General features: G+C 63.9%; 449 protein-coding genes, 7 tRNA genes, 1 other RNA gene and 4 pseudogenes (1 of these 461 only partly in view). 224 read left to right on the top strand and 237 right to left on the bottom strand.

Annotated features, from left to right (window positions below; translation table 11 throughout):
* From FLM21_RS13690 to FLM21_RS13710, 5 genes are all read right to left on the bottom strand, one after another.
* Nucleotides 1-873, bottom strand: the 5' portion of a protein-coding gene (locus tag FLM21_RS13690) for a chitinase (protein WP_148716100.1). The gene continues 732 nt to the left of window position 1, outside the view; only the first 873 of its 1605 coding nucleotides appear in the window; the start codon lies at nt 871-873; the stop codon falls past the left edge of the window.
* A 253-nt stretch (nt 874-1126) separates the two neighbouring features.
* Nucleotides 1127-2494 (bottom strand): chromate efflux transporter, encoded by a 1368-nt coding sequence (gene chrA / locus FLM21_RS13695; protein WP_148716101.1) that lies wholly within the window; start codon nt 2492-2494, stop codon nt 1127-1129.
* Between the two features lie 123 nt (nt 2495-2617).
* Nucleotides 2618-2938, bottom strand: coding sequence for a 4Fe-4S binding protein (locus FLM21_RS13700; protein ID WP_148716102.1), 321 nt, complete (start codon nt 2936-2938; stop codon nt 2618-2620).
* A complete protein-coding gene (locus tag FLM21_RS13705; protein ID WP_148716103.1) occupies nt 2935-4554 on the bottom strand; it encodes an FAD-dependent oxidoreductase in 1620 nt (539 codons plus the stop codon). The genes FLM21_RS13700 and FLM21_RS13705 overlap by 4 nt, the downstream gene beginning before the upstream one ends.
* A 31-nt stretch (nt 4555-4585) precedes the next feature.
* Nucleotides 4586-5386: a class I SAM-dependent methyltransferase gene (locus tag FLM21_RS13710; protein ID WP_148716104.1), complete on the bottom strand. Its 801-nt coding sequence runs from the start codon at nt 5384-5386 to the stop codon at nt 4586-4588.
* Between the two features lie 464 nt (nt 5387-5850).
* Here FLM21_RS13710 and ssuE point away from each other — a divergent pair, with 464 nt between their 5' ends.
* From ssuE to FLM21_RS13750, 8 genes are all read left to right on the top strand, one after another.
* Nucleotides 5851-6447, top strand: coding sequence for an NADPH-dependent FMN reductase (gene ssuE, locus FLM21_RS13715; RefSeq protein WP_148716105.1), 597 nt, complete (start codon nt 5851-5853; stop codon nt 6445-6447).
* Between the two features lie 17 nt (nt 6448-6464).
* Nucleotides 6465-6680, top strand: coding sequence for a TOBE domain-containing protein (locus FLM21_RS13720; protein WP_148716106.1), 216 nt, complete (start codon nt 6465-6467; stop codon nt 6678-6680).
* 66 nt (nt 6681-6746) lie between these two features.
* Nucleotides 6747-7832 carry a sigma-54 interaction domain-containing protein gene (locus FLM21_RS13725; RefSeq protein ID WP_148716107.1) on the top strand — a complete coding sequence of 362 codons (1086 nt, stop codon included), beginning with the start codon at nt 6747-6749 and terminating at the stop codon, nt 7830-7832.
* A 91-nt stretch (nt 7833-7923) separates the two neighbouring features.
* The gene (locus tag FLM21_RS13730; protein WP_148716108.1) at nt 7924-8973 is read left to right on the top strand and encodes an NADP(H)-dependent aldo-keto reductase; all 1050 of its coding nucleotides are present in this window, start codon (nt 7924-7926) and stop codon (nt 8971-8973) included.
* Between the two features lie 159 nt (nt 8974-9132).
* Complete coding sequence (locus FLM21_RS13735; protein WP_148716109.1) at nt 9133-9450, top strand: DUF2325 domain-containing protein; 318 nt, start codon at nt 9133-9135, stop codon at nt 9448-9450.
* A 68-nt stretch (nt 9451-9518) separates the two neighbouring features.
* Nucleotides 9519-10673: a methionine aminotransferase gene (locus FLM21_RS13740; protein WP_148716110.1), complete on the top strand. Its 1155-nt coding sequence runs from the start codon at nt 9519-9521 to the stop codon at nt 10671-10673.
* Nucleotides 10674-10712: 39 nt separating this feature from the next.
* Nucleotides 10713-11459 (top strand): sulfite exporter TauE/SafE family protein, encoded by a 747-nt coding sequence (locus FLM21_RS13745; protein WP_148716111.1) that lies wholly within the window; start codon nt 10713-10715, stop codon nt 11457-11459.
* A 59-nt stretch (nt 11460-11518) separates the two neighbouring features.
* Complete coding sequence (locus FLM21_RS13750) at nt 11519-12157, top strand: FMN-binding negative transcriptional regulator (RefSeq protein WP_148716112.1); 639 nt, start codon at nt 11519-11521, stop codon at nt 12155-12157.
* Nucleotides 12158-12193: 36 nt separating this feature from the next.
* Here FLM21_RS13750 and FLM21_RS13755 read toward each other — a convergent pair whose 3' ends face one another.
* Nucleotides 12194-12904, bottom strand: a complete 711-nt coding sequence (locus FLM21_RS13755; RefSeq protein ID WP_222846701.1) for a hypothetical protein — start codon at nt 12902-12904, stop codon at nt 12194-12196.
* Nucleotides 12905-13251: 347 nt separating this feature from the next.
* Between FLM21_RS13755 and FLM21_RS13760 the strand changes: the two genes are divergently transcribed.
* Nucleotides 13252-13782, top strand: a complete 531-nt coding sequence (locus FLM21_RS13760; RefSeq protein ID WP_148716114.1) for a hypothetical protein — start codon at nt 13252-13254, stop codon at nt 13780-13782.
* Nucleotides 13783-13810: 28 nt separating this feature from the next.
* Here FLM21_RS13760 and FLM21_RS13765 read toward each other — a convergent pair whose 3' ends face one another.
* Nucleotides 13811-14821, bottom strand: a complete 1011-nt coding sequence (locus tag FLM21_RS13765) for an AraC family transcriptional regulator (RefSeq protein ID WP_148716115.1) — start codon at nt 14819-14821, stop codon at nt 13811-13813.
* A 79-nt stretch (nt 14822-14900) separates the two neighbouring features.
* On the opposite strand from FLM21_RS13765, the gene FLM21_RS13770 reads away from it, so the two are divergent.
* Nucleotides 14901-16121, top strand: coding sequence for an MFS transporter (locus tag FLM21_RS13770; RefSeq protein ID WP_148716116.1), 1221 nt, complete (start codon nt 14901-14903; stop codon nt 16119-16121).
* 41 nt (nt 16122-16162) lie between these two features.
* Nucleotides 16163-17185: an NADPH-dependent curcumin/dihydrocurcumin reductase gene (curA, locus tag FLM21_RS13775; protein ID WP_148716117.1), complete on the top strand. Its 1023-nt coding sequence runs from the start codon at nt 16163-16165 to the stop codon at nt 17183-17185.
* Nucleotides 17186-17232: 47 nt separating this feature from the next.
* Here the strand turns inward: curA and FLM21_RS13780 are convergent, their stop codons facing one another.
* Nucleotides 17233-17469 carry a thioredoxin family protein gene (locus tag FLM21_RS13780; RefSeq protein ID WP_148716118.1) on the bottom strand — a complete coding sequence of 79 codons (237 nt, stop codon included), beginning with the start codon at nt 17467-17469 and terminating at the stop codon, nt 17233-17235.
* A 161-nt stretch (nt 17470-17630) separates the two neighbouring features.
* On the opposite strand from FLM21_RS13780, the gene FLM21_RS13785 reads away from it, so the two are divergent.
* The 5 genes from FLM21_RS13785 (at nt 17631) to FLM21_RS13805 (ending at nt 20992) form a co-directional block, all read left to right on the top strand.
* Entirely contained in the window at nt 17631-17981 is a 351-nt protein-coding gene (locus tag FLM21_RS13785; RefSeq protein ID WP_148716119.1) for a winged helix-turn-helix transcriptional regulator, read from the top strand.
* 233 nt (nt 17982-18214) lie between these two features.
* Nucleotides 18215-18889, top strand: coding sequence for a hypothetical protein (locus FLM21_RS13790; RefSeq protein WP_148716120.1), 675 nt, complete (start codon nt 18215-18217; stop codon nt 18887-18889).
* A 96-nt stretch (nt 18890-18985) separates the two neighbouring features.
* A complete protein-coding gene (locus FLM21_RS13795; protein ID WP_148716121.1) occupies nt 18986-19639 on the top strand; it encodes a glutathione S-transferase family protein in 654 nt (217 codons plus the stop codon).
* Between the two features lie 61 nt (nt 19640-19700).
* Nucleotides 19701-20387 carry a hypothetical protein gene (locus FLM21_RS13800; RefSeq protein WP_148716122.1) on the top strand — a complete coding sequence of 229 codons (687 nt, stop codon included), beginning with the start codon at nt 19701-19703 and terminating at the stop codon, nt 20385-20387.
* Nucleotides 20388-20458: 71 nt separating this feature from the next.
* Nucleotides 20459-20992, top strand: coding sequence for a GNAT family N-acetyltransferase (locus FLM21_RS13805; RefSeq protein ID WP_148716123.1), 534 nt, complete (start codon nt 20459-20461; stop codon nt 20990-20992).
* A 52-nt stretch (nt 20993-21044) separates the two neighbouring features.
* Here the strand turns inward: FLM21_RS13805 and FLM21_RS13810 are convergent, their stop codons facing one another.
* Genes FLM21_RS13810 through FLM21_RS13835 form a run of 6 tightly spaced genes read right to left on the bottom strand, consistent with a single transcriptional unit; the run spans nt 21045 to nt 26169 of the window.
* Nucleotides 21045-21833 (bottom strand): dienelactone hydrolase family protein, encoded by a 789-nt coding sequence (locus FLM21_RS13810; protein ID WP_148716124.1) that lies wholly within the window; start codon nt 21831-21833, stop codon nt 21045-21047.
* A complete protein-coding gene (mdtD, locus tag FLM21_RS13815; RefSeq protein WP_148716125.1) occupies nt 21830-23242 on the bottom strand; it encodes a multidrug transporter subunit MdtD in 1413 nt (470 codons plus the stop codon). Before mdtD (FLM21_RS13815) ends, FLM21_RS13810 begins: the two co-directional genes overlap by 4 nt.
* Complete coding sequence (locus FLM21_RS13820; RefSeq protein WP_148716126.1) at nt 23242-23808, bottom strand: NADPH-dependent FMN reductase; 567 nt, start codon at nt 23806-23808, stop codon at nt 23242-23244. Before FLM21_RS13820 ends, mdtD (FLM21_RS13815) begins: the two co-directional genes overlap by 1 nt.
* A gap of 8 nt (nt 23809-23816) precedes the next feature.
* The gene (locus tag FLM21_RS13825) at nt 23817-24254 is read right to left on the bottom strand and encodes an OsmC family protein (protein ID WP_148716127.1); all 438 of its coding nucleotides are present in this window, start codon (nt 24252-24254) and stop codon (nt 23817-23819) included.
* A 7-nt stretch (nt 24255-24261) separates the two neighbouring features.
* A complete protein-coding gene (locus FLM21_RS13830) occupies nt 24262-25188 on the bottom strand; it encodes a TauD/TfdA dioxygenase family protein (protein ID WP_148716128.1) in 927 nt (308 codons plus the stop codon).
* 12 nt (nt 25189-25200) lie between these two features.
* The gene (locus FLM21_RS13835) at nt 25201-26169 is read right to left on the bottom strand and encodes a D-2-hydroxyacid dehydrogenase (RefSeq protein WP_148716129.1); all 969 of its coding nucleotides are present in this window, start codon (nt 26167-26169) and stop codon (nt 25201-25203) included.
* Between the two features lie 397 nt (nt 26170-26566).
* Here FLM21_RS13835 and FLM21_RS13840 point away from each other — a divergent pair, with 397 nt between their 5' ends.
* The 15 genes from FLM21_RS13840 to FLM21_RS13910 all read left to right on the top strand — a co-directional run bounded on the left by FLM21_RS13840 (nt 26567) and on the right by FLM21_RS13910 (nt 43089).
* Nucleotides 26567-28003, top strand: coding sequence for a porin family protein (locus tag FLM21_RS13840; RefSeq protein WP_148716130.1), 1437 nt, complete (start codon nt 26567-26569; stop codon nt 28001-28003).
* 93 nt (nt 28004-28096) lie between these two features.
* Entirely contained in the window at nt 28097-29179 is a 1083-nt protein-coding gene (locus FLM21_RS13845; protein WP_148716131.1) for an ABC transporter substrate-binding protein, read from the top strand.
* 74 nt (nt 29180-29253) lie between these two features.
* The gene (locus tag FLM21_RS13850) at nt 29254-30336 is read left to right on the top strand and encodes an ABC transporter substrate-binding protein (protein WP_148716132.1); all 1083 of its coding nucleotides are present in this window, start codon (nt 29254-29256) and stop codon (nt 30334-30336) included.
* Nucleotides 30337-30618: 282 nt separating this feature from the next.
* Nucleotides 30619-31839: an MFS transporter gene (locus FLM21_RS13855; protein WP_148716133.1), complete on the top strand. Its 1221-nt coding sequence runs from the start codon at nt 30619-30621 to the stop codon at nt 31837-31839.
* Nucleotides 31832-32674, top strand: a complete 843-nt coding sequence (locus FLM21_RS13860) for an ABC transporter permease (RefSeq protein WP_148716134.1) — start codon at nt 31832-31834, stop codon at nt 32672-32674. The genes FLM21_RS13855 and FLM21_RS13860 overlap by 8 nt, the downstream gene beginning before the upstream one ends.
* Before the next feature lie 10 nt (nt 32675-32684).
* A complete protein-coding gene (locus FLM21_RS13865; RefSeq protein WP_148716135.1) occupies nt 32685-33458 on the top strand; it encodes an ABC transporter permease in 774 nt (257 codons plus the stop codon).
* 12 nt (nt 33459-33470) lie between these two features.
* Nucleotides 33471-34553: an ABC transporter substrate-binding protein gene (locus FLM21_RS13870; RefSeq protein ID WP_148716136.1), complete on the top strand. Its 1083-nt coding sequence runs from the start codon at nt 33471-33473 to the stop codon at nt 34551-34553.
* 11 nt (nt 34554-34564) lie between these two features.
* The gene (locus FLM21_RS13875) at nt 34565-35647 is read left to right on the top strand and encodes an ABC transporter substrate-binding protein (protein ID WP_148716137.1); all 1083 of its coding nucleotides are present in this window, start codon (nt 34565-34567) and stop codon (nt 35645-35647) included.
* 18 nt (nt 35648-35665) lie between these two features.
* Nucleotides 35666-36526 carry an ABC transporter permease gene (locus FLM21_RS13880; RefSeq protein ID WP_148716138.1) on the top strand — a complete coding sequence of 287 codons (861 nt, stop codon included), beginning with the start codon at nt 35666-35668 and terminating at the stop codon, nt 36524-36526.
* Nucleotides 36527-36557: 31 nt separating this feature from the next.
* Complete coding sequence (locus FLM21_RS13885) at nt 36558-37352, top strand: ABC transporter permease (protein ID WP_148716139.1); 795 nt, start codon at nt 36558-36560, stop codon at nt 37350-37352.
* Between the two features lie 106 nt (nt 37353-37458).
* A complete protein-coding gene (locus FLM21_RS13890) occupies nt 37459-38283 on the top strand; it encodes an ABC transporter ATP-binding protein (RefSeq protein ID WP_148716140.1) in 825 nt (274 codons plus the stop codon).
* 197 nt (nt 38284-38480) lie between these two features.
* Nucleotides 38481-39764, top strand: coding sequence for an MFS transporter (locus FLM21_RS13895; protein WP_148716141.1), 1284 nt, complete (start codon nt 38481-38483; stop codon nt 39762-39764).
* Complete coding sequence (locus tag FLM21_RS13900) at nt 39761-40354, top strand: hypothetical protein (protein WP_148716142.1); 594 nt, start codon at nt 39761-39763, stop codon at nt 40352-40354. Before FLM21_RS13895 ends, FLM21_RS13900 begins: the two co-directional genes overlap by 4 nt.
* Nucleotides 40355-40380: 26 nt before the next feature.
* Entirely contained in the window at nt 40381-42336 is a 1956-nt protein-coding gene (locus tag FLM21_RS13905; RefSeq protein WP_222846702.1) for an ABC transporter ATP-binding protein, read from the top strand.
* A 93-nt stretch (nt 42337-42429) separates the two neighbouring features.
* Complete coding sequence (locus FLM21_RS13910; RefSeq protein ID WP_148716143.1) at nt 42430-43089, top strand: carboxylesterase family protein; 660 nt, start codon at nt 42430-42432, stop codon at nt 43087-43089.
* 63 nt (nt 43090-43152) lie between these two features.
* On the opposite strand, the gene arsB is transcribed toward FLM21_RS13910, so the two are convergent.
* From arsB to FLM21_RS13930, 4 genes are read right to left on the bottom strand one after another with little or no spacing between them, the layout of a single operon-like run.
* Nucleotides 43153-44214 carry an ACR3 family arsenite efflux transporter gene (arsB, locus tag FLM21_RS13915; protein WP_148716144.1) on the bottom strand — a complete coding sequence of 354 codons (1062 nt, stop codon included), beginning with the start codon at nt 44212-44214 and terminating at the stop codon, nt 43153-43155.
* 59 nt (nt 44215-44273) lie between these two features.
* Nucleotides 44274-44771, bottom strand: coding sequence for an arsenate reductase ArsC (locus FLM21_RS13920; protein ID WP_148716145.1), 498 nt, complete (start codon nt 44769-44771; stop codon nt 44274-44276).
* 14 nt (nt 44772-44785) lie between these two features.
* Nucleotides 44786-45268, bottom strand: coding sequence for an ArsI/CadI family heavy metal resistance metalloenzyme (locus tag FLM21_RS13925; RefSeq protein ID WP_148716146.1), 483 nt, complete (start codon nt 45266-45268; stop codon nt 44786-44788).
* A gap of 15 nt (nt 45269-45283) precedes the next feature.
* Entirely contained in the window at nt 45284-45619 is a 336-nt protein-coding gene (locus tag FLM21_RS13930) for an ArsR/SmtB family transcription factor (RefSeq protein WP_148716147.1), read from the bottom strand.
* Nucleotides 45620-46086: 467 nt separating this feature from the next.
* Here FLM21_RS13930 and FLM21_RS13935 point away from each other — a divergent pair, with 467 nt between their 5' ends.
* The 4 genes from FLM21_RS13935 to FLM21_RS13945 are packed head-to-tail and all read left to right on the top strand — an operon-like array spanning nt 46087 to nt 49234.
* Nucleotides 46087-47460, top strand: coding sequence for an LLM class flavin-dependent oxidoreductase (locus FLM21_RS13935; RefSeq protein WP_148716148.1), 1374 nt, complete (start codon nt 46087-46089; stop codon nt 47458-47460).
* A gap of 41 nt (nt 47461-47501) precedes the next feature.
* Nucleotides 47502-48092, top strand: coding sequence for a malonic semialdehyde reductase (locus tag FLM21_RS13940; RefSeq protein WP_148716149.1), 591 nt, complete (start codon nt 47502-47504; stop codon nt 48090-48092).
* Between the two features lie 24 nt (nt 48093-48116).
* Entirely contained in the window at nt 48117-48242 is a 126-nt protein-coding gene (locus tag FLM21_RS21550; RefSeq protein ID WP_281284950.1) for a hypothetical protein, read from the top strand.
* Nucleotides 48239-49234: an aldo/keto reductase gene (locus tag FLM21_RS13945; protein WP_148716150.1), complete on the top strand. Its 996-nt coding sequence runs from the start codon at nt 48239-48241 to the stop codon at nt 49232-49234. The genes FLM21_RS21550 and FLM21_RS13945 overlap by 4 nt, the downstream gene beginning before the upstream one ends.
* 764 nt (nt 49235-49998) lie before the next feature.
* Here the strand turns inward: FLM21_RS13945 and FLM21_RS13950 are convergent.
* The 7 genes and pseudogenes from FLM21_RS13950 to FLM21_RS21720 all read right to left on the bottom strand — a co-directional run.
* Nucleotides 49999-50436 carry a hypothetical protein gene (locus tag FLM21_RS13950; RefSeq protein ID WP_148716151.1) on the bottom strand — a complete coding sequence of 146 codons (438 nt, stop codon included), beginning with the start codon at nt 50434-50436 and terminating at the stop codon, nt 49999-50001.
* Nucleotides 50420-52639 (bottom strand): RHS repeat-associated core domain-containing protein, encoded by a 2220-nt coding sequence (locus tag FLM21_RS13955; protein ID WP_187359902.1) that lies wholly within the window; start codon nt 52637-52639, stop codon nt 50420-50422. The genes FLM21_RS13950 and FLM21_RS13955 overlap by 17 nt, the downstream gene beginning before the upstream one ends.
* Before the next feature lie 85 nt (nt 52640-52724).
* Complete coding sequence (locus FLM21_RS13960) at nt 52725-54326, bottom strand: RHS repeat domain-containing protein (protein ID WP_187359903.1); 1602 nt, start codon at nt 54324-54326, stop codon at nt 52725-52727.
* A 21-nt stretch (nt 54327-54347) separates the two neighbouring features.
* Nucleotides 54348-54977 (bottom strand): annotated as a pseudogene (locus FLM21_RS21715) (DUF6531 domain-containing protein); the annotation flags it as partial.
* The gene (locus FLM21_RS13965; protein ID WP_148716154.1) at nt 54974-57424 is read right to left on the bottom strand and encodes a DUF6531 domain-containing protein; all 2451 of its coding nucleotides are present in this window, start codon (nt 57422-57424) and stop codon (nt 54974-54976) included. The gene FLM21_RS13965 and the pseudogene FLM21_RS21715, both read right to left, overlap by 4 nt.
* A gap of 99 nt (nt 57425-57523) precedes the next feature.
* Entirely contained in the window at nt 57524-58636 is a 1113-nt protein-coding gene (locus tag FLM21_RS21375) for an RHS repeat domain-containing protein (RefSeq protein WP_187359905.1), read from the bottom strand.
* Between the two features lie 501 nt (nt 58637-59137).
* Nucleotides 59138-59791: pseudogene (locus FLM21_RS21720) on the bottom strand (DUF6531 domain-containing protein); the annotation flags it as partial.
* A 1010-nt stretch (nt 59792-60801) separates the two neighbouring features.
* Here FLM21_RS21720 and FLM21_RS13975 point away from each other — a divergent pair.
* From FLM21_RS13975 to FLM21_RS14000, 6 genes are all read left to right on the top strand, one after another.
* A complete protein-coding gene (locus FLM21_RS13975; protein ID WP_148716156.1) occupies nt 60802-62154 on the top strand; it encodes an LLM class flavin-dependent oxidoreductase in 1353 nt (450 codons plus the stop codon).
* A gap of 40 nt (nt 62155-62194) precedes the next feature.
* Complete coding sequence (locus FLM21_RS13980; RefSeq protein ID WP_148716157.1) at nt 62195-63277, top strand: ABC transporter substrate-binding protein; 1083 nt, start codon at nt 62195-62197, stop codon at nt 63275-63277.
* Nucleotide 63278: 1 nt separating this feature from the next.
* Entirely contained in the window at nt 63279-64109 is an 831-nt protein-coding gene (pyrF, locus tag FLM21_RS13985) for an orotidine-5'-phosphate decarboxylase (protein ID WP_148716158.1), read from the top strand.
* A gap of 50 nt (nt 64110-64159) precedes the next feature.
* Nucleotides 64160-66031 (top strand): ABC transporter ATP-binding protein, encoded by a 1872-nt coding sequence (locus FLM21_RS13990; protein ID WP_281284952.1) that lies wholly within the window; start codon nt 64160-64162, stop codon nt 66029-66031.
* 100 nt (nt 66032-66131) lie between these two features.
* Nucleotides 66132-66293: a hypothetical protein gene (locus FLM21_RS13995; protein ID WP_187359906.1), complete on the top strand. Its 162-nt coding sequence runs from the start codon at nt 66132-66134 to the stop codon at nt 66291-66293.
* A gap of 48 nt (nt 66294-66341) precedes the next feature.
* Complete coding sequence (locus FLM21_RS14000) at nt 66342-67691, top strand: PQQ-dependent sugar dehydrogenase (RefSeq protein ID WP_148716160.1); 1350 nt, start codon at nt 66342-66344, stop codon at nt 67689-67691.
* A gap of 15 nt (nt 67692-67706) precedes the next feature.
* Here FLM21_RS14000 and FLM21_RS14005 read toward each other — a convergent pair whose 3' ends face one another.
* The 3 genes from FLM21_RS14005 to FLM21_RS14015 are packed head-to-tail and all read right to left on the bottom strand — an operon-like array spanning nt 67707 to nt 70721.
* Nucleotides 67707-68252, bottom strand: a complete 546-nt coding sequence (locus FLM21_RS14005; RefSeq protein WP_148716161.1) for a glutathione peroxidase — start codon at nt 68250-68252, stop codon at nt 67707-67709.
* 20 nt (nt 68253-68272) lie between these two features.
* Nucleotides 68273-69349 (bottom strand): ABC transporter substrate-binding protein, encoded by a 1077-nt coding sequence (locus tag FLM21_RS14010; RefSeq protein WP_187359907.1) that lies wholly within the window; start codon nt 69347-69349, stop codon nt 68273-68275.
* A 10-nt stretch (nt 69350-69359) separates the two neighbouring features.
* The gene (locus FLM21_RS14015) at nt 69360-70721 is read right to left on the bottom strand and encodes an LLM class flavin-dependent oxidoreductase (RefSeq protein WP_148716163.1); all 1362 of its coding nucleotides are present in this window, start codon (nt 70719-70721) and stop codon (nt 69360-69362) included.
* Between the two features lie 194 nt (nt 70722-70915).
* On the opposite strand from FLM21_RS14015, the gene FLM21_RS21555 reads away from it, so the two are divergent.
* The 8 genes from FLM21_RS21555 to FLM21_RS14050 all read left to right on the top strand — a co-directional run bounded on the left by FLM21_RS21555 (nt 70916) and on the right by FLM21_RS14050 (nt 78915).
* Nucleotides 70916-71041 (top strand): hypothetical protein, encoded by a 126-nt coding sequence (locus FLM21_RS21555; RefSeq protein ID WP_281284953.1) that lies wholly within the window; start codon nt 70916-70918, stop codon nt 71039-71041.
* 52 nt (nt 71042-71093) lie between these two features.
* Entirely contained in the window at nt 71094-72614 is a 1521-nt protein-coding gene (locus tag FLM21_RS14020; RefSeq protein ID WP_148716164.1) for an amidohydrolase family protein, read from the top strand.
* Nucleotides 72615-72681: 67 nt separating this feature from the next.
* On the top strand, nt 72682-73692 hold the full coding sequence (locus FLM21_RS14025) for a TauD/TfdA dioxygenase family protein (RefSeq protein WP_148716165.1): 1011 nt from the start codon (nt 72682-72684) through the stop codon (nt 73690-73692).
* 66 nt (nt 73693-73758) lie between these two features.
* On the top strand, nt 73759-74406 hold the full coding sequence (locus FLM21_RS14030) for a glutathione binding-like protein (RefSeq protein ID WP_148716166.1): 648 nt from the start codon (nt 73759-73761) through the stop codon (nt 74404-74406).
* A 15-nt stretch (nt 74407-74421) separates the two neighbouring features.
* Nucleotides 74422-75177, top strand: coding sequence for a trans-aconitate 2-methyltransferase (locus FLM21_RS14035; protein ID WP_148716167.1), 756 nt, complete (start codon nt 74422-74424; stop codon nt 75175-75177).
* Between the two features lie 69 nt (nt 75178-75246).
* Nucleotides 75247-75966 (top strand): HD domain-containing protein, encoded by a 720-nt coding sequence (locus tag FLM21_RS14040; RefSeq protein WP_222846704.1) that lies wholly within the window; start codon nt 75247-75249, stop codon nt 75964-75966.
* A 202-nt stretch (nt 75967-76168) separates the two neighbouring features.
* Nucleotides 76169-77125, top strand: coding sequence for a TauD/TfdA dioxygenase family protein (locus FLM21_RS14045; protein ID WP_148716168.1), 957 nt, complete (start codon nt 76169-76171; stop codon nt 77123-77125).
* Between the two features lie 149 nt (nt 77126-77274).
* The gene (locus tag FLM21_RS14050) at nt 77275-78915 is read left to right on the top strand and encodes an arylsulfatase (protein ID WP_148716169.1); all 1641 of its coding nucleotides are present in this window, start codon (nt 77275-77277) and stop codon (nt 78913-78915) included.
* Nucleotides 78916-79063: 148 nt separating this feature from the next.
* On the opposite strand, the gene FLM21_RS14055 is transcribed toward FLM21_RS14050, so the two are convergent.
* Nucleotides 79064-79492, bottom strand: a complete 429-nt coding sequence (locus FLM21_RS14055; protein ID WP_148716170.1) for a hypothetical protein — start codon at nt 79490-79492, stop codon at nt 79064-79066.
* A gap of 257 nt (nt 79493-79749) precedes the next feature.
* Here FLM21_RS14055 and FLM21_RS14060 point away from each other — a divergent pair, with 257 nt between their 5' ends.
* Genes FLM21_RS14060 through FLM21_RS14070 form a run of 3 tightly spaced genes read left to right on the top strand, consistent with a single transcriptional unit; the run spans nt 79750 to nt 82064 of the window.
* Nucleotides 79750-80583 (top strand): NADPH-dependent oxidoreductase, encoded by an 834-nt coding sequence (locus FLM21_RS14060; RefSeq protein ID WP_148716171.1) that lies wholly within the window; start codon nt 79750-79752, stop codon nt 80581-80583.
* Between the two features lie 7 nt (nt 80584-80590).
* Nucleotides 80591-81391, top strand: a complete 801-nt coding sequence (locus tag FLM21_RS14065) for a class I SAM-dependent methyltransferase (RefSeq protein ID WP_148716172.1) — start codon at nt 80591-80593, stop codon at nt 81389-81391.
* Nucleotides 81392-81440: 49 nt separating this feature from the next.
* The gene (locus tag FLM21_RS14070) at nt 81441-82064 is read left to right on the top strand and encodes a glutathione S-transferase N-terminal domain-containing protein (protein ID WP_148716173.1); all 624 of its coding nucleotides are present in this window, start codon (nt 81441-81443) and stop codon (nt 82062-82064) included.
* A 44-nt stretch (nt 82065-82108) separates the two neighbouring features.
* Here the strand turns inward: FLM21_RS14070 and FLM21_RS14075 are convergent, their stop codons facing one another.
* Both FLM21_RS14075 and pmbA read right to left on the bottom strand, forming a co-directional pair.
* A complete protein-coding gene (locus tag FLM21_RS14075) occupies nt 82109-82579 on the bottom strand; it encodes a dihydrofolate reductase (protein WP_148716174.1) in 471 nt (156 codons plus the stop codon).
* Nucleotide 82580: 1 nt separating this feature from the next.
* Nucleotides 82581-83957 (bottom strand): metalloprotease PmbA, encoded by a 1377-nt coding sequence (pmbA, locus tag FLM21_RS14080; protein ID WP_187359908.1) that lies wholly within the window; start codon nt 83955-83957, stop codon nt 82581-82583.
* A gap of 28 nt (nt 83958-83985) precedes the next feature.
* On the opposite strand from pmbA, the gene yjgA reads away from it, so the two are divergent.
* From yjgA to FLM21_RS14100, 4 genes are read left to right on the top strand one after another with little or no spacing between them, the layout of a single operon-like run.
* Nucleotides 83986-84540: a ribosome biogenesis factor YjgA gene (gene yjgA / locus FLM21_RS14085; RefSeq protein ID WP_148716176.1), complete on the top strand. Its 555-nt coding sequence runs from the start codon at nt 83986-83988 to the stop codon at nt 84538-84540.
* Nucleotides 84540-85199: an HAD family hydrolase gene (locus FLM21_RS14090; RefSeq protein WP_148716177.1), complete on the top strand. Its 660-nt coding sequence runs from the start codon at nt 84540-84542 to the stop codon at nt 85197-85199. Before yjgA ends, FLM21_RS14090 begins: the two co-directional genes overlap by 1 nt.
* Entirely contained in the window at nt 85196-85786 is a 591-nt protein-coding gene (gene mog / locus FLM21_RS14095) for a molybdopterin adenylyltransferase (protein ID WP_148716178.1), read from the top strand. The genes FLM21_RS14090 and mog overlap by 4 nt, the downstream gene beginning before the upstream one ends.
* Entirely contained in the window at nt 85783-86460 is a 678-nt protein-coding gene (locus FLM21_RS14100) for an alpha/beta hydrolase (RefSeq protein WP_148716179.1), read from the top strand. The genes mog and FLM21_RS14100 overlap by 4 nt, the downstream gene beginning before the upstream one ends.
* Nucleotides 86461-86514: 54 nt before the next feature.
* Here the strand turns inward: FLM21_RS14100 and FLM21_RS14105 are convergent, their stop codons facing one another.
* From FLM21_RS14105 to rpoE, 14 genes are all read right to left on the bottom strand, one after another.
* Nucleotides 86515-88221, bottom strand: coding sequence for a cyclic-di-GMP receptor FimW-related protein (locus FLM21_RS14105; RefSeq protein WP_148716180.1), 1707 nt, complete (start codon nt 88219-88221; stop codon nt 86515-86517).
* An 11-nt stretch (nt 88222-88232) separates the two neighbouring features.
* The gene (locus tag FLM21_RS14110; RefSeq protein ID WP_148716181.1) at nt 88233-88610 is read right to left on the bottom strand and encodes a SpoIIAA family protein; all 378 of its coding nucleotides are present in this window, start codon (nt 88608-88610) and stop codon (nt 88233-88235) included.
* 88 nt (nt 88611-88698) lie between these two features.
* Nucleotides 88699-89439 (bottom strand): DNA repair protein RecO, encoded by a 741-nt coding sequence (gene recO / locus FLM21_RS14115; protein WP_148716182.1) that lies wholly within the window; start codon nt 89437-89439, stop codon nt 88699-88701.
* A gap of 7 nt (nt 89440-89446) precedes the next feature.
* Complete coding sequence (gene era, locus FLM21_RS14120; protein ID WP_148716183.1) at nt 89447-90367, bottom strand: GTPase Era; 921 nt, start codon at nt 90365-90367, stop codon at nt 89447-89449.
* A gap of 21 nt (nt 90368-90388) precedes the next feature.
* Nucleotides 90389-91066 carry a ribonuclease III gene (gene rnc / locus FLM21_RS14125; protein WP_148717560.1) on the bottom strand — a complete coding sequence of 226 codons (678 nt, stop codon included), beginning with the start codon at nt 91064-91066 and terminating at the stop codon, nt 90389-90391.
* A 26-nt stretch (nt 91067-91092) separates the two neighbouring features.
* Nucleotides 91093-91458: a DUF4845 domain-containing protein gene (locus tag FLM21_RS14130; RefSeq protein ID WP_148716184.1), complete on the bottom strand. Its 366-nt coding sequence runs from the start codon at nt 91456-91458 to the stop codon at nt 91093-91095.
* Between the two features lie 19 nt (nt 91459-91477).
* On the bottom strand, nt 91478-92434 hold the full coding sequence (gene lepB, locus FLM21_RS14135; protein WP_148716185.1) for a signal peptidase I: 957 nt from the start codon (nt 92432-92434) through the stop codon (nt 91478-91480).
* Nucleotides 92435-92453: 19 nt separating this feature from the next.
* Nucleotides 92454-94247 (bottom strand): translation elongation factor 4, encoded by a 1794-nt coding sequence (lepA, locus tag FLM21_RS14140; RefSeq protein ID WP_148716186.1) that lies wholly within the window; start codon nt 94245-94247, stop codon nt 92454-92456.
* A gap of 71 nt (nt 94248-94318) precedes the next feature.
* A complete protein-coding gene (locus FLM21_RS14145; protein WP_148717561.1) occupies nt 94319-94561 on the bottom strand; it encodes a glutaredoxin family protein in 243 nt (80 codons plus the stop codon).
* On the bottom strand, nt 94561-95970 hold the full coding sequence (locus FLM21_RS14150; protein WP_148716187.1) for a DegQ family serine endoprotease: 1410 nt from the start codon (nt 95968-95970) through the stop codon (nt 94561-94563). The genes FLM21_RS14145 and FLM21_RS14150 overlap by 1 nt, the downstream gene beginning before the upstream one ends.
* A gap of 37 nt (nt 95971-96007) precedes the next feature.
* Nucleotides 96008-96460 carry a SoxR reducing system RseC family protein gene (locus FLM21_RS14155; RefSeq protein WP_148716188.1) on the bottom strand — a complete coding sequence of 151 codons (453 nt, stop codon included), beginning with the start codon at nt 96458-96460 and terminating at the stop codon, nt 96008-96010.
* Entirely contained in the window at nt 96457-97458 is a 1002-nt protein-coding gene (locus FLM21_RS14160; protein WP_148716189.1) for a MucB/RseB C-terminal domain-containing protein, read from the bottom strand. The genes FLM21_RS14155 and FLM21_RS14160 overlap by 4 nt, the downstream gene beginning before the upstream one ends.
* The gene (locus FLM21_RS14165) at nt 97458-97952 is read right to left on the bottom strand and encodes a sigma-E factor negative regulatory protein (RefSeq protein ID WP_148716190.1); all 495 of its coding nucleotides are present in this window, start codon (nt 97950-97952) and stop codon (nt 97458-97460) included. The genes FLM21_RS14160 and FLM21_RS14165 overlap by 1 nt, the downstream gene beginning before the upstream one ends.
* A 27-nt stretch (nt 97953-97979) precedes the next feature.
* Nucleotides 97980-98591, bottom strand: a complete 612-nt coding sequence (gene rpoE / locus FLM21_RS14170; RefSeq protein ID WP_148716191.1) for an RNA polymerase sigma factor RpoE — start codon at nt 98589-98591, stop codon at nt 97980-97982.
* 172 nt (nt 98592-98763) lie between these two features.
* Here rpoE and nadB point away from each other — a divergent pair, with 172 nt between their 5' ends.
* Both nadB and FLM21_RS14180 read left to right on the top strand, forming a co-directional pair.
* The gene (nadB, locus tag FLM21_RS14175) at nt 98764-100344 is read left to right on the top strand and encodes an L-aspartate oxidase (RefSeq protein ID WP_148716192.1); all 1581 of its coding nucleotides are present in this window, start codon (nt 98764-98766) and stop codon (nt 100342-100344) included.
* A 2-nt stretch (nt 100345-100346) separates the two neighbouring features.
* Nucleotides 100347-101510 (top strand): AAA family ATPase, encoded by a 1164-nt coding sequence (locus FLM21_RS14180; RefSeq protein WP_148716193.1) that lies wholly within the window; start codon nt 100347-100349, stop codon nt 101508-101510.
* Nucleotides 101511-101520: 10 nt separating this feature from the next.
* Here the strand turns inward: FLM21_RS14180 and FLM21_RS14185 are convergent, their stop codons facing one another.
* Both FLM21_RS14185 and FLM21_RS14190 read right to left on the bottom strand, forming a co-directional pair.
* Nucleotides 101521-102138, bottom strand: a complete 618-nt coding sequence (locus FLM21_RS14185; RefSeq protein WP_148716194.1) for a hypothetical protein — start codon at nt 102136-102138, stop codon at nt 101521-101523.
* 87 nt (nt 102139-102225) lie between these two features.
* Entirely contained in the window at nt 102226-102522 is a 297-nt protein-coding gene (locus FLM21_RS14190) for a c-type cytochrome (RefSeq protein WP_148716195.1), read from the bottom strand.
* A gap of 94 nt (nt 102523-102616) precedes the next feature.
* Here FLM21_RS14190 and cysG point away from each other — a divergent pair, with 94 nt between their 5' ends.
* From cysG to clpB, 3 genes are all read left to right on the top strand, one after another.
* A complete protein-coding gene (gene cysG / locus FLM21_RS14195) occupies nt 102617-104032 on the top strand; it encodes a siroheme synthase CysG (RefSeq protein ID WP_148716196.1) in 1416 nt (471 codons plus the stop codon).
* Between the two features lie 60 nt (nt 104033-104092).
* Nucleotides 104093-105388 (top strand): GGDEF domain-containing protein, encoded by a 1296-nt coding sequence (locus FLM21_RS14200; RefSeq protein ID WP_148716197.1) that lies wholly within the window; start codon nt 104093-104095, stop codon nt 105386-105388.
* Between the two features lie 80 nt (nt 105389-105468).
* On the top strand, nt 105469-108051 hold the full coding sequence (gene clpB / locus FLM21_RS14205) for an ATP-dependent chaperone ClpB (protein WP_148716198.1): 2583 nt from the start codon (nt 105469-105471) through the stop codon (nt 108049-108051).
* A gap of 37 nt (nt 108052-108088) precedes the next feature.
* On the opposite strand, the gene FLM21_RS14210 is transcribed toward clpB, so the two are convergent.
* The 8 genes from FLM21_RS14210 to FLM21_RS14240 form a co-directional block, all read right to left on the bottom strand.
* Nucleotides 108089-109672, bottom strand: coding sequence for a methyl-accepting chemotaxis protein (locus tag FLM21_RS14210; RefSeq protein ID WP_148716199.1), 1584 nt, complete (start codon nt 109670-109672; stop codon nt 108089-108091).
* Between the two features lie 149 nt (nt 109673-109821).
* The gene (locus FLM21_RS14215; RefSeq protein WP_148716200.1) at nt 109822-111468 is read right to left on the bottom strand and encodes an ABC transporter ATP-binding protein; all 1647 of its coding nucleotides are present in this window, start codon (nt 111466-111468) and stop codon (nt 109822-109824) included.
* 46 nt (nt 111469-111514) lie between these two features.
* On the bottom strand, nt 111515-111811 hold the full coding sequence (locus FLM21_RS14220; protein WP_148716201.1) for a hypothetical protein: 297 nt from the start codon (nt 111809-111811) through the stop codon (nt 111515-111517).
* Between the two features lie 14 nt (nt 111812-111825).
* Complete coding sequence (locus FLM21_RS14225) at nt 111826-113799, bottom strand: S8 family serine peptidase (protein ID WP_187359909.1); 1974 nt, start codon at nt 113797-113799, stop codon at nt 111826-111828.
* Nucleotides 113800-113972: 173 nt separating this feature from the next.
* Nucleotides 113973-115874 carry a S8 family serine peptidase gene (locus FLM21_RS21560; RefSeq protein ID WP_222846705.1) on the bottom strand — a complete coding sequence of 634 codons (1902 nt, stop codon included), beginning with the start codon at nt 115872-115874 and terminating at the stop codon, nt 113973-113975.
* 182 nt (nt 115875-116056) lie between these two features.
* Nucleotides 116057-116224, bottom strand: coding sequence for a hypothetical protein (locus FLM21_RS20860; RefSeq protein ID WP_187359910.1), 168 nt, complete (start codon nt 116222-116224; stop codon nt 116057-116059).
* Between the two features lie 14 nt (nt 116225-116238).
* The gene (locus FLM21_RS14235; RefSeq protein ID WP_148716204.1) at nt 116239-116733 is read right to left on the bottom strand and encodes a DUF934 domain-containing protein; all 495 of its coding nucleotides are present in this window, start codon (nt 116731-116733) and stop codon (nt 116239-116241) included.
* Nucleotides 116726-118408: a nitrite/sulfite reductase gene (locus FLM21_RS14240; protein ID WP_148716205.1), complete on the bottom strand. Its 1683-nt coding sequence runs from the start codon at nt 118406-118408 to the stop codon at nt 116726-116728. The genes FLM21_RS14235 and FLM21_RS14240 overlap by 8 nt, the downstream gene beginning before the upstream one ends.
* 231 nt (nt 118409-118639) lie before the next feature.
* Here FLM21_RS14240 and pepN point away from each other — a divergent pair, with 231 nt between their 5' ends.
* Together pepN and FLM21_RS14250 are read left to right on the top strand one after the other, a co-directional pair.
* Entirely contained in the window at nt 118640-121279 is a 2640-nt protein-coding gene (gene pepN / locus FLM21_RS14245; RefSeq protein ID WP_148716206.1) for an aminopeptidase N, read from the top strand.
* Complete coding sequence (locus FLM21_RS14250; protein ID WP_148716207.1) at nt 121276-121749, top strand: GNAT family N-acetyltransferase; 474 nt, start codon at nt 121276-121278, stop codon at nt 121747-121749. Before pepN ends, FLM21_RS14250 begins: the two co-directional genes overlap by 4 nt.
* A 9-nt stretch (nt 121750-121758) precedes the next feature.
* Here the strand turns inward: FLM21_RS14250 and fliJ are convergent, their stop codons facing one another.
* The 11 genes from fliJ to FLM21_RS14305 all read right to left on the bottom strand — a co-directional run bounded on the left by fliJ (nt 121759) and on the right by FLM21_RS14305 (nt 133160).
* On the bottom strand, nt 121759-122190 hold the full coding sequence (gene fliJ, locus FLM21_RS14255; protein WP_148716208.1) for a flagellar export protein FliJ: 432 nt from the start codon (nt 122188-122190) through the stop codon (nt 121759-121761).
* Between the two features lie 21 nt (nt 122191-122211).
* Nucleotides 122212-123612 (bottom strand): flagellar protein export ATPase FliI, encoded by a 1401-nt coding sequence (gene fliI / locus FLM21_RS14260; RefSeq protein ID WP_148716209.1) that lies wholly within the window; start codon nt 123610-123612, stop codon nt 122212-122214.
* A complete protein-coding gene (locus FLM21_RS14265) occupies nt 123605-124459 on the bottom strand; it encodes a FliH/SctL family protein (protein ID WP_148716210.1) in 855 nt (284 codons plus the stop codon). The genes fliI and FLM21_RS14265 overlap by 8 nt, the downstream gene beginning before the upstream one ends.
* 106 nt (nt 124460-124565) lie before the next feature.
* On the bottom strand, nt 124566-125561 hold the full coding sequence (gene fliG, locus FLM21_RS14270) for a flagellar motor switch protein FliG (RefSeq protein ID WP_148717562.1): 996 nt from the start codon (nt 125559-125561) through the stop codon (nt 124566-124568).
* 24 nt (nt 125562-125585) lie between these two features.
* Nucleotides 125586-127295 (bottom strand): flagellar basal-body MS-ring/collar protein FliF, encoded by a 1710-nt coding sequence (gene fliF / locus FLM21_RS14275; protein ID WP_148716211.1) that lies wholly within the window; start codon nt 127293-127295, stop codon nt 125586-125588.
* A gap of 34 nt (nt 127296-127329) precedes the next feature.
* Nucleotides 127330-127650, bottom strand: coding sequence for a flagellar hook-basal body complex protein FliE (gene fliE, locus FLM21_RS14280; RefSeq protein ID WP_148716212.1), 321 nt, complete (start codon nt 127648-127650; stop codon nt 127330-127332).
* Nucleotides 127651-127743: 93 nt separating this feature from the next.
* On the bottom strand, nt 127744-129087 hold the full coding sequence (locus FLM21_RS14285) for a sigma-54-dependent transcriptional regulator (RefSeq protein ID WP_148716213.1): 1344 nt from the start codon (nt 129085-129087) through the stop codon (nt 127744-127746).
* A gap of 30 nt (nt 129088-129117) precedes the next feature.
* A complete protein-coding gene (locus FLM21_RS14290; RefSeq protein ID WP_246120727.1) occupies nt 129118-129837 on the bottom strand; it encodes a chemotaxis protein CheB in 720 nt (239 codons plus the stop codon).
* Between the two features lie 64 nt (nt 129838-129901).
* The gene (locus tag FLM21_RS14295; RefSeq protein ID WP_148716214.1) at nt 129902-131602 is read right to left on the bottom strand and encodes an ATP-binding SpoIIE family protein phosphatase; all 1701 of its coding nucleotides are present in this window, start codon (nt 131600-131602) and stop codon (nt 129902-129904) included.
* Nucleotides 131603-131617: 15 nt separating this feature from the next.
* Complete coding sequence (locus FLM21_RS14300) at nt 131618-131923, bottom strand: STAS domain-containing protein (protein ID WP_148716215.1); 306 nt, start codon at nt 131921-131923, stop codon at nt 131618-131620.
* 82 nt (nt 131924-132005) lie between these two features.
* Complete coding sequence (locus FLM21_RS14305) at nt 132006-133160, bottom strand: sensor histidine kinase (protein ID WP_148716216.1); 1155 nt, start codon at nt 133158-133160, stop codon at nt 132006-132008.
* A 236-nt stretch (nt 133161-133396) separates the two neighbouring features.
* Here FLM21_RS14305 and FLM21_RS14310 point away from each other — a divergent pair, with 236 nt between their 5' ends.
* From FLM21_RS14310 to FLM21_RS14335, 6 genes are all read left to right on the top strand, one after another.
* Nucleotides 133397-134350 (top strand): chemotaxis protein, encoded by a 954-nt coding sequence (locus tag FLM21_RS14310; protein ID WP_148716217.1) that lies wholly within the window; start codon nt 133397-133399, stop codon nt 134348-134350.
* 37 nt (nt 134351-134387) lie between these two features.
* Nucleotides 134388-135329, top strand: coding sequence for a chemotaxis protein (locus FLM21_RS14315; RefSeq protein WP_148716218.1), 942 nt, complete (start codon nt 134388-134390; stop codon nt 135327-135329).
* Nucleotides 135330-135386: 57 nt separating this feature from the next.
* Nucleotides 135387-135776, top strand: coding sequence for a chemotaxis response regulator CheY (gene cheY / locus FLM21_RS14320; RefSeq protein ID WP_148716219.1), 390 nt, complete (start codon nt 135387-135389; stop codon nt 135774-135776).
* A 26-nt stretch (nt 135777-135802) separates the two neighbouring features.
* Nucleotides 135803-136549 (top strand): protein phosphatase CheZ, encoded by a 747-nt coding sequence (cheZ, locus tag FLM21_RS14325; protein WP_148716220.1) that lies wholly within the window; start codon nt 135803-135805, stop codon nt 136547-136549.
* Between the two features lie 29 nt (nt 136550-136578).
* Nucleotides 136579-138468, top strand: a complete 1890-nt coding sequence (locus FLM21_RS14330; RefSeq protein ID WP_148716221.1) for a chemotaxis protein CheA — start codon at nt 136579-136581, stop codon at nt 138466-138468.
* Nucleotides 138469-138547: 79 nt separating this feature from the next.
* Nucleotides 138548-139768, top strand: coding sequence for an EAL and HDOD domain-containing protein (locus tag FLM21_RS14335; protein ID WP_148716222.1), 1221 nt, complete (start codon nt 138548-138550; stop codon nt 139766-139768).
* Between the two features lie 92 nt (nt 139769-139860).
* On the opposite strand, the gene FLM21_RS14340 is transcribed toward FLM21_RS14335, so the two are convergent.
* The 7 genes from FLM21_RS14340 to FLM21_RS14370 form a co-directional block, all read right to left on the bottom strand.
* Nucleotides 139861-140490 carry an SEN1982 family lipoprotein gene (locus tag FLM21_RS14340; RefSeq protein ID WP_148716223.1) on the bottom strand — a complete coding sequence of 210 codons (630 nt, stop codon included), beginning with the start codon at nt 140488-140490 and terminating at the stop codon, nt 139861-139863.
* Nucleotides 140491-140609: 119 nt separating this feature from the next.
* On the bottom strand, nt 140610-141008 hold the full coding sequence (gene msrB / locus FLM21_RS14345; protein ID WP_148716224.1) for a peptide-methionine (R)-S-oxide reductase MsrB: 399 nt from the start codon (nt 141006-141008) through the stop codon (nt 140610-140612).
* Nucleotides 141005-142111, bottom strand: coding sequence for an HPP family protein (locus FLM21_RS14350; RefSeq protein ID WP_148716225.1), 1107 nt, complete (start codon nt 142109-142111; stop codon nt 141005-141007). Before FLM21_RS14350 ends, msrB begins: the two co-directional genes overlap by 4 nt.
* Nucleotides 142112-142160: 49 nt before the next feature.
* Nucleotides 142161-143678 carry a tetratricopeptide repeat protein gene (locus FLM21_RS14355; protein WP_187359911.1) on the bottom strand — a complete coding sequence of 506 codons (1518 nt, stop codon included), beginning with the start codon at nt 143676-143678 and terminating at the stop codon, nt 142161-142163.
* The gene (locus FLM21_RS14360; protein ID WP_148716227.1) at nt 143675-144493 is read right to left on the bottom strand and encodes an alpha/beta hydrolase; all 819 of its coding nucleotides are present in this window, start codon (nt 144491-144493) and stop codon (nt 143675-143677) included. The genes FLM21_RS14355 and FLM21_RS14360 overlap by 4 nt, the downstream gene beginning before the upstream one ends.
* Nucleotides 144493-145575 (bottom strand): phospholipase A, encoded by a 1083-nt coding sequence (locus FLM21_RS14365; protein WP_187359912.1) that lies wholly within the window; start codon nt 145573-145575, stop codon nt 144493-144495. The genes FLM21_RS14360 and FLM21_RS14365 overlap by 1 nt, the downstream gene beginning before the upstream one ends.
* 66 nt (nt 145576-145641) lie before the next feature.
* On the bottom strand, nt 145642-146526 hold the full coding sequence (locus tag FLM21_RS14370) for a helix-turn-helix transcriptional regulator (protein ID WP_187359913.1): 885 nt from the start codon (nt 146524-146526) through the stop codon (nt 145642-145644).
* Nucleotides 146527-146638: 112 nt separating this feature from the next.
* Here FLM21_RS14370 and FLM21_RS14375 point away from each other — a divergent pair, with 112 nt between their 5' ends.
* The 6 genes from FLM21_RS14375 (at nt 146639) to FLM21_RS14400 (ending at nt 163608) form a co-directional block, all read left to right on the top strand.
* Nucleotides 146639-147850, top strand: coding sequence for a glycoside hydrolase family 18 protein (locus tag FLM21_RS14375; RefSeq protein ID WP_187359914.1), 1212 nt, complete (start codon nt 146639-146641; stop codon nt 147848-147850).
* A 135-nt stretch (nt 147851-147985) separates the two neighbouring features.
* Entirely contained in the window at nt 147986-149338 is a 1353-nt protein-coding gene (locus FLM21_RS21590) for a carbohydrate-binding protein (RefSeq protein ID WP_148716231.1), read from the top strand.
* 206 nt (nt 149339-149544) lie between these two features.
* Complete coding sequence (locus tag FLM21_RS14385; protein WP_246120728.1) at nt 149545-158343, top strand: glycoside hydrolase family 94 protein; 8799 nt, start codon at nt 149545-149547, stop codon at nt 158341-158343.
* A 106-nt stretch (nt 158344-158449) separates the two neighbouring features.
* Nucleotides 158450-160729, top strand: a complete 2280-nt coding sequence (locus tag FLM21_RS14390; protein ID WP_246120729.1) for an ATP-binding protein — start codon at nt 158450-158452, stop codon at nt 160727-160729.
* Nucleotides 160722-161219, top strand: a complete 498-nt coding sequence (locus FLM21_RS14395; protein WP_148716233.1) for a response regulator — start codon at nt 160722-160724, stop codon at nt 161217-161219. Before FLM21_RS14390 ends, FLM21_RS14395 begins: the two co-directional genes overlap by 8 nt.
* Complete coding sequence (locus tag FLM21_RS14400; RefSeq protein ID WP_148716234.1) at nt 161212-163608, top strand: PAS domain-containing hybrid sensor histidine kinase/response regulator; 2397 nt, start codon at nt 161212-161214, stop codon at nt 163606-163608. Before FLM21_RS14395 ends, FLM21_RS14400 begins: the two co-directional genes overlap by 8 nt.
* Nucleotides 163609-163612: 4 nt before the next feature.
* On the opposite strand, the gene FLM21_RS14405 is transcribed toward FLM21_RS14400, so the two are convergent.
* From FLM21_RS14405 to fur, 4 genes are all read right to left on the bottom strand, one after another.
* The gene (locus FLM21_RS14405) at nt 163613-164155 is read right to left on the bottom strand and encodes a biliverdin-producing heme oxygenase (protein WP_148716235.1); all 543 of its coding nucleotides are present in this window, start codon (nt 164153-164155) and stop codon (nt 163613-163615) included.
* A gap of 89 nt (nt 164156-164244) precedes the next feature.
* Entirely contained in the window at nt 164245-164961 is a 717-nt protein-coding gene (locus FLM21_RS14410; RefSeq protein WP_148716236.1) for an arginyltransferase, read from the bottom strand.
* The gene (gene aat, locus FLM21_RS14415; protein ID WP_148716237.1) at nt 164958-165665 is read right to left on the bottom strand and encodes a leucyl/phenylalanyl-tRNA--protein transferase; all 708 of its coding nucleotides are present in this window, start codon (nt 165663-165665) and stop codon (nt 164958-164960) included. The genes FLM21_RS14410 and aat overlap by 4 nt, the downstream gene beginning before the upstream one ends.
* A gap of 18 nt (nt 165666-165683) precedes the next feature.
* Complete coding sequence (gene fur, locus FLM21_RS14420; RefSeq protein ID WP_148716238.1) at nt 165684-166115, bottom strand: ferric iron uptake transcriptional regulator; 432 nt, start codon at nt 166113-166115, stop codon at nt 165684-165686.
* 132 nt (nt 166116-166247) lie between these two features.
* Between fur and FLM21_RS14425 the strand changes: the two genes are divergently transcribed.
* On the top strand, nt 166248-166715 hold the full coding sequence (locus FLM21_RS14425; RefSeq protein ID WP_148716239.1) for an outer membrane protein assembly factor BamE: 468 nt from the start codon (nt 166248-166250) through the stop codon (nt 166713-166715).
* A 2-nt stretch (nt 166716-166717) separates the two neighbouring features.
* Complete coding sequence (gene dapB / locus FLM21_RS14430; RefSeq protein ID WP_148716240.1) at nt 166718-167518, top strand: 4-hydroxy-tetrahydrodipicolinate reductase; 801 nt, start codon at nt 166718-166720, stop codon at nt 167516-167518.
* 419 nt (nt 167519-167937) lie between these two features.
* Here dapB and FLM21_RS14435 read toward each other — a convergent pair whose 3' ends face one another.
* On the bottom strand, nt 167938-169104 hold the full coding sequence (locus tag FLM21_RS14435; protein ID WP_148716241.1) for a BaiN/RdsA family NAD(P)/FAD-dependent oxidoreductase: 1167 nt from the start codon (nt 169102-169104) through the stop codon (nt 167938-167940).
* 104 nt (nt 169105-169208) lie between these two features.
* Between FLM21_RS14435 and FLM21_RS20865 the strand changes: the two genes are divergently transcribed.
* The 5 genes from FLM21_RS20865 (at nt 169209) to FLM21_RS14455 (ending at nt 172462) form a co-directional block, all read left to right on the top strand.
* A complete protein-coding gene (locus FLM21_RS20865; protein ID WP_187359915.1) occupies nt 169209-169853 on the top strand; it encodes a hypothetical protein in 645 nt (214 codons plus the stop codon).
* A 49-nt stretch (nt 169854-169902) separates the two neighbouring features.
* Nucleotides 169903-170319: a GNAT family N-acetyltransferase gene (locus tag FLM21_RS20870; protein ID WP_187359916.1), complete on the top strand. Its 417-nt coding sequence runs from the start codon at nt 169903-169905 to the stop codon at nt 170317-170319.
* Between the two features lie 53 nt (nt 170320-170372).
* A complete protein-coding gene (locus FLM21_RS14445) occupies nt 170373-171002 on the top strand; it encodes a DUF924 family protein (protein ID WP_148716243.1) in 630 nt (209 codons plus the stop codon).
* A 124-nt stretch (nt 171003-171126) separates the two neighbouring features.
* The gene (locus tag FLM21_RS14450; protein WP_148716244.1) at nt 171127-171921 is read left to right on the top strand and encodes a Cof-type HAD-IIB family hydrolase; all 795 of its coding nucleotides are present in this window, start codon (nt 171127-171129) and stop codon (nt 171919-171921) included.
* A 70-nt stretch (nt 171922-171991) separates the two neighbouring features.
* A complete protein-coding gene (locus FLM21_RS14455; protein ID WP_148716245.1) occupies nt 171992-172462 on the top strand; it encodes a tetratricopeptide repeat protein in 471 nt (156 codons plus the stop codon).
* Nucleotides 172463-172518: 56 nt separating this feature from the next.
* On the opposite strand, the gene FLM21_RS14460 is transcribed toward FLM21_RS14455, so the two are convergent.
* A complete protein-coding gene (locus FLM21_RS14460) occupies nt 172519-173160 on the bottom strand; it encodes a carbonic anhydrase (protein ID WP_148716246.1) in 642 nt (213 codons plus the stop codon).
* A 133-nt stretch (nt 173161-173293) separates the two neighbouring features.
* On the opposite strand from FLM21_RS14460, the gene FLM21_RS14465 reads away from it, so the two are divergent.
* The 4 genes from FLM21_RS14465 (at nt 173294) to FLM21_RS14480 (ending at nt 175565) form a co-directional block, all read left to right on the top strand.
* Nucleotides 173294-173755 carry a MarR family winged helix-turn-helix transcriptional regulator gene (locus tag FLM21_RS14465; RefSeq protein WP_246120730.1) on the top strand — a complete coding sequence of 154 codons (462 nt, stop codon included), beginning with the start codon at nt 173294-173296 and terminating at the stop codon, nt 173753-173755.
* A gap of 98 nt (nt 173756-173853) precedes the next feature.
* A complete protein-coding gene (locus FLM21_RS14470; protein WP_148716248.1) occupies nt 173854-174390 on the top strand; it encodes a cytochrome b in 537 nt (178 codons plus the stop codon).
* Nucleotides 174391-174422: 32 nt separating this feature from the next.
* A complete protein-coding gene (locus FLM21_RS14475) occupies nt 174423-174983 on the top strand; it encodes a YceI family protein (protein ID WP_148716249.1) in 561 nt (186 codons plus the stop codon).
* An 18-nt stretch (nt 174984-175001) separates the two neighbouring features.
* A complete protein-coding gene (locus tag FLM21_RS14480; RefSeq protein WP_148716250.1) occupies nt 175002-175565 on the top strand; it encodes a YceI family protein in 564 nt (187 codons plus the stop codon).
* Between the two features lie 51 nt (nt 175566-175616).
* Here FLM21_RS14480 and FLM21_RS14485 read toward each other — a convergent pair whose 3' ends face one another.
* The 4 genes from FLM21_RS14485 to FLM21_RS14500 form a co-directional block, all read right to left on the bottom strand.
* Complete coding sequence (locus FLM21_RS14485) at nt 175617-176117, bottom strand: gluconokinase (protein ID WP_187359917.1); 501 nt, start codon at nt 176115-176117, stop codon at nt 175617-175619.
* A 62-nt stretch (nt 176118-176179) separates the two neighbouring features.
* Nucleotides 176180-176692 carry a GNAT family N-acetyltransferase gene (locus FLM21_RS14490; RefSeq protein WP_148716251.1) on the bottom strand — a complete coding sequence of 171 codons (513 nt, stop codon included), beginning with the start codon at nt 176690-176692 and terminating at the stop codon, nt 176180-176182.
* Nucleotides 176693-176701: 9 nt separating this feature from the next.
* Nucleotides 176702-177169: a pirin family protein gene (locus FLM21_RS14495; protein WP_148716252.1), complete on the bottom strand. Its 468-nt coding sequence runs from the start codon at nt 177167-177169 to the stop codon at nt 176702-176704.
* A 63-nt stretch (nt 177170-177232) separates the two neighbouring features.
* A complete protein-coding gene (locus FLM21_RS14500; RefSeq protein ID WP_148716253.1) occupies nt 177233-177844 on the bottom strand; it encodes an FMN-dependent NADH-azoreductase in 612 nt (203 codons plus the stop codon).
* A gap of 130 nt (nt 177845-177974) precedes the next feature.
* On the opposite strand from FLM21_RS14500, the gene FLM21_RS14505 reads away from it, so the two are divergent.
* Entirely contained in the window at nt 177975-178901 is a 927-nt protein-coding gene (locus FLM21_RS14505) for a LysR substrate-binding domain-containing protein (RefSeq protein ID WP_148716254.1), read from the top strand.
* A 169-nt stretch (nt 178902-179070) separates the two neighbouring features.
* Here the strand turns inward: FLM21_RS14505 and FLM21_RS14510 are convergent, their stop codons facing one another.
* Both FLM21_RS14510 and FLM21_RS14515 read right to left on the bottom strand, forming a co-directional pair.
* The gene (locus FLM21_RS14510; RefSeq protein ID WP_148716255.1) at nt 179071-180312 is read right to left on the bottom strand and encodes a CynX/NimT family MFS transporter; all 1242 of its coding nucleotides are present in this window, start codon (nt 180310-180312) and stop codon (nt 179071-179073) included.
* Nucleotides 180309-180983: a FadR/GntR family transcriptional regulator gene (locus tag FLM21_RS14515; protein ID WP_148716256.1), complete on the bottom strand. Its 675-nt coding sequence runs from the start codon at nt 180981-180983 to the stop codon at nt 180309-180311. The genes FLM21_RS14510 and FLM21_RS14515 overlap by 4 nt, the downstream gene beginning before the upstream one ends.
* 476 nt (nt 180984-181459) lie before the next feature.
* Between FLM21_RS14515 and FLM21_RS14520 the strand changes: the two genes are divergently transcribed.
* From FLM21_RS14520 to FLM21_RS14530, 3 genes are all read left to right on the top strand, one after another.
* Nucleotides 181460-181666 carry a hypothetical protein gene (locus FLM21_RS14520; RefSeq protein ID WP_148716257.1) on the top strand — a complete coding sequence of 69 codons (207 nt, stop codon included), beginning with the start codon at nt 181460-181462 and terminating at the stop codon, nt 181664-181666.
* A 63-nt stretch (nt 181667-181729) separates the two neighbouring features.
* Nucleotides 181730-183541: a DUF6895 family protein gene (locus FLM21_RS14525; protein WP_148716258.1), complete on the top strand. Its 1812-nt coding sequence runs from the start codon at nt 181730-181732 to the stop codon at nt 183539-183541.
* Nucleotides 183542-183743: 202 nt separating this feature from the next.
* The gene (locus FLM21_RS14530) at nt 183744-185513 is read left to right on the top strand and encodes an alkaline phosphatase family protein (protein ID WP_148716259.1); all 1770 of its coding nucleotides are present in this window, start codon (nt 183744-183746) and stop codon (nt 185511-185513) included.
* Between the two features lie 369 nt (nt 185514-185882).
* Here the strand turns inward: FLM21_RS14530 and FLM21_RS14535 are convergent, their stop codons facing one another.
* The 3 genes from FLM21_RS14535 to FLM21_RS14545 form a co-directional block, all read right to left on the bottom strand.
* Complete coding sequence (locus tag FLM21_RS14535; RefSeq protein WP_148716260.1) at nt 185883-186461, bottom strand: hypothetical protein; 579 nt, start codon at nt 186459-186461, stop codon at nt 185883-185885.
* An 8-nt stretch (nt 186462-186469) separates the two neighbouring features.
* Nucleotides 186470-187120, bottom strand: a complete 651-nt coding sequence (locus tag FLM21_RS14540) for a hypothetical protein (RefSeq protein ID WP_222846706.1) — start codon at nt 187118-187120, stop codon at nt 186470-186472.
* A 206-nt stretch (nt 187121-187326) separates the two neighbouring features.
* Nucleotides 187327-190002, bottom strand: a complete 2676-nt coding sequence (locus FLM21_RS14545; RefSeq protein WP_148716261.1) for a bifunctional acetate--CoA ligase family protein/GNAT family N-acetyltransferase — start codon at nt 190000-190002, stop codon at nt 187327-187329.
* Between the two features lie 240 nt (nt 190003-190242).
* Here FLM21_RS14545 and FLM21_RS14550 point away from each other — a divergent pair, with 240 nt between their 5' ends.
* The 4 genes from FLM21_RS14550 (at nt 190243) to ppa (ending at nt 196934) form a co-directional block, all read left to right on the top strand.
* The gene (locus FLM21_RS14550; protein ID WP_148716262.1) at nt 190243-191100 is read left to right on the top strand and encodes a DMT family transporter; all 858 of its coding nucleotides are present in this window, start codon (nt 190243-190245) and stop codon (nt 191098-191100) included.
* Nucleotides 191101-191313: 213 nt separating this feature from the next.
* A complete protein-coding gene (locus FLM21_RS14555) occupies nt 191314-193758 on the top strand; it encodes a heparinase II/III domain-containing protein (protein WP_187359918.1) in 2445 nt (814 codons plus the stop codon).
* A gap of 141 nt (nt 193759-193899) precedes the next feature.
* A complete protein-coding gene (locus tag FLM21_RS14560) occupies nt 193900-196314 on the top strand; it encodes a heparinase II/III domain-containing protein (RefSeq protein WP_148716264.1) in 2415 nt (804 codons plus the stop codon).
* Nucleotides 196315-196403: 89 nt separating this feature from the next.
* The gene (gene ppa / locus FLM21_RS14565) at nt 196404-196934 is read left to right on the top strand and encodes an inorganic diphosphatase (protein ID WP_148716265.1); all 531 of its coding nucleotides are present in this window, start codon (nt 196404-196406) and stop codon (nt 196932-196934) included.
* 101 nt (nt 196935-197035) lie between these two features.
* Here the strand turns inward: ppa and FLM21_RS14570 are convergent.
* A tRNA-Leu gene (locus FLM21_RS14570) sits at nt 197036-197120 on the bottom strand.
* Nucleotides 197121-197290: 170 nt separating this feature from the next.
* Between FLM21_RS14570 and gspL the strand changes: the two genes are divergently transcribed.
* From gspL to FLM21_RS14590, 4 genes are read left to right on the top strand one after another with little or no spacing between them, the layout of a single operon-like run.
* Complete coding sequence (gspL, locus tag FLM21_RS14575) at nt 197291-198370, top strand: type II secretion system protein GspL (RefSeq protein WP_187359919.1); 1080 nt, start codon at nt 197291-197293, stop codon at nt 198368-198370.
* Nucleotides 198367-198837, top strand: coding sequence for a type II secretion system protein M (locus tag FLM21_RS14580; RefSeq protein WP_148716267.1), 471 nt, complete (start codon nt 198367-198369; stop codon nt 198835-198837). Before gspL ends, FLM21_RS14580 begins: the two co-directional genes overlap by 4 nt.
* Complete coding sequence (locus tag FLM21_RS14585; RefSeq protein ID WP_148716268.1) at nt 198834-199562, top strand: type II secretion system protein N; 729 nt, start codon at nt 198834-198836, stop codon at nt 199560-199562. Before FLM21_RS14580 ends, FLM21_RS14585 begins: the two co-directional genes overlap by 4 nt.
* 27 nt (nt 199563-199589) lie before the next feature.
* Complete coding sequence (locus tag FLM21_RS14590; protein WP_148716269.1) at nt 199590-199928, top strand: P-II family nitrogen regulator; 339 nt, start codon at nt 199590-199592, stop codon at nt 199926-199928.
* Between the two features lie 52 nt (nt 199929-199980).
* Here the strand turns inward: FLM21_RS14590 and yegS are convergent, their stop codons facing one another.
* From yegS to FLM21_RS14620, 6 genes are all read right to left on the bottom strand, one after another.
* Nucleotides 199981-200871 (bottom strand): lipid kinase YegS, encoded by an 891-nt coding sequence (gene yegS / locus FLM21_RS14595; protein ID WP_148716270.1) that lies wholly within the window; start codon nt 200869-200871, stop codon nt 199981-199983.
* A 69-nt stretch (nt 200872-200940) separates the two neighbouring features.
* Complete coding sequence (locus FLM21_RS14600) at nt 200941-203109, bottom strand: primosomal protein N' (RefSeq protein ID WP_148716271.1); 2169 nt, start codon at nt 203107-203109, stop codon at nt 200941-200943.
* 370 nt (nt 203110-203479) lie between these two features.
* Entirely contained in the window at nt 203480-204550 is a 1071-nt protein-coding gene (gene hemE / locus FLM21_RS14605; RefSeq protein ID WP_148716272.1) for a uroporphyrinogen decarboxylase, read from the bottom strand.
* 36 nt (nt 204551-204586) lie between these two features.
* Nucleotides 204587-206293, bottom strand: coding sequence for an ABC transporter ATP-binding protein/permease (locus FLM21_RS14610; RefSeq protein ID WP_148716273.1), 1707 nt, complete (start codon nt 206291-206293; stop codon nt 204587-204589).
* Nucleotides 206294-206358: 65 nt separating this feature from the next.
* Complete coding sequence (locus FLM21_RS14615; protein WP_148716274.1) at nt 206359-206769, bottom strand: hypothetical protein; 411 nt, start codon at nt 206767-206769, stop codon at nt 206359-206361.
* The gene (locus FLM21_RS14620) at nt 206766-208469 is read right to left on the bottom strand and encodes a glutamine--tRNA ligase/YqeY domain fusion protein (protein ID WP_148716275.1); all 1704 of its coding nucleotides are present in this window, start codon (nt 208467-208469) and stop codon (nt 206766-206768) included. The genes FLM21_RS14615 and FLM21_RS14620 overlap by 4 nt, the downstream gene beginning before the upstream one ends.
* 146 nt (nt 208470-208615) lie before the next feature.
* Between FLM21_RS14620 and FLM21_RS14625 the strand changes: the two genes are divergently transcribed.
* On the top strand, nt 208616-209197 hold the full coding sequence (locus FLM21_RS14625; protein ID WP_187359920.1) for a Yip1 family protein: 582 nt from the start codon (nt 208616-208618) through the stop codon (nt 209195-209197).
* 56 nt (nt 209198-209253) lie between these two features.
* On the opposite strand, the gene FLM21_RS14630 is transcribed toward FLM21_RS14625, so the two are convergent.
* From FLM21_RS14630 to FLM21_RS14640, 3 genes are all read right to left on the bottom strand, one after another.
* Nucleotides 209254-210495 (bottom strand): uracil-xanthine permease family protein, encoded by a 1242-nt coding sequence (locus tag FLM21_RS14630; protein ID WP_148716277.1) that lies wholly within the window; start codon nt 210493-210495, stop codon nt 209254-209256.
* 164 nt (nt 210496-210659) lie between these two features.
* Nucleotides 210660-211286 (bottom strand): uracil phosphoribosyltransferase, encoded by a 627-nt coding sequence (upp, locus tag FLM21_RS14635; RefSeq protein ID WP_148716278.1) that lies wholly within the window; start codon nt 211284-211286, stop codon nt 210660-210662.
* Nucleotides 211287-211374: 88 nt separating this feature from the next.
* On the bottom strand, nt 211375-211785 hold the full coding sequence (locus FLM21_RS14640) for a DUF4124 domain-containing protein (protein WP_148716279.1): 411 nt from the start codon (nt 211783-211785) through the stop codon (nt 211375-211377).
* A gap of 163 nt (nt 211786-211948) precedes the next feature.
* Between FLM21_RS14640 and FLM21_RS14645 the strand changes: the two genes are divergently transcribed.
* From FLM21_RS14645 to FLM21_RS14655, 3 genes are all read left to right on the top strand, one after another.
* The gene (locus FLM21_RS14645) at nt 211949-213457 is read left to right on the top strand and encodes a M48 family metalloprotease (protein WP_148716280.1); all 1509 of its coding nucleotides are present in this window, start codon (nt 211949-211951) and stop codon (nt 213455-213457) included.
* A 198-nt stretch (nt 213458-213655) separates the two neighbouring features.
* Nucleotides 213656-215269: a DEAD/DEAH box helicase gene (locus FLM21_RS14650; RefSeq protein WP_148716281.1), complete on the top strand. Its 1614-nt coding sequence runs from the start codon at nt 213656-213658 to the stop codon at nt 215267-215269.
* A 66-nt stretch (nt 215270-215335) separates the two neighbouring features.
* On the top strand, nt 215336-215812 hold the full coding sequence (locus tag FLM21_RS14655) for an SRPBCC family protein (protein WP_148716282.1): 477 nt from the start codon (nt 215336-215338) through the stop codon (nt 215810-215812).
* Between the two features lie 8 nt (nt 215813-215820).
* Here the strand turns inward: FLM21_RS14655 and tilS are convergent, their stop codons facing one another.
* The 3 genes from tilS to fliW all read right to left on the bottom strand — a co-directional run bounded on the left by tilS (nt 215821) and on the right by fliW (nt 218623).
* The gene (tilS, locus tag FLM21_RS14660) at nt 215821-217149 is read right to left on the bottom strand and encodes a tRNA lysidine(34) synthetase TilS (RefSeq protein WP_148716283.1); all 1329 of its coding nucleotides are present in this window, start codon (nt 217147-217149) and stop codon (nt 215821-215823) included.
* Nucleotides 217118-218086: an acetyl-CoA carboxylase carboxyltransferase subunit alpha gene (locus FLM21_RS14665; protein ID WP_148716284.1), complete on the bottom strand. Its 969-nt coding sequence runs from the start codon at nt 218084-218086 to the stop codon at nt 217118-217120. Before FLM21_RS14665 ends, tilS begins: the two co-directional genes overlap by 32 nt.
* A gap of 117 nt (nt 218087-218203) precedes the next feature.
* Entirely contained in the window at nt 218204-218623 is a 420-nt protein-coding gene (fliW, locus tag FLM21_RS14670) for a flagellar assembly protein FliW (protein ID WP_148716285.1), read from the bottom strand.
* A gap of 215 nt (nt 218624-218838) precedes the next feature.
* Here fliW and flgM point away from each other — a divergent pair, with 215 nt between their 5' ends.
* Together flgM and FLM21_RS14680 are read left to right on the top strand one after the other, a co-directional pair.
* On the top strand, nt 218839-219126 hold the full coding sequence (flgM, locus tag FLM21_RS14675) for a flagellar biosynthesis anti-sigma factor FlgM (protein WP_148716286.1): 288 nt from the start codon (nt 218839-218841) through the stop codon (nt 219124-219126).
* Nucleotides 219119-219604 carry a flagella synthesis protein FlgN gene (locus FLM21_RS14680; protein ID WP_148716287.1) on the top strand — a complete coding sequence of 162 codons (486 nt, stop codon included), beginning with the start codon at nt 219119-219121 and terminating at the stop codon, nt 219602-219604. The genes flgM and FLM21_RS14680 overlap by 8 nt, the downstream gene beginning before the upstream one ends.
* Before the next feature lie 20 nt (nt 219605-219624).
* On the opposite strand, the gene FLM21_RS14685 is transcribed toward FLM21_RS14680, so the two are convergent.
* The gene (locus FLM21_RS14685) at nt 219625-220140 is read right to left on the bottom strand and encodes a C40 family peptidase (protein ID WP_148716288.1); all 516 of its coding nucleotides are present in this window, start codon (nt 220138-220140) and stop codon (nt 219625-219627) included.
* A gap of 137 nt (nt 220141-220277) precedes the next feature.
* On the opposite strand from FLM21_RS14685, the gene FLM21_RS14690 reads away from it, so the two are divergent.
* Nucleotides 220278-220589: a DUF2845 domain-containing protein gene (locus FLM21_RS14690; protein ID WP_148716289.1), complete on the top strand. Its 312-nt coding sequence runs from the start codon at nt 220278-220280 to the stop codon at nt 220587-220589.
* Nucleotides 220590-220625: 36 nt separating this feature from the next.
* Here the strand turns inward: FLM21_RS14690 and FLM21_RS14695 are convergent, their stop codons facing one another.
* Together FLM21_RS14695 and FLM21_RS14700 are read right to left on the bottom strand one after the other, a co-directional pair.
* Nucleotides 220626-222938, bottom strand: a complete 2313-nt coding sequence (locus tag FLM21_RS14695; RefSeq protein WP_148716290.1) for a Tex family protein — start codon at nt 222936-222938, stop codon at nt 220626-220628.
* A gap of 2 nt (nt 222939-222940) precedes the next feature.
* Nucleotides 222941-223897: an Asd/ArgC dimerization domain-containing protein gene (locus FLM21_RS14700; protein ID WP_148716291.1), complete on the bottom strand. Its 957-nt coding sequence runs from the start codon at nt 223895-223897 to the stop codon at nt 222941-222943.
* 121 nt (nt 223898-224018) lie between these two features.
* Here FLM21_RS14700 and mdtD (FLM21_RS14705) point away from each other — a divergent pair, with 121 nt between their 5' ends.
* The 3 genes from mdtD (FLM21_RS14705) to gltS are packed head-to-tail and all read left to right on the top strand — an operon-like array spanning nt 224019 to nt 227240.
* A complete protein-coding gene (gene mdtD / locus FLM21_RS14705; RefSeq protein ID WP_148716292.1) occupies nt 224019-225434 on the top strand; it encodes a multidrug transporter subunit MdtD in 1416 nt (471 codons plus the stop codon).
* A 47-nt stretch (nt 225435-225481) separates the two neighbouring features.
* Nucleotides 225482-226036, top strand: coding sequence for a DJ-1 family glyoxalase III (locus FLM21_RS21395; protein WP_148716293.1), 555 nt, complete (start codon nt 225482-225484; stop codon nt 226034-226036).
* A gap of 10 nt (nt 226037-226046) precedes the next feature.
* Nucleotides 226047-227240: a sodium/glutamate symporter gene (gltS, locus tag FLM21_RS14715; protein WP_246120901.1), complete on the top strand. Its 1194-nt coding sequence runs from the start codon at nt 226047-226049 to the stop codon at nt 227238-227240.
* Here the strand turns inward: gltS and FLM21_RS14720 are convergent.
* From FLM21_RS14720 to FLM21_RS14740, 5 genes are all read right to left on the bottom strand, one after another.
* Nucleotides 227237-228058 (bottom strand): CheR family methyltransferase, encoded by an 822-nt coding sequence (locus tag FLM21_RS14720; RefSeq protein ID WP_148716295.1) that lies wholly within the window; start codon nt 228056-228058, stop codon nt 227237-227239. The genes gltS and FLM21_RS14720 overlap by 4 nt on opposite strands.
* Before the next feature lie 35 nt (nt 228059-228093).
* Complete coding sequence (locus FLM21_RS14725) at nt 228094-228468, bottom strand: DnaJ family domain-containing protein (RefSeq protein WP_148716296.1); 375 nt, start codon at nt 228466-228468, stop codon at nt 228094-228096.
* Between the two features lie 4 nt (nt 228469-228472).
* Nucleotides 228473-229996 (bottom strand): 4-hydroxy-3-polyprenylbenzoate decarboxylase, encoded by a 1524-nt coding sequence (gene ubiD, locus FLM21_RS14730; protein WP_148716297.1) that lies wholly within the window; start codon nt 229994-229996, stop codon nt 228473-228475.
* A gap of 87 nt (nt 229997-230083) precedes the next feature.
* Nucleotides 230084-230986 carry a D-hexose-6-phosphate mutarotase gene (locus FLM21_RS14735; RefSeq protein ID WP_148716298.1) on the bottom strand — a complete coding sequence of 301 codons (903 nt, stop codon included), beginning with the start codon at nt 230984-230986 and terminating at the stop codon, nt 230084-230086.
* A 97-nt stretch (nt 230987-231083) separates the two neighbouring features.
* Nucleotides 231084-231908: a dienelactone hydrolase family protein gene (locus tag FLM21_RS14740; protein ID WP_148716299.1), complete on the bottom strand. Its 825-nt coding sequence runs from the start codon at nt 231906-231908 to the stop codon at nt 231084-231086.
* 123 nt (nt 231909-232031) lie between these two features.
* Between FLM21_RS14740 and FLM21_RS14745 the strand changes: the two genes are divergently transcribed.
* A complete protein-coding gene (locus FLM21_RS14745) occupies nt 232032-232826 on the top strand; it encodes an enoyl-CoA hydratase-related protein (protein ID WP_148716300.1) in 795 nt (264 codons plus the stop codon).
* Between the two features lies 1 nt (nt 232827).
* Here the strand turns inward: FLM21_RS14745 and FLM21_RS14750 are convergent, their stop codons facing one another.
* The 10 genes from FLM21_RS14750 to FLM21_RS14795 form a co-directional block, all read right to left on the bottom strand.
* Nucleotides 232828-233007: a hypothetical protein gene (locus tag FLM21_RS14750; protein ID WP_148716301.1), complete on the bottom strand. Its 180-nt coding sequence runs from the start codon at nt 233005-233007 to the stop codon at nt 232828-232830.
* Between the two features lie 145 nt (nt 233008-233152).
* Complete coding sequence (locus FLM21_RS14755) at nt 233153-234988, bottom strand: SurA N-terminal domain-containing protein (protein ID WP_148716302.1); 1836 nt, start codon at nt 234986-234988, stop codon at nt 233153-233155.
* A 139-nt stretch (nt 234989-235127) separates the two neighbouring features.
* A tRNA-Asp gene (locus FLM21_RS14760) sits at nt 235128-235204 on the bottom strand.
* Between the two features lie 79 nt (nt 235205-235283).
* Nucleotides 235284-235360 (bottom strand) — tRNA-Val (locus FLM21_RS14765).
* Nucleotides 235361-235401: 41 nt separating this feature from the next.
* Nucleotides 235402-235674: an HU family DNA-binding protein gene (locus FLM21_RS14770; protein WP_148716303.1), complete on the bottom strand. Its 273-nt coding sequence runs from the start codon at nt 235672-235674 to the stop codon at nt 235402-235404.
* An 83-nt stretch (nt 235675-235757) separates the two neighbouring features.
* Nucleotides 235758-238184: an endopeptidase La gene (gene lon, locus FLM21_RS14775; RefSeq protein ID WP_148716304.1), complete on the bottom strand. Its 2427-nt coding sequence runs from the start codon at nt 238182-238184 to the stop codon at nt 235758-235760.
* 168 nt (nt 238185-238352) lie between these two features.
* On the bottom strand, nt 238353-239627 hold the full coding sequence (clpX, locus tag FLM21_RS14780) for an ATP-dependent Clp protease ATP-binding subunit ClpX (protein ID WP_148716305.1): 1275 nt from the start codon (nt 239625-239627) through the stop codon (nt 238353-238355).
* Between the two features lie 83 nt (nt 239628-239710).
* Entirely contained in the window at nt 239711-240337 is a 627-nt protein-coding gene (clpP, locus tag FLM21_RS14785) for an ATP-dependent Clp endopeptidase proteolytic subunit ClpP (RefSeq protein WP_148716306.1), read from the bottom strand.
* 22 nt (nt 240338-240359) lie between these two features.
* Nucleotides 240360-241667: a trigger factor gene (gene tig / locus FLM21_RS14790; RefSeq protein ID WP_148716307.1), complete on the bottom strand. Its 1308-nt coding sequence runs from the start codon at nt 241665-241667 to the stop codon at nt 240360-240362.
* A gap of 292 nt (nt 241668-241959) precedes the next feature.
* Nucleotides 241960-242304, bottom strand: coding sequence for a hypothetical protein (locus tag FLM21_RS14795; protein ID WP_148716308.1), 345 nt, complete (start codon nt 242302-242304; stop codon nt 241960-241962).
* A 136-nt stretch (nt 242305-242440) separates the two neighbouring features.
* On the opposite strand from FLM21_RS14795, the gene FLM21_RS14800 reads away from it, so the two are divergent.
* Together FLM21_RS14800 and FLM21_RS14805 are read left to right on the top strand one after the other, a co-directional pair.
* A complete protein-coding gene (locus FLM21_RS14800) occupies nt 242441-243109 on the top strand; it encodes an SOS response-associated peptidase (RefSeq protein ID WP_148716309.1) in 669 nt (222 codons plus the stop codon).
* 109 nt (nt 243110-243218) lie between these two features.
* Entirely contained in the window at nt 243219-243542 is a 324-nt protein-coding gene (locus tag FLM21_RS14805; protein WP_148716310.1) for an STAS domain-containing protein, read from the top strand.
* Here FLM21_RS14805 and FLM21_RS14810 read toward each other — a convergent pair whose 3' ends face one another.
* Nucleotides 243543-243965, bottom strand: a complete 423-nt coding sequence (locus tag FLM21_RS14810; RefSeq protein ID WP_148716311.1) for a hypothetical protein — start codon at nt 243963-243965, stop codon at nt 243543-243545.
* Between the two features lie 138 nt (nt 243966-244103).
* Here FLM21_RS14810 and FLM21_RS14815 point away from each other — a divergent pair, with 138 nt between their 5' ends.
* From FLM21_RS14815 to FLM21_RS14825, 3 genes are all read left to right on the top strand, one after another.
* Nucleotides 244104-244625 carry a hypothetical protein gene (locus FLM21_RS14815; RefSeq protein ID WP_148716312.1) on the top strand — a complete coding sequence of 174 codons (522 nt, stop codon included), beginning with the start codon at nt 244104-244106 and terminating at the stop codon, nt 244623-244625.
* Between the two features lie 76 nt (nt 244626-244701).
* On the top strand, nt 244702-245655 hold the full coding sequence (locus tag FLM21_RS14820) for a TraB/GumN family protein (RefSeq protein ID WP_187359921.1): 954 nt from the start codon (nt 244702-244704) through the stop codon (nt 245653-245655).
* Nucleotides 245656-245671: 16 nt separating this feature from the next.
* The gene (locus FLM21_RS14825) at nt 245672-246709 is read left to right on the top strand and encodes an aldo/keto reductase (RefSeq protein ID WP_148716314.1); all 1038 of its coding nucleotides are present in this window, start codon (nt 245672-245674) and stop codon (nt 246707-246709) included.
* 6 nt (nt 246710-246715) lie between these two features.
* On the opposite strand, the gene FLM21_RS14830 is transcribed toward FLM21_RS14825, so the two are convergent.
* A complete protein-coding gene (locus FLM21_RS14830) occupies nt 246716-247063 on the bottom strand; it encodes a DMT family protein (RefSeq protein ID WP_148716315.1) in 348 nt (115 codons plus the stop codon).
* Between the two features lie 85 nt (nt 247064-247148).
* Here FLM21_RS14830 and FLM21_RS14835 point away from each other — a divergent pair, with 85 nt between their 5' ends.
* Together FLM21_RS14835 and FLM21_RS14840 are read left to right on the top strand one after the other, a co-directional pair.
* Nucleotides 247149-248189: a L,D-transpeptidase Cds6 family protein gene (locus FLM21_RS14835; RefSeq protein WP_222846707.1), complete on the top strand. Its 1041-nt coding sequence runs from the start codon at nt 247149-247151 to the stop codon at nt 248187-248189.
* A 1-nt stretch (nt 248190) separates the two neighbouring features.
* Complete coding sequence (locus tag FLM21_RS14840; protein WP_148716316.1) at nt 248191-249471, top strand: L,D-transpeptidase family protein; 1281 nt, start codon at nt 248191-248193, stop codon at nt 249469-249471.
* Between the two features lie 78 nt (nt 249472-249549).
* Here FLM21_RS14840 and FLM21_RS14845 read toward each other — a convergent pair whose 3' ends face one another.
* On the bottom strand, nt 249550-250290 hold the full coding sequence (locus FLM21_RS14845) for a beta-ketoacyl-ACP reductase (RefSeq protein ID WP_148716317.1): 741 nt from the start codon (nt 250288-250290) through the stop codon (nt 249550-249552).
* A 159-nt stretch (nt 250291-250449) separates the two neighbouring features.
* Nucleotides 250450-250737, bottom strand: a pseudogene (locus FLM21_RS14850) (DUF3579 domain-containing protein); the annotation flags it as partial.
* Between the two features lie 201 nt (nt 250738-250938).
* Here FLM21_RS14850 and argF point away from each other — a divergent pair.
* From argF to FLM21_RS14895, 9 genes are all read left to right on the top strand, one after another.
* Nucleotides 250939-251853: an ornithine carbamoyltransferase gene (gene argF, locus FLM21_RS14855; RefSeq protein WP_148716319.1), complete on the top strand. Its 915-nt coding sequence runs from the start codon at nt 250939-250941 to the stop codon at nt 251851-251853.
* A 19-nt stretch (nt 251854-251872) separates the two neighbouring features.
* Nucleotides 251873-252508, top strand: coding sequence for a leucine efflux protein LeuE (gene leuE / locus FLM21_RS14860; protein ID WP_246120733.1), 636 nt, complete (start codon nt 251873-251875; stop codon nt 252506-252508).
* Between the two features lie 72 nt (nt 252509-252580).
* Nucleotides 252581-253798 (top strand): argininosuccinate synthase, encoded by a 1218-nt coding sequence (locus FLM21_RS14865; protein ID WP_148716321.1) that lies wholly within the window; start codon nt 252581-252583, stop codon nt 253796-253798.
* Between the two features lie 147 nt (nt 253799-253945).
* Complete coding sequence (locus FLM21_RS14870) at nt 253946-254167, top strand: DUF2788 domain-containing protein (protein ID WP_246120735.1); 222 nt, start codon at nt 253946-253948, stop codon at nt 254165-254167.
* A gap of 22 nt (nt 254168-254189) precedes the next feature.
* Nucleotides 254190-254501, top strand: a complete 312-nt coding sequence (ppnP, locus tag FLM21_RS14875) for a pyrimidine/purine nucleoside phosphorylase (protein WP_148716322.1) — start codon at nt 254190-254192, stop codon at nt 254499-254501.
* A 52-nt stretch (nt 254502-254553) separates the two neighbouring features.
* Nucleotides 254554-255069, top strand: a complete 516-nt coding sequence (locus tag FLM21_RS14880; protein ID WP_246120738.1) for a DinB family protein — start codon at nt 254554-254556, stop codon at nt 255067-255069.
* A gap of 10 nt (nt 255070-255079) precedes the next feature.
* Nucleotides 255080-255565, top strand: a complete 486-nt coding sequence (locus FLM21_RS14885) for a YajQ family cyclic di-GMP-binding protein (protein ID WP_148716323.1) — start codon at nt 255080-255082, stop codon at nt 255563-255565.
* 23 nt (nt 255566-255588) lie between these two features.
* Nucleotides 255589-257409 carry a sensor domain-containing diguanylate cyclase gene (locus FLM21_RS14890; protein ID WP_148716324.1) on the top strand — a complete coding sequence of 607 codons (1821 nt, stop codon included), beginning with the start codon at nt 255589-255591 and terminating at the stop codon, nt 257407-257409.
* A 67-nt stretch (nt 257410-257476) separates the two neighbouring features.
* Nucleotides 257477-257641, top strand: coding sequence for a DUF3149 domain-containing protein (locus FLM21_RS14895; protein WP_148716325.1), 165 nt, complete (start codon nt 257477-257479; stop codon nt 257639-257641).
* A gap of 45 nt (nt 257642-257686) precedes the next feature.
* Here FLM21_RS14895 and FLM21_RS14900 read toward each other — a convergent pair whose 3' ends face one another.
* The 17 genes from FLM21_RS14900 to FLM21_RS14980 form a co-directional block, all read right to left on the bottom strand.
* Nucleotides 257687-259312: an ArnT family glycosyltransferase gene (locus tag FLM21_RS14900; RefSeq protein ID WP_148716326.1), complete on the bottom strand. Its 1626-nt coding sequence runs from the start codon at nt 259310-259312 to the stop codon at nt 257687-257689.
* A gap of 113 nt (nt 259313-259425) precedes the next feature.
* The gene (locus FLM21_RS14905) at nt 259426-259689 is read right to left on the bottom strand and encodes a type B 50S ribosomal protein L31 (RefSeq protein ID WP_148716327.1); all 264 of its coding nucleotides are present in this window, start codon (nt 259687-259689) and stop codon (nt 259426-259428) included.
* 107 nt (nt 259690-259796) lie between these two features.
* A complete protein-coding gene (gene rho, locus FLM21_RS14910; RefSeq protein ID WP_148716328.1) occupies nt 259797-261047 on the bottom strand; it encodes a transcription termination factor Rho in 1251 nt (416 codons plus the stop codon).
* 184 nt (nt 261048-261231) lie between these two features.
* Nucleotides 261232-261558 carry a thioredoxin TrxA gene (gene trxA, locus FLM21_RS14915; protein ID WP_148716329.1) on the bottom strand — a complete coding sequence of 109 codons (327 nt, stop codon included), beginning with the start codon at nt 261556-261558 and terminating at the stop codon, nt 261232-261234.
* A 181-nt stretch (nt 261559-261739) separates the two neighbouring features.
* On the bottom strand, nt 261740-263089 hold the full coding sequence (gene radA / locus FLM21_RS14920; protein WP_148716330.1) for a DNA repair protein RadA: 1350 nt from the start codon (nt 263087-263089) through the stop codon (nt 261740-261742).
* Between the two features lie 96 nt (nt 263090-263185).
* Nucleotides 263186-264571, bottom strand: a complete 1386-nt coding sequence (gene flgL / locus FLM21_RS14925; protein ID WP_148716331.1) for a flagellar hook-associated protein FlgL — start codon at nt 264569-264571, stop codon at nt 263186-263188.
* Between the two features lie 19 nt (nt 264572-264590).
* The gene (flgK, locus tag FLM21_RS14930) at nt 264591-266780 is read right to left on the bottom strand and encodes a flagellar hook-associated protein FlgK (RefSeq protein ID WP_148716332.1); all 2190 of its coding nucleotides are present in this window, start codon (nt 266778-266780) and stop codon (nt 264591-264593) included.
* A 27-nt stretch (nt 266781-266807) separates the two neighbouring features.
* Complete coding sequence (flgJ, locus tag FLM21_RS14935) at nt 266808-267725, bottom strand: flagellar assembly peptidoglycan hydrolase FlgJ (protein WP_148716333.1); 918 nt, start codon at nt 267723-267725, stop codon at nt 266808-266810.
* A 121-nt stretch (nt 267726-267846) separates the two neighbouring features.
* Nucleotides 267847-268938: a flagellar basal body P-ring protein FlgI gene (locus FLM21_RS14940; protein WP_148716334.1), complete on the bottom strand. Its 1092-nt coding sequence runs from the start codon at nt 268936-268938 to the stop codon at nt 267847-267849.
* A gap of 10 nt (nt 268939-268948) precedes the next feature.
* Complete coding sequence (locus FLM21_RS14945) at nt 268949-269626, bottom strand: flagellar basal body L-ring protein FlgH (RefSeq protein ID WP_246120740.1); 678 nt, start codon at nt 269624-269626, stop codon at nt 268949-268951.
* A gap of 17 nt (nt 269627-269643) precedes the next feature.
* Nucleotides 269644-270429: a flagellar basal-body rod protein FlgG gene (gene flgG, locus FLM21_RS14950; protein ID WP_148716335.1), complete on the bottom strand. Its 786-nt coding sequence runs from the start codon at nt 270427-270429 to the stop codon at nt 269644-269646.
* A 30-nt stretch (nt 270430-270459) separates the two neighbouring features.
* Nucleotides 270460-271206: a flagellar basal-body rod protein FlgF gene (gene flgF, locus FLM21_RS14955; RefSeq protein ID WP_148716336.1), complete on the bottom strand. Its 747-nt coding sequence runs from the start codon at nt 271204-271206 to the stop codon at nt 270460-270462.
* 17 nt (nt 271207-271223) lie between these two features.
* On the bottom strand, nt 271224-272564 hold the full coding sequence (flgE, locus tag FLM21_RS14960) for a flagellar hook protein FlgE (protein WP_148716337.1): 1341 nt from the start codon (nt 272562-272564) through the stop codon (nt 271224-271226).
* 40 nt (nt 272565-272604) lie between these two features.
* A complete protein-coding gene (locus FLM21_RS14965) occupies nt 272605-273282 on the bottom strand; it encodes a flagellar hook assembly protein FlgD (protein ID WP_148716338.1) in 678 nt (225 codons plus the stop codon).
* A 15-nt stretch (nt 273283-273297) separates the two neighbouring features.
* Entirely contained in the window at nt 273298-273708 is a 411-nt protein-coding gene (flgC, locus tag FLM21_RS14970) for a flagellar basal body rod protein FlgC (RefSeq protein WP_148716339.1), read from the bottom strand.
* Nucleotides 273709-273721: 13 nt separating this feature from the next.
* Entirely contained in the window at nt 273722-274144 is a 423-nt protein-coding gene (flgB, locus tag FLM21_RS14975) for a flagellar basal body rod protein FlgB (protein WP_246120741.1), read from the bottom strand.
* A gap of 169 nt (nt 274145-274313) precedes the next feature.
* On the bottom strand, nt 274314-274688 hold the full coding sequence (locus FLM21_RS14980; RefSeq protein ID WP_308418773.1) for a DUF2325 domain-containing protein: 375 nt from the start codon (nt 274686-274688) through the stop codon (nt 274314-274316).
* A 338-nt stretch (nt 274689-275026) separates the two neighbouring features.
* On the opposite strand from FLM21_RS14980, the gene FLM21_RS14985 reads away from it, so the two are divergent.
* The 5 genes from FLM21_RS14985 (at nt 275027) to FLM21_RS15005 (ending at nt 279903) form a co-directional block, all read left to right on the top strand.
* Nucleotides 275027-276139 carry a Re/Si-specific NAD(P)(+) transhydrogenase subunit alpha gene (locus FLM21_RS14985; RefSeq protein WP_148716340.1) on the top strand — a complete coding sequence of 371 codons (1113 nt, stop codon included), beginning with the start codon at nt 275027-275029 and terminating at the stop codon, nt 276137-276139.
* 14 nt (nt 276140-276153) lie between these two features.
* On the top strand, nt 276154-276522 hold the full coding sequence (locus FLM21_RS14990) for a proton-translocating transhydrogenase family protein (RefSeq protein ID WP_148716341.1): 369 nt from the start codon (nt 276154-276156) through the stop codon (nt 276520-276522).
* A gap of 1 nt (nt 276523) precedes the next feature.
* Nucleotides 276524-277891, top strand: coding sequence for an NAD(P)(+) transhydrogenase (Re/Si-specific) subunit beta (locus FLM21_RS14995; protein ID WP_148716342.1), 1368 nt, complete (start codon nt 276524-276526; stop codon nt 277889-277891).
* A gap of 153 nt (nt 277892-278044) precedes the next feature.
* Nucleotides 278045-279658 (top strand): mechanosensitive ion channel family protein, encoded by a 1614-nt coding sequence (locus FLM21_RS15000; RefSeq protein ID WP_148716343.1) that lies wholly within the window; start codon nt 278045-278047, stop codon nt 279656-279658.
* Nucleotides 279655-279903, top strand: a complete 249-nt coding sequence (locus FLM21_RS15005) for a hypothetical protein (protein ID WP_148716344.1) — start codon at nt 279655-279657, stop codon at nt 279901-279903. The genes FLM21_RS15000 and FLM21_RS15005 overlap by 4 nt, the downstream gene beginning before the upstream one ends.
* A gap of 3 nt (nt 279904-279906) precedes the next feature.
* Here the strand turns inward: FLM21_RS15005 and FLM21_RS15010 are convergent, their stop codons facing one another.
* Nucleotides 279907-280869, bottom strand: coding sequence for an NAD(P)H-quinone oxidoreductase (locus tag FLM21_RS15010; protein ID WP_148716345.1), 963 nt, complete (start codon nt 280867-280869; stop codon nt 279907-279909).
* A 9-nt stretch (nt 280870-280878) separates the two neighbouring features.
* The gene (gene zapE, locus FLM21_RS15015) at nt 280879-282015 is read right to left on the bottom strand and encodes a cell division protein ZapE (RefSeq protein ID WP_187359922.1); all 1137 of its coding nucleotides are present in this window, start codon (nt 282013-282015) and stop codon (nt 280879-280881) included.
* A 92-nt stretch (nt 282016-282107) separates the two neighbouring features.
* Here zapE and FLM21_RS15020 point away from each other — a divergent pair, with 92 nt between their 5' ends.
* The gene (locus FLM21_RS15020; RefSeq protein ID WP_148716346.1) at nt 282108-282503 is read left to right on the top strand and encodes a hypothetical protein; all 396 of its coding nucleotides are present in this window, start codon (nt 282108-282110) and stop codon (nt 282501-282503) included.
* Nucleotides 282504-282556: 53 nt separating this feature from the next.
* Here FLM21_RS15020 and FLM21_RS15025 read toward each other — a convergent pair whose 3' ends face one another.
* Nucleotides 282557-283159 carry a peroxiredoxin gene (locus FLM21_RS15025; RefSeq protein ID WP_148716347.1) on the bottom strand — a complete coding sequence of 201 codons (603 nt, stop codon included), beginning with the start codon at nt 283157-283159 and terminating at the stop codon, nt 282557-282559.
* Nucleotides 283160-283379: 220 nt separating this feature from the next.
* Here FLM21_RS15025 and FLM21_RS15030 point away from each other — a divergent pair, with 220 nt between their 5' ends.
* A complete protein-coding gene (locus FLM21_RS15030; RefSeq protein ID WP_148716348.1) occupies nt 283380-284270 on the top strand; it encodes a hypothetical protein in 891 nt (296 codons plus the stop codon).
* Nucleotides 284271-284335: 65 nt separating this feature from the next.
* Here the strand turns inward: FLM21_RS15030 and FLM21_RS15035 are convergent, their stop codons facing one another.
* Nucleotides 284336-286726 (bottom strand): EAL domain-containing protein, encoded by a 2391-nt coding sequence (locus FLM21_RS15035; protein WP_148716349.1) that lies wholly within the window; start codon nt 286724-286726, stop codon nt 284336-284338.
* A gap of 206 nt (nt 286727-286932) precedes the next feature.
* On the opposite strand from FLM21_RS15035, the gene FLM21_RS15040 reads away from it, so the two are divergent.
* Complete coding sequence (locus FLM21_RS15040) at nt 286933-287337, top strand: hypothetical protein (RefSeq protein WP_148716350.1); 405 nt, start codon at nt 286933-286935, stop codon at nt 287335-287337.
* Here FLM21_RS15040 and FLM21_RS15045 read toward each other — a convergent pair.
* The 5 genes from FLM21_RS15045 to FLM21_RS15065 are packed head-to-tail and all read right to left on the bottom strand — an operon-like array spanning nt 287312 to nt 290135.
* Nucleotides 287312-288127: a CPBP family intramembrane glutamic endopeptidase gene (locus FLM21_RS15045; protein ID WP_148716351.1), complete on the bottom strand. Its 816-nt coding sequence runs from the start codon at nt 288125-288127 to the stop codon at nt 287312-287314. The two genes, FLM21_RS15040 and FLM21_RS15045, sit on opposite strands and share 26 nt — an antisense overlap.
* A gap of 57 nt (nt 288128-288184) precedes the next feature.
* Complete coding sequence (locus FLM21_RS15050; RefSeq protein ID WP_148716352.1) at nt 288185-288958, bottom strand: peptidylprolyl isomerase; 774 nt, start codon at nt 288956-288958, stop codon at nt 288185-288187.
* Between the two features lie 51 nt (nt 288959-289009).
* Nucleotides 289010-289273, bottom strand: a complete 264-nt coding sequence (locus FLM21_RS15055; RefSeq protein WP_148716353.1) for a BolA family protein — start codon at nt 289271-289273, stop codon at nt 289010-289012.
* Nucleotides 289273-289572, bottom strand: coding sequence for a YciI family protein (locus tag FLM21_RS15060; protein WP_148716354.1), 300 nt, complete (start codon nt 289570-289572; stop codon nt 289273-289275). The genes FLM21_RS15055 and FLM21_RS15060 overlap by 1 nt, the downstream gene beginning before the upstream one ends.
* Nucleotides 289572-290135: a septation protein A gene (locus tag FLM21_RS15065; RefSeq protein WP_148716355.1), complete on the bottom strand. Its 564-nt coding sequence runs from the start codon at nt 290133-290135 to the stop codon at nt 289572-289574. The genes FLM21_RS15060 and FLM21_RS15065 overlap by 1 nt, the downstream gene beginning before the upstream one ends.
* 30 nt (nt 290136-290165) lie before the next feature.
* Here FLM21_RS15065 and FLM21_RS15070 point away from each other — a divergent pair, with 30 nt between their 5' ends.
* Nucleotides 290166-290363, top strand: coding sequence for a hypothetical protein (locus tag FLM21_RS15070; RefSeq protein ID WP_148716356.1), 198 nt, complete (start codon nt 290166-290168; stop codon nt 290361-290363).
* Between the two features lie 56 nt (nt 290364-290419).
* Here the strand turns inward: FLM21_RS15070 and ffs are convergent.
* Together ffs and FLM21_RS15080 are read right to left on the bottom strand one after the other, a co-directional pair.
* Nucleotides 290420-290517: signal recognition particle sRNA small type (gene ffs / locus FLM21_RS15075), an RNA gene on the bottom strand.
* Between the two features lie 39 nt (nt 290518-290556).
* Nucleotides 290557-291540 (bottom strand): asparaginase, encoded by a 984-nt coding sequence (locus tag FLM21_RS15080; RefSeq protein ID WP_148716357.1) that lies wholly within the window; start codon nt 291538-291540, stop codon nt 290557-290559.
* 71 nt (nt 291541-291611) lie between these two features.
* Here FLM21_RS15080 and smpB point away from each other — a divergent pair, with 71 nt between their 5' ends.
* A complete protein-coding gene (gene smpB / locus FLM21_RS15085) occupies nt 291612-292067 on the top strand; it encodes an SsrA-binding protein SmpB (RefSeq protein ID WP_148716358.1) in 456 nt (151 codons plus the stop codon).
* 3 nt (nt 292068-292070) lie between these two features.
* On the opposite strand, the gene plsY is transcribed toward smpB, so the two are convergent.
* Complete coding sequence (plsY, locus tag FLM21_RS15090; protein ID WP_148716359.1) at nt 292071-292691, bottom strand: glycerol-3-phosphate 1-O-acyltransferase PlsY; 621 nt, start codon at nt 292689-292691, stop codon at nt 292071-292073.
* Between the two features lie 87 nt (nt 292692-292778).
* On the opposite strand from plsY, the gene FLM21_RS15095 reads away from it, so the two are divergent.
* The 4 genes from FLM21_RS15095 to FLM21_RS15110 all read left to right on the top strand — a co-directional run bounded on the left by FLM21_RS15095 (nt 292779) and on the right by FLM21_RS15110 (nt 295051).
* A complete protein-coding gene (locus FLM21_RS15095; RefSeq protein ID WP_148716360.1) occupies nt 292779-293135 on the top strand; it encodes a dihydroneopterin aldolase in 357 nt (118 codons plus the stop codon).
* 87 nt (nt 293136-293222) lie between these two features.
* Nucleotides 293223-293885, top strand: a complete 663-nt coding sequence (locus FLM21_RS15100) for a Tim44 domain-containing protein (RefSeq protein WP_148716361.1) — start codon at nt 293223-293225, stop codon at nt 293883-293885.
* A 49-nt stretch (nt 293886-293934) separates the two neighbouring features.
* On the top strand, nt 293935-294366 hold the full coding sequence (locus FLM21_RS15105; protein ID WP_222846708.1) for a hypothetical protein: 432 nt from the start codon (nt 293935-293937) through the stop codon (nt 294364-294366).
* A gap of 19 nt (nt 294367-294385) precedes the next feature.
* On the top strand, nt 294386-295051 hold the full coding sequence (locus tag FLM21_RS15110) for a Crp/Fnr family transcriptional regulator (RefSeq protein WP_187359923.1): 666 nt from the start codon (nt 294386-294388) through the stop codon (nt 295049-295051).
* Nucleotides 295052-295107: 56 nt separating this feature from the next.
* Here FLM21_RS15110 and FLM21_RS15115 read toward each other — a convergent pair whose 3' ends face one another.
* Nucleotides 295108-295764 (bottom strand): fumarylacetoacetate hydrolase family protein, encoded by a 657-nt coding sequence (locus tag FLM21_RS15115; RefSeq protein WP_148716363.1) that lies wholly within the window; start codon nt 295762-295764, stop codon nt 295108-295110.
* A 14-nt stretch (nt 295765-295778) separates the two neighbouring features.
* On the bottom strand, nt 295779-296705 hold the full coding sequence (locus FLM21_RS15120; protein ID WP_148716364.1) for a CobD/CbiB family protein: 927 nt from the start codon (nt 296703-296705) through the stop codon (nt 295779-295781).
* Nucleotides 296706-296875: 170 nt separating this feature from the next.
* Here FLM21_RS15120 and FLM21_RS15125 point away from each other — a divergent pair, with 170 nt between their 5' ends.
* The 13 genes from FLM21_RS15125 to FLM21_RS15180 all read left to right on the top strand — a co-directional run bounded on the left by FLM21_RS15125 (nt 296876) and on the right by FLM21_RS15180 (nt 307524).
* Nucleotides 296876-297469, top strand: a complete 594-nt coding sequence (locus FLM21_RS15125; protein WP_148716365.1) for a superoxide dismutase — start codon at nt 296876-296878, stop codon at nt 297467-297469.
* Between the two features lie 482 nt (nt 297470-297951).
* Nucleotides 297952-298371: a type II secretion system major pseudopilin GspG gene (gspG, locus tag FLM21_RS15130; RefSeq protein ID WP_148716366.1), complete on the top strand. Its 420-nt coding sequence runs from the start codon at nt 297952-297954 to the stop codon at nt 298369-298371.
* 25 nt (nt 298372-298396) lie between these two features.
* Nucleotides 298397-299569 (top strand): type II secretion system F family protein, encoded by a 1173-nt coding sequence (locus tag FLM21_RS15135; RefSeq protein WP_148716367.1) that lies wholly within the window; start codon nt 298397-298399, stop codon nt 299567-299569.
* Between the two features lie 28 nt (nt 299570-299597).
* Nucleotides 299598-301259: a GspE/PulE family protein gene (locus FLM21_RS15140; protein WP_148716368.1), complete on the top strand. Its 1662-nt coding sequence runs from the start codon at nt 299598-299600 to the stop codon at nt 301257-301259.
* Nucleotides 301240-302049, top strand: coding sequence for a hypothetical protein (locus tag FLM21_RS15145; protein ID WP_148716369.1), 810 nt, complete (start codon nt 301240-301242; stop codon nt 302047-302049). Before FLM21_RS15140 ends, FLM21_RS15145 begins: the two co-directional genes overlap by 20 nt.
* Complete coding sequence (locus FLM21_RS15150; protein WP_148716370.1) at nt 302046-302573, top strand: hypothetical protein; 528 nt, start codon at nt 302046-302048, stop codon at nt 302571-302573. The genes FLM21_RS15145 and FLM21_RS15150 overlap by 4 nt, the downstream gene beginning before the upstream one ends.
* Nucleotides 302570-303094 carry a hypothetical protein gene (locus FLM21_RS15155; protein ID WP_148716371.1) on the top strand — a complete coding sequence of 175 codons (525 nt, stop codon included), beginning with the start codon at nt 302570-302572 and terminating at the stop codon, nt 303092-303094. The genes FLM21_RS15150 and FLM21_RS15155 overlap by 4 nt, the downstream gene beginning before the upstream one ends.
* Nucleotides 303094-303624, top strand: coding sequence for a hypothetical protein (locus FLM21_RS20875; RefSeq protein WP_187359924.1), 531 nt, complete (start codon nt 303094-303096; stop codon nt 303622-303624). The genes FLM21_RS15155 and FLM21_RS20875 overlap by 1 nt, the downstream gene beginning before the upstream one ends.
* Nucleotides 303621-305549, top strand: coding sequence for a secretin GspD/PilQ domain-containing protein (locus FLM21_RS15160; RefSeq protein ID WP_187359925.1), 1929 nt, complete (start codon nt 303621-303623; stop codon nt 305547-305549). Before FLM21_RS20875 ends, FLM21_RS15160 begins: the two co-directional genes overlap by 4 nt.
* 11 nt (nt 305550-305560) lie before the next feature.
* The gene (locus FLM21_RS15165) at nt 305561-306034 is read left to right on the top strand and encodes a type II secretion system protein (RefSeq protein ID WP_148716373.1); all 474 of its coding nucleotides are present in this window, start codon (nt 305561-305563) and stop codon (nt 306032-306034) included.
* Between the two features lie 3 nt (nt 306035-306037).
* A complete protein-coding gene (locus FLM21_RS15170) occupies nt 306038-306412 on the top strand; it encodes a type II secretion system protein (RefSeq protein WP_148716374.1) in 375 nt (124 codons plus the stop codon).
* The gene (locus tag FLM21_RS15175; protein WP_148716375.1) at nt 306387-306884 is read left to right on the top strand and encodes a type II secretion system protein; all 498 of its coding nucleotides are present in this window, start codon (nt 306387-306389) and stop codon (nt 306882-306884) included. The genes FLM21_RS15170 and FLM21_RS15175 overlap by 26 nt, the downstream gene beginning before the upstream one ends.
* Before the next feature lie 139 nt (nt 306885-307023).
* Nucleotides 307024-307524 (top strand): PEP-CTERM sorting domain-containing protein, encoded by a 501-nt coding sequence (locus tag FLM21_RS15180; RefSeq protein WP_187359926.1) that lies wholly within the window; start codon nt 307024-307026, stop codon nt 307522-307524.
* 56 nt (nt 307525-307580) lie between these two features.
* Here the strand turns inward: FLM21_RS15180 and FLM21_RS15185 are convergent, their stop codons facing one another.
* Together FLM21_RS15185 and nadA are read right to left on the bottom strand one after the other, a co-directional pair.
* Nucleotides 307581-308681: a bifunctional nicotinamide-nucleotide adenylyltransferase/Nudix hydroxylase gene (locus FLM21_RS15185; RefSeq protein ID WP_281284954.1), complete on the bottom strand. Its 1101-nt coding sequence runs from the start codon at nt 308679-308681 to the stop codon at nt 307581-307583.
* Between the two features lie 9 nt (nt 308682-308690).
* Nucleotides 308691-309608: a quinolinate synthase NadA gene (nadA, locus tag FLM21_RS15190; RefSeq protein ID WP_148716377.1), complete on the bottom strand. Its 918-nt coding sequence runs from the start codon at nt 309606-309608 to the stop codon at nt 308691-308693.
* 246 nt (nt 309609-309854) lie between these two features.
* Here nadA and FLM21_RS15195 point away from each other — a divergent pair.
* From FLM21_RS15195 to FLM21_RS15225, 7 genes are all read left to right on the top strand, one after another.
* Nucleotides 309855-309930: transfer RNA gene (locus tag FLM21_RS15195), tRNA-Gly, on the top strand.
* A gap of 28 nt (nt 309931-309958) precedes the next feature.
* Nucleotides 309959-310034: transfer RNA gene (locus tag FLM21_RS15200), tRNA-Gly, on the top strand.
* Between the two features lie 53 nt (nt 310035-310087).
* Nucleotides 310088-310161: transfer RNA gene (locus FLM21_RS15205), tRNA-Cys, on the top strand.
* Between the two features lie 333 nt (nt 310162-310494).
* Nucleotides 310495-312138: a vWA domain-containing protein gene (locus FLM21_RS15210; protein ID WP_148716378.1), complete on the top strand. Its 1644-nt coding sequence runs from the start codon at nt 310495-310497 to the stop codon at nt 312136-312138.
* 43 nt (nt 312139-312181) lie between these two features.
* Nucleotides 312182-312745 (top strand): sigma-70 family RNA polymerase sigma factor, encoded by a 564-nt coding sequence (locus tag FLM21_RS15215; protein ID WP_148716379.1) that lies wholly within the window; start codon nt 312182-312184, stop codon nt 312743-312745.
* On the top strand, nt 312742-313536 hold the full coding sequence (locus FLM21_RS15220; protein ID WP_148716380.1) for a hypothetical protein: 795 nt from the start codon (nt 312742-312744) through the stop codon (nt 313534-313536). Before FLM21_RS15215 ends, FLM21_RS15220 begins: the two co-directional genes overlap by 4 nt.
* A 168-nt stretch (nt 313537-313704) precedes the next feature.
* On the top strand, nt 313705-314331 hold the full coding sequence (locus FLM21_RS15225; RefSeq protein WP_148716381.1) for a glutathione S-transferase N-terminal domain-containing protein: 627 nt from the start codon (nt 313705-313707) through the stop codon (nt 314329-314331).
* A 5-nt stretch (nt 314332-314336) separates the two neighbouring features.
* Here FLM21_RS15225 and FLM21_RS15230 read toward each other — a convergent pair whose 3' ends face one another.
* From FLM21_RS15230 to FLM21_RS15335, 23 genes are all read right to left on the bottom strand, one after another.
* Nucleotides 314337-314831 (bottom strand): GAF domain-containing protein, encoded by a 495-nt coding sequence (locus FLM21_RS15230; protein WP_148716382.1) that lies wholly within the window; start codon nt 314829-314831, stop codon nt 314337-314339.
* 61 nt (nt 314832-314892) lie between these two features.
* On the bottom strand, nt 314893-316890 hold the full coding sequence (locus FLM21_RS15235) for a UvrD-helicase domain-containing protein (protein WP_148716383.1): 1998 nt from the start codon (nt 316888-316890) through the stop codon (nt 314893-314895).
* 84 nt (nt 316891-316974) lie between these two features.
* Nucleotides 316975-318264: a DUF445 domain-containing protein gene (locus FLM21_RS15240; RefSeq protein ID WP_148716384.1), complete on the bottom strand. Its 1290-nt coding sequence runs from the start codon at nt 318262-318264 to the stop codon at nt 316975-316977.
* Nucleotides 318265-318305: 41 nt separating this feature from the next.
* Nucleotides 318306-322121, bottom strand: a complete 3816-nt coding sequence (locus FLM21_RS15245) for an eCIS core domain-containing protein (protein WP_148716385.1) — start codon at nt 322119-322121, stop codon at nt 318306-318308.
* A 12-nt stretch (nt 322122-322133) separates the two neighbouring features.
* Nucleotides 322134-326051, bottom strand: coding sequence for a hypothetical protein (locus FLM21_RS15250; protein WP_148716386.1), 3918 nt, complete (start codon nt 326049-326051; stop codon nt 322134-322136).
* A 10-nt stretch (nt 326052-326061) separates the two neighbouring features.
* A complete protein-coding gene (locus FLM21_RS15255; protein WP_148716387.1) occupies nt 326062-327318 on the bottom strand; it encodes a hypothetical protein in 1257 nt (418 codons plus the stop codon).
* Nucleotides 327319-327329: 11 nt separating this feature from the next.
* Entirely contained in the window at nt 327330-328751 is a 1422-nt protein-coding gene (locus FLM21_RS15260) for a hypothetical protein (protein ID WP_148716388.1), read from the bottom strand.
* Nucleotides 328752-328781: 30 nt separating this feature from the next.
* The gene (locus FLM21_RS15265) at nt 328782-330683 is read right to left on the bottom strand and encodes an ATP-binding protein (RefSeq protein ID WP_148716389.1); all 1902 of its coding nucleotides are present in this window, start codon (nt 330681-330683) and stop codon (nt 328782-328784) included.
* On the bottom strand, nt 330676-332181 hold the full coding sequence (locus FLM21_RS15270; protein WP_148716390.1) for a hypothetical protein: 1506 nt from the start codon (nt 332179-332181) through the stop codon (nt 330676-330678). The genes FLM21_RS15265 and FLM21_RS15270 overlap by 8 nt, the downstream gene beginning before the upstream one ends.
* Complete coding sequence (locus FLM21_RS15275) at nt 332178-334382, bottom strand: phage tail protein (RefSeq protein WP_148716391.1); 2205 nt, start codon at nt 334380-334382, stop codon at nt 332178-332180. Before FLM21_RS15275 ends, FLM21_RS15270 begins: the two co-directional genes overlap by 4 nt.
* A 1-nt stretch (nt 334383) precedes the next feature.
* Nucleotides 334384-336534 carry a putative baseplate assembly protein gene (locus tag FLM21_RS15280; protein WP_148716392.1) on the bottom strand — a complete coding sequence of 717 codons (2151 nt, stop codon included), beginning with the start codon at nt 336532-336534 and terminating at the stop codon, nt 334384-334386.
* Between the two features lie 10 nt (nt 336535-336544).
* On the bottom strand, nt 336545-336934 hold the full coding sequence (locus FLM21_RS15285; RefSeq protein WP_148716393.1) for a GPW/gp25 family protein: 390 nt from the start codon (nt 336932-336934) through the stop codon (nt 336545-336547).
* Complete coding sequence (locus FLM21_RS15290) at nt 336931-338811, bottom strand: hypothetical protein (RefSeq protein ID WP_148716394.1); 1881 nt, start codon at nt 338809-338811, stop codon at nt 336931-336933. Before FLM21_RS15290 ends, FLM21_RS15285 begins: the two co-directional genes overlap by 4 nt.
* Nucleotides 338805-339473, bottom strand: a complete 669-nt coding sequence (locus FLM21_RS15295) for a phage baseplate assembly protein V (RefSeq protein ID WP_148716395.1) — start codon at nt 339471-339473, stop codon at nt 338805-338807. The genes FLM21_RS15290 and FLM21_RS15295 overlap by 7 nt, the downstream gene beginning before the upstream one ends.
* Complete coding sequence (locus FLM21_RS15300) at nt 339470-340549, bottom strand: phage late control D family protein (protein WP_148716396.1); 1080 nt, start codon at nt 340547-340549, stop codon at nt 339470-339472. Before FLM21_RS15300 ends, FLM21_RS15295 begins: the two co-directional genes overlap by 4 nt.
* A gap of 14 nt (nt 340550-340563) precedes the next feature.
* Nucleotides 340564-340728, bottom strand: a complete 165-nt coding sequence (locus tag FLM21_RS20880) for a hypothetical protein (protein ID WP_187359927.1) — start codon at nt 340726-340728, stop codon at nt 340564-340566.
* Nucleotides 340729-340743: 15 nt separating this feature from the next.
* Nucleotides 340744-342060, bottom strand: a complete 1317-nt coding sequence (locus FLM21_RS15305; RefSeq protein ID WP_148716397.1) for a CIS tube protein — start codon at nt 342058-342060, stop codon at nt 340744-340746.
* An 8-nt stretch (nt 342061-342068) separates the two neighbouring features.
* Nucleotides 342069-342626, bottom strand: coding sequence for a phage tail protein (locus tag FLM21_RS15310; RefSeq protein ID WP_187359928.1), 558 nt, complete (start codon nt 342624-342626; stop codon nt 342069-342071).
* A 1-nt stretch (nt 342627) separates the two neighbouring features.
* The gene (locus tag FLM21_RS15315) at nt 342628-344655 is read right to left on the bottom strand and encodes a phage tail sheath subtilisin-like domain-containing protein (RefSeq protein ID WP_148716398.1); all 2028 of its coding nucleotides are present in this window, start codon (nt 344653-344655) and stop codon (nt 342628-342630) included.
* Nucleotides 344656-344733: 78 nt separating this feature from the next.
* Nucleotides 344734-345183 carry a phage tail protein gene (locus FLM21_RS15320; protein ID WP_148716399.1) on the bottom strand — a complete coding sequence of 150 codons (450 nt, stop codon included), beginning with the start codon at nt 345181-345183 and terminating at the stop codon, nt 344734-344736.
* 13 nt (nt 345184-345196) lie between these two features.
* Nucleotides 345197-347062 carry a phage tail sheath family protein gene (locus tag FLM21_RS15325; RefSeq protein WP_148716400.1) on the bottom strand — a complete coding sequence of 622 codons (1866 nt, stop codon included), beginning with the start codon at nt 347060-347062 and terminating at the stop codon, nt 345197-345199.
* Between the two features lie 70 nt (nt 347063-347132).
* Nucleotides 347133-347972 (bottom strand): hypothetical protein, encoded by an 840-nt coding sequence (locus FLM21_RS15330; protein WP_148716401.1) that lies wholly within the window; start codon nt 347970-347972, stop codon nt 347133-347135.
* Nucleotides 347969-348562, bottom strand: coding sequence for a Pvc16 family protein (locus tag FLM21_RS15335; RefSeq protein WP_148716402.1), 594 nt, complete (start codon nt 348560-348562; stop codon nt 347969-347971). The genes FLM21_RS15330 and FLM21_RS15335 overlap by 4 nt, the downstream gene beginning before the upstream one ends.
* Nucleotides 348563-348918: 356 nt before the next feature.
* On the opposite strand from FLM21_RS15335, the gene FLM21_RS15340 reads away from it, so the two are divergent.
* From FLM21_RS15340 to nfi, 5 genes are all read left to right on the top strand, one after another.
* On the top strand, nt 348919-349428 hold the full coding sequence (locus tag FLM21_RS15340) for an SPOR domain-containing protein (protein WP_148716403.1): 510 nt from the start codon (nt 348919-348921) through the stop codon (nt 349426-349428).
* A 12-nt stretch (nt 349429-349440) separates the two neighbouring features.
* Complete coding sequence (locus FLM21_RS15345; protein WP_148716404.1) at nt 349441-349902, top strand: hypothetical protein; 462 nt, start codon at nt 349441-349443, stop codon at nt 349900-349902.
* A gap of 34 nt (nt 349903-349936) precedes the next feature.
* Nucleotides 349937-350518, top strand: a complete 582-nt coding sequence (locus tag FLM21_RS15350) for a hypothetical protein (RefSeq protein WP_148716405.1) — start codon at nt 349937-349939, stop codon at nt 350516-350518.
* A gap of 62 nt (nt 350519-350580) precedes the next feature.
* Nucleotides 350581-350922, top strand: a complete 342-nt coding sequence (locus FLM21_RS15355) for an FKBP-type peptidyl-prolyl cis-trans isomerase (RefSeq protein ID WP_148716406.1) — start codon at nt 350581-350583, stop codon at nt 350920-350922.
* 67 nt (nt 350923-350989) lie between these two features.
* Nucleotides 350990-351685 (top strand): deoxyribonuclease V, encoded by a 696-nt coding sequence (gene nfi / locus FLM21_RS15360; RefSeq protein ID WP_148716407.1) that lies wholly within the window; start codon nt 350990-350992, stop codon nt 351683-351685.
* 84 nt (nt 351686-351769) lie between these two features.
* Here the strand turns inward: nfi and FLM21_RS15365 are convergent, their stop codons facing one another.
* The gene (locus FLM21_RS15365) at nt 351770-352780 is read right to left on the bottom strand and encodes a hypothetical protein (protein ID WP_148716408.1); all 1011 of its coding nucleotides are present in this window, start codon (nt 352778-352780) and stop codon (nt 351770-351772) included.
* A 60-nt stretch (nt 352781-352840) separates the two neighbouring features.
* Here FLM21_RS15365 and FLM21_RS15370 point away from each other — a divergent pair, with 60 nt between their 5' ends.
* Nucleotides 352841-353254 (top strand): hypothetical protein, encoded by a 414-nt coding sequence (locus FLM21_RS15370; protein ID WP_148716409.1) that lies wholly within the window; start codon nt 352841-352843, stop codon nt 353252-353254.
* Between the two features lie 42 nt (nt 353255-353296).
* Here FLM21_RS15370 and FLM21_RS15375 read toward each other — a convergent pair whose 3' ends face one another.
* The 24 genes from FLM21_RS15375 to FLM21_RS15490 form a co-directional block, all read right to left on the bottom strand.
* On the bottom strand, nt 353297-354046 hold the full coding sequence (locus tag FLM21_RS15375) for a hypothetical protein (protein WP_148716410.1): 750 nt from the start codon (nt 354044-354046) through the stop codon (nt 353297-353299).
* Between the two features lie 184 nt (nt 354047-354230).
* Nucleotides 354231-355262 (bottom strand): hypothetical protein, encoded by a 1032-nt coding sequence (locus FLM21_RS15380; RefSeq protein WP_148716411.1) that lies wholly within the window; start codon nt 355260-355262, stop codon nt 354231-354233.
* A gap of 28 nt (nt 355263-355290) precedes the next feature.
* On the bottom strand, nt 355291-357198 hold the full coding sequence (locus FLM21_RS15385) for a GNAT family N-acetyltransferase (protein ID WP_148716412.1): 1908 nt from the start codon (nt 357196-357198) through the stop codon (nt 355291-355293).
* A gap of 8 nt (nt 357199-357206) precedes the next feature.
* Complete coding sequence (locus tag FLM21_RS15390; RefSeq protein ID WP_148716413.1) at nt 357207-357746, bottom strand: hypothetical protein; 540 nt, start codon at nt 357744-357746, stop codon at nt 357207-357209.
* A gap of 181 nt (nt 357747-357927) precedes the next feature.
* Complete coding sequence (locus tag FLM21_RS15395) at nt 357928-358446, bottom strand: hypothetical protein (RefSeq protein ID WP_148716414.1); 519 nt, start codon at nt 358444-358446, stop codon at nt 357928-357930.
* Between the two features lie 45 nt (nt 358447-358491).
* Nucleotides 358492-359634 (bottom strand): type VI secretion system protein TssA, encoded by a 1143-nt coding sequence (gene tssA / locus FLM21_RS15400; RefSeq protein WP_148716415.1) that lies wholly within the window; start codon nt 359632-359634, stop codon nt 358492-358494.
* Between the two features lie 33 nt (nt 359635-359667).
* Entirely contained in the window at nt 359668-359988 is a 321-nt protein-coding gene (locus tag FLM21_RS15405) for a PABP-interacting PAM2 motif-containing protein (RefSeq protein ID WP_148716416.1), read from the bottom strand.
* 30 nt (nt 359989-360018) lie between these two features.
* The gene (locus FLM21_RS15410) at nt 360019-363912 is read right to left on the bottom strand and encodes a type VI secretion system protein (RefSeq protein WP_148716417.1); all 3894 of its coding nucleotides are present in this window, start codon (nt 363910-363912) and stop codon (nt 360019-360021) included.
* Nucleotides 363909-364694: a DotU family type IV/VI secretion system protein gene (locus FLM21_RS15415; RefSeq protein ID WP_148716418.1), complete on the bottom strand. Its 786-nt coding sequence runs from the start codon at nt 364692-364694 to the stop codon at nt 363909-363911. The genes FLM21_RS15410 and FLM21_RS15415 overlap by 4 nt, the downstream gene beginning before the upstream one ends.
* Nucleotides 364687-366093: a type VI secretion system baseplate subunit TssK gene (tssK, locus tag FLM21_RS15420; protein ID WP_148716419.1), complete on the bottom strand. Its 1407-nt coding sequence runs from the start codon at nt 366091-366093 to the stop codon at nt 364687-364689. The genes FLM21_RS15415 and tssK overlap by 8 nt, the downstream gene beginning before the upstream one ends.
* 12 nt (nt 366094-366105) lie before the next feature.
* Nucleotides 366106-366570, bottom strand: coding sequence for a hypothetical protein (locus FLM21_RS15425; RefSeq protein WP_148716420.1), 465 nt, complete (start codon nt 366568-366570; stop codon nt 366106-366108).
* A 4-nt stretch (nt 366571-366574) separates the two neighbouring features.
* The gene (locus FLM21_RS15430; protein ID WP_148716421.1) at nt 366575-366973 is read right to left on the bottom strand and encodes a DUF4150 domain-containing protein; all 399 of its coding nucleotides are present in this window, start codon (nt 366971-366973) and stop codon (nt 366575-366577) included.
* A gap of 13 nt (nt 366974-366986) precedes the next feature.
* The gene (locus tag FLM21_RS15435) at nt 366987-367532 is read right to left on the bottom strand and encodes a DUF3540 domain-containing protein (protein WP_148716422.1); all 546 of its coding nucleotides are present in this window, start codon (nt 367530-367532) and stop codon (nt 366987-366989) included.
* A complete protein-coding gene (locus FLM21_RS15440; RefSeq protein ID WP_148716423.1) occupies nt 367529-368596 on the bottom strand; it encodes a pentapeptide repeat-containing protein in 1068 nt (355 codons plus the stop codon). Before FLM21_RS15440 ends, FLM21_RS15435 begins: the two co-directional genes overlap by 4 nt.
* On the bottom strand, nt 368593-371253 hold the full coding sequence (locus FLM21_RS15445) for a DUF2169 family type VI secretion system accessory protein (protein ID WP_148716424.1): 2661 nt from the start codon (nt 371251-371253) through the stop codon (nt 368593-368595). The genes FLM21_RS15440 and FLM21_RS15445 overlap by 4 nt, the downstream gene beginning before the upstream one ends.
* Nucleotides 371254-371260: 7 nt before the next feature.
* Complete coding sequence (locus FLM21_RS15450; RefSeq protein ID WP_148716425.1) at nt 371261-373981, bottom strand: contractile injection system protein, VgrG/Pvc8 family; 2721 nt, start codon at nt 373979-373981, stop codon at nt 371261-371263.
* Nucleotides 373978-375075, bottom strand: coding sequence for a type VI secretion system baseplate subunit TssG (tssG, locus tag FLM21_RS15455; protein ID WP_148716426.1), 1098 nt, complete (start codon nt 375073-375075; stop codon nt 373978-373980). Before tssG ends, FLM21_RS15450 begins: the two co-directional genes overlap by 4 nt.
* A complete protein-coding gene (tssF, locus tag FLM21_RS15460) occupies nt 375039-376868 on the bottom strand; it encodes a type VI secretion system baseplate subunit TssF (protein ID WP_148716427.1) in 1830 nt (609 codons plus the stop codon). Before tssF ends, tssG begins: the two co-directional genes overlap by 37 nt.
* A 6-nt stretch (nt 376869-376874) precedes the next feature.
* The gene (tssE, locus tag FLM21_RS15465; protein ID WP_187359929.1) at nt 376875-377258 is read right to left on the bottom strand and encodes a type VI secretion system baseplate subunit TssE; all 384 of its coding nucleotides are present in this window, start codon (nt 377256-377258) and stop codon (nt 376875-376877) included.
* A 50-nt stretch (nt 377259-377308) separates the two neighbouring features.
* Nucleotides 377309-377875, bottom strand: coding sequence for an Hcp family type VI secretion system effector (locus FLM21_RS15470; protein ID WP_148716429.1), 567 nt, complete (start codon nt 377873-377875; stop codon nt 377309-377311).
* A 9-nt stretch (nt 377876-377884) separates the two neighbouring features.
* Nucleotides 377885-379903, bottom strand: coding sequence for a type VI secretion system contractile sheath large subunit (tssC, locus tag FLM21_RS15475; protein WP_148716430.1), 2019 nt, complete (start codon nt 379901-379903; stop codon nt 377885-377887).
* Between the two features lie 391 nt (nt 379904-380294).
* On the bottom strand, nt 380295-380531 hold the full coding sequence (locus tag FLM21_RS15480) for a hypothetical protein (protein WP_222846709.1): 237 nt from the start codon (nt 380529-380531) through the stop codon (nt 380295-380297).
* A gap of 147 nt (nt 380532-380678) precedes the next feature.
* Nucleotides 380679-381656: a sigma 54-interacting transcriptional regulator gene (locus FLM21_RS15485; RefSeq protein WP_148716431.1), complete on the bottom strand. Its 978-nt coding sequence runs from the start codon at nt 381654-381656 to the stop codon at nt 380679-380681.
* A 244-nt stretch (nt 381657-381900) separates the two neighbouring features.
* Nucleotides 381901-383181, bottom strand: coding sequence for a sigma-54 interaction domain-containing protein (locus FLM21_RS15490; protein WP_148716432.1), 1281 nt, complete (start codon nt 383179-383181; stop codon nt 381901-381903).
* Nucleotides 383182-383436: 255 nt separating this feature from the next.
* Between FLM21_RS15490 and FLM21_RS15495 the strand changes: the two genes are divergently transcribed.
* The 4 genes from FLM21_RS15495 to waaF all read left to right on the top strand — a co-directional run bounded on the left by FLM21_RS15495 (nt 383437) and on the right by waaF (nt 386066).
* Complete coding sequence (locus tag FLM21_RS15495; RefSeq protein ID WP_148716433.1) at nt 383437-384357, top strand: branched-chain amino acid transaminase; 921 nt, start codon at nt 383437-383439, stop codon at nt 384355-384357.
* Between the two features lie 70 nt (nt 384358-384427).
* Nucleotides 384428-384628, top strand: a complete 201-nt coding sequence (locus tag FLM21_RS15500) for a zinc-finger domain-containing protein (RefSeq protein WP_148716434.1) — start codon at nt 384428-384430, stop codon at nt 384626-384628.
* 62 nt (nt 384629-384690) lie between these two features.
* The gene (locus tag FLM21_RS15505; protein ID WP_222846710.1) at nt 384691-385053 is read left to right on the top strand and encodes a cupin domain-containing protein; all 363 of its coding nucleotides are present in this window, start codon (nt 384691-384693) and stop codon (nt 385051-385053) included.
* Nucleotides 385050-386066 (top strand): lipopolysaccharide heptosyltransferase II, encoded by a 1017-nt coding sequence (gene waaF / locus FLM21_RS15510; RefSeq protein ID WP_148716435.1) that lies wholly within the window; start codon nt 385050-385052, stop codon nt 386064-386066. Before FLM21_RS15505 ends, waaF begins: the two co-directional genes overlap by 4 nt.
* 41 nt (nt 386067-386107) lie before the next feature.
* Here waaF and FLM21_RS15515 read toward each other — a convergent pair whose 3' ends face one another.
* On the bottom strand, nt 386108-386530 hold the full coding sequence (locus FLM21_RS15515; protein ID WP_148716436.1) for a hypothetical protein: 423 nt from the start codon (nt 386528-386530) through the stop codon (nt 386108-386110).
* Between the two features lie 136 nt (nt 386531-386666).
* Here FLM21_RS15515 and aroA point away from each other — a divergent pair, with 136 nt between their 5' ends.
* Both aroA and FLM21_RS15525 read left to right on the top strand, forming a co-directional pair.
* Entirely contained in the window at nt 386667-387977 is a 1311-nt protein-coding gene (gene aroA / locus FLM21_RS15520) for a 3-phosphoshikimate 1-carboxyvinyltransferase (RefSeq protein ID WP_148716437.1), read from the top strand.
* Between the two features lie 320 nt (nt 387978-388297).
* Nucleotides 388298-390100, top strand: coding sequence for a glycoside hydrolase family 19 protein (locus FLM21_RS15525; RefSeq protein ID WP_148716438.1), 1803 nt, complete (start codon nt 388298-388300; stop codon nt 390098-390100).
* Nucleotides 390101-390187: 87 nt separating this feature from the next.
* Here the strand turns inward: FLM21_RS15525 and FLM21_RS15530 are convergent, their stop codons facing one another.
* The 4 genes from FLM21_RS15530 to mltF all read right to left on the bottom strand — a co-directional run bounded on the left by FLM21_RS15530 (nt 390188) and on the right by mltF (nt 395175).
* A complete protein-coding gene (locus FLM21_RS15530) occupies nt 390188-390496 on the bottom strand; it encodes a hypothetical protein (RefSeq protein ID WP_148716439.1) in 309 nt (102 codons plus the stop codon).
* Between the two features lie 136 nt (nt 390497-390632).
* A complete protein-coding gene (gene nagZ, locus FLM21_RS15535) occupies nt 390633-392183 on the bottom strand; it encodes a beta-N-acetylhexosaminidase (RefSeq protein ID WP_148716440.1) in 1551 nt (516 codons plus the stop codon).
* Between the two features lie 62 nt (nt 392184-392245).
* On the bottom strand, nt 392246-393643 hold the full coding sequence (gene gltX, locus FLM21_RS15540) for a glutamate--tRNA ligase (RefSeq protein WP_148716441.1): 1398 nt from the start codon (nt 393641-393643) through the stop codon (nt 392246-392248).
* A 71-nt stretch (nt 393644-393714) separates the two neighbouring features.
* Nucleotides 393715-395175, bottom strand: coding sequence for a membrane-bound lytic murein transglycosylase MltF (mltF, locus tag FLM21_RS15545; RefSeq protein WP_148716442.1), 1461 nt, complete (start codon nt 395173-395175; stop codon nt 393715-393717).
* Between the two features lie 150 nt (nt 395176-395325).
* On the opposite strand from mltF, the gene FLM21_RS15550 reads away from it, so the two are divergent.
* Nucleotides 395326-395415: transfer RNA gene (locus FLM21_RS15550), tRNA-Ser, on the top strand.
* Between the two features lie 14 nt (nt 395416-395429).
* Here the strand turns inward: FLM21_RS15550 and FLM21_RS15555 are convergent.
* From FLM21_RS15555 to FLM21_RS15660, 23 genes and pseudogenes are all read right to left on the bottom strand, one after another.
* Nucleotides 395430-396488 carry a tyrosine-type recombinase/integrase gene (locus FLM21_RS15555; protein WP_148716443.1) on the bottom strand — a complete coding sequence of 353 codons (1059 nt, stop codon included), beginning with the start codon at nt 396486-396488 and terminating at the stop codon, nt 395430-395432.
* Between the two features lie 193 nt (nt 396489-396681).
* Nucleotides 396682-397062, bottom strand: a complete 381-nt coding sequence (locus FLM21_RS15565) for a hypothetical protein (protein ID WP_148716444.1) — start codon at nt 397060-397062, stop codon at nt 396682-396684.
* A gap of 195 nt (nt 397063-397257) precedes the next feature.
* Nucleotides 397258-397452 (bottom strand): helix-turn-helix domain-containing protein, encoded by a 195-nt coding sequence (locus tag FLM21_RS15570; protein WP_148716445.1) that lies wholly within the window; start codon nt 397450-397452, stop codon nt 397258-397260.
* The gene (locus FLM21_RS15575) at nt 397449-397847 is read right to left on the bottom strand and encodes an XkdD/Y8K6 family phage-associated protein (protein ID WP_148716446.1); all 399 of its coding nucleotides are present in this window, start codon (nt 397845-397847) and stop codon (nt 397449-397451) included. Before FLM21_RS15575 ends, FLM21_RS15570 begins: the two co-directional genes overlap by 4 nt.
* Complete coding sequence (locus FLM21_RS15580; RefSeq protein WP_148716447.1) at nt 397844-398092, bottom strand: hypothetical protein; 249 nt, start codon at nt 398090-398092, stop codon at nt 397844-397846. The genes FLM21_RS15575 and FLM21_RS15580 overlap by 4 nt, the downstream gene beginning before the upstream one ends.
* A gap of 67 nt (nt 398093-398159) precedes the next feature.
* A complete protein-coding gene (locus FLM21_RS15585) occupies nt 398160-398534 on the bottom strand; it encodes a hypothetical protein (RefSeq protein WP_148716448.1) in 375 nt (124 codons plus the stop codon).
* On the bottom strand, nt 398531-399307 hold the full coding sequence (locus tag FLM21_RS15590; RefSeq protein WP_148716449.1) for a hypothetical protein: 777 nt from the start codon (nt 399305-399307) through the stop codon (nt 398531-398533). Before FLM21_RS15590 ends, FLM21_RS15585 begins: the two co-directional genes overlap by 4 nt.
* 124 nt (nt 399308-399431) lie before the next feature.
* Nucleotides 399432-400187: a DUF551 domain-containing protein gene (locus tag FLM21_RS15595; protein ID WP_148716450.1), complete on the bottom strand. Its 756-nt coding sequence runs from the start codon at nt 400185-400187 to the stop codon at nt 399432-399434.
* Nucleotides 400184-400411, bottom strand: a complete 228-nt coding sequence (locus FLM21_RS15600) for a hypothetical protein (RefSeq protein WP_148716451.1) — start codon at nt 400409-400411, stop codon at nt 400184-400186. The genes FLM21_RS15595 and FLM21_RS15600 overlap by 4 nt, the downstream gene beginning before the upstream one ends.
* Entirely contained in the window at nt 400408-400821 is a 414-nt protein-coding gene (locus FLM21_RS15605) for a hypothetical protein (RefSeq protein ID WP_148716452.1), read from the bottom strand. The genes FLM21_RS15600 and FLM21_RS15605 overlap by 4 nt, the downstream gene beginning before the upstream one ends.
* A gap of 2 nt (nt 400822-400823) precedes the next feature.
* A complete protein-coding gene (locus FLM21_RS15610; RefSeq protein ID WP_148716453.1) occupies nt 400824-401096 on the bottom strand; it encodes an ASCH domain-containing protein in 273 nt (90 codons plus the stop codon).
* Nucleotides 401097-401308: 212 nt separating this feature from the next.
* On the bottom strand, nt 401309-402412 hold the full coding sequence (locus FLM21_RS15615) for an AAA family ATPase (RefSeq protein WP_222846711.1): 1104 nt from the start codon (nt 402410-402412) through the stop codon (nt 401309-401311).
* A 28-nt stretch (nt 402413-402440) separates the two neighbouring features.
* Nucleotides 402441-402740 carry a hypothetical protein gene (locus FLM21_RS15620; protein ID WP_148716455.1) on the bottom strand — a complete coding sequence of 100 codons (300 nt, stop codon included), beginning with the start codon at nt 402738-402740 and terminating at the stop codon, nt 402441-402443.
* Complete coding sequence (locus tag FLM21_RS15625; protein ID WP_148716456.1) at nt 402737-403441, bottom strand: hypothetical protein; 705 nt, start codon at nt 403439-403441, stop codon at nt 402737-402739. Before FLM21_RS15625 ends, FLM21_RS15620 begins: the two co-directional genes overlap by 4 nt.
* A gap of 8 nt (nt 403442-403449) precedes the next feature.
* Entirely contained in the window at nt 403450-403599 is a 150-nt protein-coding gene (locus tag FLM21_RS20885) for a hypothetical protein (RefSeq protein WP_187359930.1), read from the bottom strand.
* Between the two features lie 19 nt (nt 403600-403618).
* Nucleotides 403619-404020, bottom strand: a pseudogene (locus tag FLM21_RS21765) (XkdD/Y8K6 family phage-associated protein); the annotation flags it as partial.
* Complete coding sequence (locus tag FLM21_RS15630; protein ID WP_148716457.1) at nt 404017-404394, bottom strand: hypothetical protein; 378 nt, start codon at nt 404392-404394, stop codon at nt 404017-404019. The gene FLM21_RS15630 and the pseudogene FLM21_RS21765, both read right to left, overlap by 4 nt.
* Nucleotides 404391-404750: a hypothetical protein gene (locus tag FLM21_RS15635; protein WP_148716458.1), complete on the bottom strand. Its 360-nt coding sequence runs from the start codon at nt 404748-404750 to the stop codon at nt 404391-404393. The genes FLM21_RS15630 and FLM21_RS15635 overlap by 4 nt, the downstream gene beginning before the upstream one ends.
* Before the next feature lie 2 nt (nt 404751-404752).
* A complete protein-coding gene (locus FLM21_RS15640; RefSeq protein ID WP_148716459.1) occupies nt 404753-404944 on the bottom strand; it encodes a hypothetical protein in 192 nt (63 codons plus the stop codon).
* Nucleotides 404941-405156 (bottom strand): hypothetical protein, encoded by a 216-nt coding sequence (locus tag FLM21_RS15645; protein ID WP_148716460.1) that lies wholly within the window; start codon nt 405154-405156, stop codon nt 404941-404943. The genes FLM21_RS15640 and FLM21_RS15645 overlap by 4 nt, the downstream gene beginning before the upstream one ends.
* Nucleotides 405153-405383 carry a hypothetical protein gene (locus FLM21_RS15650; RefSeq protein ID WP_148716461.1) on the bottom strand — a complete coding sequence of 77 codons (231 nt, stop codon included), beginning with the start codon at nt 405381-405383 and terminating at the stop codon, nt 405153-405155. The genes FLM21_RS15645 and FLM21_RS15650 overlap by 4 nt, the downstream gene beginning before the upstream one ends.
* Nucleotides 405384-405754: 371 nt before the next feature.
* Nucleotides 405755-406711 (bottom strand): DUF7666 domain-containing protein, encoded by a 957-nt coding sequence (locus FLM21_RS15655; RefSeq protein ID WP_148716462.1) that lies wholly within the window; start codon nt 406709-406711, stop codon nt 405755-405757.
* 512 nt (nt 406712-407223) lie between these two features.
* A complete protein-coding gene (locus tag FLM21_RS15660; protein ID WP_148716463.1) occupies nt 407224-408072 on the bottom strand; it encodes a S24 family peptidase in 849 nt (282 codons plus the stop codon).
* Here FLM21_RS15660 and FLM21_RS15665 point away from each other — a divergent pair.
* The 50 genes from FLM21_RS15665 to FLM21_RS15900 all read left to right on the top strand — a co-directional run bounded on the left by FLM21_RS15665 (nt 408071) and on the right by FLM21_RS15900 (nt 443354).
* The gene (locus FLM21_RS15665; RefSeq protein WP_222846712.1) at nt 408071-408346 is read left to right on the top strand and encodes a transcriptional regulator; all 276 of its coding nucleotides are present in this window, start codon (nt 408071-408073) and stop codon (nt 408344-408346) included. The genes FLM21_RS15660 and FLM21_RS15665 overlap by 2 nt on opposite strands.
* 116 nt (nt 408347-408462) lie before the next feature.
* Entirely contained in the window at nt 408463-409074 is a 612-nt protein-coding gene (locus FLM21_RS15670; RefSeq protein WP_505636845.1) for a toxin YdaT family protein, read from the top strand.
* Nucleotides 409071-409289 (top strand): hypothetical protein, encoded by a 219-nt coding sequence (locus FLM21_RS15675; RefSeq protein ID WP_148716465.1) that lies wholly within the window; start codon nt 409071-409073, stop codon nt 409287-409289. Before FLM21_RS15670 ends, FLM21_RS15675 begins: the two co-directional genes overlap by 4 nt.
* 75 nt (nt 409290-409364) lie before the next feature.
* Nucleotides 409365-409610 carry a hypothetical protein gene (locus FLM21_RS15680; protein WP_148716466.1) on the top strand — a complete coding sequence of 82 codons (246 nt, stop codon included), beginning with the start codon at nt 409365-409367 and terminating at the stop codon, nt 409608-409610.
* Nucleotides 409611-409633: 23 nt separating this feature from the next.
* Complete coding sequence (locus FLM21_RS20890; protein WP_187359931.1) at nt 409634-409789, top strand: hypothetical protein; 156 nt, start codon at nt 409634-409636, stop codon at nt 409787-409789.
* A 17-nt stretch (nt 409790-409806) separates the two neighbouring features.
* Complete coding sequence (locus FLM21_RS15685; protein ID WP_187359932.1) at nt 409807-410085, top strand: hypothetical protein; 279 nt, start codon at nt 409807-409809, stop codon at nt 410083-410085.
* On the top strand, nt 410082-410513 hold the full coding sequence (locus FLM21_RS15690) for a GIY-YIG nuclease family protein (protein ID WP_148716468.1): 432 nt from the start codon (nt 410082-410084) through the stop codon (nt 410511-410513). The genes FLM21_RS15685 and FLM21_RS15690 overlap by 4 nt, the downstream gene beginning before the upstream one ends.
* A gap of 9 nt (nt 410514-410522) precedes the next feature.
* Entirely contained in the window at nt 410523-411377 is an 855-nt protein-coding gene (locus FLM21_RS15695; RefSeq protein WP_148716469.1) for a YdaU family protein, read from the top strand.
* Nucleotides 411374-412147, top strand: coding sequence for an ATP-binding protein (locus FLM21_RS15700; protein WP_148716470.1), 774 nt, complete (start codon nt 411374-411376; stop codon nt 412145-412147). The genes FLM21_RS15695 and FLM21_RS15700 overlap by 4 nt, the downstream gene beginning before the upstream one ends.
* Entirely contained in the window at nt 412144-412335 is a 192-nt protein-coding gene (locus FLM21_RS15705; RefSeq protein WP_148716471.1) for a hypothetical protein, read from the top strand. Before FLM21_RS15700 ends, FLM21_RS15705 begins: the two co-directional genes overlap by 4 nt.
* Nucleotides 412332-412751 carry a recombination protein NinB gene (locus tag FLM21_RS15710; protein WP_148716472.1) on the top strand — a complete coding sequence of 140 codons (420 nt, stop codon included), beginning with the start codon at nt 412332-412334 and terminating at the stop codon, nt 412749-412751. The genes FLM21_RS15705 and FLM21_RS15710 overlap by 4 nt, the downstream gene beginning before the upstream one ends.
* Complete coding sequence (locus FLM21_RS15715; protein WP_246120742.1) at nt 412748-413119, top strand: hypothetical protein; 372 nt, start codon at nt 412748-412750, stop codon at nt 413117-413119. Before FLM21_RS15710 ends, FLM21_RS15715 begins: the two co-directional genes overlap by 4 nt.
* Before the next feature lie 47 nt (nt 413120-413166).
* Nucleotides 413167-413358: a hypothetical protein gene (locus FLM21_RS15720; protein ID WP_148716473.1), complete on the top strand. Its 192-nt coding sequence runs from the start codon at nt 413167-413169 to the stop codon at nt 413356-413358.
* Nucleotides 413355-413861: an HAD domain-containing protein gene (locus FLM21_RS15725; RefSeq protein ID WP_148716474.1), complete on the top strand. Its 507-nt coding sequence runs from the start codon at nt 413355-413357 to the stop codon at nt 413859-413861. The genes FLM21_RS15720 and FLM21_RS15725 overlap by 4 nt, the downstream gene beginning before the upstream one ends.
* Before the next feature lie 145 nt (nt 413862-414006).
* Complete coding sequence (locus FLM21_RS15730) at nt 414007-414408, top strand: putative PDDEXK endonuclease (protein ID WP_148716475.1); 402 nt, start codon at nt 414007-414009, stop codon at nt 414406-414408.
* 2 nt (nt 414409-414410) lie between these two features.
* A complete protein-coding gene (locus FLM21_RS15735; RefSeq protein ID WP_148716476.1) occupies nt 414411-414827 on the top strand; it encodes a hypothetical protein in 417 nt (138 codons plus the stop codon).
* Nucleotides 414828-415755: 928 nt separating this feature from the next.
* The gene (locus FLM21_RS15740; RefSeq protein WP_148716477.1) at nt 415756-416376 is read left to right on the top strand and encodes a putative metallopeptidase; all 621 of its coding nucleotides are present in this window, start codon (nt 415756-415758) and stop codon (nt 416374-416376) included.
* Between the two features lie 33 nt (nt 416377-416409).
* The gene (locus tag FLM21_RS15745; protein ID WP_148716478.1) at nt 416410-416886 is read left to right on the top strand and encodes a DUF2280 domain-containing protein; all 477 of its coding nucleotides are present in this window, start codon (nt 416410-416412) and stop codon (nt 416884-416886) included.
* The gene (locus FLM21_RS15750) at nt 416858-418153 is read left to right on the top strand and encodes a terminase large subunit domain-containing protein (RefSeq protein ID WP_148716479.1); all 1296 of its coding nucleotides are present in this window, start codon (nt 416858-416860) and stop codon (nt 418151-418153) included. Before FLM21_RS15745 ends, FLM21_RS15750 begins: the two co-directional genes overlap by 29 nt.
* A gap of 3 nt (nt 418154-418156) precedes the next feature.
* On the top strand, nt 418157-419566 hold the full coding sequence (locus tag FLM21_RS15755; protein WP_148716480.1) for a DUF4055 domain-containing protein: 1410 nt from the start codon (nt 418157-418159) through the stop codon (nt 419564-419566).
* A 39-nt stretch (nt 419567-419605) separates the two neighbouring features.
* On the top strand, nt 419606-420727 hold the full coding sequence (locus FLM21_RS15760) for a putative phage head morphogenesis protein (RefSeq protein WP_148716481.1): 1122 nt from the start codon (nt 419606-419608) through the stop codon (nt 420725-420727).
* Nucleotides 420728-420736: 9 nt separating this feature from the next.
* Complete coding sequence (locus tag FLM21_RS15765) at nt 420737-420988, top strand: hypothetical protein (protein ID WP_148716482.1); 252 nt, start codon at nt 420737-420739, stop codon at nt 420986-420988.
* Between the two features lie 152 nt (nt 420989-421140).
* Complete coding sequence (locus FLM21_RS15770; RefSeq protein ID WP_148716483.1) at nt 421141-421917, top strand: DUF6651 domain-containing protein; 777 nt, start codon at nt 421141-421143, stop codon at nt 421915-421917.
* A gap of 98 nt (nt 421918-422015) precedes the next feature.
* Entirely contained in the window at nt 422016-423179 is a 1164-nt protein-coding gene (locus tag FLM21_RS15775; protein ID WP_148716484.1) for a major capsid protein, read from the top strand.
* 45 nt (nt 423180-423224) lie between these two features.
* Nucleotides 423225-423404: a hypothetical protein gene (locus FLM21_RS15780; protein WP_148716485.1), complete on the top strand. Its 180-nt coding sequence runs from the start codon at nt 423225-423227 to the stop codon at nt 423402-423404.
* Between the two features lie 3 nt (nt 423405-423407).
* Nucleotides 423408-423893: a DnaT-like ssDNA-binding protein gene (locus FLM21_RS15785; RefSeq protein ID WP_148716486.1), complete on the top strand. Its 486-nt coding sequence runs from the start codon at nt 423408-423410 to the stop codon at nt 423891-423893.
* Nucleotides 423890-424321, top strand: a complete 432-nt coding sequence (locus tag FLM21_RS15790; RefSeq protein ID WP_148716487.1) for a hypothetical protein — start codon at nt 423890-423892, stop codon at nt 424319-424321. Before FLM21_RS15785 ends, FLM21_RS15790 begins: the two co-directional genes overlap by 4 nt.
* The gene (locus FLM21_RS15795) at nt 424318-424695 is read left to right on the top strand and encodes a hypothetical protein (RefSeq protein ID WP_148716488.1); all 378 of its coding nucleotides are present in this window, start codon (nt 424318-424320) and stop codon (nt 424693-424695) included. The genes FLM21_RS15790 and FLM21_RS15795 overlap by 4 nt, the downstream gene beginning before the upstream one ends.
* Nucleotides 424695-425102 carry an HK97 gp10 family phage protein gene (locus FLM21_RS15800; RefSeq protein ID WP_148716489.1) on the top strand — a complete coding sequence of 136 codons (408 nt, stop codon included), beginning with the start codon at nt 424695-424697 and terminating at the stop codon, nt 425100-425102. The genes FLM21_RS15795 and FLM21_RS15800 overlap by 1 nt, the downstream gene beginning before the upstream one ends.
* An 8-nt stretch (nt 425103-425110) precedes the next feature.
* On the top strand, nt 425111-425503 hold the full coding sequence (locus FLM21_RS15805) for a phage tail terminator-like protein (protein ID WP_187359933.1): 393 nt from the start codon (nt 425111-425113) through the stop codon (nt 425501-425503).
* A 14-nt stretch (nt 425504-425517) separates the two neighbouring features.
* On the top strand, nt 425518-426696 hold the full coding sequence (locus FLM21_RS15810) for a phage tail tube protein (RefSeq protein WP_148716491.1): 1179 nt from the start codon (nt 425518-425520) through the stop codon (nt 426694-426696).
* 9 nt (nt 426697-426705) lie between these two features.
* Complete coding sequence (locus FLM21_RS15815; protein WP_148716492.1) at nt 426706-427107, top strand: phage-derived protein YdaY family protein; 402 nt, start codon at nt 426706-426708, stop codon at nt 427105-427107.
* A gap of 77 nt (nt 427108-427184) precedes the next feature.
* The gene (locus FLM21_RS21745; protein ID WP_444542096.1) at nt 427185-427427 is read left to right on the top strand and encodes a phage tail assembly chaperone; all 243 of its coding nucleotides are present in this window, start codon (nt 427185-427187) and stop codon (nt 427425-427427) included.
* Nucleotides 427428-427910: 483 nt separating this feature from the next.
* On the top strand, nt 427911-428345 hold the full coding sequence (locus FLM21_RS15820) for a hypothetical protein (RefSeq protein ID WP_148716493.1): 435 nt from the start codon (nt 427911-427913) through the stop codon (nt 428343-428345).
* A 326-nt stretch (nt 428346-428671) separates the two neighbouring features.
* Nucleotides 428672-429418 (top strand): BRO-N domain-containing protein, encoded by a 747-nt coding sequence (locus FLM21_RS15825; protein ID WP_148716494.1) that lies wholly within the window; start codon nt 428672-428674, stop codon nt 429416-429418.
* An 84-nt stretch (nt 429419-429502) separates the two neighbouring features.
* Nucleotides 429503-430207, top strand: a complete 705-nt coding sequence (locus FLM21_RS15830) for a hypothetical protein (protein ID WP_148716495.1) — start codon at nt 429503-429505, stop codon at nt 430205-430207.
* A gap of 181 nt (nt 430208-430388) precedes the next feature.
* Nucleotides 430389-430535 (top strand): superinfection immunity protein, encoded by a 147-nt coding sequence (locus tag FLM21_RS21725; RefSeq protein ID WP_373281832.1) that lies wholly within the window; start codon nt 430389-430391, stop codon nt 430533-430535.
* Nucleotides 430536-430605: 70 nt separating this feature from the next.
* Entirely contained in the window at nt 430606-432999 is a 2394-nt protein-coding gene (locus FLM21_RS15840) for a tape measure protein (RefSeq protein ID WP_148716497.1), read from the top strand.
* Between the two features lie 38 nt (nt 433000-433037).
* Nucleotides 433038-433889, top strand: coding sequence for a DUF2460 domain-containing protein (locus tag FLM21_RS15845; RefSeq protein ID WP_148716498.1), 852 nt, complete (start codon nt 433038-433040; stop codon nt 433887-433889).
* Nucleotides 433889-434728, top strand: coding sequence for a phage/gene transfer agent baseplate hub protein (locus FLM21_RS15850; protein WP_148716499.1), 840 nt, complete (start codon nt 433889-433891; stop codon nt 434726-434728). The genes FLM21_RS15845 and FLM21_RS15850 overlap by 1 nt, the downstream gene beginning before the upstream one ends.
* Complete coding sequence (locus tag FLM21_RS15855) at nt 434725-435159, top strand: C40 family peptidase (protein ID WP_148716500.1); 435 nt, start codon at nt 434725-434727, stop codon at nt 435157-435159. Before FLM21_RS15850 ends, FLM21_RS15855 begins: the two co-directional genes overlap by 4 nt.
* 3 nt (nt 435160-435162) lie before the next feature.
* A complete protein-coding gene (locus FLM21_RS15860; RefSeq protein WP_148716501.1) occupies nt 435163-436926 on the top strand; it encodes a hypothetical protein in 1764 nt (587 codons plus the stop codon).
* On the top strand, nt 436923-438302 hold the full coding sequence (locus tag FLM21_RS15865; protein WP_148716502.1) for a phage tail protein: 1380 nt from the start codon (nt 436923-436925) through the stop codon (nt 438300-438302). Before FLM21_RS15860 ends, FLM21_RS15865 begins: the two co-directional genes overlap by 4 nt.
* Nucleotides 438303-438305: 3 nt before the next feature.
* Nucleotides 438306-439427 (top strand): hypothetical protein, encoded by a 1122-nt coding sequence (locus FLM21_RS15870; protein ID WP_148716503.1) that lies wholly within the window; start codon nt 438306-438308, stop codon nt 439425-439427.
* A 5-nt stretch (nt 439428-439432) separates the two neighbouring features.
* A complete protein-coding gene (locus FLM21_RS15875; RefSeq protein ID WP_246120904.1) occupies nt 439433-439951 on the top strand; it encodes an XkdW family protein in 519 nt (172 codons plus the stop codon).
* 90 nt (nt 439952-440041) lie between these two features.
* A complete protein-coding gene (locus FLM21_RS15880; protein WP_148716505.1) occupies nt 440042-440566 on the top strand; it encodes a coiled-coil domain-containing protein in 525 nt (174 codons plus the stop codon).
* On the top strand, nt 440563-441039 hold the full coding sequence (locus tag FLM21_RS15885; RefSeq protein ID WP_148716506.1) for a glycoside hydrolase family 108 protein: 477 nt from the start codon (nt 440563-440565) through the stop codon (nt 441037-441039). Before FLM21_RS15880 ends, FLM21_RS15885 begins: the two co-directional genes overlap by 4 nt.
* 3 nt (nt 441040-441042) lie before the next feature.
* Nucleotides 441043-441450, top strand: coding sequence for a holin family protein (locus FLM21_RS15890; RefSeq protein WP_148716507.1), 408 nt, complete (start codon nt 441043-441045; stop codon nt 441448-441450).
* Between the two features lie 31 nt (nt 441451-441481).
* Nucleotides 441482-441805: a hypothetical protein gene (locus FLM21_RS15895; protein ID WP_148716508.1), complete on the top strand. Its 324-nt coding sequence runs from the start codon at nt 441482-441484 to the stop codon at nt 441803-441805.
* A gap of 1 nt (nt 441806) precedes the next feature.
* Entirely contained in the window at nt 441807-443354 is a 1548-nt protein-coding gene (locus FLM21_RS15900; protein ID WP_148716509.1) for an SGNH/GDSL hydrolase family protein, read from the top strand.
* A gap of 223 nt (nt 443355-443577) precedes the next feature.
* Here FLM21_RS15900 and FLM21_RS15905 read toward each other — a convergent pair whose 3' ends face one another.
* The 4 genes from FLM21_RS15905 to FLM21_RS15920 all read right to left on the bottom strand — a co-directional run bounded on the left by FLM21_RS15905 (nt 443578) and on the right by FLM21_RS15920 (nt 446053).
* Nucleotides 443578-444111, bottom strand: a complete 534-nt coding sequence (locus FLM21_RS15905) for a hypothetical protein (RefSeq protein ID WP_148716510.1) — start codon at nt 444109-444111, stop codon at nt 443578-443580.
* A gap of 379 nt (nt 444112-444490) precedes the next feature.
* A complete protein-coding gene (locus FLM21_RS15910; protein WP_148716511.1) occupies nt 444491-444871 on the bottom strand; it encodes a hypothetical protein in 381 nt (126 codons plus the stop codon).
* A complete protein-coding gene (locus FLM21_RS15915) occupies nt 444871-445182 on the bottom strand; it encodes a hypothetical protein (RefSeq protein WP_148716512.1) in 312 nt (103 codons plus the stop codon). Before FLM21_RS15915 ends, FLM21_RS15910 begins: the two co-directional genes overlap by 1 nt.
* Before the next feature lie 181 nt (nt 445183-445363).
* The gene (locus tag FLM21_RS15920; protein WP_148716513.1) at nt 445364-446053 is read right to left on the bottom strand and encodes an SOS response-associated peptidase; all 690 of its coding nucleotides are present in this window, start codon (nt 446051-446053) and stop codon (nt 445364-445366) included.
* Nucleotides 446054-446168: 115 nt separating this feature from the next.
* On the opposite strand from FLM21_RS15920, the gene FLM21_RS15925 reads away from it, so the two are divergent.
* Together FLM21_RS15925 and FLM21_RS15930 are read left to right on the top strand one after the other, a co-directional pair.
* On the top strand, nt 446169-446837 hold the full coding sequence (locus tag FLM21_RS15925) for an SOS response-associated peptidase family protein (protein ID WP_222846714.1): 669 nt from the start codon (nt 446169-446171) through the stop codon (nt 446835-446837).
* The gene (locus FLM21_RS15930; protein WP_148716515.1) at nt 446834-447295 is read left to right on the top strand and encodes a hypothetical protein; all 462 of its coding nucleotides are present in this window, start codon (nt 446834-446836) and stop codon (nt 447293-447295) included. Before FLM21_RS15925 ends, FLM21_RS15930 begins: the two co-directional genes overlap by 4 nt.
* A gap of 316 nt (nt 447296-447611) precedes the next feature.
* Here FLM21_RS15930 and FLM21_RS15935 read toward each other — a convergent pair whose 3' ends face one another.
* Nucleotides 447612-448055 carry a hypothetical protein gene (locus tag FLM21_RS15935; RefSeq protein ID WP_187359934.1) on the bottom strand — a complete coding sequence of 148 codons (444 nt, stop codon included), beginning with the start codon at nt 448053-448055 and terminating at the stop codon, nt 447612-447614.
* Between the last annotated feature and the right edge of the window lie 277 nt (nt 448056-448332).

Raw genomic sequence — 448332 nt, forward strand, 5'->3', positions numbered from 1 at the left:
CACCTTCTTGCCCTTGGCCCGCTTGGCGGCGATGTCGGCGATGAACTGCGATTCGCTGCCGGCCGCCGGATCGAGGTGGAAGGCCACCGTGCCACCCCCGGCGTTCTCGCCAAAGGACAGCACGATCACGTCCCAGTCATCCGATACCTGGCTGATCGGGAAGGTGGGGCCGGACGGGTTCTGGAAGTTGTGCCAGTAGCCCACCAACAGGTGCTTGGGCAGGTTGCCGCTCGGTGGCGGGGTGACCGGCGTCGGCGATACCGGGGTCGGCGTGGGCGTCGGGCCGGTCGGGGTCGGGCTGATTGGGGTCGGTGTCGGCGGCTTGGGCGTCGGGCTCGGGGTGGGCGAACCGCCGCCGCAGTTGCCGATGTTCTTCCACACGCCCCAGTCACCGGATTGCGCCGGATTGTCGCCCTGCGTCCACCACTTGGCTTCGTAGTTCACGCCGTTGTAGGTCACGCGCTGGCCACCGGTGTAGACGGTGCTGCTGCCCCAGACGGCGTAGCAGGTGGTCGGGCCCGGCGTCGGGGTAGCCACGACCGGGGTCGGCGTGGCCGATACCGGCGTAGGTGTGGCTCCTGGCGGGGTCGGGGTGGCCGGCGACGGCGTTGGCGTGCCACCGCTGGTCACACCCAGATCCTTCCACAGCGTGGGAGTTGCAGCCGGGTTCCAGTTCGCGCCGGCATAGGCGGTATGGGTAACCAACGCTTGGTAATCGTGGCCGTTGTAGCTGACCACGCTGCCAGCAGTGTAGGTATTGCCTTCCTGCCAGGCCACGGCGGCCAGCGCCGCAGGTGCCCATACGGCGGCAAGCAGGCTCAGGATGGCCAGCGCAGCGTTGCCGCGGCGCAGGACCGATCGGGTGAATGCCATTTCATCTCCTCCTACTGCTCAATCGAGTGAATGTTGCGCGGCCTCTGTCGCACGGGCCGCGTCCTTGCGCCTGCCGCAAAACATCTCGGCGGCAAGGCGTGGGCCACTATTGCACCGCCTGAAAGCAGGCGAAAGTACCGTTCGTGCCCCGGCGCACGAACGGAAGCAAACCCGATAACAAATACTTTTTTTTCAACGACTTGCACAGAAACAAACGAGCCAACCAGCCTATGAGTGGCAGCTGCGGCCAGTGTCAGGCGAGTTGCATCCACCGCAGCAGCAGGCCAACCAGCGCGCAGGCGGCGATCACGTGGATCACATTGCGCTTGTAGCGGAACAGGGCCACCGCAGCCGCCAGCGCGATCAGCGCCGCAGCCCAGTCGAACCTGCCGGCAAAGCCCTGCGGCCACAGCACGTGGTAGCCGAAGAACAACGCCAGGTTGACGATCACCCCGACCACTGCCGCAGTGATGGCCGTCAGCGGCGCCGTGAGCTTCACCTCGTCGTGCGTCGATTCGATCAGCGGCCCACCCGCCAGGATGAAGACGAAGGATGGCAGGAAGGTGAACCAGGTAACGAGCACGGCCGCCAGCGCTCCGCCGACAAACGCAAGGTCAGGACCGAAATGGGCGCCGACATAGCCACCGACGAAGCCGACGAAGGCCACCACCATGATCAGCGGCCCCGGCGTGGTCTCGCCCAGCGCCAGGCCATCGATCATCTGCGTCGGGGTCAGCCAGCCATAATGCGTGACGGCCCCTTGATACACATAAGGCAGCACGGCATAGGCGCCACCAAAGGTCAGCAGCGCCGCCTTGGTGAAGAACCAGCCCATCTGCGTGTAGCTGTGCTGCCAGCCGAATGTGGCACTGAGCAGTGCCATCGGCAGTGCCCAGAGCAGCGCGCCCACCGCCAGCACGCGTGCCAGCGCTGCCCAGCGAAAACGCGCATGCGCCGGGGCAGGCGTGTCGTCGTCGATCAAGGCCGGGCCACAGGCCTGGCCTGCCTTGCCGTGAGCGCCACCAGCCTGGAAATGCACCGGTGCGATCCGCCCGCCCACGTACCCGATGGCGGCCGCACCCAGCACGATCAGCGGGAACGGCACATTGAGCACGAAGATCGCGATGAAGGATGCCGCCGCAACGGCCCAGAGCGCCTTGTTCTTCAGCGTGCGGCCGCCGATACGATGCGCAGCCTGCAGCACGATGGCGGTCACGGCCGGCTTGATACCGTAGAACAGCCCCGCCACCAGCGGCACATTGCCGAAGGCGATATACACCCACGACAGCGCGATCAGGATGAACAGCGAGGGCAGCACAAACAAGGCACCTGCCACGATGCCGCCCCAGCCGCGATGCATCAGCCAGCCGATATAGGTGGCCAGCTGCTGCGCCTCTGGCCCGGGCAGCACCATGCAGTAGTTGAGCGCGTGCAGGAAACGGCGCTCCGAGATCCAGCGCCGACGCTCCACCAGCTCCTGGTGCATGATGGCGATCTGCCCCGCCGGCCCGCCAAAGCTGATGAAACCGAGCTTCAGCCAGAACAGGAAGGCCTGCCAGAAGCCAACTGCGGCAGGCCGGGTATCGAGGGGTGGGTGCGATTCGGGAGCGTTCATTGTCATGGAGGGCCAGGTTGCGGGCGTACTGGCCAGCGAGGGTGTTGCCGCGCACGATAGCGTCAAACGCGGACCTCCGCATGACAGAACCATGAAACGTGCCCAGCTTCTCCGTTTCGACAGTGTCGCTCAGCCGCCCCGCAGCAGCCGGAAGCTCTGGTCCGGCGCAGCGCGGGCGCCGGGGCTCCAGCCGATGGCACGGCGGTAACTGCCCAGCAATGCATCGCGCTCCAGTTCGTGTTCGCTCACGTTGATCACACGCTCGGCAAACGGCGCCACATAGAGCGCGTCGACCGGGCAATAGGCCTCGCACATGAAGCAGGTCTGGCAATCGTGCTGGCGCGCGATCACTGGGTTGTCGCCGGGCACGACGTCGAACACATTGGTCGGGCAGATTTGCACGCACAGATCGCAATTGATGCAGCGCTCGGCGCTGACGAGCTCGATCATGCCGCTACCTCCGCTGCTTGCGGCGCCACGTGCCATGGTTCGCGATGGCTGCGCGTCCATACATGGTCGAGGCCGCCACTGTGGATGTAGTGCTGCTGCGCCGGATCCTGCGCCGTGTGGTCCAGCCGCTTGTGCATGCCGCGCGTCTCGGGGCGGGCCAGTGCACTGCGGTACATCCAGCGCGCAGTGGCCAGCATGGCGGCCGCTTCGCGCTCCTGCTGTCGCGCAATGGGATCGATGGAAGGCGCACTCTGGCGCAGGCTGCGCCAGTAGCCATCCAGCTGCGTCAGCGAGCGCTCCAGCCCCGCGCCGCTGCGGAACAGGTTCTTGGAATACGGCTGCACCTCGTGCTGCACGGCGCGCACCAGCTCCCGTGCATCCAGCACGCGGCCGCCGGACTGAGTGGCGCCGCCCGCAGCGATGGCGGAGCGCGCATACGCCCCGGCGCCCTCGCCCAATGCGAACCGGGCCGCTGCTTCTCCCGCCCAATAGCCGGACGAGGTGGCCCAGGCCGCGTTGTGGCTGCCACCGCCAGTGAAGCCGCCGCAGATCAGCTCGCGCGTGGCCGCGTCGCCGGCGGCATAGAGCCCACGCACCGTGGTAGCGCAACCGGCATCGATGAGGCGCAGCCCGCCGGTGCCGCGTACCGTGCCTTCCAGCCGCAGCGTGACCGGGAACTGCTGGGTGAAGGGATCAATGCCGACCCGGTCGAACGACAGGAAGAAATTAGGCTGGGCGCTGCGCGCATAGCGGCGGTCGTCTTCGTTCGCCAGATCAAGCAACGCGTAGACCTGGGTACCCGCCTCCAGATGGTGGGCGATGATGCTGCGCCCCTGCTTGGAGCCGGCGCCTTCGATCACGCTGCCATCCCCATAGCGGAAGGTAGCCCAGCGATAGAACGCGGACTTGGTCACCGACGAGAACGCGAGCGAGAGCCCATAGGCATTGGAGAACTCCATGCCCGACAGCTCTGCGCCGCCCTCTGCCGCCATCAAGTAACCATCACCGGTGAGCACATTGCAGCCGAGTGCATTGGAGAGAAAAGCGCAGCCGCCGGTGGCCAACACAACCGCGCCGGCACGCACCTGCCAGGCCGCGTCGCCCTGCCGGCTCGCGCCTTCGGCACCGACCACCGCGCCTTCGTCGTCGAGCAGCAGCTGCAGCGCCGGGCTTTGGTCGAGGATCTTCACGCTTGCCTGCTTCACTACCTTGCGCATCAGCTTCATGTATTCCGGCCCCTGCAGCGAGGTACGCCGCTGGCGGCCCGCATCGTCGACCGGAAACGGATAACCCCATTGCGCCACCTGCTCGAGGTTGGCATAGGTCTGGTCGAGCACGCGCTCACCCCATTCGCGATCAGCAAGATGGCCCCCCAGGGTCTCGCGGCTGGCGAGCGCGGCCTCGCGCGCCTCGGCTTCCGGCGGCACGTACCAGACGCCGGTGCCCGACGGTGCCGTTGCGCCCGAAGTGCCGACATAGCCCTTGTCCGCCAGCACCACGCGGGCACCGGATGCGGCGGCGCGCCAAGCAGCCCAACAACCGGCCGGACCACCGCCGATCACCAGCACATCGGTCTGCAAGGTGCGCACATCAGGGCGCGCGGCGCTTGTCGTCATGGGGTTCTCCTTGGTTTGGATGGAAGGCCAGTCAGGCCCGCAGGGCAATCGCAAACAAACGGGCGCCTTCCTGGGCAATCACGCCCCCCTGCCGCTGCCGATCCAGCGCCACGCGGATCTGGTCGCGAGCACGGGCGCGCAGCGGTTCGGGCAGATGGCCGAGAAAGTTGCCGAACGAGCTGGCCTGGGCAAAGGCGATGGCCGCCTCGGCGTCGTCATGGATCTGGTCGTTGGGCTGGATGTCGATGCGCGCCGCGGCGTAGCCGGCCTGGGCCAGCAAGGCGCTCAATTCGGCCGCGCAGATGCGCTGGGCCGCCCCCCGCAGCGGGTAGGCGGCATATTCGGGCCGTGTCAGCACTTCCTCACGCACGCGTTGCAGCACGCCGGGATGCTCGCGCGAGCCAGTGGCGATGCCGATGCGGCCGCCGGGGCGCAACACGCGATGGATCTGCGCCAGCGCCGCTGGCTTGTCGTCCAGCCAGTGGAACACCGCATTGAGGTAGACCACATCGAACGACGCCGGCTCGAACGCCTGTAGCGCATAGGCATTGCCTACCGCGAAGGTGAGGTTGGGCCGGCTGCGGCGCTGGGCGAGCTCGATGCGGGTGGCGAGCGGGTCGATGGCAATCACCGCGCCACCGGGCCCGACGGTATCCGCGGCACGCGCGGCCAGAAGGCCGGTGCCGCAACCGATATCGAGCAGGTGCTCGCCGGGCCGCAGCCGCAGGGCCGCCAGCAACTCCAGCCCGGCCTTGAACTGGCGCTCCTGGCTGATGGCTTCGTAATGCCGCGCAAGTTCGGGGGTATCGAGCGCAAGACTGGGGCCGGACATGTTGCCTCCGCAATGGCGGGTGGAATGCCGATGGTCGAGCACAAGCCGTGCCATGGGGTCCAAACCCGCGCCGCGCTTGGATGCGCAGCCAAGCCAGGAAAAAGCCTGGTGACACGCTTGCTGCCGGCGCAGCAGTGCCACGTGCACGCTGCTGCGTTTGGCGCAGCTGCCGGACCACGGCATCAACTGCACCGAATCCAGCAGTCCTGATCAAAATCAACCACTTGCAATACGCTCAGCATGCCTTGCGAGCGCCACAGCCCGGCGCTACAGCGCCTGCATGCGCTGGTCCGCTTCTTGCTAAATCATTCCCCCACCCAAGTGGTGGAAGCCGCACTGTCAGATTCGCATCACCAGGCCTCAATAGCGGGCCGTGGTTATAAGCGGTGAATCATAAAGTATTAAAAGTAATATCAAACCAGATTTATATTTCCTCCCATGCTTTGACGAGGACCCTTCCCCTCATGACCCGTGTTGTTTTGCTGGCCGGCAGCCCCGGCCAGCGTTCCCGTTCCACCACCCTGCTGCAGCGCGCCGGTGCCCTGCTGGCCAGCTACGGCGTCGAGCTGCAGTGGTTTGCACTGGGCGACTTTCCCAGCGACGACCTGATCTATGCCCGCTGGGACAGCCCGGCCATCAAGCGCTTCACCGAAACGGTGGCCGAAGCTGACGGTTTCGTCGTCGCGACCCCGGTCTACAAGGCCGCCTACGCCGGCTCGCTCAAGGCGGTGCTCGATCTCCTGCCCGAGCGCGCACTGGAGCAGAAGGCCGCGTTGGCCCTGGCTACGGGCGGCAGCCCCAGCCACCTGCTGGCCGTCGATTACGCGCTGCAGCCGGTGCTGTCCGCACTGAAGGCGCGCCATATCGTCGGTGGCGTGTATGCCACCGATCGCGACTTCACCGCGCAGGACGATGGCAGCTACCAGCTCGCAGAAGACATCGATACCCGGCTGCATCAGGCGATCGGTCGCCTGGTCGCCCACCTGCCCAACCCAGGCAGCGTACAACTGCATCCCGAAGAATTGCCGCGCCGCGTGGCCGCGGCACGCATCAGCATCTAACCACCAGGAGCACGACCATGAGCATCAAGTCCATCAATGTACGCAACCAGTTCCGCGGCACAATCAAGGAAATCATCGAAGGCCCGGTATTGTCGGAAGTCGATGTCTCGACCCCGGCCGGCATCGTCACCTCGGTGATCACCACCCGCTCGGTGAAGGAGCTGAATCTCAAGCCCGGCAGCGAGGTCATCGCCTTCGTCAAATCGACCGAGGTGTCGATTGCCACGTTGTAAACCGTCAGGCCATTGACCGGACGGCCACGCCGTCCGGGTTTTCCCATTCCGGACGGAGCTTCCCCCATGCCCGAGACGAGTTCCCCCCCCTTGCTGACCTTTCCCGATTCGGAGAAGAACAGCCCGCTTTCCATCCGCGCCAAGGCGCTGGTGTTCGCCGATCCGCAGTCGCGCCGCGTGCTGGCCGACGTGGAGCGCGTGGCACCCTCCGAAGCGCCAGTGCTGATCCATGGCGAAACCGGCACCGGCAAGGAGCTAGTGGCGCGCCATGTGCATCACATCAGCGGTCGGCGCGGTCCCTTCGTGGCAGTGAACTGCGGCGCGATCAGCGAGAACCTGGCCGAGGCCGAACTGTTCGGCCACGAAGCCGGCGCCTACACCGGCGCCGTCGGCAGCCGTACCGGCTGGTTCGAGGCGGCCAACGGCGGCACGCTGTTCCTCGACGAGATCGGCGATCTGCCACTGGCGCTGCAGGTGAAGCTGCTGCGCGTTCTGCAGGAGCGCGAGGTGGTGCGTGTCGGCGCACGCAAGCCTACGCCCATCGATGTGCGCCTTGTTGCCGCGACCAACGTCGACCTGGCGCAGGCGGTGCAGGCCGGCCATTTCCGCCAGGATCTCTATTACCGGCTGAACGTGGTCGCCATCACCATTCCGCCGCTGCGGCAGCGCCAGGGCGACATCCTGCCGCTCGCCGAGTACTTCCTCGGCATCTATGCGCAGAAACTCGGCCTCGCCATTCCCGACATCAGCGATTCCAGCGCCGAGGCGCTGAAACGCTACGGCTGGCCGGGCAATATCCGCGAGCTGGAGAACGTGATCCATTTCGCGCTGCTGGTGTCCTCGGGCAAGGAGATCCGCCCCGAACACCTGCGCTTCACCGGCGAGACGGTGGCCTTCCACCGCGACGGCAGCGATGCCGGCAAATCGCCGCTTGCCATCATCGAACAACAATTGCGCCAGCTGTTCGCGCAGCCGGGCGAGCAGCTCTTCAACGATCTTGAGGAGCTGATCGTGCGCTCGGCTTACCAGCACACCCGCTACAACCAAGTGCGCAGTGCCGAACTCCTGGGGGTGACGCGCAATGTGATGCGCACCCTGCTCAAGCGCTACGAGCTGCTGCCGGACCAGGAGCTGGCCCAGGCAGCCAAGTGACACGTCGGCCCCGGCGCACCCTCCACGCCCTTCGCACCGAAAGGCCGTGGTCGAGCGCCGGGCCGGCTTTATCCATACCACGAGGACGAACATGGAATACCGCAAGCTAGGCCGGACCGATCTGGAAGTGAGCCTGATCGGCCTTGGCACCATGACCTGGGGCGAGCAGAACAGCGAAGCCGAAGCGCACGCGCAGCTCGACTACGCCGTCTCGCGCGGCATCAACCTGATCGACACCGCCGAGATGTACCCGGTGCCGCCGACAGCCGAAACACAGGGCCGCACCGAGCAATACATCGGCACCTGGCTCGCCAAGCGCGGCCGCCGCGACGACGTGGTGATCGCCACCAAGGCGGCCGGCCCGCAGCGCCAGCCGCACCAGCCGCGCTATCTGCGGGGTGGCGAAGCCAAGCATGACCGCAAGAACCTGACCCAGGCGCTGCACGACAGCCTTACCCGCCTGCAGACCGATTACGTCGACCTCTATCAATTGCACTGGCCGGACCGCAGCACCAACACCTTCGGCCGCCTGGGCTACCCGTGGATCGAGCACGAGGAGACGGTGGCGATCGAGGAAACGCTGTCGGTGCTGGCCGACTTCGTCAAGGCCGGCAAGGTGCGCCACATCGGCGTCTCCAACGAAACGCCGTGGGGTCTGTCGCAGTTCGTGAAGGCCGCAGAAACGCAGGGCCTGCCGCGCATCGTGTCGATCCAGAACCCGTACAGCCTGCTGAACCGCACCTACGAGATCGGGCTATCCGAATTCAGCCACCGAGAAGAGATCGGGCTACTGGCCTATTCGCCGCTGGCCTTCGGTGTGCTCACCGGCAAATACCTGGACGGCGCCCGTCCGGCCGGCTCGCGCCTGGCGCTGTTCGACCGCTTCGTGCGCTATTCCAAGCCGCAGGCGGAGGCCGCCGTGCGCGCCTATGTCGATCTCGCAAGAAAGCACGGCCTGTCGCCGGCACAACTGGCACTGGCCTTCGTCAACAGCCGTCCGTTCACCGCCAGCAACCTGATCGGCGCAACCAACCTCGACCAGCTCAAGGAAAACATCGACAGCGTCGGCGTGAAGCTGGGCGAAGAGATCCTGACCGAGCTCGACGCGATCCACCTCAACCACCCGAACCCGGCACCCTGAGCCGATTCATGGCAAAGCAAAGCCCTGCTGCCGCAGGGCTTTTTGCTGCAAACTTAAAATTCCAAAAAGAAATAACAAAACAAATTTATATTATTTTTAACGATATTATTTGCTTGTTATCGTGAGCTTGTCCCGGCCTCAAGCCGGCAGGAGCACACGATGCAAGCCTATATCGTCGGCGCCGATACCCTCGGCAACATACCGCAGGTCCTGGCCGAATACGGCATCCGGATCGGCCACCACGTGACCGGACGCAACCCGTCGCACCAACGCACGCCCCATGGCATCAAGGGCATGGATATCGTCATCCTGTTCACCGATTTCCTCGGCCACAACGTGATGCGCAACTACCGTGATGCGGCCGAGAAACAGAATGTGCGCTTCATCGCCTGCCGCCGCTCGGTGTGCGCGCTGACGCAGACGCTGGAGCGCATCGGTGCGCCACGCTGCGCCGACTGCCCGCAACGGCTGCACTGACTGTCGATGCCACGGCCCGATCGGCGGGCCGTATGCTTGCCACTTTTCATCCTTCCTCAAACAGCCTCATGCCCCTGCGCTCCAAGCTGCCCGATGTCGGCACCACCATCTTTACCGTAATGAGCCAGCTTGCGCAGGCGCATGGCGCGATCAACCTGTCGCAGGGTTTCCCGGATTTCGCTGTCGATCCCGCCCTGCTCGCCGGTGCGAACGAGGCCATGGCAGCCGGCCACAACCAGTACGCCGCGATGCCCGGTCTGCCGGCGCTGCGCCAGGCCATCGCCGCCAAGCTGCTGGCATGCCAGGGCCTGGTCGTCGATCCCAACCGCGAGATCACCATCACCGCCGGGGCAACACAGGCACTCTACACCGCCATCGCCACCGTGCTGCATGCCAGCGACGAAGCCATCGTGTTCGATCCCTGTTACGACAGCTATGTGCCCGCCATCACCGCCCAGGGCGCGCGCGCCGTGCGGGTGCCGTTGCGCCAGCCCGATTTCGCCGTCGATTGGGAGGCGGTTGCCGCCGCCATCACGCCACGCACCCGGCTCATCATCGTCAACAACCCGAACAATCCCGCGACCAGCGTGCTCACCGTTGACGACCTAAACGCACTCTCCCGGCTCGCCGAGCGGCACGATCTCATGATCCTGGCCGACGAGGTGTACGAACACCTGGTGTTCGATGACCGGCCACATCATTCCGTCCTGGCACACCCGGCGCTGCGCGCCCGCAGCTTTGCCGTGTATTCATTCGGCAAGACCTTCCACGCCACCGGCTGGAAAGTAGGCTACTGCGTGGCGCCGCCAGCGCTGACCGAGGAGCTGCGCAAGCTGCACCAGTTCCTGGTGTTCTCGGTGAACACGCCCATGCAGCACGCACTCGCCGCCCATCTTGCCAATGCCCAACACTGGCAGGCGTTGCCGGGTTTCTATCAGGCCAAGCGCGACCGGCTGGCCAGCCACCTCATCGCCGCCGGTTTCGCCTTGCTGCCCTGCCATGGCAGCTACTTCCAGCTGGCCGACTACAGCGCCATCCGGCCGGATCTGAACGATCTCGCTTTTGCCCACTGGCTGACGGTAACCCACGGCGTCGCCACCATTCCACTCTCGCCCTTCTACGCCGAGCCGCCACAACGCCGCCTGGTGCGCTTCTGCTTCGCCAAAACGGACGAGACGCTGGCGCAGGCCGGCGCCCGCCTCGCGGCCTTGGCTCAGCGGTGAAATGTCTGCCTTCCTCCACCTCATTTCCGACAGCCGACCATGCCCAATGAACTGTTGCTGATCCTGGTCGGTGCCGCCGCGGCGGGCTTCGTGCAGGGCCTGTCGGGCTTTGCCTTTGGCATGGTGTCGATGTCACTGTGGGTGTGGTGGCTGGAGCCGCGGCTGATCGCGGTGCTGGTGGTGTTCGGCTCGCTCACCGGCCAGGGCATCGCCGCCTTGGCCGAGCGTAGTCGCGCGCCCTGGTCCGCGCTCGCACCGTATCTGCTCGGCGGCGTGATCGGCATCCCGCTGGGCGTGCTGCTGCTGCCAGCGCTGGACCCGAACCTGTTCAAGCTGTTGCTCGGGCTGATCCTCACCGTGTGGTGCCCGGTGATGCTGCTGGCCGGGCGCATGCCGCGGCTGCAGCGTGGCGGCCGGGTGGCCGATGGGCTGGCCGGCGCCGCTGGTGGCTTCATGGGCGGGCTGGGCGGCCTCACCGCGGTGATCCCCACGCTATGGTGCACGCTGCGCGGCCTCGACAAGGATGAGCAGCGCAGCATCATCCAGCGTTTCAACCTGGTGACGCTTGGCATCACCATGGCGGCCTACCTCGCCAGCGGCGTGATCGATAACCACACCGCCTCGCTGCTGCCTGCCGTCGCGCTGGCCTTGCTGCTGCCGCATCTGTTGGGCGCGCGGCTGTACCGCCACCTGAGCCAGCAGCGCTTCCGCCAGATCGTGTTGGCGCTGCTCAGCCTTTCCGGCCTTGCCATGCTGCTGGCGGCCATCGCGGCGCGGGTAGCCTAGCCGCCAACTGGCGTGGCTGGCATGCTCATGCCATCCCCCTGCACCTGGATTCACCCTCGATGTACACCCCCTCGCACTTCGCCGCCCCCAGCACCGAGGATATGCATGCGCTGATCACCGCGCAGCCGCTCGGCACCCTGGTGGTCTGTACCGCCAATGGCCTCGACGCCAATCCCATCCCGCTGGAGCTCGACCGGGCGGCCGGACCGTGGGGCACGCTGCACGGCCATGTGGCGCGGGCGAACCCGCTGTGGCACAGCTTCGATCCGCAGGTGGAGGCACTGGTGATCTTCCAGGGGCCGGATGCCTACATCAGTCCCTCCTGGTATCCGAGCAAGGCTGAGAGCGGCAAGGTGGTGCCAACCTGGAACTACGTGACTGTGCACGCCTACGGCACACTGCGCGTGATCGACGATGCGGCGTGGCTGCGGGCACAGCTGGAAGCGCTGACGGCGCGGCACGAAGCAGGGTTTGCCACGCCGTGGCAGGTGGCCGATGCACCGGCGGGCTTCATCGACAAGCTATTGCCCGCCATCGTCGGCATCGAGATCTCGATCTCGCGGCTGCAGGGCAAGTGGAAGGCCAGCCAGAATCAGCCGCGCGACAACCAGCTTGGCGTGATCGAAGGCCTGCGTGGCCAGGATGAGCCGCAGGCGACGGCCATGGCGGCGCTGGTAGCGCAGCACCGCAAGCCCTAGCGCCGGAACGCCCCCAAGCAGCGCTACTGGTCAGGGCTAAGCCGGATCCCGCGCGCGCTCCCAACGGCCGTGGACTTGCCGCTGCAGCGCCTTGAACGTGTCCGTGTCGAATGCCGGCGCCACGAAAGACAGCCAGAAATCGAGCTCGGTCCGGCATTGATTCTGGGGCAGTGCCAGGGTACGGCGCATCTGCTCGGTATCACGCTCGAATTCCGCGAGAATGGCCTTGGCAAAATCCGCGCTCCCTTCGCCCGTGGCCAGATACTCACCAAGATGGGATTCAAGCCAACCCTGGAATTGCTCTTCGCCAAATTGGCCATGGCAGCTCACCAGACGAGCAGCGGCCAAGGCGCAGGTATCGGTATGCCAGCCATAGGTTTCAATGGCCAGATCAAGGTCTCCCGCCTGATCCACCTCATGATCGAGGTCGCAACTGGTGAGGAAATCGATATAAGCGGGTATCCACTTGCGATCCAGCATCAACAACGCATTCATCGCGTGCGTACCGGCCGGCGTTTCGCAATCCGCCCAGATCCGCTCACCCCGGGCGCCATCGGCACACGCCGCCACATAAGCCAGCAACTGCGGCACCAGCGCATTGTTGCGGGCGGCCTCATTGAAGAAGGCGTGCTCCGACCATTGCTGCTGGATGGCGCCATCATCGGCGTGCAGCGCAACCTCAAAACTGAATTCAATCAAGCGCGCGTCGGCATCATCCGGGGTGCGCGCCCTCAGTTCATCGATCAATCGGACCAGCACCTGCTGGCCGAGCGCTTCGCGCAGCGGTTCACGATCAGGCCCCTGCTCGATAGGTAGCTCAACGACGCCCGACGACACCACCGCTTCGGCAACCGCGTGGATATGCAGCACAACATGCATGGTTCTATTCCTGTCGATTCAACAATCCCGAGTCGCGATGCTGCCTGATGAGCAGTGCCGTTGTCATATCTACTGGCTGCATTGTCACGGCCTACACCATCTGCGCAATTTTTTGGCAGAACCTCGCGGGAACTCAGTGGCAGAGACAGCCGGCGGCGTGGAACCATTCCGTTGCGGCACTGCCATGGCTATGTCCTGTACGCCTCGCGGCATCCATGCTGACCCTGATCAAGATCCTGCTGAGCATTCCCGTTGCCATCGGCCTGGTCTATCCGTGGCTGAACCCCGCGGCGGGTGGCGGCATGCTGGCCGAATTACAACTGCTCGGCCCCATTGGCGGCGGCGTGGCGGTCGCGGCTTTCCTGTGGCTGGTGTACCGCTACGCCCGCGATCTGCGGCGCGCCTTGCTGCGGATCTCCCCTGCTGCCCGCACAGCCTCGCCCAACAGCGTATGGCTGATGTTCCTGCTGCCGTACAACTTCATCGAGGATTTCTTCATCGTTGCGAACGTGGCGAAATCCCTGCGCGCAGAAGCGCGCCATAATCCGGCGCTGGCGGGCTTCAAATCGTTCGGCATGGTGTCGGGCATTGGCTGGTGTGCTGCACAAATCGTGTCGCTGCTGCCCAATGCGCTAGGCACCGTGGCCGGCCTGCTCGCCATCGTGCTGTGGCTTTGCCACTGGCATCTGATCCGGAGCACCAACCGGGCGCTCGCTGCTGGCGCTGCATTGCACGCTGGGCACTGAGCTTCGGCAACGTGCTGGACAAATGCGGCTAGCGTGCCCGAACCAATCGTGCAGAACTGGGTGGGTGGCCGAGGATGCGCTTGAAGGCGCGGCTGAACGACGCTTCCGAGTCATAGCCCAGCCGGTTTGCCGCCACCGCAATGCGCATGCCTTCGCGCGCGATCCACTGCCGGGCCTGGAACATCTTCACCTTGGCCACGTATTTGGCGGGGCTCTCGCCCATGGTACGTGTGAAGGCCTCGGCAAAACTGGAACGCGATGCCCCCATCAGCTGGGCCAGCGCCGGCACCGTCCAGTCCCGCTCCGGCTCGGCGTGGATGGCCGCAATCACCTTGCCGATACGCGGGCAGCGCACTGCGGCGATCCAGCCGGTGGCATCGCTGCAGCCGCATTCCACCCAGGCGCGGATGATGCTGGCAGCGAGTACATCCGCCAAACGGGCCAGCACGCCGCAAGCACCGATGCGATCGAGCGCCACTTCGCGCTCCATCGCCTCCAGCAAGGCCGGCACTGTGGGATCGCGCTGAGCCAATTCACCTGCGCGCATTACATCCGGCATCATCGCCATCAAGGGGTGCAACGGATCGAGATTGAAGCGCAATACCCCGCAGAACATCACATCGGCCGGGGTGGCGGGTTCGATGGCTCCGGCATGGGCTGCATCCGCCTCGTTGCTGCGCATCAAATAAATGTTGTCCGCCACCGGTACTCGCTGCAGTGTATCGATGGCGACCGCGGGTACGTCGGGCGAGCTGGCCATCACATGGGCACTGCCGCGCGGCAGCAGCACTGCATCGCCGGGGTTGAGCCGGACCCAGTCCATGCCCGGCGCGCACAGCCAGCCTCCACCGCGCGCCACGAAGTGAAAACGCGCCTCGCGTTGTGCCGGAAACGCCACCGCCCAGGGGGCGCGCAATACGCAACGGCCGTATTCGACCCCATCCAGGCGCAGCCCGAGCAGGACTTTGGTGAGGGTATCGACCCCGCTGGATAGCTCGGAAGACACCTTGGGCAAACCCTCGGACAAATGATCAAGCATTTCGGATTTTCCGGCATGGAAACACCAACATCTTAGCCCTAATCTGCAGGCTGTCACCACCACTACGGCAGCTCGCAAAATGACTTACGCCACTTGCAACGAACAGGCTCCTGACCCCATCACGCACGCGGCTGCGCCGCCTTCTGTCGCGAGCGCGCACTGGCCCGCCGTGGTTTCGCTGGCGCTGGGCGTGTTCGGCCTTGTAACCGCCGAATTCCTGCCTGCCAGTCTGCTCACCGCCATGGCAAGCGATCTGAACATCAGCGATGGCGCGGCCGGCCAAGCCGTGACCGCCACCGCGCTGGTCGGCGCCGTCGCCGCGCCATCGATCCCGCTGCTCACGCGCAATTTCGACCGCAAGCGGGTGATGGTGGCGCTCACCGTGCTGTTGCTGTTCTCCAACGTGTTGGCCGTATTTGCCGCCAGCTTGCCCGTGCTGTTGGCCGCCCGCGTGATGCTGGGCGTGGCGCTGGGCGGCTTCTGGTCGATGGCGGCCGCGCTGGCGATGCGGCTGGTGCCGGAACACCAGTTTGCCCGCGCCATGTCGCTGATCCTCACCGGGGTGTCGGTGGCCACCGTGTGCGCGGCGCCGGTGGGCGCCTGGATGGGCGAGCTGTGGGGCTGGCGCAGCGCCTTTGTCGCCGCCGGCGCAGTCAGCGTGATTACCTTGCTAGCGCAGCTCTTCACGATGCCGGCGCTGCCACCACGCGACAACCCCAACCTGCGCGTGCTGGGCGAGCTGCTCACCCGCCCCGGCGTGCGCGTCGCGCTGTTGGCGGTGCTGCTGGTGATCTCCGGGCACTTCGCCGGTTTCACCTATATCCGCCCGCTGATGGAGAACGTCACCCACCTGTCGGTCGGCACCATTTCGGCCATTTTGCTGGGCTACGGTATCGGAGGCTTCTTCGGCAATTTCGCCGGCGGCTGGATCGCCGAGCGTAGCGAGCGCCAGGCCATTGTGGTCGGCGGCGGCCTGATCGCCGTGCTGGCTGCCAGCCTGCTGTTGGCGGGCAGCTCGATGGTCGTCACCGCCGTGGCCGTGGTGCTGTGGGGCTTTGCCTTCGGCGCCTTCCCGGTGGGTTTCCAGACCTGGATCGTGCGCGCTGCGCCAGACCAGGCCGAGGGCGCCGGCGGCCTGCTGGTGGCGGCGTTCCAGATTGCCATCGCCAGCGGTGCCATCGGTGGCGGCCTGCTGGTGGATCACATCGGCGCGCTGGGCGGCCCGGCCTTCGCCGTCGCCACACTGACCCTGGGCACGCTGCTGACGCTGCGCTACGGCCCGCGCCCGGCCCGCACCTGAATCTCGTTGTCACCACAACAATTCTTCGACTGGAGCACTGCATGAGCACGACCAACCGCCGCATCCTGCTGGCCGCCCACCCGCACGGCCTGCCCAAGCCGACCGATTTCCGCCTCGATACCGAGCCTGTGCCGACCCCAGCCGACGGCCAGGTGCTGCTGCGCACGCTGTACCTTTCGCTGGACCCGTACATGCGCAACCTGATGGAGGAAATCGGCCCCGGCTACGCGCTACCGGTGCCGCTGGGCACGCCCATGGTCGGCGGTACGATCAGCCGGGTGGTCGCATCGCGCCATCCGCGCCTCAAGGAAGGGCAGCTGGTGCTGGCGCAGGCCGGCTGGCAGGACTACGCGCTGTCCGATGGTGGGGGCCTGTTTCTGCTGGGCGAACTGGAACAGCCCTCGCTGGCGCTGGGTGGCCTCGGCATGCCGGGCTTCACTGCCTATGTGGGCCTGTTGGATATCGGTCAACCCAAGCCGGGTGAGACGGTGGTGGTGGCCGCGGCCACCGGCGCGGTCGGCGCCGTGGTCGGACAGTTGGCGAAATTGAAGGGCGCGCGCGCGGTCGGCATCGCCGGCGGTGCGGACAAGTGCCGCTATGCGGTGGAGGTGTTGGGCTTCGATGCCTGCCTGGATAGGCACGACCCGAATTGGGCCGAGGGCCTGGCTGCCGCCTGCCCGGATGGCATCGACGTGTATTTTGAAAGCGTGGGTGGCGAGGTTCTCGATGCCGTGCTGCCGCTGTTGAACCTGGGCGCGCGCATTCCGCTGTGCGGCTTCATTTCGCACTACAACGAGCGCACCGCCAGCGGGCCGGATCGCCTGCCGCGACTGCTCGCCACGCTGCTACCCAAGCGCATCCGCATGCAGGGCTTCATCATCTTCGATCACTACGCCGAGCGCTTCGAAGCTTTCCAGCGTGACATGGGCACCTGGGTGAAGACGGGAGAAGTGAAACTGCGCGAGGACGTGGTCGACGGACTGGAAGCTGCGCCTGCCGCCTTCATCGGCCTGCTGCAGGGCCGCAACTTCGGCAAGCTGGTGGTGCGGGTGGCCGAAGATTGACACTTGGCAACGCGCCGGGAGCGGTCCGGCTCCCGGCGCAGTTGGCCTTACTTCAACGCCGCCAGATCGGCGCCAAAGTTGATATGGAAGGCCTGCCCGCCCAGCACCAAGGCCGGCACCGAGCGCACGCCGGCCGCTTCGGCCTCGGCCACGCGGGCTTTGTCCTCGCCAAGGTGCACCACCTCCAGAGTGTATTGCTGCGGATCAAGCGCATGGGCCAAACCCTGTTCAGCAGTAATGCAGACCGGGCAGCCGGCGTGGTAGAAAATAGCCTGGGTTTTCATGATGGAATCTCCTGTGTGTAGGGGGCGGTTCGCCTCGGTTTCGGGGCGGTGCAGGCCCGCAATGCCAATGGCGGCACAGGGATAATCTAGGGCTGGCCCCAGCACTCGAACAGCAGGCACTTTTCAGTGCCCGGGGCACTTTCCGGGGTAAATCACGGAACATGAACGACAAAAAAAATTCGCGCACCGGCGCATCAATCTATGGCCAGCTGGAAGACGTGGTCGGCTGCAAATGGTCAGTTTCCGTGCTGCTGGCGGTGGCAGACGGCATCACCCGCCCTGGCGCGCTGGAACGCGCGATTGAGGGCATCTCCACCAAGGTATTGTCCGAACGGCTGCGCAAGCTCGGGCAATATGGCCTCATCAGCAAGACCAGCTACGCCGAACTGCCACCACGCACCGAATACGCACTCACCGATTACGGCCGACAACTGATCGATATTCTCAGCCAGATTCGCCAGCTGGATAGCCGTATCGGCACCGGGAAAGCGCAATCGCACGACGCGGGTTAGACCTTTCCTCTGACGCGCTGTGTTATCGGCGGTACGCTGCCGGCTACTACGCCACCTGCTCCGGCAACCATTGCGCAATCTCCACACATCGCATCGACATGACCTTCCTGCGAGCACGCAAGCAAAAGCGCTCTAATAATTTCAGCCAACAGAACGGCCTAATTTGCGCTTGGGTTTTCGCCGTAGCTATGCGGTTCTAGCCATCAATTTTCATCCTACGTTTAGCAGCCTCAATGAACGATCAACTCCATACCCAAATCCTCCATCGCGCCGGTGGCTTCCTGCTGGCCGTAGGCCTCATCGACCTTGCGGTAATGGTCTATTGCATTGTCAATCGAGTCTCTTACGCTTCTAGCTTCAATCTCTTCGCGGTACTCGCGGGCTTCTTTCTCATGCGCGGTAGTCTGAGAGCGGCATCGATCGTTCGGTGGTTCGCCATTTTCATGCTGGCTGCGCTGCTCGCTCTGATTGCCGCTTGGCCGTTCATGCAGCCAGTTGGCCTCTTGCTCGCGATGGTGCGCCTAAACCCCGTCGCTTCCGCTGTCACTGTGGCGCTCGCTGCGTTCGTGCTTGCCCTGCTGTTTTGGTTAATCCATGAACTCGGGCGCAAGCCCGTGCTGGCAGCCCACACATTGGCTGGCCGCAAACTGCAAAACGCGTGTATTCCCGCATCCGCAGGGCTTGGGTTGGTTGTGGTTGTGGCCATCTTCATGTCAGTACTGCTCGGCAGTGAGGCTGCACACCGCGCAAGAGCCTTGGCGGAACAGCAATCAGGGCCAGGCTTTCAGTACCACGTTTCCTCGCTCAGTATCGCCAAGAACAGTCGAGGCACCTTCGTCTCTGGCGTTGTCGCCGCGTGGAATGAAAAGGAAATCAGGTATGTTCCCGTCCAGTGGGAAGAACACTAGAGGCTCTCTCTCATTGAGTGGATATGCTCCTGCAGGCCCCGCTTCTCTATGCATGCAGCTTATGTCAGATGGTTTTTCACCCAAGGAAACCTCACGATGACCATCATCATCACTGCTTTCGAGCGTTCGCCAGACGGTGGCAAAGGCTTGGCCCGCGATACGCGGGTGCGCTGGGCACTGGAGGAAGTGGGGCTAGCCTACGCAGTTCGTCCTGTGTCTTTCCAAGCGATGAAGGAGGCAGCGCATCTGGCGCTGCATCCTTTTTGCCAGATTCCAACGTACGAGGAAGGCGATTTCGCGCTGTTCGAGACCGGCGCGATCGTGTTTCACATTGCCGAGCGCCATGCGGGATTGTGGCCCTTTGAATCGGAAGCGCGCGCGCGGGCAATCATGTGGATGTTCGCCGCGCTCAGCACCGTGGAGCCGCCGATCCTTGAACTCGCCAATGCCACATTGCTGGAGAGGGACAAACCCTGGAGCCAGGAGCGCCTGCCGCTGGTGCAGGATCGCGTACGCGATCGGCTGCGACAGCTTGCTGCCCGGCTCGGCGAGGCCAGCTGGCTGGATGGCGCATTCAGCGCCGGAGACCTGCTGATGGTGTCGGTGCTGCTGAGGCTGAGATCATCCGGCCTGCTGGACGAGTTCGCCAACCTCGCCGCCTATGTTGCCCGTGGTGAAGCAAGGCCTGCCTACCAGCGTGCTTTCACCGCGCAATTGGCGATCAATGCGCCCAAGCCATCCGCCGGCTGAAGGCATTCATTCCAATCTGCTTGCAACGTTGCCCCTACACCGCTACGCCTTCACGAAGCCTATGCATGCTCTCAAAGCCTTCCATTGCGCCAGCGTGATGCTACTGGTGTCCTTGCCAGCCGCTGCAACTCCAAATCCATGGGTGGAATTGCAAGTAGTCTCCACCAAAACGTCCTCACCCCTCCGGGTCAAGCTGCTGGAAAACCAGGCGCAGGCGCTGAACACCGAAGAGACCGTAGGCAACAGCAACACGCAGCCAAATCCGCGCCCCAGGAAAATAGTGATAGAAGCCGCAAGCAGCGGCAAACCTTCGAAGCAACGGGTTTGGGAACTGGCCATTCCCAGCAAGACTATCGAAGGCGATCCTTGCTCGGTGGTAGGGGTATCCGATTTATCGGTAGACGGGCAGATCGTTACCGTGGAGCTGGACTACCAGTTTGCCTGTGGCGCGGGCTCCAGTATCGTCGTTACGCACAAGCTACGCGCCGCCGGGGACGCATTGACCATCGATTCAATAACACTCATCGACATATCGCGGGATGGTGAGCGATCCACGCAGGTCGATTTCCGTAAGGGTGAAATCGTGTACGCGTTTGATGCGCCTGAATTGGTGGCACCCAAGGCACCTGTACGCCGCCACTTCAAACCGCATGCCGCCCCATTTGACACCCGTATGCTGCTGCGTTGCCCGTCCCCGCTACAGGGCCACGAAATGCCAGCTTGCAGGAGTGGCCCGCTCAAGCGTTAACGGCCGCACTGCGTCGGCCTCACCTCCACGCTGCCCGCCCTATCCTTTGATGAATCGAGCGTGTCCACATCATGCACATCCTCACCGCCACCTCCGCCCACGCCGAACAGATCGCCACGCTGCATGCAGTCAGTTGGGCGAGCACCTATGGCAGCGTGTTGTCTGCGGACTATCTGCGCGAGGTTGCACCGGCAGAGCGACAAACGCTGTGGCAGCAGCGTTTTGCCAACCCGAAGGCCAATCAGCGGGTGCTGGTGGCAGAAAATGACGGCCACGTGGCGGGGTTCGCCTGCTGTTACGTGGCTGAACATCCGGCCTGGGGCCACTATCTGGATAACTTGCACGTAGCGGCTACGCACCAGGGCCAAGGGCTGGGGCAGGGCCTGCTGTGCAGCGCGGCGCGGCTTTGCGAGCAGGCCAGCCCTGGCCTGGGGATGTATCTGCTGGTCAACCAAGCCAATAGCCGGGCGCAGCGCTTTTACCTGAGCCTCGGCGCACAGAACGAACAGGCTTCGGTGTGGCACGCGCCCGATGGCTCCGTGGTGCCCACCTTCGTATTCCGCTGGCCGTCGGCCGCAGCATTGGCGGCGCTGGCCCTGCCCTGATCGCCGTGTGGGTGCGGGTGTGCAGCGCCAAAGCTAGCGCCACCTCCCCCGTTCAAACGCCGTGCTGCTTGAACCACGCCTGCAGCCGCTGCCAGCCATCGGCGGCCGCTTCGGCGCGGTAGCTCGGTCGGTAGTCGGCATAAAAGGCGTGGGGGGTATCGGGGTAGACGTGGACCGTAGAGACGCTGCCCACCTTGGCCAGTGCCTGCTGCAGCTGCGCCACCGTATCGAGCGGAATACCGGTATCGGCGCCGCCATAAAGGCCCAGCACCGGCGCCAGCAGTTTGCCGGCTACATCAAGGGGGAAGCGCGGCTGGTTAGCCGTCGATTCGCCAACCAGCCGGCCATACCACGCTACGGCAGCCTTAAGCCGGGGCTGGTGCGCCGCATACAGCCAGGTGATGCGGCCACCCCAGCAAAAGCCGGTGACCGCCACGCGGTCGATATCACCGCCGTGCTGCGTAGCCCAGGCCAGCGCGGCATCGAGGTCGGCCAGCACCTGCTCGTCCGGCACGCTGGCCACCACGGGGCGGATCTCTTCGATATTGGCCAGCTGCTTCACATCGCCCTGGCGCTCGAACAGCTCGGGCGCGATGGCGAGGTAACCCAGCTTGGCAAACCGCCGCGCCACGTCGCGGATATGTTCGTGTACACCAAAGATTTCGTGGATCACCAGCACCACCGGATACGGTCCCAGGCCTTGCGGGGCGGCGCGGTAGGCGTTGTAGGGGCCGGCCGGTGCGTCGATGCGGATGTCGCCCTCGACGAGACCGGTGGCGTCGGTGTGGATCTGGGTGGGGCTGGCCGGTTGTACGGCCTGGGCGAGCGGGGTCTGGCTCATGATTGCATTCCTTGTGGCAGAAGCGCGCCCTGTGGCGGCGCGCGGTATGGGGTAAGCAGGCTGAAAATGGCGGCGCAGCACGCGGTAGCGGCGCCGAGCACGAAATAGGTGGTATGAAAGGCCGGCAGCAAATCGCCCTGGCTGCCGACGAAGGCGCCCAGCAGCAGGCCGGCCACTGCCACCCCCAGGCTGCGCGAGAGCTGCATCACCACCGAGAGGGCACTGTTGCCGGCGCTGGCGTGCTCGTCTGGCAGCTCTTGCAGCGTGATGGTGTTCATCAGCGTGAACTGCAGCGAATTGGCCGCGCCGAACACGGTGAGCAGCACCAGCAGCGCGGGCAGCGGCGTGGCGGCATCGATGAAACCAAAGCTGGCGATCAATGCACCGACCAGCACCGTGTTGCCGGCCAGCAGCCGGCGAAAACCAAAGCGCTCGACCAGCGGGTGCACCAGCGGCTTCACGGTGAGCGCCGCGGCGGCCAGTGGAATCATGGTGAGCCCTGCTTGCGAGGCCGGGTAGCCCAGGCCCACTTGCAGCAGCAGCGGCGTGAGAAAAGGCATGGCGCCGCCCCCGAAGCGTGCCAACAGGCCCCCGGTCACGCCGATGGTGAACCAGCGCGAGCGAAACAGGCGTGGGCTGAATAGCGGAGCCTCACTGCGCCGCGCGTGCAGCGCGTAGGCGATCAGGCTGGTGACGCCGCAGCCGAATAGCAGGCCGCACAGCAGGCGGTTGAAATGCAGCTCGCCCAGCCCTTCCAACGCCAGCGATACCAGCACCATGGCATTGGCAAACAGGATGAAGCCCACCCAGTCGAAGCGCTCCGCCGGGCCACGCAAATCCGGCATCAGCCGATGCGCCACCACGATGCCGATCACGCCGATGGGCAGGTTGATCAGGAAGATCCAATGCCAGGTGGCTACCTCCACCAGCCAGCCGCCCAGTGCCGGGCCGATCAACGGGCCGACGAGGCCGGGCATGGTGACGAAGCTCATCGCCTGTACCAGCTGCGCGCGTGGATAGGTGCGCAGCACCGCCAGCCGGCCCACCGGCATCATCAGTGCACCACCCAACCCTTGCAGCACGCGCGCGGCCACCAGCACCGGCAGGCTTTGCGCCTGCGCGCAGGCGAGCGAGCCCAGCGTGAACAACGCGATGGCCCAGGCAAATACCCGGCGCGTGCCCCAGCGATCGGCGATCCAGCCCGAGGCCGGGATCAATATGGCCACGGTCAGCATGTAGGCGATCAGCACAGAATGCATGCGCAGCGGGCTTTCGCCCAGGCTCTGCGCCATGGCCGGCAAGGCGGTGTTGAGGATGGTCATGTCCAGCGCCTGCATGAAGAAGGCGATGGCGACCACCCACAGCAGCACGCGTGCGGACGGGCTGGGTGCGGCCGGCGTGGCGGGCATCAGGCCGCCAGCTTGCGCGTCAGCGTGATCAGCGCAGCCACCTGCACATGCAGGGCGGTGCGCTGCTTGTCGTCGATCAACTCGCCCTCGGGCGAGAACGCCTGCTGCGCCACCGGCACTGCCACGTGTTGCGGCAGCACGATGGCGTTGAGCGACGTGAGGATTTCGCGGGTATGGCGCAAGGCGCGCTGCCCGGCGAGGCTGCCGGGCGAAGTGGAGAGCAGCAGCGCCGTCTTATTGGCGTAGGGCTCGATCGCCTTGACGCTGTCGTCCTTGCGTGACACCCAATCGAGCACGTTCTTGAGCAGCGGCGTGATCGAGCCGTTGTACTCGGGGTTGGCGATGACGAAGCCGCTGTGCGCGGCAAACAGCTTGCGCAAGGCGCGGGCATTTTCCGGCAGGCCCTGTGCCTCCAGATCGCCGTCGTAAATCGGCAGCGGGTAGTCGGCCAGGTTGAGCCAGGTGTAGGCCGCGCCTTGGCGTTGCAGTTCGTCGGCGGCGGCACGGGCCAGCTTGATGTGAAAGGAATCACGACGGATGGAGCCGGAAAAAACGAGCAAGGTCATGGTCGGTTCTATGCGGGTGCGGCTTCTGCCGCGATGGAAGGAACAAGGCCCAGCGTGATCTGCGGGCCCTGGGTCAAGGTGCGGTGCAGCTTGCAGGCGCGGGCGGCGGCCAGCAGCCGTTGCCGCTGACCGTCGTCGAGCTCGCCTTCGAGCACGATATCGAGGCGGATTTCGGCGACGCGCGATGGCGCGGCCACTTCGATGCCGGTGGCTTCGATGCGCACGTCGGCGAGCGCAATGCCATGGTTGTGCGCGTAGCCGCGCACGGTGCCAGCGGTACATGCCGCCAGCGCGCCCAGCAGCAATTCACCGGCGCGAAAGGCGTCGTTGGCATCGCTGCCATCGGCTGCGCGGCCCATGTGGGTAACGGCGTCACGCGCCTCTATGCGCAGGTAGCCGTTGTCCGCCGCGCGCACGGTCACGCCGATCTGGTGGGTATCTGCCATCGCCGCCTCAGAACGGCCGGCTGCCAGCAAGGCTGACGCGCTTGAGCACGCGGCGCTCGGTTTCGGCAAACGCGGCGCGCGAATGCAGCGTGGCCTGGTTGTCCCAGTACACGATGTCGCCAACCTGCCACTTGTGCTCGTAGCGGAAGCGCTCCTGCGTCACGTGCTCGCGCAGCCTGGCGATCAATGCGGCGCCCTCTTCCGCGGCCACGCCGACGACCTCGACCTCGGAGCGGGCAGACAGGAACAGCAGCGGCTTGCCCGAGCTGGGATGCGTGCGCACCAAGGGGTGCGGGAAGCCGGGGCCCAGCGGCTCGATGTCGGGGGTGCGGTATTGCGGCCGGACCTGACCCTTCTGCCGCAGGAAGGGGTTGTAGGTGATCAGCTGCAGACCGTCGATCTTCGCCTTGGTATCGGCATCGAGCGCCTCGTAGGCGGCATTGAGGTTGTACCAGCTGGTATCCCCGCCCACGCTCGGCACTTCCAGCGCATACAGCAGCGAGCCGGCGGACGGCAGCGGCGTCCATTGGTGGTCGATATGCGGGTGCAGCTCGCCGTTGCCGGTGTAGCCGCCTTCCACATTGGCGACAGGCACCACATCCGGCGGAACACCGTCGTTGGCGGCGGAGGCCAGCACCGGCACATCTTCCGGTGGGCGGAACACCGAGCCGAAATAGGTGGTGAAGGCGAGGAAGGCCTCGTCCGACAGCTGCTGCTGCTTGAACACCAGGATGTGGTGATCGTCCAGCGCCTTTTTCAGCGCACGCACCAGCGCGGGCGATAGCGGCCGGTTGGCATCGAGCCCGGTGATCTCGGCACCGAGCGCGGCATCGAGCGGACGGATCGTCACCTCGGACAGGGTTTGCGGCAGCTGGGTCTGGCGGTGTGCTCGTTGCAAGGCCAGCGAGAGTTGGGTGGTCAGCGGATGACTCATGGCAATTCCTCGTTAGTAGCCGGTGCGCTTGTCAACGACGTTGACCAGCGGCCGGCCGGATTGAAAGCGGGAGAGGTTTTCCAGCGCGATGGCGAGCGCGCGTTCCTGGTAGTGCGGGCTGGCACCGGCGGTATGCGCCGTCAGCAGCACATTGGGCAGCCGCCGTAGCGGGTGATCGGCGGGCAGCGGCTCGGGCTCGGTCACATCGAGCCCGGCTCCGGCCAATTTGCCACTGGCAAGCGCGCCGGCGAGCGCAGCGTGATCGACCGATGCGCCCCGCCCCACGTTGTAGAAATGCGCGCCGTGCTTGATTTGCGCGAAGCGCGTGGCATCGAAGAAACCCTGGGTCTGCGGCGTCAGCGGGAGGATGGACACCACGTGATCGGCCGCGGCCAGCGCATCCGGCAACGCGTCGAGCACCACCAGTCGATCCAGGCCCTCAGGCAGCGGTCCACCGATGCGGCGGCGTGCACCGATCACCTTCAACCCCAATGCGGCGGCGCGCGGCGCTAGCGCCTCGGCGATCCGGCCAAAACCGACGATCAGCAGGGTCTGCCCCGCCAGCTCGAACTGCCGTAGCGGCGGGTGGTGCAGCACCTCATTCTGGCCGCGGATCAGCGTGGGCAGGCCGCGGGCGAATGCCAGCAACAGTGATAGTGTGTGCTCGGCAATCTGGATGCCGTGGATGCCACTGGCGTTGGTGAGCACGATGTCGCTATCGATGAAGGACGGCGTCAGCCAGCGATCGACGCCGGCGCCGAAGGCCTGCAGCCAGCGCAAGCGCGGTGCCAATGCCAGCAGGCGATCGCCATCAGGGGTTTCCAGGCCGGGCCAGAGCACGTCGGCATCGGCGAGGATCGAATAGTCGTCGCGCAGCTCGGCAATCTCGATACCGGGCGCCTGCGCCGCGATCCACGCCTGGGCGTGTTCGGGCAGGGGCCGGCCGACCACCAGCTTGCGCAACGGAGAGGCCAGGGTCATGGCACACCTTCGTCAGCTGCAATGGCAGCCGATTCAGCAGAAAGCGTGCCATCGCCTGGAAGCCACGCGCCACCGCGCCCCTGGTGCTGGAGGTCGATGCCGGTCGTGACGACTTTGCAGCATGCCGCGCAATGCACTGCTGCAAAGCCAGCAGCGCCGGCGCGCCCGCAGCGCGCCGGGTAACCCACGGCCCTCGCCCCACCCGCTGTTGATTTCCCAGCAACACCATGCCCGGCTTGCTGGCAAACCCGCAGCACCCACCCACTTATTCCGTAAATTTCTAACAAAACCGTGTTGGCACGGGTTCTGCTTATAACGGACCCAGTGTGATTGTGATCACGCCATCCAGACGCCCCGGCGCCATGCACGGGGACGTCCAATAACCAGGGAGACCCATATGACCCTCAGCAAGCACTGGCTCGGCGCCGGGCTGGTGGCGCTGGCCAGCACTGCCCAAGCCGCCCCAACCACCGAAGAGCTGCAGGCGCAGATCGAAGCGCTGCAGCGCGCGGTCGATGCGCTGCAGCAGCAACTGAGCGCCACCCGCAGCGCGGAGACCACCGTCAAACCACCCAAGGGCGGCGACATCCTCGCCACGCAGACCAGCGCCGAACCGGCCGGCAGCGTGGCCACCAAGGAAGACATCGACGGCCTGCGCTCCGACCTTGAGAACTACAAGTACGAGCAGCAACGCAACCGCGAGACCAAGACCGCGCTGTCCACCCGGGCGCTGACCATCGGCGGCACCGTGCAGGCCCGGATCAGTTACCAGGATGTGCCGACCACCGCCGGCAGCACCGCCGTCACCGACGATCGCTATTCGAACTTCGATGTACCGAGCGCCACGCTGAATTTCAGCGGCAGCCTGTACCGCGACTATGCCGAGGGTCGCAACCTCGACTACCGCCTCGCCTTCGCCTACGCCAAGAACAGCCCCGCCAACAATGGCAGCCAGTTCAACGTCACCGACGCCTACCTGCGCTACAGCCCGTTCCCGACGGTGACCGGCCTCGAAGAGCCCAAGCTCACCTTCACGCTGGGCCAGCAGCAGATCCCGTTCGGCCTCGAAGCCCAGGTGGGCGAAGAACTGCGCCCGGTGGTGAACTCGGCCCAGTTCCTGAACAACCTCGGCGTCGGCAACCGCCAGATCGGCCTGATCCTGCGCGGCGACTACGACCCCTATGTCGACTACGGCTTCAACTACCGCGCGCCGCTGCTGGAATACGCGCTGGGCGTGGTCAACGGCAACGGCCCCAACAAGTCGGACGACAACAACGACAAGGACTGGCTCGCCCGCGCCGCCGTCACCCTGCCGGTCGACTACAACAGCTGGCTGCGCGAGCTCAAGCTCGGTGCCTCCTACTACAAGGGCACCAAGAACATCACGCAGACCCAGGGTGCCACCACCACCGTGGCCCGCCAGGGCAAGAGCGACCGGTTCGGCTTCGACATCTACTACAACCACGATCCGTATGGCTTCACCTACGAGCTGGCCCAGGGTTCAGACGCCCAGCTCAATGGCCCGGAGGTGAAGAGTCGCGGCCAGTACCTGACGCTGTTCTACACCTTCGGCGAACAGTGGGTGAAGAGCTTCCGCGGCCAGGCCAAGTACGACGACTGGTGGCCCAAGTCCTACCAGCTGTTCTCCCGCTGGGATGACTGGGACCCGAACCTCGACAAGGCCGACGACGGCACCACGATCTGGACCGGCGGCCTCAACGTGTTCTTCGCCGAGACCACCAAGTTCCAGTTCAACGTGGCGCACACCCGCTACGAAGACGCGGCCAAGGAGAGCGAGAACCTCTACCTCGCCCAGTTCCAGTTCGGCTTCTAACCCCAGACCGGGCGGCATCGCCGATGCCGCCCACAGCGAAGCGCTTCCCCCAGGGCCTTCACGCGATTTCAACCACCACTTAGTGAGAACGACATGCAACGCATCAAGCTTTTTGCCGCCCTCCTCGGGGTGACCGCATCGCTGTTCGCCCTGCCGGGCAGCGCCTTGGCCGAGGACAAGCCCGCGGTCATCCGCTTTGCCATTCCCGGTGCCGGCACCGGCGGGCGGCCCATCACCGGCGGCAGCTTCCTCTCCACCGCCCACCTGAAAGGCGCACTGGAGCAGGAGTTCAGGAACGACGGCATCAAGGTGCAATGGACGCTCTACCCCGGCGCCGGCCCCGGCGTGAATGAAGCATTCGCCAGCAGCCTCGTCGATTTTTCCGGCCATGGCGATCTGCCGCTGATCGTGGGCCGCTCCACTGGCCTCAAGCACAAGATCGTCCTCAGCTACGGCCGCTTCGGCAACGTGTACTTCGTGGTGCCGGCCGATTCGTCCGCCAAGACCTTGGCCGATCTCAAGGGCAAGCGCATCGCGGTGTTCAAGGGCACGGCAGGCCAGTTGCAGCTGAACCGGGTGTTCGAGAAATACGGCTTCACCGAGAAGGATTTCAAGGTGGTGAGCATGAACACCGACACCACCAAGTCCGCGCTCGCCACCAAGGACATCGACGGCGCCATCGTCACCCCGTTCGATCTGCAGGCACGCGGGGTGGCCCGTGTGCTGTTCGAGATCAAGGACGACCCCAAGCTGTCGGCACCGAGCACGTTCTGGGTGTCCGAAGACTTCGAGAAGAAGTATCCGCAGATCACCCAGCGCGTGGTGACCACGCTCTTGAAGGTGGCACGCTGGAACGCCGATGAGAAGAACCGTACCGAGGTCTTCAAGCTGTGGGCGCAATCCGGCACTGCCTACGACGACTACCTCAGGAGCTGGGACGGCTACACGCTCAAGGAGCGCACCACGCCGCTGCTCGATGACTACTACGTCGCCAGCATCCAGAAATCGATCGATGAGGCCAAGCGGTACAAGTTGATCCGGCGTGACGTCAGCCTCGATGGCTGGATCGAGCCCAAGTACCTGAACCAGGCGCTAAAGGAGCTGAAGCTCGAAGGCTACTGGGATCGCTACGACGTGGCCGGCAACAAGCTGCCGAACAAGCTCGCCCAGCAGTAAACATCCGGCCCGCGGCGCTCTCCCCCGGCCGCCGCGGGCCTTTCCATCCCCATCCCACCAGGACGCAATACCCGATGAAACTCTCGCAATTCATTAAAAAAACCACATTGCTGCTGGGTGCCCTCAGCGGCGCCCTCGCACTAACGCTTTCCAGCCCGGCCCAGGCCGAAGACAAGCCCACCGTGGTGCGCATCGCCTTCTCCGGCGCCGGCACCGGCGGGCGCCCGGTCGGCACCGGCACCACGCTCGCCATCGCCCATCAGCTCGGCAGCATCGAGCAGGCGCTGAAGGCCGACAACATCAAGGTGGTATGGAACTTCTTCCCCGGTGCCGGCCCCGCCACCAACGAGGCGCTCGCCAGCAACCTCGTCGATTTCGCCTATCACGGCGATTTGCCGCTGATCGTCGGCCGCTCTACCGGTCTCAAGCACAAGATCGTTGCGGGCCTGGGCCGCTTCGGCAACACCTACTTCGTGGTGCCGGCCGACTCGTCGGCCAAGAGCCTGGCCGATCTCAAGGGCAAGCGCATCGGTGTGTTCAAGGGCACGGCCGGCCAGCTCACGCTGAACCGTGTGCTGGAGAAATACGGCTTCACCGAGAAGGACTTCAAGGTGGTCAGCATGAACACCGATACCGCCAAGGCCGCACTTGCCACCAAGGATATCGACGGCTACATCACCACGCCGTTCGACCTGGAGGCGCGCGGCATTGCCAAGGTGCTGTTCGAGATCAAGCGTGATCCCAAGATCACCAGCGTCGGCACCTTCTGGGTGACCGATGATTTCGAGAAGAAGTATCCCGCCACCACGCAGAAGGTCGTCACTGCGCTGATCCGCGCCACCCAGTTCGCGTCCGAAGAGAAGAACCGCGACCAGGTGTTCAAGTACTGGGCCGCGGGCGGCTCCACCCCGTATGGCGACTTCCTCAAGACCTGGGATGGCTACACGCTGAAGGAGCGCAACAACCCGCTGCTGGATGAGTACTACGTCGCCTCGCTGAAGAAGGCCATCGATGAGGCCAAGCGCTTCAAGCTGATCCGCCGCGACGTGTCCGTCGAGGGCTGGCTGGAACCGAAATACCTGAACCAGGCGCTGAAGGAGCTCAAGCTCGAACGCTACTGGGACGAGTACGACGCCAACGGCAACATCAAGAAGTAAGAACCTGTTCACGGTCTTTTCACGCCAGCGCCAGCCCGTAAAACGGTCAGGCGCAAGGCGTGGGACGCAGGCAATAACCCAAGTTATTGGTAAGGAGCACAACGCAGTGAATGACCATTTTACGGGCCGGCCCCAGGGGTTCGCGGCATTGCCGACAGCGCGCGGCGTTACGGGCCGCTTGTGGTACCAGTACCACGGCGCGTCTCGTGCCTTGCCCGCTACCGGCACTGCCGCGAACGCTGGCGCGAAAAGATCGTGAACAGGTTCAAAGGTAGAACCCGCGTGCGCAACTTCATCGACCGCCACCGCTTCCTGCTCGCCTTCGTGCTGCTGTCGTCGCTGGCGGGGCTGTCGGTGGGCGTGGCCAAGGTAGCCACCTCGCTGTATGCGCTGCACCTGGCGGCCAGCGACATCGAACTGTCGCTGATCGCCGGGGCGCAGAGCGCCGGCATCCTGTTGATGAGCATGCCCATCGGCGTGCTGGTCGACCAGTTGGGCCCGCTCAAGCTGTTCACCTTCGGCTCGGTGTCGGCAGGTCTGCTCTACCTGCTGACGCCGCTGCTGCCGGTGCCGCTGCTGCTGGCGCTCACCGCAGTGCTGATCAGCTTTTGCATGCCGTGCCGCTTCGTATCGCTGAACGCGGTGTTCATGCAGCAGCTCGACCAGGTGGGCGTGGCCAAGGCCGGCTGGTTCCGTGGCACGCACATGATCGGTTTCTTCCTGCTGGGCCCGGCGCTCGCCGTCGCGCTGATCGCCGCAGTGGACTACTTCGGCACCTACGCCCTCGTCGGCCTGTCGTTCTTCGCCACTGCGGCGCTCGCGCCCCTGGTGATGCGGCACTACACGCCTGCCGCCGGGCGCACGCTGAGCGTGGCCGCTGTGCGCGAGCAGTTCGCGCTGCTCAAGGAGGACCGTGAGCTCGCCCGCATCAGCCTGATCGAGTTCGTGAGCCAGGCCGCCAACCAGTACTACGGCTTCTTCATCGTGGTGATCGCGCTGCGCCAGTTCGATTTCTCGGCCAGCGCCGCCGCCAGCCTCGTCACCGTGCAGGGGGCACTGTTCGTGTTCGCGCTGTTCGCGCTCGGCACGCTGCTGCAGCGGGTCGGCGAGCATCGTTTCTACCAGGCGAGCTTCCTCACCATCGTTGCCGCGCTGCTGTTGCTGGGCCTCTCGCACGGCGCCGCCTGGCTGTGGCTGGGGGGCGCCGCACTGGGCCTGGGGCTGGGGATGATGCAGACGGTGAACATCTCGCGCTTTGCCCGTGCCAGCGCGCGGCTGGGGCGTGGCCGCGTGGCCGGGGTGAACGCCTTCGTCGGCCCGGCCGGCGGCCTCGTTGGCAGCGTGGCGGGCGGCTGGCTCGGCCAGTCCTTCGGCCTGCAATCGACTTTCGTGCTGCTGGCGCCAGTGTTCCTGCTACTGAGCTGTCGCATGTGGCTGCTGGCCCGCCAGGCCCCGGCACTGGCGCTCTCGCTGCCCGATTTCCAAGGAGTCCAAGATGAGTAGCCTCACCACGGCGGTCGACAGCATCGCGCTGCCGTCGCCCGCTTCCAACCTGCTGCCCTGGCTGGCCCGGCTGGGCCGCTATGCGGGGATCGCCGTCGCTGGCGCCATCCTGCCGTTGTCGCTGTTCGCGCTGTGGCAATACGCGGTGGACCAGCAATGGCTGGCCGAGCAGATCCTGCCACCGCCCGCGCTTGTCTGGCAGTCGCTCGTCGAGCTGTGGGACAGCGGCGAGCTGCTTGAGCACCTGACCATCAGCCTCTCGCGCGTGGCGTGGAGCTTCGCCATCGGTGGTGGCAGCGGCCTCGTGCTCGGCATCGCGCTCGGCCTGTCGCGCCAGGTGCGCGCCTATGTGCATCCCACCTTCTCGGTGGTGTCGCAATTCCCGGTGGTGGGCTGGATTCCGCTCTTGATCATCTTCCTTGGCATCGACGAGGCGCTGAAGATCGCCGCGATCTCGCTCGCCGTGGTGGTGCCGGTGGCGGTGAACACCTACAAGGGCATCGCCAACATTCCGCGCGCCTGGCTGGAAGTGGGTCGCGTCTACGGCTTCTCGCTGCCGCAGACCCTCGCCCGCGTGGTGGCACCCGCCGCGGCGCCCAGCGTGTTCAACGGCCTGCGCCAGGGCGTGATGCAGGCATGGTTGACGCTGGTGTTCGTCGAGCTGCTCGCCTCCAGCGAAGGCATCGGCTACCTGATGGTGTGGGGTCGCCAGCTGTTGCAGCTCGATCTGGTCGTCGTCGCCATGATCGCCATCGGCGCAGTGGGCCTCGTGCTCGATCTGTCGCTGCGTTTCATCGAATCCCGCGTGCTCGGCTGGCGCCGCAGCGCATTCTGAGGAACACGCCATGAGCCTCAACCCTGCTTCCCGCGACTGGCGTGGCCTGGTGCTGCCGGTCGTGTTCATCGCCGTATGGGCACTGGTCACCCACGTCGGTTGGGTCAACACCCGGCTGATCGTGCCTCCGGAAAAGGTGCTGGTCGTCGCCTGGGACTACATCGTGCACGGCCCCTTCATCAGGGCGCTGCTGGCCAGCCTGTGGCGCGATGGCGCCGGCTTCGTGACCGGCAGCCTTGCCGGCATCGCGCTCGGCAGCCTGCTCGGCGTATCGGGCTGGGCCGAGCGGCTGATCGGGCCGACCTTTCACACGATCAAGCAGATCTCGCTGTTTGCGTGGATTCCGCTGTTGTCGATCTGGCTCGGCTACAACGACACCTCGCGCATCGTGTTCGTCGCCGTCTCGGTGTTCTACCCGGTGACGCTCGCCACCTTCGAGGGCGTGAAGAGCGTGACGCGCGCCCAGGTGGAAGTGGCGCAGGTCTATGCCTTCAGCCGCAGCCAGCTGTTCACCCGGCTGATCCTGCCGGCCGCCTCGCCGCAGATCATCACCGGCCTCAACCTTGGCCTTGTCTACGCCTGGCTCGCCACCATCGGCGCCGAGTTCCTGCTGCCCGCCTACGGCGAAGTGGGCCTCGGCGACACGGTGATCCGCGGCCGCGCCGCCTTCAATGTCGAGCTTGTCATCTTCGGCATGGTGCTGATCGGCCTGGTCGGCGCCCTGCTCAATCAGCTTGCCACCCGCCTCGAAGCCCATGCGCTGCGCTGGCGCGGCGACCGGTGAGGAAAATCGATCATGAACCATCTATTCCAACGTTTGACCACCACGGCGCTGTTCGCCGTCGCCACCCTGACCGCGCACGCCAGCGCATTGCCGCCCGTGGTGCGCATTGGCGTCGCTTCGCCATCGGTGGGCAACCCGCCGGTCTACACCACGGGCTCGATCGGCCTCGCCCGGCACAAGGGCTGGATCGATGCCGAGTTCAAGGGCACCAGCACCCGCATCGAGTGGTTCTTCTTCAAGGGCGCTGGCCCCGCCGTGACCGAGGCACTCACCAACAACCAGCTCGACGTGGTGTTCCAGGGCGACTTGCCGTCCATCATGGCCAAGGCCGCCGGGCTCAATACCCGGCTGGTGCTGCCGGTGGCGATCCGCTCCAACGTCTACCTGCTGGTGCCACCCGATTCCAAGATCCGCGGCGTAGCCGACCTGAAGGGCAAGCGGGTATCGCTGTTCCGTGGCACCAATGCCCATCTGCCGATCAACCGCATCCTGGCCGCGCATGGTCTCAAGGAGCGTGACATCCGGCTGATCAACTTCGACAACGCTTCCGCCCAGGCGGCACTGACCACCCGGGATATCGATGCCGCCTTCGTCGGCGTGGAATCGCTGAAGCTGGTCGACAAGGGTGTTGCACGCGTTGCCTACAGTACCCAGAACCAGCCGCCGGTCTACACCCGGCAGAGCGGCCTCTTGGCCACCGACGAGTTCGCGCGGCGCTATCCGGATGCGGTGCAGCGCGTGGTGCGCGGCGTGGTGCGCTCGGCGCACTGGGCCTCGCAGGAGGAACACCGTACCGAGGTGTTCAAGACCTGGGCGCTGATGGGCTACCCGGTCTCGGTGTTCGAGACCGACTACGCCAAGCAGCCGTTGAAGGAGCGCCTGTCACCCCTGTTCGATCCCTTCCTCGTCGGCCGCTACAAGGATGCCGTTGCCGGCGCCAGGGAATTCAAGCTGGCACGGGGCGATGTCGACGTCGATCGCTGGATCGATCGCCGTTTCGTCGATGCCGCCCTCAAGGACCTGAAGCTCACCGGCTACTGGCAGCCGCTGAATGCCCAGGGCAAGCCACTGACCACGCAGACCGCCGCGCGCTGAAGGAGCCCACCATGTTGCAACACTTGCGCATTGCCCTTGCCGCCGCCGCGGCCACCGTGGCGGGGCTGGCGCTCGCCGCCCAGCCCACGGTGATCCGCATCGGCGTGGCCTCGCCCACTGTCGGCACCGAGTTCACCTCCGGCAGCGCCGGCATCGCCTACACCCGCAACTGGATCAACGACGAATTCAAGCAGGATGGCATCAAGGTCGAGTGGCACTTCTTCAAGGGTGCCGGCCCGGCGGTGAACGAGGCGCTGACCAACAAGCAGCTCGATTTCGCGCTGCAGGGCGATTTCCCCTCGGTGGTGGCCCGCTCGGTCGGGCTCAAGACCCGCATCATCGCCATGGCCGGCGTGCGCACCAACATCTACCTCGCCGCGCCGACGGGCTCGCCGGTGCAGAAGGTGGCCGATCTCAAGGGCCGCAAGGTGGGGCTCTTCGTCGGCACCAACCTGCAGCTGCCGGCCGACCGGGTACTGGCCGACCATGATCTGACCGAGCGCGATCTCAAGATCGTGAACCTCGACCTGCCCGGTATCGACGCCGCGCTGATCGGCAACAACCTCGACGCTGGCTTCTCGGATCAGCGCGTGCTGAAGCTGCGCGACCAGGGCAAGGTGCGCATCGTCTACACCACGCGCGGCCACGCCCCGCGCTATACCCGGCAGAACGCGCTGCTCGTCACCGACGAATTCGCCAGCCGTTATCCGGACGCGACCACCCGCGTGGTCCGCGGCCTGGTAAAGGCTTCGCGCTGGGTGGCGGATGACAAAAACGCCAATGAAGCCTACGCGCTGTGGGCACGGATGGGCGTGCCCGAATCGGTGATCCGCGAGGATTACTCGGGCGAATCGCTGCAGAGCCAGTTCAGCCCGCTGCTCGACGATTTCGCGGTGGCGCGTTACCGCGAGGTGGCCGAGGGCCTGTTGAAGCTCAAGCTGATCCGCAAGCCGGTGGATGTCCAGACCTGGTTCGACCGCCGCTTCCTCGATGCAGCGCTCAAACAGACCCAGCTCGCCGGCTACTGGCAACCCATCGATGCCGACGGCAAGCGCCTTGCCGGCACGGCCACCCCGAAACGTACACGCTCGTAAACCGCGCCGGAGACCCCCATGTCCACCACCGCATCCACCCTGCTTCTGGGCGACGGCGTAGCCAGTCCGGCCCATACGGCCAAACCGGCCAAGCCGCCGTTCAACTGGCACGCACTGCGACAGAAGGCCAGCCGCTGGCTGCTGGCCTGGCCGGTACCGCTCGCCGTGCTGCTGGCCTGGCAGCTCGCCGCGCAGTACGAGCTGATCCCGTCACAGATCCTGCCCTCGCCGCTGACCGTGGCCGCCACCTTCGCCGACCTCTTCAATACCGGCGAATTGCAGACCCACACGCTGATCAGCCTGCAGCGCGTGCTGTGGGGCTTTCTCACCGGCGCCGGCCTTGGCATCGCGCTCGGCGTGGCCATGGGGCTGTCGCCGCTGGCCAAGGATTACCTCTACCCCACGTTCAAGACCTTCGCCCAGGTGCCGTCGCTCGGCTGGCTGCCGCTCTTGATGATGCTGGTCGGCATCGACGAGGCGCTGAAGATCATCCTGATCGCCAAATCAGCCTTCGTACCGATCACGCTCAACACCTACAAGGGCCTGCAGGGCGTGCCGAACAGCTACATCGAGGTGGCCAAGGTCTACGGCTTCAACCGCTGGCAACTGCTGCGCCGCGTGGTGCTGCCGGCCGCCTTCCCGCCGATCTGGAACGGCGTGCGCTACGGCCTCACCCATTCGTGGCTGGCCCTCGTGGGCGTGGAACTGCTGGCCTCGAGCGAGGGCGTGGGCTTTCTCATCGTCTATGGCCGTCAGCTCTACCAGCTCGACGTGGTGCTGGCCGCCGTGATCGTGGTCGGCGGGGTCGGCTTCGCGCTCGACAAGATCCTCGCCCTGATCGAACACCGCCTGCTGCGCTGGCGCCGCGAAGCATTCTGAGCGTCGGCACAATGTATCCAAGGAGTTTGCAATGACCCAATTCGTCAACCCGCTGACCCTGATACCCAAGCCGCTGCGCGGCTGGGTGATTCCGGTGTTGCTGTTCACCTGGTGGTGGGCCGCCTACCGCTTCAGCTGGACCGATTCCGAGCTGTTCGTGCCGATCTCCAAGGTGATCGACACCGGCTGGCGCATGAGCGCGAGCGGCGAGCTGTGGCAATCACTGGGCGCAAGCCTCTACCGCATGATCACGGGCTTTGTGCTCGGCAGCGCGGCGGGGCTGATCGTGGGCACGCTGCTCGGCGTATCGCGGCTGTTTGAGAGCCTGGTCGGGCCGAGCTTCCACACCATCAAGCAGGTGTCGCTGCTAGCGTGGATCCCGCTGATTTCGGTGTGGTTCGGCCTGGGGGACCCCGCCAAGATCGCCTTTCTGTCGCTCGCCGCCTTCTTCCCGGTGGTGCTCAATACCTTCGAGGGCATCCGCAGCGTATCGCGCGATCACATCGAGGTGGCGCGGATCTTCGCCTACAGCCCGCTACAGGTGTTCCTGAAGGTGGTGCTGCCTTCGGCCACGCCGTCGATCTTCACCGGCATCTACCTCGCGCTGATCTACGCCTGGCTCGCCACGCTGGGCGCCGAATACCTGCTCACCTCGGGCCTGGGCATCGGCAACCTGCTGGTCGATGGCCGCGAGCACTTCTGGATGGACCAGGTGCTGCTCGGCGTGATCGTCGTCGGCCTCGTCGGCTTCGTCCTCAACTGGTCGGCCAGCAAGGTGGAGGCCCGGCTGTTGCGCTGGCGCGGCCGCTCGGTGGCGCAGTTCTGATGCCGGCCCGCTTCAACCATCCCCTGCCCCGCGCTGCGGGGCGCTGTATCCGGCGCCGCTGACGCGGCACTGCAAGATTCGACTACAAGACAACAGGAGCAACACCATGGCCCACGCAGGCACGCTGGAAATCAAATCGCTGTCCAAGCAGTACGACGTCAAGGGCGAGCCCCTGTCGGTGCTGGAGGACATCTCCCTCACCATCAAGCCGGGCGAATTCGTCTCCATCGTCGGCTCGTCCGGTTGCGGCAAATCCACGCTCTTACGCCTGGTGATCGGCCTGGAGGACGAGTACCAGGGCGAGATCCTGCTCGACGGCAAGCGCATCGTCGGCACCAGCCTTGATCGCGGCATCGTGTTCCAGGAGCACCGGCTGTTCCCGTGGCTGACGGTCGAGCAGAACGTGGGCCTCGGCCTCCTGAACAACAAGGAGTTCAGCGAGAGCCAGAAGCAGAAGACCATCCAGGAGCATATCGAGCTGGTCGGCCTCAAGGGCTTCGAGAAGGCCTACCCCTACCAGCTCTCCGGCGGCATGAGCCAGCGCGTCGCCATCGCCCGCGCGCTGGTGAACCGCCCCGAGGTGCTGCTGCTCGACGAGCCGTTCGGCGCGCTCGATGCGCTGACCCGCTCGCACCTGCAGCAGGAGCTGGAGCGCATCTGGGCCGCCGAGGGCATCACCGCCATCCTGGTGACGCACGACGTGGAAGAAGCGGTGTACCTCGGCGATCGCGTAGTGGTGATGCAACCGCGCCCGGGCCGCATCAAGCGCGTGGTCGACGTGCCGCTGCCCCGCTCGCGCGATCGCGGCAGCTACGCCTTCACCGCGATCAAGGATGACGTGCTCTCGGAGTTCGGCGGCCACGACAACCCGCGCCAGGACGTGGCGCTGGTGGTCGACGACGCACCGCGCAACTGGCAGTTCGCCTGGTAGGCGTGGCCGCGGCCCCAATCCGCTGGCTGCACCCGTACGGCACACGTCTTGCATCGCGACCGCAGGAGGTTCGACGAATCGCCTTTCGGGATGCGGCGTGCGCCGTGCCAGCGCCGTCCCTTTTCCTCTACCGGTGCCGCCCTGCGGCGGCACCCGCCTGGAGCCATGATGCCCGGTACTGTTGACGCGGATTGCGCATGAGCGCGCCCGCCCCCAATGCACTGGCGGTGTTGCGCCACCGCGACTTTGCCTGCTACCTCGCCGCGCGGCTGATCGTCACGCTCGCCATGCAGATGGTGAACGTGGCCATCGGCTGGCAGGTGTACGACCTCACCGGCAACATGCTGGACCTGGGCCTCGTCGGCCTCGCCCAGTTCGCGCCCTTCCTGGTGCTGATCCTGCCCGCGGGCCAGATCGCCGACCGCTACGATCGCACCCGCGTGCTGCAGGTGAGCTTCGTACTGCAAGCAGCCACCGCGCTCGCGCTGTGGCTTTTCAGCGCACACGGCCTGACGGTGGTATGGCCGGTATTCGCGGTGCTGGTGCTGGCCGGTTGCGCCCGTGCGCTGGCCATGCCGGCTGGCCAGGCCATCGTGATGAACCTGGTACCGGCAGCGGACTTCAGCCGCGCCACCGCGATCAGCTCATCGAGCTTTCATGCGGCGGTGATCGCCGGCCCGGTGCTGGGCGGTCTGCTCTACTTGGCCGGCGCCGCGGTGGTCTACGCCACCGCCACCGCCTTGCTGATCGCCTCGGTGCTGCTGATGCTGCGGGTGCGCGCCAGCCAGAACACGCAGCGCACGCCGCTGTCGCTGTCCGGCGTGCTGGAAGGCTTTCGCTTCGTGCGCTCGCGGCCGGTGGTGCTCGGCGCGATCTCGCTCGATCTGTTTGCCGTGCTGTTCGGCGGCGTGACCGCGCTGCTGCCGGTGTTCGCGCGCGACGTGCTGGCGGTAGGCCCCACCGGGCTCGGGCTGCTGCGTACCGCGCCGGCGGTCGGTGCCGCCGTCACCTCGCTGCTGCTGGCGGCCTGGCCGATCACCCGTCATGCCGGGCGCTGGATGTTCGGCGGCGTGGCGCTCTACGGCATCGCCACCATCACCTTCGGCCTGTCGACGAGCCTGGCGTTGTCGGTGTGCGCGCTGGCGCTGACCGGTGCCGGCGACATGGTCAGCGTGTTCGTGCGCCACCTCCTGGTGCAGCTGGAAACACCCGATGCAATCCGCGGCCGCGTCAGCGCGGTCAACGCGGTATTCATCGGCGCCTCCAACGAGCTGGGTGAATTCGAATCGGGCTTGGCGGCCGCCTGGCTGGGTGCCGTGCGCGCCACCGTCATCGGCGGCGCGGCCACACTGCTGGTTACCGGGCTGTGGACCCGCCTGTTCCCGCCGCTGGCGCGCATGGACCGCTTCCCCGAACCGGTGCGCACGCTCGATCCCGCCCCGGCCACCCCATCCGACCTTGCCGCGGAGCCTGCCCGATGAAGCCGCTGATCGCCCTTCTCACTGCACTGCTCACCGCCTGCAGCGCCGCCCCGCCTGTTGCCCCGGCCGGTGATTACCGCGGTGACGGCTTTGTCGTTGCAGCGCCTTCGAGTTCCGGCTGGCGCGTCGGCAGCGCCACCGCTGATGCAGTGGTATTCCACAAGCGCTTTGCCGGCAGCAGCGGCAACGATGCGGTGCTGGTGTCGGCCGGGGTGCTGGCCGACCTGTCCGCACCGGCCCCGGCGGCAAGCGCCCTTGCGGACAGCACGCGCCGGCTGCTGCAGACGCGGCTATCGGACCTGCGCTTCGAGCTGATCGACCTCAAGGTCAGCGAAGGCACGCTGGCCGACGCCCCTTGCGCACGCTACGACGCGGTGCAGGTCGAGCGCTACGACCCCGACAGCACCGAGCCGCGCCGCGAGTACGCGCACACCGGCTGGTTCTGCCTGCTGCCGGGTGGTCAGCACTGGCGCCAGGCCTACGCCACATCGGTCTATCCCCGCATCCAGGGCCCGCCGGTCTCGTCGGCACCGCGCGACGAGATCGCCGCCTTCTTTGCCGGCATCCGCTGGAATCCACCCTCCCGATAATCAGGCGCCCACGCCGCAGGAACACCATGTCGTCACCCTCCCCCCACGCCACGCCGGCGGTGCAGCAGCGCGCCCCCGGCACACCGGCGCTGCCGCATACGCCATTTCGCTTCATCTGGTTTTTCGTCAAGCAGTTCCGCTGGTGGTACGCCTCCATGCTCACCGCCGAAACACTGAACGCCAGTTGCGGCATCCTCATTCCCTATGCGCTGTCGCGCATCATCAAGGCGGTGACCACCGCGCAGGAGCAATCGCTGGCGCTGATCGATGCGCTGCATGTGCCGCTCGCCATCTTCTTCGCCTTCTCGATCGGCGAAGTGCTGTTCGGCCGGCTGGCCGGCGGCATCCAGATCCGGCTGGGGCCGCGCCAGCGCCAGAACGTGACCCGCCACGTCTACCACTACCTGCAGCATCACTCACACCGCTACCTGACCAACAACTTTGCCGGTGCGCTGGCGCATCGCATCAGCGAAACTTCGATGGGCGTGACGCAGACGCTGTGGTCACTGATCACCGAGTTCTGGCCGATCTTCATCGTGTTCAGCGTCTCCATCGTGTTGCTGTACGGCGCGCACCCGTCGCTCGCTGCCTTCGTGCTGATCTGGGCGGTGCTGTTCATCGGCATCTCCTACGCGCTGGCCCGCCGTGCGCAGCCGTATGCCTTCCGCGCCTCGAACGCGCGTAGCGACACCACCGGCCAGATCGTCGATTCGGTGACCAACCTCGCCAGCGCCCGGCTGTTCGCCAGGCTCGGTTACGAGCGCACGCTGCTCGACGAAACGCTGAAACGCGAGCTGAAGGCGGTACGCACCTCCAACGGCTATTCGGAGCGAGTGCGCTGGTTCCAGTTCTCCGCCGCCGCCGTGCTCAAGATCGGCACGCTCTACTACGCGTTGCAGCTGTGGGGGCGCGGTGAGATCGGCGTGGCCGAATTCGTGATGGCGGTGAGCCTGGCACTCCTGATCATCAACGAAGCGCGCAACCTGTCGCGCCGTTTCCTGGAATTCTTCGAATTCATCGGCAACGTGGCGAACGGCGTGCACACCATCGTGCGCGACCACGAACTGGTGGACCAGCCGGGCGCCAGCGCCCCCCCCATCCGCCAGGGCGGCATCGCGTTCGAGCAGGTGCATTTCGGCTACGGCCGGGAAAAGCCGGTATTCCAGGGCCTCGATCTCACCATCCCGGCCGGGCAGCGCGTTGGCCTGGTCGGCTTCTCCGGTTCAGGCAAATCCACTTTTGTCAGCACGTTACTGCGGCTCTATGACCTCAACAGCGGCCGCATCCTGATCGATGGCATCGATATCCGCACGCTGACGCAGGACGCGCTGCATGCGCAGATCGGGCTGATCCCGCAGGACCCGACGCTGTTCCACCGCTCGCTGCGCGAAAACATCCGCTATGGCCGGCTGGAGGCGAGCGATGCCGACGTGGAGGATGCGGCAAGGAAGGCGCATGCCCACGATTTCATCGGCCAGCTCGGCGAAGGTTACGACGCCATGGTGGGCGAGCGCGGCGTGAAGCTCTCCGGCGGCCAGCGCCAGCGTATCGCCATCGCTCGCGTCATCCTCAAGGATGCCCCCATCCTGATCCTCGACGAGGCCACGTCCAGCCTCGATTCGATCACCGAGCGTGCGATCCAGGAAACGCTGGACGAGGTGATGAAGGGTAAGACCGTGCTGGTGGTCGCCCACCGGTTGTCCACCATTGCCCACCTCGACCGCATCCTGGTGTTCGACAACGGCCGCATCATCGAGGACGGCAGCCACGCCGAGCTGCTGGCCAGGCGCGGCGCCTACTGGCGACTGTGGAGCAAGCAGTCGGACGGCTTCCTGCCCGAGAGCCTTGATGGCGAACCCAAGGCCCGGCTTGAGGCGGTGCCCGCCGGTTCGGCCACGCCGGTTGCGAACACCCCGGAGCCGGAGGCCGACGAGGAAACCGAGCGCAAGCCCAGGATCGATCCCGATGTGTCGTTCGCCTGAACCAGCCCATCCATTCCAAACCCATGAGCGGCGTGCCACCGGCGACCCCGATCGCTGGCCGCGCCCACGCAGTACCCAACCAAGGAGTACACCATGAGCATCGAGCAACACGTTTACGCCACCGCCCGTGCCGGCCTGCCCTATCTGTTCGCGCCCGCTCAGGGCCACAGCGGCGCCGCGCCGCTGGTGGTGTTCCTGCACGGCGCCCGCGACCGCGGCAACGATCTGACCAAGCTGCTGGCTTGGGGCTTTCCCAAGTACGTGAACGAACACGCACCGCGCCCCTACTACTGGCTGGCACTGCAGATTCCCGAGGACAGCACCTGGCCGGAATGGCAGGACGAGCTGTTCGCGCTGATCGACAAGACCCGCGCCGTGCATGACGACATCGACCGGGTGCTGCTATCGGGCTTCAGCCTGGGCTCAGCCGGCGTGTGGCAGATCGCCAGCAGCCACCCCGAGCGCTTCGCTGGACTGGTGGTGGTATCCGGCCGGGTGCCGGATGCCGTCGGTCGCGAGGGCCTGGCCCGACTGCAGCACACGCCCGTGTGGGTATTCCACGGCGATGCCGACGACAAGGCGCCGGTCGCTGGTGCCGCCGAGGCAGTGAGCACGCTGCAATCGCTCGGCGCCCCGGCACGGCTGACGCTGATTCCCGGTGGCGACCATTTCATTGCCGACGAGGTCTACGGTAGCGATGAGTTGCAGCACTGGCTGGCGGTGACCCGCGCACCGAGCACGGCCACTGCTTGATCCACACCGTGCCACGGGCCAGCCCGTGGCACGCCACAGGTTCGCGTGTGCCGCACGCATCGGCTACGCCGCCCGTTCGTACCAACCCTTGCTGGCATTGACGACCTTTACCACCAGCAACATCACCGGCACTTCGATCAGCACCCCCACCACCGTGGCCAAGGCGGCCCCGGACTCGAAACCGAACAGCGCGATGGCGGCGGCAACGGCAAGCTCGAAGAAGTTCGACGCGCCAATCAATGCGGAGGGGCAGGCAACGCTGTGCTTTTCGCCCACCCGCCGGTTCAGCCAATACGCCAAGGCTGAGTTGAAGAACACCTGGATCAGGATCGGTACCGCCAACAGCAGGATCACCAGTGGCTGCTTGAGGATGGCTTCACCCTGAAAGGCGAACAGCAACACCAAAGTGAGCAGCAGCGCGGCGATGGACCAGGGCCCAATCGCAGAAAGCGCCGTGTCGAATGCGGCTTGCCCACGCGCCAGCAACATTTTGCGGAGCAGCTGCGCCAGAATTACCGGGACCACGATGTACAGCACCACTGAGGTCAGCAGCGTATCCCACGGCACCATGATGCTGGAAACACCCAGCAGGAACGCCACCAACGGTGCGAATGCAAACACCATGATCAGGTCGTTGAGCGCCACCTGCGACAACGTAAAGTACGGATCACCACCAGTGAGCCGGCTCCAGACAAAAACCATCGCCGTGCAGGGGGCTGCGGCCAGCAGGATCAGGCCGGCGATATAGCTGTCAATTTGCGCCGCAGGCAGCCATGGCGCGAACAGCTCACGGATGAACAGCCAGGCCAGGAAAGCCATCGAGAATGGCTTGACCAACCAGTTCACCGCCAAAGTCACCACGATGCCACGCGAATGTGCCTTTACCTGATGCAGCGCGCCGAAGTCGATGCGCAGCAGCATGGGGATGATCATCACCCAGATCAGCAGGCCGACCGGCAGGTTGACCTTGGCCACCTCCATGGCACCCAATGCGTGAAACGCCTGGGGAAACAGCTGCCCCAGCAGTACTCCGACCACGATACAGATCGCCACCCAGGCGCTGAGGTAGCGCTCGAACACACTCATCCCTGCCGACGCGGCAGCAGGCTTACATCCGGTGGACATGTCCACGACTCCATTTCCACGTTGGCGCGGCTGTGCATCGGGCTTCAGGAGGATTGCGATCATTCCACCGCCGTCTCGCCGATCTCGCGGACCAGCTGCTTGAGGGCCTCGCCGTGCAGCCGCTCCGCAGGCGCCTGCACCAGCAGTTCGGTGCGCTTGCGGATCTGCTGGAAGATTTTCTCGAATGACGCACGCAATGCGTCATCCGTATCGCCGTGCGGATCCTCGTACCCCCAGTGCGCGGTAGTCGGGTGACCCGGCCACATCGGGCACACCTCGTTCTTCGCATTGCCGCACACGGTCACCACGATGTCTATGTGCGGGGCATCTGCCCCTTCGAACACGTCCCACGACTTGGAATACAGCGAGCCGGTGTCGTAGCCGATGCCATCCAGCAGCGCGATCGCATGGGGGTTGACGCGGCCACTGGGGTGGCTGCCGGCGCTATAGGCCTTGAAGCGGCCTTCGCCCAGCACGTTGAGCCAGCCTTCGCTCATCACACTGCGGGCGGAATTGGCGGTACACAGGAACAATACGTTGAGAACAGGCGTGCTCATGGGGTCTCTCGGGGTTAGCAGCAGCCGCTACCGAGGGCGCAGCTGTTTTTCGGGGTGATGTTGAGGGTTTGCAGCGCAGACTTTGGCGGCGCACAGCAGGCGCTTTCGCTTTCTTTAACGGCGCGATTGAAGGTGGGGATGGCGCCCAGGGTGCGATAGCTTTCCCAGGCAATCCCCGACGGATCGGTCACCCAGTGCTTGTCCGATTCGGCATAGCAACAGGCCGTGCCCGGCTCGCTGAGTACGCTGAGGTCGGCGGCTTCCAGCTGTGCCTGCAGCGCGGCGAGCTCGTCGTCGCTATCCACCTGGAAACCCAGGTGATCGACCCCGGCGGGGGTACCGCGTTGCGAGATGGCGAAGTTGATGCGTGGATCATCGAGCATCCACTTGGCGTAGTCCGGCTTCTGCACCGTGGGCTGCGCGTTGAACATCGCGGAATAGAACCGGATGCTGTCGTCGAGCTGGTCAACAGAGACGTGAACGTGGAATCGCTTCATGGCCAAGCTCCTGCGTCAGTTGCATTTGCCAGCACAGCTGGCGAGTTCCTCCCCCACGCCGCAGGCGGAACCTGCGCAGCAGTTTTCGGTGAGGAAACCCAGCAGCTCGTTCATCGCGGCATAGTTGGCCGAATAGAAGATGAAGCGGCTTTCCTGCCGGGCCGACACCAGCTGGGCGTGGGCCAGTTCCTTCAGATGGAAGGACAGCGTGGCGGGCGCAACGCCGAGCGCTTCGCCGATGCGGCCAACAGCCATACCCTCCGGCCCGGCCGTGATCAGCAGGCGAAAGATCGAGAGGCGAGTGTCCTGCGCCAACGCGGCGAGACGGGTGACAGCGGCTTTATTTTCCATATTTCCATTTTTATGGAAATAAAGAATCCGAGTCAAGCCTATGTCCTCAAGCAGCCTTTCTGGCAACGCACTGGCACAGTCATCGATCCGTTTCAGACCAGCTTGCAGAAACCATCGTGAGGCATGGCCCGGCTACAGCACACGCCGCTCACGGTGTTCCAGACGAAACCGACCCAAAGGCACCGGCGGCCGCCGCTGCCGACACAGTCAAGCAACCACGCCGCCAGTATCCACGACGGCCTGCGGCTTTTTGCGCAGTGCCGTCAGCAGCTTGCAGCCTGCGCAACAGTGGCATTCGGGCACAGTGAAACCACAGGCTTTTGCGCACGCCAAAAATCGCAACAATGCAATTCAAATTCAATAACTTGCGTCTGTACAGCTACAAGCAAAACGAACTGGTACACCCCTTGCTAAACCGGCCCTGCCCGCAGCCTTTGCGGCTGCCCAAGACCCACCAGGAGCCTTTCATGAGCAAGCAACGCCAGATCAAGCTCGGCGCCTTTTTGTCGCCGACTGGCCACCACGCCGCCGCCTGGCGCCACCCGGATACCCATCCGGCCGGCGCCACCGAGTTCGAACACTTCAAGAAGCTGGCGCAGATCGCCGAGGCCGCCAAGTTCGACGCCATTTTCACCGCCGACAGCGACGGCCTGTGGCGCGGCACCGGTGATCGCAACCTGCGTGCCAAGAGCGGCCACAGCGCCGGCAGCAGCTTCGAGCCGATCACGTTGTATTCGGCGCTGTCCGCCGTCACCAAGAACATCGGCTTCGTCGCCACCGCCTCCACCACCTACAACGAGCCATGGCACATCGCGCGCAAGTTCGCCTCGCTCGATCTGCTCTCGGGCGGGCGCGCCGCATGGAACGTGGTCACCTCCGGCAATGCCAACGCTGCCTACAACTTTGGCCTCGGCGGCCATCCGGAGCACGCCGATCGCTATCGCCGTGCCGAGGAATTCGTCGAGGTGGTGAAGGGTCTGTGGGACAGCTGGGAAGATGACGCCCACATCTACGATAAAGCCAGCGGCGTCTACACCGATCCGGACAAGCTGCACGAGCTCAACCACGTGGGCGAGTACTTCAAGGTGAAGGGACCGCTGTCGGTGCCGCGCTCGCCGCAAGGGCACCCGGTGATCGTGCAGGCCGGCGCCTCCGAGCCCGGTCGCGAGCTGGCCGCCAAGACTGCCGAAGCCATCTTCGCCGCCTGGCAGACACTGGAGGATGCGCAAGCGTTCTACCGCGACGTGAAGAGCCGCGCCGCCAACAAGTACGGCCGCAATCCGGACCACATCAAGATCCTGCCGGGCGTGTACCCGGTGATCGGTCGCACCGAGCAGGAAGCGCTCGACAAGAAGGAACAGCTGCGCCAGCTGATCGATCCGGAAATCGGGCTGTCGCTGCTGGCGAGCCTCGGCGGCTCGGACGCGCTGCGCGACTACGACCTGGATGGCCCCGTGCCGCAGGATCTGCCGGAAACCAACAACAACAAGAGCCGCCAACGCCTGCTGCTGGATCTGGCCGCGCGCGAGAAGCTCACCATCCGCCAGCTCTACGAATGGGTGGCCGGCGCCCGCGGCCACCGCGTGATCCACGGCACGCCGGAAAGCATTGCCGACCAGCTGGAGGAATGGTTCGTCAGCGAGGCAGCCGACGGCTTCAACCTGCTGGCCCCCACCTACCCCGGCGGCCTCGTCGACTTCATCGACCTGGTGGTGCCCATCCTGCGGCATCGCGGCCTGTTCCGCACCGAGTACGAAGCCTCGACACTGCGCGGCAACCTCGGCCTGGCGATCCCGGAAAACCGCTACTCGCTCGAACGCAATGAGCTGAAGTCCGCTTGATCGGCCATGCCCCGCCCGCACTGCGGGCGGGGTTGCACACCATGACCACACCGCTTCCCGCCGCCGCCCTCGCCCAGCTGTTCTACGACGCGCGCACCGTACAGCGTTTTGCCGATACGCCGGTCAGCCGCGAAACACTCACCCAGCTCTACGACCTGGTGCGCCATGGCCCGACCGGCTTCAATGCGCAGCCGGCGCGCTTTGTGTTCGTGCAGCGCATTGAGGCCAAGGCGCTGCTGGCGCCGGCGCTATCCGCACGCAATCGCGAACGCGTACTGGCCGCACCGGCCACCGTGCTGATCGCCTGGGACAGCTGTTTTCACGAGGCCCTGCCCCGATTGTTTCCTGGCTTTGATGCACGCGGTTTCTTCGACAGCCATCCTGCGCTGATCGAACTGTCGGCCACCAGCAACACGGCGCTGCAGACCGGCTACCTGATCCTGGCCGCACGGGCGCTGGGGCTGGCGGTGGCGCCAATGTCCGGGCTCGATACCGCAGCGGTCGATGCCGCCTTCTTCCCGGACGGCCGCTGGCGCACATTGTGGATCGCCAGCCTGGGCTACGGCCTTGCCGACGACCTGCCACCCCGCCTGCCGCGACTGGCGCTGGATGAAGCGGTCACCTTCCGCTGAATCCATTGCTGCGTGGAACACAACATGGGCATGCGCACCTTGCTGCAAACCGCGCAGCCGACGGCGCCCGAACCCAGCAGCAGCGCGGCCTGCTGCCTGGAACGGCGTTTGCTGAACGGCGGCATCCTCACGCACAAGGCCTTGCAATGAGCATCCCCACCACCCGTTTTGGCCGTACCGGCCTCGTCGTTTCCCGCCTTGCCCTCGGCACCATGACCTTCGGCCTGCAGACCGACGAAGCCGTCGCACAGCGCATTCTGGATAAAGCGGTGGACGCCGGCATCAACCTGATCGACACCGCCGATGTCTATCCACTGGGCGGGGATCTTTCCACCACCGGCCGCACCGAGGAAATCCTCGGCCGCTGGCTCAAGGGCCGGCGCAACCGCGTGGTGCTGGCGACCAAGGCCGTCGGCAAGGTGGGCCCGCACAGCTGGAATCAGGGCGCCTCGCGCAAGCATCTGGTCGAGGCCGTTGAGGCATCGCTCACGCGCCTCTCCACCGACCATATCGACCTCTACCAGCTGCACTCGGACGACGCCAACACCCCGCTCGATGAAACGCTGGCTGCGCTCGACGACCTGGTGCGCAGCGGCAAGGTGCGCTACATCGGCGTGTCCAACTTCCTCGCCTATCGGCTGGCCCGCGCGCTAGGCAAGCAGGAAGCAAACCGGCTTACCCGTTTCATCTCGGTGCAACCGCGCTACAGCCTGCTGTTCCGCGAGATCGAGCGTGAACTGCTGCCGCTGGCGCAGGAAGAAGGCCTCGCCGTGATCCCCTACAACCCGCTGGCCGGCGGCCTGCTCACCGGCAAGCACGCCCTTGGCGCGCCAACCGAGGGCACGCGCTTCACGCTGGGCAAGGCGGCCGAGCGCTATCAGGACCGCTACTGGCACGAGCGCGAGTTCGCCACCGTGGCCGCGCTGAAAGCGGCGGCCGACGAGGCCGGCGTGCCGCTGACCACCGCCGCGCTCGCCTGGGTGCTGGCCAATCCTACCATCACCGCGCCGCTGCTTGGCGCCAGCAGCCCGGAACAGCTCGATGCCACGCTGGCGGCGGCCGAATTCAAGCTCGATCCGGCGTTGAAGGCGCGCTTTGACGAGATCACCGCCGACTACCGGCGTGGCGACGCCACGCGCTGAACGCGGCAAGCCCGACTGGCGCATCACTCCCAGCGCCTGCAAGCTCCCGTGCAGCTCGGCTCCGACCTTGACTCGGGCAGCGGGCAGACGATAGCCCAAGGTGTGATTGGCAAAGCCCAGTCTGCGCGCGTCGATCAGCTCGCGCCCTGTTTGGCCGCTCAGGCCCCGCCGCTCTGCCGCCAACGGCTACTCGGTAGCAGCCGATGACGTGGTTCAGTCGTTCTTGTTCGTAGGTATCCATCTACACGGCGCGGACAACCGCTCAGCGGGCGAACGCCCAACAGGCTTAACCGGCTCGCCACCAGCTGCCATGGCAGCTAAAGAAAAATCAGCCCACCGCGGATTGCCGCAACCGCAGTAATGCCCCAGGGGTCTTGGCGGGCGTCACCACCGGACTGGCCTTCTAGTCCTCGTAAAAGTCAGTTGCCACGTCACGATAGTGCGCCGCTACGATGCGGACGAGACCTAGCCCAACCCTGGAAAGTAATCCGCAATCTGGCGCAGATGCGCTTGTCGTTGAAGAGTCCTCGCGCGATCAATCTGATGACCTACGCCTGCAATTCAAGATGTCAATCAAGTGCTTGCCGAAGAGCAAGGCACTGTCAAAGAAGCGCTGAAGAGTCTGATCATTCAACCAAGCCAAGTGCTGGGATTCGGCTGCTGCACTAGAAGACAACAGCCAGCAACGGGCTGAGCTCCTCACCAAATAAAAGGGTCGTGTCCGCGACCCTTGTTACTTTCAGATATATTACTGAATCTAAACATTACGGAACTAGGGTGTGGCCAACCACCTCCCCATCTATCAAAACATACAACACCTCACCTGGCTCTAATCTATCAGATATTTTCAATGCAATAGATTTTGTGCATTCACACCCATCCTTTGCCTCAGAGCCAATAACAAGAGTTGACTTCCGCTCCTTAGAAGTCGTCAGATATGCCTTATCTAAATCTCCACCACACGACGCATGGGAGGCAAATCCCACAATATACTCGCGGGAGGCTACTTTTTTTATATCCACACCATCTTGGGCGGGCTTCTGATCGCATTCAGTCACACTCAACAGTTGAACGCCCGTCGTCAACGTAAAAGATGATTTCTGGGATTCAACCACATTCTGCTCGGAGCATCCTCCAAGGAGGGTGCTCGCCGCCAAGACCATGCCCGATATTTTCATTGAAGCCTCACGGATTGAACTCACGCCATGTACCTGGCTTACTAATATCAGGCACATTATTCCAATTTGACTTTGGATCAGACGACATGGGTGGGTAAGGGTTGTCAAAATTAGTATTCCATGGAGTTGTCCACGTGCGTTCATCCGGAGCAGTCACAGGAGTTTTGCGCAAATTCGCCAATTGTTCGGCAATTGAATTTTCGCCTTGCCCCGTTCTGCAAGCATCTAACTTTACTGGCTGCTTCGGCTTACATTTTCCTTTAAGAAATTTGTGAAGTGCCTTGGCATTCATGCGATTAACCGAACGTGGACTCCCGTGCGAAATAACCAAGCAAACCTCAGGATCATCAGGAGTATCTTCCGCAGCCTGATAATTAGGATCGCCCGGAGGAAGGAGAATAATCTTCTCTAATCCCGATGGGTCCACGTACTTTAATGGGTTACCGCCCACATACCCATACGTATTAATCCCTCCCTGGAGCCCAATCGGATCGCTCTGGATATACCGCCCAATGCGCGGATCATAGTCCCGGAAGTAGTTGTAGTGCCGGCCGATCTCCTTGTCGAAGTACTGCCCCGGGAAGCGCAGGTTGTACGTCACCTTGATGGTGTCGGCATCCGGGTCTTCGTTCACGTTCCAGTTGCCGAACGCTTCACCGAAAGTCCATTCCCACACCAGCTTGTTGTTGGCACTCGGGTCAGTCAGCTGGCGCGGGGTGTTCAGGTGATCCGCCCACACGTAGTACAGCTTGGGGCTGGCGCCGGCGCCCTGGATAACGGCGACCGGGATGTTGTCCAGCCACACAGTTTCGGTACGGCGTTGGCCGGTGGCGTCGTATTCACCGACGGTCTGGCCGGCTTCGTCATAGGTGAACAGCGTGGTGTCGTTGACCCCATCGCTCTTCTTCACCCGCTGGCCGAGGGCGTTGTAGCTGTATTGCCACCAGATGGTGCCGACCTTGGTCTTGGTGAGGCGGCCGGCGTTGTTGTAGACGTTGGCCCCGCTGTTCACCATGTTGCCGGCGGCATCGTAGCTGTAGTTGGCGGTGGTGGCGCCACTCTGCGACAGCACCCGGTTGCTGTTGGGGTCGTGGTTGAGCTGGGTGACGGCGGTGCCCAGCCGGCGTTCGGTGCGATTGCCGTTCAGGTCGTACTGGTAGCCATAGCTGGTGCTGGTGCCGATGTTGTTCAGCGTCAGCCGGTCCATGCTGTCGTAGCCATACTCGCGTACGCCGGCCGGGGTCGTGCCGGGGTCTTGCTTGGTCAGATTGCCAACGGCGTCATAGCTGTAGGTGTAGGTCTGGGTGGCGGTGGTGATGCCGGCAATCTGACCCTGGTTGTCACCGGGGTGTTTCCGCTGTTTGCCATTGGCCCAGGTCCAGCCCAGCAGGCGGCCATTGGCGCCGTATTGCGCGTTGTTCAGCAGCACCTGGCCGTTGACCTTGACCTCGCTGATCCGGCCATTGCTCCAGCTGTAGTTGACGAGGGTGCCGGAGGGATAGGTGATCTGGCTCAGCTGGCCAGCACTGTTGTAGCCGAGCTGGCTGTTGAGGGCGATGCCGCCGATGCTGCGGTTGACCAGTGCCAGCCGGCCTTGGGCGTTGTAGCCGTAGCTGGTGCTGCCGCTGGCATCGCTGAAGCTGGCGAGCAAGCCGTTGCCATTGGCGGCGGTGTCGTAGGTGAAGCTGTGGGTTTCGTCGACGAAGGCGATCTGCTTCACCCGCCCCAGGTCATCCCGGGTGTAGGTGGCGGTCTTGTTGCGGGCGTCGGTCTTGCTCTTGAGATGACCATCGGCTTCGTGAACATACGTCGTGGTACCGCTATCCGGGCTGACCTGGCGGATCAGGTCGTCGAAGCCGTTGTAGGTGTAGCTGGTGGTGAAGCCTTCGGCATCCTGGACCGAGACCAGGTTGTCGCGGCCGTCATAGCTGAAGGTGATCACCCCGGTATCCGGGTTGGTGATGGTCTTGAGCCGGTTGAGCGCGTCGTAGCTGTAGCTGGTGATGCGGCCCAGCGCATCCTTGCGGGTCTTGCGGTTGCCGTTGGCGTCGTAGGTGAAGGTGGTCTGGTAGCCCTTGGCGTCATACACCCGTTCCAGACGGCCGAGGGCGTCGTAGTCGTAGTAGGTGCTGACGGTGGACTGGTGGGCCGGCAGGGCGGCGTAGACCGCGCTGCTGCCCAGGGCCAGGCCGGCCAGCAACAGGCGGCGGAAGGTGGAAAGCGTCATCGGGAATCCTGATGAAGAGGCGTGTGATGAATGGGGTGCTTGAACAGGCATGGGGGTAGCGTGAGTCGACAGTTGCATAAAGCCCTCACTGCGCCTTCGGCGCGGTGGTGAGGCTCTGCGCCTGGGTCGCCGCCTGCTGCGCCGCGGCCAACACGCCGGCCGGGTCATAGCGGTCTTCGCGCTTGGTATTGCCGGCGTTATCCAGGGTGTAGTCGATCCGGCTGCCATTGCTGTGATCGATGCCGATCAAGCGATGGGCCGGGTCGTAGCGGTACTGCAGCCAGCTCTGATCCGGGAAGGTCACCTTCTCCAGCAAGCCCGTCGGCTTGTAGGCGAACTGAGTCAGTTCACCGCCGGTGGTACGGGTCTTGAGCCGTTGCCGCAGGTCGTAGGTGAAGGTAGTGGTCACGCCATTGGGCGCGATCTGCGTCAGCACATTGCCGTGCGGGTCGTAGCTGGTGAAGCGGGTCACCAGGCCGACCGGATCGGTCACCGTCGCCAGATTGCCCTGGGCGTCATAGGTGTAGCTGGTCACCTTGCCGCGGGCATCGGTGGCGGTCTGCACCAGGCCGTTGGGGAAGTAGCTCCACGCTTCGATCCGGCTGACGCCGTCGGCGGTGACCTGCTTCTGGGTGAGCAGGCCCTTGCTGGGGTCGTAGGTGAAGATGGTGACCCGGCCGGGTTCGGTGACGGTGGCCGGCAAGCGGAAGGTGGGGTGCCAGGTGGTGGTGATGGTGCGGGCCTGCGGCGTGCCCACGGCCTCGGTGCGACTGGTTTCGAGGTTGCGGCTCAGGTCGTAGACGTAGCTGGTGGTCACCCCGTTGAAGTCGGTGCGGGTCTTGATGTTGCCATTAGTGTCGTAACCCAGCGCTGAGCTGGCCGGATCGCAACCGGCGCCACCGGGTTGGTCCTTGCCCGATAACAGCCAAGACCCACCATAGCGGCTGAAGCGGTATGTGCGCACCGATGATAGCGCGTCAGTTTCGGTAGTTATGCGTTCGCCGTCGCTCTCGCTGAAAGCCAGTGTGACCTTTTGTGCTCCACCCGCATGTTCAGACGAGATGGCTTGGCCTGCGCTGTTGTAGCGCCAAGTCGCGTAGCGAATACCGGCTTCGTCAGTAATCCCGCTTAATAAATAAGGGTTGGTCCCATCTTCATAGTGATACTGCCGACTGTATTGATCGGGATAAACTACTGCCTCTAAACGATTTTGGGCATCATAGGCATAGCGAATGGCAGCGCCGGCATTCGGAATGACTTGCGCCAAGCGGAACGGATAGGCGTAGACAAAAACCAAACTATGCCCTTGATCGTCACTTACTTTGTGTAGCAAATGATAGGCATCGTTTTCATACATCAGTTCGATGGCCTGCTTAGGCGTCACGACTTTAATTAACTTGCCATCAGTGTCGTAATATTCTGTATTGACATTATCACTCACGGCGAAGCCATCGTTAGATATTATCATCCGATAAGCCAAACCGAACTGCTGATCGCGCGGAGTGCCATCTTTATCGAAGGCAATGCTTTGACCATCTGCGCGTTCCAGCAGGTAGTAATCCACGCGTGGCGGAAAAAGCAGTGGCTGAGCCGCTCCATCAGGATCAGTATCTGCAAGCTGTGTATTTTCATTGCCCGGCGGCGCGTAAAAACCCAAGGTTTCGGGAGGACTTGGGCTCAACCTCATGACGGGAACCACACGAGAATGATACTGGTGGCGCCAACCTAACCCCAAGCCTAGGTCTTCACCAGCGCTACTATTGAAATAGCGCAGAAGTGCAAGCCCCCCGCCGACATAATCAAGCTCAACCTGAAATTTATTGCCCGTAGCGGTAGCAATAGGATTTCCGGAGCACTGAGATGGCGCACCATTTTGCGGCTGGGCTCGATCCTCACCGTGTATATATGACTGCCGACAAGAGTTGGTTGATCTGCTGATATAACTACCGTAGGGGCATTGGGGCGCACAACTTTGGCTCAATCGACCAAATACGTAGGAAGTTAGACAGGTTCTACGCCAGTTGGAGAGGTGAAATACATGCCCATCCTGCAAACTATACGCCCAGCACTTGCCTGACAAATTAGTTGGATTTTCGGCATAGGCATTTACTGCTGTACCGATCGCCGGTGAAAAACGCCTATTCCATCCATTGCTTGCACCACGGCATGCACCACCTGCGTCGTGCCACTGTCCTCCATCCCCCCAATCTGCTTCATATCGGACATAGTTGAGATCCCACGGCTCAGCCGCAGCGGTAGCTAGGCCCCATATCGCCATTGCAGCGCAGGCCAGAATTCGGCTAATACGCACAGTTTTTCCTTTATTTGCCACTATCATTTGCTCACCGATTTGTTTTGATCGCTAGGCGCGCTCTGCGCTTGGGTGGCTGCTTGCTGCGCGGCCGCCAACACCCCGGCCGGATCGTAGCGATCTTCCTGCTTGATGTTGCCGGCGTTATCCAGGGTGTAGTCGATCCGGCTGCCATTGCTGTGATCGATGCCGATCAAGCGATGGGCCGGGTCGTAGCGGTACTGCAGCCAGCTCTGATCCGGGAAGGCCACCTTCTCCAGCAAGCCCGTCGGCTTGTAGGCGAACTGGGTCAGTTCACCGCCGGTGGTACGGGTCTTGAGCCGTTGCCGCAGGTCGTAGGTAAAGGTGGTGGTCACGCCATTGGGGGCGATCTGGGTGAGCACATTGCCGTGCGGGTCGTAGCTGGTGAACTGGGTGACCAGACCGACGGGATCGGTCACCGTGGCCAGGTTGCCCTGGGCGTCGTAGGTATAATTGGTCACCTTGCCGCGGGCATCGGTGGCGGTCTGCAGCAGGCCGTTGGGGAAGTAGCTCCACGATTCGCTGCGGCTGACGCCGTCGGCGGTAACCTGCTTCTGGGTGAGCAGACCCTTGGTGTTGTCGTAGGTGAAGGTGGTGACCCGGCCCGGTTCGGTGATGGTGACGGGCAGGCGGAAGGTGGGGTGCCAAGTGGTGGTGACGGTGCGGACTTGCGGCGTGCCCAATGCGACTGTGACGCCAGTTGGCAGATTACGGGTCAGGTCGTAGCTGTACTGCGAGGCAATACCGTCCCAATCCTTGACGTCGACCAGATTGCCGTTGGCATCGAAGGTCTGGCTGCGGCTCTTGCTGTCGAACTGCCGGTTCACCACTGTGGGGCGATTGACGCCGAGCACACTACTCAGCGTATAGCTCGATACGGCGCCCAAGGGGTTGGTCACCACGGCAGTAGTCAGTCGCTGTGTGGCCGCATCGCGGGTATAGGCCACGGTATAGCGATCTAGCCCGCCAGCATGCTCGCTCGAAGACGCAAGGCCATCCGTGGTGTACTCCCACTTGGCGAACGTGGTATTCACTTCGTCGACCAGCTCGGACAGCAACGTAGTCAGGGTGGTGCCGCCGACCGTGCGCGACACATAGCGATACTGCCGTTTGCTGGCATCCGGATAGGTCACGGCACTCAGTGCGCCGGCGTTGTATTCGTAGCCGATGGTGCCGCCACCCGGCAGCGACAGCGTCGCTAACTGGCCAGACGGATTGTAAGCAAAGGTCAGGGTGCGATTGGTGTCATCCGCGACGGTCTGCAACCGACCATTGCCGTCGTAGGTATAGGTCAGCGCCCGCCCGCCCAGGAAGGTCCGCTTAATGAGGCGGCCGTTATTGTCGTAGGTCTCGACCACATCATTCGCAGTGGTGTATTGCCAGCCATTGGCCAGTTTTTCCAGTTTGTCCTGGATATCGGCATCGGCGATCCACTCGGTACTGCTGCCCGCCTTGGGTGCAAAGTGGATCAGCACCCCGCCAGGGCGGCGCACATAGAGTTTCTGCGCAGAGACGGAAACCAGACGGAAGTCATGATTGTGCTGCCAGCGCTCGCCCAGCGCGCCGGCATTGGCGCCGACCAACGATGACTGGCTGTCGTAGCTGCGGCTGAAATCGAGCAGGCTATTGCCCGCTGCGCTGTAATCCGATTCGCGCTGCACCTTGCGGCCGGCATTGAAGAAGATGGGGTTGCCACATTGGGCGCTGATTTCGGGAGGAGCACCTGCAGCGGCAAAGAGGTTTCCGCCAGAGCCACCAGATGCGGTATTGCAAGACTTAGATTGCGAGGGCACTTGCAAACCCGAGCCTCGAGCAAGAAATCTGACAATCGCCACATTACCATTCGTGTTACTGGAATACCTAGTTTCCCAAGTTCTAGAGTTGTCAGGAGACGAAACCTCTTTATGTGCAGTCCTAAACCACCCAGCAAGATCTACATCAAAATACTGCAGGCACACGTCAAGCCGAGAGAGTTTAAATACTTTTCCCTTCGGAAAACCTGCAGGCCTTGATGCTCCAACATCAAGACACTCAACGGTGTCGTATACATGCGGCGCTCCATCCAGTTGAATTGAGGAACAATTTCCATTGATGTTTTCGTTGAGAGGATAGGTACCAGAAGCAGAACAAAACCGACCTGATAGCTGTACGGAAACGCGCCCTTCTGCCCGACCATTAAAGAGAACCTCTCTGAAATAGGTATCAGAGCCCGCACTTGCCTCTAACCATCCGCTTGCAAAAGAATAGGCGGAACTTGTTCGCTGCGCAGCTTCACACAGGTCAAAAGCCGATTGTTGAGACACGTTATATTTACGTATTTCGACAGCATTGGTAGGAGAGCATGACGCCCGCTCGTATTTTGTCTCTGCGGCCACCATCTCAGTAGAAACAAAAAGCAAGAGTGGAAATATCCAAGCCCAATTTCCCAACCGAAAAATTCCATACTCAAACATATGTCTCACACTCTTGATTTACACATAGCAGGAAAACAATTACGCTACAAAAACTCTTAATCTCGCCCAGAGTGGCCCACGTTCAATTCGAAAGGCTCACTAGTAAGTAAGGCCCGTAGAAGAACTGGGCAGGCTCTGCGCCTGGGTGGCCGCCTGCTGCGCTGCTGCCAATACCCCGGCCGGGTCGTAACGGTCTTCGCGCTTGGTATTGCCGGCGTTGTCCAGGGTGTAGTCGATCCGGCTGCCGTTGCTGTGATCGATGCCGATCAAGCGGTGCGCCGGGTCGTAGCGATAGAACAACCAGCTCTGATCCGGGAAGGTCACCTTCTCCAAGAGGCCGGTCGGCTTGTAGTCAAACCGGGTCTGTTCACCCCCAGTGGTGCGGGTCTTGAGCCGTTGCCGCAGGTCGTAGGTAAAGGTGGTGGTGACGCCATTGGGGGCGATCTGGGTCAGCACATTGCCGTGTGGGTCATAGCTGGTGAACTGAGTCACCAGACCGACCGGATCGGTCACCGTCGCCAGGTTGCCCTGGGCGTCGTAGGTGTAGTGGGTCACCTTGCCGCGGGCATCGGTGGCGGTCTGCAGCAGGCCGTTGGGGAAGTAAGTCCACGACTCAATACGGCTGACGCCGTCGGCGGTGACCTGCTTCTGCGTGAGCAGGCCCTTGGTGTTGTCGTAGGTGAAGGTGGTGACCCGGCCCGGTTCGGTGATGGTGGCCGGCACGCGGAAGGTGGGGTGCCAGGTGGTGGTGATGGTGCGGGCCTGCTGCGTGCCCACAGCCTCGGTGCGGCTGGTTTCGAGGTTGCGGCTCAGGTCGTAGACGTAGCTGGTGGTCACGCCATTGAAGTCGGTGCGGGTCTTGATGTTGCCGTTGGCGTCGTAACCCAGCGCTGAACTCGCCGGATCGCAACCAGCGCCCCCGGGTTGATCCTTGCCGGTCAGCAACCAGCGTTTGCCGCTTTGGGTAAAGCGATAGCGGCGCACCGAGCCCAGCGGGTCGGTCTCTTCGGTGGTCCGGGTGGTGCCGCTTTGGCTGAACGCCAACGTGACCTTGTCGACCCCACCGGCGTGCTCAGAGGAGATGGCTTCGCCATTGGCGTTGTAACGCCAAGTGGCATAGCGGACGCCGGCTTCGTCGGTGATGCCAGTCAGCAGGAACGGGTTGGGGTCTTCGTAGTGATGGATACGCTTACTGCCATCCGGGTACAACACGGAGACGAGTCGACCTAGAGCGTCGTAATTGTATTGTAGGTAAGTTGAGTTGCTTCCCTGAATAACCTCCAGCCGATCATTGATCCCATAGGAGAAATTCAGCTGAGCGCCTCTGTCGCTCACTACTGAACCCAATAGGCCATCCGCACGGTACTGCAAAGTAATTAATCCAAGGCGAGGGTTGAAAATGAATTTCAACCTACCAAGTGCATCGTACTCTTCAGTGACAATGCCGTCGAAAACAGTAAAACCATCGTTTTTGACTGCCAATGTATAATTCGAATTTGTCGCACCTTGTGCTGGCTCGCCATCCAAGCCAAATGCAAAGCTCTTTCCGTCTGGGCGCTCAACAAGGTAGTAATTTGCGGTAAGCGTTGGTTTTTCTATGGCAATCAATGGCGAAGTATCTGCCGTTTGAGCTGAGGAGCTGATTGGCGCAGCAGGGAGCATCAAGGTATTTGTGGGGCGCGGAAGGAGCGTTACTTTAGCAACCACACGTGCTTGAAATTGATGGCGCCAGCCTTTCCCCATGCCCACATCTTGCCCATCATCGCTATTGTAGTAACGTACAAGCTCTAGAATACCATCCTGATAGTCACTTTCTGAGTGAAACTTGTTGCCATTGGCTGTAGCAATGGGGTTTCCTGAACGAGGGCACGTGTTGCCATTTTGAGGCTTCTCATCCAGATCGTCCTCGGCAAACACCTGCCGGCACGTATTGAGTGACGCACTTCCATATGCACCAAATGGGCAGATTGTGGTGCGCTGGCATTGTTGTGCCACCTCACTCCAAGAGCTTGCAAACCACTGCGTATATTCAGTAATGTGGGGCTTAAACTGATACCCAGCTGGGCAACGATGCGGCCATACGCCATTTGGGTCGTTCTGCTTCAAATAGCAATATACCTTGCCTTCCACCTTGAACCGCACAAAGTCATCGTCTTGATATGCAACATTATCAGGACCTCCCATGCAGAGCCCTGCATAAGGGCCTGTGGCGGGTGGGGTCCATACTACTGTCAGCCCACGATGGATTGGATCAACAAACATCGGCCGATCATCCGCCATACTGTGCTGAGCGCTCCCGAAAAATATCAGTGCACTCAATCCAATTTGATAGAGCCCAGCAAACCAGCTTGACGAGTATTTTTTCATATTCTGTTTTGAACGTGTATTTAAATAGAGTTTGCAGGTCAATTTGCTGTGGCAGTCAAGCGCAGAAAACGCCTGATAGCAGGCCGCGGCCTGGACAGGCCAGCTCAGAAGGAGACGTTATTATGCGAGCGCGGATTCTGCCCTAAACCAATTTCAGGATTGTGTAAGCAAGACGAGCGGTATGTTTTTTCCAACTAACGGCGGAGGTCGCAAAACTCACGCAGCGTGGTTCCGCATCTTGACGCTCGACGTAGCATCACAAGTTCGGTTTTTCGCAACCTAAACTGCAGTGATGCAACGCATTGGTTTAGAAAATCTTCGCGCTCACGTTGCCAACGACGGCGAACAATCAGGTTTCCGAACACCCAAAGGTCTGTGATGGAAGCGACGAGTAAAGGCGGAGCGTGGAATAAGGGCAAGCTGGTCGGTCAGCGTTTGCTACCTCAGCATTTAGACGATGCCTTGGAAATTCCAGAGCAGACCGAAATCTAGGGTGCACTTAGTGGTCGCACGGCGAGTGGTGCGACCGCTTTCTGCGCCCTACGACATAGCCGTGAGCCAGGAGCTGAATTTCCATCTTGACCAGATAACGGACGTACGTGGCACTGTGTGCCAGAGCCTGCTTTGGCCGCCTAGCTGCCTCGATTCCCGCTGATCAAAGTGAACAGCAAGGCGGCGGCGTGCAAATCGGCGGAACAAACCAGCACTAGAACAGGGAGCCTCCATTCAGCCCGCGTCTTCGGCTGCGATAGCGTCAAGCCAGAATCCTTGAACCGATCTGCCACGTGCTGTACCCGCAATTGCAGCAGCATCCCGTTCGACAACAGCGCATCCAGCGCCATTAGGCTGCCCCACACCGACACCTCCTGCTGAAATATCAGCACTCCGCTGCTGAATTCGAACCAAATCCCCACCCAAGCTGTTGAAGTTCGCCGCGTTGCCGCGTGGCATGGCTCTTGCTCGATGTACAGCCTTCGCGGCTGTGCCGCACTTTGCCCACGAGCACACTCATGAGCCAACGCAAGCTGCGCCTCGGCGCCTTTCTGCCCGGTGCCGGCCACCATGTGGCCGCCTGGCGCCATCCGGCCGCGCAGGCCGATGGTGGCATCAACCTGCAGCACTACATCCGCATCGCCCAGACCGCCGAGCGCGGCCTGTTTGATGCGGTGTTCCTGGCCGATGGCCTCGCCGCCGGCATCGGCAACGGCGACCCCGATGGCAAGAATGCCTGGGGCGGCAGCTTCGAGCCGGTCACGCTGTTCTCGGCGCTGTCGGTGGTCACCCAGCACATCGGCTTCATCGCCACCGCCAGCACCACCTACGAAGACCCATACATCCTGGCGCGCAAGTTCGCTTCGCTCGATCACATCTCGGGCGGGCGCGCCGGCTGGAATGTGGTCACCACCGGCTCCTCGGCGGCTGCCGGCAACTTCGGTCTCGACAAACACCCGGATCATGCCGATCGCTACGAGCGCGCGCACGAATTCGTCGATGTGGTGAAGGGCCTGTGGGATAGCTGGGACGACAACGCCTTCGTGCGCGACAAGGCACGTGGCCAGTTCTACGAGCCGGCGGCGCGCCACGAGCTCAACCACACTGGCAAGCACTTCGCGGTGCGCGGGCCGCTCAATGTGCCACGCCCGCCGCAGGGCTATCCGGTGATCGTGCAGGCCGGCTCGTCCGAAGCCGGCAAGGAACTGGCGGCCGAGACCGCCGAGGTGATCTTCACCGCGCAGCAAGCGCTGGAGGAAGCCCAGGCCTTCTACGCCGACGTGAAGGGCCGGTTGGCGAAGTACGGTCGCACGTCGGACCAGCTGCACATCATGCCGGGCGTGTTCCCGGTGGTTGCCGCCACCGAAGAAGAAGCGCAGGAGAAATACCAGGCGCTGCAGGACCTGATCCTGCCCGAGGTGGGCCTCGCGCTGCTGTCCGGCCTTGTCGGTGGCATCGATCTTTCCGGCTATTCGCTCGACGGCCCGGTGCCGGAGCTGCCGGGCACCGAAAACATGAAGAGCCGCCAGGCGCTGATGCTGGATATCGCGCGCCGCCACCACTTCACGCTGCGCCAGCTCTACCTGTGGGTGGCCGGCGCCCGTGGCCACTGGACTTTGGTCGGCACACCGGCACAGATTGCCGACCAGCTGCAGAGCTGGTTCGAGAATGGCGCCGCCGACGGCTTCAACGTGATGCCGCCCATCCTGCCCTCCGGGCTCGACGATTTCGTCGGGCTGGTGGTGCCCGAACTGCAGCGCCGCGGCCTGTTCCGCACGGCATACGAAGGCCGCACGCTGCGCGACAACCTGGGCCTTGCCCGGCCCGCCAGCCGCTACACCGTCACACCAGCCGAAGCCGTTCCTGCCTGATCCCAAACCGGGGCGGTCGGGCCGCCCCACGGAGTACCTCATGCTGTTTCGCACCCTCGCCACCGGCCTTGCCGCGCTGCTGATGTCCGCACCGCTGCTGGCCGATACCCTCCCCAAGGTGATCCGCATCGGCGTTTCCACCGCTGGCGTCGGCAACCCGCCGCGCGTCTCCACCGGCTGGACCTCGGTTGCGCAGGTGAACCGCTACGTGGAAAACGAGTTCGCTAAGGATGGCGTGAAGGTCAAATGGATCTTCTTCAAGGGCCAAGGCCCGGCAGTGAACGAGGCGATCTCCAACAACCAGCTCGACTTCACCACGCTGGGCGATCTGCCCGCCATCATCGGCCGCGCGGTCGGCCTCGATACCCGAGTGGTATTGGCCGGCTCCACCCGCACCGAGGTCTACGTAGCCGCCACGCCGCAATCGGGCATCACCGATATCAAGGGTTTACGCGGCAAGCGCATCGCCTTCCACAAGGGCACCGCCACCCAGCTGGCGGTGAACCGCATCCTCACCGAGCACGGCCTCACCGAGCGCGATGTGAAGGTGGTGAACATGGAGCCCGCCACCTACAAGGCGGCCTTCCTCGCTGGCGATGTGGACGCCATCTTCAGCACGCTGGATCTGGTGAAGCTCGCCGACGCCGGCAAGGCACGCATCATTTACACCACCAAGCAGAACCCGGCGGCCACCTCACAAGGCTTCGTGCTGGTGAACCAGAAGTTCGCCCAGGCCTATCCGCAGGCAACGCAACGGGTGGTGAATGCGCTGGTGCGCGCCGCCTACTGGGCCGGTGAGCCGGCGCATCGCGATACCGTATTTCAGTTGTGGGGCTCGGCCGGCAGCATCAGCGAAGCCACCTATCGCCGCGAATACGCCAGCATCCCGCTGTCGCACCGGCTGAGCCCGCGTATCGACGATTTCGTGATCGCCCGCGCGAGCCAGGGCGTGGCCGATGCCTACAAATACAAGTTGATCCGCAAGCCGTTCGACGTACGCGCCTGGTTCGATACCCGTTATCTCGATGCCGCACTCAAGGAACTGCAATACACCGAGGTCTGGCCACGCTTCGATGCCGGTGGCCGCCAGGTGGCGGCGGGCAAGCTGCAACCGGCGAGCTGAGATGTCGTTCATCAACCGGCTCGAAGCCGCCTGGCACCACCAGGACAGCCTGCTGTGCGTGGGGCTCGACCCCGATCCCGAGCGCTTTCCCGAGGGTATGGCGCCGGATTTGACCGGCATCCTCGATTTCAACCGCGCCATCATCGATGCCACACATGATCTGGTCTGCGCCTACAAACCACAGATCGCCTACTACGCGGCCCTCGGCGCCGAGCCACAGCTCGAAGCCACCATTGCTTATATCCAGGACAACTACCCGCATATCCCGGTGGTGCTCGATGCCAAGCGCGGCGATATCGGCAGCACGGCGCGCCAGTACGCGGTGGAGGCCTTCGAGCGCTACGGTGCCGATGCGGTCACGGTGAATCCCTACCTGGGCTTCGATGCGATCAAGCCATTCCTGGAATACCAGGATCGCGGCGTGATCCTGCTGGCGCGCACCTCCAACCCCGGCGCGGCCGAGCTGCAGGATCTCGATGTCGGCGGCCTGCCGCTGTATGCGCGCATCGCGCAGCTGGCCGCGCAGCAGTGGAACGGCCATGGCAACATCGGGCTGGTGGTCGGCGCCACGTGGCCGCAGCAGCTGGAAAAGGTGCGCGTTGAAGCACCCGAACTGCCGCTCTTGTTGCCAGGCATCGGCGCGCAGGGCGGATCGATTGCTGCCGCCGTGGCCGCTGGCCGCCGCGCCGATGGCAAGGGGCTGCTGGTCAGCGCCTCGCGCTCCGTGCTCTATGCGTCGTCCGGCACCGATTTTGCCGAAGCGGCTCGGCGCGAGGCGACACAGCTGGTGACGCAGATCAATGCCGCCCGGCAACCGACGCTGGCGATCTGATCACTCCGCCCTCTCCAACCGCTTATCCGGGCCACACGCCCTGCTCCGCCATGCCCCTGCGCCTGTTCCAACGCTTCGAGAACCTGATCGACCCTTTTCGCCCGGTGCCGGACCGCATGCCGCCCGGCGAGGTGCTGCGCTTCTATTTGCACCACATCGCCCAGGCGCGTTGGGTATTCATCGCGCTGCTGCTGGTCGGCCTCGTCGTCGCCCTGGTGGAAGTGGCGCTGTTCGGCTTCGTCGGCCGTATTGTCGATATGGCACAGCACACGGCGCCGCAGCGCTTCTTCGCCGAGCACGGCCGCGAGCTCGCCGGCATGGCCGCGGTGACGCTGCTGCTGCGCCCGGTGCTGACGCTGGCGCACGATCTGCTGGTACACCAGGCGATCAACCCGGGCCTCACCTCGCTGGTGCGCTGGCAGAACCATCGCTACGTGCTGCGGCAGAGCCTCGCCTTCTTCACTGGTGACTTCGCCGGTCGCATTGCCAACCGCATCATGCAGACCGGCCATGCGCTGCGCGATTCTGCCGTGCAGAGCGTCGATGCGCTGTGGTTCGTCATCGTCTACGCCGGCAGCGCGCTGGCGATGTTCGCCCACGCGGACTGGCGGCTGGCCCTGCCGCTGGCGCTGTGGATCGCCGGCTATGTCGGCATCCTGGTCTACTTCATCCCGCGGGTGAAACTGCGCGCCATCGTCGCCTCCGAAGCCCGCTCCCGGCTGATGGGCCGCATCGTCGATGGCTACACCAATATCGGCACGCTCAAGCTGTTTGCTCACGGTGCGCTGGAAGAGCGCTACGCCGCCGATGCGGTACGCGAGCAGACCGACAAGGCACAGGCAGCCGGGCGCTTGGTCACACTGATGAACCTCTCGATCACCAGCCTCAACGGCGTGTTGATCACCGGTACCTGCGGCCTGGCGCTGTGGTTGTGGCGCGATGCGCTGATCACGCTGGGTGCGGTCACCGTGGCGGTAGGGCTGGTGATCCGCATCAACAACATGTCCGGCTGGATCATGTGGGTGATCAACGGCATCTTCGAGAACATCGGCACGGTGGAGGATGGGCTCGACAGCATTGCCCGGCCGCGTGCGGTGCCGGACGCGCCGCAGGCCGGCACGCTGCAGGTATCCGCCGGCGGCATCCGCTTCGAGCGCATCGCCTTCCACTACGGCAAGGGCGGCGGCGTGATCGACGGGCTGGATCTTGCGGTGCAGCCAGGCGAGCGCATTGGCCTGGTCGGCCCGTCCGGCGCCGGCAAATCCACGCTGGTGCATCTGTTGCTGCGGCTTTACAACCTGGAGGGCGGCCGCATCCTGATCGATGGCCAGGACATCGCCCAAGTGAGCCAGGACAGCCTGCGCCGGCAGATCGGCATGGTGACGCAGGATACCGCCCTGCTGCACCGCTCGATCCGCGATAACCTGCTGTACGGCAAACCGGATGCCAGCGAAGTCGAGCTGCACCGCGCCATCGCCGGCGCCCGGGCCGACGGCTTCATCCCGCAGCTCACCGATAGCCAGGGCCACAGCGGGCTGGACGCGCTGGTGGGCGAGCGCGGCGTCAAACTCTCCGGCGGCCAGCGTCAGCGCATCGCGATTGCCCGCGTGCTGCTGAAGAACGCTCCCATCCTCATTCTCGACGAGGCCACCTCGGCGCTGGATTCGGAAGCGGAGAAAGCCATCCAGGACAGCCTGGAAACGCTGATGCAGGGCAAGACGGTGATCGCCATCGCACATCGGCTCTCGACCATTGCCCGCATGGACCGGCTGGTGGTGGTGGACGGCGGCCGCATCGTCGAAAGCGGCAGCCACGCCGAGCTGATCGCGCGCGGTGGCCTGTACGCCCGGCTGTGGCGGCACCAGACCGGTGGTTTTGTCGGCGTCGATGCCAACGATGCAGCACTGGCGCCGATAACCTGAACACCGGCGATCACGTCCCTACACCGATTTCAGCCGCTGTCCTACAGCCCTTACCGCGGCGATGGCCAACAATGGCCACATCGCCAAGGAGGCTTACACCATGCTGCCACTGGATTTGCCCGACTTCACCCTGATATCCCCCCGCCGGCCGGGCCTGCCGCACCGTGTCGTCATCGTGCCGATGGTGCCAACTGATGACGACGATGATGACGTGATGCTGCCCGAGCTGATCACGCCGCAACCTGAAACGACGCTGCACTAAGCTGCTGCACCAGCCCCCATCCCTCATCTCGCCCGCCGGGAGATCGCCATGCTCCACTGTGCACGCCCGCTATCCCGGTTGCTGGCGCTCGCCGGCCTTGTCGCCCTCACTGCCTGCGGTGGCGGCGGCGGAGATGACCATGCCGCCCCGACGCCGACCCCAACGCCCGTGCTGCCGCCAGCGGCCTCGGTCGCGGTGCCGGTAGAAGTGCCAAGCGGCCTCGATACCGCCCCCTTCAACAGCGCGCGCAGCGTGATCGTTCCCCCGGGTTTTGGCCTGCGCGTGATTGCCCGCGTGCCGAGCGCCCGCTTCATGGCCGAGGCACCCAATGGTGATCTGCTGGTCTCGCGCCCCGGCAACGGCACCATCGTGCGTGTGGTTCCCGGCAACGGCGGCACTACCACTAATGTGTTCGCCACCGGCCTGAGCGAAGGGCACGATCTGGTGTTCCATACGGTGGGCGCCACCGATTACCTCTACATCGGCGAAACCGATCGCATCAGCCGGGCCGAGTACATGGAAGGCGACGTCACGCTGCGACCGCGAACCACTGTGGTGGGCGGCCTGCCCGACAGCAGCCTGCCTGAGCTCGCCGGCAGTTACGGCCACGCGCTGAAGAACATCGCCTTCAGCGGCGGCACGATGTTCATTTCCATTGCCTCCGCCACCAACGCCGATCCCTCCGACATTCTCGCCAATCCGAAGCGCGGCGCGATCTATACCACCCCCGACATCGGCGGCACGCTGACGCTTTATGCGCAGGGCCTGCGCAATGCCGAGGGGCTGGCCATCCACCCCGTCACGGGCGAGTTGTGGGCCGCGGTGAACCACCGCGACAACATCCGCTATCCGCTCAAAGACGGTCGCTTCCCCTACAAGGCCCTCGATCCGGCCTATTACAACGACAATCCGCCCGAGCCGTTCACCCGCGTGCGCGATGGCGGCAACTACGGCTGGCCGTATTGCAACCCCAGTTTCGAGGCCGGGCCCGATCTGCCGGCTTACCTGCCCGACGTGGACAATAACGAGGACGAGACTGTGCTCAGCTGCAGCACGATAGACCGCATCAGCAAGGCCTTGCCGGCCCACTCCGCGCCGCTGGGCCTGAGCTTCTGGACCGGCAGCGCCGTGCCTGCCTTGTGGCGCAACGGCGCGGTGATCGGCCTGCACGGCTGCTGGAACTGCACTCAGCCGCGCGGCTACAAGGTGGTCTACCTGCCGCTGCGACCAGACAACGGTTTTGCTGATCCGCAGGACCTCGTCACGGGCTTCCTCAGCGATCCGGCTGACAACACCAGCCGCTGGGGCCGCCCGGTGGACGTGATCCCCAACCGCAACGGCAACCTCTATATCTCGGACGACTACGCCGGCGCGATCTACGAGCTGTACCGCAAGTAACGCCTGCCGCCGTGGTTACGCTGTCAGTGCCGCATCCACATCGGCGCGCAGCCGCGCGTCGTCCGGCGCCACACCGGGCGCGTAGCGGCCAATCACGCGGCCGTCGCGGCCGATCAGGAATTTCTCGAAGTTCCACAGCACACCGGCCGGGTCGGCCACCACTTGGCCGCGGCCCTGCAGCCGCTCGATGAAGGCGGCGCGGTCGACCCCATCCGGGCGCGCGGCGGTGAGCGCGTCGTAGAGCGGATGGCGGTCGTCGCCCGCCACCGAGATCTTGGCGAACAACGGGAAGGTCACGTCGTAGCTGCTGCTGCAGAACGCGGCGATCTCCTCGTTGCTACCGGGCTCCTGGCCCTTGAAGTTGTTGGCGGGAAAACCCAGCACGCTAAAGCCTTGGCCCTGCTTCTCGCGATGCAGCGCTTCCAGTGCGCTGTATTGCGACGTGAGGCCGCACTGGGAGGCGACGTTGACGACCAAGAGCACCTGGCCGGCGTAATCGGCCAGCGTGGCATCGTCGCCGGTGATGGTCTTGAGGGGTATGGCTTGCAGGGTTGCACTCATGGCGAGGTTCCGATTCGGGGTCAGGTGAGGCGCCGGCCCTGGGCGTCGAAGCGGGACCAGTAGTGCTCCAGCTTCAGTTCCTTGAGCGCGGCATCGAGGTAATGCGTATCCAGCCACTGGGCCGGATCGATGGTGCGGCGGATCAGTTTGAAGCGATAGGCATCGGCGATCGCTTCGCGCTGGCGCGCCAGGATGAAGGGATCGGCCAGCGGCGTCAGCCTATCGCGCATGGCCACACCAGCATATTCCTCCTGGTACATGGCCTTGCTGGTACTGCCAAACTGCGACCAGAGCGAGAACAGCGCATCGCGGTTGGCGTCGTCGCTGGACCAGCGCGCAGCCCGCACCAGCGATGTCACCACACGGCGTGTCACGTCCGGATACTGTTCGGCAAAAGGCTGGCGCACCAGCACATGGCCCGGCGCGGTCGCCACGGGGGTATGTCGGGTATCGAAGATCAGCCGTAGCACCCCTTTGTTGCGCAGGTTCAACAGGTTGAGCCCGCCAAAGATCGCGTCAAGATCGCCAGACTGGAACGCGGCCAGCGCGGCGCCCGGCTCCAGGTTGATCACGCGTACGTCGCGCTCGGTGAGGCCATGCAGATCGAGGATGCGGATGGCCGAGAGGTGCCCGGCCGTGCCCTTGTTGAACGCGACGCGCTTGCCGCGCAATTCCTTCACCGACTTGATCGTCGAATCGGCCGGCACGCCGACATAGCTGTTGCCGCGCGCGCCGGAAATGTAGACCACGCGGGTATCGAGCCCGGCGGCACGGCCGATGATGGACGGCAGCGCGCCCTGGCTGACGAAATCGATCTGGCCGTTCGACATCGCCTCGTTGGTGGCCGGGCCCTGGCCCTTGAAGAACATCCACTTCACGGCAATGCCGTCGGCCGCGAATTCCTGCTCCAGATAGCGGTGCGCCTGTACCACGTCGAGCGTGCCGGTGCCGCTACGCGGCGGGTTGCCGACCCCGGCGGACGACACACCAAAGCGGATCACGCGTGGCTTGGCGGGCGCAGCCAGCAAGGCGCCGGGCAGCGCGGAAGCCGCCAGCGCAGCCAGGCCGCCCGTCAGCAGGGTGCGTCTATCCATCATCACCCTGCCCTCACGCCGCCAGGCTCTGGCGACGCGCCAGTGCATGGCGGTTTTCCGGACGGGCAAGGCCCAGGTTCTCGCGCAGCGTGCGGCCTTCATACTCGGTGCGGAACAAGCCGCGGCGCTGCAACTCCGGCACCACCAGTTCGACGAAATCATCGAGCCCGGTCGGCAGGATGGGCGGCATGATGTTGAAGCCATCAGCGGCGTGGTGGACGAACCAGTCCTCGAGCTGATCGGTGATCGAGGTAGGGCTGCCGACGATGGTGCGGTGGCCACGCGCGGTGGCTACCGCATAGACCAGTTGGCGCAGCGTGGGCTGCTCGCGGGCGATCAGGTCGGTCACCAGCAGCAGCCGGCTCTTGCCGCCATTGGTGTCGGTCGGCGGCAGCGGTGCCGGATCGTCCAGGCTGTAACCGGACAGATCGACGCCCTTGTAGCGCGTCTTGAGGATGCCCCAGGCAGTGTCGGGGTGGATCAGCGACTGCAGGAATTCGTATTTTTCCTGCGCCTCCTCGTCGGTGCGCCCCACCACCGGGAACACGCCGGGCATGATCAGCAGCTCGTCCGGCCTGCGGCCGTATTTCGGCAGCCGGCCCTTCACGTCGGCATAGAAGGCCTGCGCTTCCTCGCGGGTCTGCCAGGCGGTGAAGATCACCTCGGCAGTCTTGGCGGCGAGCTCGCGCCCGTCCTCCGAGGCGCCGGCCTGCACGATCACCGGGTGGCCCTGCGGCGGGCGGCCGACATTGAGCGGGCCACGTACCTTGAGGTGCTTGCCGCTGTGGTTCAGCGTGTGCAGCTTGTCCGGATCGAAATAGATGCCCGATTCGCGATCGCGAATGAAGGCATCGTCCTCCCAACTGTCCCACAGGCCCTTCACCACATCGACGAACTCCTCGGCGCGCTCGTAGCGCTCGGCATGGTCCGGGTGGGCGTCATAGCCGAAGTTGCCGGCGGCATTCTCATTGCCGGTGGTGACTACGTTCCAGGCGGCGCGGCCGTCGCTCAGCCAGTCGAGCGAAGCAAACTTGCGCGCCAGTGTGTACGGCTGCTCGTAGGTGGTGCTGGCGGTGGCGACAAAGCCGATGTGTTCGGTCACGGCAGCCAGTGAGGCGAACAATGTCACCGGCTCGAACTTGGCGAGCTTGCCATTGCGCTTCAAGGCATCCGGGTTGCCAGTGGCTTCCAGGCTGGGACTGTCGGCGAGGAAAATGGCATCGAACAGGCCGCGCTCTGCCGTGCGGGTGATGGCCTGGTAGTGCTTGAGGTTGAGCCCGGCATCGATTTGGGCATCCGGGTGGCGCCAGGCGGCAATGTGATGGCCGGTAGCCTGGACGAATGCGCCAAGGCGCAGCTTGCGGAGGGTGGTCATGCCAACGTTTCCTGCGTGAGTGGGGATACGCCAGCTCACGTAGCAATCGATATACCAGTTGGCTAGCGGCACCGTTGCCGCTAGCAACGGCGCCACTTGTGGGCCACCCGCGCCACCACGCGCCGGCCTGGCGGCTGTTGTGATCGCAGCAATCGGCAACGGGAGCTGCTGCGATGCCGCCAATCACTGTCGGCATGTCGGCACTGCTGTGTGGATTGCTGCATCTTGCTGACGTCCACGTTTCAAATCCAGCAAATCGCTCGATAAGCCGCAGCAAAATCAACGACTTGCTGCGTGGCACGGTTTATGCAACTTGGTGACCGCCACGGCATGAGGGCTCATGCCGGACTCGCCTTTGCCAGGAGATCGTGCATGACCGCCAGACTACCCGCCACCTCGGTATCCCGTTCCGCCGTCGTCAAATCCCGGCTGGATTTCCCTGTGATCGATACCGATGTGCACACCAACGACTACACGCCAGCGCTGGAAGACTACGTGGCGCACTACGGCGGCACCGAGCTCGTCGACGAATTCCGCCGCGCCAACAGCGAGCGCTCGCGCTCGGAGAGCAACGGCCAGGATTGGTACACGCAGACGCCCGAGCAGCGCCACTTTCACCGCACCCGCCGCAACCCGTGGTGGGCGCGCGTCACCGACAACACGCTGGACGTGGCCACCTACCACCTGCCGCAGCTGTTGTACGAGCGACAGGATGAGCAAGGCGCCGACTATTCCATCCTGTTCCCCAACAACGTGCTCTCGCCGCTGGCCGCGCGCAGCGCCGAGGCGCGTCAGGTGCTGCAGCGCGCGATCAACCACTACCACGCCGACCTCTACCGCAAATACAGCGACCGGCTGACCCCGGTAGCCGGCATCCCGCTGCACACCCCGGAGGAAGGCATCGCCGAGCTGGAATTCGCGGTGAAGGAGCTGGGGCTGAAGGTGATCAATATCGCCGGCGGCGTGCGCCGGCCGATCAAGGCGATCCAGCAGCAATTCTCGCCCGAGGAATTCAAGAAGATCGAGAAGTACGCCTCGTGGGTCGATTTCTACGGCATCGACAGCGAGTACGACTACGACCCGTTCTGGGCCAAGGCGGTGGAGCTCGGCGTTCCCATTACCACCCACTACGGCAGCCAGGGCTGGGTAGGCCGCAACTCCACCAGCAACTACATGTTCAATCACATCGGCCATTTCGCCGATGCCTCTGAGGCCTTTGCCAAGGCGCTGTTCTTCGGCGGCGTGACGCACCGCTTCCCGCAGCTGCGCTTCGGCCTCTTGGAAGGTGGCGCGGACTGGGGCGCGCGCGTGTTCATCCACCTGGTCGATCGCTGGGAAAAACGCGGCCCGGAAGGCCTCAGGCACTACGACCCGGCGGCGCTCGACGGCCATGGCCTGGCGGACCTGTTCCGCCGCTATGGCGGCGACTTGGTGAAGGGCCGCTCGCTGGAGCCGCAGCAGCTGATCGCCGATACGCTGGGCAAGCGCTACACCCGCGAGGCCAGCCAGCCGGCGCCCGAGCAGCAGAACGACTTCGCGCTCGCCGGCATCGAGAGCGTCGAGGACATCAAGGCGCGCTGGGTGGACAACTTCTACTTCGGCAGCGAGGCGGACGACCGCACCGTGGCGCATGCCTTCAACAGCCGCGCCAATCCGCTGGGCGTGAAGATCAACGCGATCTATTCGTCCGACGTCGGCCACTGGGATGTGCCCGACCTGACCGAGGCGCTGGCCGAAAGCCGCGACCTGGTCGACGAGGGCGTGATCAGCGAGGCCGACTTCAAGGCGCTGGTGTTCGAGAACCCTTACCGGCTCTACACCGAGGCCAATCCGGACTTCTTCAAGGGCACGGCCGTCGAGGCCAAGCTCGCCCGCAACGCATTCCGCAACTGAACCCCCAGCCCATCCGCCCAACCGCGCCGCGCCGAGACCCGGCCGGCGCCCAGCAAGGAGCCAGACCATGTCTACCGTTACCCACGCCTCCGGCGTTACCGTCACCCAGTTGGCCGGCCATATCGGCGCCGAGATCGGCGGTGTCGATCTGTCGCAAGCGCTGTCCAATGACGCCGTGCGCGACATCCGCAGTGCCCTCCTCAAGTGGAAGGTGGTGTTCTTCCGCAACCAGCAGGTCGACCATGCCGCGCAGGTGGCCTTCACCGCCCGCTTCGGCGAAGTGACCTACGCCCACCCGCACGAGGACGAGCCCATCGACGGCTACCCGGAGCTGCTGCCGATCGACCGCAGCCGCTACGAGCGGCGCAATGGCATCCAGCGCTCCAGTTACGAGAGCCGTTGGCACACCGACGTGACGGCGGTGGTCAACCCGCCCGCCGGCTCCATCCTGCGCGCGGTGAATGTGCCCTCGTTCGGTGGCGACACCCAGTGGACCAACCTCGTCGCCGCCTATGAAGGGCTGTCCGCCCCGCTGCGCGCGCTGGCCGATGGCCTCACGGCCGAGCACCGCTTTGGCGCCCGCTCGCGCATTCCGGCTGGCAGCAAGCTCGCCCAGCGCTTTGCCGAGAACCCGCTGGTCTCCATCCACCCGGTGGTGCGGGTGCATCCGGAAACCGGCGAGAAGGCGCTGTTCGTCAACCCGGGGTTCACCTCGCACATCGTCGGGCTGTCGCAGCACGAGAGCGACAAGCTACTGGAGATCTTCTTCGAGCAGGTAACCAAGCCCGCGTACACCGTACGCTTTCACTGGCACAACGGTGACATCGCGTTCTGGGACAACCGCGCCACCGCCCATCTCGCGCCGCAGGATCTGGATCACCTCGAAGGCGTGGAGCGCGTGCTGTACCGCACCACCCTCACCGGTGATGTGCCGGTCGGCCCGGACGGCTTTACCTCGCAGATCGTCGAAGGGGCGGCCTTCGGCACAGCGGAGCCGGAAGCGCTGAAAACCGCCCGGGAAGCGGCTGCACGCGCAGCGCAAAAAGCCATTGCCACCGCTTCGGCACCAGCGGTCTGAGCCTAGTCGGCCCCGCCGCCAGGCGGGGCCACTTCCCTCCATCAGGATCACACGCCGGACACTGCCATGATCGACCTGCACTACTGGGCCACGCCGAATGGCCACAAGATCACGATCTTCCTCGAGGAAACCGGGCTCTCCTACCAGCTGTTCCCGGTCGATATCGGCAACGGCGAGCAATTCGATCCGGCCTTCCTGCGCATCGCACCAAACAACCGTATTCCCGCCATCGTCGACCATGCACCCACCGGCGGCGGCGAGCCGATCTCCCTGTTCGAATCGGGCGCCATCCTGCTCTATCTGGCGGAAAAAACCGGCGCGCTGCTGCCCACCAGGCTGCAAGGCCGCGCCGAAGTGCTGCAATGGCTGTTCTGGCAGATGGCCGGGCTCGGTCCCATGGCTGGCCAGGTCGGCCACTTCACCCGGGCGGCACCGCACCCGATTCCCTATGCCATCGAGCGCTATGTGAAGGAAACAGCGCGGCTCTACGCGGTGCTGGACAAGCGCCTCGCCGACCGCGAGTACATCGCCGGCGACTATTCGATCGCCGATATCGCGAGCTACCCTTGGATCGTCGGCCACATTCGCCAGCAGCAGCGGCTGGCCGATTTCCCGCACCTGCAACGCTGGTTCGAGACGATCGAAGCCCGCCCGGCGGTGCAGCGCGCCTACGCCATCGGCCGCGAAGCCGTCGCCCGCCACGTGGCCGCCTAAGGAGCCCCGAGCCGCATGTGGAATCCCGAGCTCTACCTGCAGTTTGCCGACGAGCGCGCCCGCCCGTTCCAGGACCTGCTCGCCCGCGTGGCCGCCAGCGCGCCGCGCCGCGTGATCGATCTTGGCTGCGGGCCGGGCAATCTCACCGCCACGCTGGGCCGGCGCTGGCCGCAGGCGCGGATCGAAGGCTTCGATGCCGATCCGGCCATGGTCGCCGCCGCCCGCCAGCGCGGCCTGGATATACGCCAGTTCGATGCCCGCGACTGGACGCCGCCCACCGATGCCGACGTGGTGATCAGCAACGCGGTGCTGCAATGGATATCGGGGCACGATGCATTGCTGGCGCAATGGCTGGCCGCCCTCGCGCCCGGCGCCTGGCTCGCCTTCCAGGTGCCCGCCAACTTCGCCGCACCCTCGCACCAGGTGGTCGACGCATTGGTACGCAGCGCACGCTGGCGCGAATCACTGCTGCCGCACTGGCGGCACAACCCGGTGCTGGAGCCGCTGGACTATGCCAGCATCGCCCTCGATGCCGGCACCGAGGCCGACGTCTGGGAAACCACCTACCTGCACGTGCTGACCGGCGCCGACGCGGTATTCCACTGGCTCTCCGGCACCGCGCTGCGCCCGCTGCGTGCCGCACTCGACGATGCGGCCTGGGCTGACTTCACCAGCGAGCTCAAGCCGGCGCTGGCCCACGCCTATCCACAGCAGGATGGCGTGACGCCGCTGCCGTATCGGCGGTTGTTTGCGGTGGCACGCAAGCGCTGAACTGCTCGTGAGTAGCCGCGCCTCAAGGCGCCGGCTATGCTGAGCATCCTGTCCTTGTCAGGATGCCCGATGCGCGCCTTGCCATCACGCCAGCGCTGCACGACGGAATTCGCCCCCGGTGAGCAGGCGCTGACCAGTGCCGCCGCGTTGTTCGAGGCCTCATGGCGCGATTGCTGGCCCGCCCTGGGTACAGCCAACGATGGCTTGGCGGTGCGCGATGCCCTGCTGGCGGCCTACGCCGAGCCGCAGCGGCGCTACCATACCCGGCAGCATCTGGCCGAGTGCCTTGCGCTGCTGATGCGGTACCGCGATCTCGCGGCGGAGCCGGCTGAAGTGGAAATTGCGCTGTGGTTCCACGATGCGGTGTATGACGTGAAGGCCAGCGACAACGAGGCCCGCAGCGCGGACTGGGCAGCACTTGAACTGACCGCGGCCAGCGTGCAGCCGTCACGCATCGCGCGCGTGCGGGAACTGATCCTGACCACGCGGCACGACGCGGTGCCGCAGGGCGAGGACGCCCGATTGCTGGTCGACATCGATCTCGCCATCCTCGGCAGCTCGCCAGCCCGCTTTGCTGAGTACCAGGCGCAGATTCGCGCCGAGTACGCCTGGGTGCCGGGCCCCGTGTTCCGCAGCAAGCGCCGCGCCATCCTGCTGGCGCTGCTGGCGCGCACACCGCTTTATGCCACGCCAGCGCTGCATGACGAGTTCGAGATCCAAGCCCGCAGCAATCTGGCTGCCGCGACCCGACAGCGCAATTGGTGGCAACGACTGTTCCACCAGGATTGAACTCACCCAAGCTTGCTGCTGGCTTTCGCACACCCTGTATTACCCCCGTGTGCCGAACACAGCACGCTGAGACGTCGCGGTACGCTTTATTCCATAAAACACTGAAAAATACAGTTGGCACGCACTTTGCTCATATGAACGCATCCCTGCAGCAGGGACGCGCCGGCGCTGATCGCGCCGATAACCATACAAGGAGCAAGCGATGTCAGAGATTCTCAGCAATCCGCCCGCGGGTGTTTCGGTCCACCCGGTTGCCGGCCGTATCGGCGCCGAGATCCGTGGCATAAAGCTCGCGCCGGACCTGCCCCAGGCCACGCGTGATTTCATTCGCGCCGCCTGGCTCAAGTACAAGGTGCTGTTCTTCCGGGGCCAGGCCCATCTGGACGACGCAAGCCAGGAGCAGCTCGTCACCCTGTTCGGCGACCAAGCCGTGCAGCACCCGACGGCCCACACCAAGGAAGGCACGAGCTTCGTGCTGGAGCTCGATTCCAAGTACGGCGGTCGCGCCAACAGTTGGCATACGGACGTGACCTTCGTCGATGCCTATCCGCAGGCCTCGATCCTGCGCGGCGTGACCATCCCCGAGGCCGGTGGCGACACCGTGTGGGCCAACACCCACACCGCGTATACCGATCTTGCACCCGAGCTGCGCGAGCTGGCGGACAAGCTGTGGGCCGTGCACAGCAACGAATACGACTACGCGGCACGCAAGCCGCAGGCCGACCCGGAAGCGCTCAAGCGCTACCACGAGGTGTTCACCTCCACCGTCTACGAAACCGAGCACCCCGTGGTGCACGTGCACCCGGAAACCGGCGAGCGCCACCTGCTGCTGGGGCATTTCGTCAAACGCATCGTCGGCCTGCCCACCAATGACGGCCAGCATCTGTTCAACCTGCTGCAGGGCCATGTCACCCGCCTGGAGAACACCGTGCGCTGGCGCTGGCAGCCGGGCGACGTGGCGGTGTGGGACAACCGGGCCACGCAGCACTACGCGGTGGATGACTACGGCGACGCCCACCGCGTGGTGCGCCGCGTGACGGTGGACGGCACCGTGCCAGTCGCCCTCGACGGCCGCCGCAGCGTCACCCGCAGCAAGGTGGTGCGCAATGCGGCCGCCGCCAACGAAAACAAGGCCCCGGCAGACAGCGCCGCGGCCTGATGCATCCGGCTGGGCCGCCCACGTGGCGGCCTGGCGGATACCACGAAGCGCATCGCTTCATTTCTCCTCGTTCCTTTGTCTTTGTTGAGACTCCGGTGGTCCACGCCCGTGGGGGCGGGCTTGGTCCGCCGGCTTTTTTTGGACGCCTCATGATCCTGCGTACCCTTTGCCTGGCCAGCCTGCTGCTGGCCGTGCCGCCGGCCTTGGCCACCAAGGCGGCGACGCGGCCGAACATCCTGCTGATCGTCGCCGACGATCTCGGCTATTCCGATCTGGGTGCCTTCGGCGGCGAGATCCACACGCCCAATCTCGATCTGCTCGCCGCCGAAGGCCGGTTGCTGACGCAGTTCCACACCGCGGCCACCTGCTCGCCCACGCGCGCCGCGCTGATCTCCGGCGCCGATCATCACCCGGTTGGCCTCGCCACCATGGCCGGCATGCAGCAGGACAACCAGCGCGGCCAGCCCGGCTACGAGGGCTATCTGAACGAACGGGCGCTCTCCATTGCCCAGCTGCTGAAGGACGGCGGTTACCACACCTATATCGCCGGCAAGTGGCACCTGGGTGAAACCGATGCGCAAAGCCCGACCGCACGCGGCTTCGAGCGCGCGTTCACGTTGCTCGGCGGTGCCGGCAGCCACTTCGCGCCGGTGCCCGGCAAGGAACACGATTACGACCAGGTGAAATATCGAGAGAATGGCCGCCTCACCACCATCCCGCCCCACTTCTATTCGACCGATTTCTACACCGACAAGCTGTTGTCCTACTTCAAGGCCGATGTCGCCGACGGCAAGCCCTTCTTCGCCTTCGCCGCCTACACCACGCCGCACTGGCCGCTACAGGCACCAGCCGAATACCTGGAGCGTTATCGCGGCCGCTATGACGCCGGTTACGCGGCGGTCCGCGCGGCCCGCGTTGCCCGGCAACGGGCACTGGGCCTGATCCCCGCGGGCGTCGAGCCAGCACCACGGCTGCCCGCCACGCCGGACAATCCGGACTGGGAAGCGCTGACGCCGGAAACGCGCGCCAGCGAGGCGCGCAAGATGGAGGTCTACGCTGCCATGGTCGAGAACCTCGATGCCAACGTCGGCCGGCTGATCCGAGCGCTGAAGCAGGACGGCCGCTACGACAACACGCTGATCGTGTTCTTCGCCGACAACGGCGCCGAGGGCGCGCGCGGCCACAAGGATGGCCCGAACATCGACAACAGCCTTGCCAACTACGGCAAGCCGCTGTCCAACCTCTACTACGGCAAGCGCTGGGCCGAAGTCAGCGCCACGCCACACCGGCTGTGGAAAGGCCACGCCACCCAGGGTGGCGTGAACACCCCCGCCATCGTACGGCTGCCGGGCCAGCAGACAGGCAAGCCACTGTTTGGCCAGTTGGCCACCGTGCGCGATATCGCGCCGACGCTACTGCAGCTCGCCAGACTGCCCAATCCTGGCAGGCGCTATGCCGGCAAGGCGGTGGAACCGCTCTCCGGCGTGTCGCTGCTGTCAGCGCTGCAGCGGGATGACATCAAGGTCCGCCCGGAAGGGGCCATCGTCGCCGACGAGCTATTCGGTCGGCGCTATGTGCTGCAGGACCAATGGAAGCTGGTGTGGGAGGAGGCACCGTGGGGAGCAGGCCGCTGGGCGCTGTACGATCTGGCAACCGATCCAGCCGAACAGCACGACCTCGCGTTTGAACACCCTGCGCGGGTGGAAAGACTCACGGCGGCGTGGAACGACTATGCCCGACGCAACGGTGTGATCCTGCCAGCACGCCCCGGCATGGCAGGCCGCGAGTAGGGGCGACAGCGCAAGCCCGCGGGAAGATTAGTCCTGGTCGCACCTCGTGCCCCGCTGCAAGCGGGAGAGTCCGGTTGATTGCATTTCCGCATGTTCCGGCCCTTCTCAGCACCGTTGCGCGGCTCGCTCGCCATGTCAGGCGAGGCGGTCAGGAGCGATGCCAGCCTTGCTCGGCCACAGTGTCGAGATCGTGCAGAGCCGGTTCAGCGGCTTGCGGACACGGCGTGTCCTGCCACACCGTACTGCCGGCCTCGGTGCAGGCGTAGACCACGGACTCGTCGGCGCTGGCCGCAGCGGTCGTCGTATCCTCGGCACCGGTTTCCTCGTCTGGCACGGCCTGCTGTTGCGGCAGGGGCAACTCCCGGATACGCACGCTGGCCAGGTGCACCGGCTCCGGCACTACCGGGCCACCGGTCGATAGCGGGCGCGGGCGCAGCGTTTCCGGCGCACCGGCCTGTGCCAGCGCGGCGGCTGGGGCCTCCGGCTGCTGCCAGGCCGAAGCGGCAGCAAAACTGAAGGCCAGTGCGGCAACCAGGCCCCAGGCCGTTGCCGTGTACAGCAGATGGGTGGAACGCATGGCGGGACTCCTTCACAGGTACACGCTGCGCATTGTTCCTCTGCCCTGCACTGCGCCCTATCGGCCAGCACCACCGCATACCGTAGGACGAATGCCGACCGCATCGCCCGCCACCGCCGACACTGCAGGCGCATCAGCATTTTGCTGAAACAGGTGCTGATTTCTGCACAGACCCTACCCTCCGGCCCAGCAACGACGCCATCGGGCGCTGGTACGCACCTTGCTAACCCGGTCCCGTCCTCACCTGGAGCCATGCCATGGGCCACCCTGCCGAACTTTCCCCGCTCGATCTCGTGAACGGCCGCTACGGCCGCGACGAGCTCGCCTTGCTGCCTGATTTCAATGCCACGCTGGAAACGCTGTTGGCGCACCGCTCGGTGCGCGCCTTCACCAGCCAGCCGCTGCCGCCCGGCACGCTGGAGTTGCTGGTGGCCGCCGCGCAATCGGCGCCCAGCTCGTCCAACCTGCAGGTGTGGAGCGTGATCGCCATCGAAGACTCTGCACGCAAAGCGCGGCTGGCAGCACTGGCCAACAACCAGGCCCATATTGTCGAAGCGCCGTTGCTGCTGCTGTTCACCGCCGATCTGGCACGGCTCAAGCGCGTGGCCGGCCAGCGCGACGAGCAGATCGCCGGGCTCGACTACCTCGATACGCTGGTGATGGGCTTCATCGATGCCGCCCTCGCAGCGCAAAACGCCCTCGTCGCCGCCGAATCGCTGGGCCTCGGTACCGTCTACATCGGCGCGCTGCGCAACAAACCCGAGGCGGTGGCCGAAGAACTGGGCCTGCCAAAGCAGGTATTCCCGGCCTTCGGCCTCGTCGTCGGCCATCCCGACCCGGCGCGGCCTGCCTCGGTGAAACCACGACTGTCGCAACGCACGGTGCTGCACCGCGAGCAGTACTCCAACACCCAGCAGGACGAAGCCGTCGCCGACTACGACACGGTGATCCAGGCCTTCCAGGCCACGCAGCAGTTGCCGCAGCAGCCGTGGAGCCAGCAGGCTGTCGGCCGGCTGCGCGGCCCGGAAACGCTAGGCGGACGTGATCGCCTGGCCGAGGCACTGCGCAATCGCGGCTTCGTGTTCCAGTGAGGTCGCCATGCCCAGCCTGACCCTCGATACCCCCGAGCTCGCCCAGCAATACGATCAGGTGAGCGATCTGCAATACGAGCACGGCCAGTTCCTGCTGGCCGGGCTGCAGCTGAAACCGGGCAATGCCTTGCTCGATATCGGCTGCGGCACCGGCCGGCTGGCCGAGCTCGCCGCCCGCCATCATGTGGGCCAGAGCGGCCGCGTCGTCGGCGTCGACCCGCTGCCGCTGCGCATCGAGCTGGCTGCAGCACGCACCTTGCCGCAGCTGTCGTTCGCAGTGGCACGCGGCGAGGATCTATCGGCATTCGCGGACGGCAGTTTCGATGCCGTGCTGCTCAACAGCGTCTACCACTGGCTGCCCGACAAGGCCGCGGTGTTGAATGAGGCTTTTCGCGTGCTGCGCCCCGGTGGGCGCATCGCCATCAGCAGCGCCAGCCGCGAGCGCCCGCACGATATCCAGCGCATCCTCGCCAAGGTGCTGGCCGACGCGGGGCTCGGTCGCGGCCAGGTCGGCGGCAGCACCCCCTACCGCGTAACCCACGCGGAACTGGCCACGCAGCTGGAAACCGCAGGTTTCCTCGTCGACGAGATCCGGCTGCGCCGCTTTGCCGACCATTTCCCCAATGTCGAGGCCGTGCTCGCCTTCAGCAACGCCAGCTCCTTCGGCAATTTCCTCGGCGACTACCTGCCGGACGTGCGCGCCCGACTGCAGGCCGCGCTGCGCGGCACGCTGGAGGCCCTCGCCACGCCGAGCGGCGTGCTGCTGCATCGCAACCTGCATTTTGCGCTGGCCAGAAAGCCAGCCTGATCAAAACAAACCGTGGCACGCCGCCACGGCCCACCCCTCTGGAGCCCTCATGCCACATCAACTCTATATCGCCAACGGCGCCTGCTCGCTCGGCGCCCATGTCGTCGTGCGCGAACTCGGCCTGCCGGTCGAGATCGTCAAGGTCAAGACCCGCGTCGCCGATTCGCCCATCCACGCGGTCAATCCGCTCGGCCGCGTGCCGGCGCTGAAGCTGGAGGACGGCACCGTCATCACCGAGAACAGCGCCATCCTGCCATTCCTCGCCGACCTCGCCCCTGGCACACCGTTGTTCGCCCCGGCGGGCTCGGCCGAACGCGGGCTGATCCAGTCCTGGATTGGCTATTTCAGTGCCGAAGTGCATGCCGGCGGCTTTCGCGCGGTGAACCGGCCGGAGCGCTACAGCAACGATGAGGCTGCCTTCGACGGCATCCGCACCCAATCGCGCGCCACGCTGAAGCAGACCGTGGCCCATATCGATCGCCACTTGGCCGGCAAGGAATGGCTGGTGGGCAACCGCTTCACCATCGCCGATGCTTACCTCGGCGTATTCGTGCGCTGGATCGCCCGCTTCGGCACCGACTTCGCCGACCTCGAGCACCTGAACACCTTCCGCGAGCGCTACAACGCCCGTGCCAGCGTGCAGGCAGCGCTGGTGTTCGAGCAGCAGGAATAGGGGAAACAACCCATGGCGGCTGACCGGCTGGTCAGCCGCCGGGATCAGCGCCGGGAATAGGTGACGAAAGCGTAGGCGATGCCGTTGGCGGCAACGTGCGCATCGCGCGCAGTCTCGTGCCAGACGCTACGGTCCACCTCGGGGAAGGTGGCATCCCCCGCTGGCGCCAGATCCACCTCGGTCAGGTAGAGCGTATCGGCCAGTGGCAGCGCCAACCGGTAGAGCTCGCCCCCGCCAATGACGAAGGCCTGCTCGCCGGCAGCGGCAACGGCCGACTCCAAGCTGGAATAGGCTTCAGCGCCCGGTGCATGCCAGCCGGCATTGCGGCTGACCACCAGGTGGCGGCGGCCCGGCAGCAGGCCCGGCAACGATTCGAAAGTCTTGCGCCCCATGATCATCGGCGAACCCATGGTCAGCGCCTTGAAGTGCTTGAGGTCTTCCGGCAGATGCCAGGGCAGCATGTTATCGACACCGATGACGCCATTGCGGGCCACGGCCGAGATCAGCGCCAGCATGCTACTCCCCCGCCACCGTCATGCGTTCGATCAGGATGGAGCCGACCTGGCGGCTGCTGGACAGCAGCACATCGTCACCGATGCCGACGATCTGGCGGAACATGTCGCGCAGATTGCCAGCCACGGTGATCTCCTCCACCGGATGCTGGATCACGCCGTTCTCCACCCAAAAGCCGGCGGCACCGCGCGAGTAGTCGCCGGTCACCAGGTTGATGCCATGCCCCAATAGCTCCGTCACCAAGAGGCCGGTGCCGAGCTGCTGCAGCAATGCATCGAATGTGGCTGTCGGGGTGACGAACAGATTGTGCGGCCCGCCGGCATTGCCGGTGGTCGCCATGCCCAGTTTGCGTGCCGAATAGCTGGACAGAAAATAACCATGCTGCACGCCAGCGGTCACCAGCTCGCGGCGCTGGGTGGCCACGCCTTCGGCGTCGAAAGCGCCGCTGGCGAGGCCCTTCTTCACGAACGGGTCCTCGATGACGTTCACGCACGGCGCGAACACGGCCTGGCCCAGGCTGTCCTGCAGGAACGACGACTTGCGATACAGGCTGGAGCCGCTGATGGCGGAGACCCAGTGCGATAGCAAGGACGCCGCCACCGGTGCTTCGAACAGCACCGGATATTCGCCGGTCTTGACGCGCCGCGCGCCCAAGCGGCGTACCGCGCGTTCGCCAGCGCGGCGACCAACCGACTCCACCGACTCCAGCTCGGCCGGATCGCGCCGGGTGCTGTACCAGTAGTCACGCTGCATGCCGGCCTCGTCCTCGGCGATCACCGCCGCGGAGACGGAATAGCGGCTACCGGTACTGGCACCGGAAAAGCCCAGCGAGTTCGCGTAGACCCAGCGCGACGCGTGGGTATTGACGCTGCCACCTTCGGAATTGGTGATGCGGGTATCCACAGCGCGGGCGGCGTCCTCGCAACGCTGCGCCAGCACGATGGCTTCGTCCACCGGCAGCTCCCAGCCGTGGTGGAGATCGAGATCGGGGAAGGTGGTGGCGAGCAGCGCCGGATCAGGCAGGCCCGCGTAATCGTCGGCCGCCGTATAGCGGGCGATGGCGAGCGCGGCGCGCACGGTATCGACCAGCGCCTGCGTCGAGAAATCGGAAGTACTGGCGTGCCCCTTGGCCTGGCCGAGGTAGACGGTCACGCCCATTCCCTTGTCGCGGTTGTATTCGATGGTCTCGACTTCGCCGAGCCGTACGTTGACGTTCTGGCCCACCGATTCCGAGACTTCGACATCGGCCGCGCTCGCGCCCTCCGCACGGGCGGTGTCGAGCACCTGGGCGGCCATTTGCTGCAATTGCTGTTCGCTGTACGAGAAGGCGGACACGTTCAATCCTTGTATGGGAACCGGGCTTGGACCGTTTGGTATCATACTGGTTTTACCGACGCAGCCGCATACCATGAGCCAGCCCGAGCACGACGACGACATCGAGTACGTCAGCAAATCACAGATGAAGCGCGACATGACCGCGCTGCAGGATCTGGGCGAGGCGCTGATCCCCCTGGAGCCCAAGGTGCTGCAAACGCTGGACCTGCCCGAACGGCTCTACAACGCGCTGATCGAGGCCAAGCGCCTTAAGGCCAACGGCGCCATCGCCCGCCAGAAACAATACATCGGCAAGCTGATGCGTGACGTCGATCCCGCGCCCATCCAGGCGCTGCTCGACGCCCGCGCTGGTGTCTCCGATCGCCACAATGCGTGGCTGCATCAGCTGGAACGCGCCCGAGAAAGGTTGATCGGCGATGCCAAGACCGTGGAAGCGTTTGTCGAGCAGCATCCCGGTCTCGACATCCAGCGCCTGCGCCAGCTGATCCGCGCAGCACAGAAGGAGCGTGCCGACGCCGCTGCCGGCAAACAGGTACCGCCCAAGGCGTTCCGTGAGCTGTTCCAGCTGCTCAAGGAGATCATCCCCGAGCCGCCACTCGTACCGGATACAGAGGAAACCGACGACTGATGCCGCTGCCCGCCACGTTTGACGCACTGCTGTTCGACATGGACGGCACGCTGATCGATTCCACGCCCTGCGTCGAGCGCATCTGGCGCCAGTGGGGCGCGGAAGTCGAGATCGACGTCGAGGACCTGATGGCGCATATGCACGGCGTGCGCGGTGTGGACACGATCGCCCGCTTCGCCCCGCACCGCGATCTGCAGACTGAATTCGAGAAGCTGCTGCAGCGCGAGCTCACCGACCTTGATGGCACGGTCACCATCACTGGCATTCGCGAGCGCCTCGCTGAGCTTGGCCATGTACGCCACGCCATCGTGACCTCGGCCCCCAAAGTAATCGCCGAGACTAGGCTAGACTATTGCCGGCTCGCACTGCCACCAGTGCAGGTCTACGGCGAAGATGTAGCGCACGGCAAGCCCCATCCCGATCCCTACCAGCGCGGCGCCGCGCTGCTGGGCGTGGCCCCGGGCAACTGCCTGGCGTTCGAGGATGCGCCCAATGGCATCCGCTCGGCGAAGGCCGCCGGCATGACGGTGATCGCGCTCGCCACCTCGCACTCCCGCGACGAGCTGGCGGAAGCAGACGCGGTGATCGAAGACTGGCATGCGCTACGTTTCGTACCAGGTCCGGACGGGCGCGTACTTGTTGCATGGGAAGCCGCATGAGCGTGCTGCGCATCGGCCTTGTCGCCACCTCTGATCGCGCCAGCAGCGGCGTCTATGAAGACCAGGGTATCCCGGCATTGCAGGCGTGGCTGTCCCGCGCGCTGACCACGCCGTTCGAGGCTGTGGCCCGGCTGATTCCAGACGAGCGCGCGCAGATTGAAGCCACGCTGATCGACCTGATCGACAACCAGGGCTGCCAGCTGGTGCTGACCACCGGCGGCACCGGCCCGGCGCTGCGCGATGTCACCCCCGATGCGACGCTGGCCGTGGCCGATCGCGAGATGCCGGGCTTTGGTGAGCAGATGCGCCAGATCAGCCTGCATTTCGTACCCACTGCCATCCTCAGCCGCCAAGTGGGCGCTATTCGCGGCCGCGCGCTGATTCTCAACCTGCCCGGCCAGCCGCGCGCCATCGCCGAAACGCTGGAAGGCGTAAAGGACGCCAATGGCGGCAGCGTGGTGGCCGGCATCTTCGCTGCCGTACCCTACTGCATCCAGCTGTTGGACGGCCCCTACATCGAAACCGATCCCGCCGTGGTCAAGGCCTTCCGCCCCAAGTCGGCGATCCGCCCCCAGGAAAACCCATGAGCCAGACCGAACTGTTGCCTTGTGTCGAAATCGCCACCAGCACCGACCCCGTCGCCAGCGTGATCTGGCTGCACGGCCTTGGCGCCGACGGCAATGATTTCGCGCCGGTGGTGCCGGAACTCGGCCTGCCTGACGAACTGGCCGTGCGCTTCGTGTTTCCGCACGCGCCCTACATGCCGATCAGTTGCAACAACGGCTATGTGATGCGCGCGTGGTACGACATCCTGTACTTCGACGACATTGACCGCCATGCCGATGAAAACGGCGTGCGCCAATCGGTCGACCTGGTCCGCGCCCTGATTGCGAGGGAAAACGAGCGTGGTATCCCTACCAGCCGCATCGTCCTGGCCGGTTTCTCCCAAGGCGGCGCCATTGCCTACACTGCGGGCTTGACCCATCCAGATGCGTTCGCCGGCATCGTTGCCCTGTCAACCTACCTGCCAGCGCCGCAGCTGTTGGGCAATGCCGAGAAGCTGCCGAACGCAGCCACATCGATCTTCGCCGCCCACGGCAACGCGGATCCAGTCGTGCCGTTCGCTCTCGGACAACAGGCAGCCGAGCAGGTAGCACGCTTTGGTAACCCGGTGGAGTGGCACAGCTATCCGATGCAGCACTCGGTGTGCCTGCCGGAAATCCAGCATATTGGCGCCTTCCTGAGGCGTGTGCTGGCTTGAGCCCTAACAACAACAGCGCCTGATGGCGCTGTTGTTGTTAGGGCATTCACCCATTTATCGCATCACTTGCAGCGTCGCCCAGATCCAGTCCACGCCTTTTTCCATTACTGCATTCACGCCAACGGTAAAACTGCGATCGCGAGCCTGGACCTTGTACAAGCGGTCGCTGGCGTAGTCAGCCGCCGCCAGGATCAGTGTATTGACATTGGAGCCATCGCTGTTGCGATAAGGCAGGTAGAGTGCAAGCTTGCTGGTGTGCAGCTCGGCGCCGTCGAATTCGGAATACTCGGTGACCGTCATCGGTTCGGGCTTGCCACCCTGCACTTCGATATTCACGGCAACCGGGGTGTTGGATAGCGACTGAATACCGGCATACACCTCGTCGGAGCCACGGCGCTCCAGCCGGCGCACCATGCACACGTGCCAGTTTTCAGCGCTGGCGAGTTTCACGCCCAGCACCACGCCAGGGCGGATCCACTGGTTTTCCGAATAACGCAGGATCGCGCCAAAGCCGCCGTCCGACTCGTTCTCGATCAGCCACGTCTGCGCTTCGGGCAGCTTGGGGGCGAAGGCCTGACCGATCGGCGCCTGCGCCAGCTTGGATCGGGTCCGCGCCGACACGAAGCCGTATAGCCGCATGTCCATCAACTCGTCATAGTCGACCTGGGTACGGGTCTCGACCGGCTGACGGGTGTATTTTTCATTGTCGGCCCGCACGCGCTGGCAGATGGCATCGAGGCCATGCACGATCTCGGCGGTTTTCTGCACGCGGTGACGCGCGCTGCGTTGTACCTGCGCATTGCGGATCGACATGGTCCAGAACACGTCGAGGTGCTTGAGGAGCTCCAGCGCCGTCGGCGCGCGGCACTCGTTGCCGAGGCCCAGCTCGGCAGGCGCGGCACCAGCCTCCAGCTTTTTCAGTATGTCCTGCACCTCGTGCAGCAGATCGAACAGGCTCCAGTAACGGAATGGCTCACCCTGCGACTCGGGCTGGATCTTTTGCGGACCCTGCGCCTGCTGCAGATTCACGCAGTAATGATCGCGTTCTTCCTGATGCCGGCGATTGAGCTGCACCAGCTTGGACCAGTGATCGAGCCATTGGTCCACCCATTCGAGTTGGCGTACTGACAGATTGTTGGCCGAGACCGTCGCCAACATCAGCAGCTGGATGTATTCGTCGGCACAAGACGTGATCAGCCGATCGCGACCCTGGTAGAGCGGGAATGGATTGCTGTCGAAGCCCTCGACCTCGGACAGGCGATAGAAACGGTGTGCCAGGGTCCACAATTTGCCGGGCACCTTCTCGAAGCGGAAGTAGTGCCATTTGGCCTGGATCGCGATGTAGTGCAGGCTGCGTGCCAGCACCAGCGGCATGTGCTCCGAGAAGCCAGCAGTGCGATAGATTTCATCGCCTTCGTGCTCGATGAAGCGCTGGTAGCTGTCGATCAGCCGCTGCGAATAGCCAACGATGTCCTTCCACAACCCCTGCTCCATGTCCTTGGCCATGCGTGGGTTGGTGACGTACTGGTAGCACATCGCATCGAACGCGGTCTGCGCGGCGTTGTCGACGATGACGAGAGCCTGCAGGGTATCGAAATCGGGTTTGCGCGGCTGTTCGAGGTATTTGCCGATGGCTTCGTTGACCCGGTCGAGCTGGGTTTTCGGGTCCAGATCCTCGATACGCTTACACCAGACCTGAGCAGTCTTGGCGTTGAGCAGCGGCGATTTCTCGCGCGCAAGCAGGCTGAAAAGGTCGCGCATTGTTCTCTTTCTTATATCGAAGCCGGTGCCTTGGTGTCCGTGCCTTCCTGTGACAGCCAGTCCCGTGCCGCATCCACACTCGAAAATAACTCGATCTCGGCATCGGAAAGCAGCTGGTTCAGCCAGGCGGACCACGCCACCCACTGATCGTCGGATATCACCGCCACCCGTCCGAAATCCTGCTTGTGTTCGCGGGTGAATCGCACTTCCTCGACCGCCATGTCGAGGGTGTAGCTTATCATCTCCGTCAGATCGAATAACAGATTGGCATGTCCGCGGAAGCGTATTTCATACACTACGTTCTCCTCGAATTCGCGGAAGTCGGCCACGGTGAACTCGCCGATCACGGCGACGTGGACGTAGTTCTGCTCATGACTGATGCTGATCATGACCACCTCCATGCAAACAGGGCTTGCTTGTCAGCATAGCTCGTCAGGGCGAGGCCGGGACAGCGGCAATGCTACCCTTCGTCAGGCTTCAGAGGCGTTGTAGGTCGATCAGCAGTTGGCGAGTATGCAGGGGCTGGCTACCCACGAGACTACCCACGAGCTGGCGCATCAGTGCCTTGGACTGAATCAACGCTGCATCGCTCGGTGCATCAGCGAGCTCGAGCAGTGCCTGCCCATCGATCTGGTCGCCCGGCATCAGCCCGTGACCAGAAACGAAGCCATAGCGCTGGCCGGCTTCGATGGGCTCGCCGGTCGCGGTTCGCCGCCAGTCGGGCGCGTAGCCGAGCTCGCCGAGCAAGGCGAGCTCGAAGCGACGCAGCATGGGTTCGATCGCCTGGCCCGCTTCGCGAGGCAATGACGACAGCGCACGGATTGCGTCGAAATAGGCGGTAAACAGCACGGGGTGCGCTGTATCGCGTGGCAACAGCTTGAGCAACAACTCGTTCAGGTAGAAGCCGCAAAGCAAGGATTGGCCGGCCAGCTGGGGGATGCCGCCCTGCCATTCGGCGGCATGCAGTGTGCGCACCTCGCCACCACCAAACCAGGACAGCAGCAGCGGCTGGAAACCCAGCAACACTGCGCGTGCCTGCGACCCGGGCCGCTGCGCACCGCGGGCAACGATGGAGAGCCGGCCATGATCACGTGAGAAGACGTCGAGCAGTCGGCTAGTTTCCCGCCAGGCATGCTGGTGCAGCACGAAAGCCGGCTGGATGTCGACCCGCGGCGTGTCGGCACTGGCCTTGCGGCGCGGCTTTCTGGCAGCGGCCATGCGTGGCTTATTCGAAGCCCTGCTGGCGCAGCACCCGGGTATCGTCTGCCCAGCCGCTCTTCACCTTGACCCAGACTTCGAGGTAGACCTTGGCATCGAACAGCTTTTCCATGTCGAGTCGCGCCTCGGTGCTGATGCGCTTGAGCTTCTCACCGTTCTTGCCGATCAGGATGGCCTTCTGGCTGTCGCGGTCGACCAGCACTGCGGCAAAGATACGGCGCAGCTCGCTGCCATCCTTGGTTTCCTCTTCATCGAACTTCTCGATTTCCACCGTCATCGCGTAAGGCAATTCTTCGCCCAGCAGGCGGAAGATCTTTTCGCGCACGATCTCGGCGGCAAGGAAACGCTCGTTGCGGTCGGTGACCTGGTCTTCGGCGTACAACGGCACCGACTCGGGCAGCAGAGGCTGCACGGCGGAGAGCAGCACGTCGAGTTTCTGCGCCTTCTGTGCCGATACGGGCACGATGGCAGTGAAGTCACGCTGTGCCGACACGCGTTCGATGTAAGGCAGCAAAGCAGCCTTGTCGGCCAGTGTATCGACCTTGTTGATGACGAGCAGCACGGGACGATCCGGCGGCAACAGCTTGAGCACCGCTTCATCCTCGGCACCGAAACGCCCTGCCTCGACCACGAACAGGATCACGTCGACATCGGCCAGCGTCGTCGTGACGTTGCGATTCATCGCCAGGTTCAACGCGTTGCGATGGCGGGTCTGGAAGCCGGGGGTATCGACGAAGACAAACTGGGCCTCGTCGTTGGTCAACACTCCGGTGATCCGATGCCGCGTAGTCTGGGCCTTGCGCGACGTGATGCTCAGCTTGAGGCCGATCAGGTGGTTGAGCAGCGTCGACTTGCCGACATTGGGCCGGCCCACGATGGCAATGAAGCCACAGCGATAGCCATCGCGCCCGACGATTTCTTCAGACATGGAACTTCCTTTGCTCCGGGATCAAAAGCGCTTGGCCTTGCCCGGGTAACGATCTTTCAGTGTGCCGAGCGCCTCGGCAGCCGCCGCTTGCTCGGCCACGCGCCGGCTCGGACCGGTGGCGCGGGTCTCGACCCCAAGTGCCTCGATCTGGCACCCCACTTCGAACATCTGGTTGGGCGAATCACCCTCCTGCCGCAGCACCGCATATTGCGGCAAAGCCACGCGGCGCGCCTGCAGCCACTCCTGCAACGCGGTCTTCGCGTCCTTGAGCGCACGCTCGGGATCGATCCCGGCAATACGCGGCAGGAACAGCCGCTCGACCACTGCTTGCGCCGCCTCGAAACCGCCATCGAACCAGACCGCGCCGAAGATCGCCTCCAATGCATCAGCCAGGATGGAAGGGCGACGATGCCCACCGCTCTTGAGTTCGCCTTCGCCGAGGTAAAGATAGTCGCCCAACGCCAGGCCGGTTGCGATCTCGGCCAGCGAGTCCTGACAGACGAGACTCGCGCGCAGGCGGGACAGCTCCCCTTCGCTCAACTGGGGAAATGCGAGATACAGCACCTTGGCGACGACGGCATTGAGCACGCTGTCGCCGACAAACTCGAGGCGCTCGTTATGAGTAGCGGAATGGCTGCGATGCGTCAGCGCTTGGCGCGCCAGCTTGGTATCGGCAAAAGCATAACCGAGCGCCTGCATCAGGCGCTCGGCTGGGAGGATGACACTCACTCGACGCTGGAACCCGAGGAGCCTTCGGCCTCGAAATCGAGCAGCAGGCTGATATTGGCAAACAGCGGAATCACTTTCTCGTACCCCACGCTGACCGTGGTCTTGCCACCGGCCTGCTGGATGATGAGATCGGCTGGCTTGACCGAGGTGATATAACCGATGGTGGCTTGACGTGTGAACGCCTCGCGGATCGCCGCCTGGTTGCCACCTGGATTTTCCTGGGCAACAGCCTTCAGCGCCTTCTTGACGCCGAAATATTCGACATAGGCTGGAACCACCTTGAACCCGGTGATCGCGACCAGTGCCACCACTATGGCGATGATGATGAAGCCGACGAACGACAAGCCCTTCTGACCACGCATTTTGATCTCCCCTCGCCGCTCAGCGGATCACGGTGCCGATGCGGCCCAGCTGTTTGTAGTTGAACCAGACGAAGAAGGCACGACCAACCACGTACTTGTCCGGCACGAAGCCCCAGTAGCGGCTGTCCGCGCTATGGTCGCGGTTGTCGCCCATCATGAAGTAGTGGCCTTCCGGCACCTTGCAGACAAAGCCGCTGTCATCATACTGGCAGTTTTCGCGGTACTGGTAGTTGCCCACCTGCTCGGCACGGATCCATGGCTGGTCGGGCACCACGAAGGTATCGTAGCGTTTGTCCTCCACCTCCTCGCGTACGCGCAGCACGTCCACCCGGGTGAACTCCTCGGCGTATTCGTCGGGGCCAACTACATCGGCAGTTACCAGCTTGCCGTTCACCGTCAGTTTCTTGTCGCGGTATTCGATGGTGTCGCCTGGCAGGCCGACCACGCGCTTGATGTAGTTGATTGCCGGGTTTTCCGGATAGTTGAACACCATCACGTCGCCGTGTTGCGGCTGACCGACCGGGATCATCACGGTGTTGAGGATCGGGGTGCGCACGCCGTAGGCGTATTTGTTCACCAGGATGAAATCGCCGACGACGAGGCCAGGCCGCATCGACGACGACGGGATCTGGTAGGGCTCCACCAGGAAGGAGCGCAGCAGGAACACCACCAGGATCACCGGAAAGAAACCACGGCCATACTCGACCCAGTCGCTCGGCCGCGCGCCTTGGCGCTTCCTGGCGAGCACGAACTTGTCGGCAGCCCAGATCACGCCGGTGACCAGCACAAAGATCAGCATCGCCGCTGCGATCGAGAAGAAGTTCACCAGCAGGATGAACACGCCGACGATCACGGCAAGGTAGCCGTACTGCACCAGCTGCGGCGGCTCGTCGCCCTTGCGTTCATGCTTGGCGCCGATCACCGAGAGGATGACGCCGGCGACGGCAAGCACGGCACCGATCAGTAACCAGTTCATGCGGGTTTCCCTGTTGTGGTTATTTGTCGCTGACTTGCAGGATGGCGAGGAAGGCCTCCTGCGGGATTTCGACGTTGCCGACCTGCTTCATCCGCTTCTTGCCGGCTTTCTGCTTTTCCAACAGCTTCTTCTTGCGGGTGATATCGCCGCCATAGCACTTGGCCAGCACGTCCTTGCGCATGGCCTTGACGTTCTCACGGGCAATGATGGTGCTGCCGATCGCGGCCTGCACCGCCACTTCGTACATCTGGCGCGGAATCAGTTCACGCATCTTGGACACCAGCTCACGACCGCGATAGACGCTGGTCGAGCGGTGGATGATCAAGGACAGCGCGTCGACCTTCTCGCCATTGACCAGCACGTCGACCTTGACGAGGTCGGCGGCCTGGAATTCCTTGAACTCGTAATCGAGCGAGGCATAGCCGCGCGACACCGATTTGAGTTTGTCAAAGAAATCCATCACCACTTCGGCCATCGGCATGTCGTAGGTCAGCATCACCTGCCGGCCCATGTACTGCATATTGCGTTGGGCGCCGCGCTTCTGGTTGCACAGCGTCATCACCGCGCCGACATAATCCTGCGGCACCAGGATGGTCGCGGTGATGATGGGCTCGCGGATTTCCTCGTACTTGCCGGGCTCCGGCAGTTTGGAGGGGTTCTCGATATGCGTGACTTCGCCGCCCTTCATCACCAACTCGTAGACCACGGTCGGCGCCGTGGTGATGAGGTCCATGTCGAACTCGCGCTCGAGCCGTTCCTGCACGATCTCGAGATGCAACAAGCCCAGGAAGCCGCAACGGAAGCCGAAGCCCAACGCTTGCGACACTTCGGGCTCGAACTGCAGCGCGGCATCGTTGAGCTTGAGCTTGGTCAGCGAATCGCGCAGTGCCTCGTAGTCGTGGCTTTCCACCGGATAGAGGCCAGCAAACACCTGCGACTTCACTTCCTTGAAGCCGGGCAACGGCTCACTGGCCGGCGTCTTGGCGAGCGTAATCGTGTCGCCAACCTTGGCGCTCGCCAGCTCCTTGATGCCGGCGATGATGAAGCCCACTTCGCCGGCGCGCAGCACGTCGCGCTGCAGCGATTTGGGCGTGAACACCCCCACCTGCTCGCAGAGGTGCTGTGCCTTGGTCGCCATGAACTGGATCTTGTCCTTGGGACGGATCTCGCCGTCGACCACGCGCACCAGCATCACCACGCCGACATAGTTGTCGAACCAGGAGTCGACGATCAGTGCCTTCAGCGGGCCATCGGGATTGCCACTGGGCGGCGGAATCTTGCTGACGACTTCCTCGAGGATGTCCTCGATGCCGATGCCGCTCTTGGCCGAGGCCCGCACGGCGTCGGTGGCCTCGATGCCGATGATTTCCTCGATTTCCTGCGCCACGCGCTCGGGCTCGGCAGCCGGCAGGTCGATCTTGTTGAGCACCGGTCGTACTTCGACGCCCAGTTCGATGGCGGTGTAGCAATTGGCCACCGTCTGCGCCTCGACGCCTTGCGAAGCATCGACCACCAGCAACGCACCTTCGCAGGCGGACAGCGAGCGGCTGACTTCGTAGCTGAAGTCGACGTGGCCCGGGGTGTCGATCAGGTTGAGGTTGTAGATCTGGCCATCGCGCGCCTTGTACTGCAGCGCGGCGGTCTGCGCCTTGATGGTGATGCCGCGTTCCTTCTCGATATCCATCGAGTCGAGCACCTGCGCGCTCATTTCACGCAGCTCCAGCCCGCCGCAGTACTGGATGAAACGGTCGGCCAGCGTGCTCTTGCCGTGGTCGATGTGGGCGATGATGGAGAAATTGCGGATGTGCTTCATGGAACGGGACAGTGGCTCAGTAAAAAGGGCACGCAACGCGTGCCCTTGCTGCTTTCGATTAGTGCGCGATTCTAGCGGAATTTCGCCAGCCGTTCACCCAGCGCAGCAAAGTCCAGGTGGTAATGGCAGATTTCCACGTCGTCCGGATCGGCCAGCACCGGCACCAGCTCGTCGTAGCGCGCCTCCAGCACCGGATCATCGTCCACATCGATCCAGCGCGTGGCAAAGCCCTGCTCGCTGCCCAGCAGCGCCAGCTGGTCACGCATGGTCAGGCAAAGGCCGCAGTATTCGCGGCCGTACAGCGTCAGCGTGATCACTTGTCCGGCGCCTTCAGCGAAATGAACAGCGAACTGCCCTGGCGCAGTACCCGCAGGGCCAGCGACTGGCCGGGCTTCAAAGCGTCGAGCGACTTCTTCAGCTGCGGCGAATTCGTCAGTTCTTCGCCACCGATGCCGACGATCACGTCGCCCTGCATCAGTCCAGCGCGTCCGGCAGCACCGCTGGCGCCGACCACGCCGAGACCGAATTTCACGCCCAGTTCCTTGAGCTGACGCGGGTTCAGTTCGCGCACCGACAAGCCGAAGCGGTTGCTGTCTTCCTTCTGGCCACCGCGATACTCGCGGCCGGCGCTGGCACGGTCCGCCTGATCCATCTCGCCCACGGTCACGCTGAGCTCACGTGCGGCCTTGTCGCGCCAAACGGTCACCTTGGCGGCGGCGCCCGGTCTGGCATCGGTCACCAGCCGCGGCAGATCGCCACTGGTGGTCACGGCCTGACCATTGAACTTCTGGATGATGTCGCCCGGCTTGATGCCTGCCTTGTCGGCCGGGCCATCCTTCTCGGTCGAGGACACCAGCGCGCCACCCGCCTTGGGCAGGCCGAAACTCTTCGCGAGCTCCTCGTTCACTTCCTGGATCACCACGCCGATCTTGCCACGCGATACCTTGCCATGCGCCTTGAGCTGGTCCGATACCTTGAGCGCCACGTCGATCGGGATCGAGAAAGATAGACCCATGAAGCCGCCGGAACGGCTGTAGATCTGCGAATTGATACCGACCACCTCTCCCTTCATGTTGAACAGCGGGCCACCCGAATTGCCGGGGTTGATCGCCACGTCGGTCTGGATGAAGGGTACGTAGGCTTCGTCGGGCAGGCTGCGGCCCTTGGCCGAAACAATGCCCGCCGTCACAGTGTTGTCGAGGCCGAATGGTGAGCCGATCGCCACCACCCACTCGCCCACCTTCAGCTGCTCGGTGTTGCCCAGATCAACCTTGGGCAGATTGGTCGCCTCGATCTTCAGCAGCGCCACGTCGGTGCGGGCGTCCGAGCCAACCACCGTGGCCTTGAACTCGCGCTTGTCGTTGAGCTTGACCTTGATCTCGTCGGCATCGGCGATCACGTGGGCATTGGTCAGCACGTAGCCGCTGCCATCGATGATGAAGCCCGAACCGAGCGACTGGGTCTGGCGCTCGCGCGGGCCTTGCGGGCCCATCGGCGGGATGGGGAAACCGAAGCGGCGGAACAGGTTGAGGGTATCGTCATCGAGCCCCCCCATTTCCGCCGCCTCTTCACGCACGGTGCCAGTGGTCGAGATATTGACCACAGCGCGGCCTTCCTTCTCGACGAGCTGGGTGAAATCGGGGAGCGCCACGGCAGGCGCGGCTTGGGCAACGGTGGTGGCCAACGCCAGGACACCGGTCAACAAACTCACTTTGATCGACATAGGCTTCATGGTTGTGGTTGGACGGAAAAGGAAGGGATCAAGGTGCCGCGTCATCATCCGTCGACGCTGCAGGCAAAACTCGGGGAAACGACGCGGGGGGGCGGCGCCACGTAAGGCTGGCCAACAGCATGGACAGCACTGCGCCACCCACTGCAGCCCACGGCTGCCAAGCTGCAGGCGCCAGATACTCGCCTATTGCAGCACCGGCGATCAGCGCCAGTGTCGGCAGTCCGTAGGCCTGCCAGCCGGCGCGCCAGAGTGTGCCTTCGGGAATGGCGACTTCGACAGCCTGGCCAATCTGGCACAGTGCCGCGCCCTCGACCCGGAACAGTCGATCCGGCCGGGCAAACGCGCGCGATAGCGCCATGGCGCGGCAGCCGGTCTGTGGATCGCAGTTACCGCAGGGGTTGTGCGGCTTGATCGCAACCAGCGCCGCATCGCCCTCGCGGGTGCGCACCTGCGCTTCGGTCACGATCCAGCCTGCCATCATTCGTCCTCGTCGGCAGGCAGGTCACGCGGCACGTAGGCGTTGCTTAGCATCTGCACCGTCTCGCCGGGCACTTCGCCGACCACGGTGAGGATGGACTGGCCGATCGGCCGGCTGAACACGCTGACGCCACCCTGCTGCTGCAGCACGGGTTGCTGCAGCGGCTTGGTCATCGGCTCGATGAACACGGAAACCGTGACGAGGCCGTCGCTATAAAGATGATGCGTCACCGGGCGGCTCTTGCCCCACAAGCTGCGCTTGGCCTTCACCAATCGGAAACCGGCGGGAATCGCCTTCACGTCCCAATCAGGGTCACGCAGCTTCAGCGCGTCGCCATCGCCGTTCTCGATCGGCATGGCGCGCAGCGGATGATTGGGCTTGAGCATGCGCCGATCGATAGGACCGCCAATCTGCACCTGAGAGAAGGCAAACAGTTCCACCAGTTGCTTGCGCTCGTTCACCATCATCGACTTGAGCATCAGCCCGCTTTCCGGATGGATCCAGTAGCGGTGCGGATAACGGAAACGGTCACGCGGCTCGAATTCGTAGATGTCAGCCGGCACCCCAGCCACGCGGGCGCTGCCGATACGGCGGATCTGGTAGCCGGCGAGCACCTGCGATGGTTGCTCCGGCCATTGTCGCGGGAACATCTTGGACATCAGCCGGCGATCGAGTGCGGGCGGATATGCATCATCCGGCAGGAACAGCCCGACCTTGTCACCCTCGCGCAGCATTTCCAGCGGCGGACCATCCAGCGTCTCGCGGCGTTCGACATCCTTGCTGCCATCAGCCAGATGCACGACACGCACCGTCTCGAAACGGTCGCCGAACTGGTGGACATAGACACCGTGATAACTGGTGGTGCGCGGTGCGTTCGCCACCTTCTGCACCAGTTGCCCAGCCTCATTGGCATTGAGCGGAGCGGATGGATCGGCGGCGAGCAGCGAGACACTGGTCAGCAGCGCGGCGCCGGCCAGCGAGCAGGCTTGAGCAATTCTCATCAGTGGCTTTGCGGGGCGGTATCGTAGGAAGCTTGCATGAACTCGCGGCCCTCGAAGGTACCGACCGAGTCGTGGCGGTGGGCGGCGACATAATCCTGCATCCGCACCACATCAAAGTCGCCCTCGGCGCTCGCCATGGTGGCGGCAGCCGGCGCGGCCTGCGAATTGGCCCGATAGGCGCCGTAATACGCCTGCCAGCCGACTACGCTGACAAAGGCGACCGAGGCGGCAGCCGACAGCGGGACCAGCGCGCGCTTGAGCAGCGAGCGGCGTTTTTTCGGCACCAGCACGATGGGTTCCGCGGCGAGGCGCTCCGAGAAGCGCTTCATGAAATCGGGGGACAGCAGCGGGTGGGACTGCATCGCATCGCCGACCAGATGCCACTCCTGCCAGTCGCCCCGCAGATCGGGGTCGGCGGCAAGCCGCGACAGCACGGCCGCGCTGTCATGCGCGTCCAGCTCGTTGTCGATCAAGGCAGACAACTGCTCTTTCATGGTGGGTAACCCTCTTATCGTTCCGGTCTACCAGCGCCGGTCTTTGCCGACCGAGTCGAGCAAAGGCTTCAATTTTGCCGAAATCGCCTCGCGTGCGCGAAAGATTCGTGAACGCACCGTGCCGATCGGACAATTCATGACGCCTGCGATCTCTTCGTACGACAGTCCCTCCATTTCGCGCAATGTGATCGCAGTACGCAATTCGTCGGGCAAGGTTTCGACGACCTCGTTGACGGTTCTGACAATCTCGCGGTTGGCAAGTTCAGATTCAGGCGTAGTGTGGTCCGGCACCTGGGACGAGGGATCGAGCACGTCGCCCTCTTCGTCCTCGAAGTCAGCCAAAAGTTGCGGACGCCGGCCCAGCGAGGCGAGGTAATTTTTGGCAGTGTTGATCGCGATGCGATACAGCCAGGTATAGAAGGCTGATTCGCCGCGAAACGACGGCAATGCCCGATAGGCCTTGATGAAGGCCTCCTGGGTAACATCCTCGATTTCCGCTGGATCGCGGATCAGGCGGGACAACAGCCGCGCAATACGGCGCTGGTACTTGGCCACCAGCAGCTCGAAGGCACGCTTGTCCCCTGCCTGGGCGCGGGAGACCAACTCCTGGTCAATCTCCCGGTCGGTGCGTTTCTCCAAAGCGTCGCTCCGTTACTCGGCCCGTGCGACACGGGCTCTCTTATCGTCGTTCTTGCGAAAATGGGGTGGTACACCGCGAATTGCAAGTGCGTCGCCGGCCGCGACCCCGCAGCCGACGGACGCTCTGTTATATTCGCTTGCCTTCGCCTTCACCAGTGAATATGAACACGCCATGCAGCAATTCGATGTCCTGATCATCGGCAGCGGTCTCGGTGGCATGACCATCGCCCTGCATCTTGCGGACCGGCTCCGCGTGGGTCTTGTCACCAAGCGCCAGCTGCGCGACGGCGGCAGCGGCTGGGCCCAAGGCGGCATCGCCGCGGTGCTCGACGGCCAGGACAGCATCGAGCTGCATATCAAGGACACCTTCGTCGCCGGCGCCGGCCTATGCGACCCCGCGGCCACCCGCTACATCGTCGAACACTCGAAAGATGCCATCGACTGGCTGATCGCCATGGGAGTTCCGTTCACCCGTGATGACAGCGGCGAAACCAGCTATCAGGGCTATCACCTCACCCGTGAAGGCGGTCACAGCCACCGCCGCATCATCCACGCGGCCGACGCCACCGGCGCCGCGGTGATCGATACGCTGGCACTCAAGGTGGCCGCACACCCCAACATCACGGTGCTGGAAAACCACATCGCACTCGACCTGATCACCGATCGCAAGCTCGGCCGCGACGGTGAGCGGGCCTGGGGCGCCTATGTCTACGACATCGACGCCGACCGGGTGGAGACGGTGCTCGCCGGTCACACGGTGCTCGCCACTGGCGGCGCCGGCAAGGTCTATCTCTATACCAGCAATCCGGATGTCGCCACTGGCGACGGCATCGCCATGGGCTGGCGTGCCGGCTGCCGGGTCTCGAACATGGAGTTCATCCAGTTCCACCCGACCTGCCTCTACCATCCGGATGCCAAGTCCTTCCTGATCACCGAGGCGGTACGTGGCGAGGGCGGCATCCTGCGCCTGCCCGACGGTACCCGCTTCATGCCGCAGCACGACGAGCGCGCCGAGCTGGCGCCGCGCGACGTGGTCGCCCGCGCCATCGACTTCGAGATGAAGAAAGGCGGTTATGACTGCGTCTATCTCGACATCAGCTATAAGCCCGCCGCCTTCGTGCGCGAGCACTTCCCCACCATCCACCAGCGCTGCCTGGAGCTCGGCATCGACATCACCAAGGAGCCGATCCCGGTGGTGCCAGCCGCGCACTACACCTGCGGCGGCCTGGTGGTGGACCTCAAAGGCCGCACCGATGTAGCCGGACTCTACGGCGTTGGCGAAGTGGCCTGCACTGGGCTGCACGGCGCCAACCGGCTGGCCAGCAATTCGCTGCTCGAATGCATGGTGCTGGGCAAGGCCACAGCCGAGGACATCCTCGCGGCTACGCCAGTCGCTCTGCCCGCGGTGCCCGAATGGGATGAAAGCCAGGTCACCGACCCGGACGAGGAAGTAGTGATCTCGCACAACTGGGACGAACTGCGCCGCTTCATGTGGGACTACGTCGGCATCGTGCGGACCAACAAACGGCTGGAGCGTGCCCTGCACCGCATCACGCTGCTGCAGGGCGAGATCGACGAGTACTACAGCAACTTCCGCGTCGCCAACGACTTGATCGAACTGCGCAACCTCGTCACCACCGCCGAGCTGATCGTGCGCTGCGCGCTGGCCCGCAAGGAAAGCCGCGGCCTGCACTACAGCCGCGACTACCCGGGCATCCTGCAGCAGGCAGTACCGACCGTGCTTGCCCCCTGAGCATGCTCAGCACGCTCGCCATCGCCCACTACCGCTCGCTGCGCAGCCTGATCCTGCCGCTGGATCGGCTCAACGTGATCACCGGCGCCAATGGCAGCGGCAAATCCAGTGTCTATCGTGCGCTGCGGCTGCTGGCGCAGACCGCGCAGGGTGGCGTGGTGCGGGCACTGGCGCAGGAAGGCGGGCTAGAGTCCACGCTGTGGGCGGGGCCCGAGACGATCAGCCGCGCAATGAAGTGTGGCGAATCGCCTGTACAGGGCACCGTGCGGCAAGAACCGGTCAGCCTGCGGCTGGGGTTTGCCGGCGAGGACTACGGCTACGCCATCGACCTGGGCCTGCCGCCACCGATCCCGCCCACCATGTTTTCCAGCGATCCGCAGATCAAGCGCGAAGCGATCTGGGCAGGCGCGTTCTACCGACCGGCGAGTGCGCTGGTCGAGCGGAACAACCATGTGGTGAAGCTACGCGACGGCCGCGACTGGCGGGTGCTGCACCGCGAGGTGCCGCTGTTCGACAGCATGCTCACTTACTGCGCTGATCCGCAGTCCGCGCCGGAAGTGCTGCGCCTGCGCGAAACAGTACGCAACTGGCGCTTCTATGATCACTGGCGCACCGATGCGGATGCACCGGCGCGGCGCCCGCAACTCGGCACGCACACGCCGGTGTTGTCGGACGATGGCGCGGATCTCGCCGCCGCGCTGCAGACCATTCTGGAGATCGGCGACGATGCGGCGCTGGCCGCGGCAATCGACGACGCCTTTCCCGGCGCAACGGTCATCATCGAAAATATCGACGGCCGCTTCGTGCTGGCGATGCGCCAGCCCGGCCTGCTGCGGCCGCTGCGCGCCGCCGAGCTATCGGACGGCACGTTGCGCTACCTGTTGCTGGTCGCGGCCCTGCTCTCGCCACGCCCGCCCCAGTTGCTGGTGCTCAACGAACCGGAAACCAGCCTGCATCCCGACCTGTTGCCGGCACTGGGCCGACTGATTGCCGCCTGCGCGACACAGACGCAGGTGATCGTGGTCTCGCATGCGGCAAGGCTGATTGCCGCGCTCACTCGCGAGGACGGCTGCAATGCGCTGATTCTGGACAAGACCCTGGGGGAGACGGTGATCAGCGGGCAAGCCGATCTGGATCGCCCCCCCTGGTACTGGCCCAACCGTTGAATCCGGTTGCTTAGCGCGGGCCGCTGTCCGCAATGCGCAATGGATCGGCCGGGGTGTCGGTGGCCGCCTCGACGGCCGGCACCGCAGGTGCCGGATTCACTGGCCCGACCTCGTCGACCGCCACGCCAGCAGGATTGACCACGGGATCGCTGCCATTGATGGCCACGCCATACACCATGAAGGGCTGGACAGTGGTCGATGCCTGATCCAGGCGATCCTGCAGCAAGGCGGCCTGCAACGGGTCAGGCGCTGGCAGCACGACGGGTTGCGGTGCTGCTTCGACCAACGCCTCGTTCAAGGCCGCACGTGCCGCAAGCGCCTGTGCCTCGGCTGGCGTCACGGCAGCAGTCTGCTCCGCCAAGGTCTCCGGGTCGGCGCCTGCCACGCCGCGACTGCGGGCAAATGCGAGCGATGACAACTGCAGCGCATCGTCCTGCTCTGGCAGTTCGGGCGGGGCAGGTACAGCAGCAGGTGGTGGCGCGATTTCGTCGACCGCATCAGCCGCTTCAGCCTGCTGCAACTCGGCCTGCGCTTCGACACGCGCCAACCGCGACAGCTCCAGCGCGTCCATCACCTCCAGCACGCTGCCCGGTTGCCGGTTCACTGCGGAAATCGGATCGACCGCCATGGCGTTCTCCTGTAGAAGCCTTTTACCTTAGGTCGGCCCGCTGCAGCTGGAGTGCCCGATGCAGCAGCGCTGCACCGACAAACGGCGTTATTGCTTGAGCACCCACTGCGCCAGCAACTGGGCCTCCTCCGCCGTTACGCGCTGCGGTGGCATCGCGATTCCACCCCAGTTGCCCTTGCTGCCAGTCCGGATGTGGCCCGCCAGGCGAGCAGCGGCGCCCTTATCCCCCTTGTAGCGCTTGGCAACGTCCGCGTACGCCGGGCCGACGATCTTGGCGTTCACGGCATGGCAGGCCATGCAGGCCTTCTGCGCCGCCAGCTTGGCCGGATCAGCCGCACTCGCCCAGCCAGCCACCAGCAGCCATCCTACGATCAGATACCGCATTGCTCCCCTCCCCGGGCATCCCGCCCTTACAATGGCGGACTGTGCCCCGCCAGCCCCCGAGCTGCCTTGATCGCGGTCAGACCGCCTAGCTGCCATGGACTACTTTCCCATTTTCCTGAACCTGGCCGACCAGCCCTGCCTCGTGGCCGGCGGCGGCGACGTCGCCTTGCGCAAGGTCACGCTGCTCGCCAAGGCTGGCGCGCGCGTCACCGTGGTCGCCCCCGCGCTTTGCCCGGCGCTTGCCGAGCTGGCGCTGTCCGCCAAGATCCACCACGTTGCGCGCGCCTGGCAAGCGAACGATCTTGCCGGCATGCGCCTTGCCATCGCGGCCACCGACGACGCGGTTGTCAACGCCGCGATCTACGCCGCCGGGGAAGCAGCCGGCGTGTCGGTCAATGCAGTCGATGCGCCGGCGCACTGCCGCTTCATCGTGCCAGCCATCGTCGATCGCTCCCCGTTGGTACTGGCGATTTCCAGCGGCGGCAATGCGCCGGTCCTGGCGCGCCAAGTGCGCGCCCGGATCGAGGCCTGGTTGCCGCATGGCTACGGCGCGCTGGCGCGTCTGGCTGGGGCCTTGCGTGAGCGGGTGAAAACACGCTTTGCTGATGAGCGTGCACGACGGCGCTTCTGGGAACAGGCACTGGACGGCCCTGCCGCCGAAAAGGCCTTGGCCGGCGACGAGGCTGGCGCCGCCGCGGTGCTGGAGGCCACGCTGGCGGCAAGCGACGACGCGGCGTTGACCCGTGGCGCGGTCTACCTGGTCGGCGCCGGGCCCGGCAACCCGGATCTGCTGACCTTCCGCGCGCTGCGGCTGATGCAGAAGGCCGACGTGGTGCTGTACGACAACCTGGTCTCGCCTGCCATCATGGAGCTGGTGCGACGCGATGCCGAGCGGATCTACGTCGGCAAGAAGGCAAGCAACCACGCGTTGCCACAGGAGGAGATCAACCAGCTGCTGGTGCGCCTGGCCCAGGAGGGCAAATCGGTGCTGCGGCTCAAGGGCGGCGATCCGTTCATCTTCGGCCGTGGCGGTGAGGAGATCGAGGAGCTGGCCGTGCACGGTGTCGACTTCGAGGTGGTGCCCGGCATCACCTCGGCCGCCGGGGCCTCGTGCTATGCCGGCATTCCGCTCACCCATCGCGATTACGCGCAATCGGTCACCTTCGTCACCGGCCACCGCCGCGGCGATGTCATCGAGCTCGATTGGGCGCGCTTGACCAACGATGCGGAAACCGTGGTCGTCTACATGGGCGTGGCACAGGCGCCGCGGCTGTGCGCCGAGCTGATCGCCCATGGCCGCGCCGCCGACACGCCCGCTGCGGTGATCGAGAAGGCCACGCTACCGACGCAGCGCACGCTGATCGGCACGCTCGCCACACTGCCCGCACTGATCGAACAGGCCGCCATCAAGCCACCCGCGCTGATCATCATCGGCCGTGTGGTCACGCTGCACGACAAGCTGAACTGGCGCGGTGATGAAACCTCGCGACACCCGACTACATCGCACTAACACGCGGTAGGTAGTTGTCCTTATACTCGGCAGTCCCGTCGGTTCGGAACCGGAGTCCTGATGCGCATTGCGAGCTTTTCCCGTATGGGTGCCGCCGCCATGGTCGCACTGTCTGCCGTGCTGCTGCTGTGGCAGCACTTCGGCATGAATCGGGTGCTGCGCATCGACGGGCACGGCGAATTCCAGGTCGCGGTGTCGGACGATCGCAGCAACGGCGGGCAATCGGTCGCTACGCTCAAGCGCGATGATGGCGCCTTCGTGCTCGACTGCCAGTTGTCGGACAGCTACGAATGGCCGTTCTGCGAGCTCGGCATCACGCTGGCCGCGCAGCCCGAGGCGGGGCTCGACCTCTCGCACTTCGACAGCGTGGTGCTGCGCGCCGACTACCGCGCGCCCGGCTCGCGCAAGTTGCGGCTGTTCCTGCGCAATTTCGATCCGGCCTACGCCGACACTGCCAAGCCGGACAGCTGGAAGATCAATGAGATCAACTTCCGCCCCGAGCCTGGCGGCCAGTTGCTCGACATTCCGCTGCGCAATTTCAACGTGGCCAGCTGGTGGCTGGCCAATCAGGACATCCCGCCCGAGCATGCCGCGGTCGACCTGCGCCATGTGCCGCTGATCCAGCTGTCCACCTCCGGCCTCAAGGAGCCGGGGCAGCACACCTTGCGCATCGATTACCTCGAATTCCACGGCAAGTGGTTGAGCCGCGAACAGCTGGCGCTGGTGCTGCTGGCGCTGTGGGTCGGCGCGAGCTTCATCACGCTGCTGTTCGACCTGCGTGCCATGCGGGCGCGGCTCAGCCGCAGCCGCCGCCGCGAAGAAGAGCTGCGTACGCTGTCGCGCGCGCTCAAGCTGGAAAACCGCGTGATCGGCGAAATGGCCAAGCGCGACCCAATGACCGGGGTGCGCAATCGCGCCGGTATCCGCGACGAGCTGTTCCGCGAGGCCGAGCTCGCCCGCCAGTCCGGCCATCCGCTGGCGGTGATCTTCGCCGACATCGATCATTTCAAGTCGATCAACGACACCCACGGCCATGATGTCGGCGACGTGATCCTGAAGCAGTTTGCCCGCGAGACCGGCAGCCAGATCCGCAATGGCGACTACCTGGTGCGCTGGGGTGGCGAGGAATTCGTCATCATCTGCCCGGACACCTCGTTGTCGTCCGCCACGCTGCTGGCCGAGAAGATCCGCAGCCAGCTGGCGTCGCGCGCCTGGCACAACGGCCTCAAGGTGACCTGCAGCTTCGGCGTGACGGTGATGCGCGACGAGCCGATCGCCGACTGCCTGAAACGCGCCGACGAAGCGCTCTACGCCGCCAAGCGCAACGGCCGCAACCGGGTCGAAACAGCCGCCTGAGCCTGCTGCCGGCCGGCTTGAAAAGCGCGGCGCCACACCCAGATTAGTGAGCAACCACAGTCACATCAGGGTGAATCGCCATGCGTTTCGACAAGCTCACCACCAAGTTCCAGCAAGCCTTTGCCGATGCCCAGAGCCTCGCGCTCGGCAACGACAACGCCTACATCGAACCCCAACATCTGCTCTCCGCGCTGCTCGGCGATCCGGACTCCGGCGCCATCGCGCTGTTCGCCCGCGCCGGCGTCAACGTCGTGCCGCTGCAGAATGCGCTCAGCGACGCCATCGCGCGACTGCCGAAGATCGAAGGCACCGGCGGCGAGATCACGGTCTCCAAGGAGCTCGCCAACCTGCTCAACCTCGTCGACAAGGCGGCGATCAAGCGCGGGGATGCGTTCATTTCCAGCGATCTGTTCCTGCTGGCACTGATAGACGACAAGGGCGAAACCGGTCGTCTCCTGAAGCAGCACGGCGGCAAGAAGGATGCGATCGAAGCCGCCATCGACGCGGTGCGTGGCGGCGAATCGGTGCAGAGCGCCGAAGCCGATTCGCAGCGCGGCGCGCTTGGCAAGTACACCGTCGATCTCACCGAGCGCGCGCGTGTCGGCAAGCTCGACCCGGTGATCGGCCGCGACGACGAGATCCGCCGTGCCATCCAGGTACTGCAGCGCCGAACCAAGAACAACCCGGTGCTGATCGGCGAACCGGGCGTTGGCAAGACCGCCATCGTGGAAGGGCTGGCGCAGCGCATCATCAATGGCGAGGTGCCGGAAAGCCTCAAGCACAAACGCGTGCTGACGCTGGATCTTGCCGCACTGCTCGCTGGTGCCAAGTACCGCGGCGAATTCGAGGAGCGGCTGAAGACCGTGCTGAACGAGCTCGCCAAGGACGAGGGCAACACCATCGTCTTCATCGACGAGATCCACACCCTGGTCGGTGCCGGCAAGGCCGAAGGCGCGCTGGACGCCGGCAATATGCTGAAACCCGCGCTGGCGCGAGGCGAGCTGCATTGCATCGGCGCGACCACGCTCGACGAGTACCGCAAGTACATCGAGAAGGATGCCGCGCTGGAACGCCGCTTCCAGAAGGTGCTGGTCGACGAGCCCAGCGTCGAGGCAACGATCGCCATCCTGCGCGGGCTGCAGGAGAAGTACGAGATCCACCACGGCGTCGACATCACCGACCCGGCCATCGTGGCGGCCGCCGAGTTGAGCCACCGCTACATCACCGACCGCTTCCTGCCGGACAAGGCGATCGACCTGATCGACGAAGCCGCCAGCCGCATCAAGATGGAAATCGATTCCAAGCCGGAGGCAATGGACAAGCTTGACCGGCGGCTGATCCAGCTGAAGATCGAGCGCGAAGCGGTGAAAAAGGAAAAGGACGAGGCCAGCCAGCGCCGCCTGGGTTTGATCGAGGACGAGATCGGGAGGCTGACGCAGGAATACTCGGACCTCGAGGAAATCTGGAAGGCCGAGAAAGCCGTCGTGCTCGGCTCGCAGGCCGTGCGCGAGGAAATCGAGCAGGTAAAGATGGCGATGGATGCCGCCCGCCGTCGCGGCGAGTGGGACAAGGCCTCTGAGCTGCAATACGGCCAGTTGCCGCAGCTGGAAGCCAAGCTCAAGGCGGCAGAGGCACGCGAAGCGGACAGTAGCGAGAAACCCAAGTTGCTGCGCACCCAGGTGGGTGCCGAGGAAATCGCCGAAGTGGTGAGCCGCGCCACCGGTATCCCGGTGTCCAAGATGATGCAGGGCGAGCGCGACAAGCTCCTCAAGATGGAAGAAGCCTTGCACCGCCGCGTGATCGGGCAGGAGGAGGCGGTACGACTGGTGTCGGATGCCATCCGCCGCTCACGTTCGGGCCTCGCGGATCCGAACAAGCCTTACGGCTCCTTCCTGTTCCTCGGGCCGACCGGCGTTGGCAAGACCGAGCTGACCAAGGCGCTGGCCGAGTTCCTGTTCGATACCGAGGAACACATCGTGCGCCTCGATATGAGCGAGTTCATGGAGAAGCACTCGGTCGCACGCCTGATCGGCGCGCCTCCAGGCTATGTGGGCTACGAGGAAGGCGGCTACCTGACCGAGGCGGTGCGGCGCAAACCGTACAGCGTGATCCTGCTCGACGAGGTGGAGAAGGCGCACCCGGACGTGTTCAACGTCCTGTTGCAGGTGCTCGACGATGGCCGGCTCACCGATGGTCAGGGCCGCACCGTCGATTTCCGCAACACCGTGATCGTGATGACATCCAACCTCGGCAGCCAGCAGATCCAGCTGATGGCAGGCGAGGACTACCAGCTTGCCAAGGTGGCGGTGCTGGCCGAGGTGAAGGCGCATTTCCGCCCGGAATTCGTCAACCGCATCGACGAGATCGTGGTATTCCATGCGCTCGACGCCGCCGCCATCCGCAATATCGCACGCATCCAGCTTGCACGGCTCGAAGGCCGGCTGGCGCAGCTGGAGATCGGCTTCGAAGCGAGCGATGCCGCGCTCGATTTGGTCGCCGAGGCGGGTTTTGATCCGGTCTATGGCGCACGGCCGCTCAAGCGCGCGATCCAGACCGAGATCGAGAACCCGCTGGCCCGCGCCATCTTGGCCGGCGATTTCGGCGCCAAGGATGTGGTGGTGGTCGACGTTGCCGAGCGCAAGCTGGTATTCCACAAGCGCTAGCTGGTAAGCAAGGCCCCTGGCGGGGCCTTGCTCGCGATTACAGCGAGCGCTCGAAGTGCCGGACCAGCTGGTGCAGCGACTGCGACACGACCGAGAGCTCGGCGGCCGCCTTGCCGACATCGTCGATCGACGCATGGTTGCGCTCGGCCAGCGCGCTCATGCGCTCCATATTGCTGGACACTTCGTGCGCCGCCTGCGTCTGCTGGTCGAGCATTGCGTCGATGTCGCGGGCGATGGCCTCGACGCCCCGGCTGGCCGCTTCGATCTGCGCCAATGAATCGGCCGAGGACTCGATCAGCGCGGTGCCATGCTGAACAGCCTGCTGCGCCGAGCGCATCACACCGGTGGCGCTGTGAGTGCGGGCCTCGATGGTGCGGATGGTGTCGGTAATGGTGACGGTGGACACACTGGTGCGCTCGGCCAGCTTGCGCACCTCGTCGGCAACTACGGCAAAACCGCGGCCAACCTCGCCGGCGCGGGCGGCTTCGATGGCGGCATTGAGCGCCAGCAGATTGGTCTGATCGGCGATCTCGCGAATGGTCTGGGTGACGGTGTTGATCGCCTGCACTGAGCCGGACAGCTCATCGAGCGCCCGGCAGGCCTCGTCGACCACGGCAACCACCTGGTGCGTCGCCTGCCGCGCCTCGCGCATCTGTCCACCACCGCGGTCGGTCAGCGCCACCGTTTGCGTGGCATGGGCTGCGCTGGCGCGGGTGGCATCGTGGATCTCGCCAACCGAAACGGTCAACTGCTCCAGTGCAGCGGCCACGCCAGCCACCCCGTCCGCTTGCTGTTGCGCCTGATCCGCCAGCGCCCTGCCATCGCCCGCCGCGGCAGTCGCCTGCTGCTCCACCCGCGCCGCCGCAGACACCACGTCGGCCATCACCGCGCGCAGGTTGATGCGCATTGCCTCCAATTGCAGCAATAGTCGGGCAAATTCCGCCGGCACATGCGTCAGTACGCTGGTACGGAAATTCCCTTCGGCAAGGCCGGCAAACGCCGAGGACAGGATCTGCAGCGGTTGGCGCCAGCCCGCCACGAGCCAGATGCCGCCCCCGAACGCGGCCAGCAACGCCACGGCAGCAAGCGGCCAACGCGCCGCGGGCCAGAACAGCGCGGCCAGCAAGGGCAGTACGCAAGCTGCCAGCACCACAGCGAGTCGCCAGTGCAAGGCCAGCGCCTGGGGCCAGCGCGTCGGCGTGAAGGCATGTGAGCCGGCATTGATTGCCGCATACAAGCCTTGTGCAGCAGCGATCTGCTCGCGCGTGGGCGTATTGCGCACCGACATGTACCCGATGTGCCTGCCCTCTTCCAGCAAGGGTGTGACGAAGGCCTCGACCCAGTAGCGATCGCCGTTCTTGCAGCGATTCTTCACGATGCCGCGCCAGGGCTGGCCCGATTGCACGGTGCGCCACAGGTCGGCGAACGCCGCCGCTGGCATGTCCGGATGGCGGACAAGGTTGTGCGGGCTGCCGATCAATTCATCGCGGGTGTAGCCGCTGATCTCGACGAAGGCGGGGTTGGCGTAGGTGATGCGGCCTTTCAGATCGGTCTTGCTTACCAGCGGGCGGCGGGGGTCGACCTTGACTTCGTGCTGGGTCACCGGCTCGTTGCGGCGCATGGATACTCCTCGAACATGAGCGCCGTCAGTAGCGACGGCGGAGTATATTAGAGAAATATTATTTTTATATCCAGCGACGATATCGGGCCATCCGGGAAGACCACACTAGATGCGTGGCTTCTTTGCGGCGTGGGAGGACAGAACGGGAATCAGGCCGCAGCCGGCAGGTAGGACGATGCGGCCAGCAATTGGCGAGTGTACGGATGAGCCGGGGACGAGAACACGGTTTCCACCGAACCACGCTCGACCACCTCGCCACGCTGCAGCACCATCACCTGGTGTGCCAGCGCACGGATCACCGTCAGATCATGGGTGATCAGCAGGTAGGAGAGCCCATGGCTGCGCTGCAGTTCCGCCAGGAGCTTGAGCACCTGCAGACCGATATGGGCATCAAGCGCCGACGTGGGCTCGTCGAGGATCAGTACCTCGGGCTGCAGCACCAGCGCTCGGGCAATCGCAATGCGCTGGCGCTGGCCGCCAGAAAACGCGTGCGGATAGCGATCGAGCACCTCGGTGCCGAGCCCCACTTCCGCGAGGACCGCGATCGCGCGGGCACGGCGTTCACCCGGCCCCAGCTCTGGCCGGTGCACCACCAAGCCTTCCTCGACGATCTCCGCCACCGTCATACGGGGAGACAGCGCCGAGAACGGATCCTGCAACACCAGCTGCATCCGACTGCGCGCCGCGCGCAGCGCAGCGCCGCCAAGCTGGTCGAAGCGCAGCGCATCCTCGCCGCTGCCAAGCACGATCTCGCACTGCGCCTCACGTACCAGACGCAGGATCGAAAGCGCCAGCGTGGTCTTGCCCGACCCGGATTCGCCAACGATGCCCAGCGTCTCGCCGCGTGCCAGCGCGAAATCGGCCGGCGCCAGCGCTGTCACGGTGCTGGCCTTGCCGAAGAAACCGGCACGCCGCCGGTAGCGGCAGGACACATTGGACACCCGCAACCGATATGCCGGCTGCGTGGGCAGCGGTGGCGCCAATCGCGCCTCGCGCACGGCCAGCAGTGCCCGGGTGGCCGGATGGGAGGGGGCGGACAGCACGCCGGTCGTCGTGCCGGTCTCGACGATGCGCCCCTCGCACATCACGGCGACGCGATCGGCAAAGCTGCGCACCAGCGCGAGATCATGCGAGATCAACAACAGCGCCAGCCCCTCGCTGGCCGCCAGCTCCTTGAGGAACTGCAGGATCTGCACCCGCAGGTGGGCATCGAGCGCGGTGGTCGGCTCGTCGGCGATCAGCAGGCGTGGGCCGCACGCCAGTGCCATTGCAATCAGTACGCGCTGGCGCTGACCGCCGGACAGCTGGTGTGGATATGAATCGATGAAGCGCTCGGCGTCGGCAAGGTGCACCTTGTGCAGCAGTGCCATCACTGCGGCGCGCAGGGTGCGCCCGGTCAGGCCGCGGTGCAGCGCCAGCGTCTCGCCGATCTGGCGGCCGACGGTATGCAAGGGATTCAGTGCCGACAGCGGCTCCTGGAACACCATGCCGATGCCTTCGCCACGCACGGCACGCAGCCGCGCTTCGCTCGCCTGCAACAGCTCCTCGCCGGCGAAGCGGATGCTGCCTTGATAGCGCGCGCCGGGATCGAGCTGCAGGATGGCACGTGCGGTCACGCTCTTGCCGGAGCCGGACGCGCCGACCAGCGCCAGCGTCTCCCCCGGGCACAGCGTAAAGACGACATCGCTGACCGCCGCTTGCGTTTGCCCCGGATAGTGGACGGCCAGCCCGGCCACATCGAGCAGGGCTTCGCGTTCGGGCAAGGTGTCGGCCTGGGAGGTCTGGGTGGCGGTCATGCCCAACTATAACCCAAGGCATCGGCAGCGCGGCGCGGCGGCACGATCACTGTGTGGTGGCGAGATCGTCCCACTCGGCGTACTCGACTTCAGGCGCCTGCAGCAGGTCTGCCAGCAGGGCAATCCGCCCCTGGCCGCTGACCGGATACAACCAGGCGCCCAGCGACAACGGCCGCCCCTGACCCAGCACCACGCCATGGCGGCTGGCCTGCTCGGCCAGCACCGCCTCGCGGCGGCTGTCGTCCTTGAACTTCACGATCAGACGGGCCTCGTCCTGCACCGGGCTGGCGCAGGCAGTGACGACGACAGTGGCCAAGGCCAGTCCACCCCAGAGTGCACGCATCGTCGTCCCTCCCCTCAACAGTTGCCCAATACCTTCCATACGCCCCACTGACCGGACTGGGCGGGGTTTTCGCCACGGGTCCACCACTTGGCTTCGTAGTTCACGCCATTGTAGGTGACGCGATCACCGCCGATATAGATCGCATCGGCGCTCCAAGCGGCGTTGCAACTGCTTGGCACCGGGGTGACGACCGGGGTTGGCGTGGCAGTCGGTACCGCCGTTGGCAGCGGGGTGCTGGTCGGGCGCGGTGTCGGGGTCAGCGTCGGTACGGCGGTGGGCTGCGGCGTCGGCGTCGGCGTCGCAGTGGGGCGCGGCGTGAGCGTGGGTGTCGGCTGGGGCGTTGCAGTCGGCACGCTGCTGCCGCAGGCGCCCAGGTCGAGCCAGGGCTTACCCTCGCCAATACTGCTGGCCGGCACGTTGCTCTGCGTCCACCACTTGGCCTCGTAGTTGCGGCCGTTGTAGGTCACGCGCTGGCCGCCGGTATAGACGGCGCTGCTGCTCCAGGCTGCGTAGCAGCTGCTCGAGACCGGCGTCGGGGCCACCGGTGTCGGGGCCTTGGTCGGCGTGGGCGTCGGCACCTTGGTCGGAGTCGGTACGCTGGTGGGAGCCGGTGTCGGGGTCGGACCGGCCAGTGCCTTCGCCTGCGCCACCGCCGCCCGTGCATCCATCAGCCCGGCACCGCAGCCCTCGGGGCAGGCCACCGGCATCGGCTTGGCGGTACTGCGCAGGATCTGGTCGATCTGGTCCGGCGTCAGCTTGGCGTTCACCGACAACATCAGCGCAGCCACGCCCGATACATGCGGCGCCGCCATGCTGGTACCGCTCTTGCTGCCGTAGCCATCAGCCACCGGCGAAGTGGTACCGGTGTTGATGGTGGACAGCACCGACGACCCCGGCGCGGCGATTTCCACCATGCTGCCGAAGTTGGAATAGCTGGCGCGCGCGCCACTGCTGGTGGTAGCGGCAACGGTGATCACACCAGCACAACTGGCCGGGCGCTTGGTGCTAACATCGACATTGTCGTTGCCGGCCGAAACCACGACCACGGCGCCTTGGCTGCGCGCATAGTTGATCGCATTCTGGTAGGTGGTGCCGCAGCTGCCGGTGCCGCCCAGGCTCAGGTTCAGCACCTTGGCCGGGTTGGCATTGCGGGCCAGGCCCGGCACGTCGCCACCGGCGGCCCAGATCATGCCGTCAGCGATGTCCGAGGTATAGCCACCGCACACACCGAGCACCCGCACCGGCACCACGCGGGCACCGTAGGCCACGCCGACCACGCCCTCGCCATTGTTGCCGACGGCGGCAATGGTGCCGGCCACGTGGCTGCCATGCCAGCCGCTGTTGCGCTGTGCGCCATCGCAGGTGCCGTAGTCGCCCGGATCGGCAGCATCGAGGTCACGCCCGTCGCCATCGTTGGACCGGGTCGCATCGGCAATCAGGTCAGCACCGGGCAGGATATTGGCCACCAGATCACGATGCGGGCGGTAGCCAGTGTCGATCACCGCCACCACCACGCCCTTGCCGGTGGTGATGTCCCAGGCGCCCTGCACATTGCTGCCGGCGCTGTTGTCCTTGAAGCCCCACAGCGATCCCAGTTGCGGATCATTGGTGGTGGCATCGGCATAGTTGAGCGTGTCAGCCTCGACATACTCGATATTGGGATCGTCGGCGGCCAGCTCGCGCGCCAGTTCACGCAGCCGCTCCACTTTCACCCGGCGGTCGAGCTTCACCACGCGCGCGCCACTGTGCATGTCGCGCAGCTTGCGCATCGACACCCCAAGACGCGCCGCGCCGATCGATTCGGTGCTTGCGGACAGATCCGCCACACTCTGGCTGCGCAGCAACGGCTGGTTGCGATATTTAATGATGAGTCGATCGGTGGTGTCTTCAAGGCGGTGCTGTGTCGTTGCGACTTCGTCCGCCTGAGCCTGCCACGCGCTCGCCGATAACACGGCCAGTACGACCGCCTTGCGTGTAAACCTGACCATACTGCTCCCCGCCTCTGTTTTTGCTGTTATCCGGCGACCAAGCAAGGGGCGCCGGTATGCAGCGGGCATCGTATCAGCAGCCACTGATTTGGCGACCACCACCCGGCACCGCTGGGTGGCAACTGCAGCAAAAACCCGGTTGCGACGGATCGCATCGCAACCGGGTTACGCGTTTACTGGCAGGTACCGAGCAATCGCCACGCGCCCCAGCTACCCGATTGGGCCGGATTGTCGCCTTGTGTCCACCACTTGGCCTCGTAGTTGATGCCGTTGTACGTCACCCGGTTGCCGCCGACGTAGACAGCTGCAGCGGACCACGCCGCGTAGCAGCTCGACGGGATCGGCGTCGGCGACGGTTGTGGCACCGGACTCGGGCCGGGCGAAGGCAGCGGCGTCGGTTGCGGGCTGGGTTGCGGGCTGGGTTGCAGCGTGGGCGGCACCGGCGTGGTGCTGCCGTTGCATACGCCGATGTCGCGCCACAGCGTGGGGCTGGCAGCCGGATTCCAGTTGGTGCCGGTGTAGGCGGTGTGCGCCACCAGCGCCTGGTAGTTGCGGCCGTTGAAGGTGACCAGCTCGTTGGCGGCGTAGCTGCGCCCTTCCCGCCAAGCCTGGTTGCAGCTGGTCGGCGACGGCGTCGGCTGCGGAGTGGGCACGGGGCTGGGGCCGGGCGATGGCAGCGGGGTCGGCCCCGGCGTGGGCGTCGGGCCGGGCGTGGCCAGATCCCGCGCCCGCGCCACAGCGGCCTGCGCATCCATCAGGCCGGCACCGCAACCCTGGCTGCACGCGCCGGGCAGCGGCTTGGCAGTAGCACGCAGGATCTGGTCGACCTGATCGGGCGTCAGCCCCGGATTCACCGACAGCATCAACGCCGCCACACCGGCCACATGCGGCGTGGCCATGCTGGTGCCGCTCATGTTGCGGTAGCCATCGCCAGCCGGCGTGCTGGTGCCGGTATCGATGGTCGAATAGATGTCCGAGCCCGGTGCGGTGATCTCGACCAGGCTGCCGTAGTTGCTGAAGCTGGACCGGTTGCCGTTGCGATCACTCGCCGCCACCGTGATCACGCCGCTGCAGTTGGCCGGTGTGGCAAGACTGGCATCGCGGTTCTCATTGCCCGCGGCCACCACCACCACGGCGCCGCGACCACGCGCGTAGTTGATCGCATTCTGATAGGTGTTGCCGCAAGTGCCGCTGCCGCCGAGACTCAGGTTGAGCACCTTGGCGGGGTTGGGATTGGCCGCGAGTCCGGTGACGTTGCCACCCACGGCCCAGATCATGCCGTCGGTGATGTCCGAGGTGTAGCCGCCGCAGCGCCCCAGCACCCGCACCGGCACCACGCGCGCGTTGTAGGCCACGCCCGCCACGCCGTCGCTGTTGTTGGCGACCGCGGCAATGGTGCCGGCCACGTGGGTGCCGTGCCAGCTGCTGTTGCTGGTCCGCCCATCGCAAGTGCCATAGTCGCCCGGATCGCGTGCATCGGCATCGCGACCATCGCCATCGACGCTGTAGGTGGTCTGGGTGATCAGGTCTGCACCAGGCAGCAGGTTGGCCTGCAGGTCGCGATGCGGCCGGTAACCGGTGTCGATCACCGCCACCGTAACGCCCTGGCCGGTCGCGATATCCCAGGCACCGAACACATTGCTGCCGGTGGTGGTACCGGCAAAGCCCCACAGCTGGGCGTTACCCGGATCATTGGTGCTGCCCAGCGGATAGTTGATCAGGTCGGGCTCGGCGTATTCGATGTTCGGATCTTCCGCAGCCAATTGGGCCGCCAGCTTGCGCAAGCGCTCCACGCGCAGGGGCTTGTCGAGTTTGACCACGCGCGCTCCGTTGTGGGTGCGCCGCACCGCGCTCAGCGCCACGCCGTACTGCGCGGCGGCAGTGGATTCGGCCTGCGCGCTGATTTCGGCACCTGCAGCACGGGCAGTGGGCGCCACCGCATCGCGGTATTTGATGATCAGCCGGTCGCTATCCGGGGCGGTCTGCCGTGGCATGGTGGCCTCGTCGGCCCAGGCCAATTGCATCGTCAACGTCAGCAAGCCGATGCGCAATGGGGGAAGCAGGAGTTTGTTCATAGGTTCCATCCTCAGTTGGCAAAAACTGGTCTTTATATAGAACTTGAAATGAGACCAGTTCCGCGCAGTCTAGGAGCGCACCAGAAAAGCGCAAACACCACCCATCGGCGATATTTATCCTTAACAATTAAATACTTATTTCGATTAACCCAGCCAGGAACCCAGCTCCATTGGGAATATCCCTAGCCGGCCGACCAGTCGTTCAGATGAACCACGACCATCAAATCCAGCAGCCGCAAGGCTTTCATTACGGAAATATCCAAGAAAGTTCCTGCACAGCCATTCGGCGCCGACCAATGCAAAGCGGCAAGCAAGACAAGAAAAAAGCCCTCGGCATGAGGGCTTTTCATCTGGGCGCGATCGATCAGGCGCGGCGGCGGAACAGCGGGTCCGGGTGCGCCACGCTGGCCTGGTAGGCCTCGGTGAAATCATCGAGGCCCAGCAGCGCATCGGCGATGTCCTTGTCGGCGCGCACGGCAAAGGCGTTGAAGCCACAGCGCCACAGGTAATTGAGCGTGTCCTTGAATACATCGCCCACCGCGCGCAGTTCGCCGATATAGCCGTGGCGCTCACGCAAGAGCCGGCCGATGGAGAAGCCACGGCCATCGGTAAAGGCCGGAAAATCGACGGCAATCACCGCAAAGTGGTTGGCGTCGACCGGCAGCGATTCCGGTTCGTCGTCCGGTGCGAAGCACACGCCGACCTCGCGACCAGCCAATGCATCGCGGTGCGCCAGCCAGTATTGATATGGCACGATCACGCGGCCCTGCTCCGGCACGGCAATGCTGCCGTCCTCGGCCGGCAGCACGCGGGTCCAGCTGTCGTCGACGATCTGCCGATCGATGATGACCTTAGGCATCGACGGTCTCCTTCTTATTGGTCTTGTCGCCGTAGACACGGGTCTTGAACGGATCAATGCCGAGGCGATCGACCACCTCAATGAAGCGCTCGTCCCCTTCGCGCTGCTCGACGAACACGTCGATGATCTTGGCGATCACGTCCGGCATCTCCTGCTGGGCGAACGATGGGCCAATCACCTTGCCGATGGAGGCGCCATTGCCCTGCCGGCCACCGAGGCTGACCTGATACCACTCGGAGCCATTCTTGTCGACGCCGAGGATGCCGATGTTGCCGACATGGTGATGACCACAGGCATTCATGCAGCCGGACATGTTGAGATCGATCTCGCCGAGGTCGAACAGGTAGTCGAGGTCGTCGAAGCGTTCCTGGATGGCCTGGGCAATCGGGATCGACTTGGCGTTGGCCAGCGAACAGAAGTCGCCGCCTGGGCAGCAGATCACGTCGGTCAGCAGGCCCACGTTCGGCGTGGCAAAACCCAGTGCCTTGGCCTCTTCCCACAGCGCGTAGACGTCGGCTTGCTTGACGTCGGCCAGGATCAGGTTCTGTTCATGCGAGGCACGCACCTCGCCGAAGCTGTAACGGTCAGCGAGGTCGGCCACGGCGTCGAGCTGTGCGCCGGTGGCATCGCCCGGCGGCACCCCGGTCTTCTTCAGCGACAGCGTCACCGCGGCATAGCCCGGTTGCTTGTGCGCGAACACATTGCGCTCCACCCAGCGGGCGAACGCCTTGTTCTCGGCTTGCTGGCGCAGGAAAGCCACATCATCGCCCGGCAGCGTCTCGTAGGTCGGCGCAGTGAAGAAGCGGCTGACACGGGCGATCTCGGCCTCGGTCAGCGTGGTCGGGCCATCCTTCAGGTGTGCCCATTCGGCCTCGACCTTGGCACCGAACGCCTCGGGCGTCATTGCCTTCACCAGGATCTTGATCCGGGCCTTGTATTTGTTGTCACGACGGCCGTAGCGGTTGTAGACCCGCAGCGTGGCGTCGAGGTAGGACAGCAGATGCTTGGGCTCCAGCCACGGCTTGATCAGGCTGCCGACGATGGGCGTACGACCGAGGCCACCACCGACGTAGACCTCGAAGCCGATTTCGCCGGCATCGTTCAGCTTGATGTTGATGCCGATGTCGTGAACCAGGATGGCGGCGCGATCTTCCAGCGCGCCGTTCACCGCGATCTTGAACTTGCGCGGCAGGTGAGCGAACTCGGGATGGAAGGTCGACCACTGGCGGATGATCTCGCACCACGGGCGCGGATCGACAATCTCATCGTGGGCGATGCCGGCGAACTGGTCGGTGGTGGTGTTGCGCACGCAGTTGCCGGAGGTCTGCACCGCGTGCATCTGCACCGAAGCCAACTCGCCGAGGATGGCCGGGACATCCTTCAGCTCGGGCCAGTTGTACTGGATGTTCTGCCGGGTGGTGAAGTGGCCGTAGTCGCGGTCGTAGGTACGGGCGATGTGCGCCAGCTTGCGCACCTGGTAGCTCGCCAGCATGCCGTAGGGCACGGCGACACGCAGCATCGGCGCGTGGCGCTGGATATAGAGGCCATTCTGCAGCCGCAGCGGGCGGAACTCGTCTTCAGTGAGCTCGCCGGCGAGGTAGCGGCGGGTCTGGTCGGCAAACTGGGCGACGCGAGCGTCGACGATACCCTGGTCGATCGGATCGTACTGGTACATGGGCCTATGACTACAAAACCGATAAAGATGGGCCGATGATATCAGTGTTATCGATAGATAAAAAAACCGATTTTCTATATGGATGAAGCGCGCGGTGCTAAGCATGGCGCGCGTTGCGAGCCATTCTCATCCAGGCCCGACGGGCCGCCATATGGGAAGATGGCGATTGCGGTTGTCACGGTCAGCCGATAAGCTTTCACGTCTTTTACAGTACCAGGTTAAGCCGTATCCATGACCACCGCACGCCAAGCTGTCCAGCGTCTCGCCTACACCCCGCCTGCCTTCCTGATCGACCGTGTCGACCTGACTTTCGAGCTCGACGAGAGCAACACCAAGGTGCTCAACCGTCTGGTGGTCAAGCGCAATCCAGCCGCTGGTGACGCATCGGCACCGCTGGTCCTGGACGGCGAAGCGCTGCTGCTGGAATCGGTGAAGCTGGATGGCCGCCAGCTGGGGCCGCACGAATACGAACTGAGCGACACCACGCTCACGCTGACCGGCGTCGAGAACGACGCCATCGTCGAGATCGTCACCCGGGTGAACCCGGCCGCCAATACCAGCCTGATGGGGCTATACGTTTCCAACGGCAACTTCTTCACCCAGTGCGAGGCCGAGGGCTTTCGCAAGATCACCTATTACCTCGACCGGCCGGATGTGATGGCCAAGTTCACCACCACCATCATCGCCGACAAGGCGAAGTGGCCGGTACTGCTGTCCAACGGCAATCGCGTCGGTGAAGGCCAGCTCGACAAGAACCGGCATTGGGTGAAATGGGTCGACCCGTTCAAGAAGCCGTCCTACCTGTTCGCCCTGGTCGCCGGCAAGCTGGTGTCGCTGGCCGATCGCTACACCACCGGCTCTGGCCGCGCGGTGAACGTCGAGATCTACGTCGAGCCCGGCAACGTCGACAAGTGTCACCACGCGATGGCCTCGGCCAAGAAGGCGATGCGCTGGGACGAGGAACGCTTCGGCCTGGAATACGATCTCGATACCTATATGATCGTGGCGGTGTCCGACTTCAACATGGGCGCCATGGAGAACAAGGGCCTCAACGTCTTCAACACCAAGTACGTGCTGGCCAAACCCGAGACCGCCACTGATGCCGACTTCGACGGCATCGAATCGGTGGTGGCGCACGAGTATTTCCATAACTGGACCGGCAACCGCGTCACCTGCCGCGACTGGTTCCAGCTCTCGCTGAAGGAAGGCCTCACCGTCTACCGCGACCAGGAATTCTCCAGCGATGTCGGCAGCCGCGCGGTACAGCGCATCCAGAACGTGCGCAGCCTGCGCGAATACCAGTTCGCCGAGGACGCCGGCCCGCAAGCGCATCCGGTACGCCCCGACAGCTATCTGGAAATCAACAACTTCTACACCTGGACCGTGTACGAGAAGGGCTCGGAAGTGGTGCGCATGTACGCCACGCTGCTGGGCCGCGAGGGCTTTCGCCGTGGCATGGACCTCTACTTCAAGCGCCATGATGGCCAGGCCGTGACCTGCGACGACTTCCGCGCCGCCATGGCCGATGCCAACGGCGTCAACCTGAGCCAGTTCGCGCTGTGGTACAGCCAGGCTGGCACACCGGTGCTTGACGTCGAGGGCGTGTTCGATGCGGCGGCGCAGACCTACACGCTGACAGTGCGCCAGTCCTGCCCCGCCACGCCGGGCCAGGCCGACAAGCAGCCGTTCCACATCCCGCTGGCCGTCGCGCTGCTCGGCCGCAACGGCCAGCCCGTGCCGCTGCAACTCGCTGGTGAAACGGAGACCCAGGATCACAACCGCGTGCTGCAACTGCGCAGCGCCGAGGAGCGCTTCGTCTTCACCGGCATCAGCGAGCGCCCGGTCCCGTCGCTGCTGCGTGATTTCTCGGCGCCGGTGCGGCTGAACTACCCGTATACCGACGAGGAGCTGACCTTCCTGATCGCCCACGACAACGATGCCTTCGCCCGCTGGGAGGCCGCCAACGGCTATGCCACCCGGTTGCTGCTCGATGGCTACGCGGCCGCACAGCAAGGCGAGGAGGTACAGGTGCCGGCCGGCTACATCGATGCACTAGGCAAGCTGCTCGCCAACGAACGGCTCGATCCGGCGCTGGTGGCACTGATGCTGGAGCTGCCGAGCGAGCAATACCTGTTCGAGGCGCTGAACGATGTCGACCCCGTGCTGCTGTCGCGGGTGCGCACCACCGTGCTGGAAACACTCGCCCGCGAGCTGCGCGGCCCGTTGCTCGCCACCTACCAACGGCTGAACGATGGCGCGCCGTACCGGCTCGATGCTGATGCGGTCGCGCAGCGCAGCCTGAAGAATGTCTGCCTCGCCATCCTGGCCGAGCGCGAAGGCCCGATGGTCGCCGAGCTGCTGACCAACCAATATCGCCGCGCCGACAACATGACCGACCGCCTCGCTGCGCTGAAGGCACTGACGCACCGCGAGCATCCCGAAGCCTTCCTCGATGACTTCGCGCAGATGTGGCAGGACGACGCGCTGGTGATGGACAAGTGGTTCACGCTGCAGGCGGTGAGCCGGCGCGAGGGCGCACGCTCGCGCGTCGAGGCACTGATGAGCCACCCCGCGTTCTCGCTGAAGAACCCGAACAAGGTGCGCGCACTGATCGGTGCCTTCTGTCATCAGAACCTGCTGCACTTTCACGCCAATGATGGCTATGGCTACGCCTTCGCTGCTGATCGCATCATCGAGCTCGACCGCATCAACCCGCAGATCGCAGCAAGGCTGGCGGCCTGCTTCAACCGCTGGACCAAGCTGGAACCAGGCCGGCGCGCCTTGATGAAGGGCGAGCTGGAGCGGATCGCCGCCACGGCTGGCCTGTCGTCCGACACCTTCGAGATCGCCAGCAAGGCATTGCAGCAATGAGCGCGAAGAGGCCGGAGCTGCTGATCGCGCCGGCCTGCGCCGACGATGCCCCGGCCATCTTGGCGCTGCAGCGACTGGCCTACCGTAGCGAGGCCGAGCTCTACAACGACTGGAACCTGCCACCACTGACGCAGACGCTGGCCGCGCTGCAGGCGGAATTCGAATCGGCCATCGTGCTGAAAGCGGAACTGGGCGGCGAACTGGTCGGCGCGGTACGCGCCACGCAGATCGACGGGGAAGGCCGGATCGGCCGGTTGATCGTGCATCCTGCCCGGCAACGCCAGGGCATAGGCTCGGCGCTGCTGCTTGCGATTGAAACCGCGTGTGGGGCCAAGCGCTTCACGCTGTTCACCGGCAGCCGCAGCGAAGGCAATCTGCGGCTATACCGGCGCCATGGCTATACCGTCAGCCACACCACGGCGCTATCGCCGGCCGTGGAACTGGTCCACCTGGAAAAACACCGCAGATAAAACCAGCGCTCAGCGCTCGCGCGGCCGGCTGTTGAATTCGTCGATCAGCTTCTGCTCGCGCCGCGACTCGCGCTTCTGCTCTTCCTGCTCATGCCGCACCTTGAGTGCCTCGAAGGCCTTCACCTTCTTCTCGCATTCAAGCCAGGCCGCCTTCTGCCGAGCATAGACCTCCTCGAGCCGGGTGATCTCGCCCTGCTGCGCGGTTGCGGCACCGTCGAGCTTGCCGAGGAACTGCTGGAAATCGCGGTATTGCGTCACGGTGATGCCGCCCTGCCCGCTCGCCATCAGGCGCGCCCGGTACTCGCCGCGGAAGATCTCCACCTGCTCCAGCTTCTGCCGGGCGCTGACGATGGCGGCCTGCGCCGTCTGCATCGCCCGCGCCGCTTCCTCGCGCTCATCGATCGCGAGTTCGAGCAGGAAGGCGAAGCGGAACTTGGCCAAGGCAGATCACCTCCGTACCGGTCAGCTGTTGAACAGCTGGGCGAGCTTCATTCTAGCGCCGTCATAGGACTCACGCTCATGCACGGCCTGCTGCAGGAAACGCTCGAACGATGGGTGGCGCCGGATCGCGTCGTCCAGCATCGGATCGGACCCCGGCACGTAGGCCCCCACCGCGATCAGATCGCGCGAACGCTGATAGCGCGACCACAGGTACTTGAACCGGCGCACCAGCTCCATTTCCTCGTGCGGCACGATGTCATGCATCACCCGCGAGATCGACGCCTCGATATCGATGGCCGGGTAGTGGGCCGCCTCGGCCAGTTGGCGCGACAATACGAAGTGGCCGTCGAGAATGGCGCGGGCATTGTCGGCGATTGGATCCTGCTGATCGTCGCCTTCCGACAGCACCGTGTAGAACGCCGTGATCGAGCCGCCGCCCTCACGGCCATTGCCGGCGCGCTCCACCAGCTGCGGCAATCGGGCAAACACCGAGGCTGGATAACCCTTGGTCGCCGGTGGTTCGCCAATGGCAAGGGCGATCTCGCGCTGTGCCATCGCATAGCGCGTCAGCGAATCCATGATCAAGAGGACATGCTTGCCCTCATTGCGGAAGTACTCGGCGATGCTGGTGGCGTAGGCTGCGCCATAAAGGCGCAGCAGTGGCGGCGTATCGGCCGGAGCCGCCACCACCACGGAGCGTGCCAAGCCTTCCTCGCCAAGAATGTTCTCGATGAAATCCTTCACCTCGCGCCCACGCTCGCCGATCAGCCCCACCACCACCACGTCGGCAGTGGTATAGCGTGCCATCATGCCCAGCAGTACCGACTTGCCGACGCCGGAGCCGGCAAAAAGCCCCAGACGCTGGCCACGGCCGACCGTGAGCATGGCGTTGATGGCGCGCACGCCCACATCCATCACATGCCGCACCGGTTCGCGGTCCATCGGGTTGTAGGGCCGGGCGAACAGTGGCATATAGCCTTCCTGCGCCACCTTGCCGCGCCCGTCGAGCGGGCGCCCCAGGCCATCGAGAATGCGGCCGAGCAGGCCCCAGCCCACCGGCACTTGGCGGCCATGGTCTTCCAGCCGCCGCTGCGGCGGCCGGGCCTTACCGTATTCGGGCACCCAGGCGGCCACGTCCTCATGCGGCGTCACTTCCGCTCCCGGCTCCACGCCGTAGAGCTCGGCGATCGGCATCAGGAATAGCTTGTCCTCGTTGAACCCGACCACCACCGCCTCGACCGGATGGCCGGAGGGCGTCATCACGTCGCACGAGGCACCGATCGGCAGCTTGAGGCCCACCGCCTCCAACACCAGGCCCGACACCCGGGTCAGCCGGCCGCGCGGCAGCCACGGCCGCACCCAATTGACCGCGTCTTGGGCGTCGCTCAGGTATTGCCCGATGTCGGGAAAAGACTTACTCATCGCCCGGCTCTGCAGCAGGCTCAGCCTCGTCGGCAGTAGCGAGCGGCGCCACACCCTCACCGTCGGCCGCCTGCCATGCCAGATCAGGCCGCCGATGCCGATCGAGCACCCGCGTGAGGCTCGACCAGCGCTGCGCCAGCGTCAGCTCGATCCGGGTATTGGCGGTATCGATGCGGCAGCCCCCGGCCTCCATCTGCGGATCCGGCACCAGCCGCCATACCTCCTGCGGCAATTCGACTGTCAACAGCCCTTCCAGCGCAGCGAGGTCATCCGGATTGAGCACCAGCCGCGCTGGCGCCTTCACCGGCGGCAAGCCCGCCAACGCCTCACGCACCAGCGGCAGCAGCAGGCTGCGATCTGTCGTCACCGTTTCGCGCACCAGTTGGCGCGCGATCACCAGTGCCAGATCCAGCGTCTGCTCGGCAAGCTCGGTCTCGAACCGGGCGGCCATGCCTTCCAGCGTTTCCAGCACCGCCTTGAGCCGGTGGGTTTCGTCCTCGGCAGCCAGGCGGCCTGCTTCCAGCCCAGCCTCGAACCCCTCGCGCTGCGCCTGCTGGTGGATCGCATCGATCTCCTCGGCTGTCGGCAAGGGGATGGTCGGGGCAGCTTCGGCTTCCGGTTCAGCGGTCTGTTGCACTTCGGCGGCTACCTCGGCCTGAGCCGCTGCAGCCGCCGCCTGGCGCTCCATTTCCACAACCTGCGCCGCCTGCTCGGCAGCGGCGGCCTCCCGGGCAGCCTCCTCGGCACGTTCGCGCTCGGCAGCCTCTTCGTTGAGGGCACCCAGTTCCCAGCGCTCCCAGGCGGTGAGTTCTTCTCGGGGGATCACGCGGCGGGGCGGCGCGGGCATGGCGGACTCTCAAGCGATGGATGTATGGCAAGCAACAGGGCCGCGATGCGGCCCTGTGAGTAAAGGATAAAACGGGCGAGGCGGCTTGGCGAGCCTGGCAGACGGCTTATTCGACGAGCCCTTCGTCGCCCTTGCCCGAGAGCACGATCTGCCCTTCGTCGGCGAGGCGGCGCACGATTTTGAGAATTTCCTTCTGCTCGGACTCGACCTCGGACAACTTGACCGGGCCCTTGGCCTCAAGATCGTCGCGCAGCATCTCGGCCGCGCGTTGCGACATGTTCTTGAAGATCTTGTCGCGCAAGGCCTGGCTCGTGCCCTTGAGCGCGATCACCAGCGAATCGGACTGGATCTCGCGCAGCAGCAGCTGGATGCCGCGATCGTCGATATCGAGCACGTTGTCGAAGGTGAACATCTTGTCCTGGATGCGCTGCGCCAGTTCTGGATCGTATTCGCGGACGCTGGAAATCGCGCTGGCCTCGACCACGCCCCCCATGAAGTTGAGGATTTCCGCCGCCATCTGCACACCGCCCATCGCACTCTTCTTGAGCTTGTCCGAGCCGGACAGCAGCTGGGTGAGCACGTCGTTGAGCTCTTTGAGCGCCGCTGGCTGCACGCCTTCCAGCGTGGCGATGCGCAGCAGCACATCGTTGCGCAGCCGCTCGGTGAACTCGGCCATGATTTCGGACGACTGGTCGGGTTCGAGGTGCACCAGGATGGTCGCGATGATCTGCGGGTGCTCGTTCTTGATCAACTCGGCCACCGCGGCCGAATCCATCCACTTCAGCGATTCAATGCCATTGTTGTCGTTGCCCTGCAGAATACGGTCGAGCAGGTTGGCGGCCTTGTCCGAGCCCAGCGCCTTGGTCAGCACCGAGCGGATGTATTCGTCGGCAGCGCCGAGGTTGGCGCGGTTTTGCGTCGAGGCGATGAAGTCACCGAGCACGGTGTCGACTTCCTCGCGCTTGACCGCGTTCATGTTGGCCATGGCGAAGCCGAGCTTCTGCACTTCCTTGGGGCCGAGGTACTTGAACACATCGACCGCGGCCTCCTCGCCGAGCGTCATCAGCAGGATGGCACTCCTGCGCACGCCCTCTTCGTTCATGTTGGCAGCCATGGCACTCCTCGCTCAGCCCACCTTGTTGGGATTGGTCGATTCCTCTTCCTGACTCATCCACTCGCGCAGGATGGTGGCAACCATGCGCGGATCGGTCTTGGCGATTTCCTTGCTCTGCTGCAACAGATCGGCAAAGGCTGCCGAACGCGCGGCGTCCTCTTCCTCGCCAGCCTCGCGCGCCGCGACTGCGGCCTCGTCCTCGGGCTCGCCATCGCCCAGGTCGACAACGTATGTACCGGGTTCCTCGCGCGGGCGGGCCATGTCCTTCATCAGCGGGCGTACCACGAAGAACAGCAGATAGAGCACTACCAAGCCGATCAGCGCGAGCTTGATCAACTCGGCATAGTTGGCCTTCACGTAGTCGAGCGCCTTGTCCTGCAGCGGCCTGTCCTCAAGCGGCATCGAATCGGCAAACGCCGCATTGACGAGATTGACCGAGTCGCCACGCTTGTCGTTGTAGCCAATGGCCTCACGCACGAGGTTGGTCAGCTGCGCCACTTCCTGCGGGCTATAGGGCAGGTAGGTCGATTTCCCCGCCTTGTCGACACCCGGTTTGTAGTTGACCACGACGGCCGCGGAGAGGCGCTTGACCGAACCGACCGGCTGCTTCACGTGCTGCACGGTCTTGTCGACTTCGTAGTTGGTGGTCGACTCGCGACGACTATTGCGGCTGCCCGAGGCAGCGCCTGAAGCAGCACCCGCCACCGGCGCTGTGATCGGCGCGGCAGCGGCACCCGGCGGCTGGTTCGACAGGGCGCCCGGCACGCCGGCCGGCGATTGCTCGGTATTGCTGCCATCCACACTCATCGACTGCTGGCTGCGGATGGCCGCTTCGGAGGCATTGTTCGGCTTGAAGGTCTCGGAGGTCTGTTCGACTTCGGCAAAATCGAGCTGCGCCGTCACTTCGGCGCGGACGTTACCCTTGCCGACGATGGGCTCCAGGATGGCCTGTACCCGCTCGACATAGTTCTTCTCGACGTGCTGCACATACATCAACTGGCGTGCATCGAGGCTGGAATTGTTGAACTCGGGCGAGCGCGACAATAGGTTGCCATCCTGGTCGACCACGGTGACGTTCTTCACCGGCAACGATGGCACACTGGACGACACCAGGTGGACGATGCCGGCAACCTGCGCATCGTCAAGCACTCGGCCCGGGCGCAAGGTGAGCATCACCGACGCCGTCGGCTTCTGCTGATCACGCAGGAAGACGGTCTGTTTGGGCGTGGCCAGATGCACGCGCGCCTTCTCGACCGCGGCTACGGTTTCGATCGAGCGCGCTAGCTCGCCTTCGACCGCGCGCTGGTAGTTCACCTGCTCGGCAAACTGGGAAATGCCAAATTTCTGGTTGTCCATCAGCTCGAAGCCGACATTGCCGGACTTCGGCAGGCCTTGTGCAGCGAGTTGCAGCCGCGTGTCGTACACGCGCTCAGCCGGCACGGAAATGGTGCCAGGGCCATCAAGCTTGTAGGGGACGTTGGCCTGCTGCAGCGCCTGGACGATGGCGCCGCCCTCTGCATCGGGGACATTGGTGAAGAGGATGCGGTATTGCGGCTCGCGCGACCACAGCGAGAAACCGATGATCAGCGCAACGATGGCGGCGATGCCGACCATGATGGCGATGCGGCGAGGCCCCGACAACGCGGCGAAACGCTCACGCAGTGCATTGGGCCTTGCTGCAGTAATGAGATTGCCGTCGGCCGCTACGCCCGCCTCTGCCATAGATTACCGTGATTACCCCGAGCAGAACCGCAGGTCAGACCTGCATGTTCATGATTTCCTGATAGGCACTGACGAGCTTGTTGCGCACCTGGACCATGGTCTGGAACGAAAGCGACGCCTTCTGCAGCGACACCATCACTTCCTGCAGATCGGCCTGTGGATCACCGGCCTGGAATGCGGCCTGCTGCGCCTGCGATTCCTGCTGCATCTGGTTAACCTGGTCGAGCGAGCTCTTGAGCAGATCGGCAAAGTCCGGGGTATCGGCTGCGGGCGCAGCAGCAGGCGCCTGTCCCGCTGCCAGCGAGGACATGGCCTTGAGTTCACCCAGCAGTTGGTCGATTCCTTGCACGCTCATCGGCTCGCCTTCCTATCAGCGAATTCTAGGGTTGGTAACCTACCACTAGCAAGCAATTCCTGCGCCAGCCCGTGTGGCGTTGCGCCGCCACCCTTAGATGGGCAGCTCGCCGTCTTCCTCGCGGTATTGCTGCAGCTTATACCGCAAGGTGCGCTCGCTCATGCCAAGCCGCTCTGCGGCGAGCTTGCGCACGCCACCGCATGCCTTCAGGGTTTCCAGGATATGGTGCTTCTCCAGTCCTTTGATATCGGTCGGTGCGGTCGGTTCATCAGTATTGGCCGATGACCGGATTGCCGGGGTGGCGGCAGGCTTTGCCGGCTGACCCGGCAAATAGAGGTGGGCGGCCTCGATCTTGTCCCCAGGCGCCAGGATGAGCGCGCGCTGCACCACGTTGTCGAGCTCACGGATATTGCCTTCCCATGGATGTGCCTCCAGCTGCCGCTGTGCGGCGACGTCAAGCGCCGGCGCGCGGCGCCCCATGCGTGCGGCATGCCGCGCCAGCATGGCTCGGGCCAGCGGTAGCACATCGCTGGGGCGTTCACGCAAGGCAGGGAGAGCCAGCGGGAACACGTTGAGCCGGTAGTAGAGATCCTCGCGGAACTGCCCGGCAGTCACCGCCTGCGCCACATCGCGGTTGCTAGTGGCGATCACGCGTACGTCGACCTTGAATGCCTTGCTACCGCCGACCCGTTCGACCTCACGCTCCTGCAACACGCGCAGCAGCTTGGCCTGTAGCGGCAGCGGCATTTCCGTGACTTCGTCGAGTAGCAGCGTGCCCCCATTCGCCTGCTCGAACTTGCCGACATGCTGTGCTGCCGCGCCGGTGAAGGCACCACGTTCGTGACCGAAGAAGGTCGACTCGAGCAGTTGTTCCGGTACGGCCGCACAGTTCACGGCAACGAAGGGTTTGTCGGCGCGGCTGCTGGCACGATGGATAAAGCGCGCCAGCACTTCCTTGCCGGTACCCGACTCCCCGGAAATCAACACGGAAGCATCGGACGCGGCCACTCGGCGGGCAATGTCGAGCAAGCCACGCATCGCCGGGTCCTCGGCAATCACCGTGTCGTCCTCGCTGCCGGGCAGCATGTATTTGGCAACCTCCTGCAGCAGCTGGTCTGGCTCGAATGGCTTGGGCAGATAATGGCAAGCGCCGGCATGCAGTGCGGCCACCGCGCGCTCGACCATGCCGTAGGCCGTCATCAGCATCACCGGCAACCACGGATAGCGCTGCTTGACCTCGATAAGCAGCGCTTCGCCATCCATGGGTTGCATCTGCACATCGGACAGCACCAAGGCGACGCGCTCGCGCTCCAGCACCATCAGCGCGGCAGCGCCGTCGGTCGCCGTCAGCACAGCATGGCCGCCGAGCTCCAGCGTGTCGGTCAGCGCCTCGCGCAGGTCATCATCGTCTTCGACGATCAGGATGGGCAGGGACAATCCGGTTCTCCGTGTTCGATTCGGCCTGAGTCAATCGCGGCGGGCGCACAGCGCCAGCAGGCGCGGCGCAATATCCTTCAGCGGCAAAATTTCGTCCACCCCGCCCATGGCCACCGCCTCCTTGGGCATGCCGTAGACGACGCTGCTCTTTTCGTCCTGGGCGATGGTGTAGGCCCCGGCTTCGTGCATCTCGCGCATGCCGACCGCGCCATCACGGCCCATCCCGGTAAGGATGACACCGAGTACGTTGCGGCCACCCACGTTGGCTGCCGAGCGGAACAGCACGTCGACGGCAGGGCGATGCCGATTGACTGCCGGCGCCTGCGACAAGGCGCAGGTATAGCCCGACGGCCCCAGGGCCAGCATCAGGTGCGAATGCCCAGGCGCGATGTAGGCATGCCCGGTTTGCAGACGCTCACCCTGCTCCGCTTCCTTCACCCGCAACTGGCAGACTGCGTCGAGCCGCTCGGCAAAGGACTTGGTGAAGAGCTCGGGCATGTGCTGCGTAATCAGCAACGGAGGGCTGGACGGTGGCAGGGGCAGCAGCAGCGACTTCAACGCCTCCGTCCCTCCGGTAGACGCACCGACCACGATCACCCGTTCGTTGCGCGCCGGCTGGCGCGGCTGCAGCGGCAACACCACGTCGGCGCTATGACTGGGCGGTACGGTCAGCGCGGGCATCTGGGCCCGTGCTGCACGCAAGGTGTTGCGGAGATGTTCGAGCTCGTCGTCGGCCATGATAAAAGGCAAAGGGGGCAGCCGGCGGCCGCCTTACATGCATTCTGGGCGACAGATTCGCGCCAGGGCAAGCACGCTATTCCCGCACGCGGTAATAGGCGTGCACTTCGTTGCCTGGGCCACGGTAGAACACAGTGGCGCACAGCGAGCGCACCAAAGCGATGCCGCGTCCCGACAGCCCCCCTGCCTTGGCAAGGTCGGTATCGAGCCAGCTGCTGGCGTCAAAACCGGTGCCGCTGTCCTTGACCACGATGTGCAGGTAGTACTCACCCTCGACGCGCAGGCCGGCGAGATCGATCTCGACGAAGCCGTGGCGCAGCTCGGACAACCGGCGGGCTCGTTCGACCAGGTATTGCTCGATGCCATCGGGTTCGCGCTTGATCGCGGAATCGAGCCCCAGCACCCCATGATCAAGCGCATTGACGAAGAGCTCGGTCAGGATGAGGAACACGTCCGACTGGCTTTCGTGCTGGCCGAGCACCTTGTTGATGAAGCTCATCATGAACGGCACGGTATTGATGTGCCGCAGCTCGCTGGCGCCCAGCTGCATGCTGTAGCGCCATTCCGGCTCCAACTGGCTCGGCAATCGCAACGGCTCGACGGCTGGCCCGCGCGCCATCTCGCGCGCAGTCGGCTGCGGCAATCCGCAATGCGCCATGATCAGCGAAATATCGTCGTGATGCGGTTCGCCATCCAGATGCTCGGCAAGCACTTGTTGCACTTCGCCCATGCGTGCGCCGGGCGCCGTGCGGGCAATCAGGTCGAACAACCGTTGCACGCCAAATGCCTCGCCAAGCGGATTGCGCGCCTCGGTCAAGCCATCCGAATACGCAACCACGGTGCATGATCCTTCCAGGTAGTAGCGCTCGGGAATCACGTCCATTGCCGCAGTCGGCACAATGCCCAGCGGCAGATGGGACGACTTCCACGAGTGCTGCGTACCACCGTCGGCACCGATCAGCTGCACGGCCGGCATTCCGCCATTCCACACGTCGACACAGCCATTGGCTTCATCGATGGCGATCAGCACCACGCAGACAAAACGGCCAACCGGCAACACCTGCCGCACCTTGTTGTTCATCTCGGTCAGGATGTCCGAGATGGCATACCCCTTCTCCGTCATGCTGTAGAACGGCTGGGTGAGCGGCAACACATTCAACGCTGCGGTCAGACCGTGGCCAATGCCGTCGGCCAGCAGCACATAGAGCGCCTGCCCTGGCGTGCGTGCAGCAGCGATCAAGTCACCGGACAGGCTTTCGGCCGGGGTGAGCCAGTATTCGAGCTGGGGATCGTAGAGGCGCTCGGCATTGACCATCTGTTCCATCAGATGGCGCACCACGCGCTTCTCTTCCTCGGCGCGGTCGTAGTAGTCGGCCAGCTTGGCCGACTGCTCGCGCACCTTGCGATTGAGCTCCAGCGTGCGATCAAAGGCCTTGAGCTTGGCCTCGAGCACGCGGAAATTGACGGGTTTGTTGATGTAGTCGTCGCCACCACGCTCGATGGCCTCGGCGAGCCGGTTCTCCTCGCCGATCCCGGTAACGAACACCACCGGCACCCAGCTCTCACCCGCTTCCTGCTTGATGGCGATGGCTGCCTCGGGGCCTGACAGCACCGGCATCATCATGTCCATCAAGACGAGATCGGGGCGTTCGCGTCGCCAGGTATCGACGGCTTCGGCACCATCCCGCGCCACGATGGCGACATGCCCCAAGGCCTCGACGAACCGGGAAATCAGCAGCAGGACTGCTTCGGTATCGTCGACGACCAGAATTTTCATGCGCGGCGGAGCGGCTTAGCGGATGGTGAAGATCTTGCCGAAGCAGGCGATTTCTAGCACTTGCTTGACGGTGTCGCGACAGTTGACCAAGGCCAGCGACTTGTTGGCGACGCCGATCTTTTCCTTCAGCAACAACAGCATGCCAAGCGCAGAACTATCCAGGTAGTTGACGTTCTGGAAATCGACCAGCACTTCCTTCACCGACGGATCGGCGATCAGGGTTTCGCACACCTGGCGGAATTCACGATGGGCACTGAAGTCGAACTGGCCGGACAGCACCACACGGCCAACATCCCCTTCGATTTCAACGGTGGGCGTCATAAGGCAGCAACCTCTCTTCTATCCTGCATGTATACAAAAACCGACACTTGGCCTGACGTCACCGTTCAGCGACGCAATGCCCTCACACCTTAGCCGCCACGTCTGCCAGTGGCAACCGCAGCGTGAACTCACTTCCCTGGCCAAGCGTTGACACCACGCTGACCTGACCACCGAACTGCATCATCAGGTTGCGCACAATGGCCAAGCCCAAACCGGTCCCATCCTTGCGCGTGGTGAAGAACGGCTCGAACAAGCGCTCCAGCACTTCTGGCGCCATACCACTGCCGGTATCGGACACCACCACGCTAGCCTCCTCTTCCGCAACGCACAACGACACCGTAATTGTGCCACCGGCCGATGTTGCATGCATTGCGTTGTCAAGCAGGTTAAGGATAACCCCCTGCAGTTCCTTTCGGTTGGCCTCAACCGAGATTGCACCTGCGGGAAGCAAGGGTACCAGCTTCAAACCAGCGCCATCCAGCAACGGCTGCATGGTCTGTAGCGCATCACGCACACACGCCGCAAGGTCGAATACCTCGTGTTCCAGCGTCTGGCCACGCACAAAGCGCAGCATGTTCTGGATCAAAGACTCCAGATGACGCAACCGGGCCAACGTCTTGTCGGCAAAGCGCAACCGATCCGGCTCCGGCAACGCCGGCTTGGCCAAGTGCGCGCTATAGAGCAACGCAGTCGCCAACGGAGTACGCAGCTGGTGCGCAAGACCCGCAGCCATCTCGCCCATTGCCGCCAGCCGCTTATGTCGGTCCAGATCCTGCTGCAAATTCCATGCCTCGGTCAGATCCTGCACCAGTACGATACGGTGCGTCTCTTCCGGCATCTCGCTGTAAAGCATGGCCAAGCGCAGTTGGCCTTCCTGAGTATGGTGCAACCAGGAATCGGACGACTCGTCGCGTTGCAGTTGTTCAGCGGCAAATTGCTGGAACAGCATGCCCTCGGCCAGCGGTGCCAGCAAACGACGCGCAGCGGGATTGAGCGCGATGACACGCCCTTCGCCGTCGATTTCCACCACGCCGGCAGGCAAATGCGCCAGTAACAACGACAATCGGCGTGACAACGCCGCCTTTTGTTCCAATTCCCTTCTTAAATTGCCATTGGCAATTTCCAGTTGCCGGGTGAGCGATTCAACTTGCCGCTGCAACTCCGAGTAAGCTTCAGTAAGTTGCTCGGAAGCAACTGCAAAAAGCGAGAATGCCGTTTCCAGTTCTTTGGGGTCCATCCCCGTCCCAGGATCAGCCAAAGGAACGCTCCTTGTCGCATTGGGGCTTTTGCATTATAAAGACCGTAAATCCGCATCCAGCCTTGGTTTGTGTCGATTTTAGGGTTAAAACCGATTGACGCGCCAAACACCCGCCGCCATTCTGACAATCGAACAATGACCGCAATTCGCAATTCGGCGTTTTCCCCTCGTATTCTTACTGACCAGTTCGTGGTCAAGTGCTTTGGAGCCGCATCGTGTCCGACCTGTTGAAAACCATCGATGCCAGAACCAAGCTCGCCGGCACCAACAAGCTGGAAATCCTGCTGTTCACGCTGGGCGTGGACCAGCGCTCCGGCCGCCGGGAAAACTTTGGCATCAACGTGTTCAAGGTGCGTGAGGTGATGCGCACCCCCGAGATCACGCAGGCACCGGAAATGCCGTCGTCCGTGGAAGGCATGGTCAGCCTGCGTGGCACACTGGTGCCGGTGATCGATCTGGCGCGCTATGCCGGCATCGCTACCGAGTCGCGGCCCGAGATCATGATCGTGACCGAATACAACGGCCACACCCAGGGCTTTCTGGTCGAGGCGGTTGATACCATCCTGCGGCTCGACTGGTCATCGATGCGCGTGCCGCCCGACATGCTGCTGACGCAGATGGGTGGCCTCGTCACCGCCGTCACCGAACTGGACAACAACAAGCTGGTGATGATGCTGGACGTGGAAAAGGTGTTGGCCGAAACCACCCAGACCGATCAGACCATCGACACCAGCATGGTGGTGCAAGACCGCGAGCTCGCCGACAAGATGGTGTTCTTCGCCGATGATTCCATCGTCGCCCGCCGCCAGATCACCATGACGCTCGAAGCGATGAACGTGCGTTATCAGCACGCCATCAACGGCAAGCGTGCCTGGGATGACCTGCAGCGTCTGGCGCATATGGCCGATATGCAGGGCAAGACTGTCAAGGAAATGGTGCAGCTCGTGCTCACCGATGTCGAGATGCCGGAAATGGATGGCTACATGCTGACCAAGCTGATCAAGAGCGATCCGCGCTTTGCCGGCATCCCGGTACTGATGCACTCGTCGCTGTCCGGTGTTTCCAATCAGAAACTCGGTCAATCGGTCGGCGTGGATGGCTACGTGTCCAAGTTCGAACCACACAAGTTGTCGGAAATGATCGCAGGCTTCCTGCTGAAGGACGCCTGAGCGGCGCCGCCCACCCTGTCTTCCCCGGAGCGACTCCATGAGCCTGATCGCCGCCCAAGCCAACCTGCTCGAAAGTGTCGACGCCCGCACCAAGCTGGCCGGCTCGAACAAGATGGAAATCCTGCTGTTCACGCTTGGCACGCGTGAAATCTTCGGCATCAATGTGTTCAAGGTGCGCGAGGTCTCGCAAACCCCCAAGATCACCAAGACGCCGAACATGCCGCTTGGCGTCGAAGGCGTGATCTCGCTGCGCGGCAACATCATCCCGGTGATCTCGCTGTCCAAGTTCGTCGCCACGCAGGAACGGCCGTCGAATGCCAACAGCACAATGATTGTCACCGAATTCTCGAAGCATACCCAAGCCTTCCTGGTGCACGAGGTCGATCGCATCATCCGCGTCGACTGGGACAAGGTGCGCGCGCCTGAATCAATGCTTGCCGGCAACCAGGCGCTGATCACGGCGCTGACCGAACTGCCCGATGGCAAGCTGGTTTCCATCCTGGACGTCGAACAGATCCTCTCCAGCGTGATCGGCGAGCCGGTGATCCCAGACCTGCAAACCGCGCAGATCAACCCGGACGCCTTCATGTTTTTCGTCGACGACTCGATGGTCGCCCGCAAGGAGATCGTCGGCGTGCTCGACAAGATCGGCATCAAGTACCACCAGGCCAACAACGGTAAGGAAGCGTGGGACAAGCTGCAAAACCTTGCCAACCGTGCCACGCACGATGGCGAGCCGTTGCGTGAAAAGCTGAAGATGATCCTCGTGGATGCCGAGATGCCGGAAATGGATGGCTATGTCCTGACCAAGTACATCAAGTCCGACCACCGTTTCTCGGGCATTCCCGTCGTCATGCACTCGTCACTGTCGTCCAATGCCAACCGTGCCATGGGTGCATCAGTAGGTGTTGATGCTTATGTGGCAAAATTCGATCCTGTGGTGCTGGCCGACACGATCACGCCATTCATTTCCGGTTAAACACGAACCAAACGATCTGAAACGCATGCCGCTGCGGCATGCGCATGGAGCTTGAAGATGGCAGACAACAATATGCGTTTCCTCGTGGTGGATGATTTTTCCACCATGCGACGCATCGTGCGTAACCTCCTGAAGGAACTCGGCTTTTCCAACGTCGAAGAGGCAGAGGACGGCCAGGTGGCGCTGCACAAGCTGAAAAACACCACCTACGAGTTCGTCGTGACCGACTGGAACATGCCGAATATGACCGGTATCGAGCTGTTGCGCGCCATCCGGGCAGACGCACAGCTCAAGCACCTGCCGGTGCTGATGGTCACTGCCGAAGCCAAGAAGGAAAACATCATCGAAGCCGCCACCGCGGGTGCCTCCGGCTACATCGTCAAGCCGTTCACCGCGGCCACGCTCGATGAAAAGCTGAAGAAAATCTTCGCGAACATGAACAAGTAAGAACAGGCTCAGACAGGAGGCAGGACGTGAGCGATCAAGCCCTCAACAGCGGCGATTCCGCCGAACTCGAAGCACTGTTCGACAGTATTGTGCATTCGCAGCAGGAAGAAGCACCGGCAAGCGCAGCGGATGTCGCTGCGGCCAGCGGCAAGCCGATGAATCTGGAAGATCTGTCCGAGCCGGCACGCTCGATGTTCTCGCAGATCGGTCACCTAACTCGCAAGCTGCATGACACCTTGCGCGAGCTGGGCCTCGACAAATCGCTGGAAAAAGCGGCCTCGCAGATCCCCGACGCGCGCGATCGGTTGAGCTATATCGCCACCATGACCGAAAAGGCGGCGGAGCGGACGCTCAACGCGCTCGACACCGCCCGCCCGCTGCAGGATGCCATCGCAGAACGTTCGCAAGCGCTGGCGGCCGATTGGGACAAGCTCTATGCCAACCAGTTGTCGGTGGACGAATTCAAGGCATTGGTCGAGAAGACCCGCACGCACCTCAAGGCCACCGGCGGTGAAACCGATCGGATCAACGCGCAAATGCTGGAAATCATGATGGCGCAGGATTTCCAGGACTTGACCGGCCAAGTGATCAAGAAAGTGCTCACTATGGTCAAGGACATGGAAGGGCAGCTGCTCGAATTCCTGGTGGCGTTCTCGCCAGCCAAGCAGGAGGAAGGCATGCTGGCAGGGCCGGTCGTGAACAGCGAAGGACGCACGGACGTCGTGACCAATCAGGAACAGGTCGACGACCTGCTCGAAAGCCTCGGCTTCTGAGCGCAACGGAATAGAGATCGGAGGTTCACATGAGTGACTTTGCCGGCATGGAAGACTTGCTGCAGGATTTCCTGACCGAGTCGTCCGAGCTGTTGTCCGAGGTCGACAACAAGCTCGTGGAGCTGGAAAAACGGCCGGACGACAAGCACCTGCTGAACGACATTTTCCGCGGCTTTCACACGATCAAGGGCGGCGCAGGCTTTCTCAACGTCGACGTCATGGTCAGCCTGTGCCACCGCACGGAAAACCTGTTCGACAAGCTGCGCAACGGCGAGCTCAAGCTCAATCCCGAGATCATGGATAGCATCCTGGCCGCCACCGGGGTCGTTCGCGACATGTTCAACGCGCTGTCGCAAGGCCGCACGCCGCCCGGAGCCTCGCCAGAACTGCTGGCCGAGCTCGACGCCGTACTGAGCGGTGAAGCCACCGCCCCCGCACCAGTTGCGCCCGCCCCCGTTGCTGCAGCGCCCGCCACGCCGGTGCCGTCCGCCGAAGGCGGCCCCGACTGGGGTGGCCTCTATAACGCACTGCTTGGGGTGGAAGTAGTCGCGCCGCCCGCCGCTGCACCTGCAGCAGCCCCAAAGCCTGCGGCGCCAGCACCCACTGCGCCGATTGCCGCGATCGCCGAGCCGATGCAGGCGCTCAAGCCCGCCGCGCCGAGCAAGGCCGCGCCGGCCCCCACCCAACAGCTCTCCGCCGCCACCCAGGAAACCTCGATCCGTATCGACACGGTGCGGCTCGATCAGGTGCTCAACCTGTCCGGCGAAATCGGCCTCACCAAGAACCGCCTGACCACCCTGCGCAGCGACATCATGGCCGGCCGCATGGATGGCAGCACGCTCAAGGCGCTGGACGAGGCGATCAGCCAACTCGACCTGCTGGTCAGCGACCTGCAGAACGCGGTGATGAAAACGCGGATGCAACCGATTGGCAGGCTGTTCCAGAAGTACCCGCGCCTTGCGCGCGACCTGGCTCGCCAGCTCGGCAAGGATGTCGAACTCGTCATCATTGGCGAGGAGACCGAGCTCGACAAGACCATGATCGAGGATTTGAATGATCCGCTGGTTCACTTGGTACGCAATGCGGTCGACCATGGCGTCGAGACCATCGAGGAGCGCATCGCTGCCGGCAAGCCGTCCAAGGCCGTGGTCGAGTTGTCGGCCACGCAGGTCGGCGACCATATCCTGATCGAAATCACCGACGACGGACGCGGCATGCGGCCGGACGTGATCCGCAAGAAGGCCGTGGAGAAAGGCCTGATCGATGTCGAATACGCCAACAGCCTTGACGACAAGCAGAGCCTGCAGCTCATCTTCATGCCCGGCTTCTCCACCAAGGACCAGATTTCCAGCGTGTCGGGCCGTGGCGTCGGCATGGACGTGGTCAAGACCAACATCCAGAAACTGAACGGCCGTATCGACATCCAATCAGTCGCCGGTGAAGGTTCGCGCTTCTCGATCTCGCTGCCGCTCACGCTCGCCATCCTGCCGGTGCTGGTGGTCAGGGTCTGCGACCAGCCCTTTGCCGTACCGCTTGCGATGGTGCGGGAGATCATCCCCATCCGCATCGAGCAGGTCCAGGAAGTGTCCGGCCGCGCCACTATCGTGGTCCGCGACGAGATACTGCCGGTGAAATCGCTCGCCGCCCTCATCGGCTGGCAGGAAACCCAGGTGCCCCAGTTCGGCGTGCTGATGCAGTCGGCCGAGCACTCGTTCATCCTCGCCGTCGACAGCTTTGTCGGCCGCGACGACGTGGTGATCAAGCCATTGCAGAACATCCGCCCACGCGGCGTGGCCGGCGCAACGCTGACCGGCGACGGCTCGGTGGTGCTGGTGCTCGACATGGAAGACCTGCTTTCGTCGTCCAATGCCGATAGTTCGGCGGTGAAAACTTCGCGGCTGGTGGATCAGCCGGCTTGAATGGCGGACTGGATGGGCTGGCGGTAGAATCAGCCAGCCCTGATATTGATCCCCATGCCCTCGCCCAGGATTCGAGACGATGACGCAAGAACACGCATTTATTGGCCGCCAACCCATCCTGAACCGACAACAGCAGATCATCGGCTACGAACTGCTGTTCCGGCTGAACAAGGATGCCGTCAGCGCCGAGTTCTCCAGCGATATGCAGGCCGGCACCAATGTGCTGGTCAATACCATCTCCAACATGGGCACCGACTGGCTGGTGGGCAGCAAGCTCGCCTTCATCAACGTTGCCGAATCGATGCTGGAGAGCAACTTCCTTGAGCTGATGCATCCACAACGCGTGGTACTCGAAGTGGTCGAGACCACGCACGCCACACCGGAATTGCTGGCTCGCCTCAAAGAGCTGCGCAATCAGGGCTTCGGCGTAGCGCTCGACGATTTCGTGCTGACGCCGCAGACCGCGCCGTTCATGGAATACGCCAACTACATCAAGCTCGACATCCAGCAGCTCGGCCTGCCACAAGTGCCGGCGCTGTCGAAGGAGCTGCGCAAGTTCCCGGTGCTGCAGGTCGCCGAGAAGGTCGAGACCAAGGAAGAATTCAAGCAGTGCCTCGATATCGGCCTCGACTGCTTCCAGGGCTATTACTTCGCCCACCCGGAAACGCTGTCGGCCAAGGTGATCAACCCCAGCTACGCCAACATCCTCAACCTGTTGAACATGCTGCGGAACAATGCCGAGATCCGCGATATCGAGAATGCGTTGAAGCGCGATGTTGCGCTGTCTTTCAAGCTGCTGCGCTACATCAACTCGGTCGGTTTCGGCCTGTCGTGCGAGATCCAGTCATTCCGCCACGCCGTCACCATCCTGGGTTACCAGAAACTCTACCGCTGGCTCACGCTACTGCTGGTCACTGCCGGTGCCGAAACCGGTGCTCCACCCGCCCTGCTGAAAACCGCCGTCACTCGCGGCCGTTTGGTCGAACTGCTGGGCAGCCACCTGCTCGATGGCCAGGATCGCGACAATCTATTCATCGTCGGCATGTTCTCGTTGCTCGACGTGCTGCTCGACATGCCGCTCGATCGCATCCTCGAAACGCTGATCCTGCCCGAATCGATCACCGATGCGCTGATCAACCGTTCCGGCATGTACGGCCCGTTCCTGGAGCTCGCAGAAGCATGCGAGGACCCGGAAATGAGCGAGGTGCCGCGCCTGACCGAACAGCTGCAGATCACACCGGACATGCTGAACCGCGCGCACGTGCAGGCGCTGTCTTGGGTCGAGGAGCTCGGCGTCTGATTGAGCCAATTCTGGCCGGTCGTTTCCACGACTGGCTGGCTGGCAACAAAAAACCCCGCCTTGGCGGGGTTTTTTGTTGGGTCAGGCGAGGATCAGTTCGAGAACTCGCTCGATTCGACCACGTTCCAGCCCTTGCCGCGGTTTTCCAGATCCGAGGTCAGCTTGGCCGTGCCAACACCCTTCACCAGCTCGGCAAACTTGGGGAACTGGGCTTCGACGTCGGCATTGGTCTGCCACGGCGCCGGATTGGCGATCTTGTAGGTGTAGCCTACGTTGTGGCGGCTGTAGTTCGAGGTTTCCTCGACCACCTTGTCTTCGGCGATCTTTTCCACTTCCAACGTACCGCTGCAGAAGCCAGGGCCAGCGGGTTCGGTCAGGCCGGTGTAGAAGTTGGTGCCGTCTTCGGTCACCGTGAACTGCACCTTGCCGGCTTCGCCTTCGACCGGACCAGCCTGGATCAGGCCGGCCTTCACCAGGGCTGCCAGTTGGGCGCCATTCGGTTGGGTCAGCGCTTCGTACTTCTCTTCCACCGGCTCACCGAAGCGCACCGGCACGGCGATGCAGGTCTTTTCGGCGGTGCTGAGGTAGGCATTGATGGAGTTCACCAGCTCTTGCTGGTCAACAGCGGCGGACTTCTGTTCTTCACCCGACTTGCCACAAGCTGCCAGGCCCAATGCGGCCAGCGCAACAACCACGGCCATTCTCGTCGTCTTCTTCTGCATGGTGGTCCCCTTGGTTTGCTTCACATCTGCAGGGCCAGAGAATAACACCCACATCCGGCTTGTGGTATCGATCACATCAAAAACTGTCGACAACGTCGATGCAAACACCCATACGGCATTCAACGTGCTGGATCGAAGCCGATAGCGACCGAATTGATGCAGTAGCGCTCACCGGTCGGTTCCGGGCCATCGGGAAACACATGGCCCAGATGGGCATCGCAACGGGCGCAGCGCACCTCCACCCGCGCCATGCCATGGCTGTAGTCGGCCAGACGCACGATGGCGCCCTCTTCGGCCTCCTCCCAGAAGCTAGGCCAGCCGCAGCCCGCATCGAACTTGGTATCGGCGTGGAACAACAAGGCACCGCAGCAGATGCAGTGATAGTCGCCCGCTTCGTTGCGGCGATAGTGCTCGCCACTGAACGGACGCTCGGTGCCCGCCTCGCGGGTGACGCGGTATTGCTCCGGTGTCAGCTGAGCCCGCCATTCGGCCTCGGTCTTGACGATCTTGTCACTCATCGCATAGCTCCTTTGATCGGCGGCGGGTACAACGCCAGCAACTGGGCGGGCCGCACCACGCCAAGCAGCCGGTGGTCGGCATCGACCACATAGGCGGCTGCCTGAGACTGCAACATGGGGACAAGCGCCGTCCACGGCAAGTCCGCGCCGACCGTCGCCGCAGGTCGCATCCATACCACTACATGCTCGCCAGCGCGGCGCAGCAGCAGGTCAGCCACCGCGGCGAGCTGCCCGCTGGCAGGCCCGGCGTCGAACAGCTGTTGCCAACCCAGTGTGCCGAGCAGACGCCCATCAGCATCGAGTACCGCCACTTCGCCGTGCGCTTCCAGTGCAGGCCAGACGGCACGCAGTGTGTCATCCGGCGCTACGGTGGCCGGCATTGATCGCGCCAGATCAATGCAGCGTGGCGCCCCAGGCTGGCGCGCCAGCGCGTGTCGCTCGGCCTCTGCAGCAAGTTCGGCCAGCGCCTCGGGGGTGATGTCGACCACCTCGCCGGCCCGGCCCAGCGCCGCCTCCCAATCCGCTTCGTTCACCCTGGCTGTCGGCTTGCGCTCGCTCTCGCGCGGCGTGGGGTAACGCCGGCCGCGCACCGCATTGTTGGCGATCAGCGCCACTGCCAGCAGCAGCAAGGCGTTGAGCCCCACCGGCAACAGCGCGAAGCCGAATCCCAGCTGGCGCACGCTCTCGCCACCGATCACCGCGGTCAGTGCGGCGGCACCACCGGGTGGGTGCAGGCTGCGGGTGTAGTGCATGGCGACGATGGCCGCGCCAACGGCCAGACCCGCCACCGGCCAGCTTGCAGGCAGGTAGCGCGCGCAGGCAACCCCCACCAAGGCCGAGATCACCTGCCCGCCAACCAGGGGCCAAGGCTGGCCCAGTGGGCTGTGCGGCAGGCCGAACACGATGACCGACGAGGCGCCCATCGAGGCGACCAGCCAAGGCACCGCCTCGGCACCGACCAGCAGATGGGTCAGCCCGCCAGTGACGGCGATGCCCAGTACCGCCAGCAACCCGGCACGCCAGCGTTCCAGATGTCCGACCTGTGCCGCGGCGGGCCAGAAACGCGCCAGGCGGCGCGGCCATCGACTGGAAGCTGAAAACATGGGCAAGGCAGCTCGAGGAAAAGCCGCATTCTAACGGATGCGCACCAAATCAGAGCGTCAGCAATGCCATCCGCACAGCCTCGACCACCGCCGGCCAATCGCCCGGCCGCGGCTGGCGAAACAGCCGCAGCGTTGGATACCAGGGGCTGTCGTCGCGCGCCAATAGCCAGCGCCAGTCGGCGTCGAAGCGGCTCATCAGCCACACCGGCTTGCCCAATGCACCAGCGAGGTGCGCCACCGAGGTGCACGAGGTCAGCACCAGATCGAGCCCGGCCACGTAGGCTGCGGTTGCATCGAAATCCGCCCAGTCGGCACTTTCGTCCACCAGATCGAAACCTGCAGCCCGCGCTGCCTCGCCCTGCCCTTGCTGCAGGTTGTGCCAACGCAGCGGCAACGGCGCCAGCTGGCGCAGCAGGCCGAGCGGCACAGTGCGGCGCGCGTTGTCCAACTGGCTCGGGCTACCGGTCCAGCACAAGCCGACATGGCGTTCGCCGGCAGCGAATTGTCGTGCAGGCTGGCTGCTCTGCAAGTACGGCGCGGCATAGTTGGCAAGACGAGACTCGTCGATTCCCAGCACGCCGGCCAGCGACATGATGGGGATCCAGTGGCTGTAACCGCTGGCAATGGGAATGGCATCGAGCACCGTGACCGCATCGCCCAGGCTTGTCGCCAGCAGCCGCAACAGCGGCGTCGGACAGACCAGCGTGACGGCGGCGAAACGTGCGCGCAGCCCCGGCACAAAGCGGGCGAACTGCAACACGTCGCCAAAGCCCTGCTCGGCCACGATCAGCAGGCGGGCGCTCGCAGCCACCGCCTCGCCACGCCAGCGCGGCAATGCGATGTCCGGCTCGGCGATACCGCAGGCCGCCCAGCGTGCTTCGTAGCCATCCCAGCCATCCGCCCAGCGCCCTTGCAGCAGATCGAGCGTGCCGAGCGCATAACGGCTCAGCGCGCTGTCGGACAGGACCAGTGCGGTGGAATAGCCGGCACGGGCCGCGTCCCAGTCGCCCAGCGCACGATGGCAGCCGGCCAGGTTATGGCAGGCGTCGGCATGACGCGGTGACAGCGCCAACACCCGCTGGAACCCTCCCCGGGCCGCCGTCACGTCGCCACGATCACGCCACAGGCAGGCCAGGTTGTAGTGCGCCTCGACCAAGGCCGGCGCCAGCCGGATCGCGGTGAGGAAATGCTGTTCGGCGGTATCGGTTTCGCCCTCGTCGCGCAGCAGGTTGCCGAGGTTGTAGTGCGCCAGCGCGTGGCCCGGCTCTGCGTGCAGCAAGGCCTGCAACGCTTCCCGCGCGCCAGCGTTGTCGCCCTGGGTACGCAGCACCGCCGCCCAGTTGAGGCGCAATGCCGACGAGGCCGGATCAAGCGCTAGCGCCCGCTGCAGCGCCTGCCCGGCCGCGCTGGCATCACCGAGGCGCACGCAGGCCTGGCCCAGCGCCGCCCAGCCCGCCACCACGCGCGGCTCGGCCTGCAGTGCAGTTTCCAGCAGGTGCCGCGCCTTGGCGTAGTCGCCACTGCGACAAGCGGCGATGCCGGCTTCCAGCGTGACCGCTGCGTTCACGAGCGCCCTCCGCTCCAGCCGGTGATCAGCCAGTGGGCCACGCGCGCCGCCACCGTTTCCCAGTTGGCGTCCAGCATCAACGCGTGGCCGATGTCGTCCACCCACTCCGGCTCCACATGCCAGGCACGTGCCGTGGCCCAGACGTCCACCGGCGGGATGATGCGGTCGTGTCTCACCCCGAGCACCAGGCAAGGGATCTCGGGTGGATTGCGCAGCAGCATCATGGGATGCGGCAGCATCAGTTCCGCCAGCACGCGGGACGACTCCGGTTGCGCCTGCGCGGCAAAGGCGGCCAATTGGGGGCGGCCGAGCGCCGGGCTGAACAGCAGCTCGCGCAACAGCGCAAGATCGAGCATTTCCTGCCCCAGGTGCCACTGGAAGCGGTTGAGCCCCAGCAGCAGGTGCGGTGCCGACCAGCCCATGTAGGCAAACGAGGCCGCGAGGCCATAGGGCGCAACGCTGGCGAGCAGCGCGAGCCCCGCCACCGGTGCCTCGCGGGCCAGCCGCTGTGCGATATGCCCGCCCAGCGAATGCGCGATCAGGATCGGCGGTTCGGGCAGGCGGGCACAGGCCTGCGCCAGGTCTTCCTGGAGATCGGCGAGGCCAAACCAGTCCAGCCGCTCCCTGCCCTCGCTGCCGGCATGGCCGGAAAAGCTCAGCGCGTGGCAGTCGTAGCCCAGGCCGGCGAAATACGGCATGAAGGTTTCCGCCCAGCACCAGGCCCCCACATAGGCGCCGTGCACGAACAACAAGGGCGGTGCAGTGCGGGCGACACCGGCGGGCGGGCGATGCAGCAGTTCGATCTGGCGGCCCATCAGCGCACCAGCCCCACGCCGACGCGCACCGCCTCGGTCTTCTGGTCGTAGGTGCGCAGCGTTTCGCTGTAGCCCTTCCAGTACTGCAGGTAGGCGAACAGGTCGAGCCCGGTGAGGAAGCGCAGCGGATAGGCCACATCGATCTGGGCACCGGCCTTGCCGCTGGTGCCGACGCGGGCCAGCGCGCCCACCGTCAGGCCCTGGCCGTCGCCCGCGCGAAAGCGCCAATCGACGTAGCCGCGATAGTCGGCGATGTCCGGGTTGTTTTCCATATCGGTCACGTAGCTGGCGAATACCGGCGAGAACACCAGGTGGCGGGCGTTGACGTTGCCCCAGGTGAAGGTGGGCGTGATGTAGAGCTGGTTGAGATCGCGCGAATCGTCGCCGTCCTTGCCGTTGGATTCGTGGCGAAAGCCGAAGGCCAGATCGAAGCGATCCACCATCGGCAGCTCAACCAGGTTGGCGCGCTCGAAGAACAGCTCCGGCTTGTAGCTGGTGTCGTAAAACGGCGTGGAATCGAGGCTGAGATCCCACAGCGAAGTCTGGGTATAGGCGAAGCGCAGCCCGGCAAGCCAGGGGTGGCGCTGCGCAATAGCGCTGTCCGGATCGAATATCTGGTAGCGGAAGCTGAACTGGAAGCGCGCGTCGTCGCCATTGCCGTTGAACAGGAAGTACATCGGCTCGTGCGGCGCGAAGCGCGCGGCAGCGAAGTTCTGCAGCGCCGTGTTCTGGATCTGCGATTCGACCGGCTTGGCCTGCACAACCGGCGGCTGTGCCGCTGCAACGGGCGCCAGCACGGCCGCCTCCGCCGTCGTCACGGCAGCGGGTGCCGGATCGATCGCATAGCGCAGCAACCTAGCACTGGTCGGCGCCAGCTCGAACGGCTGCGCTTCGCCCTGCAGCGTGCACGGCCGCGAGCCCGGGCAGGTCAATCGGGCGGCGGGCGTGACCGATTCGGCCTGGTCATTGCGATTGACGTAGAGCACGTCGATGGTGGCTGCGCCGGGAAGCGCTGGCAGGAAGACGGTTTCCTCGGCAAGCGCGCCGGTAACGGCGAGCGTGAGGCCAAGAGCGGCAGGCAAGAGGGAAGGAAGGAAGCGCATTCCCCGATTATCGTCAGAATCGTCCGGCAAGGCGACCGGTGCCCGTCAGCCCGGAGCTGCCAGTTCTCGCGGCGCGCGCTTCAGCTCCTGCAGTACCTGGCCGGGATTGATGTCGAAGTGCTGGCGAAACCGCCGGGAGAAGCTGGCGATCTCCAGATAGCCGACGCTGGCCGCCACCTCGCCGACATTGCCGGCCCCTGCCAGCAACAGCTCGCGCGCTCGCGCCATGCGCCGGTCGATGATGAGCTGCTGCGGCGCGGCGCCCAGATGGCGTACGCACAGCCGTTGCAGATGGGCCGGGCTCACACCGTACTGGGCCGCCAGCGCCTCCACCCGCCAGTCCGCCGCCGGCTCGCGCCGCACCTGCTCGAACAGGGCCTCCAGCCGCGCCTTCACCGCGTCGCCTGCCTCGGTGCTTGCCAGCATCCGCTTCAACAGGTCGACCACCAGCAGCAGCGTCGGGCCGGCGTGGTTGTCGTGCGGGATGCTCGCCTCCTCGCACAGCAGAGCCACCGCATGCAGCAGGCTCTCGCCGTGCAGCACCGGGCGCACGCTGGCCTGGCTGCCGGCCAGCATGGCCCAGCGCGGCGCATCGTTGAACAGGAACCAGGCCATCCGCCAGCGCTCGCCGGCCAGCCGGAAACCACGCTGGCCCAGTGCCGGCAGCACCGCCATCTGGCCGGGGCCGACAGCCAGTCGTTTGTCGCCGTCGATCACCTCGCCCTCGCCGTCCACACTGATCAGCACGATGTGGAACGGCGCACCGATACGCTCCACGTGCAAGGCTTCGCGGGCTTCCGAATGGCCGATCATCAGCAGGTCGTGGTCTGCCAGCGCGCGCAGATGCGGGTGGTAGAAGATGCGGGCACCCACCGACTTTTGCCGGGTTTGCGCACTGATATCGAACATTTCCTGATAAATCGTCGACATGGCGACTCCATGCGGGATTCGGACAAAGATGACCATCAGATTGCGACATTCCAGCGGAATGCTCAATCGCTTACTGTCTGCGTCGAGCAAGTCCCATAACGAGGAGTCACCGATGTCGCGTCGTCTTTCTTTGTTGTTGCTGCCCTTCGTTGCCGCCTGCGCCAGCACCGCCCAGCAGGCGCCCGCCCCTGCGCCAGCCGCCGCGGCATCGGCCAGCGGGTATCAACTGGTGTCCTACCTGCCCAACTGGCAGTCGGATGAGGCGCGCGCCCGCGCCGCCGACGTGCTGCACCGGCTCGATGTCGGCGTGTATTCGTTCATCGAGGTGAAGCCTGATGGCACGGGCTACGTCGCCGATGCCAGCAAACCAGTGGCGCAGACCTGGAAGCAGGCCTTCGCCAAGGCACGCAAGGTGAACCCCAAGCTTGCATGCCAGTGGGCGATCGGCGGCTGGACCGGCTCGCGCAACATCGCCAAGGTGGCTCAGACCGATGCCGGCCGCGCCAAGCTCGCCAGCACTTCGGTCGCCATCATGCGCGAGTACGACTGCCAGGGCCTGGATCTGGACTGGGAACACCCGGTCACCGGTGGCGACTACGCCGCCGATGCCTCCGAGGCCGACCGCGACAACTGGGTGAAGCTGCTGCAGGCACTGCGCGATGCGCTCGATGCCCAGGGCGCCAAGGACGGACAGCGTTACTTCCTGACCGCCGCCATCCCCAACCTCAACGGCGGCTGGGTGCTGTCGGGCTACCAACTCAAGGGCGCGGTGCCGCTGCTCGATCGTGTCTACCTGATGAGCTACGACATCTACGGCGCCTGGAGCAAAGTGGCCGGGCTGCACGCCACGCTCTACCCGATCAAGTCCGACCCGGACGGCAGCGTGCTCAATGGCGCCGGCGGCGTGCAGTATTTCCTGAACCAGGGCTTCAAGCCGTCGCAACTGGTGCTGGGCGTGCCGTTCTATGCCCGTGCCCAGGCCGAAGTGCCGCCGGGGCCAAATGGTGACGGCCTCGGCCAGTCGTCCAAGGGGCCGGGCCTCAAGGATCAACCCGATCCGGGCACCATCACCTACGCCGACATGAAGGCGCAGATCCTCGGCAAGCCGGGCTGGAAATCGTTCCGCAGCAAGGAGCACGGCGATGCGCCCTACCTCTACAGTGCCGAGCGCCAGGAATTCCTCAGCTACGACGATCCGCAATCGCTCAAGGTCAAGGCGGACTTCGTCAAGGCCAAGCAACTGGGCGGCGTGATGATCTGGGAACTGACGCAGGACGACGCCGAACACTCACTGCTGAACGCGTTGACCAGCACGCTGCGCTAAGCACGGCGATCCACTCGCCCCGGCCCAGGCCGGGGCGTTGCCGTTGCGGGCCGCCACGCCCGCAGCGGCAGGCAAGACCTGTGGCCCCGATGGGCGGGTAGCCCGCACACCAAAAACACAGAGATGGAGGATGCAATGAAACACACCCGGAAAATCGCCGCACTCGCGGCACTGCCGCTGGCGCTGATGCTGCTCGGCGCCGAAGCCAAGACATTGCGCTGGGCCAACTACGACTGGAACGTGCGTGCCGGCGGCGGCGGTCCTGGCCCCAACAACTGGGACGAGAACAATGCCTGGGTCGATGCCAACGGCTACCTGCACTTGAAGATCGCCAACCGCAACGGCAGCTGGTCCTCCGCCGAGGTGCAGCTGCTAAACCCGGCGCGGGTGGGTTTCGGCACCTACCAGTTCCAGATGCTGGGCCGGCCGGACCAGCTCGACCGCAACACGGTATTCGGCTTCTTCACCTACCCCAGCGCCGATGTCGGCCCCAACGCCACGCACGAGATCGACATCGAGTTCGCCCGCTGGGGCAACGACACCTACCCCTGGCTCAATTACACCGTCTATCCGAACGAAGTCGGCATCGAGCAGAGCTGGGCCGGCTCCAACGAGGCGCTGACCACCGATCGCACCACGCACCGCTTCACCTGGCAGTCGTCCGGCATCACCTACCAGGCGCTGAACGGTCATGTTGGCGTGACCGACAACGGCGGCGAATTCCTGCGCTGGCAGTTCCCCAAGGCCGAGGACCCGAACAACTGGCTGCGCCGCAACAAGTGCCCGAACAACGATGCCAGCCGTTGCGTGTCACAGAAGCAGCAGCAGTTCCTGATCAATTTCTGGCAGTTCGAGGGCAAGGCGCCGGCCAACGGCCAGGAAGCCGAAGTGGTGCTCACCGGCTTCAGCTACCAGCCCTATGGCAGCGTGCCGACACCGACTCCGCAGCCGACGCCACAACCCACGCCGTTGCCGACACCCAAGCCCACCGTGGTGCCCACCCCGCAGCCGACGCCGAGCGCCACGCCGACCCCGGTGGCCGGCTGCGCCGTGGCCGCGTGGAGCACCGGCAGCGTCTATACCGGCGGCCAACGCGTCAGTTACAACGGCCGCCTGTACGAAGCGCGCTGGTGGACCCAGGGCGACAATCCGGCGCAATCGGGGGAATGGGGCGTGTGGAAGGATCTGGGCGCCTGCGGCAGCGCGCCGACGCCGACCAAGGCGCCCACGCCAGTGCCGACCCAGGCGCCAACGCCAACCAGGGCGCCGACGCCGCTGCCGACCACCGTACCGACGGCTCATCCCACCCCGCTGCCCACGCCGACCCCGGTCGCCGGCTGCAGCGCGTGGCAGGAAGGGCGCAGCTACTTGGCCGGTGACTGCGTCAGCTACAACGGCAAGCAGTACAGCTGCGTGATCGCGCATACCGCACCGGTCGGCGGCGGCTGGACGCCGGAGGTGGTGCCAGCGCTGTGGAAGGCGCGTTGACGCGACCCTCCATCGAAAAAGCCCGGTCCTCGTCGGGCTTTTTCTACGCCCGTGCTACGCCCGCGCCCGCACCGCGTGGCGGGTTCGTTCGCCGTTCGTCCATGTAATTACGCACATCGAAAGTCACCAATCGGTCAATAAGATTTATCTGTAAGCATTCATCCAAGATAAATTCGCGCGCCTGCAGGTCAGGCAAAGGACCGTGCGTGACTCTCGGCATCAACTATCTGCCCGAAACGCGGCAGATGTGGCTCCCCTACTCCAGCGCCGGCCAATCGCGCCAGGCCAGCGACCTGCCGCTTCGTGCCGAGCTCTTCAGTGCGGACCAGATGGCGCAGCACGGCCGCACGCTGGCGGCATCGCACACGCTCTCCACCACCCGAGTGGCGGACCAGCTGCTGTCGCGGCTGGCCGACAACGAATCGCGGCTGATCGAAATCTGCCGACTGCTGACCCAGGGTGACACCGACAAGCGCAGCATCAGCCCAGCCGGCACCTGGCTGCTCGACAACTTCTACCTGATCGAAACCCAGATGGGCATGGCCAAGCGCCACCTGCCCAAGGGCTATAGCCTGGAGCTGCCGCGCTTGGCGGGCGAGCCCGATGCCGGCATGCCGCGGGTGTACGACATCGCGCTCGAAGCGGTCTCGCACGGCGACGGCCGGGTGGATGCCGAGAGCCTCGGCCGCTTCATCGCCGCCTACCAGAGCATCAGTCCGCTCAAGCTCGGCGAATTGTGGGCGGTGCCCATCATGCTGCGCCTGGCGCTGATCGAGAACCTGCGCCGGGTGGCCATGCAGATCGGGCAGAGCTGGCTCGATCGCACCATTGCCCACAACTGGGCCGAGCGCATGATCCGCACCGCGGAGGACAACCCGAAGAACCTGATCCTGGAAGTGGCCGACATGGCCCGCTCGGACCTGCCGATGACCAGCAGCTTCGTTTCCGAGCTCAGCCGCAAACTGCAGGGCCGCGGCCCGGGGCTGGCGCTGCCGCTCACCTGGGTCGAGCAATGGCTGGCCGAGGCCGGGCTGACGGTTGAGCAGCTGGTCCAGCAGGAAAACCAGCAGCAGGCGGCCGACCAGGTCTCGATCAGCAACAGCATCGGCAGCCTGCGTGCGCTCGGCGCCATCGAGTGGCGCGAGTTCGTCGAGACGCAGAGCGTGGTCGAGCAGGTGCTGCACGACGATCCGGCCGGCACCTACATGCAGATGGATTTCGCCACCCGCGACCGCTATCGCCATGTGATCGAATCGCTTGGCAAGTACAGCCGGCTGTCCGAAGGCGAGATCGCGCGCCAGGCCGTGGCGCTGGCCGATACGGCCAAGCTGGAAACTGGCGATCTGGCGGACCGGCGCTGCCACGTCGGCTACTACCTCGTCGATGCCGGCATGCCCACGCTGGAACGCGCAGCCACCGCCCGGCTGCCGCTGTGGCAACGCCTGCGCCAGACGGCGGCGCGCTGGCCGCTGTCGTTGTATCTGGGCGGCACCGCGCTGCTCACCGCGCTGTTGAGCTGGGCCGTGCTGGCACTGGCCCACGCCAACCAGATTGGCGCCGTGCTGCCGGGCTGGGCGCAGGTGCTGCTCGCCCTGCCGGTGGTGGTGGTCGCGAGCCAGTTGGCGGTTTCGCTGGTGAACTGGCTTGCCACGCTGCTGGCGGCACCACAATTGTTGCCCCGGCTCGATTTCGAGCACGGCATCCCACCCGAAGCACGCACGCTGGTGGTGGTGCCGACGATGTTGTCGAGCGCCGCCGCCGTGGAATCGCTGCTGGAAGCGCTGGAAGTACGTTTTCTCGCCAATCGGGATGAACAGCTGTTCTTCGGCCTGCTGACCGATTTCTGCGATGCGCCCGAGGAAACCCAGCCCACTGATGATGCGCTGTTGGCACAGGCGCAGGCCGGCGTGGCTGCGCTCAACCGCAAATACGGCTGCGATGGCGGCCTCAGCCAACCCGATCGCTTCTTCCTGTTTCACCGGCCGCGGCGCTGGAACCCGCAGGAGCGGGTGTGGATGGGCTTCGAGCGCAAGCGGGGCAAGCTCGCCGAGCTCAATGCGCTGTTGCGCAACGGCCGGCGCGACCCCGAAGGCACCGGTTTCTCACTGGTCGAGGGCCAGACCGCGCCGCTGGCTGGCGTGAAATACGTGATCACGCTCGATACCGATACGCTGCTGCCGCGCGATGCCGCGCGCCAGATGGTCGGCGCGATGAGCCATCCGCTGAATCGCCCGGTGTACGACGCGGCGCGCCAGCGCGTGGTCGGCGGCTACGGCATCCTGCAGCCACGCGTGGCCACCACGCTGTCCAACGCACAGCGTTCGCACTATGCGGCGCTGTATGGCGGCGACGCCGGCATCGATCCGTATACCCGCGCCGTGTCGGATGTCTACCAGGACGTGTTCAGCGAGGGCTCATTCATCGGCAAGGGCATCTACGACGTGGATGCGTTCGAGCAGGCGCTGAGCGAGCGCTTTCCGCCCAACCACGTGCTCAGCCACGACCTGCTGGAAGGCTGCTACGCGCGCTCCGGCCTGCTCAGCGACGTGCAGGTATACGAGGACCACCCCACCCGCTACGACAACGACGTGGTGCGGCGCTATCGCTGGATCCGCGGCGACTGGCAGCTCACCGGCTGGCTGCTGTCGCGCGTGCCGGGCCAGCGCACCGCCGACGGCACCCGCAGCAACCGCAATCCGCTGTCGGTGCTGTCGCAATGGAAGCTGTTCGACAACCTGCGCCGCAGTCTGGTCCCCATCGCGCTGTTGCCGCTGTGGATCGCCGGCTGGCTGCTGCTGGCCGCGCCCTGGCAATGGACGTTGCTGCTGGTCGGCCTGCTGCTGCTGCCCGTGGTCTGCGGCGCGCTGTTCGAGTTGGTACGCAAGCCGCCACAGCTGCTGTGGCGCCAGCATGCCTCGATGCGTGCCCATGCGCTGGGGCGCAGCCTGACCCAGCTGCTGTTCCAGCTCGCCGCCCTGCCCTACGAAGCGTGGTACACGCTCGATGCGATCGCCCGGACCGCGTGGCGCATGCTGGTGATCCGTCGCCACCTGCTCGAATGGAACCCGTCGAGCGAGGTGGAGCGGGCAGCCAGCCGCCGCGGCCCGCCGCGCGTGGCTACCTTTGTGGCGCGGATGTGGGTCTCCCCACTGGTCGCCATCGCTTGCGCTGCAGCGCTGTGGCCGCTCGGCTGGCCCAGCTTGCTGGCGGCCGCACCGGTGCTGGCGCTGTGGCTGGTCTCGCCGGTGCTCGCCTGGTGGTTCAGCCTGCCGATCGAGCACAAGGAAGCCACGTTGTCACAGGCGCAGGCGCAGTTCCTGCGTGGTATGGCACGGCGTACCTGGGCCTTCTTCGATCATCTGGTCGGGCCAACCGATCACTGGCTGCCGCCGGACAACTACCAGCAATACCGCGTGGTGATGGTGGCGCACCGCACCTCGCCCACCAATATCGGGCTCGGCCTGCTCGCCAACCTCACCGCCTATGACTTCGGCTACATCTCCGCGGGGCAACTGGCATTCCGCACCGCCAACACCCTGCACACGCTGCAGCAGATGGAGCAGTACCGCGGCCACTGGTACAACTGGTACGACACCCGCACGCTGGAGCCGCTGTACCCGCGCTATGTCTCCACCGTGGACAGCGGCAACCTCGCCGGCCACCTGATGACGTTGCAGACCGGCCTCTTGGAAGTGGCGGACCGGCATATCCTGTCCGACCAGTTGTTCAGTGGCCTTGCCGACACCCTGGCCGTGCTCGCGGAATCGAGCAACGGCCTGGCCGCCAACGCACTACGGCGGTTCCGCAACATGCTGGCCGCGATCACGGCGGCGCCACCGGCCAATCTCGCCAACGTATGCCTGCGGCTGGTGGAACTCGCGGGTGCTGCAAGCGAGCTAGTCGCACAGATCCCCGACACCTCGCAGGAGAAGGACTCCCCTACCCGCGACGCGCACGACTGGGCTGCGGCGCTGGCACGCCAGTGCCATGACGCGCTGGATGACCTGATGCAGCTGGCTCCATGGCTGTCGCTGCCACCGGCACCGGCGGGCGTCGAGGCGTTCAACGCCGTCAATGGCATTCCCACGCTGCGGGAACTGGCCGAACTCGATGCACGGGCGCTGCCACGCATCCGAGCCCAGCTCGATGCGGCGCGGCACGAGATCCAGCGCGACTGGCTTGCGATCCTGCAGCAACAGGTCATCGACGGCAGCAACACGGCGCGCCAGCGCATCGCCGAGCTGGAGGCCCTCGCCGCGACCAGTGCAAGCATGGCAGAGGCGATGGAGCACGATTTCCTCTACGACGCGCGCCGCCACCTGTTCGTGATCGGTTACAACGTGAGCGAGCACCGGGCGGATGCCGGCTACTACGATTTGCTCGCCTCCGAAGCGCGGCTGGGCTGCTTCGTCACCATCGCCCAAGGCCGGGTACCGCAGGAGAGCTGGTTCGCACTGGGCCGTCTGCTGGTGAATACCAGCGGCGAGCCGGCGCTGCTCTCGTGGAGCGGCTCGATGTTCGAGTACCTGATGCCGATGCTGGTGATGCCCAGCTACGCGCACACGCTGCTCGACCAGACCTGCCGCGCCGCCGTGGCGCGCCAGGTCGAATACGGCAAGCTGCGCGGCGTGCCCTGGGGTATCTCGGAATCGGGCTACAACACCGTCGACCAGCACCTCAACTACCAGTACCACGCCTTCGGGGTACCGGGCCTCGGGCTCAAGCGCGGCTTGGCCGAGGATCTGGTGATCGCGCCGTATGCTTCGGTGATGGCGCTGATGGTGTCGCCGGATGCCGCCTGCCACAACCTGCAGAAGATGGCCGCCAGCGGCTTCGTCGGCCATTTCGGCTTCTTCGAGGCGATCGACTACACGCCGGTGCGTCAGCGCCGCGGCCAGAACAGCGCCATCGTCCATGCCTTCATGGCACACCACCAGGGCATGAGCCTGCTCTCGCTTGCCTATGCACTGCTCGGCCAGCCGATGCAGCGGCGCTTCGAGGCCAACCGCCAGTTCCAGGCCAATATCCTGCTGCTGCAGGAGCGCATTCCCAAGACCATGCCGCTGTTCCTGGAAACGGCACAGCGCATCGACGACAGCAACACGCCGGCCACCAACGAGACACCGATCCGCACCTTCGACCGGGCGGACACCCAGTCGCCAGCGGTGCAGTTGCTGTCCAACGGCCGCTATCACGTGATGATGAGCAATGCCGGCGGCGGCTACAGCCGCTGGCAGCAACTGTCGGTCACGCGCTGGCGCGAAGACACCACGCGCGACAACTGGGGCACCTTCGTCTACCTGCGCGACGTAAAGAGCGGCACCTTCTGGTCCAACACCCACCAGCCGACGCTGACCCGGCCGCTGAACTACGACGTGGTGTTCTCGGAAGGCCGGGCCGAATTCCGCCGCCGCGATGCGGTGGGCGACGACGAGGCGCAGGTGGAAACGCATACCGACGTGGTCATCTCGCCCGAGGAGGACATCGAGCTGCGGCGCGTGCGCATCACCAATCTTTCGAACGAGCGGCGCGAGATCGACCTCACCAGCTATGCCGAGGTGGTGATCGCACCGGCCGCGGCAGACGCGGCCCACCCCGCCTTCAGCAACCTGTTCGTGCAGACCGAGATCGTGCGGCCGCGCCACGCCATCCTCGCCACCCGCCGCCCGCGCTCGCTCGGCGAGCAGGCGCCGTGGATGCTGCACCTGATGTCGGTGCATGGCGAAACCAGCGGCGTCGCCTCGTTCGAGACCGACCGGCTGCGCTTCATCGGTCGTGCCCGCAGCACCATCGCGCCGCAGGCCGTGCTGCAGGATGCGCTGGCCGACAGCGAGGGCTCGGTGCTCGACCCCATCGTCGCCATCCGTCGCCGCGTGGTGCTGCAGCCGGACGAAGCCGTCACCGTTGACATCGTCACCGGCATGGCCGCCACCCGCGAGCAGGCGCACGAGCTGATCGAGAAATATCAGGATCGCCGGCTGGCCGACCGGGTGTTCGACCTTGCCTGGACCCACGCCCAGGTGGCGCTGATGCAGATCAACGCCAACGAAGCGGACGTGCAGCTCTATGCGCGGCTGGCGAGCGCGGTGCTGTACCAGCATGGCGCATTGCGCGCCGACCCCGCCATCCTGCTGGCCAACCGCCGCGGCCAATCCAGCCTGTGGGGCTACGCGATCTCGGGCGATCTGCCCATCGTGCTGCTGCAGGTGGGCGACAGCGCGTCGCTTGACCTGGTGCGCCAATTGGTCAAGGCCCATGCCTACTGGCGGCTGAAGGGCCTGGCGGTGGACCTGGTGATCTGGAACGACGGCTACACCGGCTACCGGCAAAGCCTGCAGGAGCAGATCGTCGGGCTGATCGCCTCGGGCACCGAGGCCGCGTCGCTCGACAAGCCCGGCGGCATCTTCGTGCGCCCGGCCGAGCAGATCTCGGCCGAGGATCGGGTGCTGCTGCAGGCCGTGGCCCGCGCCATCATTTCGGACAAGCGCGGCTCGCTGGCCGAGCAGCTCGAGCAGATCACGCAGAACCTGCCGAAGATCCCGCGGCTGGTGCCTGCCGCCACGCCACGGCTGCCGGCCCTCACGCAGACACCACCGCGCCGTACCGATCTGATCCACGACAATGGCCTGGGCGGTTTCACCCGCGATGGCCGCGAATACGTGATCCAGCTCGGCCCCGACGATGTCACCCCGGCGCCATGGGTGAACGTATTGGCCAATCCCGCCTTCGGCACCATCGTCTCCGAGAGCGGCAGCGCCTACACCTGGGGCGACAACGCCCATGAATACCGGCTGACGCCGTGGCATAACGACTCGGTCAGTGACACCCCGGGCGAGGCGATCTACCTGCGCGACGAGGACACCGGCCTCGTCTGGACGCCGACGCCACTGCCAATGCGGCTGCCGGTGCACTACCTGGTCCGCCATGGCTTCGGCTACAGCGTGTTCGAAACCCGCGTCGACGGCATCGTCAGCGAGCTGTGGGTGTATGTGGCGACCGATGCCGCGGTGAAGTTCTCGGTGCTGAAACTGCGCAACGAATCAGGCCGCACGCGGCGGCTGTCGGCAACCGGCTATGTCGAGTGGGTGCTCGGCGAGCTGCGCGCCAAGTCGGCCATGCATATCAGCACCGAGCTCACCCGCAGCGGTGCGCTGTTCGCCCGCAACCCGTACAACACCGAGTTCGCGGAGCAGGTGGCGTTCTTCGATGTCGACGGGACCAGCCGCAGCGTGACCGGCGATCGCGCCGAATTCCTCGGCCGCAACGGTGCGCCGCAGCAGCCGGCAGCGCTGGGCCGCCAGCATCTGTCCGGCCGCGTCGGTGCCGGGCTCGACCCCTGCGCCGCGCTGCAGGTGGACATCGAGCTGCCGAGCAACGGCAGCCGCGAGGTGGTATTCCGCCTCGGGCTCGGGCGCAACAGCGAGGAAGCCGAGCAGCTGGTGCAGCGCTGGCGCGGCGCAACGACGGCGCATACAGCACTGGAGGCCGTCTGGACGCACTGGAACGATACCCTCGGCGTGATCCAGGTCGAGACCCCGGATGCGGCGGTCAACGTGCTGGCCAACGGCTGGCTGGTCTACCAGACGCTGGCCTGCCGCGTGTGGGCGCGCAGCGGCTTCTACCAATCCGGCGGCGCCTTCGGCTTCCGCGACCAGCTACAGGACGTGATGGCGCTGGTCCACGCGCAGCCGGCGCTGGTACGCGAACACCTGTTGCTGTGCGCCAGCCGCCAGTTCCGCGAGGGCGATGTGCAGCACTGGTGGCACCCGCCGGCCGGCCGCGGCGTGCGCACCCATTGCTCGGATGACTACCTGTGGCTGCCACTGGTGACGGCGCGCTATGTCGAGGTGACGGGTGACACCGGCGTGCTCGACGAGGAGATCGGCCTGCTCGAGGGTCGGCCGGTGCCGCACGATGCGGAGTCCTACTACGACCTGCCCGGCCAGGCCAACGAGACCGCCACGCTTTACGAGCATTGCCTGCGCGCGATCCGCCATGGCCTGCGCCTGGGCGAGCACGGCCTGCCGCTGATGGGCTCGGGCGACTGGAACGACGGCATGGACCTGGTCGGTCGCGACGGCAAGGGCGAGAGCATCTGGCTTGCCTTCTTCCTCTACGAGGTGCTGCGCCGCTTCGCCGCAGTGGCCGGCCGGCGTGGCGACGAGGCCGTGGCGGGTTTCTGCAGCGAACAGGGTGCCCAATTGCGCAGCAATATCGAGATCCACGGCTGGGATGGCGAGTGGTACCGCCGTGCCTACTTCGACGACGGCACGCCGCTCGGGTCGTCCAGCAACACCGAATGCCAGATCGATTCGATCTCGCAGAGCTGGTCGGTGCTGTCGGGCGCCGGTGAGCCATCGCGCTCGCGCCAGGCCATGCAGGCGGTGGACGAACGCCTGGTACGGCGCGAGCATGGCCTGATCAACCTGTTCACCCCGCCGTTCGACCGCACCCGGCTCAACCCGGGCTATATCCGCGGCTATGTGCCCGGCGTGCGCGAGAATGGCGGCCAGTACACGCATGGCGCGATCTGGACGGTGATGGCCTTTGCTGCGCTCGGCGACGCCGAACGCGCGTGGGAATTGCTGGCGCTGATCAACCCGGTGAACCATGCCAATACGCCCGAGGCCATGGCGCGCTACCGGGTCGAGCCCTACGTGGTTGCCGCCGATGTCTACGCCCTGCCGCACGACACCGGGCGCGGCGGCTGGAGCTGGTATACCGGCTCTGCCGGCTGGATGTACCGGCTGGTGGTGGAATCGCTGCTGGGGCTGGCACGTGATCGCGACACACTGTCGCTCACCCCGCGCCTGCCGGCAAGCTGGAACGGCTTCACCTTGCGTTACCGCTATCACCAGACGCAATACCTGCTGGCGGTAACGCGTGATGCAGCGGCCAGCGACACCGAGCTGGTGATCGACGGCGAGCGGCAGAGCGGCGTGGCAATCCCTTTGGTCAACGACGGCGGTGAGCACCGGGTGGACATCCGGCTGCCGGCAGGCTGACAACGGGCGGAAGAGAGTCCGGTGCAGAATGCGCCGTTGTCCTACAAGCGTGTCGGCAGAACTCAGACATAATCCCGGGGCAAGCAGCATGCCCCGGGAGGCGATCTTGGCGACCGACGCCACGCAGACGACGAGCGAATTCAATGCAGATTGCGCACGCGAACCCATCCGGGTGCCGGGCAGCGTGCAGCCACACGGCTTCCTGCTGGCGCTGAGCACGCCGGATGGGGTGATCCGCCAGCTCAGCCGCAGCGTCGAGCACTGGCTGGGCCATCGCGCCGAAACGCTGCTCGGCAACGCATTCACCGGCTTGCTGGCACAGCCACAACAGCCGCTGCCACTGGCGCTCGACGAGCCACATGCCGAGCCGCACCACCTGGGCACCGTGGCGCTGTGCGCCGCCGATGGCACGATCCGCCGCTTCGAGTGGGTGGTGCACCGGCAGGATGACATCACCGTGCTGGAATTCGAACCGGCCGCCGAAGGCGCCGAGCAGGCCTTCAGCAGCATGTACCCGCTGGTGCGTACCTTCGTGGCCCAGCTGCACGAGGCGGACGACATCGCCACGCTGTGCGCGCTGGCCGTCGGCGAAGTCAAGCGCATGACCGGCTACGGACGGGTACTGGCTTATACCTTCGATCACGATGGCCACGGTCGGGTGATCGCCGAGGAAACCGACCCTGGCTACGCGCGCTACCTCGGGCTGCACTTTCCCGCATCCGACATTCCGGCGCAGGCACGCGAGCTCTACGTGCTCAACCGCATCCGGGTGATCCCGGACGCCGACTACCAGCCCTCGCCGTTGCTGCCGCCACTGCGCCCCGATACCGGTGCGCCGCTGGACCTTGGCTTTGCCATGCTGCGCAGTGTGTCGCCGATACACGTGCAGTACATGAAAAACATGGGCACGCAGGCCTCGATGTCGATCTCCATCGTGATCGAGGGCCGGTTGTGGGGGCTGATTTCCTGCCATGACCACGCGGCCAGACCGGTGCGCTTTCACACGCGGACCGCCTGCGAGCTGCTGGGCAACCTGCTGTCGCTGCAGATCGAGGCCAAGGAAGCCCATCACCTTGCCACGCACATGCTGTCGCTGCGGCGCCAGGTGGTGCACATGCTGTCCGCGATGGCCGATCGCGACAGCGTCACCGGCGGCCTGTTGCAGATGCCGCAAGGCATGCTCGACTTCGCCCGCGCCAGCGGCGCTGCCATCGTCACCGCCGGCCGGGTCGATCTCGTCGGCGAGGCACCGCCGGTGGCACAGGTTCGCAAGCTGGTCGAATGGCTGAGCGCCGGACCGCCGCGCGACCTCTACGCCAGCGACAGCCTCGCACGCGACTGCCCGGAACTGCCCGAGCTGCAGTTGCATGCCGGTGGCCTGTTGGCCGTATCGATCTCCGAGCTGCACCCGCACTACCTGATCTGGTTCCGCCCCGAGACCATTCGTACCGTCAATTGGGCGGGCGAGCCCGCCAAGGTGGCGAGCGATGCGAGCGGGCAGCCACGGCTCGGCCCACGCGCCAGCTTCGCCAGCTGGCAGGAAACGGTGCGCGGCCAGGCCACGCCGTGGGACGACGCCGAGCTCGATGGCGCGCTGGAACTGCGTAGCGCCGTGCTCGGTATCGTGCTGCGCAAGGCCGAGGAGCTGGCCGAACTCGCGGACGAGCTGAAGAAGAGCAACCGCGAGCTCGAATCGTTCTCCTACAGCGTGTCGCACGATCTGCGCGCGCCCTTGCGCCATATCGCCAGCTACGCCGAGCTGCTGATCGACACCGAGCAGGAGATGCTGACCGAGCGCGGCCAGCACTTCCTCGACAACATCGCCGAATCGGCGCGCTTTGCCGGCCAGTTGGTGGACAACCTGCTGACCTTCTCGCAGATGGGCCGCTCGGAAATCCGCCCCGGCCGGGTGAACGTGGACGAGCTGATCACCAGCATCCAGCGCGAGATGCTGCCCGACTACATGGACCGCGAAATCGAATGGACGGTGGAGCCGATGCCGCGGCTGTGGGCGGACGGCACCTTCCTGCACCTGGCGCTGCGCAACCTGATCGCCAATGCCATCAAGTACACGCGGCCGCGCGCCAGGGCCAGCATCGAGATCGGCGCCTACAACGACAATGACCGCGATGTGCTCTACGTGCGCGACAATGGCGTCGGCTTCGACATGCGGTATGCCAACAAATTGTTCGGCGTGTTCCAGCGCCTGCACCGCATGGAGGATTTCGAAGGCACCGGGATCGGCCTTGCCAACGTGCGGCGCATCGTCGAGCGCCACAATGGCCAGACCTGGGCCGAGGGTGAGCCCGACGTCGGCGCCACCTTCTATATCGCGCTGCCCAAGGCCGGATCGGCGCACACCAAGCAAAGGTCGACGCATGCTTAAGCCCATCCTGTTGGTCGAGGACAACCCCAAGGATCTGGAACTGACGCTGATAGCGCTCGAACGCAGCCAGCTGGCCAACGAGGTGGTAGTGGTGCGCGATGGCGCCGAAGCGCTCGATTGCCTGTTCCGCCGTGGTGATTTCGCCCACTGGCTGGGCGACAACCCGGCGGTGATCCTGCTCGACCTCAAGCTGCCCAAGGTCGACGGGCTGGAAGTGCTGAAGACGGTGCGTGAATCGCCGGAGCTGCGCAGCATTCCCATCGTGATGCTGACCTCGTCGAGCGAGGAGCCGGACCTCAGCCGGGCCTACCAGCTGGGCGTGAATGCCTATGTGGTCAAGCCGGTGGAATTTCGCGATTTCGTCGCCGCCATCGCCGAGCTCGGCATCTTCTGGGCGGTGCTCAACGAGCCGCCGCCGGGCAGCGCGCGGATGCGGGTGATCGGCCAGCGCACGCGCCGGCCACGCGGTACGGGCAGTGCCGATGAATAGTCTCGTCGGCGTACCGCCCACCCGGCTGATGCGGGTGGTCCATGTCGAAGACAACGCCATGGATGTCGAACTCACCCGGCTGGCACTGGAGCGTGCCGGTTTCCATGCCGACTGGCAGGTGGTGGAAACCGAGGCCGATCTGATCGCGGCGCTGACGGGCGCCGTCGACATCGTGTTGTCGGATTACCTGCTGCCGACCTTCTCCGGTGCTGCCGCGCTCGACCTCGCCGCCCGGTTGGCGCCCGGCGTGCCGTTCATCTTCCTCTCCGGCGTAATGGGCGAGGAAACCGCGGTCGACATGATGCGCCGCGGCGCCACCGATTACATCGTCAAGCAGCGGCTGTCGCTGTTGCCTGCCTCGATCGCGCGCGCGCTCACGCTGGTGGACGAGCGCCGCCGCCGCGAACGGGCGGAACAGGCGCTGGTGACCAGCCGCATCAACACCCAGCTCGCCGCCGAATCGGCACAGCTGGGCATGTGGGATTTCCGCCCGATCAGCGGCGAATTGATCTGGGATGTACGCTGCCGCGAGATGTTCGGCCTGGCGCCGGATGCAGCGGTTACGCTGTCCACCTTCGAGATGGGCGTGCACCCGGACGACCGCGGCCGGATGATGGAACTGATCGCCCACATCATCCATTCCCCGGCCGCACCCGAGTGCAATACCGATTTCCGCGTGGTGCACCCGGATGGCACGCTGCGCTGGATCAACACTTGCGGCCGCGCCTTCTTTCACGATGGCCTGTGCACCCATTTCGTCGGCGTGGTGATGGACGTGACCGAGCGCCATCAGAATGCCGAGGCGATGACACGGCTCAATGCCGCGCTGGAGGAGCTGGTTGCCCTGCGCACCAGTGAGCGCGATCGCGTCTGGACGCTGTCGGACGATCTCTTGGCGGTGTTCCATCCCGATCTCACCCCAGTCTCGCTCAACCCGGCATGGAGCAACGCGCTGGGGCTGTCGGAATCGCTGCTGCTCGATGGCCCACTGTACCGCTATATCGCCGCCGAAGATGCCGAGGCCGCACGCAGCGCGCTGGCCCGGCTGCTGCCGGGCCTGACCGTGCGCTTCGAGACCCGGCTGCAAGGCGCGCGCCACCAGCACTGGCTATCCTGGACCGTCGCCGGGGCCGACGCGCTGCTGTTCTGCGTGGTGCGTGACGTGACGGCGGAAAAGGCACGGCTGGCGGAACTCGCCAGCGCCAACCAGCAACTGCGCGACCAGATCGCACAACGGCAACGGATGGAAGCGACGCTGCAGAAGATGCAGCGGCTGGAGGCAGTCGGCCGGCTCACCGCCGGCGTCGCCCACGATTTCAACAACCTGCTCACGGTGGTGCTGAGCAATGCCGGTTTCGTCGAACGCGACCTGCGCAATGTCGAGGTCGGCGACAAGACCCGCCAGCGGCTGCAGAACATCGCCAGCGCAGCCAAGAGTGGCGCCCGCCTCACCCACCAGTTGCTGAGCTTCTCGCGTCAGCAACAGCTCGCCACGCAGGCGGTCAATCTGAACGCGCTGATCGGCGCGATGCTGGACCTGCTGGCCAGCAGCCTTGGTGGCACCGTACAGCTGGAAACCCGCTTGGCCGACGACCTGTGGACCGGTTTCGCCGATCCCACGCAGGTGGAGATGGTCATCCTCAACCTTGCGATCAATGCGCGCGATGCCTCGGCCGAGGGCGGGCGCATCGTGCTCAGCAGCTGGAATGCCAGCGTCGCGGGCGAGGCCCCGCAGCCGGGCGCCCCGGTGCCCGGCGACTACGTCTGCCTCGCTGTCGAAGACCAGGGCCATGGCATGACCGCCGAAGTAATGAGCCAGGCATTCGAGCCCTTCTTCACCACCAAGGAGGTCGGCAAGGGCTCGGGCCTGGGGCTTGCCCAGGTCTATGGCTTTGCCATCCAGTCGGGCGGCGGCGTCACGCTGTCGAGCGAGCCGGAGCATGGCACACGGGTGGTCGTCTACCTGCCGCGCTGGCACGCCAACGCCGCACCAGCGGAAGCGCCATCGGCCCCGCTTGCCGACACCGCGTTCAGCCCGCTCACCGTGCTGATGGTCGACGACGATCCACTGGTGCGGCTCGTCAATGCACAACACCTGCAGGATCTCGGGCACCAGGTGCTGGTGGCCGACAGTGGCGAAGCAGGCCTCGCGCTGCTGGCCGCCAGCCCCAAGGTCGATGCGCTGGTGGCGGACTACGCGATGCCCGGCATGAACGGCGCCGAATTCGCTCGCCGTGCCCGGGTACAGCAGCCGCAACTGCCGGTGGTGTTCGTCACCGGCTATATCGAGCACGACCAGCTCGACCTGCCCAATACCACCATCGTGCAGAAGCCCTATACGGCTGCGCTACTGGGCCAGCAACTGAACCAACTGCTCGCGCGCAGCTAGCTGCTCAGGCCGTGGTCCGCGCAGCCGCCAGAAACAGCCCGAATGCCTGCCGGGCCCCGGCCTGCGCCGGTGCATGCACAGCGGGATCGAGCGCTTCCAGCCGCCGCAGGAAATCGGGCCACAACGGCAGGCCCTCGCCGTGCGCCAGATAGTTCGATGCGGCACGCATCGCGGTATCGCCCTGAGCGTCGAGTGCGCGCTTCAATTGCCGCGCCCCCAGCCGAGAGCCTTCCAGCACGTAAAGCAGCCCCCAGCTTGCCGCCGGGTCGCAGGCCTGATCGAGCACCGGGTATTGCCGCGGTAGCTCCCCCAGCAGCGCCAGATCCGCCTGCAATGCCGCGCTGCGACGGCGTTGCGGCCAATCGGGCAGCAGTGCCGCCACACCCGCTGCCTCCAGCGCGGCCTCCAACGGAACCAGTGCAGCGGCCTGGCGCCGCAGGAAACGGGCATAGCGCGCGGCGTCGGCGAATGGCGCATCGTCGAGCAGCGCATCGAGTTCATGGTGCAGATCGCGCGTGGCATCGCGCAGGGTCAGTCTCAGGCTCATCGGCAACGGCGGTGATCGGGCAATGCGCCATTGAACCGCTGCAGTGGTGACGGCTTCAAGCACCGCATCCGGCACTCTTCACGTCGGGCTCAGGCGAGCCGCTGCCATTCGCCGCCGATCAGGCCCTCGATCGGCTGGTACTGGGTCTTGTAGGCCATCTTGCGGCACTCGCCGATCCAGTAGCCGAGGTAGACGTAGGGCAGGCCCAGCTGCCGGGCCAGCCCCACCTGCCACAGGATGTTGAACACGCCGAAGCTGGCGTGCGTCACTTCCGGATCGTAGAAGGTGTAGACCGACGACAGCCCGTCCTCCAGCTGGTCGATCAGGCTGACCATGCGCACCTCGGCGCCTTCGCGGAATTCGGCGAGAAAGCTCGCGACATTGCTCTTGAGGATGAAGCTCTCGTATTGCTCGCGGCCGTCCTCGTCCATGCCGCCCCCCGAATGGCGTGCAGCCTGGTAGCGCTGGTACAGCCGGAAATGCGCCTCGGAATACTCGAGACCGAGGATGCGGGTCTTGAGGTTGGCATGCTGCTTGCCGGCGCGGCGCTGGCTGCGATTGGGCTCGAATTCGGCCACCGGCAGGCGCACCGGCACGCAGGCCTGGCAGGCATCGCAGTGCGGCCGGTAGACGAACTGGCCGCTGCGGCGAAAACCGTGCTGCACCAGCTGGCTGTAGGTGCGGGTATCGATCAGCTCGGACGGCACGGCCACCTGGGAGCGCGCCATCTCCTCCGGCAGGTAGCTGCACGGATAAGGCGCTGTCGCATAGAACTGCAGTTGAATCGCGTGGCCGCGCGGATTCATGTAAGCGCTCCCGGGTTGTGGTGCAGGTAGGACCAGCGTTGCGGCGGTGCCGTTTGCGCCGTCAATATCGCCAGCGTAGCAACAAATTCGTCACGGGCAATGTCCCGGGCACCAAAACGGACCAGATGATCGGTGCGCATCTGGCAATCGATCAGGCCAAAGCCCTGCGCATCGAGCCAGCGCACCAGATGGACGAAGGCGATCTTGGAGGCATCTGGGGCACGGGCGAACATCGATTCGCCATAGAACATGCGGCCGATCGCCACACCGTACAAGCCGCCGACCAGCTCGCCATCGATCCAGCATTCGGCCGAATGCGCGTGCCCCAGGTGGTGCAGCGCGCCGTAGGCGGCGCGCATCTCGTCGGTGATCCAGGTGCCACGCACGCCGCTGCGTGGGCCGGCGCAGCCGGACAGCACCTCATCGAAGGCGCTATCGAAGCGCACCGTGTAGCGACGGTGCCGGATCACCTTGGCCAGTGAGCGCGGCACATGGAGCTCGGCCGGAAAGAGCACCGTACGCGGGTCCGGGCTCCACCACAGGATGGGCTCGCCCGGCATGAACCAGGGAAAGATGCCGGCCCGATAGGCCGCCAGCAGCCGCTCGGGAGCAAGATCGCCACCCGCGGCCAGCAGGCCGTTGGGATCGACCAGCGCGCGGGACAACGGCGGGAACAGCGGGGCTTCGCCCAGCCAGGAGATCATGGCCATGCGGCGGCGATGTCAGCCCCGCTTCTGGCGCCTCTGCTGGCAGTCGGCACAAACGCCGTACAGGTAAAGCTCGTGATCCTGGATCTCGAAGCCGTGTTTCTCGGCAATGGCGTCCTGGCGCTTCTCGATTTCCGGATCGTAGAACTCCTCGACCTTGCCGCACTTCACGCACACCAGGTGATCGTGGTGACCGCCCTGGTTGAGCTCGAACACCGCCTTGCCCGATTCGAAGTGGTGGCGCACCAGGATGCCCGCCTGCTCGAACTGCGTGAGCACGCGGTAGACGGTGGCGAGGCCGATGTCGGTGTGGTCGTTCAGCAGCAGCCGATACACGTCTTCGGCCGTCATGTGACGCTGTTCGCTCTGCTCGAACAGATTGAGGATTTTCAGACGCGGTCCGGTGGCCTTCAGTCCGGCTTCTTTCAGGTCGGCGGCGTTGCTCATGGTTTCTCTCGGCTGCGACAAGTGTTCAACCCCGGTATGATATAGCCTTTGACCCGTACGACAAACGCCGTGCGCCCGCAAACCGTTGCGGCACGCCCATCCCGAGCCCCCGCTTTCCCCGTGAATCCAGGCATGCACATCATCAAACCGACCCTGCTCTCGCTGGCGCTCGCCGCGCTGCTCGCGGGCTGCGGCACGCTGAACGCCGTTCCCCATTACAAGCTCGACATCCCGCAAGGCAACGAAGTGACCGCCGACAAGGCCGACCAGCTCAAGGTCGGCATGACCCGCAGCCAGGTGCGTTTCCTGCTCGGCACGCCGCTGCTGAACGACCCCTTCCACGCCGACCGCTGGGACTATGTGTACAGCGACGCCAAGGGTGGCAAGCTGCAGCAGAAGAAGGCGCTGTCCATCTTCTTCGACGGCGACAGCGTGGCCCGTTGGCAAGGCGATACCCTGCCGGCAGTCGCAGACCAGCGCGCAATCAAGCTTGCGCCCGACCAGAAGAAGGACGACACCATGAGCTCGGAGATCAATCCGGGCGCAGCCGGCACCGGCAAGGACGTCGAGGTCAAGCCGCTGCTCGACAAGGAATTCTGACCATGACGATCAAGATTGCGATTGCCGGCGCCTCCGGCCGCATGGGCCGCATGCTGATCGAAGCAACGCTCGCGGCGCCGGACTGCGAACTGCACGCTGCGCTCGATCGCGCTGGCGGTGACAGCATCGGCACCGATGCCACCGCCTTTCTCGGCAAGCCCAGTGGCGTGGCGATCACCGCCGATCTCGCGGCCCTGAAAGGCGCCGACGTGCTGATCGACTTTACCCGCCCCGAGGGCACGCTGGCCCACCTTGCGCTCTGCCGCGAACACCACGTGAACATGATCATCGGCACCACCGGCTTTGACGAAGCCGGGCGCGAGGCGATCAAGGCCGCCAGCGGCGACATCGCCATCGTCTCGGCCTACAACATGAGCGTGGGCGTAAACCTAGTGTTCAAGCTCCTGGAAGTGGCCGCCCAGGTGTTGAACCAGGGCTACGACGTCGAGATCGTCGAGATGCACCACAAGCACAAGGTCGATGCCCCGTCCGGCACTGCCATCGCCATGGGCGAAGCGGTGGCCCGCGCCTGGGATCAGGAGCTGAAGAACATTGCCACCTGGTCGCGCGAGGGCATCACCGGCGAGCGTGAGGAAGGCCGCATTGGCTTTGCCGCGCTGCGCGGTGGTGACGTGATCGGCGATCACACTGCCGTATTCGCCGGCCCCGGCGAGCGTATCGAGATCACCCACAAGGCAAGCAACCGCACGATCTACGCCCAGGGCAGCCTGCGCGCCGCGCGTTTCCTCGCCGGCCGCACGTCCGGCCACTTCAGCATGCAGGATGTGCTGGGCCTCAACTGACGCAGACAGCACCTGCAGAATGGGGCGCCACAGCGCCCCATTTGTTTTGCCCTGCGTAAAAAAGGAACGGGGCGCCGCTGGCGCCCCGTGGGTCTTCGAGTCCGGATCAAGTTCGAGTGCTTGGCCTGGGCCCGGATACGGGCTCATCTGCGCGCTGCATGCCGCGCGCTGATCCGTCTTCAATCGCGACCGCATCACTGCGGCAACGCCTTTGCCAAGGTTTGAGTTAAAGAACGATCTTCCGATTCATCGCCATCAGGCCGGCTCGTGGCCCCGAAGACGATTTCAACTTACGCCCGTGGCCGACGCTTTTCAACATGAATGTCATGAACGGTCGCAGCACCGTTGATCCAGCACAAGTCGATCGCCGGTGATGCGAACGTTGGCCCGCCATTGCGGTCCAATCGTGCTCGCCAAAGCTAGGCGTGGCTACCGGCGACAAAGCCGGACGACCAGGCCCACTGGAAGTTGTAGCCGCCCAGCCAGCCGGTCACATCGACCACCTCGCCGATGAAAAAAAGCCCCGGCACCGTCTTGGCCATCATGCTCTTGGAATCGAGGCCGCGCGTATCCACACCGCCGCGCGTGACCTCGGCCTTCTTGTAGCCGACAGTACCGGACGGGATCACCTGCCAGCGCTTCAACCGTTCCGCCAGCTGCGCCAGTGGCTTGGGCCCATATTGCTTGAGGGGCTTCACCTCGCCGAACTCCGCCGCAATGGCCTGAGCCAGCCGGCGCGGCAGTACTTCGGCCAGCACCGTGGACAGCAGCGCATCGCGATTAGCGCCGGCGAGGAACTCGGTGGCATCGAGTTCCGGCAGGAAATCGATGCTGATCGCCTGCCCCGGCTGCCAATACGACGAAATCTGCAGAATGGCGGGGCCGGATACACCACGATGCGTCAGCAGGATGGCCTCGCGAAAGCGCGTCTTGCCGCAGGACACCACGGCATCCTCAACGGCCACACCGGCCAGCTCTTCCCACAGGTCATGCGGCTGGAAGGTGAGCGGCACCAGCGCCGGTGTGGTCGGCACGATGGCAAGGCCAAACTGCCTGGCCACCTCGTATCCGAACGCAGTGGCACCGATCTGGGGAATCGACAGCCCGCCGCTGGCGATCACCAGGGCCTCGCATTGCCAGGTTTCCGCAGCGGTCCGCACCACGAAGCCAGATTCGGTGCGTTCGATGCCAAACACGCCGGTGCCCATGCGCCAAAGGACGCCAACAGCGTCGACCTCGGCCTTGAGCATGTCGATGATGGCCTGCGAGCCATCGTCACAGAACAACTGGCCCAGCGTCTTCTCGTGGAAACCCAGGCCGTGCTTTTGCACCAGCTTGATGAAATCGTGCTGCGTGTATTGCGCCAGCGCCGACTTGCAGTAATGCGGGTTCTGCGACAGATAGCATTCCGGCCGCGCATCGAGGTTGGTGAAGTTGCAGCGCCCGCCACCGGAAATGCGGATCTTCTCCGCCAGCTTCTCGCTGTGGTCGATCAGCGTCACCCGCCGACCGCGCGCGCCAGCCGTGACCGCGCACATCATGCCGGCGGCCCCGGCCCCGATCACCACCACATCGGTTGTCTGCATCGTCATCTGTATATCCTCGCCAGGCCGCGATTGTAAGCGAGGCCGCGATGGAACATGCGCCCGCGTGTCCCGTACACTGCCGGTTCCACCTAACCGAGACCGCCATGCGTCTGCGCCTGCTGCCCTTGCTCTGCCTTGCCCCGCTCGCCCACGCCACGCTGATCGTCACCACCGTCGAAGGCGAGGTGCGCCAGGGCAATGCCCCCGTGACGGTATTGCGCGCGCTCGACGGCGCCGAGGCAGTCCAGCTTGCCGCTGGGGCGACGCTGCGCATTGCCGATACCGCCCGGGCACGCAGCGGGCTCTGGACCGGGCCTGCCACGCTGCAGCTCGCCGCCAGCGGCCCGCGCCGCAGCGATGGCGCTGACGCCCGCGAACGTACCGCCCTGCCGGCCGGATTGCGCCAGGCACTGGAGCGCGCGCCAGCCAACCTCGCTACGGTGGCCACGCTGGGCGATGACCTGCCAAGCCGGGTGATCAGCCCGAAACTCAAGCGCGCGCAGCAGCAATACCAGCAATGGCGCAAGCAGTTTGCCCGCGACGACATCACACCCGAGCTCTACCTGCTCGATGTGCAACTCGCCGCGCGCGACGGCCTGGGCCTGCAAGCCACGCTGGCCGAAATGGCCCGCCGCCAGCCGCGCAATGCCGAGCTCGCCCGGCTCTCCGCCCACCTCGTCGCACTCAACCTGCCGATGGCGCCCCAACGTGGTGCTGAGGTGGAGGTCGCGCCGTATGCCGAACGCTGATCGCCTTACGTTTACGCTGCGTCCGGCATCGGGAAAAGACGCTTCGCAGGTGGCTGAGCTGCTGATGTCGTCGCGCGAAGCCTTCATCCCCTATGCGCCGATCGCACATCCGCCAGCCACCGTCCATGATTGGGTCGAACAGGTGCTGATTCCGTCCGGGGGCGTCTCGGTCGCGTGCCAGGATGGCACCATTCTTGGTGTGCTGGCCGTGTCCCACGATGACGGCGCCGGCTGGATCGACCAGCTGTACGTCGCTCCGGCCTGTGCCGGCCGGGGAATAGGCTCTGCGCTGTTGCAACTGGCGCTGTCGTCACTCACGCGGCCCATCCGGCTGCGTACCTTTCAAGCCAACAGTGGGGCTCGCCGGTTTTACGAGCGTCATGGCTTTCGGGCGCTGTCCTGCACCGACGGCAGCGCAAACGAGGAACGCTGCCCCGACGTGCTGTACGAGCTCTCCACGCAATGATCGACGCGGCGGCAGCGCCCCCGCCCCGCCTCCCGCACGAGCAGGAACCCAAAATGACTGGATTGATCCGTCGCAGCAGCCCTGAAGGCCGTGTCAAAAGCGGCCGCAACCCCAACACCGTGCAACCGCAGGACGTGCTGGCCTTCTGGTTCGGCCCGCCCGACGAGGCGCTGGCGTTCCGCCAGCAATGGTTCAAGCGCGACGATGAATTCGATGCGGCCATCCGCAGCCGTTTCCTCGCCGTCGTCGAGGCGGCGCTCATTGGCGAGCTCGATCATTGGGCCGATGGCCCGGATGGCGCGCTGGCGCTCGTGATCGTGCTCGACCAGTTTCCGCGAAACCTGTTTCGTGGCAGCGCGCGCGCCTTTGCCGGGGACGAGGCCGCGCGGCGCCATGCCACGCAGGCACTCACGCAAGGCTGGGTGCAATCACTGGCGCCGCTACAGCGGCTGTTCGTCTACCTGCCGTTCGAGCATTCCGAATCGCTCGCCGACCAGGATCGCTCGGTGGCGCTGACCCGGCCGTGGCAGGATCAGCCGGATTTCGCCGGCTTCTACGACTATGCCGTGCGTCACCGTGATGCGATCCGCCGTTTCGGCCGCTTTCCGCATCGCAACGCGGTGCTGGGCCGCGAAAGCACCACGCGCGAGGCGGCGTGGATCGCCGAACACGGCGGGTTCTGACTCGACGGTTTTGCCTATATTGTCTACCGTGCATGATCGTGCGCCGGCTAGGCAGTATTCCGGATCGGCGACGGCAACGTGCTCCGATAAAATCAGGGTTTGCTCATCGTCCTTCGGAATCGCCATGCTCCAGCTGATCGCCACCGACCTCGACGGCACCCTGCTCGCCCCCGACCACACCGTGAACCCGGATACGGCCGCCACGCTGCAAAAGCTGGAAGCCATGGGCGTGAAGTTCGCCATTGCCACCGGCCGTCACTATTGCGACGTGAAGGCCATCCGCAGTGTGCTGGGCATCCGCGCCTACCTGATCACCTCCAACGGCGCACGCGTGCACGATCCGGATGACGTGCAGATCCACGCAGAGAACATCGAGCCCGAACTGGTGCGCGAGCTCACCCAGCCCGAGTTCGCCGCTGGCACCTCGCTCAGCCTCTACCTGAGCAACGAGTGGTTGATTGCCGCGCCGAACGAGAGCCTGATGAAGTACCACCAGGATTCGGGCTTCTTCTATCGCGTGGCCGACGTGCCGAACTACAGCGGCGAGGACGTGGGCAAGATCCTCTACATCGGCGAGCACGCCCACCTGCTCGATCTGGAAACCAAGATCCGCGAGCGTTTCGACGATGAGCTCTATGTGACCTTCTCGGCGCTGGACTGCCTGGAGGTGATGGCGCCCACCGTCTCCAAGGGCCACGCGCTGACCGTGGTGATGGGCGAACTGGGCATCGATGCAGCCCATTGCGCCGCCTTCGGCGACAACCTGAACGACGCCGAGATGCTGCAGACTGCCGGTCACCCTTTCATCATGGGCAACGCCAGCCCGCGCCTGCTGGAACGCCTGCCCAACGTGCCGCGCATTGCCAGTAATGCCGAAGCCGGGGTCGCCCTCAAGCTGCACGAACTGTTCGGCATCTGATTTTCGCGTCAACGCCGCAGCGGTGATGTCGTTGTGCTAGGAACAGGAAAACCGTCCCTGGAGCGCCATCATGAAACCGCTGCTGCCCATCATCATCCTGTGCCTGCCCGCCGTGCCGCTCGCTGCCGGGGGCGGCGGCGGTGGAGGAAGTGGCGGAAGCGGTGGTGGCAAGCCCGCCACGGCCACGCAGCTGCACGATGCGGAGCGCGATATCGAACAAAAAGACTGGCCCGCCGCGAAACAGAAGCTCGACAGCGTGCGCGCAAGCGACCCCAACAATGCCGATGCCTGGAACTGGACCGGCTACGTGAACCGCAAGCAGGGCCGCATCCCGGAAGCGCTTGCCGCCTATGATCGCGCGCTCGCGCTGGATCCCAAGCACCTGGGCGCCTATGAATATCGCGGCGAGACCTGGCTGTTGGCCAACAAGCCTGAGGCCGCCGAAGCCGATCTCTCACAGCTGGCCCGGCTATGCGGCGAATGCGAGCAGTACCAGGATCTCAAGGCCGCCATCGCCGAATGGCACGCGGCGCATCACTGAGCAATGGATATGACAACAGGCCCCGCGGGGCCTGTTGTCGTTGGGGCGTGATGTACTCAGGCCGCCAGCGAATCGACTAGCACCTCGAACGCACCAGCGCCGCGGTTGTACTGGTAGAGCGCGCCCTGCTCCAGATCGAAGTACCAGCCGGCCAGCTCCAATTCGCCGCGCTCGACGCGCTCCGCGATGAAGGGAAAGCTCAGCAAGTTGTCGAGCGAGACCACGATGGCCGCCATTTCGCAACGACGCAGGCGGATCGCCGGATCATCACCCGGCGCCAGCACTTGGTAGCGCGCGCGCTCGGCGATGCGCACCCAGCGGCCAACGAAATCGGCATCGGTCTGTGGCTCGTAGCCTTCCACCAGCGCGCGGATCCCGCCGCAGGCGAAGTGGCCCAGCACCACGATCTGCTTCACCTTGAGCACGCACACCGCGTATTCGATGGCGGACGACACGCCATGGAAGGTGCCGTCGACTTCGTAGGGCGGCACCAGGTTGGCGACGTTGCGCACCACGAAGATGTCGCCTGGGTCGCAATCGGTGATGATGGCCGGATCGACCCGGGAATCGGAACAGGCAATGAACAGGGTGCTCGGATTCTGGCCGCGCTTCAGTGTTTCGAAGAGCTGGCCTTCGCCGGCGAAATACTTGTTCTGGAAGCGGCGGAAACCGCCAATCAGCTTGTCGGCATCGGACATATATTCACTCCCGGTCGGCGCCGCAAAGGCGGCAGGCTGTTGGTCGGCGGCGATTGTACAGGTAAATCCCCTTGCGGCCGGCAGTTGATTACGTTACATAAACAGTTCTAACTAGAATCATTAGGAGGTCATCGTGTCGCAAGCCCCGTTCCTGCCGGTGTTGCGCGAGCTTGCCTGTTGCTACCAGGCGTTCGAGCGTCTGTCGGGCCATCACATCCGCCAGGTCGGGCTTACCCCCGGCCAGTTCGATGTGATCGCCACGCTGGGCAATACCTGCGGCATGAGCTGCCGCGAACTGGGCGAGCACACGCTGATCACCAAGGGCACGCTGACCGGCGTGCTCGACCGCCTGGTGGAGCGCGGCCTGATCAGCCGCGAGATCACGCCCGGTGATCGGCGCAGCCTGACGGTGGCGCTGACCGACGCTGGCCGTGCGGTGTTCGAGCAGGTGTTTTCGCCCCACGTCGCCTATCTTGAACCGGCGTTCGCCACCTTGTCGCCCGAGGAACTTTCCACCATCGAAGCCAGCCTGAAGCAGCTGCGTGCGGTCATGGAACAGGGCTTCGGCGATTGTTGCGAAAAGCTGAATAATTAATCACGCATCCCCACGATTTTCGGCGGAAACATTGTGTCTATGATGCAGCGTCATCCGGCCCGAATCGGCTTATCCCTGCCCAGACCGAGGAAGAAGACATGGCTGCAGAACGTTACGACGGCGTACAGAAAAGCCTGCACTGGCTGATCGCCCTGCTGATCCTTTCCGCGTTCGGACTCATCTGGTACATCGGCTCGCTGCCGCTGTCGCCGCTCAAGTTCAAGCTCTATTCGTATCACAAGTGGATCGGCATCAGCGTGCTGATCCTGTTCGTGGCACGCCTGGCCTGGCGTCTGAAGCACGGTACGCCGCATGAACTGCCGGGCCAGCCCGCCTGGCAGACCCGGCTCGCTGCCGGCGTGCACCACCTCTTGTACCTGCTGATGGCCCTGGTGCCGCTGCTGGGCTGGGCGATGAGCTCGGCCAAGGGTTTCCCGGTGGTGCTGTTCGGCGTAGTCCCGCTGCCGGATTTCGTCCCCAAGGACGAAGCGCTGGGCCATATCCTGGCCGAGACGCACGAGGTGGTGGCGTACACGCTGCTGGTGGTGGTCGGCCTGCATGTGGCCGGCGCGCTCAAGCACCACTTCATCGACCGCGATATCACGCTCAAGCGGATGCTGCCCGGCCAGCACTGAGCCACGCATCCGTACAACAACCAGGAGAAACCATGAAACGCATGCTCGCCGGCGCGCTCGTCGCGCTCTCCCTGGCCGCCCCGGCCTTCGCCGCGCAGACGCTGGTCCCGGCCAAGAGCCAGATCGGCTTCGCCTTCAAGCAGATGGGTGTGGGGGTGGACGGCAACTTCAAGACCTTCGCCGCCCAGGTCGCATTCGACCCGGCCAAGCCCGAAGCCACGCAAGCCACCTTCACCGTCGACTTGGCCAGCATCGATGTCGGCGGGCCGGACGGCAATGCCGAGGCCAAGAAGAAGGCCTGGTTCGACGTGGCCACCCATCCCAAGGCCACCTTCACCGCCAAGAGCGTGAAGGCGCTGGGCGGCGGCAAGTTCGAAGCCCGCGGCCCGCTCACGATCAAGGGCACCAGCCGCGACGTTGTCGCCCAGTTCACCGCCAAGCCGGTCGGCAACGATCTGCAGCTCGATGGCGGCTTCCCGCTCAAGCGCCTGCAATACAAGCTGGGCGATGGCGCCTGGGCTGACACCGAGACCGTCGCCGACGACGTGCAAGTCAAGTTCCGCTTCACCCTCGCCGGCAAGCCCGGCCAATAAGCACTGGAGAAACCCACCGTGAAACTGCTGATCGCCTCGCTGTTCGCCGCCGCTGCCACCGCAGCCGTCGCCGCTCCGCAAACCTACGAGATCGACTCGACCCACACCTACCCGCGCTTCGAGCTCAACCACCTGGGCTTCTCAGTGCAGCACGGCGTGTTCGACAAGACCACCGGCACCATCGTGATCGACAGCGCCAAGAAGTCCGGCAGCCTCGACATCACCGTCGACACCACCAGCCTCGACACCGGCCTCGCCAAGCGGGACGACCACCTCAAGAGCGAGGATTTCTTCAACGTCGCCAAATTCCCGACCGCCACCTTCAAGTCGGACAAGCTGAAGTTCGACGGCGACAAGCTGGTGGGCGTGGATGGTACCTTCACCCTGCTGGGCGTTTCGAAGCCGCTGACCCTCACCGTGAGCAACTTCAAGTGCGGCCAGCACCCGATGGCCAAGAAGCAATGGTGTGGCGCCGAAGCCACCGCCACCTTCAAGCGCAGCGACTACGGCATGAGCGCCTATGTGCCGGCCGTGGGCGACGAAGTGAAGCTGACCATCCAGGTGGAAGCCGGCCTGAAGTAAGCGCCAGCGCCCGGACAAAAGCCCCGCAATGCGGGGCTTTTTACTGCGCGTTCAGCGCTGCTGCAGACTGTGTTCAATGACCGCAAGCTGTTCCGCCAGCGACAAGGAGATCGCCAACGGCAGCACATCCGCTTCGTCCGGCCCCGGCGCTTCCAGCGCGTCGAGCTGGCTTTGCAGCAGACTGGTAGGCATGAAGTGGCCGGCACGCCCGCTCAATCGCTGCGCGAGCAAGGTGGCGCTACCGTAGAGGAACACAAAGCGTACACCGGAATCGGCCTGCCGCAGGCGGTCTCGATAGCGCCGCTTCAGCGCAGAGCAGGCGATCACCAGCGGGATGTCCCCGCAGTCCTGCAAGGCCTCGGCGATCCGCGCGAGCCATGGTGCACGATCGGCATCGGTCAGGGGCTCGCCCGCCGCCATCTTCGCGACATTGGCCGGCGGATGCAGATCGTCGCCATCGACGAAACGCCAACCCCGCCGCGCCGCCAGCGCAGCACCGACAGTGGATTTGCCGCTGCCGGATACGCCCATCACGATGATGTTCGATGCCATCGTATCCTCCCTCACCACGCAGGGTAGCGGGCACCACGCTGGCTGGCGAGCGTCGGCACCGATCAGAGAAAGCGATGCATCACCAGCGCCGGGATCAGCCCCAACGCGGGATGGCGGAACACGCCCGGCACACGGCCGACCACGGCGAAACCGTGGCGCTCCCACAGCCGGATCGCGCCGTGGTTGCTGCTGACCACGAAATTGAACTGCATGGCCTTGAAGCCGAGTGCCCGCGCGGTATCGAGCGAGTGCAGGCACATGGCGGAGGCGACGCCCTGGCCGCGCGCGGCATCGGCAACCATGTAGCCGGCATTGGCCACGTGATCGCCCAGGCCTAGCTGGTTGGGCTTGAGGTAATAGGTGCCAACGATGGCGCCGCCCAGCTCGGCCACGTAGGTGCGCAGCGGCAGCTGCATCCATAGCCGCTCCGCTTCCACCTCGTCGGTCTCCGGCGCATAGACATAGGTGTCGCCGCGCGAGACCACGGCGCGGAAGATCGGCCAAATGCTGGCGAAATCCTCGGCAGTGGCTACGCGCACGGTCAGCGCAGACAGGGGCTTGGCGGGATACGACATGCAACAACTTTAGCAGTAACTAATGCTTACGGGCACCCCGGCGGGATCGGTGTTTTCCACGATGTCCGACCACAGCAGCACATGGCTGGGCTGCAGTGCGCGCAGGCCATCGCCCTCGTCGACCACCTCGCCGTATAGCAGACGCCAACGCTCGCCCTGCCCCAGCGGCAACACCGCGCAGGTGGCGATATAGGCATCGAGGCACCGCGCAGGCCAGGGCAGCGCGCCAGCTACGCCGGCAAAGCGCCCCGCCAATACCCGAACCCGCAGCCCGGGCGCCGTCACCACCGGAATCTGGCATTTGCAGCAGCGCACTTCGTCGCCGGTATGACCCGGCAACCAGGCTACGTCGGTACGCTGTAACGCCGGTGACGCAGCCAGCAGTGCGACATCGCCAGGCTCCAGCCGCTCACGGGGCCCGAGTGCCAGCGGCGCAGTAGCATCCTCGAATACGCAGATCAGCCCTCCGCCGTCCATATTCCCCGCTCCAAGTAAAAGAGCCCGGCAGTGCCGGGCCCATGGTCAGACTACCGATACGGATCAGGCAGCGAGTGCCACGATTTCCTTCTCGGCCGATGCCAGCGCCTCGGCCTTCTTCGCGTCGCCCATGTTCACGCCTTCGGCACGCACGAAGCGCACATCGGTGATGCCGAGGAAGCCGAACACCGTCTTGAGATAGGCCTCCTGGTGATCGAGTGCACGCAGTGCTTCGCTGGCCGAGTACACGCCGCCGCGGCTCGATGCCACGAGCACCGTCTTGCCGGTGGCGAGGCCCACCGGGCCATTCTCGGTGTACTTGAAGGTGCGGCCGGCCTGGGCAATGCGATCGATCCATGCCTTGAGCTGGCTCGGGATCGAGAAGTTGTACATCGGCGCACCGACCACGATCACGTCCGCGGCCAGGAACTGGGTCAGCAGCGCTTCGGTGAGCTCGGTTTCCGCCTTCTGCACAGCGTTGTGCGCCTCGGCCGGAGTGAAGCGGGCGCCAAGGATTTCGCCGGAGAGGTGGGCCGGGGTGTCGGTCGCCAGATCCAGGTAGTCGACCTGGGTACCGGGGTGGGTGGCTTGCCATTCGGCGGCAATACGCGCAGTCAGCTGGCGCGAAACGGAGTTGGCGGCAAGGACGCTGGAATCGATGTGCAGCAGCTTCATGATGGTTTCTCCTGTCGGGTCGTCACCACGCGTCGTGGTGTTGGAGTGCATTCTGCTGCTGCGTCGATTCCATGATAAGCCGGCGAAAATGCGATAGATTGTCCCACCAATAGGACAATCGAGCCGCACCATGCAGGATCTGAACGACATGCTGTATTTCGCCGAGGTGGTCGACCGCGGCGGCTTCGCCGCGGCGAGCCGCGCGCTGGGCATTCCCAAATCGCGCCTATCGCGGCGGGTGGCCGAGCTGGAAGCACGCCTCGGCGTGCGGCTGATGCAGCGCACCACCCGCAAGCTGTCGCTCACCGAGACCGGCGAGCTGTATTACCGCCATTGCGCGGCGATCCGCGACGAGGCCGAGCGCGCTGGCGAGGCGGTGGCACACGTGCAGGCCGAACCACGCGGCACCATCCGCATGGTCTGCCCGGTGACGCTGGCGCAGACGGTGATCGGCCACCTGATGCCGCGTTTCCTCGCCGCCTACCCGCAGGTGAAGGTGGACATGCAGGTGAGCAACCGCGTGGTCGACCTGATCGAGGAAGGCGTGGACCTGGCACTGCGTGTACGCCCCACGTTGTCTGACAGCGGCAGCCTGGTGGTGAAGCAGCTCGGCCGCACCAGCACCATGCTGGTGGCCAGCCCCACGCAGCTGTTGCGGCAGGGCCAGCCGAGCCGGCCAGAGGAGCTTTCCTGGCTCGATACCGTGGCGATGTCGGCGGTGGACGGCCGGGCCACCCTGCGGCTGATCGGGCCAGGCGGTGCCGAATTCGCCCTCCAGCACTACCCGCGCTATATCGCCGACGATCTGCTGACGCTGCAGCTCGCCGTGCTCAGCGGCCTGGGCGCGGGCTACCTGCCGCAATACATGTGCGAGGACCAACTGCGTGACGGCCGGCTGGTGCCAGTACTGCCGGATTGGTCGCTGGCGCCCGGCCTCTTTCACGCGGTATTCCCTTCGCGCCGCGGCCTGGTGCCGGCGGTGCGCGCACTGCTCGACTACCTGGCCGAGCACGTGCCGATGTGCCAGGAGATGGATGCGCAGCGGACAAGCGCCTAGCGCGACAAACCGGTTTGGCAATCCGGGTGAGCAGCACAACGCGTCCTGAAAAACGATCGACCGGATTTCCTTCATTCCCCTCGGAACAAGCAGTAAATCGGACTTGCTTCGGTTGCAGGCATGCGCCCTGTCAGTGCGGCATCGCTGAGAGGAGTTGGGTCAAGCGCGCCTAATCGAGTGGTTCAGTGCGCGCAGCGACATGCCCCTCGCGCCCGGCTGCCCGGCCGCAGGCCAGTGCCGCCAGCACCACCAGTGTGAAGAACACGCCCAGCGTGGCCGGATGGCGCGCCACGTCGTGCAGCACGCCGACCAGCAGTGGCCCGAGCGAAGCCAGCGCATAGCCGACACCCTGCGCCATGCCGGAGAGTTGTGCCGCCACGTGCGGATCGCGCGAGCGCAGCACCAGCAATGTCAGCGCCACGCTGAACGTTCCTCCCTGCCCCAGACCCAGCACCACGGCCCACAGCCATAGCTGCGATAGCGGCGCATACAGGCAGCCGAGCAGGCCGGCCAGCGTCAGCACCAGCATCCAGGCAATGGCCGCACGCTGGTCGCGCCCGCGGGTGGCCAGCCATGGCCCGGCCAGCGCGGTGACAAGCTGCACCAGCACCGACAACGACATCATCCAGCCCGCCTGGAGCGGCGTCAGGCCACGATCGATCAACAGCGTGGGCAACCAGCCGAACACCGCGTAGGCCAGCGACGACTGCAGGCCCATGTAGCCGGTCACCTGCCAGGCCAGCCGATCGCGCCACAGGCTGCTGACACGGAACACCTGGCGGTGGCCGCCCCGGTCGGCGCGGCGCAGTTGCGGTGCCCAGAACAGCACGGCAATCAAGGCTGGCAGCGCCCAGAACGCCAGCGCCGCCTGCCAGTGACCGCTGGCGAGTCGTAGCGGCTCGGTCACCCCGGCGGCCACCGCCGCGCCCAGACACAGCGCCATCGTATAGAGCCCGGTCATGGTGCCCGCCTGCTGCGGGAAATCGCGCTTGACGATACCGGGCAGCAACACGCCGGCAATACCGATCACCGCGCCCGCCAGCACGGTGCCGACATAGAGCGCCGCGTACTGACCCGAGGCACGCAACAGCAGCGCCGCCGCCAACACGAGCAAGGCACCAAGGATCACCCGCTCTGCACCCCAGCGCCGCGCCAGCCTGGGGGCCAGCGGCGCGAACAGCCCCAGGCACAGCACGGGCAGCGTGGTCAGCACGCCAGCCGCCGCCGAGGACAGGCTCAATCCTTCGCGCACACTACCGAGCACCGGCGCCACGCTGGACAGCGCGGGCCTGAGGTTGAGCCCGACCATGAACATGCCGACCAGCAGCCAGAGCGGATTGAAGCGGCGTGGTGGCTTCACACCGGCATCGTCGACTTCGGCATCGATCAGCATACCCGAGGTTTGCGTCATCGTTCAGCCTCCAGCCGTGCCAGCGTCGGTCCGATCACCGCCCTAGCGGCCTGCGCCGCCAGCTCGGCGTCCCCCGCGGCGATGGCGTCGACGATGGCGGCGTGCGCCGCGTGGTCTGGTTCGGGCAGGCTGGTGTCGTCGAGCGTCACGCGCAGTGCCTGACGGATCGATTCGGCGCAGAAATCGTAAAGCGCCGCCAGCGGTGCATTGTGTGCCGCCGCCGTCACCGCGCGGTGGAACGCCATGTCGCGCGTGATAAAGCCATCGAGCGGTTCATCCGTTGCCCGTTCGCCGCGGGCCGCCAACGCTGCACGCAGGGCAGCCAGATCGGCATCGTTGCGCCGCAAGGCAGCCAGCCGGGCCGACTCCACCTCCAGCATGGCGCGGGTTTCCAGTTGCTCGACAAGGCACGCCTGGGCCAGCGCGCGCAAGGCCTGCGCCGGATCGAGCCGGCTTGCCACATAGGTACCGTCGCCCTGGCGCACCGACAGTACCCCGCAGAACGCCAGCACCCGCACCGCCTCACGCACCGTGTTGCGGCTCACGCCCAGCAGCGCGGCGAGTTCAGGCTCGATGGGGATACGGCTGCCCAGTGGCCAGGTTCCGACAATGATCCGCTCGCGCAGTGCATCGGCGGTCAGCTCGACGAGAGAAGGTTTGTAGATGGGCATCGCAATTAATTCATCCAATGATTGGATGAATTTAACAGGATCTCTCCTTGCAGGCGAGCACCGATGCGCAAGCGTGGCCGCCTGTCAGGAGGTGCTGTTGTGTTGTTTTCAATTGCCGTCAGCATTTCGCAATAGCAACACCCTCGTGTCATCCAACTCTGTTGAATGCGCAAGGTAAATCGCCTGATCGACGACCCTGTCCGCCAGCTCTCAAACGCGCTGCCCGACAGCAAAACAGGCAAAGAATTGAGGGGCGCCAGCACCACGCTTCTCAGGCTGATGCCATCGACATGCCGCCCGTCGTAACACGGATAAACCCGCTTGCAGCAAGATCACGACACGCCTAGCTTTTTGTTTCAAAACAAGAAAGTAAAAAGAAACCATCCCGCAAGCGATGTCCGGGACGGCGCAGCCGGTCGGCGCCCTGGAAGGGTACGGCTGACCACCGGCGAGAGAACGAAAGTGAGGTAAGCGGTATGGCTACCAGACCAGATCCGGATTTTGATGCGCGCAAGGCCATGCAGTTTTTGCAGGAGAGCAAGCTGATCGATCTCTCCATGCCGGTCGAACGCGTGGTCGGTGCTGTCAGCAAGCTCGAACAGGTGGCCGGCTACGTGCTCGCCTGGGAACGCTACGTGCTCGTGGTCGCCAAGGACATCGAGCAGGAAGTGATCCGCGAATGACGTGCAACGGCGATGCCGGAATCCAACCCGGCATCGCCCTTCAACCGCCACGAGAGCCTTCCCATGCCTCCCTCTTCCGATCCTGATCCGGTTGCACTGCGCGCGCTGGTGGCCCAGCTTCACGACCGCAGCGTGGCTTGGCTGTGCCGCAACCTCGACTGCTTTTCGCCGTTGACAGCGCCAGCCGACGAGGGGCCCTTTGCGCACAAGGCCTTGCTGGAGCTGGCGCTGCTCGCCGCCTACATGCATCGGCTCGATCCGGCACGGCTCTCCAGCGAACGCGAGGCAATGCTCGACCACGTCGCCGCCATCGCCGCACAGCCGGCCTACTACGAGCTGGCCGCGCGCGATCACGGCGCCTTGCTGCTCTATGGCCTAACCTACGCCGCGCTGCACCTGTGCAACCGCGAACACGCCGAGTACCGGCATGTGCTGGCACAAAGCCTCGCCACCCGGCACGCGTTGCTGGCCGAACGTATTCCCTACCGCCAGCTCGACCTGCTGCATTTCCTCGCCTTGTCCGAACTGGCGCACGACCGCCCCGGCGCCGCGGCCACCTTCCGCCACACGCTGCTGGCAGGCCGCCCCAATGTGGTCGAGCTCAGCGACAGCGATGCCTACGCCATCACCCACACGCTGTTCTACATGACCGATTTCGGCCTGCGCCGCGCAGATTGGGGTGATGACTTCGCCCAGCCCGACGCCGCCACACTGGTCGAGGCACTGCTGCGCCACTACCGCCAGAGCGGCAATGCCGATCTCGTCGCCGAGCTGATCGCGTCCACGCTGTGCCTCGGCAGCGCCCGGTCGGATGAGCTGGCCGCAGGCTGGCACTACCTCGCCGCGCAGCAGGAAGCCGACGGCCGCATCGCCGGCCCCGCCGGCATCATCGACGAAGCACGCTGTGAAGCAGAGCATGGTGCGCCGTACCGGCAATGGAAGACGGCCTATCACACCAATATCGTGGTCGCCCTTGCGGCGGCGATGTGGCTGCGTGCTGGCCGCGGCGACTATCCGCTGCCACAGCCCGGCACTACCCAGCCGCAACCGGCCTGCCCGGTCACGCCGTATCGTGATGCCCTCACCTTCCTTTGTACCCATGTCGATGATGACGAGCTGAAGCTGGCTGCCCGCGCCGGGGCTGGGCTCGCGCTCGGTATCGCGCTGCCAGCCGATCACCGCCCGGCCGATCACCTGATCGCGCCCGCATTGCGGCGGCTGGCGCAACGCATCGACGATGCAGCCGAACCCCAGTCGCTGTGGGACGAGATCGGTGCGGATACCAGCCTGCTGCTGGCCTGGGCGCTGCGCAGCCACGCCATCGAATGCGCAGCGCTGAATGCGCTGTTGTCACACCTCTCCGGCCAGATCGGCAGCGTGGATCTGGTGCAATTTCCGCAAGCCTGGCCGGCCTGCGCCTTCCTGCAACGTTTGGGCTGGATCGATCCCCCGTCGGCCATACCGCCTCGCATCGCTACAGCCAGGACAGGCGACGAACCAGTGCTCAGCTACGCCACGCGACTATTGGCACTCAGCGGTGGCGACCCGGCAAGGCTGGAGGGCGCTGGAGACATCGCTGCACTGACCACCGAACTCATCACCAGTTGCAAGGATTACCGGCTGGTCGATGCCGCGCTGCTGATCCGAACGCTGGCGCTACTGGGCCAGCGCGACGACCGGGTGGTGCGCGACGCCATCGCCTACCTGCTGAGCCAGCAGAACGCCGTCGGCGCCTTCGGTTACTTTGCCAGCAACGCCGACGAAGCCACCTTGCTGCCCTTGCGCCTGAACTGGACGCTGGCAGTGCTCTGGGCGCTGTGCGATGTCGAGCACGCCGAGCAGAGCGTCAGCCGGCGCTTTGCCGCATCCGCCTGAGCAGTTCAACGGGGTGGGCGCTTCAGGCGATCACACGATGTCCGGCGCGCCGTAATCAAGCCACAGCGCTGCTGCATGCGCTTGGCGCTCGCCTTGCCGCCTTGTCATCTATACGTCTCAAAGTCGCAATCAGCATGACAAATGGCTGGCGTAATTTTCCTCCGCCCGCAGTTGCGGGTCATCTAAACCTCTGGAGGAAATCATGGCAAGTCGATGGTTACGGGGCTTATGCCTCGCGCTGCTGTGTACGCTGGCCACCTGGGTGCACGCTGCCCCCAAGGTATTGCTGGTGGGCATGGACGGCGCGCAATACGAAAAGATGCAGGCATTGCAGCTGCCCAACCTGGCACGGCTCAACGTTACTCGCGCCTACACCGGCGGCGTGAACGGCACCAGCAGCGCCCAGCCCACCGTCAGCGGCCCGGGTTGGTCCACCATCCTCACCGGCGTGTGGATGAACAAGCACCAGGTCACCAGCAACAGCTCGGGTCTCGCCAATCCCCAGTATCCCAGCCTGTTCAAGCGCATCCGCGATGCCCGGCCCAATGCCTACATCGCCAGCGTGACCGACTGGGCGGCGATCAACCAGCAGTTCTTCACCAACGATGTGGCCGGCAACAACTTCAACGCCTCCGGCTGGACCGATGCAGCCGTGGCCGACAAAGTGGTCGAGCTGCTCAAGACCACGCCGGCCGACTTCATCTTCCTGCACTTCGACGATCCCGATCACGCCGGCCACGACAGCGGCTTTGGCACCGCCTACAACGATGCGCTGCGGAACACCGACGCGCGCCTGGGCCGCCTGCTCGATACCGTGCAGCAACGCCAGGCGCAGACCGGCGACGACTGGCTGGTGCTTGTCACCACGGATCACGGCCGCGAAGCACCATTGGGCTACAACCACGGCAGCCAGACCACCAGCGAGAAGACCATCTTCATCGCCAGCAACAAGGCGATGAATGCCGAGTTCACCCAGTTCGTCAGCAGCGTACCCAACCAGGACTTCGGCGGCCTGTATGGCTACGCGCCACAGACCTGGATCGCCCCGACCGTGCTGCGTCACCTGGGCATCGAACCCAAGATGGAGTGGCTGCTGGACGGCGCGCCGCTGCTCGGCGCCGAGCCCGTGCGCAAGCTGATGCCCGCCACCAGCACCAGCCAGACCTTCAGCTGGTACAGCCTGCAATCGGGCATGGTCGACATCGCCCGCAACGGCAGCGTGATCGCCAGCGTGCCGGCGATGCAGCAAGGCTACCTGGACAGCGCCGCCCCGGAAGGTTCGCGCGACTACACGCTGACGTTGAACGGCACGCCGATCAGCCTGCGCCTGGGCAGCGCCGCCGTCCGCACCACGCTGGACTGGGATGCCACGCGCAGCTACTTCTTCCTCAAGGACGGCAGCTACGTGCGCTACAACCAGACGCTGGATCGCGCGGACAGTGGCTATCCGCAGCCAGTCACCGACAGCACCTGGCCCGGCCTGGCCGCTTACAAGGACCTGCTGGTGGGCGGCTTCAGCAAGGATGCATCCACCGCCTACTTCTTCCTCAGCGACGGCCGCTACCTGCGCTACAACAAGAGCGCCGACAAGGTCGACGCCGGCTACCCCAAGGCGATCGATAACAGCAGCTGGCCCGGCCTTGGCACCTACGCCACCCAGATCGCCGCCACGCTGCGCTGGACCGGCAGCAAGGTGCAGATCTTCCTCAAGGATGGCCGCTACCTGCGCTACGACCTCACCGCCGACAAGGTCGACACCGGCTATCCCAAGCCGGTGAACGACAGCAGCTGGCCGGGTCTCGGTGCCTACGCGACGCAAATAGCCGCCACCTTGAAGTGGGACGACACCCGCGCCTACTTCTTCCTCAAGGACGGCCGCTACATCCGCTACAGCATCACCAGCGATCGTGCCGACGCGGGCTACCCGCAGGCAATCACCGCCAGCAACTGGCCGGGACTGCTGCCGCAGTAAGCCGTGTCGTGAAGTTGAAGTGAATCGGGGCTGCACTGCGGCCCTGATTTCATTTCTGCCAGCGCCGCGAGCTGGCGTTGCCATTCCACCCTCGGAAGTCGCCCCCACGCCTACACCCCAGCATTAATGTGCAGCTACTGATCACTGATCCCACGCAAAAAGGAAAGACTAAGCCGCCCACTGGTATGGCCTGCTGACAGGAATTGGGCCCGCCAACCTGCAATGATTAAAACAAACGCTGCAGTCGGCCCAGCGGCTGGATCGCATTATCGATCTGTCAATTGCGTATGACGTCTGAAAAAGAAAAACCGGCGAATACCACCTCACCGGTTTTTCTTCTGGCATGTCAAACAGAGGAGATCTACCCGCTTATCTCAATGCCGCAAGGAAAGCCTCATCCTCAAGCAGCAGACCGATGAACTTGCGGAACAGGCCTTCATAGTTGTTCGCTGCCAGCGGAATAGCCACGGCACCTATAAAGGAGGAATCCCAGGAGCTTTGCGCAGTAAAGTCCTTGGCAAAGCGCTGCTCTCCATCCTTGGTCACGATCACCCGCGCAGAAAGCATGGCGGAGCCGGTGCCTATGGCAGGATCAAGATCCGTATCCAACAAGGTGCCGGTAATCGTTGCCTGCGAAGCCGGATCGAAGGAGTTAGCCGCCTTCAGTTCTTCGATCAGTGAGGCACGAAGATATTGCGTAAAGGAGCCATCTGTAGGCGCCTTCAGGCTGTTGGCCCCACGCAGTGAAAAGGACTGGTCCTTGCCAGCCGGAAGGCCTTCGGCAGGCTTGAATTCACCTACATTGGCCGGGCTGACCTTTGCGGCACGAAGCCGCATCGTATTGTCGAGGCTGGACTGCGGCGGCCCCATGACGAGCTGGGCGCAGCCGGTCGTGAGCAACAGGGAACTTACCGCCAGAAGCAGCGCCAGTGTGCGTTTGATGATCATATTCAGTTTCACTTGAAGTTCGGATCGTGAGAAAGGTCTTTCAGGGCGTTGTCCACGATCTGGCGCGTCATGGTACGAACCGCCTCATCGCCATCTTTCGAAGGAATGGCGTTTTCAGGCGGATTAGCATTGCCAATCGTAGCGTGAATGGCATGCCGCACTTCCTTATTCACCGGCTGAGCATCTCCCGCAGGCAGATAGGTCAATTTACAGACATAGCCATCCGTGACGACGCTGCCTGCCAGACCGAATGTCAACCCGGTGACGAATCCTTTCCCTTCCGGGTTATCGGTTAGCGGGATGTTGTTCAACACAATATTCAGCAGTGCCCCACCAGCCGGGCCATCAATGCTGGAAAAAAGCCCGCTCTTCTTGACTTGTTCGGCGACCTGATCCTTGAGATAGGCCGTCGCTGTGGCATTCGGCGCACCCTTGGTCTGAAACTCGAACTTCAGTTGAACCGGCTGTGGTTGAGCAACTGGCTTGATATCGCCCGGCTGAATATCGCGCGTAGCGGTATCAACATACATGCTTGCACAACCACTCATCAGCATTGTCGCGGCGAGCGCACCGACCATTAACACCCGCTTAAGCATCTGATTTTGAAGCGATTGATTTTTACTCATTGGCCCCCCTTTGGATTTCTTCGAGTAGATCATTTAGTTGTCGTATCAGCTGTCCTGAACAGCGAGCAGGATTCTAATACCAAACAGCTAATATGTCCTTTCTACTCAAGGGGCATTTGATCAAAATCGCAAACTTACGGAAAAGGCCTGCTCAGCAATCTGAGCCACGTGCCAATGCCGGTAAATTGGCCGTTCCGCGATGCACTGCCAACAAGCGGATTACGTTCGCGACTCTGGGCTCACAACCGCTTCACCACCCACTTCAGCCCATCATCCTCGGGATGGGGATGGATTTCGAAGCCGAGGCGCTTCATGAAGTTGAGCATAGTCTTGTTGCTGGTCAGCACCTCGCCTTCGACCAGATCGAGGCTCATATCGCGGGCAGCGGCGAACAACGCTTCCATCAGCCGGCCCCCCAGGCCTTTGCCCTGCATGCTGTCGGCGATGACGATGGCGAATTCGCAACTGTCGTAGTCCGGGTTCACGGTGAAACGCGCCACACCGAGGATGCGCTCGTCCTCGCCTTCACCGAGCGTACCGACCAGCGCCACTTCGCGGGCGTAGTCCATCTGGGTGAAGCGGGCCAGCATCGATTGCGGCAGCGTTTTCAGCGTGTTCATGTAGCGGTTGTAGCGCGTCTCGTCCGACAGCTCGGCAACGAAGGCCGCCATCATCTCGGCGTCTTCCGGCCGCACCGGGCGGATGGTGAGCGGCACGCCATTCTTCAGCTGGGTGAGCTGTACCAGCTGCGATGGATAGGGATGGATGGCCATGTGCTGGTAGCGGCGAGCCTTCTCTTCCACCGGCGCGACGACCAGGCGTGCGTCGACCGCGATCACGCCGCTTTCATCGGCCACCAGCGGGTTCATGTCGAGCTGCAGCACCTGCGGCAGCTCGCACACCAGTTCGGACAGCCGCAACAGCACGTTCTCCACGGCCTCCAGGTTCACCGCCGGCTGGTTGCGGAACGCCTCCAGCATCTTCTTCACCTTGGTGCGGCGCATCAGGTTCTGCGCGAGGTATTCATTGAGCGGCGGCAGCGTCACCGCCACGTCATTGAATACCTCGACCGCGATACCACCGGCGCCGAAGGTAATGACCGGGCCAAAGGCCTTGTCGCGCGCCACGCCCAGCATCAGTTCGCGACCGAAGCGGCGCTGGTGCATGGGCTGAACGGTGAGGCCGCGGACCGCATCGCCAAAGCGCTCGCGGGCACGGGTGAGCATGCGATTGGCCTCGGCAGCGACAGCAACCAGGCTCTGGATATTGAGCACCACGCCGTCGATGTCGGTCTTGTGGGTGATGCCCTCGACGTCGAGTTTCAACACCACCGGCAGGCCCAGGCCCATTGCCACGGTCACCGCCTCGTCGGCGCTGGCGGCGCGCAGCGTCGGCGTGACCGGGATATGGAAGGCCCGCAACACGGCCTTGGATTCGATCTCGTCGAGTGCGCTGCGGCCCTGCGCCAGTACCGTATCGATGATGGTGCGCGCGGTATCGAGATCGGGGCTCTCCCATTCGCCGAGCGGCGCGGCGGTCTGCAGCAGCAGTTGCTGGTTGTACTGCCAGGAGGCGAGCGAGTAGAACACCTCGACGCCGTGCTCGGGGGCGTTGAAGCAAGCGGTGCTGGACTTGGCGAGCAGCTTGCGGCTGCCCTCCACCTTGCGCCCGCCGATCCAGGCCAGCAGGATGGGTTTATCGGTGCTGGCCCGCAGCGCGATCATCGCCTCGGCCGTGGCCATGTGGTCGGTACCGACCTGCGGCGTGAACACCACCACCACGCCATCGACCTGAGGATCGTCCAGCACCGCCTGGGTGGCGAGGCGGAAGCGCTCGGCCGAAGCATCGCCCAGGATGTCGACCGGGTTCACCGTCACCGCCTGTGGCGGCAACAGCGCCTGCAGCCGCGCCTGCGTTTCCGGCGCCAACGTCGGCAATTGGATGTGCAGATCATGTGCGCGATCGACTGCCATCATGCCCGCGCCCATGCCGTTGGTGAGGATGGCAAGCCGGCGCCCCTTGGTGCGGTAGTTGCCGTTGACCACCCGCGCGGCAATGAACAGCTGGTTGATCGAGCGGATACGCAGCACGCCAGCACGGCGCAGTGCCGCCTCGAACACGTCATCCCGGCCGATCAAGCGCTCGCTATGCGTGCGCCCCAGCGCCACCTTGTCGTCGTAACGCCCCACCTTGAGCACCATCACCGGCTTGGTGCGCGAGGCCGCACGCAGCGCGGACATCAACATCCGTGCATCGGCCACATCCTCGAGGTAGAGCAGGATGGAGCGGGTTTTGGGATCGGAGACCAGGTAATCGAGCGTTTCGCCGACATCAACATCCGCCTCGGTGCCGAGCGACACCACGCTGGAAAAGCCGACATCGTGCGATTCAGCCCAATCGAGGATGGCCGAGGCCACGGCCGACGATTGCGACACCAGCGCGAGGTTGCCGCCCTTGATCTTGCCCTGGTAGTGCGCGCCGATCATGCGCGCGATCGGCCGGGCCAGGCCGAACACGGTGGGGCCGAAGATGCGCAGCCCGTACTGGCGCGCACAGGCGCGCAACTGGTCGAGCAGCACGCGCGATTTCTCGTCGGTGCCGACGAAGTCGCACGACATGATGGCCACCGCCGCCACGCCATGCTTGCCGCATTCCTCAACCAGGGTCTTCAGCGTGCGCGTCGGCGTGGTGATGATGGCAAGCTCGGGCGCGGGCTTCACCTGCCGCACATGCTTGACCGCCTTCACGCCCATCACCGTGGGGTGGCGCAGGTTCACCGGATGGAGCTTGCCGGCGTAACCGCCCTCGATCAGGTTGGCGAACACGGTCTTGCCGACTGCGCCCTCGGTCTCGGAAGCACCGATCACGGCGACCGATTTGGGATCGAACAGCGGTGTGAGGTAGTGCTGCTTCATGGTCAGGCTCGGCGTGGCGGGAGATCACAGAGGATGTGCATCGATTGTAGCGGCTGGGTGTGTCATGTTGGTGCAGCGCTGCGGCAGTGTTGCCGCCGATCAAGGCCGCACGCACCCGCATTCCGGCAGCGAGATGGTTCGGCACAGTGGCAGGCAAAGGCGATTGAAGCACGTGACGTGCCAGGCACCCGCCTCTATCATCGCCGGCTTCCCCTCCTCCCCTGCATTGCGGCTTTCACCATGCCCTATCTCGCCTTGATCACTGTCGTCTGGGCTCTCTCCTTCAACCTGATCGGCGAATTCCTTGCCGGCCAGGTCGACAGCGACTTCGCCGTACTGGCGCGAGTGCTGATCGCCGGCGCCGTATTCTGGCCGTTGCTGCGCCCTGCGGGCATGCCATCGCAGCGCAGCGTCGGCACCATGGTGTGCGGCGCGCTGCAGTTTGGCCTGACCTACCTGCTGCTCTATCGTTCCTTCGCGTTTCTCTCGGTGCCGGAAGTCTTGCTGTTCACCATCTTCACGCCCATCTACATCACCTTGCTGGATGACGCATTTGCCCGACGTTTCTCGCCACGCGCAGCGCAGGCGGCACTGATCGCCATTGCCGGCTCGGCCATCATCCGTTTCGACGGCATCAGCAGCCATTTCCTCACCGGCTTCCTGATGCTGCAGGCCGCCAACCTCGCCTTTGCGCTGGGCCAGATCGGCTACAAGTGGCTGCTGCTGCGCTACCCCAACCCTCGACCGGCGCGCGACAGCTTCGGCTGGTTCTTCGTCGGCGCGCTGCTGGTGGCCCTGCCCTCGTTCCTGATCTTCGGCAATCCGGCCAAGTTGCCGAGCACCGCCACGCAATGGGGCGTGCTGCTCTACATGGGCCTCATCGCCTCGGCACTGGGCTTTTTCTGGTGGAACAAGGGCGCCAGCCTGGTCGATGCCGGCACCCTCGGCGCGATGAACAATATGCACATTCCGGTAGGCATCCTGCTGCACGTATTGATCTGGGGTCAGGACGAAAATCTGGGCCGTTTGGCCTTGGGCGGGGCAGTGATCGGAATGGCAGTGTGGTGGAGCGAGCGAAGGCCCCGCATACAAAGATGATGTTTTTCTTACAAACAAGAAAATACATAGTCATATTTTGCGCAAGCACGACAATGGAATGCCGTTTGTCGGTGTCAGGCTGCGGCTAGCGGTTCCTGCTCGCAGTCGGGGGCAATGACGGTTTCTACTCTGGCGTCCGACCCCACGCGCCCGAGGCTTTCCCCGATGTCATTGCGCCCCACGCTTCCTCCCCTCGTTTCACTCTGCGCCGCCGTGTTGCTGGCCGGATGCGGTGGCGGTGGCGGCAGCGATGGCCTGGGCGGCTCGCCCGCCCCAACGCCTTCCGGCCCTACCCCGACTCCGCCACCACTGGCAGCGTCGTTCAAGCAGATCGACGACCCCCGGCCTGCGGTGGTCAACGACTGGCAAACCGCCTTGATCGAGAGCGAACGCGGTCGTGGCTGGGGCACGGTGCAGACGTTGCCGGTGGAAGGTCAGGTGGTCACACAGAACCCACCGGTATTCAGCTGGCCACTGCACCCTCCCAAAGCACCCAACCAAGTCTACGACTACGATCTGGAAGTCCGGTTTCCCGATGGCAACGTAAGACGCTATCCCGTTGCGACCAACTGGTTCCTGCCGCGTGAGCAGTTCGGTGCAGGTAGCTACACCTGGCGGGTAATCGGGCGCGGCCTTGAGGCTGGCGGCGCAGATGCTATCGGTGCATGGCGCCAGTTCAGCATCAGCGCCGACGCCCAGGCACTGTTCGACCCTGGGGCGCTGGTCACCGCAGCTTCCGATGCCAGCTGGTTTGCAGCCATCGCAGCCACTCCGCACCCGCGTGTGCTGACCGATGCCCGCCTGGACACATTGCGGCCATTCCTGTTCAACCAACGCAAAACAGTCTGGGATGCGATCGCTGCCCGCGTGGCGACGCAGGCGGTCGATCCAGCACAGGCCCCCCCCGCGTTGCCCGCGACCGCACAACTGACATCGGTGAGCGAAACGGAGCAGCGACGCATCGAAGAAGCTGCCCTGGTCTGGCGTGTCTGGCGCAGTTCGGCCAACGCCACCGAACAATCGGCCGCTGCCGTCGCGCTGGCCGATGCCAAGGCACGGCTGCTGAACCTGGCCAACTGGGACAACAACACCTTCACCGGACAGGACAGCGCGACCGACGTTGCGGTCCGTCATGTGCTGTGGGCGCTGACGCTCGGCTACGACCATCTCTCCACCAACTTGAGTAGCGGCGAACGCGACACGGTGGTACAAGCGATCGCGACCCGGGCCGGCCAGGTCCAGAGTCGCGCAATCGGCGCATTCCGCGCGCGCGAACGCATGCCGTTCGAAGCCCATTCGGCAGCCTCCCTGATCACGCTGGCCGGCGCGACCGCGGTCATGGCCGGCGATTCCGTGGGTGGCAACACGCAGTTCAGCCAGGCGCAGTTCGCACGGCTGGTGCCGCTGGCCTATGCATTCGGCCATCCGTGGGGCGGCGCAGACGGCGGCTACGGCAATGGCGGGGGGTATGGCGAATGGCTGATGGACAACAGCTTCGGCTATCTCGATGCGCTGCACGCGGTCACCGGAGCAAATCCGTATCGACTGCAGCAGATGCAGAACTATGCGAAATACCGGCTGTATGCGATTCCGTATGGCCGCCTACATGCACCGTTCGGTGACGGCGCAGTCATCGAGGGCTTCCAGGTGCCCTATTACGCCTACTGGCTGGCCACCCGCATTCCTGGCCAGGCCACGGCCTGGATGGCTGCCCAGCAACCGATTCGCGCCAATTTCGGTGGGCTGACGCGTACGTTGATGTCTCCAGCGATCGACCCGGCCACGGCGGCGGATCCCGGCATGAACAGCAGCAGCATGCTATTCGCCAGTACGGGCCAGGTCTCGATGCACAGCAGTCTGACCGATACCGCGCGCACCACGATTCATTTCAAGTCCAGCCCTTTTGGCTCAAGCAATCACAGCCATGCGGATCAGAATCACTTGGTCATCGGCAGCAAGGGCAAGGCCCTGCTTATCGACAGTGGCTACTACGACTCCTACCTGTCACCGCATGCCAAGGCCTGGTATCGACAGACCAAGGCACACAACGCAGTGACCTATGACGGCGGAACCGGGCAACGAACCGAAGCCAACGGCCAGTCCACCGATATTTCTGCGATGGGCCAGATCGTCGGGTATCACGACGGCGGCAATTTCACGATTGCGACCGGTGATGCGACACCTGCCTATGATCCGGCTGTCATCACACGCGCTCGACGCACCGTGCTCTACCTCAAGCCAGACCTGCTGCTGGTACACGATGATCTTGCCGCCAGCCGGGCAGTGCGCTGGGAGTGGAATTTCCACTCGCTCTATGCCCCCAATACCGCCGGTGGAGCGAGCAGCACGGTGAAAATCACCAACGGTGACGCCTCGCTGTGCATGCAGCAGATCGGTGTAGAGCGCTTTGATCGCCTGACCGTCATTGACCAATTCCCCGTCGATCCCGCCTTGGCGAGTTTCGCACCGCAATTCCATGGCACTTGGCAGACCAGCAGTGCCAGGAACGCGCTGCAAAGCCTGGTGTTGATCGATGTCGGTTGCAAGGGTACGACCACACCGACAGTAGCCCAGACCAGCGCGGGCTTGTTGCTCGAACTGCAGGGCCGCCAGTTCCTGTTCCGTCCCGGCCTGCTGCCGGCCTATTCAACGAACTGAGTGCATTACCGAATACCGGATCGCTGCCACCGCCCGTCCTCCCGCTCGCCCAGCGCCCCGGAATTGTCATGCCGCGCTGCGAACGTACGCAGCTGATCAATCGTATTACCGCTGTACACCGGCTTCACAACAGGAATTGCCATGCTTTTGTCTTCTCTTCGTCGTGCCAGCCTGCTACCCCTGCTGACCGCCGCCTGCTGGCTTCCCACGGCAGCCGAAGCGGCCTTCACCCCCATCAAGGCAATCGCTGAGCCGGTTTCCCGCGATTGGCTGGATACCCTCACTGAACAGCAACGCGCGGATGGCGTTGCTGTCATGCCGATCCGGCCTGCACCGGGGCAAAGCGTCACCCAGAACCCGCCGGCGTTCTCCTGGCCGCTGCACAAGCTGCGCACTGCCACGCAGGCCATCAACTACAAGCTGCAGATCCGCTTTCCGGATGGCAGCGTGCGCACGCATTACCTCAACACCAACTGGTACCTGGCCCGGGAGCATTACCCGGCAGGCAGCTATCGCTGGCGCGTCACCGGCGGCTTCATGGGCGAGAACGGTACCCACGACTACGGCACCTGGCGTAGCTTCGCCATTGCCAGCAAGGCACAGGATGTATTCGATCCGGGCAAACTTGTCGACGCAAAAACCGATGCGGCCTGGTTCAAGGCGGTCGTAGCAACGCCGCATCCTCGTATCGTGACGGAGGCGTATCTGGACCAGCTGCGGCCCTACATCCTGGGTGAACGCCGTGCGGCTTGGGATGCGCTGGTCGGCCGGGTGCGGCAGCAGGTGGAACTCAACAGCCCCAGCAGCCAGCCCGCAGACAGCGCCCTCAAAACGGTGACCGAAGTCGAAGAAACCCGGATGGAAGATGCCATTCTGGTCTGGCGCATGTGGCGCAGCTCCGGGGTAAGCACCGAGCGTCAGCTCGCGAACGATGCCCTCGCCGATGCCAAGTCCCGGCTCTTGCAGCTGATGCGCTGGGATACCGTGAAGCTCGATGGGCGGGACAGCAACACCGATATCCCCGTACGCAATCTGCTGTGGACGCTCACGCTGGGTTACGACCACCTCTATAGCGCGCTATCCAGTAGCGAGCGCGATGCGTTGCTTCGTGCAATCGCAGTCCGCGCCAAGCAGGCCCAGGATAGAGTGATTGGCCCATTCCGCGCGCTGGAGCGCATGCCGCTGGATTCGCACGCCACCGCGTCGCTGGTGGCGCTGGCCGCCACAACGGCAGTGATGGCAGGGGATGGCGGCAACGATGTCACCCAGTTCAACCAGAGCCAGTTCGCCCGGCTGGTGCCATTTGCCTACACTTTCATTCACCCGTGGGGCGCCGCCGACGGCGCTCACGGCAACGGTGGCGGTTACGCCGAATGGTTCATGGACGAGAATTTCCCGTACCTCGACGCCCTGCATGCAGTAACCGGCGCCAATCCATATCGGCTGCAGCAGATGCGCAACTATGCCATCTACCGGCTTTACTCCATTCCCTACGGCAAATTGCACGCGCCATTTGGCGACGGCGCGGTGATCGAGGGCTACCAGGTCAACTATTACGCTTACTGGTTGGCTACTCGGATGCCCGGCCCCGCCACCAACTGGATGGCCACCGTCCTGCCGGTCAATGGCAAGCACGACCCGCTGTCACGCACCCTGCTCTCACCGCCAGTTTCACCACCCAAGACGGCCTCACCCGGGCGCTCGACCTCAGCGGCGTATTTCCCGAGTACCGGCCAAGTTTCGATGCACAGCAGCTTGACTGATCCGGATCGCACCACCATCCACTTCAAGTCCAGCGCCTTCGGCTCGGTGAACCATAGCCACGCTGATCAGAACCATTTCATCGTCGGCAGTCAGGGCAAGGCCTTGCTGATCGACAGTGGCTACTACGACTACTACCTGTCGCCGCATGGCAAGGCTTGGTATCGGCAGACCAAAGCGCATAACGCCATCACCTACGATGGCGGCACCGGCCAACGCACGGCCATCGAGAAACTGCCGACCGATTATTCGGCCACGGGTCGGATCACCGGGTATCAGGATGGCGGCGATTTTGTCATGGTCACTGGCGATGCGTCGGCGGCCTACGATGCCGATACAGTCACCCGCGCAGTTCGCAGCCTCGTCTATATCAAGCCTGGCCTCATCCTGGTACACGACGATCTGCTGGCCAAACGCCCGATCCGCTGGGAGTGGAATTTCCACTCGCTCAATGCACCACTGATCACTGGCGGTGCGCTCGGCAGCGTGAAGCTCGTCAACGAGACCGCCACCTTGTGTATGCGGCAGATCGGCGGCAACCGGTTCGACGCATTGAGTGTGACCGACCAGTTTCCGGTCAACCCCGTCAAATCGAACTTCAAACCGCAATTCCATGGCACTTGGCGTGCCAACACGGCACGGCAGCAGCACCAGAGCCTGATGCTGATCGACGTCGGCTGCCAGCTCACGCGCATTCCGACCGCAGTACACGACGGCGTCTATATCACTGTCACCGTGGACGGCCGCTCGTTCCGTTTCGCACCCAACACGCTCCCGTCCTACACGGCGCAGTAAGGAAGCTGACTCGAAGCGCCACAGGGTTTGTGGCGCTTCGGTTCGCCGATATACTTGCCGCCGTTGCCAACGCACCCCTCGAGGAACAGATGGATATCAGCAAGATCCCCGCCGGCAAGAACCTGCCGGAAGACTTCAACGTCATCATCGAAATCCCGGCCAATGCCCCGCCGATCAAGTACGAATTCGACAAGGAAGCCGGCGCCATCGTCGTCGACCGCTTCGTTGGCACCTCGATGTCCTATCCGATGAACTACGGCTTCGTGCCGCACACGCTGTCGCTCGATGGTGATCCAACCGACGTGCTGGTGCACACCCCGTTCCCGCTCGCTCCCGGCATGGTGATCCGCTGCCGTGCCATCGGCGTGCTGGGTATGGAAGACGAGTCGGGCCTGGATGCCAAGGTCATCGCCGTGCCGGTCGAGAAGATCTGCCCGATGTACAAGCACATCCAGAAGCTGGAAGACCTGCCGGAGCTGCTGCTGGCCCAGATCAAGCATTACTTCGAGCACTACAAGGACCTGGAAAAGGGCAAGTGGGTAAAGGTGACCGGCTGGGCCGACAAGGCCGCTGCGGAAGCAGAGATCATGGCAAGCTTCGAGCGCGCCAAGAACGCCTGATCGCCAAGCGCCCAACAAAAAACCCGCGACTGGTCGCGGGTTTTTTGTTGGTTCAGCCAATCCGACCTCAGGGCGGGCTCGACTGCAAAACCGATGAAGTGTGGTGCGAGCGGAGAGACTCGAACTCTCACGCCTTGCGGCGCTGGAACCTAAATCCAGTGCGTCTACCAATTCCGCCACGCTCGCACTGCGCTGCCATGCTGGCGTCGCAAAGGAGAGCGATTATAGGGGAAAGCCGGCTGCGCGCCAAACCCACCAGCGCACCGGGCAATCCAGCTGCACGGCGCAGCTTCTGCCGCCCTGACCGCAAGCTTTATGCGATACTCCAACCTCCTTTCAAGCCTGCCTTGATCCTCGTGAGCACAGCCCCGTCGTCCCCTCTGCTGCGTCTCGTTCTCGATGGCCCAGTCGCCGAAGCGACCACACTGACCTGGCTCACGCCGGCAGGTGGCGCGCTCGACAGCGGTCGCGGCACCGTGGCGGACTTGCCGTCCGCCGCCCATCTCGCCCTACTGATCCCCCCCACGCGCCTGAGCCAGCATGTGGTGGCGCTGCCCAAGCAGCCGCCGGCCCGCTTGCGTGCGCTGCTGCCGCTGGCGCTGGAAGACCGGTTGCTGGCCCCGGCAGCATCGCAATGGTTCGGCCTGCATCCGCTGGGCGATGGCCAATGGCGGGTGCAGGTAGTCGAACGGGCCTGGCTGGCTGGCTGGATCGAACTGTTGCGCACGCATGGGCATGTGGTCGATGGCGCCTACGCACTCTCCGATCTGATCGAAACGACGCCTGGAACGTGGCAACAGCTCACCCTGCCCGATGGCAACGTGCTGTTGCTGGACCCGGGCGGCGAAGCTGTGTGCCCCCCTCCGGATCTGGTCGCAACGCTGGTGGGCCAGACGCCGGTCGCCACATTGGCAATCGAGGCGCTCGCCGCTGTGCTGCTGCCGGAGCACAACCTGCTGCAGGCCGAGTTCGCTCCCCGGCCAGCTTGGCAATTCGACTGGAAGGCATGGCGCCGCCCTGCGGTGCTGGCCGGCGCCTTGCTGATCCTGCTCACCGTGCTCAACATTGCCGACTGGTGGCAGCTGTCGCGCCGGGCAGAAGCACTCAAACGCGAGATGCGCCAGACCTTTGCCGCCGCACTGCCGGGCGTACCTGTGGTCGATCCGGTGCTGCAGCTGCAGAGCCGGCTACGCGAAGCAGGCGTGAACGAAGGCGGCAATGCCGGCGGTGATCGCCTTGCCGGCTTGCTGCGGCGCCTCGATCAAACGGGCGGCGCATTGCAGCTGGACGCATTGCGCTATACGGATGGTCAACTGGAGCTGGCGATCAAGGGCGATGCCACCGCAGTGAAATCGCAACTCGACGCCGCCGGCATACCCGCCCAACTGGCCCAAGGTTCCAGCGGCCCTCTACTGCGTGTGCAAGCCCAGCCATGAATGCCCTGCAACTGAAACTCGTGTCCTTCTGGCGCGAGCGCAACCCGCGCGAACGCCTGTTCCTCGCCGTCTGCGGTGTGGTGCTGCTGATCGCGCTCTATTACGCGGTACTGTGGGCACCGGCCAGCAGCGGCCGTGACCGACTGGGTCGGCAAGTGCCACAGCTGGAAGCCCAACTGGCCCAGATGCAGCGCCAGATCACCCAACTGAAGGCGGCGGGCAACACACGCAGCAGTAGCGGCGATCTGCGCGGCAGCGTGCAGGATGCCATCACCCAATCCGGCATCACCGCAGAATTACGGCCACTCTCTGCGGAAACACTGCAGGTGGTGATCCCCAGCGCACCGTTTGCGCAATTGCTCGCATTGCTGGACGGTTTGCAAGGCACGGGGCGCATCGCCAAGCTGGAGGTCAAGGCAGCCGGTGGAGCCGGCATCGTCACTGCGACGCTGGAGCTGCAGCGATGAAGTGGCGCATGTCCAAGCTGCGCTGGCTGATTGTTGGCCTGGTGATGGTATTCGCCATCGTGCGCTTGCCGGTCGCGCTGTTCAGCGGCTTCGTGCCCAAGCCCTGGCAGCTGGGGCTGGTCGATGGCTCTGTCTGGCACGGCCGTGTAGGCCAGGTCGGTGTGAACGGCATGCAGCTGCTGTCGGACGTGCGCTGGTCCTGGCTGCCATCGGCACTGCTGCGTGGTCAGCTCGCCTGGCAAGTCACTACACGAGACCGCGACCAGCAGGGCCGGGCGCGTATTGCAGTCGGCTTCGGCGGACTGCAAGCCGAACAGGTGGCGCTGCGTCTACCCGCCGCGCCACTGTTCACGCTCGACAAGCGACTGGCGTCGGTACAGCTCGGTGGCGACCTACAGATCGACGCACCACGGCTAACGTTGCAGGATTGGACTGGCGTGCAGCTGCAATTCCTACGCGCCCACTCGCTGGTCACCCCGCAGGTCAATCCGTTTGGCGACTATCGCGTCGCCCTCGGCAAACAGGGGCAAACGCCGACTTGGCAGATCACACCCATCGGCGGCGCGCTGGCCATCAGCGGTAGTGGCCAGATCGATCCACAGAAAGGGCCGCAAGGCGCCCTCACCTTTACCCCGGCCGAAGCCCAGGCAGCGCAATTTGCGCCGCTGATGAACCTGATCGGTGGTAGTGGTCCCTCGCGCACCATGCGCCTGGGTGGCCAATAACGAAATGTCTTACCCGAGGACCCAGCAATGAAAAAAATCGAAGCCATCATCAAGCCCTTCAAGCTGGACGAAGTCCGCGAGGCCTTGTCCGACCTCGGCATTTCCGGCCTTACCGTCTGTGACGTCAAGGGCTTCGGCCGCCAGAAAGGCCATACCGAGCTCTACCGCGGCGCGGAATACGTGGTCGACTTCCTGCCCAAGACCAAGGTGGAAGTGGTGATCAGCGACGACAAGGTCGACGCAGTGATCGAAGCCATCGTCAAAGCTGCACACACCGGCAAGATCGGCGACGGCAAGATCTTCGTCACCCCGGTCGAGCACGTGGTGCGTATCCGTACCGGCGAGACCAACGAGGAAGCGATCTGAGGCATCCCGCTCCGTCGTGAAAAACCCGGCCTAGCGCCGGGTTTTTCGTTGCTCAATCGAGCAAGGGGCAATCGACCGGCAAATGGCACTTGATCGCGCCAGTCTCGACCTCCACGCGGAAGCGCGTTCCTGCCAGCGGCTCGCCGTCGAGGTTCAGATGGATTTCGTTGGGCGTTTCCAGCATGAGCCAGGGCAGGCGCGCCTGGACAACACTCTCGGCATCCTCACCGTCGATCAGGCGTGACAGCAACGCCGGCAGCAGCTCATCGCCAGCAAGGATGCGCAGATCCAGCAGGCCGTTGTTCAGCCGGGCCTCCGGGCACAAGCGATGTCCGCCACCGGCCTGGCATCCATTGCCAATGGCCAACACCAGAAACTGCCCTTCCCAGGCAAAGTCAGGGCCGGTAATGCGGCCATGGTCCGGCTGGATGGTGCCAAAGCGGCGCAGCCCGGTGAGCAGGTAGGCAAGCCCGCCGAGCACCGCCTTTTGCTCTTCGGGGGTTTCCACCGTCAATTGCGTGCCAAAGCCGCCGGTCGCCATATTGAGAAAGGCGCGGTCGTTGACGCGCACCGCATCGATCGCACTTGGCTGCGTGGTCAGTGCAAGATCAAGCGCAGCGGGGATGTCGAGCGGAATGCCGCAGCCGCGAGCAAAATCGTTGGCGGTGCCCATGGGTACGATGCCCAGCGCTGGCCGCTGTTCAATGGGAAGCGCAAGCAAGGCGGTGGTGAGCTCGTTGACAGTGCCATCGCCACCGCCCGCGATCACCGTGCTGGCGCCGGCGGCCGCAGCCTCGGCCACGTAGCGCGCGGCGTCACCGGCTTCCCAAGTCACGCGCACAGCCAAATCGGCGCCATGCTGGCGTGCGGACTCAATGGCGGCGCGCAGCTCGGCGTTGTCTGCCGCCTTGCCGTTAAGGATAAGGAACACGGTATCAGGCATCACAATCCAGAGGCAGAAACGGACAATCAGCCTAGCATGGGCCATAGGCCGCGCTGGCGGCAGAAATACTCAGAACTCCTGCGGATCGACATCCAGCGCCCAGCGCACGCCGCGCGGCGCGGCTTCGGCGTAGTGGGTGGCGAGCAGGCGCAGCGCGGCCTGCAGCGGCGGGCGGGCATCGGCGCTAATCACCGCGTGCGCGCGCTCCCAGCCGGCCTTGCGTGCCATCGCAGCGGGTACCGGCGTAGCGACGTGCACCGGGTAGTCCGACAGCAGGCCGGCCGCCTCGCGCAGGAAATCGAGCGCGCCCGCCAGCTGTTTGGCCTCGGCGCGCAGCACGGCCCAGGCGGCATAGGGCGGCAAGGCGAGTGAGCGGCGCTCGGCCAGCTGGGCATCGGCAAACGCGGCGTAATCACCGGCGACGAGAGCGTGGTAGAACGGGTGCTCGGCATACATGCTCTGGATCAGCACGCGACCAGGCGTACCGGCTCGCCCTGCCCGGCCCGCCACCTGCAACAGCTGGGCAAACAGCCGCTCTTCGGCGCGGAAATCGACGCTGAAAAGCCCTGTGTCGGCATTGAGCACCACCACCAGCTGCAGGCCAGGGAAATCGTGGCCCTTGGCCATCATTTGCGTACCGACCAGAATATCGGCCTCGCCCGCATGCACCTGGCGCAGCATCTCGCCGAGTGCTCCCTTGCGACGGGTGCTGTCACGGTCGATACGCAGCACGTTGGCATCGGGAAACAACTCACCCAACGCCGCCTCGACTCGCTGGGTGCCATGCCCCAGCGGCTTGAGGTCATGGTTGCCGCAGTCCGGACAGGCCTGCGGCACGCGGATGTCGTAGCCGCAATGGTGGCACCGCAGCCGCCGCTCGGCCAGATGCAGCACCAGCCGCGCCGCGCAGTGCTTGCAGCTCGATATCCAGCCGCATTCATGGCACGACAATACCGGCGCATAGCCACGCCGGTTGATGAACACCAGTACCTGCCCGCGAACAGCCAGCGTGTTACGCATCGCTGCCAGCACATAGTCAGAGAAACCATCGACCATGCGAGCGCGCTGGATCGGCACCAGCTCGATCTTAGGCGGCATGGCACCGTTCACCGCGCGCTGGCGTAGCGCCAACAATCGATAGCGGCGCTCCTCCGCGTTCCGCCAGCTTTCCAGGCTGGGCGTGGCCGAGCCCAGCAGGATCGGCACATCGCGCAGCCGCGCGCGATAGACCGCCGCATCGCGCGCCGAATAGCGAAAGCCCTCCGCCTGGCGGTAAGACGGGTCGTGCTCTTCGTCCACCACCACCAGCCCCAACCGCGGCATCGGCGTGAACACCGCCAGCCGCGTGCCAAGCACGATGCCGGCACGCCCCTCCCCCGCAGCCAGCCAACCCTTCACCCGCTCCCCGTCGGCAAGACCGCTGTGCAGGCTGACGATGTGCTCGTCGGGAAAGCGGGCACGGAACCGGGCTTCCAGTTGTGGCGTGAGATTGATCTCGGGCACCAGCACCAGTGCCTGGCGACCGGCAGCACGGATGGCGGCAATCGCCTGCAGGTAGACCTCGGTCTTGCCGCTGCCGGTGATGCCGTACAGCAGCATCGGGCTGTAGCCTTGTGCTGCGTTGATCGCGGCGACGGCGGAGGCCTGCTCGTCATTCAGCGCGGGGCTCGCGGTCGGTGTGCATTGTGGCGCGACCGCCGGCTGGCGCGTCTGCACAACCAGGCCGTGGTCCAGCCAGTCACGCACCCAGCGCATCGCATCCCCCGCCACCGCACGGATCGCCTCGACAGCCTGCGGTTGTGCCAGCTGCAGCGCCAGTGCGCGCTGCTTGTGGGCGCGCGGCGACAGCGCGGCCAGCAATGCTTCGGTATCCGGCGCCACGTAGGCCATTGCCGCTTCGAAACCCGGCCAAGGCTGGGCCTGGCGGAATGCGCCGGGAATCGCCGCCGCGAACACGGCGCCGATCGGGTAGGCATAGTAGTCGGCGCAGAAGCGGCACAGCGCAATCACGTCATCCGGCAGTGCCGGCATGTCGCGAGGAACGGCTTCAACCGCGCGCAACTTGGCCACCTGCGGCGGATCACCATGCACGGCGAGCACGATGCCAGAGAGCGTCTGCCTGCCGAATGGCACGACCACCCGTTCGCCGATGTTCACCTCGCCCTGCAGCAGCAGATAGTCGAAGCACTGTGGCAACGGCACGTCGAGCGCCACGCTGACATAACGCTCAGTCAGCATCGCGGGGCTCCGTGAAGCACCCACTGATGGGAAAAACAGAAGTGAATCGGCGCGAAAACAGGCATGGGCAGCAGCTACATCAGCGTATCAACAACTACCCACAACTCTTGTGGATAAGTTTGTGAGCAATCTGGCGATATGTGGCCCGATACCCAGTATTTTCAAGGCGAAGGCTAGATTGCCTATTTTTTAAACCAGCAAATAAATCATTTTAAAATCAATGACTTACTTTTTTACCCTCAACGCCTCGCATTTTTGCGCTCAGCGCTTGACAAGGGCACAAACCGCTGCACGATGTTGTGCATAACTTACAAGCGACAGCGATAGCCTCACACTAACTTTCAGGCCTAAGCACTTGTTTTTCGGCGTTTTACTCGCTTGCCGCGTGGTAAGGCTTCGACCGCGCGTGAACGGCAGCCACCAAGGCAGCCACATGCTCGGGTGGCGTGAATTGGTTGATGCCATGGCCCAAATTGAACACATGACCGCTACCCTGGCCAAAACTTGCCAGCAGGCGGCCTACTTCCGCCTCGATCGCCACCGGCTTGGCAAACAGTGCATTGGGGTCGAAATTGCCCTGCAACGCGACGCGATCACCAATGCGCGCACGCGCCTGCGCCAAGTCGACGGTCCAATCCAGGCCCACCGCGTCGCAGCCGGTGGCAGCGATGTCTTCCAGCCACAGCCCGCCGCCTTTAGTGAACACGATCACCGGTACGCGGCGCCCGTCCGCCTCGCGGGTGAGCCCTTCGACGATGCGGCGCATATAGGCGAGCGAGAATGCCTGGTACTTGCCATACGGCAGCGCGCCGCCCCAGGTATCGAAGATCTGCACCGCCTGGGCACCCGCCGCGATCTGCGCGTTCAGGTACTGTGTGACAGCAATGGCGTTGACCTCCAGCACCCGGTGCAGCAGTTCGGGCCGGTCGTACATCAGCTTCTTCACCCGGCGGAAATCGCTGGAGCTGCCGCCTTCGATCATGTAGCAGGCCAGCGTGAACGGGCTACCGGAAAAGCCGATCAGCGGCACACGGCCATTCAACGCGCGGCGGATACTGCTGACCGCATCGAACACGTATTGCAGCTCGGCCATGTCCGGCACGGCGAGTGCCTGGATCGCGGCCTCGTCCTGCAACGGCAGCTCGAACTTCGGGCCCTCGCCTTCGGCGAAATAGAGGCCCAGGCCCATCGCGTCCGGCACCGTCAGGATGTCGGAAAACAGGATGGCCGCATCGAGCGGAAAGCGCTCCAGCGGCTGCAGCGTCACCTCGGTGGCCAGCTCAGTGTTCTTGCACAACTGCAGAAAGGAGCCGGCCTGCTTGCGGGTGGCGCAGTACTCCGGCAGGTAGCGCCCGGCCTGGCGCATCAGCCAGACGGGGGTGTAGTCGGTGGGCTCGCGCAGCAGTGCGCGCAGGAAGTTATCGTTTTGCAGTACGGTCATGATGGTTCCGGGCCGCCGGGCTCGCCGGCGGCAAGTTCAGGCCAGCGCCCAACGGCCGTCGCCCAGGCAATCGAGGAAACGGGTATGGAACTGGCGTAGCGATGAGCGGTGGCCGACGCTGATCAGGATGGTGTTGGGCAGCGTATCGATCAAGGTCTGATACAGCGCAGATTCTGTCGGTTCATCGATGGACGACGTTGCCTCGTCCAGCACCAGCACAAGCGGCCGCTGCAACAGAGTCCGGGCCAACGCAATGCGCTGCTGCTCTCCAAGGCTAAGGATATGTGACCAGCTGTCTATATCTGCGAGTCGGCCCACGAGATGCGGCAAATGGACTTGCTCAAGCAGCCGGGCCAGCGTGGCATCGTCGGTATCGACTTCGCGGGGATAGCACAGCAGCTCTCGTAAACTGCCGAGCGGCATATACGGCCGCTGCGACAGGAACAGAGCGTCTGCAGGGTACGCAGTCTGGCCATCCGCATAGGGCCAGATACCGGCCAGTGTTCGTAGCAGCGTGCTTTTTCCTGTGCCGGACAAGCCCTGAACCAGTAGCCGGTCTCCTTGCTGGAGCTTGATTGAGAGGCCTTCCAACAACACCGTGCCGTTCGGTTTACGCACGACAAGCTCATTCGCGGCGAACTCCCGCGCCACTTCGACCGGCTCAATCACTGGAAGTACAGCCACTTGGCCCAAACCGCGTTCAAACAACGATAAGCGATCGATCACGGCCTTCCAGACCGCCAGCGAATTAAAGCTGGCAATCACGAATTCGAGCGAGTCGTATACCTTGCCAAAGGCATTGACGATCTGCATCAGGCCGCCGAGCTGGATTTCCTTGGCAAACAGACGGGGAGCTCCCACCAGCATGGGAAAAATGATCGCGAGCTGGCCCCAGAAATTGGTAAACCACGACAGACGCTTTTGCCTGCCGATGAGCGCCAAGGCGTTTTCAAGCACTCGAAGAAAGCGCGTCTTCAGCGTGGCAGCCTCCTGCGGCTCGCCTTCATACAAAGCAATCGACTCGGCATTCTCACGTACGCGGATCAGCGCAAAACGAAAATTGGCCTCGCGCCGTTGTTGTTCGAAATTGAGGCCAACCAACGGCTTGCCGATCCAAATCGAGATCCCGGTACCGATCGCGGCATAAATCAGCGCGACCCATAGCATATAGCCGGGGATTTCCCAAGTGCGTCCGGCCAATACGAAACTGAACGGTCCGGACAACGCCCAGAGGATGGATACAAAAGAAACAAAGGTGACGAAGGAGCGCAACAGACCCAGCGATAGCCCTAACGTCAGGCTCACGAATTGATCCACGTCCTCGGCAATCCGCTGGTCCGGGTTGTCGGTCTCGTGATCGGTCAGCTGCAAACGGTAGTAACCTTGCTTGTCGAGCCAACGCTGGGTGAAGTGCTCGGTCATCCAGCGGCGCCAGCGTATCTGTAGCAACTGCTGCAGATAATTGGCATAAACCGCGATGACGATATAGATCAGCGCCAGCCATGTGAACTTGACGATGGACTGCCAAAAGCCCTTGGCGTCGAGGTTTTGCAGCGTGTTGTAGAACACGTTGTACCAAGCATTGAACTGGACGTTCATGAACACGATGCCCAGGCTCAACCCGATCACCGCGGCCAGCAGCGACCATGCCCGCCACTTTTCTTCCGACACCCAGAACGGCTTGGCTAGCCGCCAGAAATTGTGGAACAGCTCGCGCTTGCTGATATCTTGTGCTTCGTCCATGCGCCCCCCTTTAGGACAACGGGCGATCAAGTCGCCCGTTGCGTTTTATCGCCATCGTACGCGGCTTACTTGCAAGGCTTCTGTGTCCAGCCCTTGCCGCCGCGGCGGCATTGCCAGTCCTGGCTGGCGCTGTCGACCACCCAGACTTCACCCTCAAACGACAGCGCGAACTTGAAGCGCTGCGCGGCAATGGCATCGTCCAGCAAGCCGCGCGTCTCGATCTCCAGCTTCACGTGCTGCACATCCTCGCCCTTCGATTGCTGGGCAATTCGCAGCTGTTGGTAGTTGGCGATGCCACGCTCATCGGCGATGCGGTCCTTCAGGTAGCGGAACGCCGCTTCCACCGGGGTCTGGCCGATTTCGCCGCGGTGGATCACTTGCCGCGCCGGCTTCACCGCTGCGGGCGCCGATGCATCCTCGGCGTGCGCCAGCAGCGGGAGCATGGCTACGGTCAATGCGAGGACGATACGCTTCATGCTTGTTCCTTGGCCCAAGAATCCTTGAGCGTGACGGTTCGGTTGAACACCGGCTTGGCACCCGGCTGATGATCGAAACGGTCGGTGACGAAGTAGCCAAGGCGCTCGAACTGATAGCGCGCCTCCGGCTTGGCGTCCTTTACGCAGGGTTCGACGAATGCAGTGATGGTCTTCAGCGATTCAGCATTGATGAACTGCTTGAAATCGACGTATTCACCGTCCTCGCCCCGCACCGCATCCGGGCGCGCCACGGTGAACAGGCGGTCATACAGCCGCACCTCGGCCTCGATCGCGTGCTCGGCCGAGATCCAGTGGATCACGCCCTTGACCTTGCGGCCGACCGGGTTCTGGCCCAGCGTCGCCGGATCGAGCGAGCACTTGAGCTCGACTACGTTGCCGGCGGCATCCTTCACCACCTCGTCGCACTTGATCACGTAGGAGTAGCGCAGCCGCACCTCGCCCCCCGGCGTCAGCCGCTGCCAGCCCGGCGGCGGTACTTCGGCGAAATCTTCGCGCTCGATGTAGATCGCCGGCGCAATCGGCACTTCGCGCTCGCCGAATTCCGGGTGATGCGGGTGGAACGGCGCGCTGCGCGAACTGGTCACGCCTGGCTCGAAGTTGGTCAGCGTGACCTTGATCGGATCAAGCACCGCGATCACGCGCGGGCTGGCTTCTTCCAGCGTTTCGCGCACCGCGCCTTCCAGCGACGAGAAATCGACCACGTTCGGCGTCTTCGACACCCCGGCCCGCTCGGCAAACAGGCGAATGCCCTCCGGGCTGTAACCACGGCGGCGCATGCCGCTGATGGTGGGCATGCGCGGGTCGTCCCAGCTACTGACCAGTTGTTCATCGACCAACTGCTTCAGCTTGCGCTTGGACGTAACGACGTACAGCGTTTCCAGCCGCGAGAATTCGATCTGCTGCGGGTGTTGCCCCAGGCTGATGTTGTCGAGCACCCAGTCGTACAACGGGCGGTGATCCTCGAATTCCAGCGTGCACAGGCTGTGGGTGATGCCTTCCAGCGCATCCGAGATGCAGTGGGTGTAGTCATACATCGGGTAAATGCACCAGCTATCGCCCGTCTTGATGTGGTGTGCGCGCTTGATGCGGTAGATCACCGGATCGCGCAGGTTCAGGTTGGGCGAGCCCATGTCGATCTTCAGGCGCAGCGTCTTGCTGCCGTCCGGGAACTCGCCGGCCTTCATCCGGCGGAACAGATCCAGGTTCTCGGCCACCGTGCGATCACGATACGGGCTGTTGCGACCCGGCTTGGCGAAGTCGCCACGATAGTCGCGCATTTCCTCGGCATTCAGCTCGCAGACAAAGGCCTTGCCGGCGCTGATCAGCTCTTCGGCATAGTCGTAGAGCTGCTGGAAGTAATCGGAGGCATGGCGTACCGCGCCGTCCCAGTCGAAACCCAGCCAGCGCACATCAGCCTCGATGGCGGCGGCGTACTCGTCTTCTTCCTTCTCCGGGTTGGTGTCGTCCATGCGCAGGTTGCAACGCCCCTGGTAGTCGAGCGCGATGCCGAAGTTGAGGCAGATCGACTTGGCATGGCCCACATGCAGGTAGCCATTGGGCTCGGGCGGAAAACGGGTGACGACGCCACTGCGTTTGCCCGAGGCGAGATCGCCATCGATGATGGTGCGAATGAAGTTGGACACGACCGGAGCGTGTTCAGCGGAAGGGTTCTTTGCCATGCGTGAATGAGGGATGGAAAGCCAAAGCGCGATTGTAGCGGAAAGGCCTGCCCGCTTGGGCGCCGCCGCCTGTCATGCGGAATGAATCAACGACAGCACCGCCTACTCCAAACGGTCAGCCCATTCGGGCTTCGAGGAGGTGCACGATGAAACTCGCTGACTATGGCCACCTGTTCACGTCCTACCACCAGGGCTGGGACGAGCTGAGGGCGGCCCACCCCGATCGCCAATCCGTGTTCTACCGCCTGGTCCTGCCGCTCTCGCTGCTACCGGCGCTGATGATCCTCTACGCAGGCTTCGCCAACGGCGCGCTGTATGCGCCTGCGCTGTCCGTCACCGGCTGGTTGCTAATAGCGGCCGTGTTCCTCGCTGCCGAGCTCGGCACGGTGACGCTGATGGGCTGGATCGTCCACCAGTTGACAGAGCGCCACATGGGCGAAGGCGACTACGACGGCAGCACGCTGTTGGCCGCCATCGCCGCAGTGCCGATGTGGCTGTCGTCGCTGACGCTGTTCGTACCGAGCCTGCCGTTCAACATCGCCTGCGCGGTGCTGGGCCTGATCGCCGCGTGCGCGCTGGTCTACCACGGCCTGCCGACCATGGTCGGCGAGCACGACAAGGAAGAGCTGCGCGATACCACCTATCTGGTGATGTGGTTCGGCGTCGGTGCCTGGGCCGTGCTCAGCATGCTGATCCTGCTGCTGATGCTGGCAGGCGACGGCAAATAGCCCGAACGAAAAAGGCGACCCAGGGTCGCCTTTTTCACTGCCGCCGTATTCCCGGATCAGAGGTCCTGTCCTTCCGGGATGCCGTCGTGCGCCCGCGCGGGCGGCAGGATCAGATTGAGCAAGATGGCAAGGATGCTGACGAGGCCAACACCAGCGAGGCTGAAATCGCCCAGCTTCAGCGTCAATCCGCCGATGCCGCAGGTGAGCACCACGGAGACGATCACCAGGTTGCGCGGGGCCATCAGGTCCACCTTGGCGTCGATCAACGTCTTGAGGCCGATGCTGGCGATGGTGCCGAACAGCAGCACCATGATGCCCCCCATGACCGGCAGCGGAATCGAGGTGAGGATGGCGTTGAACTTGCCGAAGAAAGCCAGGATCACCGCCAGCACCGCCGCCCAGCTCATGATCACCGCGTTGAAATTGCGGGTGATCATTAGCGCGCCAGTCACTTCGGAATAGGTGGTGATCGGCGGGCCGCCGACGAAGCCGGCAAAACATACGCCCACCCCATCACCAGACAACGTGCGATGCAGGCCTGGCTTGACCGTATAGTCCTGGCCGGTGACCTTGCCCACGGCCATCACCGCGCCGATGTGCTCGATGGTCGGCGCAATCGCCACCGGCAGCATGAACAGCGCCGCGGCCCAGTTCACTTCCGGCGACACCCAATGCGGGAAGGCGAACCACGGCGCTGTCGCCACACCGCTGACATCAACCACGCCCAGCACCGCTGCCGCGAGGTAGCCCGCGATCACACCGCACAGGATAGGCACGAGCCGCAGCATGCCGCCGGCGAACACCGCCACGATGATGGTGGTGGCCAGCGAAATGGCTGCTAGCAGCAAGGAAGTTTCGTACGGCACCAGCTGCTTGCCGCCGCCCTGCCCCATCGCCATGCCCGACGCCGCCACGGCCACCGACAGGCCGATCACCATGATCACCGGCCCGATCACCACCGGCGGCAATAGCTTGTTGATCAGCGCCATGCCGCGCCATTTGATGAGGCCAGCCACGACGAAATACATGGCGCCGGCCACCAGCAGGCCGAACTGCGTCGCGCCCTGGCCCCAAGTCTGCATGGCAACGATGATGGGACCGATGAAGGCAAACGACGAGCCGAGAAAGATCGGCACCTGCCGCCCTGTCAGCCACTGGAAGATCAGCGTGCCCACCCCCGCCCCCAGCAGCGCCATCGCCGGATTCAGCCCGGTGAGCAAGGGCACCAGCACCAAGGCACCGAAGGCGACGAACAGGATCTGCGCCCCCGAGATCGCCTGCTTCACGATTCCGAACATCTCAACTCCCCTTTTGTGAATTTGCTCAGGTGCGCGTCAATCAAGGCCGGCGCGAGTGCGGTCAGGGCAAGGAGCAGCAGCGCAGCCCTCCGCAATGGACATGCGGTCCATGAGGAAGGGCGAGCAGCGCACGACGCCGCCATGGCCACGCGCAGCCCGGACCTTTATTTGGTGCCGAAGATCTTGTCGCCGGCGTCCCCCAACCCTGGAATGATGTAACCGTGCTCGTTCAGATGGCTATCGAGCGACGCGGTATAGAGCTGCACATTCGGATGCGCTTCGGTCACGCGCTGCACGCCTTCCGGCGCGGCCACCATCACGATGGCCTTGATCTGCTGACAGCCCTTGCGCTTGAGCATATCAATGGTCGCCACCATCGAGCCGCCGGTGGCCAGCATCGGATCGATGATCAGCGCCAGCCGGTCGTCGAGCCGGTCGACGAACTTCTCGAAATAGGGCTCGGGCTGCAGTGTTTCGTGGTTGCGAGCCAAGCCCACCACGCTGATCTTGGCCGATGGCACCAGATCGAGCACGCCATTGAGCATGCCGAGCCCCGCGCGCAGGATGGGCACCACAGTCAGCTTCTTGCCCTTGATCTTCTGCACTGCAACCGGCCCACACCAGCCGGTGATGGTCTTGTTTTCCAGCGCCAGATCGCGGGTGGCCTCATAGGCCAGCAGGCGTGCCAGCTCCTCGGTCAGCAGGCGGAACTTGTTGGTGCTGATATCGGCTTCGCGCAGCAAGGCGAGCTTGTGCTGGACCAACGGGTGGTCGACGACGGTGACAGTCATGGGGCGATCTCTGGAATGAGGCTAAACCCTCGCATTCTAGTCATCGCCCGACATCGCGCCATTGGCGAAAATCAGTAAACGCAATCCATCAATGCGGACGCGGGCGCGGCCGGATGCGCGGCTTGCGATCCGGGTCACCATAGACATTGTTGAGATTGGATGGCCGGCAAAACTCCGGATCACGGTCCGGATTGTCGACGCTGCAGTTCTCCGTCATCGGCAGGTCGGGATCGACCTTTGGATCGTCAGGCTCGATCACAGGAGCGGGCGCTGGCGTCGGGGTGGGCGTCGGAAGGATACGCATGCTGGCCGGTGGCGTCGGCGTGGGGCGCAGCCCTTCCACCTCCGATACGCTGCCTGGCTTGAACTCGAGCCGAGTCCCGCCACACGGCGCATCCGAGTAGACCACCGCCCCATCGCTGCCGCGGCATTTGTAGACCTCGGCCGCGGCTGTAGTTGGCAGCACCAGCAAAAAAGCCAGCAACACATGCATCTTCATGCTCACCTCCACCGCACAGACCGCATATCCCACCTTCCGTTCGCCCGGTTTGAGCGCGCCGTAGTCCTCACCCTAGCATTGCTTACAAACAAGGCTGACTCGTATTGCGCGAGCACCGCAGACCAGCGGCGCCGCGCGGTCAGTTCCCCCTGCGAGAAGAGAGATGAGCCCACTGCCGCTGCTTGATCCGCAACGCGTCGCCGCGTTGGAGAACGATGCCCACGCGCGCCCCACGCTGTATCGTACCCGCACCGCGATGGTGGCGGCGGCCGGCTACGCCACGGTGGCCGGCTTGCTGCTGGTGGGATTCACGGTGCTGATCATGGGCGCGCTGGAGAGCCGCGTCGTGATGGCGGTGTCCGGTCTCGCCTTCATGCTCGGCGGCTTCTATGTGGTGCTGGGCTGCCTCAGCCAGCAGACTGAACCGCCGTCCGGACGCACCATCACCGCCAATGAGGCACCCGAGCTGTTCCGCACGCTGGACAAAATTCGCCGCAAGACCGGTGCGCCAGCACCCGCTGCCGTGATCGTCGACGATGCCTACCGCGCCGCGCTGGTGGAGCAAGCCCGCTTCGGCCCGTTCGGCGGCTACCGCCACTACATCGTGATCGGCCTGCCGCTGCTGCTGTCGCTCTCGTCCAGCGAACTCGCCGCCATGCTCACCATGGAGCACGGGCGCTTCTGTGCCCGCCAAGGCCGGTTTGCCATCTGGGTATGCCGGCTTCGCCGATTGTGGAACCAGCTCTACAGCAACCTGCAGCAAGAGAATGGTGTGCTCGGCGAATTCGTCGCCCGCTTCTACCTGTGGTACATCCCGCATTTCCAGGCCTACGCGCTGACCTTCGCCCGCGAGCAGGAAGCGCGCGCCACCGAGCGCGCCGCCGCCGTGATCGGCAGCCATGCCACCGCCAGCGCACTCACCAAGCTCACGCTGTTTGGCCGCTTCCATGACGAACACTACTGGCCAGCCTACTGGCGCCAAGCCGACCATCGCGCCGATCCGCCCTGCGGGCCGTACGCCGGCCTGGCCGAAGGCTATCGCCAGGGAGAACGCATCTGGCGCAGCAGCCGCTGGCTGAAGGAAGCACTGGCGCGCAAACCTGAATACGACGACCCCGATCCGGGCCTGAGCCAGCGGCTGGCGCAGCTCTCGCAGGAAGCCCGGCCCACGGCCTGGCCGCGCCAGAGCGCCGGGGAAAAGTGGCTGGGTGTCACCCTGGGCAAGCTGGTCGCCGAATTCGACCGCGAATGGCTGGCGCTCAACCGCCAGCACTGGCAGGCGCGCTTCCGCACTGCCCGCCAGGAGGACAGCGAACTCGCCACACTGCGCCTGATCAGTCCCGACACGCTGGAAAACCATCAGTTGTGGCGTCTGGCCGAGCTCACGCACGCCCGACACGGCAGTGCCGAGGCCCGGCCGCTGGTAGAGCGGGTGCTGACGCGCCAGCCCGAGCACCTCAAGGCACGTTTCCTTCAGGGCCGTCTGCTGCTCGAAGCGGGCGAGGAGCGCGGTCTTGACATGCTGGAAGAGGCAATGAAGCAGGACCAGCAGAGCGTCGACGAGGGCATGGGCTATTGCGAGCGCTACCTCGTCAAGCGCGGCCGTCGCCACGACGTCGACGCATTGTGGGCTCGCCTCGGCCACTACCACGGCTGGGTGGACGCAGCCTGAACGTTGCGCACGGCACTGGCGCATCGCCGCCGGTGCCGTATAATGCGGCAGCAAACACCGCGATCCGAAGCAATGGCCCAGCCCCGACCAGGGCGGCCATGAGATCGCAAACCTACGTTTCCAGTCCGTAATTCAAACATCGATGGTCGCCAGACTGGCGCCTGCTATCAGGCACGCGGCCATCCAGACGGAATATTTATGTCCTTTTCTTCTCTCGGCTTGAGCGAGGCGCTGGTCCGCGCCGTCACCGAACTCGGATACACCGAACCCACACCTATCCAGATGCAGGCCATCCCCGCCATTCTTGGCGGCGGCGACCTGATGGCCGGCGCGCAGACCGGCACCGGCAAGACTGCTGGCTTTACCCTGCCGCTGCTGCAGCGTCTCTCCGAGCATCCTCGTGAAGGCGAACCGAAGATCCGCGCACTGATCCTGACACCGACGCGCGAGCTCGCCGCGCAGGTCGAGGAAAGCGTGCGCAACTACGGCAAGCACGTCAAACTCAAATCGATGGTGATGTTCGGCGGCGTGTCGATCAATCCGCAGATCGAGAAGCTGAAAAAACGGGTCGATATCCTCGTCGCCACGCCCGGACGCCTGCTCGATCACGTGTCGCAAGGCACCATCGATCTCTCCGCCATCGAAATCCTGGTGCTGGACGAAGCCGACCGCATGCTGGACATGGGCTTTATCCATGACATCAAGAAGGTGCTGGCCCTGCTGCCGGAAAAACGGCAGAACCTGCTGTTCTCCGCCACCTTCTCCGACGAGATCAAGGAGCTGGCCGATCGCCTGCTCGACAATCCCGCGCTGATCGAAGTGGCACGCCGCAACGCCACCGCCGAGACCATCGCGCAGAAGATCTACCTGGTCGACCGCGACAAGAAGCGCCAGCTGCTGGCGCATCTGATCAAGGAACACAGCTGGTTCCAGGTGCTGGTGTTCACGCGCACCAAGCACGGTGCCAACCGTCTGGCCGAGCAGTTGGCCAAGGACGACATCCCGTCGCTGGCGATCCACGGCAACAAGAGCCAGGGCGCTCGCACCCGCGCGCTGTCCGAGTTCAAGGCCGGCACGCTGCAGGTGCTGGTGGCCACCGACATCGCTGCGCGCGGCATCGACATCGACGAGCTGCCGCACGTGGTGAACTACGAGCTGCCTAACGTCTCCGAGGATTACGTGCACCGCATCGGCCGCACCGGCCGCGCCGGCGCCGAGGGCGAGGCGATCTCGCTGGTCTGCGTCGACGAATTCAAGCTGCTCACCGACATCGAGAGGCTGATCAAACGCGAACTGCCGCGCGTCACGGTCGAGGGCTTCGAGCCCGACCTCACCGTCAAGCCCGAGCCGATCCAGAACGGCCGCAGCGGCGGTGGCGCCCAGCGCCAGGGCGGTCGCGGCCAGCGTCAAGGTCAAGGCCAACCGCGTCCGCAAGGTGAAGCACGCCAGGGCGGCGGCCAAGGCCAAGGTCAGAAGCAAGGCCAGCAGGACGGTCAGCGTCGCCAGGGTCAAGGTCAAGGCCAAGGACAGGGCCAGAAGCAAGGGCAGAAGCAGCGCCAGGGCCAAGGTCAGCCGCAGGGCCAAGGCAACCGGCAGCAACGCCAGGGACAAGGTCAAGGCCAAGGTCAGCAACAAGGCAAGCAACGCCGTGCCGGCCAAAACCCGAACCAGCAACAGTCCAAGGGGAATGTGGCGCCGCGCCAGCAGGACAGCTCGGTGTGGGACGAGCGCCAGCCCAGCAGCAACGAAAACACCCCGGTTGCAGCGCTGTTCGGTGCACCGCCGCGCCGCAGCGGCGGTCGCCACCACTGAAACCGGATTGACCGGTAACCTGCGCCCGGTCTTCGAACCGGGCGCGTTCGTTGACCAGGAGCCATCGTGCGCTACGAACACATCATCCAGATCAACGACCTGAACGACACGGTGGCCGTCCCGATGACGCTCGAAGCCCTCTGGCAGGGCCTGCTGCATCGCGCCCGCCAGCCGCAGGATTTCCTGGAGCACATTGAAGGCGTGACGGTACACAACGAGGGCGACGGCTACTTCGAGCGGGAGGTCGATTTCGGTACGTTGCGCGTGGTCGATCACGTCACGCTCATACCGCGCAAACGCATCCATTTCGCCACCCAGGCCAGCGAGCACCACGGCGCAAGCAGCCTGACCGTCACCATCGAAGAGCCGGAAAGTGGTTCGCTGTTCGTGCGCTTCGCTTACGACACCGCCCTGCCCGAGCAGGCGATGAGCGATCGGGAAGACGGCTACTACGCCGAATACGTGAAATCAGCGTATCGCGAGGCCGACATCGACGCGATCCGTCGCATCCGCGAGCTGTTCCAGCAAGGTCAGCTGCACTGAGCTACACATCAACCGCCGTTCGGGCCGGCTGGCACAGCTTGCCACATCGGCCACCAGCCGCCCTCCTCCGCCAACTCGGCGGCCACCGCCACGCCGGGTAGCGCGGCAAGCTCACCGTTCAGATAAAGCAGCGGTGTCTGGGTGCGTAGCCACGGCGGCAGCCCTGCCTCCTGGCAAAGCTGCTTGAGCGCTCGGCTCGGCCCGCCCGGTCGCGCGCGCAGGCGTTCGCCGCCGCTACGCGGCCTGAGTTCGAGCCCACCCTGCACCAACAACGACTCACGCAAGCCCCAGCCCCGCTGCCAGCGCAGCACGCCCCCTTCAAGTGGAACCTTCTGCAAGGGCAGGAATGGGCAGGACTGCATCGCCGCAGCTGGCACGCCGTCCGGCGCCACATACAACGCACCCCGATAGCTGCGCAGCATAAGGCCGTGCCAGTGCCAGCACAGCGACTCGGTGCCGCGCTGCTGCCAGAGCGCATCGAACGCCCGCTTGTCCGGCCGGGCACCGAGCTGCTGCAACCAGCTGCGCAGCGCATGGCGTGCCCGCAGTTCGCCCAACAGCGCCGCACGATGCAGATCCAGTCCACCCGCTTCATTCAGGCAAGCCGCGACATCCTGCCGGCCATACTCGCCGAGCAGCGCCTCGGCTTCGGCGGCATGGCGGGCCGCCCGCGCCAGGCCTTCGTCGACTCCCGGGAAACGCTGGCGCAGCACCGGCATGGCGACAAGGCGCAGATAATTGCGGTCGTAAGCCGGATCGGCATTGCTATCGTCGTCGACCCAATCCAGCACATGCACTGCGGCGTACGCCGCCAGCACGGCACGCGGCACATCGAGCAAGGGACGCAGCAGATCGAGCCCTGGCTGCAACGACCGCAATATCGGCATAGCCGCAATACCGGCAAGACCCGCGCCACGCACGACATTGAACAGCACGGTTTCGGCCTGATCATCGCGATGCTGGGCCAGCACCACCGCATCAGCCACCACCGCGGCGAACTCGGCATAGCGCGCAGCGCGCGCGCCCGCTTCAATACCGACCCCCGCTGCATCCACCGTCACCCGCCGTACCGTGCACGGCACAGCGAGCGAGCCGGCAAAGTCGACGGCAAAGCGCGCCCAGTCATCAGCCTTGGCGGAGAGACCGTGATGGACATGCAAAGCAGACAGGGAAAAACCGAACGCGTCGCGCAGCGAGGCCAGAAGGTGCAGCAGGACGACGGAATCGAGCCCGCCGGAGAGGCCGACGCAGAGGCGCCGGCAGTGCGGATGGCCCGCCAGGACGGCGGCCACCCGGTGGGCCAGATCAGGCTGCGGCAACTTCCTTGAACTTGCCATGGCCCATCAGGCGCTCGAAGCGGCTATCGAGTAGCTCGTCGACCGATTTTTCCTGCAAGGGCTTGAGTGCATCGGTAATGGCCTTCTTCATCGAGGCCATCATCTGCGCGTGATTGCGATGCGCGCCGCCAACCGGCTCGTTGATCACCTTGTCGATCAGGCCCAGCGTCTTCAAGCGCGACGCGGTAATGCCCATGGCCTCGGCGGCATCGGGCGCCTTCTCGGCGGTCTTCCACAGGATGGAGGCGCAGCCTTCGGGCGAGATCACCGAATAGGTCGAGTACTGCAGCATCATCACGGTATCGGCCACGGCAATGGCGAGCGCCCCGCCCGAGCCACCTTCGCCGATCACGGTGGCGACAATGGGCACACGCAGCTTGGCCATTTCAAAGAGGTTGCGGCCGATCGCCTCGGATTGGCCGCGCTCCTCGGCACCGATGCCGGGATAGGCACCCGGCGTATCGATGAAAGTGAGCACCGGCAGGTTGAATTTCTCGGCCAGCTTCATCAGGCGCAGCGCCTTGCGATACCCCTCGGGGCGCGGCATGCCGAAATTGCGATACTGGCGATCCTTGGTATCCCGCCCCTTCTGGTGGCCGATCACCACCACGCTCTGCCCGTTGAAACGGGCCAGGCCACCGACGATGGCCGGATCATCGGCATAGGCACGATCACCGTGCAGCTCTTCGAAATCGGTGCACAGCGCCTTGATGTAGTCGAGCGTATACGGCCGTTGCGGATGGCGTGCCACCTGCGAGATCTGCGCGGCGGTGAGCTTGCCGTAGATGCTCTTGGTCAGCTCCTGGCTTTTCTTTTCCAGGTGACCGATCTCGACCGAGATATCGACGGCCGAATCGTCCTGGACGAAGCGCAGTTCTTCGATCTTGTCCTCGAGCTCCGCAATGGGCTGCTCGAAATCCAGAAAAGTGGTCTTCATGCCTTGTTTCCCCGCCCGACGGCGCTGTCCGGCCGCGAGCCTGCGGCGAAAAATCTGCGAATCATACAGCAAGGCCCGAGGGTGCCCAAGCCGGGCACCGTGAGCGGCAGCATGGCTTCAGGCCGGGTTGCGGAACACGATGTCGGCCTGCAGGCCGACCTTCTGCAGCCCCAGCCGTGAGCGGGCATTCAGCACCAGCGGTGAGACGGTATTGGCACGGATGTCGCCATCGGCCTCGGGGCGCGCCAGGATCAGCAGCAACGTCACCTCGTCGCCCGGTTGCAGATCGATCTGCGCGCATTCGTCGTCGGACAGCTGGATCTGGTAGTTGAGCCCGAGCAATTCGCTCGATACCACGCTCAGCACCAGATCGGGTTCATCGAGCGATTGCAGCCACAGCACCTTGGGATCGGGCTTGTCCTCGTGCAGCAGCTTGTAGCGCTGGCAGCCTTCGAAGCCGGGCAGGCCGCGTGGAAAAGTCAGAACGGTATCGGGGTCGATCTGGAGTTCGCCAAAGCGGGTCGGAACGGTTTGCATGCTTTCTCCTTGGCTCGCCGGCCACGAGGCCGTGCATTAGAATACCCACAGGATAGCGAAAGGACCGGCCGTGCCAAAGCGCGACAGGGGCAACTGCATTAGCCTGAACTGATAAAACGCTGATTCGTTAAAGTTTTCGCCGGGTCAGCCGATACTAGGCATAATCCCGTTATTCAAAGACGTCGGACTGCAGCCGTCGTCCAGAGGTAGTCCCCATGAAGATCGATCCGTCCACCGGCAAGAACACCCTGGCTCCCGCCCCGCGCAGCGGCGAACGCACCGTTACCCCGGCCGGCACGCCAGCCGCCAGTGTGCCCAGCGACAACGTGACGCTGAATCCGCTGGCCGCGCAGATGGGCCAGGGCGAGGAAGGTGTCAGCACCTTCGATGCAGCCCGGGTCGAATCGATCCGCCAAGCCATCGCCGAAGGCCGCTTCCAGGTGCGCCCGCAAGCCATCGCCGACAAGCTGATCGCCAGCGTCGAGGAACTGCTGCGTGATTGATGCCGCAGTGCCGGGCCGCCCGCAGCTGGCGGCCTTGCTGGAAGACCTCGAACAGGCACTCGATCGCTTCAATGCCTTGCTCGAGCAGGAAGAGCAGGTTCTCACCCACGCCCGCATCGATACCCTGGCGCAGATCGCCCAGGACAAACTCACCGCCAGCAGCCAGCTCGAAGCCCGCTTCCAAGCGTTTCGCGCCTTTGCCGACTACGCCGGCATGCCTCTCACCCCTGCGCACCTGCTGGATGAAGCGCTGGCCGGTTTCGATGCCGATATCGCGGCGCAATGGCAACGCATCCGCAGGCTGAGTCAGGCGGCCCGGGTGCGCAATGCCAGTAACGGCCGGCTGATCGAAACTCGCCGTAATCTCAACGACCGCCTGATTGCCGAACTGTCGCAAACCCGTGAAACGCCGCAGCTCTATGGCGAGGATGGCCGTATCCGGCCGCTTGGCGGTGGCTCCGCCTTCGACAAGGCCTAGGGCCTGTTCAAACGAATCGCCTACTTGGCCGCGAACAGCGTGCGGCCCCCTTCGAATCGATCGGCAAAGTAGCGTTTTTCCAGCGTTTCCACCTTGACCTTGCCGCCGCTCGATGGCGCGTGGACAAAACGCCCATCGCCGATATAAACCCCGACGTGCGAGAACGGCCGACCCAGCGTGTTGAAGAACACCAGGTCACCCGCTGCCAGATCGCCACGCGCCACCGGTCGCGCCAGCTGTGCGATCTGCGCGGCATTGTGCGGCAGGCTGAGCCCGACGGCATTCTGGTAGATGAAGCGCACCATGCCACTGCAATCGAGCCCGGCTTCCGGGTTCTTGCCACCAAACTGATAGCCGACATCCAATAGCCCCAGCGCATACAGCAACACCTCCTGGCGCTGTGCCGAATCCACGGCGATCTGGCTGATCGATGGCGTCGGCTGGCTGGGCCGGGAAGGCTTGGCAGTCCGCGTCGGCGCGGACGAGCATGCGGCAAGCAGCAACGCGGCGGTCAGGCAAAGGGTGCGATCGAGCATGCGGTCTCCGTGTGTGGCCTTGTGTTCAACATCGGCCAATGCGAAGCAAGCTTGAACGAAGGCGCAAAAATCGACAATCGGTGCCAACCGGAATGGCGCTGCATCGTTGATGATGGCGTGTCTTTCAGGAGCCCTTCATGAACATCAAGCAATTCGCGCTGCTAATTGCCGTGTGCGCAATGCCCGCCTTGGCCGACGACAACCTGCGCTGCGGCAACCTGCTGGTGCAGGTTGGTGACAGCACCAGCCGCGTGCTCGAGCGCTGCGGCGCGCCACAGACGCGCAGCACCAGCATCGAGCCGGTCTTCGCCACCAATCGCCGAGGCGAGACTGATCAGGTGGGTAGCATCGAGGTCCAGCGCTGGAGCTATGATCGCGGCAGCAACCAGTTTGCTGCACGGCTTCGTTTCGAGGATGGCGAGCTCAAGCGCATCGACTACGACTACTAGCCGATGGTGGAGCGGGACAAGCCCGCTCCCACCCACTCAGCGCTTGAGCTTGAGGCTGGCCAGCGCGGCCGCCATGGCGCCCTGCTGCTCCGGCTGGCGCGCCACGGCTTTTTGCTGGTTGCGGTTGGCTGGCACACGGGCCGTATCGCCGCTGCCGGCATGCTCACGTGCGCTGTCGGTCAGGCGCATGGTCAGCGCCACGCGGCGGCGCTTGATGTCCACTTCCAACACCTTGACCTTGACCACGTCGCCCGCCTTCACCACCTCGCGCGGGTCCTTCACGAAGCGGTTGGACAGCGCCGAGATATGGACCAGGCCGTCCTGGTGCACCCCGATATCGACGAAGGCGCCAAAGTTGGTCACGTTGGTGACCACGCCTTCGAGCACCATGTCCGGGCGCAGGTCCTTCAAATCCTCGACACCCTCGGCAAAGCTCGCGGTCTTGAACTCGGGACGCGGGTCGCGGCCGGGCTTTTCCAGCTCGGCGAGGATGTCCTTCACCGTCGGCACGCCAAAGCGCTCATCGGTGAAATCGGCGGGCTTCAGCTGCTTCAGGAAGCCGGCATCGCCAATCAGCGCCTTCACGTCCCGCTGTACCTTGGCAATGATCTTCTCGACCACCGGATAGGCCTCCGGGTGCACGCTGGAGGCATCGAGCGGGTTGCTGCCGTTCATTACCCGCAGAAAGCCTGCAGCCAGCTCGAAGGTCTTGTCGCCCAGGCGCGGTACCTTGAGCAGCGCCTTGCGATCGGCGAAGGCACCATTGGCATCGCGGTATTGCACGATGTTGTTGGCCAGTGTCGCGGTCAGGCCGGAAACACGCGCCAGCAGCGCGGCCGATGCCGTGTTGAGATCAACGCCGACGGCGTTCACACAATCCTCGACCACCGCGTCGAGCGAGCGCGCCAGCTCGCCCTGGTTCACGTCGTGCTGGTACTGGCCCACGCCAATGGCCTTGGGCTCGATCTTCACCAGCTCGGCCAGCGGATCCTGCAGCCGGCGTGCAATCGACACGGCGCCACGCAGGCTGACATCGAGCTCGGGGAATTCGCGCGCGGCGAGCTCGGACGCTGAATACACCGATGCACCGGCCTCGGACACCACCAGCTTGGTCAGCTTGAGCTCGGCATATTTCTTCATCAGCTCGGCGGCGAGCTTGTCGGTCTCACGGCTGGCGGTGCCGTTGCCGATGGCGATCAGTTCGACCTGGTGCCGGGCAGCAAGCGCCGCCAGCACGGCGATGGAACGATCCCAATCATTGCGCGGCTCATGCGGGTAAATGGTGGCGGTATCCACCAGCTTGCCGGTGGCATCGACCACCGCCACCTTCACGCCGGTACGCAGGCCAGGGTCGAGACCCATGGTGGCACGTGGACCGGCCGGCGCGGCCAGCAGCAGGTCCTTGAGGTTGGACGCGAACACCTTGATTGCGTCGAGTTCGGCGCGCTCGCGCACGCCGGTGACGAGCTCGGTTTCCAGGCTGAGGAAGATCTTGGCGCGCCACGCCAGGCGCACGGTATCGGCCAGCCACTTGTCGGCCGGCCGGCCTTGGTTCTCGATACCGAAGCGCTTGGCTATCTTCAGCTCGCATACATTGGGGCCAGTGGGTTTGGTGGCGGGGTCCAGCTCGTCCGGCAGCAGCAGCGCCAGATTGAGCACGCCTTCGTTGCGACCGCGCAATACTGCCAGCGCACGATGCGACGGCATCTCGGAGAGCGGCTCGTCGTAATCGAAGTAGTCGGAGAACTTGGCGCCCTCCTCGGCCTTGCCCTCGACCACGGTGGTCTTGACCACCCCTTGCTTGCCCAGATGATCGCGCAGGCTACCGATCAATTCGGCATCCTCGCCGAACTGCTCCATCAGGATGGCGCGGGCGCCGTCGAGTGCGGCCTTGGTGTCGGCCACCTGCTCATTCAGATAAGCAGCGGCGGCCTCCTCAGGCACCAGGCGCGGATCAGCGAGCAGCGCGTCGGCCAGCGGCTGCAAGCCGGCTTCGCGGGCGATCTGGGCGCGGGTGCGGCGCTTTTGCTTGTACGGCAGGTAAAGATCTTCCAGCCGCTGCTTGTTGTCAGCGGAAAGGAATTCGGCACGCAGTTCGGGCGTGAGCTTGCCTTGCTCGTCAACGCTGGCGATCACCGAAGCGCGGCGCTCTTCCAGCTCACGCAGGTAACGCAGCCGCTCTTCCAGGTTACGCAGCTGGGTATCGTCGAGACCGCCGGTCACTTCCTTGCGGTAGCGGGCGATGAAAGGCACGGTGGCGCCTTCGTCGAGCAGCGTGACGGCGGCGGTCACCTGCGCCGCGCTCGCGCCGATCTCGGTCGCGATGCGTTGGGAAATGGCGGGCAGCATGCTCAGTGTCCTTGCTTGGCGGCGATCAGCGTCAGCAACTGCAGCACGGCGAGCGCTGGCAGGCGGGTGTTGTCCGCCACGCTCCACAGCGTTGCACCTCGGCCATCTTCGGCGAAACGCAGCCGGCTCACCCAGACCTTGTCGCCACCGACGGCGTCCTGGCTGGCCGCCATGCCGGCTTCACCCGCCACCTGCAGCAGGAACACCCGCTCGGCAGCCTTGAGCGCGGCAACAACCGCATCGGCCTCGATGGGCGCGGCGAAGCGCAGCGATACGCTGGCACCATGGCCAAAGAAATGCGGCGTGCGCAGGCAGGTGACATCAATCGCGCAATCGCCCGGCAGCTGCTTCTTCAGCAGCGCCCGCGCAGCATGCTCTTCCGGTGTGATCCCGGCGTCGTCCGGCGTGCCGTGGCCGCCCAGCAGGTTGTAGGCGATGCGCTTGGCGTAGAGCGCGCTGGGATGCTCGCTCTGGGCGAACAGCGCGCGGGTCTGGCCCGAGAGCTCGTCGACGCCGGCCTGGCCTTCGGTCGAGACCGCCAGCATGCCGGTGGCGGCAACGCTGACTACCGTGCCCAGTTCGGCCAATGGCGCGATCACGCTGGCCAATTGCTGGGCGAAGGGATCCGGCAGGGACAGCACCTGGCCACGCGCCAGTTTGCCGCCCGGCGGCACCGCGCCGGTCAGATCGATCACCAGCACGCCAGCCTCGGCGGCCGACTTCAGCACCTCGCCCGCGCCAGGCACGCAATTGACCAGCACCGGCGCCAATGTCCAGTCGTAGCCGTCGACCTCCAGCTCGGGATAGTCATCGCCACGGAACTCGATCAGGCCGGGCTCCTCGGACAGCGTGAGCGGGTAGAAGGCGGGCAGGCGCAGGGGGCTGTCGGCGATCACATCAAGCAGCGCTTGCGCGAGCGCGGTGTCGCCGCCCAAGAGGGCGAGGTTCAAAGCGGACATAGGGCAACTCCAAAATGCGAACAGGGCGCGATCGGCACCCTGGGATGGCGCAATTGTAAAGGATGTTGCCGAGGATAGGCCGCACTACAATCAAGCCACCTGCCCGAACCTGTGCCTGCCCATGATCGAGCTCGACGACCGTACCCGCCGCATGCTGCCCTGGCTTGTTGCCATCGGCTTCTTCATGCAGACCCTCGACTCCACCATCCTCAACACCGCACTGCCAGCCATGGCCCGTGGGCTCAACGAGAGCCCCCTGCGCATGCAGTCGGTCATCATCGCCTACATGCTTACCGTGGCGCTGCTGATCCCGGCCTCGGGCTGGCTGGCCGACCGCCTCGGCACACGCCGGGTGTTCATGGGCGCCATCGTGCTGTTCAGCGTCGGCTCGCTGCTGTGCGCGGCCTCGCAATCGCTGGGCCAACTGGTGGCGGCACGCGTGGTACAGGGCATGGGCGGCGCGCTGTTGCTGCCGGTGGGGCGGCTCGCCATCCTCAAGGCCTTTCCCAAGGAGCAGCTGCTGCGCGCGCTGTCCTTCGTCACCATCCCCGGCCTTGTTGGCCCACTGGTCGGCCCAACTCTGGGCGGCTGGCTGGTCGAGGTAGCCAGTTGGCACTGGGTGTTCCTGATCAACCTGCCGGTCGGCATCGTCGGTTGCTTCGCCACCGCCCGCTACATGCCCGCGCTGCAGGAACAGGAGCGCCAGCGCTTCGACTGGCGCGGCTTCGTGCTGTTCGGTGCCGGCATGGTGCTGGTGTCGCTGTCGCTGCAAGGCTTGGGTGAACACGCGCTGCCGCTCGCCACCTCGATGGTGCTGTTGTTCGCCGGGCTCGCCGCCATGGCCGGCTACTGGCTGCATGCGGTGCGCGTGCCGACTCCGCTATTTGCCATGCAGCTCTTCAAGATCCGCACCTATGCGGTGGGCGCGCTCGGCAATCTGTTCGCCCGATTGGGCAGCGGCGCCATGCCATTCATGACGCCACTGTTCCTGCAGGTGGGCCTGGGATTCGCGCCAACCAAGGCGGGGCTATTCATGGTGCCCACCGTGCTCGGTGCCATGCTGTCCAAGGCCATGGTCGAGCCGCTGGTACGGCACGTCGGCTATCGTCGGGTACTGGTCGGCAACACGCTGCTGCTGGGCGTGATGATCTCCAGCTTCGAGCTGATCGGCCACCAGACCCCGGCGTGGCTGCTGATTGCACAGCTGTCGGTGTTCGGCGTGATCAATTCGTTGCAATTCACCGCGATGAACACCCTGACGCTGGGCGATCTTGGGCCCGATACCGCCAGCAGCGGCAACAGCCTGCTCTCGGTGATCATGCAGCTGTCGATGAGTCTGGGCGTCGCCGCCGCGGCGGCGTTGCTCGCCGGATTCAGCGACCACGGCATCGCACCGAACCCGGACAAGGTTCTCGGCGCATTCCAGGCCACCTATATTTGTGTCGGCGTGCTCTCCATGCTCGCCGCACTGATCTTCCTGCAGCTCGCACCCGGTGAAGGCGATCACCATCAGCCCGTCACCGTGGATGAAAGCTGAATACCATAACGTGCGCCCACGCGCCGCCCTTCGAAAGGAATCCGTACATGCCCCAGGTTTACGTCTATCTCGCCCCCGGCTTCGAGGAAGTCGAAGCCGTCACCATCGCCGACGTGCTGCGCCGCGCCGGTGTCACCGTGCAACTGGTCTCGCTGACCGAGGAGCTCGCAGTCAAGGGCGCGCACGACATCGTGGTCCAGGCCGACCTGCCGTTCTCCAAGACGGTGGACAAGGTCGTCGACGCCGCCATCCTGCCCGGCGGCGGCCCCGGCACCCAGTACATGCTCAAGAGCCAGCCGCTGATCGATGCACTGGGCCAGTTCCGTTTCTCCGACAAACCGGTGGCCGCGATCTGCGCCGCGCCCATGGTGCTCGCGAAGGCCGGCATCCTGAACGAAGTGCACGCGACCTGTTTCCCCGGTTGCGAGCCGCAGCTGACCGAAGGCGGTGCCATCGTCACCGCCTACAATGTGGTCAAGGATGGCGCAATCACCACCAGCCGCGGCCCCGCCACGGCCGGCCTGTTCGCGCTCGAACTCGCTCGCCAGCTGGTCGGCGAGGACAAGGCCACGCAGGTCGGCCGCGATATGCTCTACCTGTAAGGGGGCCACGCTGAAACTCGACGCCTACGCCACCTTTGTCGCCGCCTCGCTGGTGCTGCTGCTGGGACGGCGGCTGGTCGCCGCCACGCCACCGCTGCGCGCCTACAGCATTCCAGAGCCAGTGGCAGGCGGGTTGATCGTCGCGCTGGCCTTGCTGGCACTGCGGCAGTGGAGCGGCGTGGCCGTCGAGTTCGATACCGGCATGCAGAACACGCTGATGCTGGCCTTCTTCGCCACCATCGGGCTCTCGGCCAATCTGGCACTGCTGGCGCAGGGCGGCCGGGCACTTGGCGTGTTTCTCGCGGTGGTGGTCGGCCTCTTGCTGATGCAGAACGCACTCGGTGTCGCGCTGGCCACCGCGTTGGGGCTGGATCCACTGATCGGGCTGCTCGCGGGCTCGATCACGCTGTCCGGCGGGCATGGCACCGGCGCCGCCTGGGGCACCGTATTCAGCGAACGTTATGGCATCGCCAGCGCCACCGAGCTGGCGCTGGCCTGCGCCACCTTCGGCCTGGTCCTAGGCGGCCTGATCGGCGGGCCGGTAGCCCGCTACCTCGTCAAACGCAGCCGCGGCGCCGAAGCCGCGCTTACTGCCGAGGAGGCGCCGACCGGGTTCGAGCAACCCGACGCGGTGCGGTTGATCACCGCGCCCGCCATGATCGAAACGCTGGCGCTGATCGCCGTCAGCCTGTCGGCGGGTAGCGCCCTGGCCCGGCTGCTGCATGGCTCGCCGCTGGAGCTGCCTGCCTTCGTCTGCGTGCTGTTCGTCGGCGTGCTGCTGCGCAACGGGCTGCAGGCATTGGGCTGGTATGCGGTGTTCGACCGGGCGGTCTCGGTGCTCGGCAATGTCGCGCTGTCGCTATTCCTCGCCATGGCACTGATGTCGCTGCGCCTGTGGGAACTGGCCGAACTGGCGCTGCCGATGCTGGTGCTGCTCACCGCCCAGACTGCGGCAATGGCCAGCTACGCGATCTGGATCACTTTCCGTGCGATGGGCAGCAATTACGACGCTGCCGTGCTCGCCGCCGGCCACTGCGGCTTCGGCCTTGGCGCCACGCCAACGGCAATCGCCAACATGCAGGCCATCACCGAGCACTTCGGCCCTTCGCATCTAGCCTTCATGCTGGTGCCCATCGTCGGCGCCTTCTTCATCGATATCGTCAATGCGCTGGTGATCAAGCTGTTCCTGGCGGTGGTGGGCTAGCGCTTCGCCAGCTCGTACACCGTCTTTCCGCGCAGCTTGAAGTGCTCGGCCGCGTGGTAGAGATTCTCCGAGTGCCCCACGAACAGCAGCCCCTCCGGCTTCAGCAGCGGGGCGAAGCGCTGCAGGATTTTCAGCTGGGTCGGCTTGTCGAAGTAGATCATCACGTTGCGGCAGAAAATGCCATCGAGCGGGCCGCGCAGGCTCCAGCTCGCTTCCACCAGGTTCAGCCGGCGAAAGGCGATCATGTCACGCAGCTCCTGCTTCATTTGGTAGCGGCCGTCCGGCTGCTTGTCGAAGAAGCGCCGTACCCGGATCGGGTCGAGTTTCTGCACCTCGTCGCCGCTGTAGATGCCTTGCTTGGCCACGTCGAGCACATTGGTATCGAGGTCGGTGGCGATGATGCGCACTGGCGGTCGCAGCGTATCGAAGGCCTCGCAAGCGGTGATCGCCATGCTGTATGGCTCCTCACCGGTGCTCGATGCCGAGCACCACAAGTTGAGCGTGCCAGCGCCGCGATTGGCCTTCAGCAGGTCCAACAGGATGGGGAAGTGATGCGATTCGCGAAAGAACGAGGTGAGGTTGGTGGTGAGTGAATTGGTGAAGAGCTCGAACTCGCGCTGATCACCGCGCTCCAGTACCTGCAGGTATTCGTTGAAGGTCCGCAAGTTCAGCGCCCGCAGCCGCTTGGCGAGGCGCCCGTACACCATGTCATGCTTGGTCGGCGACAGCGCAATGCCGGCGTAGTCGTAGATCTTCTTGCGGATCTTCTCGAAATCCTGCTCGGTGAATTGGAATTCGCGGGAGGACGGTGTGAGCATGAGTGGGCCTCGAAGGTAGGCTTACAGCATAGACGCTATTGCTGGCGCCGGGCAGCGATGCACTCGCCCAGCTTGTCGGCATAGTCAGCGGGTACGGTCAGGGCGTGATGGCCGCCGTGTTCGAGCAAGCGGTTGAGCCGCGCCAGCCGTTCCAGCAACATTGGCCTGACAGCGGCCTCCGCCGTGGCCAGCAGCAGCGCCAACTCGACGGCATCGCGGTGGTTTTCCAGCTCCGGCGGCAGGTAGCCGCTGTTCTTCAGCACCCGATAGGCGAGGCGTTGGTGCTCGGGCACCAGCGCATCGATTCCATCGTCAGGCAACGGCGCGCCCAAACCCGGCAGGTTGTCGAAGGCACCGTCGCGCTGGGCTTCGGCGATGCGGCGCTCGGCGAGTTCGGCAATCCACCACATGGCGCTACAGCCCCAACTCCTGCCAGATCGCATCGACGCGCGCCGTCACGGCGGCATCGCGGGTGATCACCCTACCCCACTCGCGGTCCGTTTCGCCGGGCCACTTGTTGGTGGCATCAAGCCCCATCTTGCCGCCCAGGCCCGAGATGGGGCTGGCGAAATCGAGGTAGTCGATCGGCGTGTTCTCCACCAGCACCGTATCGCGCACCGGGTCCATCCGCGTGGTAATCGCCCAGATCACCTCTTGCCAGCTGCGTGTGTCGACATCCTCGTCGACCACCACGATGTACTTGGTGTACATGAACTGGCGCAGGAAGGACCAGACGCCGAACAGCACCCGCTTGGCGTGGCCGGGATATTGCTTCCTGATCGAGATGATGGCCATGCGATAGCTGCAGCCTTCGGCCGGCAGGTAGAAATCGACGATCTCGGGAAATTGCTTTTGCAGGATGGGAACGAATACTTCGTTCAGCGCCACGCCGAGCATGGCCGGCTCATCCGGCGGCTTGCCGGTATAGGTGCTGTGGTAGACCGGATCGTCGCGGTGTGTGATGCGCTGGATCTCGAACACAGGGAACCAGTCTTGCTCGTTGTAGTACCCGGTATGGTCGCCATACGGCCCTTCCAGCGCATGCAGATAGCCCCCGACATCCTTGAGGGGTACCCCGTGCTCAGAGACACCGCTGAAGCCTGGCTCGCACGATGGGATCACGCCCTCCAGCACGAGCTCAGCCGTTGCCGGCACCTGCAGATCGCTGCCGATACAGCGGGTCAGCTCGATCTTGCCGCCGCGCAACAGCCCGGCGAACTGGTATTCGGAGAGCGTATCGGGCACCGGCGTGACCGCGCCGAGGATGGTGGCCGGATCGCAACCGAGCACCACGGCAATCGGGAACGGCATGCCAGGGTTTTGCTTGGCATGCTCGCGAAAATCGAGCGCGCCGCCGCGGTGCGCCAGCCAGCGCATGATCACCTGATTCTTGGCGATCACCTGCTGGCGGTAAATACCCAGGTTCTGCCGCTTCTTGTTCGGGCCACGCGTGACCACCAAGCCCCAGGTGATCAGTGGCGCCACATCGCCTGGCCAGCAGTGCTGGACCGGGATGGTCGCCAGATCCACATCCGGGCCTTCGATCACGTTCTGCTGCACCAGGCCCTTCTTCACTTCCTTGGGCGCCATGGAGAGCACCTGCTTCAACATCGGCAGCTTGTCCCAGGCATCCTTGAAGCCGCGGGGCGGTTCAGGCTCCTTGAGATAGGCCAGCGTCTTGCCGATCTCGCGCAACGCGCTCACCTCTTGCGCGCCCATGCCCAGTGCCACCCGGCGCGGCGTGCCAAAGAGGTTGCCCAGCACCGGCATCGTGTAACCGGGAACGTTGTTGAACCAGATCGCCGGGCCTTGCGCCCGCAGCGTACGGTCGCAGATCTCGGTCATTTCCAGTTGGGGGGAGACCGGCACGCTGACGTGCTTCAGCTCCCCCAGCGTTTGCAGTTGTGCGCAGAAGTCGCGCAGATCGCGGTATTTCATCGCGGCTCGCAAAAGGATGAGGCCGTCAGTTTAACGCGGCCTCAATGAAAACGCCCGCCGGAGCGGGCGTTGCAGGGCGTGGCCGAATCAGGCCGACAGCGTCATCGACACGCGATAGCTTTCGCCCGGCGCGAGCTCGATCGCATTGTCGAACACGTCGCCACGCTCGACGCAGACAAAGCCGGCATGGTTGCCCTCGCCGACGTCAGCCATCTTGGCGGCGTGATCCCACGGATTCCAGACCACGGCGCTCTTGGTGTCGCTGTCGATGCGGATGGTGTTCTGCTCGTTGGCGATGGTCTGCACCGCCGGCACATCGAGATAGACGCGGTCGGTCGGGCCTTCCAGCACCAATTCGCCATCCTGCTGATGGCGGGTATTGGCGCCGTCGACGGTGTTGATGTAGGTCTTGCCATCCAGGCCGCCGATGCGGGCGGTAGCCACATTGGGCACGGCAAAATAGGTGTGGAAGGCACTGGCAAACTTGATCGGGGCATTACCCTTGTGCTGGCAATCGAGCGCCAGCGTCAACGCGCTGCCCACAGCCACGGTCAGCGTGTAGGCGAAATCGTGTTCCCACAACGCGCGAATGGCATCGGTGGGCGCCAGCGTCAGCGTCAGCCGGGTGCTACCGTCGGCCAGAGCCTCAGCGCTGACCAGTTGCCAGTCGTTGCTGCGGGCAAAGCCATGGGCCGGCTTGCCATCCGGATGGCCACCGAACCACGGCAGACACAGCGGGATGCCGCCGCGCACCGCCTTGCCGGGGTTGAACGCGGCCTTGGGCGACAGCCACAGCAGGTCCACGCCGCCCTTGGGCACGAAGGAAATCAGGTGCGCGCCCTGCAGCGCGAGTACGGCCCGGCCGAGGGCGTTGTCGACCACGACCAGCGGCAGCCCGGCGCCATCACCGCCGTAGAGCTCGCTGCTGTTGACCACGGACACACCGGCCACCTCGGTCAGTTGGGCATTGAATGCAGATAGCTGGCTCACGGCAAAACTCCTTGTTGCAGGGCAAAAACGGTATTGTAAATCATGGCTTACAGCCTAACGTGCCCGCTGGCTGATACACAATCTGGGCAAAGCAGGCTCAGTCGCGGCCTTGCCAGCGGGAGAACCACTTGAACAGCCGACGATAGGCGTCGGCAGCAGCTTCCGGATTCGGACCAAGCGTGACACCCTGGCCGGGATAGCGGCCAGCCGGTACATCGCGGCGCACCCTGAGCTCGCCACCGGGCACGTCAAACTCATGGTAGGTCAATGGATAGGCCACCAAGTGCAGCATGCCCTCGCCTTCGCGCTCGACGAGCTCGCGGCACGGCTCAATCAAGCTCCAATCGTCCGATTCACCACTCAGCATCAGCGTCGGGACCTTGGTGCGATAGCGCTTGTCCTTGAGCGCGGCGCTGCAACCGGGGTAGAAGGCTGCGGCGACCACCAGCCCGTCGGTCTGCCGGCCGGCCAGCACCAAGGCTGCAGCGCCGCCGTGCGCCCAGCCGACCACGCCGATCCGCTCTGCATCGACTTCGCCCCGCGTGCGCAACCAGGCCACAGCCCACTGCGCATCGTCGGCACGGCGTGCCACCGTGACCTTTTCCCGTGTCGGCCTGACTGTGCACTGCTCGCGCACGCCACGGCTGCCAAAGCTGTCCGGGATCAGCACTGCATAGCCCAGCTCCTGGAACAGCCCCGCCATATGTGCATAGCGTGGGCCAAGCTGGCCACGCCGCACCATGCCTTCGCAGCCATGCAGCAATACCACCGCTGGTGCCGCCACATCGCCATCCGGCGGTGCGAAGTACTCGGCACGCAAGGTGGCGCCACGCGGGCCGGCCAGGGTGACCGGTTCGGCATGGCTGGACAGGCTGACCAGCAGCAACAGCCCCCAGGAGCAGGAGCGGAGTATGGAGTGCATGTGGAAGATCAGAGAAAACTGAACGACGGGCAGGCCGCACTTTAGCACAGCACAGACACGCGGGCTTGGCAGTGCGCATTGGCTCGGCTACATCGTAGGAGTCGGGGCAGAAGGCAGCACACCATGAGCGATACCTTGCGCTGTGACATCCAGCACGATGTCGCCATCGTCACGTTGGCACGCGCCGAGCGTAGCAACGCCTTCAACGATGTGATGATCGCCGAGCTGACCTCCATGCTGGCAGCGCTCGCACAAAATGGCCGGCTGCGTGCCTTGGTGCTGCAGGCCGACGGCGCCCACTTCTGTGCCGGCCTTGATTACGAATGGCTGCTGCGTGCTTCCGAGGCCGACCAGCATCGCAACTTCGAGGATGCGCTGGCGCTATCGCGCCTGCTGCAATTGCTCGACCGCATGACGATGCCGACCATCGCCTGTGTGCAAGGCAGCGTCCTTGGCATCGGCGTGGGCATCGTGGCCTGCTGCGATCTGGTGGTGGCCCGGCAGGACAGCGACTTTCAACTCGCCGAAGTCCGCTTCGGACTCGTCCCGGCCGTCACCGCACCCTACCTGCAGGCGAGACTGGGCCGATCGGCGATGCGACGCTACGTGCTGACCGCGGAAACACTGCCATGCGCCATCGCCAAGCGGCTAGGTCTGGTGCATGAGGTGGTCGAGGACGAAGTTGGGCTGGCACGGCAACGCGATCGCTGGCTTAGCCAGCTGGCCCGCAACGGGCCGCAGGCAATGGCCGCAGCAAAGCGACTGCTGGCCGTCATCGAGCATCGGCCGATCGACGACACGCTGCTGTCGGACATTGCCCACCGCATCGCCCACCTGCGCACCCGCCCTGAAGCCCGGGAAGGCGTAGCCGCCCATGTGCAAGGGCGAGCGCCACGCTGGGTGGCGGGCGGTGACTAACTCATGGTAAGACCGGCGGCATCCGAGACTGGGTTTGCTGCTGTTGCCATTGCGCTTCGGCAACAGTCAGCAGGCGCGGCACAACCGCCTGTTGCATCGTCGCTTGCTGCGGTTGCGCGGTTGTTCCGGCAGGGGCCCGCTTTGCGATCGGGCCGGAGGACATGTCATAGACGTACAGCATGGTGAGCCCTCCCTGAGCGCCCCTTGCGGGGCTAAATACTTACAACTCGAATATCGGCCGGGTGCCGGGGAAATTCAATCCCGTTCGTCACCATGAAAAAAAGCGACAGCTTGGCTGTCGCTTTTTTGGTCACAAAAATTGCAGCTTACTCGGTAGCCGGCTTGCTGCGGTACTCAACCTTGATGCTCTTCTTCAAGTCTTCGATGTACTTCGATACTTCGACCTGGCCATACATCTGTCCCAGTTGCTGGCTCATGCGCTTGGCCGCCTCGCCTTCCATTGCTGGTGCCGGCTTGGCCGCCACCACCTTGTAGATCACATAACCCACGCCGGGTTGGGCCGCACCGACATAGGCCGGCAGCTTGGCGGCATCGGCATGGAACAACGATTGCAACGTTGCCGGCACCAGGCCTGGTTCACCCAGGCGACCCAGCGTCTTGGGCTCGGCCCAGGTCACTGCTGGCGTCTGGCCCGCCTGCAGCGCAGCCAACTGCTTGGCCCCTTCAGTCGCCGCAACCTTCTCGGCCTTCTCGCGCTTGAGCTTGGCTTCGATGTCCGGCGTCACGATAGCCAGCGGGGTCTGGGCTGCAGGCTTGTGCTCCAGCACACGCACGGAAACCAGCGTGCCCGGCGCCACTTCCACCGGCTCCGAATTGTGCTTGCCCTTGAGCACGTCTTCGCTGAAGGCGGCCTCGGCGAGCTTCGGGTTGTTCAGCTGCGGATCCTGCGCACCCTGGCGGGTGATCCAGCCGCTTTGCTGGATCTGCAGCTTGAACTGCTCTGCAGCAGGCTTGAGGCTGTCGGCGTGGTTATAGACAAATTCGCCGAACTGCGCGGCCTGATCCGTGTACAGCTTGTCCGCCTTCTCACTCTTCAGCTGTGCCGTGATCTGCGGCTTGAGTTCGTCGAACGACTTGGCTTTGATCTCGTCGACCCGGATGATGTGGTAGCCGTAATCGGTCTCGACCGGCTCACTGATCTGGCCTTGCGGCAGCTTGAGCATGGCTACCTTGAACGGCTCGACGAAATTGGTCTCTGCGTTCACCCAGCCCAGATCGCCACCGTTGTCAGCCGAACCCGGATCCTTGGAATACTGCTTGGCCAGCTCGGCGAACTTGGCCGGTTGGGCCTTCAGTTCCTGCACCAGCTTTTCGGCCTGCGCCTTTGCCTGTTGCTTGACCTCCGGCTTGGCGTCTTTGGCTGCCTCGATCAGGATGTGCGAAACCTTGCGCTCCTCACCGGCCAAGGTCTTCTTGTTGTCGTCGAAGTACTTCTGCACTTCGGCGTCGCTCAGTTGCTGCGCATCTGCAATCGCTTGGCGCGACAACGCCACGTACTCGACCTTGACCATCTCCGGCGCACGGAATTCAGCCTGATGGCTGTCGTAGTATTTCTTGACCTCATCAGCGCTGACGGCGGTGCCGGCCACGAAGTCCTCGGCCTTCAGCGTGGCGATCTGCACTTCGCGTGTTTCGCCCACCAGCTTGGCAAGGCGGGTCAGCGCCGTCTGCGACAGGATGTTGGTACCGGCATAAGCGCCGAGCAGCGAGCGCGCTACGATGCTGTCGCGGACGCGTTGTTCGAATTGCGGTACCGACATGCCCTGTGCTGCCAGCATGTCCTGATAACGCTTCACGTCGAACTTGCCATCGACCTGGAACGCGGGCACCTGCGCAATGGCCTGCTGCAGTTGTGCGGTGCTGGCATTGAGGTTGAGATTGTTGGCCGCGGCCAACACCAGCTTCTGCTGTACCAGTTGCTCAAGCACCATGGGCTTCATCTCGTTCGAGATCGGCTGCCGTCCAGTCGCTTCGGCGATGTCGTAGTCGGTGATGCGCTGATTGCCGACCTTGGCCAGATAGGCCCCGTCTTCGCCCATCGCGCTGTAACCCGTGACACCGGCAGTCACGACCAGGCCCAAGGCAACCAGGCCCAGCACCACCTGCACCAGCGTTTTATTTTTTTGAACGATATCAAACATGAAAACAGCCGCTCCACGATCCGATTTTGGCGGCAGCTATGATGCCAGAAGGCGCACGGACTGTGTTGGCCCGTCGGCACGGATGCGCGGCGCAACAACAAAAACGCCAAGCATTGCTGCTTGGCGTTTTTGACAAAGCTGGCGGAGCGGACGGGGCTCGAACCCGCGACCCCCGGCGTGACAGGCCGGTATTCTAACCAACTGAACTACCGCTCCGTTGAGAGACAGCGATTCTAGCAGCTTTTCAGTGGTTTGCAACTTGTTTTCGTTGCGCTGAATTCTTGCTGAAGCACTGTGGTGGGTAGTAGTGGATTCGAACCACCGACCTCCTGCGTGTGAAGCAGGCGCTCTAACCAACTGAGCTAACCACCCTCTTGTCCTCGTCGCTTCGTTACCTCAGCGACGAAAGACAATCATTGTACTGCATCTTTCAGGGATTTGCCAGCCCTGAATTTCGGCTGCTTGGCGGCATCGATCTTGATGGTTTCGCCAGTGCGTGGATTACGGCCGTTGCGGGCTTCGCGTTCGGCAACGTAGAAAGTGCCGAAGCCAACCAGCGTCACTTCGTCACCCTTCTTCAGCGCGGCGGATACGGCTTCGATGGTGGCGTCCAGCGCCTTGCCTGCGGCAGCCTTCGACAGGCCAGCGGATTCGGCAATAGCGTCGATGAGTTCGGATTTGTTCACTTACGTCCCCTTTGGTTCTGGTTGGATAGGTCCGGTCGGCCGATTGCCAGAGCTTTATAGCAAGCGGCAAAAAACCGTGTCAACTAATGCTTGGTCGGTGGTGTTGCTGTTTCGGCACCAGCATCCACCGGGGTTTGCGCGGCAACGGCCTCACCAGCTTCCCCCTTGGCGACGGGTTCCGGCTGGCGTTCCAGCGCGTGCCCCAGTACCTGGTCAAACCATTTGACCGAATGGATGGTGAGCCCACGTTTCACGTTGTCCGGAATTTCAGCAAGATCCTTGACGTTACCGTCTGGAATCAGCACGTGCTTGATGCCGCCGCGGTGCGCCGCGAGCAGCTTCTCCTTGAGGCCACCGATGGACAGCACTTCGCCGCGCAGCGTGATTTCACCAGTCATGGCGACATCGCAGCGCACCGGGATGCCGGTGAGGATGGACGTAACCGCCGTCGCAATGGCGATGCCCGCGGATGGGCCATCCTTGGGTGTGGCGCCTTCCGGCAAGTGGATGTGAATGTCGTTCTTCTCATAGAACGCCGGATCGATACCGAGCTGCTCGGCACGCGAGCGCACCACTGACAGTGCCGCCTGAATCGATTCCTGCATCACTTCGCCCAGTTGGCCGGTCTGGATCATCTTGCCCTTGCCCGGCAGCTTCACCGCCTCGATAGTCAGCAACTCGCCGCCGACTTCGGTCCAGGCCAAGCCGGTGACCTGGCCAACCTGGTTCTGCTGCTCGGCCACGCCATACTCATAGCGACGCACACCCAGATACTTGTCGAGATTCTTCGGTGTGACGGTGAGCTTCTTATCAGACGGCTTCAGCATCAGGTTCTTCACCACCTTGCGGCAGATCTTGGCCACTTCGCGATCGAGGCTACGTACGCCGGCTTCGCGGGTGTAGTAGCGGACGATGTCCCGTACCGCAGCTTCGCTGATGACAAGCTCACCCTCGGCCACGCCATTGTTCTTCATCTGCTTGGGCACGAGATACTTGAGCGCGATGTTGACCTTCTCGTCCTCGGTGTAGCCCGACAGCCGGATGATCTCCATCCGGTCCAGCAACGGCGCCGGGATGTTGAGCGAATTGGCCGTGGCGACGAACATCACGTCCGACAGATCGTAGTCGACCTCCAGGTAGTGATCGCTGAACGCATGATTCTGTTCGGGATCGAGCACCTCGAGCAGGGCCGAGCTTGGATCGCCGCGAAAATCGGCGCCCATCTTGTCGACCTCGTCCAGCAGGAACAGCGGGTTCTTCACGCCGACCTTGGTCATGCTCTGCAGGATCTTGCCCGGCATGGAGCCGATATAGGTGCGACGATGGCCGCGGATTTCTGCCTCGTCACGCACGCCGCCAAGCGCCATCCGCACGAACTTGCGGTTGGTGGCACGGGCGATCGACTCACCCAAACTGGTCTTGCCAACCCCGGGAGGGCCGACGAGGCAGAGGATGGGGGCTTTGAGCTTATCGACCCGGCCCTGCACCGCCAGATACTCGACGATACGCTCCTTGATCTTGTCGAGGCCGTAGTGATCGGCGTCGAGCACGGCTTCCGCCTCGGTGAGATCCTTGCTGATCTTGGACTTCTTCTTCCACGGCAGGCCGATCAATGTATCGATGTAGTTGCGCACCACGGTGGCTTCGGCACTCATCGGGCTCATCATGCGCAGCTTCTTGAGCTCGCCCTCGGCCTTCTCGCGCGCTTCCTTGCTCATGCCAGCAGCCTTGAGGCGCTTTTCCAGATCGTCAAGCTCGGCGTTCTCGTCGATCTCGCCCAGCTCCTTCTGGATCGCCTTGACCTGTTCGTTGAGGTAGTACTCGCGCTGGCTCTTCTCCATCTGCCGCTTTACACGGCCACGGATGCGCTTTTCCACCTGCAGGATGTCGAGCTCGGTCTCCAGCTGCTTGAGCAGATGCTCCATGCGCCGGCGCACGTCTTCCATTTCCAGCACGGCCTGCTTTTGCTCGAGCTTGAGCGGCAGATGCGCGGCGATGGTATCGGCAAGCCGGCCGGCCGACTCGATACCGGACAATGAAGTGAGGATTTCCGGCGGGATCTTCTTGTTCAGCTTCACGTACTGGTCGAACTGGCTGAGCAGGGCGCGACGCATTGCCTCGGCCTCAGCACCGGCATCCTCGTTCGGATCATGCGGCAGTGCGTCGGCGCGCAGATAACCCTCTTCGTCGAGCAGCGCATGCACGGTGGCGCGCTGCACGCCTTCGACCAGCACCTTCACAGTGCCGTCTGGCAACTTGAGTAGCTGCAGCACGGTGGCCACCGTCCCGACCGGGTAGATGTCGGCCATGCTGGGCTCGTCCTTCTGCGCATTCTTTTGCGCGACGAGCAGGATATGCCGCCCCTCTTCCATCGCCGCCTCGAGCGCGCGGATGGACTTGGGACGACCAACAAACAGGGGAATCACCATGTGCGGGAACACCACTACGTCCCGCAGCGGCAACATCGGGAAACGAGCAGGCTCGTTGGGCAGAACTTGGGATTCGGACATAGGGAGGACCTGGTGGGTTGGGGTGCGGACGCGGCACAGGGCAGCGTCTCAGCAATGATGTGGTCTGCACCGCGGAAATTCAACGCCGACGATGTCGACATTCCGGCCACACCACAAAGCGATGCCGCCCGCACGATGGCGGGCGGCACGTTTCAGACGCCTGGCGGATCAGGCAGCGGCGCTCTGGTCCGGCTCGGCCAGCACGCGTTGCGGCTGCTGGTTGTCGATGATGGTTTCCGGGCCGACCACGACGCGGGCTACGCCTTCCAGTGCCGGCAGCTCGTACATGGTGTCGAGCAGGGCCGATTCCAGGATGGAGCGCAGACCACGCGCGCCGGTCTTGCGATCCATTGCCTTCTTGGCCGCCGCCGCCAACGCATCGGCCGTCACTTCCAGCTCGACATTCTCCAGCTCGAACAACTTCTGGTATTGCTTGACCAGCGAGTTCTTCGGCTCGGTCAGGATCGAGATCAGTGCCGCCTCGTCGAGTTCGTCGAGCGTGGCAATCACTGGCACGCGACCGACGAATTCGGGAATCAAACCGAAGCGGATCAGGTCATCCGGCTCGACCTGGTGCAGCATCTTGCCAACGCTGCTCTTGTCGTCCTTGGCCTGCACTTCGGCGCCAAAGCCAATGCCCCCCTTCACCGAACGGTTGCGGATGATCTTGTCCAGCCCCTCGAATGCGCCACCGACGATGAACAGGATATTGGTGGTATCGACCTGCGGCATCTCGTGGTTGGGATGCTTGCGCCCGCCATGCGGCGGCACCGATGCGATAGTGCCTTCGATCAGCTTCAGCAGTGCCTGCTGCACGCCTTCACCAGACACATCACGGGTGATCGACGGGTTCTCGGACTTGCGGGCGATCTTGTCGATCTCGTCGATGTAGACGATGCCACGCTGAGCCTTCTCGACGTCGTAATCGCACTGCTGCAACAACTTGGCGATGATGTGCTCGACATCCTCGCCAACGTAGCCGGCCTCGGTCAGCGTGGTGGCATCGGCGATGACGAAGGGCACGTCGATCATCTTTGCCAGCGTCTGCGCGAGCAATGTCTTGCCCGAGCCGGTCGGCCCGATCAACAGGATGTTGGACTTGGAGAGCTCAACATCGCCACCGATCTTCTGGCCCTTGGTCGCCAGCCGCTTGTAGTGGTTGTACACCGCCACGGCGAGGATCTTCTTGGCACGCTCCTGGCCGATCACGTACTGATCGAGCACCTCGCGGATCTCGGTCGGCTTGGGCAACTTCTTGCCGCCGGGCGTCTGAGCCTCGGCAGTGGGGAGCTGGGTGGCCTCGTCCTTGAGGATATCGGTGCACAGCTCGATGCACTCGTTGCAGATGAATACCTGCGGGCCAGCGATCAGCTTGTTCACTTCGTGCTGGCTCTTGCCGCAAAACGAGCAATACAACAGTTTTTCGTTGGATTTGTCGGTCATGGCCATCTGCCCCGTGATGAGGCGTTAACAAATGCAAAAGCCGCCAGCGCGTCGCTGGCGGCGCGGAACGGAGCGCTGGCCAATCAGGCCTGGGGAATGCGCGAAGTCACCACTTCGTCGACGAGGCCGTAGCTCTTGGCTTCGTCGGCTGCGAGGAAGTTGTCGCGATCAGTATCGCGCTCGATCACTTCCAGGCTCTGACCGGTGTGCTTGGCCAGCAGCTCGTTGAGTTGGCGCTTGGTCTTCAGCAGCTCGCGGGCATGGATCTCGATGTCCGACGCCTGGCCAGCCAGACCGCCGATCAGCGGCTGGTGGATCATGATGCGCGAGTGCGGCAGTGCAAAGCGTTTGCCCTTGGCGCCCCCCGACAGCAGAAAGGCACCCATCGACGCCGCCATGCCCACGCACAGCGTCGAGACATCCGGCTTGATGAACTGCATGGTGTCGTAGATTGCCATGCCGGCAGTCACCGAGCCGCCCGGCGAGTTGATATAGAAGTGAATGTCCTTATCCGGATTTTCACTTTCCAGGAACAGGAGCTGGGCAACGACCAGATTGGCGGTCACGTCATTGACGGGGCCGACCAGGAAGACGACCCGCTCCTTCAGCAGGCGCGAGTAGATGTCGTAGGCGCGCTCGCCCCGTCCGCTCTGCTCGATCACCATGGGGATGTAACCGAGGTTTTGCGGGTCGAATTCCGATCGTTGCATGTTCAGTTCCTGTGTAGCGGCATTAGCCTTGTTGCTGGCCCATGAGCTCGTCGAAGGACACGGCCTTTTCCACCGGCTTGGCCTTACCCAGCACAAACTCGACCACATTGTCTTCCAACGCCATCGATTCCGGGCCAGCGAGACGCTCGCGCTTCTCGTAGTACCACTTCACGACGTCCGTCGGATCTTCGTAGTTCTCGGCCAGATCTTCGATGATGGCCTTCACTTGCTCGGGCTTGGCTTCCAGCTGGTTCTGCTTGACCAGCTCGGCCAGCACCAGACCCAGGTGCACGCGACGCTTAGCTTGCTCTTCGAACATCGCCGGCGAGAACGGTACCAACTTGGGATCGATGCCGCGGGCTTTCAAGTCACCCTGGGCTTGCTCGACGAGGCGACCGATCTCGAAACCGACGAGCGAGCGCGGCAGCTCGATCGGTGCAGCGGCGATCAGCGCGCTCATCACGCTTTCCTTGGCGCGCCCCTTCAAGCGCAGGCGCACTTCGCGCTCCAGGTTCTTCTTCACCTCGTCGCGCATCTTGGCCACATCGCCATCGGCAATGCCCAGGGCCTTGGCAAAGGCCTCGTCCACCTCTGGCAGCTTCGGCTCGGCTACGTTCTTGACGGTGATGGCGAAGACAGCGGTCTTGCCCGCCACATCCTTGCCTTGGTAGTCCTCAGGGAAGGTGACGTTGACGTCCTTGGTCTCGTCTTCCTTCATGCCGCGGATGCCGGCTTCGAAGTCGGCCAGCATTTGGCCCTTGCCCAGCAGGAAGGCATAGTTCTCAGCCGTGCCGCCCTGGAAGGCTTCGCCATCAATGGTGCCTTTGAAGTCGATGATGACACGATCTTCATCCTGTGCGGCACGCTCGACACGCTCGAAACGGGTGCGTTGCTTGCGCAGGATTTCGACGGTCTTCGACACTTCGTCGTCGCCAACGGTCAGCGCCGGCTTCTCGATCTCGACGCCGGAGATGTCACCCAGCTTCACTTCCGGGTAGACCTCGAAGGTGGCGACGAATTCGAAATTGCCTTCGGCAGCGGCTTCCTTCGGCTCGAAGCGCGGGAAACCTGCCACTTGCAATTGTTGTTCCTGCACAGCCTGACCAAAGGAGCGCTCGACGGTTTCACCCAGCACTTCTTCCTGCACGCGGAAACCGTGTTGCTGCGCCACGACGTTCAGCGGCGCCTTGCCCGGGCGGAAACCCGCGATCTTGGCCTGCTTGGCGACCTGCTTCAGGCGTGCATCGACCTTCTTGCTGACTTCTTCGCGCGGAATCGAAAAGCTGAGGCGGCGCTCGAGGCCGCTCAGGGTTTCCAGTTGGGTTTGCATCGTTATTCGTCCTTCACACTGAATGAAATCCGCAGCGGCTGCGGCGCTTGCCGGGGCCATGGCCCGCAGGCAAGGCGGTTGGTTTGAGGTCGGGACCGGTGGGGATTGGATGGCGACGGCGAACCTTGCGCCTTGCGCAACTTCGCTGTCGTGCTTGCCCCTGCCGGAATGACGGCAAGCCATAGAGAATAACTGAAGGCTCCGGCAAAGGCCAACTGCCCGCTCCGCAGCGGCCCGACAAACGCAGACCGGAAAAGGTCGCCATCGCCCTGCCTATCCAACCAGAAATCGGTCAGTTGACCATCATGGCACGCAGCGAGGTCCGCGGCTGAACACTGCTGGTCGGGCTGACCGCTACCACATCGGCAAGCTGACCCGCGGTCTGCGCCGAACAAGCCAAGCGGTGCCGCATCTGCCCAATGTGGGTGATCGTGCCCTGGCCATCGCTACAAACATAGAGGCCCAACCAGCGCGCGGCCTCTGCATGCCGAGCCTGGGGCAAGGTGCGGAGTTCGCGCGCGGCAAACAGCCGTGATGCGGCTTTCAGTTGCGACTGGAGCAATTGCTCGAGCAACCAATAAGGCACGGCGAGTTGCGCACGTTGTGTCTGCGCTGCTTCGGACAATCTGAACCGCATGGCCTACACTCCAACAGAACGAATGTTCTAAATCATGGCGCAAGCCTGATTTTCTGTCCAGAACAATCGTTCACTTTTCGCAACACCATGCGCCAGGCTGCATTCCCCTACAATCGCGTCTCCACCCGAGCGTGCCATGTGCGTCAACTTCCTGCCTCCTTCGCGATATCAGCTCACCGAGCACTTCGGCGTGCTGCCACCCGATCATGATTGGGCCGCCGAGGCTTGGCAGGACCATGCTGTGCCCATCATCGTGGATGTCGGCAACGGCCCGCAGGCCATTGTCGGCAGCTATGGCATGGTGCCGCGCCGCCATCTTCCGAATGGGCGCAAGCCCTATAGCACCATGAATGCCCGTAGCGAAACGTTGGCGGAACGCCCGGCTTACCGTAGTGCCTGGCGGATAGGGCAATACTGCCTGGTTCCGATGCAGGGCTTTTTCGAACCGAACTACGAATCGGGCAAGGCCGAGCGCTGGCAGATCGGGCTCGCCGATGACGCGCCATTCGCCGTGGCAGGGCTTTGGCGCAGCTGGAGCGAGCGTGATGGCAGCATCGGATACTCGTTTACCCAGCTCACCATCAATGCCAACACGCACCCGCTGATGCGCCGTTTCCATCCGCCCGAGGAAGAAAAGCGTTCTCTGGTGATCGTGCCAGCCAGCGCTTGGCAGGCGTGGTTGCGCTGCCGCGACGCTGAGGCGGCCCGACACCACCTGCGGCCCTACCCCGTCGAGCAGATGACGGCTTTCGCCGCCCCGCTCCCTCGCCAACAGCAACGGGAACAGCAACAGATGCTGTTCTAGCGCATCAGCTAAAGACTCAACCCCAGCAAAGAAAGCTTTCTGCTTGCTTGCTTAATTTTTATCAGAAAACGATAATGCGGCGGCAAGCATCCTGCCTTCCGGGGTATCCATGTCCATCGCCAGCCACATCAAAGCCAACGGCCAATTCTGCATCACGGTGAAGGGTGAATTCACCTATAGCGATGACGCCGAATTTCGCCGCGCCGCCTATCTCGCCTCGGACACCCCCGGCCATCACCCCATCACGCTGGATCTGGGCGAGGTGTCGTTTCTTGATACCGCGGCACTCGGGCAGCTGATGATGTTGCGCGAGCGCGTCAAGCCACGCCCGGTACAGTTGGTTGCCTGCAGCAACACCGCGCATGCCGTGCTCGACATCATGCACCTGCTGCCGTTGTTCCGCGGCAATCCGGAAACGGCCAGCGCAAGCTGATCAGGGCTTGATGTCTTCGGGTTCGCGCTTCAGCTCCGGGCAGGTGGCGTAGAGTCCACCGCGCAATAACGTGAACTGCCCCTTGCCGTGGGTGCCTATCCATTCGCCAGCGATGCGCCCCTTGGGTACGCCGCTGAACTCCCCCCGCCCCAGATCACGGTAGTCGAAGCTCACGCGCCAGACGTTGCCTTCCTTGCGCCCCTTCACCGTGACCGGGGACAGCCCCTTGCAACTCACACCGAAGCGACCACTCGCCACGAAATCCTTGGCAGATTCCTGCTCGATGGCATCGATGATCAACGCGTAGCTGTGCCGGTCGTAGCCGAGCGAAGCCCAATAATCGCCCACATAGTCCGCCGGTTCTACGGCGTGGACCAATGCGCCAAGCAGTGCCAGCACCCATCCAATGCTCCAGAGCTTCATCCCTTCCCCTCCTTGTTTTTCTGGCCATGATAGGTGAATCACCCTACGCCACGACAGCTGAAAACCGCCAATATGCAATGAGACTGCAATGTTCGATTGCTAACTTACGCGCCTTCTCGGCCGGCAGGATGTGCAGCCATGGACATTGCCCCCGCATTCCTCGACGTGGTGTTCAGCAAGACCGACAAGGGCGTTCGCGAGATCAGCGATCGCGCCCACGGCTTGCCTGCGCGGCTGCGCCAAGTGCTGATCCTGGTCGACGGCAGCAAATCAGTGGCGCGGCTCGCCGCCGCGGTGCCAGGACTACCCGTGCTACCCGCACTGCAGGATCTGGCGGCCCAAGGGTATATCGGTGACGGCCAGCAGGCCCTGCCTGTCGGCGCAACGGTGGCCGATGCGCCACGAGCGGACACCCCACCGGCGGCCAGCGTCGTCGACCCCATGCTGTTCACCGAGATCAAGGACATCATGGCCAGCAGCGCCCGCGAATTTCTCGGCGTGATGGCGCAGCCGCTGCTGGCGGACATCGAACGTGCCAGCGATCCGGCACGGCTCAAATCGGTGATCGCGCGCTGGAGCGTGGCGCTGCGGGAGTCAAGGCGCGGCGGCGAGCATGCAGAGCAGTATCTGCAGGCCGTCAAGACCCTCGCCGGCTTCTGAGCCGCAGCGCTTCCCCACGGGCCTCCCCGGCTCGCTATACTGCGTGGCTTCTGATCACAGGCCACCCGGAGAAGCCATGCTGTCCTGCCTAAGCCGTTTCGCCCGCCCTTTGCTGGGCGGCCTTGCCGCCTTGACCCTGCTCGCCCCGGCGAGCCAGAGCCTGGCCGCCGACAAGGCAGCCGCCTTCCCGCCGTCGCACCTGTGGCGCATCGACAAGGCTGGCATGGCGCCCTCATGGCTGTTCGGCACCATCCATGTGGCAGACCCCAAGGTGACGACGTTGTCGCCAGCGGTACAGGAGGCCTTTTCCAGCGCCCAGCGCGTTGCCACCGAGACCCGGCTGGATTTCGGCGCCTTCATGGAAATCGCCAAGGCCGTGCTGTTGCCGGAGGGCGAGAGCCTTGCCGACAAGCTCGACGCCGCGCACTACCAGCGCCTGGTCGCGGCCCTGGAGCAACGCCAGTACCCGGAAGCCGCAGTGCGCCGCTTCAAGCCCTGGGCAGCATCGATGTTCCTCAGCACCCCCACGCACCCCACCGGCCAGCTACCGCTGGACCTGAAGCTGACCAAGGAAGCGGTGGAAGGCGGCAAGGAATACGACGGCATCGAGTCGGTGGCCGAGCAGATCGCCGTGTTCGCCGAGATGCCGGAAGACAAGCAGCTGACTCTGCTCAAGTCGCTGATCGACGAACAGGCACAACTTGCCAGCCAGCACGAAGCGCTGATCAAGCTCTATGTGGCGCGTGACTACCCCGCCATGCAGGCGCTTGCCGACCCCAGGCGCGATCCGTCGTTCAAGGCGCTCCCGGCCAAGGATCAGGCCTATTTCGCCCGCTGGATGCAAAAGACCCTGATCGACGATCGCAACGCCGTGATGGCCGAGCGCATTGCCAAAGTACTGCCGAAAGGCAATGCCTTCTTCGCCGTCGGCGCGCTGCATCTGCCCGGCAAGAATGGGCTGGTGCAAAAACTGCGCGATGCCGGCTACACCCTCACCCCGTTCGACCTGCCCACCAAGTCGACCAAGTAACGCCGCGGAGCCGACCATGCAATACCGCCTGCTTCCCGCCTCCGATCTTCGGGTATCGAGCCTGTGCCTCGGCACCATGACATTCGGCGAGCAGAACAGCGAAGCCGAAGCCCATGCCCAGCTGGATCGGGCCGTGGCGTCGGGCATCAACTTCATCGACACGGCCGAGATGTACCCGGTCCCCGCCAAGGCCGAGACCCAGGGCCGGACCGAAATGCTGGTTGGCAGCTGGCTGGCGAAGCAGGCGCGTGACCAGCTGGTGCTTGCCACCAAGGTATCCGGCCCGCAGCGCGGCATGCCCTGGATGCGCGGCGGGCCGCAGTTCACCGCCGAGCAGATCGTCGCCGCCTGCGACGCCTCGCTGCAGCGGTTGCGCACCGATTACATCGACCTCTACCAGCTGCACTGGCCAGCGCGGCACGTACCGATGTTCGGCGACACCTACTTCGATCCGGCCAAGGAGCCGGACGTCGTGCCCAGCGTCTACGAGCAGCTCGAGGCGCTGGAACCGCTGGTGCGATCCGGCAAGGTCCGCTACGTGGGCCTATCCAATGAAACCCCGTGGGGCGTGATGGAATTCCTGCGGCTGGCGCGTGAGCATGACCTGCCTCGGCCAGTCACCATCCAGAACGTGTTCAACCTGCTCAACCGCGGCTTCGAGCACGGCCTCACCGAGGTCTGCCATCGGGAACAGGTGGCGCTGATGGCGTATAGCCCGCTCGCCTTCGGCCTGCTCAGCGCCAAGTATCAGGACGATGCCGCGGCCGACGGCCGGATGACGCGCTTTCCGCAGTTCGGCGTGCGCTATCGCAAGCCGTATGTTGAAACGGCAATCGCGGCATACGCCGCGCTGGCGCGCGAGCATGGCCTCACACCGGCGCAATTGGCATTGGCCTGGGTGCAGCGCCGCTGGTACGTCGCCTCCACCATCATCGGCGCCACCACACTGGCGCAGCTCGAAGAGAATATCGGCAGCAGCGACATCGTGCTGTCCGAAGCGCTGCAGCAGGGCATCGAGGCTATCCACGCCCGCTGCCCCAACCCCGCGCTGTGATCCTGGTCAGGCGCGGAACATGAAGTAGACCGCGCCCACCAGGCACAAGCCCGCCCACAGGTAGTCGAGCTTGAACGGCTGGTTCATGTAGAACATCGCGAACGGCATGAACACCGCCAGCGTGATCACCTCCTGCATGATCTTGAGCTGCGCCAGCGAATACACTGTGTAGCCCAGCCGGTTGGCCGGTACCTGCAGCAGGTATTCAAACAGCGCGATCCCCCAGGACAACAACGCGGCCGCCCACCACGGCTTGCTGTTCATATGCTTGAGGTGGCCGTACCATGCAATGGTCATGAAAACATTGGATGCGACCAGCAATAGCGGCGCTGCAAGACTGGGCGGTAGGTTCATGGCACGGATCGGATCAGGGTTTGCTAGAATTCGGCAGTTTACGCAGAACCGACATCGGTCGGCATCGCATTTGGGATTCCTGTCTATGAGTTTTCGCGGTACCTGGCACCTCGTCCTGCCGCTGTTGCTGAGCGGCTTCGTCCACGCGGGTGAAACCGACGACATCCGTCATCTGGTACAGGAACGCGACTTCAACGCCGCTGTCGAGCGCGCGGATCGTTTCCTCGCCAAATCCCCCAAGGACGCCCAGGTGCGCTTCCTGCGTGCGCTGGCCCTGGCCGAACTCGGCCGCACCAATGATGCGATCAAGGCCTTCACCAGCCTGTCCGAGGATTACCCGCAACTGCCCGAGCCGTACAACAACCTCGCGGTGCTGTACGCGCAACAGAACCAGCTGGACAAGGCGCGTGCGGCGTTGCAACTGTCAATCCAAACGAATCCAAGCTACGCCATCGCCCATGAGAACCTGGGTGATCTTTATGCCCGGATGGCCTCGCAAGCCTACGACAAGGCCTTGCAGATCGAAGGCCAGAATCGTCAGGTGGCGACCAAGCTGACGCTGGTACGTGAGCTGTTCAGCGGCAGCGCCATCGCGCCGGTGCGCCCGCCGGTGGTGGCAAGCGCCCGCCCCACCCTCGCGCCGATTGCCAAGCCCACCGCAGTGCCTACCCGCGCCGCAGCGCCGACGCAGCCGCCCAAGCCTGCGCCGACACCGCAGCCAACCGCCAAGCCGACGCTGGCGCCGACACCATTGCCAACTGCAGTGCCCACACCGCAACCGACACCGGTCGAAACGGGCAACGATCGCGCCGTGCAGGCGGCTACTCGTGCAGTGGAAGCCTGGGCCGATGCCTGGTCCAGCCAGGACTTCGACCGCTACGTTAGTGCCTATTCGAAGAAATTCGCCACCGCCGCCTGGGCCGCCGAGCGCAAGCCGCGCGTGACCGGGCCCAAGTCGATCTCGGTGCGCCTGAGCGCCATCAAGGTGACACTGGAAGGCGATGATCGTGCCATCGTGCGTTTCCGCCAGAGCTACAAATCCGACCGCCTCTCCAGCAACACCGGCAAGACGCTGGTGCTGGAAAAGAGCGGCAGCCGCTGGCTGATCGTGGAGGAGCGCATCTAAATTGGCGATCAAACGCGTACTCCCCTGGGCAAGGCTGCTGCTGTGCTTCGTGCTGCTGGTGTTCTTCACCCCGGCGGCACAGCCGCGGCTGACGCCGCCGTGGCAGCCGCCGCATGTCTCGGCCTTCGACGCACCCGGCATCGTCACCGATGGCTCGCCCGAGCAGATGATCGTCTCCGCCATCGACGCGGTACGCGCCGGCCGCATGGCCGATGCCCGCGCCACCGTGGATGCACTGTTGGTCAAGGAACCGAACTATCGCTTGGCGCATCTGGTTTCCGCCGACCTCTACGCCATGCGCGCAGCACCGCTCGCCAGCTTGGGCGGTGGCGCAGCCGGTCCGACTGATCGACTGGACGACCTGCGGCGGGAAGCCCAGGTCCGGCTACTGCGCCAAGTTGAACCGCCGCCGACCGATCGATTGCCGGCACAATTGCTGGTGCTGTCGCCACGACAGAAGCACGCAGTGCTGGTCGACGCCGAAACGTCGCGCATCTATCTGTTCGCCAACGATAACGGCATACCGCGCCGCGTCACCGACTTCTATGTCACCGTCGGCAAGCTTGGCACCGACAAGCTCAAGGAAGGCGATCAGCGCACGCCGCTCGGCGTGTACTTCGTCACAAGCCATATGACCCGGCCGCAGCTGGACAAGATCTACGGCAACTACGCTGACCTCTACGGCGTGGGCGCCTGGCCGATCTCCTACCCCAATGAGCTCGATCGGCGGGAAGGCCGCACCGGGTCCGGCATCTGGCTGCACGGCAGCCCAGCCGACACCTACGCCCGTGCCCCCCTGGCCTCCAACGGCTGCGTGGTCCTGACCAACGAAGATATGCTGAAGCTCGCGCAATGGCTGACGCCGGGTGAGACGCCGGTCGTCAACGTGGCGCAGGTCGAATGGCTGAGCCGCGACGCCTGGCAGGCGCGGCACGATGCCGCCCTTGCCACGCTGGAGCACTGGCGCACGGCCTGGCAGGAACGCGACACCGAGCGCTATCTGGGCTTCTACGATGCCGAATTCCGCAGCGCCGAGGGCCATGATCTCGACGGCTGGCGCCAGCAGAAACGCCAAGTCAATGCTGGCAAGGCGCCGAGCGAGATCGCGCTCGACGACATCAGCGTGTTCGTTACCGGCGCAGAGCGACCGATGTGGGTGGCCACCTTCAACCAGAACTACCGCAGCGAAAACCAGCACAGCCAGATGCGCAAGCGCCTCTACTGGCGCCCCGACGGTGGCGAGTGGAAGATTCACTGGGAAGGTGCAGCCCGGTCCGGTTGAGTTTGCGCCTATCTACCTATTCCACAAACAAACAGCCCCGCGATGCGGGGCTGTTTGTTTGTGGTGACAGATGGACACTCAGAGCGAGAGGCCGCCAGTCACTTCGATCGCCGCGCCATTGATGTAACTGGCCTCGTCGCTGGCGAGGAAGGCATAGACATTGGCAATCTCCTCCGGCTGAGCCAGGCGGCGCATCGGCACGCGTTCTTCCATCGCGCTGATCACCTTCTCCGGCATCGCCTTGAGGATGGGTGTGGCCACGAAACCCGGGCAGACCGCATTGGCGCGGATGCCCTTCTTGCCCAACTCCTTGGCCCAGGTCTTGACGAAGCCGATCACGCCGAACTTGGCCGCCGCATAATTGGTTTGGCCGAAGTTGCCGTAGAGACCGACCACCGAGGACGCATTGAGGATCACGCCGCCGCCCTGCTCGATCATGGTGTCGACCACGGCCCGCGCGCAGTTGTAGACGCCCTTGAGATTGATGTCGATGACGCGGTCGAACTGCTCGTCGGTCATCTTGTAGAACTGCGCATCGGCAACGATGCCGGCATTGTTTACCAGCACGTCGATACGGCCGAAGTTCGCCTTCACGCCATCGACCATCTCGGCGATCTGCGCCTTGTTGGTCACGTCAACGATAAAGCCTGCCGCCTCGGCCCCTGCGGCGACGATCTCGGACACCACCTTGTCCACGCCTTCGCGGTTCACGTCACAGACGACAACGCGCGCGCCTTCGGCGGCAAACTTGAGGGCGGTGGCATGACCGATGCCGCTGGCCGCTCCGGTGATGATGGCCACTTTGTTCTTCAGTCGCATGTTTCCTATCCCCAAACTAGCCCGACATTGCACCGCGCAACGTCGGAATCGCTGTAAGAATAGGAGGGATTGTGCGACGCAGCAACCATTGCTGCACGGCAACAGATATCCGGCAGCGCGATCGCAATATCAGCTAAATCAGGAAATCGGCGGGAGGTTCTGTTCGATCAGCGTACGGCAATCAACGACCTGCAAGTCGTTGTCGCGGGCAAACGCCATCAGGAAAGCGAAGACCCGCGGATCGATCTGCTCGAGTTGCTTGTCGACAGCGACGCAGCGCACGTTGTCCATCAGGATGGGGCGCACATAGGGTGCGTAGGACAGTTTCTGGTCGAAACCGAAGGTGGACAGAATGCCCGAAAGGCGCTCAGCCCAGTCGCTGGGGCGGAACACGCGTCCGTTGCTGGTGAGACCCTGGATGATGATTTCGTATGGGTTGCAGATCATGACAACGACGCGGCCTGAGCAGGTGTCCCGGTTACAAACACGCCGAGATTATAACACCGGCCCTGTTGCACCGCCCACAAAACGTTTGAAACACCCTGCTGCAGGGCGGCCAGGACTTGCCAGTGTTGGCGCCGCCAAGAATAATGTTCGTTTTTCATCAAGAGAGTAGCCTGCGGCAGCACTACGCCCGGCCAGCACCCCATGCGCCATTTTCTGCAATTCAAGGATTTCACCCGCGAAGAGTACGAGTATCTGTTCGAACGCGCCAAGATACTCAAGGCACGCCTGAAGGCCGGCCAGCTGTACCAGCCCCTTGTCGGCCGCGTGCTCGGCATGATCTTCGAGAAATCCTCGACCCGCACCCGCGTCTCGTTCGAGGCGGGCATGGCGCAATTCGGTGGCCACGCGATGTTCATGCAGAGCAAGGATACTCAACTCGGCCGCGGCGAGCCCATTGAGGATGTCGCCAAGGTGATGAGCCGCATGGTCGACATCGTGATGGTACGCACCTATGAGCAGACCATCATCGAGCGCTTTGCCGAGAACTCGCTGGTTCCGGTGATCAACGGGCTCACCAACGAATACCACCCCTGCCAGATCATGGCGGACATCTTTACCTATATCGAGCATCGCGGCCCCATCACCGGCAAGACCGTGGCGTGGATCGGCGATTCGAACAACGTCAGCCGTACCTGGCTGCAAGCCGCCAAGCTCTTCGACTTCAAGCTCAATCTCGCCTGCCCGCGCGGCTACGAAATGACAGTGCTCGATGGCGACACCTACGGCAAGGATCACTTCGAGCAGTTCTACGATCCCTATATGGCCGCGCGCGACGCCGACATTGTCACCACTGATGTCTCGACCTCGATGGGCTACGAGCGCGAGACGCTGCAGCGCAAGAAAGACTTCATCAATTACAAGGTGTCGGAAAAGGTGATGCTGCAGGCCAAGGCCGATGCGGTATTCATGCACTGCCTGCCGGCGCACCGCGGCGAGGAAGTCGATCCGGAAGTGATCGACGGCGCGCAATCCATCGTCTGGGATGAAGCGGAAAACCGCATGCACACCCAGAAGGCCGTCATCGAGTACCTGCTGCTCGGCCGCGTCGAGGACTGAACCCACCCGTGAGTACACCGTGACCCTCCTTGGCATCACCGACCTTGCCACTTATGCGCTGGGCGCCCTCATCATCATCCTGATGCCGGGGCCCAACTCGCTGTTCGTGCTGACGACAGCGGGCAAGCATGGGGCACGCGCCGGTTTTGCCGCGGCAGGCGGCGTATTCTGCGGCGACCTCACGTTGATGCTGGCCGCCGTCCTTGGCGTTGCCTCGCTGATGCACGCCTATCCGGTGGCATTCGATCTGGTCCGCTACCTGGGTGCCGCCTACCTTGCCTGGCTTGGCATCAAGCTGCTGCTGGCCTGCGCCCAGACCGATGGCAATACCGCCGTTGCCGCATCCGCGCCCACCCCGCGTCAGGCCTTCAGGCAGGCACTGGGCGTCTCACTCGTCAATGTAAAGGCCATCCTTTTCTTCATGGCCTTCTTTCCTCAATTCGTCGATCCGGGCTACCCACACGTCGCGCTGACCTTCGCGGCGCTCGGCGGCATCGTGCAGCTGTTCTCGATGACCTATCTCACCGTGTTGATCCTCGCCGGCAGCCAGATCGCCCGACGGATTACGGCGCGACGAGGGCTGGCGAGCCTCGGCGGCCGGATCACCGGCCTGCTGTTCGTCAGCTTCGGCCTCAGGCTCGCCGTCGATCGCTAAATACCATTAGGCCGGCGCAGCGCCAGTCCGCGACGGTCACAAGAACTCACTGGCTTACTCTTGGGGAACTCCATGTCTGACGTTAAGAAAGTCGTGCTTGCCTACTCGGGCGGCCTTGATACCTCGGTCATCCTGAAGTGGCTACAGGACACCTACCAGTGCGAAGTTGTCACCTTCACCGCTGACTTGGGCCAGGGCGAAGAGCTGGAACCGGCACGCCAGAAGGCGCTCAAGTTCGGCATCAAGCAGGAAAACATCTACATCGACGATGTGCGTGAGGAATTCGTGCGCGACTTCGTGTTCCCGATGTTCCGCGCCAACACCATCTACGAAGGCGAATACCTGCTGGGCACCTCGATCGCCCGCCCGTTGATCGCCAAGCGCTTGATCGAGATCGCCCGCGAAACCGGTGCCGATGCCATCAGCCACGGTGCCACCGGCAAGGGCAACGACCAGGTCCGCTTCGAACTCGGCGCTTACGCCCTGATGCCGGAAGTGAAGATCATCGCCCCGTGGCGCGAATGGGACCTGCTGTCCCGCGAAAAGCTGCTGGCCTATGCCGAAGCCAATGATATCCCGGTCGACATGAAGCACAAGAACGGCGGCGCGCCGTACTCGATGGATGCCAACCTGCTGCACATCAGCTTCGAAGGCCGCCATCTGGAAGACCCGAAGGCCGAGGCCGAGGAAAGCATGTGGCGCTGGACCGTCAGCCCGGAAGCTGCGCCGGATGCCGCCGAATACATCGACCTGGAGTTCGAGAAGGGCGATGTGGTCGCCATCAACGGCGTGCGACTGAAGGCGCACGAAGTGCTGGCCAAGCTGAACGAACTCGGCGGCAAGCACGGCATCGGCCGTCTCGACCTGGTGGAAAACCGCTACGTCGGCATGAAGAGCCGTGGCTGCTACGAAACCCCGGGCGGCACGATCCTGCTCAAGGCACACCGCGGTATCGAATCGATTACGCTCGATCGCGAAGTGGCGCATCTGAAGGACAACCTGATGCCGCGCTACGCCGAGCTGATCTACAACGGCTACTGGTGGAGCCCGGAGCGCCGCGCGCTGCAGGTGCTGATCGACCATACCCAGGACTACGTGAATGGCTGGGTGCGCCTGAAGCTGTACAAGGGTGGCGTCTCGGTCGTTGCGCGCGACTCCAAGGACACGCTGTTCGATCAGACCATCGCCACCTTCGATGACGACGGCGGCGCTTATAACCAGGCCGATGCGGGTGGTTTTATCAAGCTGAACGCGCTGCGCATGCGCATCGCCGGCAAGAAAGGCCGTTAAGCTTTGCTGCGGCTGCCGATGGCGTCGTCGCGTGCTCGCACCGACTCGGGCCGTACCCTCGGTACTGTCCCGGGCCGGCGCAGCGCGGCTCCTCGCCCTCGGTACCCTTGCTGCGCTTAAGCCTCGTTTCATTGCACAAAGACGACCATGCTCGACGCCCTGGCCCATATGTCCGAAGAGACCTTCACCACGCTCACGGTGTCGGTGTTCTCAACGCTGTTGATCGCCTACATGGGCTTCATCATCTACAAGCTTGCCAAGGATTCGAAGGCCGGCAAGTACGGCACGCTGGTGCTGTTCTTCGTGCTGGGCTTCGGCATGTTCGGTTTCATCGTCAAGACCATCCTCACCGAAGTGCTGCAAAAATAAGCAGTACGCCACTGGACCCATCATGAGCCAATTCGACAACGTTTCCGTTCTCAAGCAAGCCAACGTCTACTTCGACGGCAAGTGCGTCAGCCACACCGTCATCCTTGCCGATGGCACCCGCAAGTCGGTCGGCGTCATCCTGCCGTCCAAGCTCACCTTCAACACCGGCGCACCGGAAGTGATGGAAGTGCTCGCCGGCAGCTGCAATGTCACACTGAAAGGCGAGTCGGGCAGCAAGACCTACGCTGCCGGTACCTCGTTCGATGTCCCGGGCGATTCCAGCTTCGACATCGAGGTGACCGACACGCTGCACTACGTCTGCCATTTCGGCTAAGCCCGCCCTCCGGCCGCTCACCGCGGCCGGATGGAGCGCCGAGGAGCGCTGCATGGACGCGAACTATCCCCGATTGATGGCTGCGTACAACCGCTGGATGAACCAGCGGCTCTATGCGGCCTGCGACCAGCTCGACGACACCACGCGCCATGCCGACCTCGGCGCCTTCTTCAAATCCATCCATGCCACGCTCGACCACCTGGTCTGGGGCGATGCCATCTGGCTCGATCGGTTGCAGCAACAACCGCTGCCGTCAGCCACCGCCGGCACCCTGCTCTACCCAGACTGGAATGAGCTCAAGGCCGCGCGCGCCGTGCTCGATCAGCGCCTGATCGACTGGGCCGCTGGCATCGACCAGGCCTGGCTGATGGAAAGCTTCAGTTTCACCAGTCGCGTCTACCAGCGCGACTTCACCCAGCCACGCTGGGTCTTCGTCACCCAGCTGTTCAATCACCAGACCCACCACCGCGGCCAGCTGACCACGCTGCTCGCGCAGCTCGACATCGATTTCGGCATCACCGATCTGCCCATGCTGCCCGAGCTTGCCGATCCACACTGGCTTGCCTGAAGGAGCCCTCATGCCCTCGTTCGATATCGTCTCCGAGATCAATGAAGTTGAAGTGCGCAATGCCCTTGAGCAGACCAACAAGGAAGTCGGCAACCGCTACGACTTCAAGGGCTCGGATGCCCGGGTCGAACAGGCCGACAAGGTGCTCACCGCTTTTGCCGACAGCGAATTCCAGCTCGATCAGGTCAAGGAAGTGCTGGTGAACAAGCTCGCCAAGCGCGGCGTGGACATCCGTTGCCTCGATGAAGGCAAGGTTGAGAAGGTGTCGGGCAACAAGGTCAAGCAGGTGCTGACGGTGAAGACCGGCGTCGATTCGGACCTCGCCAAGCGCATCGTCAAGCTGATCAAGGACTCCAAGATCAAGGTCCAAGCCGCCATCCAGGGCGATGCGGTGCGCGTCTCCGGGGCAAAACGCGACACTTTGCAGGAAGCGATTGCATTGGTACGCAAGTCGGTCGACGATTTCCCCCTGCAATATCAGAATTTTCGCGACTGATCATATTCCCGTCTTCCTGAGCCATGGCCTGGTCCGCGCGCCAATCCACTTCCATTACCCTGTTCATGATGCTGTTCGGCCTCGGCATGCTGGCCATCCTGGGTTTCCAGGTCAGCAGCTCGTACCAGGCCGAGATGGCGCGCGTGCGCAACCAGACCGACAACCAGGCGCAATTACTCGCGCTGACGCTGTCAGGCACATTGCGCGAACTCGACTTGGTGCTGCGCGATCTGGCCGACCGCATCGATCCGGCCACGCTGGGCGGCGCCACCGAAATCGAAGCGCTGCTCTCCGACAAGCTGCGGCAGCTGCCGCAGGCCGATGCACTGCAACTGGTCGACGCCAGCGGCCAGATCGTGAGCCAAGCCAGTGGCAAGACCTTGCCACAGTTGCCGGAGGGCCTCGTCAAGGCTTTGGCCGGTGCACAGTTCCGTGAGCGGCTGTATACGCACATTGATGGCAACAATGGCCTGCTGCTGGCCCGCCGGCTCGACGCCGAGGACGGCAGCGTGGCCGCAGTCATCATCGCCCGGCTGCCCGCCAGTTATCTCAACCGAGAACTCGCCCGCGTCGATACGGAGCCACACGGCATCGCCCAACTGCTCGATCGCAGTGGCCAGCGCATCGCCAGCCACGGCAGCGCCACTACGGTGCTGACGGCGGATCGGTCGCTGATCGAGCAGCTTTATACCGGCAAGAATGCCGACGGCGCAGCACAGGCGCAGCGGACCGGTGGCAACACACTGCTGGCGAGTTATCGCCAGGTGGGCGCCAGCGCGCTGTTCATCGTCGTCGGCGCCTCGTCGCTCGACTATCTGGCCCGCTGGCGCACCAATACGCTCTATTTCCTGCTGGGCGGCGGCATGCTGCTGGTGATGGCGCTGACCATGATGTACTTCTTCTGGCGCTCGCACCGGCTGGCACGCAATCTCAAGCAGAAGGAAGCCCGGCTCAACATCAGCGAATCGCGCTTTCGCCAGATGATCGAGACCATTCCGGTCGCGCTGATCCTCGCGCGCGAACCCGAGCACCTGATCACCTACATCAACCAGCAGGGCGCGCGCACGTTCAACATTCCGCAGGCCGGCGCGCTCTCACTGCGAGCCTTCGATTTCTATGCCAGCAACGAGGACTTCAGCGAGCAGCTCAAGGCCGTGCGCGAGGCGCAGGGCATCCGCAACGTCGAGGTCCGCCTGCGCCGCTGGTCGGGCGAAACCTTCTGGGCCAGCCTGTCGATGTCCAGCGTTGAAGTGGGCGAGGAACGCACACTGATGATCGGTGTCTCCGACATCACCGAGCGCAAGCGACTGGAACTGGAGCTGAAGCGCCGCGCCACCACCGACGGGCTGTCCGGCCTCGCCAACCGCGCCCACTTCATGGAAGTGGCCAATCAGGAACTGCTGCGTGCCCAGCGTTTCAACCGGCCGCTGGCGTTGCTGATGGTCGACATCGACCACTTCAAGCGCATCAACGATACCTACGGCCACGATGTCGGCGACATGGCCATCAAGGCAGTGGCCAAGATCGCACAGAGCGCGCTGCGCGATGTCGACCTGGTGGCACGCATGGGCGGTGAGGAATTCGCCGCGCTGCTGCCCGAAACCACGCCGGATCTGGCCCGCGCAGTGGCTGAGCGGTTGCGCCAGCGCATCGAGGGCAATGTGGTGAAGCTGGAGAATGGTACCGAGGTGCGGTTCACCGGCAGTATCGGCATCAGCGCCTTGCGGCCTGCCGATCACTTGGTCGACGATCTGCTCAAGCGCGCCGACTTGGCGCTGTATCACTCCAAGCATCACGGTCGCAACCAGGTGTCCGTGCACGACGAGATCGACGTCGCTTCTTGATCGCGGTCAACGCGGCGCGGTCATGCCTGAAGCATGCTGGTTCCAGCCTTACCGACTGGAGACCGTCATGGAAAACACACCACTCGAAACCCTGTTCACGTCCCACATCGGGCTGCTGAGTCTCTTCACCATCGGTTTCATCATCGCGATGGCGATTTACATCTTCATATTCGTGCGTCGCCATATCCGCGAAGATGTCGAGGCCCACGAGCGCGAACTCGGTCAGCGCTGAATCCAGTTCCTCTTTGAGCGCCTCTGGTTCCAGCGCCAGGGCGCGTCAGCGCGCACCGCGATCGAGCAGATAGAACTGCACGTCATCGCCACGACGCGCGCCCTGCCAGAAGGCCAGCTCACCCTCGCGCACCCGGCCTTGGCGCAATTGCCAGCGACACTGGCTCGCATCGAAGCGATGCAGCGACAGCGGCGAAAAGTAGTCGAGCGAGGCCACCATCGCGGTCGAGGCTTGGCTCACGTCAATGCAGCCGCTACGCCCCTTCATTGCCAGCACCACTTCCTCGGAAACCGCCCGGTAGCTCTTGGTCTGATCGAGCCAGGGCAACCATAGGCCAATCAGCACGCCCCAGACCAGGGTGGCACCGCAAGCCCAGTTGGTGACGGCAAGACGACCCAAGGGACGCTCACGTGCAATGACGCGGCACCACGCCACAGTAATTGCCGCTGCAAACACAAAGCCCAGCCAGGCCACTTCACGGGTACCGCCCGGATTGAATTGCGCCAGCTTGCGCAGTACCGCCTCCGGCCCGCCCAACTGCATGCCAAACCACGCCAGCCAGAGCGCCGCAGCGGTCAGGCCGAAGGTCATCATGCCGAACCAGTTGAGCGCAGCCGCCGCACCGCGGCGCAGCACATCGACGCCAGGCACGGCCAGAAGCGACAGCGGCACCAGTAAAGGCAGCAGCATGTAATCGCGCACATCACCGGCGATGGCCAGGGCAAGCATCAGCAATGCAGCCAACGAGGCCGGCAGCACGATGCCCGGATCGCCGCACATGCGCCGGCTGGACCAGATCCCCCAGGCCGCCAGCGGCAACGCCGGCCAGGCAAACCAGGCCACGTTGGAGAGGAAGAAACCAAAGCCGTGCCAAAGCGTCAGTCGGGCCAGACCGCCAAAAGCCCCGAACGCTTCCATATCCAGCCAGCGTGCCAGCGCGACCGGACTGAACTGCTGTAGCCACAAAACCCAGACTGCCGCGATCGGTAGCGCCAGCACCAAGGCGGTGAACAGGGTCACCAGATAGGACGCTCGGCGCCACGGTTTGAACACGGGTAGCACCAGCGCGGAACAGAGCGCCAGCAGGAACTCGGTCCAGGTGGCCCCCAGCAACAAGGTGAGCCAAGCCAGGCCAAGCAGCGCACCAGCCAGCAACGGTTGGCGTTGCGAATGGGCAAGCGCAAAGGCGTGCCAGGCAAATGCCGCCACCAACAATACCTGTGGCCCCAATTGGTGCCCCCAGACGATAAGCCCGACGCAGCCGATCAGTACCAGTACCGCCACCCTGCCCTGACGGCGGCCGTACAGCGTGCGCCCAGCCAGCCCCAGCCCCCACATGCCCAGTGCCATCCAGACGCCGGTGGCGAGGCGCGCCGCATCGTGCACCGCCATGCCCAGCTTGGACAAAGGCCAGGCAATGATCGCTGCACTCCAGTAATAGAGCGGCGCAAACTCGAGGTAGCTGATATCGGCGAAGCGCGGCAACACCCAGTAGCCATCATCGAGGAAGTGCTGCACTACGGCAGCGGTCTCGAGCTCGGCGGGCTTCCATGGGTCGTGCCCAACGAGGCCGGGCAACAGCCAGACCAAGCAGAGCAGGATCAATAACCAGGGTTTTTGCTGGGGGATCTCGGGCGTGGGCGTGGCAGACTGGGGGACGTAAGTCAGCATGGAACGATCCGGGAGGCGTTAGCCGCAATTATCGCTCAAAGCGGCATGCGCGCAGGCGGCGGGCAACAAAAAAGGCAGCGATGAACGCTGCCTTTTTGCCACTGCAACAACGATTACTTGTTGCTGCTGTACATGCCGTACTTGCTGCGGAACTTCTCGATGCGGCCGGCGGTATCGACGATCTTCTGCTTGCCGGTGTAGAACGGATGCGATTCGCTGGACACGTCCAGGCGCACGACCGGGTATTCCTTGCCATCGGTCCACTTCATGGTTTCAGCGCCCTTGGCCTTCAGCGTGGAGCGGGTCAGAAACTTGAAGTCGACGCTGGCGTCGAAGAAGATCACTTCGTTGTATTCGGGATGGATGCCGTCTTTCATTGCTTTTCCTTGGGATGGACGCGCCGGGATTGTGCCGACGCAAAGGCGGGATTATTGCAGATGCAAAGGCCCGCCGCAAGGGCGGGCCTGCCGGGCCACGGAACCGGTCAGCGCCGCATCGAATCGAAGAAGTCGCCGTTGTTCTTGGTGGCCTTGATCTTGTCCTGCAGGAATTCCATCGCCTCCAGATCGTCCATCGGGTAGAGCAACTTGCGCAGCACCCAGATCTTCTGCAGCTGGTCCTGCGGAATCAGCAACTCCTCACGGCGCGTACCGGAGCGATTGATGTTGATCGCCGGGAAGATCCGCTTCTCGGCCATGCGGCGGTCGAGATGGATTTCCATGTTGCCGGTGCCCTTGAATTCCTCGTAGATCACGTCGTCCATGCGCGAGCCGGTATCGATCAGCGCCGAGGCGATGATGGTCAGGCTACCGCCTTCCTCGATGTTGCGCGCGGCGCCAAAGAAGCGCTTGGGGCGCTGCAGCGCATTGGCATCGACACCACCGGTCAGCACCTTGCCGGACGCCGGCACCACGGTGTTGTAGGCGCGTGCTAGCCGCGTGATCGAATCGAGCAGGATGACCACATCCTTCTTGTGCTCGACCAGACGCTTGGCCTTCTCGATCACCATTTCAGCAACCTGCACGTGACGGGTGGCCGGCTCATCGAACGTCGAGCTGATGACCTCGCCGCGCACCGAGCGCTGCATTTCAGTCACTTCCTCGGGGCGCTCGTCGATCAGCAGCACGATCAGCACCACTTCCGGATGATTTGCAGTGATGGCGTGCGCGATGTTCTGCAGCATCACGGTCTTGCCGGACTTGGGCGGAGCCACCAGCAATGCACGCTGCCCCTTGCCGATCGGCGCGATCAGATCGACCATGCGGCCGGTGACGTTCTCGGTGCCCTTGATGTCGCGTTCCAGGTGCAGGCGCTCGTTCGGGAACAGCGGCGTCAGGTTCTCGAACAGGATCTTGTTCTTGCTGTTCTCCGGCGGCTCGCCGTTGACCTTGTCGACCTTGACCAGCGCGAAGTAGCGCTCGCCATCCTTGGGCGTGCGGATCTCGCCTTCGACGGTGTCGCCGCTGTGCAGGTTGAAGCGGCGGATCTGCGACGGGCTGACGTAGATATCGTCCGGGCCGGCGAGATAGCTGGTGTCGGGGCTGCGCAGGAAACCGAAGCCGTCGGGCAGCACTTCCAGCGTGCCGTCGCCGAAGATGCTCTCCCCTTTCTTGGCCTGGTTCTTCAGCAAGGCGAAGATCAGGTCCTGCTTGCGCATGCGGTTGGCACCCTCGATTTCGGCGCCCATCTCCACAAGCTTGGAGACGTGATAGTGTTTCAGGTCGGACAAATGCATACGGGTCTGCCGTGGGGGATGCTGCGTGAGGAGGAGACTGGGGGAAGGTGTCGCGGACGGAGAACCCGACCGGTCGGATGTATGGGCGAAGCCTAACCAAGCAAACGGGCCGCTGTCAATCGAGCGGCCCGCTGCGACGCACTGAATGTGCGCGGATGCGACACCGGCATGACGCCGGCGATGATCAGAGGTTGCTGTCGAGGAAAGCGGTCAGCTGCGACTTCGACAGCGCGCCCACCTTGGTGGCCTTCACTTCGCCGCCCTTGAACAGCATCAGCGTCGGAATGCCACGGATGCCGAACTTCGGCGGCGTAGCCTGGTTTTCGTCGATGTTGAGCTTGGCAACGGTCAGTCGACCAGCGTATTCGCCGGCGACTTCGTCGAGGATGGGGGCGATCATCTTGCAAGGACCGCACCACTCAGCCCAGTAGTCGACCAGCACGGCCCCTTCGGCCTTCAGTACCTGATCTTCGAAGCTGGCATCGGTCACATAGACAATTTGGTCGCTCATCACATTCTCCGGTTGAGAGGGCCGCGATCTGTGCTGCGGCCATGGGGTTTCAGTGGGGGCATTTTATCGGCTTTCAACCGCGCACCGGCAAAAACGATTCAATCGCCCCGATAGTTGCATTCAAAGGCGTTGGTTGGTCACCGCAGAGTGGGATGAGCCTCGTTCCTGCGGAATGGGATGCCTACAACGCAGCATCCACCGCGTCGGCCAACCGTTCCACCGCCGTGATCGTCATGCCTTCGATTGCCTGCCGTGGTCGGTTTGCCTTGGGCACGATGGCGTGGGTGAAGCCGAGCTTGGCTGCCTCCTTCAGTCGTTCCTGGCCGCGCTGCACTGGTCGCACCTCGCCAGCCAGACCCACTTCGCCGAAGACCACCAGCTTCTCCGGCAAGGGTCGATCCTTCAGCGACGACACGATGGCGAGCAGCACGGCAAGGTCTGCCGCCGGCTCGTTGATCCGCACGCCGCCCACCGCGTTGATGAACACGTCCTGATCGAAGGCCGCGATGCCGGCATGGCGATGCAGCACCGCCAGCAACAGCGCGAGGCGGTTCTGCTCCAGCCCCACCGTCAACCGCTTGGGCTGCGGCGAATGGGCATCGTCGACCAGCGCCTGCACCTCGACCAACATCGGCCGTGAGCCTTCCTGCGTCACCAGCACACAGGAGCCGGCAACCGGTTCGGCATGCTGACTCAGGAACAGCGCGGACGGATTTGATACCTCGCGCAGGCCGCGATCGGTCATGGCAAACACGCCAAGCTCGTTCACCGCGCCGAAGCGGTTCTTGATCGCGCGGATCAGGCGGAAGCTCGAATGCGTGTCGCCTTCGAAATACAGCACCGCGTCGACGATATGCTCGAGCACCCGCGGCCCAGCCAGCGCCCCTTCCTTGGTCACATGGCCGACCAGCAGGATGGTGGTGCCGGTGCGCTTGGCAAAGCGGGTCAGCTGGGCTGCGCATTCGCGTACCTGCGCCACGCTGCCAGGGGCACTGGTCAGCGTTTCGGTATACAGCGTCTGGATCGAATCGATCACCGCCACCTGCGGCGTTTCCTTGGCAAGGCTGGCGAGAATCTTTTCCAGTCCGATCTCAGCCATCAGCGCCACCGGTGCCGACTCCAGCTGCAAGCGCTTGGCGCGCAGGGCGATCTGCTGCGGGGATTCCTCGCCCGAGACATAAAGCACCTTGTGCGCTTGCGCGAGGCGCGTGAGCGCCTGCAGCAGCAAGGTGGATTTGCCGATTCCCGGGTCGCCGCCGATCAGCACCACGCCCCCCGGCACCAGGCCACCGCCGAGCACGCGATCGAGCTCGGCCATGCCAGTGGCGGTACGCGGCAATTCGGCCGTCTCGACCTCGTGCAGCTGACGGACTGCACCGTCGGCAGCCAGCGCCTCGAAACGGCTGGCCCGCGACTCGGCCACGCCCTCGACCAGGGTATTCCATTCACCGCAACCGGGGCACTGCCCCTGCCACTTGGGCGAGGTGGCACCGCAGGCAGAACAACTGTAGAGGGATTTGGCTTTGCTCATGGCCGCCATGATAGCGGCTGCCCCCGCTTCACCCAAGCCAGCCCGAAAAAGCAGAAACCCGGTCGATGCCGGGTTTCTGTTGTGTACCGCGCACGGTCAGATGTACTGGAACAGGCTCAGCCCTTGCACCTTGGAGAAGCTGGTACGGGCCGCCTCGAGCAGCGTCTGGTTCTGTGCGAAATCGCTGATCGCCTGCGCCCAGTCCAGATCCTGCAGCTTGGTCAGCGTCTGGCTGTACTGCAGGTTGATGTCCTCGTTGGTACTGCGCACCGATTCGGTCTCGTTCATGCGCGAGCCGATCGAGGCCTGCGTGGTCAGCACGTTGTCGAGCGAGTTCGACAGGTTGGAAATCACGTTGTTGAGCTGGTTCTGGAACGTGGCCTGGCCGGTACCGGTGCCATCGGTCTTGTAGCTCTTCAATGCGGTCGAGAGGTCAGCCAGCACGGTGAACACATCGCGATTGGTGCTGGCATCCAGTGAGAAGGTGTCGCCGGTCTTGGGCGTGCCCTCGATGCTGGCCTTCACACCAAAATCCCAGCCTGCGATCAGCGGCGTGGTTTCGCCGGGCAACTGGCGGAATTCGATGTCGCCGCCGCTGGTGTAAGTCCGTGGAAACGGGTTGACACCGGGGGTGACCGGGCGGGCGCCGCCGTTGTAGTCGTAGCCATCGACCATCGAGAAGTTGTAGTTCGGGTTGGCCGAGCCATCCGGCAAGGTGGCCCGATCATCGATGATGTCGTAGTTGATGATCGGATCGCCGGTGGGGTCGGCCGGATCCGGAATCGAATAAAACTCGACGCGGAAATCCTGCACATTGGCCGCGTTAGCCCACTTGGTGGGATCGAGCACCTCGCCCACACTGATGATGCCCGAGCCGGTATTGGCCACGTTGGCGCCGGTGGCGAAGGTCTTGTTACCGTTCTTGATCTGCTGGAACACCTGCGAGCCGGCTTCCGACACCGGGATCGCGCGCGAATCGGAGATCTGCACCTTGCGCTGGCCCTGGTCACCGTTGTAGGTGACGTTGCCGAAGCTGGTTTCGGTGAATGGCTTGGTATCGCCGCGGAACCCCGAGAACAGATAGGTGCCCTCGCCATCGGTGCCATTCACCAGGCCCAGCAGTTCCTGGTAACGGCCTTGCAGCTCGGTCTCCAGGATGGACTTCTCGTTGGCCGTCAGCGTCGGGTTGCCGGCATTGATCGCCAGCTGCTGCACGTTCTGGATCAGCGTGGTGACCTGCTGCAGCGTCGATTCGGTCATGCGCAACGCCGAATCGGCGCTGTCGGTATTGGTGATGTACTGCTCGTTCTTCGATTGCGCCTGCGTCACGGACAACGCGCGCGCCGAGGCGATCGGGTCATCGGCCGGCGTCAGGATGCGGCGACCGGTCGAGAGCTGGTTCTGCAGCTTGGCCTGGTCGGCCAGGTGCTTTTGCAACCCGGACACGCCCAGGCTGTAGATGGTTGAAGTCGCGACACGCATGATTCTCTACTCCTCAGCCTTACGCGATATTGGCGATCTGATCGAACGCTTCCTGCGCGATCTGGATCACCTTGCTGGCCGCCACGTAGGCTTGCTGGTAACGCAGCAGGTTGGCCGCCTCTTCATCGAGGTTCACGCCCGCGACATTTTCACGGGCCGTTTCCGCCTGCTCGAGCACGATGTCCTGTGCCTTGGACATCACGGTGGCTTCATTGGTTTGAATGCCGATGGTCGACACCATCTGCCCATACGCTTCCTGGTAGGTGGAGGTGCCACCATTCAGCAAGCGGTTGCTTTGCAATGCGCCAAGCGCCAGTGCATTGCGGTTATCGGCCGTTCCGGCGACATTTGCAGCCACCGAGATCGAATCGCCGACCGCCGGCTTGCCGTCGAGCTTCATGCTCCAGCCGTTGAACGACAACGTCATGCCGGCGGTGTAGGTCTGCGGCGCGCTGGTCACGCCCGTCACCGTATCGGTGATGGTGAAGGTGTTTGCAGTGGTGAACTGGATGGTCACCGGGTTCTTCAGCGCCGGGTTGATCGCCGCACCCGTGGTCGAGGTCGACGGCGTGTCGACCACCGGCTGGGTGATGGTCAGGTTGCCGGTGTTGCTGGTGGCCAGCGTGCCGGTGATCGGCGCGGCAGCAGCAACATTGCGCGGATCGGTGATCGCTACTTCCAAGCCACGCACCATGCCTTCCAGCGGCTTGATGGTGAAGCGATCGCCAGCATTCATCGTACCGCTCTGGATATTGATCGCCAGCCCGTCGACGCTGACCGCACCAGCGGCCACCTGGGCCGGCGTGAACACCGTCTGCTGCCGGTCGGACAAGCGGGTCACCACGTACTGCGCGCCGTCGAAGGCGAATTCGTAGTTGCTGGTGGTGAGCTGGCCGATGTCGCTGATATAGCCGCCGACCTGGGCATTGCCGGTGTTCTGGGTGTTGCTGTTCACGAGGCCCAGGGCCGGCGGGAACGACAGCGAGGTACCACCTACGCCGGACGGGGCGCCCGCAGTGAGCTGCACGGTGACGCCCAGCGCCGAGTAGCCGGCAGCCATCTGCGCCGGCGTGATGTTGGCGGTCTGATTGTCCGACAGCCGGGTCAGGATGTACTGCGCGCCATCGTAATCGATCGCGTAATCGGTAGTCGGAATCGCGTTGGCCGCGACCGACACATTGATGGTGGCGCCGTTGAGCGTGGTATTGAACGAATTGGCGGCTGGGAACTTGAAGAAATCGGTGCCCAGATTGCCGTAGAGATCCTGGCCGGCGCTGTGCTGCATGTTGAAGCTCTGCGCAAAGCCGAGCGCCACCTGCGCCAGGCTGTTGCGTGCCAGGTCCAGTGACTGCGAACGGTATTCCAGCAGGCCCTGCAGCTTGCCGCCGGTGATCTGGTTCTCCGGCAGGTAGACCGTATTGCCGTTCATCTTGTACACCACGGAAAGCCGTGCCGGGTCTTCGCGCGACGGCTCGGCGGCGAGCTCGAAGCTGTTGCCACCGACCACCAGGTTCTGGCCACTGCCGATGAACACGTTCAGCGAGCCATCGCTTTGCTGGATGGTGGTCGCCTTCACGAAGGTGTTGAGTTCCTTTACCAACTGGTCACGCTGGTCGAGCAGGTCGTTAGGCGGCTGGCCCGAAGCGGCCTGCACAGTGATCTGGTTGTTCAGCGTGGCGATCTGCTTGCCCAGTGCATTGATGCTGCCCACCGTATCGGAGATTTCGCCGTTCAGATTGGACAGGCTTTCCGACAGGCGCTGGTCGAACACCTGGAAGCGGCTCACCAACGTCTGTGCGGCAGCGATCAGCGCCGAGCGCGACGGGGTATCGGACGGCTTGGTCGAGACGTTCTGCACGGCGCTGAAGAAATCCTGCAGCGCCGGCGAAACGCCCGCCGTGGGATCGGCAACGATGTTGTCGATCTCCTGCAGGTGCGACAGGTAGCTTTCCAGGTAGCTGGCGCTGGCCTGGGCAGTCTGCACCTGGCGGGTGAGGAACTGGTCGTACACGCGCTGCACGCTGTCGACCTTCACACCGAGGCCGGTAAAGCCACTGCCGGTGAGCTGCGGATACGGCGCGCTCTGCTTGAGGTACTGGCGCGAATAGCCGGGGGTATTGGCGTTCGAGATGTTGTGGCCGGTGGCAATCAGGCCCAGGTTGGCCGCATTGAGGCCGGAAACGCCGATGCTGAAAACGCTCGATCCCATGATGGACTCCAGTCGCTACGCCGTCGCTCACGCGAGCTCGGCGTTCGCACTCACAAATCGGTTGATGACGGCAGCCACGCCGGCGAACTTGCGGGCATAGGCCGGATCGGTGGCATAGCCACCGGCCTGCAGCGCAGCGCCAAAGCCCGCGGCATTGCCGCCTTGGTCCAGCGCGCCCTTGTAGCGGCGCCGGATCAGGCTGGCGTAATCGTTGAATGCAGCCTCGTAGCTGTCGTAGGCGCGGAAGGTCTCAACGCGCTTCTGCGGCATGCCGTTCACGTATTCGGTGGTGGTCACATCTACGGTGCGGCCTTGCCAATCCGGCGTGGCCTTGATGCCGAACAGGTTGTGGCTGTCGTTGCCGGCCGTATCGCGGATCGGCTTCTTGCCCCAGCCGGTTTCCAGCGCCGCATGTGCCAGCAGCAATTGCGAGGACACGCCCAGCTGTTCGGCCGCCGCATCGGCGGCACCGCCCAGCCTGGAGATGAAGCCCGAGACGCCGTCCTTGCCGGCGGCAGCTTTTGCCGTTTCGGCAGATTTCGCCGCCAGTGCCTGATAAGCCTGGGCTGCGGCAAACGGCTGTTCGAACAGCTTCATGCCTTTGCCGGTGGACTGGCGCAGCAGCGCCGGATTGGACTGCACCTCGATCTGGCGCAGGATGGAATCGGCCAGCCCGGTGGTGCCGGCACGCGCCATGGTCTGGGCCAGCTGCTGGTCGTACATGCCACGGAACAGGTCGGTGCTGGAGCTGGCGAACTCGTCGTAGCTGGGCGTGGCCTCGCGCATCGACTTGATCATCTGCTGTACCAGCAGCGATTCGAACTGGCGCGCGACCTCGCGGCTCGCGGCCTTGGCATCCTGCTTGGCCAGCGTGCGCAGGCCGTCGGCGCTACGCACATCGGCAGCGAAATCGCGGAGGGTCTGGTTGGCGTTGGTGGTGAGCATTGCTGCGGCACTCGGCGTAGGGTTGCCACTACTTCAGCAAGACCCGTGCCAGAACAAAACTGCAGCCCAGCAATGGAAAACGGCGCCGTAGCGCCGTTCCGTCAACTCGACACAACCGGGATCAGATGATTTCGAGCTGGGCGCGCAGGCTGCCGGCCGCCTTCATCGCCTGCAGGATGGCGAGCAGATCCTGCGGGGTGGCGCCCACGGCGTTGAGCGCGCGCACCACATCGCGCAGGTTGGAGGCCTTCGGCAGCCGCACCACGCCGCCGCTGTCCTGCTGGATGCTGATGTCGGCGTTCTGCACGCCCACCGTGTTGCCGGTGGCGAGGGCGTTGGGCTGCGACACCTGATTGTTGGCGGCGATCGTCACCGTGAGGTTGCCGTGCGAGATCGCGCAAGGGTCGACAGTGACGGCCTGGTTCATCACCACCGAGCCGGTCCGGGCATTGATGATGACCTTGGGCGCCGCCTCCGGCGTATTGACGTCGATGTTCTCCAGTCGGGAGAGGAAGGCGACGCGCTGGTTGTTGTCGAACGGCGCGCGCACCTGGATCACCCGGCCATCGAGCGCGGCAGCCACCGGGCCCAGCGCACCATTGATCGCGGTGACCACGCGGCTGGCAGTGGTGAAATCGGTCTGCAGCAATTCCAGCTGCACGAACTCGCCCTGCCCCAGCGCGTTCGGCACCGAGCGCTCAACGGTGGCGCCGGCCGGGATGCGACCGGTGGCGAGCTGGTTGATCTGGGTGCTGGACCCGGCCGCTGCGGCACCGGCACCGGCCACCACCACATTGCCCTGGGCCATCGCATAGATCTGGCCATCGGCGCCCTTCAGCGGCGACAGGATCAGCGTGCCGCCGCGCAGACTCTTGGCGTTACCGATCGACGACACGGTCACATCGAGCGGCTGGCCCGGCCGGGCAAAGGCCGGCAGCGTGGTGGTCACGGTCACGGCGGCGACGTTCTTCAGCTGCAGGTTGTTGCCGTTGGGCACCTGGATACCGAGGTTGCCCAGCATGTTGATCACCGATTGCACGGTGAACGGGGTCTGCGTGGTCTGGTCGCCGCTGCCGTCAAGGCCAACGACCAGGCCATAGCCGACCAGCTGGTTGGGCCGCACGCCGGCAAAACTTGCCAGGTCGCGGATCTTTTCCGCGTGGGCGCCCGCGGCGCCAAGCAGCAAGGTCAGGGCCAGGATCAGCCGTCGCATGGTCATTTCCTCAGAACGGGCTCACGATTTGGAAGAAGCGCTGCAGCCAGCCCATGGTATTGGCTTCGGCGATGTAACCGCGGCCCACCTGCTCGATCCGCGCGTCCGCCACCTTGGTCGACGAGATGGTATTGCCGGCCTGGATGTCGAACGGGTTGACGATGCCGGTGAAGCGCAGCGTGTTGTTCTGGCCATTGATCGAGATCTGGCGATCACCACCGACAACCAAGTTGCCGTTGGGCAGCACCTCGACCACGGTCACGGCAATGGTGCCGCGGAAGGTGTTGGTGTTGTTGGTATCGCCCTTGCCCTCGAAGGTATTCGAAGTATCGGCGCCGACCCCGGTCGGGCGTGCGATGAACTTCTCGAAGTAATCCGGGAACAGCGGCAGATCGCCGGTGGTCTGGAAGTTCAGGCTGCCGCTGCGGTTGCTGCTGCTGTCCGAGCTGTTGGAGGCCGTGAGGTTCTCCTCGACCCGGATGGTCAGCAGATCGCCGACCATGCGCGCCACCCGCTCTTCGAACAGGTTGCGGGCATTGCCGGCCTGGAAGATGGCGCCCTGGTTCTGCGTCGGCAGCAGCGGCTGCGATGGGCGGGCGGAGGTCGGCTGACTGACGATGGTCTGCGGTTGCAGCGCACACGCCGACAGCAACACGGCGGCGCAGGCGATGACGAGGCGTTGCATCATGGCGACGATTCCGGTGATCACAGCTGCGTGAGGCGCTGCAGCATTTCATCCGAGGTGCGGATGGCACGCGAGTTGATTTCGAACGCGCGCTGCGCCTGGATCATGTTGATCAGCTCCTCGGTCACGTTGACGTTGGACGTCTCCACATAACCTTGGTTGATGGCCCCCAGACCGTTGGTACCCGGCTGGCCGACCACCGGCGCACCAGACGCGGCCGTTTCCAGGAACAGGTTCTCGCCGATGGCCTGCAGGCCCGGCGGGTTGATGAAGGTAGCCAGCTGGATATTGCCCAGCTGTACCGGTGCCGCCGCATCATTGTTGACGATGGCGGTCACCGTGCCGTCCTTGCCGATCGACAGCTTGGTGGTGCCGGCCGGTACCTGCAGCGCCGGCTGGATCTGGTAGCCGCTGGACGTGACCACGTTGCCCTGGCTGTCGACCTGGAAGCCGCCGTCGCGGGTGTAGGCGGTGGTACCGTCCGGCAAGGCGATCTGGAAGAAGCCCTCGCCGTTGATCGCCATGTCGAGCGTGCCGTCGGTGAGCTGCAGGTTGCCCTGGATGAAGATGCGCGCGGTGGCGACCGGCTTCACGCCGGTACCGAGCTGCAGGCCAGTGGGCAGCTGGGTCTGCTGGCTGGTCGAGGCCCCCGGCTGGCGCATGTTCTGGTACAGCAGATCCTCGAAGATCAGCCGCTCGCGCTTGAAGCCGTTGGTATTGACGTTGGCGAGGTTGTGCGAGATGACATCGACGTTCATCTGCATCGCGTCCATGCCGGTCTTGGAAATCCACAGCGAGCGCATCATGGCATTGGTTCCTCGGGTTCTTCTGGCGCGTTAGATCGCGCTCATGGTCAGCAGTTGCGAAACGGCGCGGGCATTGGCATCCGCGGTCTGCAACAGCCGGACCTGGGTATCGTAATGGCGTTGCGCGGCGATCATGTCGACCAGCGCATCAACGGAATTTACATTGCTCGATTCAAGCGATCCGGCGTTGAGCCGCACATTGGCATCGACCTGGGCCGGCTCGCCGCTGCGCTGGCGATACAGGCCGTCGTAGCCGCGATCAAGTGTGGTGAGATCGGGGTTGACCAGCTTGAGCCGGCCGATCTCGTTGCTCTGTGCCGGGTTGTTCACGTCGGTACCGGTGACCGTGCCATCCTTGGCAATGGTCACCCGGTTGTTTTCCGGCACGGTGATCGGGCCGTTCTCGCCCAGCACCGTCAGGCCATTGCGGGTCTTCAACAGACCCGTGGCATCGATCTCGAAGCTGCCGTTGCGGGTATAGGCCTCGCCAGTGCCGGTCTGCACCGCCAGCCAGCCATCGCCTTCCACCGCCACATCCAGATCGCGCCCGGTCTGCTGCAGGATGCCCGGCGAGAAATCGGAGCCGGTGCTCTGCTCCACCACGAAGGCACGGGTCGGCAGCGTGTTGCCACCGCCAATCACCGGCACCGCGCGAAAGCTCTCCAGTTGAGCCCGGAATCCCGGAGTGCTCACGTTGGCGAGATTGTGCGCGATGGCCTCCTGGCGGTAGGCGCTGTGCTTGGCGCCATTCATCGCGGTGTAGATCAGGCGATCCATATGCTAGTCGGCCCGGCTTACAGGTTGACGATGGTCTGCAGGATGGTGTCCTGCGCCTGGATGGTCTGCGCATTGGCCTGGTAGGTGCGTTGCGCGACGATCAAGTTGACGAGTTCGGCGGTCAGATCGACGTTGGCATCCTCGACCGCCGCCGACTGCAGCAGGCCCAGATCAGTGGTGCCCGGGTCGCCGACGCGCGGCTGTCCCGATTCGAAGGTCTCGGCCCAGCGGTTGTCGCCCAGCGGCTGCAGGCCCTGCGCGTTGGTGAAGTTGGCCAGCACGATCTGGCCGATCACCTTGGTCTGGCTGTTCGAATACTGGGCAAGGATGGTGCCGTCCTTGGCAATCGACATGCCGGTCAGCACGCCGTCGGCATAGCCGTCCTGGCGCAGCGTGTTCACGCCGAAGTCGCTGCCGAACTGGGTGGAGCCAGCGAAATTCACGTTGAAGCTGAATGGGCTGGTCGCGCCGTTGGGAGCAACCAGGTTGGTGCTGAACACGAAGTTGGCGGCGCTGTCCGGGCGGGCCACTTCCGGCGTGGCCGGGTTGGCATCATCGTCATAAGTGGTGCTGAGCTGGCCGTTGCCATCGAAATACAGATAGCCCTGCGTCAACGCGCCGGTGCCATCCGGATCGGCAGGCACCGGGGCTGCGCCGTCGAACGAGGTCTGCACTTCCCACTGGTTCACGCCGACCTTGGAGAAGAAGAACTGCAGCGTGTGGCGCACGCCCTGGGCATCGTAGACATCCGCCGAAGTCGAGTGGGTGTAGGTCGATGCATCGCTGATGTTGAGCGGGCCGACGCCGGTAGGCGGCGCGGTACGATCAAGGATGGGCGAGGCAGCGTCGAGGTTGGCACCCAGCTGCACGCCAGAGTTGGACAGACCCGATGCGCCGGTGGCGCGCGCACCGACGTTGCTCACCGTCACCTGCAGCGGCTGCGGCTGCCCGCCCTTGATCAGCGTGCCGGTCACCGGATCGGCCAGCCAGCCGGTCAGTGTCTGGCTGCCGTTGACGATATAGCCTTGGCGATCGAGCTGGAACTGGCCGTTGCGGGTATAGGTGACCGCGCCCGACGGATCGAGCACACGGAAGAAACCATTGCCGGTGATGGCGATGTCCAGCGGATTGTTGGTGGTGGTGATGTTGCCCTGGCCGAACTGCTGGGCGATGTCCTTCACCCGCACGCCGATCCCGGCAATGTTGCCGGACGAGGCGAAGGTTGCCGCGAACACGTCGGCGAATTCGGCACGCGAGTTCTTGAAGCCCACGGTGTTGGCGTTGGCGATGTTGTTACCGATCACATCGAGGTTCTTCGATGCAGCGTTCAGGCCGCTCAGCCCCTGTTGGAAACCCATTTCTCTTCTCCTGGCATTGCCGCGCAGTGCACGGCGCCGATTACATGACCTGAACGATGTCCTCGAACTTCACCTTGCTGCCGCCGGCCAGGTTGACGTTCACGCCTTCCTTGCCGAATTCGACGCTCTTCACCGTCTGCCAGCCATTAACCGTCAGCGCGATTTCCTTGCCATCGCCATTCAAGCCCTTGGCCACGATGTAGTAGTCACCGGCCGGAGCAACGGTGCCGTCGGCAAGCTTGCCGTTCCACTCGATCGGCAGTTGCTCGCCGGGCTTGGCGGTGCCGGCCATCTGGTCGACCACCTTGCCGTTCTTGTCGATGATGGCGATGGCGACCTGCGACACGTTGTCCGGCACGGTGACGCTGGCCTCGACTTCCTTGGTGCCGTCGAAGGCGAACTTCTCCTGCGGCGCCATGGCTTGTTTGCCGACCAGCGCAGCGGCCTGCATGCTCTGCGAGGCGCCGTAGGACGACAGCAGCGTCGCCATGGTGGTGTTGAGCTTCTCGATGCCGGTCACCGTGTTGATCTGCGCGATCTGGCTGGTCATCTCGGCGTTTTCCATCGGATTCATCGGATCCTGGCTTTGCAGCTGCTTGACCAGCAGCTTGAGGAAGCGGTCCTGCGCCTCCTGCATGTCCGTGGTCTTGCTCGACTCGTTCTGGTTGATCTTGCTGTAGTCGAAATCGGTCTTGCTGGTCGCGGCGTTGGTATACATGTCTCGTTACTCCGGTCAGGACTGGCCAAGCTGCAAGGTGCGCATCATCAGCGTCTTGGCGGTATTCATCACGTCGGCGTTGGTCTGGTAGGCCCGAGAGGCCGACAGCATGTTGGTCATTTCCTCGACCACGTTGACGTTCGGCATGGCGATGTAGCCATTGGCATCCGCCAGCGGATTCTTCGGGTCGTACACCAGCTTCGGGGGGGCCTGATCCTCGATCACCGCGGCCACCTGCACGCCGGGCATGTGCGAGGCCGCGCTGGTCATGGCGGTCTGGAACACCACCTGGCGGGCACGGTACGGCTGGCCGTTGGAGCTGGTGGCCGATTCCGCGTTGGCCAAGTTGCTCGCCACCGCGTTGAGCCGGGCCGACTGCGCGCGCAGTGCGGAGGAAGCGATATCGAAAGTACCGAACAGCGACATGGTCTATCCGCCCTTACTGGTTCTGCATCGCGCCGCGCAGGCCTTCGATGCGACGTTGCATGAAGGTGATGGCAGCCTGGTAGCGGATCGCGTTGTCGGCGAACTCGCGCATTTCGGTATCCATCTCGACCGTATTGCCATCGATCGAGGCTTGGTATGGGTTGCGGTACAGCAACTCCGGCGACAGCGGGTCGACCTGGGTCTTCGGCTGCAGGTGGCGTGCGTCGGTCGCCTTCAGTGCATCGGCCGGCTTGCCGGACACCGCCGCCTCATAGGCCGTGCGGAAGTCGAAATCGCGCGCCTTGTACTGCGGGGTATCGGCGTTGGCGATATTCGACGCAATCACTTCCTGGCGGCGTGCGCGCAGCGACAGCGCGGTTTCCTGAGGGGCGAAGTAGCTTTCGATACGACTGAGCATGGCGGCTGTGAGTAGCATGCGATAAGGATGCCTCTACTTAAGCAGGAAGCGTGCCATCGCAACCATCCAGCAGCGGCGCGGGTTGCGCTGCCCTACAGTGATGCAAGCGGCGCTGCCGGCGGCAAGCTTTGCCGCCCGGAAACGACAACGGCCGCACAGGGCGGCCGTTGCAGGCGTGATTGGAATATCAGTGCCTTTTCTGCTTCGGGCACTGGTCGCATGGTTTGCTACACACCTTGTCGAGCGACTGGGCCAGCGAACAGACCGAACGCCGGCAGGCCACAAAGCGGATCTTTTCCTCGTTGGCCAGATCGCGGTAGTGCCGCATCACGTTGTGCCCGAGGAAATCGGTGAAGAGGATGATCAGATCCACGCCCTTCAAGCTTGCCGGCTTGCGCTGGTGCGCAGCATGGCGACCGGAAACGTGCTTGTGGATGGCGATGCCATATTGCGACAGCAGATCAGGAATGTTGCCGAGCACGTCGGCGCCGACCAGGTATGCATTCATCGAGAACGTTTCCAGTGTGGATTGGCGAATTGCCCGTACCGGCAGTACGGTCATCAATATTGAGAGTGATTCTCATTTAAATACGAATGATTTGCAAGCCGAATTCCGATGAAAGGTAGGCGACACCAAGGCATCAGCTGATGTACGTTAAACAATCGTTTTATTCATTGCGATTAAGAAAAGCCATCACAGCGACTTCCTGGCAGTGCCTTCGTCGCCAGCCCTTGTCCGCGGTCAAGCGGGCCGGGGCGCACAGCGGCTAGGGTTGGACTGGGCGCCAAGGCGCCCTTGCCGACGACAAGGGCCGATCACGGCCCGGCGGGCAGAGCAAACGCGGTTCGCCGCGAACGGGCACCGATGACGGTGCCCTGGTCCAACAGGGAGGTAGACCGATGTTGATCGTTGTCGCCGCAGACACCCACGCGGGCGAGCGCCGCGTCGCGGCCACGCCGGAAACGGTGAAGAAATGGGTGAAGCAAGGCCACCGCGTGCGTATCGCCACCGGCGCCGGGCTGGATGCCGCCATTCCGGATGCTGCCTACGCCGAAGCCGGCGCCGAGCTAGCCGGCGGCCCGGCACTGTATGCCGGTGCCGAGCTGGTGCTGCAGGTGCGCGCGCCGCAGGCCGACGGACTGGCACAGTTGCCGGATGGCTGCACGCTGGTCGCGCTGTTCGATGCCCATCGCTACGCGCCGCGGCAATGGCTGGCCGACAAGCGCCTCACCGCGTTCGCGCTGGAGCGCATCCCGCGTACCACCCGCGCCCAGGCCATGGACGTGCTGTCGTCGCAGGCCAATGTCGCCGGCTACCGCGCCGTGCTCAAAGCAGTGCAGTACTACCCGCGCTTCATGCCGATGTTCATGACCGCCGCCGGCACCGTGAAGCCGGCGCGTGTGCTGATCCTCGGCGTCGGCGTGGCCGGCCTGCAGGCGATCGCCACCGCCAAGCGACTCGGCGCCGTGGTCGAGGCCTTCGACGTGCGCCCGGCCACGCGCGAGCAGGTGGAATCGCTGGGCGCGCGCTTCATCGAGGTGCCGACCGATCCGGCCCAAGCCACCGAAACCACCAGCGGCTACGCCAGCGAGATGTCGGCCGACTACCAAGCCAGGCAAGCCGCGCTGATCGCCGAGCGCGCGCGCGAAGCCGACATCGTCATCACCACCGCCCAGATCCCCGGCAAACCGGCGCCGCTGCTGCTGCCCGCCACTGTGGTCGACGCGATGAAGCGCGGCAGCGTGGTGGTCGACCTGGCAGTGGACAGCGGCGGCAACTGCCCGCTATCCCGGCCCGACGAAGCCTTCGTCACCGTGCACGGCGTGACCGTGGTCGGCGCCGGCCAGTTGGCGGCAGAACTTGCCGCCGACGCCTCCGCGCTGTTCGCCCGCAACGTGGCGACATTCTGCGCGCTGCTGACCGACGCGGACGGTCGCCTCGCCCCCGACTTCGCCGACGACATCGTCGCCGCCACCTGCATCGCCCATGCCGGCGAGCTCAAGCCCCTGTGATCGCGGAGCCCATCATGAATACCCCACTCGTTGCCTCGGCAGTGGCCGAGCTGCCCCAGCAGGCGGCCGTCGTGGCCGCCCATGCCGGCGTCGACCCGGTGATTGCCAGCCTCACCGTGTTCGTCCTGGCAATTTTCGTCGGCTACCACGTGGTCTGGAACGTCACCCCCGCGCTGCATACGCCGTTGATGGCGGTGACCAATGCCGTCAGCGGCATCATCATCGTCGGCGCGCTGCTGCAGGTGGTCGACATCGGTGGCGCCAGCATCACGTTCACCAGCGTGCTCGGTGCCATCGCAGTGTTCCTGGCCAGCATCAACATCTTCGGCGGTTTCCTCGTCACCCAGCGCATGCTGCAGATGTTCAAGAAGAAGGAGCGCTGAGATGCAGAACGTCTACGCGCTGCTCTATCTTGTCGCCGCTGTGCTGTTCATCCTGGCACTGCGCGGCCTCTCCTCCCCGGTCTCGGCCCGTCGCGGCAATCTCTACGGCATGGCCGGCATGGGCATTGCGGTGCTGACCACGCTGGCGCTGGCTGCAAGCCCGGTGTGGTGGCTGATTGCGAGTGCCGTGGCCGCCGGTGGCGCGATCGGCGCCTGGCGCGCCCGCACCGTGGCGATGACCGCGATGCCGGAGCTCGTTGCCGCCATGCACTCGCTGGTGGGGCTTGCCGCCGTGCTGATCGCCATCGCCGCGATCTATCACAGCGGGGTCCATCACACGCCAGTACAGCAGGTGGAGCTATTCATTGGCGCGTTCATCGGCGCCATCACCTTCACCGCCTCGGTGGTGGCATGGGGCAAGCTCTCGGGCCGCTTCGCCGCCAAACCGGTGCGCTTTGCCGGCCAGCACCTGATCAACCTCGCCGTCGCGCTCGCGATGCTTGGCTTCGGCATCGCCTACTTCATCAGCGACAGCCATGCGGCCTTCCTGATGATGGTGGCGCTGGCGCTGATCCTGGGCGTGCTGCTGATCGTGCCCATCGGCGGCGCCGACATGCCCGTGGTGGTGTCGATGCTCAACTCGTATTCGGGCTGGGCCGCAGCCGGCATCGGCTTCACGCTGGACAACCCGGTGCTGATCATCGCCGGCGCATGCGTCGGAGCGTCCGGCGCCATCCTCAGCACCATCATGTGCCGCGCGATGAACCGCTCGCTGGTCTCGGTGCTGCTGGGCGGCTTCGGCACGCAGGACAGTGCCAGCGGCGGTAGCAATGGCAGCGAGAAGAGCTACAAGTCCGGCAGCCCGGAAGACGCGGCCTTTCTGATGGGCAATGCCGAGAGCGTGGTCATCGTGCCGGGCTATGGCCTGGCGGTGTCGCGCGCACAGCACGCGCTCAACGAGCTGGCGGAACTGCTGGAAGCACGCGGCGTGAAGGTACGCTACGCGATCCATCCGGTGGCCGGCCGTATGCCGGGCCATATGAACGTGCTGCTCGCCGAGGCCGAAGTACCGTACGACAAGGTGCTGGAGATGGAGGAGATCAACAATGAGTTCGTCACCACCGACGTGGTGCTGGTGATCGGCGCCAACGACGTGGTGAACCCGGCCGCCAAGAGCGATCCGGCCAGCCCGATCTACGGCATGCCCATTCTCGAAGCGCACAAGGCCCGCACGGTGCTGGTAGTGAAGCGGTCGATGAACGCGGGCTACGCCGGGCTCGACAACGATCTCTTCTATCTCGACAAGACGATGATGGTGTTCGGGGATGCCAAGAAGGTCGTGGAAGGCATGCTGCAGTCCGTTCATTGATGTATTCCGGGTGCCGGCTTGCATGCTGGCGCCCGCAACAAGCGGTGCGGCGTGTCGTTTAACTATTCATGACCGAGGAATCGGCGCACAACGCCTTGACTTCCGGCGCGCGGCCAGCCAAACCGGCTAGACGATAACCCGCTCGCATACGTCATGAAAAAAGCACTCACACTATTGTTGTTCACCCTCAGCTGCTGGCTGACGCTCGCCCAGGCGGAAGAATCGGCACCGACGCCCGCTCCAGCCCAACCCGCTACCGTGGTGGTGCTGAACCGCGAGGTCGCAACGCTGCGGGTTTCAATATTCGGCTATAGCCCGGCCCAGCGGGTGCGGGCAGCCGAGCAACGCATCGACCAGATGCTGAATAGCGCCTCACCCGGCAAGCTGCACGCCCGGATCGATGCCCAAGGCGCCGTAATCGAGCACGACAACACCATGCTGTTCACCATCCTGCCGCAGGACGTGGACAAGCTGGCCGGCGACACGGTACAAGCGGCGGCCAAGCGGGCCGAGCTGGCCCTGATCGCCGCGATCGCCGATGCCCAGGCGTTCCGCAAGCCCGCGGACTACGCCTGGGCAGCTGCACGCGCCGTGCTCGCGACGATGGTGGCCGGCTTCGCCTTCCTGCTGCTGGCCAAGGGTTGGCGCTGGTGGCGGCAGCGCGCCCTGGTCCTGCTACTGGGTGCGTCGCGCAAGTTTGCGGCCGGCCCCTTCACGGTCACACCCGGCATCGTGCAGCAGACACTGCATTGGCTCGGCATTGTGCTGATGTGGCCGGTGATGCTGCTGCTGTCCTACACGTGGATCTCCTTCGTGCTGGGGCAGTTTCCCCACACCCGCATCTGGTCCGAACAGCTCGACCGGCGTGTGATCGATTTCCTCGGCGACATGATGGCCTCGGTGCTTGATGCCTTGCCTGGGCTCGCCATCGCCGTGTTCATCGTACTGCTCACACGCTGGATCACCCGCAGTATCAACTTCACGTTCCGCCGTATCGAAAGCGGCCAGTTGCAGATCGACTGGTTCGACGCCGATACCGCCTCGACCACGCGGCGCTTGCTGGTGTGCCTCTCCTGGCTGATCGCCTTGGCCATGGTCTACCCCTACCTGCCCGGCGCCAATACCGAGGCGTTCAAGGGCTTGTCGGTGATGGTCGGCCTGATGGTGTCGCTGGGTGCTTCCAGCGTGGTCGGCCAGTTCGCCAGCGGGCTGATCCTGATCTACAGCCGTTCGCTCAAGGTGGGTGAATACGTGAAGATCGCCGACCAGGAAGGCACGGTGGCCGAGATCGGCCTCTTTGCCACCAAGGTGCATACCAACCTGCGCGAGGAGATCAGCATTCCCAACTCGGTACTGGTCAACCAGAGCGTGCAGAACTACAGCCGGCTCGCTACCGGCGGCGGCGTCATCGTCTCGGTGGTGATGACCATCGGCTACGACACGCCGTGGCGGCAGGTCGAGGCCATGATGCTGGAAGGCGCCAAGCGCACCACCGGCATCCTTCCCATGCCCGCCCCCGTGGTGTTCCAGACCGCGCTTGCTGATTTCTACGTTGAATACAGCCTGCGCGTCGCTTTGTCCGAACCACGCCGCCGGTTGCAGATCCTGAACGAGTTGCACGGCCACCTGCAGGACGTGTTCAACGAATACGGCGTACAGATCATGAGCCCCAACTACGAAGCAGATCCCGACCATCCCAAGCTGGTGAAGCCCGATGACTTCTACCCCGCTCCGGCTCAAAAACCCGCGGGGCAGAACCAAGCGTGAACGAGGCCACATCCGGGTTCAGCCTGCCAGCTGGCATCCTGCTGCTCGCCGTCGTGGTGACGGTGACGTTGAGTCGGTGGCTGCCAGTCTGGCTGCTCAGCGGCCTCGCCGTGGTGATCGCCTGCAGCGCGGCGCTGGCGTTGCAGGCGGCGATCCGGCAACACCGCCCGGCGCGTGCCCACGCGGTGACGGATGCCGAAGCACTCGGGCTCGAAGCCATGCCTGAGGCAACCGACGACGACTGAGCGTCAACCCAGCAGTACCACCTTGCCCTTGTTGTGCCCGCCAGCGAGCCAGGCATGTGCCTGTGCCGCCTCCGGCATGACGAAGCAGCGATCCAGCGTCAGCCGGATCTTGTCGGCAGCCAGCCGCGGCAGCAGCCAGGGCCAGAGCGCGCTCGACAACGCGGCCTTGCGTTCCACCAACAGCGCACGCAGGGTCGAACCGATCAGCCGCTGGCGCTTTACCAGCAACACGCCGAGGTTGGCCTGCGCCTCGCTGCCGCGCAGCAATCCGATCAGCACGATGGTGCCGTCCCGATTCAGGCAGGCCTGGTTACGCGGCAGGTAGTCACCGCCGACGGTATCGAGGATCAGGTCGGCACCGCCCCAACTCTTGATTGCGCCGACAAAGTCCTCGCAGTGGTAATCGATAGCAAGCTCGGCGCCGAGCTCGCGGCACCAGGCGCATTTGTCCGGCCCGCCGACCGTTGCTGCTACGCGTGCACCGAGCGCGTGTGCCAGTTGGATGGCTGCGGCGCCAACGCCGCTGGCACCGGCATGGATCAGCACGCGCTGACCGGGCCGCACCTGCCCGATATCGACAAGATTGAGCCAGGCGGTCAGCCACGTTTCCGGCAAGCTTGCCGCTTGTTCGTCACCGAGCCCCGCGGGCTGCGGTACGGCAAGCCGTGCGTCGAGCAGGCAATACTCGGCATAGCCACCGCCAGCAACAAGGCCGAACACCTTGTCGCCTATGGTAAATCCGGCCACACCATCGCCGATGGCAGCCACCTCGCCTGCAACCTCCAGGCCCAGTATCTCCGACTCACCCGCCGGCGGCGGGTACTGCCCCGCCGCCTGTACCAGGTCCGCACGATTGACCCCGGCAGCTCGCACGCGCACCAGCAGTTGTCCCGGGCCCGGCTCGGGCTGCGGCGCTTCACGCCAGATCAGATCGGCGCCGGCAGCGGTCTGGGTGATTGCGTGCATCGTCGCCATTCAGGTCTCCGAAATGCCGGCCATGGTTTCATCCACCGACTGGTGAGGCAGCGCCAGGTATTCATGGCTCTGCATCTCGGTCAGCCGGCTGGCAGTACGGAAGAATTCGCTCGCCTGAGGACCTTCGACATAGAGCTGATCCACCGGCACCGCGGCCGACAACACCAGCTTGACCCGGTGATCGTAGAACACGTCCACCAGCCAGGTGAACCGGCGCGCCGGATTGGACTGCGCAGCGGTCAGCTGCGGCAGGTTGGCGATGATGACCGTGTGGTACTCACGCGCCAGCTGCAAATAGTCGGCCTGGCCGCGCCCGTCGCCGCACAGCATGGCGAAATCAAACCAGATTACGCCCGGAGCATGTCGCTGCGCCTTGAGCTTGCGGCCCTGCACCGTCAATGTGCGCTCGAGCTCACGACCGGTCGCAATCGCGTCGAACAGCGTGGTCAGCTCGCGCTCCGCAGCAGCATCGTGCGGCATCAGGTAGGTCCGTGCCGCGGTCAGCGTACGCATCCGGTAGTCGGTGCCGCCATCGACGTTCAGCACGTCGAGCTTTTCCTTGATCAGCGCGATCGCCGGCAGGAAGTTGGCGCGCTGCAGGCCGTTGGGATAGAGGTTGTCCGGCGCATAGTTGCTGGTTGCCACCATCACCACGCCGCGCGTCAGCAGTTGCTCCAGCAAACGCCGCAGCATCATGGCATCGGCGATGTCGGAAACATGGAATTCGTCGAAGCACAGCACGCGCACGTTGCGCGCCCAGCGCTCGGCCACCTTGACCATCGGATCGCTCACGCCCTGCAGCTTGCGCAGTTCGGCATGCACTTCCTGCATGAACTGGTGAAAGTGCAGCCGCTTCTTGCGCCGATACGGCAAACCGGCGAAGAAGGCATCCATCAGGAAGCTTTTGCCGCGCCCTACCCCACCCCACAGATAGAGCCCCTGCGGCAATTCAGGCTGCGGCAACAGCGTGCGGCCGAACCAGCGGTTGCGCTTGCGCTTGAACTCGACCAGCGCGTGCCACAGCGCATCGAGCCGGGCGATCGCGGCGGCTTGCGCCTCGTCCCGGATGAAGCCGGGCGAACCGGCAAGACTGTCGTACCAAATTTGTGGGCTAATGCCCGTATTTGAGGGGATCATTCGTAGTTGAGAAATGTTTTCTACAAAAATCGGAAATCAGGAGAGTTGCAGTAAAATCCCTCGAATCAGGAAAAAAGGTATTTTCAAACTTTATGAAGAAAAATTATATCGGGTTATTCCTGCTGATTGGACTCTGCTTTTCTACGGCACAGGCTTGGGACGGAGAGCCTGGCCCCATAGAACCTGGGAGTGAAGGTGAACCCGTTTATTTCACCCCTATCGACCCCGAAAAACCCAAGCTCGGCGTCGAGTACTCCGCAGTACAAATCGCAGAATTCAGCGCTAGCGCCGTTACTCAGTTTCTCGCTGAACGCCGCAGCTTCGGGATTTTGGCATATACGAAACCCAACTACATTCGGAGCTTCTTGTACGCACCGCTGGAAAAGTACTTCCGCAGTGAAGAAGCGTTAGGAGCCAAACTGCCAGCGAATTATAGATCAGCAATCGATGATGGGGTTGCAGAGGGAATAAAGCGTTCAGAACAATAAAAATAGAAAACCCCGGTAGTCCCGGGGTTCTCACATCGAACTACGCCAACGTATTACAGGCTCGATGCTTCCGCAGCCAGGTATTCAGCCACGCCCTTGGCATCGGCCTTCATACCCTTCTTGCCCTTGTTCCAGCCAGCCGGGCAGACTTCGCCGTGCTCTTCGGTGAACTGCAGCGCGTCGACGGTACGCAGGGTTTCATCGATGTTGCGGCCCAGCGGCAGGTCGTTCACCAGCTGGTGACGCACGACGCCGGACTTGTCGATCAGGAAGGTGCCGCGGAAGGCGACGCCATCGGCCGACTCCACGTCGAACGCCTTAGCGATTTCGTGCTTCACATCAGCGACCAGGGTGTAGCCGACCGGGCCGATGCCGCCCTTGTCCACCGGGGTGTTGCGCCATGCGCTGTGGGTAAACTGGCTGTCGATCGACACGCCGATCACTTCGACATTGCGCTTCTTGAACTCTTCCAGGCGGTGATCGAAGGCGATCAGTTCGGACGGGCACACGAAGGTGAAGTCCAGCGGATAGAAGAACACCACGGCATATTTGCCCTTGATGGCGTCTTGAAGGTGGAATTGGTCGACGATCTGACCGTTGCCGAGGACGGCAGCGGCGGTGAATGCGGGAGCTTGTTTGCCAACGAGGACAGCCATGGTGATCTCCTGGGGTACGGACGGTTTGGAAAAGGCGTCGGCAGGCTGGACGCCCGCCGGATCAGAATAGGCGCGCTAAAGATAGACGCTCGCCCGGCACCCGTCCAATAAGGAAACTTCATATGGCCCATAGGTGGTCGCTATGAAGCGCGAAACGGATTGTCAGCTTACATTGAAGCGGCCATGATGGAGCATGCACGACCGAGGGAGGAGTCATCACATGGACAAGATCAATAGCGTGCGCCGCGCCCTGCTCGGCTTGGCCTTGGGCGCCGTGGCGCAATGGGCTCTCGCCGCCTCGCCTGACGACCCCGTCACCATCCTCACACAGCAGGATGTGTACAACGACTACCAGCGTTTCATCGGCAACCGCAATCCGTTGACGCTGACCGATTTTTCCGGAGAAGGCTCGCGCCGCGATGTGGTCGAGGTGGTGCTGACCCAGCAGGCGCTGCAGCTGGGCGGGCTCAAACGTCCGGTCAAGCTGGTGAAGGTCGATCACAGCAGCGATTCATACAGCCGCTATCTGCGCGAGATCACCTCGGGCACCGCCACGCTCGGCGGCAATACCGCCTGGTTGATCGACCTGGATGCCATCAAGGACAAGGTCTACATCAGCCCGCCGTTGATCGCCCAGGGCGAATTCGAGGCGGGTCTCTATACCTCCGCCGACAATGCCAAGGCGCTGGCCGCCAATGATCTGCCCAAGGTGAAGAAGCTCACCGCCGTGGTCGCTGAAAGCTGGCGGCCGGATGTCGCCACGCTGCAGAGCCTCGGCATGGCCAACGTTCTGCTGACGCAGAGCTGGGAATCGATGGTCGGCATGGTCTCCAAGCGCCGCGCCGACGTACTGCTGGCGCCATTCCAGCCGACGCCGGACATGGCCTTGCAGATCGGCAGTGTGCGCTTTCTGCCCATTCCCAATGTCAAGGTCGGCCTGCAGGGCTCGCGCCACCTGTTCGTCAGCCGCCTCGCGCCGCACGGTGCCGAAGTGGCCAAGGCCCTGGAGAAAGGGCTACTCATCCTGCGCGAGCGCGGCGTGCTCAGCCGGGCCTATACTGAATCGGGCTTCTACAACACCCGCACCGACGACTGGAAGAAGCTGAACTGACCGCCACGGCGGCACAATTGAAAAAGGCCGGGATCAACCCGGCCTTGTCGTTTGTGCGGCCTGCCTCAGGACTGCAGCGTGGGGCTGGGCATGCCGATGTGGTAGCCCTGTAGATAGTCGACACCGATCTCGCGCAGCACTTCGACAATGGCCTCACTCTCCACATACTCGGCAATGGTCTTGCGGCCCATGGCGTGTGCAATCTCATTGACCGCAATCACCATGTGCCGGCTCACGGCATCGTCGACCACGTCGCGAATCAGGCTGCCGTCGATCTTGAGGTAATCCACCGGCAGGTTCTTCAGGTAGGTGAACGACGAGAAACCACTGCCGAAATCGTCGAGCGCGAAACGGCAACCGCGGGCACGCAAGGCATCGATGAACTGCGTCGACTCCTGGATATTGGCAATCGCGCTGGTCTCGGTGATCTCGAAGCAGATGCGCTGCGGCGTCACGCCCGAATGGTCGAGCCGCTCCATCACGAAATTCAGCGTCTGCCGGTTCAGCGACTTGCTCGACAGGTTGACCGACAACATGGTGCTGGCCGGGCAGCCCTGCAGCACGTCGATCGCATGGGCGATCACCCAGCGATCGATGGTTGCCATCAGATCGTAGCGCTCGGCGGCCGGAATGAAGGCGCCCGGCGAGATCACGCGGCCATCCTCGTCCACCAAACGCAGCAGCACCTCGAAGTGCGGCTCGCCGCGCGCCGGGTCGGTGGGCACGATGGGCTGGAAATAGAGCCGGAACCAGTCCTGCTCTGCCGCCTGGCGCAGCGTGGCCAGCAGTTGCAGTTCGTTGTGCCGCCCTTCCAGATTCTCGGCCGAGCCGCGATACCAGGCGAAGCGGTTACGCCCCGCCTCCTTGGCGGCGTAACAGGCCACGTCTGCCCGGCTCATCACATCCTGCGGCGCGCACATCTCGCGATCCATGCGCACGAGCCCCATCGAGCCCGTCACCACGAAGGGCCGATCGCCCCAGACGAAACGGTACTGCTCCAGCGCCAGCAACACGTTCTGCGCCAACTGCTGCGCATAGCGCTCGTCGGCGTTCTCGACCAGGATGCCGAATTCGTCGCCGCCAAGCCGCCCGACCAGCACGCCTTCGGGCAGGTGTTCGCGGAATTTCTGTGCCAGCTGCCGCAACAGCTCGTCGCCCGCCTGGTGGCCGCAGGTATCGTTGACCAGCTTGAACTGGTCGAGATCGAGCTGCATCACCACCCGTGCCTCACCGTATTCCTGCACCAGATCGCGCGCGGTGGCGAGCGCGGCCATGAAGCCGCGGCGATTGGTCAGGCCGGTAAGCTCGTCGTGCATGGCCTGATAGGCCAGCCGCGCGGTCAGTGCCTCGGCAGCACTGATGTCGTGCAGCGCCACCACATAGCCCATGCCGCCGCCGGTATCGCCGATCGGCACGATGGCCATCTCGACGCGATAGTGTTCGCCGTGGCGGTTGGTGATGGTGGTCTTGACGGCACCCGGTGGCAATGCACCGGTCTGTGCCAACTGCAGCAGCGAGGCGAAATCCGCCTCGCCGGTATCGTCAAGTGTCACCACGATCTCGGTGATCGGCCGGCCGCGCGCTTCGGCGAAGGTCCAGCCGATCAGCTTTTCAGCTGCCGTATTGAGCAGCTTTACCCGGCCATCGGCAGTGGTGGTGAGGATGGCGTCGGCCACCGAGCGCAGCGTGACCTCCGCCAGCTCCTTCTCGCGCAACATCGCCTGCTGCGCCTCGTCGCGCTGGGCGTTGCCGATCTGCAGGTTGCGCCGCATGGTGTTGATGGCGTCGGTCAGCGTCTGCAGCTCGTCCTCGCCAGCGCGCTCGCGCGCCAGCACCAAGGGCGCAGTCAGCCGCTCGTAGTTGAAGCGGCGGGTGTAGTCGGCGATATGGCTGAGGTGGCGCGCAATCAGCCGGTGGTAAAGCCAGAGGAAGGCCAAGCCTGCCGTCATCATGCCGGAGCCCAGCAGCAGCAGCATGCGTCCCAGCTGCGACACCAGCTGCGCCTGCAGGCCATCGAGCGTATTGACGAGCTCCAGCTCGCCGAGCGGCACGTTCTTCTGCGTCAGCGGATGTTCATATTCGACCGTATAGCGCTTGCGGATCATGGTCGAACGCGAGTCGGGCAAGTGCCCGACCTCGTAGCGGGTACCGTCGGGCTCGACGAGCTCTGCCCAACCCACCACCTTGGTCTGCAGCAGCGAATTGAGCTGGGTGCGCACCGCCTCGGTATTCACCAGCCACAGATTGACGGCGAGCTGCGGCCGCACGCTGCTAGACAGCCGGTCGAGATCCGCCTCGAGCCGCTGCAGGCTGCGTTGGTATTCGATGCGCACCAGAATGATGGTCAGCGAGGCGGTCACCAACAGGCTGACCGCGATCACCGCAGCCACCATGCGCCAGGCAAGGCGGTTTTCGCGGTAGAACTCTCTGGCGCGGCGAAGGAGATTGTGCAGCACGTTGCCCGGTGATCCGAATCATGGTTTTGCATTGCAGGATAATCGGTGGGCATCGCTGGCACAAATCGTAATGCACGTGGATGCATCGCGACATCCGGCAGGCCAGCGCGGCCGGACGTCCGATTGCGTGACCGCGCCCACCCAGCGGTTCGGCGGGGGCGAACGGCGGCGGGCGACGCGGTACAATCGCGCCACGCGCCCCACGAATGGCGCTCCAGACCTATAAACCGGGAGGAGTCATGAAAACCATAGGCTTAGCTGCCACCCTGCTCGCCGCGCTGCTACTCAGTGCCTGCGAGCCCACGCCGGATCCTTCGCAGTCGCAGGCGCAGTCAGCGGCCGTGCAACCCACTCTGCCAGAACCCGCGCAACCCAACCCACTGCTCGACAGCGCACCACCGGTATTCCTCGCCGTGGTCGGCGATTGCGGCAAGGTGTTGTTCGAAGGCGACACCTCAATGAGCGCAGCGGACTGCTTGGTCACAATCCGCAAACGGGCCACGGAAAAGGGCTTACCGGAGCTGACCGACGCTCAGCTCGGCGACATCAACATTGGCCATCGCTGGCGCTTCGAGCAGGAAAAAATCAAGCGCGAAGCAGCGGGTAAGTAAAACCGTAGAGATGGGCGGCGTTGAACAGGAAGTGCAGCGCAATCGCCGCCTCCAGCCGCCCACTCCACAGATAGGCAAGCCCGTAGCAAGCGCCGGCTACCGCGGCAAGCAAGGCGTAAACCACACCTCCACCGAAGTGCGCCAGACCGAATAGCGCCCCCGCTACACTGCACGCCAGCAATGGCTTGCCCCAAGCCAAGGTCAGCCGGCGTTGCAGATAGAAGCGGAAGAACGCCTCCTCCGCCACACAGGTGATCAGCAAGTTGCACAGCGCCCACAGCCAGGCCCATCTCGGCCAGCCGGGCACCAGCGCGATCAGTCCTGCTGCCCATGCCAGCCCCAGCACGCCCGCCAGTACCACTGGCAACACTAGCAAGCGCCGAGACCAACTCCAGCGCTGCGCCCGGGCAAACGCCCAAGCAGGGCCACCCAACAACACCAGCGCAATCAGCACCTTGTCGAGGTTGAGATAGAGGTCGTAGGGCATGCTGTACGCACTGGCCTGCACTCCATCCAGCAACAGCGGATTGCGCACGCCGGGCCAGACATGGATTGCCGCGCTGACCGCCCAGATCGTGAACAGCAGGTGCCAGACCCAATGCGGTCGGCGATCCATCAGGCTTCGCAAGAGCCAACCCGCCATCGCCATCGGCACGATCCACCATGCCAGCCAGCCGCCAGCCAGCGCAATCGCCAGTGCCACCAGGCCCAGCACGACGACAGCCGAGCCACGCCACCACAATGCCGCCGCGGTGGCCCCGACCGGGACAGCCAGCCAATACGGATCCATGCTCCGCTCCAAACAAAACGCCCCGCACAAGGCGGGGCGTGATGACCTGATCCGGAATTACTGGATCTTGGCCTTCTTGACCAGATCGTCGACGTACTGTTGCACCTTGCGGCCTTGCAGCTCGCGCTGCAGTTCCGGCTTCACTTCGTCGAAACTCGGACCCTTGGCATCGCGCACGTCGTCGAGCTTGATGATGTGCCAGCCGAATTGCGACTTCACCGGCTCGGACAGCTTGCCCTTCTGCAGTTCCTTCAGCGCATTGCCGAATTCCGGCACGAAGGAGTTCGGGTTGGCCCAACCGAGATCGCCGCCGTTCTGGCCACTGTTCTTGTCGATCGACTTTTCCTTGGCGATGTCATCGAACTTCTTGCCCTTCTTCAGATCGGCCAGGATGTCCTGTGCGGTCTTCTCGTCGGCAACCAGGATGTGGCGTGCCTTGTATTCCTTGCCCGAGAAGTTGACCTTGATGCGGTCATACTCTTTCTTCAGGTCGGCTTCGGAAACCGGGTTGGCCTTGACGTAGTCATTGATCAGCGAGCCGACCAGCACTTGCTGGCGCGCGAGATCGAGACGGGTCTTCACGTCGGCATTCTTTTCCAGGCCCTTCTTGGCGGCTTCCTGGGCCAGTACTTCATTGCGAACCAGCTCTTCCTTCACCTTGGCACGCAGTTCCGGGCTGTCCTTCTGGCCACGCTCGGTGACCTGCTTCACGAAGAAGTCCGCACGGTTGTCCGGGATGGCCACGCCGTTCACGGTAGCGACCGCAGCGACTGCACCGGTGGCAGCCAGGGCCAGGGAAACGGCAACAACGATTTTCTTGGTTTGACGCATTATTGCTTGGTCCTTCTCGGGAAAGTGCAGCTGAACTGCGGTTGATTCGATTCAGAATTCGTCCGGGGTCAGCGCCCGGATCTGCAGCGCATGGATGCGTGACGGAATCAGGTCGGCCAACAGGTTATAGATACGGCGATGGCGCGCCAAGGCCGTCTGACCGGTAAAGACAGCCGACACCACCGTGAGTTCGAAGTGCCCGCCGCCACTGGCAGCACCGGCGTGGCCGGCATGCGCAGCGCTGTCGTCGTGTACATCGAGCGATTCGGGTTCGAGCACGGCCAAGCGTTGCTGGATTTCGGCAATCAGCTCCATCACGGCAGCACGTGCTTGAATGGCTTCACCGTCACCGCTTGGTACACACCGGAGACGCGATACGGATCCGCCTCAGCCCAGGCCGCGGCGTCGGCCAGCGAGGCGAACTCGGCAACGATCAGACTGCCGGAAAAACCGGCCGGGCTTGGGTCGATGCTGTCGACGGCCGGAAACGGACCCGCCAGAACCAGCCGGCCTTCGTTCTTCAGCGCGTCTAGCCGCGCCAGATGCGCCGGCCGCTGTGCCAGACGGTCGGCAAGGCTCTCGGGTTTGTCGGTAGCCATGATGGCGTACAGCATCACTTGTCGTCCGTCAGCGGCTTGGTCGGTGCGTCATCCTGCAGGTGGCGCGACAGCATCAGCCCCACACCAACCATGAAGGCCAGCGTCAGCCCCAGCGTGCCAAAGGTCTTGAATTTGACCCAGGTCTCTTCGCTGTAACTGAAGGCCACGAACAGGTTGATCACGCCCATCACCGCAAAGAAGGTGACGAAGGACCAGGTGACACGACTCCAGATCGGTGCCGGCAACGACAGTTGTTGCCCCATCACCACCTGGATCAGATCCCTGCCCTTCCACAGCTTGGCCACGCCCAGTACCAGGGCAAAGGCCCAGTAGAGGGCGGTGGGCTTCCACAGGATGAAGGTCTTGTCATGTAGCAGCAGCGTGGCGCCGCCGAGCACTGCGATCAGGCCGAAGCTGATCCACAGCGTGAGCTCCACCTTGCGCCAGCGCAGCCAGGAGAAGACCACCTGCAGCGCCGTCGCGGCAATCGCCACGCCGGTGGCGACATAGAGATCCTTGGTGGCGATGTAGACGCCAAAGAAAATCAGGATGGGGAAGAGATCGAAGAGAAACTTCATTGGGCAGCGGGACCGATGCGATGGCGCATTATGCAGCGCGCCCTGTTGCGAATACAAGGCAGTACCACCGGTCGCAAAGCGCAAAAAAAAAGCGCCATGCGGGACATGGCGCTCAATTACCACTGGAGATACACGAAGCATCAGCTTGCGGAACCCATATTGCGCGCCATCCGGCCCGGCCGCCTTGACCGGGATCAATTTTATTTCTGGCTTTTCAAGAATATTTGAAGGAACTGCTGAGCGACCATGAATGAACAAAATTTCATCATCGCGGGGAATGGGGAGGTGGCGAGCCTGACCCCCGGCACTGGCATCAAAAGCTGTGGCTGCTTCCTTCCGGACCTGACCAGGTTCACCTTCTAGCCATGCGGGGAGACCCGCCGTAGAGGAGTGAAACTATATCACGTTTGCCTCAACCCGCCTACGCTGGCGTGCGATCACCGGCCACACAGGTCTCGAAACGCTGGCGTAGCATCGCCAACGGCTGAGGTTGCGCCAACAGCCAATGCAGCTTCACCAGCGCCGCCTCGGGCGTCATGTCGCCACCGCTCCACAAACCCGCTGCTGCCAGCGCGTTGCCGGCCGCGTATTGCCCCATGGCGACCGTACCGCGCGGGCATGCGGTCAGATTGACCATCGGGATACGCCCAGCCAATCGGGTCAGCACCTCGAGCAAGGCCGGGTGCGCCGGCGCGTTGCCGCTGCCATAGGTAGACAGCAGCAGCCCATCCGGTGGCGATTGCCGCAACTGGGCGGCCAGCCAGTCGGCATTGCATCCAGGCGCCAATGTCAGATGCAGCACACGCGCATCGGCCGCCAGCGGCTGTAACGGCTCGCCAATCGTCAATGCGTTGCTGGTCATTGCCAGTTGCCACCCGCCAGCCTCAAACACCGCGAGCGCCGCCGCGTTCGGCGCGGAAAATGCGTCCAGTGCGTCGCAGTCCATCTTGCGCACCCGGGTAGCCGGCCACAGCCGACCGGCGAATACGACGCCGATGGTGGCCTGATGGGCAGATTCCAGCCATGCCAGTGCGGCCGCCACGTTGCGCGGCGCATCGCTTTCGGCTGCGCCCCATGGGCGCATGGCGCCAGTCAGCAGCACCGGCTTGCCCAGCCCTTGCAGCTGATAAGCCAGGGCCGCCGCCGTCCAGGCCAGCGTGTCAGTACCGTGCAGCACCAGAAAACCGTCGTAGCCTTCAGCGGATTCGGCAACATCCTGTGCGATCCGCACCCAGTCTGCCGGCGTCATGCTGCTGGAATCGAGCAGCTGCACATATTCGTGGACGTCGACATATGGGTATTGCCGCATCAACTCACCGGCGAGCCAGCCAGGTGCCGTTGCCAGTCCGTGCGGGCCGGGGCGCATGCCGATGGTACCGCCGGTATGGATCACCCTGATGCGCATGGCCTTGCCTCTCGGTAGGCCAGTGGCGGCCTGTCTGGTTACAATCGCGGTTTACCTTCAAGCCCCACGCCATGACCATCGTCGACAATCGCAAGGCCTTTCACGAGTACTTCATCGAGGAACGCTACGAGGCGGGCCTCGTGCTGGAAGGCTGGGAAGTGAAGGCGATCCGTGCGGGCCGCGTGCAGCTCAAGGAAGCCTACGTCAATTACGCCAAGGGCGATTTCTGGCTGCTGGGCGCACACATTTCGCCGCTCGTCACCGCCTCCACCCATATCAATCCCGACCCGGTCCGCGCCCGCAAGCTGCTGCTGCATCGCCGCGAAATCGACAAGCTGGCCGGCCTCGTCGCCCGCTCCGGTTACACCGTCGCAGCGCTCAACCTGCACTACACCAAGGGCCGCATCAAACTGGAAGTGGGGCTCGCCAAGGGCAAGAAGCTGCACGACAAGCGTCAGAGTGAGAAGGATCGCGAATGGCAGCGCGAGAAGCAGCGCCTGGTTCGCGACACCGCCAAGCGTGGCTGAATATCAGCGCGTAGCGTCGTCGTCGAGGCCTTCGCCGATTTTGCCTTCCTTGCCGGAAAACAGGTCGCGGATGTTCTGATGATGGCGTGCGATCAGCAGCACGGAGATCGCCAGCGTCGCCCATAGATAATCACGCTCCGGCATCAGCCACGCCGTGAGCAGCGGCGCCAGCACCGCAGCGGTCAACGCGGCCAGCGACGAAATTTTGAAGCCTTTGGCGATCACCAGCCACACGACAAGCACCATCAGGCCAACGCGCCAATCGAGCGCGATCAGGATGCCGGCCGCCGTCGCCACACCCTTGCCGCCGCGAAAACCGAAGAATACCGGCCAGAGATGGCCAATGAAGGCGGCAAGCGCCACCAGCGCGATATCGCGCACCGACAGGCCAAGCCGGGGCGCCAACCACAGCGCCAGAAACACCGCCAGCCAGCCCTTCAGCGCATCGCCGAGCAAGGTCAGCAATGCGGCCTTCTTGTTGCCGCTGCGCAGCACGTTGGTGGCACCGGGATTACCCGAACCGTAAGTACGCGGGTCGGCCATGCCCAAGGCGCGCGATACGATTACGGCAAAGGAAAGTGATCCGATCAGATAGGCCGCCGCGATGGCGATTAGCGGTGTCATTGCAAAATCCACTACAATCGAGTGCTCGGCATTGTAAGGCATCTGGCGCAAGCGGCGTCAAACCCGCCCCCGCCTGTCGGCGAAATCATGGACATTATCTTCTTGCACAAGGTGCGTGCCCGCACGCTGATCGGCTGGTACGACTGGGAGCGCGTCGCCCCACAGGTGGTCGAGCTCGATCTGGAAATCGGCCTACCCTCCACACGCGCCTGTACCAGCGACGACCTCACCGACACCATCGATTACGACAAGGTGGTCAGCGATATCCGCCGGATTCTTGAGGAAAAACACTTCCTGCTGCTCGAAGCGCTGGCCGACCATATCGCCCAGGTGATCATGCACGACTTCAGCTCGCCGTGGACGCGCGTTTCGGTCACCAAGCTTGGCATCCTGCACGAAGTCGGCCGGGTCGGCGTCACCGTCGAGCGCGGCAGCCGCGGCTGAGCACCACGCCGCAACGTCGCCGATTCGACTATCTTATAGACACATCGCCTACCGACCTTTCCACCACGTCGCGCCCACACCGAACGCATGGACCGTCGCCTTCCACTCAGACTGCTCCCCGCCTTGCTGGCCAGCAGCGCCGCATATGCCGTGCCTCAGGCACAGCAGGCCAGCGGTACCGAATCGGGCAGCCTGCCGTGGACTTGGCTCATCCTGCTGGGCGCGCTCACGCTGGGTGGCTTGTTTTACCTGCGCCGCAGCGAACGCCCAGTGGCGGACCCGTATCCCGAAACGCGGCCTGCGCCAGGCTGGGAAACCGAAAGCCAGGAACGGCAGCGCTTTTACCATGTAGGTAAGGGCGTGGCCACCGACATCGCGCGCTCCGGCAAGCTGCCGGATGGCACTGAAACCCGTGCCTTCCTGCGGCATGCCAAGGCCACTTTCCTGCATCTACGCGCCGAAGCCGACTCGAGCAAGCGTGAGCAGCTGCGCAAGTATCTGGCCCCGGAACTCTTCGAGGAACTGAACCGCCCGGACATCGCCCAGGGCGAGCTAGCCGAGTTTCCCGAACTGCATATCGAGCTCGTCAATGCCGAGCAACAAGGCGAACAGCTGGTTGCCCACGTCCGCTACTACGGGAAAGTCGTGGCCTCGGCGAATTCAGCGCCGTTCCAGGAGACCTGGCGCTTTGCCCGGCGCCAAGGCGGGAACCAGCGCTGGCTGCTGTGGTCGATGAGCGAGCAAGACTGACTCGCCCGCAGCCACGTCATCACGACGGCCCAAGTTTGGTGGTACTGTCATGCCAGAGGAGTATCGCGACTGCATGTTTCGCGGCTGCGATGATTTCTCCTACAATCGCCGATCAGAACACGCTCATATAAGCCGCGCCATGCCCGCCAGCCGACTGCTTCTGCTTCTTCCCTTCCTGTTGCTCACCGGGTGTGATCGCGTCGGCGCGTTGCTCGATCAGCAGGCAGAGAATGGCAAGGCCGTCGGTGCTGCGTGCCGGCATAGTGGCCGGGCACTGGAGGATTGCTACCAGCGCAACTCCCGCATCTCCAAGGCCGACATCTTCGCCGGCTGGAAGGAGATGAACGAATACATGCAGCAGAAAAAACTAGACATCGTCCCGCCCCCGGTGGACCCCGTTGCACCGCCGCAAGCTGCCGATGCAGCACCTGCATCCGCCTCGGCCGCCAGCGAAGCGAAGCCGGCAACGGCAGAACATTAGCATCACGGAGAAACACATCATGGACGCCACAGTCCGCGCCTTCCTCACCCAGATCCCGATCTTCGAGGACTTTTCCGACGCCGATCTTGAGGTCGTCATGCATGCCGCAGTCAAACGGCAATTGCCCAAGGGCAGCTTCCTGTTTCGTGAGGACGATCCGGCCGAAGCCATGTACCTGCAGATGGAAGGACGCACCCGATCCTTCACCAGCGACAATCAGGGCAAGGAGTTTGTGTTCCAGATCGGCGAGCCGGGCAGCGTGTACGGCGAAATTTCGATGATCGACGACGCGCCGCGCAGCTGGTCGGTTCAGGTGGAGGAGGATTCGACCTTCATCATGTTCAGCAAGCAGGATTTCCGCACCGCACTGGAAACCTATCCGCAGCTGAAGGACAAGCTCATCCTCAACCTCGCCCGCATCATCCGCCAGCTGTCGCTGACGATGAAGAACCTGGCGTTGCTCGACGTCTACGGCCGGGTACGCGCACTGTTCGAAGAGATCGCCCAGACGCAGGACGATCACTGGATGATCGCCGAACCGCTGACACAACAGGCCATCGCCGATCGCGTCGGCTCGTCGCGTGAAATGATTGCCCGTATCCTGAAGGAATTGGTGTTCGGCGGCTACGTCAAGCTCGAGAACAAGCGCATCATCATCCTGCAGAAACTGCCGGAACGCTTCTGAACGGAAGCAACAAAAAACGGGGCATCTGCCCCGTTTTTTTTATGGTCCGACCAATTTCAAGCCACGCTCAACGTCTCGTCGATCAGCCCGCCCAGTACCAGGCGCAATTGCTGGCCCGAGCGAATCGGCCCCACGCCCTCTGGCGTGCCGGTGAAGACAAGATCGCCCTCGGTCAGGCCGAAGCGCTGCGATAGCCAGACCAACAAGGCCGGAATATCGAAAGCCATCTGGCTAGCCTCGGCGTATTGCCTGGTTTCCCCATCGATTTCCAAGCGGTAGCTGACCTCGCCCGGAAATGGGATTGCTGGTGCCGGCACGAACCGGGTCAGTGCCGCCGACCCGGCATAGCCCTTGGCCAACGTCCATGGCTGCCCATTCTGCTTGGCCACCCGCTGCACATCGCGCGCGGTCAAGTCCAGCCCCAGCGCATATCCTGCGACATAGGACATGGCCGCAGCCCGGTCGATATTGCGGCCATCGCGACCAATGGCCACGACCAGCTCGGCCTCGTGATGGATTTCCACTGACCAATCCGGCAACGCAATGGCGTCGCCATGTGGCATCAACGCCGATGTCGGCTTGAGGAATACCACCGGCTCGGGGCCGATGCTCGACCCCATCTCCGCGGCATGGGCAACGTAGTTGCGCGCCACGCAGAAGATGTTGGCGATGCGCAGTGTACGGGCGCCGATCGCGATCGAGGGAACAGGCATCTATTTTTTACCCTTCAGGCCAGCCAGCGCGCCGCGTTGAACAGCAGTACGATGGCAACCCACAGCAGCACCGAACGCCAGATCAGGCCAACCGCGCTCGCTAGGTAATCGGGCGTTACCGCATCGCCGATGCCGAGTTCCGGCCGGAACTTCACCGTGTGATCCTGATGCAGCGCTTCGCCCAAGCGAATGCCAATGGCCCCCGCCCCGGTCGCCAACAGGATGCCATGCGCGTAGTTGCCCCAGGCACGTGCCTGCGAGCGCCAGCAATAGACCGCATCCTCGAAGTCGCCCATCACGGCGAAGCTCGCGGCGGTGAGGCGCACCGGTAGGTAGTCCAGTGCCTCCTGCACCGCGAGAGCGAAGCGCCCGAACGGCTCGGTATCGGAGTACGCCCCCCACTTCTGCGCCAGCAGACTCGATGCGCGGTACAACACCGCGCCGGCAGGGCCGGCCAGCCACGCCAGCGCAACGAACCAAAACAGCGTGCCGAACACATACCGATACGAGTCGATCAGGCCCTGCTCGACCGCGACCCGCGACACTTCGTCCTCGTTCATCTCGGATGCATGCTGCCCAGTCCATTCAGCGAGCAAGGCACGCGCCGTCGGCAGGTCTTCCGCCTGCAGGGCACGGGAAATACCTGAGAACGCGGAGCTGAACTGGCGGAAACCCATGGTCAGATACAGCACCAGCACCGACCAGGCAAAACCTATCACCGGGTTGAAGTGGGCCAGCAGGAAGTAGACGCCCACCGCAATGGCCAATAGCGGCAACACCGCCACCAGCCAACCGTAGATGCCGTTGCGGTACTCCCCGGCATTCAGGGCACGCTTGAGGCGGTTGGCAAGGCGGATGAAGGCGAGATACGCCGGATTGCGGTTGCTGATGGGGCGCAACTGCTCCAGCGCAAGCGCGAGGATCAAGGATAAAATGGTCATGGCTGCTCTTTTTCTGACTGCTGGGCCAGTGCATTGCTTTCAGGCAAACGATACCACAGCGGCCCGCCTGCACCGAAGTCACACAACGGCAGGCTTGAAATCGCCGCCCCAGCCCCCATGCTAGCCCTGCCCCCGAATCCCCACAGAACCGACCAACACGGAGATCCACGATGGAACACAAGCTGCCCGAACTGCCCTACGCCCAGGACGCCCTCGCCCCTCACCTGTCGGCCGAAACGCTGTCCTACCACTATGGCAAGCATCATCAGACCTACATCACCAATCTGAACAACCTGATCAAGGGCACCGACAACGAGAACAAGTCGCTGGAAGAGATCGTCAAGACCGCTCCGGCCGGTGGCCTCTATAACAACGCAGCGCAAACCTGGAACCACACGTTCTACTGGCTGGGCTTCGCCCCGAACCCGAGCGGCACCGATCGCACTCCCGTCGGTGCACTTGCAGAAGCCATCAATGCCAAGTGGGGTTCGTTCGACGAATTCAAGAAGGCATTCAACACTGCGGCCGCCGGCAACTTCGGCTCGGGCTGGACCTGGTTGGTGAAGAAGCCCGATGGCAGCCTCGACATCGTCAACACCGGTGCCGCCGGCACGCCGCTGACTACCGCCGATGTAGCCCTGCTGACCTGTGATGTCTGGGAACACGCCTACTACATCGACTACCGCAACAGCCGCCCGAACTACCTCGAAGGCTTCTGGAAGCTGGTCGACTGGGACGTGATTGCCCAGCGCTTGGCGGCCTGAGTACGCCGATAACCTTCCCGCTCATCGGGGCCTAACGGTTCCGATTGCGGTCAAAAAAGGGACAGCCTGAGCTGTCCCTTTTTTGTGGCTGACAAATACCCCGTACAGCTGCTGCAATGCAGCATCACCCCATTGCTCTCCTGACGGCGGTTTCGCTGGACTTCGCGTTGATCACCACGCCAGGGCGCATCCTGCCTGGATGTGCCGCCGCCGGAGGCAGCGTCGCGTTTTCACAACAAGCTTACGTACCGAGCAGCGATCGCGCGTGGAACCGTGCATGCTTACATCAGTCCTATCAGCGCTCGAACCCACACCTTCCGGCCAGGCGTCATGCGCGTGCAGGCCGCGACAATATTAGGTTTGACGCATACTGGCCGCTTGCCGCCCGCCAAAACGGCGTATTACGATGGTGCACGGAGGAATGAAGCCCGTGGCCCATCTGGGCAACGGATTTCAATCACAGCACATCGAGATAACTAGAAATGCGCAATCATCGTTCCCTCGCTCGTGGCTTCACGCTGCTTGAGCTGTTGGTCGTTATCCTGATCATCGCCATGCTGGCGGGCTATGTCGGCCCGCGACTGTTCGGCAAGGTGGGTGAGGCCCGCAGCAAGACTGCTGCCGGACAGATGAAGTCGCTGTCCGATGCGCTCGACCAGTACCGGCTCGACAACGGCGGCTACCCCACCACCGAGCAGGGTCTGGGCGCACTGACCGCCAAGCCGGCGGATGCCAACAAGTGGAACGGCCCCTACCTCACCAAGGAAGTCCCCAAGGATCCGTGGGACCGTCCTTATGTCTACAAGCGCCCCGGCGAAAACGGCCGTGAATTCGACCTGCTGACGCTGGGTGCCGACGGCAAGGCCGGCGGCAGCGGCGAAGACGCAGACATCGCGTACTGAGCTGACCCAGAACGCCTAGGCCATCATGCGTTACAAGGTCAAAGCCATACAGGCCGGTCAGATGACCGAGCTTGAGCTGGAGGCTGCCAACGAGGCCGAGCTCAGGGAACGCCTGGCCGGCCAGGGCATGCAGCCGGTCTCGTTCCGCGCCGAACGCAGCTTTTCGCTGAAGAAGAGCGATTTCGCACTCTCGCTGTTCACGCAGGAGCTGATCGCGCTGATCGAGGCCGGGCTGACGCTGGTCGAAGCGGTCGAAACCCTGAAGGAAAAAAGCGCGCAGGATGGCAGCCGCGTGGTGCTCACCCGCATCATTGAAGGCTTGTATCAGGGCCTGCCGCTGTCGCGGGTACTGTCGACCATGCCCGAGCACTTTCCACCGCTATACATCGCCACCGTGGGCTCGGCGGAAAAGACCGGTCACCTGGCCGACGCCTTGAAGCGCTATCACCATTACGAATCCCGATTGGCAATGGTGCGCAAGAAAGTAGTGTCGGCACTGGTCTACCCGATGGTGATTATCACCATCGGCGGGGCCATCATGCTGTTCCTGTTGTTCTACGTGATTCCCAAGTTCAGCCAGATCTACGCCAGCATGAAGACGCTGCCGTTCGCCGCACAGGTGATGTTGTGGTGGGGCGAGCTGGTGCACAGCAACGGCACCGTGATTTTCGCCGCCATCATCGGCACCATCGCCGCCGTCGTGATGCTGCTCCGCACGCAGGCCGTGCAGGCCATGCTGCAGGAGCTGTTCTGGCGCATTCCGCGGCTGGAAGAATACCGCCGGCTGTTTGCGCTCACCCGCTTCTACCGCACCGTCGGCCTGCTGCTGGCCGGTGGTCTGTCCATCATCGCCGCCATGGACCTGGCAGCGCAGCTGCTGCCGCAGAACATGCGCCTTGCGCTGACACGTGCCATTGTCGACATCAAGTCCGGCCAGCCGCTCTCCAGCATCCTGCCCAAGTACGGCCTGACCACGCCGGTGTCCGAGCGCCTGTTGCGCGTCGGTGAACAGAGCGGCGAATTGGCCACCATGACCGAGCGCGCCGCGCAGTTCTGCGACGAGGAACTGGAGCGCGCCATCGAGATGTTCACCCGGCTGTTCGAGCCCATTCTGATGCTGATCATCGGCGTGATGATCGGGACCATCGTGTTCCTGCTCTACATGCCGATCTTCGAACTCGCAGGAAACATGCAATGACGAAGCACCTCGCCGCCGGAGCCTTGCGATGAGCGAGCTGACCCTGGACCTGATCCAGCACTTGCGCCAGAACGCCACCGGCGAAAATGGCCTGCCCTTCCTGCTGCAGCAGACACTGGGGCTTGACGACGTCAGCTATCGCGAGGAGGTCGGCAGCTTTCTCGGCATGCCGACGCTGACCACCGACGACCTCTCCGCGCTGTTTCCACGCTACGACGTCATCCCCTACGCCGATGCTGTGTCGCGCCAATGCCTGGTGGTCGAGGATACCGATGGCACTCAGCTGCTGGTACTGGGCGATCCGTTCGATCCGATCACCCGCAACTGGGCACAGCAGCGTGTGCCGGCCGGCGTGCGCTCGGCCTTTGCCCATTACGACGACCTGCGGCACTACCTGGAAAGCTTCGAGACCTCGCACCGCGCGATGGATCAACTCGCGGTCGGCGAGAACAGCAGCGACAGCGGCGAACAGGTCACCGAGATCTCGCTTGCGACCATCGCCCAGGACACCAATCCCATCGTCAAGCTGGTCAACTCCACGCTGTACGATGCGCTCAAGTCCAAGGCATCCGACATCCACCTGGAAAGCACACCGTCCGGGCTCGCCATCAAGTACCGCATCGACGGCGTGCTGCTGCATATCGGCGGCGCCAACGGCACCGAGACCGCCGAGCAGGTGATCTCCCGGCTCAAGGTGCTGGCCGATCTCGATATTTCCGAGCACCGCATCCCGCAGGACGGTCGCTTCAAGGTGTTGATGAACCAGCGCGACATCGACTTCCGTGTTTCCATCATGCCCTCGATCTGGGGCGAGGACGCGGTGCTGCGGGTGCTGGACAAGCAAAACGGCGGCGACGCATTCAAGCAGCTGCGGCTCGACATCCTCGGCCACGACGAGCAGACCATGGCCGCGATCCGCAACCTGTCGCACGAGCCCTATGGCCTGCTGCTGGTCACCGGACCCACCGGTTCGGGCAAGTCGACCACGCTCTACGCCACGCTGTCCGAAATCAATACCGGTGAAGAGAAGATCATCACCATCGAGGACCCGGTGGAATACCAGCTTGCCGGCGTGCTGCAGATCCCGGTCAACGACAAGAAGGGCCTCACCTTCGCCCGCGGCCTGCGCTCCATCCTGCGCCACGACCCGGACAAGATCCTGGTCGGGGAAATCCGTGACGGCGAAACCGCCAATATTGCGGTGCAGGCCGCGCTGACCGGTCACTTGGTGCTGACCTCGGTGCACGCCAACAACGTGTTCTCGGTGCTCGACCGCTTCATGCACATGGGCGTCGAGCCCAACAGCTTCGTGGACGCGCTGATCGGCGTCGTAGCCCAGCGGCTGATCCGCAAGATCTGCTCGCATTGCATCACCGATGATGTACCGGACGACGAGACGCTCAAGGTCTCCGGCCTGACGCGCGAACAGGTGGCCGGCTGGCGCTTCCGCAAGGGTGCCGGCTGCCAGGCCTGCCGCGACACCGGCTACCTCGGCCGCCGCGCCATTGCCGAAGTGCTGCGACTCAACGATGAACTCAAGCAAGGCATCGCCGCCCGTGGGCCGGCGGTGGAAATCAAGCAACTGGCAGCCAGCCACGGTTTCATCTCGATGCGCCAGGTCGCGCTCAAGGCTGTGGCGCGCGGCGAAACCACCCTTCAGGAAATCAACCGTGTCACCTTTGTGGATTGAGCACTGCGCGTGGCTGACCCGCCACCACGCCCTGCTCGCCAGCCAGGGCTGGCCGGCGGGAGGGTCCGGCGTGCGCCGGCAGCGCGCGGCGATCGACAACAATGCCGATACCGCCGTGATGCGGCTGCAACAGCTACTGGCAGACGCACCACGCAGCGCCTTCAAGCAGGACAGGCTGCAACTGCTGCTGGGCGGCAGCTGGGCCCGCTATGCAGTGCTGCCATGGCAGGACAACCTGTTCAACGACAACGACTGGCGCGGCTACGCGGCAGTGGTGTTTGCCAAGCAATACGCCGTGCCAGTGGAAAACTGGCGTATCCGCGTCGCACCTGGGCCTTTCGGCCAGCCTCGGCTCGCCGCCGCGGTCGACGAAGGCTTCTACCAGACGCTGGCCGAGCTGGCGCGCTCGTCCCGACTCAAGCTCGCTGGCGTCACGCCGCTGCTGACCAGTGCGATCAACCTGCACCAGCGCAAGCTCAAGGGCAAGGAGTTCGCCTTCCTGCTGCTGGAAGCGGATCACGCCACCTGTGCCTTCCATCATGGCCACGCCTGGCGCGGCGTGGTGACACTGCCCAACACCATGAGCGGCGAAGCCGAGGCCTATGCCCTGGCCGCGCTGGTGCGCGACGCCGCGATGCTGGCCGGCCAGGCATTGCCGGATCAGGTCTACGTCGCGTCGTCCGAGCTCGGCATGCTGTCGGGCGAAGCCGGTGACTTCGACGCACAATGGCTGGGCGGCGTGCACGCACACTTCGGTCATCGCAGCGAATGGCAAGGAGCGACGGCATGAAGGCGGTCCAGCTCGATTTCCACAAGACCCCGCGGCAGACGCCTTGGCTGGGGCTGCTGCTCACCGCCATCGGCGCCGTCGCCATGATCTGGGTGGTCGACCAGCAGGACCTGGGCAAAGCAGCAGCCGAACAGCTGGGCCAACGCGAGGAGCAATACCAGCTGCGCAAGCGCAAGATGGAAGAAGCCCGCGTCGCCGAGCAGAAGAAAGAGCCGGCCAACGAGAAAGTGGCTCGCATCCTCACTGCGCAACGTGCACACATGCTGCCCGCACTGTCGGTGCTGGAGCAGACCTGGACCAAGGACATTGCCTATACCCGGATCGACGTCAGCGTGGCCGATCGCAACATCAAGCTGGAGCTTGAAGCGCGCACACTCGACGACGCGTTGGCGCTGGTCGATGCCATATCCAAGAAGCCGGCGATCGAGCGTGTCACACTGGCCCGCCAGGGGGTGAAGCTGGCCGATCCATATCGCCCGGTGCAGACCGCGATCGAGATCCAGTGGCGGGAGGACAAGCCATGAACGCGCAGCAGCTGAAATGGCATGCGCGACAGTGGTCGCGCTACGCCGGCCTGCTGGGTCTGGTGGGCCTGGGCCTGCTGGTGTTTGCTGCGCTGGTCTACACCAAGGACGTGAAGCCGTTCGAACGCGACCTCACCGAGCGTGAAATCAAGCTGGACCGCGACCTGGCCGAACTCAAGCGTGCCGCCGTGCAGCCGCCCTCGCCCATCGAACAGGCCGATCTCAATCCGCCGGATAGCTTCACCACCTTTTTGCGCGACTCGGCCCAGATCGCCGGCAAGCATCGGCTCTCGGTACTGCAGTCGGAATACAAGACGGTGACCGAGGCCGATGGCGCGCTGGTGCGTTACGGCGTGCAGTTCCCGGCCAACGGCCGCTACCCGGATCTGCGTGACTTCATCGGTGCGATGGAAGCACAACCAGGGGTGCGGGTCGAAGCGCTGTCGGCATCGCGATTGCAAGTCGGCGACGAGCTGCTGACCGTGCAGCTGCAGCTCTCTTATCTCACGGAGGTGCGCTGATGTTGTCGCGTCCCGTGCTTATCCTGCTGGCTGGCGCCCTAGGGCTGGTGATCTACACCGCGATGCAGGGCGAGGGCGAAGAGACGGTCGAGGCCTCCGCCCGCCCGCGCAGCGCCGCCGGCGAAATCACCCGCGACACCACCGCGCCGACCGCCTCCGGCGCCAGTGCAGCCAGTGCCGTGGCAGCAAGCGCCGTGCTCGCCAACCTGTTCCCGGCGCAGAGCTGGGCACCGCCGCCACCGCCGACACCGACACCCGGCCCGCCACCGCCGACGCCGATCCCGGTCGCCCCCCCGTTGCCATTCACGGTGGTTGGCTCCTGGCACCAGCGTGGCGTCGACCAGATCGTGGTCGAAGCGGCGGGCCAACAATTCGTGCTATGCCAGCGCTGCGATGCGCTCGGCCGCATCCAGCAAGGCGAAACCCTGCTCGGCAGTTACCGGCTCGACTCGATCAGCCGCGAAGCCGTGGTCTTTACATACATGCCATTGAATCAGCAGCAGACGCTGCCGGTAGGAGGAACGCCGTGAAGCGTGCGTTGATCGTTACCCTTATTTCCGCCGGCCTGATCGCGGGTTGCGCCGCCGATCTCGCCCGCCAGCAGGGCGAAGACCTGATCCACCAGGGCGACAGCCAACAAGGCCTGACGCTGCTGAAGGAAAAACTGGCGGAACACCCTGACGACCTGAAGCTGCGGGCTGCCTACGAGCGTGCGCTGGTGAATCTGCTGCTGGAATTGCAAGCCGATGCCGACAACGCCATCCGCCGCGGCGACTACACCACGGCCACCGCGCGTTACCAGCAGATCCTGTCGTGGGACAAGAACAACTATCGCGCCAAGGAAGCACTGGCGTTGCTGGAAAGCGCCGCCAAGCGCGACTCCATGGTCAAGTTCGCCCGCGACAACAAGGACACCCGGCCGGAAGAAGCGCTGCAGGTGATCCGCCAAGTACTGGCGGAAGATCCGAACAACAATCAGGCACTGCGCATCAAGTCGGATATCGAATCGCGCAAGGCCCGCGAGGCCAGCCTCAAGCCATCCCTCGCGCAGGCACTGAAAAGCCCCATCTCGCTGCAGTTCCGCGATCAGCCACTGATGAGCGTGTTCGACATCATCGCCCGCATTGGCAAGGTGAACTTCATCTTCGACCGCGATGTGCCGCCCAACCTCAAGACCACCATCTTCGCCCGCGACACCACGGTCGAGGACGTGATCAATCTGCTGCTGGCCACCAACCAGCTCGACAAGAAAATCCTCAACGACAACACCATCATGATCTACCCGCGTCGTCCCGATAAGGATCGCGACTACAAGGATCTGGTGATGAAGACCTTCTACTTGAACAACGCCGATCCAAAGCAGGTGCTGGCGATGCTCAAGCAGATGGTGAAGACCCGCGACGTCTACATCGACGAGCGACTGAACATGATCATCATGCGCGATACCGCCGACGCGATCTCGGTGGCTGAGCGGCTGATCGCGGCACAGGATCTGCCGCAGTCCGAAGTGGTGTTCGAAGTGGAAGTGCTCGAAGTGGGTAGCACCGACGTGGTGAATCTGGGTATCGACTACCCCGACTCGATCAAGGCGACGTTCGATACCACGCGTGATGGCGCAGCACTCGCTCCGCTCAACCTGGCTGAGCTCTCCAACCTGAACAAGAGCAATGTGCTGGTCAACGTGGGCTCCATCTCCGCGACCGCCAACTTCAGCCGGACCCGTGGCAACAGCACCATCCTTGCCAACCCGAAAATCCGGGTGAAGAACCGCGACAAGGCCAAGGTGGTGATCGGTGATCGCGTGCCGGTGGTGACGACGACGAACTCGAACGGCGTCTCGACCGAAACCGTGAACTATCAGGACGTCGGCCTGACGTTGAATGTCGAGCCGCAGCTGACCAACGATGGCGACATCGGCGTCAAGGTACAGCTCGAAGTCTCCAACATCGTCGACACCATCCGCACCACTACCGGCCTGATCGCCTATCGCATCGGCACCCGCCGCGCCGAGACCAATATGTCGGCCCGCGATGGCGAAACCCAGGTTCTGGCCGGCTTGCTGCAGCGGATCAACCAGGTCACCAAGAATTCGATCCCAGGCTTGGGCGATCTGCCCATCCTCGATCGCATCTTCGGTACCCGCAACGACAATGCCGAGAAAACCGAGCTGGTGTTGATGATCACCCCGCGCATCGTGCGTAACCTGCCGGTTCCGGGCCAGTACGTGACCCAGTTCGACAGCGGCACCGAGGGCTCGATCTCGACCGATCCACTGCGTCTGCGTGATGCATCCACGGTCAACGTCACCGGGGGGGGTGGCGCACCGATGCCTTACGTCGCGCCGGCGCCCGAAGCCCAACCGGTACCGCAGCCACAACCGGCGCCGCAACCCGTGCCGCAGGAGCAATCTGCCCCCGCGCCGGTCCGCAGCACCGGCGGGCTCGGCCGGCGCTGAGGCGGACCGTAATGCGCCGGATGCGCGGCTTCACGCTGATCGAATTGATGGTCACACTGACCATCCTCGCCGTACTGGCGTCGGTCGCGCTGCCCCTATCCCAAGTGGCCGCGACCCGCTCGCGCGAGGAAGAGCTGCGCCGCGCGCTCTGGCAGATCCGCCTCGCCATCGACGCCTACAAGGTCGCCAGCGATGATGGCAAGATCCAGAAATCGCTCGACGAATCGGGCTACCCGCCCGATCTCGCCGCCTTGGTCGATGGCGTGAAGGACATCAAGGATCCGACCGGCAAAAAGATCTACTTCCTGCGGCGCGTCCCGCGCGATCCGTTCTGCGACTGCCCCAGCAAGACCAATGCACAGACCTGGGGCCTGCGCAGCTATGCCAGTCCGCCCGACTCTCCGGCCGAAGGGCGCGATGTGTATGATGTCTACTCGACCGCTGACGGCACCGGCCTCAACGGTCTCCCCTATCGCGATTGGTAAGTCATGTCCCTGTCCCTGCGCCGCGGTTTCACCCTGATCGAACTCCTCGTCGTGCTCGCCATCATGGCGAGCCTCTTGACGCTGGTGGTGCCGCGCTACTTCCAGCAGACCGACAAGGCTTCCGAGACGGTGCTCAAGCACAATCTCGTGTCGATGCGCGATGCCATCGACAAGTTCTATGCCGATACCGGCCGCTATCCCAGCACGCTGGAGGAAATGGTCGAGCGCAAGTACCTGCGCGAGGTGCCGGTGGACCCGGTCAGCGGCAAGCGGGATGGCTGGCAAGTCGTCAGCCCCGAAGGGGGTAGCGGCGTCTACGACGTGAAGAGCGGCGCCACCGGGAATGGCAGCGATGGCAAGCCGTTCAGCGACTACTAGCCTTCGCGCCCAGCGAGGCTTTGCCTATGCCTGGGTGCTGATGATGGTGCTGGTGATGGGTATCTATCTCGCCAAGCTTGGCGACGTCTGGCAGACCCGTATCCAGCGTTCGCGCGAGGAAGAACTATTGCTGGTCGGCGATGAGATCCGCCGAGGGATCAAGGCTTACAGCGAGATCAATGCCGGCGGTGGCCCGCAGTATCCGAAGACGCTCGACGACCTGGTGCAGGATCCCCGTGCACCATTTGCCCGCCATTTCCTGCGTAAACCGTACAAGGATCCGATCACCGGCGAGGATTGGGCCTACATCGGCGCGCCGGGCGGTGGCTTTATGGGCGTGTACAGCAAGTCGTTGCAAAAACCGCTCAAGCAGACCGGCTTTGCCTCCATCTATACCTCGTTTGCCGATAAGCAGAACTATCAGGAATGGAAGTTCGCACATTGGCCAGGCGGCGGTAGCCGCACGCGATAGATTCAACGCAAGACAGATCGCCGATGACATCCTCGCTACATCAGGATACGATTAAATTCTGAATTTAAAATTAACGCCACTGAAAGAAAAATCCTTTATCATGCGCAGGCAACCCTCGCCATCCTCGGAGTGCTTACGCATGAAACGCCTTCTCCCCTACGCGGCCGTCGCGCTGCTGGCGGCCAGCCCGCTCAGCCATGCCGCACTGATCCAGCAAGACATCAACGTCACCAGCAACGGCGCCTGGAGCACCAGCCTGCTCGCCAACGCCCTGCACCAGTTCTCGCTGGACAATCCCGGTCAGTACACCTTCAACTTCACGCTGACGCCGAATGCCGGCTCCAGCGCCATCGCCTCGCTGCACGGCGTGCTCGGCCGTCAAACCCAGCCGGGTGCATCGTTCACCGAGATCGTTGCCAACCCGAATGTGGGCAGCAACAGCTTCAGCGGGTCGCTGAACTTCGATGCGCTTGCCGCCGGCAACTATGACTTCTACCTTGCCTTCACCAATTACCAGCCGTGGAACGGCACGCTGAGCTACTCGGTGAACCCGGTACCGGAACCCGCAACCATGGCGCTGCTCGGCCTGGGCGGCGGTGCGCTGGCATGGCGCCAGCGCCGTCGCAAGACGCGCAAGTAAGACATCAAGCAGCAGTGAAAAACGGCGCCGAGGCGCCGTTTTCATTTGTTGGGCGATCAGATCTGCCCGAGAAACCAGTTCACGATATAGAAGTGATCTTCGAACAACTGGGCTTCCATCCGGTTGAATTCGAACAGCGGCACCCACTGCGCCCGATCCGCATCATCGCTCGCCCTGACCTTGGGCAGGCCATCGCCAGTGGGGGCGAGTTCGATCAGGAAGGCATGGGTGATGGTGCGGCCACGCAGCGAACGCTGCGGGTGATCGAACACCCGGCTGGCCCGCACCGAGCCCGCCAGCACCGGCGCCGGCACCTTGAGCCGTGTCTCTTCTTTCAGTTCGCGGATCACCGCATCGCGGACTGGCTCATCCTGCTCGACAAATCCCCCTGGCAAGGCCCACAGGCCCTTGCCAGGCATGCCACGACGGCGTACCAGCAAGATGTGACCGGAGTGGATCACCACCGCATCGACGGTGACAAACGTCGGCGGATACGGCGCTACCGACCATGCAGCACGGAACTGCTGCAGGTAGCGCTGCTCCGCCAGCAAAGCGGAGAAAACGTCAGTTTTACGAAAGTTTAAAAGCCAGTCATAGACGGCGTCAGGCAGTTGCTCGCGGCAACGGGCAAGCTGCGACTCCTGTTCGGTGAAGAGCGCCTCGCGCACCTTGCCCGCGTCGACCCCAGGCAATTCATCAACCTGCTCGCGTTGCCATTGCGGAAACAGTGCGAGGTAATGGGTGCCCACGCCCCGACCGTTGGCTGCTGCGACAAGGCCAATACTGAATTCCGCCGCCCGATGCCCCAGGCTTGCTGTATCGACTGCGATGACCTTGTCGACCAGATTCTGGACCTCGGTGACCCATTGCTGATCGTTGTACATGCGGTCCGAACAGCCGACCACGAACACACGCTCCTGCCAAGCCGCAGGCAAGGCAGCCCGCAGCATGGCTTCGCGCTCAGCCAGCGAGAATGGATTGCGCGGGCTGATCGCCTGGCGTGCCGAGCCACAAACCACGATCAGCTTGTCCGCCTGTGCCAGCGCCGCCTCGATTACCTTGAGGTGGCCGAGATGCACCGGCTGGAAACGGCCAATGAAGACCAGATAGTCGTAGCGCGCCGCGTCGGCTTGCCGGTGAGCGATGGCCTGGCTCACAGCACGCCCTTACTGGTAGTAACGTTTGGAGAACTCCAGCATGCGCTCGATAGGCTGGCGCGCTGCATCCATCTGCTCGTCGCTCAGGTAGTCGATCCGGATGCCCTCGCCCGCCTGTGCCCGCTTCAGCGCCTCGATGGTGTTCATCTTCATGTACGGGCAGGAATTGCACTGGCAGCCGGCGTAGATCGGCGCCTGGCGGATATCGAGGTCCGGCCGCGCCAGGCCCATGTTGTAGAGAATGCCGTCTTCGGTCGCAACGAAGATCACCGCATCGGGCTCAAGATCATACGACTTCACCCAGTTCAGCATGCCGGAGGTGGAGCCGACATAGTCGGCCTGCTGCAGCACCGGCAGCGGGCTTTCCGGGTGGGCTATCAGGTACTTGGCACCGGTGACCCCAGCGAACGCCTCGTCGAGTGCGCTCTGGTTGAACTTGTCGTGCACCTCGCAGACCGCCGACCACAGTGGCATGTCGTAGTCATACTGAAAGTTGAGGTAGGCGCCCATGTTGCGATCCGGTGAGAAGATCACCTTCTTCCCCTCGGCATAAAGGTGGGCAATGATGTCGTCGACATTGCGACTGGTCACAATCCAGTCGGACAACGCCTTGTGCTCAGCCGAGCTGTTGATATAGCTGACATGCACATGGTCCGGATGCGCCTCGCGCCAGGTCTTGAGCGCGGTGACGTCGGTCTGCGTGACGAGCGAACAGGTCGAGCGCGCGTCCGGCAGGATCACCTCGGCATTTGGGTTGAGGATCTTGGCGGTCTCGGCCATGAAGCGCACGCCGGCGAACACGATGGTGTCCGCGCCGCACTCCTTGGCATAAAGCGAGAGTTCCAGGCTATCGCCGACCTTGTCGGCCATCTGCTGGATTTCGGGCTGGCAATAGTAGTGCGCCAGCGTGACGACCTTCTTGGTCATGGCTGTTCCTTCCATGCGAGGGTACGGGCTCACCCCGTGACCGTGATTGATGTGACACAACCGGACCGACGCCCCTGGACCAGCATCGCAGCGCATCCCGCCACGACCCCATAGGCATCGGGTCGATTATTTTATACGTTTCATCAAGCGATTAGGGAAAATCCAGCGCCATGCCGGCACGCTGGTGTTGACAGCATGCAGCGTCACAACCATAATGCGCCTCTCTGTTGCAGCACTGAAGCAGATGCGGGATTAGCTCAGTTGGTAGAGCGATACCTTGCCAAGGTATAGGTCGAGAGTTCGAGCCTCTTATCCCGCTCCATTCTTCTTCATGTGATTTGCCTGCAGATGCGGGATTAGCTCAGTTGGTAGAGCGATACCTTGCCAAGGTATAGGTCGAGAGTTCGAGCCTCTTATCCCGCTCCAAACATCGAAGAAAGGGAAACGCACATGCCTTTCCCTTTCTTTTTGCCCCATACGGCGGGTTAGCATAGGGGTAATGCAGCGGATTGCAAATCCGTGGACATCGGTTCGATTCCGGTACCCGCCTCCAGTAGCATCAAGCATTGAGCCCCGCACCCGCGGGGCTTTTTGTTTTCTAGTCTAATGGGGCCGAGCTACGCCCAAACGAAAATCCTCATCTCTTGCTGATCGAAAACAGCGTCATGCTAGTCGATCAACGAATCAGTAGTCGGAGGACGACGGTCCAATTCCTTGGATCTGGCCTGCGCGGATACGCAGCTCATCCAAAGCCTGTGACATCACTGGCCTTCGGATTAGCCGTGACGTGGGCATACCTACCGTTCGTCGCCTTCACCGGTCGGACTTAACCCGTTTTTCCTTCCCGCTCCGTTTCATCGCGCACACCCGCTACGGAGCACATACGATGTATACCCGCCTGATTCCGCTGTCCCTCGCCATCACTCTCGCCGCATGCGGCAGCACCCGCACCGAGGAAGTCGCGCAGGCCAGCAGCGCTTCTTTGGATTTGGCGTACCGCCGCGCAGATGCCGCTGCCACGGCCAGCGCGGCAGATCATGCAGCCAAACAACGTGTCGCCGTCGCCGCTGCACCGGCCATGGCAGAGGCGTGGGCACCGCCGCCGGAAAATCGGGAGCGTTACGCCGGCAAGGACGACAACCCGGTCAAAGCGGTGGCGGAAGAGCCGGTTTCAACCTTCTCGATCGATGTCGATACCGGCGCCTATGCCAATGTGCGCCGCCTGCTCAATGCCGGCGAGCTGCCGCCGGCCGAAGCGGTACGTGTCGAAGAGTTGATCAACTACTTCCCGTACGACTACACGGATACCGCCAAGCGGCAGCCCTTCGCCGTGCATACCGAGATCGCCCCCGCGCCGTGGGGGAACGACAAGCACTTGATCCGTATCGGCATCAAGGCGCAACAGCTGACTCGTCAGGCGCTGCCGCCGGCCAATCTGGTGTTCCTGGTCGATGTATCGGGCTCGATGAACGATCCGGCCAAGCTGCCGCTGCTCAAATCGTCGCTACGCCTCCTGGTCCAGCAACTGCGCCCCAGCGACAAGGTATCGCTGGTCGTCTATGCATCCAACACCGGCGTGGTGCTGGAGCCCACCGGTGACCGACAGCGCATTCTTGCGGCAATCGAGCAGCTGCAGGCGGGCGGCGCCACTGCCGGTGAGGCGGGCATCAGGCTGGCGTATCGCATGGCACGGCAAGGCTACGTCGCCGGTGGTATCAACCGCATCCTGCTGGCCACCGATGGCGATTTCAATGTGGGGATCGACAGCGTCGACGCACTGAAGAGCTTGGTCGAGCGCGAGCGCCAGAGCGGGGTTTCGCTGACCACGCTGGGCTTTGGCACCGGCAACTACCACGAAGCGTTGATGGAGCAACTGGCCGATGTCGGCAACGGCAGCTATCACTACATCGACACGCTCAACGAAGGTCACAAGGTACTGGTCGAGGAAATGAACAGCACGTTGGCCACCGTGGCGCGCGACGTGAAGATCCAGGTGGAGTTCAACCCCGCTCAGGTCAGCGAATACCGGCTGGTCGGCTACGAGAACCGTATGCTGCGGCGCGAGGACTTCAACAATGACAAGGTCGATGCCGGCGACGTTGGCGCCGGGCATACCGTCACCGCGCTGTACGAAGTGACCTTTGCCGGCAAGGCGGGCTACCTGCCACCGCTGCGTTATGGCAAGGCCGCACCAGCAACAAACAGGACCGGCGAAATCGCCCACCTGCGGCTGCGCTACAAGCAGCCAGATGGTGCGCGCAGCCAGTTGCTGGAAATCCCGCTACGCCGTAGCGATGCCAAGCCCAGCTTCGCCGCCGCCAGCCCCGACTTCCGTTTCGCCAGCGCGGTCGCAGGCTTCGGCCAGCTGTTGCGCGGCGGGCGCTACGTCGACGGGCTGGACTACGCGCAGGTCAGCCGCATCGCCGCTGGCGCGCGCGGTCCGGATCACTATGGCTATCGCGCGGAATTCGAGCGGCTGACCAACCTCGCCGCCTCGTTGACGACGACCCAGGTCGCCCAGGCCGAATGAGCGACAGTCGCCAGCGAAGGTCGGCCTCGCTACAGTAGCGCCCATGGCCGACCACGATCACGATCCACGCGACGACGAAACGCTGATGCAAGCCTGGCGGGATGGCGAGCTGGCTGCCTTCCGGCTGCTCTACGGCCGGCATCGCCTGCGGCTGTATCGCTTCCTGGTGCGCGAAACCGGCAGCAATGCCGCGGGGGATGAGCTGTTCCAGGAAGTGTGGCTGAGCGTGGTCCACCAGCGCGCCCATTACCAGCCGTGGGCGCGCTTCAGCACCTGGCTGCTGGAAACCGCGCACCGCCGCTTGGTGGATTGGCACCGGCGCGAACATCGGCATCGCTGGAACAGTGATCTCGATGCGACCGACGAGGTCGCCGACCATTGTCCGCTGCCGGACGACGCAGCAGCCAACCGGCAATCCGGGCGGCAGCTGCGCGAATGCCTGCGCACGCTGCCGCCCGAACAGCGCGAAGCCTTCCTGCTCAAGGAGGAGCATGAGCTTGGGCTCACCGAAATCGCCCGCCTGACCGGCGCCGCGGCTGAAACGGTAAAGAGCCGCGTCCGCTATGCCATCGCCAAGCTCAGGATCTGCATGGAGGCGCTGGCATGAACGACGAGCCGCTACCGCATGACGAAACGCTTGCGCGGCAATACCGTGCGCTGCCGCCGGAAGCGCCGCCGGCAGCCCTCGATGCAGCCATCCTCGACGCCGCCGCGAAGGCCATCCAGCCACGCCGCACCCGACGCCAGTGGCCTGGCTGGCTGGTGGCACCACAGCTCGCCACGGTCTGCGCCACCTTGCTGCTGGGCGGATTCGTCTACCTGCTGTGGCCCAAGGCACCACTTGAGCTGGCTGATCCCGCCGCCTTGGAAAAGCAGGCCAAACAGGACAGCGACTACGCCGCGCCACCGGGTATCACGCAGTTGCCACCCGAGAAAGTGGCCAATCGTGCAACGAAGCCCGTGCCTGAACGAACCATCAAGCACCGTGCCGAGCAACCGGTAGTCGCCACGGCTGAACCCAAAGTGGCGGAAACCCTGCCGACCGATGTGGCCTTAGCCTACGCGCCTGCGGAAGAACTGCGCCGGAGTGCACCGGCGACCGCTGCAGCACCAGCCCCGATGCGCGAAAGCTCGGTCGGATCGACTGCCCCGCAGGCGGATGCAACGGCATCCGCACTGATCGATGAACGGTTCGAGCAAGGCATTCGGGAAATCCGTCAGTTGCTTGCTGTCGGCCATGTCGCCGAAGCAGAGCATGCTTGGCACATGCTGACCGCACGTTACCCGAGTGCGCCTTTGCCGGATGACCTGGCCCAACGATGGCCAGCGCCACAATCCGCTGCGAGCGCAGCAGCGTCTCAGCCAGCGGATGCACCGTCGCGCCGACTGGGAAAATGACTGTTTATTTATGTTTACAGAAAGGACAAAAAACAAAGCAACAGTTTTATGTCAGAAAATCTGAAATTCGCGGTGAACGTCAAGACCTGTTGCTCCATTGCAACTTGGCTGGCAGAGGCCACGCAAGGCCACTAGAATCAGCATAAAAACCGATTCCGCAGGTCTTGCATGAAACTCGTCACCTCGCTCACCAGCCCTTATGGCCGTAAGGTCCGCATCGTCCTCGCCGAAAAGCGGGTCGACTGCCCCTTGACCATCGTCTCGCTGCCGGAAGACGCCGAAGCAGTGAGCGAGTTCAACCCACTGGGCAAGGTGCCGGTGCTGATCATGGATGACGGCAAGCCGCTCTACGACTCCAGCGTGATCATCGATTACCTCGATCATGCTTCGCCATTCAGTCGCCTCACCCCCACCGACCACCGGCAGATGATCCGCGCCCGTCGCTGGGAGGCGCTCGCCGATGGCGTGACTGATGCAACGGTACTGGTAGTGGCGGAAAAGCGTCGCCCGGCCAAGCAGCAGTCGGCCGAATGGATCGCCCGGCAGCAGTCCAAGATCAACCGCGGTCTGGCACAGCTCTCCGCCGACCTTACCGATCGGCGCTGGTGCCTGGGCGATGCCTATAGCGTCGCCGACATCGCGGTGGGCTGCATGCTGGGTTATCTCGACCTGCGCATGCCGGAGCTCGACTGGGCGACCGCCTATCCCAATCTGGCCGAGCTGGTGGTGCGGCTCAACGAGCGGCCGGCGTTTGCCGAGACTGTCTATCGCGAAGCGCAGCCCGTCGCGGCCTAGCGCGCCTAAGCGCCGAGCGGCGGGTATTGGCGCTCGATTTCCCCTGCGGCGATCTGGGCGAGCGAGTTGAGGATGAGCCGGTGCTCATCATTAAGCTTGCGGGGCTGGGTGTCGACGACGAATACCGTACCGATGCAATGGCCATTCTTGAGGATGATGGGCGAACCCGCGTAGAAGCACAGCCCCACATCGCCCGCGACCAGCTCATGGGCAAGAAAACGCGGATCGAGCCTGGCATCGCGGATTTCCAGCGGCTGCATGGCCTCGACCACGTGCGTGCAGAACGACAGCGCCCGCTCCCCAGCCTGCAACAGCGGGGTCGTCGCTGCCTTGAACCAGACCCGCTGCGCATCCACCAGCGTCAAGCCAGCACCATGCATGCGCAGCGCGTGCGCGGCATAGGCGACGAGCTCGTCGAACACATGGTCCGGTGGCGTATCGAGGATGTTGAGCGCACGCAGCGCAGCGATGCGTTGTGCCTCGGAATCGGGCAAGGCCATGGGCTCGGCTCCCTCCAGGTCCGGTCTGATTGATGCCAGCCCAGCTTAGCCGAAGTTGATGTTATCCGCCGAGCTTGGCCATCAACCCGGCCAGCATTGCGCGCCCCTCCTGTCGGGTGACCAACGGCTCGGACTTGTCGCCGGCCAGCCGACCCGAGACGCGGATCTCCTCGCTGGGCAATTCGCGCAGGAAGCGGCTCGGTTCGACGATCTGCCATTCACCGGCGCGACGGCGCTTGCCGCAATAGGTGATGGTGAGGCTGCGTTGGGCGCGGGTGATGCCCACGTACATCAGCCGGCGCTCCTCCTCGACCATGTTGCCCTCGATCGAGTTGGCATGCGGCAGGATGTCCTCCTCGCAGCCGATCAGGAACACGTGCGGGTACTCCAGCCCCTTGGACGCATGCAGCGTGGTGAGCTTCACCGCATCGATCTCTTCCTCGTCCCGCCCTTCCAGCATGGTGATCAGCGCAATGGTCTGTACCACTTCCACCAGATTGCGGCCCTTCTCCTCGCCCTGCTTGGCGACCCAGCCGACGAAGTCGAGCACGTTCTTCCACTTGGTCTCGGCGGGCTTGGGCTCGTCGGTCTCGTAAAGCCAGGTCTCGTAATCGATCGCGGCCAGCATGTCCTGCAGCAGGCTGCCGGCCGCTTCAGTGCGCGCGCGGTACTGCAGTTTGTTGATGAACTCGGCGAACTGCTTGAGCGGCTCGTACTGCTGCGGCTGCACCTGGTGAATGAAGCCTTCCTCGAACACCGCACCGAACAGCGACACCTTGCGCTCAGCAGCGTAGGAACCCAGCCGTTCCAGCGTGACGTTACCGACGCCACGCTTGGGGGTGGTCACCGCGCGGATGAAGGCTGGATCGTCGTTCTCATTGGCGACGAGACGGAGGTAGGCGAGCAGGTCCTTGATCTCGGCGCGATCGAAAAAACTCTGCCCGCCGGAAATCGTGTACGGAATGCGCTGCGTGCGCAGCTGCGTTTCGATGATGCGCGCCTGGAAGTTGCTTCGGTAAAGAATGGCGTAGTCGCGGAACTCGGTACCGGCCTCGAACTTGTGCGCCTGCAGCTTCATCGCCACGAGTTCAGCCTCGTGCTCCTCGTTCTTGGCCTCGATGATCTGCACCGGGTCGCCAATGCCAAGATCGGACCACAGCGTTTTCTCGAAAAGCTTGGGGTTGTTGGCGATCACCGCGTTGGCGCACTTGAGGATGCGCGCCACCGAGCGATAGTTCTGTTCCAGCTTGATCACCTTGAGCGCCGGGAAATCCTGCTGCAGCAGGCGCAGGTTTTCCATATTTGCGCCACGCCAGGCATAGATGGACTGGTCATCGTCGCCCACCGCGGTGAACTGGCCGGATAGCCCGGTCAGCTGCTTCACCATCTGGTACTGGGTGGTGTTGGTGTCCTGGCACTCGTCGATCAGCAGGTAGCGCAGCCGTTGCTGCCACTTCTGTCGCACCTCCTCGTGCGCCTCGAAGAGATCGACCGGCAGTCGGATCAGGTCATCGAAATCGACCGCCTGATAAGCTTGCAGCGTGTCCTGGTAGGCGCGATACAAGCGCGCCAGATGCAGCTCGCCATCGGAATTGGCCAGCCGCAGCGCCTTGTCCGGTGACACCCGGTCGTTCTTGAGCAGCGAGATCTGCGAAATGGTCGAGCGCACCAGCGCCTTGTCGGTGGTGGTGAGCAAGTCCGAGATGATCTTGCCGGCATCGGCCGAATCAAGGATGGAGAACTGTGGCTTGTAACCGATATGGCGCGCTTCCTCGCGCAACATGCGCATGCCCAGGCTGTGGAAGGTGGATACCGTCAGCCCGCGCAGCCGCGCCGGGTCCATCAGCGAGGCCACCCGCTCCTGCATTTCGCGCGCGGCCTTGTTGGTAAAGGTGATGGCGGCGATGTTGCGTGCGTCCATTTGCGCCCGCTCGATCAGGTAGGCGATCTTCTGCGTGATCACCCGCGTCTTGCCTGAACCCGCACCGGCCAGCACGAGGCAGGGGCCATCCAGATAACGGACAGCCGCTTGTTGGGGAGCATTGAGCGTGTGCAGCATGGTCGATCGCGGCGGGGAAACGGCGCATTTTACCCTGCCCCTACAGGCGAGCCGGCGCCTTGTGTCCGGAATGCGCTGCTACGCTCAGCCCAGGTGGTGCTGCGCCAGGTGCAGCAGCACGCCGATCAGGCCGCCCACCAGCGTGCCGTTGATACGGATGAACTGCAGATCGACGCCGACATTGAGTTCCAGTCGCTCCACCATCACCGCGTCGTCCCAGCCCTTCAACTGGTCCGCGATGAAGCGGCCGATCTGCTCGCGATAGCGCGATACCGCACGGGCCGCCGCATCGCGCACGCTGCGATTCACCCAGCCCGCCAGCTGCGCATCCTCGCGCAACTGGTCACGCAGGCGGCGTGCCGCGCTCGCCACCTTGCTGCGCAGCAGCGATTCCGGCTTGCTGAAATCGGCTCGCAGCACATCGACCATACCCTGCCACAAGCCATTGAATTGGCGCTCGAACGACGGCGCCTGCGCCAGCTCCGCTACCCAAGCGCGAGTGCGGGCACGCAACGGCTCGTCGTGCTGCAGGCGCAGGATCAATGCATCGAGCTCGGTATCGATCAGCCGGCGCAGCGCGTGGTTGTCATCATCACGCACCCGTTCGAACTCATGGCTGACCGCCGCCACCAGCTTGCGCGCGACGAAACGCCCACCCGCCTCGTCCAGCGCCATCCAGCGCAGGTAGGAGAGCTCCTGCGCGATCATGCCCGACAACAGCGTCTGCACGTCAGGCCGTTCCAGTCGTTCGGCCACCTTGGCCAGCACGATGTCGAGCAGTTGCTGGTGCTGGCGCTCGGCCAGCAGCACCCCCAGCAGCTCGCCGCCGTGGCGCGCCCAGTCGAGCTCGGACAGCATGTCGCGCATCACCCGGCGCGCCGCATCGCGCACGTGCGGTGCGTCCAGCAAGGTCATCAGGTATTGCGCCAGTTGCTGGCTCTGCGCCGCCAGCTCCTCGACATGCGATGGCCGCGATAGCCAGGCGGCAATGCGGCGCGCCGGATTGAATGCCTCAATCCGCGCAGCTACCTGCTCGGCGGAGAGGAAATGCGTTTCGATGAAGCCGCCCAGGCTATCGGCGATGCGCACCTTGTTCTTCGGGATGATGGCCGTGTGCGGGATGGGAATGCCCAGCGGATGGCGGAACAGCGCGGTGACGGCAAACCAGTCCGCCAACGCGCCGACCATCGCGGCCTCGGCAAAGGCCGATACATAGCCCCAGACCGGATGAGCGTCTTCGAAGCGCTGCGCCAGCAGGAACAGCAGCAGCGCAGCGATCAGCAGCCCGGTGGCCAGCGTCCTGGCCTGACGCAGTTTCTGCCGTTTGGCCGCCAGCAGCAGCCGCTCTCGTTCGAGGTAGACGGGATCGGTCATGGCTGCATGATAGTCCAGACCTGGGCCTTACTCCCTGCTCCTCAGGGATCGCGGAAAGTGGTAATGACGAAGAAATGATGCGGCGGATTGCGCCGATGGAAGCCTTGGTCCTTGAACGAGCCGATGGTGATGTTGGTGTGTACCGGCCCGTTCGGCCCTTCCGAAAAGGTGATGCGCTGGTTGCGGTTCTGCTCGCGCCCTGCGCCCTGGTTGATGTCCGAATCGAGCGGCCACAGGTTTTGAAAATGATCGGGGCCGCCCCAGTCGAGGTCCACCACATGATCCGCATCCTGGTCATGATCCGACATGCGATAGCCGTGGCGGGCGGTGCGGCGCTTGATGCGGTTCATCTCGGTTTCGGTGCGACCGGGATTGACCAGCACCATGATGTCGCCAGCATCAGGGAAATACGGCACACCGATGCGGTCCGTCACGGCACCGGTATTGAGGTCGCGCAAATCTGTCGGCACGGTGCGACGGAAATCGGCCATGGCCGTACACATGTTGCGGGGCCGCCGACCGATGTGCAGCAATGTGCAGGTCGGCGTGAGTGTTCCATCGTGCGGGTCGGTCGCGCCGCTGCAATCGGCATTGGTGCTGCAGTTCGTTGCACTCTGATGCGTGGCAAGCGGCATGGTGGCTGGATAGGCGGTTGGTCGCTTGTACCAGGCCATCTCGATCGGATCATCGCGAGTCAACCCGGTGGGAATGCCGTTGCCGCCTGCAGGTAGCTGACCCGGTGGGCGCGGCCTTCCACCGCCGCCGCCGCCAAGCAGCCACTTGATGAGGTCCTCGAGATTGATCGATTCGCCCGACAGGTCGATATCCGGGTCCTGGCCGCGCCGCATCGGATCGATGTCGATGTCCTCGCCCCAGCAGTGATTCCATGCCGCCTGGGCCAAACGCCAGCGCTTGTGGAACAGGTTGTAGCCAACGAGCTCCAGGTCGAACTGGGCATCGAGGTTGAAATCGAGGTCGATGCAGCCGGGGAAATCGACGTTGGTGGTGAAACCTGGCTGGCCGTCGACGCACTCGACGCCAACGGTGCCGACAAACTCGGTGCTGAGCGTGCCATTGGCTTCGGCTTCGAGCCGGCCAATGGCACTGACGACATTGATCAGCGCCAGCCAGTTGGCGTTCGCACTCAGTTGCCCCCACAGGATCAGCCACGCGGTGAGATCGGCCGGGATGCGCAGCGTGGCTGTGCCGCTGTAGTCCCCGCGCAAGGGATCGACATCCATGCACATATCGGTGAGCCGCGCCGGGCCGATGCCAGCCTCGATGCCAGCCTCCATGCCCGCCTGCGCCAGCAGTTCCAGCTCGACGAGGAACACCGGTGGTGGCGCCTCGATCCAGGTCGACCAGACCTCGGTTTCCGGCAGCGACTCGCTCACGCTGTCACCGACGCTGCGACGGTTGAACAGGATGACTTCGGGCATGCAGATGCGCACGCGTCCTGGCCCGGTCGGCGCACCACCGCCACCTGCAGCCCCTCCAGCGCCGCCGCCTTGAGCCCCCGCATCGGGACCGCCGCCACCTGCCGCCGCATCCGCTGGGCAGGGGCCATCACACTCCGAAACGGCACGCGGCGGATCCGAGTATTTCCAGTAATCACTGTGCGGCTTGGCGCCAAAAATCCAGCCTATGGCGTTCTTGGCGCCATAGGTACACACCGCCTCCAGATCGCAGAAACGGTGACACGGGCCAAAGATCACCCCGGCAAGCCCAACTTCTCCGAAATTGTTGCCGCACCAATCAAAGCAGGAATCGTGCTCCAGGCACCCCTGGTGGATGCCGCAAACATGATAGTTGGGGTACACCCAGAAACGGTGCCGTGCGCCGCCATCGATCGTTTCGCACTCGCTATGCTCCAGCTCTTCATCGCAGGTCTTGCAATCCGGACCACACGCGCCGCGGCATTTGGAGCCACTGGCAAAACCCGGGTCATTCGGGAATACGCCACTCAGCGGCCCCACGGCATGAGGGGGGCCTGCCTTGCCGCCATCATCCCAACGCGCGCCATGGCCGGATGGCATCAGATTGAGCCGGCGCATCCAATCGCACAGGGGACAATCGTCCATGAACATGCCACGGCCGATCTCGATGCCAAGGCGATCGAAGCCGAAGCGATCCAGCGTGGGCTTGATGATGTTGAACGATGCGGAGATGCCGGAACGCCCGGCCGAGAACGCCAGATCGAAGCCACTGTCGATGGCGAGATCGTCGTGCCAGTCCGCCAGCGGCCAGTAGAGCCGGCACACGTTCTGCCCCAGCAGCTGTAGCTCGCCGAACCCGGCAACGCCGGCATCGGCAGCAAGGCCCAACGTCTGGCGCTGGCTCATGGCCAGCGACACGCCGGAAAGGCTGGCGCTCATCGCCCCCGCGGCAGTGACCTGGCTCGCCACGATACCGCGGGCAAAGCCGGCCAGCCCCACCTCGGCGCCGATCACCGGCACACGCAGCACAATGGGCGGATCGGGCCAAGCAATGATCATGCCCAGTTCGCCATGCAGCCCTGCTTCCAGCTGGGCACCCAGCCCGACCGCGACCGTCGCGGTGATCGCACCGGCTGCGGAGACCGACGGCCCGAGCGGGTTGATCACGATGCGCAGGCCATGCAGCTGGCATGGCCCGAGCTGGCCGGACAACTCCGGCGACAGCCCCACGAAGGCGGTGAGCACGCCGTAGACCGTGAGCACACCCGAGGTGACGCTGGCCACGGCGATGGGTACATGGGCATCCATGCGCGGCAGGCTGAACTGGAATGGCAGCACAGGGCACACCGGCATCGCCGGCACGGTGATCACGAGGCTGGTGCCGGAGATGCTGACCATGCCGCCAATGGCCGAAGCCAGGGCAGTGGCCGCATCCCAGACGTCGCGGGCGAAACCGAACACGGTGTCCGCCACCGCCTCTGCCCCTTCCGCGATCGCTTCCGCGCCTTCCACAATGGCCTCGCCAGCCGCCTCGGCCCCTTCGGCGATGGCCTCGCCCGCTGCCTCCGCACCCTCGACGATCGCTTCTCCGGCGGCTTGCACGCCTTCACCCACGGCCTCCGCGCCTTCGACGATGCCCTCGCCGATGTCGGATGCAGTATCGGCGACCGCATCGCCGACATCGGATAAGGCATCCTCCACATCGCTGAGACTCGGCAGACTGGGCAAGCCTATCCGTTGCACCACCGGCCCGGCTTTTTCCTCCTCGGCCTCGTGCGCCGCGCATTCGGCGCACTTGGGCTGCGCCGCATGCGGCTGCCCACCCTGTTGCACCACGTGGGTGAGCTCATGCGCCAGCAGGCGCTGCCCTTCCGGCGATGATGGGGCGTATTCGCCGTTGGCGAAGTAGACATGGCTGCCCACGGTGAAGGCGCGCGCGCCCAGATTGCGCGACATCGCATCGGCTTCGCCGTCGTGATGCAGGCGTACGCCGCTGAAATCCTCACCGAACGCTCGCTCCATGGCGCCGCGCAGGCCGCCGGACATCGGCGCGCCGCCATCCGGGTTCAGCGGCACTTGGTGCGCGGTGCGCGGGATGGCGCCCGGCTTGCGCTGCGCCAGCGCTCCCCCTTGCTCCTCGCAGCCACACTTGCGCTGGATGCGTGTGTCGCCCAGCGGCGTGATCGCCGGCTTGCTGCCCGGCACGCCGGACAACTGCGCCACCACCTGCTCGGCCACCCGATCCGCCTCGCGCTCGAAGTGGCTGTCGGGTGCATCGACCTGCGCGCCCTTGGCTTGCGTTGCATAGCGCTGCCATTGCGGCCCGTTGTCGTGCTGGCCGCCGCATTTGCTGCACGCCCGCTGCACCCGGGGCGCCGGGCGGCGCTCCGGGGTGGCGGTAGCGTGGGCAGAGGAGGCCATCGTCGCGATCCGCTACAGCTTGGGATGCAGCTGGGCGAAGAAGATCACGGCCTGGTAGTTGTCCGGGTTGAGGCCGAGTTTCTTCTCGATCTCATCCCGTTCGGCTGCGCCCAACTGCCGCGACTGCGCACCCTGCAACACGCTCACCGGCGCAACACGCTGCATCGACAGCTCCACCTGCTTGGCCATGTCCTCGGCCAGCTGCAGCTGGCTTTGCTCGGTGACGAAGACCACGGCGGCGCTGCGCGGCGGGTTGAGCGCGATGAAGGTCTTCACGTCCGCATCCAGCGCGTCCGCCGACGCCGGTTGGAAGCCGTTCCACACTTGCGTGCGATAGCTGATGTTGGTGCCGAGGTACTGGTAGCGTTCGCCTTCCCACAGCATCGGCACTGCAAGCACCTCGCCGCTGGCAACCACTTCGCGCACCAGGACTGCGATGCCACGGCAGGTGGAGAGCTGCGCCACCGCGGCATCCTGCATGCCTTCGACGCGGTTGAAGCCGCCACGCAGCTCATCGACGATGGTGACGGTATCGCGGACCACGGCATCGCGCTCGTTGGCATTGGCATAGAAGGCCAGCGCGTATTCCGGGTTGGTGTCGGGCGTGCCCCAGGCCTCCACCACGGCAGCGGCGCTCGCATCGGTCAGCTCGCCGTCGCTGCCGAATTCGGCGTGCGTCGGCCCGCTGGCCTGGCTTTGCTTCAACGCTTCGGCCAGCCCGGAAATCTTGTAGGTGCGCTGGAACACCGCATAGTTGCCCACGCCATCAATGACATACACCTCCTGGCAAACGGCCTTGGTCTGCTGGGTGACGAGGAAGGTGGCACCATCGAGACCGGACAGGCCCAGCGCCGGCAGCACCGGCAGCACCACGTTGTCGATCGCGGCATCCGGCGCGCCAGTCAGTGCCAGCTCCAGGCTGGCCAAGCGCGCCTTGGCCAGCGTCTCGCCCTCGGCCTGGGCGGCGCCTTGCGAGCCGATGCCGCCAAAGCGCACGCGGTTGCCCGGTTGCGCCGCGGCCCAGTCAGCCAGCAGTTCGGTGGTCGGCGTGGCGATGCTGGAGCGGCCACCCTCGAACTCGACCACCGCCACCGGGGCAAACCCGAGCTTGGTGATGCGGGCGGCATCGCCCGACAGCACGGCGGCGCGAGCCTGCTGCAGGGTGCGCTCACTGGTCACCTTGAGATGGAACAGCTGGTAGCGGCGCGCATCGACACGCGGCACCGCGGCATCAATGCCGCATTGCCGGGTGCGGCGACGATGGAACAGCACCCAGTCGCGACGGGCGAGCACGGTCAGCGCTTCGCCGCTGGGTGGTGGTGCGCCAAAGAGATCGGCCAGTGCGTCGGCGGCAAAGGTCGGCGAGCCCTCGCGGGTGGCCAGCACCTGGATGGCCGTTTCCGAGGCCACGCGCAGCGCATTGCCAGGACTCAGTACGTTGTCGTCGCGGATCAGCGAGGCGAGCAGCACCGATTCGTCCTCATCGTCGCCGCGGACGCGGAAGGTGATGGCGAGTTCGGCAGCGGCCGGCTGATTGCGCCAGCGCGCATCGACCCGAACGCTGGACAATTCGAACAGCGCTTCACCGACATTGGCGCCGGCGAGGTCGACATCGACCAGCGCCCTGCCCCCGTCGGCGGTGACGCCGCGCATCAGCAGCACCGGCACCGACAGCGGGATGATGCGCCGCGCGCCGGCCACGCCGGCGAAGGTACCGGCCACGGTGGCCGAGCCATCGAAGGTGGCACGCACCGACACGCCGTTGCTGCGCAGCACCCGCTGCTCGATGGTCAACCGCCCGGCGAGCGCCACGTCGAGAAACTGGCCCGCGCCATCCTCGGGAATCAGGATCGTCACGTCGAGCGATACCGCCAGCGCGCTGCCTTCCGGCGCACTGTAGGGATCGTCGGAGGTATTGCCGGACAACCACAACGCCACGTGATCGACACTTTCGTCCTGCAGCCCTTCGTAGCGGATGGCGCCGGCCTTCTTGCCCGCTTCGGCGCGCTTGGCGGCCTGGGCCGCGCGCACCTGCTCGGCCGAGCTGCGGATCTGCGCATAGCGCATGGCGATGCCGGCCGTGGTGTCGCCGGCATCCGCAGCCTTGCTGCGGGCCTTGGCCTCCACCGGCTCGGCCGTCTCCTTGGCCATCGCATTGAAGGTATACCAGGCAGCCTGCTCCATCGAATTGACGTTGGCCTTGGCCCAGTCGCGCGCTTCCTGGATCGCCGCACGCTTGCTGCCGGTTTCCATCATCCCGGCGAAATGGAAGGCCAACCGGCCGTCACCACCCTGCTCGCTGCGACCGGCACCAGCCACCTCGTCGCGCTGATAGGTCTGGCTTGCGCGGGGACCGGTTTCCAATTGCTGCAGCTTGCCGCGCTGTGCGCCGCCGACCACCACCACTTCCGGCAGCTCGTCCCGCTCGCTGCCGTCCTTGTCGTTGCCGCCGCGCACCCGCACCGCCCAACCGACGCCACGCTCGGCCTGCGCGCCGACGATCTCGCCGTCCGGCACCAGGATGTCCACCTCGTCCTTGTGTTGCGGATCATCAAGGCCACGGGTCAGCGAGATGCGCTCCATGTGCTGCGCTTCCTGCCAGGCCTCGGCCACGTAATCGGGGCGCACCACGCAGAAGCGCAGGTCGACGCCATCCCCCAGCAATGCGCGCACCTGCTGGTTCACCGACAGCGTGCTACCGGCCACCACCGGCAGGTAGCCGGCACTCGGCAGCTCGACGATGCCGCCATTGATCAGCACCCGGTCGGTGGCGGTCAGCTTCACCTGTTGCTTGGCCTGCTGCAGCTTGCCGACGAGATCGGCGATCTGGCTGTGGCCACCGGCAAAGCTCACCTTGCGCTCGACCAGCTGGCGCGCGGTCTCGACGTAGTAGCGTTGCAGCTCGACCATCACATCGCTGGCTTCCACCACCAGGCGGCGCATGCGGCTGCATGGATCGTCATCGTCGCCGGGCGCCGGGCCGTGCTCGAGCACATGCACCAGCTGGCACTGGAACTGCAGCACCTGCGCGAGGAACACGTCCCACGGCCGCATCATCATCTGCCACTGCCAGTAGCGCTTGGGGTGGCCGTCGACATGCTCGCGCCGCGCGATCCAGCCGTCGAGGAACTGCACGTTGCCGCCGGAGTACGCCAGCACGCCGAGCGGCACGAAATCGCCGGCCGAGGCCAGCGCGCCGCGGCACCAGACCGACGATTCCAGCAGCGCCGCGCTCATGGTCTTGCCATAGCGTGCCGCTTCGTCGGCGTAATAGCTCGATGCCACCCGCGAGCGCAGGTGGGCAGCGGTGAAATCCACCGCATTGCTGGTCGGCAGCGGCGTGACGAGGTTGAGCGGCAGCGCCAGCAGCACCACACCCTCGCGCCGCGCATCGAAATCCGCGCTCTGCGCGCAGGCCGATTCGCAGGCCTTGCCCCAGACCTCGGCCCGGCCGCACAGCGCTTCGGCATGGACGATGCCGATCAGATACAGCGTGGTACCCGCCACCGGCGTGGCGATCGGTGCCGACGACGCCGGCTGGCAGGCACCGAAGTGACCATCGCCCCCGGCGCCGGCCGGCCCGTTGCCATTGCCCTGCGAGCGGGCGATCAGCTCGGCGATGCCGACCTCGGCCGCATCGGGCAACAGCAACACGCGGCCTTCGTTGTCGATCGCGAGCCCGGCCGACAGTTGCAGCCGCCCGCCGGACAGCGTGGAAAGGTTGAAGCCATGCACCACGCCGGCGCCGCTGGCCCGATTGCTCTCGCGCACCAGCGCACGCAGGTAGTCCTGCTCGCGAGTGAGGTCTTCGGCACCGAGATAGCGGCCATCGAAGTAGTTGATGCGGGTCAGGTCGGTACGCTCCGGGATCAGCGTGATGCCACGCTGGGCGCCGACGAGGACGAGGGTGGAGGTTGAGTTGGTCGCCATCGCAGTGCCCTCAGTTGGTCCAGACGAAATCGCGGCCCAGCGCGGCATTGCCGTCCGGGTTGCTGCCGGTGTCGCCGTAGAGCGGCAGGAAGTTGTCGCCGAGTATCGGCTTGCCGCCGCTGCCGGCCAGCAGCACGCGCACCCGGCTGCCAGCCGGGTCGGCGGCGAATTCGACGGTGAGCGAGAGGCCGTCGGCCGCCGCGGTCAGCGTGGCGGCGAAGTCTTCCCAGCCGGTACCGGCCACGAAGCGGGTCGAAGTCAGCGCGGCGGGCTTGACGGAATCACCCGCCACTGCGCGCGTCAGCGGCAGCGTCAGCGTGGTGCCCGCCAGCGTGATGCCGGAGGCGACTACCTGCGGCCCGGTCGCCGGTGCTGCCACGCCGCCACCGGACTGCAAGGCCTGCGTGGCCACCAGCACCGGCCGGATCAGGTTGTCCGCCTCGCCGCCGGTCACGGTATCGGCCGCGGCGTTCAGCACCACGTCGTTCAATTGCGCCAGCACGATGTCACGCGGGGCGCCGTCGGCAAACAACTGGGCCTCGACATCGTCCTCGTCGCTGCCTGTCACCACCGCCAGCGCATCACGGATCGCCGCCTGGCGCAGTACGTCCTCGCGTGCGGTGGCCTGCTCGCCCGCTGGCAATGCGGCAAGCGCCGCCAACGCGTCGAGCACCGCCTGGTCGTCAGGCTGCGGGTTGCCATCCTCGTCGGTCGCCGGCGCATCGAGCCCCTGCGCCAGCCGCAACAGGTGATGGCCGCGTGGCCAGGCTGGTGCCGGGCCCGGCACCAGCAGCAGCTCGGCGGTTTCCAGCACCCGCGAATACGCGGTTTCGCTGCTGCCGCCGGCGCAGGTATCGATCAGTGCCGGCACCGGCCGGGCAAGGCAGGCCAGGTGGCGGATCACCACGTGGGCGGTGAAGGTGATGCTGCCATCCTCGCCCACCACCGGTGCGAGCTCCGCATCGTCGCGGTGCTCGGCATACCAAGTCGGCAGGTTGAGGCACTGCAGCACATCCACATGCAGCTCGCGGCCGAAGCCATCGAGCGCGAGGCCAGGGGCGACGCGCACCTCGCCCGCCTCCGGCGCCAGGCTCACGCCCAGGCCCCAGACGGTGCCGAAGCCGTGCAACCAGCCCTGATGCAGCCGGATCTTGCCGCGGTGGTAGCTCTGGTCGGTTTCGAAATCATCGACGCCCAGCAGCATGCCGTAGTGGTAGCGCACTGCCTGATAGGGGCGGTTGGGCAGTGTCGTGGTCTGTTCAGCCATGATGGCCTCCCTCAAAGCGTCAGGTAGCCGCGCAACGCATGGGCGGTGCGCTCGCCGATGCGGGCTGCGAGCGCGGCGGCGGCGGTCGATTCCAGCGTCAGCCGCTCGGCCAGCCAGTCCAGGCGCTTCTGGCGTGCCAGATCGGCCACGGCCTCGGTCACCCAGGCAAGCTCGGCAGCCTTGGCGGCGGTGACCAGCGGGTTGATCGCCAGCGCCTTGTAGCGGCCCAGCACGTCCTCGGCATTCCAGAACGCATCGAGCTCGGACCAGACCGCCTCCGGCACCGCAGCCTGCCAATCGAGCAGCACCTCGCGGTGCGTCAGTGGCGGAGCGGGCGCCGGCTCCAGCGGGGTGACCGAGAACGCTTCGTCCGCCGCCGCATAGGCGGCGTGGGCCTGTTGCCACTTCACCGCGGCATCACCCAGCGGGGTGTTGGGGTCGTCGTCGAGCGTGTCGAGATCGGCATCCGGATTGGCAGCAAGCACCTTGATACGCTCGATCTCCAGCAGCGCCTCCTTTTCTGCCAGCGTCTGCAGCGCAGTATCGCGTGCGGCTTCGGCCGCCACGGCTGCCTGGCGCCGCGCAAGCGCACCGGCATCCTCGATCTCGGCGCGCTGTTCCGCGCTGAGCACAGGCGCGAGGCCAGGCTGGGCCAGCCGCGTCAGCGTGGCCGTAGCACTGGCCACTGCGGTGACTGCCCCGGCGGCGTAATCGAGCAGCTTGCCTTCGGCCAGGTTGTAGGCGCGTTCCAGCGCCGGCAGCTTGTCCTCGGGCAGGCCCGACTGCTGCAGTGCATTGGCAAACTCGGTGGCGCTTGCCTCGGCGATCTGCGCGGCACGCGTCGCGGCGCCCTTGGCGGCGTCGAAGCGCTCGCGGGCGCGGTTGTAGAGCACGGTGGGCAGGTAGCCCTTCACCCGGTTCTTGGCGGCCGTGTAGTCGGCGCTCGCCAGTGCATCGGTCGCCGCCTGCTTGGAGCCGGACGCCGCGCCGGTCTTGGCCGACTCGATGGCGGCATCGCGCGCCGTGATCCGGTTCTGTACCGCCAGCAGATCCGCCTCCGCGGCCTGGCGCAGTGCGCTGGCGTGCTGCAGCCCCTCGGTCAACCGCTCGACCGAGGACATCGCCTCGGTGCGCTCGAGCTCGGCCTCGGTCAGCGATGCCGCGGCAGCACGCTCCTCGGCAATGGCATCGGCAAGCTCAGCCAGCAGCGGCTCGCCGTCGGCCGGCATCACGATGCTGCCCAGCTGTCGTCGCAAGCGCGCGGCATCGGCGCTGGCCGCGGTACGCGCCTCGGTGGCATCGGCCACGGCCTCGCGGGCCTGGCGCAATGCTTCGCGTGCGTCGGCAAGCGCTTCGGTGACGCTTGCCTGGGCATCGCGCCGGTTCTGTCGTTCGAGCGTGGCGAGCTCGATCAGCGTTTTCGGGTCTGCCATCTTGCTTCTCCTGTCGGGGCCGGGGGCGTGCTACTGCGGGCACGGCCGGCCGGATTTCTCGAACTCCTGGACGATGGCGCGCTGCAAGGCATCGCGCCCTATCGGTGCACCGGCTGCGGCGGCGAAGTAGGCCGCGGCCAGCAAGGCATTGCGGATCATGGCGCCCGACATCGGGTAGACGGCCGCCAGCAGCTCGAAATCGACATCACCGGCCAGTGGCGCCGTGGCCGGCAGATGGCGGCGCCAGATCGCGGCGCGCTCGGCTTCGCCGGGCTCGGGGAAATCGATCACGGCTTCAAAGCGGCGCAGGAAGGCGCGATCGAGCTGCTGCTTGAGGTTGGTGGCGAGCACCGCCACGCCGTCGAAGCGCTCCAGCCGCGTCAGCAGGTAGGCGGTTTCGATATTGGCGTAGCGATCGTTGGCATCGCCGACCTCGGTGCGGCGGGTGAACAGCGCATCGGCCTCGTCGAAGAACAACACCGCGCGGCAGGATTCGGCCTCGTCGAACACCGCGCCGAGGTTCTTCTCGGTTTCGCCCACCCACTTGGAGAGCACGCGCGCGAGGTCCACCACCACCAGATCGCTGGCAAGCTCATGCGCCACCACCTCGGCCGCCAGCGTCTTGCCGGTGCCGGGCAGACCGCAGAACAACATGCGCAGGCCACGCCGCCCCGCCTCGCCGCGATCGAAGCCCCAGTCGTCGAGCACCTTCCATTGCAGCTTCAGGCGGGCGATCACGTCGCCAAGCTGCCGCCGTGGCGGGTCGGCCAGGATGAGATCGTCCCAGCCGGCGCGCGGGCTGATGCGGCGCAGGCTTTGCTGACCCAGCCCAGGCAGGCGTGCCTTCAGCGTGGCCACGCCGGCATCGAGCCCAACGGCCGTGCTGCCGGCGAGCAGGCTGACATCGTCCTGCACCCGCGCCAGCACATCCGGCGCCAGCGGGAAACGGGCGGCGAGCTCGGCCGCATGTGGCGCCAGTTGCGGCACGCCATCGCGCCACAGCTGGGGATGCGCAGCGCGTGCCAGTGCCGGTGCGGTCACGCTGGCCAGCGGCCGCCGCAGCCGCGCCAATACCGCATTGCCGGCGCCGCCAACCACCAGCGTGCCGGGATAATCGGTGAGCAGGCCTTCGAGCTCTGCACCCGGCCCCTGCTCCGACCACAGCAGCGGCATGACGCCGCGCGCCAGGCAATGCGCCAGCAACAGCGCGAACTGCGGCGCGGTCAGCGCCCCCACGTCGAAGCAATGGGCGGGCTGGCCCCGCAGCGTGAGCCAGCCGGCGAGCTGACGCAGCCGCAGCGCCGCTGCCGGGCCCTGCAGCCACAGCAGCGGCTCGGCCTCGCTCGCCAGCAGCGGCGCCACCTCGGCAAACCAGCCGTCGTCGACCACCCATTCCTCGCCGGGCAGCGGCACGATGCCCGGCGGCCAGTAATCGATGCCGGCGAGCACCGGCCACAGCCCGGTGGCCATGGCCAGCCCGCGCTCGGGCAGCGGCCCCTCGCCCTGCAGCGTGACGAAGCCAAATCGGAACAGCGCGCTGTGCGCCACCAGTTGCCAGGCCGGCAGGCGTGAGCCACCGTGGCCTGCCAGCCGCGCGAACAGGCTGACCGTCGCCCAGGGCTCGCCCTTCGGATGCAGGCCAGCGAAGACCGCGCCGTAGCCTTCGTGCTCGTCGCCCATGCCGGAGAGCAACAGCAGCAGGCGCTCGTCGTCGGTCAACCCGAGGTGGGACAGCAGCTGTGCCAGCCGCTGCGGCGCCGGGGCGGGCGCGCGCTGCTGTGCATTGCGCCACTGGGTGTCGAGGAAGGTCACGCCATCGCCGCCGCCGGCGCGCAGCAGCTCGGCCAGCCGTGATCCGACCTCGGCAGCCGCGAACCACAGCGGCTGGCCGAGTGCCTCGGCATGCGGCAGGGGCTGGATGCGGTCATTCATAGACGAACCTCATCACCACGCCCAGCCACGGCACGAAGCCGGGATCGAGGTCGAGTGCGGCGCGGCGCAGCTCCAGCGATACCTCGGACAAGGGAAAACGCAGCTCGAACCAGCCCGGATCGGCCACCACCGTGGCGCGCCGGGCGCACACCCGGTTCAGCATGCCGGGCCCGGCCCATTGCGGCACGCGCTCGATCAGGCTGGCACGCATCAGGTCGGCCGCGTGGGCAACGGCCAGGTCGGCATCGTCCGGCCATGGCTGCGCCAGCGGGCGGAAATCGGGCTGCCAGCCGGCGAAGGCCAGCGCCGCCGGGTCGTGCTCGCGCAATCCCGGCAGCAACTGCCGCGCCAGCCGGTGCATCACCTGCGCCAGCGGCAGGCCAGCCAGGCTGTCCTCGCCCAGCAACCAGGCGAGCGCGCCGCTCTCGGCCACCAGTGGCACCAGGAACAGCAGGCCGCCCCACTCGGTAGGCGCGCTGATGCGCGTGTCTGCCCGATTGGATTCAGAAAATGAAGCGCTCGATAGGCCGCTCGCCGGGACCGGGGCCAATGCCAGCGGCAGTGCCGCCTCGACTGTTTCGCGATCGGGCGAGGCGGTCTGATGCGCCCGCACGCGTTCGGACGGCCGCTTCGCAGCAGTATCGGCCGCCGCTGCCACGAGTTGGGCTTGACCAGCCTGCATACCGGCATCGGACAGCGCAGCCACCCGGGCCAGCAGGACCGGGATACCGCGCAGGGCCAGGCCAGGCTCGGCCACCAGCCAGATCAGCGCGGCCCACAGCACCCGCTCCGCGCGTGCAGGCGCGCCATCCGCGCTCAGCGCGGCCCAACATGCTTGCCAGCCGGCAGGCAGCGTCGGCGTGGCCTGTGGTGCTGGTGTCGGGCTGGCAATGACCGCGAGCACGCCATCGAACAGCACGGTGCTCGACAGCTGCTGTACCCGGGCCACCAGCGTCAGCAATAGTGCCAGCGCCGTTGCATCGAGCTGCTGCGCCAGCACCGGGCGCAATGGCGATTGCAGCAGCGCGGCCAGCCACGGCAACACCAGATCGGGTTCATCGCGCAGTGCCTGCACCAGCGCGCCGAGCGAGCGAGCACCGTCGCGCCGCAACCAGCCAAGCCGCTGCCACGCCCAGTCGCGCTCGCGTTCGCCACGCAACACGTCGGCGGAGCAGGCCAGCAGCGCGGCCAGCCGGTGCGGATAGCGCAACACCTCGCCCGCCTGCCCGGCGATCAGCTGGCGCTCCAGCTCGTGCGCCAGCGCCTCGCCCCATTGCCGCGCCACGCCGGCATCGCTCTGCAGCGCCGACAGCGCCACCGGCAGGCTCAGCCGGCGCACCAGCACCACCTCGTCGATGCCCACATGGCGTGCGGTGCATTCGGCCAGGCCCAGCTCCAGCTCGCGATCGAGCAGCTCGGCCTCGATCTGCGGCACACGGGCCAGCATCTCGGCAGGGACCGACCAGCGACTGCGCCAGCGGGCAATGGCCACGTTCATTGCAGCCTCCCCTGACCCAGCGGCGCAAGGCCGGGCTTGATGCCACCGCCCGGGCGCCCCACGGTGCTGCCGCGGCCGACCGCACCGCCGATGGCAAACGGCTTGAAGCCGGCGCTGCGGCCAATCAGGCTGGTCATGCCCAGATGCAGGCCCAGGCCGATGCGCATGCCGGCGCCCACCGTACACAGCTCGTACACCGTGTGCGCGGGGCGGTGCACCTCCAGCAGGTGTCGCACCAGCGCTTCCATCTCACCGGTGAGGGCGCCCTGCACCACCACGGCAAAACGGTAGGCATAGGCGGCATAGGCCTGGGTCGCCGCATCGGCATCCTCCAGCCCGGCCTCGGCGCCGGCCTGGCCGCCAACGCGCCAGCCGAAGCCGACCACCGCGCGCTCGCGCACGCCGTCGTCGCTGGCCCCCACCTGGCCCAGGCCCCGGAAGCGCCAGCGCTCGATGATCTGCACCGGCACGCCGGTGACGATCTCCAGCAGGCGCACGAGGCTGGCCGGCGTGCCGCGGCGATAGAAGAACGGGATGGCTTCCAGCAGCAGGGTGCGCCGCGCGGTCTCGCTCATGCGCTCGTCCAGCGTCAGCCCCAGCCACATCGCCAGCCACGGCAGCATCGGCGTCGGCGCGGCGGCGGGCTTGAGCAGTGCATGGCGCATGGCCGACTGCAGCGCCAGTTCGTCGTGCAGCGCGGCCAGCGGCGTGAGGTATCGGGTGAGGAAATCACGCGTCGCCTCCTCGCGCCGGTAGAGCTGGGGCAAGCGGCGCAGCCAGTCGTGACCGGGATGTTCGGCCCGCAGCGTGCGCACGCGCGGCGTGGCCTGCGAGCTGCCGAGCAGCTCCAGCACTAGCCACAGGTAGCGGCCGGCGCTGGCGCCTGCACTGCCTTCGACCGTGGCGAATTCATCAGGCGCCGGCCACGGCTGCTCACTGCCATCACTGCGGCGGAACACCGGCGCGCCGCGCAGGTCGGCCGGCGGCAGCCAATGCTGTGGCGGCAACGGCGTCGCATCCGGCTCGGGCAGTGCGGCGAGTACGCCGCCCACCGGCGGGGTACGCGGCACGCGCGGCACTTCGTCCTCATCGTCGCTCGCCAGCACATGCAGCGTCAGTGCCGTGCCGTGCGGCACGCAGGCATCGAGCAGCACCCGGCCCCACACGCTCTGGTAATCGCCGGCATCGAGCCGGAACGCAATCACCCGGCCCTGCGGCCGGTAGCGCCGCCGCGCCACCACCGCGTGGCGCAACCCGCGCTCGGTCCAGTAGGCGATGCGGCCGTCCGGCGTGGCGATGATGCCCATGCCGTCGTAGCCACGCGCAGTCAGCGGCACGCCGGGCAGGCGGCTGGCGACATCGATGCGCACGAAGTCCTCGCCCGGCCGGCGCGCAACGACGATCTGCTCGTCGCCATCGTCCTCCTGCTGGATCGCAAGGTCCGAGGCGAAATCGATCACTTCGTCGGCCAGTGCCAGTGCTTCCTCCTGCCAGTGACCACCGGCCCGGCGGGTGTAGCACCACAGCGCCGCGTCGACACCATGCGCGGCAGACAGCACCACCAGCCGACCATCGGCCAGTACATCGAGCCGTGCCGGGGCGGCGATCGGTGTGAGATCCGCGTCGAGCATGCGCACGCCACGGTTTGCGGCCATGCGCCACAGCACGCCGCTGGACAGCCCGTACAGCCAGCCGTTGTGCCAGGCGATGTCCTCGGCACCGGCTGGCACCGATACCGTGCGCAGCAGGCGCCGCGCCGGCAGGTCGAACACGCAGACCCGGCCGCTGGCATCGTCGAGCACGTAGAGATGATCGTCGTCATCGCAGGCCAGCGCACGCGGCACGAAGCCGCCCAAGGCTGGCGTGGCCGGCGTGAAATCGCCTCCGACTGGCGCTGGCGCGGCGCCGATCACGTCGAAGCGCTCCAGTGCACGCTGCGGGTGGGCCGGATCGTAGCCGCCCCAGTACAGGCATTCGATGCGCGCATCAAACGGCACGCTGTGGTAAAGCCGGCAGCCCGGACCGAACGCCAACCCGGCGCCGCGCGTATCCATAACCGGTTGCGGATCACCCGGCGTGGCATCGCCATCCCAGGCCAGCTGCACCGCGTCGTCGACCAGCGTCGCATCCTCGAAGCCGCAGCGCAGCCACAGGGCATGGCCGGTGATGATGGCAAAGCGCGCGTCGCTGTTGCCGTTCATGTCAGCATTCCTCGCGGATGACCGGCAGCGGCAAGGGCAGGCCCTCGGGCGGCACCGGCACCACGCCCTCGCCCGGCGGGGGCAAGGGCAGACCGTCGACCACGGTGATCGCGGTCAGCTCGACCACCTCGTAGCGCTGCAGCACCACGGTGCCGGGTACCCAGCCATCGCCATCCCAACCAGCCACCTCCAATGCTTCCAGGTACTCCACGCCCTCGACCTGCAGGGCTGCGGCCTCCAGTTCCGGCCCGTGCACGCGCCGGCCCAGCGGCCAGCCCTGGCCTTCCGGGCCATAGGGCGGCAGCGGCGCGAGGTACTGGCGCAATACCAGCTCCACCCAGCGGCGTACTGCCTCGATGCCGTAACCCGGCTTGACCTTCAGTGCCACCGACACCGCCACCTGGCGGTAGGTCGGTGGGATCACGTAGAGCTCGGTGGTCACCAGCCGGTGCGCGTCCAGCCACTGGCACACGGCGCGCAGCAAGGTGGCATCGGGCATCGGCGCATTGGGATGCGCTGCATCGGCCTGCGGCCAGACCATCACGCTGACCACGCCAGCCGCCTCAATCTGCGGCGTCTTCGGTGCGAAGCGCGGCAGGCATTCGGTGCGGGCGATCAGCGCACCGGGCGTGGCGGCGGCGATCTCCTTGAAATCGTCCGCCGTCACCGCGCGGCCACGCCGGCGCAATTCGCCGGGGATGCGGGTCAGCGCCGCTTCCAGCGCCTCGGCATCGGCACCACCGCGCGCGGGCAGCGGGTTCTCCGCCTTCACGCCGGCCAAGTCCGCCTTGTTGATCGCGCCCTTGGCCACGTTGCCGGCCACGCCACCGCCCCAGCGATAGCCCCAGCAGCGGATGCGCTCGCCCCATTGCGGCATGCGGCCTCGTAGGCCATCGCCGAAACGCACCAGCCCCGATTCGGCGTCGAGCATGAAATGGCGCGATTCGCGCGTGCTGGCGAAGAAATCGTCGACGCGGCTGTAGCGCAGCCACTGACCACCCTCCTCCACCTCGACCACGATGGCGTCGATCTCGTTGTCCGGCAGCACCGGTGCGTGCGCCAGGCGGAACACCTGTACCGGCTGACCATTGCCGTTGCCGAGGAACTGCGGCGCCGCGGTGCGCGCGTGCTCGACCTCGGTGGTGTTGGCACGCGCCAGCGTGAACCGGCCGAAGGCGCTGCCGTCGCGGCGGAATACCCGCAGCCAGCCCACCAGCCTGTCGGCCAGCTCGTCAGGCAGCGCCGGCGGGTAGTGGCCGGCCCCAGCCAGGTCCGGATCGAAATCGGGGATGGCGAAATCGCCAGCGGCGCGTGGCAACTGCAGGCGCAGCACGCCGGATTGCGTGAGCCCGCGCGTGCTGTCACCCACCACGGAGAGCGATACGTATTGCGGCTCATCGTCCGCCAGCGGGCGGCCGCTCAGCGATTGCCATTGCAGCTGCGGCGGGCTGGCGACGAAACCGAGGCCGGGGCACGGGTCGATCTCGGCCATGCCGCCCGCCGGCAGATCCGCCTCGAAGCCGAGATTGACGATGGCGCCGGGCAGCCTGGCCGGGTCGAACCCGTCCTCGCTCAGCACGGCCAACCAGATCATGCCATCCACCGTCTCGCCAAAATCGAGCGCCTCGCCTTCCACCAGGAGCCGCGTTTCGAAGTAGCTGCGTGGCCGCTCGGCCAGGGCTGCTGGCAAGGCATCAAGCGTGCGCTCGGCGTAAGCGTGGGCTTCCGGATCGGCGGCCGGGTCCGGGGCGCTGGTGGCGATGCGGGCAACGGCCTGCACCGACAGCGGCCAGGCCGTGAGCTCGGTCAGGGTCTGGAATTCGAGCTTGCCGGCACGCGCCAGCGTCTTTTGCGGCACCGGCACCCCGGCAGGCTTGTCGGTGGTCAGCGCCAGCAAGGCGCGCGCGGCCTGGGCCGGGCGCAGCGGGATCTGCAGCAGCCGCAGGAATTCGAGGTAGGTGGCCTCGGGAATCTGGTTGAAGCGGTACAGCAGGCTCTCGGCCTGGAAGGCGAACAATTCCAGCAATGTAATGCCCGGATCGCTCTCGTTGTGGTCGGTCCAGGCCGGGTTGTAGACGGGAATGCGCGCCTTGAGCTCGCTGGCAAGCTGGGCGTAGTTGCGATCATCGAGGATGGGGCTGGGCAATGGCATGGTGCTTCCCCTAAGCCAGGTAGAACGGGTAGACGAGGTTGTCGCGGCGGCCGTCACGCAGGTGGCTGTAGTTCACCTGTACCAGCACCAGCGATGGATCGCGGCCGGGCGTGACCGTCACCTCGGTGACGGCAATGCGCGGCTCCCAGCGCTTGAGACTGCGCTCCACCTCACGCTGGATCTGCGCGCGGGTGACGGCGCTGTTGGGCTGCATCAGGAAGCGCCGCAGGCCGCAGCCGTAGTCGGGCAGCATCAGCCGCTCGCCCGGTTCGGTATCGAGCAGGATGGCGATGGACTGGCGCACCTTTTCCGGCCCCTCGGCCTGCGGCAGCCGGCCGGTTTCGTCCGGGGACAGGGGTAAGGCCAGGCCGGCGCCCAGCACCATGCGGCTCGTGCTCATGCGTATTCCCCGGTGGTCGGCAGATGCCGCTCGAACTTCCATTGCGAGATGCGGCGCGGTTCGAACTTGAGCCGGCCGGTCAGATCGAGCCGGCTGCCGTTCTCGCTCGCTTCGTCCGGTTCGGGCGCGAGCCGGGCCTGCTCGTGCAGCACGCCGGCAAGGCCGATCAGCGGCCCCATCGCCAGCTTGGCATCCATGTCGTCGCGCACCTTGATCGCCTCGGCGGTATGCAGCGGATTGGGCACGCCCGGTACCAGTTCGCGCGGGTGGCCGGCGGCTTCGGCAATGGCATGCGGCAGCGATTGCGGCTGGTTGTCGCCGGCCACGGCGAGCAGCTCGGCGCGTACGTCGTCGCCGTCGTAGGTGACGCCGCCGAATTCGAAGGTCGCCGCCTCGACATCGATGGACAGCTGGCCATCGATGCCCACCGCCGGCGGGATCGCCGACAGCTCGGCCAGCATGCCGCCCTCGAACTTGAAGCTCGGCAGGATGCAGAACTTGAACGCCAGCAGGAACCACAGCTGGAAGATGAACACCACGATGGGCAGGAAGATGCTGAGCACGAACAGCGCGACGATGGTGATCAGCGGGATCGAGAAATGGCAGATCTGCCCCGGCCCCATGCTGCCGCCGCTGACGGCGCCACCTTCCACCTGCGGCGTCAGCGCCTGCGGCTGCACGAACTTGATCGGCGAGAGCTGGCCGATCGGCCGCGCCAGCGCCTGTGCTGCCAGTTCCGCCAGGTTGGGCATCTGGATGGTGACAGGCCGGTTGGCGCTGCCCACGGTGTCGAACTGCGGTGCCAGTCGATATGGCGGCGTTGCTTCGCTCCAGGTCAGCGCACCATCGCAATCGGGCGCGCGCACATTGAGCCCCGCCATCGGGCAGCAGCAATCGTGGCGACGGAAGAAGGTGCGGATCTCGTAGAGGCTGCGCTCGTCGAAGCGCGCATCACCGGCGTTGGTGGTCTCGAAGGCCGAGGTCGGGACCACGCCGAAATACAGCGCGCGCCCGCTCGCCGAGTGATCGGTGATCTTGGGATCGGCGAACACCCGGTAGAGCGGGAACCAGGCCTCGGTGAGCTGCTGCGGTGTTTCTTCCACCAGCTGCCAGCGCCCCACGCCCTTGTGTGCGCCGGGCACCCAGCCCTCCACGTAATCGGCGATGCCGTTGGCGTGCTGCCAATCCGCGATGGCCTGACGGCGGGTGTCGACCTCCGCGAGCGCCGCGTCGTGTTTGGCATCGAACTCGCCGCGGCTCCTGAGCCGGGCATTGCGCGCGGCGCGCGCCTTGGCGGCGTTGGGCCGCACCGGGATGGTTTCGTCGAGATCGGCCAGCACCGCCTGCGCGGCGATCAGGTCGCGCAGCAATCGGGTACCTTCGCTGGAAAGCGCCTGGGGCACCGCCAGCCGCCGCCGCCGCACCACGAAGCCGGCCTGGCAAATTTCGCTGGCCGGCACCGAAGGCAGGCCGTGGGTGTCGCAATGCAGCTCGCACACCACCATGTAGTGCCGTGCATGCGCCGGCAGGAACAGCTTGCGCGTGCTGGTAGGCACCAGCTTGGTCTGGCGCAGGTCGGTCGCCGCATCGCCCGGCTGCGCCGGCGAGCCATCGGAGCGGGTCGGGAAGAAGGCAGCCAGCCGGCCCGGCAGCCGGCCTTCGGTGACCTGCACGTAGTCGATGTTGTAAATGACGTCGTCGTTGTCGAACACCAGCGAGTGCTGCGGATCGCGGATGAACTCGTTGACGAAGTCATCGGAGGCAAACTTCTGGATGGCTGGCTTCAGGTGCTGCTTGCCGGATGCGGGCACGCCCGCCTTGTCCCAGCGGTACCAGGGCGCGGTGATCAGCCAGGGATGGTGGACGGTGGCTACCATACGTTGCCCGCCCCGGGGGTATAGCTCGGCGACACGACGGACTGGGTGATCAGCGTCTGGCACGTCACCGTGCCATCGCAGGTCACCATCGGCGCGTGCACGTTCACGGCGCTGGCATTGACCTCCACCGTGGCATTGGCGGTGATCGTCACCTGCCCGGCGATGTTCATTTCGATCTTGCAGCCATTCGAATGCTGTAGCGTCACCTGCTGCGCCGCATCGTCCAGCACCAGCTGGTGGCCGCTCTCCATCGATACGGTCACCTTGGCCGCGCCGTCGGTGTCGTCGAACTCTAGCAGGCTGCCACTGCGTGTCTTCAAGAGCCGCTTGTTGTTGGCCGCCTGTGGTGCTTCGGGCAACGCTTCCTTGCCGTTCCACACCGCGCCGACGATGTAGGGCCGCTCCAGCACGCCCGCTTCGAAGGCGACGATGACCTCGGTATCGACCGAGGGCAGGATTTCCCAGCCCTGGTCGTCGTCGGCGTAGAGCGTCACCAGTCGCGCCCAGGCCTTCACATCCGCGCCGGCATCACCCAGCCAGGGAAAGCTGACCTGGATGCGGCCGACGTTCTCCGGATCGACGATGTCGAGAACGATGGCCGGATAGAGGCCGAACAGCCGCTTGCCGGGAAAGCCGCCATCGAAGCGATCGAAATCGATCATGCGGCCTCCAGCGTGGCGCGTTCGGCCTCGAACAGCGTGCGATGGCCATCGACCAGGTCGTAGCTGTGGCGTACCCGGGTCACGTAGTAACCGGTGCCGTCGAACGGTGGGGCCACCCGCTGCAGCGAGACCTTGCTGCCCACCATCAACTGCGGCGTGCCGTTGGTGATCGCCCGCACCCGCACAAAACCACGCGCCCGGCGCAGCATCTCCGCCTTGGCCCAGGCCCGCGCCGATTCGGCATCGTGCGGCACCTCGCGGGTGCGCCAGCTCGGGTAGTCGCCGAGCCCGGCCAGCGCCTCGCTGCCCAGGCGCCCCTGCGGCGCCTCGCCACGCACGGCGGTATCGGCTGCCTCCTCGTCGATGCCATCACGCTCGGCCACGTCGTAGCCCGCCACATGCACGGCAGCGCGCTGGTGCGCGAGATCGGCACGCACGTCGAGCTGCAGGATGTCGGCGCCGTTGACCAGTTCGACCTCGGTGCCACCACGCTTGTCACGCGTCTTGAAGCCCAGCTTGCCATCCGCCACCCAGACCTCGGCCGCCATGAGCCGCGCCCGCTCGCGCAGGAAGGCAAGATCGCTCTGGTTGAACTGCTGCACCACCGCATAGGTGGGACCGTCGCAATCGACATCGGGGGTCAGGCCGTGCTCGCTGGCGATGGCCCGGGCAATGTCGGCATCGCTGACCTGCTCCCAGGTCTTGCAGCAGTGGGTGTGGCGCAACGCGGCCAGCGCATCCTCGGCGTAGATCAGCGCCTCGGGCTCCACGCCCTCGCGATAGCTCGCCTCGATGGCACTGATCTTGCCGTCGAACACTGTGCAGGCACTGCCCTCCGGGCCGAGCGTCACTTCCAGCCGCAGGCCGAAATCGAACAGCGCGCCATCGAGATAGAGCAGTGCCTCGCCATCCTCGCCCTGCTTCGGCCCCCAGGCATTGAAACGTGCCACCAGCCGCTTCATGCCCTGGCCGTCCTCATCGATTTCGAGTCGCTTCAAGTCAAGCGACAGCGCCGCCTGCCGGGTGCCGGCGACGGTGAAGGTGGGCGTATTGGCCTGGAACAGGACGAGGGGCATGGCGTGGTTCCGGGCTAGTCGTCGTTGCCCCAGGCAGCGGTGCGCGCCGCCGCCTCCTCGGCCCGCTCCGCCTCGCGGCGCCAGGCCTCGGCCCGTTGCCACGGCTGCACCGTCTTGGGCTCTACCCCGGCGCCTTGCACCGAGACCTGGGTATCGACTTCATCGATGAGGACGGGCATGTGGTGTTGCTCCGGTCAGTGGCAGCCACAACCGCAATCGCCGGGATGACCGGGGCGGCTGACGCCAGCCCCCGTCGCCGCGGCTTGCGGCAGCGCCTGCCAGGCAGGCTGGGTGGGATTGGTCGAGGTCGGCGGCAGGCTGTCGCTGCGTTGTGCGGCCTGGCCGGTCAACAGGTTGGCGCGGGTTTCGACTGCGCCGCCGACCCGGTCGCGCAGTGGCACGTTGGCGCCGAAGCTGGTGGCGCGCGGATCGGCCCGCAGGCCGAATACCTGGTTACGGCTGCCGCTGGTGGCGGCAAGCTCGGCGATCGGATTGCCCTGGGCCTGCGCCTGGACCGCTGCACCGGCGAACGCTTGGCGCGCGGCGCGGCTGGCGGTGCCGGCAACTTCGGTCTGCAAGGTGACGGTACCGACGCCGACGCCGCCGGCCTGTGCCAGCGCGGTGCCCTGCGCGATGACCGCGCGCGCATCGTTGCCACTGCCGGCCAGGCCGAGCCGGCTAGCGGTGTCGCCCGCCGCCGCCGCGGCCGGGCGGCTGGCGAGGCCCTGCCCCGCCACCTTGGCAAGGCCGATCTCGGTGCCGGCAGCAAGGCGCAGCGGATCGGTCACACCGGCGGCCAGTGCGCGCCAGGCTGTCGGATCGAGCCCCTGGCGTTGGGCGAACTGCACCAGGCTTTCGCCATCGAGCGCACGCGCCACCGCGCTGTTCAGCTCGGAGATGGCGCCGTTCATGCCGGACAGCGCGTTGGACAGCGGATTGTTGGCCAGCCGCCCCAGCGCGTCGCTCAGCGCACCGCCGATGCCCGGCAGGTCCGGCGTGGCGGCGCCGGGCGCCGGAGCGCCGGCAGTATCGATGGCGCCGGGGCCGGAACGCTGGAACTGGTAGTTCGGGTCCTGCGCCTTGATGGTGAGGCCGACCTTGGCCCGCAGCGGCGTGCCATCGGCGGCGAAATGGTCGAGATCGAGGTTGAAGCTTTCAACGAGGCCGTCGAGCTGCAACTGCGCCCATTCGAAACGCACCCGCGGCGGCTGCTCCTCGCCTTCCTTGGGCTTGATGAAGTACTCGATCTTGCGCGTGCGCTCGAACACCGGCACCGGGTTGTCGCTGTCGCCTTCGTCGGCGCTGTCGAACACCAGCTCCAGCGTAAGCGTGGTCGAGCCGGTTCCGACATACTGGCGCGGCTGGCGCCCGCTCTGCTGGCCGCCTTCGCTACGGTTGGCGATCGCCATGCGCATGGAGGTGGGGTTGAACTGCACCGGAATGCGCTCGCCCATCTCCCGGGCATTTTCACCGGTGGAAATCTCGACGAGGAAGGCTTTCTTCAGTTCCATGGTCGCCCCTATTCCAGCCTCAGCCCTTCATGGGCCAGCTGGAGCTCCTCGATGGCAATCTCGCCGGTCTTGGCATTGAGCTCCGGCCCGCGCACCTTGAGCGGCAGCGCACGCTCGAAGCTCCAGGTGGCGACCACGTCGTTGCCGTTGGCCGCCAAAACCTCGATCACACCGTCGAAGCGCGGGATCGGCCGCCGGCCGGATACCACGGCCTGCAGCCATTGCCACAGTTCCTTCTGCAGCTCACCGCCTTCCGGGTGGAACATGCCGCGCTTCATGGTGATGGGGCTGTAGCGGGCACGCCCGGCGCGACGGATCACGCCATCGTTGCGGCCGCCCTCGTTGTACTCGGCCACGTCCATGCTGATTTCCAGCCCACTGATTTCCTGGAAGGCGCCATCGGGCGCACGGATCTCGTCGCCGCCACCGGCAGCCGGCGGCGCATCGAGCGCGGGCTCCAGCTCGCCGCTGGCCGGTGTCGGCACGGCGCCCGACACCGCCTCGGGGCTCGGCGAGAGCCGCACGCGGAAGCGGTAGCTGCGGACGAACAGCAGGTCGTCGGCCATCTCAGTCCTCCAGCGTCAGCGTGCCGTCACCATCGCGGGTGAGGCGCAACACGATGAATTCCAGCGGCTCGGCCGGGCAGACGCCGATCTCCATCAGGAGCTCGCCGTTGTCGACGCGATACGGCGGATTGAGCACGTCGTCACAGCGCACGAAGAAGGCCTGTGCCTCGGTGGCACCGCGCAATGCGCCCAGCCGGTACAGCCGGCGCAGCAGTACGATCACCAGGTGGCTCAGCTCGCTGCGCAACGCTGCGCCGTTCGGCTCGAACACCGCCCACTGCATCTGTCGCTCCAGCACGCGGCGCAGCATCAGCATCAGCCGCCGCACCGAGAGCTGGCGCCACTCGGGCTCGGTGGAGAGCGTGCGCGCTGCCGACAAGGTCACGCCGGCCGGCGCCTGCAGGAACACGTTGATGTGCGCCTGGTGCAGCGTGGCGTGCTCTGCCGGCGAAACCCTGGCATCGACCTTTACCGCATCCAGCACCACCTCGTTGGCCGGTCCCACCTGCACGCCCAGCCGCAGCTCGCGGGCAGCGATCACCCCGGCCGCCACCGCCGAGGGCGGCACCCGCACCAGTGCGTCGCGCGCGTCATCGCTGCGCGCGACCGAGGGCCACGGGTGATAGGCGGCGGCAAAGGCAGTGGCGAAATGGCTGCGCCAGGCGACGATCTGCGGCACGGTCAGCCCCGGCGGCACATCGAGCAGGGCGATGTGTTCGCGCGTGGTCATCGCGAACTCCACCACCTGTTGCTGCAGCGCCACGATTTGCGCCAGGTCGCCAGGCAGGCCCGGATCGAGCACCAGTCCGGCCAGCGCATCGGCCAGGTCGCCCTGCTCGGGCGGTGGTGGCAACACCAGGCAATCGGCGAACTCCGGGCCGGCGAGTGACTCCTCGAACACGGTATCCACCGGCGGCAAGGCGCGCGGCTGGTACAGGTCGGGTACGCAAAGCTGGGTGACGTCGGCAATGTGGTACAACGTGTAGATGCCGGCAAAACGCGCCTCGTCCGCCAGCGGATCCCAGCCGGCATCGAAGAAATCGGCGTGCACCAGATCGGGCCAGCGATCCTCGCCGCCCTGGAACGCACCGCTGCTGGCCGGTGCCAGCGTGGCATCGAGCGGCGCGATCCGCGTGCCGGCCCAATCCCAGCCGGGCCAGGCCAGCGTCGATTGCTGGGCGATCACGGTGCCGAGCCAGCGCGGGTGCTCCACCGACAAGCCGAGCGCGACGAAGCGCTCGTGGCGGCCAGCACCATCGCCGAGGCTCAGTTCGCCCTCCACCTGCTCGATCGCGACCAGTTGCTCCCGCGCGAACACGCCGCCGCCTGCGCCGGGCAGCGCAGCCGACAACGTGGCGACACGCACGCGCCGTGGCTGCTGCGCGTCGCCGACGGTGGCGATGCTGTCCACCCAGCGCAGGTGGCGGGTGCCGTCGGACAGGCGCAACCGCAGCAGTGCGCCGATCATCAGGGTGCTGCCGGTAGCGAGCTGCAGCGTGGTGTCGGTCAGCGCACTGGCTTGGCAAGGCGTGGCCTTGAACGCGAGCGCCAGCACGAGACCATTGCCCCAGCTGCCTTCGTTGCGCGCGCTGAACGCAAGCGGCGCGGCAAGGCCGATGAGCTCGCCGCTCGCCACACCGCTGGCCTCGGCTGGGCCACCGTAGTCGTGGACGATGCGCACGATATAGGCACGCGCGCCGCCCTGCTCGAAAAAGCTCGCCACCGCATAAGGCAACAACCCCGGCCCTTCGAAGCCGCCGAACAACGCGCGGTATTCGTCGAAGCCCTCGACCGGCACCGCCACGCTGCGCAGCCGCGGCCGGTCCGGATCGCACATCGTCCAGTCGGCGGCATGCGCAGCCGTCTCGTCGGTGAGCGGCACGCGGCACGGCCCGCGCGGCGCCACGCCGACGAAGGCGCAGACGTCGAGCCGCTCGCCGGTGAGCCGCCGCACCGGCTCGGGCGGCAGCGTGTAGACGCCGGGGGCGCCACGTGCAATGCGGTCGAGTACGGCATCGAGCGCGGGCATGGCGCGGCTACCCGGCCAGCCCGGCGTGGGCCGGGCGGCAACGGTCGACGGGAACGAGACGCTTCATGGCGGCGGGCCTCAGGCGTACTCGATGCCTTCGTGGGCGAGCTGGATCTCCTCCATCGCCACCTCGCCACCGCCCTTGGCGGCCAGCGTCGGCCCGGTCCACTTCTTGATCTGCGCATTGCGCAGCGAGAAGGTGGCCACCGGCTGGCGGGCTTCATCGAGCAGCGTGATCGTCACCGTGCGCGGCTCGTACTGGCCCTCTCGCACCCGCTTGTACCACTCGAACAGATCAAGCGATCCCAAGAGGCCGCGCTTGAGCGTCACATCGTCGTTCTTGAAGGTGTTGGCGATCTTGCGCACCGTGTTCACCGGCTCGTTGCCATTGCGGTATTCCGAGTAGTTGATCTCGGACCCGAGGCCGCTGACGTCGGAGAAGCCGCCGACCACACTGGCCTCGTCGGAACCGCCGAGCGAGACCAGGTAATTGAAGGCGCCATAGGGGTTGTTGCGGAACGTAGCCATGGTTTACGTCTCCTTATTGCTTGGCATCGGCCGTCCACTGGCCGACGCGGAAGATGACGAATTCGGCAGGCTTCACCGGGGCGACGCCGACCAGGCAGATCAGCCGGCCGTTATCGAGGTCGTTCTGCGCCATGGTGGTGCGGTCGCAGCGCACGAAATAGGCTTCCTCGGGCTTGGCGCCGAGCAGCGCGCCGTCGCGCCACATGATGTAGAGGAAGTCCTCGACCATGCGCCGCACGTTGGCCCACAACCGCTCGTTGTTCGGCTCGAACACCGCCCACTGGCTGCCCTTGTCGATGCTGTGCTCCAGGTAGATGAACAGCCGGCGCACGTTGACGTATTTCCATTCCGGGTCCGAGCTCATGGTGCGTGCGCCCCATACCCGGCTGCCGCGGCCTTCGAAGAAGCGCAGCGCGTTGATGCCTTCGGGATTGAGCACGTCCTGGCGTGGCTTGTTGATGTTGGCCTCGAAGCGGGTGAGGCCCAGCACCACCTCGTTGGCCGGCGCCTTGTGCACGCCGCGCTCGATGTCGCTGCGCGCGTAGATGCCGGTGACGAAGCCGGACGGTGGCAGCAATAACCGGCGCTGCGGCGCGCCCTGGCTGGGCCGCTCGTTCGGGTCGAGGATTTCGATCCACGGGTGATAGAGCGCGGCATACTTGCTGTCGAAGCGACCGCGGAAATCGCGCACCTCGTTCAGCGACGAGCCCTCGGGCGCATCGACCACGGCGATGCGGTAGCGGCAGTTGGTGGCATGGGCAATCAGCGCATCGGCACCAGCGGCCACGTCGTCCGGCCCGCCGAGCGCGACCGCATCGGGCAACGCAACGATGGCGATGTCGTCGACCTCCGCCAACGCTTCAAGGCCGGTGGCCTTGATCTCGACGTTGTCCGGGTCGGCCGGCTCACCGGCGAGGTCGCTGGCAACCAGCGTGTCGCCATCGGTGCCGCCATCAAGCCGCGGTGTGGCATTGGCCTGCAGCGCGATGGCGAGGCGCGCTGCAACGAAGCCCGGCACCGCGATGCCGGCCTGTTCCGGGTCCCATTCCAGCCACACCGTGCTGTTCTCGTCCTCGGGATCGTCCTTCTGCAGGATCTTGCCGATGTAGCGCTTCTGCAGTGGCGAGAAGCCCAGCTCATTGGCCACGTCGATACGCTCGTCGTCCACCGCGACGATCACCCGGGCTTCGATCAGCTGCGCCCCTGCGCCTGCCGGGATATCGACCACGTTGCCGTCACGATCGGTAAAGGTCTGCTTGCCCTCGAGATCCACCGACACCACGCGCAGCGCGGTATCGACCAGCGGCGCGTTGCCCACCGGGATGGGATCGCCAGCCGGCACGATCTCGATCACCGCGCCCGCCTTGGCGCGCTTCACCTGCACATCGCCCTCGTCGTCGACGAAAGCGAGATTCTTGCTGCGCACGATCTCGGTCCGCACGTGTACTTCGCCCGCCAGACCCGGCCAGCGCGCGCGCCAAGTGGTGATCACGCCGGCGACCACCGTCACATCGCGGCTGGCGCAACCGTCATAGGTGTATTCGCCCGCGTCGATGCCGTCGTTGCTCTGCACGTAAACGCGCGAGATGTAGAGCCGCCGCCCGCCGTTCTGGAAGAACGCCCGTACCGCGTGCGCCAGATAGTTGGTGCGCTCGTCCCCGCCCGGCGCCACATCCTCCAGCCCGCCGTAGACGCGCTCGAACTCGGTGTAGCTGGTGACCAGGCGCGGATCACTCGATTTGGGCGCGCCGGGGTAATAAACCGGGCCGTAGCGGGTGAAGCCGGCAAAACCGGTGGTGGACGTCGGCACGCCTTCCAGCGACTTGGCGCGGAAGCTGACCTCTTCGACGTAGACGCCGGGGGCAAGATATTCAGGCATCGCTTTCTCCTTTCACACAGACGGGCCAGCGGCCCTCGCATTGCAAAGGGGCTGGGCCCCGGCTCTTCGTTCAGAACTCGAAATCGGCGATGCCCCGGGCCAGCAGCCCCAGTCGCAACGTCATCACCCGGCTGGCCACTGCGGCATAGCCCGGCGGCAGGGCGGCGCCGGTCAATACGTCGTCGCCCGCAGCCCAGCTGGCAGGCGTTTCCAGCGGCACGTCCCACAGCGGGTCGCGCGCCGGCAGGTCCGGGTCGGGCGGATCGGCCTCCGCCGGGGCAAATACGGTGATGCGAACCTGCATGCCAGGCTGGGTGCCGGGCTGCGTGGCCGACGGGGGTAGCAGCAGCACGAATTCGCCGCGATCGTCGCCACTGGCGCGGGCAATGATGTTTGCCAAGCCCAGGTCCGCCTGTGCCGCCGGGATGCTGGCCACCACGCGCACCCAGCGCGCGGCGCGGCGCGGCGCATCTCCCGCCGGATTGCGGAACACGTGGGCCCTGAGACCAGTGGCCGTGTTGGACAGCGGATACGCAGCCCCCGGATACAGCCAGGGGCGGACAATGCGGGCGCCCGGCAAGGCGGCTTCGGCCGCGGCCTGCGTCGGCAGCGTGAGCGCCAGACGCCGCGGCACGAAGGCGCGATGCGGCTGCGGCAGGCTGTAGCGCCCATCGGATGTGGCCGATACGCGCAGCACCAGCGGCTGCGGCGCCGCAGCGAGGTCCGCGCGGTACAGCAACGCATAGCGATTGCTCGGCAGGCGCGAGATCGGCGGCCGGCGGGCCGGTGCCACTTCGTCCAGGCCGAGGTGGATGGGCATCAGCACCGGCTGGCCACTGGCGGCGTCGACCAGCTCGATGCCGGCGGCGAGGCGCCGCGTCTGGCTGACGAAGCCGGTCGGCGCGTTCATGCGGCAAGCTCCGGCTTGGCGCCGATGGTGGCCGTCACCACGTCGGGCTCGCGGGTGATCGGCGCGCCGTCGATGCAGACCACGCGGGCGATATAGGGCACGGACAGGCGGTAATCGATCGGCAGCGAATCGAAGATGCGCATCAGCGATTCGGTATCGACCTCCTCCAGCACCAGATGCAGCGCCTCGGTGGGCGACCAGTCGGCGGCCCCGGCCAGCAAGGGGCCGGAGACGATGGGCGTCTCTTCGATGGCCTGCATGGCGCGGCCGAGGATGCGGTGCTCGTTTTCAGCCGCATCGGCCCAGGCCGTGAGCAGGAAGTGCAGGTCGAGCGCGAGGTGGGAACGGCCATCGGCCACGCCAACCGCGGACCAGGCGGCGCGCATGGTCTTGTTGAAATCGACGCGGTAGAGGTAGATGGTGAGCGCCGGGCGCTGGACGAAATTGCCCATGTTCGCCGGGTCCAGATCCTCGGTACGGGCAATCGCCACGTTGGTGGCCTGCGCCAGCGGCTGCTGCTCGGCAAAACGGATCTGCAGCAGCCGCTGAATGCTGCGCCCCGCTGCCGATACGCTGGCAAATCCGCCCATGCCTGCCCCCTGCGTTTGCTGCCGGCCCGCTGCCGGCGACGCTTCAGTTGACAGCAATCTGCATACCAGCTTTCAAAAAACAGATATTTCCCTTGTTATTCAAGGAGATTCCGCAAGCCTGCGGACAACTGCCGTGGCTGAAATCCATGACTGTGACAGCGGGTGTGACACTCGCCAATGCGTGCGTGACAATGCACACCATCCGCTGTGACAACCCAGCCGATCGTGCACCGCGCTTTGCCACAGCGAACCCCGTCGCTTGGGGCCTGGCCGGTGTATCGCTGCTGTCACACCCACCGTGGCACGATGACGCCGTGCTATAAACGGGTTTTCCCGCCGCTGCCGGATCACTCCCCATGAAGAAGCTGCTGTTCGTCGTCCTGATCCTGCTGTTCGGCGTGCTGATGTTTGCCGCCGGCACGCTGGCCCCGACGTCGATCAAGGGCAAGGTCGAGGCGGCCGCCAGCCATCTACCCGGCCTCAAGCCCGCCGTAAAGGCCGGCAAGGTGTCCACGCCCGCTGCCAAGCCTGCGGCCGATGCGGCCAGCGGCATCGCCGAGGTGCAGGCCGAAGCACTGAACCTGCCTGCACCGCTACCGGACAAGGGGGACTATGCGCTGCTCGCCGGGCAATTCAGCACGCTGGCGCCGGCCCAGTCGCTGGCCGCGAGCGCCGGGGAAGCCCGGCTCGTGACCACCCTGCTGCAAGCCGTCGAGCACGATGGCACCCGCTGGTTCATGGTGGCCGTCGGCAAGTATGGTGACCTTGATGCGGCGCGCACCGCCCGCCCCGCCGTGGCCCGGTCGCTCGGCCTGACCAATGCCCCGCCGGTGATCCTGCTGCCGGCACCATCGAAGAAGGGCTGAGCGGAGGGCGCCATGACGCTGGCCGATTTCCCCGCGCTGCTCGGCTGCCAGGCAGGCGAACCCTGGTCGGTGCATGTCAGCTGGAGCACGGTGCCGCCCAAGGACTGGGTCACTGCCCGCAACCAGCTGAAGCCGGGCGACCTGCGCCTGTTGCTGAGCGTGAACCGGTCAGGCTGGCATGCCGAGCTGGCGCCGCACGACGACAGCTTCCGGGTGCAATGGCGCGACAGTGGCATCAGCGTGGAATCGCAGCAGCTGCGCTATCGCAAGCTGCTGCCATGGCCGGCGCTTGCCTCGCCCGCCGATACGCCGACGCTGGTCACACAGCTGGCCACCCTGCTCGACCGCAACTTCGTCCGCCATGCCAATCTGGAGGGAGCGCTCGCCGCCCAACTGCTCGTGCCTGGCTTTGACGATGCGGCGCTGCGACGCTGGCTCGCCCCATCCGCCGACGCTTGGGGTGTGTTCGACTGAGTTTTACCGCCCGCGCGCGGGCGAGGAGGTTGCCATGTTCCTGGTCGACGATGTCTTGAAGGAAGCACTCGCCTACTGCTTCAAACGGGTGCAGAGCGGCCGCGAGCAACACGATGCCGCGCTGCGCCACATCCGTACCGCAATGCGCGCTCTGGCCTCGTCGTTGCGTGAAATCACGCTACAGCTGGAGGCCGGCGTGCACCGGCTGCGGCGGCTGGAACAGGATCGTGCAGCGTATTTCGCCGAGCTGCAGCAGCTCACCGATGCCGACTTCCTGCGCCAAGCCTGTAACGAGGCCGGCATCTGCGAGGAACTGGCGCGGGCCCAGGATGCGCTGTACCAGATCACGCCGCTGGATGGCAGCGACGCACTGGTGGCGCTGCGCCAGCTGGCCGACGACATCGAAGCGCGCGAATCCGCCTTCGTCAGCGCCATTCTCGAATTCCTCGCCCATGCGCGCGACGCGGACCTGCTGACCAGCGGCGGCGCTGCAGCCAACCTCGCGCCAGCTGCGATCTCGGCCGCTCTCGCCGAACGGCTGGCCACCCTGGGCGAGAAGCAGGCCGAGATCGAGCGCCTGCTCGCCGCGCTGCGCGCATCCGCTTATCGCGGCTGAGCTGCTTCGCTACACTCTCGCTCCTGGCCGGCCGCGACAGGCCACCCACACAGGAGCAGCCCATGAGCAACGAGCTCATCATCACCGACCTCGTCATCGGCGACGGCAAGGAAATCGCCAAGGGCGCGCTGATCACCGCGCACTACACCGGCACGCTGGAAGACGGCACCGAGTTCGATTCCTCGCACCGGCGCGGCAAGCCGTTCCAGTGCGTGATCGGCACCGGCCGCGTGATCAAGGGCTGGGATCTCGGCCTGATGGGCATGAAGACTGGCGGCAAGCGCCGGCTGTTCGTGCCCGCCCACCTCGCCTACGGCGAGCGGCAGATCGGCGCGCATATCCAGCCCCATTCCAACCTCATCTTCGAGATCGAATTGCTGGAAGTACTGACCCGCGACGACTGAGCCGGGCACGCTGGTTGCAGCTGCCTCCGGCGACGATGAAAAACCGGCCCGGACAGGAGCGCCCGACATGCAGGTACCGCAGCTCGAAAACGACTACGTGATGCCGCTGGCCCAGGCCGCCGCGCTGCAACGGCGCCTGGCCGAACAGGTGGCGCTGCAGCCGCTGGCAGGGCCGGTGCGCCATGTGGCGGGCGTCGATGTGTCATCCGAATGGCACGGCTCGCTGCTCTCCGCCGCCGTGGTGGTATTCAGCTACCCCGAGCTGACCATGCTCGAAACCGCCTGCGCGCAGCACGAATCGGCATTCCCCTACGTTCCGGGCTTTCTCTCATTCCGTGAGATCCCCGCGCTGCTGAAGGCCTTTGCACAACTGCAGCAGGTGCCGGACGTGCTGTTCGTCGACGGCCAGGGCATCACCCACCCGCGCCGACTCGGCATTGCCGCGCACCTGGGCGTGCTGCTGAACCTGCCCGCCGTGGGCGTCGCCAAATCCAACCTTTACGGCCGCTGGCAGACGCCGAAGGAACCGGGCGAGCACACACCCATACTCGACCCCGCCAGCGGCGAGGTGCTGGGCGCCGCGCTCAAGAGCAAGGCGCGCTCGCTACCTATCCTGATTTCAGCAGGCCACCTGATTACGCAGCAGGAAGCACTGGCCCTGGTGCAATCGATGTTGCAGGGCTACCGGCTGCCAATCACCACGCGGGCGGCACATGATGCGGTGAATGCGTATCGGCGCGAGCGCAAGATGGAGCAGGAATAGAGCCAGGCAACGCCCGACACCGGGTGCTGAACTGGTGATTGGATTGCCAGCCCAAGCGACAGCTGGCCCTCGACGCTTGGCCGTCTATTGCCTTTGCGTCCATTTGGTAGCTTTGTGCTCAACCCATTTCGCATAATTCTCCTGACTCACAGGGCCGCTCCACGCTTTGCCGGTCTTGGCGCTGCCATGAGTTTGGTAAACCTCGCTCAGCGTGGAATGCAAGGCAAACCCAGGCGTTTTGGTCGATAGCGCACGCAAGCGCTGAGCCCCGCCTTCACCGGAACCGATGAATCCCTTGTTTGGATCGGCGAACTCCTCCGGCGTCAGTTTCTGATGCTTTACCAGATAAAGCGCGCTTGTTGCGTTGAGTATTGCATTGGTGCCACCGCGACTGAACTCGGAGATGCCAATTTCCGCAGCCAGTTCTACGCTGTTCTTTGCATGATCCAGCGTTCCTTCCAATTGCTTGGTCGAATGCGAGCCTCTCAACACGCGTAATGTATTGGTCGTATCGCTGCCGATTTCGCCGATCAACTTTGGCAATGATTTGGCCGTACTGGAAGAAGTGGCCACATTGTGTGTCGACGTGCCGAACTCATCGGCATTCCCGGTGGGTTTCAAGCTGGTATTGAAATCGCCATGCTTGTGAAACGTATCGAAACTCCGTGCTTGATCACCATGCGTGAATTGATGACGAAATGCAGTAAAACGCCCATCCTGCGCCTCCTTGCTCAGGTCATGCCATTTATCGTTGTTCACCGTCCGTGCGGTGGTCGTCGTCGCCACCGGCAAAAACACCGGTAGTGCTCCCAACGGAGCAAGCAATCCGGGGCTCAGGGTTAGCGGCCCGGAACCTGGGGTTGCCAATGAAGGTGGCGGCACAACTTTTTCTTTCTTTCTCGGCGCTTCGTCACCACTCGAAGCACTGCGTTTGAGCACCGTCATCGGCTCAAGCTTCTCCTTCTTTCGCGCAGAAGTGACATCCTTCGTTTTTGCCGGCTTCGAAATATCACTCTTGTTGCGCTTACCTGAGAATGAAGTGGGAATCTCCTTCGCGTCCTTTTCAGGCCGCCTTCCTTTGCCGCGGTCACTCATCGAGCCACTCCTTAGTCACACAGGTTGATCTGGCAGAACAGACTGCGAATACTGCAGTCCATGCGCCAACGCTCCCTCTTGCTGCCCTACCCCCTTGGCCTGCGCAATCGCAGCCATGAGGTTCATGTCACCCGATCCGAAGGAGGTCGGCCGGCGCTTGCGCGCAGCGAACCGCTGGAAGACGATCGTCGGGCCGTGGTCTACCGGCAGTGGGGCATGCCGGAGCGCTCGCCGCGCCAGCCCCCGCTGCCCGCCAGGACCGTACCGCTGCCGCAGCGCAGCCAGACCATCCTCTACCACCAGGTATCCGAGTTGACCCGTGCCGAGCTTAACGGCGGCGCCACGCCTTCCAACAACCAACCGGGCGCGGCCGACCCGCTGCCACGCACCGAACCGCTGGGCCAGCCGGGCGAAGCACCACTCACCGATGTGACCGTCTACGGGCCGAGCATTTCGGTGCGGCTGCGGCGCTGAGTTGAGTACTTTGCGCCCACCGGCACCAGTCACCGCATTTGCCTAGAACTTGCGCTCGTAGTTCGCGAACACGCTCTTGAAACGTGGCTTGCCTCCCGTCTGGACCTTCTCGCTGTCGCCACGGTCGTACACCACGCCGACGCTGGAGCGATCATGGGTATCTGCCGCCACGTAAAACACGTTGTTGTCGCCATATTTCTTGAATTTGTCGAGCGCCTTGCGCTCCATATGGCTATCGACGGCGATATTGGGATAGTGCGGCGCCCACACCGTGCTGTATTTGTTGCTCTCGGCGCCCGTCAGGCTGAAAGGCGCACGGTGCGCCCTGTCGTACTGGATATCCGTGTTATCCGGATGCGGGCTCTTCGGATGGCCGATCTCCTTGTCGTCCGCGACATCGCCGTGATTCACCACGCGCGATACCGTGACCAAATGCCCTTCGTAGCTGCCCCCTTCGTGCGGCTTGATACGCACTTCCTGCTGCACGATGTTTCCACTTGCCTTCTTGTTGCGCAGCGCATTGAGCGCATCCTGGGTGAAGCTGGGCGTAACATCCGTAATGCTGTTGCTCCGCACAGACCCCGATGAAATCTGGCCATGCATCTGCCAGCGCACCGTGTCATCGAGGCTGCCCTGCTTGCTGGATTTGTGCGCTGTTTTCATCAGCGAGGTGGTATCGAAGCCCTGGTGGCTGAAGTCGGTGCTTTGCAATTTGGCTCGATTGGTGTCTTCCAGCACCTTCATCTTTTCCTGATACCGGGTAACACGCTTGCCGCTGCTATCGCTAGTCATGATCAATCTCCTCCAAGCTGCAAATCAGAAGTACTTGCCGGCGCACTCGCGAGCCGGCTGGAAAGTGCTGCTGACACCCTGCATCACGCTACTGGCGGCCAGCCCCAATGTGCGTTGATCGCGGGAACGACTGCTCATCGTGATGCGCCTTGAGTTAGGTGCCTGAACCGGGATGACCGCTGGCTCATCGGCCGTGATAGCCAAAAATGGATTTCAGCTCGCGTTGATTCTTCTCCTTCTTGCTGGACAGCAAGGTTTGCATCGGCGTCGCACGCGAAACCGTGGTTTTGCGCTTTTTGTCGTACATGTCTCCGGGCTGCTGCCCTCCGAATGGCACGCCGGGCACGCCGACCACCACAGAGTTCTTGCCACTTTTCTCCTGATAGGTTCTGCCGCACTGAAAGCACACCTGGTTGGGAAAGCTGCCAACCATGCCGATCAGATTGGAATCCTGTTCCATCGGCTTGCTGCGATGCTGGTTGTGCAAGGTGATCGACATCGGCTCGGAGTGGTAAGTCTGGGCTGCCGTCCCCTTCTTGCCGTCCTGCTTGGCGACTTCAATGCTGGGTTGGTACAGGCTCTGCGGCGTGCTGCTGTGTTTGTGATCGCGCCCCTGGCCGGAGATACCCATCGAATGGCTGGTTTCGACCATCTTGAAGGTCGAGGAACCGGTATCGAATTTGACCTTGCCGAAATCAGAAAGCACGGTGTTGACCGGGGTTTTGTTATCCCGCGAATTCAATGTTGGCTGGGTCAAGCGCCGGGCACTGCGGCCAAAATCCCGTAAAAAGCCGCCTTCGCTCCTGCCCTCGCTCTTTTGCAATGCCTCCGAGGTCGGTAGCGAATGCAGGCGCCACCCCTTGATCTCTCCACCGGGCATTTCCGACAAGCCAACGATGGAACCGCGCCGTGAGCGGTACATCGTCCCCGGCTGGCTGGTTCCAGGCCATTGCTGGCGGGTTTCTAACGGCTTGAGCCCGGTCTGACTGATGTAGTCATCGCGCTGTTGCTTCGGGGAACTGCTGCCCTTGGAGAACGACATCGTGCTGAATTCGTGCCACTTGAGCCCGGTGCCCGATACGATTTCCTTGTCGTCGAAAGCCGGATGCGGCGGCGACAGCGAGGGCTTGACCTGTGCCATCAGCTTGGGCTTCTTCGCTGGTGGTGGTGCGAGGTCTGAATCCCGCTTGCGCTTTTTGCTGCCCGTGCCACTCATCGCTCGCTCCTCCCCTGCACTCGCACCGTCATGCCACCGCCAGCGCGATGGGGCTCTCCAGCCCTCGCAGCAACTGCGCCAATCCAGCCACATCGCACTGCGCTGTCAGGCGCATGAAAATCAAGCCCTCATCCGGTGCTTCGGCACGACAGTCGAGCACCGTGAACCCCAGTTGCGCTAGCACTCGGCGTGAGCGGTGGTTGTCCTGGTAGACCGAGGTATAAAGCTGTGCGCCAGCGGGTACGGCCGTCAGCGCCAGCCGCACCGCGCGTGCGGCAAGGCCACGGCCCTGCCAGTCGGTGCCTAGCCAGAAGTGCAGGTAGGCTGCATCGCCATGCCAGGCGCAGGACACCACACCGATGGCGCCCGCGTCGGCATGCACCACCGCGTAACCATGGCGATGCGGGGTGGATTCCATCTCGGCCAGCCAGACCGCCATCGCTTCACTGGAATCGAACTCCGGCAATCGCGTCATCATGCCGATCTGCGGATCGCGGTATTGGGTGAACAGCATGCTTGCGTGCTCAGGGCCGACTGGCTCCAGCGTCAGTTCACCGTCACGCGGCAACTCGGCCGGGCACCAAGGCTGCGCAGCACGGGCCGTGGCGCGTTGCTCGCACTGCGCCAGCAATGCCAGCAGCGCTTCATGGTCGGAATGCGTGGCCAGCGCCCGGTGCAGCAGCGGCGGAGCCAGTTCGGCACGGCCCGCGGCAATTTCCACCTCGGCCAGCAGCTGGCATACATCCGGATGATCGGGCCATTCGGCGTGCAACCCGGTCAGCAGGTGCCGCGCCAGCGCCAGATCACCGAGCTGCCAAGCTGCGCAGGCCAGGTTGAACTGGAAGGCGTCATCCCGCAGCGCCGCCTGTACCGCAACCTCGCGCAGCGCATCAGACCAGGCCGCCCGCTGCACGGCATCCTCCGGCTGTGCTTCCAGCAGCGCCGGCAACATGCGCGCGCAGACTTCCGGGTCGTGCGTACTGCCTTGCAGCAGCGCTAGTCGTGGCGGCAGGTACTCCGCAGCCTCCAGCGCGGCAGCGTGGGCATCCGGGCCGCAAGTGGTCAGCCGTTCCGCCAGCAGATCGGCCAGCGCCGTACCGTCGCGCGCGCCATCGCACCACGCCAGATATTGCACCGCGCCGGCCGTGTGCTGCTGGCTGGCCCGCACCGTGGCGCCCTGGGCTTGCTGGTGGCTGGCAATGGCGTGCAGATTGAGTGGCAATCTGTCGCTGCCCACCATGAACTCCGCCGGTGGATACAGCGCCCCCAGGCGGACATCACGCGCTTTGAGCACGCCGTAATCCACGGCCAGCAATAGGAAACGCCCGGCGCTTGCCTGAGCCAGCGCATCCAGCCTTGCCAGCGTGGCCAAGGGCATCGAGAAACCGGCGCTGTTCACATGGGCCAGATAGTTGCCCGGCAGCGCGCCAAGTTCAGCCGCATCCACCGGCTGCCAGTCGCAACGCAGTGTGTAGCGCTGCGGTGCGTCGTTGGGAGTGGCCAGCAGTTCGCCGCGCAAGGTGCGCTCATAATGCACACCGAACAGCGCTGGCAGCGGCTGACCGAGTGCGCCCGTTGCCAGCCAGACCACCGGGTTGGCGCCCGGCGCGGCCACCTGATCGTCGTCGCGATAATCCACCTGCCAGTGCCCGCGCCCCAATGCAGCCAGCCGGGCCTGCAAGCGCGGCAGCAGCGACGCGCGCAAGCGCCCCATGCCCGGCGCCAGATCCAGCACGGTGAACGGCGCCGTGGCATCGATGCCCTCCACCGCTTCGGCAGCCAGCCAGCAATCGACAATGGCATCGGTCCATGCCTGCGCCAGCATCGGCGTAGCCAGCCAGTCGGCGAGGTCGGGGTGCGGCGATTCGATGGCCGTCAATGGCCGTTCGATGGCGCAGGCAGGCTTCGCATGAAGATCAGGGGCTGCAGTCGTCATGACCTCACCTATTTGAGCGAGTCGATGTGGCCTTGAATTTGCAATTTCTGTCGACGGTAATCGTCAGGCGACATCATGCTTTTATTCGCCTTCAAGCCCCTTAATTCCGCCTGGCGCATATCCAGCTTCAATGACCGTGTATGTTGGTCGTCCGCCTGCCGGGACTTTTCATTCCATACCGGATTACCTTGCGGGTACCTGACCATATGCAGACCCAGAGGAAACATTGGCACACTCAATGAGGTCTTGTCGCCACCCATGTGGTCCTTGCTCAATTCGACACCGCCCCCCTTTCCAAAACCATAGGAAAGACCAAAGCTTGTATTCTGGTTTACCGGCTTGGTTTTGGAAATTTCCCCAAAGCCAAAGGACATACCGAAAAAACCATTTCCCTTGCCATACATTGCCTTGGGGCCGTCAACCGCGGTGTAGCCCCCGCTGGCGTCGTTATGCGCCACCGAACCTGATTGAAGTTTGAAGTGTTTCAAAGTCCCCTCGAAACTCGGCCAACTGAAAGAAAACTTTCCACTACCTTTTCCGCTGTCCATATCAACTCCCTTTCACAAGAAAACTCAAACTTGCCACACCGAAAAATTGGCTTGCATTTCATTCCACCTGCCGTGCCATTGATTTCTACCCCATTCAGAAATAATGCTCACCGCGCTACCGATCCCTCGCTCAACCATCACGACCGAACGCACATGATCGGGATGCATCACGCGTCAATCGCTATTTCTGCTCCAAGGTGCGCCGTTGAGTGCGGGGGCTGAGCGGCGGGTGCTTGTCGTCTTCACTCAGCACGTTGAACTTCGCGAACTCCAGGTGTTTGGGGTCGAACAGTGGGGAGTCGCGGCGCGGCGCTTCCAGTTTCTTGGGCAAGGGCCGCGAACCTGTGGGCTCCAGCTTCATCGTGGCGCCAAACACCTTGCCGCTGTTATCGGTAGCCAGAAATCGGTCATGCTTCGGCGAGCTGCCATGCTTATCGTCAAGGTGGAAGCGTTCATGGATGTTGAAATCGTTCTCACCCACCTTCACCGTGGTCAGCAGACGCACATCGGTTAAATGCGCCTCGCGGGTATCACTTTTGTGGGTGAGGTGCGGATAGCTGCTCAAGCCATCCTTGGCACCGGTGAAATCGGTTTTCGGCGCGGTGTACACCGTGTTGCCCACCGTTTCGCGCCCCGTGAAGGCACTAACACTGGGAAGTGGGGTTGTATTGGTTTTGCGCTTGCTTGCTTTGCTGTCCATGTTTGTCTCCGTATCCAGCCTGGGCCGGTGTAAGTCGTTGCTGGCTCAAGATTTACCGTCATTGGGAGTCAGCCCCAGCATCTCGAACACGCTCAACTGCCCACCGAGGCGCAGGAACACCTCCTGATACAGCTCGACGGTGTTAAGGTTGCCCCACTCGATGGCGCGACGGATCAGGTAGGGCACCGGGCTGTGCGGTTCGATGTGCATCAGGTAGTCGGCTGCCTCGGCGAGGCGGGCATAGGCTTCGTTGCGACCGGAAATGGGGCCGAGCGGGCCGCCGACCGGCGGGTAGAAATCGTCTTCTTCGATTTGCGGCGTTTCCATCTGGTGATGCGGCTCCGGTGCGGCTTCGGCAAAGCGCAGGGCACTGGCATCGATGCCGCGTTTTTTCAGTTCGGCGGCGATCACGCTGCGGATCTGCTCGAGGAGGCCGGTGAAGGTACGCAGGCTGGGGGCGTCGTCGCCAAAGCGCGCGTCCAGCGTTTCGGTCAGCGCGTCGGCGATGGCGAGCGCGTCGCTCAGCGTGCAGTAGAGCCAGCCATAGGCATCGCTACCGGTAGCGGAGACCGCCGCGTTCAACTCGGCTTGGGTCGCGCCTTCCATGGGTGGGGCATTGCGCCCGCCGGATGCCTTGAGCTGTTCGTTGCGCCGCGCCTGGTCCCAGTCCGCCCAGGTGTAGTCGCGGTCGCGGCCGGTAGCGGTGAGGGGAATACGGCGCAGCGCGGGCAACAGCTTGTCGTTCAACCAGCGCAGCACATTGGCGCGGTAGTCCAGGTCGCCATCGGGCGCTGCCGGGTAGAGGCCATCCCAATAGCGCTGGCACAGCCCGTCGATCAGCGCGAGGCAGCAGGCGATGCCGGCAAAGCCGTTGCGATTGAGTTCGGCCTCCAGCAGCCAGGCGGCAAGCTGCAGATCCTTGCTCTCGCGCGCAATGGCACCGGCGGCAAGCTCGGAGACGCGATCCCAGTCGGCACGCTTGAGCTCGTGCTCCCAGGCGCCCTGCGGCAGCGTGGCATCGTCGGCACGGCGGGCTTCCTCGATCTGGCGGTAGATGGCGCCATTGCGCAGCGCGGCACCGGTAGGCTGCTCGGCCGAGATCGGCGCGAGCAAGGCGTCGAAGGACATGGAGAGCTGGTCGGTGCAGTAGCTGTGTACGCGCTCGTCGATATCGGATTTCAAAGCCATGATCCGGCTCCTTGTTCACAGCCCTGTCGGGCCCTACAGCGGTTGGAAATGCGTGACATTGCCGGCGTCGTACTGCCCTGGTGCGCCGAAAGCGGGGGGCTTGGGACGGACGTCGTGATTGCCTCCCGCGAAATCGTCCACATGCTGGTGAGCGCGGTTGAAGCGGGTATTGGTTGCGGCATCGAACACCCCGAATGAATACGAGCGGCCGCGACCCGCCTGCTGCTGCGCAGCAGTGGAGAACTCCCTGGTGTAGCTGAAGAAGCGCGGGGGCGGCGGCGACGCAATCGGTTTGAATTCGGGGGCATTGGGGTTCAATCCGCCGGGTTTTCCACCGCTACCTGATGAGGCCATGGTGCTGAGTTCCTGTTTGATGATGAAGGGTTATCGCCACAGCAGCGGTGCCCGCTGCGGGAAGTTAGCCGGCAGCGTCAGTGGCTGCGCGGCCTTGGTCTTGGGGTCGACCCCGGAGAGCTTCACGCCGAGGTAGGCACGCATGGTGCGCTGCTCGGTGCGGCCGTCGGGCTGACCGGGATTGGCCGTCGGCACGTTGAATTCCAGCAACAGCCGGGTGGGATCGGTCGGGTCGCGGCCGACCACGCCGCGCGGAGCATGGCTGCGGATCATGCGCAACAGCGCCCAGTCGCCGGTGGCAACGAAGCTCGCCACCTGCCCGTCCACCGTCAGATCCGGCTGACGTGCATCGGCAAACGGCCGCCATACCGAGCGGTCGGCCCATTGCAGGTCCAGCACCAGCACCTGGCCCCATGGCCACGGCAGGTTGGTGTTGCGGTTGGGGAATCCGGCCTGACGCTCGCCGCTGGTCATGGTCCAGTTCAGCAATTGCTCGCTGCCCGTGGCATCGGCGGTCTGCGCGCGGAAGGCGAGGTCGAGCTGCACCGGCAGGCTCACGTCGCCCGCGGTCAGCGTGCTCTTGAAGAAGTCGTTGGCCGCGTCGAGCCCATCAAGGAACCCGTTGGCCGCCTGCAGGTGCTCGACCGGCACGTCGTCCAGCAGCTGTTCGAGCTTGGCGCGCTGGGCGTCATAGTCGACGAAGAAGCGCTTCACGGTGGCCAGCGAGGCATCGCGTGCAGTCAGCGGGCCGAACGGGTAGCGACCGGCCAGCTCGCGGTTGAAGCGCTCGGCAAAATCACCCCAGGTTTCGGCGGCCGCGGCCTGGCGCTGGTCCTTGCAGCGCAGCGTCACCTTCTGCTCCAGCGCCTGGCGGCGGATCGAGAACAGGTCGTTGCCGTACTCGGGCGCCTTGTAGTCGGCCAGCGTCTTTCGGCAATTCTCGTAGCTCAGCGTCTCGAACTGCTTGAGGAACAGGTCGTCCAGGTGGCCGACCTGGCCGTTGGGCTCCTTGAACTGCACGTAGCGATTGAGCTCGCCGATGGTGTTGGTCCAGTACTCCGCCGTCTGCGGATTGGCGCGTTGCGATTCGTCGACCACGCCAGCGTTCTGCAGCAGCACCACGAAGGGCTGGGCGTAGCCGGCGAGCACCCCGCCGCGCGAGACCTGCCGCGCGAGGTAGTCCTTCACCACCGGGGTGGAGCCCAGCGCGAAGAACTGGCCATCGAGCGGGCCCTGGGTCGGGTCGTACAGCCGGCTCTGGCTGGCCAGCGCGTCAACGCGCGCTAGGCTGTCCGCCGCGTAATCCCGCGCGCACTGGGTCACCTGCGCGCCGCTGGCGGTGAAGCCCAGCTGCTCGTAGAGCCGCAGCACGCCGAGCAATGGGTCGACCACGTGCGACATGTCCTCGCTTTCGCGCGCCAGTTGCGCATCGGCCTGCGACAAGGCTTCGCTCGACACCAGCGTAAGCATGGCATCGCTACTGGCCGGCAACTGGGCCTGGCGTAGCGTGTCGTCAAGCACGTTCTGCAGCGCGCGGCGCGCCAGCCGGTCGTACATGGGACGCGTGTAGTCGGGCAGCGTGTCGTCCTTGGGCTGCTTGGCCTTGAAACGCTGGTACTCGGCCACGTAGTTGGTGGCAGCGTTCACCATCGCCGGACGCCAGCCCACGCTGGCGGACAGGCACTGGAACGGCCGCGGGCTGACCACCTGCATGAAGTTGAGATTGACGAGCGTGGAGAGACCGAGCAGTTCGTCCTCCAACGCCGGGTTCAACAACAGGCCGCTGCCCTGCTGGGTGAACAACAGGCCGTAGGGCGGCAATTGCATGTCGGCCAGCTGCGTCATCGCCGGTCGGGTGCAGCTGTTTTCGTCAAACTGCGCGAGGTTGGCGAACAACGGCGCGTAGTCGTGGTTGCGCTGCTCCAGCGCGATGAAATCGGCGCGCAGGCGTGCCTGGATCCGCGCACACGGATCGGCACCCTTGCCCGGCTGCAACCATTCGCTGCGTATCCAGCTCAGCCACTGCGTGAAATCACGCGTGTTCTGCAGAATGGGTTCCTTCTGCGCCTGCAGTGATTCGAGCAACTGGCCACCGGCCTGTACCGATTTCTGCAACTGCTGCTGCACCAGCTCGGCCTGCAGCCCATATTCCCGGGCCAGTTGCGTACGCATCGCCTGTGGCAACGGCGGTTTCAGATCGCCCTGCACCGCTGCCAGCGCCGCCGAGAACGCACCGCGCTCGTTGCGTACTTCGTCCGGCAACGGCTTGCCATAGGCGTAACGCGCCAGATCGGCGAACTCCTTCATCACGCGGGGGTTATCGGCCGGGCTGCTTGCCTTCTCGATGTATTCGAAGCGCGACAGGTTGGTTTCCAGCTCGATCAGCCGCTTGAGGTTGCTCTCCAGCCGGTCGCGCGCCTCGAAGTAGCCCAGGCTGTCGTTGCCGAGGATAGATTTCTGGCTGTCCTCGAACAGGTGCTGCGCGCGCTTGCCCAGGTAGCAGCTGATGCTGGGCATGATCACTTCGTTGAAGCCTTCCTCGGCGATATAGCGCGCGCTCTGGCTGGTGGCGCGACCGTCGAACCACGACACGGGAATGGCAAGGTAGGTGAGATTGGTATCGATGCGCGTCATCTGCCGGATCAGCGCGTACACCTGTTCGGTGCTGGCGCACTCGCTGCTGACGCGCTCGACGATCTCCAGCGAATGCTTGAGCGTCTGCACCTGGTGCTGCAGCCGTACGGTGGACCACACCAGCCCCACGCACAGCAGCAGAAAGCCGACGATGCCCGCCACCTGGAGCTTGCGGATCACCCGGTTGCGCGACCACACCCCCGTGCGCGCCGGTCGCGCCAGCATTGGCTCGGCCAGCACCTTGTCGTCGATCAGCGCGTCGACGAACTCGACGCTGGTGCAGCGCTCGCCCGAGCTCGACGGCTGGCCATTGGCCTCGCTGCTGCCGGTGAAATACACGCCGCGGAAATAAAAACCCGGATGCCAGGCCGAGCCGCGGAACACCACTGACAGCCACTGCCCCAACGGATCGCGCAGTTGCTGGAAGTGGCGTGGGAACAGGAAGAAGCGATCGGCGTCGGCGATCTGGTCGCTCTCGGCGGCGGTATCGAGCTGCAGCGTCTTCAGCCGCTCGTACATCGCGTCCATCGCGTCCTCGGCCCATTCCTTGGGCGTGGCGCCCTCGGCAACGGCGGGCGCCGACCAGCCAACCAGTTGCCGGCGATTGCGCGAAGCCGGATCGTCGCGCTCACCCAGCGCCTGCCAGTAGGCGGCATAGCCATCGATACCGTCGCACTGGCTGACCACCACGTAGACGGGCAGCAGGAACTCGAACCGCTCCTGCACCTGGTAGAGCTGGCGGTAGACCCGGTCCGCCATTGCGTCGCGGGTCTCGGCGCTGGCGCTGGCCAGCGCCGGTGCCGACACCACCACCACGATGCTGTCGATGGCGCGCTCGGGCCGCTGGTCGCTGATCTCCACCAGCGTGGCGGTCCACTCGCGCGCCTCCTTGCTGTCGGCCGGCGCGTTGGCGAGCTTGCCGTCGGTATCGATCAACACGCCGTGGTGCAGGAAGTGCCATTCACACCCCTTGGCATGCAGCCTTTTCTCGCGATCGCCGATGTCGCGACGCAGGTGTGGCGACAGCGAGGCCGCCAGACTGGATTTGCCCGCGCCCTGCTCGCCCAGCAGCAGCACCCACGGCTCGCGGTAGCGCCATTCGCGGCGCGTGCCAATGTAGTCGAGCGTCTGCACCAGGCCCAGCAGGCGCTCCTTCAGCGATTTGTTCTTGCGTTCGCTGGTGCTCACCGTGGAGATGGGCATGGGCTTGCGCGCCCGCCAGATCAGCCACACCGTGATCAGTGCGACGACGCAGGCGGCGACGAGAAGGCCGATGAAAAGCGTGCTCACCTGTCTGTCCTTTGTTCGCTCTTTTGCTGCAACAGCGCTTCGATGGGCTGCAGCGACCAGAACCACAGCGCTTTCGAGGCGACGAGATAGATGCCCGCGGCGATCGCCAGCGCGATCAGCCAGGGCCGCAACGGCGCAAGGCGCTTGTCTTCGCCGCGCTGGGTGTGTTCGTAGGCCTGCCAGAACAGATGGCCGTCGTCGCGCTCTTGCGAGCGGCCTTCGACGAAGCGGTGCAGCTTCTGCCGCAGCGCCTTGAGCGCCGCATCCCAGTGCCGGCCGCGATACTGACCCTTGAACCCGAGCTGCAAGGCCAGCAGGAACACCGCGGCCAGATCGACATGCAACAGGTTGCGCGTGCCGGCGCGGGTCTGCAGCAGCTTGTTCGCCAGCTCAAAGAAACGGCGGCCGGCGTTGTGGGTGCGGAACAGCTTGTATTCCAGCATCACGTGCAGCCAGGGCTCGCGGCCCGGCCAGTCGAGCTCGAGGATAAAGATCTCGTCGGCCAGCGCTGCCATCACGTATTGCGCGATGGCGTAGGCGCGGCCGTCGGCATCCGAGCCGTTCTCGCGCACGCGGCGGGTCTGCCGGCCCAGCACCTCCATCAGTCGCGCGCTGACCCGCGCAGCCAGGTCGACGCCGCGCGTCGGCGGCGGCTCGTCGCCGACCGCGAGATAGCCGGGCAGCCTCCCCTGCTCGTTGGCAAGCTTGATGCTCGCCACCTCTTCGTAGAATTCGGCGAAGCAGCCCAGCAGGAAATGGGAGGCTTGCGCAGGATCAGCCATGGACGGGCTCCGGCAGGCGCTGCGTCAGCGTCGGGATCTTGCTGCGGTAAAGCAGGATGGCCGCCGGCATATGCAGGTTGGCCATGCCCTGGATCAGCAGCGAGCGCCCCGGGCGGTAGGCATCGGCGAGGTCGCCGTCGATCTCCAGCTGCTCGTTCTGCACCACGAAGAAGGCGCCGCCGGTCTTGAGCTTGCGCGCCACGATCTCGGATGGGCTGAGCGGTCGCACTGTGGCGCCGGGCAGGCGGCGGGTCTGCAGCACCGGCATCAACTCGTCGCTGCCGATCCGGCATTCACCCAGCCAGTGCGCGATCTCGGACAGCGTCTGCCCGGCGCGCGGCTTGAGCTCGATCAGCACCTCGGTCGCATCGTCCGGCAGCCGGCGCGCGAAGCCGGCATCGCCGACGCGGGCGAACGGCTGGCAATCGTAGGCGGTATCGACCAGCGCCAGCTTGTCGCGGATATAGCCCATCGCCGTATCGAACTGCGCCACGCAGTCGTCGTGGCGGTAGGCATCGGGGATCGGCGGAATCGGGTTGGCGCCGATCGACGACACCGCGCCGACCATCTGCATCAGTGCGCGATACAGCAGCACCGGGTGGATGTCGCCAGCAGCCACCGCCACTTCCAGCGAAGGCAAGCCCATCGCCAGGTGGCGCGCGGCCGCCAGCGCGCGGTGCTGCTCGCTCGGCAGGTCCTCGTGCTGGCCATCCTGGCGATCACCGGCCAGCGTGCGCGCCTTGGTCCACAGCTCTTGCATCAAGAGGCGCAACTGCCACGACAGCCCCTGTTCCTTGAGGAAGGCCGAGGCATCCATGCGCATCATCGGCGGGTGGTAGCGGGTCAGCCGCAGCAGGCCCTTGTCGTCGCGCTCCACCTCGGCGATCGGGCAGGCGATATAGCGCGCCGGCACATCGTTGCCGACGAACAGGCTGATGCGCGCGCGCAGCCGCTCGATCGGCACCTGGCCTTCGCCGGTGTTCTCGTCGGCGGCAAGCTCGCCCGACACCGGATCGAAGCGCTGCACCGCGCTACCCAGCGTGGCGGCGGTGGTGCCTCGCGCTGGCACCACCAACCACACCCGCTGCGCCCCGGCGCGTTCGGACAAGGGCTTGGCGATGTCCACTTCCAGCGAGGCATGGCCATAGTGGCCGGGGAACAGTATGGCGAGGCCATCGGGCAGGATGCATTCGAGCTCGGTGACGCGCAGCGTGCCGCTCGCCACGCGCAGTGCATCGATCTCCAGCCGGCGCACGCCCCAGAAATGCGGCGTCAGGCTCATCAGCCGGTGGGTGAGCTGCGCCTGCAGGTAGATGTCGTGCTGCTGCAGGTGCTGCGGCGACAGCATCAGCCCTTCCGACCATTGCAGCGGATCCGGCAGGGTGGTGTATTGCTCCATGATCTGTCCCTTTCAGTTGGCGTCGTCGCGGAATTCGACGGTGTCGGGCATCAGCCGCACGGTCGGGCGCTTGAACGGGGTGAGGTTGCCGACGGCCTGACCAGCCGCGGCGACGTAGTTCGGATAGGCGTAGACGGCAATGGCTTTGCCATGACGGCGGGGCAAAGGCGCCGCCGCGATCACCGTGGCAGGCGGCACCTCCAGCGGCACCACATCGATGGCGGTGGCGAGGCTCGCCTGCAGCGCGCGCTTGCCGGCAAACCATTCCGGCCCGGTCTTGGGCAGCACCGGCAACGCGCTCGCGTCGTAGACGAAGACCAGATCGAGCGCCGTGGCACTGTCGCCATTGGCGCCGAGCTCCGCGACAACGCGGACCGATTTCACCTCGGCCGGCAGCGGATCGCCGTACACCCACTTCTTCACGGTGGTGCAGCCGGCGAGTAGCGCGACGAGGACGAGGACAAGGACGCGGTTCATCGGCTCACCCCAAGAGGATCACGCGGAACTGCGCCGGCGTGAGCGAGGCGCCCACGGTGTTCGGCAGCATGCCGTTCTGCAGCGACAGCGAGGTGAGCCGCATCGCGAACACCGCCGACACCAGCACCTTGAAGCTGCCGAGCACCTGGCGGTCCGGCCCGATCACCACATTGGAGATCAGCCCGGTGGCGAGGCCCGGCTCGTCCCCATTGCTGATCGTGCCCTGGGTCAGCATGTTCTCGGCGAGCCCCCCGCCGAACAGGATGTTGAACACCGACGGGATATGGCTGACCGACATCGCGATGTTGGGAAACGGCAGCGGAATCGGTCCGACCGGCGTGGGCACCTTGCACACGTCGGGAAAGGCGAAATTCATCACCCCGAGATTCACATTGGCAAACATGGCGGCTGGCTCCTCAACCCATCGAGATCCGGTCGGCGTCGACCTTCACGTCCTTCTCCGCTGTCATCAGCGCCTGCTTGCCATGCAGCCGCAGCAGCTGGCGTGCATCGAGCAGGTATTGCTCGGCGCGGCCGACGTAGTGGCGGGTCTGCTCGACCAGGGTGTCGGTGACGGTGGTGAAGAGGTTGCGGGCGTTCAGCGTGAGCGTGCCGGTAGCGGACGACAGCGACACGTCGCCCAGCGCGCGCAGCCGGATCGTCTCGGCGGCGTTGAAGGCGATACTGGGCTGGTTGATCGCCAGTTGCCGTGTCCCCGGCACCGACAGCACCGCCTCGTCGCCCGAGCGCGTGAGCACGTGGACGACGAAACACTCGCCGCCAGCGCAGGCCGCGACCAGGGCGCGGTCCCCCGATTGCGGCGCCAGCAGGCAGGATGCTGCCTGGCTGGCGATCCGGCCGTCGTCGAGCAGGAAGCGGCCATCATCGAGTGCGACGGCGATCAACGCATCGGCCAGCGCCGGCATGACGGTGGTGGTCGAGCGGTCGTGGAGTTGCATCATGCGGCCTCCAAAAGGCCGGCCTCGGCGGCCAGCAGGAATGAATCGGTGCCACGCGTGCCGCGGCGGCGTGCGCCGCGCCAATCGCAGTGGCTGAAATCGGCGTTGTGCAGGCTGGCGTGATCGAAGCGTGCCTGCGCGAAATCGAGGTATTGCCCGCGCGCGTGATCGAACCGGGCAAAGGTACAGTCGGCACCGGCAAGCGATACCCGCTCCAGCCGTGCCCCGGTCCATACGCTCTTGGCAAGCTGAGCGCCGTCGAACCGGCAGCGGGCCACGCTGGCCTCCTGCAGGATGGCGCCGGAGAGATCTGCGCCGCTGCAATCGGCGTCGCATAGCTCCGCGCCCAGCAGCAGCAGGTTGGCGGCGCAGGCATCGACCAGCCGGGTGCCTTGCAACTTGGCCTGGCGTAGGTTGGAACCAGTGAGCGTGGCCCCGGTGAGATCGGTGCCGGTGAGGTCGGCACCCATCAGCGTGCAGCGGGTCAGCGTGGCGCCGGCCAGCGGCTTGCCAGCCAGATTCGCATTGAGCAGCACGGCGACGTCGGCGCTGATCCCGGCCATCGAGACATGGGTAAGGTCGAGGTCCTGCAGCACGCCCTGGTCGAGCCGCGCACCGTCGAGCCGCAGCCCGGTGGCCTCCCCCTCCAGCACTGCCGAGCGCAGCAGCGTGAGCCGCGTGCCATCCATTCTCGTCAGCTTGCAACGTACCAGCGACGACAACGCCAGCGTGGCGCCGCGCCAGTCGCTGGCGCTCAGGTCCGACTCGATCAGCGATACCAGCTCGTAGTGCCCGCCCGCCCAGCGCGATCCGGCCAGTGCGCACTGGATGAAATGCGTGGTGTGGAGCCGGGCCAGGCTGACATCGAGGCCGGTCAGGTCACACTCGATGAAGGTGGTGCCGGCAAGATCGGCGCCGGTGAGATCGGCACCGATCAGCACGCACTGCTGGAACACCAGGCCGGCGAGCGAGCGGCCACGCGCGTCAAGGCCGGCGAAGTTGGCCTTGGCCAGCGGCCGCCCCAGCCGCATCGCCTTCTCGATGTCTGCCCAGCGTGCGTCGCTCATGCCACCCTCCGGTTCGCTTCCAGCCTGACTCCGGTCCAGCGCGCATCGCCGATGTCGGCGCCCGAGAAATCGGCCTGGACGAGGTTGGCTTCGGTGAAGTCGGCACGGCGGCAATCGCTTTGCCGCAGCAGTGCCTGATAGAAGTCGGCGCGGTGTGCGCGGGCGTCGCTGAGCCGGGTCTGCATGAACAACGACCGCGCGAACACGCCGTCGGCCAGATCGGCGCCGCTCAAGTCGGCCTCGCCGAAGTCGCAACCGATCAATCGGGATGTACCGAGATCCGCACCCTGCATGGCCGCACCACGCCAGGAGCTGGCCGACGCGCTGGCTGCACGCAGCGATGCGCCCTGCCAATCGGCCTTGCCGCCCAGCGGGCAGGCGGTCCAGCTCGCGCCATCCCAGCGGCTGCGCGGCAGGCTGGCATCGAGTAAGGTGGTGCGCACCAGTTGCGCACCGCTGAAATCGGCATCGGCCAGCGCGGCGGTGAGCAGCACGCTCTTGTCCAGCATCGCACCGTGCCAACGGCTGCCGTTCGCCTGGGCACCCAGCAACAGCGCCGTCTCCAGCCGGGCGCCGCAGAGGTCGGCCCCATCGAGCATGATGTGCGGCGCCACCCAGTCCTTGAGCAGGCAACCGAGCAGCTTGGCCTGCGGCCACGCAGCCTCCAGCGCCAGCACCCCGGTAAGGTCTGCACCGCTGAAGTCGATCGACGCACCGTGGCTGCCGCACAGGTTGGCGCCGGCCAGCCGGCATGCGCTGAAGTCGGCGCCATCGAGCCGCGTGCCGCTCAGCACGGCGCCGGCAAGGTTGGCACCGGTCAGCCGGGTGCCGCTCAGGTTGGCGTGTTCCAGCATCACTTCGCGCAGGTCGGCACCGGAGAAATCGAGCCCAGAGATATCGGCGCCCGCGAGATCGCGCCCGGCGAGCGAGGCACCGCCGCGCAGCCATTGCAGCGCCAGGTTGCCGAGCCAGCGCGCCAGCTCCGGCGGCAAGGGCTGGCCTGCCGGCTTGGGTGCGGCGCGGCGGGCAGCACGATCACGCGCGGCCCGTTCGGCCAGACCGGCCCGGGCCTGCGCCAGTTGCGCGGGTGAGATCGGCGCGCCATTGGCCACAGCATTGTCGAGTGCCGCCGCCAGCGCCTCGGTCTCGGCATCGAGCTGCGGTTGTGCCACGCCCGGCGGCAGCAAATCCAGCGCCGGCAGGCTGGCTCGGGCATACACCTCCTGCTGCTGCACCCGCAGGTCCTTGGCTTGGGGTTGTGGCTGCGGCATCGCGGCCAATTCCGCCTGCTGGGCATCGGCCTTGGCTTGCACGGCGTCCGCCATCGCCTTGGCGCGTGCGACCATCTCGGTGAGGTCGAAATCGCTCTCGGCCACCTGCTCGGCGCTCAGCGTGGGGAAGTCGGCCTGTTCGGCGCGGGGCGGCTGGTGGTCCGCCGGTGGCGCAATGCCGGCCTCGCGCCAGAATTCGGCATCCAGCTCGTCCAGCTGGGCCTGACGCTGGGCCTGCTGGCCTGCCTGTGCGATTGCCTTGCGCGTGGCCCGTTCGGCCGCCAGCGCCGGGGTGAAGCTTGCCGCGAGCTGTGATTCGTTGAAGGCGTGCTGCGCGGCGGTTTCCGGATCGAGCCGCAGCGCCAGCACCTCGCGGTAGTCCGCCAGCGAGCGCGTATCGTGCGCGGCCTCGTAGGCCACCATGGCGGTGGCGATGTCCAGCCCTTCGGCGGTTTCGATCGCGGTCTCGCCATGCCACACCATCAGCCCCAGCTGCTCGCCGGGGAAGAACCATGCGGTATCGCAGTGCAACGCCACTTCCTCCAGCGCCGACAACGGCTGACCTTCCCGCTGCACGAAGGCGCGGGCCGACAGCGTGGGCAGCGTGCCTTCGATCACCGGTGAATCCGGATGCATGCCCTCGATCCGGTAGGCTTCGCCGCCCTGGAAATAGCCGGCAATGCGCTGGTCTTCCGGTGCGCGCTGGAAGAAATCACGCCCCGTGTCCCCGGCCAGGCCCGGTGCCTCATGAGCCAGCCAGTGCGCCTTGTAACTGCCGACGTGGCGGCTGCGCGGCTGCCAGCGCAGGTCCACCGGACCATAGCCCTGCGGGGCCAGCCGCCGCAGATGGCCGCGCACCGGTGCATCGACGGCCGCCACATTCGGCATGGCGCCATGATTGGCGCCGACGAAGGCCGCCAGCGGATTGGGGGCATAGCCGCAACCCACCGGGTTGCCCGGATGCCGCGGGCCACCGAAGGCGCGCTCCCAGGTCAATGGCATCTCGATGAAGGGCTGCGGCTTGCCGATCTGGAACAGCGGCACCAGCCCGTACAGCCATTCGCGATCGCCGGTCACGCGCAGTGTCTTGTCGATGCCGGCGCAGCGAAGGTTCACGTCCATGGCCGCAACCGGCCTGCCACCCGCAGCATGGGCCGAACCGCACAGCAGTACTTCGCCCTGTGCCTTCGGCCAGACCTCGTCGAGCGGCTGCATCGCCGGCAGCAGCGGCAACACCCGTGGCCACTGCAGGTTTTCCGGCAGGAACCGCGGGTTGTCCTGACCCAGCCGGAAAAAGCCGAGCGCGGCGATGGTGAAGCGGTGCCGGCCACCCAGCGTGTAGGGCCGGTGCAGGATGCCGAGGGTGAGGGGCTTGATCGTCTTCATCGCCGGCTCACAGATAGATCTTCACGCCGACCATGATGTTGATGGTCACGCTCTTGGTTTCCATCTCGGGCTTGGCCGGCCGGTTGCTGTATTGGATGCCGCCGCCGGTGAATTCGAAGCTGTTCGAGATGCCGGAATTGCTGATCGAGGTACTCATCCCCGCGGTGCTGGTCTGCAGCGACATGCCAACGGTGCTGTCCGAGACGGTCATGCCGGCAACGCTGCTCGACACGCTCATCCCCAGCACGCTGTTGTCCATCACCATGCCGGTCATCGAATTGGACATGCGCATGCCGGTCATGGAATCGCTCATCGCCATGCCCACCGCGTCCTGGCTGATGTTGCTGCCCACGGCGTTGACGGACATCGACATCCCGACCATCGACATGCTGCTGCTGCTGCCAGTGGCACTCACACCGACGCTGGCGCCCACCGTGTTGATCCGCATGTCCTGCACCACCATCGACAACGCGCTGTCGTTCAGGTGGACGCTGACGTTGTCGCTGTTGCCGAGCAGTATCTGCGAACCGGTCGAATTGCCGATCTGCACGCTGCTGGAGGTGCTGTTGCCGATCTGCAGATTGTTGCTGTCGACATTGCCGGTGTGCGTGTCGTTGCGCGTCACGTTGCCGGTCTGGGTGCTGGTCGAGCTGGAGTTGCCGATGGTGTTGCTGATGGCGGTGCTGTTGCCGGTAACGTCGTTGCTGTTGTAGCTGTCGCCGATCACCTTGTTCACGCCGGCCTGCACCGCGCCCGCCGCTTGCGGGTGCGACGATTCGGTCGATTGCAGCGAGGTGCTGCTGTCGCCGATCACCGATTCGCTGTAGGTGCGGCCGATGGCCGAGAAGCTCTTGTTCTCCTTGGCCCAGCTGTTGCTGTAGCCGCAGCCATAGCTCCAGCTCTCGGAGAGGATGCCGGTCTCGCGGCTCTCGGAGGTGCTGTAGTTGTAGCCGGCGCCTTGCGAGTAGCCGGCATCCTTGAACACGCCGCGATCGTAGGCGGCGGTGACGATATTGATGGCCGCCGGCAGGTCGTACTTGGAATTGATGCCGTAGCTGATGCGCTTGCTGTCGCCGTAGCTGGTGGAATAGCTGTTGCCGGTATGGCTGCCGGCAGTCCAGGTCGACGGCATGATCACCTTGTTGCCGTTGCTCTGGACGATGCTCTGCACCTCGGGCAGCTCGGATTCGTCCTGCGCCCGGGTGATGGTCACCGTCACACCGTACTCGGGCACCGTCTGCATGCTGGCCGAGAGCTTCACCCACACCGATGGCGCGTTCTCCTCGGTGGTGAAGCGCACGAACACGCCGCGCGCGTCGAGCTTGGACTGGTCGCCGCGGCTGTCGAGCAGCGGGGCGTTCTGCGGGTTGTAGACGTTCTTGTCGTAATAGCGCCAGTCGGAAGGCGGGGGTGGCGGCACCACAACCGCCAGCACCGCACCCTGTTGCGTGTCCGCCAGCGAGAACGGTGTGATCAGGCCGTCCGCCACGCAGGCCTGGAACTGGTTCTGGTAACTGCCGTCGAGGCTGGCGTCGTGCTTCACCGAGGTCAGCACGAAGTTGCGCTCGTTCAGCGAAGGTCGCACCGGATCCGGGTTGGCGCTCCACGGCTGGTCGGTGAGGGCGAACTGGTGGCCCACGTGGAAGAAGGCGCAGGTGCTGGCACCGGAGAGCTGGCTCGCGGCGGTTTCCAGCGTGAGCTGGGTATTCTCGGCATATTCCTGCAGCTCGTTGCTGCTGTAGCCGTACTGGTAGATCTTGTACTGGTGGAACGGCAGCTCGCCGCTGTCCGCCAACGGCTGGTAGTGGTAGGCGGTGGGCACCGCCACCGCATCGCGCTCCCACGCCGCCTCCTGGCGCACTGCGCTGCCAGTCACGCCGCTGGCCTGCAGCGACATCTGGTAGTTGTATTGCACCACGAGGTCGGGCTGGTGCTGGCCCACCTCGTCGGTCAGCGTGGCGGTGTAGCGCAGCGCGCGGCGATCGGCATGCACCTGCGGGTAGTCCGGGCGGTTGGCGAATACCACGGTGTGACCAGTCGGCTCGTGGCGCACGTAGTAGTAGACATGCGCCTTGGCCATCAGCCGGCGCAACAGCTCGTAGTCGCTCTCGCCCGCCTGTAGCCAGTCCTGCACCCGGCATTCGGCCAGGTTCTCGCGGCCGGAGGCATCGAGCCCCTTGATCGCCTCCACCGAGTAGGCCACGCGATGGCGGCGCATCAGCTCCTCGATCACCTGGCGCACGTTCTGGTGCGCGTAGATCTGGTAGCGGTTGGTCAGCGTGAGCTTGTAGAGCGCCGGCTTCATCGTCGCCCGGTAGACGCCCTGATCCTCCATGGCGAAGGCGGTGACGATGCCGTTGAAGTAGGAAACGCTGGCGCGGTTGTTGGCGCGGCCATTCACCGCATCGATGAAGTCGTCCGGCGCCGTATGCTGGCCGGCCACACCCGGATAGGCCACGCCGACGGTGACCGGGCGGCCGATCAGGTCGGTGAAGCGCATGGGCTGTTGCGTCGTCGCCTCGGTGTTGCCGTGCAGCTCCAGCTGGAACTCGAACGGCTCGGATACGCCTTCCTGGCCGGAGAAGCTGGTGAGGCGGAAGGTCTCGCGCGACACGATGCGGCCGGGCAGGAAGATCGCCGCGTTGAGGAACAGCCCCTGCGGTTCGGACTGCGCCACGCTCATGCCGCCGATGGCCTCGGCGATGCGCGGCACCACGCGATCGTTCATCGTCCGTCTCCCTTGGCCGGATACGCCGGAATCAGGAAAGTCACCGCGCGCGCGGCCGCATCGGCCGCGGCATCGGCGCTGCTGAGCCAGGCGGTCTGCGACAGCCGCATCGCGCTGCCGCCCTCCTCGCGGTTCAGCGTGGCGCGCGGTGCGGTCGGCGTGTCGAGCCGCAACACCACCTCGACGTCGACGCGGCGGTCCACCAGCAGATGGACCAGCGCGGCGAAGGCGGCGTAACCGTTTTCCTGCCGGCTGAGCGGCAGCAGCGCGCGAAAGCGGGCGTAGTCGAGCGTGGCCACGGTGAGCCGGATCCGAGCCTGCTGATCCCAGTAGCGCCCGCCGACCAGGCAATCCCGGCCCAGCCGGTTGCCATGGCGGCCGAGCAGCTGCCGGTCACCGCGCTCGATGTTGCGCCAGGCGCCGATCAGCTGCGTCAGCGCCACGGGCACACCCAGATAGCGCGACAGCACGTGCTCCACGGTGGTGGCGCTCTTGCGGCAATTGGCCAGCAGGCCCGCCAGCCCCAGCCAGGCGCGTGCCGGCAGCGGCAGCTGGGCCGCGAGCTCGGGCAGGCCCACGCCCATCAGCGCGCCGAGGTATTGCGCGTAGCGGGTCTCGGCGGGTTCCAGGTGGTTGAGGCCGACTTCCTGCCGCGCCTTGATCTGGTGGCGCAGCGCATTGGTACGGTGGTTGAACAGGTCGAGGAAAGCCGCCATCGCCGGTTCGCCGGCGCGCAATTCGTCGCGCACCCATTCGGTGTACGGCTCCGGCAGGGGCCCCAGTTCGCCGGCCACGCAGTAGTTGGGCGTGGTGAGCTCGATCAGCTCCGGTGCCTGCGCCACCGGGCGGCGCGGGCGGCGGCGGTTCACCACCCGGGTGACCTCGCGCCCAGGGAAAGCGGCCGAGAGCTCGCCGCGAAAGCGCAGGCGCTCGTCGATCGCCCACGGCTTGAGCGGTTGCAGCGTGCCGTTGGCGCCGCGCGCGCGCGGCTGCCAGCGCAGCAGGCGCACCAGCTGGAAGATGTTGAAGCGGCCGAATTCGTCGGCCAGCGCCGTCTTCAGAGGACGGGCTGTGCGCCAATCAGCGGCGGCCATGATTTCAGCGTCCCTTTGACGTCATGCGTGGAAAGATCGAGCTCGACCAGCGTGTTCACGGTGGCGTAAAGCGCGAAGAAGCGGCGCAGCACATCGGCGAACAGCACGGCACTGGCATCCTCGAAGTGGCTGCGGTCCAGATCGAGATCCAGGTGCACGCCCTGGGCGAAACCGCGCCAGCCTTCGCGGCCGAGGTGGCGCACCACCGGGCGGCAATGGATGCTGCGGATGCCATCGATCTGCTTCAGTCCCTGGATGCTCATCGGCCCCACGTGCAGCGACAGCATGTCCTTGAGCGCGGTCATCGCCAGCGGCCCTTCGGCCAGCGACAGGTGGTTGAGCGCCAGTTGCGACGCCAGCGCCCACGGCCGGCTGCCGATCAGCGCCGGCGTCTGGTGCGGCGTGGGCTTGCTGACGATGCGCACGCTGGCCACCGGCCCCGCCCCTTCCAGCTGCAGCGCGTCGCCCACGCGCAGCTGCTCGGGCAGGCGGCGGTTGGTGCACAGCGCGCGGCCCCCGATCACCTCGTCGGCCGGCACTTCGACATCGAACTGGGTATCGAGGAAGGAAATGAAGATCTCGGTGCCCGGCACCTGCGCCAGCTGGCTCGGCTCACGCCGCGCCACGTAGAAGTAGTCCTGCTGCTCCAGCTTCTGTGCTTCGTCCATGGCGAAGTACGGCGCGATCGGCCGCGGGCTGGCATTGGGCCGGATCGAGACCAGCTCCTCGATCGCGTAGATCTCGGTGTAGCGGTGGTGCTGGATGTCACCGTGCAGGTGGTATTCGTACTGGGTCTGGTCGAGCGGCAGCGGATCGATCCGCTGGCTGAACAGGTTGATCAGCGGCACGCAGTTGAGCTTGAGCACGTCCGGCTCGAAGCTGATCGCCTTGTTGGGCGGGCTGTCGAACTGGAACAGCAGCTCGGCGCTGTCCTCGGCACCGGCGAAATCGAGGCCGGATACGGTGAAGAACAGGAATTTCTCCGGAAAGGCGAAGTATTCCTGCAGCAGGCGGTAACCGGGGTGGGTATGCGGGTTGGCCAGCAGCATGGCCTCGTCGTTGGCAAAGCCGTCCCAGACCAGCGCATCGGCCCGCAGGTGCTGCAGCCGCACGTGGCCGTCGGCAGCGCGCACGCGCACGGTGATGCCGGTCAGGTTGACCGCCAGCGCGTCATACAGCCGCCAGGCGTTCTTCGATTCGGTGTTGATGTAAAAGCGCAGGCTGGAGAGCGCCAGATCCTGCATCCGCTCCGCGCCGAGCCGATCGAGCTTCACCCGCAGTACGGTGCGGGTATTGCCCTGGTGCTTGAGGAAATCGAACTCGTCGGTCGGCGTCGGCTTGACCTCGGCCACCGCCAGCGGCACCAGCGGCGCGGCGCCACAGCTGCGGAAGCGGCAGGCGAGTTTCTGGCCCAGATCGTTGCTGGCATTGGCATACAGCGAGCGCGCCGCCTCCAGCACCACCGGCTGGGCAAAGTTGGCGGCATCCGGCTGGACATCAAGCTCGGCCACCAGCATCGACGGCACCGGCGCTTCCAGATGCGGATAGAGGAAGTGCAGCAGGGTATTGGGCAGCGTGGCCTGTCCGACTTCCATCTGGTAATGCAGCCGGCCGGTGAGAAAGGCAAACGACTGCATCAGCAGCTCGACGTGCGGGTCCTTGCTCGGGCCGCGGTTCAGCATCAGCGCCTGCGCCGCCTGCGGATAGCCTTGGGCGAACTCGGCTGCGTCGTCGCGCAGCGCATGCAGTTCGCGCAGGAAGTAGTCCTTGAGCCGGGTGCCGTCGTGGTTCATGGCCGTTCAGTGTTGCGGCAGGTTGAAATGGAACAGATGCAGCTGACCGCTATCGGCCAGGCGCCCACTCACCACCAGCTGCCAGGGATTCCAGTGGCCGCGGGTGGCGGCCACGCTGACTTCCACGCCGGCAAGGCGTGGCTCGTATTGCGTGATCAGGCGGGCGAGCCGGCCGCAATAGCGCTCCAGCTCCACCCGGTTGTGCAAACCGATTTCCACCGCATCGGGCAGGCCGAATTCGAGCAGGCTGCCGCCATCGCCGCCCGCCCAGGCGCGCGTGGCGACCAGGCGCTGGATCTGGGCCGCGACCGCGGCGGCAAGGTCGAACGGCTCCTCGCCCCCGGTCGGCAGGGCCGGTTGCCCGGCCAGGCGCTCGAACAGGAATCGCATGCGGTGTCCTCCGGTGTGCCGGGGCGGCATAGCCGCCCCGGTCAGGCCCATCAGTCGGTGAACTGGCCGATGGGGCGGTTGCGGGCGATGGACCAGCCGGCCGACAGGTTGCCGGCGGTGGTCGTATCGGCCTTCTGCACCGTGTAGGTCCAGAGGATCTCGGTGAACGACAGCTTGAACTGCTCGGTCGGCATGTCATCCGGGTGCGACTGGAACTGGATCTCGCTGATCAGCGCGTTGCGCAGCGACATGGTCAGGATGTTCGCGGTCTTGTCGCCCGAGTTGCGCGCGATGTAGATCTTGGTCGGCTTCGACGGATCTTTGTCGAGCGGCTGTGCACGCAGGCAATACTCGAAGAACTTCACCGAGGTCTTGTCGACGTACTTCACGCAGGTGAACTCGGTGATGATCGGACGCCCGGAGGTCCGGGCCGAGTTGCTGACGTCGGTGGTGATCTGCTGCTTCATGCCCTGGTGCACCGAGACCAGTTCCAGGCATTGGCCCAGATCCAGCACTTCGTCGCGCCATTGGTTGTCGATCAGGCTACCGCCGTTGGCCCAGCTGTTCTCGCCACCGAAGATGTCGGAATCGCCCGGCTGCAAAAGTATCAAATCCATGATTGCTCCTTACTTGGGCAGGTTCGCCACGAGGCGAATCGAGGTGGTGAGTTCTTCAAGCTGGAAGTGCGGCTTGAGGAAGACCGTGGCCTTGTAGGCGCCCGGCTCGCCCGGCACGTCGGTGACGACGATGCCCGCCTCGCGCAGCGGATACGCCGCCTTCACTTCCTGGGTGGCGTTGTCGTCCAGCAGCACGTACTGCGCGATCCAGGTATTGAGGAAGGCCTCGACATTGCCGCGGGTGAGGAAGGTGCCGATCTTGTCGCGCATGATCACCTTGATGTAATGCGCGAACCGGCTGGCAGCGAGGATGTACGGCAGCATGGCGGAGATGCGTGCATTGGCATTGGCATCGTCGGAGACATACTTCTTCGGCAGGTTGGTCGTCTGGCCGCCGAAGAAGGCCGCCTTGCCGGCGCCCTTGCAATGACACAGCGCGATAAAGCCAAGGTCGTTGATTTCCTTCTCGCGCCGATCGGTGATCGACACTTCGGTCGGGCAGAACAGCTCGCGGGTGCCGGCGTCGGTGTCGTACACGTATTGCGGCAGGCCCTCGACCAGGCCACCGCCCTCGACACCGCGGATCGCGGCAGTCCAGCTGTAGAGCGCGAAGGCATTGGTGATGCGCTCGGCCAGCACATAGGCGGCATTGCCCCAGAGGAACTTGCCGTTGTCGTTGCCGGCAACATCTTCCTTGAAGTTGATCCCTTCGGCCGGCAGCGTCTTCTCGCCATAGGGCAGGCGCAACAGCACGTGCGGCAGCACCAGCGTGACGTAGCGCGAATCCTCCATCTGGCGGAATTCCTGCCAGCGCTGCAGGTCGGCCCCTTCGAAGATCTTGGCCAGGTCGCGCGGCCGCGCCAGCTTCTCGAAGCTGTCGAGCCCGAACAGCGCGGGATGCGCGGCGGTGACGAAGGGCGCATGTGCGGCTGCGGCCACTTCGGTGATCTTCTTCAGGAACTCGATGTCCTGCGCGCCACCGCCAAATTCGTAGCCGCCGATCAAGAGGCTATAGGGCGCGCCACCGTAGGTGCCGTATTCGGCTTCGTAGATCAGCTTGAAGATGGTGCTCTGGTCAAACTCGACCGCCTTCTCCATGTCCTTGAGCAGCTCGTCCTTGGTGGCGTTGAACACCCGAAGCTTGAGCAAGGTACCGGTTTCGGTCCGCGACACGAGATAGAAGATGCCGCGCCAGGTGGCCTCGATGGCCTGGAAATTCGGCGCATGCATGATGGCGGACAGCTGCACCGACAGCGCCTCGTCGATCTCGGCCACGCGGGCATCGATCAGCGCGGTGGCGCCCTTGGTGACCTGGAAGTCCGGCTCGGCCTTGAGCTTGGCGGCCAGCGGCGCAACCACTTCGGCGACGAAGCGGCCGATCAGCCCATTGGCCGCCGCCTTGTCTTCGTCGCTGCTGAGGTCATTCACCCACACGGCCAAGAGGCGGGCGTCGATCTCGGCGTCGCTCACGGCCGACGGCTTGACCGCGGCCTTCGTCCACGCATCGACACCAGCGGCAGGGTCGTAGCTCTTGACCAGCGCATCGCGCAACGGACCACCATCGACCGGCGACACCACGCTGTCGAGCAGGAATGCCAGCGTATCGTCGGTTTCCGAGCGCGCCTGCACCATGCGGATCTCGGTGCGCGCGGTGTACAGCTCGTTCAGCGGCGGCACCGCCTTGACCACGGCCAGCGGCTCGAAGTCATCGAGGTTCTGGAACACCACGGCGCCGGTCAGATCACCCTGCCCGCCAGGTAGCACGTTGGGAATGCCAGCGAGCTTCACACGCGGCGCCGCGGTCTTCAGCACATCGTTGAAGTTGTCGCGGTCGATGTCGACCAGCTTGCGTTCCTTCAACAGCGGGAACGCAGCCGGATCTTCGCGATCGGCCGTCAGGTCGGCAAAGATGCCGACGATAAAGGGCAGCTCGCGTTTTTCGATTGCCCCCCCGGTTTCCACGTCGTACGTGATACGCACCCGCGGCGGACGGACCCGCAGCAGGCGCTTTTGTATGCTTTCGCCCATCTTTGACCTCACTCTTAAGTTCAGGAAGCGTTGCAGTACACGACGATCTCGACGGAGCGTGCCCGCGCTGTCCCGCGTTGCTGCCCCTGCCCGCGCCTATCGCTCCATCGAGCTCCGGGATCGCCAGTGGGCCAGTGATGAACAAGAGTCATGCCAGCATGCGAACATCCTTCAAGCCATTGATTTACATCGATTTAACGAAACACGCCCAAGTCGACTGGGCAAAATCCCACCCACCCACTCGAGCCGATTCGCGTCGGCATGTACGCAGACATGGACATCCGGGAGCGGGTTCGGCCAGGGCGATTTCCACCCGCCCCGGGTGGATTTGCGCCCGCAGCAGGCACAAAAAAACCGGCCAGGGCCGGTGCGGGAGCGGGATGACGGCAGCTCAGTGCCGGGTGCAGGCGCGCCACAGTTCACGGTTGCCGATATGGCGGCGCTCGACCACGCCCTGCTGCTCCAGGCGCTCCAGCGCAGCCAGCGTCACGGCGGGGGCTTCCGGCAGATCCGGCCACTCGATCCACCAGGCATGCACGCCTTCCAGCGTATCGGCACTGGCAGGCCGCTGCTGCAGGTAGCGGCAGATCGCCTGCGCCACGTAGTCGATCAGGGCATCGTCCATCATCTGGCTTCTCGTTGTGAGTGGAGGGCTCAGGCAGCCGCATCGCTGCAGGCGCCACACCACCAGCTTGCATCATCAATTGCGGGGGCGCCATCCGGGAAACTACACAGTATTGGAGGCCAGAATATAACAAATCAAGAAAGGATTTGGTCAGCATTTGTCGACCGTATTGAGCATAGGTGCGCTGTGCAGGTCCAGCTTGCGTACCAGCTTGCCGAAGGCGCTGCGATCCTGGCCGGCGAGCTTGGCGGCCTGGGTGATGTTGCCGCCGGTGCGGTCAAGCAATCCGGCCACGTAGCGCTGCTCGAACTCGGCGATGGCGCGGGCTTTTGCTGTCTTGTAAGGCAATGTGCAGCCCGGCACGGCTTCCTGTAGCGCTTGCCGCCCCAGGCGCAGATATCCGTCCTCGCACATCAGAAAGGCGCGATGCACCTGGTTTTCCAGTTCGCGGATGTTGCCCGGCCAATCATGCTGCTCGATATAGGCCAGTGCTTCCGGGTGGAACTGCCGCCCGGTGATGCGGTACTGGTGGGCATAGCGCCGCAGAAAGGCGTGCGCCAGGGCCACGCCATCGCCATCGCGATCTCGCAGCGGCGGCATCAAGAGGGTCAGCACGTTCACCCGGTACCACAGGTCGCTACGGAAGCGGCGCGTGACGACCAGCTGGTCGAGGTCGGCATTGCTCGCCACCACGAGCCGCACGTTGGCGCGACGCTCCTGGCTGCCACCGACCCGCCGATAACTGCCGTCCTGCAAAAAGCGCAGCAAGGCCGCCTGTGCCTTGAGGCTGAGCGCATCGACCTCGTCGAGGAACAGCGTGCCGCCATCGGCTTCCGCCACCAGCCCGGCAGCTGCGGCTTTGGCATCGGTGAAGGCACCGCGCTCGTGGCCGAACAATTCGCTCTCCACCAGGCTTTCAGCGAGCGCCCCACAGTTCACCGGCACGAAGGGCCGATCCGCCCGGCTGCTGTGATAGTGCAGCGCACGCGCCGCCAGCTCCTTGCCGGTACCGGTTTCGCCCAGCACCAGCACCGGCACATCGACACTGGCCATCTTTTCCAGCTGGTGCAACACCTGCTGAAACTGCGGCGATGTGCCGATCAGGTTGTATCGGGACAGCTTTTCCATCTCACCCCCAACAGACCAAAACGCCGGGTCGCCCTCACGGGGCAAACCCGGCCAAGAATTAATACATTGGTCTTTATGCCAGCGACCTATTCGTGTCAAGAATCAGCATGGTATCAATTGCTTATAAGTGAGATTTCTAACTTTTATTGACAGCTTCAGCACAAGAAAACGCGGAAAACAGCCGCCAGTCGGTCAATCGACTTGCCGCAGCGGCATATCTGTCTGGTTGAACTGAGGGGATGCGTCAGCGCGCGTCGACCATCTCGGCGTCGAGCCCGTACTTGGCAAGCTTACGGTAGAGCGTCATGCGCGAGCAGTTGAGCCGCGCCGCCGCTTCGCTCTTGTTGCCGCCGCAGGCTTGCAGTGCGGCGAGCAACTGCCCGCGCTCGTCCTGCTGGGGGCAGGCCTCGGCGCAGTGCTGCAGGTAGTCAGGCAGATCGTGCAGTTCGATGCGCTGGTGGCAGGCATTGATCAGCGCGACTTCGAGCACGTTCTTCAGCTCGCGCACGTTGCCCGGCCATGGATGCGACAACAGCCGCTGGCGTGCCGCCGGCGTCAGCGTGATGCCGGGCCGGGCCTTGAGGAAATGCGTGACCAGCGCCGCCAGATCCTCGCGCCGCTCGCGCAGCGGTGGCAGCGCCAGCCGCGCCACGTTCAGCCGATAGAAGAGATCCTCGCGGAACGCCCCACTCTCCACCCGGCGCTCCAGAGGCTGATTGGTGGCCGCGATCAGCCGGATATCGACGTTCACCGCGCGGCTGGCCCCCAGGCCAAACACCTCGCGGTTCTCGATCACCCGCAGGATGCGCGCCTGCACACCCAGCGGCATGTCGCCGATCTCATCAAGGAACAGCGTGCCGCCGTCAGCCATGCGGATCTTGCCCTTGTAGGCCTGCTGCGCGCCGGTGAACGCGCCCTTCTCGTAGCCGAACAGCTCGCTCTCGATCAGGTTGTCCGGTAGCGCAGCGCAATTGAGCGCGACAAAGGGCCGGCCACATCGGCCGCTGAGCGCATGGGCGTGGCGTGCAACCAGATCCTTGCCGGTGCCGGTTTCGCCGGTGATCAGCAGGTTGGCGTCACCAGCGGCGTAGCGTTCCAGCCGTCCCCACACCGAGCGCATGGCCGTGGACTGGCCGACCACCGTCGGCAGCTCGACCCCGCGTGCCGGGCGCCGGTCCGGCGCCGGCAAGCCGAGCGCGGCGATCAACTGGCGGCTGCTACGTGCGTCGAGCACCCCGCCGTAGCCAGCGGCCATGGCCGCATCGGCCGGGGGTTGCCGCGATTCGCTGACCGCCAGCACCGGTGCGGCTGGCCATTGCCGCGTGAGCAGCTGGCGCATGCGCGCGCATGGCGGCTCATGCTCGGCAAGCAGCACCAGGATCAGCCGTGGTTTGAGGCCGACTTCCGCCAAGCTGGCGAGCCGCGATGGCGCCACGATGCATAGCCGTGCCTCCGGCTCGGCCCCGTCCAGCAGCCCGAGCGGCACGCCATCGCTGACCAGGATCACATCGGCAAGCGGCATCATCGCCTCGTCGCGTTCATCGGACTGACACAATTTGTGCAAAAAATGTCAGCACTTTCCGACACCCAAGTTAGGTAGCCCCCCGCCGCGCCGCAAGCCCAAACACGCCCATCCGCCGCTGCGTCGGACCGACGGTGCCCTCACCCGCCAGCAGCCTTGTGCCATTGCCCACTGCGGCAAGCGCTACGCCGCAAGCGGCGAATTCCGCTACAATTTCCCGCTTTGTTACCCAACCGAATGAGAAGGCAGGAGAGAGCTATGTCGTTGGCTGATCGCGACGGCGTCATCTGGTATGACGGCAAACTGGTTCCCTGGCGCGATGCGACCACGCACGTGCTCACGCACACCCTCCACTACGGCATGGGCGTGTTCGAAGGCGTGCGCGCCTACGAAACGCCGCGCGGCACGGCGATCTTCCGTCTGCAGGATCACACCGAGCGCCTGCTGAACTCGGCCAAGATCTTCCAGATGAAGATCGGCTACTCCGCCGAGGAGCTGAACGAAGCGCAGAAGACGGTGGTACGCGAGAACAAGCTCAAGTCCTGCTACCTGCGCCCGCTGTCGTTCATCGGTAGCGAGAAGCTCGGCATCGCAGCCAAGGACAACACCATCCACACCATCGTCGCGGCCTGGCCGTGGGGCGCCTACCTCGGCGCCGATGGCCTGGAGAAAGGCATTCGCGTGAAGACCTCCAGCTTCACCCGCCACCATGTGAACGTGTCCATGGTGCGCGCCAAGGCCTGCGGCTACTACATCAACTCCATCCTGGCCCACCAGGAAGCGGCCGCCGATGGCTACGACGAAGCACTGGTGCTCGATACCGAGGGCTATGCTTCCGAAGGTGCCGGCGAGAACCTGTTCGTGGTGAAGAAGGGCGTGCTCTATACGCCGGATGTCGCCTCCTGCCTCGACGGCATCACCCGTAACACGGTGCTGCAGCTGGCCAAGGAAGAAGGCATCGAGATCGTGGAAAAACGCATCACCCGCGACGAGATCTACACCGCCGACGAGGCGTTCTTCACCGGTACCGCCGCCGAAGTCACGCCGATCCGCGAACTCGACAACCGCGCCATCGGCAAGGGCAGCCGCGGTCCGGTCACCGCCCGCCTGCAGCAACGCTATTTCGATGTGGTCCAAGGCCGCGACGAGCAGCACCTGGACTGGCTGACGCTGGTTTAAGCAGCAGAGGCCCGGCCACGGCCGGGCCCGCATCCGGCAACGACGGGCCCCGCGCCCATGGAAAACGATCATGGCCCAGCAAGAAAATACCCAGAACGAAATCGAAGTCGGCGCCGCCGACCTGCCGCTGCACTGTCCGATGCCGGCACACCTGGCGTGGAACAGCCACCCACGCGTGTTCATCGATGTGAGCAAGACCGGCAGCGCGCAATGCCCGTACTGCGGCACCCGCTACACGCTGCGTGCCGGTGAAGTGGTCAAGGGCCACTGAGCCTGCCGAGTACGACCGCAAGCGGCGCCTGGCGCCGCTTTGTTTTTTGCGCGAGGTATCCCGTGATCGTCGATCTGGAACATGCCCGGTATTACCAATGGGGTGGCGGCTGCGACGGCTGGCACCTGCTGGCGAGCCCTTCCCTTTCCGTCATCCGCGAGCGCATGCCACCGGGTACCTCGGAAGTGCGCCATCGCCACCTGCGCGCGCAGCAGTTCTTCCAGGTGCTGGCCGGCACGCTGACCATCGAGCTGGATGGCACCAGCCACGTGCTGGTCGCCGAACAGGGGCTGCACATCCCGGCCGGCGTTGCCCATCAAGTGCTCAACCGCAGCAGCGACGATGTGCATTTCCTGGTGGTTTCCGAACCGCCGTCGCACGGCGATCGCGAGCCGGCGCCGCTGCTGGAGGTGCTGTCCGCATGAAGCAGATACTCATCGTCGCGCCGGCCTGGGTCGGCGATGCCGTGATGGCACAACCGCTCTACGCCCGGCTGGCCGAACGACACCATGGTGTCGCCATCGACGTGCTCGCCCCGGCCTGGACCCGCCCCTTGCACGCGCGCATGCCGGAAATCCGCGAGGCAATCGATGCGCCATTCGCCCACGGCGAGCTCGCGCTGAAGAAACGCTGGCAGCTCGCGCGCCAGTTGTCGCGGCGTGGCTACGATCAAGCCATCCTGCTGCCCAATTCGATCAAGAGCGCTTTGGTGCCGTGGTTTGCCGGCATTCCACAGCGCACCGGCTGGATCGGCGAATCGCGTTACGGCCTGCTCAACGATTGGCGCAAGCTCGACAAGGCCGCGCTGCCGCGCATGGTCGGGCGCTTCGTTGCACTGGCTGAAACGAAAGGCACCCCGCTCGCTCGCCCCATCGCCGATCCCCGGCTGGTGGTCGATGCCAAGGCCAGCACTGCGGCGCTGGCCGCGCTGCAACTGAGTACCGAGCGCCCCATCCTCGCGCTGTGCCCCGGCGCCGAATACGGCCCGGCCAAGCGCTGGCCAGCACGCCACGCCGCCGCGCTGGCGCGCGACTATCTGGCACGCGGCTGGCAGGTGTGGCTGTTCGGCTCGAACAAGGATGCGGAAATCTGCGGCGACATCGTCGCCCAGGCACCCGGCGTGATCGATCTGGCCGGCCAGACCTCGCTCGCGCAGGCGATCGACTTGATGTCGCTCGCCGCTGCCGTGGTCTGCAACGATTCGGGGCTGATGCACGTGGCTGCCGCGTTGGGTCGGCCGCTGGTGGCGGTGTATGGCTCGAGCTCGCCAGTGTTCACGCCGCCGCTGTCACCGACGGCACGCATCGTCTCGCTCAATGTGGAATGCAGCCCTTGTTTCCAGCGCACCTGTCCGCTCGGGCACATGAAATGCCTGAACGAACTGGGGCCGGAACGGGTGGATGCAGCCTTGCAGGCGCTGGAACCGCCGCCGCGCTGAGCCGGCAAATGGTGAGCCGGCACAGCGCGCGGTCCAGCGGCTTAGAAGTCCTGGAATTCGCCCATGTGCTTGCCGAAGCTTTCCAGCGTCGAATGCTTGACCGAGAACTCGACACCGCTCTTGCCGCGCATGGGAAAGAACGAGAAGGTGGTGCGCTTCTTCTGCGGATCGTCCTGCATGCCGAAGCTGCCGCCCAAACCCAGGCTGAGCCCGGGCTTGAACGAGCCGGACGGGTTGGAATAGCTGGCGCTCAAGAGATCGAACGAGGCCGAGGCCTTGAAGCCATGCTGATTGCCCTGCACGCCGAAATCGAAGGCCGCTTTTTTCACGCTGAGCCCATGACCACCGAAGGACGCGGAATACTCGGCGCCGTGCCCGCTCACGCCATAGCCGCTGGCGTAGCTGGACGCCCTCGGGCCGCTGAAACCCATCTGCAGCCGTTTACCGCTGGCATCGCTCATCATTGATCCTTGTTGTTGTCATATCGGGCATCCCACCATAGTCCAGATGCCTTGCCGCCGCCGTTGCGCATGCGGGCGCTCGCGGGCGCAGGCCACCGCACGGTATGATTGCGGACTTCCCCTAGCCCGCCCCTGTGCCATGGAACACCTCGACCTCACCCCGATCGCCCGCGTTGCCGGCACCGTCAACCTGCCCGGCTCCAAGAGCATTTCCAACCGCACCCTGCTCTTGGCCGCGTTGTGCCAAGGCGAAACGCTGGTCAAGGGTCTGCTCGCCTCGGACGACACGCAGCGTATGCTCGAGGCACTGGCTGCGCTCGGCGTGCGTTGGGAACAGGTCGGCGACAGCCGCGATTTTCGCGTGACCGGTTGCGGCGGCCAGTTCCCGGTGAAGGATGCTTCGCTGTTCCTCGGCAACGCCGGCACCGCCTTTCGCCCGCTGACCGCCGCGCTGGCCTTGGCAGGCGGCAGCTACCACCTGCACGGCGTGCCACGCATGCACGAGCGCCCGATCGGCGATCTGGTGGATGCGCTGCGCCAAGCCGGCGCACAGATCGAGTACCTGGGCGCCGAGGGCTATCCGCCACTGCAGATCCGGCCCGGCGCCATCACGGGCGAACGCGTGGCGGTGAAAGGCAATGTGTCCAGCCAGTTCCTCACCGGCCTGTTGATGGCACTGCCGCTGGCCGGCCGCGACCTCACCATCGAAGTGGTCGGCGAGCTGATTTCCAAGCCCTATATCGAGATCACGCTCAACCTGCTCAAGCGCTTTGGCATCGCGGTCGAGCGCCGCAGCGTGAACGGCAATGATTGGGCCGAATTCTTCATCCCCGGCGGCCAGACCTACCGCAGCCCGGGTGAAATCTTCGTCGAAGGCGATGCCTCATCGGCCTCCTACTTCCTTGCCGCCGGCGCCATCGCCGCCACGGCCGATGCACCGGTGATCGTCACCGGGGTGGGCAAGCAAGGCATCCAGGGCGACGTGCGCTTCGCCGAGGCGCTGGAAGCCATGGGTGCCGTGATCGAGCGTGGCGACAACTGGATCTCCGCCAGCCGCCCCGCTTCCGGCCGACTCAAGGCAATCGATATGGATTTCAACCATATCCCGGATGCCGCCATGACCATCGCGGTGGCCGCGCTGTTCGCCGAAGGCACCACGCGGCTCTCGAATATCGAGAGCTGGCGCGTCAAGGAAACCGACCGCATCGCCGCCATGGCCGCCGAGCTGCGCAAGGTGGGCGCTACCGTCGAGGAAGGCCAGGACTACCTGGTGGTCACGCCGCCGGCCGAGTTGACACCCGATGCCGCGATCGCCACCTACGACGATCACCGCATCGCCATGTGCTTCTCGCTGGTCTCGTTGGCCGCACCGGTGCGCATTCTCGACCCTGGCTGCACGGCCAAGACCTTCCCCACCTACTTCGATGAGCTCGCCCGCATCGCCCGCTGAGCCGCCGCGCAGCTGGAGCGATCCACCTGTCTGACGCGCACCACACCGGTGCGCGTTTTTTCTTTTCCGCTTACAAATTGCCGGCTTTTACAGGCTAGAAACCACTTCCTGCGGTTTGCGCGATAAATCGTGGAATTTCAACGGCTCGTCCTAAAAAGAAACCATACCATTACGGGAAAACACCAACGTCACCGCATCAGAAATTGATAATATATTGTTGATTTTCATACACTTTTATACGAATCCGTTGGTTTTATCTTTCAACTTATGCTGATACCATCCACCTCATAACAGTCGTACACAACAGGATGGAGGAAGTCATGTTCGGATCACGTCATGCTCTCATCGTGGCGATCGCCGCCATCGGCGTCGCTCACGCAGCAGAATGGAGCAGTCAGGCTGTCTACACCGCCGGCCAGGAAGTCAGCTACCAGGGCCAGACTTGGCGCGCCAAATGGTGGACGCAGAACAATGTGCCCGGCGCAGAACAGTGGGGGCCGTGGCAGCTGGTCGCCGGCACGCCGACCCCCGCACCTGCCACGCCGGTGCCGACAACGCCGACGCCCAACGCCACGCCAACTCCGGTGGCCGTGACACCGACCGTGACCCCGCGGCCCGCCACGCCCACGCCGGTGACCCCGGCACCGGTCACCCCTGCGCCGAGCGGCTGCTACGCCGCCTGGACCGAGGGCAGCACCTATGCCGCCGGCAGCAACGTGACGTACAAGGGCCGCAACTACCGTGCACTGGTCACCCATGTGGCCTATGTCGGTGCGAACTGGAACCCGGCCGCCAGTGGCACGCTGTGGTCCGATACGGGTGCCTGCAACGACGGCGGCGTGCAGCCGACGCCGACCGTGACCCCGCGTCCTACCGTCAGCCCTACGCCAACGCCGACCGTCACGCCTCGCCCCACCGTCAGCCCGACTCCGGTCACGGCGACGCCGACGCCGGTCAGCCCGGTCTCGCCGACACCGATCGTTTCGCCCACGCCAGTCGTACCCACCCCGGTGGTGCCGACTCCGGCAGGCGGCGTCCCGACCAAGGCCGAGGCCGAGGCCTATGCCGCACGCCTCACCGATACCGACATCTTCCGCAAGGTGAAATACTCGGTACGCACGCTGCCGAATGCGCAGGTCGAAGCAGTGGCGCCGGGCAAGGCGACCAATCCGGATAACGTGAAGCGGGTCGAGGCGCTGGTCTCGCAGCAGAAGTTCGATTACTACTTCCAGGTGCGCAACCCGTCGTATACCTACCAGGGCTTCCTGCAAGGCGTGGCCAAGTTCCCGGGCTTCTGCGACACCTATACCGATGGTCGCAACAGCGATGAGATCTGCCGCCGCTCGCTTGCCGCCATGTTCGCCCACTTCGCCCAGGAAACCGGCGGCCACAGTATCGAGCAGTTCGGCATCCCCGAATGGCGCCAGGCGCTGGTGCACGTGCGCGAAATGGGCTGGGACGAGACCAAGTCTGGCTACAACGCCGAGTGCAACGATCCGGTGTTCAACAAGATCTGGACCTGCGGCAAGCTCGCCAATGGCCAGTTCAAGGGCTACTTCGGTCGTGGCGCCAAGCAGTTGTCGTACAACTACAACTACGGCCCGTTCTCGCAAGCCATGTTCGACGGTGATCAGTTCAAGCTGTTGAACAACCCGGAACTGGTGGCCGACACCTGGCTAAACCTCGCTTCCGCGGTGTTCTTCTTCATCTACCCGCAGCCGCCCAAGCCGTCGATGCTGCATGTGATCGATGGCACCTGGGTGCCGAACGATTTCGACAAGTCGCGCCAGCTGGGCAACGATTTCCCGACCACCATCCAGATCATCAACGCCGAGTGCCAGGACACCCCGACCAAGCCGGCGGCACAGAACCGGATCAACTACTACACCGAGTTCTCGCGTGATCTGGGCTGGGACATCAACAAGGAATCGATGAAGTGCGCCGGCATGGGCCGCTTCGACGGTGGCTCGTCGGCTGCGTTCAACATCTACTGGGAAGAGGATTGGAAGGTGGGCGGCGAAAACAAGTGCCAGCTCGTCAGCTACCAGACCCCGTACAACGCGCTGATCGAAGGCCAGTACGTGAAGTGCGTCGAGGACAAGTGGAAAGTGCAGCTGAAGTAATATGCGGGGGCGCAAGCCCCCACGACAATAAAAAAGCCCGGGCAACCGGGCTTTTTTATTGAGCGCCGTAGCGCTAGATCGAAGCGTTTACCGCCGGGTATTGGCAGCAAGCTGGCGGCGTTCGCTGCGGCTGCTCTTCTGGGCGTACTTGCGCTTGGAAGCGGAAGCGTACTTGGCCGACTTCGTTGCATTCCGGCTGGCCACCTGCTTGCGCGAGGACTTGGTGGCGACCTTCTTGCCGTACTTGCTCGATGTCGCCTGCTTTTGTGGTGCCGGAGCCGAGGCACGCACGATCTGCACGGCGTAGGCCGGATCGTCGAACGGCAGCGGTGCATCGTCGGCGAAAGCGAGCGGGGCGAAGGCCAGGGCCAGTGCGCACAGCAGGATTTTCTTCATGACCCTCGTTCTCCTCGGCAAGTCAGCGGGCAGTCTAACTGCCAAATTCCATTGCCGCAAAATTAAATTCCGGTCAGACAGGCCCACAGCAGCGGCCTGCAAGCCAATGTCATGCAAAGGCAATGTTTACGGCACATTAGACCGTGCCGGCCAACCTTGCAGCAATCACGTTCAGCGCGGCCGGGCGGTTGGCGTAAAGCGTGAGCCGTCCCGCCGCCGCAGGTGCCAGATCGAGGTCATACGGCAACCGGCCCGCCACCAGCCAGCAACGCGGCCACGGCAAGGCCGCGAGCAAAGCCTGCTGCGCGCGATGCAGCACGGCGTTGTAGCTCAGCACCACGACCTGCGCTGCAGCATTGGCCCGTGCGACCGCGTCGGCGATCTCCTGATCCGACGGCGCCAGCGGCAAGGCCAGCTCGTCCACCGTGAAGCCCAGCGCTGCCAACGGCCCGGCCAGGCTATCGTGCTGCTGCAGCGTCTTGCCCAGCGCCACCTCGTCGATCTCGGTGCGGGCGCGTACTTCCAGCGTGATCAGCAATACCGGCTGGACTGGATCGAGCGGGCGGAACTCGCCCGCCTGCGTCAGCGCACGCTGGTGTACCCGTTGCGACAGCGCCAATGCCTCCGGCCGGCACAGCACCGGTTGCGGATCGACCGGCAGGCTGTGCCAGTGCGCCATGCCACGCGCATGCTTGAGCGTTAGCACGCGCTCGCATGACGCGGACAGTCGGGCCGGGTCGATTTCACCGGCGGCGACCCGCGCCAGCAGCAGCTCGGCGGCACCGGTCTGCCGCGCCTCGGTGTGCGACACCAGCATCACATCCGAGCCAGCGGCAAAGGCACGTACGGCACCTTCGACGGTGCCGACGCCGCGGGCGATCGCGTCCATTTCCAGGCAGTCGGTAAAGGTGACGCCGGCAAAGCTCAGCTCGCCACGCAGCAGCTCGGTCAGCACCGCGTGCGACAGCGTAGCGGGTGTATCGGCATCGGGCTCGACCGCCGGAAAGGCCACATGCGACGACATCACCGCGTCGATGCCGGCAGCGATGGCAGCGCGGAAAGGCGCGAGCTCGACGGCATCGAGCCGCCCCCTGTCATGGCCGACCCGTGGCACACCGAGATGCGAGTCGGTATCGGTGTCTCCGTGCCCCGGGAAGTGCTTGGCGGTGGCGGCAACACCAGCGGCCTGGATGCCGCGCATCGCGGCAAGGCCGTATTGGTTGACCGTGTCCACCGTCTCGCCGAACGCACGTACGCCGATCACCGGGTTGGCGCGGTTGTTGTTCACGTCCAGCACCGGCGCGAAGTTGATATTGATGCCGAGTGCGGCGAGCTCTGCGGCGCCGATACGCGACAAGGCTTCGCAATCGGTGCTGGAGCCCGCCGCCAGGTAGGCCAGCGCCGATGGCAAGGGCGTGAGCCCTTCCTCGATACGCGCCACCATGCCACCTTCCTGGTCGATGCCGATCAACAGCGGAATGGCGCTGACCTCGGCATTGATCTCCTGCAGCCGCCGGCACAGCGCAGCCACTTGGCTCGGGCTGGCTACGTTGCGGCGGAACAGGATGACACCGCCAACGTGATAGTCGCGGATCAACCGTTCGATATGGGCATTCGGGGTGAGGCCATCGAAGCCCACCATCAGGCATTGGCCGACCTGCTGCGCCAGGGTGAGGGGTGCGTTCATTTGCATTCCAAATCAGAACGGCCGGGCTGAGCCGGCCGTTGAGGAGTTCTCTGCTGTGCGCCTCAGGCTGCCAGGCGGCGCAGCACTTCGTCGCGGCCGATCAGCGCCAGCACGGCGTCCACGGAAGGCGTGTTGGTGATGCCGCAGACCTTGGCGCGCAACGGCATGCCGACCTGCGGCATCTTCACGCCCTGCTGCTTGACGAAATCCTTGATGAAGGCGGACAGCGTGGCGGCATCCCACTGCGGTAGCGCCGCAGCGCCTTCGGCGAACAGCTTGAGGCGCTCCTCGTCCTCCGGCTGCAGGTGCTTTTCCACCACCTCGGCCGTCGGGTTGAGCGGGCGATAAAAGTACTCGGCCTGGTCCGCCATCTCGACCAGCGTCTGGCTGCGATCCTTCAGGAGCGCGCAGACATCGGCAAGCTGCGGGCCATCGGCCGTCGCCACGCCCTTGTCGGCAAGGAAGGCCGCCACGCGCTCGGCCAGCCGGGCCGGATCGGCCGCCTTGATGTGCTGGGCGTTCAGCCACAACAACTTGTCGCGATCAAAGCGGCTGGGGCTGGGCGACACATCCTTGAGATCGAACCACTCGACGAACTGCTCCAGCGTGAAGAACTCATCGTCGCCGTGGCCCCAACCCAGCCGCGCCAGGTAGTTGAGCAGCGCCTCGGGCAGATAGCCCTGGGTGTCGTAGTCCACCACGCTGACCGCATCGCGGCGCTTGCTCATCTTCTGGCCCTGATCGTTGTGGATCATCGGCAGATGGGCAAACACCGGCACCTCAGCGCCCAGCGCCTGATACATGTGGATCTGGCGCGGCGTGTTGTTCACGTGATCGTCACCGCGGATCACATGGCTGATCTGCATATCGACATCGTCGACCACCACGCAGAAGTTGTAGGTGGGCGTGCCATCCGGGCGGGCGATGATCAGGTCGTCGAGCTCGACGTTGCCGATCTCGATGCGGCCCTTTACCGCGTCGTCCCACGTCACTGCGCCATCAATGGGCGTGCGAAAGCGCACCACCGGCTGCACATCGGCCGGCACTGCCGGCAGCGTCTTGCCTTCCTCCGGACGCCAGCGGCGGTCGTAGCGCGGTTTCTCGCCACGTGCCTCGGCCTCAGCGCGCATGGCGTCGAGCTCTTCGCGCGAGCAGTAGCAGTAGTAGGCGTGGCCACTGTCCAGCATCTGGCCGATCACGGTCTTGTACCGCGCCATCCGCTGCATCTGGTAGAACGGGCCTTCGTCGTAATCCAGACCCACCCAGTGCATGCCATCGAGGATCGCCGCCACCGATTCGGGCGTGCTGCGTTCCAGGTCCGTATCCTCGATCCGCAGCACGAAGGTGCCGCCATGCTTTCTGGCATGGGCCCAGGAGAACAGCGCGGTACGCACGCCACCGATATGCAGGAGACCGGTGGGGCTGGGCGCGAAACGGGTACGGACAGGACGGGAACTCATGAAGGGTGATCCGGCAAAAGCAAAGCCGCCATTGTAGCGGCGGCTTTGCTTGGTGGGCAGTGCGGATTGGCTTAAAGCGCGGCCTGCACCATGGGTGGTTTGGCCGGCACCACGCGGTTGTTGATCCTGAGCGGCAGGTTGTCCGGATTGTGGATTTCCACATCGGCGGCCAGCACCGGTGCGTCCGGCTTATACGGCTCCTCGAAGCGCGCCAGGATGTCGTAGTAGGTGCGCAGCGTCTCGACGAAGGCAACGGGTTCTCCGCCACGTGCGTAGCCAAAGCGCAGCGTAGAGAAATACTTGGGATCGCGCAGCAGCGGCAACACTGTTTTCAGGTCGGCCCAGCTGTCCGGGTTCTTGTTCAGCCGCCGCGCCAGGATACGGGCATCGGACAAATGCCCGATACCGACGTTGTAGGCTGCGAGCGCGAGCCAGGTGCGGTCCGGTTCGGCAATGTGCGCTGGCATCGCATCGACCATCATCTTCATGTAGCGGGCGCCGCCCTGGATGCTCTGGTACGGATCGAGCCGGTTCACTCCCAACCGATTGGCCGTATCAGTGGTCAGCATCATCAGGCCGCGCACGCCATAGGCAGATACTGCGGCCGGGTTCCAGTGCGATTCCTGATAGGACAGCGCCGCGATCAGGCGCCAGTCGATGCCAGTCTTGTCCTCGGCCTGCTGGAACCAGTGGCGGTACTGCTCGAGTACGGTTTCGCGCTTGCCGAGAAAAGCCAGCGCGTCGATCGGCCCGACCCGGTTCAGGTGACCGTAGTAGCGGTCGATCAATCGCGCCAGCGTCTTGTCGGACTGTGCGCTGTTGAAGAACGCGGTAACGCGCGCGGTCAGCTGCGCATCGTCACGTGGCACCGCCCACGCCAGCGCTTGCTCCGCGGAAAACGGCTTGGCGATCGCGACGTTGGGGAAATAATTCTGGGCTACCGCGGCGAGGTGGGAATCGACCACCACGTAATCGTACTGGCCCGACGCCACGCCTTCGATCAGGCCTTCGGCATCGGCATCGTCGATAAGGCGCCAGGTGAAGCCCGGCTGCTTCGTCTTGTACTGGTTGAGTGGCTGCAGGTACTGCGGCAAGGTCTTGACCATCGCCGTGCCCGCATTGAGCTGGGCCAGCGCCTGTCTCTCCGGCACGCGGGCCGGATACACCAGCACCGGCTGCACCTGCTGGTATTCAGGACCAAAGGCAAGTCGCTCGCGTTCATCATCGCGGTGTACGCCGACCGCCAGATGCGCTTGGTGCCGCGCCAGCCGTTCCAGGATGGCGTGGTAATCGCTCTCCATCACGAAGCGCAGCTTGAGCCCCTGCGCTTCGGCGAAGCGGGTCACCAAGTCGTACTCGAGGCCGGCGTACTCGCCGTCGGCGTCGACATACAGCGTGGTCGGGCTGTTCTGAACCAGCACGACCAGTTCCTTGGATTCGGTCCACGGCAGGACCCGATTGGATGTCTTGGCAGGCATATCCGAACAGCCCACCAAGGCAGTGGCGCACAAGGCCATCAACCAGTGTTTCATGCGACTCCGGCAATGGAGCAGTCCAGCCCAGCTTAGCGCCGGCCCACTCCGGATCAAGACGTCGGCATTCTGCCCAAAATCAGGGCAACGGACAAACGTAAAGACTTTGCATTTTTGCGAAACATCGCTTATAGTGCCGCTCTCTTTGCCGGAGAGGTGGCAGAGTGGTTGAATGTACCTGACTCGAAATCAGGCGTAGGTGCAAGCCTACCGAGGGTTCGAATCCCTCCCTCTCCGCCAATACCAATTTAGTATCAAGCACTTAGGGCCGATTCATCGGCCTTATTTTTTTGCTGTGCCGCAGATGTCAGACGTACCTGTGCCAGATTTGTGACTTGAGCTGGTTCCAACAAGTGTTCCACGCACAGGTGGGCATAGCGTTGTGGCATTTCGATGGTCTCCCATCCACCGAGCCGTTTCAGTGTGTAGATGTCGGTACCGCCCTGCACGTGCCAGCTTGCCCAAGTGTGCCGCCAGTCGTGCCAGACGAAGTCCGTGATGCCAAGCGACTTCATCTCCTTTCGCATGATGCTGTCGTTCGAGCGTGGCCAGTAGCTCATCGGCTGTCCGTTTCGATCGACAAAAACATGAGTCGAGTGCTTGCCAAGCTGCCCTCGTATCACGCTCACAGCATCGTCGGAGAGCACGCAGTAGAAGTCTTTGCCGCTTTTGAACATGCTGCCAGGGATGAAAACGCATCGCCGACGCAGATCGACCCGATCCCACGTTAGTTCGTACACATTCGACTGCCGCAAACCAGTCGCCAGCGCAAACCTTGCCATCGTTGCTAACCAGGGTGGCAGCCGCTCGATCAACCGTGCGGCGTGATCCTGAGTAAGCCAGCGGATACGCCCATCCGGCTCCTCGTAGACCCGGAAAGCTGGGACATGATCGATCCACTCCCAGTCACGTATCGCGGTGTTGAGCAGCGCTCGAAGCGTAGCGATCATCCGGTTGCGCGAGGCTGGCGCCGAGTAGCGTTTTTCCACCACCTCTGCCGCCTCGGCTTTGGTGATGCTATTGATCGCCCTACCCCGAAACGCCTCAGTCCACCATCGCAGATAGCGCTTGTCGTCATCCAGTGACTTTTTGTGCTGTATCTCCTTCAGGTAGCGTATGGCCGCTTCTTCCCACAGATACTCACGCTTCACATTGAGCCGGCTCTGTTCCCAGAGCTTGGACTTCATGCGGTCGTGCAGCTCCTGTGCTTCCTTCTCGTTTTGGGTTCCAGCAGACTGTCTAATTCGCTCGCCAGTTGGCGTAACGATGTCGATCCACCAGATCCCCTTTGTGCCTCTTTTCTTGATCGGCATGGGGTTTCCTCTTCGCCCCGTGCGCCAGCAGGCGCATTGTTGAGCTGCGTGGAGAGCTTGTCTAGGTTGCTCGGCCAGATCCGCCACTGCCGGCCGACCTTGAAGCCGACGCCAGGCTGCGAACGCAGGGCACGCAGTACGGTGCAGGTCGATACATGCAGGATGGCGGCAGCCTCAGGCGGAGTTAGTGCGTTCATTCCTGCCCTCCATCGCTCATGGCCTCCCCGATTGCGGCTGCGGCGCGTACGATGGCGCGGCGAGCGGCTGCGCAGGAGTCATCACCGCGTTGTTCTGGGAAAAGCTGAGTGTTGCCACGCGACCGGTAGACAACCGCCTCAACCTTGCCGTGGTGCATCCAAAGGTCTAGGTCAATGCGGCATCTCACTGCCAGGCGCAGTGCGTCGCCATCGTCTTCGAGCGGGTTCCAAGGGAAATATGACTTGAATTCTGTGTCATGGGGCGAAACAAGCTGCCAAATGCAAGGCCTCTCCCCACAGCCCCCGAAATTGAACCAAACGAAATTGAGGCCCGCCGCCTTCGCCGCCAGCTCCAACAGCTCACGGTCGGTTTTCATTGAACTCTCCTTGCGGCTTTCCATATCCGCAGTGCACGCACCAGTAGACCCCCTGCGTCGGATCTTCCTTATCGGGGGTGAATCCTTCGGTTGGCCGTGTGTCGTAGATGATTGCGTTGGTCGTGTGCTGGTGTGGCGCTAGACCATAGCTGGGGAGGCATGGCACTCCGTCTGGATCGGTGCAGTGCTCACAGGTCATGTTTCCACCCACTGCGGATAAACCGTGCGCAGCATGCCCAGCACTGGCTTCGACATTTGCCGTCCAGATTCGAAGCGGCTGCCACCGGACTGCGTGACGCCGACCGCTTCCCAGAACTCTTTCTGGTTCAGCCCAGTCTTGGCGCGGATGGCTGCGATGTTGCGGATCGGGGCGAAGAGTGGGTTTGTCATGTGACTTCTCCGGTTGCTTTAGCGATGGCGGCTCTGGCTGCGTCGAATTCATCCGTGGCACGGTCTGCGACGCGGATAACTCCGATCAGGGCCTCCAGCAGCTCAGGGGCAGCTGCGATAAGCCGCGCATCTGCGTGATTGATGTTTGCGCACCAATCCGCGTGGTGTTCCCGGCCCTGGAATGGCTCAATCCAATCTGGCCTGTCGCACGCGCGGTGCATGATGTTCATGCCGTGTTCAGAAAGGTCACGCAGGCGGATTACCGCCCCTCCCATCCCCCACCGGGCAAAATCCATAACAGTCAGGTCGTATTGCGGGCGCCCGCCGACGAGCTCCACGTTTTTGTGCCGATCATTAAATTCCCAACGCCACGGCCCCGGTGTGTGCTTGCTCATGCCACATCCTCCATCATTTTCAAGGCATCCCGCCACAGCGCATCAATCGCCACGCTCTCGCGGTGATGATCTGGCACGTAGCGGTTGTAGTGGCTCTGGAACAGCTCGTTCATCCGCTCCCTAAGCCGGCCCATGGTCATCGACATGCGCGATTCAACGAGCGCTTCGAGCACGCGCTGATCGCCTTGGCCAAGCTCGCCGAGGCTCTTTGCCCGCTCGACATCGGGCAGCGCTTCATTTGTCATGGCTATCTCCTAGGCGCACGCATCCCTGCCAGGTAGAGGGCATCAGTTCGTGCGGTGGGTAGTTGGGTTACTTGCCTGTTACCTCGGTGATGATGGATTCGATGTTGACTTGGTCATAAGTCTGCCCTGGGCCTTCGCCGAGCCACGCATCCCATGCTCGCACCTTCACCGCCTCCGCCACGCTGCGCAGCGTGTCGCGCGATGGGTGGGTGTAGAGCTTGTAATCGCCAACTGGCAGCGATCGGCCGGCCTTAGTTAGGGCGTAGCCGGTGCCGCCGCCTTCGTACTGCTCGATCCACACCACCGGCTCAGCCGCCTGCATCTGCTCGGCGATGGCGCGTAGGGCGGCGGCCATGTTGATTGCAGCCTGATCCTCGTCCCACGACCCCTCGGGAGCCGACCAAAAAGCATCAGCCAACGCGATCATTTCCTTTGGGCTCATTTGCCTTGCTCCTGTGCGATGGCGGCGTCGATGGCCGGGCTCAACTGCGTGTCTGCATCACCGTCGTTCAGCGCCCTATCGATGGCCGTATACCCGTCGCCGCGGGCGTAGTTCGCGAGCAACCACCGATACCGCGCCGCATCCTTCCGATCCACCTCCCGCAGCGCCTGCCACTGGCGGTTAAGCTCAGCGAGCCGGTCCAATAGAGCGATTACCGTAGCCGGGCTCACCGCCGTGAAGAATGCATCCTGCTCCTTGGACAGATCAGCTCGCGAATACGGGCTATCACCGAAATAACGGTCGCCGTACAGATCGGTGAAAATTGGCTCGGCAACACTGGCCAGACGGCGCAGCTCACCCCAATCAGGTATCTCCGGCGCATCCGAGCTGGTGGCCGGAGGCACCGCGCTGTCGTCGAAGCTCGGCGCGCAATGAGCGCACATGCAGTGTCGAGTTGGCGGGTGCGGCTCGTGCGCCTGCTCACGAATTACGAACAGCAATCGCTTCCACAACTCCCTGACGGCCCATGTTTCGTTGATGCTCACATCGCCAGCGCCAGACCAGCGCGCTGCCTGGATGATTTCGTCGCTCAGTTCAGTTGGCACGATTTGGCCCACAGCCCCCGGCACGCTCGCCACGATGGCGGCCTTTTGCGCCCATGCCACGCCGTGGCGGAAGGCGTCGGAAAGCTGGCTCGGCTCTCCAACGGGGAGCCTGTGCGCGCGCAAGCCCTCTTCTTCGACCGCTGTCAGCGGCACCTTGTGCATGCTCATGGCTGTTCCTTTGCCGCTTGGGCGGCGTCTCGATACTTGTGTCTCAGCCGGTCTGGTATCGGCGCGCCGGGATAGCGCCAGACCTTGCGACGATCCTTCGGCTCACCCATGTAGTCGGTTGTCATCACTCACCACCCTTGCCGCACTGGGCGTCTTCCGGTGGCTCGATGCCTGGGCGCATGGCGTTCGTGTCGCCGACCATGGCGCGATACCAGTTCAGCAGGGCGGCGCCGCTGCTGATGGTGTGGTGCTTGGCTTTCTCGTCGTTGCCAGCCAGCGCTGCGGCGAGTGCCTTGCCGGCCAGATAGCCAATCAGCCAGAACCAGTCTTGCGGCTGCTTGCCCGCGTCGTGCTCGACGCTCCAGCGCTCGATCTGGTGTGCTGCTTCCAGGCGCACGGCCTCGAACCATTCGTGAGTGTGCGGAGTGTTGATACGGCCTTCCAGCTCAGCAATGCGGGCTTGCAGCGCCTCGACATCCACCTGCGGCGCGGCCGGGGTGACGATGGTTGCGCTTGGTGCTGTAGGTAACGGCATCCAATGGGTAAAGCCTTCCCCTGAAACTGGCTCGTTGAATTCATCCACCCAGCCCGGCTCAAGGTCGTGCCAATCGCTGTCACACAGGCGGCCCATCTCGCCGCAAGAGTGGTAAGGCAGACCCCAGTAGTAACCGGCGTACCGACCGAACTCTTCATGCCAAACATCTACGACGGTGCCGTCTTTCGGCGCAGTTTCAATCGGGCGCCAGCCCTCGGGCACCAAACGTGCCGCTTCGAGCATGGTGGCGTAGGCGGTGAGCTGCTCTTCCACCACTTCGTAACCCCGTCTCCCGTGGAAATGCTCAGCCCAATTGCGGGCGAGTTCTGCTGTGTGCTTGCTCATGCGTGCCGCTCCTTCGCGAAGTGCGCCGCGACATCCGGGGCGAACTCCTTGATAAACGTGATCAGGTCAGCTTCGCTGATGTCGAGCTTGGCGAGCGTCTTGGCGCCGCCCCATGCCTTCGGCCCAGCGATGCGGTAGCAGCTGTCGCCGTCCTTTAGCCCCAGGTAGGCGAGCTTGCCGCCCTCGGCGTTTACCGCCACTTCCAGTTCGTAGAGGTTGCTCATGGCTTCATGCCCTCGATGAGCTTGAGGATGTCCAGATCGCGCTCAATGATCAATGCGCATTCGGCGGATGACTGCGAGAAGTGGCGATGGACCTGCCGCAATGGTTTGGCGGTGAGAATCCGCTCGCTTCGGTGGTTGCAAAGATCAATTGCTTCGCGCTTCGCCGCTAGCGCCACGCGCTCGCCATACGCCCGCAGCGCGTCGTCGCGGGAGGATTGGGCGAGGGCTGCAACGCGTCTTTGATCTTGTGCCGACCAGCAATGCTGGCATTCGGCGGGGCTGCAGCGATGTATATGGTCTCTATCAGGGCAATCCTGTTCGTGGATGTACTCGTGATCGCGCAGGATGATGTCCCGCAGCCGCGCGATCTCCGCCTGTGCTGCAGCGAGTTCGTTGTTGTGGTCGGTCATGGTCAGTTCACCTTGATTGCGAACACTCCGACCGGATCGGGGCCGAAGTGCGGATGGGTAATGGTCTTGATCGTGTATCCGCGCCATGGGCGCACGAGCCGCCGGGCGAGGTCAGATTGAGCCGGGTATCCAAGCTGCAGCACGATCCGGTCGTAGGTTCGGTCTTCGAGCCGCTTGCACCAGTACGGAGTCATCAACCGGTATTCCTCGTCCTTGGTCCCGTCCTTGATCTGGTTGAAGTAGATGGCCTTTAGCGGCAAGACGAGTGTGGTCATGCTGTACTCCTACTTGATGCGCACCAGCCGCCAGAACCAGCAGCCTCGGTGCCATGTCTTGGTGACGACGCCCAGGCCAAAGAGCCGGTGCAGCACTCTCATCGATGATTGGTGAGTCATGCTGCAGTCGCTTGCGATGGCTTTAGCGGTCACCTGATCGTGCGTAACGAGGTACGCAAAGACGCGGTAGGCGACTGGGGGCATGGCTAGGCCTACTGCGGAACGTCTTCAAGTAGCTCCTCGGTGGCGGGCTCATTCACTGCCACGTTGGGTTGTGGCCAGCTGTACTCCTTACCCTCCAGGCGAATCCAGAGCGCGTTTCTTCCTGCGGATATGGTGGTGAAGTCGAAGGTATTGATCCGCTCCCACGAACGAGTGCCGAACACCGCCTCAAGCACATCCGCCTTGGCTCTCTTGGCATCATTCGATGTGCCGCCGTGGTGCTTGTTGAGCAGCTCCACGATCTCGTCCAGCGCGATTTCCTTCATGCGCTTTTCTTTCTGCCAGCGTGGCTCTCCGTCTTCGGAGAAAAGCTCGGCGTTGTCGCGGCTGGTATCCACGCCAAGATGAACGCCACCGAGATTTAGGTATTCAATGTGGGGGAGAAAATCGCGGAACGTGGGGTTGGCGAACTGCTTACCGTCAATCTTCGTGCTGCGGTCCTTCAGGATCGTTGCGGTACGCCACACTTGGGGCGGGCTCTGGTTGATGTCCATCTGCTTTTCCATGAGCACCAGAATGGAAGGCTCATAGCCTGTCTCGCCCTCGGCCTTCATCTTGATGCCAGTCTTCTCCAAGTTCTTTTTGCCATCCTCGCCTTCGAAGAAGTCATATTCGTAACCAGCCCGGCCACACAGGACGATGTGGCAGTTGCTGTTCACATAGCGGTCAGTGAAGCGGCGCCATTCCTTCTTGAGCCATGCCCAGTCACTGAATTCCAAGCCGCGCTTACGGTTCCGGCGCTGCGCGTATTCATCGCACAGCCCAGTCCAGAAGTGGCTGATAGAGTCGATCAGGAGGAAAGCCCCCTCGCTCTCTGCCTCGTCCACGGCAGTCACGAGGTCAACAAAGGCACGGGTCTTGGCAACCATCAGTTGAATGCCTGCGGCGTCGAACCGGGGCTTTACCCAGTCCGATCCTGTTTCGGTATCCAGAAACATCACTGGCTTGTCACCGCCGGGCAGGCCCTTGGCTCGCATGTGCTCGACCATGCCGATTGCGATTTCGGTTGCAGTGTGGGTTTTTCCGTCGCCGGCGAAGCCCATGATTCCGCACTTGAGGAACGCTTGAGTGTTGGTGGCTGGCTTGAACAGCATGATGTGCTCCGGGCATAAGAAAGGCCGCTTATGCGGCCTGTGGTGAGTGAATCTTGCTCAGCTGCGACTGGTGCCACTTGAGCATTGCGGTATGTCGTCGGCGCCTGCCGTTGTTCATCGATACGCACGCAGCGTGCAGCTCGTTCAAGTGCGCGCGGTGCTCCATGTGCTCGTCGGCGGGCAGCATCAGGTTTGCGAGGGTGATGATGTCCTCGTGGTAGTTGTGCTCGATTTCCAATGCGATGGCCATGGCGTGGTTCAGCTCGCCGGTGTGCCATTGCATGCACAGCCAGTGCCAGGCTGCGCGGGCTAGAGTGATGGGGTTCATCGTTTCTGCTCCTGTGCTATGGCGGCGTCTATGGCGGCGGCTACACGCTCGCGGCCTTGCAGGCACGCGCCGGAACCGATGCTTGGCACCTCCCTATCGCAGTTCTGAATCTCCAAAACCATGCCGACCTCCGTGTAGCACTCACCGACGTATGCGTACTGCGTTAGCCACCGATACCGCGCCGCATCCTCCCGATCCTTCTCCCGCAGCGCCCGCCACTGGCGGTCGCGCTCGGTGCACACCAGCGATGTGAATTGGTAAAGCTCGTCGAGCGTTGTAACCACGTCGGAGATGAAGCCATGCATGCCGGCCTCCCGCGCCATGCGGACAACTTCGGTTTGTGCAATCTCCGGCATCTCCGGCGCACCCGAGCTGGTGGCCGGCTGCTGGGCCTCTGCAAGCTGTGCTCGCAGATTAGCGATAACTCCATCGCGGAATGCAATCGCCCCGTCGGCAATCTCCAGATTCTCGGCGATTGGTGCTAGCGGGTTCTTCCACGGTTCATGCAGACCAGTTTTCGAGCCCTCGAATGCAGGAAATTCGGCCGCCGCCTGCGGCACGCTCGCCACGATGGCGGCGGGCTTGAGCTTGGCGAAAAGAACATCGCGCCAGTATTTCGAGTTGGATCCGGCCACTCGCTGGGCCAATACCTTCGCGCACGCCTCAATCGCAGCGCGGGCGATCTGTTCGTCTCGTGTCATGGCTCAGCTCACTGAATCGTCATCACAACAGGCACGCCATCCCGCACATCTGCGGTCACCATGGCGCCACGCTCGCGCATCTCCTGTACCCAGTCGCAATACAGCTGGTCGTCTGCGTGCTGGAAGGATTGCGTTGCTTCGTTCGGGGCCGGGGTCATGCTGCCCCCCCCCGGTTACTTTGGCGATTGCGGCGCGAATCTCGGCAAGGGCTTGGCCAAAGCGGCTGTCAGGATCAAAGTCCATGTAATCAGCGGCGTCCTCAACCGCGCGTACAGCATCCAGCAGCTCAGGGGCAGCTGCGATAAGCCGCGCATCTGCGTGATTGATGTTTGCGCACCAATCCGCGTGGTGTTCCCGGCCCTGGAATGGCTCAATCCAATCTGGCCTGTCGCACGCGCGGTGCATGATGTTCATGCCGTGTTCAGAAAGGTCACGCAGGCGGATTACCGCCCCTCCCATCCCCCACCGGGCAAAATCCATAACAATCAGGTCGTATTGCGGGCGCCCGCCGACGAGATCCACGCTTTTGTGCCGCTCATTAAATTCCCAACGCCACGGCCCCGGTGTGTGCTTGCTCACGCTGCACTCCTCGCTAACGTTTCAATCATCTTCTCCACCCGGTTCCGCGCTTCGATGTGCGCAAGATTGCCGAGCAGCTTGTCTGCTGCAGCCTTGGCGCCTTCGAGGTCACCGGCGTGGGCCGCTGCTATTACGCTGGCTTCCAGCTGGTAATCGCCCGGCTCGTAGATCAGGCCCATCAACACATCAACACCACTGGTGGTCTTGCTGCACTCCCAGTCGTCGCTGATCTGCTCCAGGCGCTGCTCGACGTGCTGCTGGATCAGGTGTTCTTCGTAATCGGATTGATCGACGTAACCTCGCCGTGGCAGGCGCAGTACGTTTTCTGGGTGGCACGACGGGCAGTCCGTGGCGCCGCAGTAGCAGGTGGTCATGATCTTTGCTCCCGATACGGCTGCCAGCGATATTTCAGGCGGCCATTCTTGGGGTTGCGGATTTCTGCTCCAGTCTCATCGCGCTCAACATCCCAGCAACGAACCTGCAAATCGCGCGCTTTCACGTTCTTCGCCAGCTCTTTCCATTCGTTGGCGAACTGTGGCGCGTCATACTCGGGGCTACAGCGAAGCGGTTTCATCTTCTCGAACTGCGCTTGCGTTTCCTTGGCAAGCTCGACGAGGTAGAAATCGGCAGTCCATGGTGTTTTGCTACTGGCTCGCCGCTTGTCTACGAGCTTTTCGGCCTTCTCGCGGGCGAGCTCGTGCGTGACTCCAAATACCGCAAATGCACCCATGGCTATTCCCCCTCGTCCTCGTCTTCGCCCGAATAAAGGCCGGGCACGCGGCTATCGGGCACTAGCTCGTCGCCCATTTCGCTAAACAACAGCACATCACCATTGCCTTGCTCGACATAGGCAACGTGGTTAACCACCCAGTGCGCTGGCATCGCTTGCAATTCCTCGATCAGCGCTTTAACAGTCATCGTCATTGCTCAATCTCCCGGAGCCGATCAAACACCCGCTTCGCGCCTTCATCCGCGCTGTCCGTGAGCTGCACACGGCCTTCGCGGACGAGCAGGCCGAGTTCGTTCAGCAGCTCAGCGCGATCCGCTGCGTCGTTGGCTGCCTGAAGATCCTTAGTGCCCAAAAAGATGGCGTCGTACACCGCGCCAAGCTCTGGCGGAAATTCCTGTGGCTTCATGGCGCAATCCTTCCGAGTGTCTTGTAAACAATTTCACGGGCAATGCTGCGGATCTGTTGGTCGTTACCGCCATTGAGGGCAACGAACAACTGTTCAATTTCGTCGCTGACATCGCTGTTGAAAGCGAGATGTTCTTTCCCGCGCCGCTCCAGCTCATGAATGATTTCTTCATCACTCAGCTCAGGCAGGATTTCGCAGGCGTCTACGTCAACCCAAACGGATGGCATAGGAAGCTCCAAAAAGACGCCCCGGACGTGCCGGGGCCAGAGGAGGATGGAGATGAAGTGGTGCGAATCGCACCGGTGGTGTGTGTGGTGGCCGCAGCGGGTCGGGACTTTGGCAATTGCCCCCTCGCATTCACCACACACACCACCGCTGCAATCCACAGCGGGCCGTCCGCGACGGCGGGATTGGTCTGAAACTGCCGAGATAGCTACTTCATGGCTCTACTCCGGTGATTTCAGGCGGCATTACGCGGCGCCATGTCGCGCTTTCTCCATGGTGGGCACCCCACCGGCAGCTATGCGCCCCGCCTGTTTCGCGTCAACGTTTAGGGGGATGTGGAGCACATAGCTGCCGCTGGAGGCCAGCGGGTTGATCATGCTTCGACGAATTCGCCATCAGCGTTGAGCATGTAGAAAACGTTCGCCTTGATGCCGTTCTCTCCGACCTTGCTCGCACGGATGTGCACGATCTCACCATCGTCGTTTCGGTAGAGCAGGACGATCGCGCCGGACTCCGTAGCCATGGCACGGCCTTCGCGTCCTGCAGCGAGAGCCACCGCGTGCTTGCCAGTGCTGCTGGCTGCGCCGTAGTCGCCAGTGCTGCTGGCTGCGCCGTAGTCGCCAGTGCTGCTGGCTGCGCCGTAGTCGCCAGTGCTGCTGGCTGCGCCTTGGTAGCCAGTGCTGCTGGCTGCGCCGTAGTCGCCAGTGCTGCTGGCTGCGCCGTAGTCGCCAGTGCTGCTGGCTGCGCCTTGGTAGCCAGTGCTGCTGGCTGCGCCTTGGTAGCCAGTGCTGCTGGCTGCGCCGTAGTCGCCAGTGCTGCTGGCTGCGCCTTGGTAGCCAGTGCTGCTGGCTGCGCCGTAGTCGCCAGTGCTGCTGGCTGCGCCTTGGTAGCCAGTGCTGCTGGCTGCGCCGTAGTCGCCAGTGCTGCTGGCTGCGCCTTGGTAGCCAGTGCTGCTGGCTGGAGATTCCGGATCGATCGGCAGGCATTTGCTGGTCGTAAACTCAATTGCAGCCTTGACCAGCCCAGCGATCGACAGCTCAGCTTTTACTTCCAGTTTTTTGCTTGCGACCTTCGAGTCGTCGGCATGGCGCGCCAGATCGCCCGATTGCGACACGACTGCAAACTTTGATCCAGCTGGAGAGTAGTACTTGAATACATCCAGCGGGTACTCGCAGGCATGGAAGCCCGAGGCGCAGGCTTTGACCTCGCCGTCATGCTTGAACTTGCCGCCCACCGCAAACTGGAACCCGCGGCATTGCCAGTTGGCATCGAAACCCTTGTATGACGTGATTACTTCTTCCTGCACGGCCTTCTTTTTGCGTGCTGCCATTTTGTTGCTCCGAATAAGGGCAAAAGAAAACGCACCGCATCACTGCTAGCGCGTGTGGGTAGGACTTAAGCCGCCTCACCATGAAACGGCTTAAGTGCCCCGGCTCGTGAGAACCGGAAACTGCAGCAATCGTGTCTACTGCTGGACGCAGGCCTCGTTACGGTGGCCTGCCAACTCGGGGCGTATTACCGCGCGCCCACGCGGGGCCCAGCTGCTTGCACGTCCTCTGCGATTAAGGCGACGGCCATCGTCGGTCCGCCTTTCCAGGGCTTCTCGGCGCGCATCGGTGCAGCGGCTGCTGGGGTTTGTTGTGCCGGGTTGTTAAAGAGCAGTGCGCGGTGTGTTGCGCTGTTGAGTGAAAGATATCAAACGATATCTACATGGGCAAGTCCTTTTGATATCGTTTGCTACAAAATGATATCGTCGCCGACGAACGGTTTCTGCAGCTCAAAACTGCCATCAATGAAAAACCCGCCACGAGGGCGGGTTGGGGCGGTGCGAGAAGGGCGGGACTAAACGTTAAACGATACGGACACTACCAGGCCAACAACGTGAACATCTTCCAGCTCATCAGGCTGCAGGGTGACATCCTTGTAGGCAGCTGCGTTGTCAGACCTTATTAGCAGTGATCCATCAAGCTGTGCGTACAGCCGCTTCACGAAACACTCACCATTGCGGCAGATCACGTGGATGCGGCCACTCACCACGCGTTTCTGCTTGTGCACGATGATGCTGGCGCCGTCCGGGATCGTAGGAACCATCGAGTCGCCTTTGGCAACTATGCTGAACAGCTTTTCCTTCTGAAGTCCTTCACGCTTGGCCCAAGCGCTGCGGCAGAAATTGGGCGTTCCGGCTTCGTCGATCTCTAGTACCGGCTCACCTTCTCCAGCTGAGGCGCGAAGCGTATAACGCGGGACCTCGAAGATTCCATGTTCTGGATCGGCTTCATCGATGTTGTCAATTACGCGAACAGGGCGCGGTGGCGTTTGAACTGGCGCGCCCAAATTCACCACTTTTGCAACGGCATGTCCTGCCTGCTCATGGTCTTCTGGATGAACATCAAGCCACCCACTTGGCAACCCTAGAGCGGTTTCGATCTCTCGGGCCAGCTTCTCACCCATCGCCCTGCCGCCCGGCTTCTCCGGGTAGATGAGGAAGCGAACGTAGTTCCTGTCCTTCCCGCTCGCCTTCGCGAGCTGAGCAATAACCCCATCGAATCGCTCGTTGAGCAGCTTTACAAGGTTGGCGTGGCGAATCTGCTGGATTTGCATAGTCCAGAGATGATCGCCGTCTGTCGTATCGCTTGATAAGCCTTCAAATGATATTGATTTGTCGGATATCAGTTGATATCCTTCGTTCATGAGCACAGCCTTCAAATCCTACTTTTTCGGTCTCGACAAGATGGGGCGTGAGTTGTTCGCGACCCAGGTCGGGAGTTCGGTTGGTTATCTGACCTTGGTTGCCAACGGCCACCGTATGCCCGGCTCGATTTTGTGTGTCGACATTGAGCGCGCAAGTGGTGGCGCTGTGCGGCGGCGAGATCTGCGCCCAGACGATTGGTTGCGACGATGGCCCGAACTCGCGGTGGTCGCCGGATCCGGTAGGCGCAAAAAGCCCGCCAAAAAGGCTGCTTGATCTAGCTGTTCGGTCTGCATCGGTCTCATAGGCCGGTGCGGGTCTGCGTCACTCGTTGATCTGCGGGGCTGATGTCCCGGTGATCGCAACTGTAACCGCGTTGATGGAGAGAAATCATGCGGCACGATTCCCCGAAGAGTGTGATTGGTGTGTTGCACGACGCAGTACGTGCGGAAATGCGCAAGAGACACCTCAAGCAAGCTGCAGTTGCGATGGAGATCATCGAGCTGCACGAGAGCAGTGGATTGGATCTGGTATCCGGCGTGGTCTTCACCAAGTCTGGCGACGCATGGAAGGATCAGAAGAAGCACACCGAGAAGCTGTTCCGCTGGCTGGACGAGGACCGTGAGCAAGGCAGCCTGCCAGCGAACTTCATCCCGACGATTTTGAGCTGGTTGCCCATGGACAGCCGCCTCACGGCCATGAACGAGCTGCTTTGCGGCACCGGTATGCATGTCGAGCTGGATACCCGCGTTGACCTCGGTGGCCTGTCGATTCCGCAGCTTGGGGCGGCAACGATCAAAGAAGCCAACGAGGCAACCACCGCGATTGCCCAGCTTGTCGCCAACCACAGCGAAGCAAACGTTGGTGTGGCCATCGTCGAAATCTCTGAAGCGATCCACGAGCTGACCCGCACGCTGAAAGGGCTGATGAGCATGCAGGCCATCCACCTTGGCGAAGCTGAGCACGTCGAGCTGACCACGCCGGCCGGGGAGTCGCTGCAATGACCATCACCACCGAACGCTCTGCAGTGCTCGGCATGGTGGTTATGTCCCTGCCGCTGCACCACGAATCCGCCGCTCGCCTCGTCATCCAGGCTGCACAGCTGGGCTGCGCCCCGGAAGAGCTGCAGGCCTACCACACCAACCGCGCGCTGCTGGGCGATCAGCACCCGCTGGTTGTGGACTTCGAGAAACGTTACTGGCCGCGGGGTGAGCGATGAATGCCCTGCTTCATACCATGCGTGAGCTGGCCAAGCCGGCTACATGGCAAGCATCTTGCGACGACGGGGGGGGGCATGCCTTCAGCGCTGCATGTCCATCATAAACGCCGCTCGGATCGTGTTGATGCCCTAGTGCTAGAAGGCCTGCGCGCTGCGGATGAGCCGCTGACCTTCTGCGGCATTGCCGAGTATGTGGGTTGCAGCGTGACCGGCGCCAAGCATGCGGTGCTGCGTTTGGTTGCCGTTGGCAAGATGCGTGACTGCACGGCTGATCATCCGCCGCACGTGTTCGGTGCCAAGTTGTGGGAGCTGGTGCGATGAGCGATGTCGCTTACCAACTCCACATGCGCAGCCTCCGCGACGAGATCCAGCAATGCGACGGGCTGATCGACGACTACCTGAGCACGGGTGACACCGAAGAGGTGGAGCACCTGCAGAAAACGCGCCAGTGCTGCATTCAGAAGCTCGAGCAGCTGAAGGCTCAAGGGGGCTTGCTGTGAATCCGTTGGCTCATACCTTGCGCGAATTGCAACGCTCATTCGGTCACAAGACAGTGTCGTCGCCGAAGGATCAAGACATCGACAAGTCTGTGTTGGCGATCCTCGCCCAGGCCAGCGAGCCGATGAGTATCAACGCCATAGCCAGAGCTCGTGGGAAGCAGGCGCATTCAGGCCGCGATATACCCGCTGGCCATTTCTTCGAAAGCACGCGCCATTCGCTGTGGCGACTGGAATCCATAGGCAGGGTGCGCCGCGTCCTGGCTGGCCGTCTCGATCGTTGGGAGGTGGTGGCGTGAGCTACGGATTCGTCTATGTGCTTGGCAACGCCTGCATGCCTGGCATCTACAAGGTAGGCATGACCGATCGTGCCCCTATGCAGCGCTGTCGCGAGTTGTCTGCTGCTACCGCGGCGCCAATGGGTTTTGACCTCCTCTTCTACATCGAAGTCGACGAGGCGTTGAAGGTTGAGCACGAGATTCACTCTTTGTTTGCGGAAGAGCGCGTCAACGAGTCGAGAGAATTCTTCGAAGTGAGTTTCTCCCGGCTCATTGAGTGTCTACGTGACCGTGCAGAGAACTACTGCATGACATTCGACGGTGAAAGCGAGTTTCAGGAGGAGATCTACAGGGAGGAAGCGGCAGCTATTCAAGCTCGGGTCGGCACCTTCTTTGCGCAAGAAGCAGATCCAGTCCACTGGCCGCGCTTTGACGATTTCCACTTCTGAGAGGCGGACATGAACTTCTACAAGCGCCACATTGGCGACTACATGAAGGACGCAGGCCACCTGTCCCTGCTTGAGCACGGGGTGTACGTCCGGCTGATGGACGTCTACTACACCCGCGAGTCCGGCATCCCCGAAGCGCAGTCGGCTCGCCTGGTGGGTGCAAGGACCGAAGAGGAGCGCGCAGCACTACAAAACGTGCTGGATGAGTTCTTCGTACTAGAGGACTGCGTCTGGCATCAAAGGCGTTGCGACGCTGAGATCCAAGCTGCGCAAGAAAGCCAGGCCGAGCGTGACGCACGCCGTGACAACGAGCGCGAGAGACAGAGTCGTCACCGTGACGAACGCCGGGATTTATTCGCAAAGCTGCGTGAACACGGCGTGATTCCGGCGTACGACACGCCAACACACGAGTTGCGTACAGACCTGTCACGCGTGACAGGTGGTGACGGTACGCGTGATGTCACATGTACGGACACGGCTATCCATAAGCCATTAGCCATAAGCCATAAGCCAGATAAAGAACAAAAGACTACGCGCTCGCCAGCGAGCACGACGCTCGTATCTCTGGCCGATCTGATTGCTGACGGCCTCGCCGAGCAGACTGCCGCTGAGTGGCTTGCCTACCGCAAACGAAAACGCAGCCAGCTGACGCCAAGAGCCTGGGATGGGCTGAAAGCCGAAATCCAGAAGGCTGGGCTTACCCCGGAAGCTGGCGTATGCATGGCCATGGCACGGGGCTGGCAGGGCTTTAACGCCGATTGGTGTGCGCAATCTGCCCCAGCCAGCCGAGCTACAGCGAAGAGTTCCAACCCCAGCTACGACGACGGGCAGCGCCGCGACTACGGCCAAGGAGGCAAGCTGTGAGCGACAAGCAGAACGAATCCCGCCAGGCTCACTGCGAGACCCATGGGGATTACACAAGCACCTTCTTCGCGATGCCGTTCTCAGGTTCTGGCATCTGGAGCAAGTGCCCGGAGTGCTCGCGCGAACACGCCGAGAAGCAGGAGCGTGACCGCCTCGAGGCCGAGGAGCGTGACCGCCGCCGGCGCTGGGAAGCCAAGATCCAACACGCTGCCATCCCTGACCGCTTTCAGGATCGCACGCTCGCCAACTACGTCGTGGAGTGCGATGGCCAACGCCATGCGCTGGAGTTCGCTACCGCATTCGCCTCGGCGTTTGAGCAGGGCCGCTCGAGCCGCTGCGCGATCTTCAGTGGCGAGGCAGGCACAGGCAAGACGCATCTAGCTGTTGGCATCGCCCTGCGGATCATGCATCGCTACAACCGATCCGCCGCGTTCACCACTGTGCAGCGCTACATCAGGGCAGTGCGCGACACCTGGAGCCGCGATAGCGAGCTGAGTGAATCGGAAGTGGTGCGCCACTACGCAGAGCCGGACTTGTTGATCCTCGATGAGGTGGGCGTACAGGCCGGCAGCGAGAACGAGAAGCTGATCCTGTTCGACCTGCTGAACGAGCGCTACGAGAAGCGCAAATCCACGCTGATGCTGACCAATTTGACCGTGGACGAGTGCCGCGCCTTCCTCGGTGAGCGCGTATTCGACCGGCTGCGCGAGGATGGCGGCGAGTTCGTGCCGTTCACCTGGGAAAGCCAGCGCGGCAAGAAGGCAGCATGAAACGCCAACGCCCATGCGGCCACGCCACGACAAGCCTCGACTGCGACGAGTGCATAGCTTGGGCCATTCGCGGCCTGGACAAGCTCGAGCCGCGCAGGAAGTGGATTCAGCAACTTGAGAAAGAGCAGCCGGAGCGCGCCGAGAACATCAAGGCGCTGGTGCTGCGGTATCGGGAGGCGCGAACATGAAACAGCAATTCATCTGCCACACAGACCACATCAAGCACAACGCAATGCATGCGGTAGCGCAGCTGCGTCCTGGTGATGGCAAGCCGATGGTGGTCGAGATCCGGCCATGCACGCGCACGATCGACCAGAACGCCAAGCTCTGGAGTGTGCTGACCGACATCGCCGACCAAGTGAACTGGCACGGCCAGAAGCTCAGCAAAGAGGACTGGAAACATGTGCTCACCGCTGCGCTGCAGAAGATGCGCGTAGTGCCCGCCATTGATGGCGCCGGCTTCGTGGCCTTGGGCATGAGTACCAGCAGGATGACCGTGGCCGAGATGTGCGAGCTGATCGAGCTGGCGCAGGCATTCGGGGCTGAGCACGGCGTGATGTGGGGCGACGATGCCCGGCAAGCCATGGAGTGGGCAAAGCGATGACTAGCAAAATCGCCCCGCGCTCCGCACAGCAGATCGCAGCAAGTGCTACCTACGGCGAGATCGGCCAATTCGCCGTCGAGAAGCGCGCGCCAGTTCGCTCAAGCGCGTGGCTGGATGCTGTTCGATCCATTGACCGCTGCGTGCTCTGCGGCTGCGTGTGCCAAGTGCAGGCCGCACACCGCAACGAAGGCAAGGGCAAGAGCCAGAAGGTAGACGACTGCCTCACTGCGGCGCTGTGCCCCACCTGCCATTCCGAGATTGACCAAGGCAGGGATCTGACGCGCGAAGAACGCCGCGCGCGCATGAACCAAGCCATCGTTGAAACGCTGCGCGTGCTGGTGCGGCAGAACCTTGTGGGGGCGAGATGACAACCCAATTCGAAGACCCTGGATTTAGCGTATTCACCATTCGGTGCATGGCTTTCTACGCATCAGAAATAGCGCATGGCTTCTATCAGCGCTGGTCGGCACTTCCCGGCAAGGCGGCAAAACGAAAGGCGCTTTACCACCACGCCCGATCGCTGCTAATCCACGACAGGATTGTTTGCCACGCGCTTCATGGGGAAGCGCTGAGAAATAACGTGCCGCTGTGGGAGGGCGAAAAGTGAAAGTCCTGTTTCTTGATTTCGATGGCGTGCTGAACAGCATCAAAACCGCGACGGCGTTTGGTGGATATCCGCTGTCACTGGACCAAGTTGGGATGTTCGACCAGACAGCGTTGCAGCTGATCCGCAACCTGCGGGGCGCTGGCGTTTCAATCGTGCTTTCTACGACGTGGCGACTTTTCTGTGAGCAACGGGACATCGAGCGCGCAATGGGCTTTGAGCTCGCCGGGGAAACACCTCGAAGCGAGAGCGGTCGTCGTGGCGAGGAAATCAAGGCTTGGCTCGATGCAAATCCAGATGTGACGGACTACGCCATTGTCGATGACGACAGCGACATGCTTCCTGAGCAGCTGTCGAGATTCGTTAAGACCGACGCACACGAGGGGCTGACGCTGGCCGACTTCTGCAGGATCTGCACCATCCTCGGCATTGATCCTGGCGACACAAGGCCGCGCGAACGTCAATGGAACAAGACGGGCAAGTCGCTCGACTGGGGGCAGGCATGAAGCCACGGATCAAGTGGGACCGTTACTCCAAGACATGGCGATGTGATGCATCAGGCACTGCGACGGCGTGGGGGAAAACTCCTTCAACTGCTTTCATGCATTGGAGCTACGAGCGCAGGCACTGGGAATCGCTGAGGGGGCGCCAATGAGCACGATGCAACGACGCAAAGGTGCTGCGGCAGAGCGCGAGCTATTCGGGCTGCTGGAGGAAGAGTTGGGCATCGCCGTAAAGCGGAACCTGACCCAGACCAGAGAGAAAGGCTGTGACACGCTCGATGTTGCTGGCTGGGCGATTGAGTGCAAGCGGCAGGAATCACTGCAGCTTGGCTCATGGTGGGCTCAGACACTGAGGCAGGCCGATACAGCAAAGTGCCGCCCGATCTTGTTCTATCGCCAGTCACGCCAGCCATGGCGCGCTGTCGTTCGCCTACATGACGTAGCCCCGGCCATCTACGAGCCAGACCACGGCACGACGACGATGGACCTGCAGGCAGCCTGCCAACTAATCCGATCCCTCGCGCAAGTACCACTGTTTCAGGAGGCATGACCATGTTGCAATCGATCGCAGGAATCAGCCGCAGGAACCCCGTGCCATCACGTGCGGCGCCGCTCACCGCGCTGAGGCATTGGGCAGCCTGGTCAGTTGACTACGGTAGCTGGCGCAAGACCTGCCACAGCATCGAATCCCGATATTCGCGTGAGCTCTGCCGGTATCAGCACGACTCGGACGAAGAGGTACGCAATCGGGAGCGCTATGACCAGCTCGTGGCAGAGGCTGCAGAGGACATCATTCGCGGCATGCCAGTAGATCAGCGCGCGCTGCTGAAGCTTGTCTATGTCGAGCACCCGAAGATGGACCCGGGCCATATGGCACGGCGAATGGGGATGAGCGTGCAGCGCTACCAGTTACTGGAGGCAACCGCGCTGACCACGTTCTCCACCCGATGGAATGGCGGACATGCCTAAGCGACCTCGCGGCGAGGGCCTGAGCCGGCGCATTGTCGAGTTGCTCACCAATGCACCGCGGCCACTCTTCATGGGCGAGATCAACGCTATGCTCGAATTCGCCTATGAGTGTGGCGAGCTATCGTCTGCCCTGGCCAAAATGGAGCGCAGTGGCAAGGTGGAATCCAAGATGATGGATCGCGAAGGGCCTGGAAGGCATCAAGCCAAAGCGTTTTCGTTGCCCGGACTAGCCCTTTGGGAGAGGCCCGAAATTCGGCATATATGCCAAAGGCCGAAATAGGGCCACGGTGTATTGCGGGTTCCAGCCGATCTGGTATCTTGAATGTGTTGGGGCGAGATGCGCCCTAGCAAACCAGAGCCGATTGCACAGACGCCCAGCTGAGAAGTTGGGCGTTTGCTTTTGAGGTGCGCATGAGCATAATCGACACAATTAATGTGAGCGTGACCGCGCGCTTCCGTTGGTGGGTATGGCCGCTAGTGTTTGCTCCCAAGGCTGTTGTTGCTTGCGGATTTCATCCGAATGTTGAGCGCATAGCCGCATTCATAGCTCGGAATGGCGTGCGGGCTAAAGTAGCGCTAAAGAGTGCGCGATGAGTACTTTGGCTGACAAAAAACCGACATATGCGCCAGCATACATAGTCGGCGTTTATCCTGGCTTGGTGGAGCGAGCCAGGCAACTGGGTTATGCCCTAGCCCTGCATGGTTCCCTGCAGCGTGACCTTGATATCGTGGCAATTCCATGGGTCGAGAAGCCTTCCAGCGTTTTCGAGCTTGTCCAAGCACTTTGTGCGGAATTCGATGTGGCACCAAATCACGCGATTTCCGAGCCATCTATTCGACCGCACGGAAGGCTATCGTGGTCCATCCCCTTGTGGTGGGGTGCTTACGTTGATCTAAGTGTATTGCAGCCCAGTAAGGGTGATTAGAAATGAGACCTTTGCCGCCAGAGCACATCGGGCGGTTCGGTCCTGATGACTCACACCCAAAGAGCTATATCCCCGCGCCTGAGGTGCTGGCGTGGGTTAAAGAACACATCCTTGATGAGGATGGCGACCTCTACAACGAGGATCACGCCCACCTCGTCGAGGCAAACATTGCATTCCTTTGGGCTTCATCCGCCTTCACCAAGGCTGGACACACTGTTGTCGGCCAGGCTGAGGAAGTCATGTTCCGCTGCGGCCCTTGGCAACGAGGGCGCCAAGAGCAGCAGATGACCGAATGGTTCGGCTACGTGCCGGACTTCCTCATTACCTTGGCTGCTAGCTATTGCGAGCAATGCAGTGATGCCGAGTTCTGCGCGCTGGTCGAGCACGAGCTTTATCACCTGGGGCATGCGCTGGATGACTTCGGCCAGCCCAAGTTCACCAAAGAAGGCCTGCCCAAGATCGCCATCCGTGGGCACGACGTGGAAGAGTTCACGGGCGTGGTAAGGCGATATGGCGCGAGCGCTGAAGTACAAGACCTCCTTGACGCCGCCAAAGGCCGTCCAGAGGTATCCCAAATCAACGTGGCGAGGGCCTGCGGCACCTGTCTGCTTAAGTCGGCCTGAAAAACTGACCGGTTCTGACGGACGACTACACCTATGGCAGCACTAGGAAGCGAGGCCAAAGCCTTCATCGTTCAGGCGCTGGCCTGCTTCGACACGCCATCTCAGGTTGCCGAGGCAGTCAAGAACGAGTTTGGCCTGACCATTTCACGCCAGCAGGTCGAATCGCACGACCCAACCAAGTACGCTGGTCGTGGGCTAGGCAAGAAGTGGGCAGACATGTTTCACGAATGCCGAAGGGTGTTCCGTGAGCAAACCATCGACATCCCGATTGCCAACCGGGCATTCAGACTCCGCGCCTTGGGCCGCATGGCTGAGCGCGCTGAGAACATGCGAAACCTCGCCTTGACCGCCCAGTTGTTGGAGCAGGCAGCCAAGGAAGTCGGCGACGTGTATGTGAACCGCCAAGCCAAGGCTGACGGTACTGGAGATGCGCCGACGCCAACCCGAGTTGAAGTCGCAATCGTCGACGCCAGGAAGCCCGATGCCGACGCTGAACGTTCCTCAGGGTAACTTCCTTGCCCTGCCGCACAAGTTCCGCGCGTTTGTAGCTGGTTTCGGCTCTGGCAAGACGTGGGTTGGCTGCGCCGGGCTCTGCAAGCACGTATGGGAATGGCCTGGAATCAACTCTGGCTACTTCGCCCCTACCTATCCGCAGATCCGTGACATCTTCTTCCCCACGATCGAGGAAGTGGCGTTTGACTGGGGCCTAAGGGTCAAGACGAAGGAAAGCGACAAGGAAGTTGAGTTCTACTCCGGTGGGCAGTACCGCAGCACCACGATCTGCAGATCGATGGAAAAGCCGCAGACCATCGTCGGCTTCAAGATTGGCCATGCCCTAGTCGATGAGCTCGACGTGCTGACTGTGCTCAAAGCACAGCACGCATGGCGCAAGATCATTGCCCGGATGCGCTACAACGAGCCGGGACTGCGAAATGGCGTGGACGTCACCACGACGCCCGAGGGGTTCAAGTTCGTCCACCAGCAGTTTGTGAAGCAGCTGCGGGATAGGCCACATCTGGCCCAGCTGTATGGCCTGATACAGGCGAGCACGTTCGACAACGAGCTCAACCTGCCACCGGACTACATCCCGTCGCTGATGGAGTCTTATCCGGAGCAGCTGATCCAGGCCTACCTGGAAGGCAAGTTCGTCAACCTGACATCGGGCACGGTCTATCACGCCTACAGCCGCGAGATGAACGGCTGCCGTGACGTGCACCAGCCTGGCGAGCAGCTGCACATCGGCATGGACTTCAACGTGGGCAAGATGTCAGCGATCACGCACGTGAAGCGTGACGGGCTGCCTCGTGCAGTCGACGAGATCATGAATGGCTACGACACGCCAGACATGATCCAGAAGATCAAAGAGCGCTACTGGCGCTTCGATGGGACCAAATACGTCAGTACCTGTGAGATCCACGTTTACCCCGATGCGTCCGGTGATTCGCGCAAGTCGGTGAACGCTAGCGTGACTGACATCGCCCTGCTGAAGCAGGCCGGATTCAAAGTACGAGCGCCAGAGGCAAACCCGCCCGTGAAAGACCGTGTGAACGCCATGAACGCCATGTTCTGCAATGCGCAGGGCGAGCGGCGCTATCTGGTGAATGCGGATCGCTGTCCGACCTATGCCGATTGCCTGGAGCAGCAGGTATGGGCCACGAACGGTGAGCCAGACAAGTCTCAGGGCAACGACCACCCGAACGATGCGGGTGGCTACTTCATCCACAAAGAATTCCCGATCGTACGACCCGTAGTGTCGTCTACCCCACTCAGGATGTAACGCATGAGCAACGACCCGAGCCAAGCCAGCCAGGCAGTATTGGCGATGCGCGAGGACTGGGCCATCGTCGATGCGCTGATGGGTGGGACGAAGGCCATGCGCGCCGCGGGCACGCAGTTCTTGCCCAAGTGGCCCAAGGAAGAGGACGACGCCTACCGCTGCCGTCTGAGTGTATCCACACTGCTGCCGGCCTATAGCGAGACAGTCCAGAACATGACCGGCCGTGTGTTCGCGGAGCCAATTCAGCTCGGCGAGGACGTTCCCGAGCAAATCGCTGGCTACGCACAGAACATCGACAGCCAGGGCGACAACCTGCAGGTATGGGCCCAGCGCGTCTTCAGCATCGGCCTGTCGCATGGCCTGTGCTACGTGCTGGTGGACTATGCCAGTACGGTGAATGAGGACGGCGAGCCGACTATCCGCAACCGCGCCGAGGAAATCGCTGCTGGCGTGCGGCCCTATGTGGTGCTGGTGGGTCCGAAGCAGGTGATCGGCTGGAAGTCGGCGAGCCAGAACGGTACCGAAGTGCTCACGCAGTTCCGCTACATGGAGTGCGTCGACGAGCCAGACCCGGAAAACGTGTTTGCCACGACGCAGGTCGAGCAGATTCGCGTGCTTGAGCCTGGTAGCTGGGCAACGTACCGCAAGACCAAGGGCGCAGGTGGCCGCGACGAGTGGACACTACACCAGGAAGGTACGACCTCCCTCGACTACATCCCGCTCGCCACTTTCTATACCAAGCGCACTGGCTTCATGACCGCCACGCCGCCGCTGATGGAGCTGGCACATCTCAACATCAAGCACTGGCAGAGCCAGAGCGACCAGGACAACATCCTGCATGTCGCTCGGGTGCCACTGCTGGCGCTGATCGGCGTCGAAGATACCAACTTCGAACTTCAAATCGGCACCAGCCAAGCGACCAAGATCCCCAAGGACGGGGATATGAAATTCGTTGAGCACACTGGCAAGGCCATCGAGGCCGGGCGTGATGCGCTCTCAGACCTCGTTGACGACATGCGCGTTGCTGGCGCCAAGCTCCTGCAGAAGGAGAAGCAGGCGACCAAGACTGCCGCACAAGCCGAGGAAGAAGCCGCCCAAGAGATGAGCCCGCTAGAGACCATGGCGGGCCAGCTTGAAGACTTCCTGGATCAGGTGTTGCAGTACATGGCCGACTGGCTCGGCGTCGATGAGGGCGGCCACGTCGAGGTTAATGGAAACTTTATGCCGGACTTTGTCCCCGAGGTATCCATTCCTGCCCTTGTTCAGCTCACGAATGCTGGGAAGATTTCCGACGAGACGATGTTCAACGAACTGCAGCGTCGTGGGATTTTGTCGCCGGATATTGATTGGCAGTCGGAATCGGAACGGATAGCAATGCAGGGGCCGCAGCTCGGGACACTTGGATCGGGTTAGTAAATGCCGGCATGAAGCAGCTGCTGTTAGGGAAAAGCGATGCCATCCGTGAATGAGAAGTTGCAAGATGCGCTGATAAATCACCAGGTTGACCTGCAGCAGCTGAGTAATGCCGAGGTACGCAAGATAGTCGCGCTACTCAACCGGGTAGACAAGGAGCTAGCCGCAGCGCTGGAAGCTGCGGTATCTCGCATGGACAAAGGTCGCTTCACGGTCAGGTACATGGCCGAAGTGCTCAAGTCAGTGCGTGAGCTCAATGCTCAAGCCTATGCAAGTGTTGGCGAAGTGCTGGAGCAGGACCTGGAGGAGCTGGCCGAATACGAGCTCGGTTATCAGCATCAGCTTTTCGAGTCAACGATTCCGGCCGCCGTCTTGGCTGAATTCCCATTGGCTCAAGCCAATCTGCAGCAGGTACGAAGCGCCGCGTTTTCGCGGCCGTTCCAAGGAAAGCTCCTGAAGGACTGGCTTTCCAATATTGAAGCGGCACGCGCTGAAGCAATTCGCGACGCAATCCGTATGGGGATTGTGGAGGGCCTGACCACGCCACAGATCGTCAGCAGGATCATGGGCCTGCGCGATAACAACTTTGAAGATGGGCTACTGCAGCGCAGCCGCCGTGACGTCGAGACGATGGTGCGGACTGCAATCAGTCATGTGGCTCAGGGCGCACGCGACGCATTCTATGAAGCGAACGGCGATATCATCGCCAGCGTGAAGTGGTTAAGTGTCCTTGATGCGCGGACAAGCTCCCCGTGCCGCCTCCGCGATGGGCTGTTGTATACAAACGAAACACACAGGCCAATCAGCCACTCTGTGCCGTGGCTCGCAGGACCAGGCCGACTGCATTTCAACTGCCGGTCAAACTCTGTGCCGATTTTGAAGTCGATCGAAGAGTTGAAGCTGCAGGGCCTTAAAATAGATGAAGGCACACGAGCAAGTATGGATGGCTATGTCCCGGCCGACATGCCCTACAGCGATTGGTTTTCCAAGCAATCCGCAGCGCGGCAGGATGAGATAGTGGGCCCCACGCGAGGGCAGCTTTTCCGGAAGGGTGAACTGAACTTCGATCGCTTCTACAACGACAAGGGCAAGTACTTGACGCTAGACGAGCTTCGGAAGCGAGACCGAGCAGCATTTGAGCGCGCTGGCTTAGCCAGCTAATATCCCCGCATGCCTGAAAAATCAAAGTTTCATGTGATCGCCGGAACGCCACCTCCAGCAACTCAGCTGGAAGAGGTGCGAAAAATCGTACGCGCTATGCCCAAGCCGGCTTCGATGCTGCAGTGCCATCGGTGTGGCGGTCGAGAGATCATGGAGACCAAAATCGGAGCGCTGCTGAAAAACGGGAAGGTTTCTGGAGGTACAAAGCAGTACCTGTGCGCCTCCTGTTTCCTAAAAGGTGAGCGCGTCTTATTGAAGTGACTGCAATGCAATTAGAGAGCCCGCCCAGTGCGAGCTTTTTGCTTTTCTGGCCCCGGCTAACCACCGGGGCTTCTTCATGCCTGCTCTCCGGATGGACGTAGGCGCATCGGGCCGGATGGCTCATCACGGGGCGGATGCCCGAGGAAGTACACATGCCTTTCAAGTTTGACGCTGACGGCCACATCGTGGTCCAGGAAGTGAACGGCCAAAAACTGCCAGTTTTCACCAGCCCTGATGGCAAGGATGCCCCCTTCGATGCGGACAGCACGGTTGCCACCATTGGGCGCCTGAACGGCGAAGCGAAGGGCCACCGCGAACGCGCGGAAGCGGCCGAAGCAAAGCTGAAGAGCTATGACGGCATCGCCGATCCTGCTGCTGCCCTCAAGGCGCTTTCGACGCTGAAGAACCTCGACGAGAAAAACCTGATTGCTGCCGGCGACCGTGACAAGGCGGTATCCGAGGCGGTGAAGAGCGTCGAGGAGAAATATGCCCCCATCGTCCAGGAAGTCGAGACGCTGAAGGGTCAACTGAACAGCCACCTCATCGGTGGCGCGTTCGCGCAATCCAAGTTCATCGCTGAGAAATTCGCTGCTGAAGGCCCAGCTGGCGTCGAGATCGCCCGCGCGCTGTTCGGCAACAGTCTCAAGGTCGAGGACGGCAAGGTTGTGGGATACGACGCCCAAGGCAACAAGCTGTATTCACGTACCCGCCACGGTGAGCTGGCAACGGCAGAAGAAGCAATTGAGCTGCTCGTCGATGCCTACCCGCACAAAAACCACATTCTCAAGAGTTCCGGCGCCAACGGTGGTGGCGCAGGGCATGGCAACGGCAAAGCCGGAGCCAAATCCATCAGCCGCTCGCAGTACGACGCAATGTCGCCGCAGGACCAGGCCAGCTTTGCCCGTTCCGGTGGCGCTGTGAGCGACTGAACACCATCAACATGCCGGCCCCTGGATGGGGGTCGGTGCTTGGGTCGGATGACCCACAAGTCTGAACACTCAACATCGATCCCACAAAGGAGCCAAACATGGCTAACACTCTCACGGGGCTGATCCCCACTCTCTACAACGCGCTGGATGTCGTTTCGCGCGAGCTGGTCGGTTTCATCCCGGCCGTTTCTGCAGATATGACCTACGAGCGAGCCGCTGTCGGTCAAACCGTCATGTCGCCCGTTACCCCGGCGGCTACCGCCTCGGATATCACGCCAGCTGTGACGCCGCCAAACGATGGTGACCAAACCATCGGCAACGTGCAGATGACCATTACCAAGGCCCGTCGCGTGCCGATCCGCTGGAACGGCGAGGAAAAGCGCGGCCTGGACAACAACGGCGCCAGCTACAACACCATCCTGTCGCAGCAGATCCAGCAAGGCATGCGCACGCTGGTGAACGAGATCGAATCCGACCTCGCAGCCCTGCACCTCAAGGCCTCGCGTGCCTATGGCACTGCCGGCACCGCACCATTCGGCACCGCCGCTGACCTCAGCGATTCGGCTGGCGCACTCCGCATCCTGGAAGAAAACGGCGCACAAGGCCTGGACTTCCAGCTGGTGCTGGGCACCGCCGCAATGGCCAATCTGCGCGGCAAGCAATCGGTGCTGTTCAAGGTGAACGAAGCCGGCCGTGAGGACATGCTGCGCAACGGCATCACTGACCGTCTGCAAGGCCTGGCGCTGCGTCAATCGGCACAGGTGAAGAGCTTCACCGCAGGCACTGGCGCGTCCGCCACCACCAACAACGCTGGCTATGCCGTCGGCGCAACCAGCATCACGCTGGCTTCCGCAGGCACTGGCACCATCCTGGCGGGTGACGTGATCAGCTTCTCCGGCGACACCAATAAGTACGTGGTGGTGACCGGCGATACTGACGTGAGCAATGGCGGGACCATCGTCATCGCTGCACCGGGTCTGCAAAAAGCCATTCCGGCCGCTGCAACCAACATCACCGTGACCGCGACCAGCGCGCGCAACATGTTCTTCGCACGTTCTGCCATCGCACTCGCCACCCGTGCACCGGCACTGCCCGAACAGGGCGACTCCGCCGTTGATCGCATGATCGTTACTGACCCGCTGACCGGCCTGAGCTTCGAAATCTCGATGTATGCCCAGTACCGCCAGATGCAGTACGAAATCGCGATGGCGTGGGGTTGCGCGGCGGTGAAGCCCGATCACATTGGCCTGTTGCTGGGCTAACCAACACAGGGGGCTTCGGCCCCCTTCTTCTTTCTGGAGCCATCCATGAAACAGCTGAAGGTGCAGCCCTGGGGTAAAGACCAGGGCGATTACGTACTCATCAACGAAGAGGACTTCGATCCAGACTTCCACGTGAAGCTGGACGAGGCCCCGGCCGAGAAGGCCAAGCCTGGCCGCAAGTCCACAAAGACGGCCGAGCAATCGGGCGATGCCCAGGCGGTGTAACCCATGGCACTGGTGATCGAAGATGGCACGGGCCGCATTGACGCCGATTCGTTCGTCTCGGTCGCCGATGCAGACATCTACCACAGCGGCCGTGGCAACACGGCATGGGCGAGCCTGACCAGCGACGTGAAGGAGCAGCGGTTGCGCAATGCCGCGTCCTACCTGTCGTTTTCCTGGAGCTACGGCGGCTCGCTGTACAACCTTGACCAGGCGCTGGCCTTCCCCCGGCTCATCAACGGCGTGAAATACGACGTGAGCGGAGCGCCAGCCCGAGTTAAGCAGGCCCAAATGGAGCTTGCGTTGCAGGCCAGCCTGACCGGTGCATCTGCAGTGGGCACAGCGCAGGTGATCCGCCAGAAGGTGGACGTGATCGAAACCGAGTATGCGGAGGGCGTGGTCAGTACGTCAGAGCGCTACCCATACGTGACGAACCTGCTGGTGCCGTATCTCGATGGCGGCCCCGGCCAGCTCAAAATGGTGCGCGCATGAGCGACAGTGCGTTGATGCACAAAGAGCTGTTTTGGCTTATGTGCAAAGAAAAGCTTGGCCAAGGCATCGGCCGAATGGCTTTCAGCACTGACGTGCTTCCCAATTCGGTGATCAAGGTCGAAGAAGGTGCTGGCAGCTTCCAAAACATCGTCGAATGGGAGACATGGAAGCGGGTTGAGCACACCGAATACGCCAAGTGGTTTGCGCCGTGCGAATGGATATCGCCAAGTGGCTCGGTGCTGATCATGCGGCGAACGAAGCAGGTGAGAAGCTACCCGAAAGAGATGCCTGTTTTCCTCGCTGACTTCAAGCGGGCCAACTACGGGATGATTGGCAGGCAGATCGTGTGCCATGACTACGGCACCAACATGTTGTTCGAACGTGGCATGTCGAAGCGCATGCAAAAAGTGGAGTGGTGGGACCTATGAGCATCGACTACGCAGCCATCCGCGACCAGGCGGTGGTGAATGCACTGCTTGATGCTGGATTGACCCTCACGCTGCGGCACGAAGTGACGGGCGATTACGACCCGGACACCGGTTCGGCGCCAACAACGCAAACCGACTACCAACTGCTCGGCGTAGTCCTGAACTACTCGCCCAAGGATTCCGGCACCGGCACTAACCCGAACACGCTGATCGAAGCGGGTGACCACAAGGTGCTGATCGAAGCCACCGGCCCAGTCCCGGCGCCGACGGAATGGTCTGTGCAGATCGATGGCGAATGGTGGCGCGTGCTCAACGTCAAAACGCTCGCCCCGGCCGGCGTCGCGGTGCTGCATGAGCTGCATGTGAGGCGGTGATGAGATTCGCAAAGCAGGTCAGCGCGTGGAGCGAGCGCTCCATGGACAAGGTCGACCGTGCCACGCGCGAAATCGGCCTTGTGCTGTTCAGCTCGGCCATTCGCAAAACGCCTGTCGACACTGGCCGCGCCCGTGGCAACTGGCAGGTCGGTTTCACAATGGCACAGGGCGCGACGACCCGCGAGGATAAGGCGGGCGCGCTAGCCATCAACGACGTGATGAGCCTGCTCAAGCCCGGCATTTTCAAGCAGGACAACCAGGTGTGGTTGACCAACAACCTGCCCTACATCCTCAAGCTGGAATACGGCTCCTCGAAGCAGTCGCCGCAAGGCATGGTGCGGCTCTCGTTTGAAGAGATGGAGCCAGCCATCCGAGCCATCGTCAGCAGGATATCGAGATCGAGATGAGCCAGCCCATGATTCGCAAGATCCTGGAAACGCGCCTAAGCGCCATTCCCGGAGCGCCGCCCATTGCATGGGAAGGTAAGGCATTCGCCACCACACAAGGCCTCTTTTGGGAGGTCTTTTTACTGCCCGCCGCGCCCGATAATCCCGCACTCGACGTCGATTACAGGCGCGAACGAGGCGTGCTGCAAGTGACCATCAACGCGGAAAGCGGGAAAGGTCCGAAGGCTGCGCAAGACAGCGCAGAAACCATCCGTGCCGCATTCGCCCGTGGCCTGGATATCACCGATGGCCCGGTTCGCTTGATCGTCGAGCGGAGCCCGGCAAACGCACCAGCAATCATCGAAGACGGCCGTTACCGGCTGCCCGTTTCAATCAGCTACACGGCCGATGTGTTCGGCTAATTTCGGAGCAAACCATGGCCTCTCTCGCAACCGCCATCTTCAAGAAGGTCGTTCTTGCCAAGGAAACGACTTGGGGTACCAAGCCGGCCACCAACACTGGCAAATACGGTCGCCGCACCGGTCTTGAAGTGAATTTGACTCGGGCTGGTGTCGAATCGCAGGAAATCAACGCTCACCAGCAAGTCAATGACTTCCGGCTCGGGCTGCGTACGCTGTCTGGCACGTGGAATGCTGAGCTGTCCTGCAGCACCTGGGAGCTTTTCCTGGCCGCTGCGCTGCGCGCTGGCTGGACCGCTGGTGTCACATCTGGCCCGCTGACGACGGTGAGTTTTGCTGCTGCGACCAAGAAGATTTCGCGCTCGTCGGGCTCGTGGATCACTGATGGCTTCAAGCTGGGCGATCTGATCAACGTCGCTGGCGCTGCCACGGCTGGAAACAACGGCCGCGCGATCGTGGTTGGTGTGACTGCCGCAGACCTGACCGTGGACAAAGTGCTGGTCAACGAGTCCGCTGGTGCGAGCGTCACGGTGAACGTACCCGGCAAGAAGCTCAGTGTGCCGATGTCGGGCCACACCGACGATTCATTCACGATCGAAGAGTTTTACTCGGACATCAGCGTTTCCGAGCGCAATGTCGGCGTGAAGGTGGGCGGCTTCGAGTTGTCCCTATCTCCGGACAGCATGGCAACCATCAATTTCGACCTGATGGGCAAGAACAAAGAGACGGATACCACTGCGTACTTTGTCTCTCCCGCCGCGGCGACCACGACTGCATCGCTGTCGAGTGCTGGGGGCTACGCCTACACCGACAACGCACCGGCCACGCTGCTAACGGGCTTGTCCCTCACGCTGACCGGCAACATGGAGGCGGCGCAAGTGATCGGCGCTGACACCGCAGCAGCGATCCTGCCTGGGCGAATCCAGGTGAGCGGGGAGCTATCGGCGTTCTTCGTCGATAACAGCCTGGCCGACAAATTCCTGAACGAGACCGAGATTGGCATCGGCTACCGCTTCGATGGTGGCGGAGAGTCGATGGTGTTCAAACTGCCGCGGGTAAAGCTTGGCGGCGCTTCGAAGAACGACGCGCCTACTGGCGGCATCATCATCACGGCTCCATTCACCGCGCTGCTCTACTCGGGCACTGGCGCCGCTGAAAACACCACCATCTGCATTCAAGACACCACGCTGGCCTAAGAGGAACACATGGATCTTTCCAACCTGAATACCAAGGATCAGTCGGAAGCCGGCGTGCCCATGACGGTTCGCCTGCCGACCGGCGAAGAGACCGACATCAAGTTGACCGTGATCGGCCGTTCTTCGGAGCGTTTCGCCGCAGCCAAGCTGGAATTCGACCGCAAGATGGCCAAGCTTCGGCCAGTGCGTGATCGCGACATCGACGACGTGACCATCGAGCAACGGGCCGACGATGAGTTCACCGCCACGTTGGTGCTGGACTGGGATGGCGCCACAGATGGTGGGCAGCCCCTGCCATTCACCCTGGCGAACGTGGTTCGAATGCTGCAGGTCGCGCCATATATCAAGGGCCAGATCCTGAAGGTCGCGCTGGATGACGCACGTTTTTTGGCGAGAACGCCGACAGCCTAATCGAGTGGGCTTCGGCAGAGTTTGAGCTAGGCAAGAAACAGAAGGACGGGCGGACACTGCGCCAGCACCTTGAATCGGTGCAAGCGTTGACCGGCACAACACCGGATGGACTCATCCCGCCGCCATTCCCGATTCAACTGACCTACCTATGGCGCTGGTTCGTCGAACTGTCCGGCGCGCGCACGGGTAATGGCTTCGGCCCGAACAGCATCTCCTACGCGGAAATCGCCGCTTGGTCTGGGCTTAAGCGGATACAGCTAGCCGACTGGGAACTGGACACTCTGGTGGAACTTGACCGAGCATGGCTAGACAAACAGTAGTCGGCTAATGACACGGTGGCACCGCGTCATTTCTCCGATCAGAAGCCTTGCTAAAGTGATGAGCGGCCTATAGATTTCAGTCATGTATGGACGATATTCCATGCTAGCTGCATCAGGAGCTCACCAAATTCTCAGCTCGCAGATGTGATGGGATGAAGCGGTGGCATGAGGCTTTGATGCGTGTGTCGATGCCTTTTAGCGAGGCAAATTTGACGAAGCTGTCAACGGCTATCTATAGTCGCCATCCGCCTTATGGCGTTTCGCTGGGGGTGCGAATGTCAAGAATCATTGATACTGTCGTGGTCGATCGGGAGGTCCTTAGCCCGGACGAGTTTCTTCGCAAGATTGAGAAGGAGCGTAGCGCGATCAAGTCATCCAGAATCGTTGCGCCAAAGCTTGGTAGGCCAGGTTTTGGAGGTGTAGAGGTTGAGTACAACTATCCCATCTTCCGCCCGGCTTTCGATTGCAAGCTTTGAGGTATAGATGATCGATCCCGTCGACGAAAAAGGACAAGAGCCCGAGACACAACCTCCTACGGAGGTGAGGGCGTCTCAGATGTTAGAGGCGTTGAGTTCTATTGTTGCAACTCAAGTCGCTGAGCACGAGATTCGTCAGCAGGAGTTGGCTCTGCGTCAGCGTGAGCTTGACCAGAATGCTTCGTATGCGAACAAAGCGCTCGATGTACAAGCACAGGATCGGCGCGAGCATCGAGACCTCTTCCTAAAGATTGTTCGAGACCGCTATTGGTTTGCGATCGGCGGGATGTTGGTCATTTTCATCTTCATGGGTTGGCTCGTGAGCCATGGTCAGGTCGAGCTGGCAAAAGACATCCTGAAACTTGGCCTGGGATTCGTGGCTGGCGGAGCTACTGGCTTCTTTGCGGGGAAAGCCAAGCGGGGCAACAACAGCGAGCAGTGATCCCGGTTAGTGCAAGTGAATAGCCCCGCCTAGCGGGGCTTTTTCATGGGTGGTTGCGACTGCCGCCGCTTGACACGCAGTGCCGTTCCGACCTACCGTGTAGATAAGAGTGTCGAAACTCGATTGCTGCCGGTCCCCAACGCCCGAAAGCGTTGTTTTTTTACGCCCGTAGTTCGTCCACGAACTGCGTGTGCCCAGCCAGTCTTTGGCCGGGAGGGTGACGGATAAAAGACCCGAAAGGGGAAGAAGTCCACCGTGCAGCACGGTTTCGAACCTCCTGGCCACCTCATGTTGAGTGGTCAACCCGTGTCGAAACGGAGCTGATCATGAATGCCCTCGCCTTCCAAGGTACCAACTTCGAAGTAGTAGCCCAGAATGGCCAGTCGTGGCTGCGGGCTGCTGATATCGCACGCGCTCTCGGATACTCCCGTGAAGACGCGGTAAGCAAGATCTACGATCGCAATCGGGACGAGTTCACGGATGATATGTCCCGGACCGTCAAATTGACGGTCAGCGGTGAAATCAATGGGTTACAGCACATTGCGGTGCGGATCTTCTCGCTCCGCGGCGCTCACCTGATCGCGATGTTCGCACGCACGCCGATGGCCAAGGCCTTCCGCCGCTGGGTGCTTGATGTGCTCGACAGCCTGAACGGCCGCACCAGCACCGGTGATCGCACGCCACTGCGCGACGCGATCAACATGCTGGTGAGCAAGCGGCACCTGATGTACCCGGATGCATATGCGATCGTGCACCAGCGCTTCGGGGTGTCGCACATCGACGAGCTGACGCTTGAGCAGTTGCCCCAGGCAGTGGAATACGTGCACAAGGTGGCGCTTGAAGGCGAATGGCTGCCGCCCGAAGGAACGGTAGTGCTGACTACGCATGAAGTCGGCGCGCTGCAGGCGCTGGTGAGCCGGCTTGAATACTTTTTGTGCGATGAGCGCATCAAGGAAATCGAAAAAGGGCTGTATGCGGTCCAGTCGCGACACGCTGGCTTCTTCCACGATTTCACGGCAGAGCCACGGCTGATGCTGCCCACCCTGAAGAAGGTTGCGGAGCGAAGCCAGTAGCCTCACTAGAAGCTGACAGCAACCCCTACGCCTCTATGCTACGTTTAGCGTTCCTGAATTCGGGGCGAAGGTGTGGGGGCGTTCATGTCGGGGGCTCGTTCCAGTAATGTTTGGGCGGTAGCAGTTGTATTTGTGGTTGTAGTACTTGCTGCTCTTTCCATGTCAATGGACGGGGAGCACGCTAGAGGTGTCGCCATCCTACTTGCGGCAGCGACTGTATTTTCGGGCTGGCTGGTGTTCAACGGCCAGAGAAGGAGGCGTCGCGCAGCAGAGTACGAAAGATCCGCGCTGCTCAACAATCAGTGGGCGGATAAGGCTTCGGACGAAGAGGCACAATTTGCTGGCGTAGTTACAATCGACGATTACCTGGGGAGAGCCGCTGAGGCGCACACGAAGGCACGGATAGCGTGGCGTGACAAGCATTACGACGAGGCATGGGGTAACTTGATTACCCAGAAGCAGCTTTACCTTCAGCACGCAATTCGCGAAAAATTCTCTGCCCACGAACTGCTAGCGCTGGACGCTAGCGTGGACGTGCATATGGCAAATGTCCTGCGAATGGAGGGCAGGCACAGACAGGCTTTTCTGCACATCATGTACGCGATGATGGCTGGCAGAACGTCGTTTGACATCGGCGCAGCGGAGCGAGTAGCGGTTTACTACCGACGGGCCAAGCTAACCAAAACAAGCCTTTCCGACGTACTCGACTATGCTCGTGCTCATTGCGGGCGGGTAGAGTTCACTGAAATCCGCGAGCAAACTGCGTGGTGGTTTAGTAAGGAGGAGTGAGTACCTGGACCCTGCTGTGCTATGTTGCTGTGTTCCCACGCATCTTCACGCCGATCTCAATGATTTTGGCTGATGCTGGGATCACTTGATCGACGAGACGGGGGGTATCTTGGGCTCATTTTCACTGTGGCATTGGGTTATCGTTATTGTCGTACTGGCCGTAACGCTCCCGCTATATTTTTTGCCGAGCATAATTGCGGTTGCCCGGCGCACAAAACAGCGCGCTGGCATATGCGTTCTAAATTTGTTAATGGGATGGAGTGGCATTGGATGGATCGCAGCATTCATCTGGGCCTTCGTCGATCAGAAAGATCATAACGCGCCTTGATATTCAATTGAGGTCAATTTAGTTTCAAGCACAACCCGCCATTTGGCGGGTTTTTTCATTTGGGGCTCCCATGGCTACGGAAATCGCAACACTCGCCATCAACGTGCAGGCAAATAGCGTTTCTGCGGCGGAACGTGAGCTAGAGGAGTTCAACCGCACCGCGGCAAAGACCGAGAAGGCCACTGGAGGTGTGGAAAAGGCGTTCCGACGTGTTGGCGCTGCCGCAGCTGCATATGTCACCCTGCAATCTGCAGCTTCAATAATTAAAATGGCTGATGCATTTCAGTTGCTGCAAACCAGGGTTTCGATCGCTGCTGGAGATATGGAAAAAGGTGGGCAGGCGTTTAATAATATCCTGTCTATAGCGCAGCGAAGTAGAACTGGCATTGAAGAGACAGCAACTGTTTTCAACAGGCTAAATCAAGCAATCCTGCAAATGGGTGGCACTCAGTCGAATACGCTTGAGATAACTGAATTGCTTGGAAAGGCGATAAAGGTATCAGGAGCTAATGCGCAAGAGTCTGAGTCCGCCATGCTCCAGTTTGGCCAGGCGCTGGCCTCCGGTGCCTTGCAGGGCGACGAATTGCGATCCCTGCTTGAACAGGCTCCTTACTTAATGCAGAAGCTTGCCGATTCGCTCGGAGTTCCGGTCGGGAAGCTTAAAGAACTTGGAGCACAAGGCAAACTAACTGCTGATGTCATCGTGAATGCTTTAAGCGGCGCGGCGTCCGCCATTGAAGAGGACTTTGCAGACCTTCCAGTAACAGTTGGGGACGCATTAACTCAGCTCGACAATTCGTTTATGGTGCTGATTGGCACTATGAACGAGGGCTCGGAGGTAAGTGGGACCTTATCGGAAGTGATAACTGCGCTCGCGGGGGTGTTCGACGACTTGGCGAAAGCAGTTTCTATTGCCGATGACGATGCGGATGATTTGACAAAAAATGATGTCAAGCGCTGGGCGGACGATGTGGCTCTTGCGTTCGCTGCTACCGCTGACATAGCAAACGTACTGATTGATGGATTTGCCTCAGCTGCCCTTTCGTTTGGGCAACTGATTGAGGTTAGCCGTGCTGGAGTGAGATTGGCAAAAGGTGATCTAGATGGCGCCAAGAGCGCGATGAAAGATGCCGACCGCCTTGCTGAGCGAGCAAACAAAAGGGCGCGTGATGCCATTTTTGGGCGGCAAGGCCCCACGCTCTTCGATCGCGTTCAGGCTGTACAGGCAACGCGGGATACGAATAAAAATCCATTTGGCCCATTCGACGGAGCAGTAGGGCAGATAGATCTAAAGGGAAACTTAAAAGCTAGGACTGGCGGCGGCGGTGGTGGCGTGAAGCGTGACTCCGCGGCAGAAACACTGAAAGACTTGGAGTTCGAGCGCGAACAGTTGAAACGCAGCGCGATGGAGCAAGAGGTCTACATTCTCCTCAAAAAGGCCGGGGTTAGCGCTACCTCTGCTATGGGCGAGAAGATTGCCAGCTCGGCCAGAGCGTTCATTCTTGAGCGCGAGGCGGTTGAACGGGACAAACAGCAGATAGAAGAAAATGCCCGAGCCTACGACCAGATGATGGGCGAACGCTCAAGGGCGATCGATCAGATGACAGCTGAAACTGATCGGCTGCGTGGGTCGGTGGAGAACTACGGCAAATCGCAATCGGAAATCCTCAGAAACGAAGCTGATCTGATCCAGGCGCAGATCGACAAGCAGATGGCGATCTTCGGCACGGCCGATGCATACGACGTGCTGCGCGTGGCGCACTTGCGCGAACAAGCTGGCTACCAGGAAACGTTGGAGCTGCTGGATCGAGCCAACCAAGCAACGGACGAGCATGCGGACAAGTTGAACGACTTGGCCGGTGTCTACAAAGGCGTTTTCCAGGGAATGGAGGATGCCCTGACCGATTTCGCGACTGGGCAAAAAACGTCGTGGAAGGATCTTGTCGATTCCATCGAATCAGACATTTTGCGCCTGATAGTGCGGGCATCGATCATCCAGCCGTTGCAGGACAAGATCCTGGGCAAGTCCGGTACGGGCGCTGATGGGGCCCTGGGGTCGATTCTGGGCATCTTTTCCGGTGCTGGGTCATCCGGGGCGACCGGTGCAGCCGCTTATGGTGGTAGCTACGGTCAGTACGGGCTGGGCGGCCCAACAAACTCGGCATCCGGCTGGGCTTCGGCTGCTACTGGCATCCTCGGGCTCTTCTCGGGCTTTTTCGATACGGGCGGCAGCATCCCGGCTGGCCGATGGGGCATCGTTGGCGAGCGTGGGCCGGAGATGGTTCGTGGCCCGGCATCGGTCACAGGGCGCCGTGAAACTGCAGACGCCATGTCTGGCGGCGGCAAGACGTTCAACATCAACGTCAATGTCCCGGAAAGTGCCGCAAAGGATCGCGGGACGCGCACCCAGTTCGGTACGGATGTCGGGAACGCCATTTCCAAGTCCATGGCCCGCAACAACTAGACCCCGCTCGGCGGGGTTCTTCATTTCTGGAGCACGCGATGGCGTTCGCTGAGGAACGGCTGCCCGATTACGTCAACTACGGCTTCACCGGGGGCTCTACGTTCAAAACCGACATTGTCAGCGTGAACAGCGGTGCCGAACAGCGCAAAGGCGTATGGGCAAATGGCCGGGGCGAGTGGGACATTGACTACGTACAGGGCAAAGCAGCTTTCTACGGGCTGCGAGACTTTTTCAAGGCGCGCGGTGGCCGGCTGGAAGGCTTCCGGTTCAAAGACTGGATGGATTGGCAAGACGACGGGAACGGTGTCCTTCTATCGCCAGCGTTAGCTCTTGGGCCAGACGGTGGGAAAACCGCCCAACTTGGCAAGCGGTACGCGAGCACAGCCGGCAGCGCCGAGCTCTATCCCATCCGAAAACCAGTCAATGGGACGCTTCAGCTGAAAAAGGCCGGAGTGACGCAAGGGGGATGGACGGCAGACTACGCCACCGGGTTAGTCACCTTCGCGCCGCTGACCACGTTAGGTATTGCCAGCATTACCAAGGGTGCCGTAACCACGATCCAGACCCCGACCCCGCATGGATACACCACCGGCAAAGTGATCAGCTTTGCAGGATTCACGCTGCAGATGGCGGGGCTTTTGAACGACAAGCCGTGGGCGATCACCGTCACTGGCGCAAGCACCTTCACGATTCCAGCTGATTCAACTGGGCTAACTGGCACCTTCGGCACTGTGGTGACGTACCCCATCGCGGATGAAAACTGGTCGTGGACTGGCGATTTCGACAAGCCAGTGCGTTTCGACACCGACCACTTCAGCGGCACATTCACGGATGCGGGCATCTACAGCATCAATTCGCTGCCGATTATCGAGATCAAGGATTTCACCTGATGCGCACCGATTTCCCGGCGAGGCTGCAGCTAGAGCTGAACAGCCCGACGAAGTGCATCGCCTATTTTTGGATCGTCACCCGCCGCGACGGCACGGTCTACGGCTTCACGGATCACGATCGGGATGTGACGGTGCTCGATGTGCTGTGCCGCGCCGGCACGGGTGCCACCCCAAGCAGCATCCAGAGCCGTACTGGCCTGGCCGTCGACAACCTGGAAGTACAGACGCTGATCGATGGCGAGGTGTTCCTCGATGCCGAATTGATCAATGGCCTGTGGGATTTCGCTGCGGTGCAGTGCGGGGTGTTCGTCTGGACAAGCCCGAGTAACTCTGCAGCAGTGCTCAAGGCTGGCACGCTGGGCGAAGTGCGGCTAGATGGCGGGATGTTTACCGCGGAGCTGCGCGGGCTGATGCAGGTGTTGCAGCAGCAGGCGGGGCGCCGCTTGGGCCCGGATTGCGACGTCGAGTTGGGCAGCCCGTGGTGCGGGGTCGATCTGGCGCCGTACACGTTCACTGGCGTGATCACGTCTGTATCGAGCGATCGCAAGACGTTCGTGCTGCCGCAAGCACAGGCCGATGGCTACTTCGATTACGGCATGTTCGAGCTGCTCAGTGGTCCGGCATCCGGGTTCCGCGGCAGTGTGTTTTCTTGGGTTGGTGGCGTGCTGGTGCTGACGCTGGCCCTGTCGGTGCAGCCGCTAGCCGGCGACAGCTATCGCATCACGCGCGGCTGCGATGGCCGCGCCGCAACCTGCCGCGATGTGTTTGCCAACAAGATCAACTTCCAGGGCTTCGAGGATGTGCCGGGGGTCGACCAGATCACCAGGGGGGCGCTGTGACAACGCGCGCCGATTTCCTGGCCGAACTGCTGACTTGGGAAGGGATGCCTTTCCACCACCAGGGCCGCGTGCGCGCCGGCGTGGATTGCCTCGGGCTGGTGGTCGCTGTGTGTACTGCGACAGGCGTGTCCGCCGAGGACGTGGCGAACTATCGCCGGATGGAACAAGGCAACGCGCTGGCCAGTGAGCTACTGCGCCAGACCATGGGCCAGATCGATCTGGCGCAGGCACGGCCCGGCGACTTGCTGCATTACCGCTGGCCCGGTGAGCGTACGCCAGAGCGCACGCAGCACGTGGCGTTGCTGCTCGGCCCCGATCTGATGATGCACGCCGATGGCCGCCCGCACGTGCTGCGGGTGACCAAGGCGCGAATCGATTTCCATCCTGATGCGCGCCTGCAGGGCGTGTACCGCATGCCATTGGAGGACTAGCCCATGAGTAGCCCGACCGGTCTGCGCATCGTTGGCTATGTAGGGGCTGCGGTTGCTACCTATTTCGGCCAGGCCTGGGCGGCGCCGCTGATCCTGGGGGCGACCAATGCAGCGGCGGCCAGCCGCGAGGTGTATCGATCGGAAGGGCCTCGCCTCGGTGACTTGCGGGTGCAGGGGGCCGACTACGGTGCAGAGCTATCTAGGCTCTACGGTACGGTGCGCATATCTGGTCACGTTGCCTGGAATCCAGACATGATCGAGATCGCCAACACTGAAACCAGTGGTGGCAAAGGCGGTCCGAAGTACCAGAACACCAGCTATAGCGCCTATGCCAATTTCGCAGTGATGTTGTGCGATTGTCGCGGCACCGGGCCGATTGCTGGCGTGAGCCGCATTTGGGCCAACGGCAAGCTGATCTACGACAGATCAGGCAGCGCCTCTGCCGAAGCAGTGGCCGCATCGTCTGGGCTGAAGATCCGCATCTACACGGGCGGCGCGGCGCAAATGCCGGACCCGCTCATCGAAAGTTACAAGGGTGTTGGCAATGTATGCGCTTACCGTGGTACTGCCTATGTCGTGTTTGAGGAGTTTGCGGTTGGCGACTACGGCAACATGGTCCCGAACCTGACGTTTGAGGTTGTGGCCAGTGGCACTGCAGAGGCGCTCCGCGTCTTCCCGGTCAAAAAGTCTGGATTAGGCTTGGAGTTCGCCGCATCTGATATCAGTTGGACTGGTTCAACGGTTTTCGTCGGATACGATCCCGCAGATACCAGGCCAGCGTTCAGCAACTGGTTGGCAATGATCAAGCAGGAATTCTCGCTGAATGGAACTCCGCTCCGCCGGAAAACATACGCAATCAGGCCGCCTGCCAACCATAACGTCTTCACTCCGTTCCTTTGGCATCACCAATACGTCGGTAGCATTGGTCTCTATAACATCAGCGTGTACGGCTCATCCCAATGGCCTGGAGGCCCAACCGCTGCTCAACTGCGGGTTTTTGCTGGCGCCGTGTTTGCAAGCCGCGAATTCGTGGGTGGCATTGTTGATAGCAAGTTGGTCTACCAAAACAACTTTGATATCGACTCCGGGGATAACCTCCGATGGGTGCCGGGGGTGGCCATTGACCCGCAAGGCTATCTTTGGATCGGATACAAGAGTGGCGCTGACTGGCGCACTAAGATCTTTGATGCGCAGTTGGTTGAGGTGGACGATTTCGGCGCCGAGCGCGGTGGTGACGTTTTGGCGGATGCCAAGAATGGCGGCACCAATGGCGGTGTGGGAGGCTCCAACCGGGCGCTCAGTTTCGAACCGGGTGGAAATTTTGCATGGCTCGTATCGGGCACCTTGGTCAATGTCTACCGGCGTAACGGATTTTCCTTGGCGTTGGTCGCCAGCATTGCTCATGACCTCGGCGTTAATGCCAAAGGCATCGTGGCCTTTTCTGGCGGGTGCATGCTGTTCTCGGTCGATAGCCTGCAAGTTGTCACTCGCGGCGCAGTGATGGGCTCTCCAGTGGATCTGGATGACGTGGTGCAGTCGGAGGCACTGCTCGCTGGCATCGGCCCTGCCTCGCTGGATCTGACTGCGCTCTCTGGGCAGACGGTGCTGGGTTATCAGGCAACTGGCACTTCCCGGCAGGGCCTTGAGCCGCTGGAGTCGATGTACTTGTTCGATTTCGTCGAATCGGGCAACAAAATCAAAGCTGTGCTTCGTGGGGGTGATCCGGTGGTGACCATCCAAGAAGATGATCTGGTTATGACGCAATGAGCATCCAAGGATTGCAACTGACACGCGCCGATGAAACCACGGTGCCGTGCCGCATCATCGTGCGTTATCAGGACGTAGCACGGGATTATCAAATTGGCGTGCAGGCATCGCGGCCACTCTCTGGCATCGGGTCTCAGCAAGTGGTAACGCTCGACCTGCCGATGGTGCTGTCAGGTGATGAGGCCAAGCAGCTTGCGGAAATCCGGCTCAGGAACGCGCACACCGAGCGAAACGGCGGCACCTTTGCGGTGCCGTTGTCGTTTGTGGCGCTTGAACCAGCGGATGTGGTGATGCTGCAAGGGCGCGATGGCAGCCAGCTCAAGATGCGTATCACCCAAGCTACCTTTGACGGCGCGAAGGTGGATATTGCGGCCGTGCTGGAGGACAGTATCTACACCAGCAGTGCCATGGGTGATTCTGGGGTATTCCCCGATCAGGAAGTGGGGTTCGCTGGCCCAACTGATTTCCTGTTGCTGGATATTGCGCCGCTGCGTGATGCAGATGGTGCAGAGCCAACGCTCTATGTCGCCGCTGCAGGTGTGCTAGATGCCTGGCGTGGGGCGATGCTGTACCGCTCTGCCGATAGCTCGTCCTGGTCGCTCGTGCAGGGAATTACTGTGGCGGCCTGCTACGGCACCACACAAACAGTGCTGGGCAGTTGGACGGTGGGGCAGATCGATATCACCAACACCGTGCGGGTCCGCGTAAATGGTGAGCTGGAAAGTTTCCCAATGGACCAGCTGTTGGCGCGCCGGGATGTTGGCGCCTACCTGGTAGGTGATGAGATCATTCAGGCGGCAAATGCCACTCTGATTAGCGATGGCGTGTATGACCTATCGCACTTGATCCGCGGGCAGCAAGGGACAGGCAACACCGTCGGCACTCATCAAGCTGGTGAGCGCGTTGTATTGCTGGATACACGGCTGAGCCAGTCTACGATCCCTTTGGCGGCCTTGGGGCAATCGCTGCACTTCAGAGCGGATAGCATCACGGCAGATGTGGGATCGGGTGATGTGGAGATCATAGCACCAGTGGATGCCACGATCCGCCCGCTAGCGCCCGCACACCTCTATGCCCCGTCCAATGGCAATGACTACGCCGTCCGCTGGACGCGCTGCGCTCGCATCAACAACACCTGGCGTAATGGCGGTGATGTGCCGCTTGATGAGACGACCGAGGTGTATCGCGTGCGTGTGCTGGTGGGCGGGTCCGAGAAGCGCAGTACCACCGTCACTAGTGCCACGATTTGGACCTATACCGCTGCCATGCAAGCGACCGATGCAGTTTCCCCGGGCGTGGTCTTCACCATCGAGGTTTGCCAGGTTTCCGACGAGTCGGTGATCGGTAAGCCCGCAACCATCACCCTCACGAGGTAAGTCATGGCGGACAGCACGTCTCTCCTGCCGCAAATGAATGCCACGCAGGCGAACAAGGAAGGCTTGTTCAACATGCTCGTGGCCGCCATGAGCCCGGCCGCGCTATACGGTGTCGACAGCCAGAATTCAACCTGGCCGAACCTCGCGTACTTCGGGGGGCGGCTTGAGGATGGCACGGCCATCGCCAATGGCACCGTTACGCTCACGACCAGCGCCACCAACTATGTGGTGGCCCATCGCACCACGGGCGCCGTCACCGCCTCGACCAGCAATACCAACTGGAACAACACAGCCACCTACCGCCGGCTGTATCGCTTCACAACCGGGTCTGGTGCATTCGGCACCTGGGATGACTTGCGCTATTTCGGCGGCAGTAGCGGTGGCGGTGCGGCCTATGACATGTTCTCGTCACTGGTCAACGTGGAGGTGTCGATTACTGGCGCGACTGCCCTCAATTCCAGTGCCTTCAACAAGCTGCACGTCTGTTCTGGCACTTCCGCAGACTATCCGGTCACGTTGCCGTCGGTGTCGGGCAATGCGGGCAAGATGATCGGCCTGCGCATGGCGCCAGGGCTGACGAAGCTGGTCACCGTGACGGCCGCCTCGGGCGAGTTTATCGACGGTTCGGCCACGCGGATCATGTGGGCAAACGAGGTCGCCATTCTTTACTGCGACGGCGTGACCTGGACCAAGGTCGCCGGCAAATCCATTGCCGCCCAAATCAAGATGACGCGCACCAGCACGCAGAGCATCCCCAATGCCACCGTGACCACTGTTGATCTGGATGCCACCGCCTTTGCAGACGGCATGGACAGTGGTGCGGCCGATCTCACCAACAACCGGGCGTATATCCGAAGGCCTGGGACCTATGCGATACAAGCCCAGGTGGTTTACGCGTTTGGTGTTGTGTCCGGTGCGCAGTGCAGGCTGGATTTGAACGGTTCCAACTATGGGGCATACACGTTCCCGGACGGGACGAACACCATGACACGGCCATGCATTTACACCGCAATCGACAAGTTTGCAGCAGGGGATTACTTGTCCGTTTCCGCGTTCGTGTCGACTGGTGGCCCGGCCAATATCGCGTCCAACATTTTGGTCCTGCGTGAGCAGATTTCCTGGTGAGCGCCATGCAAAAAAACATCGCTGACTCGATCCTCGGCCTCTATCCCGATGCCATACCGCTGATCGATTTCATCGTGGTATCGGACAAGGACGGCGAGCGCATCGCTGAATGGAATTTGCCGGGCGAACCGCCGGACGCGGCTGCGCTCCAGACTGGGCGGATGCTTGGGCTGCGGCAACGCCTGCGCGCGCGCATCAACGCTTGGCGTGACGAGCAGGAGGCCGCGGCCATCACGTTTGAGCACGCTGGTCACACCTGGGATGGTGGGCTGCGGGTGCGCCGTCGCATGCAGCCGGTGCTCACGTTGACCGAGCTGCCTTCCGGGTTTTTTTGGACCGACGCCAATAATGAGGACGTGCCGATGGACCTTTCCGGTCTGGCCGCACTTCACCTGGCGCATGAGCAGGCGCTGGTTGCCCAAGGTTGGGCCATCCACACCCGGCAGCGTGCGATGAAGGAAGAGATTGAAACGCTGGATGAGGCCGCATTGCAGGACTACGAGGTGGGCTGGCCACCAGCCTGACCCATGCAGTGATCGCAACCCCGCTGACCGCGGGGTTTTTTATTGCCGTGAAGGGATGGAGAACGAGATGGGGCACCCATGGAGCAGGCCATGAGCTTCGATTGGCCGAACGCAGAAGCATTCAAGGGGTTTGGCGCGGGGCTCACCGCAATGGCGGGGGTGGCATACCTCTGGTATCGCCGCGTCGCTGGCGACCGTCGCTCAGACGCGGTCGAAAGCAAAGTGGACGCCCGATACAACGACCTCTTGGCCAGCGTGAAGTCGGCATACGAGGCCATGCTTGAACAATCGCGCCAGCAGACCATTGCTGCTGAGACACGGCTGCAGGAATCGCTCAGCCGGCATGCAGAGCACGTCGACCAAAGCACCAAGACCATCGAGCAGCTGGCGCGTGAGCGCAACGCCGCGGTACAGGAAATGGGGGCCCTACGTTCGGAGGTTGTCCACCTCAAGGAAACTGTCCAGAAGCTGGAGAGGGAAGTCCACGAGATGGAGCTTAGCAATGAAGCGCTCATGGGCAAACTCGAAGCGGCCACACAGATGATCCAAGACCTAGTGAGAACGCAAACGACGTTGCTCCAGAAAATCCCCCAAGTTGAAGAGGTGGCGCTATGAATTTCGACCAAGCCTTTGCAAAGCTGCTCGGTCATGAGGGTGGTTTTTCCGATCATGCTGATGATCCGGGCGGAGCTACTCGCTATGGCGTAACAGAAGCGGTTGCGCGAGCCAATGGGTACCGCGGCGATATGCGCTTTTTCCCTCTCGATCAGGCAAAGACGATTTATCGCTCACAGTATTGGGATGCAGTGAAAGCAGACCAACTGCCGGATCTGATCCGATACGCCGTATTTGACGGGGCTGTGAATAGCGGGCCACACCAATCAATCAAATGGCTGCAGCGTGCCTTGGGAGTAGCCGATGACGGCAAGCTGGGCCCGATTTCGCTCAGTGCGGTTTCCAAGGCAGACCAGCCCGTGCTTTTGAGCCGACTTTTAGCAGCCCGATTGCGGTTCATGACGGGCTTAACCAATTGGCCGTCCTTCAGCCGTGGCTGGGCAAGACGTATTGCAGACCTGATGGAGGGATGAGCAATGTGGGGCGCACTTATTCCGTTCATTGGGACGGTAATCGACAAGCTGTTTCCAGATGCTCAGCAGGCAGCCGAGGGGAAACTGAAGCTTCTTGAGATGGCCCAGGCTGGGGAACTCAAGGTGCTTGATGCCGAGCTGCAAATCGCAATGGGTCAAGCGAAGGTCAACGAAGTCGAGGCCGCGAGCAACGACAGGTTTCGCGGTGGCTGGCGCCCTATGGCAGGTTGGGTCTGCTCGGTGGCACTGCTTTACACCTTCCTGCTCCAGCCGCTATTGGCTTGGGCGGCAGCGATCCAAGGGTGGCCCGTACCTCCGAAAATCGACATGGATACGCTGATGGGCCTGCTGACGGGGATGCTTGGCCTGGGCGGTTTCCGCACGTACGAGCGAATCAAAGGCAAGGCGTAAATCAACTAGCAGAATTGAAAGGGGCAGAAAAATGGGAATGGAACTGTGGAGCGGCGGCGTTGCAGCCGATAAGGGCGCTTGGCAAGAGCGCGAAGGGAAAAACTCTGGCGTAACCGAGGTGCAATTATCCGTCTTGGGAAGCGGCTCCGTATCTGTCACTGGCTACGTTTATGGCAGCAATGATGGCGTGGGCGAAATCCTTCTGGGGGACCTCACTGTAACCGGCACTGCAAGTCCAACTGTTCCATTGTCGGTGTCGGATACCATCACCAGGCCTTATCGATACCTCCGCTTTGATTTGTCGCCCGTCACTGGCTCGGTGTCGCGGGTGACTGTCACGCAAGCGGGGGTGTGACATGTTCAATCAAAATGCGAAGCGCCCTGCAGCGGCGAGCAGCGTGCTGACAGGCAGCTATACCCTCGCGGGATCTTCAATCAGCGCATACGCCTATACCCAGTCTGGGGTTTCGTGGACCATTGTCAACAATGGGGATGGCACAGCTACAGCATCATTCGCCAATATCGCGCAGACGTACCGAACAGGTATGCAGATCCGTATCGGTGGCTATCCGACGCCTGTATTCAACCAATTCTGCTCAACGATTGTTGACCATGACCGTACGGCGACAATGGGGTGGATCAAATTCACCATCACAGGGCCGTACTCGCTTCGCCAGGCAACACAAGAAGCGACGATCTTGATTGATGGCCTGAATACGCAGCCGGATAACTCGCGCAACCCGAATACGTGGGCACGTCTGCTCTACCCATCCAATATGCGATGCATCGGCAACTATGCAATTGCTGGAGGTGATACGCAGGACAACCTGAATGTATTTGACGCGACTCATGCCATAGCACGGCCTAATTTCGTGATCTTCGACGTCAACACCAACGACATCTATTCCCGCGGCTGGTCGGCCTCGGAAACCATTGCTAAGAACCAGCAGTTGATTGATCGCATCATTGGCATTGGCGCCAAGCCATGGGCAATGACCATGAGCCCACGGACGGCCGGGGTGACGACAGCGTTTCTTGATGCTCATTTGGCGGTGAACGACTGGTATCTAACCGAAGCCACCCGCCAAGGAGTAATCGTCACTAATGTGGCAGACACAAAGGCAAATGGCCTGACGTTCGCCGACCCAGCAAGTGCGAATTACAATCCAAGCACGGGCATGCTGGCTGACGGCGTGCATTACGACCGTGCTGGTGGATATGCGGTTGGCTTTGAGCGTGCGCGTGTTGCGCCTTCGGTGGCTGTTTCTCAACCGGTCAAAACCATTTCCTCAGTAGCTGAGGCAGCACGGCCGAATGTGCGGTACGACAATGCTGCTCTATCGACCACGCCCGGGGTTGCTCCAGGAACTGGCGTAACTGGGACTCTGCCAAACAACTCGACGTGTACGCGTGCTGGCGCAGCGACAATCGGATTCTCGACGATTGCCCGAACCGTCGCCGCTGATGGTGATGCATACGGGGTGTGGGGACGGTACGCCGTTACAAGTACCGCTGCCAATGATGGTGTAACGATAACGTTCACCAATACCAATGCCGCATCGTTTGCAAACGATATTGCGGTTCGTGGGGCCCTCTTGCTCAGGGTATCGGCGAACACGATTGTCAGGTCACTGAAGGCTCGATTGGTGGCTCGCTATACCCGCCCGGAAGACAGCATTTTCTGGACGCTATCCAGTTGGGCTATGCAGGGAGATGGCGCAACTGGGGCGACGCTTAACGAGGCGCTGAATTTCGCTTTGCCCATGGAGAGACTGAAGCTTGCTTTGGCAGCGAATAATTCTGGCCCATTGGACCGCGTCTATTTGGAAGTGTTCATGATTGCCGCTGGAGCTGGCACTGTGAACATCGACATTGCCCACCCGTCAATTTGGTCACGCGATTAATTCAACGTTCGCCACCCGGCAGCGCTATGTCGAGCTGTACGCCAAACGGGCTGCCGTCAACGGGCGAAACGGCATCGGCTATGGGGATTACGTGCAGCCGATGTAGCAGGCGATCGCAGCAATTTGATGATCTGGGTTCGTAGTAGTGCCGGTCGCTAATAGCCAGTGCTTGCTATAACTTCCGCGCGCGGCGAGCGCCCGCATTCTTTCCGCCCACAACTGGTCAATCGGCGGACCTGCTTAATCGCTCCAGCAGTTGTTTGGCCGAGGACCAGGCCTGCTTGCCGTGGTGGTATTTGCGGCGCGCCTTGGGCAGGCCCAGTTGGCCAGTTCTGTTGGTTACAACGGAAATGCTGCGACCTAGCACTGTTGCAATGACAGCGGCTGGAATTACACAATGCTCCAAACGCAGGAACAGCTCTTCTTCAACCGTCCAACGCTTTCGAAGCGTAGCTCCTCGTCGTTCAACGTTAGTTTTTGCCCAGCCCTTGTACCGAGCGGTACCGCGTATGGCGTGAATGCTCCTACCTGTTGCTTTGGCAAGCAGCGCGGCGGCACCCTGTTCGCGATAGTACCGACGGACCAATCTATCCTCTGCGGCTGACCAAAACGTTGTTGGGCTTTCGGAAGGGATGATACCGAGCTGTCTCGCGCTAGACTTGATCCGCCATGCTAGGGACTTCGGCGCCTTGGCCGCCGTTAGCAGCGCGTGCCGCGTATTCGGGTGGGCGGCTTTCCCGCGCTTCTTTTCAGCCATCTTGGCGCGGCTTTCTGGGCTGCTGGCCCGTTCTCGCCCAAGGGCAGCTGCGTCCGGTGGTACGCCTGTTTCGGTCTGCAGTCGGTGTCGTGTTCCCTCAGTGATACGTGGCGCGCCCAGCACCTGGCGCCACTGCCACACTTTGGTGGTGCTGACTCCCCACCAATAGCTGATGGCAGCGGATGATTCGTGCTTCACGGCGCGAGCCAATTCCTCCGTGAGTATCAGTGATGGACGCCCGTTCTTTTTGCGACGTGGCCAGGGAATTGGCGTATCGGTCCAGCCGCCCACCTGTAGGAGCCCGTCCACCTCATCGTTTAGCCAATCGCCAACTGTGCATTCGGGTGGGGAGTAGGGCCCAAAAAGCAGCGGAGGGACGTCAGGATGCATTGGCTGCCAGCTCTAGCGCGATGCGGATACCTTCACTGGCATTGCCTGCGCCAAGCGCCTGGGCGCGCTCCCAACTCGTGTCATCGATGTAGACGTTCCTGCGGCGGCCGTCTTCCATCTTTGTGGGCGCTCCAGCGTTGTTGCTGATACCGAGTGCAGCTTTGACCTTGCGTTGGTCTAGCGCACTCAGCGCGCCGTCACGCTCTAACCAGTAATACCCTGTTCTCGTGTTCAGGACGAGCATGCCTGTTCGATCGCCGACGGTTACTCGTTTACCGGCGCATTTAAACCCTGGCATCACCTTGAAGGTGTCGTTTGCGGTGGTTTCCAGATCGTCGAAGATGATCCGGTTGCGGTTTTCGTGGGTCATTACCAAACACTCTCACCGGTTTCAACATCGTAATAGTCGCCATCAATCCAGGTGGCTTCCAAGAAGGCTTCCAACTGCCCGGCTTCGATCAGCGCAACGGTATCGTTGCTGGTCCTGGTGGCTTCAACAAAAACTGCTTCTGCACCAGCTTCCTTTGCTGCAGACAGACTGTGATGGCCGTCCAGCACCACGCGGAGCGTCTTGCCGTCGAACTCAAAAACGGGCGAAACAACAACCTCGAAATCGGCCGCAGCGATCTTCTCTGCCACTATGTCTTCGTTCAAGTAGTGCTGACTGCTGACGGTGATCATTTTTCTGTCCTACCCCTGATTGCCGCGAGGTGCCGGTTGGTCGTTGCGACCTGTTGAAGTAATTATATACACACATCATTCCGTGTCAAACTAATTGTGTGTGTATGTTATTCGTTCTTCGGAATGCATGGGCTGAGCGGCGCCGTCGGCGAGTGATTCGAAGTTTTAGAAGTGCTAGTGCCTACCCATCAGTGGTTATTGGGTCCATCAGCTCGCGTCCCTGGTTCTTCACGCTGCCCACGGCTGGGGAAACTTTCCACCATTCGAAGTCATCGGACGGCCTGGCCAGCTGCAGTAGCAGGTGTGCAGCGAATTCGGTATCGACGTCTGGGTCGACCCAAGCCAAAGCATCCTCGGTGCGCAGCACGATGGGCCGGCGGTCGTGCACATCGATCATGCCACCCACGGCATCGGCCGTAATGATGGCCATGCCGCTTTCAGGCCCGTTGCTCGCATCGCCAGATTGGAACAGGGTGATCGTCGCTAACCATAGCGGTGCACGATCTTTGCCCGCAATCAGGTATGGCTGCTTCTTGCCATCTACAGCAGGCCACTCGTACCAGCCATCTACCGGCATGATGCCCCGCTGCCGCTTCACCCACGGCACCTTGTAGTAGCCGCTGCCGGCGACCACCTTCTCGACGCGCGCATTCGGATACGCCCGCCCCTTCCCAGCAGCCCAGGCGGGTTGATAGTTCCAGTGCACCATATCTGCCGAGGGCGTCCCTCCCATCCGATGCAACATCAGCTGTGGCGTGCCTGGTGGCACGTTGTAGCGCGGCGGATCGTCCAGCTTCGGCAGCACGGAGCCCCAGCCGAAAGCCTCGATTAGCTCCCATCCAGTTCGCCACTTCGCCGTCCTTCCGCACATACCGCCCTCCTAGCCCCACCCCAGCCTAGACCATCCAATCGTCGCTTTCATTTGGCCTTAATTGAACGATCGTTCTATATTTCCAGCCCCATCAATGATTCGTAGGAACGCCGTCGTGCAGCGTTTTGCACAGTTCAGCTCGCATGATTTATACCGCGTGGCCGCGGGCTGGCTCCGCGACCATCGTGCAGATAGGCGGGTGGCCAACTACAACGTGAGCCCCGGCATGGATGTGCTCGTGATGCACCAACTACAGGGCTACAACATGCGCGAGGTCGCGCGGGCAACGTGGGGATACCGGCCGGGCTGGGCCTCGCGGAAGGGCCTGCCCGCAGTGCCAACGGCGTCGAGCACACAAGGGCCAAAGGAACCCTACTTCAAGAGGCTATGGGAAATGCGGCGCCGCTGTGTGGTGCCGATGGACGGGTGGTTTGAGTGGGCCGAAATCGACGGTGAGCGTAGGACGTTCTTCGTTCAGCGCAAGGGTGGCAGGCCAGTCTTTGCGGCAGGCCTATGCAACGTTGACCCAGCTGACCCTTGGCGCGATACCGGCGTGGTGATCCTCACGCATCCGACACTGCCGGGCCTGGTAGATCCGACCGAACCACGGCCGCTGCTGCTGTCACGCGAAGCAATCCAGCGCTGGATCGCACAAGAGGGCACCGCAACCGATGCCCTTTACCACCTCATGCACGAGCCACCTTCGGACTTGGAGTTCATCAGGCTTCGAGCCAGCCTGAGCAACCTGCAGGCTAATAGCGACGCGCTTCTAGAGCCAGCATGAACGGTTCGGAAAGGTGCCATTCTGAACCCTGGCTAGTGGTGACGATTGACGGGCGGACGTGGAAGGATGGCGAGGCAAACCTAATCCAATTGCCGCGCAACCAGGGCGCCTGCACCATGTTCTGGCCAGCAACAAGCTGGGGAGCAAGCAAGTTGACCGCCAATGCTCCAGAGCGCGCATGGCTCGACGGTGACGCGCTTCGGGCCGGAGAGTACATGCGGCTTGAGCCTCATGGCCAAGCAATCCGCGCGGAGCTGATCGAGATCGAGCACGGTGGTGTGAGGCACAGTTACCGCATGGGCACTGGCCTGGCTATGGGCTGTCTGATGATGCGGTGCCTTAGCGAGGTGGCCTATCTGGTGCTGTACCAACGAGACGGCCTGTGGATGCCAAGAGAAGTGGAGCGGAAGCCTACGAATAGCTTGGGGCGCTACACAAGGGTGAAGCGCACGGAATAGTTGGCGCCGGCCACTACCCCGGTGCCTGGCCGCCATGGTCAGGCTAGTTTGACTCACCAACACGGCGGGGAACTGCCGCGAATTTTAAGCCGAAGCTGTCAACGTCGCCGCCGCGAACGTGCTTCGCAATTCCCCTGCGTGTTGGTTCTGGCCTGTGCCAGATTTGTGTCATAGCTCGTGCCATGACCAAGAATATTGTGCCATAAACTGCTATGTTGTGTGCTGGCGCAACAGAGCATTAGTGATTTAAAATCAACATGTTAAATCTTGGTCTTGGCGTTTTTGACCTGACTCGAAATCAGGCGTAGGTGCAAGCCTACCGAGGGTTCGAATCCCTCCCTCTCCGCCAGTTGTTAGGGTTGCCGCGGGATACCATCCACGCGGCAACCAATTCCCCCAGGTAGTCCCTCCCCTGTTCTGTGCGCTCCGCCTCAACCAGCGCAATTTTCATCACAAATTCAAGATCATAGCCAAGTGCCTGACCGACTTTGACGGTCGCGGCTGGCGTCATTCCGCCTCGCGCTTTCCACATTCCCACCGTGTTTTCGTGCACGCCGCACAGCGCAGCCATTTCTCGCTGGCTGTGATTACTTACGTATTCGTTAAACAAATCCATTGAGCTTTTCATAGCTTCCCCGTTTTTCGCCCGTTGACCCCACAAGTCGTTGGGGTGTTTCATCCGCCCAAAACCCCACCACTTGTTGGGTTCACAACTTGTGGTGTTGGGCGAACTGTAAACCAGCGACAACAGGGAAGCCACTATGCGGGACAGATCAAAGACAGGGGGGCGGATACCAAGTCGGGCGTTCACGCCCCCACCGCGCCCGCAGTACCGCTGCAAACGCTTCGCCATCTACAAGCGGCACGGCTTCTACCTGACCCTCGCCACCGGCCCGCTCTCTGCCGCTTCCGGCATCTGCCACCAGTACGAAATCCCGTGCATGGGGCGCCGATGATGGACTATTTGCCGCTCACCCTTGAGCCGCTGTGGGTCCTGTTCGGGCTGTTGTTGCTCGTGCACGGATTGATTCGCTTGA

It is taken from the genome of Chitinolyticbacter meiyuanensis, from assembly GCF_008033135.1.
GTDB classification, from domain to species: domain Bacteria; phylum Pseudomonadota; class Gammaproteobacteria; order Burkholderiales; family Chitinibacteraceae; genus Chitinolyticbacter; species Chitinolyticbacter meiyuanensis.

What these genes read in the sequence shown, in the direction of transcription:
- FLM21_RS15260 (WP_148716388.1), bottom strand. Translation starts at nt 328,751, where the DNA reads ATGGCAGACCCGAAAACGCTGATCGAGCTCGCCACGCTCGAACGACAG.
- FLM21_RS15840 (WP_148716497.1), top strand. Translation starts at nt 430,606, where the DNA reads ATGGCTACGGAAATCGCAACACTCGCCATCAACGTGCAGGCAAATAGC.
- FLM21_RS13920 (WP_148716145.1), bottom strand. Translation starts at nt 44,771, where the DNA reads ATGAGCACGCCTGTTCTCAACGTATTGTTCCTGTGTACCGCCAATTCC.
- FLM21_RS13910 (WP_148716143.1), top strand. Translation starts at nt 42,430, where the DNA reads ATGAGCATCGAGCAACACGTTTACGCCACCGCCCGTGCCGGCCTGCCC.
- FLM21_RS15905 (WP_148716510.1), bottom strand. Translation starts at nt 444,111, where the DNA reads ATGGCTGAAAAGAAGCGCGGGAAAGCCGCCCACCCGAATACGCGGCAC.
- fliI (WP_148716209.1), bottom strand. Translation starts at nt 123,612, where the DNA reads ATGAGTAAGTCTTTTCCCGACATCGGGCAATACCTGAGCGACGCCCAA.
- FLM21_RS15845 (WP_148716498.1), top strand. Translation starts at nt 433,038, where the DNA reads ATGGCGTTCGCTGAGGAACGGCTGCCCGATTACGTCAACTACGGCTTC.
- FLM21_RS14590 (WP_148716269.1), top strand. Translation starts at nt 199,590, where the DNA reads ATGAAAAAAATCGAAGCCATCATCAAGCCCTTCAAGCTGGACGAAGTC.
- FLM21_RS15740 (WP_148716477.1), top strand. Translation starts at nt 415,756, where the DNA reads ATGAGACCTTTGCCGCCAGAGCACATCGGGCGGTTCGGTCCTGATGAC.
- FLM21_RS14580 (WP_148716267.1), top strand. Translation starts at nt 198,367, where the DNA reads ATGAATGCCCTGCAACTGAAACTCGTGTCCTTCTGGCGCGAGCGCAAC.
- FLM21_RS15715 (WP_246120742.1), top strand. Translation starts at nt 412,748, where the DNA reads ATGACTAGCAAAATCGCCCCGCGCTCCGCACAGCAGATCGCAGCAAGT.
- FLM21_RS13845 (WP_148716131.1), top strand. Translation starts at nt 28,097, where the DNA reads ATGCAACGCATCAAGCTTTTTGCCGCCCTCCTCGGGGTGACCGCATCG.
- FLM21_RS15405 (WP_148716416.1), bottom strand. Translation starts at nt 359,988, where the DNA reads ATGGCCTCATCAGGTAGCGGTGGAAAACCCGGCGGATTGAACCCCAAT.
- FLM21_RS14335 (WP_148716222.1), top strand. Translation starts at nt 138,548, where the DNA reads ATGACGCAAGAACACGCATTTATTGGCCGCCAACCCATCCTGAACCGA.
- FLM21_RS15065 (WP_148716355.1), bottom strand. Translation starts at nt 290,135, where the DNA reads ATGAAGTTTCTCTTCGATCTCTTCCCCATCCTGATTTTCTTTGGCGTC.
- FLM21_RS15450 (WP_148716425.1), bottom strand. Translation starts at nt 373,981, where the DNA reads ATGAACGATCGCGTGGTGCCGCGCATCGCCGAGGCCATCGGCGGCATG.
- FLM21_RS15295 (WP_148716395.1), bottom strand. Translation starts at nt 339,473, where the DNA reads ATGATCGATTTCGATCGCTTCGATGGCGGCTTTCCCGGCAAGCGGCTG.
- FLM21_RS13810 (WP_148716124.1), bottom strand. Translation starts at nt 21,833, where the DNA reads ATGAGCCAGACCCCGCTCGCCCAGGCCGTACAACCGGCCAGCCCCACC.
- FLM21_RS15280 (WP_148716392.1), bottom strand. Translation starts at nt 336,534, where the DNA reads ATGCCATTGCCCAGCCCCATCCTCGATGATCGCAACTACGCCCAGCTT.
- FLM21_RS15140 (WP_148716368.1), top strand. Translation starts at nt 299,598, where the DNA reads ATGAGCGAGCTGACCCTGGACCTGATCCAGCACTTGCGCCAGAACGCC.
- FLM21_RS14265 (WP_148716210.1), bottom strand. Translation starts at nt 124,459, where the DNA reads ATGCCCGCGCCGCCCCGCCGCGTGATCCCCCGAGAAGAACTCACCGCC.
- ssuE (WP_148716105.1), top strand. Translation starts at nt 5,851, where the DNA reads ATGACCCGTGTTGTTTTGCTGGCCGGCAGCCCCGGCCAGCGTTCCCGT.
- FLM21_RS15095 (WP_148716360.1), top strand. Translation starts at nt 292,779, where the DNA reads ATGGACATTATCTTCTTGCACAAGGTGCGTGCCCGCACGCTGATCGGC.
- cheY (WP_148716219.1), top strand. Translation starts at nt 135,387, where the DNA reads ATGGCAGACAACAATATGCGTTTCCTCGTGGTGGATGATTTTTCCACC.
- FLM21_RS15775 (WP_148716484.1), top strand. Translation starts at nt 422,016, where the DNA reads ATGGCTAACACTCTCACGGGGCTGATCCCCACTCTCTACAACGCGCTG.
- flgK (WP_148716332.1), bottom strand. Translation starts at nt 266,780, where the DNA reads ATGGGATCGAGCGTTTTCAGCATCGGCGTTTCCGGCCTCAATGCGGCC.
- FLM21_RS14615 (WP_148716274.1), bottom strand. Translation starts at nt 206,769, where the DNA reads ATGAAGCGTATCGTCCTCGCATTGACCGTAGCCATGCTCCCGCTGCTG.
- FLM21_RS14410 (WP_148716236.1), bottom strand. Translation starts at nt 164,961, where the DNA reads ATGAATCCGCGCGGCCACGCGATTCAACTGCAGTTCTATGCGACAGCG.
- FLM21_RS15220 (WP_148716380.1), top strand. Translation starts at nt 312,742, where the DNA reads ATGAACGACGAGCCGCTACCGCATGACGAAACGCTTGCGCGGCAATAC.
- FLM21_RS15635 (WP_148716458.1), bottom strand. Translation starts at nt 404,750, where the DNA reads ATGGGTGCATTTGCGGTATTTGGAGTCACGCACGAGCTCGCCCGCGAG.
- FLM21_RS14650 (WP_148716281.1), top strand. Translation starts at nt 213,656, where the DNA reads ATGTCCTTTTCTTCTCTCGGCTTGAGCGAGGCGCTGGTCCGCGCCGTC.
- tilS (WP_148716283.1), bottom strand. Translation starts at nt 217,149, where the DNA reads ATGGCAAGTTCAAGGAAGTTGCCGCAGCCTGATCTGGCCCACCGGGTG.
- FLM21_RS15430 (WP_148716421.1), bottom strand. Translation starts at nt 366,973, where the DNA reads ATGTTTGCCAATGTGAATCTCGGGGTGATGAATTTCGCCTTTCCCGAC.
- zapE (WP_187359922.1), bottom strand. Translation starts at nt 282,015, where the DNA reads ATGATCCCCTCAAATACGGGCATTAGCCCACAAATTTGGTACGACAGT.
- FLM21_RS15320 (WP_148716399.1), bottom strand. Translation starts at nt 345,183, where the DNA reads ATGGCTACGTTCCGCAACAACCCCTATGGCGCCTTCAATTACCTGGTC.
- FLM21_RS15770 (WP_148716483.1), top strand. Translation starts at nt 421,141, where the DNA reads ATGCCTTTCAAGTTTGACGCTGACGGCCACATCGTGGTCCAGGAAGTG.
- FLM21_RS15515 (WP_148716436.1), bottom strand. Translation starts at nt 386,530, where the DNA reads ATGATGAGCGATGCCAGCGGTAAACGGCTGCAGATGGGTTTCAGCGGC.
- FLM21_RS14490 (WP_148716251.1), bottom strand. Translation starts at nt 176,692, where the DNA reads ATGTCGTATCCCGCCAAGCCCCTGTCTGCGCTGACCGTGCGCGTAGCC.
- FLM21_RS15230 (WP_148716382.1), bottom strand. Translation starts at nt 314,831, where the DNA reads ATGGCCTTGCCCGATTCCGAGGCACAACGCATCGCTGCGCTGCGTGCG.
- FLM21_RS15000 (WP_148716343.1), top strand. Translation starts at nt 278,045, where the DNA reads ATGAAAAAAGCACTCACACTATTGTTGTTCACCCTCAGCTGCTGGCTG.
- FLM21_RS14985 (WP_148716340.1), top strand. Translation starts at nt 275,027, where the DNA reads ATGTTGATCGTTGTCGCCGCAGACACCCACGCGGGCGAGCGCCGCGTC.
- FLM21_RS14945 (WP_246120740.1), bottom strand. Translation starts at nt 269,626, where the DNA reads ATGATGCAACGCCTCGTCATCGCCTGCGCCGCCGTGTTGCTGTCGGCG.
- FLM21_RS13865 (WP_148716135.1), top strand. Translation starts at nt 32,685, where the DNA reads ATGAGCCTCAACCCTGCTTCCCGCGACTGGCGTGGCCTGGTGCTGCCG.
- FLM21_RS14905 (WP_148716327.1), bottom strand. Translation starts at nt 259,689, where the DNA reads ATGAAAGACGGCATCCATCCCGAATACAACGAAGTGATCTTCTTCGAC.
- mog (WP_148716178.1), top strand. Translation starts at nt 85,196, where the DNA reads ATGAGCGTGCTGCGCATCGGCCTTGTCGCCACCTCTGATCGCGCCAGC.
- FLM21_RS14305 (WP_148716216.1), bottom strand. Translation starts at nt 133,160, where the DNA reads ATGGACCCCAAAGAACTGGAAACGGCATTCTCGCTTTTTGCAGTTGCT.
- FLM21_RS15315 (WP_148716398.1), bottom strand. Translation starts at nt 344,655, where the DNA reads ATGCCCGCGCTCGATGCCGTACTCGACCGCATTGCACGTGGCGCCCCC.
- FLM21_RS14510 (WP_148716255.1), bottom strand. Translation starts at nt 180,312, where the DNA reads ATGACGCAAACCTCGGGTATGCTGATCGATGCCGAAGTCGACGATGCC.
- FLM21_RS13885 (WP_148716139.1), top strand. Translation starts at nt 36,558, where the DNA reads ATGACCCAATTCGTCAACCCGCTGACCCTGATACCCAAGCCGCTGCGC.
- FLM21_RS21550 (WP_281284950.1), top strand. Translation starts at nt 48,117, where the DNA reads ATGGGCATGCGCACCTTGCTGCAAACCGCGCAGCCGACGGCGCCCGAA.
- FLM21_RS14845 (WP_148716317.1), bottom strand. Translation starts at nt 250,290, where the DNA reads ATGCGACTGAAGAACAAAGTGGCCATCATCACCGGAGCGGCCAGCGGC.
- FLM21_RS15930 (WP_148716515.1), top strand. Translation starts at nt 446,834, where the DNA reads ATGAACGGTTCGGAAAGGTGCCATTCTGAACCCTGGCTAGTGGTGACG.
- FLM21_RS21555 (WP_281284953.1), top strand. Translation starts at nt 70,916, where the DNA reads ATGTCGGCACTGCTGTGTGGATTGCTGCATCTTGCTGACGTCCACGTT.
- FLM21_RS15795 (WP_148716488.1), top strand. Translation starts at nt 424,318, where the DNA reads ATGAGCATCGACTACGCAGCCATCCGCGACCAGGCGGTGGTGAATGCA.
- FLM21_RS14400 (WP_148716234.1), top strand. Translation starts at nt 161,212, where the DNA reads ATGAATAGTCTCGTCGGCGTACCGCCCACCCGGCTGATGCGGGTGGTC.
- FLM21_RS15555 (WP_148716443.1), bottom strand. Translation starts at nt 396,488, where the DNA reads ATGCCGATCAAGAAAAGAGGCACAAAGGGGATCTGGTGGATCGACATC.
- tig (WP_148716307.1), bottom strand. Translation starts at nt 241,667, where the DNA reads ATGCAAACCCAACTGGAAACCCTGAGCGGCCTCGAGCGCCGCCTCAGC.
- FLM21_RS14315 (WP_148716218.1), top strand. Translation starts at nt 134,388, where the DNA reads ATGAGCCTGATCGCCGCCCAAGCCAACCTGCTCGAAAGTGTCGACGCC.
- flgF (WP_148716336.1), bottom strand. Translation starts at nt 271,206, where the DNA reads ATGGATCGCCTGATCTACACCGCGATGAATGGCGCCAAGCACAGCGCC.
- FLM21_RS13710 (WP_148716104.1), bottom strand. Translation starts at nt 5,386, where the DNA reads ATGTCCGGCCCCAGTCTTGCGCTCGATACCCCCGAACTTGCGCGGCAT.
- FLM21_RS15565 (WP_148716444.1), bottom strand. Translation starts at nt 397,062, where the DNA reads ATGAAAACCGACCGTGAGCTGTTGGAGCTGGCGGCGAAGGCGGCGGGC.
- FLM21_RS14015 (WP_148716163.1), bottom strand. Translation starts at nt 70,721, where the DNA reads ATGACCACCCTCCGCAAGCTGCGCCTTGGCGCATTCGTCCAGGCTACC.
- FLM21_RS14030 (WP_148716166.1), top strand. Translation starts at nt 73,759, where the DNA reads ATGATCGACCTGCACTACTGGGCCACGCCGAATGGCCACAAGATCACG.
- FLM21_RS14475 (WP_148716249.1), top strand. Translation starts at nt 174,423, where the DNA reads ATGAAACGCATGCTCGCCGGCGCGCTCGTCGCGCTCTCCCTGGCCGCC.
- FLM21_RS14025 (WP_148716165.1), top strand. Translation starts at nt 72,682, where the DNA reads ATGTCTACCGTTACCCACGCCTCCGGCGTTACCGTCACCCAGTTGGCC.
- FLM21_RS14815 (WP_148716312.1), top strand. Translation starts at nt 244,104, where the DNA reads ATGGACATTGCCCCCGCATTCCTCGACGTGGTGTTCAGCAAGACCGAC.
- FLM21_RS15155 (WP_148716371.1), top strand. Translation starts at nt 302,570, where the DNA reads ATGAACGCGCAGCAGCTGAAATGGCATGCGCGACAGTGGTCGCGCTAC.
- FLM21_RS14005 (WP_148716161.1), bottom strand. Translation starts at nt 68,252, where the DNA reads ATGAGTGCAACCCTGCAAGCCATACCCCTCAAGACCATCACCGGCGAC.
- chrA (WP_148716101.1), bottom strand. Translation starts at nt 2,494, where the DNA reads ATGACAATGAACGCTCCCGAATCGCACCCACCCCTCGATACCCGGCCT.
- FLM21_RS14550 (WP_148716262.1), top strand. Translation starts at nt 190,243, where the DNA reads ATGCCCTATCTCGCCTTGATCACTGTCGTCTGGGCTCTCTCCTTCAAC.
- FLM21_RS13840 (WP_148716130.1), top strand. Translation starts at nt 26,567, where the DNA reads ATGACCCTCAGCAAGCACTGGCTCGGCGCCGGGCTGGTGGCGCTGGCC.
- FLM21_RS14455 (WP_148716245.1), top strand. Translation starts at nt 171,992, where the DNA reads ATGAAACCGCTGCTGCCCATCATCATCCTGTGCCTGCCCGCCGTGCCG.
- FLM21_RS14130 (WP_148716184.1), bottom strand. Translation starts at nt 91,458, where the DNA reads ATGCGTGGTCAGAAGGGCTTGTCGTTCGTCGGCTTCATCATCATCGCC.
- FLM21_RS15710 (WP_148716472.1), top strand. Translation starts at nt 412,332, where the DNA reads ATGAAACAGCAATTCATCTGCCACACAGACCACATCAAGCACAACGCA.
- clpP (WP_148716306.1), bottom strand. Translation starts at nt 240,337, where the DNA reads ATGCAACGATCGGAATTCGACCCGCAAAACCTCGGTTACATCCCCATG.
- FLM21_RS14505 (WP_148716254.1), top strand. Translation starts at nt 177,975, where the DNA reads ATGCAGGATCTGAACGACATGCTGTATTTCGCCGAGGTGGTCGACCGC.
- FLM21_RS14830 (WP_148716315.1), bottom strand. Translation starts at nt 247,063, where the DNA reads ATGAACCTACCGCCCAGTCTTGCAGCGCCGCTATTGCTGGTCGCATCC.
- FLM21_RS15120 (WP_148716364.1), bottom strand. Translation starts at nt 296,705, where the DNA reads ATGACCATTTTATCCTTGATCCTCGCGCTTGCGCTGGAGCAGTTGCGC.
- nadA (WP_148716377.1), bottom strand. Translation starts at nt 309,608, where the DNA reads ATGACCAAGAAGGTCGTCACGCTGGCGCACTACTATTGCCAGCCCGAA.
- FLM21_RS13760 (WP_148716114.1), top strand. Translation starts at nt 13,252, where the DNA reads ATGCTGACCCTGATCAAGATCCTGCTGAGCATTCCCGTTGCCATCGGC.
- FLM21_RS14645 (WP_148716280.1), top strand. Translation starts at nt 211,949, where the DNA reads ATGAGCCCACTGCCGCTGCTTGATCCGCAACGCGTCGCCGCGTTGGAG.
- FLM21_RS14375 (WP_187359914.1), top strand. Translation starts at nt 146,639, where the DNA reads ATGTCGCGTCGTCTTTCTTTGTTGTTGCTGCCCTTCGTTGCCGCCTGC.
- FLM21_RS14070 (WP_148716173.1), top strand. Translation starts at nt 81,441, where the DNA reads ATGCCACATCAACTCTATATCGCCAACGGCGCCTGCTCGCTCGGCGCC.
- FLM21_RS15895 (WP_148716508.1), top strand. Translation starts at nt 441,482, where the DNA reads ATGGGAATGGAACTGTGGAGCGGCGGCGTTGCAGCCGATAAGGGCGCT.
- clpB (WP_148716198.1), top strand. Translation starts at nt 105,469, where the DNA reads ATGCGTTTCGACAAGCTCACCACCAAGTTCCAGCAAGCCTTTGCCGAT.
- FLM21_RS14520 (WP_148716257.1), top strand. Translation starts at nt 181,460, where the DNA reads ATGGCTACCAGACCAGATCCGGATTTTGATGCGCGCAAGGCCATGCAG.
- FLM21_RS14350 (WP_148716225.1), bottom strand. Translation starts at nt 142,111, where the DNA reads ATGTTTTCAGCTTCCAGTCGATGGCCGCGCCGCCTGGCGCGTTTCTGG.
- tssA (WP_148716415.1), bottom strand. Translation starts at nt 359,634, where the DNA reads ATGGCTTTGAAATCCGATATCGACGAGCGCGTACACAGCTACTGCACC.
- FLM21_RS15285 (WP_148716393.1), bottom strand. Translation starts at nt 336,934, where the DNA reads ATGAGCACGAGCCGCATGGTGCTGGGCGCCGGCCTGGCCTTACCCCTG.
- ppa (WP_148716265.1), top strand. Translation starts at nt 196,404, where the DNA reads ATGGATATCAGCAAGATCCCCGCCGGCAAGAACCTGCCGGAAGACTTC.
- FLM21_RS14215 (WP_148716200.1), bottom strand. Translation starts at nt 111,468, where the DNA reads ATGACCGCCACCCAGACCTCCCAGGCCGACACCTTGCCCGAACGCGAA.
- FLM21_RS13750 (WP_148716112.1), top strand. Translation starts at nt 11,519, where the DNA reads ATGTACACCCCCTCGCACTTCGCCGCCCCCAGCACCGAGGATATGCAT.
- gspG (WP_148716366.1), top strand. Translation starts at nt 297,952, where the DNA reads ATGCGCAATCATCGTTCCCTCGCTCGTGGCTTCACGCTGCTTGAGCTG.
- FLM21_RS13975 (WP_148716156.1), top strand. Translation starts at nt 60,802, where the DNA reads ATGAGCCAACGCAAGCTGCGCCTCGGCGCCTTTCTGCCCGGTGCCGGC.
- FLM21_RS14640 (WP_148716279.1), bottom strand. Translation starts at nt 211,785, where the DNA reads ATGAAGATGCATGTGTTGCTGGCTTTTTTGCTGGTGCTGCCAACTACA.
- FLM21_RS15345 (WP_148716404.1), top strand. Translation starts at nt 349,441, where the DNA reads ATGACGCTGGCCGATTTCCCCGCGCTGCTCGGCTGCCAGGCAGGCGAA.
- FLM21_RS13990 (WP_281284952.1), top strand. Translation starts at nt 64,160, where the DNA reads ATGCCCCTGCGCCTGTTCCAACGCTTCGAGAACCTGATCGACCCTTTT.
- mdtD (WP_148716125.1), bottom strand. Translation starts at nt 23,242, where the DNA reads ATGCCCGCCACGCCGGCCGCACCCAGCCCGTCCGCACGCGTGCTGCTG.
- FLM21_RS15760 (WP_148716481.1), top strand. Translation starts at nt 419,606, where the DNA reads ATGCCATCCGTGAATGAGAAGTTGCAAGATGCGCTGATAAATCACCAG.
- flgM (WP_148716286.1), top strand. Translation starts at nt 218,839, where the DNA reads ATGAAGATCGATCCGTCCACCGGCAAGAACACCCTGGCTCCCGCCCCG.
- yjgA (WP_148716176.1), top strand. Translation starts at nt 83,986, where the DNA reads ATGAGCCAGCCCGAGCACGACGACGACATCGAGTACGTCAGCAAATCA.
- FLM21_RS14995 (WP_148716342.1), top strand. Translation starts at nt 276,524, where the DNA reads ATGCAGAACGTCTACGCGCTGCTCTATCTTGTCGCCGCTGTGCTGTTC.
- FLM21_RS14330 (WP_148716221.1), top strand. Translation starts at nt 136,579, where the DNA reads ATGAGTGACTTTGCCGGCATGGAAGACTTGCTGCAGGATTTCCTGACC.
- FLM21_RS13890 (WP_148716140.1), top strand. Translation starts at nt 37,459, where the DNA reads ATGGCCCACGCAGGCACGCTGGAAATCAAATCGCTGTCCAAGCAGTAC.
- fur (WP_148716238.1), bottom strand. Translation starts at nt 166,115, where the DNA reads ATGAGCAACGCCGCCGACCTGAAAGAAGCCGGACTGAAGGCCACCGGA.
- FLM21_RS15290 (WP_148716394.1), bottom strand. Translation starts at nt 338,811, where the DNA reads ATGGTAGCCACCGTCCACCATCCCTGGCTGATCACCGCGCCCTGGTAC.
- gltX (WP_148716441.1), bottom strand. Translation starts at nt 393,643, where the DNA reads ATGAGTTCCCGTCCTGTCCGTACCCGTTTCGCGCCCAGCCCCACCGGT.
- FLM21_RS15305 (WP_148716397.1), bottom strand. Translation starts at nt 342,060, where the DNA reads ATGGAACTGAAGAAAGCCTTCCTCGTCGAGATTTCCACCGGTGAAAAT.
- FLM21_RS15210 (WP_148716378.1), top strand. Translation starts at nt 310,495, where the DNA reads ATGTATACCCGCCTGATTCCGCTGTCCCTCGCCATCACTCTCGCCGCA.
- FLM21_RS15790 (WP_148716487.1), top strand. Translation starts at nt 423,890, where the DNA reads ATGAGCGACAGTGCGTTGATGCACAAAGAGCTGTTTTGGCTTATGTGC.
- FLM21_RS14545 (WP_148716261.1), bottom strand. Translation starts at nt 190,002, where the DNA reads ATGAAGCAGCACTACCTCACACCGCTGTTCGATCCCAAATCGGTCGCC.
- rnc (WP_148717560.1), bottom strand. Translation starts at nt 91,066, where the DNA reads ATGCAGGCGCTCGGTTATGCTTTTGCCGATACCAAGCTGGCGCGCCAA.
- FLM21_RS15900 (WP_148716509.1), top strand. Translation starts at nt 441,807, where the DNA reads ATGTTCAATCAAAATGCGAAGCGCCCTGCAGCGGCGAGCAGCGTGCTG.
- FLM21_RS15590 (WP_148716449.1), bottom strand. Translation starts at nt 399,307, where the DNA reads ATGAGCATGCACAAGGTGCCGCTGACAGCGGTCGAAGAAGAGGGCTTG.
- FLM21_RS15255 (WP_148716387.1), bottom strand. Translation starts at nt 327,318, where the DNA reads ATGGCTGAACAGACCACGACACTGCCCAACCGCCCCTATCAGGCAGTG.
- FLM21_RS13835 (WP_148716129.1), bottom strand. Translation starts at nt 26,169, where the DNA reads ATGACCCTGGCCTCTCCGTTGCGCAAGCTGGTGGTCGGCCGGCCCCTG.
- FLM21_RS21560 (WP_222846705.1), bottom strand. Translation starts at nt 115,874, where the DNA reads ATGAACAAACTCCTGCTTCCCCCATTGCGCATCGGCTTGCTGACGTTG.
- FLM21_RS14585 (WP_148716268.1), top strand. Translation starts at nt 198,834, where the DNA reads ATGAAGTGGCGCATGTCCAAGCTGCGCTGGCTGATTGTTGGCCTGGTG.
- nadB (WP_148716192.1), top strand. Translation starts at nt 98,764, where the DNA reads ATGCAGCAATTCGATGTCCTGATCATCGGCAGCGGTCTCGGTGGCATG.
- FLM21_RS14035 (WP_148716167.1), top strand. Translation starts at nt 74,422, where the DNA reads ATGTGGAATCCCGAGCTCTACCTGCAGTTTGCCGACGAGCGCGCCCGC.
- FLM21_RS15730 (WP_148716475.1), top strand. Translation starts at nt 414,007, where the DNA reads ATGAGCACGATGCAACGACGCAAAGGTGCTGCGGCAGAGCGCGAGCTA.
- FLM21_RS13940 (WP_148716149.1), top strand. Translation starts at nt 47,502, where the DNA reads ATGACCACACCGCTTCCCGCCGCCGCCCTCGCCCAGCTGTTCTACGAC.
- FLM21_RS15365 (WP_148716408.1), bottom strand. Translation starts at nt 352,780, where the DNA reads ATGAGTGACCGCGGCAAAGGAAGGCGGCCTGAAAAGGACGCGAAGGAG.
- FLM21_RS15665 (WP_222846712.1), top strand. Translation starts at nt 408,071, where the DNA reads ATGAGCACAGCCTTCAAATCCTACTTTTTCGGTCTCGACAAGATGGGG.
- tssF (WP_148716427.1), bottom strand. Translation starts at nt 376,868, where the DNA reads ATGAACCACGACGGCACCCGGCTCAAGGACTACTTCCTGCGCGAACTG.
- FLM21_RS15330 (WP_148716401.1), bottom strand. Translation starts at nt 347,972, where the DNA reads ATGAACGCGCCGACCGGCTTCGTCAGCCAGACGCGGCGCCTCGCCGCC.
- arsB (WP_148716144.1), bottom strand. Translation starts at nt 44,214, where the DNA reads ATGTCCACCGGATGTAAGCCTGCTGCCGCGTCGGCAGGGATGAGTGTG.
- FLM21_RS20860 (WP_187359910.1), bottom strand. Translation starts at nt 116,224, where the DNA reads ATGAAAAGCCCTCATGCCGAGGGCTTTTTTCTTGTCTTGCTTGCCGCT.
- FLM21_RS14105 (WP_148716180.1), bottom strand. Translation starts at nt 88,221, where the DNA reads ATGCGCGACCTTTTCAGCCTGCTTGCGCGCGAGAAATCGCCGCTGCTC.
- FLM21_RS14370 (WP_187359913.1), bottom strand. Translation starts at nt 146,526, where the DNA reads ATGTCGACGATTTATCAGGAAATGTTCGATATCAGTGCGCAAACCCGG.
- FLM21_RS15630 (WP_148716457.1), bottom strand. Translation starts at nt 404,394, where the DNA reads ATGACCACCTGCTACTGCGGCGCCACGGACTGCCCGTCGTGCCACCCA.
- FLM21_RS15225 (WP_148716381.1), top strand. Translation starts at nt 313,705, where the DNA reads ATGAAACTCGTCACCTCGCTCACCAGCCCTTATGGCCGTAAGGTCCGC.
- FLM21_RS15860 (WP_148716501.1), top strand. Translation starts at nt 435,163, where the DNA reads ATGAGTAGCCCGACCGGTCTGCGCATCGTTGGCTATGTAGGGGCTGCG.
- FLM21_RS13825 (WP_148716127.1), bottom strand. Translation starts at nt 24,254, where the DNA reads ATGGCAGATACCCACCAGATCGGCGTGACCGTGCGCGCGGCGGACAAC.
- FLM21_RS15825 (WP_148716494.1), top strand. Translation starts at nt 428,672, where the DNA reads ATGAATGCCCTCGCCTTCCAAGGTACCAACTTCGAAGTAGTAGCCCAG.
- FLM21_RS15025 (WP_148716347.1), bottom strand. Translation starts at nt 283,159, where the DNA reads ATGGCTGTCCTCGTTGGCAAACAAGCTCCCGCATTCACCGCCGCTGCC.
- FLM21_RS15380 (WP_148716411.1), bottom strand. Translation starts at nt 355,262, where the DNA reads ATGAGTGGCACGGGCAGCAAAAAGCGCAAGCGGGATTCAGACCTCGCA.
- FLM21_RS14150 (WP_148716187.1), bottom strand. Translation starts at nt 95,970, where the DNA reads ATGTCGATCAAAGTGAGTTTGTTGACCGGTGTCCTGGCGTTGGCCACC.
- FLM21_RS15020 (WP_148716346.1), top strand. Translation starts at nt 282,108, where the DNA reads ATGAAGAAAAATTATATCGGGTTATTCCTGCTGATTGGACTCTGCTTT.
- FLM21_RS14560 (WP_148716264.1), top strand. Translation starts at nt 193,900, where the DNA reads ATGCTTTTGTCTTCTCTTCGTCGTGCCAGCCTGCTACCCCTGCTGACC.
- fliF (WP_148716211.1), bottom strand. Translation starts at nt 127,295, where the DNA reads ATGGCAGAGGCGGGCGTAGCGGCCGACGGCAATCTCATTACTGCAGCA.
- FLM21_RS14185 (WP_148716194.1), bottom strand. Translation starts at nt 102,138, where the DNA reads ATGGCGGTCGATCCGATTTCCGCAGTGAACCGGCAACCGGGCAGCGTG.
- FLM21_RS15495 (WP_148716433.1), top strand. Translation starts at nt 383,437, where the DNA reads ATGTCGTTGGCTGATCGCGACGGCGTCATCTGGTATGACGGCAAACTG.
- FLM21_RS14340 (WP_148716223.1), bottom strand. Translation starts at nt 140,490, where the DNA reads ATGCAGAAGAAGACGACGAGAATGGCCGTGGTTGTTGCGCTGGCCGCA.
- FLM21_RS15395 (WP_148716414.1), bottom strand. Translation starts at nt 358,446, where the DNA reads ATGGACAGCAAAGCAAGCAAGCGCAAAACCAATACAACCCCACTTCCC.
- FLM21_RS15175 (WP_148716375.1), top strand. Translation starts at nt 306,387, where the DNA reads ATGGCAAGCCGTTCAGCGACTACTAGCCTTCGCGCCCAGCGAGGCTTT.
- FLM21_RS15050 (WP_148716352.1), bottom strand. Translation starts at nt 288,958, where the DNA reads ATGCGTCAAACCAAGAAAATCGTTGTTGCCGTTTCCCTGGCCCTGGCT.
- FLM21_RS14020 (WP_148716164.1), top strand. Translation starts at nt 71,094, where the DNA reads ATGACCGCCAGACTACCCGCCACCTCGGTATCCCGTTCCGCCGTCGTC.
- FLM21_RS15060 (WP_148716354.1), bottom strand. Translation starts at nt 289,572, where the DNA reads ATGCTGTACGCCATCATGGCTACCGACAAACCCGAGAGCCTTGCCGAC.
- FLM21_RS14940 (WP_148716334.1), bottom strand. Translation starts at nt 268,938, where the DNA reads ATGCGACGGCTGATCCTGGCCCTGACCTTGCTGCTTGGCGCCGCGGGC.
- FLM21_RS15080 (WP_148716357.1), bottom strand. Translation starts at nt 291,540, where the DNA reads ATGCGCATCAGGGTGATCCATACCGGCGGTACCATCGGCATGCGCCCC.
- FLM21_RS15165 (WP_148716373.1), top strand. Translation starts at nt 305,561, where the DNA reads ATGCGCCGGATGCGCGGCTTCACGCTGATCGAATTGATGGTCACACTG.
- FLM21_RS15610 (WP_148716453.1), bottom strand. Translation starts at nt 401,096, where the DNA reads ATGACCACACTCGTCTTGCCGCTAAAGGCCATCTACTTCAACCAGATC.
- fliE (WP_148716212.1), bottom strand. Translation starts at nt 127,650, where the DNA reads ATGAGCGTGCAAGGAATCGACCAACTGCTGGGTGAACTCAAGGCCATG.
- FLM21_RS14870 (WP_246120735.1), top strand. Translation starts at nt 253,946, where the DNA reads ATGCTCGACGCCCTGGCCCATATGTCCGAAGAGACCTTCACCACGCTC.
- FLM21_RS13960 (WP_187359903.1), bottom strand. Translation starts at nt 54,326, where the DNA reads ATGAGGTTGAGCCCAAGTCCTCCCGAAACCTTGGGTTTTTACGCGCCG.
- FLM21_RS13790 (WP_148716120.1), top strand. Translation starts at nt 18,215, where the DNA reads ATGAACGATCAACTCCATACCCAAATCCTCCATCGCGCCGGTGGCTTC.
- FLM21_RS14540 (WP_222846706.1), bottom strand. Translation starts at nt 187,120, where the DNA reads ATGATCTACTCGAAGAAATCCAAAGGGGGGCCAATGAGTAAAAATCAA.
- FLM21_RS15600 (WP_148716451.1), bottom strand. Translation starts at nt 400,411, where the DNA reads ATGAGCAACCTCTACGAACTGGAAGTGGCGGTAAACGCCGAGGGCGGC.
- FLM21_RS13780 (WP_148716118.1), bottom strand. Translation starts at nt 17,469, where the DNA reads ATGAAAACCCAGGCTATTTTCTACCACGCCGGCTGCCCGGTCTGCATT.
- FLM21_RS14445 (WP_148716243.1), top strand. Translation starts at nt 170,373, where the DNA reads ATGACTGGATTGATCCGTCGCAGCAGCCCTGAAGGCCGTGTCAAAAGC.
- FLM21_RS14525 (WP_148716258.1), top strand. Translation starts at nt 181,730, where the DNA reads ATGCCTCCCTCTTCCGATCCTGATCCGGTTGCACTGCGCGCGCTGGTG.
- FLM21_RS14250 (WP_148716207.1), top strand. Translation starts at nt 121,276, where the DNA reads ATGAGCGCGAAGAGGCCGGAGCTGCTGATCGCGCCGGCCTGCGCCGAC.
- FLM21_RS15385 (WP_148716412.1), bottom strand. Translation starts at nt 357,198, where the DNA reads ATGACGACTGCAGCCCCTGATCTTCATGCGAAGCCTGCCTGCGCCATC.
- aroA (WP_148716437.1), top strand. Translation starts at nt 386,667, where the DNA reads ATGGAACACCTCGACCTCACCCCGATCGCCCGCGTTGCCGGCACCGTC.
- FLM21_RS13965 (WP_148716154.1), bottom strand. Translation starts at nt 57,424, where the DNA reads ATGTTTGAGTATGGAATTTTTCGGTTGGGAAATTGGGCTTGGATATTT.
- FLM21_RS13705 (WP_148716103.1), bottom strand. Translation starts at nt 4,554, where the DNA reads ATGACGACAAGCGCCGCGCGCCCTGATGTGCGCACCTTGCAGACCGAT.
- ppnP (WP_148716322.1), top strand. Translation starts at nt 254,190, where the DNA reads ATGAGCCAATTCGACAACGTTTCCGTTCTCAAGCAAGCCAACGTCTAC.
- FLM21_RS15435 (WP_148716422.1), bottom strand. Translation starts at nt 367,532, where the DNA reads ATGATGCAACTCCACGACCGCTCGACCACCACCGTCATGCCGGCGCTG.
- FLM21_RS14450 (WP_148716244.1), top strand. Translation starts at nt 171,127, where the DNA reads ATGCTCCAGCTGATCGCCACCGACCTCGACGGCACCCTGCTCGCCCCC.
- FLM21_RS15570 (WP_148716445.1), bottom strand. Translation starts at nt 397,452, where the DNA reads ATGACAAACCCACTCTTCGCCCCGATCCGCAACATCGCAGCCATCCGC.
- FLM21_RS14010 (WP_187359907.1), bottom strand. Translation starts at nt 69,349, where the DNA reads ATGATGGATAGACGCACCCTGCTGACGGGCGGCCTGGCTGCGCTGGCG.
- FLM21_RS14885 (WP_148716323.1), top strand. Translation starts at nt 255,080, where the DNA reads ATGCCCTCGTTCGATATCGTCTCCGAGATCAATGAAGTTGAAGTGCGC.
- FLM21_RS15310 (WP_187359928.1), bottom strand. Translation starts at nt 342,626, where the DNA reads ATGGCCGACGACCTGCTGTTCGTCCGCAGCTACCGCTTCCGCGTGCGG.
- FLM21_RS13955 (WP_187359902.1), bottom strand. Translation starts at nt 52,639, where the DNA reads ATGACGCTTTCCACCTTCCGCCGCCTGTTGCTGGCCGGCCTGGCCCTG.
- FLM21_RS15180 (WP_187359926.1), top strand. Translation starts at nt 307,024, where the DNA reads ATGAAACGCCTTCTCCCCTACGCGGCCGTCGCGCTGCTGGCGGCCAGC.
- FLM21_RS15275 (WP_148716391.1), bottom strand. Translation starts at nt 334,382, where the DNA reads ATGAACGGCAACAGCGACGCGCGCTTTGCCATCATCACCGGCCATGCC.
- FLM21_RS15820 (WP_148716493.1), top strand. Translation starts at nt 427,911, where the DNA reads ATGATCGATCCCGTCGACGAAAAAGGACAAGAGCCCGAGACACAACCT.
- FLM21_RS15470 (WP_148716429.1), bottom strand. Translation starts at nt 377,875, where the DNA reads ATGGATTTGATACTTTTGCAGCCGGGCGATTCCGACATCTTCGGTGGC.
- FLM21_RS14460 (WP_148716246.1), bottom strand. Translation starts at nt 173,160, where the DNA reads ATGTCCGATGCCGACAAGCTGATTGGCGGTTTCCGCCGCTTCCAGAAC.
- FLM21_RS14180 (WP_148716193.1), top strand. Translation starts at nt 100,347, where the DNA reads ATGCTCAGCACGCTCGCCATCGCCCACTACCGCTCGCTGCGCAGCCTG.
- FLM21_RS15105 (WP_222846708.1), top strand. Translation starts at nt 293,935, where the DNA reads ATGCCAGAGGAGTATCGCGACTGCATGTTTCGCGGCTGCGATGATTTC.
- FLM21_RS13795 (WP_148716121.1), top strand. Translation starts at nt 18,986, where the DNA reads ATGACCATCATCATCACTGCTTTCGAGCGTTCGCCAGACGGTGGCAAA.
- FLM21_RS15675 (WP_148716465.1), top strand. Translation starts at nt 409,071, where the DNA reads ATGACCATCACCACCGAACGCTCTGCAGTGCTCGGCATGGTGGTTATG.
- FLM21_RS15490 (WP_148716432.1), bottom strand. Translation starts at nt 383,181, where the DNA reads ATGATGCCGCTTGCCGATGTGATCCTGGTCAGCGATGGCGTGCCGCTC.
- FLM21_RS13870 (WP_148716136.1), top strand. Translation starts at nt 33,471, where the DNA reads ATGAACCATCTATTCCAACGTTTGACCACCACGGCGCTGTTCGCCGTC.
- FLM21_RS14160 (WP_148716189.1), bottom strand. Translation starts at nt 97,458, where the DNA reads ATGAGAATTGCTCAAGCCTGCTCGCTGGCCGGCGCCGCGCTGCTGACC.
- FLM21_RS13925 (WP_148716146.1), bottom strand. Translation starts at nt 45,268, where the DNA reads ATGAAGCGATTCCACGTTCACGTCTCTGTTGACCAGCTCGACGACAGC.
- FLM21_RS14045 (WP_148716168.1), top strand. Translation starts at nt 76,169, where the DNA reads ATGTCAGAGATTCTCAGCAATCCGCCCGCGGGTGTTTCGGTCCACCCG.
- FLM21_RS14405 (WP_148716235.1), bottom strand. Translation starts at nt 164,155, where the DNA reads ATGAGCCTGAGACTGACCCTGCGCGATGCCACGCGCGATCTGCACCAT.
- FLM21_RS15580 (WP_148716447.1), bottom strand. Translation starts at nt 398,092, where the DNA reads ATGACAAATGAAGCGCTGCCCGATGTCGAGCGGGCAAAGAGCCTCGGC.
- FLM21_RS15650 (WP_148716461.1), bottom strand. Translation starts at nt 405,383, where the DNA reads ATGCCATCCGTTTGGGTTGACGTAGACGCCTGCGAAATCCTGCCTGAG.
- FLM21_RS20890 (WP_187359931.1), top strand. Translation starts at nt 409,634, where the DNA reads ATGCGCAGCCTCCGCGACGAGATCCAGCAATGCGACGGGCTGATCGAC.
- waaF (WP_148716435.1), top strand. Translation starts at nt 385,050, where the DNA reads ATGAAGCAGATACTCATCGTCGCGCCGGCCTGGGTCGGCGATGCCGTG.
- FLM21_RS13980 (WP_148716157.1), top strand. Translation starts at nt 62,195, where the DNA reads ATGCTGTTTCGCACCCTCGCCACCGGCCTTGCCGCGCTGCTGATGTCC.
- FLM21_RS14190 (WP_148716195.1), bottom strand. Translation starts at nt 102,522, where the DNA reads ATGCGGTATCTGATCGTAGGATGGCTGCTGGTGGCTGGCTGGGCGAGT.
- FLM21_RS15325 (WP_148716400.1), bottom strand. Translation starts at nt 347,062, where the DNA reads ATGCCTGAATATCTTGCCCCCGGCGTCTACGTCGAAGAGGTCAGCTTC.
- FLM21_RS15605 (WP_148716452.1), bottom strand. Translation starts at nt 400,821, where the DNA reads ATGACCGACCACAACAACGAACTCGCTGCAGCACAGGCGGAGATCGCG.
- tssC (WP_148716430.1), bottom strand. Translation starts at nt 379,903, where the DNA reads ATGGGCGAAAGCATACAAAAGCGCCTGCTGCGGGTCCGTCCGCCGCGG.
- FLM21_RS14725 (WP_148716296.1), bottom strand. Translation starts at nt 228,468, where the DNA reads ATGTGGTGGATTGCCGAACTCGCCGAGCGCCGCATCGCCGAAGCCCAG.
- FLM21_RS14990 (WP_148716341.1), top strand. Translation starts at nt 276,154, where the DNA reads ATGAATACCCCACTCGTTGCCTCGGCAGTGGCCGAGCTGCCCCAGCAG.
- FLM21_RS14240 (WP_148716205.1), bottom strand. Translation starts at nt 118,408, where the DNA reads ATGTACCAGTACGATCCGATCGACCAGGGTATCGTCGACGCTCGCGTC.
- FLM21_RS15655 (WP_148716462.1), bottom strand. Translation starts at nt 406,711, where the DNA reads ATGGCAGCACGCAAAAAGAAGGCCGTGCAGGAAGAAGTAATCACGTCA.
- tssK (WP_148716419.1), bottom strand. Translation starts at nt 366,093, where the DNA reads ATGGAGCAATACACCACCCTGCCGGATCCGCTGCAATGGTCGGAAGGG.
- FLM21_RS14155 (WP_148716188.1), bottom strand. Translation starts at nt 96,460, where the DNA reads ATGATGGCAGGCTGGATCGTGACCGAAGCGCAGGTGCGCACCCGCGAG.
- upp (WP_148716278.1), bottom strand. Translation starts at nt 211,286, where the DNA reads ATGACTGTCACCGTCGTCGACCACCCGTTGGTCCAGCACAAGCTCGCC.
- aat (WP_148716237.1), bottom strand. Translation starts at nt 165,665, where the DNA reads ATGATCTCCTGGCTGGGCGAAGCCCCGCTGTTCCCGCCGTTGTCCCGC.
- FLM21_RS14495 (WP_148716252.1), bottom strand. Translation starts at nt 177,169, where the DNA reads ATGGACGGCGGAGGGCTGATCTGCGTATTCGAGGATGCTACTGCGCCG.
- flgG (WP_148716335.1), bottom strand. Translation starts at nt 270,429, where the DNA reads ATGATGCGCTCGCTGTGGATTTCCAAGACCGGCATGGACGCGATGCAG.
- FLM21_RS15125 (WP_148716365.1), top strand. Translation starts at nt 296,876, where the DNA reads ATGGAACACAAGCTGCCCGAACTGCCCTACGCCCAGGACGCCCTCGCC.
- FLM21_RS15425 (WP_148716420.1), bottom strand. Translation starts at nt 366,570, where the DNA reads ATGAACCGCGTCCTTGTCCTCGTCCTCGTCGCGCTACTCGCCGGCTGC.
- FLM21_RS14485 (WP_187359917.1), bottom strand. Translation starts at nt 176,117, where the DNA reads ATGGCATCGAACATCATCGTGATGGGCGTATCCGGCAGCGGCAAATCC.
- FLM21_RS15645 (WP_148716460.1), bottom strand. Translation starts at nt 405,156, where the DNA reads ATGAAGCCACAGGAATTTCCGCCAGAGCTTGGCGCGGTGTACGACGCC.
- FLM21_RS14805 (WP_148716310.1), top strand. Translation starts at nt 243,219, where the DNA reads ATGTCCATCGCCAGCCACATCAAAGCCAACGGCCAATTCTGCATCACG.
- FLM21_RS15045 (WP_148716351.1), bottom strand. Translation starts at nt 288,127, where the DNA reads ATGGATCCGTATTGGCTGGCTGTCCCGGTCGGGGCCACCGCGGCGGCA.
- FLM21_RS15030 (WP_148716348.1), top strand. Translation starts at nt 283,380, where the DNA reads ATGGACAAGATCAATAGCGTGCGCCGCGCCCTGCTCGGCTTGGCCTTG.
- FLM21_RS15375 (WP_148716410.1), bottom strand. Translation starts at nt 354,046, where the DNA reads ATGACTAGCGATAGCAGCGGCAAGCGTGTTACCCGGTATCAGGAAAAG.
- FLM21_RS15670 (WP_505636845.1), top strand. Translation starts at nt 408,463, where the DNA reads ATGCGGCACGATTCCCCGAAGAGTGTGATTGGTGTGTTGCACGACGCA.
- FLM21_RS15100 (WP_148716361.1), top strand. Translation starts at nt 293,223, where the DNA reads ATGGACCGTCGCCTTCCACTCAGACTGCTCCCCGCCTTGCTGGCCAGC.
- FLM21_RS15915 (WP_148716512.1), bottom strand. Translation starts at nt 445,182, where the DNA reads ATGATCACCGTCAGCAGTCAGCACTACTTGAACGAAGACATAGTGGCA.
- FLM21_RS14825 (WP_148716314.1), top strand. Translation starts at nt 245,672, where the DNA reads ATGCAATACCGCCTGCTTCCCGCCTCCGATCTTCGGGTATCGAGCCTG.
- FLM21_RS15370 (WP_148716409.1), top strand. Translation starts at nt 352,841, where the DNA reads ATGCGCCAACGCTCCCTCTTGCTGCCCTACCCCCTTGGCCTGCGCAAT.
- FLM21_RS15265 (WP_148716389.1), bottom strand. Translation starts at nt 330,683, where the DNA reads ATGAATGACCGCATCCAGCCCCTGCCGCATGCCGAGGCACTCGGCCAG.
- FLM21_RS14835 (WP_222846707.1), top strand. Translation starts at nt 247,149, where the DNA reads ATGAGTTTTCGCGGTACCTGGCACCTCGTCCTGCCGCTGTTGCTGAGC.
- FLM21_RS13700 (WP_148716102.1), bottom strand. Translation starts at nt 2,938, where the DNA reads ATGATCGAGCTCGTCAGCGCCGAGCGCTGCATCAATTGCGATCTGTGC.
- FLM21_RS15055 (WP_148716353.1), bottom strand. Translation starts at nt 289,273, where the DNA reads ATGGAGCTGATTGCCGAAATCCAGCAACGCTTGGCCGTGCTCGAACCC.
- FLM21_RS13770 (WP_148716116.1), top strand. Translation starts at nt 14,901, where the DNA reads ATGACTTACGCCACTTGCAACGAACAGGCTCCTGACCCCATCACGCAC.
- FLM21_RS14620 (WP_148716275.1), bottom strand. Translation starts at nt 208,469, where the DNA reads ATGGCAAAGAACCCTTCCGCTGAACACGCTCCGGTCGTGTCCAACTTC.
- FLM21_RS14090 (WP_148716177.1), top strand. Translation starts at nt 84,540, where the DNA reads ATGCCGCTGCCCGCCACGTTTGACGCACTGCTGTTCGACATGGACGGC.
- FLM21_RS14685 (WP_148716288.1), bottom strand. Translation starts at nt 220,140, where the DNA reads ATGCTCGATCGCACCCTTTGCCTGACCGCCGCGTTGCTGCTTGCCGCA.
- FLM21_RS15865 (WP_148716502.1), top strand. Translation starts at nt 436,923, where the DNA reads ATGAGCATCCAAGGATTGCAACTGACACGCGCCGATGAAACCACGGTG.
- FLM21_RS14700 (WP_148716291.1), bottom strand. Translation starts at nt 223,897, where the DNA reads ATGTCCGCTTTGAACCTCGCCCTCTTGGGCGGCGACACCGCGCTCGCG.
- FLM21_RS13995 (WP_187359906.1), top strand. Translation starts at nt 66,132, where the DNA reads ATGCTGCCACTGGATTTGCCCGACTTCACCCTGATATCCCCCCGCCGG.
- nfi (WP_148716407.1), top strand. Translation starts at nt 350,990, where the DNA reads ATGCAGGTACCGCAGCTCGAAAACGACTACGTGATGCCGCTGGCCCAG.
- FLM21_RS15765 (WP_148716482.1), top strand. Translation starts at nt 420,737, where the DNA reads ATGCCTGAAAAATCAAAGTTTCATGTGATCGCCGGAACGCCACCTCCA.
- flgB (WP_246120741.1), bottom strand. Translation starts at nt 274,144, where the DNA reads ATGCTACTCACAGCCGCCATGCTCAGTCGTATCGAAAGCTACTTCGCC.
- FLM21_RS15850 (WP_148716499.1), top strand. Translation starts at nt 433,889, where the DNA reads ATGCGCACCGATTTCCCGGCGAGGCTGCAGCTAGAGCTGAACAGCCCG.
- FLM21_RS14900 (WP_148716326.1), bottom strand. Translation starts at nt 259,312, where the DNA reads ATGCTGACTTACGTCCCCCAGTCTGCCACGCCCACGCCCGAGATCCCC.
- lepB (WP_148716185.1), bottom strand. Translation starts at nt 92,434, where the DNA reads ATGAACTGGTTACTGATCGGTGCCGTGCTTGCCGTCGCCGGCGTCATC.
- flgE (WP_148716337.1), bottom strand. Translation starts at nt 272,564, where the DNA reads ATGGGTTTCCAACAGGGGCTGAGCGGCCTGAACGCTGCATCGAAGAAC.
- FLM21_RS13740 (WP_148716110.1), top strand. Translation starts at nt 9,519, where the DNA reads ATGCCCCTGCGCTCCAAGCTGCCCGATGTCGGCACCACCATCTTTACC.
- FLM21_RS15870 (WP_148716503.1), top strand. Translation starts at nt 438,306, where the DNA reads ATGGCGGACAGCACGTCTCTCCTGCCGCAAATGAATGCCACGCAGGCG.
- FLM21_RS14820 (WP_187359921.1), top strand. Translation starts at nt 244,702, where the DNA reads ATGCTGTCCTGCCTAAGCCGTTTCGCCCGCCCTTTGCTGGGCGGCCTT.
- FLM21_RS14665 (WP_148716284.1), bottom strand. Translation starts at nt 218,086, where the DNA reads ATGAAGACCACTTTTCTGGATTTCGAGCAGCCCATTGCGGAGCTCGAG.
- FLM21_RS15780 (WP_148716485.1), top strand. Translation starts at nt 423,225, where the DNA reads ATGAAACAGCTGAAGGTGCAGCCCTGGGGTAAAGACCAGGGCGATTAC.
- FLM21_RS15390 (WP_148716413.1), bottom strand. Translation starts at nt 357,746, where the DNA reads ATGGACAGCGGAAAAGGTAGTGGAAAGTTTTCTTTCAGTTGGCCGAGT.
- FLM21_RS14075 (WP_148716174.1), bottom strand. Translation starts at nt 82,579, where the DNA reads ATGCTGGCGCTGATCTCGGCCGTGGCCCGCAATGGCGTCATCGGTGTC.
- FLM21_RS15240 (WP_148716384.1), bottom strand. Translation starts at nt 318,264, where the DNA reads ATGACCGATCCCGTCTACCTCGAACGAGAGCGGCTGCTGCTGGCGGCC.
- FLM21_RS14980 (WP_308418773.1), bottom strand. Translation starts at nt 274,688, where the DNA reads ATGACCGTACTGCCGGTACGGGCAATTCGCCAATCCACACTGGAAACG.
- FLM21_RS15135 (WP_148716367.1), top strand. Translation starts at nt 298,397, where the DNA reads ATGCGTTACAAGGTCAAAGCCATACAGGCCGGTCAGATGACCGAGCTT.
- FLM21_RS14535 (WP_148716260.1), bottom strand. Translation starts at nt 186,461, where the DNA reads ATGATCATCAAACGCACACTGGCGCTGCTTCTGGCGGTAAGTTCCCTG.
- FLM21_RS15885 (WP_148716506.1), top strand. Translation starts at nt 440,563, where the DNA reads ATGAATTTCGACCAAGCCTTTGCAAAGCTGCTCGGTCATGAGGGTGGT.
- FLM21_RS15350 (WP_148716405.1), top strand. Translation starts at nt 349,937, where the DNA reads ATGTTCCTGGTCGACGATGTCTTGAAGGAAGCACTCGCCTACTGCTTC.
- FLM21_RS14880 (WP_246120738.1), top strand. Translation starts at nt 254,554, where the DNA reads ATGGACGCGAACTATCCCCGATTGATGGCTGCGTACAACCGCTGGATG.
- FLM21_RS14745 (WP_148716300.1), top strand. Translation starts at nt 232,032, where the DNA reads ATGAGCGATACCTTGCGCTGTGACATCCAGCACGATGTCGCCATCGTC.
- FLM21_RS15830 (WP_148716495.1), top strand. Translation starts at nt 429,503, where the DNA reads ATGTCGGGGGCTCGTTCCAGTAATGTTTGGGCGGTAGCAGTTGTATTT.
- pyrF (WP_148716158.1), top strand. Translation starts at nt 63,279, where the DNA reads ATGTCGTTCATCAACCGGCTCGAAGCCGCCTGGCACCACCAGGACAGC.
- FLM21_RS13875 (WP_148716137.1), top strand. Translation starts at nt 34,565, where the DNA reads ATGTTGCAACACTTGCGCATTGCCCTTGCCGCCGCCGCGGCCACCGTG.
- FLM21_RS13850 (WP_148716132.1), top strand. Translation starts at nt 29,254, where the DNA reads ATGAAACTCTCGCAATTCATTAAAAAAACCACATTGCTGCTGGGTGCC.
- FLM21_RS14165 (WP_148716190.1), bottom strand. Translation starts at nt 97,952, where the DNA reads ATGAAAGAGCAGTTGTCTGCCTTGATCGACAACGAGCTGGACGCGCAT.
- FLM21_RS14235 (WP_148716204.1), bottom strand. Translation starts at nt 116,733, where the DNA reads ATGCCTAAGGTCATCATCGATCGGCAGATCGTCGACGACAGCTGGACC.
- FLM21_RS15625 (WP_148716456.1), bottom strand. Translation starts at nt 403,441, where the DNA reads ATGACACGAGACGAACAGATCGCCCGCGCTGCGATTGAGGCGTGCGCG.
- FLM21_RS14740 (WP_148716299.1), bottom strand. Translation starts at nt 231,908, where the DNA reads ATGCACTCCATACTCCGCTCCTGCTCCTGGGGGCTGTTGCTGCTGGTC.
- FLM21_RS15110 (WP_187359923.1), top strand. Translation starts at nt 294,386, where the DNA reads ATGGACGCCACAGTCCGCGCCTTCCTCACCCAGATCCCGATCTTCGAG.
- FLM21_RS14300 (WP_148716215.1), bottom strand. Translation starts at nt 131,923, where the DNA reads ATGACGCCCACCGTTGAAATCGAAGGGGATGTTGGCCGTGTGGTGCTG.
- FLM21_RS13860 (WP_148716134.1), top strand. Translation starts at nt 31,832, where the DNA reads ATGAGTAGCCTCACCACGGCGGTCGACAGCATCGCGCTGCCGTCGCCC.
- FLM21_RS15415 (WP_148716418.1), bottom strand. Translation starts at nt 364,694, where the DNA reads ATGGCTGATCCTGCGCAAGCCTCCCATTTCCTGCTGGGCTGCTTCGCC.
- FLM21_RS15615 (WP_222846711.1), bottom strand. Translation starts at nt 402,412, where the DNA reads ATGCTGTTCAAGCCAGCCACCAACACTCAAGCGTTCCTCAAGTGCGGA.
- FLM21_RS15480 (WP_222846709.1), bottom strand. Translation starts at nt 380,531, where the DNA reads ATGATGGACGATGCCCTGATCGACTACGTGGCGCAGGCGATCTGCCGC.
- FLM21_RS14755 (WP_148716302.1), bottom strand. Translation starts at nt 234,988, where the DNA reads ATGTTTGATATCGTTCAAAAAAATAAAACGCTGGTGCAGGTGGTGCTG.
- FLM21_RS14795 (WP_148716308.1), bottom strand. Translation starts at nt 242,304, where the DNA reads ATGCGGTTCAGATTGTCCGAAGCAGCGCAGACACAACGTGCGCAACTC.
- pmbA (WP_187359908.1), bottom strand. Translation starts at nt 83,957, where the DNA reads ATGATACCAAACGGTCCAAGCCCGGTTCCCATACAAGGATTGAACGTG.
- FLM21_RS14750 (WP_148716301.1), bottom strand. Translation starts at nt 233,007, where the DNA reads ATGCTGTACGTCTATGACATGTCCTCCGGCCCGATCGCAAAGCGGGCC.
- FLM21_RS14225 (WP_187359909.1), bottom strand. Translation starts at nt 113,799, where the DNA reads ATGGTCAGGTTTACACGCAAGGCGGTCGTACTGGCCGTGTTATCGGCG.
- FLM21_RS14630 (WP_148716277.1), bottom strand. Translation starts at nt 210,495, where the DNA reads ATGTTCGGAATCGTGAAGCAGGCGATCTCGGGGGCGCAGATCCTGTTC.
- flgC (WP_148716339.1), bottom strand. Translation starts at nt 273,708, where the DNA reads ATGTCGCTGTTCGGTACTTTCGATATCGCTTCCTCCGCACTGCGCGCG.
- FLM21_RS13880 (WP_148716138.1), top strand. Translation starts at nt 35,666, where the DNA reads ATGTCCACCACCGCATCCACCCTGCTTCTGGGCGACGGCGTAGCCAGT.
- FLM21_RS14210 (WP_148716199.1), bottom strand. Translation starts at nt 109,672, where the DNA reads ATGCGCCGCAACGAGCCGGTGACCCAGCACGAAGTCAAGGTCGACCCC.
- FLM21_RS15815 (WP_148716492.1), top strand. Translation starts at nt 426,706, where the DNA reads ATGGATCTTTCCAACCTGAATACCAAGGATCAGTCGGAAGCCGGCGTG.
- FLM21_RS15595 (WP_148716450.1), bottom strand. Translation starts at nt 400,187, where the DNA reads ATGAGCAAGCACACAGCAGAACTCGCCCGCAATTGGGCTGAGCATTTC.
- FLM21_RS15575 (WP_148716446.1), bottom strand. Translation starts at nt 397,847, where the DNA reads ATGAGCAAGCACACACCGGGGCCGTGGCGTTGGGAATTTAATGATCGG.
- FLM21_RS15115 (WP_148716363.1), bottom strand. Translation starts at nt 295,764, where the DNA reads ATGCCTGTTCCCTCGATCGCGATCGGCGCCCGTACACTGCGCATCGCC.
- FLM21_RS14000 (WP_148716160.1), top strand. Translation starts at nt 66,342, where the DNA reads ATGCTCCACTGTGCACGCCCGCTATCCCGGTTGCTGGCGCTCGCCGGC.
- FLM21_RS21395 (WP_148716293.1), top strand. Translation starts at nt 225,482, where the DNA reads ATGCCCCAGGTTTACGTCTATCTCGCCCCCGGCTTCGAGGAAGTCGAA.
- FLM21_RS14600 (WP_148716271.1), bottom strand. Translation starts at nt 203,109, where the DNA reads ATGCTGACTGAGCGTTATGTCAGCGTGGCGCTCGACGTGCCGTTGCCA.
- FLM21_RS14200 (WP_148716197.1), top strand. Translation starts at nt 104,093, where the DNA reads ATGCGCATTGCGAGCTTTTCCCGTATGGGTGCCGCCGCCATGGTCGCA.
- FLM21_RS13785 (WP_148716119.1), top strand. Translation starts at nt 17,631, where the DNA reads ATGAACGACAAAAAAAATTCGCGCACCGGCGCATCAATCTATGGCCAG.
- clpX (WP_148716305.1), bottom strand. Translation starts at nt 239,627, where the DNA reads ATGACCGACAAATCCAACGAAAAACTGTTGTATTGCTCGTTTTGCGGC.
- FLM21_RS15215 (WP_148716379.1), top strand. Translation starts at nt 312,182, where the DNA reads ATGGCCGACCACGATCACGATCCACGCGACGACGAAACGCTGATGCAA.
- rho (WP_148716328.1), bottom strand. Translation starts at nt 261,047, where the DNA reads ATGCATTTGTCCGACCTGAAACACTATCACGTCTCCAAGCTTGTGGAG.
- FLM21_RS13765 (WP_148716115.1), bottom strand. Translation starts at nt 14,821, where the DNA reads ATGCTTGATCATTTGTCCGAGGGTTTGCCCAAGGTGTCTTCCGAGCTA.
- FLM21_RS13830 (WP_148716128.1), bottom strand. Translation starts at nt 25,188, where the DNA reads ATGAGTCATCCGCTGACCACCCAACTCTCGCTGGCCTTGCAACGAGCA.
- FLM21_RS14690 (WP_148716289.1), top strand. Translation starts at nt 220,278, where the DNA reads ATGAACATCAAGCAATTCGCGCTGCTAATTGCCGTGTGCGCAATGCCC.
- FLM21_RS14295 (WP_148716214.1), bottom strand. Translation starts at nt 131,602, where the DNA reads ATGAAAATTCTGGTCGTCGACGATACCGAAGCAGTCCTGCTGCTGATT.
- FLM21_RS15440 (WP_148716423.1), bottom strand. Translation starts at nt 368,596, where the DNA reads ATGAGCGACGCACGCTGGGCAGACATCGAGAAGGCGATGCGGCTGGGG.
- FLM21_RS15245 (WP_148716385.1), bottom strand. Translation starts at nt 322,121, where the DNA reads ATGGCCTCCTCTGCCCACGCTACCGCCACCCCGGAGCGCCGCCCGGCG.
- FLM21_RS15660 (WP_148716463.1), bottom strand. Translation starts at nt 408,072, where the DNA reads ATGAACGAAGGATATCAACTGATATCCGACAAATCAATATCATTTGAA.
- FLM21_RS13905 (WP_222846702.1), top strand. Translation starts at nt 40,381, where the DNA reads ATGTCGTCACCCTCCCCCCACGCCACGCCGGCGGTGCAGCAGCGCGCC.
- FLM21_RS13935 (WP_148716148.1), top strand. Translation starts at nt 46,087, where the DNA reads ATGAGCAAGCAACGCCAGATCAAGCTCGGCGCCTTTTTGTCGCCGACT.
- FLM21_RS15150 (WP_148716370.1), top strand. Translation starts at nt 302,046, where the DNA reads ATGAAGGCGGTCCAGCTCGATTTCCACAAGACCCCGCGGCAGACGCCT.
- smpB (WP_148716358.1), top strand. Translation starts at nt 291,612, where the DNA reads ATGACCATCGTCGACAATCGCAAGGCCTTTCACGAGTACTTCATCGAG.
- FLM21_RS15010 (WP_148716345.1), bottom strand. Translation starts at nt 280,869, where the DNA reads ATGCACGCAATCACCCAGACCGCTGCCGGCGCCGATCTGATCTGGCGT.
- FLM21_RS13735 (WP_148716109.1), top strand. Translation starts at nt 9,133, where the DNA reads ATGCAAGCCTATATCGTCGGCGCCGATACCCTCGGCAACATACCGCAG.
- FLM21_RS14720 (WP_148716295.1), bottom strand. Translation starts at nt 228,058, where the DNA reads ATGCTCACACCGTCCTCCCGCGAATTCCAATTCACCGAGCAGGATTTC.
- FLM21_RS15170 (WP_148716374.1), top strand. Translation starts at nt 306,038, where the DNA reads ATGTCCCTGTCCCTGCGCCGCGGTTTCACCCTGATCGAACTCCTCGTC.
- FLM21_RS15355 (WP_148716406.1), top strand. Translation starts at nt 350,581, where the DNA reads ATGAGCAACGAGCTCATCATCACCGACCTCGTCATCGGCGACGGCAAG.
- FLM21_RS13745 (WP_148716111.1), top strand. Translation starts at nt 10,713, where the DNA reads ATGCCCAATGAACTGTTGCTGATCCTGGTCGGTGCCGCCGCGGCGGGC.
- FLM21_RS13725 (WP_148716107.1), top strand. Translation starts at nt 6,747, where the DNA reads ATGCCCGAGACGAGTTCCCCCCCCTTGCTGACCTTTCCCGATTCGGAG.
- FLM21_RS13720 (WP_148716106.1), top strand. Translation starts at nt 6,465, where the DNA reads ATGAGCATCAAGTCCATCAATGTACGCAACCAGTTCCGCGGCACAATC.
- FLM21_RS15910 (WP_148716511.1), bottom strand. Translation starts at nt 444,871, where the DNA reads ATGACCCACGAAAACCGCAACCGGATCATCTTCGACGATCTGGAAACC.
- FLM21_RS14065 (WP_148716172.1), top strand. Translation starts at nt 80,591, where the DNA reads ATGCCCAGCCTGACCCTCGATACCCCCGAGCTCGCCCAGCAATACGAT.
- radA (WP_148716330.1), bottom strand. Translation starts at nt 263,089, where the DNA reads ATGAGCAAAGCCAAATCCCTCTACAGTTGTTCTGCCTGCGGTGCCACC.
- era (WP_148716183.1), bottom strand. Translation starts at nt 90,367, where the DNA reads ATGTCTGAAGAAATCGTCGGGCGCGATGGCTATCGCTGTGGCTTCATT.
- FLM21_RS14060 (WP_148716171.1), top strand. Translation starts at nt 79,750, where the DNA reads ATGGGCCACCCTGCCGAACTTTCCCCGCTCGATCTCGTGAACGGCCGC.
- mltF (WP_148716442.1), bottom strand. Translation starts at nt 395,175, where the DNA reads ATGAAACACTGGTTGATGGCCTTGTGCGCCACTGCCTTGGTGGGCTGT.
- FLM21_RS15705 (WP_148716471.1), top strand. Translation starts at nt 412,144, where the DNA reads ATGAAACGCCAACGCCCATGCGGCCACGCCACGACAAGCCTCGACTGC.
- FLM21_RS15745 (WP_148716478.1), top strand. Translation starts at nt 416,410, where the DNA reads ATGGCAGCACTAGGAAGCGAGGCCAAAGCCTTCATCGTTCAGGCGCTG.
- FLM21_RS14890 (WP_148716324.1), top strand. Translation starts at nt 255,589, where the DNA reads ATGGCCTGGTCCGCGCGCCAATCCACTTCCATTACCCTGTTCATGATG.
- FLM21_RS15800 (WP_148716489.1), top strand. Translation starts at nt 424,695, where the DNA reads ATGAGATTCGCAAAGCAGGTCAGCGCGTGGAGCGAGCGCTCCATGGAC.
- FLM21_RS15695 (WP_148716469.1), top strand. Translation starts at nt 410,523, where the DNA reads ATGAACTTCTACAAGCGCCACATTGGCGACTACATGAAGGACGCAGGC.
- lepA (WP_148716186.1), bottom strand. Translation starts at nt 94,247, where the DNA reads ATGAAGCACATCCGCAATTTCTCCATCATCGCCCACATCGACCACGGC.
- FLM21_RS14050 (WP_148716169.1), top strand. Translation starts at nt 77,275, where the DNA reads ATGATCCTGCGTACCCTTTGCCTGGCCAGCCTGCTGCTGGCCGTGCCG.
- FLM21_RS14530 (WP_148716259.1), top strand. Translation starts at nt 183,744, where the DNA reads ATGGCAAGTCGATGGTTACGGGGCTTATGCCTCGCGCTGCTGTGTACG.
- lon (WP_148716304.1), bottom strand. Translation starts at nt 238,184, where the DNA reads ATGTCCGAATCCCAAGTTCTGCCCAACGAGCCTGCTCGTTTCCCGATG.
- FLM21_RS15250 (WP_148716386.1), bottom strand. Translation starts at nt 326,051, where the DNA reads ATGGCGACCAACTCAACCTCCACCCTCGTCCTCGTCGGCGCCCAGCGT.
- FLM21_RS14220 (WP_148716201.1), bottom strand. Translation starts at nt 111,811, where the DNA reads ATGCGTGCACTCTGGGGTGGACTGGCCTTGGCCACTGTCGTCGTCACT.
- FLM21_RS14515 (WP_148716256.1), bottom strand. Translation starts at nt 180,983, where the DNA reads ATGCCCATCTACAAACCTTCTCTCGTCGAGCTGACCGCCGATGCACTG.
- argF (WP_148716319.1), top strand. Translation starts at nt 250,939, where the DNA reads ATGCGCCATTTTCTGCAATTCAAGGATTTCACCCGCGAAGAGTACGAG.
- FLM21_RS15640 (WP_148716459.1), bottom strand. Translation starts at nt 404,944, where the DNA reads ATGACGATGACTGTTAAAGCGCTGATCGAGGAATTGCAAGCGATGCCA.
- FLM21_RS14100 (WP_148716179.1), top strand. Translation starts at nt 85,783, where the DNA reads ATGAGCCAGACCGAACTGTTGCCTTGTGTCGAAATCGCCACCAGCACC.
- FLM21_RS15530 (WP_148716439.1), bottom strand. Translation starts at nt 390,496, where the DNA reads ATGAAGAAAATCCTGCTGTGCGCACTGGCCCTGGCCTTCGCCCCGCTC.
- ubiD (WP_148716297.1), bottom strand. Translation starts at nt 229,996, where the DNA reads ATGAAATACCGCGATCTGCGCGACTTCTGCGCACAACTGCAAACGCTG.
- FLM21_RS15805 (WP_187359933.1), top strand. Translation starts at nt 425,111, where the DNA reads ATGATTCGCAAGATCCTGGAAACGCGCCTAAGCGCCATTCCCGGAGCG.
- msrB (WP_148716224.1), bottom strand. Translation starts at nt 141,008, where the DNA reads ATGAGTGACAAGATCGTCAAGACCGAGGCCGAATGGCGGGCTCAGCTG.
- FLM21_RS15335 (WP_148716402.1), bottom strand. Translation starts at nt 348,562, where the DNA reads ATGGGCGGATTTGCCAGCGTATCGGCAGCGGGGCGCAGCATTCAGCGG.
- FLM21_RS14810 (WP_148716311.1), bottom strand. Translation starts at nt 243,965, where the DNA reads ATGAAGCTCTGGAGCATTGGATGGGTGCTGGCACTGCTTGGCGCATTG.
- FLM21_RS14425 (WP_148716239.1), top strand. Translation starts at nt 166,248, where the DNA reads ATGCACATCATCAAACCGACCCTGCTCTCGCTGGCGCTCGCCGCGCTG.
- FLM21_RS13895 (WP_148716141.1), top strand. Translation starts at nt 38,481, where the DNA reads ATGAGCGCGCCCGCCCCCAATGCACTGGCGGTGTTGCGCCACCGCGAC.
- FLM21_RS13805 (WP_148716123.1), top strand. Translation starts at nt 20,459, where the DNA reads ATGCACATCCTCACCGCCACCTCCGCCCACGCCGAACAGATCGCCACG.
- FLM21_RS14695 (WP_148716290.1), bottom strand. Translation starts at nt 222,938, where the DNA reads ATGCTGCCCGCCATTTCCCAACGCATCGCGACCGAGATCGGCGCGAGC.
- FLM21_RS15750 (WP_148716479.1), top strand. Translation starts at nt 416,858, where the DNA reads ATGCCGACGCTGAACGTTCCTCAGGGTAACTTCCTTGCCCTGCCGCAC.
- tssG (WP_148716426.1), bottom strand. Translation starts at nt 375,075, where the DNA reads ATGGCCGCCGCTGATTGGCGCACAGCCCGTCCTCTGAAGACGGCGCTG.
- FLM21_RS15235 (WP_148716383.1), bottom strand. Translation starts at nt 316,890, where the DNA reads ATGCTGCACACGCTCAATGCTCCCCAACAAGCGGCTGTCCGTTATCTG.
- FLM21_RS15735 (WP_148716476.1), top strand. Translation starts at nt 414,411, where the DNA reads ATGTTGCAATCGATCGCAGGAATCAGCCGCAGGAACCCCGTGCCATCA.
- pepN (WP_148716206.1), top strand. Translation starts at nt 118,640, where the DNA reads ATGACCACCGCACGCCAAGCTGTCCAGCGTCTCGCCTACACCCCGCCT.
- FLM21_RS14500 (WP_148716253.1), bottom strand. Translation starts at nt 177,844, where the DNA reads ATGAAGCTGCTGCACATCGATTCCAGCGTCCTTGCCGCCAACTCCGTT.
- fliG (WP_148717562.1), bottom strand. Translation starts at nt 125,561, where the DNA reads ATGAACGAAGAGGGCGTGCGCAGGAGTGCCATCCTGCTGATGACGCTC.
- FLM21_RS15340 (WP_148716403.1), top strand. Translation starts at nt 348,919, where the DNA reads ATGAAGAAGCTGCTGTTCGTCGTCCTGATCCTGCTGTTCGGCGTGCTG.
- FLM21_RS14965 (WP_148716338.1), bottom strand. Translation starts at nt 273,282, where the DNA reads ATGTATACCAACGCCGCGACCAGCAAGACCGATTTCGACTACAGCAAG.
- FLM21_RS15445 (WP_148716424.1), bottom strand. Translation starts at nt 371,253, where the DNA reads ATGAAGACGATCAAGCCCCTCACCCTCGGCATCCTGCACCGGCCCTAC.
- FLM21_RS15810 (WP_148716491.1), top strand. Translation starts at nt 425,518, where the DNA reads ATGGCCTCTCTCGCAACCGCCATCTTCAAGAAGGTCGTTCTTGCCAAG.
- recO (WP_148716182.1), bottom strand. Translation starts at nt 89,439, where the DNA reads ATGGCCGCTGCCAGAAAGCCGCGCCGCAAGGCCAGTGCCGACACGCCG.
- hemE (WP_148716272.1), bottom strand. Translation starts at nt 204,550, where the DNA reads ATGACCGTACTGCAAAACGATAACTTCCTGCGCGCACTGCTGCGCGAG.
- FLM21_RS15890 (WP_148716507.1), top strand. Translation starts at nt 441,043, where the DNA reads ATGTGGGGCGCACTTATTCCGTTCATTGGGACGGTAATCGACAAGCTG.
- trxA (WP_148716329.1), bottom strand. Translation starts at nt 261,558, where the DNA reads ATGAGCGACCAAATTGTCTATGTGACCGATGCCAGCTTCGAAGATCAG.
- FLM21_RS13730 (WP_148716108.1), top strand. Translation starts at nt 7,924, where the DNA reads ATGGAATACCGCAAGCTAGGCCGGACCGATCTGGAAGTGAGCCTGATC.
- fliW (WP_148716285.1), bottom strand. Translation starts at nt 218,623, where the DNA reads ATGCAAACCGTTCCGACCCGCTTTGGCGAACTCCAGATCGACCCCGAT.
- FLM21_RS15070 (WP_148716356.1), top strand. Translation starts at nt 290,166, where the DNA reads ATGCAGCGCGCCCTGTTGCGAATACAAGGCAGTACCACCGGTCGCAAA.
- FLM21_RS15875 (WP_246120904.1), top strand. Translation starts at nt 439,433, where the DNA reads ATGCAAAAAAACATCGCTGACTCGATCCTCGGCCTCTATCCCGATGCC.
- tssE (WP_187359929.1), bottom strand. Translation starts at nt 377,258, where the DNA reads ATGCGATTCCTGTTCGAGCGCCTGGCCGGGCAACCGGCCCTGCCGACC.
- dapB (WP_148716240.1), top strand. Translation starts at nt 166,718, where the DNA reads ATGACGATCAAGATTGCGATTGCCGGCGCCTCCGGCCGCATGGGCCGC.
- FLM21_RS15680 (WP_148716466.1), top strand. Translation starts at nt 409,365, where the DNA reads ATGCCTTCAGCGCTGCATGTCCATCATAAACGCCGCTCGGATCGTGTT.
- cysG (WP_148716196.1), top strand. Translation starts at nt 102,617, where the DNA reads ATGGACTACTTTCCCATTTTCCTGAACCTGGCCGACCAGCCCTGCCTC.
- FLM21_RS15920 (WP_148716513.1), bottom strand. Translation starts at nt 446,053, where the DNA reads ATGTGCGGAAGGACGGCGAAGTGGCGAACTGGATGGGAGCTAATCGAG.
- FLM21_RS15300 (WP_148716396.1), bottom strand. Translation starts at nt 340,549, where the DNA reads ATGCCCCTCGTCCTGTTCCAGGCCAATACGCCCACCTTCACCGTCGCC.
- FLM21_RS14865 (WP_148716321.1), top strand. Translation starts at nt 252,581, where the DNA reads ATGTCTGACGTTAAGAAAGTCGTGCTTGCCTACTCGGGCGGCCTTGAT.
- FLM21_RS15500 (WP_148716434.1), top strand. Translation starts at nt 384,428, where the DNA reads ATGGCCCAGCAAGAAAATACCCAGAACGAAATCGAAGTCGGCGCCGCC.
- flgL (WP_148716331.1), bottom strand. Translation starts at nt 264,571, where the DNA reads ATGCGTGTCGCGACTTCAACCATCTACAGCCTGGGCGTGTCCGGGTTG.
- FLM21_RS20880 (WP_187359927.1), bottom strand. Translation starts at nt 340,728, where the DNA reads ATGCCCGTCCTCATCGATGAAGTCGATACCCAGGTCTCGGTGCAAGGC.
- FLM21_RS13820 (WP_148716126.1), bottom strand. Translation starts at nt 23,808, where the DNA reads ATGACCTTGCTCGTTTTTTCCGGCTCCATCCGTCGTGATTCCTTTCAC.
- curA (WP_148716117.1), top strand. Translation starts at nt 16,163, where the DNA reads ATGAGCACGACCAACCGCCGCATCCTGCTGGCCGCCCACCCGCACGGC.
- mdtD (WP_148716292.1), top strand. Translation starts at nt 224,019, where the DNA reads ATGATCGAGCTCGACGACCGTACCCGCCGCATGCTGCCCTGGCTTGTT.
- FLM21_RS13900 (WP_148716142.1), top strand. Translation starts at nt 39,761, where the DNA reads ATGAAGCCGCTGATCGCCCTTCTCACTGCACTGCTCACCGCCTGCAGC.
- FLM21_RS15485 (WP_148716431.1), bottom strand. Translation starts at nt 381,656, where the DNA reads ATGGAAAAGCTGTCCCGATACAACCTGATCGGCACATCGCCGCAGTTT.
- FLM21_RS14055 (WP_148716170.1), bottom strand. Translation starts at nt 79,492, where the DNA reads ATGCGTTCCACCCATCTGCTGTACACGGCAACGGCCTGGGGCCTGGTT.
- FLM21_RS13945 (WP_148716150.1), top strand. Translation starts at nt 48,239, where the DNA reads ATGAGCATCCCCACCACCCGTTTTGGCCGTACCGGCCTCGTCGTTTCC.
- FLM21_RS20875 (WP_187359924.1), top strand. Translation starts at nt 303,094, where the DNA reads ATGTTGTCGCGTCCCGTGCTTATCCTGCTGGCTGGCGCCCTAGGGCTG.
- FLM21_RS14625 (WP_187359920.1), top strand. Translation starts at nt 208,616, where the DNA reads ATGAAACTCGCTGACTATGGCCACCTGTTCACGTCCTACCACCAGGGC.
- yegS (WP_148716270.1), bottom strand. Translation starts at nt 200,871, where the DNA reads ATGCCTGATACCGTGTTCCTTATCCTTAACGGCAAGGCGGCAGACAAC.
- FLM21_RS21590 (WP_148716231.1), top strand. Translation starts at nt 147,986, where the DNA reads ATGAAACACACCCGGAAAATCGCCGCACTCGCGGCACTGCCGCTGGCG.
- FLM21_RS15880 (WP_148716505.1), top strand. Translation starts at nt 440,042, where the DNA reads ATGAGCTTCGATTGGCCGAACGCAGAAGCATTCAAGGGGTTTGGCGCG.
- FLM21_RS13930 (WP_148716147.1), bottom strand. Translation starts at nt 45,619, where the DNA reads ATGGAAAATAAAGCCGCTGTCACCCGTCTCGCCGCGTTGGCGCAGGAC.
- FLM21_RS14110 (WP_148716181.1), bottom strand. Translation starts at nt 88,610, where the DNA reads ATGATCAGCATCAGTCATGAGCAGAACTACGTCCACGTCGCCGTGATC.
- FLM21_RS14895 (WP_148716325.1), top strand. Translation starts at nt 257,477, where the DNA reads ATGGAAAACACACCACTCGAAACCCTGTTCACGTCCCACATCGGGCTG.
- FLM21_RS15755 (WP_148716480.1), top strand. Translation starts at nt 418,157, where the DNA reads ATGAGCAACGACCCGAGCCAAGCCAGCCAGGCAGTATTGGCGATGCGC.
- flgJ (WP_148716333.1), bottom strand. Translation starts at nt 267,725, where the DNA reads ATGCTCACCACCAACGCCAACCAGACCCTCCGCGATTTCGCTGCCGAT.
- FLM21_RS15720 (WP_148716473.1), top strand. Translation starts at nt 413,167, where the DNA reads ATGGCTTTCTACGCATCAGAAATAGCGCATGGCTTCTATCAGCGCTGG.
- FLM21_RS14395 (WP_148716233.1), top strand. Translation starts at nt 160,722, where the DNA reads ATGCTTAAGCCCATCCTGTTGGTCGAGGACAACCCCAAGGATCTGGAA.
- FLM21_RS15270 (WP_148716390.1), bottom strand. Translation starts at nt 332,181, where the DNA reads ATGAACGTGGCCATTGCCCGCTGGCGCAGTCGCTGGTCGGTCCCTGCC.
- FLM21_RS15620 (WP_148716455.1), bottom strand. Translation starts at nt 402,740, where the DNA reads ATGAACCCCATCACTCTAGCCCGCGCAGCCTGGCACTGGCTGTGCATG.
- FLM21_RS15525 (WP_148716438.1), top strand. Translation starts at nt 388,298, where the DNA reads ATGTTCGGATCACGTCATGCTCTCATCGTGGCGATCGCCGCCATCGGC.
- FLM21_RS15785 (WP_148716486.1), top strand. Translation starts at nt 423,408, where the DNA reads ATGGCACTGGTGATCGAAGATGGCACGGGCCGCATTGACGCCGATTCG.
- FLM21_RS20865 (WP_187359915.1), top strand. Translation starts at nt 169,209, where the DNA reads ATGCGTCTGCGCCTGCTGCCCTTGCTCTGCCTTGCCCCGCTCGCCCAC.
- FLM21_RS14470 (WP_148716248.1), top strand. Translation starts at nt 173,854, where the DNA reads ATGGCTGCAGAACGTTACGACGGCGTACAGAAAAGCCTGCACTGGCTG.
- FLM21_RS20885 (WP_187359930.1), bottom strand. Translation starts at nt 403,599, where the DNA reads ATGACCCCGGCCCCGAACGAAGCAACGCAATCCTTCCAGCACGCAGAC.
- FLM21_RS14800 (WP_148716309.1), top strand. Translation starts at nt 242,441, where the DNA reads ATGTGCGTCAACTTCCTGCCTCCTTCGCGATATCAGCTCACCGAGCAC.
- FLM21_RS14610 (WP_148716273.1), bottom strand. Translation starts at nt 206,293, where the DNA reads ATGGACGAAGCACAAGATATCAGCAAGCGCGAGCTGTTCCACAATTTC.
- FLM21_RS15585 (WP_148716448.1), bottom strand. Translation starts at nt 398,534, where the DNA reads ATGAGCCCAAAGGAAATGATCGCGTTGGCTGATGCTTTTTGGTCGGCT.
- plsY (WP_148716359.1), bottom strand. Translation starts at nt 292,691, where the DNA reads ATGACACCGCTAATCGCCATCGCGGCGGCCTATCTGATCGGATCACTT.
- FLM21_RS14435 (WP_148716241.1), bottom strand. Translation starts at nt 169,104, where the DNA reads ATGCAGACAACCGATGTGGTGGTGATCGGGGCCGGGGCCGCCGGCATG.
- FLM21_RS14040 (WP_222846704.1), top strand. Translation starts at nt 75,247, where the DNA reads ATGCGCGCCTTGCCATCACGCCAGCGCTGCACGACGGAATTCGCCCCC.
- nagZ (WP_148716440.1), bottom strand. Translation starts at nt 392,183, where the DNA reads ATGAACGCACCCCTCACCCTGGCGCAGCAGGTCGGCCAATGCCTGATG.
- FLM21_RS14360 (WP_148716227.1), bottom strand. Translation starts at nt 144,493, where the DNA reads ATGGGCCGCCAGATCGAACTGCTGCATCGCCCGCCCGCCGGTGTCGCC.
- FLM21_RS13800 (WP_148716122.1), top strand. Translation starts at nt 19,701, where the DNA reads ATGCATGCTCTCAAAGCCTTCCATTGCGCCAGCGTGATGCTACTGGTG.
- FLM21_RS15040 (WP_148716350.1), top strand. Translation starts at nt 286,933, where the DNA reads ATGGCGCTCCAGACCTATAAACCGGGAGGAGTCATGAAAACCATAGGC.